At 52.7% G+C, this 461,373-nt stretch carries 385 protein-coding genes and 8 pseudogenes (1 of these 393 only partly in view); 201 read left to right on the top strand and 192 right to left on the bottom strand.

Annotated elements, in window-relative coordinates; genetic code table 11:
* Both KTT_RS35800 and KTT_RS37960 read left to right on the top strand, forming a co-directional pair.
* On the top strand, positions 1-184 hold the 3' portion of the coding sequence (locus tag KTT_RS35800; protein ID WP_218031090.1) for an alpha/beta fold hydrolase. Its footprint begins 689 nt before the window's first position; 184 of the gene's 873 nt are visible here — the last part of the coding sequence; its start codon lies beyond the left edge, outside the window; the stop codon is at positions 182-184.
* A 317-nt stretch (positions 185-501) separates the two neighbouring features.
* Positions 502-2,124 (top strand): annotated as a pseudogene (locus KTT_RS37960) (ISL3 family transposase).
* A gap of 303 nt (positions 2,125-2,427) precedes the next feature.
* Here the strand turns inward: KTT_RS37960 and KTT_RS35790 are convergent.
* From KTT_RS35790 to KTT_RS35780, 3 genes are all read right to left on the bottom strand, one after another.
* Positions 2,428-2,778: a response regulator gene (locus tag KTT_RS35790; protein WP_126603114.1), complete on the bottom strand. Its 351-nt coding sequence runs from the start codon at positions 2,776-2,778 to the stop codon at positions 2,428-2,430.
* Positions 2,779-3,363: 585 nt separating this feature from the next.
* Positions 3,364-3,552 (bottom strand): DUF899 family protein, encoded by a 189-nt coding sequence (locus KTT_RS35785; protein WP_126603112.1) that lies wholly within the window; start codon positions 3,550-3,552, stop codon positions 3,364-3,366.
* 264 nt (positions 3,553-3,816) lie between these two features.
* Positions 3,817-3,999: a hypothetical protein gene (locus KTT_RS35780; RefSeq protein WP_126603110.1), complete on the bottom strand. Its 183-nt coding sequence runs from the start codon at positions 3,997-3,999 to the stop codon at positions 3,817-3,819.
* Between the two features lie 229 nt (positions 4,000-4,228).
* Here KTT_RS35780 and KTT_RS35775 point away from each other — a divergent pair, with 229 nt between their 5' ends.
* Positions 4,229-4,546: a hypothetical protein gene (locus KTT_RS35775; protein WP_126603108.1), complete on the top strand. Its 318-nt coding sequence runs from the start codon at positions 4,229-4,231 to the stop codon at positions 4,544-4,546.
* 328 nt (positions 4,547-4,874) lie between these two features.
* Here the strand turns inward: KTT_RS35775 and KTT_RS35770 are convergent, their stop codons facing one another.
* The 4 genes and pseudogenes from KTT_RS35770 to KTT_RS37900 form a co-directional block, all read right to left on the bottom strand.
* Positions 4,875-5,702: a GNAT family N-acetyltransferase gene (locus tag KTT_RS35770; RefSeq protein WP_126603106.1), complete on the bottom strand. Its 828-nt coding sequence runs from the start codon at positions 5,700-5,702 to the stop codon at positions 4,875-4,877.
* A gap of 6 nt (positions 5,703-5,708) precedes the next feature.
* A complete protein-coding gene (locus tag KTT_RS35765; RefSeq protein ID WP_126603104.1) occupies positions 5,709-5,978 on the bottom strand; it encodes a BBE domain-containing protein in 270 nt (89 codons plus the stop codon).
* Entirely contained in the window at positions 5,972-6,466 is a 495-nt protein-coding gene (locus tag KTT_RS35760) for a hypothetical protein (protein WP_235845966.1), read from the bottom strand. The genes KTT_RS35765 and KTT_RS35760 overlap by 7 nt, the downstream gene beginning before the upstream one ends.
* A gap of 179 nt (positions 6,467-6,645) precedes the next feature.
* Positions 6,646-7,074: pseudogene (locus tag KTT_RS37900) on the bottom strand (FAD-binding oxidoreductase); the annotation flags it as partial.
* A 442-nt stretch (positions 7,075-7,516) separates the two neighbouring features.
* Here KTT_RS37900 and KTT_RS35750 point away from each other — a divergent pair.
* Together KTT_RS35750 and KTT_RS35745 are read left to right on the top strand one after the other, a co-directional pair.
* Positions 7,517-7,939 carry a VOC family protein gene (locus tag KTT_RS35750; RefSeq protein ID WP_126603098.1) on the top strand — a complete coding sequence of 141 codons (423 nt, stop codon included), beginning with the start codon at positions 7,517-7,519 and terminating at the stop codon, positions 7,937-7,939.
* A gap of 120 nt (positions 7,940-8,059) precedes the next feature.
* Positions 8,060-8,356, top strand: a complete 297-nt coding sequence (locus KTT_RS35745; protein ID WP_126603096.1) for a hypothetical protein — start codon at positions 8,060-8,062, stop codon at positions 8,354-8,356.
* Positions 8,357-8,472: 116 nt separating this feature from the next.
* Here KTT_RS35745 and KTT_RS35740 read toward each other — a convergent pair whose 3' ends face one another.
* Positions 8,473-12,117: an NB-ARC domain-containing protein gene (locus KTT_RS35740; protein WP_126603094.1), complete on the bottom strand. Its 3,645-nt coding sequence runs from the start codon at positions 12,115-12,117 to the stop codon at positions 8,473-8,475.
* A 612-nt stretch (positions 12,118-12,729) separates the two neighbouring features.
* On the opposite strand from KTT_RS35740, the gene KTT_RS35735 reads away from it, so the two are divergent.
* Positions 12,730-16,497, top strand: a complete 3,768-nt coding sequence (locus tag KTT_RS35735) for a WD40 domain-containing protein (protein WP_126603092.1) — start codon at positions 12,730-12,732, stop codon at positions 16,495-16,497.
* A 158-nt stretch (positions 16,498-16,655) separates the two neighbouring features.
* On the opposite strand, the gene KTT_RS35730 is transcribed toward KTT_RS35735, so the two are convergent.
* The 8 genes and pseudogenes from KTT_RS35730 to KTT_RS37895 form a co-directional block, all read right to left on the bottom strand.
* Complete coding sequence (locus KTT_RS35730) at positions 16,656-17,045, bottom strand: YybH family protein (RefSeq protein ID WP_126603090.1); 390 nt, start codon at positions 17,043-17,045, stop codon at positions 16,656-16,658.
* A gap of 34 nt (positions 17,046-17,079) precedes the next feature.
* Complete coding sequence (locus KTT_RS37325) at positions 17,080-17,268, bottom strand: aldo/keto reductase (RefSeq protein WP_235845964.1); 189 nt, start codon at positions 17,266-17,268, stop codon at positions 17,080-17,082.
* A gap of 217 nt (positions 17,269-17,485) precedes the next feature.
* Positions 17,486-17,785: a DUF3592 domain-containing protein gene (locus KTT_RS35720; RefSeq protein ID WP_126603086.1), complete on the bottom strand. Its 300-nt coding sequence runs from the start codon at positions 17,783-17,785 to the stop codon at positions 17,486-17,488.
* Positions 17,786-18,328: 543 nt separating this feature from the next.
* Entirely contained in the window at positions 18,329-19,087 is a 759-nt protein-coding gene (locus KTT_RS35715; RefSeq protein WP_126603084.1) for an SDR family NAD(P)-dependent oxidoreductase, read from the bottom strand.
* A 170-nt stretch (positions 19,088-19,257) separates the two neighbouring features.
* The gene (locus KTT_RS35710; protein WP_126603082.1) at positions 19,258-20,589 is read right to left on the bottom strand and encodes an epoxide hydrolase family protein; all 1,332 of its coding nucleotides are present in this window, start codon (positions 20,587-20,589) and stop codon (positions 19,258-19,260) included.
* Positions 20,590-20,734: 145 nt separating this feature from the next.
* A pseudogene (locus tag KTT_RS35705) lies at positions 20,735-20,920 on the bottom strand (alpha/beta fold hydrolase); the annotation flags it as partial.
* Positions 20,921-21,014: 94 nt separating this feature from the next.
* Complete coding sequence (locus KTT_RS35700) at positions 21,015-21,236, bottom strand: hypothetical protein (protein ID WP_126603081.1); 222 nt, start codon at positions 21,234-21,236, stop codon at positions 21,015-21,017.
* Positions 21,237-21,996: 760 nt separating this feature from the next.
* Positions 21,997-22,206 carry a helix-turn-helix transcriptional regulator gene (locus KTT_RS37895; RefSeq protein ID WP_126603078.1) on the bottom strand — a complete coding sequence of 70 codons (210 nt, stop codon included), beginning with the start codon at positions 22,204-22,206 and terminating at the stop codon, positions 21,997-21,999.
* Between the two features lie 281 nt (positions 22,207-22,487).
* Here KTT_RS37895 and KTT_RS35690 point away from each other — a divergent pair, with 281 nt between their 5' ends.
* Together KTT_RS35690 and KTT_RS35685 are read left to right on the top strand one after the other, a co-directional pair.
* Positions 22,488-23,543, top strand: coding sequence for an alpha/beta fold hydrolase (locus KTT_RS35690; RefSeq protein ID WP_126603075.1), 1,056 nt, complete (start codon positions 22,488-22,490; stop codon positions 23,541-23,543).
* Between the two features lie 72 nt (positions 23,544-23,615).
* Positions 23,616-24,503, top strand: a complete 888-nt coding sequence (locus KTT_RS35685) for an oxidoreductase (protein WP_126603073.1) — start codon at positions 23,616-23,618, stop codon at positions 24,501-24,503.
* A 161-nt stretch (positions 24,504-24,664) separates the two neighbouring features.
* On the opposite strand, the gene KTT_RS36390 is transcribed toward KTT_RS35685, so the two are convergent.
* Positions 24,665-24,829, bottom strand: coding sequence for a hypothetical protein (locus KTT_RS36390; RefSeq protein ID WP_160146390.1), 165 nt, complete (start codon positions 24,827-24,829; stop codon positions 24,665-24,667).
* A 362-nt stretch (positions 24,830-25,191) separates the two neighbouring features.
* On the opposite strand from KTT_RS36390, the gene KTT_RS35680 reads away from it, so the two are divergent.
* The 3 genes from KTT_RS35680 to KTT_RS35670 all read left to right on the top strand — a co-directional run bounded on the left by KTT_RS35680 (position 25,192) and on the right by KTT_RS35670 (position 29,656).
* Entirely contained in the window at positions 25,192-26,478 is a 1,287-nt protein-coding gene (locus KTT_RS35680; protein WP_160146389.1) for a winged helix-turn-helix domain-containing protein, read from the top strand.
* An 822-nt stretch (positions 26,479-27,300) separates the two neighbouring features.
* The gene (gene abc-f / locus KTT_RS35675) at positions 27,301-29,004 is read left to right on the top strand and encodes a ribosomal protection-like ABC-F family protein (protein ID WP_126603068.1); all 1,704 of its coding nucleotides are present in this window, start codon (positions 27,301-27,303) and stop codon (positions 29,002-29,004) included.
* Positions 29,005-29,311: 307 nt separating this feature from the next.
* On the top strand, positions 29,312-29,656 hold the full coding sequence (locus tag KTT_RS35670; protein ID WP_126603066.1) for a hypothetical protein: 345 nt from the start codon (positions 29,312-29,314) through the stop codon (positions 29,654-29,656).
* Between the two features lie 333 nt (positions 29,657-29,989).
* On the opposite strand, the gene KTT_RS35665 is transcribed toward KTT_RS35670, so the two are convergent.
* From KTT_RS35665 to KTT_RS36890, 7 genes are all read right to left on the bottom strand, one after another.
* Entirely contained in the window at positions 29,990-30,457 is a 468-nt protein-coding gene (locus tag KTT_RS35665; RefSeq protein WP_126603064.1) for a hypothetical protein, read from the bottom strand.
* A 620-nt stretch (positions 30,458-31,077) separates the two neighbouring features.
* Positions 31,078-31,953 (bottom strand): 5'-3' exonuclease, encoded by an 876-nt coding sequence (locus tag KTT_RS35660; protein ID WP_126603062.1) that lies wholly within the window; start codon positions 31,951-31,953, stop codon positions 31,078-31,080.
* A gap of 557 nt (positions 31,954-32,510) precedes the next feature.
* Positions 32,511-33,122, bottom strand: a complete 612-nt coding sequence (locus KTT_RS35655) for a DUF899 domain-containing protein (protein WP_126603060.1) — start codon at positions 33,120-33,122, stop codon at positions 32,511-32,513.
* 249 nt (positions 33,123-33,371) lie between these two features.
* Positions 33,372-33,530 carry a hypothetical protein gene (locus KTT_RS36385; protein ID WP_160146388.1) on the bottom strand — a complete coding sequence of 53 codons (159 nt, stop codon included), beginning with the start codon at positions 33,528-33,530 and terminating at the stop codon, positions 33,372-33,374.
* A gap of 219 nt (positions 33,531-33,749) precedes the next feature.
* Entirely contained in the window at positions 33,750-35,414 is a 1,665-nt protein-coding gene (locus KTT_RS35650; RefSeq protein WP_126603058.1) for an FAD-dependent monooxygenase, read from the bottom strand.
* Between the two features lie 16 nt (positions 35,415-35,430).
* Positions 35,431-37,101, bottom strand: a complete 1,671-nt coding sequence (locus tag KTT_RS35645; protein ID WP_126603056.1) for an FAD-dependent monooxygenase — start codon at positions 37,099-37,101, stop codon at positions 35,431-35,433.
* A 279-nt stretch (positions 37,102-37,380) separates the two neighbouring features.
* Positions 37,381-37,551: a hypothetical protein gene (locus tag KTT_RS36890; protein WP_218031088.1), complete on the bottom strand. Its 171-nt coding sequence runs from the start codon at positions 37,549-37,551 to the stop codon at positions 37,381-37,383.
* 415 nt (positions 37,552-37,966) lie between these two features.
* Between KTT_RS36890 and KTT_RS35635 the strand changes: the two genes are divergently transcribed.
* Entirely contained in the window at positions 37,967-38,662 is a 696-nt protein-coding gene (locus tag KTT_RS35635) for a nucleoside/nucleotide kinase family protein (RefSeq protein ID WP_126603054.1), read from the top strand.
* A gap of 688 nt (positions 38,663-39,350) precedes the next feature.
* Complete coding sequence (locus KTT_RS35630; protein ID WP_126603052.1) at positions 39,351-39,848, top strand: DinB family protein; 498 nt, start codon at positions 39,351-39,353, stop codon at positions 39,846-39,848.
* Between the two features lie 112 nt (positions 39,849-39,960).
* Here the strand turns inward: KTT_RS35630 and KTT_RS35625 are convergent, their stop codons facing one another.
* The 4 genes from KTT_RS35625 to KTT_RS35610 all read right to left on the bottom strand — a co-directional run bounded on the left by KTT_RS35625 (position 39,961) and on the right by KTT_RS35610 (position 42,371).
* Positions 39,961-40,242: a hypothetical protein gene (locus KTT_RS35625; protein ID WP_126603050.1), complete on the bottom strand. Its 282-nt coding sequence runs from the start codon at positions 40,240-40,242 to the stop codon at positions 39,961-39,963.
* A gap of 15 nt (positions 40,243-40,257) precedes the next feature.
* Positions 40,258-41,019: a class I SAM-dependent methyltransferase gene (locus KTT_RS35620; RefSeq protein ID WP_126603048.1), complete on the bottom strand. Its 762-nt coding sequence runs from the start codon at positions 41,017-41,019 to the stop codon at positions 40,258-40,260.
* 230 nt (positions 41,020-41,249) lie between these two features.
* Positions 41,250-41,777, bottom strand: a complete 528-nt coding sequence (locus KTT_RS35615) for a YceI family protein (RefSeq protein WP_126603046.1) — start codon at positions 41,775-41,777, stop codon at positions 41,250-41,252.
* Between the two features lie 96 nt (positions 41,778-41,873).
* Positions 41,874-42,371, bottom strand: coding sequence for a YybH family protein (locus tag KTT_RS35610; RefSeq protein ID WP_126603044.1), 498 nt, complete (start codon positions 42,369-42,371; stop codon positions 41,874-41,876).
* Between the two features lie 286 nt (positions 42,372-42,657).
* Between KTT_RS35610 and KTT_RS35605 the strand changes: the two genes are divergently transcribed.
* Both KTT_RS35605 and KTT_RS35600 read left to right on the top strand, forming a co-directional pair.
* On the top strand, positions 42,658-43,212 hold the full coding sequence (locus tag KTT_RS35605) for a TetR/AcrR family transcriptional regulator (protein ID WP_126603042.1): 555 nt from the start codon (positions 42,658-42,660) through the stop codon (positions 43,210-43,212).
* Positions 43,213-43,595: 383 nt separating this feature from the next.
* Positions 43,596-44,114, top strand: a pseudogene (locus KTT_RS35600) (transposase); the annotation flags it as partial.
* 330 nt (positions 44,115-44,444) lie between these two features.
* On the opposite strand, the gene tal reads toward KTT_RS35600, so the two are convergent.
* The 5 genes from tal to KTT_RS35575 form a co-directional block, all read right to left on the bottom strand.
* Positions 44,445-45,581, bottom strand: a complete 1,137-nt coding sequence (gene tal, locus KTT_RS35595) for a transaldolase (RefSeq protein WP_126603038.1) — start codon at positions 45,579-45,581, stop codon at positions 44,445-44,447.
* Positions 45,582-45,667: 86 nt separating this feature from the next.
* Positions 45,668-47,209 carry an FAD-dependent monooxygenase gene (locus tag KTT_RS35590; RefSeq protein WP_126603035.1) on the bottom strand — a complete coding sequence of 514 codons (1,542 nt, stop codon included), beginning with the start codon at positions 47,207-47,209 and terminating at the stop codon, positions 45,668-45,670.
* A gap of 190 nt (positions 47,210-47,399) precedes the next feature.
* Positions 47,400-48,284 (bottom strand): SDR family oxidoreductase, encoded by an 885-nt coding sequence (locus KTT_RS35585; protein ID WP_126603033.1) that lies wholly within the window; start codon positions 48,282-48,284, stop codon positions 47,400-47,402.
* Positions 48,285-48,579: 295 nt separating this feature from the next.
* Entirely contained in the window at positions 48,580-48,807 is a 228-nt protein-coding gene (locus KTT_RS35580; RefSeq protein WP_235845961.1) for a DUF8691 family protein, read from the bottom strand.
* Between the two features lie 130 nt (positions 48,808-48,937).
* Complete coding sequence (locus tag KTT_RS35575; RefSeq protein ID WP_126603031.1) at positions 48,938-51,703, bottom strand: winged helix-turn-helix domain-containing protein; 2,766 nt, start codon at positions 51,701-51,703, stop codon at positions 48,938-48,940.
* Positions 51,704-52,420: 717 nt separating this feature from the next.
* On the opposite strand from KTT_RS35575, the gene KTT_RS35570 reads away from it, so the two are divergent.
* On the top strand, positions 52,421-52,978 hold the full coding sequence (locus tag KTT_RS35570; protein WP_126603029.1) for a DinB family protein: 558 nt from the start codon (positions 52,421-52,423) through the stop codon (positions 52,976-52,978).
* Between the two features lie 84 nt (positions 52,979-53,062).
* Here the strand turns inward: KTT_RS35570 and KTT_RS35560 are convergent, their stop codons facing one another.
* Positions 53,063-53,560 (bottom strand): helix-turn-helix domain-containing protein, encoded by a 498-nt coding sequence (locus tag KTT_RS35560; RefSeq protein WP_235845960.1) that lies wholly within the window; start codon positions 53,558-53,560, stop codon positions 53,063-53,065.
* 71 nt (positions 53,561-53,631) lie between these two features.
* On the opposite strand from KTT_RS35560, the pseudogene KTT_RS35555 reads away from it, so the two are divergent.
* A pseudogene (locus KTT_RS35555) lies at positions 53,632-54,222 on the top strand (PhzF family phenazine biosynthesis isomerase); the annotation flags it as partial.
* 75 nt (positions 54,223-54,297) lie between these two features.
* Entirely contained in the window at positions 54,298-55,089 is a 792-nt protein-coding gene (locus KTT_RS35550; RefSeq protein ID WP_126603028.1) for an IS6 family transposase, read from the top strand.
* A gap of 41 nt (positions 55,090-55,130) precedes the next feature.
* On the opposite strand, the gene KTT_RS35545 is transcribed toward KTT_RS35550, so the two are convergent.
* The gene (locus KTT_RS35545) at positions 55,131-56,003 is read right to left on the bottom strand and encodes a CocE/NonD family hydrolase (protein ID WP_126603026.1); all 873 of its coding nucleotides are present in this window, start codon (positions 56,001-56,003) and stop codon (positions 55,131-55,133) included.
* Between the two features lie 28 nt (positions 56,004-56,031).
* Between KTT_RS35545 and KTT_RS35540 the strand changes: the two genes are divergently transcribed.
* The 7 genes from KTT_RS35540 (at position 56,032) to KTT_RS35510 (ending at position 64,948) form a co-directional block, all read left to right on the top strand.
* Positions 56,032-56,523, top strand: coding sequence for a hypothetical protein (locus tag KTT_RS35540; RefSeq protein WP_126603024.1), 492 nt, complete (start codon positions 56,032-56,034; stop codon positions 56,521-56,523).
* Positions 56,524-56,770: 247 nt separating this feature from the next.
* Positions 56,771-57,301, top strand: coding sequence for a TetR/AcrR family transcriptional regulator (locus tag KTT_RS35535; protein WP_126603022.1), 531 nt, complete (start codon positions 56,771-56,773; stop codon positions 57,299-57,301).
* A 175-nt stretch (positions 57,302-57,476) separates the two neighbouring features.
* A complete protein-coding gene (locus KTT_RS35530) occupies positions 57,477-57,854 on the top strand; it encodes a hypothetical protein (protein WP_126603020.1) in 378 nt (125 codons plus the stop codon).
* A 268-nt stretch (positions 57,855-58,122) separates the two neighbouring features.
* Positions 58,123-58,956 carry an alpha/beta fold hydrolase gene (locus tag KTT_RS35525; protein ID WP_126603018.1) on the top strand — a complete coding sequence of 278 codons (834 nt, stop codon included), beginning with the start codon at positions 58,123-58,125 and terminating at the stop codon, positions 58,954-58,956.
* Between the two features lie 46 nt (positions 58,957-59,002).
* The gene (locus KTT_RS35520; RefSeq protein ID WP_126603016.1) at positions 59,003-60,667 is read left to right on the top strand and encodes an FAD-dependent monooxygenase; all 1,665 of its coding nucleotides are present in this window, start codon (positions 59,003-59,005) and stop codon (positions 60,665-60,667) included.
* Positions 60,668-60,803: 136 nt separating this feature from the next.
* Positions 60,804-63,050, top strand: coding sequence for an FxSxx-COOH system tetratricopeptide repeat protein (gene fxsT, locus KTT_RS35515; RefSeq protein WP_160146387.1), 2,247 nt, complete (start codon positions 60,804-60,806; stop codon positions 63,048-63,050).
* 251 nt (positions 63,051-63,301) lie between these two features.
* A complete protein-coding gene (locus KTT_RS35510; protein ID WP_160146386.1) occupies positions 63,302-64,948 on the top strand; it encodes an FAD-dependent monooxygenase in 1,647 nt (548 codons plus the stop codon).
* Between the two features lie 1,095 nt (positions 64,949-66,043).
* Here the strand turns inward: KTT_RS35510 and KTT_RS36885 are convergent.
* The 3 genes and pseudogenes from KTT_RS36885 to KTT_RS35500 form a co-directional block, all read right to left on the bottom strand.
* Complete coding sequence (locus tag KTT_RS36885) at positions 66,044-66,310, bottom strand: DUF5131 family protein (RefSeq protein WP_218031087.1); 267 nt, start codon at positions 66,308-66,310, stop codon at positions 66,044-66,046.
* Positions 66,259-66,660 (bottom strand): DUF5131 family protein, encoded by a 402-nt coding sequence (locus KTT_RS37890; RefSeq protein ID WP_371864949.1) that lies wholly within the window; start codon positions 66,658-66,660, stop codon positions 66,259-66,261. Before KTT_RS37890 ends, KTT_RS36885 begins: the two co-directional genes overlap by 52 nt.
* Before the next feature lie 7 nt (positions 66,661-66,667).
* Positions 66,668-67,459: pseudogene (locus KTT_RS35500) on the bottom strand (IS6 family transposase).
* A gap of 56 nt (positions 67,460-67,515) precedes the next feature.
* Between KTT_RS35500 and KTT_RS37885 the strand changes: the two are divergent.
* The 8 genes and pseudogenes from KTT_RS37885 to KTT_RS35460 form a co-directional block, all read left to right on the top strand.
* Positions 67,516-67,623, top strand: a pseudogene (locus KTT_RS37885) (IS3 family transposase); the annotation flags it as partial.
* Between the two features lie 569 nt (positions 67,624-68,192).
* Positions 68,193-70,067 (top strand): group II intron reverse transcriptase/maturase, encoded by a 1,875-nt coding sequence (gene ltrA, locus KTT_RS35490; RefSeq protein WP_126603008.1) that lies wholly within the window; start codon positions 68,193-68,195, stop codon positions 70,065-70,067.
* 420 nt (positions 70,068-70,487) lie between these two features.
* Positions 70,488-72,347 (top strand): reverse transcriptase/maturase family protein, encoded by a 1,860-nt coding sequence (locus tag KTT_RS35485; protein WP_126594738.1) that lies wholly within the window; start codon positions 70,488-70,490, stop codon positions 72,345-72,347.
* A 356-nt stretch (positions 72,348-72,703) separates the two neighbouring features.
* Positions 72,704-73,945, top strand: a complete 1,242-nt coding sequence (locus KTT_RS35480) for an MFS transporter (RefSeq protein WP_126603006.1) — start codon at positions 72,704-72,706, stop codon at positions 73,943-73,945.
* Between the two features lie 151 nt (positions 73,946-74,096).
* Positions 74,097-75,245 carry a transposase gene (locus KTT_RS35475; RefSeq protein WP_160146384.1) on the top strand — a complete coding sequence of 383 codons (1,149 nt, stop codon included), beginning with the start codon at positions 74,097-74,099 and terminating at the stop codon, positions 75,243-75,245.
* Between the two features lie 48 nt (positions 75,246-75,293).
* Complete coding sequence (locus KTT_RS36380) at positions 75,294-75,461, top strand: hypothetical protein (RefSeq protein WP_160146383.1); 168 nt, start codon at positions 75,294-75,296, stop codon at positions 75,459-75,461.
* A 546-nt stretch (positions 75,462-76,007) separates the two neighbouring features.
* Positions 76,008-76,352, top strand: coding sequence for an LLM class flavin-dependent oxidoreductase (locus KTT_RS35465; protein ID WP_126603001.1), 345 nt, complete (start codon positions 76,008-76,010; stop codon positions 76,350-76,352).
* Positions 76,353-76,855: 503 nt separating this feature from the next.
* Complete coding sequence (locus KTT_RS35460; RefSeq protein ID WP_126602999.1) at positions 76,856-78,043, top strand: acyl-CoA dehydrogenase family protein; 1,188 nt, start codon at positions 76,856-76,858, stop codon at positions 78,041-78,043.
* Here KTT_RS35460 and KTT_RS35455 read toward each other — a convergent pair.
* A complete protein-coding gene (locus KTT_RS35455) occupies positions 78,035-78,355 on the bottom strand; it encodes a hypothetical protein (protein ID WP_126602997.1) in 321 nt (106 codons plus the stop codon). The genes KTT_RS35460 and KTT_RS35455 overlap by 9 nt on opposite strands.
* A 125-nt stretch (positions 78,356-78,480) precedes the next feature.
* On the opposite strand from KTT_RS35455, the gene KTT_RS35450 reads away from it, so the two are divergent.
* The 3 genes from KTT_RS35450 (at position 78,481) to KTT_RS37880 (ending at position 81,542) form a co-directional block, all read left to right on the top strand.
* Positions 78,481-79,203 (top strand): hypothetical protein, encoded by a 723-nt coding sequence (locus KTT_RS35450; protein WP_126602995.1) that lies wholly within the window; start codon positions 78,481-78,483, stop codon positions 79,201-79,203.
* A gap of 1,625 nt (positions 79,204-80,828) precedes the next feature.
* Entirely contained in the window at positions 80,829-81,212 is a 384-nt protein-coding gene (locus KTT_RS35445; RefSeq protein ID WP_126602993.1) for a hypothetical protein, read from the top strand.
* Between the two features lie 69 nt (positions 81,213-81,281).
* A complete protein-coding gene (locus KTT_RS37880) occupies positions 81,282-81,542 on the top strand; it encodes a DUF1398 family protein (RefSeq protein WP_126603377.1) in 261 nt (86 codons plus the stop codon).
* 535 nt (positions 81,543-82,077) lie between these two features.
* On the opposite strand, the gene KTT_RS35435 is transcribed toward KTT_RS37880, so the two are convergent.
* The gene (locus tag KTT_RS35435; protein WP_126602991.1) at positions 82,078-82,932 is read right to left on the bottom strand and encodes a patatin-like phospholipase family protein; all 855 of its coding nucleotides are present in this window, start codon (positions 82,930-82,932) and stop codon (positions 82,078-82,080) included.
* A gap of 221 nt (positions 82,933-83,153) precedes the next feature.
* On the opposite strand from KTT_RS35435, the gene KTT_RS35430 reads away from it, so the two are divergent.
* Entirely contained in the window at positions 83,154-83,534 is a 381-nt protein-coding gene (locus tag KTT_RS35430) for a MerR family transcriptional regulator (RefSeq protein ID WP_126602989.1), read from the top strand.
* A gap of 716 nt (positions 83,535-84,250) precedes the next feature.
* Here the strand turns inward: KTT_RS35430 and KTT_RS35425 are convergent.
* The 5 genes from KTT_RS35425 to KTT_RS35405 form a co-directional block, all read right to left on the bottom strand.
* The gene (locus KTT_RS35425) at positions 84,251-84,622 is read right to left on the bottom strand and encodes a hypothetical protein (RefSeq protein ID WP_126602987.1); all 372 of its coding nucleotides are present in this window, start codon (positions 84,620-84,622) and stop codon (positions 84,251-84,253) included.
* A gap of 305 nt (positions 84,623-84,927) precedes the next feature.
* Entirely contained in the window at positions 84,928-85,689 is a 762-nt protein-coding gene (locus tag KTT_RS35420) for a transposase (RefSeq protein ID WP_218031085.1), read from the bottom strand.
* A 143-nt stretch (positions 85,690-85,832) separates the two neighbouring features.
* A complete protein-coding gene (locus KTT_RS35415; protein WP_160146381.1) occupies positions 85,833-86,369 on the bottom strand; it encodes an IS110 family transposase in 537 nt (178 codons plus the stop codon).
* 346 nt (positions 86,370-86,715) lie between these two features.
* Positions 86,716-87,844, bottom strand: a protein-coding gene (locus KTT_RS35410) for an IS3 family transposase (RefSeq protein ID WP_126602981.1) whose coding sequence is annotated in 2 segments (ribosomal slippage) — positions 86,716-87,571 and positions 87,570-87,844 — 1,131 coding nt in all. Because the reading frame shifts where the segments join, the coding sequence is not laid out codon by codon here.
* Positions 87,813-88,265, bottom strand: coding sequence for an ROK family protein (locus KTT_RS35405; protein WP_126602979.1), 453 nt, complete (start codon positions 88,263-88,265; stop codon positions 87,813-87,815). Before KTT_RS35405 ends, KTT_RS35410 begins: the two co-directional genes overlap by 32 nt.
* 218 nt (positions 88,266-88,483) lie before the next feature.
* On the opposite strand from KTT_RS35405, the gene KTT_RS35400 reads away from it, so the two are divergent.
* Both KTT_RS35400 and KTT_RS35395 read left to right on the top strand, forming a co-directional pair.
* A complete protein-coding gene (locus KTT_RS35400) occupies positions 88,484-89,110 on the top strand; it encodes an IS607 family transposase (RefSeq protein ID WP_160146380.1) in 627 nt (208 codons plus the stop codon).
* Entirely contained in the window at positions 89,080-90,849 is a 1,770-nt protein-coding gene (locus tag KTT_RS35395) for a zinc ribbon domain-containing protein (protein WP_126602975.1), read from the top strand. The genes KTT_RS35400 and KTT_RS35395 overlap by 31 nt, the downstream gene beginning before the upstream one ends.
* Positions 90,850-91,158: 309 nt before the next feature.
* Here KTT_RS35395 and KTT_RS35390 read toward each other — a convergent pair whose 3' ends face one another.
* Entirely contained in the window at positions 91,159-92,202 is a 1,044-nt protein-coding gene (locus KTT_RS35390; RefSeq protein WP_126602973.1) for a LacI family DNA-binding transcriptional regulator, read from the bottom strand.
* Between the two features lie 435 nt (positions 92,203-92,637).
* Here KTT_RS35390 and KTT_RS35385 point away from each other — a divergent pair, with 435 nt between their 5' ends.
* From KTT_RS35385 to KTT_RS35365, 5 genes are all read left to right on the top strand, one after another.
* Positions 92,638-93,663 carry an ABC transporter permease gene (locus KTT_RS35385; RefSeq protein WP_126602971.1) on the top strand — a complete coding sequence of 342 codons (1,026 nt, stop codon included), beginning with the start codon at positions 92,638-92,640 and terminating at the stop codon, positions 93,661-93,663.
* Positions 93,663-94,535 carry a carbohydrate ABC transporter permease gene (locus KTT_RS35380; protein WP_218031084.1) on the top strand — a complete coding sequence of 291 codons (873 nt, stop codon included), beginning with the start codon at positions 93,663-93,665 and terminating at the stop codon, positions 94,533-94,535. The genes KTT_RS35385 and KTT_RS35380 overlap by 1 nt, the downstream gene beginning before the upstream one ends.
* A 27-nt stretch (positions 94,536-94,562) precedes the next feature.
* Positions 94,563-96,254: a type 2 periplasmic-binding domain-containing protein gene (locus KTT_RS35375; protein ID WP_126602969.1), complete on the top strand. Its 1,692-nt coding sequence runs from the start codon at positions 94,563-94,565 to the stop codon at positions 96,252-96,254.
* Between the two features lie 110 nt (positions 96,255-96,364).
* Positions 96,365-96,514: a transposase gene (locus KTT_RS37875; protein WP_126602967.1), complete on the top strand. Its 150-nt coding sequence runs from the start codon at positions 96,365-96,367 to the stop codon at positions 96,512-96,514.
* Positions 96,515-97,289: 775 nt separating this feature from the next.
* Complete coding sequence (locus KTT_RS35365) at positions 97,290-97,739, top strand: integrase core domain-containing protein (RefSeq protein WP_126602965.1); 450 nt, start codon at positions 97,290-97,292, stop codon at positions 97,737-97,739.
* A gap of 54 nt (positions 97,740-97,793) precedes the next feature.
* Here KTT_RS35365 and KTT_RS35360 read toward each other — a convergent pair whose 3' ends face one another.
* The 5 genes from KTT_RS35360 to KTT_RS35340 form a co-directional block, all read right to left on the bottom strand.
* On the bottom strand, positions 97,794-98,678 hold the full coding sequence (locus tag KTT_RS35360; protein WP_160146379.1) for an alpha/beta fold hydrolase: 885 nt from the start codon (positions 98,676-98,678) through the stop codon (positions 97,794-97,796).
* Positions 98,679-98,877: 199 nt separating this feature from the next.
* Positions 98,878-101,724 (bottom strand): molybdopterin-dependent oxidoreductase, encoded by a 2,847-nt coding sequence (locus KTT_RS35355; protein WP_126602961.1) that lies wholly within the window; start codon positions 101,722-101,724, stop codon positions 98,878-98,880.
* Positions 101,725-101,754: 30 nt separating this feature from the next.
* The gene (locus KTT_RS35350; RefSeq protein ID WP_126602959.1) at positions 101,755-103,419 is read right to left on the bottom strand and encodes a 4Fe-4S dicluster domain-containing protein; all 1,665 of its coding nucleotides are present in this window, start codon (positions 103,417-103,419) and stop codon (positions 101,755-101,757) included.
* Positions 103,420-103,572: 153 nt separating this feature from the next.
* Entirely contained in the window at positions 103,573-104,463 is an 891-nt protein-coding gene (locus KTT_RS35345; protein WP_126602957.1) for a LysR family transcriptional regulator, read from the bottom strand.
* Positions 104,464-104,830: 367 nt separating this feature from the next.
* Positions 104,831-105,427, bottom strand: a complete 597-nt coding sequence (locus KTT_RS35340) for an RNA polymerase sigma factor (RefSeq protein WP_126602955.1) — start codon at positions 105,425-105,427, stop codon at positions 104,831-104,833.
* A gap of 552 nt (positions 105,428-105,979) precedes the next feature.
* Between KTT_RS35340 and KTT_RS35335 the strand changes: the two genes are divergently transcribed.
* The 5 genes from KTT_RS35335 to KTT_RS35315 all read left to right on the top strand — a co-directional run bounded on the left by KTT_RS35335 (position 105,980) and on the right by KTT_RS35315 (position 110,695).
* Positions 105,980-106,570, top strand: coding sequence for a rhodanese-like domain-containing protein (locus KTT_RS35335; RefSeq protein ID WP_126602953.1), 591 nt, complete (start codon positions 105,980-105,982; stop codon positions 106,568-106,570).
* 30 nt (positions 106,571-106,600) lie between these two features.
* Positions 106,601-108,037 (top strand): MBL fold metallo-hydrolase, encoded by a 1,437-nt coding sequence (locus tag KTT_RS35330; RefSeq protein ID WP_126602951.1) that lies wholly within the window; start codon positions 106,601-106,603, stop codon positions 108,035-108,037.
* A gap of 99 nt (positions 108,038-108,136) precedes the next feature.
* Positions 108,137-108,904: a sulfite exporter TauE/SafE family protein gene (locus KTT_RS35325; protein ID WP_126602949.1), complete on the top strand. Its 768-nt coding sequence runs from the start codon at positions 108,137-108,139 to the stop codon at positions 108,902-108,904.
* 71 nt (positions 108,905-108,975) lie between these two features.
* Positions 108,976-109,308, top strand: coding sequence for a rhodanese-like domain-containing protein (locus tag KTT_RS35320; RefSeq protein ID WP_126602947.1), 333 nt, complete (start codon positions 108,976-108,978; stop codon positions 109,306-109,308).
* Positions 109,309-109,321: 13 nt separating this feature from the next.
* Entirely contained in the window at positions 109,322-110,695 is a 1,374-nt protein-coding gene (locus KTT_RS35315) for an MFS transporter (RefSeq protein ID WP_126602944.1), read from the top strand.
* A gap of 69 nt (positions 110,696-110,764) precedes the next feature.
* On the opposite strand, the gene KTT_RS35310 is transcribed toward KTT_RS35315, so the two are convergent.
* A complete protein-coding gene (locus KTT_RS35310; RefSeq protein WP_126602942.1) occupies positions 110,765-111,319 on the bottom strand; it encodes a DUF488 domain-containing protein in 555 nt (184 codons plus the stop codon).
* A gap of 262 nt (positions 111,320-111,581) precedes the next feature.
* Between KTT_RS35310 and KTT_RS35305 the strand changes: the two genes are divergently transcribed.
* Entirely contained in the window at positions 111,582-113,051 is a 1,470-nt protein-coding gene (locus KTT_RS35305; protein WP_126602940.1) for an FAD-binding oxidoreductase, read from the top strand.
* 225 nt (positions 113,052-113,276) lie between these two features.
* Here the strand turns inward: KTT_RS35305 and KTT_RS35300 are convergent, their stop codons facing one another.
* The 3 genes from KTT_RS35300 to KTT_RS35290 all read right to left on the bottom strand — a co-directional run bounded on the left by KTT_RS35300 (position 113,277) and on the right by KTT_RS35290 (position 116,585).
* A complete protein-coding gene (locus tag KTT_RS35300) occupies positions 113,277-113,699 on the bottom strand; it encodes a winged helix-turn-helix transcriptional regulator (RefSeq protein WP_126602938.1) in 423 nt (140 codons plus the stop codon).
* A gap of 257 nt (positions 113,700-113,956) precedes the next feature.
* Complete coding sequence (locus tag KTT_RS37320; protein WP_235845959.1) at positions 113,957-115,621, bottom strand: helix-turn-helix transcriptional regulator; 1,665 nt, start codon at positions 115,619-115,621, stop codon at positions 113,957-113,959.
* 40 nt (positions 115,622-115,661) lie between these two features.
* Positions 115,662-116,585 (bottom strand): zinc-binding dehydrogenase, encoded by a 924-nt coding sequence (locus tag KTT_RS35290; RefSeq protein ID WP_126602934.1) that lies wholly within the window; start codon positions 116,583-116,585, stop codon positions 115,662-115,664.
* Positions 116,586-117,081: 496 nt separating this feature from the next.
* On the opposite strand from KTT_RS35290, the gene KTT_RS35285 reads away from it, so the two are divergent.
* Positions 117,082-117,810, top strand: coding sequence for an SDR family NAD(P)-dependent oxidoreductase (locus KTT_RS35285; RefSeq protein ID WP_160146378.1), 729 nt, complete (start codon positions 117,082-117,084; stop codon positions 117,808-117,810).
* 438 nt (positions 117,811-118,248) lie between these two features.
* On the opposite strand, the gene KTT_RS35280 is transcribed toward KTT_RS35285, so the two are convergent.
* Positions 118,249-118,821: a histidine phosphatase family protein gene (locus KTT_RS35280; protein ID WP_126602929.1), complete on the bottom strand. Its 573-nt coding sequence runs from the start codon at positions 118,819-118,821 to the stop codon at positions 118,249-118,251.
* 552 nt (positions 118,822-119,373) lie between these two features.
* Here KTT_RS35280 and KTT_RS35275 point away from each other — a divergent pair.
* Positions 119,374-119,874 (top strand): DUF1684 domain-containing protein, encoded by a 501-nt coding sequence (locus KTT_RS35275; protein WP_160146377.1) that lies wholly within the window; start codon positions 119,374-119,376, stop codon positions 119,872-119,874.
* Positions 119,875-120,163: 289 nt separating this feature from the next.
* Here KTT_RS35275 and KTT_RS35270 read toward each other — a convergent pair whose 3' ends face one another.
* From KTT_RS35270 to KTT_RS35255, 4 genes are all read right to left on the bottom strand, one after another.
* Positions 120,164-121,846, bottom strand: coding sequence for a glycerol-3-phosphate dehydrogenase/oxidase (locus tag KTT_RS35270; RefSeq protein WP_126602924.1), 1,683 nt, complete (start codon positions 121,844-121,846; stop codon positions 120,164-120,166).
* Positions 121,847-121,956: 110 nt separating this feature from the next.
* Positions 121,957-122,829, bottom strand: coding sequence for an MIP/aquaporin family protein (locus KTT_RS35265; protein ID WP_126602922.1), 873 nt, complete (start codon positions 122,827-122,829; stop codon positions 121,957-121,959).
* Between the two features lie 256 nt (positions 122,830-123,085).
* Entirely contained in the window at positions 123,086-124,594 is a 1,509-nt protein-coding gene (gene glpK, locus KTT_RS35260; RefSeq protein ID WP_126602920.1) for a glycerol kinase GlpK, read from the bottom strand.
* 184 nt (positions 124,595-124,778) lie between these two features.
* Positions 124,779-125,381, bottom strand: coding sequence for a glycerol-3-phosphate responsive antiterminator (locus KTT_RS35255; protein WP_126602918.1), 603 nt, complete (start codon positions 125,379-125,381; stop codon positions 124,779-124,781).
* A 636-nt stretch (positions 125,382-126,017) separates the two neighbouring features.
* Between KTT_RS35255 and KTT_RS35250 the strand changes: the two genes are divergently transcribed.
* On the top strand, positions 126,018-126,599 hold the full coding sequence (locus KTT_RS35250; protein ID WP_126602916.1) for a glycerol-3-phosphate responsive antiterminator: 582 nt from the start codon (positions 126,018-126,020) through the stop codon (positions 126,597-126,599).
* A gap of 273 nt (positions 126,600-126,872) precedes the next feature.
* On the opposite strand, the gene KTT_RS35245 is transcribed toward KTT_RS35250, so the two are convergent.
* Positions 126,873-129,149 carry a glycoside hydrolase family 66 protein gene (locus tag KTT_RS35245; protein WP_160146376.1) on the bottom strand — a complete coding sequence of 759 codons (2,277 nt, stop codon included), beginning with the start codon at positions 129,147-129,149 and terminating at the stop codon, positions 126,873-126,875.
* 481 nt (positions 129,150-129,630) lie between these two features.
* On the opposite strand from KTT_RS35245, the gene KTT_RS35240 reads away from it, so the two are divergent.
* From KTT_RS35240 to KTT_RS36375, 4 genes are all read left to right on the top strand, one after another.
* Positions 129,631-130,899, top strand: coding sequence for an ROK family transcriptional regulator (locus KTT_RS35240; protein WP_126602910.1), 1,269 nt, complete (start codon positions 129,631-129,633; stop codon positions 130,897-130,899).
* A gap of 120 nt (positions 130,900-131,019) precedes the next feature.
* On the top strand, positions 131,020-132,318 hold the full coding sequence (locus tag KTT_RS35235) for an extracellular solute-binding protein (RefSeq protein ID WP_160146375.1): 1,299 nt from the start codon (positions 131,020-131,022) through the stop codon (positions 132,316-132,318).
* Positions 132,315-132,803: a carbohydrate ABC transporter permease gene (locus KTT_RS35230; RefSeq protein WP_235845958.1), complete on the top strand. Its 489-nt coding sequence runs from the start codon at positions 132,315-132,317 to the stop codon at positions 132,801-132,803. Before KTT_RS35235 ends, KTT_RS35230 begins: the two co-directional genes overlap by 4 nt.
* Positions 132,804-132,885: 82 nt before the next feature.
* Positions 132,886-133,029 (top strand): hypothetical protein, encoded by a 144-nt coding sequence (locus tag KTT_RS36375; protein WP_160146374.1) that lies wholly within the window; start codon positions 132,886-132,888, stop codon positions 133,027-133,029.
* On the opposite strand, the gene uvsE is transcribed toward KTT_RS36375, so the two are convergent.
* From uvsE to KTT_RS35210, 4 genes are all read right to left on the bottom strand, one after another.
* Positions 133,026-133,904, bottom strand: a complete 879-nt coding sequence (gene uvsE / locus KTT_RS35225; RefSeq protein ID WP_160146373.1) for a UV DNA damage repair endonuclease UvsE — start codon at positions 133,902-133,904, stop codon at positions 133,026-133,028. The genes KTT_RS36375 and uvsE overlap by 4 nt on opposite strands.
* Positions 133,905-134,056: 152 nt before the next feature.
* Positions 134,057-134,428 carry an alcohol dehydrogenase catalytic domain-containing protein gene (locus KTT_RS35220; RefSeq protein WP_126602902.1) on the bottom strand — a complete coding sequence of 124 codons (372 nt, stop codon included), beginning with the start codon at positions 134,426-134,428 and terminating at the stop codon, positions 134,057-134,059.
* Entirely contained in the window at positions 134,425-135,123 is a 699-nt protein-coding gene (locus tag KTT_RS35215; protein ID WP_126602899.1) for an orotidine 5'-phosphate decarboxylase / HUMPS family protein, read from the bottom strand. The genes KTT_RS35220 and KTT_RS35215 overlap by 4 nt, the downstream gene beginning before the upstream one ends.
* Positions 135,124-135,188: 65 nt before the next feature.
* On the bottom strand, positions 135,189-136,265 hold the full coding sequence (locus tag KTT_RS35210) for a tartrate dehydrogenase (protein WP_126602897.1): 1,077 nt from the start codon (positions 136,263-136,265) through the stop codon (positions 135,189-135,191).
* A gap of 285 nt (positions 136,266-136,550) precedes the next feature.
* Here KTT_RS35210 and KTT_RS35205 point away from each other — a divergent pair, with 285 nt between their 5' ends.
* The 4 genes from KTT_RS35205 (at position 136,551) to iscB (ending at position 139,200) form a co-directional block, all read left to right on the top strand.
* Positions 136,551-136,889: an ArsR/SmtB family transcription factor gene (locus KTT_RS35205; protein WP_126602895.1), complete on the top strand. Its 339-nt coding sequence runs from the start codon at positions 136,551-136,553 to the stop codon at positions 136,887-136,889.
* Positions 136,886-137,365, top strand: a complete 480-nt coding sequence (locus KTT_RS35200; protein WP_126602893.1) for an SRPBCC family protein — start codon at positions 136,886-136,888, stop codon at positions 137,363-137,365. Before KTT_RS35205 ends, KTT_RS35200 begins: the two co-directional genes overlap by 4 nt.
* On the top strand, positions 137,362-137,685 hold the full coding sequence (locus KTT_RS35195; protein WP_218031083.1) for a VOC family protein: 324 nt from the start codon (positions 137,362-137,364) through the stop codon (positions 137,683-137,685). Before KTT_RS35200 ends, KTT_RS35195 begins: the two co-directional genes overlap by 4 nt.
* A gap of 276 nt (positions 137,686-137,961) precedes the next feature.
* A complete protein-coding gene (gene iscB / locus KTT_RS35190; protein ID WP_160146372.1) occupies positions 137,962-139,200 on the top strand; it encodes an RNA-guided endonuclease IscB in 1,239 nt (412 codons plus the stop codon).
* Positions 139,201-139,397: 197 nt separating this feature from the next.
* On the opposite strand, the gene KTT_RS35185 is transcribed toward iscB, so the two are convergent.
* The 5 genes from KTT_RS35185 to KTT_RS35170 form a co-directional block, all read right to left on the bottom strand.
* Positions 139,398-139,850, bottom strand: coding sequence for a cupredoxin domain-containing protein (locus KTT_RS35185; protein ID WP_160146371.1), 453 nt, complete (start codon positions 139,848-139,850; stop codon positions 139,398-139,400).
* A 373-nt stretch (positions 139,851-140,223) separates the two neighbouring features.
* Positions 140,224-141,057: an alpha/beta hydrolase gene (locus KTT_RS35180; RefSeq protein WP_218031082.1), complete on the bottom strand. Its 834-nt coding sequence runs from the start codon at positions 141,055-141,057 to the stop codon at positions 140,224-140,226.
* A gap of 126 nt (positions 141,058-141,183) precedes the next feature.
* Complete coding sequence (locus tag KTT_RS35175; protein WP_126602885.1) at positions 141,184-142,704, bottom strand: DUF8769 domain-containing protein; 1,521 nt, start codon at positions 142,702-142,704, stop codon at positions 141,184-141,186.
* A 42-nt stretch (positions 142,705-142,746) separates the two neighbouring features.
* Positions 142,747-142,872 carry a hypothetical protein gene (locus tag KTT_RS37500; protein WP_268904563.1) on the bottom strand — a complete coding sequence of 42 codons (126 nt, stop codon included), beginning with the start codon at positions 142,870-142,872 and terminating at the stop codon, positions 142,747-142,749.
* Positions 142,873-142,936: 64 nt separating this feature from the next.
* Complete coding sequence (locus KTT_RS35170; RefSeq protein ID WP_126602883.1) at positions 142,937-143,971, bottom strand: LacI family DNA-binding transcriptional regulator; 1,035 nt, start codon at positions 143,969-143,971, stop codon at positions 142,937-142,939.
* A gap of 417 nt (positions 143,972-144,388) precedes the next feature.
* Between KTT_RS35170 and KTT_RS35165 the strand changes: the two genes are divergently transcribed.
* The gene (locus KTT_RS35165; RefSeq protein ID WP_126602881.1) at positions 144,389-146,809 is read left to right on the top strand and encodes a glycoside hydrolase family 95 protein; all 2,421 of its coding nucleotides are present in this window, start codon (positions 144,389-144,391) and stop codon (positions 146,807-146,809) included.
* A gap of 102 nt (positions 146,810-146,911) precedes the next feature.
* Here KTT_RS35165 and KTT_RS35160 read toward each other — a convergent pair whose 3' ends face one another.
* The 5 genes from KTT_RS35160 to KTT_RS35140 form a co-directional block, all read right to left on the bottom strand.
* Positions 146,912-147,679: a sugar phosphate isomerase/epimerase family protein gene (locus KTT_RS35160; protein ID WP_160146370.1), complete on the bottom strand. Its 768-nt coding sequence runs from the start codon at positions 147,677-147,679 to the stop codon at positions 146,912-146,914.
* A 379-nt stretch (positions 147,680-148,058) separates the two neighbouring features.
* Positions 148,059-148,325 (bottom strand): hypothetical protein, encoded by a 267-nt coding sequence (locus KTT_RS35155; RefSeq protein ID WP_126602877.1) that lies wholly within the window; start codon positions 148,323-148,325, stop codon positions 148,059-148,061.
* Positions 148,326-148,375: 50 nt separating this feature from the next.
* Positions 148,376-148,699 carry a hypothetical protein gene (locus KTT_RS35150; RefSeq protein WP_126602875.1) on the bottom strand — a complete coding sequence of 108 codons (324 nt, stop codon included), beginning with the start codon at positions 148,697-148,699 and terminating at the stop codon, positions 148,376-148,378.
* 115 nt (positions 148,700-148,814) lie between these two features.
* Positions 148,815-149,300 carry a YciE/YciF ferroxidase family protein gene (locus KTT_RS35145; RefSeq protein ID WP_126602873.1) on the bottom strand — a complete coding sequence of 162 codons (486 nt, stop codon included), beginning with the start codon at positions 149,298-149,300 and terminating at the stop codon, positions 148,815-148,817.
* A gap of 61 nt (positions 149,301-149,361) precedes the next feature.
* Positions 149,362-149,583 carry a hypothetical protein gene (locus tag KTT_RS35140; RefSeq protein ID WP_126602871.1) on the bottom strand — a complete coding sequence of 74 codons (222 nt, stop codon included), beginning with the start codon at positions 149,581-149,583 and terminating at the stop codon, positions 149,362-149,364.
* 487 nt (positions 149,584-150,070) lie between these two features.
* Here KTT_RS35140 and KTT_RS35135 point away from each other — a divergent pair, with 487 nt between their 5' ends.
* Complete coding sequence (locus tag KTT_RS35135; protein ID WP_160146369.1) at positions 150,071-152,017, top strand: glycoside hydrolase family 30 protein; 1,947 nt, start codon at positions 150,071-150,073, stop codon at positions 152,015-152,017.
* 115 nt (positions 152,018-152,132) lie between these two features.
* On the opposite strand, the gene KTT_RS35130 is transcribed toward KTT_RS35135, so the two are convergent.
* The gene (locus KTT_RS35130; protein WP_218031081.1) at positions 152,133-153,752 is read right to left on the bottom strand and encodes a S53 family peptidase; all 1,620 of its coding nucleotides are present in this window, start codon (positions 153,750-153,752) and stop codon (positions 152,133-152,135) included.
* 560 nt (positions 153,753-154,312) lie between these two features.
* Between KTT_RS35130 and KTT_RS35125 the strand changes: the two genes are divergently transcribed.
* The 6 genes from KTT_RS35125 to KTT_RS35100 all read left to right on the top strand — a co-directional run bounded on the left by KTT_RS35125 (position 154,313) and on the right by KTT_RS35100 (position 162,533).
* On the top strand, positions 154,313-155,473 hold the full coding sequence (locus KTT_RS35125; protein WP_126602867.1) for a glycoside hydrolase family 76 protein: 1,161 nt from the start codon (positions 154,313-154,315) through the stop codon (positions 155,471-155,473).
* Positions 155,474-155,688: 215 nt separating this feature from the next.
* Complete coding sequence (locus KTT_RS35120) at positions 155,689-157,662, top strand: alpha-amylase family glycosyl hydrolase (protein WP_126602865.1); 1,974 nt, start codon at positions 155,689-155,691, stop codon at positions 157,660-157,662.
* An 84-nt stretch (positions 157,663-157,746) separates the two neighbouring features.
* Positions 157,747-159,282 carry an FGGY-family carbohydrate kinase gene (locus KTT_RS35115; RefSeq protein WP_126602863.1) on the top strand — a complete coding sequence of 512 codons (1,536 nt, stop codon included), beginning with the start codon at positions 157,747-157,749 and terminating at the stop codon, positions 159,280-159,282.
* 181 nt (positions 159,283-159,463) lie between these two features.
* Positions 159,464-160,846, top strand: a complete 1,383-nt coding sequence (locus KTT_RS35110) for an MFS transporter (RefSeq protein ID WP_126602861.1) — start codon at positions 159,464-159,466, stop codon at positions 160,844-160,846.
* A 278-nt stretch (positions 160,847-161,124) separates the two neighbouring features.
* Positions 161,125-161,577 (top strand): RNA polymerase sigma factor, encoded by a 453-nt coding sequence (locus KTT_RS35105; RefSeq protein ID WP_126602859.1) that lies wholly within the window; start codon positions 161,125-161,127, stop codon positions 161,575-161,577.
* A gap of 11 nt (positions 161,578-161,588) precedes the next feature.
* Entirely contained in the window at positions 161,589-162,533 is a 945-nt protein-coding gene (locus KTT_RS35100; RefSeq protein ID WP_126602857.1) for a WD40/YVTN/BNR-like repeat-containing protein, read from the top strand.
* 99 nt (positions 162,534-162,632) lie between these two features.
* On the opposite strand, the gene KTT_RS35095 is transcribed toward KTT_RS35100, so the two are convergent.
* The 5 genes from KTT_RS35095 to KTT_RS35075 form a co-directional block, all read right to left on the bottom strand.
* Positions 162,633-163,667, bottom strand: a complete 1,035-nt coding sequence (locus KTT_RS35095) for an NAD-dependent epimerase/dehydratase family protein (protein ID WP_126602855.1) — start codon at positions 163,665-163,667, stop codon at positions 162,633-162,635.
* 199 nt (positions 163,668-163,866) lie between these two features.
* Positions 163,867-165,237, bottom strand: coding sequence for a TrpB-like pyridoxal phosphate-dependent enzyme (locus KTT_RS35090; protein WP_126602853.1), 1,371 nt, complete (start codon positions 165,235-165,237; stop codon positions 163,867-163,869).
* Between the two features lie 196 nt (positions 165,238-165,433).
* Complete coding sequence (locus KTT_RS35085) at positions 165,434-167,518, bottom strand: GxGYxYP domain-containing protein (protein ID WP_126602851.1); 2,085 nt, start codon at positions 167,516-167,518, stop codon at positions 165,434-165,436.
* 725 nt (positions 167,519-168,243) lie between these two features.
* On the bottom strand, positions 168,244-169,440 hold the full coding sequence (locus tag KTT_RS35080) for a cation:proton antiporter (protein WP_126602849.1): 1,197 nt from the start codon (positions 169,438-169,440) through the stop codon (positions 168,244-168,246).
* Between the two features lie 33 nt (positions 169,441-169,473).
* Positions 169,474-170,136, bottom strand: coding sequence for a phosphoribosyltransferase (locus KTT_RS35075; protein WP_126602847.1), 663 nt, complete (start codon positions 170,134-170,136; stop codon positions 169,474-169,476).
* 262 nt (positions 170,137-170,398) lie between these two features.
* On the opposite strand from KTT_RS35075, the gene KTT_RS35070 reads away from it, so the two are divergent.
* The 3 genes from KTT_RS35070 to lysA all read left to right on the top strand — a co-directional run bounded on the left by KTT_RS35070 (position 170,399) and on the right by lysA (position 173,836).
* On the top strand, positions 170,399-170,842 hold the full coding sequence (locus KTT_RS35070; RefSeq protein ID WP_126602845.1) for a nitroreductase family deazaflavin-dependent oxidoreductase: 444 nt from the start codon (positions 170,399-170,401) through the stop codon (positions 170,840-170,842).
* Between the two features lie 74 nt (positions 170,843-170,916).
* On the top strand, positions 170,917-172,425 hold the full coding sequence (locus tag KTT_RS35065; RefSeq protein WP_126602841.1) for an alpha/beta hydrolase family protein: 1,509 nt from the start codon (positions 170,917-170,919) through the stop codon (positions 172,423-172,425).
* Positions 172,426-172,543: 118 nt separating this feature from the next.
* A complete protein-coding gene (lysA, locus tag KTT_RS35060) occupies positions 172,544-173,836 on the top strand; it encodes a diaminopimelate decarboxylase (protein ID WP_126602839.1) in 1,293 nt (430 codons plus the stop codon).
* Between the two features lie 81 nt (positions 173,837-173,917).
* On the opposite strand, the gene KTT_RS35055 is transcribed toward lysA, so the two are convergent.
* A complete protein-coding gene (locus KTT_RS35055; RefSeq protein ID WP_126602837.1) occupies positions 173,918-176,548 on the bottom strand; it encodes a glycoside hydrolase family 43 protein in 2,631 nt (876 codons plus the stop codon).
* Positions 176,549-176,769: 221 nt separating this feature from the next.
* Here KTT_RS35055 and KTT_RS35050 point away from each other — a divergent pair, with 221 nt between their 5' ends.
* The 9 genes from KTT_RS35050 (at position 176,770) to KTT_RS35010 (ending at position 190,137) form a co-directional block, all read left to right on the top strand.
* Positions 176,770-177,315: a J domain-containing protein gene (locus KTT_RS35050; RefSeq protein WP_126602835.1), complete on the top strand. Its 546-nt coding sequence runs from the start codon at positions 176,770-176,772 to the stop codon at positions 177,313-177,315.
* A gap of 796 nt (positions 177,316-178,111) precedes the next feature.
* Positions 178,112-179,863 carry an ABC transporter ATP-binding protein gene (locus tag KTT_RS35045; RefSeq protein ID WP_126602833.1) on the top strand — a complete coding sequence of 584 codons (1,752 nt, stop codon included), beginning with the start codon at positions 178,112-178,114 and terminating at the stop codon, positions 179,861-179,863.
* Positions 179,860-181,647 (top strand): ATP-binding cassette domain-containing protein, encoded by a 1,788-nt coding sequence (locus tag KTT_RS35040; protein ID WP_126602831.1) that lies wholly within the window; start codon positions 179,860-179,862, stop codon positions 181,645-181,647. The genes KTT_RS35045 and KTT_RS35040 overlap by 4 nt, the downstream gene beginning before the upstream one ends.
* Positions 181,648-181,884: 237 nt before the next feature.
* Positions 181,885-182,688 (top strand): glutamate racemase, encoded by an 804-nt coding sequence (gene murI, locus KTT_RS35035; protein ID WP_126602828.1) that lies wholly within the window; start codon positions 181,885-181,887, stop codon positions 182,686-182,688.
* Positions 182,689-182,771: 83 nt separating this feature from the next.
* Positions 182,772-183,983, top strand: coding sequence for an ROK family protein (locus KTT_RS35030; RefSeq protein WP_126602826.1), 1,212 nt, complete (start codon positions 182,772-182,774; stop codon positions 183,981-183,983).
* A 174-nt stretch (positions 183,984-184,157) separates the two neighbouring features.
* Positions 184,158-186,002: an alpha-galactosidase D gene (locus tag KTT_RS35025; RefSeq protein ID WP_235845957.1), complete on the top strand. Its 1,845-nt coding sequence runs from the start codon at positions 184,158-184,160 to the stop codon at positions 186,000-186,002.
* A 785-nt stretch (positions 186,003-186,787) separates the two neighbouring features.
* Positions 186,788-188,149: an ABC transporter substrate-binding protein gene (locus KTT_RS35020; protein WP_126602824.1), complete on the top strand. Its 1,362-nt coding sequence runs from the start codon at positions 186,788-186,790 to the stop codon at positions 188,147-188,149.
* Positions 188,150-188,272: 123 nt separating this feature from the next.
* Positions 188,273-189,196: a carbohydrate ABC transporter permease gene (locus tag KTT_RS35015; protein ID WP_235845956.1), complete on the top strand. Its 924-nt coding sequence runs from the start codon at positions 188,273-188,275 to the stop codon at positions 189,194-189,196.
* 47 nt (positions 189,197-189,243) lie between these two features.
* Positions 189,244-190,137, top strand: a complete 894-nt coding sequence (locus tag KTT_RS35010) for a carbohydrate ABC transporter permease (RefSeq protein WP_126602820.1) — start codon at positions 189,244-189,246, stop codon at positions 190,135-190,137.
* A 132-nt stretch (positions 190,138-190,269) separates the two neighbouring features.
* Here KTT_RS35010 and KTT_RS35005 read toward each other — a convergent pair whose 3' ends face one another.
* Positions 190,270-190,728 (bottom strand): winged helix-turn-helix transcriptional regulator, encoded by a 459-nt coding sequence (locus KTT_RS35005; protein WP_126602818.1) that lies wholly within the window; start codon positions 190,726-190,728, stop codon positions 190,270-190,272.
* A 170-nt stretch (positions 190,729-190,898) separates the two neighbouring features.
* On the opposite strand from KTT_RS35005, the gene KTT_RS35000 reads away from it, so the two are divergent.
* The 6 genes from KTT_RS35000 to KTT_RS34975 all read left to right on the top strand — a co-directional run bounded on the left by KTT_RS35000 (position 190,899) and on the right by KTT_RS34975 (position 196,133).
* Positions 190,899-191,375: a DoxX family protein gene (locus tag KTT_RS35000; RefSeq protein ID WP_126602816.1), complete on the top strand. Its 477-nt coding sequence runs from the start codon at positions 190,899-190,901 to the stop codon at positions 191,373-191,375.
* 123 nt (positions 191,376-191,498) lie between these two features.
* Positions 191,499-192,794, top strand: coding sequence for an MFS transporter (locus tag KTT_RS34995; protein WP_126602813.1), 1,296 nt, complete (start codon positions 191,499-191,501; stop codon positions 192,792-192,794).
* Between the two features lie 132 nt (positions 192,795-192,926).
* On the top strand, positions 192,927-193,868 hold the full coding sequence (locus tag KTT_RS34990; RefSeq protein ID WP_126602810.1) for an LLM class flavin-dependent oxidoreductase: 942 nt from the start codon (positions 192,927-192,929) through the stop codon (positions 193,866-193,868).
* A gap of 113 nt (positions 193,869-193,981) precedes the next feature.
* On the top strand, positions 193,982-194,995 hold the full coding sequence (locus KTT_RS34985; RefSeq protein WP_126602808.1) for a helix-turn-helix domain-containing protein: 1,014 nt from the start codon (positions 193,982-193,984) through the stop codon (positions 194,993-194,995).
* A complete protein-coding gene (locus KTT_RS34980; protein ID WP_126602805.1) occupies positions 194,955-195,344 on the top strand; it encodes an ankyrin repeat domain-containing protein in 390 nt (129 codons plus the stop codon). Before KTT_RS34985 ends, KTT_RS34980 begins: the two co-directional genes overlap by 41 nt.
* A 240-nt stretch (positions 195,345-195,584) precedes the next feature.
* Positions 195,585-196,133: a DUF2306 domain-containing protein gene (locus tag KTT_RS34975; RefSeq protein WP_160146367.1), complete on the top strand. Its 549-nt coding sequence runs from the start codon at positions 195,585-195,587 to the stop codon at positions 196,131-196,133.
* A gap of 103 nt (positions 196,134-196,236) precedes the next feature.
* Here the strand turns inward: KTT_RS34975 and KTT_RS36370 are convergent, their stop codons facing one another.
* A complete protein-coding gene (locus KTT_RS36370) occupies positions 196,237-196,398 on the bottom strand; it encodes a hypothetical protein (protein WP_160146366.1) in 162 nt (53 codons plus the stop codon).
* A gap of 403 nt (positions 196,399-196,801) precedes the next feature.
* Complete coding sequence (locus KTT_RS34970) at positions 196,802-197,728, bottom strand: TIGR03621 family F420-dependent LLM class oxidoreductase (RefSeq protein WP_126602801.1); 927 nt, start codon at positions 197,726-197,728, stop codon at positions 196,802-196,804.
* Between the two features lie 828 nt (positions 197,729-198,556).
* Here KTT_RS34970 and KTT_RS34965 point away from each other — a divergent pair.
* Complete coding sequence (locus tag KTT_RS34965) at positions 198,557-199,009, top strand: pentapeptide repeat-containing protein (RefSeq protein ID WP_126602799.1); 453 nt, start codon at positions 198,557-198,559, stop codon at positions 199,007-199,009.
* Positions 199,010-199,095: 86 nt separating this feature from the next.
* Here KTT_RS34965 and KTT_RS34960 read toward each other — a convergent pair whose 3' ends face one another.
* Together KTT_RS34960 and KTT_RS34955 are read right to left on the bottom strand one after the other, a co-directional pair.
* Positions 199,096-200,268: a hypothetical protein gene (locus tag KTT_RS34960; RefSeq protein ID WP_126602796.1), complete on the bottom strand. Its 1,173-nt coding sequence runs from the start codon at positions 200,266-200,268 to the stop codon at positions 199,096-199,098.
* A 111-nt stretch (positions 200,269-200,379) separates the two neighbouring features.
* Positions 200,380-201,699 carry an MFS transporter gene (locus KTT_RS34955; RefSeq protein ID WP_160146365.1) on the bottom strand — a complete coding sequence of 440 codons (1,320 nt, stop codon included), beginning with the start codon at positions 201,697-201,699 and terminating at the stop codon, positions 200,380-200,382.
* 688 nt (positions 201,700-202,387) lie between these two features.
* Between KTT_RS34955 and KTT_RS34950 the strand changes: the two genes are divergently transcribed.
* From KTT_RS34950 to KTT_RS34915, 8 genes are all read left to right on the top strand, one after another.
* Entirely contained in the window at positions 202,388-203,428 is a 1,041-nt protein-coding gene (locus KTT_RS34950) for a class I SAM-dependent methyltransferase (RefSeq protein WP_126602792.1), read from the top strand.
* Complete coding sequence (locus KTT_RS34945) at positions 203,428-204,717, top strand: beta-ketoacyl-[acyl-carrier-protein] synthase family protein (protein ID WP_126602790.1); 1,290 nt, start codon at positions 203,428-203,430, stop codon at positions 204,715-204,717. The genes KTT_RS34950 and KTT_RS34945 overlap by 1 nt, the downstream gene beginning before the upstream one ends.
* Positions 204,705-206,000 (top strand): beta-ketoacyl-[acyl-carrier-protein] synthase family protein, encoded by a 1,296-nt coding sequence (locus tag KTT_RS34940; RefSeq protein WP_126602788.1) that lies wholly within the window; start codon positions 204,705-204,707, stop codon positions 205,998-206,000. The genes KTT_RS34945 and KTT_RS34940 overlap by 13 nt, the downstream gene beginning before the upstream one ends.
* 70 nt (positions 206,001-206,070) lie before the next feature.
* Entirely contained in the window at positions 206,071-206,343 is a 273-nt protein-coding gene (locus tag KTT_RS34935; RefSeq protein ID WP_160146364.1) for an acyl carrier protein, read from the top strand.
* A complete protein-coding gene (locus tag KTT_RS34930; protein ID WP_126602783.1) occupies positions 206,340-207,215 on the top strand; it encodes an MBL fold metallo-hydrolase in 876 nt (291 codons plus the stop codon). Before KTT_RS34935 ends, KTT_RS34930 begins: the two co-directional genes overlap by 4 nt.
* Positions 207,216-207,286: 71 nt before the next feature.
* Positions 207,287-207,742 (top strand): SRPBCC family protein, encoded by a 456-nt coding sequence (locus KTT_RS34925; RefSeq protein ID WP_126602781.1) that lies wholly within the window; start codon positions 207,287-207,289, stop codon positions 207,740-207,742.
* 77 nt (positions 207,743-207,819) lie between these two features.
* Positions 207,820-208,194 (top strand): antibiotic biosynthesis monooxygenase family protein, encoded by a 375-nt coding sequence (locus KTT_RS34920; RefSeq protein ID WP_126602779.1) that lies wholly within the window; start codon positions 207,820-207,822, stop codon positions 208,192-208,194.
* A 195-nt stretch (positions 208,195-208,389) separates the two neighbouring features.
* A complete protein-coding gene (locus tag KTT_RS34915) occupies positions 208,390-210,207 on the top strand; it encodes a CocE/NonD family hydrolase (RefSeq protein WP_126602776.1) in 1,818 nt (605 codons plus the stop codon).
* Between the two features lie 261 nt (positions 210,208-210,468).
* Here KTT_RS34915 and KTT_RS34910 read toward each other — a convergent pair whose 3' ends face one another.
* The 5 genes from KTT_RS34910 to KTT_RS34890 all read right to left on the bottom strand — a co-directional run bounded on the left by KTT_RS34910 (position 210,469) and on the right by KTT_RS34890 (position 214,771).
* The gene (locus KTT_RS34910) at positions 210,469-210,774 is read right to left on the bottom strand and encodes a hypothetical protein (protein ID WP_126602774.1); all 306 of its coding nucleotides are present in this window, start codon (positions 210,772-210,774) and stop codon (positions 210,469-210,471) included.
* A 101-nt stretch (positions 210,775-210,875) separates the two neighbouring features.
* Positions 210,876-211,145: a DUF2277 domain-containing protein gene (locus tag KTT_RS34905; RefSeq protein WP_126602772.1), complete on the bottom strand. Its 270-nt coding sequence runs from the start codon at positions 211,143-211,145 to the stop codon at positions 210,876-210,878.
* A gap of 283 nt (positions 211,146-211,428) precedes the next feature.
* Positions 211,429-212,031 (bottom strand): class I SAM-dependent methyltransferase, encoded by a 603-nt coding sequence (locus KTT_RS34900; RefSeq protein WP_126602770.1) that lies wholly within the window; start codon positions 212,029-212,031, stop codon positions 211,429-211,431.
* Between the two features lie 120 nt (positions 212,032-212,151).
* On the bottom strand, positions 212,152-213,966 hold the full coding sequence (locus KTT_RS34895) for a glycosyltransferase family 39 protein (RefSeq protein WP_160146363.1): 1,815 nt from the start codon (positions 213,964-213,966) through the stop codon (positions 212,152-212,154).
* Between the two features lie 157 nt (positions 213,967-214,123).
* A complete protein-coding gene (locus tag KTT_RS34890) occupies positions 214,124-214,771 on the bottom strand; it encodes a TetR/AcrR family transcriptional regulator (RefSeq protein WP_126602766.1) in 648 nt (215 codons plus the stop codon).
* Between the two features lie 316 nt (positions 214,772-215,087).
* Between KTT_RS34890 and KTT_RS34885 the strand changes: the two genes are divergently transcribed.
* Both KTT_RS34885 and KTT_RS34880 read left to right on the top strand, forming a co-directional pair.
* Entirely contained in the window at positions 215,088-216,599 is a 1,512-nt protein-coding gene (locus KTT_RS34885; protein WP_126602764.1) for a class I adenylate-forming enzyme family protein, read from the top strand.
* Positions 216,600-216,732: 133 nt separating this feature from the next.
* Positions 216,733-217,977, top strand: coding sequence for a winged helix-turn-helix domain-containing protein (locus tag KTT_RS34880; protein WP_126602762.1), 1,245 nt, complete (start codon positions 216,733-216,735; stop codon positions 217,975-217,977).
* A 4-nt stretch (positions 217,978-217,981) separates the two neighbouring features.
* On the opposite strand, the gene KTT_RS34875 is transcribed toward KTT_RS34880, so the two are convergent.
* From KTT_RS34875 to KTT_RS34855, 5 genes are all read right to left on the bottom strand, one after another.
* Positions 217,982-218,752 (bottom strand): 3-hydroxybutyrate dehydrogenase, encoded by a 771-nt coding sequence (locus KTT_RS34875; RefSeq protein ID WP_126602760.1) that lies wholly within the window; start codon positions 218,750-218,752, stop codon positions 217,982-217,984.
* Between the two features lie 220 nt (positions 218,753-218,972).
* A complete protein-coding gene (locus KTT_RS34870; RefSeq protein WP_126602758.1) occupies positions 218,973-219,680 on the bottom strand; it encodes an ABC transporter ATP-binding protein in 708 nt (235 codons plus the stop codon).
* Entirely contained in the window at positions 219,667-220,506 is an 840-nt protein-coding gene (locus KTT_RS34865; RefSeq protein WP_160146362.1) for an ABC transporter ATP-binding protein, read from the bottom strand. The genes KTT_RS34870 and KTT_RS34865 overlap by 14 nt, the downstream gene beginning before the upstream one ends.
* The gene (locus KTT_RS34860; protein ID WP_126602753.1) at positions 220,499-221,587 is read right to left on the bottom strand and encodes a branched-chain amino acid ABC transporter permease; all 1,089 of its coding nucleotides are present in this window, start codon (positions 221,585-221,587) and stop codon (positions 220,499-220,501) included. The genes KTT_RS34865 and KTT_RS34860 overlap by 8 nt, the downstream gene beginning before the upstream one ends.
* 19 nt (positions 221,588-221,606) lie before the next feature.
* A complete protein-coding gene (locus tag KTT_RS34855) occupies positions 221,607-222,524 on the bottom strand; it encodes a branched-chain amino acid ABC transporter permease (RefSeq protein ID WP_126602751.1) in 918 nt (305 codons plus the stop codon).
* A 217-nt stretch (positions 222,525-222,741) separates the two neighbouring features.
* On the opposite strand from KTT_RS34855, the gene KTT_RS34850 reads away from it, so the two are divergent.
* From KTT_RS34850 to KTT_RS34840, 3 genes are all read left to right on the top strand, one after another.
* A complete protein-coding gene (locus KTT_RS34850; protein ID WP_126602749.1) occupies positions 222,742-223,971 on the top strand; it encodes an ABC transporter substrate-binding protein in 1,230 nt (409 codons plus the stop codon).
* Between the two features lie 195 nt (positions 223,972-224,166).
* A complete protein-coding gene (locus KTT_RS34845; protein ID WP_126602747.1) occupies positions 224,167-225,030 on the top strand; it encodes an alpha/beta fold hydrolase in 864 nt (287 codons plus the stop codon).
* 217 nt (positions 225,031-225,247) lie between these two features.
* Positions 225,248-225,475 carry a DNA-directed RNA polymerase subunit alpha C-terminal domain-containing protein gene (locus KTT_RS34840; RefSeq protein WP_126602745.1) on the top strand — a complete coding sequence of 76 codons (228 nt, stop codon included), beginning with the start codon at positions 225,248-225,250 and terminating at the stop codon, positions 225,473-225,475.
* 139 nt (positions 225,476-225,614) lie between these two features.
* On the opposite strand, the gene KTT_RS34835 is transcribed toward KTT_RS34840, so the two are convergent.
* The 4 genes from KTT_RS34835 to KTT_RS34820 all read right to left on the bottom strand — a co-directional run bounded on the left by KTT_RS34835 (position 225,615) and on the right by KTT_RS34820 (position 232,660).
* Positions 225,615-227,261: an extracellular catalytic domain type 1 short-chain-length polyhydroxyalkanoate depolymerase gene (locus tag KTT_RS34835; protein WP_126602743.1), complete on the bottom strand. Its 1,647-nt coding sequence runs from the start codon at positions 227,259-227,261 to the stop codon at positions 225,615-225,617.
* Positions 227,262-227,509: 248 nt separating this feature from the next.
* A complete protein-coding gene (locus KTT_RS34830) occupies positions 227,510-229,513 on the bottom strand; it encodes an acetoacetate--CoA ligase (RefSeq protein WP_126602740.1) in 2,004 nt (667 codons plus the stop codon).
* Positions 229,514-229,675: 162 nt separating this feature from the next.
* Positions 229,676-230,368, bottom strand: coding sequence for a response regulator transcription factor (locus tag KTT_RS34825; protein ID WP_126602738.1), 693 nt, complete (start codon positions 230,366-230,368; stop codon positions 229,676-229,678).
* 24 nt (positions 230,369-230,392) lie between these two features.
* Positions 230,393-232,660 (bottom strand): sensor histidine kinase, encoded by a 2,268-nt coding sequence (locus KTT_RS34820; RefSeq protein WP_126602736.1) that lies wholly within the window; start codon positions 232,658-232,660, stop codon positions 230,393-230,395.
* Positions 232,661-232,873: 213 nt separating this feature from the next.
* Here KTT_RS34820 and KTT_RS34815 point away from each other — a divergent pair, with 213 nt between their 5' ends.
* The 4 genes from KTT_RS34815 to KTT_RS34800 all read left to right on the top strand — a co-directional run bounded on the left by KTT_RS34815 (position 232,874) and on the right by KTT_RS34800 (position 238,279).
* Complete coding sequence (locus KTT_RS34815) at positions 232,874-234,214, top strand: MFS transporter (protein WP_218031080.1); 1,341 nt, start codon at positions 232,874-232,876, stop codon at positions 234,212-234,214.
* 114 nt (positions 234,215-234,328) lie between these two features.
* Positions 234,329-235,738, top strand: coding sequence for an MFS transporter (locus KTT_RS34810; protein ID WP_235845955.1), 1,410 nt, complete (start codon positions 234,329-234,331; stop codon positions 235,736-235,738).
* A gap of 382 nt (positions 235,739-236,120) precedes the next feature.
* On the top strand, positions 236,121-237,377 hold the full coding sequence (locus KTT_RS34805) for a WD40/YVTN/BNR-like repeat-containing protein (RefSeq protein WP_160146361.1): 1,257 nt from the start codon (positions 236,121-236,123) through the stop codon (positions 237,375-237,377).
* 341 nt (positions 237,378-237,718) lie between these two features.
* A complete protein-coding gene (locus KTT_RS34800) occupies positions 237,719-238,279 on the top strand; it encodes a COG4315 family predicted lipoprotein (protein WP_126602732.1) in 561 nt (186 codons plus the stop codon).
* A gap of 84 nt (positions 238,280-238,363) precedes the next feature.
* Here the strand turns inward: KTT_RS34800 and KTT_RS34795 are convergent, their stop codons facing one another.
* Together KTT_RS34795 and KTT_RS34790 are read right to left on the bottom strand one after the other, a co-directional pair.
* Positions 238,364-239,221 carry a QcrA and Rieske domain-containing protein gene (locus KTT_RS34795; protein ID WP_126602730.1) on the bottom strand — a complete coding sequence of 286 codons (858 nt, stop codon included), beginning with the start codon at positions 239,219-239,221 and terminating at the stop codon, positions 238,364-238,366.
* Between the two features lie 81 nt (positions 239,222-239,302).
* A complete protein-coding gene (locus KTT_RS34790; RefSeq protein WP_126602727.1) occupies positions 239,303-239,833 on the bottom strand; it encodes an RNA polymerase sigma factor in 531 nt (176 codons plus the stop codon).
* Positions 239,834-240,348: 515 nt separating this feature from the next.
* Between KTT_RS34790 and KTT_RS34785 the strand changes: the two genes are divergently transcribed.
* From KTT_RS34785 to clpB, 3 genes are all read left to right on the top strand, one after another.
* Complete coding sequence (locus KTT_RS34785) at positions 240,349-240,537, top strand: hypothetical protein (protein ID WP_126602725.1); 189 nt, start codon at positions 240,349-240,351, stop codon at positions 240,535-240,537.
* 648 nt (positions 240,538-241,185) lie between these two features.
* Positions 241,186-243,087, top strand: a complete 1,902-nt coding sequence (gene dnaK / locus KTT_RS34780) for a molecular chaperone DnaK (protein ID WP_126602724.1) — start codon at positions 241,186-241,188, stop codon at positions 243,085-243,087.
* Positions 243,088-243,182: 95 nt separating this feature from the next.
* Complete coding sequence (gene clpB / locus KTT_RS34775; RefSeq protein ID WP_126602722.1) at positions 243,183-245,798, top strand: ATP-dependent chaperone ClpB; 2,616 nt, start codon at positions 243,183-243,185, stop codon at positions 245,796-245,798.
* A 76-nt stretch (positions 245,799-245,874) separates the two neighbouring features.
* Here clpB and KTT_RS34770 read toward each other — a convergent pair whose 3' ends face one another.
* From KTT_RS34770 to KTT_RS34760, 3 genes are all read right to left on the bottom strand, one after another.
* Positions 245,875-247,056: a sensor histidine kinase gene (locus tag KTT_RS34770; RefSeq protein WP_160146360.1), complete on the bottom strand. Its 1,182-nt coding sequence runs from the start codon at positions 247,054-247,056 to the stop codon at positions 245,875-245,877.
* Positions 247,057-247,296: 240 nt separating this feature from the next.
* Positions 247,297-248,397, bottom strand: a complete 1,101-nt coding sequence (locus tag KTT_RS34765; RefSeq protein ID WP_126602718.1) for a beta propeller repeat protein — start codon at positions 248,395-248,397, stop codon at positions 247,297-247,299.
* Between the two features lie 33 nt (positions 248,398-248,430).
* The gene (locus KTT_RS34760) at positions 248,431-248,715 is read right to left on the bottom strand and encodes a MoaD/ThiS family protein (RefSeq protein WP_126602716.1); all 285 of its coding nucleotides are present in this window, start codon (positions 248,713-248,715) and stop codon (positions 248,431-248,433) included.
* Positions 248,716-249,049: 334 nt separating this feature from the next.
* Here KTT_RS34760 and KTT_RS34755 point away from each other — a divergent pair, with 334 nt between their 5' ends.
* From KTT_RS34755 to KTT_RS34725, 7 genes are all read left to right on the top strand, one after another.
* On the top strand, positions 249,050-251,398 hold the full coding sequence (locus KTT_RS34755; protein WP_160146359.1) for a glycoside hydrolase: 2,349 nt from the start codon (positions 249,050-249,052) through the stop codon (positions 251,396-251,398).
* A 423-nt stretch (positions 251,399-251,821) separates the two neighbouring features.
* Positions 251,822-253,342 carry an ABC transporter substrate-binding protein gene (locus tag KTT_RS34750; RefSeq protein ID WP_160146358.1) on the top strand — a complete coding sequence of 507 codons (1,521 nt, stop codon included), beginning with the start codon at positions 251,822-251,824 and terminating at the stop codon, positions 253,340-253,342.
* Positions 253,343-253,497: 155 nt separating this feature from the next.
* Entirely contained in the window at positions 253,498-254,484 is a 987-nt protein-coding gene (locus tag KTT_RS34745; protein WP_126602710.1) for an ABC transporter permease, read from the top strand.
* 3 nt (positions 254,485-254,487) lie between these two features.
* Positions 254,488-255,552 (top strand): ABC transporter permease, encoded by a 1,065-nt coding sequence (locus KTT_RS34740; protein WP_126602708.1) that lies wholly within the window; start codon positions 254,488-254,490, stop codon positions 255,550-255,552.
* Positions 255,552-256,736 carry an ABC transporter ATP-binding protein gene (locus tag KTT_RS34735; RefSeq protein ID WP_126602707.1) on the top strand — a complete coding sequence of 395 codons (1,185 nt, stop codon included), beginning with the start codon at positions 255,552-255,554 and terminating at the stop codon, positions 256,734-256,736. The genes KTT_RS34740 and KTT_RS34735 overlap by 1 nt, the downstream gene beginning before the upstream one ends.
* A complete protein-coding gene (locus KTT_RS34730; RefSeq protein ID WP_218031079.1) occupies positions 256,736-257,797 on the top strand; it encodes an ABC transporter ATP-binding protein in 1,062 nt (353 codons plus the stop codon). Before KTT_RS34735 ends, KTT_RS34730 begins: the two co-directional genes overlap by 1 nt.
* A gap of 213 nt (positions 257,798-258,010) precedes the next feature.
* Positions 258,011-259,225, top strand: coding sequence for a zinc-dependent alcohol dehydrogenase (locus KTT_RS34725; RefSeq protein ID WP_126602705.1), 1,215 nt, complete (start codon positions 258,011-258,013; stop codon positions 259,223-259,225).
* A gap of 78 nt (positions 259,226-259,303) precedes the next feature.
* On the opposite strand, the gene KTT_RS34720 is transcribed toward KTT_RS34725, so the two are convergent.
* Complete coding sequence (locus KTT_RS34720; RefSeq protein ID WP_126602699.1) at positions 259,304-261,739, bottom strand: phosphoketolase family protein; 2,436 nt, start codon at positions 261,737-261,739, stop codon at positions 259,304-259,306.
* A gap of 233 nt (positions 261,740-261,972) precedes the next feature.
* Positions 261,973-263,493 carry a M6 family metallopeptidase gene (locus tag KTT_RS34715; protein ID WP_126602696.1) on the bottom strand — a complete coding sequence of 507 codons (1,521 nt, stop codon included), beginning with the start codon at positions 263,491-263,493 and terminating at the stop codon, positions 261,973-261,975.
* A 486-nt stretch (positions 263,494-263,979) separates the two neighbouring features.
* Here KTT_RS34715 and KTT_RS34710 point away from each other — a divergent pair, with 486 nt between their 5' ends.
* Positions 263,980-264,513 carry an NADPH-dependent FMN reductase gene (locus KTT_RS34710; protein WP_126602694.1) on the top strand — a complete coding sequence of 178 codons (534 nt, stop codon included), beginning with the start codon at positions 263,980-263,982 and terminating at the stop codon, positions 264,511-264,513.
* 114 nt (positions 264,514-264,627) lie between these two features.
* Here KTT_RS34710 and KTT_RS34705 read toward each other — a convergent pair whose 3' ends face one another.
* Positions 264,628-265,869, bottom strand: a complete 1,242-nt coding sequence (locus tag KTT_RS34705; RefSeq protein WP_160146357.1) for a phospholipase C — start codon at positions 265,867-265,869, stop codon at positions 264,628-264,630.
* Between the two features lie 414 nt (positions 265,870-266,283).
* On the opposite strand from KTT_RS34705, the gene KTT_RS34700 reads away from it, so the two are divergent.
* Positions 266,284-267,117 carry an SDR family NAD(P)-dependent oxidoreductase gene (locus tag KTT_RS34700; protein WP_126602690.1) on the top strand — a complete coding sequence of 278 codons (834 nt, stop codon included), beginning with the start codon at positions 266,284-266,286 and terminating at the stop codon, positions 267,115-267,117.
* Positions 267,118-267,169: 52 nt separating this feature from the next.
* Here the strand turns inward: KTT_RS34700 and KTT_RS34695 are convergent, their stop codons facing one another.
* The 11 genes from KTT_RS34695 to KTT_RS34640 form a co-directional block, all read right to left on the bottom strand.
* On the bottom strand, positions 267,170-267,709 hold the full coding sequence (locus tag KTT_RS34695; RefSeq protein WP_126602688.1) for a DinB family protein: 540 nt from the start codon (positions 267,707-267,709) through the stop codon (positions 267,170-267,172).
* A 125-nt stretch (positions 267,710-267,834) separates the two neighbouring features.
* Positions 267,835-269,760, bottom strand: coding sequence for a hypothetical protein (locus KTT_RS36365; RefSeq protein ID WP_160146356.1), 1,926 nt, complete (start codon positions 269,758-269,760; stop codon positions 267,835-267,837).
* Between the two features lie 524 nt (positions 269,761-270,284).
* Positions 270,285-271,448 (bottom strand): baeRF3 domain-containing protein, encoded by a 1,164-nt coding sequence (locus KTT_RS34680; RefSeq protein ID WP_126602682.1) that lies wholly within the window; start codon positions 271,446-271,448, stop codon positions 270,285-270,287.
* Positions 271,449-271,664: 216 nt separating this feature from the next.
* Positions 271,665-272,075, bottom strand: a complete 411-nt coding sequence (locus KTT_RS34675) for a nitroreductase family deazaflavin-dependent oxidoreductase (protein ID WP_126602680.1) — start codon at positions 272,073-272,075, stop codon at positions 271,665-271,667.
* Between the two features lie 57 nt (positions 272,076-272,132).
* Positions 272,133-272,606: a hydrogenase maturation protease gene (locus KTT_RS34670; RefSeq protein ID WP_218031078.1), complete on the bottom strand. Its 474-nt coding sequence runs from the start codon at positions 272,604-272,606 to the stop codon at positions 272,133-272,135.
* Between the two features lie 34 nt (positions 272,607-272,640).
* Positions 272,641-273,930, bottom strand: a complete 1,290-nt coding sequence (locus tag KTT_RS34665) for a Ni/Fe hydrogenase subunit alpha (protein ID WP_126602678.1) — start codon at positions 273,928-273,930, stop codon at positions 272,641-272,643.
* A complete protein-coding gene (locus KTT_RS34660; protein ID WP_126602676.1) occupies positions 273,927-274,700 on the bottom strand; it encodes an NADH-quinone oxidoreductase subunit B family protein in 774 nt (257 codons plus the stop codon). The genes KTT_RS34665 and KTT_RS34660 overlap by 4 nt, the downstream gene beginning before the upstream one ends.
* A gap of 1 nt (position 274,701) precedes the next feature.
* A complete protein-coding gene (locus tag KTT_RS34655) occupies positions 274,702-275,550 on the bottom strand; it encodes an FAD/NAD(P)-binding protein (protein ID WP_126602674.1) in 849 nt (282 codons plus the stop codon).
* The gene (locus KTT_RS34650) at positions 275,550-276,020 is read right to left on the bottom strand and encodes a cyclic nucleotide-binding domain-containing protein (RefSeq protein ID WP_126602672.1); all 471 of its coding nucleotides are present in this window, start codon (positions 276,018-276,020) and stop codon (positions 275,550-275,552) included. The genes KTT_RS34655 and KTT_RS34650 overlap by 1 nt, the downstream gene beginning before the upstream one ends.
* Before the next feature lie 2 nt (positions 276,021-276,022).
* Positions 276,023-277,168, bottom strand: a complete 1,146-nt coding sequence (locus KTT_RS34645; protein ID WP_174844818.1) for a 4Fe-4S dicluster domain-containing protein — start codon at positions 277,166-277,168, stop codon at positions 276,023-276,025.
* 188 nt (positions 277,169-277,356) lie between these two features.
* A complete protein-coding gene (locus KTT_RS34640) occupies positions 277,357-278,043 on the bottom strand; it encodes a VOC family protein (protein WP_126602670.1) in 687 nt (228 codons plus the stop codon).
* Between the two features lie 457 nt (positions 278,044-278,500).
* Between KTT_RS34640 and KTT_RS34635 the strand changes: the two genes are divergently transcribed.
* On the top strand, positions 278,501-279,442 hold the full coding sequence (locus KTT_RS34635) for an NADP-dependent oxidoreductase (RefSeq protein WP_126602669.1): 942 nt from the start codon (positions 278,501-278,503) through the stop codon (positions 279,440-279,442).
* 66 nt (positions 279,443-279,508) lie between these two features.
* Here KTT_RS34635 and KTT_RS34630 read toward each other — a convergent pair whose 3' ends face one another.
* Both KTT_RS34630 and KTT_RS34625 read right to left on the bottom strand, forming a co-directional pair.
* Complete coding sequence (locus KTT_RS34630; protein ID WP_126602666.1) at positions 279,509-279,853, bottom strand: hypothetical protein; 345 nt, start codon at positions 279,851-279,853, stop codon at positions 279,509-279,511.
* 160 nt (positions 279,854-280,013) lie between these two features.
* Entirely contained in the window at positions 280,014-280,442 is a 429-nt protein-coding gene (locus KTT_RS34625; RefSeq protein WP_126602664.1) for a VOC family protein, read from the bottom strand.
* A gap of 355 nt (positions 280,443-280,797) precedes the next feature.
* On the opposite strand from KTT_RS34625, the gene KTT_RS34620 reads away from it, so the two are divergent.
* Positions 280,798-281,622 (top strand): aldo/keto reductase, encoded by an 825-nt coding sequence (locus KTT_RS34620; protein ID WP_126603357.1) that lies wholly within the window; start codon positions 280,798-280,800, stop codon positions 281,620-281,622.
* Between the two features lie 246 nt (positions 281,623-281,868).
* Here the strand turns inward: KTT_RS34620 and KTT_RS34615 are convergent, their stop codons facing one another.
* Entirely contained in the window at positions 281,869-283,095 is a 1,227-nt protein-coding gene (locus KTT_RS34615; RefSeq protein WP_160146355.1) for an MFS transporter, read from the bottom strand.
* A gap of 391 nt (positions 283,096-283,486) precedes the next feature.
* Here KTT_RS34615 and KTT_RS34610 point away from each other — a divergent pair, with 391 nt between their 5' ends.
* Complete coding sequence (locus KTT_RS34610) at positions 283,487-284,425, top strand: phosphotransferase (protein ID WP_126602659.1); 939 nt, start codon at positions 283,487-283,489, stop codon at positions 284,423-284,425.
* A 98-nt stretch (positions 284,426-284,523) separates the two neighbouring features.
* On the opposite strand, the gene KTT_RS34605 is transcribed toward KTT_RS34610, so the two are convergent.
* Positions 284,524-286,572 carry a beta-galactosidase gene (locus KTT_RS34605; protein WP_160146354.1) on the bottom strand — a complete coding sequence of 683 codons (2,049 nt, stop codon included), beginning with the start codon at positions 286,570-286,572 and terminating at the stop codon, positions 284,524-284,526.
* A gap of 382 nt (positions 286,573-286,954) precedes the next feature.
* On the opposite strand from KTT_RS34605, the gene KTT_RS34600 reads away from it, so the two are divergent.
* The 9 genes from KTT_RS34600 to KTT_RS34560 all read left to right on the top strand — a co-directional run bounded on the left by KTT_RS34600 (position 286,955) and on the right by KTT_RS34560 (position 296,673).
* Positions 286,955-287,866, top strand: a complete 912-nt coding sequence (locus tag KTT_RS34600) for a DUF2785 domain-containing protein (RefSeq protein WP_126602656.1) — start codon at positions 286,955-286,957, stop codon at positions 287,864-287,866.
* 248 nt (positions 287,867-288,114) lie between these two features.
* A complete protein-coding gene (locus KTT_RS34595) occupies positions 288,115-289,206 on the top strand; it encodes an amidohydrolase family protein (protein WP_126602654.1) in 1,092 nt (363 codons plus the stop codon).
* A gap of 17 nt (positions 289,207-289,223) precedes the next feature.
* Positions 289,224-289,580, top strand: a complete 357-nt coding sequence (locus tag KTT_RS34590) for a Rieske (2Fe-2S) protein (RefSeq protein ID WP_126602652.1) — start codon at positions 289,224-289,226, stop codon at positions 289,578-289,580.
* Between the two features lie 84 nt (positions 289,581-289,664).
* A complete protein-coding gene (locus tag KTT_RS34585) occupies positions 289,665-291,026 on the top strand; it encodes an ABC transporter substrate-binding protein (RefSeq protein WP_126602650.1) in 1,362 nt (453 codons plus the stop codon).
* 135 nt (positions 291,027-291,161) lie between these two features.
* Positions 291,162-292,079, top strand: coding sequence for a carbohydrate ABC transporter permease (locus KTT_RS34580; RefSeq protein ID WP_126602648.1), 918 nt, complete (start codon positions 291,162-291,164; stop codon positions 292,077-292,079).
* Positions 292,080-292,100: 21 nt separating this feature from the next.
* Positions 292,101-293,000, top strand: a complete 900-nt coding sequence (locus KTT_RS34575; RefSeq protein ID WP_126602646.1) for a carbohydrate ABC transporter permease — start codon at positions 292,101-292,103, stop codon at positions 292,998-293,000.
* Between the two features lie 43 nt (positions 293,001-293,043).
* The gene (locus KTT_RS34570; protein WP_126602644.1) at positions 293,044-295,497 is read left to right on the top strand and encodes a TIM-barrel domain-containing protein; all 2,454 of its coding nucleotides are present in this window, start codon (positions 293,044-293,046) and stop codon (positions 295,495-295,497) included.
* Between the two features lie 86 nt (positions 295,498-295,583).
* Positions 295,584-295,877, top strand: a complete 294-nt coding sequence (locus tag KTT_RS36360) for a GNAT family N-acetyltransferase (protein ID WP_160146353.1) — start codon at positions 295,584-295,586, stop codon at positions 295,875-295,877.
* A 205-nt stretch (positions 295,878-296,082) separates the two neighbouring features.
* Positions 296,083-296,673, top strand: coding sequence for a hypothetical protein (locus KTT_RS34560; RefSeq protein ID WP_126602640.1), 591 nt, complete (start codon positions 296,083-296,085; stop codon positions 296,671-296,673).
* A 62-nt stretch (positions 296,674-296,735) separates the two neighbouring features.
* Here the strand turns inward: KTT_RS34560 and add are convergent, their stop codons facing one another.
* From add to KTT_RS34545, 3 genes are all read right to left on the bottom strand, one after another.
* The gene (gene add / locus KTT_RS34555; RefSeq protein ID WP_126602637.1) at positions 296,736-297,731 is read right to left on the bottom strand and encodes an adenosine deaminase; all 996 of its coding nucleotides are present in this window, start codon (positions 297,729-297,731) and stop codon (positions 296,736-296,738) included.
* A gap of 28 nt (positions 297,732-297,759) precedes the next feature.
* Positions 297,760-298,794 carry a LacI family DNA-binding transcriptional regulator gene (locus KTT_RS34550; RefSeq protein ID WP_126602635.1) on the bottom strand — a complete coding sequence of 345 codons (1,035 nt, stop codon included), beginning with the start codon at positions 298,792-298,794 and terminating at the stop codon, positions 297,760-297,762.
* A gap of 183 nt (positions 298,795-298,977) precedes the next feature.
* Positions 298,978-299,853 (bottom strand): alpha/beta hydrolase, encoded by an 876-nt coding sequence (locus tag KTT_RS34545; protein ID WP_160146352.1) that lies wholly within the window; start codon positions 299,851-299,853, stop codon positions 298,978-298,980.
* 301 nt (positions 299,854-300,154) lie between these two features.
* On the opposite strand from KTT_RS34545, the gene KTT_RS34540 reads away from it, so the two are divergent.
* Entirely contained in the window at positions 300,155-302,176 is a 2,022-nt protein-coding gene (locus tag KTT_RS34540) for an APC family permease (protein WP_126602632.1), read from the top strand.
* A gap of 16 nt (positions 302,177-302,192) precedes the next feature.
* Here KTT_RS34540 and KTT_RS34535 read toward each other — a convergent pair whose 3' ends face one another.
* Together KTT_RS34535 and KTT_RS34530 are read right to left on the bottom strand one after the other, a co-directional pair.
* The gene (locus tag KTT_RS34535; RefSeq protein WP_126602630.1) at positions 302,193-302,384 is read right to left on the bottom strand and encodes a hypothetical protein; all 192 of its coding nucleotides are present in this window, start codon (positions 302,382-302,384) and stop codon (positions 302,193-302,195) included.
* 105 nt (positions 302,385-302,489) lie between these two features.
* Positions 302,490-303,284, bottom strand: coding sequence for a CAP domain-containing protein (locus KTT_RS34530; protein ID WP_235845988.1), 795 nt, complete (start codon positions 303,282-303,284; stop codon positions 302,490-302,492).
* A gap of 302 nt (positions 303,285-303,586) precedes the next feature.
* On the opposite strand from KTT_RS34530, the gene trhO reads away from it, so the two are divergent.
* From trhO to KTT_RS34510, 4 genes are all read left to right on the top strand, one after another.
* The gene (trhO, locus tag KTT_RS34525; protein ID WP_160146351.1) at positions 303,587-304,456 is read left to right on the top strand and encodes an oxygen-dependent tRNA uridine(34) hydroxylase TrhO; all 870 of its coding nucleotides are present in this window, start codon (positions 303,587-303,589) and stop codon (positions 304,454-304,456) included.
* 263 nt (positions 304,457-304,719) lie between these two features.
* Complete coding sequence (locus KTT_RS34520; protein ID WP_126602624.1) at positions 304,720-304,971, top strand: ferredoxin; 252 nt, start codon at positions 304,720-304,722, stop codon at positions 304,969-304,971.
* Positions 304,964-306,409, top strand: a complete 1,446-nt coding sequence (locus KTT_RS34515) for an NAD(P)/FAD-dependent oxidoreductase (RefSeq protein WP_126602622.1) — start codon at positions 304,964-304,966, stop codon at positions 306,407-306,409. Before KTT_RS34520 ends, KTT_RS34515 begins: the two co-directional genes overlap by 8 nt.
* Before the next feature lie 11 nt (positions 306,410-306,420).
* On the top strand, positions 306,421-307,662 hold the full coding sequence (locus KTT_RS34510) for a cytochrome P450 (protein WP_126602620.1): 1,242 nt from the start codon (positions 306,421-306,423) through the stop codon (positions 307,660-307,662).
* A 57-nt stretch (positions 307,663-307,719) separates the two neighbouring features.
* Here the strand turns inward: KTT_RS34510 and KTT_RS34505 are convergent, their stop codons facing one another.
* On the bottom strand, positions 307,720-309,150 hold the full coding sequence (locus KTT_RS34505; protein WP_126602617.1) for an alkaline phosphatase family protein: 1,431 nt from the start codon (positions 309,148-309,150) through the stop codon (positions 307,720-307,722).
* 5 nt (positions 309,151-309,155) lie between these two features.
* On the bottom strand, positions 309,156-309,641 hold the full coding sequence (locus KTT_RS34500) for a type I-C CRISPR-associated protein Cas8c/Csd1 (RefSeq protein WP_126602614.1): 486 nt from the start codon (positions 309,639-309,641) through the stop codon (positions 309,156-309,158).
* A 269-nt stretch (positions 309,642-309,910) separates the two neighbouring features.
* Here KTT_RS34500 and KTT_RS34495 point away from each other — a divergent pair, with 269 nt between their 5' ends.
* Positions 309,911-310,582 carry a hypothetical protein gene (locus KTT_RS34495; RefSeq protein ID WP_126602612.1) on the top strand — a complete coding sequence of 224 codons (672 nt, stop codon included), beginning with the start codon at positions 309,911-309,913 and terminating at the stop codon, positions 310,580-310,582.
* Between the two features lie 4 nt (positions 310,583-310,586).
* Here the strand turns inward: KTT_RS34495 and KTT_RS34490 are convergent, their stop codons facing one another.
* Positions 310,587-311,312 carry a TetR/AcrR family transcriptional regulator gene (locus KTT_RS34490; RefSeq protein ID WP_126602610.1) on the bottom strand — a complete coding sequence of 242 codons (726 nt, stop codon included), beginning with the start codon at positions 311,310-311,312 and terminating at the stop codon, positions 310,587-310,589.
* Positions 311,313-311,493: 181 nt separating this feature from the next.
* On the opposite strand from KTT_RS34490, the gene KTT_RS34485 reads away from it, so the two are divergent.
* Positions 311,494-312,516 (top strand): YndJ family transporter, encoded by a 1,023-nt coding sequence (locus tag KTT_RS34485; protein WP_160146350.1) that lies wholly within the window; start codon positions 311,494-311,496, stop codon positions 312,514-312,516.
* Positions 312,507-313,448, top strand: a complete 942-nt coding sequence (locus tag KTT_RS34480; RefSeq protein ID WP_126602606.1) for a TIGR01777 family oxidoreductase — start codon at positions 312,507-312,509, stop codon at positions 313,446-313,448. Before KTT_RS34485 ends, KTT_RS34480 begins: the two co-directional genes overlap by 10 nt.
* A 35-nt stretch (positions 313,449-313,483) precedes the next feature.
* On the opposite strand, the gene KTT_RS34475 is transcribed toward KTT_RS34480, so the two are convergent.
* From KTT_RS34475 to KTT_RS34445, 7 genes are all read right to left on the bottom strand, one after another.
* Positions 313,484-314,419: an alpha/beta hydrolase gene (locus KTT_RS34475; protein WP_160146349.1), complete on the bottom strand. Its 936-nt coding sequence runs from the start codon at positions 314,417-314,419 to the stop codon at positions 313,484-313,486.
* Positions 314,420-314,485: 66 nt separating this feature from the next.
* The gene (locus KTT_RS34470) at positions 314,486-315,295 is read right to left on the bottom strand and encodes an SDR family NAD(P)-dependent oxidoreductase (RefSeq protein ID WP_126602602.1); all 810 of its coding nucleotides are present in this window, start codon (positions 315,293-315,295) and stop codon (positions 314,486-314,488) included.
* 81 nt (positions 315,296-315,376) lie between these two features.
* Positions 315,377-316,966: a flavin-containing monooxygenase gene (locus tag KTT_RS34465; RefSeq protein ID WP_235845954.1), complete on the bottom strand. Its 1,590-nt coding sequence runs from the start codon at positions 316,964-316,966 to the stop codon at positions 315,377-315,379.
* Positions 316,967-317,020: 54 nt separating this feature from the next.
* Positions 317,021-317,611, bottom strand: coding sequence for a TetR/AcrR family transcriptional regulator (locus tag KTT_RS34460; protein WP_126602600.1), 591 nt, complete (start codon positions 317,609-317,611; stop codon positions 317,021-317,023).
* Between the two features lie 196 nt (positions 317,612-317,807).
* Positions 317,808-318,224, bottom strand: coding sequence for a group III truncated hemoglobin (locus KTT_RS34455; protein WP_126602598.1), 417 nt, complete (start codon positions 318,222-318,224; stop codon positions 317,808-317,810).
* A gap of 142 nt (positions 318,225-318,366) precedes the next feature.
* A complete protein-coding gene (gene cax / locus KTT_RS34450) occupies positions 318,367-319,557 on the bottom strand; it encodes a calcium/proton exchanger (protein ID WP_126602596.1) in 1,191 nt (396 codons plus the stop codon).
* 484 nt (positions 319,558-320,041) lie between these two features.
* On the bottom strand, positions 320,042-321,583 hold the full coding sequence (locus KTT_RS34445; RefSeq protein ID WP_126602594.1) for an acyl-CoA synthetase: 1,542 nt from the start codon (positions 321,581-321,583) through the stop codon (positions 320,042-320,044).
* A 308-nt stretch (positions 321,584-321,891) separates the two neighbouring features.
* Here KTT_RS34445 and KTT_RS34440 point away from each other — a divergent pair, with 308 nt between their 5' ends.
* Positions 321,892-323,244: an MFS transporter gene (locus KTT_RS34440; protein ID WP_126602592.1), complete on the top strand. Its 1,353-nt coding sequence runs from the start codon at positions 321,892-321,894 to the stop codon at positions 323,242-323,244.
* A 156-nt stretch (positions 323,245-323,400) separates the two neighbouring features.
* The gene (locus KTT_RS34435; RefSeq protein WP_126602590.1) at positions 323,401-324,270 is read left to right on the top strand and encodes an alpha/beta fold hydrolase; all 870 of its coding nucleotides are present in this window, start codon (positions 323,401-323,403) and stop codon (positions 324,268-324,270) included.
* 23 nt (positions 324,271-324,293) lie between these two features.
* Here KTT_RS34435 and KTT_RS34430 read toward each other — a convergent pair whose 3' ends face one another.
* Both KTT_RS34430 and KTT_RS34425 read right to left on the bottom strand, forming a co-directional pair.
* Positions 324,294-325,805 carry a glycosyltransferase 87 family protein gene (locus tag KTT_RS34430; RefSeq protein ID WP_160146348.1) on the bottom strand — a complete coding sequence of 504 codons (1,512 nt, stop codon included), beginning with the start codon at positions 325,803-325,805 and terminating at the stop codon, positions 324,294-324,296.
* Positions 325,806-326,025: 220 nt separating this feature from the next.
* On the bottom strand, positions 326,026-327,327 hold the full coding sequence (locus KTT_RS34425) for a dihydroorotase (protein ID WP_126602585.1): 1,302 nt from the start codon (positions 327,325-327,327) through the stop codon (positions 326,026-326,028).
* A 268-nt stretch (positions 327,328-327,595) separates the two neighbouring features.
* Between KTT_RS34425 and KTT_RS34420 the strand changes: the two genes are divergently transcribed.
* Positions 327,596-328,642 (top strand): quinone-dependent dihydroorotate dehydrogenase, encoded by a 1,047-nt coding sequence (locus tag KTT_RS34420; protein WP_126602583.1) that lies wholly within the window; start codon positions 327,596-327,598, stop codon positions 328,640-328,642.
* Positions 328,643-328,667: 25 nt separating this feature from the next.
* Here KTT_RS34420 and KTT_RS34415 read toward each other — a convergent pair whose 3' ends face one another.
* From KTT_RS34415 to KTT_RS34395, 5 genes are all read right to left on the bottom strand, one after another.
* Positions 328,668-329,456, bottom strand: a complete 789-nt coding sequence (locus KTT_RS34415) for a cyclase family protein (protein ID WP_126602581.1) — start codon at positions 329,454-329,456, stop codon at positions 328,668-328,670.
* A gap of 64 nt (positions 329,457-329,520) precedes the next feature.
* Entirely contained in the window at positions 329,521-330,096 is a 576-nt protein-coding gene (locus KTT_RS34410; RefSeq protein ID WP_126602579.1) for a thiamine pyrophosphate-dependent enzyme, read from the bottom strand.
* Positions 330,097-330,098: 2 nt separating this feature from the next.
* The gene (locus tag KTT_RS34405) at positions 330,099-330,611 is read right to left on the bottom strand and encodes a thiamine pyrophosphate-binding protein (protein WP_126602577.1); all 513 of its coding nucleotides are present in this window, start codon (positions 330,609-330,611) and stop codon (positions 330,099-330,101) included.
* Between the two features lie 270 nt (positions 330,612-330,881).
* Positions 330,882-331,961 carry a S1C family serine protease gene (locus KTT_RS34400; RefSeq protein ID WP_126602574.1) on the bottom strand — a complete coding sequence of 360 codons (1,080 nt, stop codon included), beginning with the start codon at positions 331,959-331,961 and terminating at the stop codon, positions 330,882-330,884.
* 247 nt (positions 331,962-332,208) lie between these two features.
* On the bottom strand, positions 332,209-333,903 hold the full coding sequence (locus KTT_RS34395) for an acetate--CoA ligase (protein ID WP_218031077.1): 1,695 nt from the start codon (positions 333,901-333,903) through the stop codon (positions 332,209-332,211).
* A gap of 223 nt (positions 333,904-334,126) precedes the next feature.
* Between KTT_RS34395 and KTT_RS34390 the strand changes: the two genes are divergently transcribed.
* Entirely contained in the window at positions 334,127-334,711 is a 585-nt protein-coding gene (locus tag KTT_RS34390; RefSeq protein ID WP_160146347.1) for an HdeD family acid-resistance protein, read from the top strand.
* Between the two features lie 70 nt (positions 334,712-334,781).
* Here the strand turns inward: KTT_RS34390 and KTT_RS34385 are convergent, their stop codons facing one another.
* The 3 genes from KTT_RS34385 to KTT_RS34375 form a co-directional block, all read right to left on the bottom strand.
* Positions 334,782-335,588, bottom strand: a complete 807-nt coding sequence (locus KTT_RS34385) for an acyl-[acyl-carrier-protein] thioesterase (protein WP_160146346.1) — start codon at positions 335,586-335,588, stop codon at positions 334,782-334,784.
* A gap of 147 nt (positions 335,589-335,735) precedes the next feature.
* Positions 335,736-337,061 (bottom strand): RNA-guided endonuclease InsQ/TnpB family protein, encoded by a 1,326-nt coding sequence (locus KTT_RS34380; RefSeq protein ID WP_126602568.1) that lies wholly within the window; start codon positions 337,059-337,061, stop codon positions 335,736-335,738.
* Positions 337,009-337,650 (bottom strand): IS607 family transposase, encoded by a 642-nt coding sequence (locus KTT_RS34375; protein WP_126602565.1) that lies wholly within the window; start codon positions 337,648-337,650, stop codon positions 337,009-337,011. The genes KTT_RS34380 and KTT_RS34375 overlap by 53 nt, the downstream gene beginning before the upstream one ends.
* A gap of 240 nt (positions 337,651-337,890) precedes the next feature.
* Here KTT_RS34375 and KTT_RS34370 point away from each other — a divergent pair, with 240 nt between their 5' ends.
* Together KTT_RS34370 and ilvA are read left to right on the top strand one after the other, a co-directional pair.
* Positions 337,891-338,151, top strand: a complete 261-nt coding sequence (locus KTT_RS34370; RefSeq protein ID WP_126602563.1) for an SHOCT domain-containing protein — start codon at positions 337,891-337,893, stop codon at positions 338,149-338,151.
* Between the two features lie 226 nt (positions 338,152-338,377).
* Complete coding sequence (gene ilvA / locus KTT_RS34365) at positions 338,378-339,670, top strand: threonine ammonia-lyase (protein WP_126602561.1); 1,293 nt, start codon at positions 338,378-338,380, stop codon at positions 339,668-339,670.
* Positions 339,671-339,757: 87 nt separating this feature from the next.
* On the opposite strand, the gene KTT_RS34360 is transcribed toward ilvA, so the two are convergent.
* From KTT_RS34360 to KTT_RS34345, 4 genes are all read right to left on the bottom strand, one after another.
* The gene (locus tag KTT_RS34360; protein WP_126602559.1) at positions 339,758-340,552 is read right to left on the bottom strand and encodes a hypothetical protein; all 795 of its coding nucleotides are present in this window, start codon (positions 340,550-340,552) and stop codon (positions 339,758-339,760) included.
* Positions 340,553-340,714: 162 nt separating this feature from the next.
* Positions 340,715-341,326, bottom strand: coding sequence for a DUF6230 family protein (locus tag KTT_RS34355; protein ID WP_126602557.1), 612 nt, complete (start codon positions 341,324-341,326; stop codon positions 340,715-340,717).
* A gap of 53 nt (positions 341,327-341,379) precedes the next feature.
* On the bottom strand, positions 341,380-341,997 hold the full coding sequence (locus KTT_RS34350; protein WP_126602555.1) for a DUF6114 domain-containing protein: 618 nt from the start codon (positions 341,995-341,997) through the stop codon (positions 341,380-341,382).
* Between the two features lie 360 nt (positions 341,998-342,357).
* Positions 342,358-342,948, bottom strand: coding sequence for a TetR/AcrR family transcriptional regulator (locus KTT_RS34345; RefSeq protein ID WP_126602552.1), 591 nt, complete (start codon positions 342,946-342,948; stop codon positions 342,358-342,360).
* A 343-nt stretch (positions 342,949-343,291) separates the two neighbouring features.
* Between KTT_RS34345 and tnpA the strand changes: the two genes are divergently transcribed.
* From tnpA to KTT_RS34315, 6 genes are all read left to right on the top strand, one after another.
* Complete coding sequence (gene tnpA, locus KTT_RS34340) at positions 343,292-343,690, top strand: IS200/IS605 family transposase (RefSeq protein ID WP_126601091.1); 399 nt, start codon at positions 343,292-343,294, stop codon at positions 343,688-343,690.
* Positions 343,665-344,990, top strand: coding sequence for an RNA-guided endonuclease InsQ/TnpB family protein (locus KTT_RS34335; protein WP_307720677.1), 1,326 nt, complete (start codon positions 343,665-343,667; stop codon positions 344,988-344,990). Before tnpA ends, KTT_RS34335 begins: the two co-directional genes overlap by 26 nt.
* 48 nt (positions 344,991-345,038) lie before the next feature.
* A complete protein-coding gene (locus KTT_RS34330) occupies positions 345,039-346,400 on the top strand; it encodes a cytochrome P450 (protein ID WP_126602550.1) in 1,362 nt (453 codons plus the stop codon).
* Between the two features lie 271 nt (positions 346,401-346,671).
* The gene (locus KTT_RS34325) at positions 346,672-347,655 is read left to right on the top strand and encodes an NAD-dependent epimerase/dehydratase family protein (protein ID WP_126602548.1); all 984 of its coding nucleotides are present in this window, start codon (positions 346,672-346,674) and stop codon (positions 347,653-347,655) included.
* Between the two features lie 141 nt (positions 347,656-347,796).
* Positions 347,797-348,432, top strand: a complete 636-nt coding sequence (locus KTT_RS34320) for a hypothetical protein (RefSeq protein WP_126602546.1) — start codon at positions 347,797-347,799, stop codon at positions 348,430-348,432.
* Positions 348,433-348,455: 23 nt separating this feature from the next.
* The gene (locus KTT_RS34315; protein ID WP_126602544.1) at positions 348,456-348,698 is read left to right on the top strand and encodes a hypothetical protein; all 243 of its coding nucleotides are present in this window, start codon (positions 348,456-348,458) and stop codon (positions 348,696-348,698) included.
* A gap of 105 nt (positions 348,699-348,803) precedes the next feature.
* Here KTT_RS34315 and KTT_RS34310 read toward each other — a convergent pair whose 3' ends face one another.
* The gene (locus tag KTT_RS34310) at positions 348,804-349,823 is read right to left on the bottom strand and encodes a LacI family DNA-binding transcriptional regulator (protein WP_126602542.1); all 1,020 of its coding nucleotides are present in this window, start codon (positions 349,821-349,823) and stop codon (positions 348,804-348,806) included.
* Between the two features lie 283 nt (positions 349,824-350,106).
* On the opposite strand from KTT_RS34310, the gene KTT_RS34305 reads away from it, so the two are divergent.
* The gene (locus KTT_RS34305; protein ID WP_126602540.1) at positions 350,107-351,588 is read left to right on the top strand and encodes an alpha-N-arabinofuranosidase; all 1,482 of its coding nucleotides are present in this window, start codon (positions 350,107-350,109) and stop codon (positions 351,586-351,588) included.
* 59 nt (positions 351,589-351,647) lie between these two features.
* On the opposite strand, the gene KTT_RS34300 is transcribed toward KTT_RS34305, so the two are convergent.
* Both KTT_RS34300 and KTT_RS34295 read right to left on the bottom strand, forming a co-directional pair.
* Entirely contained in the window at positions 351,648-353,060 is a 1,413-nt protein-coding gene (locus tag KTT_RS34300; protein WP_126602538.1) for a spinster family MFS transporter, read from the bottom strand.
* 194 nt (positions 353,061-353,254) lie between these two features.
* Positions 353,255-354,523 carry a S53 family peptidase gene (locus tag KTT_RS34295; protein ID WP_126602537.1) on the bottom strand — a complete coding sequence of 423 codons (1,269 nt, stop codon included), beginning with the start codon at positions 354,521-354,523 and terminating at the stop codon, positions 353,255-353,257.
* A gap of 387 nt (positions 354,524-354,910) precedes the next feature.
* Between KTT_RS34295 and KTT_RS34290 the strand changes: the two genes are divergently transcribed.
* Both KTT_RS34290 and KTT_RS34285 read left to right on the top strand, forming a co-directional pair.
* Positions 354,911-355,462, top strand: coding sequence for a hypothetical protein (locus KTT_RS34290; RefSeq protein WP_126602535.1), 552 nt, complete (start codon positions 354,911-354,913; stop codon positions 355,460-355,462).
* Positions 355,463-355,725: 263 nt separating this feature from the next.
* The gene (locus KTT_RS34285; RefSeq protein ID WP_126602533.1) at positions 355,726-357,153 is read left to right on the top strand and encodes a flavin monoamine oxidase family protein; all 1,428 of its coding nucleotides are present in this window, start codon (positions 355,726-355,728) and stop codon (positions 357,151-357,153) included.
* 103 nt (positions 357,154-357,256) lie between these two features.
* Here KTT_RS34285 and KTT_RS34280 read toward each other — a convergent pair whose 3' ends face one another.
* Entirely contained in the window at positions 357,257-357,988 is a 732-nt protein-coding gene (locus tag KTT_RS34280) for an SDR family NAD(P)-dependent oxidoreductase (RefSeq protein ID WP_160146345.1), read from the bottom strand.
* Between the two features lie 132 nt (positions 357,989-358,120).
* Positions 358,121-359,431, bottom strand: a complete 1,311-nt coding sequence (locus KTT_RS34275; protein ID WP_160146344.1) for an MFS transporter — start codon at positions 359,429-359,431, stop codon at positions 358,121-358,123.
* A gap of 198 nt (positions 359,432-359,629) precedes the next feature.
* On the opposite strand from KTT_RS34275, the gene KTT_RS34270 reads away from it, so the two are divergent.
* Complete coding sequence (locus tag KTT_RS34270; protein WP_126602527.1) at positions 359,630-360,685, top strand: helix-turn-helix transcriptional regulator; 1,056 nt, start codon at positions 359,630-359,632, stop codon at positions 360,683-360,685.
* A 146-nt stretch (positions 360,686-360,831) separates the two neighbouring features.
* Here the strand turns inward: KTT_RS34270 and KTT_RS34265 are convergent, their stop codons facing one another.
* Positions 360,832-362,967 carry an alkaline phosphatase family protein gene (locus tag KTT_RS34265; protein ID WP_126602525.1) on the bottom strand — a complete coding sequence of 712 codons (2,136 nt, stop codon included), beginning with the start codon at positions 362,965-362,967 and terminating at the stop codon, positions 360,832-360,834.
* Between the two features lie 336 nt (positions 362,968-363,303).
* On the opposite strand from KTT_RS34265, the gene KTT_RS34260 reads away from it, so the two are divergent.
* The 5 genes and pseudogenes from KTT_RS34260 (at position 363,304) to KTT_RS34245 (ending at position 369,463) form a co-directional block, all read left to right on the top strand.
* Positions 363,304-364,668 carry a DEAD/DEAH box helicase gene (locus KTT_RS34260; RefSeq protein WP_160146343.1) on the top strand — a complete coding sequence of 455 codons (1,365 nt, stop codon included), beginning with the start codon at positions 363,304-363,306 and terminating at the stop codon, positions 364,666-364,668.
* A gap of 63 nt (positions 364,669-364,731) precedes the next feature.
* Positions 364,732-364,932 carry a hypothetical protein gene (locus KTT_RS34255; RefSeq protein ID WP_126602521.1) on the top strand — a complete coding sequence of 67 codons (201 nt, stop codon included), beginning with the start codon at positions 364,732-364,734 and terminating at the stop codon, positions 364,930-364,932.
* 1,068 nt (positions 364,933-366,000) lie between these two features.
* Positions 366,001-367,299, top strand: coding sequence for a glutamate-cysteine ligase family protein (locus KTT_RS34250; protein WP_126602519.1), 1,299 nt, complete (start codon positions 366,001-366,003; stop codon positions 367,297-367,299).
* 199 nt (positions 367,300-367,498) lie between these two features.
* Positions 367,499-367,561 (top strand): annotated as a pseudogene (locus tag KTT_RS37870) (zinc-ribbon domain-containing protein); the annotation flags it as partial.
* A gap of 174 nt (positions 367,562-367,735) precedes the next feature.
* Positions 367,736-369,463 carry an ABC transporter substrate-binding protein gene (locus KTT_RS34245; protein ID WP_162511825.1) on the top strand — a complete coding sequence of 576 codons (1,728 nt, stop codon included), beginning with the start codon at positions 367,736-367,738 and terminating at the stop codon, positions 369,461-369,463.
* A 184-nt stretch (positions 369,464-369,647) separates the two neighbouring features.
* Here the strand turns inward: KTT_RS34245 and KTT_RS34240 are convergent, their stop codons facing one another.
* From KTT_RS34240 to KTT_RS34225, 4 genes are all read right to left on the bottom strand, one after another.
* The gene (locus tag KTT_RS34240) at positions 369,648-373,160 is read right to left on the bottom strand and encodes an NB-ARC domain-containing protein (RefSeq protein ID WP_126602515.1); all 3,513 of its coding nucleotides are present in this window, start codon (positions 373,158-373,160) and stop codon (positions 369,648-369,650) included.
* A 156-nt stretch (positions 373,161-373,316) separates the two neighbouring features.
* Entirely contained in the window at positions 373,317-374,261 is a 945-nt protein-coding gene (locus tag KTT_RS34235; protein WP_126602513.1) for a pentapeptide repeat-containing protein, read from the bottom strand.
* Positions 374,262-374,316: 55 nt separating this feature from the next.
* On the bottom strand, positions 374,317-374,526 hold the full coding sequence (locus KTT_RS34230) for a hypothetical protein (RefSeq protein WP_126602511.1): 210 nt from the start codon (positions 374,524-374,526) through the stop codon (positions 374,317-374,319).
* Between the two features lie 312 nt (positions 374,527-374,838).
* On the bottom strand, positions 374,839-375,186 hold the full coding sequence (locus KTT_RS34225) for a nuclear transport factor 2 family protein (RefSeq protein WP_126602509.1): 348 nt from the start codon (positions 375,184-375,186) through the stop codon (positions 374,839-374,841).
* Positions 375,187-375,484: 298 nt separating this feature from the next.
* Between KTT_RS34225 and KTT_RS34220 the strand changes: the two genes are divergently transcribed.
* From KTT_RS34220 to KTT_RS34205, 4 genes are all read left to right on the top strand, one after another.
* Positions 375,485-376,735, top strand: a complete 1,251-nt coding sequence (locus KTT_RS34220) for a DUF790 family protein (RefSeq protein ID WP_126602508.1) — start codon at positions 375,485-375,487, stop codon at positions 376,733-376,735.
* Positions 376,732-377,490 (top strand): hypothetical protein, encoded by a 759-nt coding sequence (locus KTT_RS34215; protein ID WP_126602506.1) that lies wholly within the window; start codon positions 376,732-376,734, stop codon positions 377,488-377,490. Before KTT_RS34220 ends, KTT_RS34215 begins: the two co-directional genes overlap by 4 nt.
* Before the next feature lie 118 nt (positions 377,491-377,608).
* Positions 377,609-378,334 (top strand): TetR/AcrR family transcriptional regulator, encoded by a 726-nt coding sequence (locus KTT_RS34210; protein WP_126602504.1) that lies wholly within the window; start codon positions 377,609-377,611, stop codon positions 378,332-378,334.
* Positions 378,335-378,407: 73 nt separating this feature from the next.
* Positions 378,408-379,595: a cytochrome P450 gene (locus tag KTT_RS34205; protein WP_126602502.1), complete on the top strand. Its 1,188-nt coding sequence runs from the start codon at positions 378,408-378,410 to the stop codon at positions 379,593-379,595.
* Positions 379,596-379,673: 78 nt separating this feature from the next.
* Here the strand turns inward: KTT_RS34205 and KTT_RS34200 are convergent, their stop codons facing one another.
* Positions 379,674-380,558: a TIGR03621 family F420-dependent LLM class oxidoreductase gene (locus KTT_RS34200; protein WP_126602500.1), complete on the bottom strand. Its 885-nt coding sequence runs from the start codon at positions 380,556-380,558 to the stop codon at positions 379,674-379,676.
* 171 nt (positions 380,559-380,729) lie between these two features.
* Between KTT_RS34200 and KTT_RS34195 the strand changes: the two genes are divergently transcribed.
* Positions 380,730-381,386 carry a TetR/AcrR family transcriptional regulator gene (locus KTT_RS34195; protein WP_126602498.1) on the top strand — a complete coding sequence of 219 codons (657 nt, stop codon included), beginning with the start codon at positions 380,730-380,732 and terminating at the stop codon, positions 381,384-381,386.
* A gap of 155 nt (positions 381,387-381,541) precedes the next feature.
* Positions 381,542-382,378, top strand: a complete 837-nt coding sequence (locus KTT_RS34190; protein ID WP_126602496.1) for an LLM class flavin-dependent oxidoreductase — start codon at positions 381,542-381,544, stop codon at positions 382,376-382,378.
* Between the two features lie 24 nt (positions 382,379-382,402).
* Here KTT_RS34190 and KTT_RS34185 read toward each other — a convergent pair whose 3' ends face one another.
* The 3 genes from KTT_RS34185 to KTT_RS34175 are packed head-to-tail and all read right to left on the bottom strand — an operon-like array spanning position 382,403 to position 385,969.
* Entirely contained in the window at positions 382,403-383,317 is a 915-nt protein-coding gene (locus KTT_RS34185; RefSeq protein ID WP_235845952.1) for a GNAT family N-acetyltransferase, read from the bottom strand.
* A gap of 51 nt (positions 383,318-383,368) precedes the next feature.
* Entirely contained in the window at positions 383,369-384,655 is a 1,287-nt protein-coding gene (locus KTT_RS34180) for a GNAT family N-acetyltransferase (RefSeq protein WP_126602494.1), read from the bottom strand.
* Between the two features lie 36 nt (positions 384,656-384,691).
* Positions 384,692-385,969 (bottom strand): RNA-guided endonuclease InsQ/TnpB family protein, encoded by a 1,278-nt coding sequence (locus KTT_RS34175; RefSeq protein ID WP_235845951.1) that lies wholly within the window; start codon positions 385,967-385,969, stop codon positions 384,692-384,694.
* A gap of 572 nt (positions 385,970-386,541) precedes the next feature.
* Here KTT_RS34175 and KTT_RS34170 point away from each other — a divergent pair.
* From KTT_RS34170 to KTT_RS34160, 3 genes are all read left to right on the top strand, one after another.
* Complete coding sequence (locus KTT_RS34170; RefSeq protein WP_126602489.1) at positions 386,542-387,384, top strand: ABC transporter ATP-binding protein; 843 nt, start codon at positions 386,542-386,544, stop codon at positions 387,382-387,384.
* Positions 387,356-388,225 (top strand): ABC transporter permease, encoded by an 870-nt coding sequence (locus KTT_RS34165; protein ID WP_126602487.1) that lies wholly within the window; start codon positions 387,356-387,358, stop codon positions 388,223-388,225. The genes KTT_RS34170 and KTT_RS34165 overlap by 29 nt, the downstream gene beginning before the upstream one ends.
* Positions 388,226-388,369: 144 nt before the next feature.
* Entirely contained in the window at positions 388,370-389,431 is a 1,062-nt protein-coding gene (locus tag KTT_RS34160) for an ABC transporter substrate-binding protein (RefSeq protein ID WP_126602485.1), read from the top strand.
* Positions 389,432-389,683: 252 nt separating this feature from the next.
* Here KTT_RS34160 and KTT_RS34155 read toward each other — a convergent pair whose 3' ends face one another.
* Together KTT_RS34155 and KTT_RS34150 are read right to left on the bottom strand one after the other, a co-directional pair.
* The gene (locus tag KTT_RS34155; protein WP_126602483.1) at positions 389,684-390,076 is read right to left on the bottom strand and encodes a DUF7475 family protein; all 393 of its coding nucleotides are present in this window, start codon (positions 390,074-390,076) and stop codon (positions 389,684-389,686) included.
* Positions 390,077-390,601: 525 nt separating this feature from the next.
* Positions 390,602-391,531 (bottom strand): LysR family transcriptional regulator, encoded by a 930-nt coding sequence (locus KTT_RS34150; RefSeq protein WP_126602481.1) that lies wholly within the window; start codon positions 391,529-391,531, stop codon positions 390,602-390,604.
* Positions 391,532-391,658: 127 nt separating this feature from the next.
* On the opposite strand from KTT_RS34150, the gene KTT_RS34145 reads away from it, so the two are divergent.
* Both KTT_RS34145 and KTT_RS34140 read left to right on the top strand, forming a co-directional pair.
* A complete protein-coding gene (locus tag KTT_RS34145; protein ID WP_126603344.1) occupies positions 391,659-392,639 on the top strand; it encodes an aldo/keto reductase in 981 nt (326 codons plus the stop codon).
* Positions 392,640-392,788: 149 nt separating this feature from the next.
* On the top strand, positions 392,789-394,276 hold the full coding sequence (locus tag KTT_RS34140; RefSeq protein WP_126602479.1) for an MFS transporter: 1,488 nt from the start codon (positions 392,789-392,791) through the stop codon (positions 394,274-394,276).
* 183 nt (positions 394,277-394,459) lie between these two features.
* On the opposite strand, the gene KTT_RS34135 is transcribed toward KTT_RS34140, so the two are convergent.
* From KTT_RS34135 to KTT_RS34120, 4 genes are all read right to left on the bottom strand, one after another.
* Complete coding sequence (locus KTT_RS34135; RefSeq protein WP_126602476.1) at positions 394,460-395,191, bottom strand: response regulator transcription factor; 732 nt, start codon at positions 395,189-395,191, stop codon at positions 394,460-394,462.
* Positions 395,188-397,917: a sensor histidine kinase gene (locus KTT_RS34130; protein ID WP_126602474.1), complete on the bottom strand. Its 2,730-nt coding sequence runs from the start codon at positions 397,915-397,917 to the stop codon at positions 395,188-395,190. The genes KTT_RS34135 and KTT_RS34130 overlap by 4 nt, the downstream gene beginning before the upstream one ends.
* Before the next feature lie 145 nt (positions 397,918-398,062).
* Positions 398,063-398,296 (bottom strand): hypothetical protein, encoded by a 234-nt coding sequence (locus KTT_RS34125; RefSeq protein ID WP_126602472.1) that lies wholly within the window; start codon positions 398,294-398,296, stop codon positions 398,063-398,065.
* A 63-nt stretch (positions 398,297-398,359) separates the two neighbouring features.
* Positions 398,360-399,481, bottom strand: coding sequence for a threonine aldolase family protein (locus KTT_RS34120; RefSeq protein ID WP_126602470.1), 1,122 nt, complete (start codon positions 399,479-399,481; stop codon positions 398,360-398,362).
* A 193-nt stretch (positions 399,482-399,674) separates the two neighbouring features.
* On the opposite strand from KTT_RS34120, the gene KTT_RS34115 reads away from it, so the two are divergent.
* The 7 genes from KTT_RS34115 (at position 399,675) to KTT_RS34085 (ending at position 408,270) form a co-directional block, all read left to right on the top strand.
* A complete protein-coding gene (locus tag KTT_RS34115; RefSeq protein ID WP_126602468.1) occupies positions 399,675-400,190 on the top strand; it encodes a tetratricopeptide repeat protein in 516 nt (171 codons plus the stop codon).
* Between the two features lie 67 nt (positions 400,191-400,257).
* Positions 400,258-403,245 carry a winged helix-turn-helix domain-containing protein gene (locus KTT_RS34110; protein WP_160146341.1) on the top strand — a complete coding sequence of 996 codons (2,988 nt, stop codon included), beginning with the start codon at positions 400,258-400,260 and terminating at the stop codon, positions 403,243-403,245.
* Between the two features lie 99 nt (positions 403,246-403,344).
* Positions 403,345-404,319, top strand: a complete 975-nt coding sequence (locus KTT_RS34105) for a tetratricopeptide repeat protein (protein WP_126602464.1) — start codon at positions 403,345-403,347, stop codon at positions 404,317-404,319.
* An 889-nt stretch (positions 404,320-405,208) separates the two neighbouring features.
* Positions 405,209-405,559, top strand: a complete 351-nt coding sequence (locus KTT_RS34100; protein ID WP_126602462.1) for a YciI family protein — start codon at positions 405,209-405,211, stop codon at positions 405,557-405,559.
* Positions 405,560-405,661: 102 nt separating this feature from the next.
* The gene (locus tag KTT_RS34095; RefSeq protein ID WP_235845950.1) at positions 405,662-406,960 is read left to right on the top strand and encodes an RNA polymerase sigma factor; all 1,299 of its coding nucleotides are present in this window, start codon (positions 405,662-405,664) and stop codon (positions 406,958-406,960) included.
* A 159-nt stretch (positions 406,961-407,119) separates the two neighbouring features.
* A complete protein-coding gene (locus tag KTT_RS34090; protein WP_126602460.1) occupies positions 407,120-407,641 on the top strand; it encodes a DinB family protein in 522 nt (173 codons plus the stop codon).
* An 8-nt stretch (positions 407,642-407,649) separates the two neighbouring features.
* On the top strand, positions 407,650-408,270 hold the full coding sequence (locus KTT_RS34085; protein ID WP_126602458.1) for a GNAT family N-acetyltransferase: 621 nt from the start codon (positions 407,650-407,652) through the stop codon (positions 408,268-408,270).
* Positions 408,271-408,361: 91 nt separating this feature from the next.
* Here KTT_RS34085 and KTT_RS34080 read toward each other — a convergent pair whose 3' ends face one another.
* From KTT_RS34080 to KTT_RS34065, 4 genes are all read right to left on the bottom strand, one after another.
* Positions 408,362-409,741, bottom strand: coding sequence for a nitrate/sulfonate/bicarbonate ABC transporter ATP-binding protein (locus KTT_RS34080; RefSeq protein WP_126602456.1), 1,380 nt, complete (start codon positions 409,739-409,741; stop codon positions 408,362-408,364).
* Between the two features lie 16 nt (positions 409,742-409,757).
* Complete coding sequence (locus KTT_RS34075) at positions 409,758-411,572, bottom strand: ABC transporter permease (RefSeq protein WP_126602454.1); 1,815 nt, start codon at positions 411,570-411,572, stop codon at positions 409,758-409,760.
* An 802-nt stretch (positions 411,573-412,374) separates the two neighbouring features.
* Positions 412,375-412,860, bottom strand: coding sequence for a hypothetical protein (locus KTT_RS34070; protein WP_126602452.1), 486 nt, complete (start codon positions 412,858-412,860; stop codon positions 412,375-412,377).
* A 34-nt stretch (positions 412,861-412,894) separates the two neighbouring features.
* Complete coding sequence (locus tag KTT_RS34065; protein ID WP_126602450.1) at positions 412,895-414,022, bottom strand: ParM/StbA family protein; 1,128 nt, start codon at positions 414,020-414,022, stop codon at positions 412,895-412,897.
* Between the two features lie 310 nt (positions 414,023-414,332).
* On the opposite strand from KTT_RS34065, the gene KTT_RS34060 reads away from it, so the two are divergent.
* Positions 414,333-415,697 (top strand): phenylacetate--CoA ligase family protein, encoded by a 1,365-nt coding sequence (locus KTT_RS34060; protein ID WP_126602448.1) that lies wholly within the window; start codon positions 414,333-414,335, stop codon positions 415,695-415,697.
* A 188-nt stretch (positions 415,698-415,885) separates the two neighbouring features.
* Here the strand turns inward: KTT_RS34060 and KTT_RS34055 are convergent, their stop codons facing one another.
* Complete coding sequence (locus tag KTT_RS34055) at positions 415,886-416,827, bottom strand: LysR family transcriptional regulator (protein ID WP_160146340.1); 942 nt, start codon at positions 416,825-416,827, stop codon at positions 415,886-415,888.
* Positions 416,828-417,191: 364 nt separating this feature from the next.
* On the opposite strand from KTT_RS34055, the gene KTT_RS34050 reads away from it, so the two are divergent.
* From KTT_RS34050 to KTT_RS34020, 7 genes are all read left to right on the top strand, one after another.
* A complete protein-coding gene (locus KTT_RS34050) occupies positions 417,192-417,683 on the top strand; it encodes a nitroreductase family deazaflavin-dependent oxidoreductase (protein WP_235845949.1) in 492 nt (163 codons plus the stop codon).
* Positions 417,684-418,699: 1,016 nt separating this feature from the next.
* Positions 418,700-419,521 carry a hypothetical protein gene (locus KTT_RS34045; RefSeq protein ID WP_126602444.1) on the top strand — a complete coding sequence of 274 codons (822 nt, stop codon included), beginning with the start codon at positions 418,700-418,702 and terminating at the stop codon, positions 419,519-419,521.
* A 37-nt stretch (positions 419,522-419,558) separates the two neighbouring features.
* Entirely contained in the window at positions 419,559-420,281 is a 723-nt protein-coding gene (locus KTT_RS34040; RefSeq protein ID WP_160146339.1) for a 3-keto-5-aminohexanoate cleavage protein, read from the top strand.
* Positions 420,282-420,298: 17 nt separating this feature from the next.
* Positions 420,299-420,880 (top strand): YdeI/OmpD-associated family protein, encoded by a 582-nt coding sequence (locus KTT_RS34035; protein ID WP_126602440.1) that lies wholly within the window; start codon positions 420,299-420,301, stop codon positions 420,878-420,880.
* A 127-nt stretch (positions 420,881-421,007) separates the two neighbouring features.
* Complete coding sequence (locus tag KTT_RS34030) at positions 421,008-422,474, top strand: serine hydrolase domain-containing protein (protein WP_126602438.1); 1,467 nt, start codon at positions 421,008-421,010, stop codon at positions 422,472-422,474.
* Positions 422,434-423,396, top strand: coding sequence for a carbohydrate kinase family protein (locus tag KTT_RS34025; RefSeq protein ID WP_160146338.1), 963 nt, complete (start codon positions 422,434-422,436; stop codon positions 423,394-423,396). Before KTT_RS34030 ends, KTT_RS34025 begins: the two co-directional genes overlap by 41 nt.
* Before the next feature lie 603 nt (positions 423,397-423,999).
* Positions 424,000-424,851 (top strand): hypothetical protein, encoded by an 852-nt coding sequence (locus KTT_RS34020; protein WP_126602434.1) that lies wholly within the window; start codon positions 424,000-424,002, stop codon positions 424,849-424,851.
* A 79-nt stretch (positions 424,852-424,930) separates the two neighbouring features.
* Here the strand turns inward: KTT_RS34020 and KTT_RS34015 are convergent, their stop codons facing one another.
* From KTT_RS34015 to KTT_RS33995, 5 genes are all read right to left on the bottom strand, one after another.
* Positions 424,931-426,145, bottom strand: coding sequence for a threonine synthase (locus KTT_RS34015; protein WP_126602432.1), 1,215 nt, complete (start codon positions 426,143-426,145; stop codon positions 424,931-424,933).
* Positions 426,146-426,177: 32 nt separating this feature from the next.
* The gene (locus KTT_RS34010; RefSeq protein WP_126602430.1) at positions 426,178-427,392 is read right to left on the bottom strand and encodes a cytochrome P450; all 1,215 of its coding nucleotides are present in this window, start codon (positions 427,390-427,392) and stop codon (positions 426,178-426,180) included.
* A 105-nt stretch (positions 427,393-427,497) separates the two neighbouring features.
* Positions 427,498-428,772, bottom strand: coding sequence for a mannosyltransferase family protein (locus tag KTT_RS34005; RefSeq protein WP_160146337.1), 1,275 nt, complete (start codon positions 428,770-428,772; stop codon positions 427,498-427,500).
* A gap of 105 nt (positions 428,773-428,877) precedes the next feature.
* Positions 428,878-429,165, bottom strand: coding sequence for a GIY-YIG nuclease family protein (locus KTT_RS34000; RefSeq protein WP_126603338.1), 288 nt, complete (start codon positions 429,163-429,165; stop codon positions 428,878-428,880).
* A gap of 176 nt (positions 429,166-429,341) precedes the next feature.
* Positions 429,342-430,502, bottom strand: coding sequence for a multicopper oxidase family protein (locus tag KTT_RS33995; protein ID WP_126602425.1), 1,161 nt, complete (start codon positions 430,500-430,502; stop codon positions 429,342-429,344).
* Positions 430,503-430,828: 326 nt separating this feature from the next.
* On the opposite strand from KTT_RS33995, the gene KTT_RS33990 reads away from it, so the two are divergent.
* The 4 genes from KTT_RS33990 (at position 430,829) to KTT_RS33975 (ending at position 434,750) form a co-directional block, all read left to right on the top strand.
* Positions 430,829-431,881 carry a class I SAM-dependent methyltransferase gene (locus KTT_RS33990; protein WP_126602423.1) on the top strand — a complete coding sequence of 351 codons (1,053 nt, stop codon included), beginning with the start codon at positions 430,829-430,831 and terminating at the stop codon, positions 431,879-431,881.
* 276 nt (positions 431,882-432,157) lie between these two features.
* A complete protein-coding gene (locus KTT_RS33985) occupies positions 432,158-432,697 on the top strand; it encodes a hypothetical protein (RefSeq protein ID WP_126602420.1) in 540 nt (179 codons plus the stop codon).
* 231 nt (positions 432,698-432,928) lie between these two features.
* Entirely contained in the window at positions 432,929-433,774 is an 846-nt protein-coding gene (locus KTT_RS33980; RefSeq protein ID WP_160146336.1) for an MBL fold metallo-hydrolase, read from the top strand.
* A gap of 298 nt (positions 433,775-434,072) precedes the next feature.
* Positions 434,073-434,750: a dienelactone hydrolase family protein gene (locus tag KTT_RS33975; protein WP_126602416.1), complete on the top strand. Its 678-nt coding sequence runs from the start codon at positions 434,073-434,075 to the stop codon at positions 434,748-434,750.
* Between the two features lie 48 nt (positions 434,751-434,798).
* Here the strand turns inward: KTT_RS33975 and KTT_RS33970 are convergent, their stop codons facing one another.
* The gene (locus KTT_RS33970; protein ID WP_126602414.1) at positions 434,799-435,281 is read right to left on the bottom strand and encodes a GNAT family N-acetyltransferase; all 483 of its coding nucleotides are present in this window, start codon (positions 435,279-435,281) and stop codon (positions 434,799-434,801) included.
* A gap of 110 nt (positions 435,282-435,391) precedes the next feature.
* On the opposite strand from KTT_RS33970, the gene KTT_RS36355 reads away from it, so the two are divergent.
* The 5 genes from KTT_RS36355 (at position 435,392) to KTT_RS33950 (ending at position 438,458) form a co-directional block, all read left to right on the top strand.
* The gene (locus tag KTT_RS36355) at positions 435,392-435,535 is read left to right on the top strand and encodes a hypothetical protein (RefSeq protein WP_160146335.1); all 144 of its coding nucleotides are present in this window, start codon (positions 435,392-435,394) and stop codon (positions 435,533-435,535) included.
* 158 nt (positions 435,536-435,693) lie between these two features.
* On the top strand, positions 435,694-436,329 hold the full coding sequence (locus KTT_RS33965; protein ID WP_126602412.1) for an NADPH-dependent F420 reductase: 636 nt from the start codon (positions 435,694-435,696) through the stop codon (positions 436,327-436,329).
* Positions 436,330-436,639: 310 nt separating this feature from the next.
* Positions 436,640-437,206, top strand: coding sequence for a DnaJ family domain-containing protein (locus KTT_RS33960; RefSeq protein WP_126602409.1), 567 nt, complete (start codon positions 436,640-436,642; stop codon positions 437,204-437,206).
* A 284-nt stretch (positions 437,207-437,490) separates the two neighbouring features.
* The gene (locus tag KTT_RS33955) at positions 437,491-437,934 is read left to right on the top strand and encodes a MarR family winged helix-turn-helix transcriptional regulator (protein WP_126602407.1); all 444 of its coding nucleotides are present in this window, start codon (positions 437,491-437,493) and stop codon (positions 437,932-437,934) included.
* Positions 437,935-438,047: 113 nt separating this feature from the next.
* Positions 438,048-438,458 carry a DUF2000 family protein gene (locus KTT_RS33950; protein ID WP_126602405.1) on the top strand — a complete coding sequence of 137 codons (411 nt, stop codon included), beginning with the start codon at positions 438,048-438,050 and terminating at the stop codon, positions 438,456-438,458.
* Positions 438,459-438,482: 24 nt separating this feature from the next.
* On the opposite strand, the gene KTT_RS33945 is transcribed toward KTT_RS33950, so the two are convergent.
* The gene (locus tag KTT_RS33945) at positions 438,483-439,499 is read right to left on the bottom strand and encodes a phosphotransferase enzyme family protein (RefSeq protein WP_126602403.1); all 1,017 of its coding nucleotides are present in this window, start codon (positions 439,497-439,499) and stop codon (positions 438,483-438,485) included.
* Between the two features lie 304 nt (positions 439,500-439,803).
* Between KTT_RS33945 and KTT_RS33940 the strand changes: the two genes are divergently transcribed.
* Complete coding sequence (locus tag KTT_RS33940) at positions 439,804-440,373, top strand: redoxin domain-containing protein (RefSeq protein WP_126602401.1); 570 nt, start codon at positions 439,804-439,806, stop codon at positions 440,371-440,373.
* A 126-nt stretch (positions 440,374-440,499) separates the two neighbouring features.
* Here the strand turns inward: KTT_RS33940 and KTT_RS33935 are convergent, their stop codons facing one another.
* Positions 440,500-441,657: an ABC transporter substrate-binding protein gene (locus tag KTT_RS33935; RefSeq protein ID WP_160146334.1), complete on the bottom strand. Its 1,158-nt coding sequence runs from the start codon at positions 441,655-441,657 to the stop codon at positions 440,500-440,502.
* A 766-nt stretch (positions 441,658-442,423) separates the two neighbouring features.
* On the opposite strand from KTT_RS33935, the gene KTT_RS33930 reads away from it, so the two are divergent.
* Positions 442,424-444,292, top strand: coding sequence for a serine hydrolase domain-containing protein (locus KTT_RS33930; RefSeq protein ID WP_160146333.1), 1,869 nt, complete (start codon positions 442,424-442,426; stop codon positions 444,290-444,292).
* Positions 444,293-444,461: 169 nt separating this feature from the next.
* Here the strand turns inward: KTT_RS33930 and KTT_RS33925 are convergent, their stop codons facing one another.
* On the bottom strand, positions 444,462-446,033 hold the full coding sequence (locus tag KTT_RS33925; protein ID WP_126602395.1) for a WD40 repeat domain-containing protein: 1,572 nt from the start codon (positions 446,031-446,033) through the stop codon (positions 444,462-444,464).
* Positions 446,034-446,044: 11 nt separating this feature from the next.
* The gene (locus tag KTT_RS33920) at positions 446,045-446,581 is read right to left on the bottom strand and encodes an RNA polymerase sigma factor (RefSeq protein ID WP_126602393.1); all 537 of its coding nucleotides are present in this window, start codon (positions 446,579-446,581) and stop codon (positions 446,045-446,047) included.
* A 212-nt stretch (positions 446,582-446,793) separates the two neighbouring features.
* Here KTT_RS33920 and KTT_RS33915 point away from each other — a divergent pair, with 212 nt between their 5' ends.
* On the top strand, positions 446,794-447,762 hold the full coding sequence (locus KTT_RS33915) for a phosphotransferase enzyme family protein (RefSeq protein WP_126602390.1): 969 nt from the start codon (positions 446,794-446,796) through the stop codon (positions 447,760-447,762).
* A gap of 296 nt (positions 447,763-448,058) precedes the next feature.
* Positions 448,059-449,042 carry a L,D-transpeptidase family protein gene (locus KTT_RS33910; protein ID WP_126602388.1) on the top strand — a complete coding sequence of 328 codons (984 nt, stop codon included), beginning with the start codon at positions 448,059-448,061 and terminating at the stop codon, positions 449,040-449,042.
* A 26-nt stretch (positions 449,043-449,068) separates the two neighbouring features.
* On the opposite strand, the gene KTT_RS33905 is transcribed toward KTT_RS33910, so the two are convergent.
* Positions 449,069-451,009, bottom strand: coding sequence for a glycoside hydrolase family 127 protein (locus KTT_RS33905; protein WP_126602386.1), 1,941 nt, complete (start codon positions 451,007-451,009; stop codon positions 449,069-449,071).
* Positions 451,010-451,458: 449 nt separating this feature from the next.
* On the opposite strand from KTT_RS33905, the gene KTT_RS33900 reads away from it, so the two are divergent.
* Positions 451,459-451,674, top strand: coding sequence for a hypothetical protein (locus tag KTT_RS33900; RefSeq protein WP_126602384.1), 216 nt, complete (start codon positions 451,459-451,461; stop codon positions 451,672-451,674).
* Between the two features lie 128 nt (positions 451,675-451,802).
* Here KTT_RS33900 and KTT_RS33895 read toward each other — a convergent pair whose 3' ends face one another.
* A complete protein-coding gene (locus KTT_RS33895; RefSeq protein WP_126602382.1) occupies positions 451,803-452,756 on the bottom strand; it encodes a zinc-dependent alcohol dehydrogenase family protein in 954 nt (317 codons plus the stop codon).
* A 255-nt stretch (positions 452,757-453,011) separates the two neighbouring features.
* Positions 453,012-453,365: a hypothetical protein gene (locus KTT_RS33890; RefSeq protein WP_126602380.1), complete on the bottom strand. Its 354-nt coding sequence runs from the start codon at positions 453,363-453,365 to the stop codon at positions 453,012-453,014.
* 344 nt (positions 453,366-453,709) lie between these two features.
* Here KTT_RS33890 and KTT_RS33885 point away from each other — a divergent pair, with 344 nt between their 5' ends.
* Positions 453,710-455,356, top strand: coding sequence for an FAD-binding oxidoreductase (locus tag KTT_RS33885; RefSeq protein ID WP_126602378.1), 1,647 nt, complete (start codon positions 453,710-453,712; stop codon positions 455,354-455,356).
* A 541-nt stretch (positions 455,357-455,897) separates the two neighbouring features.
* On the top strand, positions 455,898-458,561 hold the full coding sequence (locus tag KTT_RS33880) for a S53 family peptidase (protein WP_126602376.1): 2,664 nt from the start codon (positions 455,898-455,900) through the stop codon (positions 458,559-458,561).
* A gap of 284 nt (positions 458,562-458,845) precedes the next feature.
* Here the strand turns inward: KTT_RS33880 and KTT_RS33875 are convergent, their stop codons facing one another.
* Complete coding sequence (locus KTT_RS33875) at positions 458,846-459,436, bottom strand: HNH endonuclease (RefSeq protein ID WP_235845947.1); 591 nt, start codon at positions 459,434-459,436, stop codon at positions 458,846-458,848.
* 429 nt (positions 459,437-459,865) lie between these two features.
* On the opposite strand from KTT_RS33875, the gene KTT_RS33870 reads away from it, so the two are divergent.
* Positions 459,866-461,347, top strand: a complete 1,482-nt coding sequence (locus tag KTT_RS33870; protein WP_235845946.1) for a glucoamylase family protein — start codon at positions 459,866-459,868, stop codon at positions 461,345-461,347.
* The last annotated feature ends 26 nt before the right edge of the window (positions 461,348-461,373 follow it).

Genomic DNA, 461,373 nt, shown 5'->3' with positions numbered 1-461,373 from the left:
CATCCCGGCCTTAGCGTTGGGAGGCGAATACAGCGGTGCAGGCTGGCCGTTCTATAGTCTCGCTCAGCTCGCTGAACACGTCTCCGGCGGCATCATCCCACAATGCGGCCACTATATTGCAGAGGAACAACCAGAAGAACTGCTCCAACGACTCAACGCATTTTTCGCCGAACAAGAGCCGTAGGCCGCCAAAAGCAGGCACAGTACGTGCACATGTTGAGAATCAATGGTTCTCCGCCATCTTCCCAGGGCCTGTGAATTATTGCTGAGGGCACTTCTTGGGAAAGAGGGGAACAAAAGCCCTGGGGGTGAATTGTTTTTGCACGGCTAGCTCTTGAATGGTTTGACGGCCTTACTCTTCATAAGGGAAAAGTATCTTTATAGAGATGGGATATTCTTTTGGATCTGTCCCACTTTTGGTTATTCAGGCAGCTTGCTATCCATAGATCGATAGATCGTTCTACATAAATAATAAGGCTTTTGTGGAAGGATCTGATGAAGATGGAAGTGAAGCAAGTAACTGCTCTCCCAGAGGAAGTAGAAGTGGCATCTGTTGAGATGAGTGATGACGTACTGACTATCATGGCAGTTTCCATAAATCAGCACCCTTGTTGCCCGCTGTGTGGTGAACCATCCATACGAGTACACAGTTCCTACCTGCGCAAGGTCGCTGACCTGCCTTGCAGCGGGCAGCAAGTGCGTTTGTTGCTGCACGTCCGCAAATGCTTCTGCGAGGTGATAAACTGTGTGAGGAAAATCTTTGCTGAACGGATCACCTCCTTAATGGCTCCGTGGGCACGGGTGACGCAACGTCTGTTTCAGATTGTGCAAATCATCGGTTTAGCGACTGGCGGGAGACTTGGGGTTCGTGTCACAGACCGCTTGGGAATACAAACCACGCGCCAGACCATTCTCCGACGTATCATGGCACTGCCTTTAGAGCCAGTTGAGAAGGTTCCACAGATTGGTATCGACGACTTTGCGTTTCGGCGCGGTCGCAAGTTCGGCAGTATTCTCGTTGATCTTCAGACGCACAAAGTGCTGGAGGTCTTGCCCGACCGGGCAGCAAAAACCGCAGCCGCTTGGATGGCGGAACACCCGGAGCTAGAGATCATCAGCCGTGACCGCGGTGGCGATTACGCCGCAGCGGTCCGGAAAGCCGCTCCGCAAGCGACGGAGGTGGCCGATAGATTTCATCTCTACAAAAACCTGACCGAAGCGGTCGAGATCCGAAAGCAGGCTGAAGAGAGCGCACGCAAAGAAGTGCCACAAGAAGTCCAGGATGCTCTTGCAACGAGCAAGAAGGCATTTTCCCCTCGCACATGGAAACCGGTTCCAGCTCCAAGGGATGAGCAAGAGCGTCTGGCCCGCCGGGAGCAACGCTTTGACCGGTATCAACAAGTTCTTGCCTTAAAAGCCCAATGATTTGAACAAGCCGAGATTGCGCAGCGCGTGGGCCTGACAACTCGCACGATCCAAAAGTGGTTGAAAGCGAAGGCGTTTCCCGAAGCTAAAGAACGGCGAAAGCGAAAAAGCATCTTTGATCCCCACGCCTCCTATGTACTGAAACGATGGAAAGAGGGACAACGAAACGGTCCGCAAATCTATGAAGAAATCAAGAAGCGACGTTTCTCAGGGACGCCCCAGACCGTTTATCGCTTTCTCAGGAGGCTACGGGTTCTGGTTCCTCTTGAGCAAGCGGTTGAGGCACCTCCAACGCTGGTTCAGGATTTTGTGGCCAAAGATGTGGTCTGGCTCTTTGTGCGTGACCCAGAGAGTCTTGACCAACAAGAGCAGGCTGTTCTGACTGCGATTTGCCAAACCAATGGCACAGCGAAAACGCTCTACAAGCTGGTCCAGGAATTCCGGACCATGTTACACCAACGCACTGGCGATCAACTGAATGGCTGGCTCACTGCTGTCAAAGAAAGCCAGATCCGTGAACTGCAAAGCTTTGTGACCGGTATCGAGCGCGACAAGGCTGCTGTGGTCGCTGGGTTAACTCTTCCTCATCACAATGGCCTGGTCGAGGGATATGTGAATAAGCTCAAACTCGTCAAGCGCATGGGATATGGGCGGGCGGGTTTTGCCTTACTACGCCAGCGAGTCTTACATGCATTGTGAGAGCATCACCAAAAGTGGGACAGATCAGAGTAAATTCGTTTTTCAATCAGATAACTGTTCCAAAAAATCTCTAGAGCGGCCTGTAAGGCCTGAATACAGAAAATTCTACGCCCCGTAATTCTCGCATACATATTCCTGGCTGTATTTCTCAGTTATTTTTGAAGATGCAGCGTTGAAAATAACATAGCTTCGTACATTGGGCTAAACAGCTGTGAAATTTTTTGGGAAACTCAAGAAGCAGGAAACCCTTCTGGATTTCCTGCTTCTTGGACGAAAACAGCGAGGGGAAAAGAAAGGCCGGTGTTAACTCTGCGTAAGGAGGTGTGTAATCAGATCAAGCAAGGTCTCCATATCGAACGGCTTCTCAAGGATGGTTAAGTCAAGGCGTATCTGGGCCTGGTGCGGAACGGCAGCGCTCATGAAAATAATAGGAGTTTCCTCCACTCCTTTGCTTGCTCGGAGCAGATCCAAACATTCTAATCCATTCATACCAGGAAGGTGATAGTCAAGCAAGATGAGGCACGGGACAATGGCTTGTACCATTGTGAGGGCCTCAAATCCATTGAGCACATGGGTCACCTGATAGACGGTGGCATCTTGCAGAAAAGCCACAAGCATTTCCCCGATATCGGGGTCATCTTCGACGATTAGCATCGTTTTAACATGATCAGAATCGGAGCGCTGTCTAGGTAGGGGAATATTTCACACATTCTTCCTTTTTATGCCTTTCTGCTTCCAGCAAAGTAGGCTTATAATTATCACGAAGGAAGAGGAGAAAACGTTACATGTGTTCTGGTACCATTCAACTGCAACAGTGAGCCTGTATTTCCAGGAGTCCATACCGCTTCTCTCAATGGCAAGCGGTTTCCCCAGTGCGCTGGCCCGCTGTCGTTCACACCACACCCTCCCTGGCATTGGTCCCCTCTCGTGCGCAACGCTCCCCACGTGGCCCCTGTTTGCTCTCGCCCCCATCACATCACGGACAGGGTCCTGCTGGCCAGCCTGCAACGCCACCCAACGCGCTCGCTTTTTTGCCCTGTTCACCACCCCGTGCATGCGTTCACATCCCCTCTCACGCGTGAACACTCCCCATTTCATCCACACGAAATACCCCACTGCCAGGCGCAGGGTGTGAACCGGCATCCCAGGCCCGCATAACACAGCGCCATCCCCCAACCCCTCCCTCTGCCCTCCCCTTCCTGCTCAGGCAACGAAAAACTGTTCGATATCGTCTCTGTTTTACAAGAGCAGACTCACCTTGCCGTTTGGCCCCTCAAAAACGTATCCCTTCTCGATCTTGACCATAGGCAGCTTCCGACGCGTTGCGGCGAGCTGGTCCTTTGCGTAGGTAAGTTCCTTCTCCTTCTTCAATAGCTCCTCACGGGCAGCAAGCCACTCCTCCCGAGAGACGACTGTTGGGTCACTCATGAAGTCCTCCATTCTTTTGACGACCGGATTGTTCTGCTTGGCTCCCATCACGAGAGCACGTGTGATGTGCACGTAGATGTACTCTACAAGAAACCAACCAGAAAAACTTCTTGCATCTTGCTCTCTTGAGAAGGACGCAACAGACACTCATTCCACCTGGAGGGAGGGATAACATGGAAACGACGATGCCGCGCAGCGTCTTGCGCCACAGAATGATCAGTACCGACCGCACGCGACCACGGGTCGCTCTTCATGCTTCATGCTTCATGCTTCAAAAGCACACCCAGAACCAACCCACATAGCCTCACCGATGCACAGCTCGCCGCCCTCCTGCGGTGCTCGCTCAACAGCCTGACGCAGCTGCGCCTCTGCCGTCTCCCGGCCACTGAGCAGGAACTGGCCCACATCGCACACCGCGCCCACCCTCGACCAGGCCCCTCTCTCCACCCTCCTCTCCGACTCCTCAGAGAACACACACGCGCACTGAGCACACACACGGGGCTGCCGATCAGCTACTGCTGAGATCGGCAGCCCCTGTTCTTCCTCCCTACACGACTATTCCATCCAGTTCCCAACATTCGTCCCGTTTCGTGCGACACGTTCACGCGGCGACGGTAGAACACAAGTGAGACAACTTCTCTTCGCCGCTTCTGGCGACCACAGAGAAAGGATACTCATGATGACCGACGACACGTCCATCCTCACAACCCGGTATACCTTCGCCGCCAGCGCCCCTGGCTTTCTCGGCCACTCCCTCCATCTCCACCGCCAGCGCACGGGCCTCTCATCAGCACAGCAACGCGCCCTGCTCGGTCTGCACGGCGCTTCCACTGATGGTCTCTGGACACGCCTGCAGGCTATGCCTCTGCCTCGTCCCCAGCACGTTGACGCCGATCTCCAGCGCATCGTTGCTCACGTCCTCACGTCGTTCCCTAGGGCCACCATCCACACTGCTCAGCTGACCGCATTCCTGCGCGCCACCTCGGACGCATAGCACCACACACATCCTCTCACACAGCAGTGAGCAGGGCCAGCACGGTGACCGGCCCTGCTCACCTTGTTCCCTTCTCACGTATTGTTCACAAATTCATCTCATCTATCGATCAAAGAATGACACCAGGAGGCTGGCACCGTCAATTCCATATGTATTTGGACTGCTTTTTTCTTCGCCGTTTGAGCACTCCTTCTCCTCCCTCCGTCGGCCTCCGTCCTCTCTTCACGCGCTTTCCCTCCCGTTTCCCCCTTCCTTCCTTCTCCCCAAGCCACCACGAAAAAAACGTGATCATTTCATCTTCGCATTTACACAAGAAATCGCCATCTGCTTACTGTGCGCTTCCTTCTTTGACCAGGGCATAGCTATCGAACATAAAATGATCCTGGAAACCAAGAGCGCGATAGATAGGTGCGCCCATCTCAGAAGCTTGTATTGCCGCGATACGATATCCCAGGTCAAGCGCTTGCTGTAAAGCAACCACAGTGATAGCTGTACCAAAGCCTTGGTGCCTCGCCTGAGGAATTGTTGCAACATTGTAGATGCCAGCGATTCCTTCACACAACAAGACAAGAGAGATGGTAACCGGTTCTCCCTGTACCCGACCTACATAATAATACACATTGGGATCATGCAAAAAAGTCTGCCCATAATTGAGGTTTGACAGATAACGGGCCATAGGTTCAGGAAAACCAAAACCAGTACTCATAATGTCAATATGTTCTTTGAATGCTTCCTCACTCTCAACCAACTCAATAGTCAGTTCAGATGGAGTTTTTGCCGGTACTTTCAAAGCATGCAAGTCAAGCACCATTGATCGTACTTCCCCACTCTTCACCCACCCATGTGCAGATAAAGACTCTTTCAACATCGTGCTATTGAGAGATGGCTCCACATCCCAGAGCATCAGTCCGTTCTTAAAAGACTCAGCAACGCGTACAAGCGTCTTGTCGATAGTGCTCTCTGGTGTATCGGCCGTAAACGCTGCACTAATAACCTTATTAAATACTCCTGGTTCATTCACAAACCATCTGCTCCCTCCCTCATCATAAAACCGGGCGTTAAAGATACGGCCAAGATAGCTTGTAGATGTCTGGTACGTGATCTCTGTTGCTACATTTAAAGCGGGATCGAAAAGGCTATTTAAAAATGTGGGCATATGTATCTATTCCTCATTTACTTGTTCCTGCTCTCGCAGAGGAACGATATTCAGATTGAAGTGAAAGAGATTGGTTGGATCATATTGGCGCTTTAGGGCGAGAAGCCGGGCATAGGTTGCGGGGGGATAGACTTCATGGACACCTGGCTCACCCTTTTCCGGTTGAAAGCCCACGTAGGCACCACTGGCATAAGCAGCCATAACGTGAGAGACTCGTTGTGTACGAGTGGCAAGATCACCCAGATCGTACGCTAGTGGAGCATAATAGGTTACCATGACCAACCCTCTTTATCACGATGGGCAAAAGCAGTCGCGTTGCTGTCAATCCGCTGCATAGCGCCACCAAGGATACGGAATTGGATTAGCGTCTGAGGAGACATCACCTCTTGTGACACTTCAACCAATGAATGTATAAATTCCGGTGTGCACTTCTCTGCAAACAATGTCACCACATGGTGCTGCTGACCTTGCACCTCGCCAGCTTCATTAAACTGAAACATGTCGGCGTAGAGGATGAGCGTAATCAGGTCCGCGATAGGACAAGCAATCTGGCGCAGTGGAGCGATTATGCATTCTCCCTCGCGACTATTCCCTGTGTAGCACGTAATGATCATTAGCACTGGCTTTCCCTGCATGTCGGCGGGAATAAAGGGAGCCGGTGGCGCAAGCACCAACACGGCTTCTGTCGACAACTCATCCGGTGCATCCAGGTGAATACGGGCATATTCTGAGATGGTATGCTCGGCCTCAGTTGCCTCAAACACATCATGCCGCCGAGAACGGTGCCACCCGGATGCAGCGCTACTTCGAAAGCGGTAACGACACCAAAGTTCCCGCCACCTCCACGCAGACCCCAGAACAGTTCAGCATTCTCCTGAGCACTGGCACGCAAAAGCTGTCCATCTGCAGTGACCAGTTCTATCGCTCGCACCTGGTCAATAGCCAGGCCATATTTCCGCACCATCCAGCCAATCCCACCACCAAGCAGCAAACCCCCTACCCCTACAGTGGCAGTATCACCGGATGTGAGTACCAGACCATACGGCTGAAGTGCATGAGACACCTCACCCCAGGTGAGACTGGACTCAATGCGAGCAGTACATAGGATTGGATCAAACCGAAGTCCTTTCATGCAGGAAAGGTCAAGCACCAGACCATGATCGTTGGTACCGTAGCCACCAATGCTATGCCCAGCACTTCGGACCGAAAGTGGCAGCCCTTGCTTACGCGCAAACGTGATTGCAGCCTTGACATCACCTATGTTGAGACAGTGCACAATTACAGCAGGATGGCCATCGAAGAGGCTGTTCCAGACGCTTCGCTCCTCCTCATAGGAAAGATCACCCGGAAGAGTAACCTTCCCCTGTATCATTGAAAGTAACGTTTCTAATGTCAGCACATCTATATGTGGTGCTGTACGTACGTCTTGATGTCCATTAGGAGATGATCTGTTTTGCATAGACGATACAGAGGTTTGATGATCATATGTCATACATTTTTTCTCCTTCTTGCTTACTTGCTCACAGGTTACCATAGGCCGTGCTGAAAAAAATGATAGAAAACAGACAGATGTATGACGGACAACTGACAGATAGCATACACGATCTGATCTCGTTGCTTGTGGTTGGTCCCGGGTACCATATCTCCCGCTGGCTTCTTCAGGGCAGATATATGGGAAGTGAGATGGTAGCCACTGTATACTGACTCACCCGCTTCCGATCAGTATACTGAGTCTTGTCGGATGCACTCTAAATCAATTCTGTATGACAATGGGACGCTTCTGGAAGCAGAAGGTTATTGGAGGAGATCAAAAAATGAATCTAAAGCTTGAAGCCATCATCATTCCCGTCGCAGATGTGGATCGTGCGAAAAAGTTCTATGCGGACACTCTGGGTTTCAGAGTCGACGCCGATCTGAGCCGCGGAGGCAACTCTCGCATCGTACAAGTAACACCACCAGGATCGGAATGCTCTATCCAGTTCGGCGTTGGGATCACTCCGGCAACACCTGGCACATATCAGGGGACATACCTGATTACGACCGATATTGAAGCCACACGAGCGGATCTTGTCAAGCGTGGAGTGGAGGTGAGCGAACCCTATCACTTCGGACCGCAAGGACAGACACCTGGCATCGACCCTCAGCACACGAGCTACAACAGTTTTTTGACGTTCAGCGATCCAGACGGCAACGGCTGGTTGATCCAGGAAGTTAAACAACGTGCACCAGGGCGCTAATGGGCAATACCCTTCCATCACCTGATATTCTTTGACCAATCAAGCATCTATCTGATACAATTTGACAAGGAGGACGACGGCGAGTCGTCCTCCTCCTGCATGAGAAAGAGACAACCAGCTATGACTCAGGAACAAAAACAACGCCCAGAAACCATTACAGCTCTGCTCCATCAAGCGGGGATAGCTCATCACACAACCCATATAGAAACCAATGGGGATGATCCTGAATGGCCGATCTGGTACGCAGGCTACCTTTTGGAAAATGGCTTTGAAGCTTTACTCAATGCAAAACTATTAAAAAGCGATCTGATCTACTTACTGGTACTGGTTGACAGGCAACAAAAGAGCGAAGCCCCGGGCGCACAGTGGGAAACATACTACGCCAACTTTTTTGCCAGACGTTATCTCAATGAGTAAAGCGATTGAATGGTAAAGCTGCAGGCATAGTAGACCCAGGCCTTCGGACTTGAAGGCCTGGGTCTACTATGCTCTGAGCGCAGAAGTTTGGACGAGATAAACCAGGTGCCTCCTGTTTATTCAAGAAGAGGCATTTCCTCAAACGCACCTACCATACGCAGCGATGCCTTTTGCGCAGCGGAAAGGCCCTGAATGCCAGTAATATTGAGCCCTTCGTAAGGACGATCCTGCCGTAATGTTTGCAAAAGCTCACCGCTTTGCACATTCCAGAGCATAATAGCACCATCATCGCCGCAACTGGCGAGAGTCCTGCCATCCGGACTCACTTTGAGTGATTGTAAGCTTTCCAGATGTCCCTCTCGTACTCGCACACACTGTCCGTCCTCAACCTGCCACCAGCGCAATTTGCCGTCACTGCCTCCACTGATCAACTGCTGCCCACTCGGACTCCAGACAACAGCAGAGATTATTCCCGAATGCTCCAACCATGATCGTATACATTGCCCACTCTGCGCGTGCCAGATAAAAATCTCTCCGGCACCTCTGCCACTCCCGACCGAGGCTAACATCATGCCATCAGGACTCCATGCGATGTCAATAATGACGCCTTGATGTCCTGCGATCTTGTGGAGCAGAGTACCTTCCTTGGCGTCCCAAATATACACATAGCCATTATTTCCGCAGGCAGCCAGCCGTGTTCCATCGGGACTCCAAACCACGCGACCAATGCGCATTGGCAACGTCTCTCCCACCCAGCGCAAGCGGCGCGCTGGCATCTCCCACACCTGTACGCCCTGCAGATAACTCCCACACGCCAGCAAATGCCCATCAGGACTCCATGCAATACTCTGGAAAAGAGTGTTATGAGCGTTGGGACCCTGTAGCATCTGCACAAGATCATCAGTCTTCAGGTCCCACAGACCGATGTTATCCCGGCCTACAGAGGACAGGATCTGTCCATCGGGTCTCCAGGCCACTTGCTCCCAATCCTGATGTCCACGGAAGGTCTTAAGCACCGTTCCACTGGCTACATCCCAAAGTTTCAGTTGACTATCTGCCCCACAACTCGCCAGTTCCGCGCTGTCAGGCCGCCAGTCAATATCCAGGAGGGAGCTCAGGTAACCTCCAAGGATGCGCAGGCACGCTCCACGTTCTACCTCCCAAACCCGTAAGGTACCATCAGAACTGCCGCTGAGCAGAATACGGCTATCCGGGGTAAAGGCCAGGTTATTCACATTATCGGTATGGCCCTGCAACACCATCCGGGATCTCCCCTCCTTGAGATTCCAGAACCGGATAGTATGATCGGAACTACAACTGGCTAATGTGTTTCCATCAGCGCTCCAACTCACTCGCGTCACCCCGACTGGGTGTTCCGCAAAGGTCTGCAGGCAATTGCCAGTGGTCAAGTCCCACAGCTTGATCGTTCCATCATAGCTCGCGCTGGCTAGTTGTTCCCCATTGGGGGAGAAAGCCAACCCGGTCACCCAGTGTGTGTGGCCCATCATGACGCGAATACAGCTATCAGGCTCTGGTCCCTCGAGCTCCCAGATCCCGATGCTTCCGTCGGAGCAACCACAGGTGAGCCACTTCTTGTTAGGACTCCAGGCAACTGTGATGATGGAATGACTATGTGACAATGTCCTGAGAAGTGTACCCCGTCTGGGCTCCCAAAGCCGGATAACTGCATCATGTCCACTACTGGCAAGCAGATCTCCATCAGGGGAAAAAGCAAGCCAGGTAAGGCTTATCGGTTGCCAATTTTCCCAAAGCAATGTGCCCCTGGTAACATCCCAGAGTCTGATGAAGCCTTTCACACCACCACTGACTAGCGTGCGTCCATCTGGACTAAACGAAAGATGCCAGACGATATCAGTATGAGCATGCCAACTTTGACGCAGAAACCATTCGCGCCCATCCCACACGCATATTTCCCCATGATCATTAGCTGTGGCCCAATACACTCCATCGCTGCTAACAACAACCGTCAAAATATTATCAAGGCGTTGGGTGAAAACACTGTCCAGCAGAGTGGAGTGGGCCAATGTACTCCCCCGCATATCAATTCCCTGCAAAAAGACGCCACGCAGGAAAAGATCAGATAGATCCAGGCCGCGTAGATCTCCTCGCAGCACACGCAGCAGTACGACGAGATTAGCGGGTCCATATCCCTGGGCCTGCTGATCCCACTTGCGCAAGTCGTCGAGCAAAGAGTACAAGCGCTCCTCCAGGTCAGCTTGTCTCAAGTATGTACTTTGCAGTCGAGAGAGCAGGGGCACAACAAACAGGCGCTCTTGAATAGCTCGCACATATTCCTTGGCCTGAGCCCGGCACAATCCATATTCGAGAAGACAAGCAAGCCTACCCTGCTCAATCTCGCTGGTAGCCCATTCGATGAGCCGGTCTGTCGCATATTCGAGGACCACTGACTGTAGTGTAAAACTGCCCGATTGCTGTCCCCTCTCAACGATACTTCGACGGCTTAGCCCATCAAGAGCTTCAAGCACCTGGGCCGCGACCCGCGCAGGAGAGAGCACAGCTAACAGGTCCGGCAAACGCACTGGTTCGCGCAGGATGGCCAGCCAGCAGAACACAATCTGCTCAAGCCGCGAAAGGCGACTATATTGCTCGTCCAACAGTTCTCGCACGCCCCCGAAGACGACATTGCCCTGCTCCAGAAATGGGAGGATCTGGCCGCCGAAGAGATCTACAATGGTTCTTCCCACGGTCTTTAAAGCCAGTGGATTGCCCTGGTAGACCTCAATCAGGCGCGCCAGATCCTGTGAAGATCCGACAACTTCTTTCTCCTCCAACAGTTGAGCCCCCGCCGACTTGTCCAGCCCGGACAGACGCAAAATCCGAACAGGGGAACGCTTGCCTTCCCATGGCACGAAATCCGCAAGCTTCTCTCGACTGGTGAGCAGCAGACAGCTCTGGTGACTGGTTTCCACCAGGTAGCGCAGGAATGGACCATAGTCTTGTGCCTCTGTCCGCAGGCGACCTGGCGTGGTCCCCTGCTCTAAAAGGGTCTCCAAATTATCTAATACGAGCAGCACCCGTCGAGTGCGTAGTTGCTCCAGCAATCGCTGAAGCAGATCTGGCAGATCTGCTTCAGCGATTGCTGGAGCTTGCGGATCAAGCACCTGTAAGTAGCCCTTTATCAGGGCGGCACAGGAAGGACTATCACGGAGAGAGCGCCAAATCACTACCTCGAATTGCCTGGCAACCTGATGCATTACCATGATAGAGAGGGCCGACTTGCCTATCCCCCCCATACCCAACACACTGATCACCCGGCAGCGATCCTCAACTATCCACCGGCTAAGCAAGTCCAGTTCTTCTTCTCGCCCATAAAAGCTGGGCACATCGAGCGCCTCTCCCCAATCCAGTTGAGGCTCAAAGGTAACGTCAGGAGCACTACTCTGTTCAACATCAGTCAAATATGCAGATTCTTGAATGAGCTGTTGCCGCAGCCAGGATTCATCAAGCAAAACCCTCTGATGGGCAGCTCGCCAGAGAACTCGGATCTCTTCTTCCTCCTGGCCAACGGCAAACACGCGATGCTTCAAAGCCAGAGCCAGCAGGGCCTGCAGGTGGGAGGGTTTGGGGTAGGCTTCACCAGCCTCCCAACGACCAATGGTTTTACGAGAAATACTTAACAACTCGGCCAGACTCTCCTGCGTCAACCCAATAGCGATGCGCAGGGTCAACATCCTCTGTCCAAAGACGTAATCTGGCTCTCCATGCAAGGAGCGCCTCATAAACCGATTCCTTTCACCGGACAGCAGGAGGATATGGACATGAAAATGAGACATAAAATGGGACATCTCGGAGACTGACTTCCCTGGTCTCTTTCGATATACTCATAAATGTCGAATGTGCTCCATGCGAGTCCAGTACGACAAGGGAGTGCCTCTCGCCTCTCACATGCTTGAAGGCTACTCCCCTCAAAAATTTATCCTTATCATAGCACAAAACTATATGCAAGCAGCTAACAAAGCAAATTTCTCGATGCGGCTGTAGATTTTTTCCTTTTATTTTTGCTTGTCTACGATATGAAACACATTGTTTTTCTGCCAGGCAGAAACTGCACATTCTAAAAAGGGTAGTGGTGCAAAAAGATGAGATTGTATCAGGCACAATTTTATCGTTTGGCAACACTGCGATAAACGCATTGGAGGGCATGGAGTCTTTCGCCATTCGCCACACCCTCCGCAAGCAACGTGGACCCCCCTCGAGCGCCTCCACACCTATAGGTAGTGTGAGAATGCTAGAGGAAGCTATTATCATCTATTGACGATAGCTTCCTCTGCTTCTCTGACCTATGACTGATTGGGTGCAGCCGGGCCACGTAGAAGGCAAGGAGCACACCTATGACGCGCTACTCCTATCGTGAGCACGATTTTACTTTTGGTCAAACTATGTTCAAATTGCGCAGTAGCATTGGTCTGACGCAAGCTGCACTGGCTGACCTGCTAGGAATCTCACGGCGCGCAATTGGCGAATGGGAGGCAGGCAGTACATATCCCAAGACACCTCACTTGCAACACTTTATAGAATTGTGTCTGCAACAACACGTTTTTGAACCTGAACATGAGGAAGAGGAGATCCGTACCCTGTGGAAAGTGGCGCACCAGCGGGTATTGCTGGATGAGATCTGGCTTGCCAGCATACTAACAAAACCGCCAGTCTCACCGCGAACGATCACACTGCGGAGTGATGCGACTATCGTACAAGATTTGTCTGCCCTCACTACTCAGCTCAATCTACCGTCTGAACAGCCCGTGGCTCTGGATTTCGCGAAGCCTGCCACCTCTTCACGCATTGATTGGGTAGGAGCCCTCGACGTAAGCCACGTCGCAGGTCGCGAGATGGAAGTGTCGGAATTGACTCAATGGATAGTACAGGAACGCTGCCGCCTGATCGCTATCCTGGGCATGGGTGGCATCGGCAAGAGCACTCTGGCCTCCCTGGTAGGTCAGCGCCTGGCCTCTCAGTTTGAGGCCGTCCTCTGGTGCTCAGTGCGTGATGCCCCTTCCTGTGAAGCATTGCTCGCCGACTGCATCTCTTTCTTTTCCGAGACACCACCTACCTCATTCTCCTCGTCGCTGGAACAACATATCAATCAGCTCATCGTACGCTTACAAGCTCGACGTTGCCTGTTGGTTATCGATAACCTGGAGACCCTGTTGGTAAGCGGTCATCTCGAGAGCGGTTATCTGTCAGGATACGAAGGCTATGGTCGACTCATCGAACGCCTGGCCGAGTCAGATCATCAGAGCTGTGTTCTGCTGACCTCCAGGGAGAAACCCCGGGAGATCGAACCGCAGGAAGGAACACGCTGGTATGTACGCTCTCTGCGCTTGCAGGGTCTGAACGAACAAGCAGCGCATGAACTGCTCGCCGATAAAGAGCTCAGTGGCACATCTGCGGCATGGCAGTACCTGGTAACGAGCTATGGTGGTAATCCTCTGACGCTCAAAATCGTGGCACAGGGAATCTCCGACCTCTTTGCTGGCGATATCGATCGCTTCCTTGAAGAAGGGGAGATGGTCTTCAATGGCGTGCGAGCAGTTTTGCGCCAGCAAGTGGGACGCCTATCCACACTGGAGCATCTGCTGCTCACCTGGCTGGCCGTGCTGCGTGAGTGGACATCACTGGATACACTGGCACAGGTTCTGCACCCCCGCATGCCACGCGCCTCACTGCTAGAAGCGCTGGAAGCACTGGGACGGCGCTCGCTGCTAGAAAAGGGACAACAGGCAACCTTCAACTTGCAATCAGTGGTAATGGAATATCTTACCGATGAGCTATGCGAAACCTTAACCGAAGAGATTATACAGGGGACGCCGCAACAACTCTGTCGCGTGGCACTTTCACGAGCACACGCACAAGATTATGTACGAGAGACCCAGAACCGTCTGTTGGTGCGACCTCTCATTGAGCGGCTACGCGTTGAACTGGTGACCAATGCTCAAATCGAAGCACACTTGCTGCGTCTACTAGAGCAGTTTCGGACTGAGGAGGCTGCGAAACAGGGTTATGGTCCGGTCAACATTATCAATCTGCTCAAAGACTTGCGTGGGCACCTGCGCGGTCTGAACCTCTCCAGACTTGCCATTCGCGGAGCCTATCTACAAGATGTCGAGATGCAGGATACCTGCCTTCGCGGAGCACTGCTCCAGGAAAGCACCTTTGCCGAACACCTTGATGTCATCAACGCGGTTGCCATCAGCCCTACTGGACAGTATTGGGCGGCCGCCAGTCAGCAAGGAGAAGTTCGCCTCTGGCGAGATGAAGGCCGCGTTCTGCACCGCGTCTGGCAGGCCCATACAAACGTCGTTGCCGCTATTATCTTCAGTCCAGATGGTCGCCTGCTTGTTAGTGGAGCCTGGGATGACACGATTAAGCTCTGGGACGTAGAGAGCGGGAAACTGCTCTGGACTGGTGTTCAACACGGAAACGTCAATCATGTCACCTTTACCCCTGATGGACGTCTGCTTACCAGTGGCGGAGGCGACGCTCTCATCCAATTGTGGGATGTCCAGAGCGGTACAATCATCCAGCAGATGACGAGTCTGGGAGGGCCTGTGTGCTGGTTAGACTGGAGCCCTGATGGAACACAACTTGCGGCAGGTTGTGTCGATGGCAACATCTGGCTGTGGCAACCTGGCGCGTCAGAGCCAGAAAAGCATGTTCATCGGCTTTCGGGGCATGCTCACTGGGTGACGGGAATAGCCTTCGCGCCCAACGGCAGCTACCTCGCGAGTGCAAGCTTTGACGGCACTGTCAAATTGTGGGACATGAAGCATCTGGAATGTATCCAGACGTTTTCGGAACATACAGACCGCGTGGTCCGCCTGGCATGGAGTCCCGACGGACGAACGATAGCCAGTACGGGTTTTGACAAGACGATCTGGTTATGGGACACCGAGCAGCAAAGGGCGCAAGCCGTTCTACATGGGCATACTGCCACTATCTTCGGACTAGCCTTCACACCTGACAGCCGCACCCTGCTCAGCGGCTCGAATGATGGCACCGTACGCGCCTGGAATGTAGAAGAGGGACATTCGCTACACATTATAGGAGGTCATGTGGTCGCGTTGTACGACGTCGACTGGAGTCCAGACGGCAAGCAACTGTTCACTGCCGGGCCAAATACGCTGGTAACCATCTGGGATCGCGCCAGTGGAGCTCCTTCTGGCATTCGACACGGACACCGTTGGGCTGTCCTTGGGACTGCGATAAGCCCCAATGGACAATTACTGGTCAGTGCCGGGCAAGATAACCATATAGTGCTATGGAACATGGATAGTGACGTTCCACAGTACCTGCTATGCCCGCCTGATGGGGCAGATGTTATCTTCCAGAAAGTCATGTGGAGTCCTGATGAACGTTCTCTGGCATGTGGAACCTACTTACATGGTGTACAGGTATGGGATATACCCACGCTCACTCGTCGCTGGGTAGCGCAAGAGTCAGCACACCTCATTCGAGAAGTGGCATGGAGTCCCGATGGCATGTGGGTAGCAAGCGGGAGCGATGACGGCTCTATCTCGATACGAGCGGCGGCTGATGGTGCACAACGCTTACTTTTGAGACATGGTGGGGCCATCTTCTGTGTAGCGTGGAGTCCCGATGGAACATGGCTAGCTGGTGGTGGTGCTGGCGGCGAGGGGGGAGAAATCCTCATCTATGGAACTGAGAACGGAGAGCTTTTGCACACCCTGATCAGCCATCCAGGATTGGTATATGCAATCGCATGGAGCCCTGATGGCACGCTGTTGATCAGCGCGGGCAGCGATGGCAAGCTGCGCTGGTGGGAGACCAGGAGTGGGCAATGTATCCGCGTGCAAGAGGGGCATCATGCTATGGTGGAGACACTCAAGGTGAGTCCGGATGGTAGCGCACTCGCCAGTTGCGGCGACGATGGAGCATTGATCATCTGGGACCTGTACAGCGGAGCGCGGCTCCAGACGCTAAGACGCGATCGTCCCTACGAGCGCCTCAATATTACAGGAACGCACGGCCTCTCTGAAGCACAAAAAGCGTCTCTCTATACCCTGGGCGCTTTTGAAGAACCAGCCAACGATAAATACATACTGTGCGGAGAAGAACGTCGAGATAAAGCACTGCGCTGAAATGGCTCTGCCCAATGAAGACGAACGAGAACATGAAAGCGATGGCTGCAGGAGTACAATCAGTACCATTCAGCCATCGCTAAGCGCTTCATCCGCAGCCAATGCTCAGATCAAGATCAAGATCAAGCGTTTTCAATCAGTTGAAGCAGGTCAATCTCCTAGAACTGATTCCAGATGTCAATATCAATTTTATACGCATCATCTTCCTGCTGCCAAAGGACCACTGCCTTTGTCTGCAGTTCCTGCGTCTGTCCATCAGGCAATTGGATAGTAACTACTATCTGAGACAAATTTTGTATCGTATGTTCTCCAATAAATTGAGCATCAAGGGTAGTGAATTGCATCCCTGTGACGCCGTTATCGACCAGAGCTTGATAATAGGTTCGAATAGCGTCTTGTCCACATACAATCGCCTCTGCTGGAGGGAGAAGACGAGCATTCCTGGTGTGCATTTTGGAAAGGGCCTTTACATCTCTCTGCTTAACTGCATCACTGAAGACTTTTGCCAGTCGATCCATGATATCCCATGCAGCAGTTGTGTTACTCATTTTTACTTCTCTTTCTTCTTTTTTACAATGAGATTTATTTGAGCTTACCAAGCGCGTCAAACTCTTCTTGTGTCAATTTAATCGTCGCTCCCAGTACATTCTCTTCCAGATGTTTGACGGACGTTGTGCCAGCAATGGGAAGCATGGTACTAGAACGTTGTAGGAGCCAGGCAAGCGCAATCTGACTGGCTGTGACATGATATTTTTTTGCAACCAGATCCAATGAGCTTCCTGGTTGTGTCAGTTGGCCAGCGGCCAACGGAAACCACAAGCATCTTTTGAAGATTGCTTGTCTGAAACAAGTGTATAGTTTTCTACGATAGGTAACAATGACAGAAAGGTGAAAGAATGGTGACACCTATATTGATGTCCTCCTGAACGCTTTTTCTTCTGCAAGCCAACACATTGGCGTTACCTGGAGCAACAGCTTGCATGTCGCGTTAGTCCATGATCACGACAAATACGCTTGTACAAAGGAGTGAGAATCCTATGCCAGTCGCTATGAGTAGTCCGGGAAAGAGCCAGAGCCCTTCAAACGAAGAGACTCTGGCTCTAGCAGGGCGGGCCGGATCATAGCGAACTGGCAGCCATCCCATGGCAGCCTCAGAATACTGCTGGAAGGTATAGCTTTGAAATTCAACGGATTCCTCTTGCTCTGTCCAGAATTGGATTGTCATGATGCGACAGGGAAAGATCTGGTCTTGCTCCCCTTCTGGAACAATATCTATGATCTTATTCACATGCCCTTTCGCGCATACAGCCTTTCTGAGGAACCTTCGCGTGCTATGCAGAGAAATCAAGCCGGTCAGTAGTATTACCAGTCCCCAGGTTGACATGACGACTGGTAATAATATAAACAACAGAGACGCTACACCACTATTAAGCAAGGCGGCACACCTTTCCATAGGAGCCTGGCTCCTAATGCATTTTCACTAAACATATTTGGCGTAGAGTATGAATACGGTAAAAAGGGAGTAGACCGCTCTAGTCTACTGGCATGTACGATCCGCATTCAGGATACTGCACTCATAAAAGGAAGAGTCTGGAGTCTTTCGCCTTCCCCCAGACCCTCGATAAACAGCATTAGTCCGCCTCGAGCGCACTTAACACCTCTCACAGTATAGAAAAAAGACCTGAAGAAGTCAGCCTTCAGCAGATAGCATCTTTCTTCCCATTTACTTCGCATTACCCGACAATGTGATCTTGACCCCATAACGAAAGTTTTGCTCTGTTGAGGTGCATTGCTTACATACACCTCAACCATGAGGCCTGAAACCGCAGTATCAATCGAGGAAACCACCATCAACGGCTAGATGCGCTCCATTGACATAAGAGGCATCGTCAGACAGCAGAAAGGCTACGGCAGTTGCAATTTCTCGTGGCGCTCCAATACGTTGCGCCGGAATCGTCAGAGCAATCTTGTCAACCTCACCGGGAGTCCCTTGTTCGTTGGTCATGGGGGTATCAATGACACCTGGTTGCAGTTCGTTGATGCGGATACCCCGGCTTACCCAATCATGAGCGGCTGTCCTGGTAAGCCCTCGGACGCCATGCTTACTGGCTGAATACGCGGAACGAAAGGGCAAACCACGATCAGCATAGACACTGGAGACATTCACAACCGCGCCTCCACCAGCTGCGGCAATGGCGGGTAGCTCAGCTTTCAGGGCATAAAACAACGACGAAAGATTCACTTGCAGGGTGTAATTCCAGGTATTGATGGTGAGATCAGGAATATCAGCATGCTCGCTGGCGGTACCCGCGTTATTTACTGCGTAGTGAAGCGCCCCGAAATGTCTGACCACCTCATCCACTGCCTGCTGCAACGCCTGGGCATCAGTAACATCTAATGGCATAACCAGTGCCCGACTGCCAGTGGCATTCACGCGAACTTCTGTCTCGCGTAGCGGTTTCTCACGCCGTCCAATCAAAACAACGTTCGCGCCCCGCTCGGCGAGGAGCTCTGCGGTAGCCGCTCCCATGCCAGTACCAGCTCCAGTAATTAAAACTACCTTCCCTGCAAAATCACGATCTCTTGACATTTCCTTCTCCTTTATTTACTTATATATTTTTTACTGATATCTTCAAAAAAACATTTTTCGAAGATATCACGGATAGCACATTAATTTATATATATAAACAGCGCACCTGAAGAACCTGCTGAAAATGAACATTCGCCAGCAGGCTCTGTCGTTCCCTCTCTCCTTACCGTTTATCGCAGCGATCTGAAAGCCGCGCGAAGCTCTTGCGCAAAGAGTAGTGGCTGCTCCCAGGCAGCGAAATGGCCACCTTTATCTACCTGGTTGAAGTAGATGAGATTATGATAGGCCTGTTGTACCCAGCTATGAGGTGCCTGATAAATCTCGCCAGGGAAGACGGTAAAAGCGGCCGGGACGGTGATATTAGCAATGCTGACAGGGACAAATTTATTTTCCCAATAGAGGCGGCCTGCTGAAATTCCCGTGTTGGTCAACCAGTAGAGGGTCATGTTGTCAAGCACGTCGTCTCGGGTCAGATACTCTTGCGTACCATTTAAAGCCGAGAGGATCGCACCGGCTGGCTGGTTATATCCATCGCCATGATCGAGCATCCAGCTAGCCAGGCTAACAGGTGAATCGGCCAGCCCATAGAGCGTCTGTGGGCGTGTCCCCATTATCTTTGTGTAGGCAAAGTGCTTCGTCGTTAGGTCGACCAGTTGACCGTATGCGTATTTTTCATCATCTGCGAGACCTGCTGGAGCTGGAGCGCCAGCCCCGAGTGCGGTTGCAATGTTTACTGGAAAAGTAGAAAGCAAGTTGGTGTGAAAGCCAAGTAGCTCCGGTGGTGCCTGCACAGCCATTAGATGAGAGACGGTGGCACCGATATCACCACCTTGCGCCACAAAGTGATCGTATCCCAGGCGTTTCATCAGCGTCACCCAGGCGCTCGCGATATGCACAGGGTCCCAACCGGTTACCGTTGGCTGCTCTGAGAAGCCGTAGCCTGGTAGTGAAGGGATCACCACGTGGAACGCATCTGATGCATCGGCACCATAGGCTGTGGGATTAGTGAGAGGATCGATAATCTTGAGCTGCTCGATGATTGAACCAGGCCAGCCGTGAGTGACAATGAGCGGCACCGCATTCTCATGCAGGGAGCGAACATGGATAAAATGAATATCAAGACCATCAATCTCGGTTATGAATTGTGGCAGGGCATTGAGTTTCGCCTCAATTTTGCGCCAATCATAACGTGTCCTCCAATAGCGCGTGAGATCCTGAATGGTCGCCAACTGCACGCCTTGCGACGTATCCTGGACCGTCTCCCGCTCAGGCCAGCGTGTCAACGCCAGACGCAGATGGAGCTCGTCGAGGTCCTTTTGCGGGAAGTGAACGCTGAATGGGCGAATATCAGAGGGATTCGCGCTCTTGTCAGCTTTTGGAGTATTCGCACTCATGCTCTTTGCTTCGGCGTTCCCTATAGTACTCAATTGGGCAGCGGCAAGAGTTATGGCCGCCGTACCCAAAAAGTGACGACGATTAAACTTGATTTCATTGTTGCTCATGCAATGTTTCACCTTTCTTCATGCCAGGCTTATTCGCTGGCTCATCTCACGCCAAATGAGACAATAGATACAACTCTTTACTTTGTCTGTAGGAAGGCTAACAAATCAGCATTAAACTGATCTTTATGGGTGAAGGTCAGGCCATGCGGCCATGGCTGCGGCGATCGTGTGCGATGACACGATAACCATGAGAGGCCAGGAAAAACATCTGGTCGTCCCAGGCATCGGCGTTCAGTGGCCAACCGTGACTGAAAACGACTAGTGTGCCTGTACCCCAGCTCTTATAAAAAAGAGTAGCTCCATCTTCTGTTTTAATTGTGCCAGTACCCATGTTTTAATCTTCTCCTTGAATTCTATCCTTCTATTTTTTGTGTCAAGAATGGACATATGAGCATGTTCTTAAAGATCAAGCCAGCGCGCTGAAACTAGCGGCGAATCTCTCTGCTCCAGCTTGTGGCACCGACAAAGGCACCATGCACCAGCAAGACATTCACACCTGTACCGGATTTCTGCTCTGGCTCCAGATGCTGCGCACTGGCAGCATGAGCAGATAACGCACCTTGCCCAAGCAAAGCAGTCGTGGTAGCGACCGCTCCCATCCCTTTTACAAAATCGCGTCGTGTCGAACGCAAGCTTTTTCCGAACATCCTGTCCTCCGTATGTCCTATACAAGCCGATTTCGTGAAAGAACGATCGGCATGTAGAAAAAATGAGACGCTGAAAAATCGTCCGGGCACAGTAGCGCTGTCCCGGCGAGCACATAATAAGCATACTTGTTCGTATGCCTCAGACAGCGATCGTACCTATCACCCATGCATCGTTTTACTCATTGGAAACAATAGTCTACGTTTATTGCAACTATTTTCCTTATTTATCGCTTTAATCTTTCGACAGAAGAGGCTTTAGAGAGTGAAATAATGAAAAAAATTGCTCAATTGACTATTCATTTAGAAATTTTTTTTGAGTGTTTTAACATTTGATATAAAAGACGCTATTCTCGCAAGAAACTGTTCACCTTCAGGCATTTGATCAGAGAATGACGGCCAATCATGCCAGAGTTCGGACCAGATATGCTGCAATATTTAAGTTCCCAGTCATATGAGGCTTGAAGGTTTGACGAAGATATTCGCTCAGTTGAGCAGCCTGCTTACTCATACCCTTGCTTACACATACCCTTCATTGAGTTCATTCCATTATTTTTCAGATCCCAGCATCATGAACAAGATGATCATAAGGTCACCCGAAGCAAACACGCAAAACAATATAGGCATCTTTGTACTTGCCTCAGACTACATGTATACAATAGCATGGAGATAAACGTGCTACAACGACACACAGACGACAGACATGTGACAGAAAAAACTCCACTGGGCATGTTAAAACTTCCAGAGGATTGGTTCAATCAGACTACGGTTGAAAAGCGCCTCGGATGCCTCTAATACCTGCGCTAGCGTACAAGGCATAATCAGGAACGTTTGCATATACGCTATAGTTATTGGCTTCAGCATTGGGATAACTACGCCCGTTTTCCCACTCTACCACGGTATGCCGGGATACATGCAGCTTTTCAGCCAATCTGGCTTGAGTCAGCCCGATATGCAACCGTAGCGATAGCATGCGCTGATCAAAAGAATAGTCTTGCTGCTCATAAATGGATCGCTTTACAAGTAGATTCCCTTCCGCATAACATCGCAGTACACACTTCGCTCGAAATGTGACAAGTAATGCTACGTACACGCTCAGTGACAGACCAGGACAATGGTAGGTGTGATGGTAGGTGCAATGGTAGCCGATGTCCCATGACGTGTCCAGCCACCACGAGTATAGTTATAGCTATCAGATATCTCTAAACATTTTCACTGCTGTAAAAAAAAGAGATCAGAAAGGGCAAACAATAGATGAGCCACACCAATTTTAATGCTGGACGCCGCCGCTTCTTTGGCGCGGCAGCTGTTACTATGGCCGCCGCGCCTCTTAGCCTGAGCGCCTGCGGGCAGGCAATGGCAAGTGCCGCAGCAACCACGCAGACGGCGACGAAAACAGGCACAACACATACCTCCTTTGGTCCCTTGAAACAGGTCAACGCAGGTCTCCTCAATATCGGCTATGCCGAAGCAGGTCCTTCCAATGGTCCAGTGGTCATTCTTCTGCATGGCTGGCCCTACGACATTCATAGTTTTGTGGATGTTACGCCATTGCTTGCAAAGGCAGGTTATCGGGTAATCGTACCATATCTGCGTGGCTACGGCACAACAACCTTCCTTTCCAGTTCAACATTCCGCAATGGTCAGCCATCAGTAGTCGCTCTCGATATCATCGCGTTGATGGATGCGCTTAAGATCAAAAAGGCTCTGTTCGGTGCCTTTGACTGGGGAGCTCGCACGGCCGACATTATCGCAGCACTCTGGCCTGAGCGCTGCAAAGCCCTTGTCTCTGTCAGCGGATACCTGATCGGTAGCCAGCAAGCTGGCAAGACACCCTTGAAACCGGTGGCGGAGCTCCAATGGTGGTACCAATACTATTTTGCCACCGATCGTGGTCGAGACGGATACGATATGTATCGGCACGACTTCAACAAGCTCATCTGGCGGACCGCCTCGCCGAAATGGAACTTTGATGATGCTACCTACGAGCGCACAGCCACAGCCTTCACAAATCCTGATCATGTCAGCATAGTGATTCACAATTATCGCTGGCGGCTTGATCTGGCCAAAGGCGAACCACAATACGATGCATTAGAACAGCGGCTTGCCACAGGTCCGACCATCGGCGTCCCCACCATTACCCTGGAAGGCGATGCCAATGGAGCATTTCACGTGGATCCCAGTGTCTATGCTAAAAAATTCACGGGCCACTATGCACACCGGACCATCAAGGGTGGCGTTGGGCACAATCTGCCTCAAGAAGCGCCTCAGGCCTTTGCGCGGGCAGTCATCGACGTCGATCACTTTTAAGCACCTGCATAGTATGCAAAGTGACAAGCAAAAAATAATCGTTGACATTTTATCCTGAAAGGATTTTTTATCATGGCAAAAGTTTGGTTTTTGACAGGAAGTTCACGTGGCTTAGGACGGAACATCGCTGAGGCAGTGCTGGCACATGGAGATTACCTTGTTGCAACGGCACGTCATCCTGAACAGTTAAGCGACCTGTCTGAGCGTTATAAAGGACACATTCATGCGATTTCGCTCGATGTCACAAATCAAGAACGGGTGCGTGATGCGATTGATTCCGCGATACAAACGTTCGGGCGGCTGGATGTGGTTGTCAATAACGCAGGATACGCCAATGTTGGATCAATCGAGGATACGCCTGAACATGACTGGCGTGCTCAGGTCGAAACGAACCTGTGGGGAGTGATCAATGTCACACGAGCTGCCCTCCCCATTATGCGCAAACAACGCTCGGGACACATTATCCAGATCTCCTCGATTGGCGGTCGGACCGCCTCAGCTGGCCTGGGTCCCTATCAGACCGCGAAATGGGCAGTTGAAGGCTTCTCTGAAGTTCTTGCGCGTGAGGTCACACCACTTGGTACCAAGGTCACCCTCATTGAGCCAGGCAGTTTCCGTACCGATTGGGGCGGCGCCTCGATGTCTATTGTAGAGCCGAGTGAGGACTATCAAAGCATTGTTGCCGGTCACATTGCCTATCATCAACAAGCAGGGAAAGAACCTGGCGATCCGGCAAAGGCGGCACAGGCAATTATTACCATTGCCAATGAAGCTCAACCACCACTACGTCTTGTTCTGGGAAAAGATGCCTTGAAGGTGGCTCGCCTTGTCGATCAGGCAAAACTGGCCGAGACGGATCGCTGGGCTGACCTCAGCTCCTCTACAAACTTCGATGACGGCGAGGCAGAACACTTTACGCATCTTGGTTTACCACCGTCGAGCACAACAGACAAAAAATAGACTTTCGGAAAGCCATTAGATTGACAAGCTTCCCGGTAAAAGAAATTTAATAATGCTACAAGATATGCTGAACGTGCCTCGGGTTCAGCATATCTTGTAGCATTAAAAAAAAGCGCTATCAGACCTTCTACAGGAGAGCCTGACAGTGCTTACAGCGCCTTTTAATTGAAGCTCATATTGATGCCAACAGCAGCATTCTCTTCAGGGAAGGCGTTCCAGTAACCATAGCGGGCAGAAACTTCTAGCAACTTCACAAGTGCTTCGGGAGTCGGAAACTGCGGCACACCATTCCACAGCAGGGCAGTCTCTTCAAAGAGGTGTCCCATCTTTGAGATGTCTCATCTTTTTGGTCGTTGTGATCCGGAAGGTCACAGGCTCAGAGGAGGTGTTGTGCCAGGCATGTTTGGAATTACTCAGTAATCTCTTCTGGAGCGTTAACAGCAGGCAGCCGGAAAAGATTGCAGGATCGAAATGAACAATCAAAAGGACGGCTTTGGGCAAACAGCGGACCGCTGTCGGAATGCTTGTTCTTGCCGCAGGCCTGTACCTCTACAGTAAGGTATAGAAGAGCATGCAACAACGACACAATCATGACAGAAATGTGACAGAAAAAGCGAGATACCCTGAACAATACTTTTTTCCACCAGAAAAAATCCTTGATGTTTCTATGAGAAATCATCCATTACGTATGGAAAGAGAGATTCGCGGCTGGTCTCAGGCCAGGATCGCAGAAGCGGTTAATACGAGCGTCCGTTCTGTTATCCGTTGGGAGCAAGGAAAAGTGCTCCCCCAACCATTTTATCGTGAACAACTCTGCACGCTTTTTGGCAAAAACGCTCAGGAGTTGGGGATACAGTCCGCTGAAATCCCTCCATCTCTGCGCCCTGTTACTGTCTGCCCCATCGAACATCCGTTGCTGGCAACAAAGATCAATCCGCCTTTTCCAGCACATACCATCATTCAACGCCCACGCCTGACCAACCTTTTGACATTCGGTAATCAGAAGCGACTGACACTCATTTCAGCGCCCGCAGGTTCGGGCAAGACAACTGCGATCACTGAGTGGATCAAAGCCACTGCACGCACGGACGCGGTCGCCTGGGTCTCGCTGGATAACGAGGATACTGCACCTGAGCGCTTCTGGCTCTATGTATTGACGTCCATCAATATATACCAGGCCAACCTCTATGCTCCATTAATTGCCATACTACGAGCACAACCAATTCATGACTGGTACACCTTTTTAAAATACGTGCTGAACACACTACTTAAGAGTGAACGCCCTATCACACTGGTACTCGACAACTACCATTGTATCAATAATTCAGTCACGCATGATACAGTTGCCTACTTCCTGGAGCACCTTCCCCTCCAACACCATCTCATTATCTCCACACGCAATGACCCACCCTGGTCGTTATCACGGCTACGTGCGCAAGGTGCCATTCGGGAGCTTCGCGGGCACCAGCTCAATGGAACAGAAGAGGAGGTGGAGGCCTTTTTTTCCCAGGTCTTGCAGGTACAACATCCTCGCACGATCATTGCGGAGATAACACAACGCACAGAAGGATGGTTTGCTGCCATTCAACTACTGGCTCCCTCTTTATATGAGGTAACGAATAGCACAAACATACTCAACCTGTTAGATGGGAGTCAACGTCCCATTTTTGATTATATAATTGAAGAGATTTTCTCTCAGCAATCACCTGCCATGCAGGAATTCTTGCTCCAGACCTCCATTCTTGAGCGCCTGGATACTGCGCGTTGTGATGCCGTACGCAACAAAACAGACAGTCAAAAGATGTTGGATAGATTGGAGAGAGCCAATCTTATCATTGTGCTCGATCAACAGCAACAGTGGTATCGCTATCAGCACCTTTTTGCACAGGCACTGCGCGCCTACCTTAGACGAACGTCTGATGAACAGACGATACAGACCTTCTATAAACGAGCAAATATCTCAGAATGCTCCTGATAGGCTGAGCCCTACCCATTTTCTCAGTGGACCAGATACAGCATTCTGTCACATGTCTACCATGTTCCTGTCTCTTCATTGTCATTGTCAGACCTCATCAGCTCTAGTAACGTAGAAGCTAACGAGGCTGCTCCAAATTTATAGAAGGAGAAAAGCTTTGAGTATACACAATGCCGACACAAATGGAATGTCAACACCTAAAACATATAAGGACAAACAGCGCATGCAAAATTACTTCTCTGGCAGAAAAAGGCGCTCACTTGTTACAGGGACAGCGATGTTGGTCCTACTGACTCTGATCATAGTGGGTATCCTGCAAGCCCCTTTCTGGCAAGCGAAAGCCGCAGTAGACACTATCAATCCCCACCAGCATCAGACTTTCTATCATGTACCTGCTGGTGGCCTGGCGAGTGGTTCTACCACGAAGTATAACGATTGCACGACATTAGATTCCTCATTCAAGAGCTACGTGCAAGCATTAGGCCTCACTTATGGACCAACTGAGGTGGCATCACAAGCCAGCGCAACTGCGATACCAGTTCACAGGCAGGACCAGGTTTCGGTCACAAAAATCTCAGGCTATGTAACTCTGAGATGGCTGAATCGCTTCTTTCATTGACGATATCGCCTCTGACATAACTGGCTGCTTGCATATGGTGCTCATCTTTCCTGGCAGCGCTACATACCTGTGCGCCCCCATTCATCTCCCTGGCACTGTCAACGGTACCACTATGGGTTGATATATCCACATTTATGAGCTCTCTTACATCTGGCGGTCAGAAAAGGTCTTACAGTGCAAAAAATTATTGGGGTACTTTGACTATGCTTATTACTGCACGCTCACTTACGAAGGCTTATGGAGCCATCGTTGTTCTAAATGATATCTCTTTTGTCTTGAATGCCTCCGATCGCATTGGCGTTGTTGGGCCGAATGGTGCAGGGAAATCAACGCTACTCCGCATACTCGCTGGACATGAGAAGCCAGAGTCGGGCAAAATCTCTTTCGCGCCCGACGTCGAGGCCGGTTACCTACCACAACAAGCATCCGACCATCTTGTAGATGGTGAGGGAAGTATTCAGGATCTGCTTCTGCAAGCAACCGGAAATCTGCGCCAGCTTGAGAAGCGCATGCACGAACTCGAAGCGGCTATGGCCGTGGTCGATGCAGATCATATCGACCCACTTCTGAACGAATATAGCAATGTCGCCAGCAGGTTTCAGGACCTGGGCGGTTATGAAATAGACTATAGGATAGAACAGGTCATGGCAGGGCTCCATATCGATGCGCTGCCGAGAGAAAGAGGTGTGGCGACACTCTCTGGTGGCGAACGTGCACGCGTCGGACTCGCTGCCCTTTTATTGCGTTCGCCCGATGTGCTTCTGCTCGACGAGCCAACAAACCACCTCGACTTCCCCAGCATGGAATGGTTAGAGTCCTATCTTATCAACTATCGCGGAGCTCTCCTTATGGTCTCACACGATCGCCAGTTTCTGAATCGGGCCGTCAACCAGATTTTCGAGATCAGCGAGCATGACCACAACTTGCACAGCTATACTGGCAACTACGATGCCTATGTTCAGGCACAAGCTAGCGCACGCGCCAAATGGGAGGCAGACTATGAACGACAACAGGAGGAAATGCAAGAATTACGTAAACGTATTAAAGATGCGGAACGCAGTGTTGGACATGCCAATCGAACGGCGCCACGTGATAATGACAAATTTGTTCGCTACTTCCTTGCACAAGGCAAACAGAATGCCATCTCAAGCATCGTACGCACCGCCGAGGTTCAGCTTAAGCGAATCGAGAGCAATCCCATTCCTAAACCTCCAGAACTGGTACACATCAAATCCCAGTTCACTACCGAACCTCTCCGTTCGCAGGAAGCAATTACACTTACGAATATCAGCAAGCACATTGGCAAAAAAAACCTCTTTCAAGATATCACCTCTACCATCCAACCCGAGGCTCGTATCCTGCTTACAGGACCCAATGGAGCAGGCAAAACTACGCTCTTCAGGATTATCATGGGACAGGTGGAGCCTGATAGTGGTCAGGTCCAACTCGCTCCCGGAGTGCGCATCGGCTATCTCTCCCAGGAAGGTGAGGCACTTGATCCAGATCAGACGGTACTTGAGGCGTATAGCCATCAACAGGTAGGCTTTGAAGGGGAGTTTATCGGACGCTTGCTGGGGCATGGCCTGTTTCGCCTTGAAGATATGCAGAAAAAAGTGCGTTATCTCAGCCATGGGCAAAAGCGTAAACTGGAGATCGCCTGCTTGATGGCACAACATCCCAATGTGCTGCTCCTCGACGAGCCGACGAACTATATCAGTCTGGATGTGCTTGAGGCATTTGAAGAGGCCATCTTGCAATTTCCAGGACCAGTCATCGCTATATCGCACGATCGCTGGTTTATTCAGCGCTATGGCGGTGAGCTCTGGACGCTAAATCAGGGCCGGCTCTCAATAAATACAGCGTCAGATTCGGATTATCTCCACTCCTCATGGCAAGGCGCCGACTAAATGTAGGGCATGTGAGTCATCCCAGATTCTGAAACGTCATGCGCCGCAGGCGCACCACGGCAGATGAAAACGTGTATACTCGAAGGGGGCCCTTTGCAGAGAGAAGACGGCCAACAGTATACGGTGGAAGAACGTGTTTTTGAAACTGTACTCAGGAGTCTGGACGAATCACGGCATGTCACCTCACTGATGGAAACACGCAGGTGAGAGCACGAAGAAGATACTGAAAAGCAACAGGCCCCGCCTGCAAGGGGATCACCCCAATTGCCAAGAGGAGTGCGTCCGATCCAACGAAAGGAGCAAACCGATGCAGGTGATGTATCAACGGTGTGCAGACATTGATGTGCATCAGCGCTTTTTGGTGTTCTGCCTCACGGTCATTGAGGCTGGAGAGCGACGCAAGGAGATCCGCACGTTCCGCAACGAAACGAGAGATCGGCTCGCTCTGCGTGCACGGATGCTGGAAGAAAGCTGTAGCCATGTCGCACCCGTGCTTTCGAGTGCGACATGGGTGACGCCAAAGGTGTCAAGCCAGTCAGAAAGGGCGAAAAGATCTGCCTTCATGGTTAAGAAGGTACGGATCTGCTTTTGCACCGCTCCCGAAGGCTCAGTGATCATCACACAAGCAACAATCGCCTTCTTATGGACGTAAAGTCCTGCACATCGGGGATAGGTAACTTGCATCCTTGGTCTCCTTCCGCTTTCGTTCACTACACCTCTTGTGCCGTGATCAGTGTGTGGTGCGTTGAGTCTCACAAGGTTCCTACGCGTGCTCACCTCGCAACGGAAGTGGCGACAATCATCTCTTCTGGACGCACCTGGGTCAACTTGGCAATCGAGCTCTTGCGCACCTACCCCGCATACAACATCGGCACACTCATCACGTTGTTCGTAGAGCCCATTTTTCATTCCCATCTCTGACACACCGTGTTCTGCCACTTGGTGTAGTCCTACATGAGCGTCTCGTGGGATCTATATCCACGTATCATGATTGAGAGGAAACCATAGCTTCCGCTTCCAGACTCTTCAACGTTTGAGCAAGACTCTGACTAAAAAGCTTCCGTCCCAAGAAGCTCAAGAGCGTGGTCAGCACATAGCCTTTCAAATTTTTGCCTCTTCGGTCCACTGTGAGTTCTACCAGACTCTCCCCGTCTTCAGTGCGTGCAACATGGTAATGCCAGTAACCACCAGGAACAAAGGCATTGGAAGATTGCAGAGTGATGTGAATTTCGCCAGGCTGCGACCAATCATAGGTAGAGCGTTCCCAGATGCCGCCGAGGAAATTTGAACCCTCGGTTACATCAGCAGAAGTCGTACCAACTGAGTGCAATTGATAAAAGCGAGGGTCAATGTTGGACAAAAGCTTTGTTCTTTGTGGATTAAAATCAGTCAACGCTTGAACAACTCGCTCAGGGGAAACAGTTGTCCTGACTGCTATGTGAATTTTATTCATGAAATATTCCTCCATGTTGATACATTTAAGATAACGGCCTAGTATGAGAACAAAGGATCTCATTCATCTGCATTCTACTCTTCATGTTACTGTAAGATAGAGCTGTATGTGAATGACAAACAGGTGACAGATATAGACCAAAAATCAAAAATGTCTATCCACAGGATAGAGGGTGCATGGAGATGAGCGTACGATAATGACATGGGTATGACAGAAAAAAATTGCATTGAGCATTTTTCCTCCCGTTTCCTCATAGGTAAGCTTTTTTGAGCGGCCATCACGCGCCGCTCTTTTTTTCTGCCTCTTTCGCTCCTCTCCCGCTCCTGCAGCACTCCTCTCACGCTCGATCCAGCAGCACACACCTCCTCCTCTGCTCTCACGCCACACCCATAGCTCAGCAGATATGCCAACGCACCGCCGCATATTCTCGTCGTGGCAAGTCGCCACGAGTCGTCAGAAGGCGCGAAACGGCACGGTGCTGCACCGCATGGCGCGTTCCTGCATCACACTGCATACAACGACACACAACGACATCTTCCAGCTCATCTCTCTCCCATTCGTCACCACACAGCACAACCAGGCACCACACGTCGTAGCTCGTCATCAGCAAAGAGTGACATTCATCTCTCGCGCCACTTCGGAACACGCCCGGGGAACTTTTCATCGCCCAACCGGTGGCAGATATCTTTCAGCCGTGTGTAGGCGCCCTGCCATTCCAGATCGGCGAGCGTTTCCTTCAATGGCACATCCTCGCGCAGTGTCGCCAGTGTGCGGAAAAGCAGCGCCTCATCCCTGTGCTGGGCCAGGCTCTCGGCCAGGCGAGCCGCGCGGCTGGCACTCAATCCCCAGGTTTGCGGGGCTGCAGGGATCGCCTCCAGGTGCTCGTATTTCGCAAGCACGGCCGCCGCGGATTTTTCACCCCAGCCCGGGATACCGGGGAAGCCGTCAGCCGCATCACCCACCAGCCCCAGCCAGTCGGGGATCGACGGTGGGCGTACGCCAAATTTCTCCATCACGCCTGCCTCATCGATGAACATATTGCGGCGACGGTTCCAGCCAACAATGCGGCTTCCAGAGACCAGCTGGGCGAGATCCTTATCCGGCGAGCAGATCACGATCTGTTCGACTCCATCTTCGTTCTTGAAGCGGGAGGTCGCGCTGGACAGGGCGTCGTCGGCCTCAAACTCTACCATCGACCAGACCACCAGCCCAAGCGAGGAAACCGCCTCTTCGGCCAGCGGGAACTGGGCGATCAGATTGGGGTCAACACCCACACCAGTCTTGTAGCCGGGATACAGGTCGTTCCGAAAGGACTCAATCACATGATCGAACGCACAGGCCACGTGGGTGACGCCAGGCGTCGTCAACAGCATCAGCAGGCTGCGTAAAAGGCCCAACGTTGCGCCGACCTCGCGCCCATCCGGTGCCTTGCGCGGCGGCGCGCCGAAGTGATTGCGAAACAGCTCATAGGTACCATCCACCAGGTAGATCTTCATAGAATATCCGGTGCTCCTTCCATCTGTTCAGCAGGATCCAATCGCTGCTCAAAGAGACATCATCAGAGGGCACGTGAAGGCATATCCTCCAACGCCTGCGTTCGCTTGTTTCATTCATGTGTTTCACTCCTGGGAGCTCTGAGGATACAAAGGCGCAGGGAGATACAGGGGAGCCTCATTGCGCTGCGTCCTCTCGTCACGCTCACCACCACACACAGCACAACACTACCGCGTTCCAATGTGGCCATGCAGACATGCTACCCATACCTCCCACCCACTATCCTGCGGGTAGGGGAGCGAGCCCCTGTTGCTGGACAGATGAGGAAGTTCACTCCTGATGGAGCAAGTGACCCGCTCTTCCGCTCCTTACAATGATCATAATTGGGTGCCACCAGTCCATGACCATCACACGTACCCAAAAGCCCGGGCTTCCGCTCCAACCCCACCACAGGTCGCTACGCACGTGAGGAAGTGAAAAATGGTTCGAGATGTCTCATCTTAGGTTCCGGTGAGCGAAGAACTGCGCGATAGCAGGGATCATATTGCCAGGAGGCGGCTCACCCAAGTCGCTTTTCCCATTCCTCCTGCCGTCCGAGCGGGGTCAATTCGAGATAGTTGTACGAATTCAGCAGGATATCAACACCGCGCTGGAACGTCTGGTACGTGTGATAGATGGTATCTCCGTCGCGCTGGAAGACACTCAACGACGAAACCTCGCCTTCATCGTTCGACACATCGAAATCGAAGTTAAAATCGCTGCCATATGAGGAGAACCAGGGAACGGTCCAGCCCATCTGCTCCTTCCATGCCTCAAGTTTGGCAAGGGGTGCACGCGAGACGACGGCCACAGAGGTGTTCTTCTCATGAAGAGTAGGGATGTAGCACATCTCATTGACCAAGTTCGTGCAGCCCATGCAGCCCTTCTCCCAGTCGGGACCATACATGAAGTGGTAGAGGATCAACTGGGTGCGTCCCTCGAAGAGATCGAGCAGACTCACCTTACCGTTTGGCCCCTCAAAAACGTATCCCTTCTCGATCTTGACCATAGGCAGCTTGCGACGCGTTGCGGCGAGCTGGTCCTTTGCGTGGGTAAGTTCCTTCTCCTTCTTCAATAGCTCCTCACGGGCAGCAAGCCACTCCTCCCGAGAGACAACTGTTGGGTAACTCATAAAGTCCTCCATTCTTTTGACGACCGGATTGTTCTGCTTCGCTCCCATCACGAGAGCACGTGTGATGTGCACGTAGATGTACTCTACAAGAAACCAACCAGAAAAACTTCTTGCATCTTGCTCTCTTGAGAAGGACGCAACAGACACTCATTCCACCTGGAGGAGGGATACCATGGAAACGACGATGCCGCGCAGCGTCTTGCGCCACAGAATGATCAGTACCGACCGCACGCGACCACGGGTCGCTCTTCATGCTTCAAAAGCACACCCAGAACCAACCCACATGGCCTCACCGATGCACAACTCGCCGCGCTCCTGCGGTGCTTGCTCGACAGCCTGAGGCAGCTGCGCCTCTGTCGTCTCCCAGCTACCGACCAGGAACTGGCCCACATCGTGCACCGCTTCCACTCTGTATTACTCCTCCACGATGTTTGTACACGTTCATTTGATGGACTGAAAAGTGCTGCAATACAACCATTATTGGGTCGTAATACAATGATCACATGTGCACGTGAGAACTTGGATTGATACGCACGCCTATTGATGTGTGAGATAGGCGTAAAAAACACAACAGTAGCAGGAGCGGTGTGCATCCATGCTCATGATGGCTACCTCTTGCGAGAAGGTTCATGATGGCCGCCTTTCCCTCTGCGGACAAAACAGGCTCTGTACATAGCTACGCAAAGCCTCGGTCACACCAGCTTGTCCCCAAAAGCCAATATAACCATCGGGGCGGATCAAGACCACTCCTCCCTGCTCGGCTTCATAACGCCGGTGCAGTTCCCCGGTGACGTCATACAGGATATGTTTGCCCTCCTGTTGCACTCCAGAAACCGCGCTCTGCGTGACCAGGTAGAGCTCGATCATCTCCTGATAGTCAGTCGAGAGCAGGGCTTCCACCTCACGCCAGTGTCGCTCGACTGCCTCTGCTTCCTGCCGTGCCGCAAGCACGAGCAGGATCGAACGTGGGCTCTTGAAGATCTCGAAGAGGGGACAGGATTCTGCGCTTCCGCCCACGCGTATCAGGGCGTTCGGGGCACGGTCACCAGCGAGCAGCGTTCCTTTTTTATCGCGGCTATCGACCACGATGGGACTCTGCGGATAGGCGATACTGATCTCAGAGAGCGCTTCTGCCAGCCGATGCGCTGTACCAGGAAGCGAGGAAAAGAAGAGCGGGGCTAGTGCAGTGCGCAGCCCCAACAGCAGCGGATTGCGGGTGAGTGCCAGACGGGTGGCACGTTCGGTTCCACGCAATAAGGCTTCTCCCACCTGTTCGCGCTCCACTTCATAGCTCTCCAGCAGGCGTGGAGCAGCCAACCCCTTGATCGTGAGCGCGAGTTTCCAACTCAGATTCAACGCATCCTGGATACCAGTATTCATTCCCTGGGCACCAATCGGTGAATGAATGTGAGCGGCGTCCCCTGCCAGAAAGATCCGGCCACAACGATAGTGTTCAGCTCGGCGTTGATTGACATGAAAACGGGTGAGGTCCGCTGGCTCCGAGGCACGTGCTCCCACCGGACCGCAGGTCTCAATGACCCGCTGAATTTCTTCCAGCGTGACCTCTCCTGGAGGAACTTTCTCCAGCTCATAGGCAATGACCACGCGATGGCGTCCATCAGCCATCGGAAAGTACGCAATGAAGCTGCCCCGATGGACACAGGCGACAATCTCATCGTAAGGCAGCGCCCATGCCAGACGCACGTTGCCCACGGCAAAGCTCTGCTCAAAGGTCGTCCCGGCAAAATGGAGGCCGAGCAGGTGACGGACCGTACTGTGCGCCCCATCGCAGCCGACCACAAAGCCCACCCGGATCTGTTCGACCTTCCCATCAGCATGGCGCACCACCGCATCTGCTCCCTGTTCATCCTGTGTGACACCGATCAGTTCCGCTCGCCATTCAATGGCACCATGCTGGCTGTGCAAGTGTGCTGTCAGCAACTGTTCCGTCTCGTGTTGTGGCAGCATCAACACATAGGGATAGGGACTCTCAAGCAGGTGCTCCTGGAAGTCGATCCTGGCGATGCGCTTGCCGTCACTGGAGAGACGAAACGCGGGTGACTTGAGTCCGCGCTCAATGGCGGTGTGAGCCACACCCATCTTCGCGAAGAGTTCCAGCGTTTTCGCGTGGATGCCCAGTGCCTTGGTCTTCTGGGCGGCCCGGGGCGCGCTATCGATCAGGCGGCAAGAGATGCCCCGGCGCAGCAGGTCATTCGCCAGAGTCAGGCCAACCGGTCCTGCCCCAACTATCAGCACGTCGTGTGCGGCACGCGTCTGAGATACGTCTGTCATCTTTTGGTATCCTTCCTCAAATCTGTCTCATGTTGCTTTCACGTAGAGCGGGTGGTCGGCACAAGATGTGCGAGAGCACCTGTTCAAGCTGGTGTACTGGATTCATGGACATGGTACTGCTGCGCCAGGCAACAAAACCATCGGGCCGAACCAACATTGCTCCCGTAGATGAGATTCCCAGCTTCGTCGGTCCAGCGTTTTCCTCATCAAGCAGGTCGGCATCTGGTCCAAGACGGTACGCCGAAAGAGCGATCCCTTGTGCCTGGGCAACGGTCTTTGCGGCCTCACACCAGGCAGCTCCCCCTGCACCGGTGAGGAATATGAAGTGGCCATCCAACAGGTCCAGCGTCGAGATGCGTTGCCCCTGCCGTTCCAACCATAGATGCGGGACGCGCGTGCCAGGAAGGCCGGTAAGCTCTTCACGTTCTAGCAGCATGATCTCCTCCGGCACTGGTGGAACGGCATCCTCCGCGAGGATTGCCTGGGAACGATAGCGATAGCCTACTATGGGATAAAAGAGCGGGAGCTCCTTCTCTACAGGTAAGAGTTCACTCTTTATGCCCTCCGCCAGCCAGGCTGCTCCTGGCCCTGTGAGCGACTGCCGGGCAGCAAGGCATCCAACAGGGTGTCGCTCCTGCTGGTAGGTTTCCAGAAGCGCTGGCGGTGCCTCTCTACGTAGAACGGCAGCCAGTTTCCAGCCTAGATTCTGCGCACTCTGAATCGCCGTGTTAACGCCAAGCCCTTTGTAAGCAGGCATGGTATGGGCGGCATCCCCAACCAGGAAGACGCGCCCTTGCTGAAAATGGGTCGCCACGCTTTCAGCGGGTTGCCACGGTGCAATATCCACGATCTCAACAGGCATTTCCGGTGTCCCCAGTGCCTTTTGCACTAGGTCTTTACAATGCTCTGCGGTAAAATCCTGCATAGCTTCGCCCAGAGCAGGTCGGTAGGTAATCATAAACATGCCTAGATCATCTTTGGCCAGCAGGAAAATGCCCTGGACATCGGCATTCTTGATGACAAATCCATCAGCTTCACGCCCTGCGATAAGTTCCTGCCAGGGAGCGCGGAAGTAGACAAAGATGAAGTGCTCAGGAAGCACGCCCATCCCCTGCGATGCGATGCCAAGTGTCTCGCGAATGCGGCTATGAGCGCCGTCAGCCGCGATCAGGTAATCTGATCGCACCACAGAGAATCTTCCGGTGGCACGATTCTGCAAGGTAGCAGTCACGCCGCTGTCATCCTGGGCGAAAGAAACGAGCTCTGTATGGTAGCGCACATCACCACCGCGTTTCCTGGAGGCTTCGAGCAAGACTGGTTCAAGCCGGCTCTGCGGACAATGCCATCCGAATGGGTCGGGGCTCAATGTATCGACGCGTTCCATCAGGCTGGTCGGATCGAAGATCTGTTCTTGCTCTGAGGCAAGGGTTTCTTTCGTGATGACCTGCGAGATTCTTGCACCGGCCTCCCGAACCTCGGTTTCGAGTCCTAGCCCACGTAACACTTCCAGCGTGCGGAAATTGAGATTGCGCGCGCGTGGATAGACCGAGATAGCATCTCGCCGCTCGATCAACAGCGGGCGGATCCCTTGCTGGAGCAACAGCAGCGAGAGGGATAAGCCTGCGCCACCCGCTCCAACAATCAAAACGGGAACCTGCTCCTGCGCCCGAGAATCATTCTGCGTCATGAGATCATCCTTTTTACTTTGCATGCTATTCCTGTGATATAACAAACAGTTGCGCCGCCAATGAGCAAGGGGATATGGGGATGCTGGACTTCTTTGGGCTTATTGATCACACCATGTACCTAACCTTAAGTTAGGCTCATCCTGGGTCCACAGGAAGGCGTGTAGGAGCATCAGGATAGGTGTAACCATATGCGAAAAACTCCTCTTCATAATCGCCTGCTCCTATGCCCACAGTGAGGCGTCCATGCGAGAACACATCGACGGTCGGGGTCATCTGTATCAGTAGCCTGGGATCGCGGTAGCTATTATAGGCCAGGATTGTCCGATACGCACCGGTTTGGTCTCGCGGGCCAGGGCTGAGAGCATCGTCCAGCGCTCAAACAGCATATCCTCCGCCAGCATCACATGAATGAAGTAGTCGCGTATGGCCTTCAACGCTTCTGATGTCATGCGTTTTTCTCTTTCTTCTCAAAAAGATCTCTCTTGTTGAGAGGGGTACCGTTCTGGTATATGATGTTACTAAGTAACAGTCTGCCTTTTCTAAGAAAAGCGTAGTCTACCGGTTTTTGAAAAACAAGGTACAATCTGGAAGAATTGTCAGATAAATGACAGGGAGCGTATTATGTCTCACAACTCAGGCAATGCGTGAGTTGGCATGTCGAATGCCAAACCTGTGGAGCGCGATGGAGCATGAAAAAGGTCAGAGACCGGCAAAAGTTTCCCTCCCATCCTCCACGAAAAACGCCTCTGCTAAGAGAGGAGCTGCGCTGGACCTTACAAGGACCAGATTGGGCCATAGCTGACAACTAGCAGAAAACAGATTAAGACTCAACAGTAAACGAATATGTGAGAAAGAGAGATGAGTATGACACGAGACCAACTGCTCCATGATCTAAGCGCAACGCTTTGTTCGCTGTCCTCCAAGCATACGCTTCGAGTCGCCCTTGATGGAATCGACGCAGCAGGCAAAACAACCCTGGCTGACGAATTGGCTCCGCTGATTGAGGCGCAGGGAAGGCCGGTCATCCGTGCTTCGGTTGATGGCTTTCATCAACCTCGTAGCGTTCGGCTGAAGCGGGGCTCCCTTTCACCGGAAGGCTACTATGAAGACTCCTTTGATTATGCCTCCCTACGTACTGTGTTGCTTGACCCACTTGGGCCACAGGGGAATGGATACTACGGGCGAGTTGTCTTCGACTTTCGTACAGATACGCCTCTGGTCACTCCATTGCAGGAAGCTCCACCGAACGCTGTTCTGCTTTTTGATGGAGTCTTTCTCTTGCGTCCTGAATTAGTGCATCAGTGGGATTATCGCATCTTTGTCTATGTGAAGATGGAACGAGCGTTGCAGCGTGCCTTGCGGCGCGACCTGTCCCTTTTTGGCTCAGAGGAAGTGATTCGGACGCGTTATCTCCAGCGCTATCAACCTGGACAACGCCTCTATTATCAGATTGCCCGTCCGCATGAACAAGCAAACGTTCTCGTTGACAACAACGACCCATCCTTCCCACAATTGCTCTTCCCTTCTCAAACCGTAAGCCTCTCTTCACTTGAGCCGTAAGAAAAGAGCACGCGAATGGCTCCTCCGTAGCGCAGAAAACAGATTAAAAACTCAACATTAACGAATATTTATGTGAGAATTTTGCTTTATCCTGCTGTCTATTCTCTCTTTCTTTTTGAAAATACAGCAGGGTAAATTTATGTGAAAAACACGGGGCGTCTTCTTCCCTGCAAACCGTCTCTCCAGGCCGAAGTAGAGGAATTTATGGAAAAGTTATCTGATTGAAAAACGAATATTTATGTGAGAATCCACAAGAGGGAACCGTAAAGAAGTGAAGAAAATGCTACTTCGTGCAATGCTCAAAAACTCTAAGTAAATATCACGGCAGCCGTCGCGGTGCCATGCCGATTGTTGTGTAAAGATCAGCGGAGAACAAACGAGAAAAGATGTGTGAGGTATTTGCTGGTTAGATGTCCTCTTAACTGGCATCGATTTTGAAGATAGTCAGAGAGATCGGACAGCACTGAAGCTTTGACAATCGTCTCTTGTTCAGCTATAGTACGTACCGATAACATCATCTCAAAGGGGTTCCGTCCGACCATGACGCCAGTGGTGCGCTAACTTCATGCTACTCATGCTGGAAATACAGCTGTAAAATCGCGTAGATCGCCATCACTTACATACTACTGATGCGCGATTATGTCGTCGTGAGATGAAAGTAGTAATGCAACATTGAAAGGTAACATATATTACCGGACTTTCCGACTTCTTCAAATACAACCTCTGGGCCAACCAGCGCTTGCTCGACACCTGCGAACAGCTTACTGATACCCAGCTCGATGCCGTTTTCCCTGGCACCCACGGTAGTATCCGCGTCACCCTCAAGCATATGCTAGGCGCTGAGGAGAACTATGCGGCCAGCTCGATGGGTAGCTTCCCGACCACGCCGCCTCTACTCGAGGATGAGGGAGCCTCGCGCTCCTTCGCCGAACTGCGCGAGCGTGCCCGCAGCACAAGCTCGGCCATGATCGCCTTTACCGAGCAGGTCACACCGGAACAACTCCAAGTAATCCAACTCCTGTTTGAAGGCATCTACAGGGCGCCGCTCCTGGTCACGGTCATCCAGTTCATTGATCACGGCATCGACCACCGCTCTCAAATCTGCACGACTCTCACCCAGCTCAGCATTCAGCCGCCCTCGCTGGATGTTTGGGCATATAATGAGGCAGCGTTGAAATGCGGGTAAATCAAGCAATAAGATCTATTCGCACTTAAGATCTGTAGGTGAGAATCAGGCCCACGCTCCGGTCCTTCTCTCCACCAGAGAACAAAAGCGATAAAATAGACCCTACTTCACTTTATTGCACAACACAAAAAATTCCCTCCTCTCCCGCATCACCGTCGCAGCTACGACTGCAAGACTGCTTCCTTATGGACAGGAGCAGAGAGTTTTGCGCCTGTGATTTGAGCGATGCCGAGATCAGCGCCAACACAGGAACAATGAATGCGAGCACAATAATACAGAGCACAATATGGATGACGAGTGAATGTGCACGTTTCTTTGCTTGCATAAATGCCGCCTCTCTTTCCTTACCTGCACCCTGATTCAGATCACAGGTGAAGCGCAGATAATCCAACATTGCTCTCATCCTTTGCTAATCATCACTCGTTTCAATACTCTTCGCATCGTTATGTTTACGAACGCCAAGGAAAGACATGCCGCGCTGCGACTCCTGGACCTCCACCATGAAACCAATCGCTTGTAGTTGAGCCACAAGCCAGGAACTTGACAGGCGCAGTTTGCGATAGCTACTCTTGCGCAACGTCCACTGCTCGCCCTCGCGCACGTAGAGCAGATCATGCACCACCACTTGCGCGGGCTCATACTCAAGGAAGCAGGTCAGGATAGTACTAGCATCACTGCGCACCGGGATAAAGCGATCCAGGCCCCGCTGCTCAACAGAGAGGTCGCGAAAACTGAGCACGCATCGCCCACCCGGCACAAGCAGGTGATGAATGGCGCGCAGCAATTGCAGCACCTCATCCCTGCTCTCCAGGTGAGGCAGCGTATCACCCATGCAGACAACGAGATCAACTGGAGTATCAACCAGCCGCACAACGTCCCGGATATCGCCTTGTATAGGGACAATGGCGCGTTCGCCCTTGCGCTCGACCAGTTCCATCAGCAGGCGCTGGCTCAGATCGATGGCCATCACACGAAAGCCCAGATCGACCAGAGCAATCGATTGAAAGCCAGACCCACTCCCCAGATCCAGTGCCGTCCCCGTGCCACTCGCAACAACGCCCCAGCGCTCAAATAAAGCCCGTTGCTCGGCCACCTTCTCATCAAAGGGCCCGAACATCCAGCTATAGTATTCGGCAAGTAACTGCTCATAATGCTGTGCCACATCAGTCATCTTTACACTCCAGCTTTGTTCATAGCTTGCAGATACAGAGTAGCTTCATCCACTAGGATACGCGTATACTGAAGCATCAATCCTGCGTCAAAAAAACTCTCCCGAAGCCGCTCACGGCTCGACTAAGGCATTCTAGATTTAGAAAAGCCTCATTGTGGTAGTTGTAGTGATTCTCTTGAACGACATAGCTAAAACGAGAGAAGGTGATCTTCGCCTGACGAGGGTTAGCCTCACGTGAGGCGAGGATAAGCCGAGTCTACCTTCTGAACAGCGACGAGAGCTATCTCGATAGTGGCTGTTTTGTCTGCCGCAGAGTGTACAAGCATGCTCCAACCCAAATCTTCACGGTTAATAGTCGCCCTGGCAGTTAAATTTGCATAGGCATCTACTCTGGAGCTCTGAGCGTTATATGTGACATCGAAGGTGATGGATTTCGTTGTCCCAAGAAGTGCCAGTGTCCCCGTCACTTTATAGGCAGAGCCACCGATATGCTCGACTTCTGTACTCTTAAAAGCATTGGTGGGATATTTTTTCACGGCGAAGAAGGCATTAGAACGTAGATGGTTATCGCGCATTCTATTATGCGTATTGATACTGGCCACGTCGACTTCAGCCTCTACCCAGGAATTGGCAGGGGTTTGCTCATCAATATGAAGCTGACCTTGTAGCGTGCCGAAACTTCCTCGCGTTGTAGTAATCGACATGACGCGAATAGCAAACGACACCCGTGAACGATTGGAATCGATTTCCCAGAGCATGGTAATCCCCCTTGAGAAGCACTTCTGCGAGAAAAGCCTCTCACCGATGTATATGTGATATTGAGCGGCTGTCCTGAGATTCTGGTAAAGACAGAATTACTGTTGTGCTTTTGTTAAGGGCATGTTCCTGGTCGATTCTTTGGCCAGAGTCCCCGCTGTGTGAGGGACCGAGCCAGCCAGCGGAGTGGTGTCGAGATATCTGACCTCGTAGACGCGCTCGGAGAACTTCCAGCCGTCTTCAGTGCGCCGGTAACAGTCGTGATAAATAGCATAGTTCAACTCCGAGCCACCGTCGCGCCTCCGTCCAAGCTCTGAGACGTAGGTACGTCCGACTGCGGTATCGCCCTCGAGCCGAATCGTGCCCGAGTGCGTAGTTTGCACAAAGTAGTCTAACAGACCCTGGAGCCGCTCGAAACTGGCGCGGATCTCTCTTCGACTGGCGGCTCTGGCATTGATATGAGGAATCTGCACCACGCCGTCCTCTGTGAATAGCGCTGCGAGGCGGTCGTAATCTTGCATCATCACCGCATCAGTGAACTCGCCGCGTAGTACCTCAATTTCGCAGCGATCAGCAATGGCCTGAAAATCGCTCATCGGTTTTCTCCTTCGTGTCTCTATTTCATGTGTGAAGAGAGAAATACAGCGTTTACCGGGTTTGTACCTCTCTCTTTTGTTCGCTGTGTCGAACGATAATCGATTTCGATAAACAGATGTTGTTTTTTTTCATATGTCTAGTATGATGGCAGGGAAACTCAGAGTCAACCAGCAATCTCGCACCAGATGAAAGAAAAACAACGTTATCCACATAATCTGAGAGAAAAACGCCACTATTGAGCAATTTGTTGACTAGATCGCGATTGATTCGAGGCGGAGGGAAAGCATGAAAACGGATGCTCGTGTGCGCTATACCAGGAAGGTAATCAAAGAAAGCCTTCTAAAACTGCTGACCGAGAAACCCATCCAAAAAATTACAGTGAAAGAAATCTGTGAACTGGCGCAGATCAACCGCGCTACGTTTTACACGCATTATCACGATCCCTTTGATCTTTTAGAACAAATGGAAGACGAAGCTTTTGAGGAACTCTTCGCAGTGATCACCACGGCAAGTCAAGATGTGACTAACTTTGCCAAAAAAGTGTTCACAATTGTGAAAAAAGATGCGGACCTCTTCAAAATCCTTTTTTCGGAAAACGGAGATAAACGGTTCTTAAAAAAAATCATGGAAGTTCCACAAGCCAGGATGGTAGCCAGCTGGCACCAACTCTATCCTCAGGCGACCGAACACCAACTGGATATATTCAGTACCTTCATTATCAATGGCGCTATTGGCGTGATTGAACAATGGGTGCGAACGGGAATGCAGGAAGAAATACCGCTCGACTTTGGAGTCATCACCAAACAACTCATTGAGATCTGGTTAAATGTCTCACCATGATCCGGAACAGCAACGATTCTTGCCCAATTTCGGAAACTGTCTCAAATGTGGTGAAAGCGTAGTATGTTGTTGTCTCAGTTTGCATACTCCCCGGGTAAAGCCACATGAATTGGTGGAGACGTGTGGGGACAGCAAATTCACCTGAAATATCGTCGCAGACCATAGAAATCCTATTTATTATACCGAGCATCTAATTATTGAATATCTTTCATGAACCTCAAAAGTTTCTAATGCAGGCAAAACCGAGCCCGCGTGAGGCTATTCTGGCGAGGTTGGAGTCCCGACATTTTTCCTCATGAAAAAGCTTACAAAGATCGAGCCGCGCCCTGTACGTGTGGCTCTCACCTCCAGCTATCCGGAATAATTAATTATTCTTGAATCCCTTACAGCGGCCTGGAATAACACCACAACTCTCCGACAGTGAGTTGGTGACCATCGCGCTCTATCAGGAACTCATCGGCAAACCGCGAGAAGATCACTTCTTCCGACTGTATGCTGCCAGTCTACGGGTCTTCTTTCCTAGACTCAATGAACGCACCCGCTACAATCGTCGCAAGCGTTCGCTTTGGTCAGTGATTTTGGCCGTCCGCACCAGCTTGCAACTGGTGCAAGAGGGCCTTTGTTTCGAGAAGATAGCAGCCATTGGCTCAGCTCCGGTCCCCTGCGTGAGCTACAAACGCCGCAAACAAGCTAGCGATTTTGCTGGTCATGCCGACTATGGGATTTGTAGCAGCAAAGCCATGAAGTACTTTGGCTGCAAATTGCATATCGTTGTGAGCCTCACTGGTCTCATTCTCGGCTTTGTGCTCACCAAAGCCAGTCTCGACGATAATCAGCCCGTGGTCGACGTGCTGGACACATTTCCCCATCACCTTGAGCATGTGCTGTGGGATGGCGCTTACATAATGCTCACCATCAAGCCAGTGTCTGAGGCTTCAACTCCCAAGATACTGATTCCGTCGGGGAGAGGAAGAAGTGGAGAGCCCCTTTTCTTTTATCGACAACAGCACTGGAGCATCGACTCAAACTGATCAAGTGCTCGATGTATGGACGTGGCTGTGTCGAGCTCTTACGCCAACAAGTGCTCAGCGATATCTCTTGATATTGCTGAGCACCATTTCTGCGGGAGAACGACGATATCAGGTACTGGACAGTTTCACCACCTTCAATCCTGGACAATACTTTTTCACTCAAACCAGGACAGGAAAGCTGTCGTGATGATCACCTCTGCGCTACTGCCGGCCGCCGAGGGCCTTGCGCTTGTTGTCAATACACTGAAACAACTGGTTGAAGGAATCCGAGAACCGCTGCACTCCCTCGTCTTGCAGCTGCTGAGTAAACTGGTCATAGTGGATGCCAGCTTCTTCGAGTGCAGCAAGCGCAGCCTTCGCCTCTGTGATCTGGTCCTCGATGGAGAAACGCACCCGTCCATGCTCGCGGAAATGCTCGATCGTGGTGGGAGCCATCGTATCCACAGTGTTGGGACCAATCAGCTCCTCGACATACAAGACATCATGGTAAGCTGGATTTTTCGTGCTCGTGCTCGCCCACAGTGGCCGTTGGACACGTGCCCCCCGCTGCTTGAGGGCTTGGAAGCGTGGCCCGCTGAACAGCCGTTTAAACTCCTGGTACGCCAGGCGGGCATTGGCGATAGCGATCTTGCCTTGCAGGGCTCTCAGCTGCTGCTGCCGAACCAGGTCACTCACAGCATTCATTTGGTCTGTGAGCAGTTGGTCCACCAACACATCCACACGACTGACAAAGAAGCTGGCCACTGAGGCAATGTGTCTGATATCCTGGCCTTGCGTACTGCGTTCTTCCAGGGCACTGAGGTAAGCCTCAACCACCTGGCGGTAGTTCTCGATTGAGAAAATGAGGGTGCTATTAATGTTGATGCCCTCAGCCAGTGCCTGGCGAATGGCGGGAATGCCTGCCGGAGTTGAGGGAATCTTCACCATCAAGTTAGGTCGAGCAATCGCGTGCCAGAAGCGGCGCACCTCTGTTAGAGTACCTGCGGTATCGGCTGCCAGGTAGGGGGACACTTCGATACTTACGAAGCCGTCTTGCCCATCTGTCAGCTCATAGACGGGACGTAGCTGGTCAGCTACCAGACGCACATCGGTCATTGCTAGTGCTTCATAGATCTCCTGTGTGTTCTTGCCCTCGGCGATCAGTTGCTGCATTTGTTCATCATAGGTAGTGTCATGCGTCATTGAGTGCTCAAAAATGGTGGGATTGCCTGTCGCACCGCAGAGGCCATCCTCGTCAACCAGGCTTGCAAACTGCCCCGAAAGGAGGTGACTCCGATCAATGTCATCGAGCCAGACACTTTGTCCCAGTGCTTTGAGTTCCAATAAAGGATTCGTCATGTGATTGTCTCCTTGATAGATATTTCTCACCTAAGATATTCGTTACCCTTTTCCCAGCTTTTCGTGAGCACTTGCTTGGGGCTTTCCTATTCCACCTTCGCTCCAACCTCTCGCCAGCACCAGACATCCCGCAGGTAAGCCAGCAACTCCTCTGATGAGAACTGAGGCGAGGCATAGGCGACATAGCCATCTGGCCTCAGTAGATAGCAGGCTCCTTCCTGTAAACCAGCGCGTGCTGCCTCTGGAGTGAAGGAGAACTGCTTCACTGGCACTTCGGGATGCTCTCTGGTAAAGCCCTCGATCTCTGGAGAAACCGTGCCATAGACCTGCAAGTGCACTTTGAGAGTGCACAAAGCATCATAATTGCTGCTTCCATCGCTGCACTTCACCCAGGGCAAACGATCGCCCGCCTGCACAAGGCTGGCCGCTCCCCGGCTCATGGGACTATGGCGGTAATTGAGCCGCGTCTGTGAAATAGTGCCGAAGAACCAGCGGCGCATCTGAGGCAACTGGGAAAGCCCTGAGAAAAGCGGGGCCACAATCGCGGAGCGAAACAGCCGCGCCCTCAACGTGGGACTGGATGCAGCGGTGAAGACGCGATCGGTGGTTGCCACCAGCAAGTGCGCGAAAGCCATACGCTCTGGCTCGTAACTGGCCAGTAAGCGCTCGCCGGCCTCTCCCTGGAGGACTGCAGCCAGTTTCCAGCCCAGGTTGCTGGCATCCATCAGCCCGGTATTCATGCCCTGTCCGCCTGCCGGACTGTGAATATGGGCCGCGTCCCCCAGCAGAAACACTCGTCCGCGTTGGAAGTGTTCTGCGATACGGTGATGCGTGTTATAGGTCGAAAACCAGAAGACTTTCGCAACCTGTGCACCCATAGAGTCCTCAAAAGTGGAGCGCACATCCTCGAAGGTGAGGTCCGTCTTGTCGGTCAACTCTGGCGGGACATATCCCAGGACGCGGTAATGGTTGGGTCCGGGCATTGGGAAAAGGGCATGGAAGCGATCTCCATCGATGCTGATGCTGATCACACCTTCGGGCTGCGGAGAGGTAATGAGCGCGTCCGCCACATAGAAATGCTGGGGATAGGTTCCTCCTGGGAAATCGAGGTTAAGTGCGTGCCGAACCTGGCTGCTGGCCCCGTCACAGCCGCAGACATAGCGCGCTCGCACACGCTCACTTTTTCCATCGGCGCGTTGTAACTCCACGTTTACCCCCTGCTCATCCTGCACAAGATCACCAATCGTGGTTTCCCATCGCACCTGCCCAGCCTGCTCTGTGAACGCTTCAAACAGGAGGCGCTCAGTTCTGTCCTGGCTCATAACGAAGAAGTAGGGGTAGGGAGAGAGCCCTTTACCGATCTCACCCATTTTGACCCGCCCCACAAGACGCCTGTTGATCAGCAGGTTCATCTCTTTCACCGGTACACCCTGTGGCAACGCCCGATCGACAATGCCGAGCATATCATAGGTTTCCAGTGTGCGCGCCTGTACTCCCACCGCTCGCGATTCGCTAGTCAGACCGGCCTTCTTCTCAATGACCATTGGGTGTATCCCTAAGCGCGCTAACCAACAGGCCAGCATCAAACCTGTTGGGCCGGCACCAACAATTAAGACATCAGTGTCCATTTCCGTTCTCCTTTTCCCTCTCACCTGGCGTTTTTCTTCCGCAACGTATGCTCTGGAAGGAGGGACGTTTTTCTTCTCCCGCTCTGGGCTGATCAAACGTGCAGTTGATAGTTATAAGCGAGCTCACGCAATCACTCCTTCAGACAAGCAAATGGTATTGTGAAAAAGTGTTCCTTCCTTAATTTCCGGTTCAAGCTTCGACGTACCGTGGCAGGCCGAAAAGGCGGGCTTTGACCCGATCAAACACCCTGGGGGGGAGAACCCTGGAAAGCCACGGTAAACGTCTGGATAACGGTCCCACAGGGTAGCGGGTTCTGGGTAACCTTGCGGTGAGAGCCTTGAGCACAACAGCGGCCATCACCTCTGGACACGCCCCGGCCTCCTCATGCTTGACGAAGGTCTGGACAAAGGCACGATAGGCTGCAGCATAGCGCCTGGCCCCTTCTTCTGGAAAGGTGCTGATCATGGCCTCGCTATCCTTCACCAGCTTCCCCACTGCAGGCGTGCGAATGCTGCCAGGAGCAATCAGGCAGACCTCAATCCCCCAGAGAGCCAGTTCCATGCGCAAGGCATCATTGATCGACTCTATTGCATATTTTGATGCACAGAGGGGACCCCCAAAGGGAATCGTAATCTTTCCTCCGACCGAGCCAACGTGAATAATGCGCCCGCGAGCTGCGCGGATCAGCGGAAGAAAGGCCTGGGTGACGGCCACTTGCCCGATGACATTGATCTCGAACTGGCGGCGCAACTCGGTAATGGGAAGGAGTTCCATCGGAGCCGTGACCCCGATGCCTGCACAGTTCACCAGTCCTGTCAGGCCTGCTTCTCCCACGGTTTCAGTAACCTGCATCGCGGCAGCAGTTATCGAGTCTGCGTCAGTGACATCCAGAAAGATCGGGGTGAGGGATGCAGGTGCCTGCTGCTTGAGCGCGAGCGCATCCTGTTCTTTCCGTACGCCCGCGAAGACGTGGTAGCCCGCTTGTGCCAGCAGGAGCGCACAGGCGCGCCCCATTCCAGAAGAGGCGCCGGTCACGACAACCGCTCCCCTGTTGATTGGTATGATGTCAGTCATAGTTCCCTCCTTATATGTTTCAGGCCTTTCATCGAGATGGCCTGGCAGGGTCGCTCCCTGCTGGATATGCCCCGCCGGGAAAAGGCTACTTCCTCCACGCGGATTATCCGGCAGAAAAAGATCGCCCTTCTCCAGTAGTTTCTCCTGAGGACTTGGCCTGTATCGCCGAAACCAACCAGGGCCTGTTCATCACCTTCCTGCGGGAAGCTAACACTCCTGCGTGTCTGGTCAACCGTAGGGCGGAACACCATGTGGATCGACTTCCTTTGAAGATGCCATTAAAATGAATTATTCATTATGACTGATCATCAGGAGGAACTGTATTTACCGCCAGCAGCGGTAATCCGAGATCATAGAGCTGGGTGAGAATACCGTGTAGCGCTGCCTGGTCGGCGAGTGGCCCACTGAGTACGGTTTCTCTCTCTTCACAATGGGTGATGGTCAGGCCGTGTAGCCAGTCCTGCCATTCCAGATCGAGATAGCCCTGGATGTGGATCCGGTAATGCATTGGTTTCATCATCATTCGTTTGCCCCTCATCTTTGCCGATCAGCCGGACAGCAATCTGTTCTAAGGAAACTATACTCTCTTAGGCTGAAGGGAGAGAGAGCCAAAAGATGTAGGGTAGGATGTATTTTTTTGTCGGGGAGAGCCGCTACATCTCACAAAGCCAGCCCTGCTCGCGGGCGAGCGCGACGGCCTGGGTGCGGTTAGTAGCAGATAATTTCACGAGGATATTGCTCACATGGCGCTTGACGGTGCTATAGGCGATCACCAGTTGCTCTGCAATATCCTCATTCGAGGCGCCAGCTGCAATCAGGCGCAAAATTTCTTTTTCCCGTGTACTCAAAAGAGGAAGTGGTTTCTGCGATCCGGCAGCAAGAGCTTTTTTTTCAACAAGTTCCTTCTGAGCGGAGGCTTTTTGCTCGGATATGGGGAAATGGGCCAGTAGCCTTTGCACAGAAGGTTGCTGAGAGGGGGTGCGCTCGCCCAACTGGATCAATAAACACTGCACAGGTTGGCCTTCATTGAGAAAGAGGCGCAGATAACCACCCGGCTCGGCCAGGTGGAGCGTAAGTGCCAGTGCATCCAGAGCCTGTTCGCGCTCCTGGAGAGCAGCATAGGCCAGCGACTGGATGAGCAACATTTCTATTTCACGCTCGCCCCGGCCATCTTCTCGCGCTACCTGCCTCCATCTGGGAAGATGGTCCAACACAAGCCTGGCTTTTCCTTGAGCAATCAGCCAGCGGGAGAGGAGAAGATAAGCGGCCTCCTGCGCATACGCTGGCGCGTCGTCAATCTGGACAGCGCATGCGCTCAGACAATGCTCTGTTGTCACATAATCCCCCTGGATAAGGGCCACGCGTGCCCTCTCGATCAACGCCTCGCGGTACACCTCCTGGTGATCATATCGACAAGCCAACTGGAAGGCCTCTTGCAAACGCTGCTCCGCCAGCACCGTTTCGCCACGAGCCAAAAGGAGGCGGGCGTGATACAGTGCTCCCAGACTCAGAAGTTTGGTATGCTGCATGTGCTGAGCACTGGCCAGGGCTTGCTGGAGAGCCGCTTCCGCCTCTGAAAGTTGATCCCATTCCAACAACACCTGACTCCAGCGTGCAAGTACCTCGGAGGCGGGAAAGCGCAGATCCCGGGTTCGCTCTATCACCTGCTGATAGTGTCGTGCCGCCTCTTGCAGTTTGCCCTGCATCCGTAAGAGATCGGCCAAACGTAGTTTACAGGAAATGAAGCCGGAGAAATTAGGGATACCCTCGTTCACACGCAGACTCTCAGCAAAAATGGGCAATGCCAGTTGTACCTGACCAGTATGCAAAGCAACAAAGCCAGTCATCAGACTGCGTGCATCTTTTTCCACCGGGGCCTCACCCGAGAGATAGGGCAGCGCCTTTTCTCGATAGGCAAAGAAGGAGGAGGTATGGCCTAACCAGTAGCAGCGCACAGCCTGATGGGCCAGGGTAGCTCCCAGCCTTGTCAACTTCCCCTGCTCCTCAAAGCCCTGCGCGGCCCTCTGAGAGGCCTCATCAAGTTTTTGGAGTTCTCCCATCATAATCAAAGCGGAGTTATACCACATCGCCAGTTGGGGATGCCTGGTAAGGACAGCCGAAGGGAGGCGCTCGATCCAGGAAACGAAACGCTCATAGGGATAGCCCTCGGTAACGGGAATGCCCTGCTGTTCGAGCATAATGGCCGCTTCATCGTAATCTTCCGCACTCATGGCGGCCTCTACAGATTCCAGAAAGAAGCCCTGCTGCTTATACCAGGCGCAGGCGCGTCGATAGATTTTCGCCACATGAGCTGTTCCAGTGAGCTTGCGCTGGCGATGCTGGAGCACTTCCGCGAAGAGATGATGATAGCGATACCAGGAACGATCTTCATCGAGCGCGACAGTGAAAAGATTCGCCTCCTCCAGGTATTCTAGCATGCGATCTCCATCTGAACGTCCACTGACAGCATTACAGAGTGAACCAGTCAGGCGCGGAAGAAAAGACGTGCAGAGCAAGAACTCTTGCACCTCTGACGATTGTTGGTCGAGGACTTCCTCGATCAAATAGGTGCTGATATGTCTATGGCGTCCGTTCCAGGTGGAGAGCCAAAGCAACTTATCAGTCCGATGTTTGAGTGAAAGGGCTAGCAGGTGGAGTCCGGCAGGCCAACCTTCCAGATGCTGTTCAATTACCTCCAGCATCCCCCCCTCTGAGAGAACGACGCCCAGTTCCTGCTGGAGAAAGAGAGATGTTTCCTCTGGTGAAAAGCGCAGGTCCAGAGCACGCAGTTCGTAGAGTGAACCGCGTGCTCTGAAACGAGCCAGAGGGAGAGGGGGGTCGGAGCGCGTACTAATGATCAGATGCATAGGAGCAGGCAGATGCTCAACAAAAAAAATCATATCCTGATGGATCTTCTGAGAGGTAATCAGGTGATAATCATCCAGAACAAGCACCAAGGGAGACAAGGAGCAGGCTAGCGTATTCACCAGCGAGACAAGAACGGTATCGATGGGGAGTGACCCCGGAGATTGGAGCAGAGGAGTGATCAGGTGCTCCAGAGGAGGATACAATCGCTGGCAGGCAGCAATCAGGTAGTTCCAGAAACTTGCAGGATCATTCTCTGTGGCATCAAGGGAGATCCAAGCGATAAGGCCCTCAAAAGAGGAGGCCCAATCCGCCAGGAGGGTTGTTTTGCCAAAGCCAGCGGGAGCCGAAATGACAGTCAATCTATGCCGATTGACCTCATCCAGCTGCTGACGTAAGGCCTGACGATCCAATAGTTGAGGACGTCGGGGAGGAATGGCCAATTTCGTCCTCAACAGAGGATGCAAACCTGCCCGTTCAGGTGGAGAAAACGAAGCGACTCCTGCCAGATCAGATGAAGAAGGATGGGGGGATAGCCCATTGAAGTTGATCATGTCTCTCTCTCTGCTAAGTTGGTTCAATATAGTTAACTACCTCATCTGCTGAAAGCATAGCATGTAAGCAGGAAAACAGCAAGATGTGGTTCTGAGACAGAACATGACACATCGTTAAAAGCGGGCGCAGGGGTAGTGTTGCAAAAACTGGGGAAGAAACTCTGGAGGACTGAATTTCCCATCTTTGTAAATCACGGAACTATGAGGATCTAGCACGGATTTAGTGATCATGGAATAATATGTGATAGAATAGGAAGCAACCTGTTCTTTCATCTTTTCTATCCATGGATTTTTTCCTACCTTAATATCAATGTGCATCATCGAACAGGAGTGGTTGACGTTCCTTAGGAAGAAAGAAGCACGACCCCCGGTCATTGTATCGCATGCCAACGATGCGTCCTTGGCGATACCAACGCCAGATCGTTTGAGCAGGTAACGTTGTAGGAATGAGCCAGTTCCTCGGCAGTGAACATGCCCTGTGCTCGTAAACGTGTGTACCGATCGGCAAGACCATGATGCCAACGAAGCTGATAAACATGCGTACTATCAAGAAGCCAGCAAATGCTACGCAGCTGGTATACCCGCGGCAGAGGCAGACAGAGATATCACTATTGATCGCTATGTAACCTAGTGCAGGCTCAGAAAAGCTCTGGTGGAAGAACCAGAGCATTCCTCAGGAAGCCAATTGATGAGAAGAAAGAGGAGCGGGAAAGAACGATGCCATACGAAGAGACGATCCAGGTGGTTCAACAGGCGCTGTCGGAAGCTCTCGTCGAGTTGGAGAAATGGTTTGAACAATCAGAGGAGAGCCGCTGTTATCATCCACAGGATGGCGGCTGGTCGATCCAAGCTATTCTTGAGCATGTGACACTGACGAACCATTACCTGCTCCTCATTATTCGTCAAGGACGAGAGAAAGCGTTGCGCCGAGCACAGCGCGGAGAGTCCATACATGAGGGAGAGAGCGATCTGGATCGCCTGACCCCGATTGGACATCCTGACGCTTTCCCCTGGATCAGGCCAGAGCATATGGAGCCAACAGGAGCTTCCCTCGAAGATATTCGCACACGCCTCCATGCGCAGTACCAGGAGTGCCTGAGCATTCTTGCTGCACTTAGAAAAGGCGAGGGCTCCCTCTATCAGGTGCGAATGTCCGTGCAGAATCTGGGTAAGATGGATATGTACCAGTGGCTCTATTTTCTGGTCCTTCATCAGAAACGCCATATCGCTCAGATCGAGCAGGTCTTTGAGGAATGGCGCCGAGCTGTATCTTGATCACGCCACGCCCCAGCACCAGGAGCATTTGATTGAGAAAGGTGAGGAGCTCAAGCAACTGGCTGAGAAAGCGACTCCAGCAGCTCACAGCCGAAGTAGCCGCACACACGTTGCAGAAGTTCGCTTGCGGTCAAGAGCCGAGCGGACTCGACAATCGCACGCTTGCCATATGGTCTCGATACTCACCTGGTTCGCGGTCAAGCCTTGCTCAAAGCTGACCTCTGCTGCCAACTCTAGCGTCCAGACACTCGTCGATTTTCCAAAGGTGCGCGGACTCTGATGCAACAAAGCTCGCAGGGCTTCACATTTAGCCTGGTCAAACTGGGCCTGTACCGTCTTTGGTCGGGAGGACTCCTGCTTGAGGCAAGCGACGCCTTCCTCTTCAAACGCATGGATGGCATTACAGACGGTTTGCGTGGCCCAGCCCAGATTCTGAGCAATGACTTTGAGGCGCTGTTTTCGACTGGAGGCGAGCACAATCTGGCTGCGATGCAGGGTAAAAGCATCGGAGGAGCGCAGTCCAGCTTCTAACCCTGCTCGCTCTTCTGGACTCAACGCTCGAACGTATATGGGGGCTTTCATGCCCTCATTCTAGCAGAGGTTTATTCCTTACACAACAGGTCTCGTGAACCTGCACTAGTTGTGAATATGCGACTATTGCCGCACACTATGTGCGGACAAAAGAACTTGGACTCTCTCCCGGAACGCGGGTCCCTACGCTCACTGGCGCTGGTATCTTACCAATTGACATTCTTTGGGAGAACGATGATTATAAAATTCTGATGACGCAGGGAAAGGTGGAATTTGGGAAGATTCTCCAAGAAGATGAGCAAGAGACGCTCTTGCAGGCGTTGAAGCTTCACTATGAGACACTTCTAGAGGAGTGCCCTATTCAGATCGTTTCCACGGGTCACTCCAAAGTGCTCATTGGCATTACGTCAAAGTATGTCCTTAATCAGCTTGCACCGGATATGGAGATGCTCCGAAGGCTAAGCAGGCAAACCAGTTGTAATGGCTATTTTGTCTTCACCTTTGATTCTAATGTGCCTGGCATTCTCACCTGGGGGAGAATGTTCGCACCAGCCATTGGTATTCATGAGGACCCAGTAACGGGCAATGCGCATAGTCCGTTGGGAGCGTATTTGGCACACTATCGGCTTTTCCCATTTCAGAAAGAGTGCTTTTCTTTTGTTGAAAGGCAAGGCGAAGTAATACAGCGAACCGGACAGGTCGAGGTTCTTGTCCATTGCCAGGAAGGAGGGTTCTGTTGCAAAAAAAGAACCTCATCTGATAGGATAGAGCCAAAAACTGAAAAGAAGATGGTTCTTACCATGCAAAACGTGTTTAAATGGTGTTATTTCCAGGCCGACATCATTCTTTTGTGCGTCAGGTGGTATCTGCGCTATTCGCTCAGCTATCGTGACCTTGAAGAGATGATGATGGAACGGGGTCTGCACGTCGATCACACCACGATTTATCGCTGGGTCCAACGCTACGCACCCGAACTGGAGAAACGCACCCGACCGCATCTCAAAGCCTGTAACAACTCCTGGAAAGTCGATGAGACGTATATCAAGGTTAGGAACGTTTGGATGTATCTCTACCGTGCCGTGGATTCAGACGGCAATATCCTCGAGTTTCTCTTGCGTCCAACGCGGGATGCCGAGTCCGCCAAGTGCTTTTTCGTCAAAGCGCTCGCATCGACTGCTCGATCAGCTTCTCAAGCATGTCCGATTTCAGAGCAGATGGCTCCACCTACGACTCCGACTGATACCACAATCATCACGTCAATTCCTCGCGTGATCAATGTCGACAAGAACGCGGCCTATCCCAAAGCCATTGCTGAGCTCAAAGTCACTGGAATGCTGGCTCAGCATGTGGAATTGAGGCAGGTCAAATATCTCAACAATCTCATCGAACAAGATCATCGCTTCCTCAAACGCTTGACCAAGCCAGGGATGGGCTTTTTCTCCTTCGAAACAGCCTGGCGAACCATCCAAGGATTTGAGGTAATGAACATGCTGAGAAAGGGGCAGGTACAAGGAGTGAACAAAGGAGATGTACAAAGACAGGCTACACTGGTCGCTAGACTCTTTGGCATTGTTGCCTAAGCTGAACATGGAGAGGCCTACCACGCTTATCTTGTTTCTTCTCATTTTTTGCAACACAGCCGATAGGATGGGTACCGCTGATCATGAAAGACGCGATTGGTCGCCGCGATCAGGCTGGCCTCCCCGACCTCAGCAATCGCTCCCCCGGTGTTGGTATTGCGATCAAAACAAGGGAAGTTACTGCTGGACACCTCCAGGCAGATGCGATGTCCGGGCAGAAAGACGTTGGCCGTGGCCCCAAGGTCAAGCCGCAGTTGATAGACGCGGTTAGGCTCCAACAGTTCTGGTAACACAAAGGACTCACGATAGCGAGCGCGCAGAATCCCATCGGTCAGCAACGCGGCGCGACCATCTGGAAAGACATCCACCAGCTTTCCTGTAAAATCGGTATCCAGGGCGGATGAAGCCACAAAGAGAACCAGCTCGATGGGGCCAGTTACCTCCATCGGCTTTTCCAGTGGCGCAGTCGTATAGCAGAGCACATCTGCGCGTGCTTCGATCAGGGATTGATCGCGGGGTCCCACATTGGCAATAGCCACCGAATTCGGCAGCAGAGTGGCTCCTCCCACCGTGGGAACCGGATCATGCGGATCATAGATATAGACATCCTCTGGCTCTTCTCCAGGAGAAGAAGCAGAGAGCCAGCCATCTCCCGTCAGACAGTTGGCATGCCCCTGGCTATGCAGATACAAAGAGCGGAAATCGGTATCGGGCAGCGGCCAGTCCTCTTCCTCACGCCAGAGGTTCTTGCCCATCACAAAGAGGTACACCGTCTTCTCCTGCTCGACGCCGTTGGAGAGACCCTTGAGCCAGTGATCGAACCAACGGATCTGCATGCCCGTCAGATCAAGCACATCTGCGCTGGCCTGCAACCCATAGCTGAACTCAGGAAACAGACCGGTAAAAGAGATCACGCTGTCGGCGACAGGCGTGAGCGGTCATTTGGACCACATCGCGCAACAGTCCATGCAAGGGAAAGCGCATCTGTACGCAACGCTGGAACAAGGCATTTCCCTGACCACCCTCTTTGGGTACCAGACGGCGATCTGGCGCAAACATCTGGACCTGCCCAAAGCCCATGATGTGGACGCTCTCTGTATTGTCACCTACGACACCGGAGAGGTTATTCCCTGCCAGCAAGACCGTTTTTACCAGGTGGGGTTTCGCCCGCGTCGAACGCGGCGGCACTACCATGATTTGCCTCGGAAAGGACAAGGCAGGGTGCGCTATCAGGTCAACAGCGAACTGGAGGGCTTTCGCAAAGGTGATGTGGTGCGCGTGAAGGGCACCTCTGTCAAGCAAATCAATTCGATCTACAGCGACGGCTATCTTGCCTTTCCGCGGGTCAAAGGGGAACTCTCAAAAGCTCGACCGAAGGATTGTGTGTTGCTCGAACGTGGCACCACAATGCTCTGGCAAAAGATGGCAGAATGATCAAGAAATGTCGAGGATCCGCTATGAATCCAAAGAACGATTATAATACCCCGCCGAATAATACTATATCTAACGCAAAGTTGATGATTGAAAATTGAATCTACCTCCGTTTACCAGGGCTTTTCCATATGAGAAGCGAGAGAAACGAATTCCTGGCTGCTCCCATCAACTCTTGACATTTCTCCTGCGTTGTCCTATTCTTAAAACAGAGGAACATACACTGACGTATGTTCTGTAGGAGGGCCCATTGCTACAAACAAGAGAAGATTGGATACACGCCGGGCTGCAAGCCCTGACCGCTTCTGGCGTTGAAGGCGTGAAGGTCGAAACACTGGCAAAAGAACTACATATCAGCAAGGGGAGTTTTTACCATTACTGGCCTGATCGGGCTACATTTCTCGAGGCTCTGCTCGCAGATTGGGAGGAACGGGGGACGCGCGGTGTGATTGATGCCCTGGAGAAGATCGCATCGCCACACGAGCGTTTGCAGCGCTTGTTTGAGATAAGCTTCTCAAGCGAGAAACGGCTTGAGGCCGCCATACACCATTGGGCCAATGTAGATGCAGCAGTGGCATTTCGGCTTTCCAGGGTAGAAGAGATGCGCAAAGCCTACATAACGAAATTGCTCTGTGATATGGGCCGGCCTTTCACCCAGGCGCGCGAGGTTGCTCGCATCTATTACCTGGTCTATCTTGGCTGGGTTGATTGGAGCCAGCGCAACGAGTATCCCCCTGATGAACTTACTGATCTCTATCGCTCATTACTGACCTACTTTTAAGGTTACAATTCCTGATCCCGCCATTTTTTTGGCAAAAAAACATACGCATGTGTATGTTTTAAAAAAAGAGCCCTCTGAGGGCTTTCACCTTCCAGTTCTCACCATGCGCTCCGTGTATGCGGGGCGAAGGTCCTTTGTCGAGAAGGCCTGGTTCTAATTGAAGGTAGGCGTTTCTATGAAGAAGACCCTCCTGGGTATCGCTGCTCTCCTGCTGCTTGGCGGGATGGTCCATATCGGTTTGGGTATAGCTCAAATGATTTGGGTGAGTGGACTGGTGTTGGATGTGCTCTGGTTCACGAGCGCTGGCTTCGCATTAGTGTACATTGCCTTTATCAACTATCTGGTGACTACAGCAGGTCCCACACAGACCCGTTTTTTTGTCATTGGGCATACCACCAATATTCTAGGCTGCATCTTGCTTGGACTGATCCTGATCAAGTTGCCAGCGCCACATGTGGCATTGCTTTTTCTTCTGCTCGTAGCTGAAACAGGCCTGATGATCCGGACCCATATGCAAGTCAAGAAAGGCTCCCTTACCTATACAACCGTGTGAAAACTTCTGAACCAACCCCGCTTTTGTAGCCTCTACAAAAGCGGAGCAGGTTCACCCTTACCCTCGTCGGACTCGCTGGTTTCCGGCAGCGGACCATTGGCTCGTGATCCGTTGCTCACCAATGGGAGCATGTGAAGAAGGCATATTCAGAGAATATGATGTTTTAAAAATAAATGCAAAATAATACGGCAAGAAGGAAACGTATTATTTGTAAGGTGCATGATGACATACGATCAGGTGGAAGAATAAAAGCAGAGGTGCTGAATAGATGCTACAAATTGAACTCTCAGCAGGCATCATTGAGTATGAGGATACGGGCGGTAGCAGTCCTGTGATCGTGCTACTATACGGGCTGCTCATGAACGGCTCGGTATGGCTTCAGGTCGTTGGTGACCTGAGCAACGACTACCACTGTCTCATACCAACGCTCCCCGTAGGCGGTCACTGGCAGCCCATGCAAACAGAAGTCTCTCTCTCGCTCCACGGCTTAGCTTCTCTTCAGGTCGAGTTTCTAGAGGCTCTGAACCTGCGCGAGGCTACTTTGGTCGGCAACGACCTGGGCGCATTCCTGGTCACAGCTGACTCGTATCCTGAGCGACTCGCACGGCTGGTGATTACCTCGTGTGAAGCCTTCGACAATATCCCGTCCGACCTACCCGGACATGTCATCACGTTCGCGGCAAAGATCCCCCGGGATCTGAATGCCGCTGTCCAGCCTCTGCGTTTGCGCGCTTTGCGCCATTTGGCGTTCGCTTTTGGACTGATGGTGAAGCGTCCGATCTCTCATGAAATCACCGATGCCCGGCTGCACGTATTGTTAAGCCAACGTGAGATTCGGCGTGATGCCCTGAAATATCTGCACGGCTCCAGCAAGAGCGAACTGCTAGCAGCAACTGAGCGTCTACGCTCTTTTGAGCATCCAGTCCTGATTATTTGGGCAAAAAAAGATCGGATGATGCCTCCGACACACGGACTGCGGCTGGAGGCACTCCAGCCCCGGGCACAATTGGTAGAGATCGTCGACAGTGGGACGCTCATCCCTCTCAACCAACCTGCCACACTCGCCCACGCCAGCCGCCAGTTCATCCAAGATACACCTTGAATGGAACAACTTATTGAAATGAACATCCTCAAAAGGAGAGCCAAAGATGACAGACGTATCTCAGACACGTGCCACATACGACGTGTTGATTGTTGGGGCGGGACCGGTTGGCCTGACCCTGGCGAATGACCTGCTGCGCCGGGGCATCTCTTGCCGCCTGATCGATAGCGCGCCCCAGGCCGCCCAGAAGACAAAAGCACTGGGCATCCACGCGAAAACGCTGGAACTCCTCGCGAAGATGGATGTGGCCCACACCGCCATTGAGCGCGGACTCAAGTCACCGGCGTTTCGTCTCTCTAGTGACGGCAAGCGCCTCGTCAGGATCGACTTCCAGGAGCACTTGCTTGAGAGTCCCTTTCCCTATGTGTTGATGCTGCCACAACACGAGACAGAACAGTTGTTGACAGCACACTTGCACAGTCAGCATGGTGCCATTGAATGGCAATCGGAGCTGATCAGTGTCACCCAAGACGAACAGGCAGTGGAGGCTGTGGTGCGCCATGCTGATGGGAGAATCGAGCAGATCCGGGTGGGCTTTGTGGTCGGCTGCGATGGGGCCCACAGTACGGTACGTCACCTGCTCGGTCTCCATTTTGCCGGGACAACCTTTGAGCAGAGCTTTGCCGTGGGCAACGTGCGCCTGAACTGGGATCTGCCCTACGATGAGATTGTCGCCTGTGTCCATCGGGGCAACTTCATTGCGTACTTTCCGATGGCTGATGGACGTCATCGCGTGGTCATTGCCTATGAGCTGGAGAAAGCCCCTACCGGAGAGGTCACGCTGGAAGAAATTCAGCGGGTCATTGAGACCTGCGGTCCGGTGGGAGCACGCGCCTCGGAGCCAGCAGACCTCACCCGCTTTCATGTCAATCAACGCCGGGCTGAACACTATCGTTGTGGCCGGATCTTTCTGGCAGGGGACGCCGCTCACATTCATTCGCCGATTGGTGCCCAGGGAATGAACACTGGTATCCAGGATGCGTTGAATCTGAGTTGGAAACTCGCGCTCACGATCAAGGGGATGGCTTCTCCACGCCTGCTGGAGAGCTATGAGGTGGAACGCGAACAGGTGGGGGAAGCCCTATTGCGTGGAACCGAACGTGCCACCCGCATGGCACTCACCCGCAATCCGCTGCTATTGGGGCTGCGCAATGCACTGGCCCCGCTCTTGTTTTCCTCGCTTCCTGGTGCAGCGCATCGACTGGCAGAAGCGCTCTCTGAGATCAGTATCGCTTATCCGCAGAGTCCCATCGTGGTCGATAGCCGCGACAAAAAAGGAACGCTACGGGCTGGCGACCGTGCCCCAAACGCCCTGATACGGGTGGGTGGAGGAGCAGAATCCTGCCCCCTCTTCGAAATCTTCAAGAGCCCGCGTTCGATCCTGCTTGTGTTTGCGGCACGGCAGGAAGCAGAGGCAGTCGAGCGACACTGGCGTGAGGTGGAAGCTTTGCTCTCAGCTGACTATCAGGAGATGATCGAGCTCTACCTGGTCACGCAGAGCGGGGTCTCTGGATTGCAACAGGAGGGCAAACAGATCCTGTGTGACGTCACCGGGGAACTGCATCGGCGCTATGAAGCCGAACAGGGAGGAGTGGTCTTGATCCGCCCCGATGGTTATATTGGTTTCTGGGGGCAAACCGGTGTCACCGAGGCTTTGCGTAGCTATATACAGAGCCTGTTTTGTCCGCAGAAGGAAAGGCGGTCAGCATGAACCTTCTCGCAAGAGGTAATCATCATTGAGCTTCTATAACCATTATTCTATGACCTGATTTGATGAGCCGAAAAAACGGTGCACCATAACCGCACAGTGATCGGTATCAGCAATGGTAGAAAGGCCTTCGATCGTTATGCTTGGGCATACAACTGATCTTTTCGGGATGCTTCTCAAACACTTTCGCAAACACAGACACGTCACGCAGCAACAGCTTGCCGAAGCGTTGGGCGTGCATCGCAACACCATCGGGAGGTGGGAAGAAGGCAGTTATTTGCCGGAAAGCAGGACGCTTGTGCTTGACCTGGCCAGGTGCCTCCAGCTCAATGAACAGGAGACACGCCAGTTGCTGGACGCAAGCCTGCTCGCTCCTCTGCCAATCTGGAGCGTGCCCTATCCCCGCAATCCTTTCTTTACCGGACGGGAGGAACTCCTCTCAACGATCCACACGAACCTTGGCCGTGGCCAAAATAGCGCGTTTACTCGATCCTATGCGTTGTATGGATTAGGCGGCATCGGCAAAACACAACTCGCCCTGGAGTATGCCTATCGGTACGCGGTGGAGTACACTATGATCTGCTGGATCCAGGCTGAGACACTCGAACAGATCCAGTCGAGCCTGTTGCGCGATGCGCAACAGGTAGACTTACCCATGGATGCAGACACCGACCAGCAGCGGAGTGTACGTGCCCTCCAACAGTGGCTGGAAAAACATGATCAGTGGCTGCTCATCTGGGATAATCTGGAAGATCTCGACCTGTTGGCTCGCTTTCTTCCCGCTGTTCGGCAGGGTGCTCTCCTCATCACGACGCGTCGTCAGGTGCTCGGGACCATCTCTCAGGGCATCGAGCTGGCTCCTCTGGAGGAGGCGATGCAGCTTCTGTTGCGTCGCACAAAGATGCTGCACACAGGAGGCCCGAACGAGATGACCTGTTTCCTGGCGACAACGATGCCTGCGGAATACGCTGCCGCAGCAGAGCTGATCGCCCTGTTGGGAAGATTACCGCTCGCACTGGACCAGGCGGGAGCCTACATCGAAGAAACAGGATGTGGGTTGGGGGGCTATCTGCACCGCTATCAGCAGCATCGTCTCCAGTTGCTCGATCTGCGAGGCACATCAGGAGGAAATCATCCGCAATCCGTGGCAACCACCTTCTGGCTGGCAAGCGAACGAATTGGGCAGCAACAAAACGCAGCCGCAGATCTTTTACACATCTGCGCGTTCTTGTCTGCCGATGCCATCCCCGAAGAATTATTCGAACGTGGTTCTGCCTATTTTGGGCCCACACTCTCCTCGCTGGGAGCTGATCCGCTCCGCTTTGATCAAGTGATCACCGTTCTGCGAAACCTCTCGCTTCTTCAGCGCCAGCCTGAAACACGCACGCTTTCTATCCATCGCCTGGTGCAAGTGGTGCTGCTCGAGCACATGCATGAAGCCGAACAAGCGGTGTGGCTCGAGCGCATTCTTGCAGCACTCAATGCCCTGTTCCCAGAGGTTGTCCCCGACACGTGGAAGCAGTGCGAGCGCCTGCTTCCACACGTGCTGGCGTGTGTGTCTGTGTTCCCTGCGCACGCCAGCAATCACGCATTGGCCGAGATGATGCAGAAAGCCGCTGACTATCTGCGAGCGCAGGCTCAGTACGTACAAGCGGAGCCACTGTACCAACGTGCCCTATCCATCTGGCAACACATGGTGACATCGCCACCTCCTCAGGTTGCGGCTTCGCTCAATAAACTGGCAAATCTCTATTATGATCAAGGAAAATATGAACAGGCTGAGTCCTTATACATCCGAGCATTAGACATCAGGGAATATGCCTTGGGGGAGGAGCATCCCGAGGTTGCAACTTCCCTCAACAACCTGGCTATCCTGTTTACAGAACAGGAGAAGTATGAGATGGCTGAACCGTTATTTCAGCAAGCGCTGTCTACCTGGGAGCGAGCATGGGGGCCTGATCATCCACATGTGGCAGCTTCGCTCACCAATCTCGCACTTCTCTGCTATCACCAGGGGAAATATGAGCAGGCCGAGCAATACTCTCAACGAGCCTTGTCTATCCAGGAACGGGTACTGGGACCAGAACACCCTGACGTCAACCACGCACTCAATAGTCTGGCGGATATCTATATGCGACAGGGAAAATATGAACACGCCGAACCGTTGTATCAGCGTGCACTGCAAATCTGGATCCAGGCATTGGGATCAGAACATCCCCTGTTGGCGCAGGCTCTCCACGGATTAGCCAATCTCTCGGTTGAGCAGAGGAACGAAAAACAAGCTAAAGTGCTGTACCAGCAAGCGTTATCGCTCAGAGAACGAGAGTTTGGCAACCAACACATCGAGACGGCTCACATCTTACACGACCTGCAGCGCCTCGCGTAACAATTTTTGTGTGCGACGCACCCGCAGATCGCCGGAGTTGTGAGACACTTTGCGCCTCCTGTCACATAGGTGACATTTCTTTCAACTTGCTCCTGGTTTCTAGCCAGGGAAGAGGGTATGTTTGTAACAAGACAGGTTGTCACGTAACCACGGTTGTGTCACACAATGGATGTGTAGTCAATTTGCCTTTCCATCAGGCAAAGAGCGTGATCTCAATGTTCATTGAGAGGCAAATAGAAAGGAGTCCACGTATGGCTCAGGAACAGGTTTCCGTTTTGATTGTAGGAGCAGGCGGAGCTGGTTTATCGTTGGCGCTTTTGCTGCGCCAGCAGGGGATTGCGTCGTTGTTGATCGAGCGGCGCACGGATGTTTCATGGTATCCGCGCGCGCGTACCCTCAATTTTCGCACCATGGAAGTCTTCCGCAGCCTCGGTCTGGACGAGCAGGTGCGCGCGGCGGGCGCTCCCATTTCACGCATGTTTCGCAAACACACCTTGGCTGCAAGCGACCAGGAAGAGCTACTCAACCCCACTACGCTCGTTGAGCATCTGGAGGAGATCAGCCCATACCCGCTTGGCCGGTATTGCCCGCAGAGCCGCCTGGAACCACTGCTGAGGGGAGAAGCCGAGCGGCAAGGGGTCGATGTGCGCTATGGCACCGAACTGGTCTCCTTTACTCAGGATGAAACGGGCGTCACCGCCCTGCTCAGGGATCGTGCGACCAGCAATATCAGTCGGGTCAAGGCAGCGTATCTGATCGCGGCAGATGGCGCTCATAGCCGGATTCGCGAGGCGCTTGGCATTTCCACATGGGGAGTGGGAGAACTGCCAGAGAGCCAGATCTTTGTCTACTTTCGTGCGAATTGGGGGGAGTTGATCCAGGGCTATGAAGCCGACGCCATCCTGACCAGCAACGAGAGCGGACGCGGCATGTTCCTGATTACCGATCAGGATCGTGGCATGTTTGCCATCACGTATAACCCCATGCGAGGAGAATCCGCACAGGATTATCCCATTGAGCGTTGTCAGAAATTGATTCGCGCCGCGCTGGGAAAACCAGAGATAGACGTTGAGATCGTGGATCTGGCAGATTGGCGGCCCATCCAGCGGGTGGCTGAGCGTTTTCAGGAAGGACGTGTTTTCCTGGTAGGCGATGCGGCACATACCATGCCGCCCTACCTGGGGCTGGGTGTCAATACCGCGATCCAGAGCGCACAGAATATGGCCTGGAAACTGGCGGCCGTCCTCAAGAGGCAGGCGACCTCGCAGTTGCTCACCACCTACCAGACAGAGCGGCATCCCGTTGGAACACTGGTTGCCGAGCAGTCGATGACAGGACCGGCAGCGGTGTTATTTGAAAAGGAGATGCGAGGGAATGCTCAGCTCCATCTGAAAGATCCACTCCCAATCCTATATCCCATTGTTGGCTATCGCTATCGTTCAGCGGCCATTCTCTCGGAAGAGACGGCCACAGCCTCTCCAAACGAATTCGAACTGCTGGAATCTCTGGAGCTCCATGGGTTGCCAGGCTCACGCGTACCCCATGTGTGGATCGAGCGGCAAGGCCAGCGCATGTCTACGCTGGATCTGTTCGATGGGCGCTTTGTGTTGCTGACAGGAGCAGGAGGAACCGCCTGGAACAAGGCGGCGGCGACTATTGCTTCGCGCCTGGGTATTGAACTGGCCGCCTATTGTTTTGGCCCGGAGGCTGACCTGCTGACCCTGGATACTACCTGGGAAGCTCGGTTGGGTATCTCATCTGAGGGAGCGATGCTTCTCCGGCCTGATAGCTTTGTCGCCTGGCGCAGCACATCATTGTCAGCTAACCCGCTAGAGACATTGGAACGGGTAGTTGCTCATATCCTGGGAAAAAACAAGACACCGTCATACCATGCATAACCATACAGATAGAAAGCAGGTAAAAGGCCATGCAAGAAAAGGCTCCAAGTACTCCACAGTAACAGTCAGGCTCTAGAAGCCAGCTCAATAAAAGATCCAATGCGATCTTTCTCAAAATCGCTGGCGGCCCCCTGCGCGCCTACTCACTTCTCAAGCATATCAGGCGCGGCAGTGGCAAAGAGTACGCAACGCTGCTGACCGCGTATCCTCTGGGCGGTGGTTTTGTAATAGCTCTGCCTTATGGGAATGGCATAAAGGTGAACTGGTGCCGCAATGTCATGGCCGCTGGGAAATGCATCATCAAGACGCGCGGGCAGGAATATGTGCTCGGAAGGCCAGAAATCATCTCAGCCGCGCAAGCGCTCCCTGCCTACCCGCCGCTGTTCAGATGGGTGTACCAATCACGGGATATTCAGCAATTCTTGTGGGTACATCGCATGCCCATATAATCAAGGTATCCTCAGAGGCGTTGCTCGGGGGCTGCATCAGCCCGTCTTTCAGCTCAGAGCGGTGCAAAACTCATGCACCGAAAGTGATGGAGTTCCGATATGGAACTCCATCAACTTTGATGCATACAGCCTGTCTGCTTGAAGAGAGCAATACTGATATACTCATCCTGAAAGAAATCATGGTGTTTCCTCTTTTCACATGAATGAGGTATCAGATGGAAGGGTCCCTCTTGCTCCCATGCACCGAGTCAATGAGAGCGATCTGCTCCTTCTGACGTGATCCGCACCCCTTTGGCGGCCGACAATACGCCTTTTCTGGATCGGCGAAGAGGTAGATGTGGTCGCAATCCAGGCATCGATAGCCACCATAGCACCCCTTCGAGGAGTAAAACGGGATGCCCAGCTGCGCGCAAATAGCCGCTCCATATTCTTTGGTGCCCGGCTAGTCTTCCTCGATTTCCTGATGGTGGGCACACACCCGTTCGTGCCCAAAGAGGCGGATTGCCCCCTGCAGGGCAAGGAAACTATCCTTGCCCCCGCTAAAGGACACGCACACGAGGCTGAGTTTTAATGCTTGAAAATCGGGTTTACCGGGACGTGCAAACTCAGGAAACAGAGAAACCATGGGCAACGTAGACCGCTTCATTTAGGCTACCCCCTTCGACGGAAACTCATCCCAGGTGCGCCCGTCCAATTCGCGACCACCCGCCTTCGCCTGACGGCCTCCCCATTGCTTATGGAAGAAGGCGACGCCATCGGCAAGGCAATGATCACGGATAGCTCGCACCCACTCAGAATCGCAGGGACGAGCATTGGGGCCACTTTCCCCACCGGTGATGACCCAGTCAATGCCCTGAAGATTCAGGGAAGGGAGCGGACCCAGCAAGGGTTCAACGTAATGGGCGCACCGCATCCCCGCAGTGCATTGATGCGCGCCGTCATCGCATCATTTTCTACACTCACCCCCATCCAGACATTCTTTGGCCAATCAATACGGGGCGCGAGCTGCCGCAACCTGCCTGATCGTTTCGTCAGAACTTGGAAGGTATGCCAGTGTGCCTGGCGCATAGTGTTGAATACCTGCTGAATGTAGTCCTCCGGCACCTGGCTGTGAAAAAGATCGGACATTGAATTGACAAAAATCTTTTTCGGCTGCTTCTGGTGTAAGGGCCACTCCAGACGATCAGGCAGCAGTTGCACCGTTGCGAAGGCTGTGTTGCAAAAAATGAGAAGAAACAAGATAAGCGTGGTAGGCCTCTCCATGTTCAGCTTAGGCAACAATGCCAAAGAGTCTAGCGACCAGTGTAGCCTGTCTTTGTACATCTCCTTTGTTCACTCCTTGTACCTGCCCCTTTCTCAGCATGTTCATTACCTCAAATCCTTGGATGGTTCGCCAGGCTGTTTCGAAGGAGAAAAAGCCCATCCCTGGCTTGGTCAAGCGTTTGAGGAAGCGATGATCTTGTTCGATGAGATTGTTGAGATATTTGACCTGCCTCAATTCCACATGCTGAGCCAGCATTCCAGTGGCTTTGAGCTCAGCAATGGCTTTGGGATAGGCCGCGTTCTTGTCGACATTGATCACGCGAGGAATTGGCGTGATGATTGTGGTATCAGTCGGAGTCGTAGGTGGAGCCATCTGCTCTGAAATCGGACATGCTTGAGAAGCTGATCGAGCAGTCGATGCGAGTGCTTTGACGAAAAAGCACTTGGCGGACTCGGCATCCCGCGTTGGACGCAAGAGAAACTCGAGGATATTGCCGTTTGAATCCACGGCACGGTAGAGATACATCCAAACGTTCCTAACCTTGATATACGTCTCATCGACTTTCCAGGAGTTGGTACAGGCTTTGAGATGCGGTCGGGTGCGTTTCTCCAGTTCGGGTGCGTAGCGTTGGACTCAGCGATAAATCGTGGTGTGATCGACGTGCAGACCCCGTTCCATCATCATCTCTTCAAGGTCACGATAGCTGAGCGAATAGCGCAGATACCACCTGACGCACAAAAGAATGATGTCGGCCTGGAAATGACGCCATTTGAACACGTTTTGCATGGTAAGAACCATCTTCTTTTCAGTTTTTGGCTCTATCCTATCAGATGAGGTTCTTTTTTTGCAACAGAACCTTCTTTGGTACATTGAAGGATGAATGCGTACAAGAAACTTTCAATTCATTCCATGAAGAAGCAAGATCATCAATTTTCGCCTATATAGAAGCGTATTACGTGCGATCCGTTCAGCCGAAATTCATTTGACCATGAAGGGATGGCTGGCAAGGATATTTATCCTTGATAACTCATGATTTGATGGGAGACGCAATTTCTCTCCCACGAGGTGAACGTGGAATGGCCCTGCCCGACGGTAGCGACTGGTCCTCAATCCGTCAAGCGGGCAGAAATGGAAAGCCTCATGAGTCTCAACATGACCACTTTCCAAGCCAGGCTCCCACGGCGAAGGCAACTGAAGGTGCATCTGAACCATCGTAACTTCTAACAAGCCAAAGAGGCTGATAGGCTTGACCAAAACGGTAATGAGATTAATATGAGGCGAGAACTGTAATATTCTCTCCTTTCACTCATCCAACATCTCCGGTGGATAGCACCCGCCTACAGGAGCGTAAAACACATCATGGGAACGGAGTAACTCGACATCCGGCTCTCATCGCTGGTCGATGCGGTGAGCAGGAAACCATCTGCACGCGGATGTCGAGCAGGATTCCCCAAGAAGCAAATGCTTTTGGGAAAGCCAGAGGATAGGCTGACGTGGGGACGATGACCGGGAAGAAAGAGGCATGAGTCGGATGTCAGAGACGAAGGCACCCAGAACCGGGCGTGAGCCTGATCCTGAGAGTGAGAGTTGGCGCAAGTTGCCCTGGCGCAAGTTTGAGCAGCATGTGTACAGACTCCAAAAGCGCATCTTTCGAGCCGGTCAACATGGCAATACCCAAGCCGTCCACAAACTTCAGAAGTTGCTGACGAAATCCAGGGCAGCGCGTCTCCTCGCGGTGCGGAGGGTCACGCAAGATAACCAGGGCAAGAATACTGCCGGAGTAGATGGGGTAAAAGCCGTCGCGCCCCAACAGCGACTGATCCTGGCTGAGCAAATCCACCCGAAACAATGGGAAGGCAATCAACCCAGACCCGTTCGACGGGTCTGGATACCCAAGGCGGGCAAAGCGGAAAAGCGACCGCTAGGCATTCCGGTCATGCTGGATCGGGCGCATCAGTGCCTCATCAAACTGGCTCTGGAACCCGAATGGGAAGCCCGCTTTGAACCGAACAGCTATGGATTTCGCCCAGGCCGTTGTGCCCAGGATGCCAAAGAAGCCATTTTCAATGCAATCCGCTATCAGTCCAAATACGTGCTGGACGCAGATATCGCCGGATGCTTCGATAACATCTCCCATACGGCCTTACTCGATAAACTGCATTCCTATCCTGCTATCCAACGAACGGTCAAAGCATGGCTGAAAGCCGGCATCCTAGAAGATGGCGGCTTTCATGAGACGATCAAAGGAACTCCGCAAGGAGGAGTCGTGTCTCCTTTACTCATGAATATTGCCTTGCATGACATCGAAAGAGCGATCCGAGAAGCTTTCTCCTACAAGGAGAGCGTTCCTCAACTGGTTCGTTACGCCGATGATCTGGTTGTTCTTCATCCCACTGAGGCAGGTGTGCAGAAAGCAAAGCATCTTCTGGAAACATGGTTGAGCACAATGGGATTAGAGCTTAAGCCCAGTAAAACCCGGATAACCCACACGCTTCAGGACTACCAGGGGCAGGTGGGCTTCGATTTTCTCGGCTGGACCGTCCGACAATTCGCTGTGGGCAAAACCCATACGGGAAAGAACCCGCGGGGAAGACCGCTCGGTTTCAAAACAATCATCACTCCCAGTAAAGAGGCGGTCAAACGTCACACTGCTGATATGAAGGTGGTGATTGACAGAAATCAACATGCCCCACAAGAGAAGCTCATTGAGGAACTCAATCGCGTGAATCGGGGATGGGCGAACTACCATCGCAGAACAGCGGCCTCAAAGACGTTTCATGCCTGTGACCAGCTGCTCTACCTCCAATTAAAACGGTGGGCGAAGCGCCGCCATCCCAACAAGGGAGGGCATTGGATCGCGAACAAATACTGGCATGTGGACGAAGGACAGGGCTGGCAGTTTCAAAGCCAGCAAGCAAAGCTGTGGAAGCACGGCCAAGCACATGTCCAAAGACACATCAAAGTCAAGGGAGCGGCCAGCCCTTACGATGGCGATCTCCTCTACTGGAGCCAACGACTGAAACAACATCCTCTGTGCAATGGCGTCAAGGGAATCCTCTTGCGCAAGCAGCAAGGGAAATGTCGTTGGTGTGAGTTACTCTTTCAAGACACCGATGTCATTGAAATCGACCACATTACGCCAAAGAGCGAAGGAGGCGGCGAAGAACTCAGCAACAAATGCTTGCTCCACCGACATTGCCATGATGAACGACACGCTCGACGTGTCAATGGTATCTGTGCCAAGGACCCGATCATTGAGGAGCCGGATGAAGGGAAACTTTCCAGTCCGGTGTGCGCCGTGAGGCGCTTTGAGATATTCCTGTTACAGACAGGAGGAACTAGGGAAATGTTCTTGAGCCACCAGCTAACCCGGCGGCGAAAGCCAAACGGAACAAGAGCATGCTGAAAAAAAAATGACCCATGCTTGAAAGCGTTGTAAAGCATGAGCGTCATATGGCTCGCCCACCACGGGTAAAGCTAGACTGCTTAAACTCCAATCTCGACTTGGTGTAAGTGGCCCGCCCATCGGAAGAACGCTTGAAAACGATGTCATCTTCTGCTTTGGCTTGAACCGGAGGCCGAGGCAATCCCTGAAGGTGAAAGAAGACGAACGAAGTCAGATCAAGAGATGAGTGGAGACCCTAACGTGCGGCTAGAACGTATCTCAAAGACGTACCACGGGATTACCTACGAAGGGCGACCTTTAGGGTAACAGAGTGCCCATATGAGTCGTGGGGATCACGTCCCACCAGGGAGCGCTGGAAAGCAGCGTACAGGGCAAAGGGGCACAGGAACCTAGATACTCAGCAAAGCGAGGTATGCGAAAATGCAGGACGCCACAACAGTCCTGAGTATCATCCGAAACCGCGGTGAGCGAGGATTACCAGTAACCAGGCTCTACCGACAGCTCTACAATCCACAGTTGTACCTCCGGGCGTATGCGCGTCTCTACTCCAATGACGGAGCCATGACGCCAGACACCACGGGAGAAACCGTGGATGGTATGTCCAGGGAGAAAATCGCAGCCATGATTGGCCTCATCCGTCAAGAACGGTGGCGATGGACACCTGTGAAACGGATCTCCATTCCCAAAAAGAATGGAAAATTACGCCCGCTCGGACTTCCGTCTTGGTCGTCAAAAGTGATGCAAGAGGTGGTGCGTCAATTGCTCGATGCCTACTTTGAACCGCGCTTTAGCGAGCATTCTCACGGGTTTCGCCCAGGGCGCGGGTGCCATACGGCACTCAGCGAAATTGTGCAAACCTGGAAAGGCGTGCATTGGTATATTGAGGGCGATATCTCCGACTGTTTCGGCAGCCTGGACCATGAAGTACTCATGACTATCCTGGGAGAAAAAGTCCACGATAACCGATTTTTGCGATTGATCCGACACATGCTCCAGGCAGGGTATCTTGAAGAATGGCGCTGGCATGAAACGCTGAGCGGGGCACCGCAAGGCGGTGTGTGCAGCCCAATACTCAGTAATATCTACCTGGATAAGCTGGACAAATTTGTCGAGACGGTGTTGCTTCCCAAATACAATCAAGGGAAGCGACGAGCCAAAAATCCTGCGTACCAGAACATTGAAAATGCCATTGCCCGTGCCAAGCGTCGAGGAGATCGACAAGCTATCCGCATGTTGCGGAAGCAGCGGCGAAAGCTGCCGAGTCAACATCCTCAAGACCCCAACTACCGCAGACTCCGTTATGTGAGGTATGCCGACGATTGGGTGCTTGGTTTCAGTGGCCCAAAGGAAGAAGCCGAGGAAATCAAACGCGAACTGAGGACATTCCTGCACGATACGCTCAAGTTGGAACTGTCCGAGGAGAAAACGTTGCTGACGCATGCGCGAACAGGAGCAGCGAAATTTCTTGGGTATCAGATCGTGAGTCAACATGTCGATGACAAGCTCGACCATCGAGGGCAACGACAAGTCAACGAGATGGTAGCCTTACGAGTTCCCAAAGAAGTCATTGAACAAAAATGTGCATTGTATATGCAACGAGGAAAACCAGCTCAACGAGGCGTGCTGATCCGCGACAGTGATTACAGCATTGTCAGCAAATATCAGTCGGAATATCGAGGGATTGTCCAGTACTATCTCTTGGCTCACAATGTTGGCTGGTTCAACAAATTGCACTGGATTGCAGAAACATCGTTGCTCAAAACGCTGGCAGGCAAGCATCGATCGAGCGTAACGAAGATGGCAAAGAAATACAAAGCCACCATCGAAACGCCTCATGGACCAAGAAAATGCCTGCAAGTAGTGGTGCAACGAGACAACAAGAAGCCACTTGTTACGCATTTTGGGGGAATTCCTCTCAAACGGAAACAAGATGCTATCCTTGTTGATCGCTTCCCTCAATTCGTCATGACTAACCGGAGCGAATTACTTCAGCGGATGTTAGCCGACACCTGCGAACTCTGCGGATCCAGCGAGAAAGTAGAGGTCCATCATATCCGCAAACTAGCCGACTTGGAAAAGCCCGGACGAAGAGAGAAACCTGGATGGGTCAAACAAATGGCGACACGCCGACGCAAAACCCTGGTGGTATGCCGGAAATGTCACGAGGAGATCCATGCAGGAACATCCACCGCAGCATTTCGGAAACAGGGACCGGAGAGCCGGATGACACGGAAACGGTCCAGTCCGGTTCGGGAAGAGGGTAACGGACAAGGCCCGTGAGGGACCTCCCCGGTATCCTACTTCATTTTGAAGCCGAGCGGAGGGGGCGACTCCTTCGCTTAGGTTAACAATCGAATTCGTCGACATTCTACACTGGGATATATGAGTCCGCTCCAGTATGAAAACATGGGAGAAATACGTACGTTATCAAACGTTTACCGTAATATATTTTTCATGGTAGAATAAATACGTATTACGTAATCTACGTACGTAAAAACGTTTTCATTCTTCTCAGCCCCAATTATTGGAGGCTCCACGAAAACGGGGCAACCTCAAGGAGCAGCACCTGATATGTGGTTTTAATGTACCAGGATCGATGATGGCAAGATTGACATCGCAACGACAAAAGAGGATGCATGAAATCAACGATTATGAAGGATGAGACGAACAGAGTAAGCAGGGTGGCCCTCTGGCGCAACCATGCCTTTATGTTGCTCTGGAGCGGTCAGGCGGTTTCGTCTCTTGGCACAACCATTACTCAGACCGCCTATCCGCTTCTAGTCTGGGACCTCTCGCATTCGGCGGCGTTGGTTGGCTTGGTAGGCGGCCTGGGCACGTTGCCCTATATCTTGCTCAGTCTGATCGTTGGTGCGCTGGTGGATCGCTGGGATCGCAAACACTTGATGGTTCTCTGCGATACCGGCCGCACACTCAATCTGGCGAGTGTGCTTGTCATGATGGCGTTGGGACGGCTGACCGTTGTGCAGATCTGCGCCAATACTCTGATTGAAGGGACGTTCTACGTTTTCTTTAACCTGGCGGAAGCCTCTTGCCTGCCACGCGTCGTGAGTAAAGAGCAGATTCCGTTGGCCACGTCTCAGAACGAGACGACGACTGGCGCAACCGTGCTCGTCGGCCCGGCACTCGGCGGCGCGCTCTACACGTTGAGTGGCTTTGTACCTTTTCTGGCTGACGCGGTCTCCTACGTGGTCTCTGTGATTACCCTGAGCTTTATTAAAGTGTCTTTTCAGGAGAAACGGGAGGCTCAGAAGCAGCGCAAGCTGCTGGTCGAGATTCGCGAGGGGCTCGTCTGGCTCTGGCACCAGCCGCTCATTCGCTACATCGCCTTTCTCACCGGCGGCTGTAACTTTGTCGGCGCAGGTTTACTCCCTATTCTCCTGGTTCTGGTGAAGCAGCAACATGGCTCTTCGCTGCTCTATGGAACGATCCTGACAATTGGTGGAGTCGGTGCAATTGTTGGTTCGTTGTTGGGCGCGCCGATCCAGAAGCGCTACCGATTTGGTCCGGTCATTATTTGCCTCATCTGGTTTGAGGCGGTGTGCTTTCCGCTCTATGCAATCGCTCCTAACCCGTTCCTGCTGGGAGTCATCTCTGCGTGCCTCTTTGTGTCAGGACCTATCTATAACGTGGTCCAGTTCAGCTATCGGATCACGCTGATTCCAGATGAACTGCAGGGACGCGTCAATAGTGTGTTTCGCCTGCTGGCCTTTGGCTTCCAACCGTTCGGCTTTGCTTTGACTGGCCTAGTGATCCAATGGTTTGGGGTCATTTCAGCGATTCTCTTCCTGTCAGCCTGTGCCTTGTTCCTGGCGATTCTGACATCTGTGAATAAGCATGTCATCCACGCCGGAGCTTGACAGGTACTCGCTCATCGACGGGAGATCAACTGCCTCATCAAGTACTGGCTATAAGGGTTGCAACCAAAACCCTGGGTTAAAAAATAAAAAAGAGAGAACCCTTTGTGGTAGGATAAAAAAAACCTCAACCAACCACAGAAGGGAAACTCTCATGCATATTCAAGTATCGCTCATTGTCGACATCGATGCAACTACTGATCTAGCCAACATGGAAGCGCAGATCCAAGCTGCCGGCCATCACGCGATGCGCCAGGGCTTGCAACAAGGAATACGCCAGTGGGAACTGAACCATCGCAGCTGTCCTCATTGCAGTAGCGGGCAGGGACGCATCGAGGGAACCGTGGCTCAGACCATACAATCGCTCTTCGGGACCGTGCGGATCGCGCGGGTGCGCATCCGTTGCCAGCAGTGCTTTCATCGTTTCTGCCCCGCACAGCCTCTCTTGCAGCCATTGCAACGGGGACGGGTGAGCACAGCACTAGCGGATGCCGCTTGCCTGGCCGGATCATCCTGGCCCTATCGGCATGCGGCTCAGGTGCTGGCTCGTCTCTCAGGGGCTCAAATCAGTGCGGAAGAGATTCGGTTGTTGACCAATGCACGTGGGCACATGGTCGCCAAAGAGCAAGCACAAGATCAGCCAGTGCCTGTTCCCACCACTGGGCAGCAGGACGAAGGAGAACCGCATTCAGCCGACCGAATCATCATTGGTCTCGATGGAGGCTGGGTGCCCAATCGAGAGCGTCGCGGCGGCATGGAGGGCAAAATCGCGGTGGTCGCCAGTCACAAAGTCATCGTGAACGAGCCTGAGGCCCCATCTGGCAACATGAGTTGGATCGAGTTGGAGCGCTACGTGCAGCATCATCGTACGCCTGTGGTCTCCCGATCACGTTGGCAGAAGCGTCGCTACGCCGCCACCTTCGCCTTCACCGAAGCCTCGGTGATCGGCCAACAAGCCGCCCAGACCGTACAGGTGCTGGGCATTGAGCAACAGGAACAGGTCGTGATAGCCGATGGGGCACAGTGGATCAAAACACAAACGCAGCGGCACTTTCCCGAGGCGACATGCATTCTAGATTGGCCGCATCTGTGGCGCACGATGATCAAAGCGGTACGAGCCGTGGGACTCCAGCGTGAGGAGGACGCGAAGTGGGTTACCGCCCAGTCCAAGCAACTGCGCACCTGGCTCTGGAAAGGGCAGATCGAGAAGGCACAAGAACGCTTACAGCGCTGGCAGCAAGAAGGCCGAGGGCATCCGAAGGTGAAAGCCCTCCAAGCAGCTTTGACCTATCTGAAGAACTAGCGCGACTGGATCGGCAATTACGAGGAGTGGAGAAGGCAAGAATATCCCGTGGGCAGCGGCATCATTGAACGAGCGGTTGCGGTGGTGATCAATCGGCGCATGAAGCGGCGTGGCATGAGTTGGTTGCGCCGCAATGCCACCTCCGTCGTCGCCTTACGGGTTGCATGGCTCAACGAAGACTGGATGCGTCCGGCCAATGCCCGCATCTATCCATGAACCCCAAGTTGATTGACCCAGGGTTTTGGGCAGAACCAAAGCAATGGTGGCGTCCACATTATCCCGTGCTGGTTACCGACTAAGAGTCCCTGGCTGAACAGGATTGAACCAAAATGGGTCCACGGCAAGCGTGTGATCGTCGAACCAGCTCAGCTTTGAACAGCAAGTGAACTCAGGCAGCGCGTGTGTCGTTACTTTGGCTGCGAACAAGCTGAACTTCTTACGCAAAAGGCCTTGTGAACTCGCCCTCTCATGCCTCTTACCAACTGTTGTAGTTTAAGAAGAACATCCCACATCGCCGGAGTTCGCTGTGCCACCAATACTAGTTTGACAAGGGACGAGCTTCTGCTGCATAGAGCTTGAAATAGTCGTGTGCTCTCTGCCATTCTCGCTGGCTCAAAAAAAAGATCTATCAGTGCATAGTAAGCCCAGCTCCGTTCCTCTCGGGTTGCTTCTTTTATATGCAGAACAGAAGTGTAGGTTGCAGAGAGATCATCGAAACGGCGTGTTGAAGCATATTCGCCTACCAACTCGAAGAGATCCGCAATGGGGGAAGCATCTTGCGTTGCCTTCTTAAAACTCTGGTTAGAGCCGCGCCGCCCCTGGAAATTGGCACGTGAAACCGTCACACTCGACCACCTTTCAGGAGGGCGCCTTATCCTCGGGGTGGGCCTGGGGAGTGACTACTTTGGAGAATATCATGACTTTGGCGAGACAACTGATGCCAGAATTCATGGAGGAATGCTCGATGAGGGGCTTGCGATCCTGACACACCTGTGGAGTGGGGAAGAGTTTAGCTACGAGGGAGAGCATTATCATCTCTCGAAGGTGCAATTTCTGCCTAAACCCCTGCAGCAACCGCGCATTCCCATCTGGGTCGCGGGCAACTAGCCCCACAAAAAGCCTTTTCGTCATGCGGCTCAGTTCGATGGGATCTTTCCCCAGAAGAGCGGGAATGATCTCACTACAGAGGACTTTCGTGAACTCCTTGGCTATATCTCTGCCCAGCGAACGCAAGCAACCCCGTTCGATGCAATTGCCTATGGGCTGACTGGCGAGACCGACGAGGCACAGGCAGCAGCGCATGTGGCTTCATTTGCCCAGTCAGGTGCAACCTGGTGGTTGGAGCACTTTGCGCCTCATCATACGGTTGAGCAGGTCCGCCAGCGTATTCACCAGGGACCACCACGCTTCTGAGTGAGTTGCCACTCCAGAACCGCAAGAGGGTTTTTGTCCTCCTGGACACGAGAACTACCTCCTCCTGATAAGCACCAGGCGTCCCCTTGCACTGCATGAGCAAGTAACGCTACTATATGCTATATCGATACATGCCACCCTGGTATCTAGCCTCAAGCAGGCACGTCATCATGACGAGACGAAAGGAATAACACGCTATGTCGACAGATATTGCTTCAACAACGAACACTGATTTCTACCTGATGGATGAGCTACTCACCAAGGAGGAACGCGCAATTCGTCAAAAAGTACGCCACTTTTGCGATACCGAGATCATTCCAATTATCAATGATTACTGGGAACGGGCAGAGTTCCCTTTTGAGCTGATCCCGAAACTGGCACAGCTGAACCTGGCGGGGGGCAGTATCAAGGGCTATGGTTGTCCAGGGATGAGCGCGGTGGCGGCGGGTCTGATCGGACTCGAACTGGCGCGTGGCGATGCCAGTATTTGCACCTTCTACGGCGTACATTCGGGGTTGGCGATGTCATCGATCGCGATGCTGGGTTCTGAGGAACAAAAGCAGCGCTGGCTGCCGGCGATGGCGCGCATGGAAAAGATCGGAGCCTTTGGTCTGACGGAGCCGAACCATGGTTCAGATGCGGTGGCACTGGAGACACGCGCACATCGTGATGGCGATAGCTATGTGCTCAACGGTTCCAAGCGCTGGATCGGCAACGCATCCTTCGCGGACGTCATTATCATCTGGGCACGCGATGACGATGGCAAGGTGGGCGGATTCCTGGTCGAGAAGGGGACGCCCGGCTTCGAGCCGACAGTAATGAAGGGCAAGGTGGCGAAGCGCGCCGTATGGCAGGCAGACATCACACTTACAGATGTACGCATCCCCGCAGAGAATCGCCTGGCCCATTCGCACAGCTTCAAGGATACCTCAAGCGTACTGACCGCCACGCGGTCCGGCGTGGCCTGGGAAGCGGTGGGACACGCTGTAGCAGCCTACGAGATTGCGCTGAAGTACGCGCAAGAGCGTGTGCAGTTTGGCAAAGCGCTGGTTAACTTCCAGATCATCCAGGATAAATTAGCCAAGATGTTGGCTAATGTGACCAGCATGCAGTTGCTCTCGCTGCGCTTGGGACAACTGCAGGAAGAGGGTAAGATGACAGCGGCGATGGCTTCGCTGGCCAAAATGAACAATGCGCGCCTGGCTCGCGAGGTTGTGGCCGATGCGCGCGAGATGTTGGGCGGTAACGGCATCCTGCTGGAATACCATATTGCGCGCCACCACGCCGATATCGAAGCCGTCTTCACCTACGAGGGCACAGATACGATTCAATCGCTGATTGTGGGTCGCGATATCACCGGTGTGCAGGCATTCTCATCACGCTAGGGCTACATACAATTGGAGTTCACGATCTCTGCTTGCAATGACAGGGGCGGCCAGCCCCTGTAGGGGATCCAGGGGTCGCAACACATCATGGTGCTCAATCTCTGCCCAGACAAGTTCTCCACGATGTGCTCCACGACGCAGGCGGCACGGGAAAAGCAACTGCTGCTGACGAAAGTGACGGACTGTGGTAAACGCTGATCCAGTGTGCGCAAAACTGCGAAAGACCTCGTGAACGCTCGCTTGCACTTGCAAATCGGGATCAAGCACCACGGTATCCGTTTCGGTGTAGACAAACCCAATGGGTAAGGTCAATTTGAGGGCTCCCCGCCTCGCTTTGTTCAGAATCCCGCCTTGCAGGCGGGCGCGCAGCACAAAGAGTTCTGCTTCACGGCAACATCCCAAAACTTGAGACGTTCTGGACGCCCTGGCATGGCATTTTGTATTCGGGTCTGGTCTTTTTGATCGGTATCCGGTTGACGGTCCTGGTCATCAATCGACAACGCAGCGGGAGCTGGAGAGAGGCGATCCCCCAAGGCTACAAGCTTGTCTACCTGGCACTTGGATTGATGGTCCTGGATGGACTGGGTGATATGACGTGGCACCTCCTGTTTGGCGTGGAGCAAGTTCTTGACGCGTTCTTCAGTCCCACACATCTCAGCGGGCTGATCTGCATTAGCCTCTTCATCACCGGCCCTCTCTATTCAATGTATGTATGCAGGGTGACTCCCACGTCGTGGAGCGACTATTTTCTGTTGGCAACGGCATTCCTGCTGCTATATGTACTGATCGCGAATACCCTGCAGCCCTTTGGTATCTTTACTCGTACCTGGCCTACGATCACCCCCTTGACCTTTGGCACCGGGCAGATCGCTGCCACCAGCGGCATCGCTATCCAGGCTATCCTGTTTATCGTCTTTGTGCTACACGTGTCGCGCTTCTGGACCCTGAAGCCGGGCATGTTCACGTACATTCTAGGTGGGGTTGCAACCTGCCTGTCGGTAATGGGCCAGTTGTGGTTTATCGTCCCGGTCTTTTTGCTGGGCGGGGCACTCATCGACCTGGCTTACTGGTATCTGAAACCGTCTCCCACGCGTGTACTTGAGATGCGCATCTTTGCCGCTATTGCCACCTCCGCTCCTTACGCCGTCTATATGATCTAGATTGCATCCACTATGCATGTGGTCTGGACCATTCACATGCAGGTGGGTGTTGTCTACGTGCTGCTCATGATCGGCTGGAGCGTGTCCTATCTGTCCTATCCACCACAACGGCCTGAGGAGAAATAGGCGTAAGCCTTACTAGGCGCCACTGGGTATGAGTAGTCGCCACAAGTCGTTACTACGCATGAGTAGTCGTGGCGAGACATCGGGAGGTCATTGAATAGAGGAGCAGGTGGGAGGTCAGCTGGGCGTAGCAAGCACCATCTTCACCTGCTCCCTCTCTATACCTGGTAGGTCACCAAAAGCGGAAACTCCAACTCCTTGCAAAAAAAAGAGAGTCCGGCGCACTGGCTGACGATAGAAAGCTGTACGAGGTGATGGAGGAAGCCCTAGAGAAATACATTGCACGAAAACAGACGAAGAAGTAAACGCCCTATCGCACTTGTGCGGCAATGATCTGGACACCGTAGCCGATTTGGGCAAAGATGGCAAACAGTGATGCTCCATCCACCAAAATCTATGGTATTGTATGTTCGTAAACCCGTTCGCATTGCAAGTGAATCTATTCGCATTGTGAATGAACTTGTTCGCATTGCGAATAAGATTATCTTTCACGTCAAGTAACCCACGCCTAAAGGTGGAAGCTTACCAGCCAGGACTTGACCAGACCCAGCTAGGGTCTTCTAAGGAGGGAATGTAGAACCATAGGTGACAATTCACAAGAGTACGAGAAGCTCACGCCAGAGAAAAAGACGCTGTTCAGTATTGGATCAGTCGGGCAATTGCACCTGCCAACCAGAAGAATGAGTATAGTAGCTATGGACTCAAGCACGACTACGAACGAGAGTCCATGCAGTACTTGACCAATGGGCAATTCAAAGGGGCAATGCTTGCTGCTGGGCACGCCACGCCGCGCAGATCAGACGCGCAAGGGAGCCAGCCCGCGTCAACACCCCCGCGCCTGAAGATGAGATGCATACACGCCAGGGAGAGCTGATCTACCCAACGGTGCCCTACACCTATGAAAATCTGGTCTCCGCATTTAAAGCCCTTTCAAGTGTGGATGCCTTGCAGGAACTTCACCGGTAGATTGAGCATGGCGCGCTCTCCTACAACAATAGGGCTGGCCACCTGCCCCCTCATGCTTTTTGACGGCATGGTACGCAGGTGACCAGCTCTCTCCTACTGTACTCGGTGCCGAAATATGGATCGCTATCGCCCTCAGTGCATCACCGCATTGGCACTGATCGACCAGGAGAAGGCCTGATTTTCATCAGGAGAACCACCCGGAAAAGCACTGGCGAGAGAGTTGACGACAGCAAGGAGGCGAAGTATAATGCCCTGCGGTGGAACGGAAAACAGACCGTTCTCTGGGTGAAGCATCTTCTAGGTGAGAAGGGGTGTCACACGTGCCAGAAATGCGAGCAACCGTGGAGCAGATCCAACAGAATGCCTTGGTGCATAGCTCTTTCTCTTTCCATCCTATCAACATATGCATGTCATCGCGGTGCATCAACGCATTGTTGGAAGACTACCACACCGCTTCGGTGTATGACGCACGTAAAATGCACTGAAAATTGCTTCAAAGGGTATGGAACCTGAAAAGAAAAAGAAAGGTGAAACACATGGAATCGATTGAAGGACATGAAGAAATAGTGGAACCCATACAACTAGCTGAAGCACGTGAAGGCGAAGCGTTGACCATTTTGCAGATTATGCCAGCGCTGCCAGGCTGGGGAGCCGTCTGGGGCAATACCCAGGAACCAGCTGAGAGCGAACCAGGCTTCTTTACCGAACAGGTCGTCTGCTGGGCCCTGGTGGAAGCCAGCGATGGACGCCGCTTTGTGACGGCAATGGCTCCAGACCTGGAAACCAGTGAACTCAAACTCATGCTCGATATGGGCAACTTCCTCGGATATGCGAGCCCAACCTATTCGCTTGACTGGATGCAACGTGCCTCCGACAAGCGTACAGAGCAACAAACAAAGAAAAACACACCTCTCTCATAAGAGCATAGTCGACAAGGGTGGCATTTCTCGAGGAGAAATGCCGCCCTTGTCGACTATCGCCCCGGCAACATACAAACGCTCAATCTCTACTTACAGGCACTGAATGCTATTGGAGTAGCACAATTTGATTCGTTCAGAACCAATGGGCATCCCGAATTCTTTGGGAAAGATGGTCAGAAAGTCATCTCTCTCCCAGCACACGAAACACTCACTGTTGCCAACGCGGACCACCGAGAAAATTTTATGGCACATCTTGACCGACATCTCCAGGGGAAAACAAGCTACCTGGAAATGTCAAAAGGTCTCGCCGAGAGCGGCGGAGCAAAATGAACGTTTGATACCATCCACATGACGGTGACATACTACGACCAGCCTGGTGGTAGTATGTGCGACGCGTGGACAGATTTTTAGGTGAAGAGTGAATAATCGGCGCGAAGCGTGAACAGCACAACCATTGACAACGAGAGAAACCGCTTGAGATGCGGATCGTTCTGGATCGTTTCTGTAAATTCGTGTGCGAATGTTACTGCTTTTGCCTGTTATGTGTGGGCTATAGTAGCAGGGAACCCAGCGAGACTTGTCATTTTTCAGCTAAAAAATACTGTTTCTTCAATAATCTGCCACGCTGCCAAGCGCTTCGAGCCGACTGCCTCTCTCGCATAATTTGGCGGAACAATATTTTCTTGTGCCGAGACATTCGTAGATCATCTCTTTTGTAAACTTTTTTGACGCAACGCCATTTTATACGAGAAAAACGCCATGTTACGGTTTTTATAGATCCTTTCCGATGCAAAAAGGAGGATGGCGGCAGCTTTTGCACCATGCCTTCAGGGGTAACCGGGACTGGAAGCACCCGGCGGTCTGGTCACCACATGGCGGCGATGCTGGCAGCGATGCTCCTACCCTGTGCTCGCCCGGAAGTTGCGGCCACACTCCGGCGTGTCGGGTCATATGGATTGGTGCCGATCGCTGCAATGCTTTGCGGATCTGGTTTGACAAGAAAAACGTTCGCATTGGCGCTCATCACCGCCACATCTTCTGCGACTCCTGGGATTGAACCGTAGCTGGTCGGCATCGGAGCAAGAATCACGACCCGCTCGTAGCCCTGGGCCAGGCGTGCATTGGTCGTCGACACCATGCCCCCATCAATCCATATTCTGCCATTGATGGACACTGGCGGCCAGACACCTGGGACAGCTCCACTCGCCATCACTGCACCGGTGAGAGCAATACCTGATGTTCGATCGAAGACATGCAATTGTCCAGTCTCAGCGTCAATAGCGGTCACCTGCAACCTCAGAGGCCACTCGGTCGTGACGAGCCGAGCCTCGACCACGCGCCGACGTTGCGCGACCGGCACCGGCTCAGGATGTTCTCTAGCAATGGCACCCATTGCCGCACCGACGCGCTGCGGGTCACTTCCTCCGGTGGCGAACGCGTGATACCACGCTGTGGTGGTCTGCTCGGACGCTGCAACCGGGATCTCAGCATCACTCGGTTTTGACTGGGCAGCGAAGAGCCGGTTCATATCGTAACCGCTAGCCAGGGCCACTCCAACAAAGGCCCCTGCAGAAGTGCCGATGATGGTGTCTGCCTCATGAAGGGCAATTCTGGCTTCGAGCAAGCTCGTTAGGATACCAATTTCCCAGGCAATGCCGGTTACCCCACCTCCGCCCAGGACAATGGCTCGGGTCGATGCTTTTTGCTTCTGAATGGTCATATCAATCTCCTTTTTTCTGGCACAAACAATAGGTGTTCATGAGCAGCCTCCTCATACACACAGGCAAAAAGGAAGCTATCCGATGTCAGGAAGACACCCAACCAGATGCTACTCACGCACATCCTGTTCCTTTTGATTCTGTGCTGCTCTGTGCTACTCACTATGCAGAGTGTAAACCATGAAGTATACTTGAAGGTCAAGACCTTTGGAAGGAGATGCCTATGAAAATCCATGAGTTGGCACACAAGACTGGTTTGACAACTCCCACCATTCGCTTTTATGAGAAGGAAGGGCTGCTCGATACACCCTATGTTCGACGTGAAGCCAATAACTATCGCGACTATTGTCAGGAGGCCGTTGAGCTTCTTCTCCTGCTCAAAAAGTTTCAGGCAGCAGGATTTACGTTAGCAGAATTCAAAGCGCTGATCCAAGCAAATAAGGCACAGGAGCTTTCCCTCCCAAAGATTGTTGAGCTTCTTCATCAAAAGATGAAAGAGATCGACAGGAAACAAGCCGAATTGGAACAGGTTCAAACGTATCTTGCACAGATGTTGGCACACAAAATGGCGTTGATGGGCGCTGAAGGAAAAGGGGAGGAGTGAGAGGACGACCTGAGAAATCGCATCTCTTTTTAACCCTGGTCATGTTGTGAGAGAAAAAGGCTACGCCGCTCTAAAAGCGGTTTTCGATAGGTATGCGCCATATTATGGTTTCAATGATTTTTCTGAAAAATTGTCTTGGTAAGCTTCTCAAGCCAATTATTGGCAATTTGGTGCCAGGTTATCTGATTGAAACGCGCCACGAATGAGTTTAAATGACAAGACTCGCCTGTTTCAGCCCAAAAACAGGCCGGAACAGGGCAACAGAAGCTCACAACCCAAGCAAATTTTGCTCATGAATTTACACTATTGAAAGTGGTAAATCTGCTTGTAGCAGCCATGTTGCTCATCAGCAATAGATGAGCTGATCACGCTTCGCGCTGATTGTTCACTCTTCGCCCTAAAATCTGTCCACGCGTCGCACTTACTACCACCTGGCAATGAAATGCTTGCTGAGAAAGTAATGTAATGTTCATCCCCACATGAACTCGATCTTCAGCAGTTCGACGCCGATCTCCACCGCATCTTCGCCCTCCTGCTCACTTCGTGCCCGAACGCCACCATCCACACCTCCCAGCTGGCCGCCCTCCTGAGCACACTATTGGAGCCATAACGGCCTCCAACAACGAAAAACAGCGCGCAGGCCCGGCACGTTCACCGGACCTGCTCACCTTGCCTCCATCCGTCCCTTTGGTCATCCACTCACGTGATTCGGCCCATCATCCGAGATCTTCAATAACCTCATCAAATGCCGTTTGAAACATCTGGATGGCCAGCTCACGATCTCCTATCTTGTTTCGGCGCACCAATTCCGCTGCTTTTTCAAACGCTTCTTCTTGACGAGGTGACACCAATGTCGCTTTTGTTTGGAGGACTGGTTCCTTATATCTTCGGGAAATCATGCCAGAACTCCCCTGCTTGCCTTTACAATGAAGCACATAGGACTCTTGAGGAATAGGGCATATCACCCGTAGCGACGCAATGATGTACTCTCGCATCCACACGTCTTCTGCTACCTTCGCTGAACGGGCAAGCGTTTGCAACGAGCCAAAAACATCTTCCGGAATATCCGCTATCCACAGATCAGGCATCCTTCATCCTTTCCTTCTTCAGAGAACAACACCGCTCATCACCAGAGTGCATCGGTGACACACTATACGGTGGTATCACTTGTCTAAGGTTCATAACAACCTGGCTGGAAATTGTTGAGGATTTCCAGCCAGGTTGTTATGAACCTTGCACAACAGCTTGACTTAGATTTGTTGCCCATAGAGCTGGCGTCTCCTGAGATTCCCCTTCCACCCACGCCTCAAGCTTTTCTAGAAGCTTGAGGCTCCCTACCCCCTTTCCCTCGTGGTTGGAGGAAGAAAACGAGGAGGCTCTCATTGAGAGGGCATTACAACTTACCTGGAAGTTGAAGAATCTTTCTGGGCAGCGTATTGGGCTTGAGCGAGCAATAGGAGCCTTCTTGATGCTTGCGATGGACCTCTCGGTCATAGAGCATCGGAGGAGGAGGCGTTTCTCCTGGGGGCACCTGGGAGAGTGTTTCCTGATCCGTCTTGAGCAAGGCATAAATCATTGAAGCCATCTGTCCAGCTATTCTACCGAGCACCTTTTTCTTGCCTCGATACTCCTTGGTCTTCTCGTCGTAGGTGCAGAGGCGAGGGAGCAAGCGCCGATAGATCCTAGCCCATTCACAATCGAGAGTCGTTGCCCGCGCCGCCATCAGAAAGAGCATTTGCTTCATGGGGCGGACCCCTCGGGTTGAGAGGTTGGTCCGATCCATGGTAACCCCAGTCTGTTTTTTTCTCGGAGCCCAGCCGAAGTAGGACTTGAGTTCACATGCCTTGGCAAAATTGGCAATGTTGCCAATGGTGGCAATGATAGTTGCAGCTTGTACCGGTCCGATTGGAGGGATGGAAAGTAAGATCTGACCTTCCCAACAGTTTTGGACAATATCCACAATGGCCGTTCGGAGATCCTCTAGGTGCTGCTGAACGAGCTGAAGTTCTTTGATCTGCAAGCCTTGTTCAAGCACAAGACCTCGTTGTCTATCAAGATCAGTGACTCCAATGGTTGTGTCGGCCAACCGCTGAAGTTCAAGCAGTTGGGCATCAGAAGGAAAAGTTCTCTGACGGGCCGCACGTAAGTCGCCCAAAGAAGCCACGCCGATAGCGTGTGGGGTTGGGAACGCAGAGCGAAAGGCAAGTGCCGTAGGCAAATTCGGGTCGCGGAAGACTTGAACCAGCTCAGGGAAGAGTTGATCGCAAATCGCCGTTAATTTATTCCGATATTGGGTACTTATTGGGTACTCATGTGGCCCAGTTCATACCGATGGCGCATCACTCCTTGGAGTTGGGCAGCCGCGCTAGTAGGAGGCTCAATCCGGCGTACTAATTGCATTTTGTCCTGAACCTGGGCTCCTAGTTCAAGCTGGGTGTAAAGCGCATTGGCGAGGCTCAGTGCATCCCGTTTATCCGTTTTGAGCATGCCCTCCACTCGCTTTTGGACATGCACGCGGTACACGGTAATATCCAGATCAAGCAGGTATTGTTCTAAAAGCCGGTGGTAATGACCGGTATGTTCCAACAAAACAATGGTCTGTTCGAGCGGCACATACTCCCCAAGGCGCTCGACAAATGAGCGGAAACCTTCTCGTGATTGTTCGAACACAAAGGTTGGGCAGCCTTCAAAATGCTCATGGCGTGTGAGCAACGTTCGTGAGAGGAAGCCTGCAACATGTCGAAATTTTCCGATATCGACCCCCACGTAGAGAGTTTCCTGTGGAAGCAGATGAAGTAGAGTCAGCTTCGTGCGTGCCTTTGTCTTAGTAGCCATGGACATCCTCTTCTCGCTGAAAAAACAGAGTGTCTTTTTCTTGGCATCGTCCATAACCAGAATTGTTGGGTGAGAGAGGTCGGAACCCGCAAATGCGCCCTGCCCAGCTACACACGAAAGGTCGGCACGGGCTTCCTCAAAGGTTCATGAGGGATCGCAGCGCATTTCCCACTTAGACAACAAGAGTCGATTTCCATAGACAGAAAAAGGTTCTCCAGGTTCCACTTCCCAATGTAGCTGGCATTGAGTGCCTCTCTCGCTGAGAATTCTACGTCGTCAACATCTCAGAAGCAAGCTGTTGTGTGTAGACAGAAATGGGCCAATTTTAAGAGAGAACTCAGCAGTATCAGAGAATTGATGGTAAACAATCAGGTCGATACACAGCAAAAGGCGTTTTATAATCTAAGGACTGATGATATCGCTTGTAATTGTAAAAATGAAAGTAGTCTGCTAACCCCTTTCTCGCTTCTGACACGGTTTGGTGGTCTTTGAGATAGACTTCCTCATATTTCACACTGCGCCATAAGCGTTCCACAAAGATATTGTCTAACGCCCGCCCGCGCCCATCCCAGCTGATACGAATCGCTGCCTGGAGTAAACGACCAGTGAAGTCCTTGCTGGTGAATTGAGCACCCTGATCAGTATTGAAAATCTCTGGCCGGGCCGCTTGTAAGGCTCGGTCCAGCGCTTCCAGGCAAAAACTGGTCTCCAATGTGGTTGAAAGTTCCCACGCCAGCACAAACCGGCTGAACCAATCAATAATCGCCATCAGGAACACAGAGCCTCGCGCCAGGCGAATGTAGGTGATATCGCAGCTCCAGACCTGGTCAATCCGATCGATGCTCATACCGCGCAGAAGATAGGGATAGCGTACCGAGGGTTCTCCCGGCAGGCTCACCCGTGGTTTTGGATAGATTGTTTCCAGGCCCATCCGCTGCATCAGCCGTCGTACTCGTTTCCGATCGACGGTATATCCTTGTTCTTGAAGGAACACCACCATTTTCCGCTTTCCATAAAAGGGAGTTCGCGTATATTGTTCATCAAGCAACCGCATCAACAGCAGATCTTCCTCACTTTCAGGCACAGGCTCATAGTAATAACTTGAACGAGCTAATCCCAACAGTTCACACTGACGTGCGATCGACAGGTGTGGGTGATGTGGCTCGATCAAGCGCCGCTTCCCTTCAACGGTACTGATCTGATTTTTTTTTGAGAAAATCTGCCTCTACTTTGAGTTGGCCGATTTGTTGGTATAAGCTTGCTATTAAGGCGTCTTCATTCTTCGCTCGCTCAGATCCTGGGCGCTCAAAGATGGCTGGCAGTTCATCGAGGACTTGCTTTTTCCATTGCGTAATTTGGGTAGAGTGCACTCCATACTCTGAAGATATCTCGTTGATTGTTTTCAGACCTTTTATTGCTTCCAGAGCCACTTTCGCTTTGAAATTACTGCTGTACTTTTTCGGTGAACTTGCCATGGTTTTCCTCCTTGCGGATGCTTGTCTCCTTCCTGCTATTGTATCTCATTGACCTGTCCAGTTTTCCGCCCCCATTATACTCAGTGAAGACTGGACATCCTAATTTATGAGACAACCTCTCGCCCAGCGGAACATGGATGAGTTCGGAGAGGATGCCATTCACATCTAGGATGATTCCTGATTGAGGATCGACGATGCCACGAATAGAGAGGCCAAGAGCGGAAATATCATGGTGCGCCAATAACGACTGGCTGATCTGCTCAATCCTGGTCAGCGCGTCCCTTGCCTGGTCCTCTTCATTGAGCGGCACTGTCTGTCCCGCAACAATCGTATCGCTCTGGACAATCCCAGCCTTCATACGTGTCCCCCCTACATCAAATGCCAGCACATTTCCTCGAACCGAGCCTGCCTCGCCAGCCATTACTCACTCCTTTATGCGGATATATAAACATACAGAGCTGTGCAGAGCCCAAAATAGAAAGCGCAATAGAGAACCGAAAAAAGTATACGAGCAACTACGACAATCCCCTATGGGAGATTGCCTCAAGCATGGTGATGCATAGAGGGTATTTGACAGTTGCCAAAAATCTGTAATTATGTTATGCTATCTATAAATATCTGTAGGTGGTTTTCAATCCAGTGAAAGAAGAAGAACCGAAGCTGTTGCGAGTCAGCCGTGCGGCTCACGAGTTGGGATTACATCCTTTCACCGTGCGCAAATGGGTGAAAGCTGGCAAAATCCAGGCGATCCGTGTGGGAAACGAAGCGCGTATCCCTCGGTCGGAAATCGAGCGACTGGTGGGGAAAATTGATGGCCGTCTGCTCGTCCTCTATGGGCGTGTGAGCGGGCATGGACAAAAAGACGACTTGGACATGCAACTCCAGCGTCTTCACGTGTGGGCAGCAAGCGAACGTCGTGGACAGGAACTGTTGGTGCTCTCCGATATTGGCTCAGGACTCTCCGCCTCCCGCAAGCAATTGCGGCGGCTTCTCACGTTGGTCTGTGAAGACAAAGTGAGGGAAGTCGCTATCACCTACGAAGATCGCTTAACACGCTTTGGGCAAGAATACCTGGAAACGCTTTTTGCCTCCTTCGGCGTCACCCTCACAGTGTTGGAACCAGGAGAAGAGAAAACGTCAGAGCAAGAACTGACGGATGATCTGCTGGCCGTAATCGCCTCGTTTTCGGGGCGACTGTATGGCATGCGTTCTCACAAACAGAAGGAGCTCTTGAAGTGCGCACAGGCCGTGATCAACAATCCCTGAGCTATCCGCTGCGTCTGCCGGATGAGATCCAGGCGGATGCACTGCGACTCCTCGATACGTCCCGTGAGGTGATCAATCTCACGGTTACGGCTCTGTGGGAGCGCCTTGACGAGTTTGCCACGCGCAGCAACAGGTACGCCTACAAACAGATTGAGGAGATGATGGCTCCCCCCCTTGCTCATGGTCATCGGCAATGGCGTTGCGAGGCTGAGCAAGCAGGAAGGATTCTTCGGGGGCAAGCCGAGCGCAAACAGCAGTTCGCGCTGGTTCTCCCTCTGCTCGAACAAGGAATGATCCAGCCCAAAACAGAGACGAAACGGGCTGGAAAGAATCGGAAGGTTATCAAGCAAGCATTGACCGATCTGCGTGAGATCAATTCAGATGGAGGAAACGCGGTCGAACTGCAAAGCCTGATCGAGCAGGCGTGCAACTTTTACCTGGCAAACGGCTGTTTCCCCAGCACCTACGAAGAGATGCAACCGATTCCCGTGCTCAAAGCAAGCATCTTACCGTATGCTGGCGACGATGGACCAGAGATGGGGCAAACCTATCGCATGAGCTATGATCTTGATCAGAAGAGTCTCACGCTTGCCTTGCGTACTCCCGATGTGCAGGGAACATGGGGACGGAATTGGCGCGAGAAGGCCGTTCAGATGAAGCTGCCTGACTTCGTGGTGGGGCGAGCAAAAGCTGGGCATCCACTCGCTCCCACGTTGCGAGAAATCGTCGAGGCTGATGGCGTTCGCTCCGCCGTGCTGGATTTCATCATCGAGGTTCCGGTGGACGAGTCGGCCCCCTTTGCAGAAATTCAGACGGTCCTGGGCTTCGATTGGGGCGTCAGGGTGCTGGTGACCGCCAGCGTGGTCGATCTCGACGGCCACCAGATCGGGCGTCCGTTCTTTCTCAACACCGGCCCGTTTGATGGCCGACAAGCTCGTTTGCGTCGCCAAATCGACCAACTCAAAGCCAATGTGGCCCGACTGGAACAGCAACGGGATCGATATCCTTCTGGCGATCCCAGGCGCAAACCCTCAGAGGAAGCGCTTTCCATCGTGCGCCGGGAGATCAGTCGGTGCTGGCGGAAGTACGAAGCCAGAAATAACGACCTGGCGCACCTGGCTGCCAATATCCTGCTGGTGTTGGCAACTGCCTTTGATTGTCGGCTGATCGCCGGAGAATCCCTGAAATCGATGAAGTCAGCTGGACGCGGGCGCGGAGCAAAAGGGCGCTGGAGAAACTGGCGCAATAACTCCCAGGTGCGTGGGGAACTGTGGCGGGTGCTACGCTACAAATGTTTCCTTGCTGGGATACGTCTCGAATGGCAGCAGCCTCGCCATACTTCGCACACCTGTCCTCGCTGTGGCAGCCCCGCCCACACCTTTCGTTCCCCTGAACATCGCTCATCCGTGAGCGAGTGGGGAGCTTGGCTCTCCTGCTCCCATCCACAATGCCTCTGGAATGGTTCCAGAGATTATGCCGCTTCCGTAAATATCGCCCGCCTGGGCGCAGCCTTGATTCGTCATGCATACACCACCGGACGGGTAAAACACCTGGTCATCACGAACCCGTCGGTTCAACCCGTTTCCTACATGGGAATGTGGGCGGCGCTACGGTTACCGCCGCTGGTCCTTCGGGACCACCTGATGCACTCAGGACGAATCTACTGCAATGGGTGGAAATTGTCCGTGAAGCTCCGTTCGTCGTATGCCACACCCATCATGCTTCGATTCTGTGGCTAAGGCAAACAAAAGTTAAGGATAACAGCACTTAATAGTAGATTTTAGTAACGGTACTTGACCTGGATATCTTTGTATCATTTAGCACATGCCGCTCAATCGGGTGAACGCCAGCATCTGGCAAGCGAGATTGCGTTGGCAAAAAAAAAGGTCAGCTTCTAACAATCACAGCGCAAGATTGCAATTGTGGCCTGCCAGAATCAGATTGGAGCGGCTCCCATGTGCTGGTTGTCTACAATAGTAAAATGAGCACTGCCGAGTAACAACTATCCAGCTTTCAAGTACAACACCAGGCACTCCCTTCGGCTCCATTTAGCTGTTATGCAGGTATGCGACGGATTGGCGTTCAATGAGACGAGTAATGATCTCAACTTTTATGGGCAGCAAGTGCGGATTGGTGCTACGTTCTAAAAGACGACGTACTGCCAGACGTCCCATTTCTTCGCGTTCAACACGTATGGTCGTCAAAGCAGGTACCGTAAATTCCGCCATGGGTATATCATCGAAGCCGACAATCGAAACATCCTGAGGAATACGAACGTTTGCTTCTTGTAAAGCGCGTGCAATACCGATAGCTGAGGAATCATTGGCACAAAATATAGCCGTAAATTCTGGATGAGGAGCATACAAAAATCTTTTCATGCGTTGATATGCATCCTGCATAACCATGGATGTATCCAGGATAAGCGCGGGATTGTAGGGGATACCAGCATCATGAAGCGTTGCTTTGTAGGCTTCATGGCGCCGCTTAATAGTGCTACGGACAAGGCGGGTTGTGTGCAGTATCTGGCGATGGCCGTGGTCAATGAGGTACTGGACAGCAAGATGAGCACCATATTCGTTATCCGGAAGGATTGTATCGATACCCAGATTTTTGTGTTCGGCATTGATACTAATCACACGAAAATTATATTCTAGAATACTCTTGAGCAAATCGTTGTCATCAACCGACATAAAAATATGCCCATCATCAGGATTGGACCAGACTCTCTCCAGTATCTGAGCCCGGTTTATATCGTCGGGCTTCACCACAATATGACTTAGACGAATATCATGCCGACGGCACTCCTCTTCTACCCCAACCATGATCGCTGAATGAAACTGATCGCTCGAAAGATTTGAGCTAGTGATGAGGCTGATAAAAAGATTAATCTGCCTCAATTGATCGGTTTTCGATTGATAACCAAGGGCCGTGGCAGCCTTTAAAACACGCTCCCGTAAATCATCACTGATAACATCAACATTGTTGAGCACGCGTGAAACCGTGCTAATAGATACTCCAGCCGCATTCGCAATATCTTTTTGCAGAATACGTCGACGCGGCATCCTCTGGGTCTTTTCCGGATGAATATTCATGGCGGGCTTCTTTCATCAGTAGCATAATGGTCATATTCATACTTGTTTCTCTGCAAAAAGATAGCATAAATTTGCAGAATCGACAACTTTTAAGCAATTATAGCAAGATACGTAGAAAAACAACTTGATTTTTACTCCTTAAGTCAGTATTCTTTTACTAAAGAAAACGTTATCTATCACAAACTGAGGGAATATTCACCAGACAAACAAGCCTCAGTGCAAATAGTGAGAAATTATTTGCAAGTAATTTTCTCTCAACATAAAACAAGCTGCGTAGAAAACCAGATTGCCTGCGTTGATGATGGCATACGTATCAGTATGTTACTGATGCAAACATAAGGGATTGTATAATCCTTTTTATTTGCACTTTCGCGACGATACGACACATAATAATGGATTTGTTCAAGGCAACAATGACTGTGAACAGGAGGGAAAATGACAAAGAGGTTTACCGTTCAAGCACAAGCTCAGATTGCGGTAGGAGAGACAGCCATAGGGCAAACGGCCGATTTAGAACAGGAACAAAGCCAGGAGAAAGAAAAGCAGCAGTATTCAAAACGAACTATCCTATGGCATAGGGTATGGCGCGAACGCTGGGTGTATTTCCTGGTACTACCAGGGATCATCTATTTTATAATTTTCTACTACTTGCCATTGTTGGGAAATGTCGCAGCCTTCCAGGATTATTCTCCCTATCTCGGTTTCTTTCGCAGTCCATGGGTAGGTCTGGATAATTTTAAAGATATTTTCACTGATCCCGATACGTTAGTCGTTGTCCGAAACACGCTGGTGATCAGTTTGCTTCAGATTATCTTCGCTTTCCCGGCTGCGATCATACTGGCTCTCTTACTGAATGCCATTGCAAACGAACGTTTTAAACGCTTCATGCAAAGCCTTGTCTATCTACCACACTTCCTTGGCTGGGTGATCATCATCAGTATCTGGCAGCAGTTATTTGGTGGTGATGGTCTGGTAAACCAGTTGGTCAAAGGGATGGGTGGCAAAGAGATCGATCTGCTCACCAATCCCGATCTGTTCAAGCCAATGATTGTTTTGCAGGTGATGTGGAAGGAGAGTGGTTGGGGCACGATCATGTTCCTGGCCGCAATCACAAGTATTAACTTGGCGCTCTATGAGTCAGCGGCTGTGGATGGTGCCAATCGATGGCAGCGCTTATGGCATATCACGCTCCCCGGTATTCGTAGCATCATCATGCTCTTGTTAATTTTGCGCCTGGGTAATGTGTTGAGCATTGGCTTTGAGCAAGTTTTCTTGCAGCGTGGAGGAATGAGCCTGGATGCGGCTGAAGTGATCGATACATTTGTCTATAACCGCGGTATTGTCAGCGGACAGTGGGGGTTTGCGGCTGCGGTCGCCTTGCTTAAAGTTGTGATTGGCATTGTATTGATCTATACGGCAAACAGGGCAGCAAGGAAATTTGGCGAGGAGGGATTATACTAATGGCAACATGGATGACACGATCGAGTCTTTTTGAGCGGTTAGTATTAGGGCTGATTATGCTCATACTGGCTTTTATTATGCTCTTTCCCTTCTGGTATGTGTTTTCAGCAAGTTTATCAAGCTACCAAGATATTGTCAGTGGCAAGATCATTTTGTATCCAACTGGCTTCAATATAGCTGGATATAAATATGTGTTGCAGGAGAGTGGTGTGGTGCGTGGGTTAATCAATAGCTGCATCCTTGTTACTGCCGGTACCGCGATCAATATGTTTTTTACTGTCACGATGGCGTACGGCTTAAGCCGCACCAATGTGCCAGGGATGAAGGTTATTCTGTGGCTGGTCTTGCTCACACTCTTAATCGCGCCAAGCCTGATTACCAAGTATCTCGTCGTACGTGAGTTGCATTTGCTCGATACCTTGTGGGCCTTGATCTTACCAGGAGCCATCGCCCCTTTTAACCTGATCGTCTTGCGCCAATTCTTTATGTCCATTCCTGGCGAGTTGATTGAAAGCGCGAAACTGGATGGTGCGACGGACCTGCGTATACTCTGGAGTATCATTTTACCTTTGTCGAAGGCATCGTTAGCTGCGATCACCTTATTCTATGCAGTGGCTCATTGGAACAATTTCTTTGATGCCACGATCTTCATTAATAATCCTGCGCTCTACCCAATCGCTGTCGTTTTGAGACAGATTGTGCTCCAAGGAAATTTACCCCAGGATGCATCTGCAGTGACGGAGGCACCACCACCGGATTTAACGGTGCAAATGGCGGTGGTCGTTATTGCGACGATACCGATTCTGCTGATCTATCCTTTCTTACAAAAATACTTTACCAAAGGTGTTTTGACTGGATCCATTAAAGGTTAATATCGTTTCCAAGGAAGGAGAACCCACATGAGTGATAAGACGCCATTGAGTAACAATGGTCAGAACATGTACAGCCGTCGACGCTTTATCCAGGTGGCGGCAAGCGTCACTACTACTGGTGCGTTATTGGCGGCCTGTTCTCAGGGCGAGGACACGAAACTCACTAAAGCCAAAGTAGATAAGGCGGTACCTGGTGAGCAAGTGACCGCAACGGTAAACGCGGCTAAGGGAAAAACGTATTTCCCCTCGGGCGACCCGAGGATTCCAGATGCCTATACCGCTCCATTACCACCATATCAATCGGTTCAATATGTACCCGGTCGTGGTGGCACGGTCAGATCAGTCTGTATGAGTTTCCTGCCCTTGCCAGCACCGAAGGATCAGAATAAATACTGGCAGGAATTAAATAAGCGTTTGAATGTCGATTGGCAGCCCTCGCTGATTCCCGCGACCTCTTATCCCGATAAGGTGGGCACATTATTGGCGAGTGGTGATATGCCAGAACTCTTCCTGGTAGATACTTCTAGCTCGCCCGCGGTTATACCCGCGCTGCAACAGGGCGCATTTACCGACCTGACAGAATATTTAAGTGGGGACGGCTTAAAAGATTATCCCAATATTTCACGCATTGCCCCTAATGTCTGGAAAAACATCTCTTTCGAAGGAAAGATCTATGGTGTGCCTCGCCCTCGTGCATTGATCGGCGTCACGATGCTCTGGCGTAACGATTGGGCGAAAAAGGCAGGTATGGAACATATTCAGAACGGCGAAGACTTTTTCAAAGTTTTGCAGTATTTCACCAAAAATGATCCAGACGGAAATAAGAAAGCAGATACCTGGGGGCTGGGCTATATTTATGGTACCGCCAGTTATATATTTCAAATGTTCGGTGCTCCAAACGGTTGGCGACAGGATAGTAGCGGAAAACTCGTGAATAGTGTGGAGACAGAGGAATTCAAAGCCGGAATGGGATATTTACACAGGTTATATGCGGCTGGCTTGTTCCATCCAGATTCTTTCACGCAGACGATCACTCAGGCAAAAAATGGCTTGATTGCGGGCAAGTTTGGTGGTTATGTCGATGGTTATGTCGGCTGGTGGGGGGAGAGAAGCGGCGTGAGAAAAGTTGATCCGAATGGGGATATTACGGTCTTACTACCTGTCTCAGGCAATGGGAATACACCAGTCCACCATATGGGTACCGGTCACTATGGCTTTGCTGCCATACCATCCCAATATGGTGGAGATCGTGAGAAGGTCAAAGAGCTTCTGCGCATCATGGACTATCTCACCGCGCCGATCTTCAGTTCTGAAAATGATTTCTTGAAGTATGGTGTTGATGGTGTTGATAATAAGACCACGGATGGCAAAAAGGTGCTAACGGATACTGGCCAAAAGGATATTGGTGAACTGGTCTATATTGGTAACAGCGTGCCAGCTTTCTACAACAGCGAAGAGCCTGATTTTGCGCTTATGGAGCAAAAAGCCGTGAGCGATCTGATCAAGATGGGCGTGAGCAACGCGGTAACTGGACTTTACTCCCCAACGGCGACCAAACAAGGCGCAAAGATGAGCCAGATCTATAATGATCATTTCTTACGCATTGTGAAGGGTCTTGATCCACTTAGCTCTATTGAACAATGGAGAAATGACTGGAAGAAAAATGGAGGCGACCAGATGAGGAAAGAGTATGAAGAGGCGCTGAGCAAGAAATCTTAAATGAGTCCTTGCTAGATAGCCATCTTGATTTACGGTTGAGTGTATATGTATATAATAAACCCATAAAATAAGACAAAAAAAGTGGAGGTTTGAAGGCGGAAAGGGAAGAGATGACAACAATCAGAAAAACCTACACAACTGAGTTTAAAATCAAAGTCGTGAAAGAGATTTTTCTTCTCGCAAAATCTCTTTCACAGATTGCTTCAGAATACGGGACACATGTGAATGTGATCTCTCGTTGGCGAGATCAAGTCTTGTAACGTACCTGGTAAAATAGATAGTAAAAGAAGAGAGGTACGGAAAACAGTGCGTCCGTAGAGCGCCCTTCTTCATCGCTTCTCATGAAGTTACGGGTAGAGAGATCCCGTATGGTCAACGAGATTACCGGAGATGGAAACGTCACAAGGGAACTAAGCATGCTCGTAAAGCGTCAGCCCTGGAAACCAGGAGACAGAGTGTGATGCAAGACCAAGGATGGTATGGCCAAGGCTTGATCGCTTGAAACCCAGTTTCTTAGCCTTAAGTACCGGGGTGGACGAAGACTGGTTGAGACGTCCACAGAAGATGTTTACAGGGGTTACATGTTTCGACTCCTGTACTCTCTAACTCTTCTCAGCGTGGAAGACGCCACGATAAAGGAACGAACGGGAGCCTAACCCATCCGTATATGGGAGGAGCGTCAAACGGAGATCACCTACGTTGTGGGTTCTGATAACTTTGTGCCGGAGCCGCGATAGGGTGACAGAGCTTCCATAGTAATCTGAGACGGTAGCACCGTTCACATGGTGAAGGGAAGCAGGCCATTGCGTTGAACACAACCAGCGGTATGCGTAAGGCAAAGAAGCTCATGGGAGAGGTTCAACACCAGGAATTTCCTGAGAATGGCTGGAGAGCCGTATACATCGAAAGGTGTCCGTGCGGTTCGGAGGGAAACAGAGCGAAACCTACTCTGGCAACAGATCAAGGCGCGCTCTGTTCACCCTATTGGCAGGCAAACGGAAAACGCATACACCGGAATTTAAGTTCAAAGTAGTCATGGAAAGCTTTCAGCGTGAGACGACCTTGGAAGAAGTGTGCCGAAAGTTTGGCCTGGCCTTTGATTATCATATGCGCGCCGATTTGGTAACTAGTGTCATTGAGACCATAACCTTTCCCACAGCTGGAGCCATTTGGCATAGCGATCAAGGCAAACAATATGGAGCGCAATGCACCCTAAATCTGCTGTTGCAGAAAGGCTTTCAGCAATCGATGAGCCGCGCTGGCACACCCACAGATAATAGCATTGCCGAGCGTTTTGTGGGCACCTTCAAGCTTGCGGTGGCGGATCACCGTTCGTACCGGACACTGGGTCACTTCCTGGGTGCTGCAGAGACATGGATCAATTTTTACAATACGTTACGTCCTCACGAGGGCGTCGGCAATTGTTCACCCTTGCACTATGCTCAAGATCATCAGTTACACGGTGCTCCTTTGATTTCCTTATGAGAATGTCTCTTTTACTGGGTACTTTACAGAAGTTTTGCTCATATCGCAATTATATCAATGCGATTCTATCCAGCTTACAATATCATCGTCTAGTAACGCTCTATCAGCTTCAAATTCAGTGTCGTGGTGCCAATTAGGGTATTCTTTCCATTCTTTGTCTTTACTTTTTAAAGCTTCATAGAAGGCATGAGTAGCCGCAATAATAACTACTTTATCCTCTTGAGCTTGCAACACGAGAGCAGGTAGAACAACGCTTTCCGCTCTTTTCATCGCTCCCAAACGCATCCGCAATATTTGGACAAGAAATGTCGCTGTAAGCTCCTTTACCCAATATGGATCTTCGTCTAACATGCGTGCAGCCTCACTGTTGGTAGTCATTCCTTCGTGTCCTCCTGCCACATGCCAACGGCGACGAGATTTAAAGAGCCCTCCAATCAGAATAGACACGGTTGTTCGTAAAGACAGTCGGCTACCATCTTGTATCCATGGATTCAAGAAGATAACACCATTGAGAAGGTGACTGTAATCAGCTGCAACATAAGTCGCAAAGATCCCCCCCATACTATGTCCCAGGAGGTATACTTTGGCAGATTGATGCCGTTTATGAATTTCGGCAATGACCTCTACTATATCTTGCACATATTGTTGATACACATCTATGTGGCCGGGATGCCCTTGCGATCTGCCAAATCCTCGATGATCCACGGTATATACCGTTAAGCCACGCATATATAATTCATTAGCCAGGTCAACATACCATCCTCCGTGCCCTCCCAGGCCGTGAAGAATTAAAAGCACATCAGCATTTTGCTTCTGCCAGGATCTGACAAATAACTGACAACCATCTTGTAGGAGTATATATTCACCTTTGTGTGAGATATTCACATCATCGATGAATTCTCCCCATATTCCAGGTGTCTCTGCATTATAGCGCGCCATATATTTCATCACCCCTTTACTTTTGTGCATCCCTTCTCGCTGTAAGAATACGTACAATCACAGCTTATTATAATTCCATTAACCATACCAGGGGAAGGCTCTGTGAGCAAGAGGAAAAAGAAAAAGGCGGGCAACCTCCCTGATTGTTGAAAATCAAGGAGCTTGCTCGCAGTATACATACTGCCCTGGCTCTTAGTGATTACCGTTGATCATGAGCTGCCTTTGTGTCACGGAGAAAGGCACTGTTCGCCGGACGATAAGGGCGAAGCATCCAGAGGGGGCGTCGCAAGCCATCAGGCCGCTGCGTTTGTGGGCGGGCCATCGCCATCCACTGTTGGTACACCTCATAAGCCTTTGCCGGGTCAACCTGGATATCACCATAGCGATCGCCAGCCTGAGCAGCTGTCACCCGCACTTTCTGGTGCCAGCAGTGCATGCCACTAACCGGATCAGGATGAACCGGGAAGGTCAGATTCTGGTGGATGCCACTTTCTCGCCAGAAGATGCGCGACGAGTCGGGGTCCGCACTGGCATAGGGACGCACGCCCTCAACCTGGCGCATGCGCCAGATGCCGTCTTCGTCCCGCCCCAGGGCGACCTGCGCGGAGGCCCAGCGGTCTACCCCGGGTTTTGTCTCCAGGCGCCAGCGTCCCATATGGTGCGAACAGGCCACCACCCCGGGTCGGATCCCTTCTGTCACCCAGGCCCGATTGACATAATACCCAATATCGGTCGTAACACGCAGCAGGTCTCCCGTCTGGACCCCAATGCGCTGCGCATCCACTGGATGCACCCAGACCGGGTTGGCATTGGAGATCTCGCTGAGCCATTTCGCATTGTGCGAACGCGTGTGGATCAGCGTCGGCAGGCGAAAGGTGGGAATGAGCAGATATTCACCTTGTGTATGATCGATCTGCGAAGGATGGACATGGCTCCTGGTGTAGCCTGGAATGGACTCATCCGGCCAGCCCCACTCTTTGAGGGTCGCAGAGTAAAATTCCAGTTTACGCGAGGGAGTAGGGAAACCCTCGCGCGCCACGCCATCCACCATCACGCCGATCGGGGCACCCTGCCGAGAGATAATCCCTGTATGCGCATCTATCTCTGCTTCGCGCAGCTTGTCAGGGGGAACCTCCTGTTCATTCACCTGAAACACAGGAGCGGCTTCCGCTGGAATGGAAAAGGCACCGTATTTCTGCATATATGCCAGTGGGGATAATCCTTCCTGTACAGCCGCCTCAGGCAGACCGGGAACGCTATGCTCAAACATCCAGCGATAGTATTCCTCAATCGTCAGCTTCTCACCTGCGCGATACGGAGATTCAAAGTACTTGCGGATCCCCAGGCGCCCATCTGGATCAATGCGCCAGGAGAGCTCAATCCAGAACTCATCCTCTTCCCACACCTCTCCTGGATTGGCCTGATACGTGTACTCAATCTGCTCCCCATGGCGCTGTTTATAGACCCGCTGCACCGGCTGCCGAAACCCAATCCAGCGCGCGGCATGCGTCTCCTGGCTCATGAGATCATGGCGTTCCCCGGCCAGGCCCATCGGAAGGACATAGTCGGCGTACCACGCCGTTTCGTTCCAGGTGGGGGTCAGTGCCGCGTGCAATTCGATCTGTTGCTCATTGGTCAACGCCTCTATCCAGGCCGTCCCATCGGGATTGGTCCAGACCGGGTTATAGACGCGTGTGAAGTAGGCGGCGATCTTCCCTCGTCCCTCTTTGAGAAAGTACGGCAACAGGATGCTCATCTCATAATTGGCCAGCGGATACTCCGGCGGAAAGAGCAGTTCGTTCCAGACCGTCGTTGGAGCAGGCTTCAAGAACGGGGCAGGCACAAATTTATTCCAGCTATGGGGAGCCGTCCCGCCAGGAGTGCCGATACTACCAGTGAGCACCGAGAGGAACCAGAGGGCGCGCGAAACCTGCCAGCCGCCGAGGTTGCCAGCGCTGGCAGCACGCCAGGTATGGGCCGCAAAAGCGGTCCCGGCCTGCCCAATCTGACGCGCCACATCGACAATGGTCTCGGCCGCCACCCCGCTTTCCTGGGCCGCGAACTCAGGGGTATAGTCGGCATAGTCTTTGATCAATTGCGCGATGAACGCCTCAAAGGTTGGCGGCTCGTCCGGGTATTCCGCCTCCATATATGCTTGCCAGTTGACCCAGCGGCGCATATACTCGCGATTATACAGTTGCTCAACCAGAATGATGCGCACCATCGCCAGCAGAACCGCGGCTTCCGAACCCGGCCACGTCGCAAGCCAGGAATCGGCCATACTGGCCGTGTTGGAGAGGCGCGGGTCCATCACCACCAGCTTTGCCCCCTTCATCTTGCCCTCGATAATGCGCTGGGCCTGGGGGTTAAAATAGTGACCTGTCTCCAGGTGGGAACTGATGAGTAAAATCAGGCGCGCATGCGCATGATCAGGCGAGGGGCGATCCATGCCACACCAGATATGATAGCCGAAACGCCCCGATGAGGAACACACATTGGTGTGACTATTATGCCCATCCACCCCCCAGGCTCCCAGCACGCGTTCCATATATCCATCGTGGCCGGGACGGCCCACATGATACATCACCTCGTCCCGGCGATCATCGACGATCGCGGCGCGGATCTTGGCAGCCAGCGTCTCTAACACCTCATCCCAGGACGTGCGCTCCCATTTGCCCTCGCCACGTTTTCCCACGCGCTTCAACGGGTAGAGGATGCGCTCTGGATCGTGCACCTGGTTGATCGTGGCGGGACCCTTGGCGCAGTTGCGCCCACGGCTACCAGGATGATACGGATTGCCCTCGAATTTTTTGACGCGGCCCGATTCCTTATCGATATAAGCGAGCAGCCCACAGGCGGCCTCGCAATTGAAGCAGATTGTTGGGATCAGCTCGTAGTGTCGTTCAACCTTGCGCGGCCACTCTTTCGCATCATATTCCATCCAGTCGTTCCACCGCTCAGGCGGTGGACAAGACGCCAGGTCAGCAACGCGCATGAGCTCGCCATTGGGGGCGTATTGCATAGGTTGTGCTTGCTCTTTCATCATTGATCCTTTCCATTCTATCGATGCGACACGCTAACTTAGAGGAACGGCCTGTCCGGCTACCACAAAACAATGCTCGTAGGCGAATAGACCAGACAAGGCGAGCAGTCCCGCGAGACCCAGTAAGAGTAGCTGAGCACCAGGCAGCAGCAAGGCCAGAACCAACAACACGACGGGCAGGAGCGACCCGGCGCCCAGGAAAAGATACAAGAAGAACGGCCGCAGCCTGGCTGTCATCATCGTGTGCGCCGCGGCAGCAATATGGCGGCTACTATGGCTGCCAAAGACCTCAATCAGCACCAAACAGATATGCACCACAATCGCGCTGAGCAGCAGCGGCGTGAAAAGCCGTGTGAGGGTTCCATCTGCGCCAGGCAGCCAGGAAACGATGCCCAGACTCGCCGCTCCAGCCAGCACGGCCTGAACCAGGAGGATAGGCAAGAGCAGAGGACTTTGCCAGAAATCTCGTCCCTCAGCCTGACCAAACAGAAAAGCTGTATATCCAGCAGCGGCAACAGCCAGAAGCAGCGTGGGAAGCAACAAAATCTGGAGCAGCGTTGCGAGGTGGAACAAGGCCGCCCCAAACCAGAGAACCTCAACCAGGCCGAAGACGCCAAGAATATATCCTCCCCACACCAACCAGGAGGTGGGATTGCCCTTCGTCAAGAGAAACAGAGCGCGTGCGGGACGTTTGAGATCGGCAACCAGCAGCAGCAACGTCAACGCGATACCGAGGCCACCAATGATAGGTGCGCTGATACCAAGCAGGGTATGCCATCCCGTGCTCATGGTTCCCTGGAATCCATGCAGGATCAGGATTGCGGCAGCTACCAGCATGGCACCTGCGCCGATCGACTTCGTTCCCAGGTACGCCGACACCATCCATCCCCAGGGAGACCGCTCTTTGGGCGGATCATAGACAATATGCGAACGCGCAACGTGAAAGGCTCCAGCCTGATCTGATACGGATATCGCTGGGAGATCCAACGTGGATCCTTGTTGGGGAGATGCAAACGCGGTCCGCTGTTTCTCAGGGCGTAGCGATCGGGCGGAATCAAATGCATGCCCTGCTTCACGCTGAGATTGCAGCAGTGTACTCCACATCGTCATATGTGGCAGTTCCTGAAGAGACTCTTCTGGATTGATCGCGGCCTCATCCGCTCCCAGGTAATACACATTGGGGCCTGTCCCCTGTTCTGGCTTGCGCACGCGTACCGGCTCACGCGCGATCAGTTGCGCGATCTCTGTCTGCGTATCCTGCATGTCGCCAGCAATAATAGCGCGTTCCGGACACACCACTACGCAGGCTGGTTCAAGGCCCAACTCGGTACGGTGGGCGCAGTAGTTACACTTGGCAGCCGTATGGCTGGATGGATCAATATAGAGCGCGTCATAGGGGCAGGCCTGCATACACGATTTACACCCGATGCAGCGCCGCGCATCAAAATCGACGATGCCATCATCCCGTTTATAGAGCGCCTTCGTAGGACAGATCGCTACACACGGTGCGTTATCGCAATGGTTGCAGCGATTGACCAGGAAGTGACGACGGGTATCAGGAAACGTGCCCCGCTCAATATATTTGACCCAGGTGCGATTGACCCCGATAGGCACATCATGTTCAGCTTTGCATGCAACTGTACAGGCGTGGCAGCCGATACACTTTCGTTGGTCAATAACGAATGCATATTTCGTCATAAGCTTCTTCTCTCTCACATTGAGTTGATGGATACTCTCCACTGAGCACACGAACAGCGTGGCAGAGGCCGCTCTCTGGTTCCAGGTCTTAGTGTAAGATAGCAGGGGGTATTTGTCTAATTTATCTTCCTCATATTCCCCATAAAGGTTTCTTTATGAGGGGAAAGGATACGCCCGAACATAGGCCATGAAATCGCGTGCCATTGGCCCAAAATACTTACCCCGGCGGTAAAACATCACCAGAGGACGTGTGAGTTCCAGATCCGTGATTGGCATCGCGCGGAGCGTACCGCCCCGGACCTCATGTATCACGGCCGCACTGGAAACCATGCCAACTCCCAGATTCGACTCAACAGCCTTCTTGACCGGCTCGGTCCCCTGAAAGTGCATGGCGATTTTAAGCGTGTAGCCACGCTCGCGCATTGTCTGCTCAATCAACTGGCGCGTACGCGAGATCGTTTCAGGGACAATAAAAGGCTGAGAGACGACTTCTTCAAGCGAGAGAGCGGAGCGTGCTGCCAGCGGATGACGCGAGGAGAGAATCAGGGTGAGCGTGTCCATCCCGATCGTCTCCACGGTCAGATCTGGATGAACAATGGAGCCACAGGCAAAGGCCAGGTCGATAATCCCCTGCCGGGCTCGTTCGATTAAGCGCTCGGTCGCATCAATCTGCAGGAGCAGTTCGCTCTCTGGTCGCAACTCTTTGTAGTGAGCCAGCAGAGGAGGCACCACATACATGCCACCCGTCGTGTTCGCCGCCACCACCAGTCGTCCCCGCGCGATCCCTTTGATTTCCGCGATAACCCGTTCAGCTTCTGCCTCCGCATTAAGCATGGGCAACGCGCACTGATAGAGGGCCTGACCTGCCTCCGTCAGCACAAACCGCTGATTGACACGCTCCAGCAGCTTGATCTGTAGGCTCTGTTCGAGCGCCTGTACCTGCAGGCTGACCGCTGGCTGGGTCATAAACAGAGCCTCCGCGGCCCTGGTGTAGCTATTGTGCTCAACCACACTACAAAAGATACGTAATTGGTGTAAATTCACTCTCTGGGCGCTCCTCTTCCTCAAGGTGTTAAAATGATCGCCGGGCCAATCTCCCAGCCTGAATGGCAGCTATCCCGATCAGAAACTGGGCGAGGTGAACTCTGAAGTGACGCGTACGCCGTATGGATTTGGCATGATGTATGTTGCAAGCCAGATCTCCGGCCTGCTCGGCATTGGCAGCAGTAGTTTTAAGGTGCTAGCCATGGATACCTTGATACGCCTACCGATGAAAGTATCCACCACGACATCGTGCACTCTTCCCAATCATACGGCTTGTTTCACGTATCAGGGAAGGCGATGACTTCACAGACGACCGCAACAGTTCTCAAGGTATAGTGTTCGAGCCCACAATAGGATAGAAGGGCAGTTAGCGATAGGTAGCAAGCAGGGTTTGCAGCGTCTGACGCGCACGGTAGAGGCGAACCTTCAAAGCGGATTCCGCGATGCCTAATTTCTCCGCAGCGGCTCTGGTACTGAGCCCCTCAACATGGCGCAGAATAAACGCCTCGCGCAACGAATCGGGTAATTGAACCAGTGCCTCACGAATCGCGCTCCGAATCTCTTGCTGAAGCATCTCCTCATCAGGAGTATGCTCTTCATCGACCAGCGTCAGCGCATGATCAGTATGCTCACTATCGCCTCCAATGGAAAGAGGAAGCATTTCTGGCTGGTGGCGGCGCTGCTTCATGAAGGCCGCATTCGTCACGATGCGATACAACCAGGTGTGGAGACTACTTTTTCCTTCAAAGCTTCCAATATGGCGGCACGCCTGGATAAAACTTTCCTGCAGGATTTCCTCAGCATCGGCATCATTATTCACCAGGCGGCGCGCCAGCAGATAGAGTCGATGCGCGAACCGCTTGAGCATACAGGTACACGCCATCTTCTCGTTGCGGCGCAAACCCTCCAGCAACTCCTCTTCATTTTTATAGATCTCCAGCTCGATGTCCCAGGGTTTCTCCATAATTATTCCTCTATGCAGTGCTCTCTGCTCTCTTCATCTTTTCAGTGAATACCAATCGAACGTTTATTGGTTGCGGCTACTATAAGAATATCTCATCTCCGCCATGATGAAAAGTCATATATTTTATAGATTCCATAACGACCTGGAATAGTATGACAGCGATCAGAAGACGACGGTGCTCATAGAAAATGGCTCCCCTCCCTGGCAAATATGTGACTCCTTTCAACGCTCCCCTTGCCACCTGCTTTAATGCTGATTCATCAAAGTTGTAGCAGGGAATATGAGGGAGAACAATCGGACGCTCTCAATCTCCACAATGAAAATGTAACCACTGGCTGGGAAGCTGCATCAGAAAAGATAGAGCAAGAACGTGCCCCTCTATATTCATGGCGTAGCGATGTAACCAATCATTGGTCGCCTGCATCAAAAAAAGGAGAACAGAACAAGAGCTCCATCTTATTGATGAGCACGTTCAATGATGACTATGGCAAGAGATCGCGTCGCGCTCTCTTCACGCATACCACTACAAGAGAAAATTTGGAGAACGAACATATGGCATTGGCAAAAAAGAGCTTCGGACGCACGATTGATGTACACGAGTTGGAAGAGCTGTTGAAGGCAGGGCGAGAAATCAAAATCATCGATGTACGTACTCCTGCCGAATACCAATCAATGCATATTCCCGGAAGCTATAACGTCCCCCTGGACCGGCTTCCTGAACATAAAACGGAGCTGGCGAACGCGCTTCAGGCACCGGTCGTCCTCGTCTGCCGCAGTGGCGCACGCGCCGAACAGGCGGCCAGAGTCTTTGATACGACCAGCCTGGAGCAATTTCATGTGCTGCAAGGAGGCATCAGCGCCTGGCAACAGGCCCGGCGGCCAGTCAACCAGGGCAAACAGATCTGGAGCATGGAGCGCCAGGTACGCGGCGTGGCTGGTTCGCTGGTCCTGCTCAGTGTGCTGGGCTCGCTCTTCCTCTGGAAGCCGCTGGCCTGGCTGGCCGCATTCGTGGGTGGTGGCTTGACCTATTCCGCCCTGACCGACACCTGCGGCATGGCGATGCTGCTCAGCAAGCTTCCCTATAACCGGATCGTCAGATGTGACATACGCGATGTTGTCCAACAGTTGAGCGCGGCTGAATAACACAACGTTTGTGCAAGAAAGGAGACAACGATGCTCTTACATACCTTCTACCATGAGCCACTGGCCCAGGCCAGCTATCTCGTTGGCTGTCAGGCAACCGGTGAGGCCCTGGTGATTGATCCCAATCGTTCCCTGGACCAATATATCGAATTCGCGCAGGCGAAAGGATTGCGCATCACCGCCGTGGCCGAGACGCATATTCATGCCGATTTCGTCTCGGGCTCACGCGAACTGGCACAACGAACCGGAGCCCAGCTCTATCTCTCAGACATGGGACCCGCCGAGTGGAAATACACCTACGCGGCGGAGGCCGGAGCGATCTTGCTGAAAGATCACGATGCCTTTCACATCGGCAATATCCTGGTTCAGGCCTTGCATACACCAGGCCACACGCCGGAACACCTGTCTTTCTTGATTACCGATACCGCCGCCGCCAATGAACCGATCGGGCTCTTCACCGGTGATTTCATCTTTGTCGGGGATGTAGGTCGTCCTGATCTCTTAGAGCGTGCCGCCGGAGTGCAGGGAACGATGGAGCAGAGCGCGCGTCAGCTGTTCCACTCACTGCAGATGACACGTGAACTGCCTGATTACTTGCAGATCTGGCCGGGTCATGGTGCCGGAAGCGCCTGTGGCCGAGCCCTGGGCGCGATTCCACAGACCACCATCGGCTATGAGCGTCGCTTCAACTGGGCCTTTACCACCACGGATGAAGCGGCATTTGTGCAGGCGGTGCTGGAGGGACAACCAGAGCCTCCCTTCTACTTTGCCCAGATGAAGCGCGTCAATAAAGTCGGTCCGGCCATGCTGGGTGCGCAAGCGTTGCCACCACAGGAGACCCTGGAACAGCTCCAGCGCCAGTTGGACGATAAGCGACGCGTGATCGATACACGTCCCGCTGACAGGTATGCTGACGGATATATCCCTGGGACCATCAATATCCCCCTCAATGGCTCATTCCTTACCTGGGCTGGTTGGTTGCTCCCCTATGAACATCCATTCGTGCTGATTGCTGATCAAACTGAGGTACAAGAAGCACAGCAAGCCCTGCAGTTGATCGGATTGGACCAGTTCGCAGGCTATCTGCCAACCGAGATCATCCAGCAATGGAAGGAGGCGGGACTGCCGTTGGAACACCTGCAGGCCATGGGCGCCGCCGAGCTGTGCCAGCGTATCGGGCAAGGAGAACTACCGGTCATTGATGTACGTGGTGCCAGCGAATATCGTGAAGGACATATCCATGGCGCCATCAATATCCCCGTAGGGTACCTTGAGCAACAGCTACTGAAAATACCGGCAGGCCAGGATGTTGTCGTGCACTGCCAGGCTGGAGCTCGCTCCGCGATCGCCGCCAGCATTCTGGCCGCACACGGCTTCAAGCAGCATATCAACATGAAGGATGGCTTCGCGGCCTGGGAGAAAGCCGGGCTGCCTGTAGAAAAAGAGCGCCTGACGGGCACGCATTAGCATGCGCGCCCCCACAAGGGAAACACGAGGTCACTGGCGATCCGGTGATCTCCATGCTTCCCCAGGAAAGCACAGCAGAGGAAGAAGAAAAAAAGAACTATGGATCCATTGTCATTCATCTTGATCATCCTGCTCGGAGCGTTAATCGGGCTGGCGCTCGGCGCCCTGGGAGGTGGAGGTTCTATCCTCACCATTCCTATCCTGGTGTACATCGTTCACATGAAAACGCACACAGCGGTCACAGCATCGCTGGTCATTGTGGGCCTGAATGCCCTGTTCGGCATGATCTTCCATTATCGCGCTGGTCATGTGCGGATCAAGGAATCGCTGCTCTTTGGGGTCTATGGACTGGTCGCCTCCTATATCGGCGCGCGCATCTCGTCGTTCCTTCCAGGGCCTGTGCTGCTCGTCCTCTTTGGTATCTTGATGCTGGTTATTGCCCTGATGATGCTACGCCCAAAGAAACCGCTACAGGAAGGGAAACGTCAATCCTGGTGGATGGTCCTGATCGGGGGCGCGGGTGTCGGTTTCCTCACCGGATTTCTCGGCGTCGGAGGTGGTTTTTTACTGGTCCCCGCACTGGTCCTCTTTCTCGGCATGAGTATGCCAGATGCCGTCGGTTCCTCACTCCTGGTGATCGCGATCAACAGTACATCAGGTCTGCTAGGACACCTGAATAGTGGTCCACTGCCGTGGTTGGAAATCGGGCTTTTCTCAGCAGCCGGGTTGGTAGGATTGCTGGCCGGGACCAGTATCACAAAAAAATTACCTGCCCAACGACTGAGCCAGATATTCGCCGTGTTTGTGCTGGCGCTGTCTGCCATTGTCCTGGCAATCAATATCCCGCTGGCATGGCACTATATCTAAACAGCAAAGTAATGTAAAGAAGAGGCGAAAAGCAGCCATAGACATATTCCAGATTGAAGAAAGGGAGAGCTATGTTTCATCTGTTTGATCGATCCGATATTCCAGGCATTCAACCTGAACAGGCCAGAGAAAAACAAAAGGCTGGTGCTATCGTCCTGGATGTGCGCGAGCCATCCGAGTGGCGGGAAGGGCACATCCCTGGCGCGGTTCACATTCCACTGGGTTCGCTACCACAACAACTATCTCAGCTTGACCCGAACAAAGAACTGGTGGTTGTGTGTCGAAGCGGCAATCGCAGTATGACAGCATCACAGATACTCCACAGGGCCGGGTACAAGGTCCATAACATGTCAGGAGGGATGATGCACTGGAGCCGATCCGGCTATCCCATCACAAAATCCTGAGAATGCGGCTAGCATGAAGAAAGATAACATTGCGCTGCCATCTTCTGATGCTCCATCGTTACCTTCATCAACGGTAATCCAACCTGGCTTACGTGCCAACTGGCGGCAATTCACCCTGCTGGTCATCGTCAATGCCTTCGTTGGCGGCATGGTAGGGCTCGAACGCAGTATCGTACCACTCCTGGGTCAGCACGCATTCGGTCTGGCGTCCACAACAGCGGTGCTCTCCTTTATTCTGAGCTTTGGCACCGTCAAAGCGCTGGCGAACCTTTTCGCGGGTGGACTGGGTGATCGCATTGGGCGCAAGGGGGTCCTGATAAGCGGCTGGCTCATCGGGCTACCAGTGCCGTTGCTCATCATCTTCGCTCCGTCCTGGGGGTGGATTATTGTTGCCAACCTGCTGCTGGGCATCAATCAGGGCCTGTGCTGGTCCACCACCGTCATTATGAAGATTGACCTGGTGGGGCCAGCACGACGGGGACTGGCCATGGGGCTCAATGAAGCAGCAGGGTATGGCGCGGTTTCGCTCTCGGCCATTGTTGCTGGCTATCTTGCCGCGACCTACACACTGCGACCCCAGCCCTTCCTGCCAGGGATCGCGTTCGCCCTGGCAGGACTGCTGCTCTCACTCACGCTTGTGCGTGAGTCACACGACCATGCACGGCAGGAAGCCACGCTGCTGGCACAGGCCACAAAACATACAGATATGGAAGCGCAGCGAACCGCCAATAGCCCCGCTGAACACCTCTCCTTCAAAGACATCTTCCTGCTCACCTCCTGGAAGAACCGGACCCTCTTCGGAGTAAGCCAGGCAGGGTTGGTAAACAACGTGAATGATGGCCTTGCCTGGGGACTCTTCCCGCTGTTCTTTGCGGCAGGTGGATTGGATATCACGCATATTGGCCTGCTTGCCGGTATCTATCCTGGTGTCTGGGGCATAGCGCAGTTGGTGACGGGCGCACTCTCAGATCGCCTGGGACGCAAAGGCATGATCGTCGGAGGCATGATGCTCCAGGGGATAGCGATCGGTCTACTCCCGCTGGTGCATGGCTTTGGGTGGTGGAGCGTCACAATGGTGCTACTTGGGCTGGGGACCGCCCTGGTCTATCCAACACTGCTGGCCGCCATCTCGGATGTAGCTCACCCACAGTGGAGAGCTTCGGCGGTGGGCACCTACCGTCTCTGGCGCGATAGCGGATATGTCATCGGAGCGCTGCTAGCGGGGATACTCACAGACCTGTTGGGCGTAACCTGGGCGATCGGGGTGATTGGTGGAGTGACATTCCTTTCCGGCGTCCTGGCCCAGATGGTCATGTCTGAAACCTTTCCACATAAGCAGCATCCCCAAACGGAAACGGACGAGGTCGCCAAAGACTGTTTGCAGTGATCCCCCGGTGTAGCAGGCTGGCCGGCCCTGCAGAGAGAACAGCTGTTGCACCGCCTGGTGAAGACGCAATCAGGCCAGGGCATCAGGGGGCGAGACGCTCGTCACTGGGGGATAGATCAACAGACCGTCTTTTACCCGCAGAAAAGGGGTCAAGGTATGCTCTCTAACGCTGTGCTTGCTTATGATGTGAGAAACACGCCAGCCAGCGATGGTGAGTGCGTCGGCAATCAGAGAACGGTGGCAGCGCCAGGGCACCGCTTCGGCGCACATGATGACAGTCGTCGTCCGACGAGCACGTTCCTCAAGTTCGTCCAGGCCCGTCCAAAAGGCCGGGGTCGCCATATAATCAGCAAAACCACGAAAAGAGGCATTGCGCCAGCCCGCGTTCAAAGAATCCTTCCTCGGATGGCGCAGACCGCCGAGCGCTGCCAGATGAACATACTCAATACCGGCTCTTTGAAGGGCATCAGGAAGCTGATCAATACCAAACTGGGGATGTGCATGCGACCTGGGAATGGTGCGCACGTCTACCAGCAACCGGATCGCATGCATCCTCAACAGTTCTATAAACTCCTCTAGAGAATGGGTTGAGTGGCCAATGGTGGCAATAGTATAATGCTTCATAAAGAGAATATAGCACATACCAGAAAAGCTTTCTGCTTCCCAACCTCAGCTCTCCTTGCCTCCTCTTCTCCTGGCTGGTGCGGATGGAAACCGGTTCGTGATCTCACGGAATTGGCCCGAAAGGGTCATTCCATCATCTGTAGAGAAATGATCCTAACAGGTCAAGATTTTTGATAACATTCGGTATATATTTTCCTTGTCTCTGGCAAGAGACCATGATTTCTTATTTGCCAATAAGATAGAGAGAGACAAGGAAGAACGAATGTCACAACCGTATGCAAATGTGAGCCGGAACACGCCTGACAGGGAAGATCCTACACAAACAATGACCTTCCAGAAAGAGTCATCTGATGATAGGCAGCAATTAGAAGCACTGGCCTCATGTGTACAGGGAAGACTGGTAACGCCGGATGATCCAACCTATGCTGCGGATCACGTCCTTTGGAACGCAAGCTTTAAGGGTCATCCGGCGGCGGTCGTACACTGCGTCAATGTGGAAGATGTCCAGGCCGTTATCACCTTTGCTCGAGAGCACGCCATGCCGCTCTCTGTACGCAGTGGGGGACATAGTCTGGCAGGCTTTGAGACCAATGACGCTGGTCTGGTGCTTGACCTGTCCGCTATGAAGAAGATTCAGATTGATCCAATCCTGCGCACAGCTCGCCTTGAACCGGGGCTTACCTGGAGCGAGGTGGCCAATGCGCTGCAGCCGTACGGCCTGGCGCTCACCGCGGGTGATACCGGCTCAGTAGGGGTGGGTGGTTTACTGCTTGGTGGGGGTATCGGGTGGATGGTCCGCAAATATGGTCTGGCCATCGATCATGTGCGAGCGGTAGAACTTGTCACCGCTGAAGGGCAACTTGTGCGTGCTAGTGCTGAGGAACATCCCGAATTATTCTGGGGACTGCGTGGTGGTGGTGGGAACTTTGGCGTGGTCACCGCTTTCGAGGTAGACGTGCACCCCGGTGGAACTATTCTGGGAGGGGCCATCTTTTTTGATGCCACTGAGGCCGAGCACATCATGCAAAACTACGTCCGTATTGCTTCAGAAGCACCAGATGAGCTCTCGACGGAAGCCCTCCTCATCCTTGCGCCGCCCGCTCCTTTCATTCCTGTCGACAAGCAGGGGAAACCAGTTGTTCTCATCATGCTGTGCTACGCTGGGGATATCAACGAGGGAGAGCGGGTGGTGGCTCCACTGCGTGAGCTTGCAACCCCTATAATCGATCTGATTGCACCCATCCCCTATCCAGAAATATTTCCGTTCAACGCTATTGGAGAAGTACGCGGCATGCAGCATCATGCGGACACCTTCTTTGTTGAGAATATCTCTCAGGAACTGGTACATACCCTCGTAGATGCTGCCGAAGGCGTCATGTCTGCCGAGACACTGATCCAATTTCGTGTGCTGGGAGGAGCTATGAGCCGGATAAAGAATGATGCTACAGCCTTTGCACACCGTGACAAACCGGGCATGGTGATGGTTACCCTTTTTGGCCCGACCTCTCACGATGCTGCCAGTCTCGAAGCCCGTAAACAGCAGTTCATGCAGGCGCTCTCTCCCTATGCCAATGGAGCGTATGTGAACTACTTGATGGACAGGAGTGAACAAGAGGTCCATCGTGCCTATCCACCAGCTACCTATGCTCGACTTGCTGCACTCAAGCGCCAGTATGATCCAACCAATCTCTTCCGCTTCAATCAGAATATCCTCCCACATCCTGAGCAATAGAATTCATCTGCCAGAAATTCTACCAACAGGAGGGAGATTCTCCTGAAGAGAGGGAGAAGTCAGGAAACAGCAACAAATCGAACGCGCGCCGCAGAGTAGTCAGCAAATCGCGCTCGGATGCCCGCATCACCTGCGCGTTGGCGATCATGCGGAAACCGTGATTAACTACAGGATGCGCCAATGGTTCCGTTCAACTGAAGAAGGGAGCGAGAAGCGTAGCCTGTCCTATCTCTGTTGCACGATTGAGGCGACCTGTTCCTGAATAAAGAGATGCTGAGCCTGATCATGCTCGCGCTGAGCCTGCTCCATTTCGTTCAAATGTTCTTCTGCCCACTGACGTAAAGCTCCAATCGGCTCAGTCAACGTCATGCCTAGCGGGGTGAGGGAATATTCTACACGAGGTGGAACCACTGGATAAACAATGCGCTGGACCAACCCATTGTGCTCCAGGTCACGCAGCGTCTGCGTCAGCATTTTCTTTGAGACACCATCGATCAGAGCACTCAACTCGCTAAAACGCTTCGTGCCACCCTCCAGGGCATAAATAACCATTGCCGTCCACTGATCACCGATCAGTTTGAGGACGGCCCGCGTGCTACAAGTTGAGAAAGAGATCGTTGGCGATACTTGCTTTTTCATAGTTGCCATAACGTAACTATAGCACTTTTTTGCTCCTTATTACAAGATACAAGTTCATTGGTTATAGTACGTACCGATTCGCGTGCATGAGAAATGAGGGAAGCGTGGCTAGAAGCCTGTACGGTGCATATAATTACCTGGCTCTGTCACACAGGCCCATTAAAATATGAATTCATGAAAGAGATCGCAGACACCGGCCACGGCGGCAATGTTGCACGCCATTGCTCAGGGCAGCAATGACGTGCAACATTGCCGCACTATATACTCTATGTATCGTTCTCTCTGGTCTTCAGAAGGTTGAGGTGTTGCGCGCGCATCACTGCCTGCGTGCGGTTATGCACACCCAGCTTTGCCAGGATGGCCTGTACGTGTCGCTTCGTCGTGTTGAGGGCAATCGTTAACTGCTGTGCGATCTCTTGATTGGATGCCCCCTGCCCCAATAATAGCAGCACTTCCTGTTCGCGCGCACTCAATGGCTCGCTGTAGATCGGCTCTTTTCGCTTGTTCGGCTCACGCAACACACAGGTAGAGCGCAAGCGCTTGGCAACGGGCCTGGTATCATGAGGGGTTCGCTGGCACTGCAGGAGCGAGACCGAACTGTTCTGTCTCTCCTGTCCCATCTTTCCTGGCCCAGACTCCGCTTCTGTGTGATGGTGCAGAGGATAGAATTTATGCTCCAGCACTTGCCTTGCCTGGGGCCAATCACGGCCCAGGACCGCATACTGCATCGCCTCATAACTCAGTCCTTGTTCGGCATACCAGGCACTCGCCTTGTGGTACAAGGCATCGATCGTCTCCTGTGGCAGCGATTGATGAAGGCGATGACGCAATGCCGCGGCAAACAAGTGATGATAGCGATACCAGCCACGTTTCCCACTCACAGCCACGAGAAACAGGTGGTTCTGCTGTATCACCGCGAGCAGTGCCTCACTGTGGCCCTCTTCCCACAACCGGTCACAAAGAGGGACGCAGAATGACTCCAGCAGGCTGGTGATCAGTAAAAAGCGCTGAATTTGTTCTGGTTGCTGGCACACAACCTCTGCGATCAGATAGTCAAGCACCTCGCGCTGCTGATCCAGGCCAGAAACGCCCTGATTGGTCGAGGGTCCCTGTGACTGAAACGTGGACGCCAGCAACTGCAACCCCACAAACCATCCTTCCGTCCGCTCCATTAACGCTGCCACCTCCTGGTTGGATAACGCGAGGCACAGCCGTGTCCGTAGAAAGTCGGACGCTTCAGCAGATGTGCAGAGCAGGGAATCCGCACGTACTTCGACGAGGGAACCTTTGGCCCTGAAACGATGTAGTGGCAATGGAGGATCTGTTCGTGTCGTCACTATCACACACAGTTGGGGTGCAAGATGCTCAAGCAGATAGGTCAGTCCCTGATGAATCGCTGGTTGTGTGATGCACTGGTAGTTATCAAGGACCAGCAGATAGCGGGCTGCCGGCTCTTCCAGCAAACGATTGATCAGCAAAGAGAGGAGATGCAGCAGAGCGAAATCTGCATCGTGTGGTTGTTGCCACATCTCGAGCAGCGGCTCCACCAGGGAGGGTGCACACCGTTGCAGCGCGAGAAGCACGCCGTGCCAGAAGCGATGCAGATCGTTATCAAATGAATCCAGTGAGAACCAGGCTCGGGAAAAGCGTATTCTGGAGCTCGCGATCCAGGTAGCTAATAGGCTGGTCTTACCAGAGCCAGCTGGAGCCGAGAGCAGTGTGAGAGGAACGTTGAGCCCTTTGTCGAGGAGAGCGTATAGCCGCGGTCGAGGGAGCAACATATGAGCAGAGACCGGAGCAGAAAACTTGGTTTCAGCGATCTCACAACAGGTAGACATACAGGTATCGCGACAACCCTTTCTACGATATGCATCCAAAGCAGATAGCTCGCGAGTAGCAGGAGCGAGAATTTGCTCCTCGATGGAGAACATATCCCGCTCCTTAGAAGATGGCTCAGTCTCAATCATTCACTCAACGGACAAGGAAAACGGCTTTGCCCTGGATGCGCCTATCTCGCAGCTCTGTCAACGCCGGAGCAAGGTCATTCCAGATGGTTTCTCTGCCCAGCGGGACCGTCAGTTTTCCTGCGGCAACAAGCGTCACCAGGGTGGTAAGGTCAGCACTCAGGGTGGAGGTTACACCTGGATCGTACGAGAAGAACGTTTGCAGGCGGGCACCTTCGTGTCCGAACAACTTGAAGAGACTAAAAGGCGTGTCCTCCCCTGACGAGTTGCCAAAGACGACCAGTGTCCCATGAGGAGCGATTCGCTGAAGCGCCGCGGCTAATGACGTGCCTCCTACTGATTCCAGGATCACATCAAAGAGACCCTGTGCCTGGTCAATCTGCGTGATTACTGCGCTCGCTCCAAGCTCACGTAGCCCCTCTGCACGCTCGGCATGGCCAACCACCCCGGTAACATCTGCTCCCGATAAGGCCGCCAGCTGCACCGCGAAACGGCCAACGCCGCCCGCCGCCCCGGTAATCAAGACACGCTTACCCAGCAGTGCACCACCGAGGCGCAAGATGCGCAGAGCCGTATGACCGGCCATGGGGAGGGCTGCGGCCTGGGTGAAGCTCACCTGTTCCGGCAGAACTGCCAGCCGGGCCGTAGGCAGCGCTACGTGCTGCGCCCATCCCCCCTGCTCAGCGAGTCCTAGCACACGGGTTCCGACCTCGGGGCCACTTCCATCGGCAGCCCGCTTCACTACGATACCCGCGATATCCTGTCCCGGGCGCCACCCTTCTGGACGCGCGGCCAGCAGGGCCAGTTCACCTCGGTTTACCGAAAAAGCCTTAACCTCGACAAGCGCCTCTTGATCGGTTGGCTGTGGTTCCGCGACCTCGCGAAGTTCCAGCGGGGTCTCATTTCCAGGGGTATTGACAAAAGCAAGCATGACATTCTCTCCTTCAGATAAGATTAGTCTGTTTCATAAGTGCTCGTGTGTGGCACCGTATTTGCCCATAGTATAGCTACAGAAATGTCTGCTTGTAAGAAGGCACGAAAAAGTGCAATAGTTACCTTATTGAAACCATCAAGAACCAGGCATGACCAAAGATCTGTGTCTCGGCGGGCACTGCGCGAACAGTCCTCAAACTGATCAGCGATCAATAGACTGCGTTAGCCATCTTTACCCTGGAGAATGGCACTCTGATGGCGGAAGCGCTGAGTGCCGGGATGCGTTAACCATCCGCTGAGCTAGCCTGCCGCCGAGTATGGCAGGAGCTCCACCAATCCTGAAAGAAAACATACTCTCATCTCACACAATCACTTGACAAATCGGAACAATGTTCCGTATAATATTATCGGAACGCTGCTCCGATAATATTATACCATACTTGAGAGAGCTGCTCGGACATACGTTTTCTTCAAGAGAAAGGGGATTTTTTCTTATGGATATTCAGGACAAAGTCGTAGTCATTACAGGGGCATCCGGAGGCATTGGCCTGGCTACCGCACATCTCTTTGCGGAGGCCGGAGCAAAAGTCGCACTTGCGGCACGCTCTGCCGATACCCTTACAACCATTGTCAATGAGCTTCATACACACCATCATGAGGCTCTCGCGGTTCCCACCGATATGTGCAACAAGGATGCGGTTGAGGCTTTGATGGACCGCGTGTTTGAGCAGTATGGACGCATTGATATCCTCATCAATAATGCAGGACAAGCCGTGCGTGGCAACGTGGCTGATGTCGATATCGATCAGTTTCGCCAGATTTTTGAGCTCAATGTGCTTGGCCCTGTAGAGGCGATGCAGGCAATCATCCCAAAGATGCGTCAAAACGGCGGAGGTTTAATCATCAATGTCAGTTCGATTGTTTCACACATGCACCTGCCCTCCATTGGTGCCTACGCTGCGACAAAGGCTGCCCTCAATATGATCTCTGATACGGCACGAGAGGAGTTAACTTCAGAGAATATTCGCATCACCACGATGTTTCCTAATGCAACGGCAACGAACTTCGGTAAAAATAGCTTAGCCACTCCAAAGACCAATCAGCAGGGGCCGCGCCCACCGCAAGGCGGACCAGAACCCGATAGTGCTGAAGCGGTGGCCCAGAAGATCCTCGAGGCGGCACGCAATGAGCCGCACGAGCAATATATGGATCGTTCCGTGTAAATACTTTTGCTTCGTGGGCACCAGTGGACAAGTATAATGGTGTCATGATTTCGGTTCTTTCGCATAAACCGTGCTCTGTCATGAGGCGACATCCAAAACACGCTGGCGGAGGAGTTCAACTCTCCCCGCCATACAGCAAGCGAGTCATTGCATGCTACATTATCTACCCGTCCACCGCCTCTTGATTACGACCTTTTCGCCCGCCAGGAAATTCACACGCCACTTGCCCGCTGTATCCATGGCTCATCGCTCTTATCCATCACTTTCAACAGCTGTATCTTCCATCATACAAGCTCACCTTCCCGTCGAAACGAGGTGGCTGAAGAATAGGAGAAGTGGGTTCTGCGCAATCTGCCACCGTCGCGATGTCACATGACATTCGCAATGAGGTAGTGAGGGCGAGAAAATCTGAGGAGTTAAAGATGATGGCTTGTGTGATTAGGGAACGAACGAACGCCGCGTGAAATTTTCTTCCTGCACTTCATAGCGCCAGATATTGCTTGTTCGCCATTCATGAGGCGCGAAAACAATTTCTTCTAGAGAGGCCGTGTGGCACCAGTACTCCAGTCCATACCTGGTCGCGCCGTGTCCAATCACGGCAATCGTTTTCCCGTCATAGTCCCGCAGAATATCCCGCAAGAAATCACCCACGCGCTGAACCACCATAAACACGCTCTCTCCCTGAGGAAATGGCTCCATCAGATGCTGCCTGCGCTCTCGCTCGACTTGAACAAAAGGAGCCTGGGTCAGATTCCCATAATCGCACTCGCGCAAGCGAGCATCCCGAACCAGAGGCAAAAGGCGATCTGCAAAGGCAAGCTCGGCAGTCAGCACGGCACGTTGGAGATCGGAACTGAACACCGCATCAAAGGGCTGGGCGGCATACCGCTGTCCTAGTTCACGTGCTTGCTGGCGACCAAGGGCAGAAAGCGGAACATCTGCATGACCAGAGGCACGTCCAGCTTCGTTATCAACGCTGCTCGTATGAAACGAATAGAAAAGGATTAGCATCTCATCTCCTGTAGGTGTGCTTGCTTCTGGAATCCCGCTGGTTCACGTTTCAGCAGGAAGGAAACAAAGTATGATCCGAACAGGGTGAGGAGCGATGTGCGCTTCCCACCTGGCGTGTTTGCCTCATGATATCATACCATCCATCGATCGCATCTTGCATGTCTTGAACCTCAAACTAGTCGCCTATGCTCACCTGGCGCGGTTTGGCTGTGGCATCAAGGACCCACCATCAAGAGGTTTGTATGAGGAAGAAAGGTCCTTTGAAATGCACAACGTGTCTGGCTTCTCCTTACGTTTCTCTCGAAACGTACGACTGATGAACAAGACCACGGAAAAACAATCAGGCGCTGTTCCCACTTTCTGATATAATGCAATGTCACCTATCGTGAAACGTTTTTCGTTGAGGAGATTTTAATGTCTAACTACCTGGCATTGTATGATTACCGATCTCAAGTGGCTGCCTCTTATCGTGAGCGTAACAGGGCATTATGCGCCGGAGAAGATGCTGCTGTCGTTCTACGACGTTTTCGGGAGAGCAAGGATCACCTTTTCTTGACACATTCCCAATCGGCTCTTGACGAGGAACAGCGTCGTCATTTCCATGGCCTGCGCTACTTCCCCTATAATCCTGCCATGTGCTTTGCGGTGACTATTGATACTCATGTTGAGCCGAAGCAGCAACACATCGCGATGGATGCTCGTGAATCGATGACAATGACCACCATCGGGTTGGTTCGCTTTACGGTTGGAGAGATACCTGTGGAGTTATCTGTATACTGGCTCAACATCTATGGTGGTGGTTTGTTTCTCCCTTTTCGTGATGCGACATATACATCGGAAACGTATGGCGCCGGGCGCTACCTCTTCGATACGATTAAGGGCAGTGATCCCGTTCCTTTCATAAATGCCCAGGATGAAAAACAGATCATGCTCGATTTCAATTATGCGTATAATCCTTCCTGTTCTTATAATGATCGCTGGGTCTGTCCTCTGGCCCCGGCCGAGAACCGCATTGATGTACCTATTCCAGCAGGCGAGAAAAACTATAAGTAAGAAAAGTTATGGTTGCCTATTCGCTATACACTGCTCTAGAGGGACGGTAAAACAACACGGTCGTTGTTTTACCGTCCCTCTAGAGCAGTGTATAGTAAGCTATCTCACCAGGTTGCCCGCTTCTCCGTGGACTGCTTAATCACCGGCTGACGGCTGCTAGCCAGGTCAGCGATGACGACGATGATGCCCGAGATCACAGCAACGGCGAAGATCGGTGCGTTGCTGCGCGAAGCCAGGCACGCCCGATATCAGCAACAAGCCTCAAAGATAGAGGTAAAGCTGGATTTTGCTACCTCTTCTTCTCGGCCGCCAGTTGAAACTCGATAGCGTCGCGGTAGGCTGCGCTCAGCGGCTCTTGTTGATTCTCCGACCAGCCCAACTCTTTGGACATCAAAGCGGCGACCTCGTTGATCACACCCAGGCCGCGCTGCTTATCCTCCAATTCAATCGATGTGCGATGAGCCAGCACATCACCTGGCGTCATGGCCATCTCGTAACGACAGGCATAAACGACCTCGGCTTTGATGTAGGGCAGATCATCGATCAGCGGAGCAGCCAGCGTGGCATCCTGCTCGATAATCTCCAGCACCTCCTGGGCAACCGTGCCATAGCTCGCACCCAGGTGATCGATAATGTGTTTGCTCAGACCGAGAGCCTGGCCCCGCTTCTCTATGCTGTGCCGGACACTTGACCAACCCGCGCTCCCCTGCAATGGCAGCGCTTCGGTAGGATGTAATGGCTTCATGCCATCACGACGACTCAATACATCAACGGTATCCTGCGCCATTCTACGATAGGTCGTAAGCTTTCCCCCTGTGATGGTGACCAGGCCGGACGTGCTCTCCAGCACCACATGCGAACGGGATAACTTCGCGGTCGAGGCGTTCTTGTTACGCGGCTTCACCAGAGGACGATAGCCCGCGTAGGTACTGATGATATCCTGCTCGCTCAAGTTGACATTCATATACATGTTGAGATATTTCAAAAGGTAGCTGATGTCATCCTGTGTCACAGTCGGGTGATCGAGGTCGCCGCGCCCGGTATCGGTCGTACCGAAAACGGCGCGTGAGCCCCAGGGTACCACGAAGAGGATGCGCTTATCTTCCGTCTCAGGCAGCACAATCGCCGTCTCGCCCAGTTGCAAATCCTCACGCCTCAACACCAGGTGCACGCCTTTGCTTGGCTCAATGCTCACCTGCGAATCCATGCCGGTCAGGTCCTCTACCAGGCCGGAGAAGACGCCGGCCGCGTTGACAATGTGCCGCGCGCGTACCGTATATTCCTCTTCGCTGAAGCGGTCGCGGACGATCGCGCCGGTCACCTTGCCATTTTCCTTGACAAAGGAGGTTACTTCGCTATAATTCGTGATCGTTGCGCCATAGCGGGACGCCGTACGAATGAGCGCCATCGTCAGGCGAGCATCGTTCGTCTGCGCATCGTAGTACGTGAAACCCTCTTTCAAATTGGTCTGCACCAGCGCCGGGGCGAGGTTAAGCACCTTCTCGCGGCTGAGATGGCGATGGAACTTGACACCCCGACCACCCGACATCAAGTCATACATCCATAGACCAATATCCAGCAGCAGACTCAGTCCTACGCCACCGGGCGTGGTGAAGGGCATACCGACAGGATGACGATCTCCCTTATAGATGGGCAGCACAAACTCCACGGGAGTCACCAGATATGGAGCGTTCTGTAGCAGTAGCCCACGCTCGACCAGCGCCTCATGCACCAGCGCGAAGTCGAAGTTCGGCAGATAGCGGATGCCGCCGTGGACTAGCTTGGTCGATTTACTACTCGTGCCGCTGGCGAAATCATTCTTCTCGACCAGCGCCACACTATAACCACGCGCCGCGGCATCCAGGGCCACACCCGCGCCCGTCACACCACCACCAATGACCAGCACATCAAAATGTTCGCTCGCCAGGTGTGATAGATTACGTGAACGTGTCGTTGATGAAAGTAATTGCATTGGTTCTCACGAAAATACGAAATAGTTACCAGTAAGCCCGTATCACTCCTCACCAGCACCATCTCGTATTTTCGTCCTTTCCTGGTAGATGTTTGAATGCTCTAAACGAACTACCCTGCTGCCGGCTCGCGGACAGCTTCACCCTTTGTCTCGGTATCGCCAGACTTCGTCAGGTGCCTGGCCTCGATGACTTTACCGATGGTGAAGTCGTAAATGAAGCCACCCACAATGCCGCCGATGATCGGGGCAACGATCGGAATCCAGGTGTAGCTATTCAGGCTGTGTGTGCCGCCACCAACCAGGGTGATCCACAGGCGTGGGCCAAAGTCACGCACAGGATTGATGGCATATCCGGTATTCAGACCAAACGAAGCACCGATCGCGACGATCAAAAAGCCGATGATCAGCGGATTCAAGTTCGCCTGCACTGGCTGGTTGCGCGCATCGGTGATTGCAAAGATAAGGCCAACGAGGAGGGCCGAGCCGATGAACTCATCGCAGAACGCTCCAAAGGTGCCGACGAAGGGCTTCGCGCTGGTATAGAAGACACCACCGACTGCGTCGGCAATATTCTGCGTCCCCATCGCGTGGACAATCGCGCCTTGATAGACGAAGTAGAGAATAGCCGCGGCCACAAAGGCGCCCAGGAGCTGTCCGAGGATATAGGGTCCTACCTTGCTCCAGGCGAACTTGCCCCGCGCTGCCAGAGCCAGGGTTACGGCCGGATTCAGGTGCGCGCCGCTGATCGCGCCAGCGACATAGATACCGAGCATAACCGCCAGGCCCCACCCGAGGATAATCACAATCCATTCATTCGCGAATGGCGTGGCTGCACCATTTGGTCCCAGGTTGGTAAAGAGGGCGAAGGTGGCAACACAGCCATCACCAAAGAGCAGCAGGATCATGGTACCAAAGAATTCTGCTATCGCTTCACCGGCGGTACCTGCAAGGGCGCTGGGGGCTTCTACAGATCGACTAGCCATGAGTTATTTCTCCCGTTATTCTTGAAATAAACTACAATCACATCGCTGTGCTTGTATGCATACTCCACCCCGCCATTTCTCACATTTGCGTTGGCGTGAAAGCGGCCGGGATGACGTACAACATACGCTGTCGAGAAAACTGTGATCAACTGATCACGAGATCTAAGACTATAAGTGCGCTCCAATAAAATGGGTGGGGCCGCATGTAGAGCGGGCGCGGACCAGTTCTACATGCCGGCAATTTTCCTGGCTGGCCCTACTTAGGCTCTTCCCAGCGCAGGGAGCGCTCGACGGCGCGCTTCCAGTGTGCGTACAGTTCATCACGCTGGTCGGCGCTCATCTGCGGCTCAAAGGTGCGGTCAAGGGCCCAGTGTTCGGAGACCTCTTGTATGCTGCCCCAGTAGCCGACGGCCAGACCGGCCAGGTAGGCCGCGCCGAGAGCGGTGGTCTCAGCTACCTTCGGTCGCTGCACAGGCACACCCAGGATATCGGCCTGGAATTGCATCAACAGGTTGTTGCCTACCGCGCCGCCATCGACGCGCAGCGCTTTGAGCGCCGATCCGCTATCAGCAACCATTGCTTCCAGGACGTCGCGCGTCTGATAGCACATCGACTCAAGCGTGGCACGCGCCACATGGCCCACGGTGGAGCCGCGAGTGAGTCCGACGATCGCGGCGCGCGCGTAGGGATCCCAGTAAGGAGCGCCCAGGCCAACGAAGGCCGGCACGAAGAAGACACCACCGTTGTCGGACTCTGTAGCGGCCAGGGCCTCGACATCGACGCTGTTCTTGATCGCCCGCAGACCATCGCGCAGCCACTGTACCGCCGCGCCGGTCACAAAGATGCTCCCCTCCAGAGCATAGGTCAGATCTGGATGCTTAGGATCGTTCAAGCCCCAACCGATGGTTGTCAACAGACCATTCTTCGAGGGTACGCTCTTCGTCCCGGTATTCAACAGCATGAAGCTGCCGGTACCATAGGTGTTCTTCGCCATACCGATCTCGTAACAGGCCTGGCCAAACGTCGCGGCCTGCTGGTCACCGGCGATGCCGGCGATTTTGATCGGGCCGCCGAAGAGTTCTGGCTCAGTCTCGCCATAGACCGAGCTCGAAGGCATAACGGTGGGCAGCATAGAACGCGGCACGCCGAGTTCGTTGAGCAGCACATCGTCCCACTGGGCGGTGTAGATGTTGAAGAGCAGGGTGCGCGAGGCGTTGGAATAGTCCGTGACGTGCACACGCCCACCGGTGAGGCGCCAGATCAGGAAGGTGTCGACCGTACCGAAGAGCAGTTCGCCACGGTCGGCCTTCTCGCGCGCCCCCTCCACGTTGTCAAGAATCCATTTGACCTTCGTACCCGAGAAATACGCGTCCGTTACCAGACCGGTGCGCTCGCGAATCTCTTTGTCGAAGCCCTTGGCGATCAATTCTTCACAGATAGGGGCCGTCAGACGGCTCTGCCAGACGATAGCGTTGAAGACCGGCTTACCGGTCGACTTCTCCCAGACGAGAGCGGTCTCGCGCTGGTTGGTGATGCCAATCGACGCGATATCCTCAACGGAGGCGCCCGCTTTTTTGATCACTTCCTGCGCGACGGCGAGCTGGCTCGACCAGATAGCTTCTGGATCGTGCTCAACTAAACCGGGTGCGGGATAGATCTGGGGAAACTCTTGCTGGGCAACGCTGATGATTGAACCGGCATGATCGAAGAGGATCGCGCGTGAGCTTGTCGTGCCCTGGTCCAGGGCAAGTACATACTTCGCCATAAAATAGGTTCCTCTCTAATGAACGCTTCGTGCGTCCGCTAAACAACAACGTAAAACGTACTCCAGGCAGCTACGCCTGAATAACTCTATAAACACGATCGGTATACCCGCATAACAGCGCGGGCAACAACCAATCTGGTGGGCATCCAATGCAAAGATTAATCGATATATATAAATTTTTATGCTAATTGATACCAGCACGGGCCTCGGAGCCAAAATCGTGCGGCGTAAGCATTACCCCGCTGGCTCCGGCGCTCAATACCGCCTGCACCTGGTCACCAGTCGAGATAAGACCCGAGCCGATAAAGGGCAGCGGCAAAACGCTGGTCAAAGGTGGATCAATGTATGGGATAGCCAGCGCGGGCGCGACATCAAACAGATCCACAGTCGTGACATCGATCATTTCCAGCGCGCTCTCCAGACCGGTCGAGTCCGCCGCGAAGATACGCAGTACGGTCTCCAGGCCATATGAGCGCGCCAGGGCCAGCGTCTTTGGATTCGCGGAGATAATCCCGGCGACCGACAGCTGGTCGGCAAGGTACTGCAACCCGGCCGCATCCGGATGCAGGCCTTCCACATGGTCAATGTTTACGTAGACCGCGTACTGGCGCGAGTACGCCTGCACCAGCAGCGGCGCCAGTTCAAGCAGGTTGCAGTGCCTGAGTATGATGACTTTACAAGCTGACGTCCTCAGTACATGCTGTAATTGCACGCGGCTCTCTACCTGCGGGATGATCCTGGACCGCGTCAATAGCTTGATCATCGATCTACGAGGTTGTACAGTCATGCATTCACTCCTATTGTGTTGCTAGCGCTCTACAGTGCACGTCGCTATGCATTGCTATACCAAGCCCGTCAATAAAAAATAGACAACAAAAAAAGCCCTAAGCCTCCCGTTGGAGTAGCTCAGGACTTTTCATATCAGTGTCCTTATGCTTACGTAAAAGCGCACATTATAGACAACGCATCTCGCCCAGGCAGCAGAGCGATAGAGCCTGCTGTGGATGGACCTTCACAGCGTTCCCCTGCATCGGCACTTTGAGGCCAACGTATGCCGAGAACAACTATGTTTGAGATTCTAGCTCTTTTGTGTTACAAATGAAGAATCAAATGTACCACTACAAATATTTTTGTTTATGTCATCTATACTCATATATATAACCATTTTTAGTACTCCTGTCAAGGGTTATTGGAGATCTCTTTGTACAATCTTTGTATATCGGTTGCAAAACATTGCTCCGGCTACTCTTTCCAGTTAGCGGCTACCAGTACTCCTCCTGCCAGGCGCTCCTGGTCATCCCTTTGTACAATCTTTGTATATCGGCCGCAAAACATTGCTTCGGCTACTTTCCAGTTAGCGGTCAAAGATTGTACAATACTACAGCTAAGATATTACGCACTGCTTTATAGGTGACAAAATCACATGCTTAAACAAAACTTTCTCGCCCTGGCCCAACGCTATCCCGTCGCGGCCGCCATAAAATCGCCTGAGGATCAAGAGCTGGCGCTGGCATCGGATGTCTCACTCATCTTCATGTTGAAAGGCAACGCTTTCTCGCTGGCAGATTTTGTCTCCCGCGTCCACAAGTGCGGAAAAGGGATCGTGGTACACGTCGATCTCATTGGTGGCATCGGGAAGGACCGCGCCGGAATTCAGTACCTGCGCCAGCAGGGGGTCGACGCGATTATTACCAGCCGCTCCCACCTGGTCGCGGCGGGCCACGCTGAAGGGTTGACGACGATTCAGCGTCTGCTGCTGCTGGACCACTCGGCGCTGGAGACTGGGAGCAAGACGATCGCGCGCGCGAAGCCCGATCTGGTAGAGATTCTGCCCGGCGTGATCTTTCCTGACCTGGCCCCTCAATTGCGCCGGCTCCTGCCGGGTCCCTTTATCGCCGGTGGCTTTATTCGCACGCGCGCCGATGTCGAACGGAGCCAGGCTGCCGGGGCCATCATCTGCAGCAGCAGCAACAGCGAGTTGTGGTTCGCCGGGCGCGCGCCTTGAGCAGTATTCACGTTCTAATGAACCTTAGACATGAATGCCTTCATCACAACAACCTCATGCGCGAACGCTGCTCGGTTTTCAATGCACGTGGTCCATCTTTCGGTAGTGCTGAGCCATAAAGAGATCATCGCTGAGGAATGATATCTACAAACCTCCTGGGTGATGACTGACCGGGTTGTTTTTCTTTCAGTCTCTCCCAGGAGGCTTTCTTTTGCGATCTCATCCCCAAAAATTTTGGGATGAGTCATATCACCTTGTTATGCTGGTTATTCCTTAGTCCGACACAACCTTGATCTGGTCAAAGCGCCCTGTTGTGCCCCAGACGCGCACGCCTATTTGCCCACTGGACCAGGTGCTATCGCTACCCGAACCCAGTATGTTCCAGTTTGTGCCATAGTCTGTCGAATAGGACATGGTCAGAGCCGTGCCATTCAGGTCAAAACGGATCAGATAATAAGTATTGCCTGACCAGCTAAAACTACCGCTGGCAATCTGGCTCCAGGAACCACCGTTGTTTTTCCAGATGTCCCACGTATTATTTGTTTTGAGCTCGGCCTGGTAAAAGTGCGTTCCATCCTGCACACGCCCCAGCAGACAGATACCGTTATTACCAGCTCCTCCTGTCACCACATACGATTGCACACTATAATCGCTCCAGGAAGGGCTGCCAGCCAGTGAGATATCCTCGTTGGTGTTACTGGCACAATACTCTTTCGAATTGCTACCGACCTGGCAGACAGACCAGGAACCGTTATAAGGCGTCCACTGGTTGGAGTTGCCGCTTTCAAAGTCATCGAAAAAGAGCTGTTGGCCCGCGTTGGACGTTTTATTGATGTAAATCAGATCCCAGTAGGCCAGGCTGGGAACCGTAAACGTCACGTAGTTACCACCGCTGTCGGAACCAGTCGAGAAGTTTTGGGTGAAAGTCTTGCCGTTCTGATAATCAGGCGAGGCAAAGGACACGCCATTTACAGTCCCGCTCCCATAGTAGTATTTCACAGCAACGTTGTTCTGCGCATTAGGTGTGGGATAGTTGCCATTGGCGTCAAAGGCATCATTGTTGTTCTCACCCAACAAATTGATCAGGTTGATGGTGTCGTAGCCGTTGCCACTTTTGGTAAATTCGTAGACAGTATTGGCGCTACTATTCGTACTGGTGGCCAGGGAGTTGCCGCCCGCGCTCAACTGAACCGTGTGGCTTGTATTCGTCAGTCCACCGCGCAAAAGTTCTTCATAGGCCACCATAAAATCGTAGTAATTCTGCAATCTCTTTTGCAAATCACTACTCACACTCAAGGGATGGCTGGGAAAGTAATCATTGCTGAGCATGTTAACGCCATCACCGAGCTCGATATGAGCTCCTCCGGCCGCGAAGATGGACGCGTCAGCCAGCAGAATACCTGGAGTGTTAAAAGTCGTTCCAGTATTGTTGGTATCCATGTAAGCGGCTGTGACCAGGGATTTGTTGCTTAACGAGGCCGCGTAGTCAATGTCTTGTTTGTAGTTGTAGTATGTTTTATTGTTGAACCATTCGTTATACAGCACATCGTCGCTGGTCTGCTGCGCAACTCCGCTCAACGCGGTATTGCCGGAATCGTTGAAGATAATCCTCTTACCTGTGCTATTCTTCGCGTTATTGAGAAAACCAGGAAAAGTATCATAAATGTTGATGGATCCCCCTGAGCAGGTGTAATTGCCGCCGACAACAAGCTGATCAACATGCCAGCCATCAAAGGGATAAGCGGCAAACATGTTCTTCTCATTGTTGAAAAGATAGTTTTGCCAGTTGCTGTTGGACGGATCAAAGAGATCGAGTTGCGGTGTTGCCCAGCCACCTGGCAGGTTCCAGCTATCCTGACCGGTACAGTTATTATTGTTGTAGATACCCCAGGAGGGAGAGACGCCGTCGTTTGCGTAATCGGCATAGGCCGCGTTCGCTGCATTGTAGGCAAAGCCAAGCATATTATAGCCATGTGCCGCATTGAGGTAGTCCAGCACGGCCTGGCGATAGTTTGTACGGTTGGCGATATCGCTCCAAGAGCTGGCAGGATTGGAGACGCTTCCAGACAGCGGGATATGATGCTTCCATTGCCAGTCATAGAACTGAAGCCCATCGATATGGTAGTTCTTTAGCTGCCAGATCTCATGTGCTGACGTCGCACCGTCTTGTGAAGGGTAGGTCGCCATAAACCCATAGCGAGGAAACTTCGTCCAATCAGACGAGACATCGACCGCTGTATTCAGATTGTCCAGATCATTATTGGCTGAGTCACGCACCCAGGCCTCAACGGAGTAGCCCTGATAGTCGGTCGCAGGTGGCGTCCATTGCCAGGAAAGCGACGTTGAGGCGCCTGCATTCAAATTCAGCGTCTGTGCCTGCCCCGTTCCGACAAGCGTCCCCAGGTGCTTATAATACAGCGTCACACTCCCGTTACTGATATTCTGACCAGTTGTATTGGTCATATCAACAAAGATCGTTATCCCTTGACCTGGATTGTACCGCGCCTTATCTGTATTGATATCAGCAATGACAGACCCGGTACTTGCCATCTGTATCTGCGTTCCTTCGCTACGCGCATAGGCTGCCTGAGCGGCTGGCATGAAGAGAGAAAATAGACCCAATATAAGTATACAACGCCCGAATCGTCTCTGGCCCATACACCATCGCAGCATAGTCATCCTCCTTGAATAACTACTACATCCTGAAGCAAACGATGCCTACTTTCTTCAGTAAAATAATTAATAGAAACTGTACCTATAAATTTTCTTCCTGTCAAGCCTCTTGCAGAAGCTGACGCATAAGAATAGACGCTCAATCCCTTTAAAGGTCATTGGGCCATACGAAATTTGCAATTTATCCTGCAATTTATTATGAACATGTGCTCATGCTTCTTTCCGTAGAAGAATGCAATACCTCTTGACAAGCATTTACCTTGCATGTTAGTATCTCAATACACTTACTTATTTCGGTAAATAAATAAAGTTTTCGCCTCATTTCTATCGTTATTATGTTGCGTGAAGAAGAGGACATATGGCACCCACACGAACTGGTAGTAAGCGTTTGCTGCGTGATTTGAATCAAAATATTGTCTTCAATCTGCTGGTTGAGCATGGTACGCTCTCGCGTACTGAACTGGCTCGTCGCAGTCGCCTTCCCGCTGCAACCATTACGCGTATCTGTGGCGAATTCCTTACTGCAGGCCTGGTAACAGAGATTGCTTCCGAGGAATCGAGTGGAGGACGGCGCCCGATCCTCTTGAGCATTAATCCTGAGGCTGGCTATGTCATTGGTGTCAAACTCCGTCAGGAGAGTGCGACTATCGCGCTCTGCGATCTTAGCTGCGCGCTCAAACATACCTGCGAGATCCAGTTTTCTGCGGGTGCTGCACCACATCATGTGGTTGACGTGATCACAGGAGCAATAAAACGCTGCGCCAGTGAAGGTGGTATTGCACTTAACCAGGTCATCGGCGTGGGGGTAGGTTTATCTGGCCTGATTGATTCGCAGTATGGGCTTTGTCGCTACTCTGCCATCCTTGGCTGGCAAGATGTCGAACTGGGACCCGCGCTGGAGTTTAAGCTGCATCTTCCAGTGCGCGTTGACAACGATGTCAATACACTGGCAGTGGCTGAGCGCTACTTTGGAGCTGGGCGAGACGCGGCAAATTTCCTGCTCATCACTATTGGGCGTGGTGTAGGCCTGGGCATCGTCATACGAGGAGAGATTTACCGTGGTGGGCGTGGTGGCGCGGGCGAGTTTGGGCACACAACTGCCGATACATCACCAGGTGCTCCCTTGTGTGAGTGTGGTAAGCGTGGCTGCCTGGAAGCGTTGGTCTCTGATATCGGCCTTTTGCAGGCCGCAGAGATACATATCCAGGATGGCTACGATGAAACCAGGCTTATGGGGCTGATCCAGCAAGCGCGCGCCGGTGACAAGAAGTTACAAGCCGTTTTCAACCGGGCCGGAAATGCATTAGGCATCGCCGTCGCAAACATGGTCAATATTTTCGATCCCGACCGCGTAATTCTCAACGGCGAGGGCTTACGAGCCGGTGAGTTGCTCTTAAAACCAATGTATGCAACGCTGCCAGCTCATATCTTTGGTCCTGCCAGACAGCCGGATTTCGTCGTTGGTTCCATTGATGAAACCATCTGGGCACGAGGAGCGGCAAGCCTTATTCTGCATGAAATGTTTCAAGCTCCCATTTATGAGGAAGATGAAGAAACACTCGCCATCGATCATCTCCTCACACAGGCGACCCGAGCCAGCCATCGCAAAAAAAGAAAGGAGGGATAGCACACCGTACCAGTATTCCAACAAGAGAGTTCACTTCGCCACTATGCCCTGGTTTTGTTTACATGGTTCATCATTGTTGTCTATTCTGCTATTTTTTTCTTCATGGAAGAGGAGAATCCCATGCAAACAGCTATGTCGCGCCGAACACTACTCAAAACAGGAGCTCAAGTCGCACTTACCGCTGGAGCAGCCGGGAGCTTGCTTGCGGCATGTGGAGAGAATACCTCGAGTGCATCGTCCAAAGTTACCATCAAGTTCTGGCATACCTACAATATCACCAGTCCTGAAAACCAGACGCTTCAGACCAAAGTAATTCCCGCATTTAACAAAAAGTATCCCAACATTACGGTTCAGGCGCAAGATATTCCCTACAACTCTATGCTGCAAAAGCTTATTGCCTCTGTGGCAGGTGGCAATGGTCCCGACGTAGTACGTTCTGATATTATCTGGATGCCACAGCTCGCGAAGATCCATGCCCTGGTTCAGGTTGACGATCTGGTCAATCAGCACAAAGACGATTTTTATCCCGGGCCTCTGGCAACCTGCTCCTATAAGGAGCATTACTATGGACTTCCCCTGGATACAAATACCAAGGTTGTTCTCTATAATCAAACATTACTCGAAAAAGCCGGGGTCAATCAACCACCCAAAACAACTGACGATTTCAAGAATGCAGCGCTAAAAATTACCTCATTGGGAAAAAACATCTTCGGCTATGCTGAAGGTGGACTCTACGATTGGGCAACGCTCCCCTGGGTTTGGAGCTTCGGTGGGGCCGTCACAGACGACCAGTTTACTAAAGCCACGGGCTATATCAATAGCAGCAACAGCGTTGCTTCCCTCGAATACTTATACAATCTCTATACCACGCGCGCTCTTTCGCCTTCAATCCTGGGAAGTGGCAACGTGTCCCCTGACGATGCGATCGGGAAGAATCAGGCTGGCTTCATTATAGATGGTCCCTGGATGCCTCCTACGTTTCAGAAGACGTACCCCAATATGAAATATGGCATGGCACTGATGCCAGCGGGTCCCAATGGTCAGTCATCCTCTGTCATTGGTGGTGAGGATATAGCGATCATGAGCTCCAGCAAAAATGCCGAAGCAGCAAAATCATTTGCTCAGTTTATGATCTCGCCGCAGGCTCAGCTCCTGATGGCATCCACTGGTCAGATGCCTGTACTCAAGAGCGTGGCCTCTGATCCTACGCTACCTGCCTACTTTAAAATCTTCAGTGAGCAGCTACAGACAGCCAAGCCTCGCACTGTACATCCTAACTATCCCAAGATCAGCACCATCCTGGGCGATGCTTTTAACAAAGCCTTCCGCAAACAGGCGACTCCACAGGCCCCTTTGCCTTTGCGCGCTATCGCTTTCCTGGGCGCTCTTTCCTCTTCTATGGTATGCTGGCAACAATGACCGTGCCCGCCCTGGTGCTTATTATTCCCCAATTCGTGTTGGCAAGCCATTTAGGTTTAACCAATAGCCGTTGGGGTTTGATCCTGGTCTACTCGGCCGGTATGGCCTTTAGCGTGTATATGCTACGTGGTTTCTTCGAGGAACTCCCACATGAACTCTTTGACTCGGCGGCTATCGATGGCTGTGGCGTGCTACGCTCATTCTGGTCAATCGCGCTCCCCCTGGCCCGGCCGGCGCTGGCCGCTGCCGTCATTTTTAATTTCTCGGGCTTCTGGGATGAGTTTGCCTGGGCACTCACCTCGACCAATGACCCGAACTTCTATACCCTCCCGGTGGCGCTGCAACAATTCTATGTCGCACATGGTACCACCAACTGGGGCGTCGTTTTCGCTGGTGCCGTGATTGCTGTCTTGCCCGTCATTCTTATTTTCCTGCTCTTCCAGCGCTACTTTGTGGCGGGTGTGGTTGGTGCCCTGAAGGGCTAACGTCGGATTGGTCTTTGCGGCCCGGTCGCGCAGCCTCTACTCTGGTCGCGCGCAGCCTATCTGAATCTCTACAGGCAGTTGCATGTATAACATTTCACATCCTACTCCTCTCCCTTCCCGGCACCAGGCAACAACATACTCCTACGAGGTGAGCGGCACGTCAACGTCGCTCACCTCGGCCTGGACTATGATCGTCGTGCTCGGCACCCTGATCATCCTGGCCTAAGAATGAGAGGATACTATGAGATTGGTGAGATCGGCACGTAGCTTTAACAGTGCCAGTTCCTTGGCTTTGCATTCGAGCATCACATCATAGTCAGACCAGGGAATATCCAGCATAAAGGTGCGAAAAGTAGATGCAGTGACGTAGTCGCTGTGAGCGCCGGGTCTCTTGGTAGGATTTTGTTCAGAATAGTGCAGCTTTGGCAAACGACTACCCCAGGTGGCCAGGATGCGTGACCAGGGCAACTGCGCAAAAGGAATACCGTTCCCATTCAGCTGATGGTGCAAGGAGTCAATGATCAGTGGAACACCAACCTCTTCACAGATAGGCAAAAGATCGGTCACAGACCAGGAGCGCTCATCGTTCTCTAGACGCAGACGGCTATGAATCTCAGCTGGCAGGGAGAGAATGTTTCGCTTCATGCGCTCAGCCGTTGCCACACGATCTCCATAGACCCCTCCACCATGGAGCACGATATCCCCGTCAATACCGAGCATATCCATCAGCGATGAGTGATACTGCAGGTCCTTTACGCTCCTCTCCCATATATCACCTTTCGCCGATGGCAGGGTGAACTGGCCCGGATGGGTCGACAGGCGCATCCCGTGAGCCAGTTGCGCAATATTCCCATAGGCAGAAAAATCTAGCTCACGAAGATTGACTGAGCTATGAGATCCCAAGGGAACCAGGTCTGAAGAGAGCCGGTACATCATAATGTTCTGCTCGCGATTCCAGCGCAAAATCTCGCTCAGTAACGCCATATTCTCATTAACCAATAGTTGCAGATATGCCATCCCCTGCGCATTGAGCGTGGCCAGGCGCAGCGTACGAAACGTTTTTTCAAGTGTCAGATTGATACAGGCATAACCAAGACGCATATGTTCCCCTCTGTCTATAAGAAAGCTTACAATCATTGCTTCAGGCATAAATAGACAGACGCTCAGGAGAAATGTTTTGTGTCAGTTCTTGCCTATTACTAAATTATTTATAGCTACAGCACACCTGCCCGGTACAACCTATCGGCCATATCCTACCTGAACTGTATAATGGTCTTGATCCCCTGCCGTGATCGTAATGTTTCTAGCGCCTTTCCATACTCTTCCAGTGCAAAGGCATGTGTGACCATCTCGTTCACTTTCACCTTTCGGCTTTCTAAATAGGCCAGAGCACGATCGAAGCAGTGGGTCTGGGCGAAGGAGCCTGTAATGGTTAGTTGCTTTTGAAAGATCTCATACGGATTCCGAGGAAATTGGGCCAGGAACTCACCTTCATGGATATGGAGATCGGTACCACAGATGCCGCAAGCACGAACCCGGATGCGTACTTCGTCTGGCTCGATCTCTGGCATCGGTACGTCGCGATAGCTGAATCGTCGCGGCGCATCATATACAATCGCTTTCATAATCCTACCTCTCCATACGCATGAATGCGTTCGCAGATAATACGTAACGTTTGTTCGATGTCTCCGTCTGCCGCTTTAAATGCCTCGGCATCTATAGTCAGCGGAGCCCCTAGCACCACCAGTGGTGCCCCATATTCAGGAGTGCGAATAGCCTGCTCCAGCGAGAGACCTCCCACCGCCTGTACTGGAATACGAACCGCCTCGACGACCGCTCGCAATTCATCCAGGGGGCTGGGCGCTGGCAACCTCGATGCGGCCAGGCTACGCCGCTCGTCATAGCCAATATGATGAATGACATAGTCGCAACCCAGATCTTCCAGCATACGAGCCGCGACAACCTTATCTGGAGTGGCGAGATTGTCACCCATTACCTTCAGATGGTGGTCTCGACCTGCTTTGACAACCGCTTTGATCGTCTCTGGATGGGCGCGCGCCATGACGACGACATGCGTCGCGCCGGCGCGTGCCATCATCTCCGCCTCTAGCCAACCTCCATCCATGGTCTTGAGATCAGCCACAATCGGTACTCCAGGAAACGCCTCGCGTAGAGCACGCACGCCGTGCATGCCTTCCGCTATAATCAGTGGCGTACCCGCCTCCAACCAGTCTACGCCCGCACGCCGGGCAAGCCGAGCCGTTTCAAGCGCTTCCGGAATCGTGGTGACGTCCAGCGATATCTGTACAATGGTCTGCATGCTCAAGATTCTCCTTTCCGCTACAGCTACTCTTGGTCTATCTTTAGCGAGACGAACATACAGCTTCATTCTCGCTGGAGCTGCTCACGGATGCACTGTCCCATCTGCTTTGTGGTGGCTGTGCCGCCAAGATCTGGAGTCCGTACCTGCCCATCTGCCAGCACACGTTCGATCGTGCCCATAAGCAGTGTGGCCGCCTCGTGTTCACCAAGAAAGTCTAGCATGAGCTGTCCTGACCAGATCGAGGCGATGGGATTTGCGATCCCCTGCCCCATGATGTCGGGCGCGGAACCATGAATGGCTTGAAAGAGACTGGGATAGCGTCTCTCCGGATTGATGTTGGCACTGGGCGCCAGCCCCATACTGCCCGAGATTGCCGCGCCGAGATCTGTGAGAATATCTCCGAAGAGATTCGAGGCCACCACCACATCCAAACTTTCGGGACGGGAGACAAAACGAGCACTCAGCGAGTCGATCAGCTGTTGCTCGTAGGCGATATCTGCATAATCGGCCGCGACCTGTCGAAAAACATCATCCCAGAAAACCATATTGAATTGCATGCTGTTGGATTTTGTGGCACTGGTAACCTTTTTCCGTCCATACCGCCGCGCATAGTCAAACGCATAGCGAATGATGCGCTCGGTGCCTTTGCGGGTAAAAATAGTTGTTTGAATGGCGACCTCGTTGTCAGTTCCCTGGTGTATCCGACCACCCGTCCCGGCGTACTCACCCTCGGTATTCTCACGAATACACACCATATCAATATCCTGAGGCCGCTTATTGGCAAGTGGACTCTGGACACCGGGTAGCAGGCGCATCGGTCGCAGGTTAACATACTGATCAAACGCCTGGCGAATAGGCAAGATCAACCCCCACAGGGTAATGTGGTCTGCTACGCGAGGATCACCTACGGGTCCGAGCAAGATACCATCAAAACCCCCATGCTCAAGTATGGAGAGCCCATCTGCTGGCATCAACGCTCCTTCACGCAGATATCGCTCCGTCCCCCAATCAAAGGAGCGAGTCTCAAACCGGATACCCCCGTGTATCTCCGCGATACGAGCAAGTGTCTGCTCGCTCTCCGCGATAACCTCTGGCCCGATACCATCGCCTGGAATAACGGCGAGATGATACTGTTTCATAAATGACCCCTTCAATCCGTAGGTGTCAGGCTCGCCCTGGCTTATACGTTCCAAAGCAAGACCCCCAACCAGCTCGCAACAATGCAGTAAACGTTTGCTATGCGGCGCGCGAAAATGTATAACCAGACTGTATCATCCAGAGATTTTTCCTGTCAAGAATAACGCTTTTACTGATAAATGGAACTTTCGCTGTGTCACTTGACAGAGATGCAAAATTCCTGTTAAGATTGTGTAAGCAATAGCTTACCAATGAAGTACCGTGATTCAAGGGGGAACTGATATCATATGCCACCTGTTACAAAGACCATCCAGCACGCGGATACTGATGTATTTGCTGCCATTGCTCATCCGGTGCGGCGAAAACTCCTGGATATGCTGGCGGTGCATGAGCATTCCGTTAAGGATCTGGCCGAACCATTCGATCTCAGCAGACCGGCGATTTCACAACACCTCCGCATCTTGCTGGATGTCGGGCTGGTTTCAGAGTATCGCCAGGGACGCGAACATCGCTATCAGCTTCACGCTGAACATCTCTCAGAGGTCAGCCATTGGGTACAACAGTATGAGCGTTTCTGGCACAAGCGGCTGGATGCATTAGGAAAGTATCTGGAGGAACAGGAATGACCGCGCACGATATTGTGGTCGAAGCTACATATCCCCAACCTATCTGGCAAGTATGGCATGCATTAACCGATAGAGCAGCCCTGGGTACCTGGTTGATGCCAAATGATTTTGAAGCCCGCGTTGGACATCGCTTCACCTTTCAAGTTGGGCCACAACATGGTTGGAACGGCATCGTACAATGCCAGGTTATTAAACTGGTCGCCCCCCACTGCGTCGCTTATACCTGGCGCAGCGGACTAGACCAGCCAGAAACAATTGTCACCTTTACCCTTGAATCTCACGGTGAAGGAACATTCCTCCGTCTGGAACACGCTGGCTTTGAACCAGATAACAATCAGAAGTTTAGCCTCCTCGATATTCTCGGTTCAGGCTGGAATACCAAACTACTCAGAAAAAATTTGCCCGCCTTCCTGCGTCAAGAATCCGCTCAATGGAATAAAGTACCAGCAATCATTCAGGAGGGAAACAGACTATGATCAAAACCTTACGTATCACGATCAGGGTGCATGATCAGGAGGAAGCGCTGTGTTTCTATACCCAGAAACTTGGCTTTGAAAAACGGGCTGATTTTTCGATGGGAGCCAATCGTCGCTGGGTAACTGTTGCTCCCCAGGATGATCAGGTGCTCGAATTGGTCCTGCAGCCATCTGACTGGTTTGAGGGAGAGGAGCGCCAGAGCCATGCAGAATTGGTAGGGAAAAATCCAACGATAGTCTTTCAGGTCGATGATTGTCAGGCGACCTTTGAGCAACTTCAAGCCGAGAAGTTGAATTTTCAATGCCGCCCACCGATATGAGTTATGGCATCGAGGCCGATGGACAGGACCTGTACGGAAATAGTTGCTAAAAGTCTAGCGAGTCCTTGATTCACTGGCTCATGGAACTACCAGCGGGCTTCACGCGAGTCGTGGAGCAGAAGTTTGTTGAGTGAATCACACCCTGGAATGGTGTCCCAGTTCCCGGCTCTGTGGCGCTGTATTAAGGAGAGGCGAAAGCTGAAGGTGTGCAGCGTGTCAAAACCTCAAGAAACAATCGCGAGGGGCGTTTTACTTCCGAAAGGAGAGCTTAAAGCTATGATGTGTGTGGTGTATGTGGTCAATCAGAATGGCCATTGCTTGATGCCCTGCAAGCCATCCAAGGCGCGTAAATTGCTCAGGGACGGCCGGGCTCGTGTCAAGCACCGGAGCCCTTTCACAATCCAACTCCTCTGGGACTGTGAGGAGCACGTCCAGGAGGTGGTGGTCGGGATCGATAAGGGCAGTTCGATCACGGGCTTCGCTTGTGTTGGTAACGGCGAGATTCTGCTGTCGGGGGAGATCGTTCATAGGAAAGACGTCAAAGAGAAGATGCAAACCCGCCGGATGCATCGGCGCAGCCGCCGAAACCGCTGTTGGTATCGTCCGAAGCGGATCCTCAACCGAGCTTCTAGTCGTCGCAGTGGGCGACTTCCTCCGTCGATCAAAACGAATGTGGAGGAGGTGATCCGTGTAGTAGAACACCTGCCGTTGCCTCTCGCCCACATCGTGATCGAAGATGTCCAGGTGGACATCGCTCGTTTGAACGATCCGACGCTTCAAGCAAGCCGCTATCAGGACCCGACACGGCTGGATGAGAACCTACGGATCGCATGCCTGATGCGCGACGGCTACCAATGCCAGTCCTGTCACAAGCGCGAGACGCGCTTGGAAGCGCATCACCTCGTGTTCCGCCAACACGGCGGCAAAGATACCCTAAGCAATCTGCTCACGCTCTGCGAGTCGTGTCATCACCGTGTGCACGAGGGCAAGATCACGCTGGCGGTGACAGGTGTGAGCGGTCATTTGGACCATATCGCGCAACGGTCCATGCAAGGGAAAGCGCATCTGTACGCAACGCTGGAACAAGGCATTTCCCTGACCACCCTCTTTGGGTACCAGACGGCGATCTGGCGCAAACATCTGGACCTGCCCAAAGCCCATGATGTGGACGCTCTCTGCATTGCCACCTACGGCACCGGAGAGGTTATTCCCTGGCAGCAAGACCGTTTCTACCAGGTGAGGTTTCGCCCGCGTCGAACGCGGCGGCACTACCATGATTTGCCTCGGAAAGGACAAGGCAGGGTGCGCTATCAGGTCAACAGCGAACTGGAGGGCTTTCGCAAAGGTGATGTGGTGCGCGTGAAGGGCACCTTTGTCAAGCAGATCAACTCGATCTACAGCGACGGCTATCTTGCCTTTCCGCGGGTCAAAGGGGAACCCTCAAAAGCTCGACCGAAGGATTGTGTGTTGCTCGAACGTGGCACCACGATGCTCTGGAAAAGGATGGCGGGATGATCAAGAAATGTCGAGGATCCGTTATAAATCCAAAGAACGATCATAATACCCTGGTTTTCTTACAATTGACAGGGGAAAATTAGAGCGCAGAACTGCTCCTGCTTTTTTCAACATGGGAGTACCAGCATCGACATTCCCGATCTGCTGCCCTCATATGCATCGATGATAGCCCATAAAGAATCGTCCCTGGCCCACATTCATGAAGACGCTCCGCTGGAATCAGGCAAGACAATGAGCTGACCACTCATGAAAGGCATGTGCGGCGCCATATCACAGTAAAAGGTGAACGTCCCTACTTTATTGGCAACAAAGTTCCCTCTGGTCGTGGCTTGAGGAGAGAGGGCAAGATTTACGTTGAAGTCCTTGAGGGTAAAAGTATGACCATCATCCTCTGGATTCACTATGGTCAGGTTCACTGTGTCCCCCTGATATACCGTTAAGTGGTCAGGCGAGAATGTATATACCTCCTTGCCATGCAGCACGCCACCTTTGGCGAAATCTTTGTGGAGGAAATCAAATGTCGTCGCCGATTCTTTTACCAGAAGCGGAATAGTAATCAGCGTAAACGCACGTGTGTGCGGAGTGTATTGCACATCAGAGGTTGGTCGCTGCACCTCACAGCCTATAAAAAGGAACACTATAATAGACATCAGACAGAAAACCACTATCCACCTTTTCATCCTCTCCACCTCTCTTTATCACCAATGCGTCTAACTATCTTTCTCTTTATAGTATAGCGCTGTGACGGAAGCCACGCTGAAGAGATCGCAGCTGTTCTCTATAAGGAGCCGCCGCCCACATCTGGCAACTCCTCATGGTGCTGCAGTTACCAATTGTAGGCTTCTTTGTCATTAAATATTTACCCAAAAAGCCCAGACAGGCCCTACTGGTTCTGGCTATTCAAATTATTGCCGCCCTGGTGGCCTTCGCGCCCGTTTTCTTTTTCAAATTATAAAGATGGCAACCAAACGATGGTCACAGCACGGCGTTGTTTGGCTGTGACCATGGTACCGCTACAAGCACTTATGCTCGTATTGCGGGGGTAAAGGTCTCCCATAACCACTGGGTGGAGAGCCTGTGCCAACCGCTGATATGCTCGTCCTGGCCAGTGCCATCATCTGTTTCGGCCGTTGCCAGTGAGAGGCCATGGGCACCATTGGGGTAGACATGCAACTCAAAGGGGATATGCCGGGCACGCAAACCCTGCGCGAAGAGCAGAGAATTTTCAACGGGTACCGCGCTATCAGCAACGGTATGCCAGAGGAACGTTGGCGGCGTCTGGGCATTGATGTGGTGTTCAAGCGACATCGCATGCATATCTTCGGGCGACGCATCTGGTCCCAGCACATTCTCAAAGGAGCCGCGATGGGCGAAGGGACCCGATGAGATCACTGGATAACACAGAATAAGCGCATTCGGCCTATTCTGGCCACTTGCCAGTCCAGGAACATCCGAACAATAGGGCTGGTCCCAATAAACTCCCAGGCTGGCGGCGAGATGACCACCAGCCGAAAAGCCACATACCGCGATACGCTGCTCCTCAATATGCCAGTCATCGGCATGTGCACGAATAATGTTCATGGCACGCGATACGTCTCGTAGTGGTTGCGGATGGCGAGCGGGCGCTACGCTGTAATGCACCACAAAAGCATGGAAGCCAGCGGCCGCGTATTGTAGGGCCACCGGTTCGGCCTCGCGCGGTGATGTGAAGCCATAGCCGCCTCCGGGACAGATCAGGACCGCCGGGCGCTTTTGGGTGCTCTCCAGCACATACGTGACCAGCGTCGGCATAAAATCGGCCTCTCCCTTTGAGGTATACTGACCCTTTTCCCACAATGGTATTGTCTCTGAAAACACAGCAGGCCTTTCTTACTAGAAAAACAGATCATTTATCGCTGAAATCATAGCACATGCTAGCGCATAACGCATTGCTCCTACCGCCATTTCAAACATAGAACCCCGGCACGCACGACAGGACACACACTAGCTGTTAGCGACAGCTCTTGTTGTCAGCACAAAATATATCGCGGTACCCGGAACAATATCATCTGTCGTGTAGCGCATATCGTAATAAGAACCCCCTGACGTCGGGGTCGCCTGTATAGCACCATCCAACGTTGCGTGCGTATCTACATCAACCGTCAGACCACTCACTTGCCATCGATCCTGTTGCAGAGAAAGCCGGGAGCCAGCTGGCGTAAAGAGCCGAAAGATAATATCTGGATGATCATCGTTGACTCCCCTGATATTGCAGGTAATCATGTTCTTTTCAGCGCTAGCATTAATCACTATATTCGTATGATACACCAATCTGATCCAACAGATCCTGCCCTGCTCCCCTACCCACTGGATGGTGATAGGATGAAATTGGTTGCTTGCTGGCTTGCTATACTCGGTCTCTTCGCCACCTAGAAGAATATGCTGGCCAACCCAGGCATGTGCTACGCGACGCGGATGATTGGTGATTGTACGCACAACCTGGCGTTCACCCTGGAACGATCTGAGATGCGGCAATACATCATCTGGAACACTGACGCCTACAGCGATATAACATGGCACAAAGGCAAAGTCATGCTGATGTGCAAAGGGGCGGGAGACATCCGGGAAAGGCGCGAACTCCTTTCCAGTCGCCATCCATATCCACAGACCAATCAAGGAGGCATATGATTGCATATCCATCCCATAAGCACGATCGAACGGGCCCGCCATATTTTTCATCCCCGCGTGATACATCAGTGCGACGTCTCGCCAGAGGCGTGCTTCCATGTCAGATCCCAACCGCTGCAGCAGGGAAGATGAAGAGTAACTGCGCCACAAACCCAATGCATAGAGGTCCACTCCATAATAGGTGGGAGCATTAAATTCCGCGAAAGCATGGTTCGGCTCGAACAGCTGATAAATCTCGTGCGCATATGCCTCACCCCTGCTTTGCCAGTCCGGATCGCCAAACCGCCGGCCGGTACAATCCAGTAGAAAGGCATGCATCAGCGCGATATTCGTATAGGAGGCGGGCAATCTGCGTTCCAACGCTCCCCGTATGGCTCGGCGTAATGCCTGTTCAATACCGGCCACCAGGTTTCCTGGCAGATCCGCTTCATGCTCAAGCAAGATGATCGCCAGGGTACTACCAATGAACTCGCGCCAGTTTGGATCATAGTCGCGCCAGACCTTGGCATCCTCGCCGGGATGCGGCTCCTCCGATAGACGATACCAGGTGCCATCATATGGCTTCCCTGGCTCATCAAACTGATAGGACAAGACCGTTTGTATGGCCTGCAATGCTCGTTCGTGGTCACTAGCTGCTCGGCGCTGGAGCAAACCAAGCGCATACCAGATCGTTTCACGGACATGGTGCACCAGAAGAACTGGCGTGGTCGTACTATCCTCGTCTTGCTCCGCCTCCATTTTGAGTAAACCCACTTCAGCATCCCAATAGCGATCCAGCCACGCCAGCGCCATCTCCATCATCTCACGAGCCACCGGATCCAGATTCGAAAAGTGCATCGCCATCATCTTTTCCACCTCCCAATATTGTTCTACAGCATATTATACATCTCGCTGCTCAGCCGCGTCTTCCCGATGGTGTAACTGTGCCCGGGTATAGTCAGCATGATGGGATAGTTGTCCCATCATGCCAACATCAGTAAAGGCAATCCTGGGTCTGGTAATCATAATTAATGGATCCCTTCATGCCTTCACACGTTGGTACGCCTGCGAACAGGGAGCAACTATCCTGCTATTGTGTCTCTATACGCCAGTCACGCCAGGGCTCACCAGTAGCAATGGGCTGGCTACAATGCTCTTGCATCAAATCGGCGACCGTAGATTGGCGTACTACGAGCGTACAATCCAGGGGATCAAGTTCGGACGCAGCTTTTCCTTCCAGCTTGTCAAGCAGTTGTGCCATAGCATGAACACCCATCTGGTAAACAGGCTGAATAATAGTGCTGAGCGCGGGATCATAGAGAGATGCGATTTCGAGGCCATCATAACCAATCATAGCTACGTCCTCTGGTACGCGTAAACCCGCCCTCTTGAGCGCCGTTATGGCTCCAATGGCAATCAGGTCCTGATGAACGAAGATGGCTGTGGGTGGATTATCATGATTAACCTGAAGCAACTGCTTAACCGCCTGAGTACCGCTGGCATAGTCAAAGCTTGCCTCGACAACCAGCCTGGAATCGAACTCCACGTTCCAGTCTGAAAGAGCAGTTTGAAACCCACGCATACGCTCAATACCTGGAAGCGACGTCGCAGGAGCTGTAATGCAGGCAATGCGCCGATGCCCTAGATCGAGGAGATGCGCGGTCGCTACGTAACCACCTCTCCGATCGTCCATGAGTGGAGCCTCCTGAAAGATGCAGGATGCAGGCAGGCCCAGTTCCCTGGCTTTATCTTCTGAGACGCCAACGACACCGGGGATCTGCTGGCGCACGAACATCTGTAGATACATAAGCCAGCGCGCGGGATCGTCATAAGTGTTGCAGAGCATGACGCCATAGCCTCTGGCGATGGCTACGTCTTCCGCTCCACGGGCCAGCTGCGAAAAATAGGGGTTCGTGACATCGCCCAGTAAAAGACCGATCGTGTTGTTAAAACCACGACGTAGCGAGGTCGCGACAAGATTCGGCTGATAGCCCAGTTCGGCAATGGCGGCACGCACTTTTGCGACGGTGGCGGCGCTGATACCTGGCTTGCCATTAAGCACCGCCGATACCGTCTGCTTGGATACACCAACTTTTTGCGCCACATCGCGCATGGTTACTACCATAGGTACCTGTCCTGCATACTCTCAACGTGATCGATCATGTGATCGATCACGTTGAGAGTATGCAGGACAAACTTGTATTTGTCAAGTAGAGAGATTCTAACAGCTTTCCCATATCGGGGCATATATTATATAGAAGGCAATGTAGCCATTGGCAACGTTAAAATGAAAAATAGCGGTACAATCCAGGCACCTCCTTCCCATTCTTCGCCAGGAGCGTACAATTGAATATGGCTACTATCAGTTACTCCCGGCTTCAGCAACAGATGAGTAGCAGCAATGGCTTCCTTCACTATGCATGCGTCGGAATAAGATACAAGCTCGTCGTATTTATACATATAAATTCTTAGCATCATTCAAGTACATTTAATTTATCGATATGCAACTTATCATTTAAAGGATGCGTTATAAGGAAGTAAAATGGATCAAACTCGGACAACATCTATGCCGGAGCAACATACACCACTTCTGTTGTGGTATCGTCAGCCAGCCTCCCAATGGCTGGAGGCGCTGCCGGTGGGCAATGGGCACCTGGGCGCGATGATCTATGGCGGCATTACCGAAGAGGTGTTGCAGCTCAACGAGGATACGCTCTGGGCCGGTGAGCCGTACGATAGCAACAATTATGAGGCGGCCCGGCACCTGGCTGAACTTCGTAAACTGGTGTTCGCGCGCAAGTACGTGGAGGCAGATGAGGTCGCCCGCCGCATGCAGGGGCCGCGCAATCAACCCTATGAGCCACTGGGCAACCTACACCTCACCTTCCAACATCACGATGTTACCAATTATCGGCGCCAGCTTGATCTGCGTACAGCCTGCGCCGAGGTACGCTATAGTAGCGGCGGCGTGAATTTTACCCGTACCGTCTTCTGTTCGGCCGTCGATCACGTGCTGGTTATCCAGTTGGAGAGCGATCAGCCGGGAGCACTCTCGTGTACCGTGTCGCTCGATAGCGAGCTGCAAGCCAGCAGCGAGGCGCGGGACGATAATCGTATCGAACTCCACGGTCGTTGTCCCAGACACGCCCCGGTCCCCGAAGGCTCCTCCAACCGTCCCATTGAGTACGATGATCAACCAGATGGCAAGAATATGCGCTTTGTTGTTCAGCTCCATGTAACCCTGAACGATGGACAGTGTGATGCCAATGCCGATGGCTCACTGACTATCAGCAACGCCACCACTGCTACCTTGCTGCTGACGGCGGCCACAAGTTTTCGTGGCTTTGATCAAAGCCCCAGTGAGCATATTCCCGACCTGATGGGAGAGTGCTCTGCCCGTCTCGATGCGGCAGCCATCAATAGCTATAAGAATATCCTGGATGCCCATGTGGAGGATTACCAGCGACTGTTCGCGCGCGTGGAACTTGATCCTGGCGGCGATCCCTATAGCGGTCGATCGACGGATGAGCGTCTGCAAGCGGTGCGTGAGGGAGGCAGCGATGAACAGTTGATCGCTCTGTATTTCCAATATGGACGCTATCTGCTTATCTCCAGTTCACGACCCGGCACCCAGCCCGCCAACTTGCAGGGCATCTGGAATGAGCGTATCCAGCCGCCCTGGAACTGTAACTGGACCACTAATATCAATACTGAGATGAACTACTGGCTCGCCGAGACCTGCAATTTGTCAGATTGCCATGAGCCCCTGTTCTCCTTTATCGAGGACCTCAGCGTCAACGGAGCAAAGACCGCCCGGATTCATTACAATTGCCAGGGCTGGACGGCACACCACAATGTGGATCTGTGGCGCATGACCTCACCAGCCAACGGTTCACCGAAATGGGCTAACTGGCCGCTCGCCGGCGCCTGGCTCTGCCAGCATCTGTGGGAACATTACGCCTTCACTGGCGATCGTAATTTTCTAGAGCATCGTGCCTATCCCCTTATGAAAGGGGCGGCGCAGTTCTTTCTCGACTTCCTGATTGAACGCGACGGCTGGTTGCTGACCAATCCATCAACCTCACCCGAGAACGTCTTTATCACCGAGGATGGTGAAGAGGCAACCGTTAGCGCCGGTACAACTATGGATATGACGATTATTGGCGAGCTGTTCACAAACTGCATCCAGGCCAGCCAGATCCTGGCTAGCGACAGCGATTTTGCCAGCGTGCTGGCAAGCAAGCGCACTCGCTTACTCCCGCCACGCATCGGCAAACATGGACAATTACAGGAATGGAGCGAAGATTTTGATGAGCAGGAGCCGGGGCATCGCCATATGTCACACCTGTATGGACTCTATCCCGGCGAGGCCATTACTGCCAGGCAGACACCAGAGCTCTTTCAAGCCGCACGCAGGTCACTGGAGCGCCGTCTTGAGAACGGTGGTGGCTACACCGGTTGGAGCCGGGCCTGGGTGATCGCGTTATGGGCGCGGCTGGGTGAGGGCGATCTGGCCCACGAGAATATTATTCAGCTACTCAACCTCTCAACGTCAGCCAACCTGCTTGACCTGCATCCGCCGCTGATCTTCCAGATCGACGGGAACTTCGGGGCTACGGCCGCCATCGCCGAGATGCTGCTGCAGAGTCATGCCGATGAAGTCTCCATCTTGCCCGCCCTGCCATCCGCCTGGAGCCATGGTTCCGTACGCGGCCTGCGTGCGCGTGGGGGACTCGAGATCGATATAGCCTGGCACGATAGACAGGCACGATCCATAAACTTGCGCGCTCATTCCGATGGTCAGCATCACCTGCGCCTGCCAGCAGGTCAACAGCTAACCGAGATCAAGGATCAGCACGGCCACGATATCCCCTGGCACACAGAACAGGATCATATCATCCTGACCGTTCAAAGCAGCACGCATTATACATTACAAACAGCACCTGCTGTTTTCCAGATTTGACCTATGCGTCCAGATTTTCGAAAAAACCCATAAAAAAAGGGCATAGGGGGTTCACAGGAGCGTGCCACGCTCCTGTGAACCCCCTATGCCCTTTTTTTACCTCTAGCCTTTGTTGCCCTGCGCCAGTCCTTTGCTGATCAGGTAGGTATAGCTCTTCTCTACCGCTTCCAGCATGTCGGTCGCGCATTCATCAAGTTCTATAATCAGCCATTGGGCGGAGTTCTGTGCAGCCTGGATGACGCCGGCGATATCAACCTTGCCTTCTCCAACAGCAGTCATTGGCTGTCCCTGCACGGCGGGTCCATCCTTGATGTGCAGCAATGGAGCACGCGAGCCCAGCGCGCGAACCTCGGTGACAGGATCAACCCCGCCGGTCTGTGCCCAATAGACATCCAATTCAAAGCTTACGGTCGGTGCCACATACCCGCGCAGAACCTCATGGGCACTCTTCCCATCAAAGCGATTCTCAAATTCCCACCAATGATTGTGGTAGCACAGCGTCAGACCCGCGCGGCGAATAATCTCGTCGGCTGCGTTTAAACGCTCCGCGACCGCTTTGACTCCATCAACACTCTTAAAATCATCAGCAAATTGCGAGACCATGACATATTTACAGCCCGCCTGAGCCGCCCGCTCAAGGTGCCGCTGCCCCGCTTCATCAATAGGTAATTTTCCGATTCCTACGCTTGGTATCTGTAATCCAAGCTCATGGATAAGGTGCAGGCGAGCACTTTGTTCATCAGAGAAAAAGTCTAGACCACCCTCCACACCAACATACCCGATATCCGCGACCCTGCGCAGGACGCCTTGAAAGTCATTCGCCACCTGGCGACGGACAGTATACAATTGCAGGGCGATTGGTTTTGGCATAGTCATGCTCCTCTTTTACTAACAACTGAGCGCTACAAAGAGATACGCCTTCTGAGTTCGCATGGAAACAGGCATTAAGGAGAGGGGCGCCCAATAGTGCAGGGATGTTCCTGTATGGAGATATAACGCGATTGGTTGTTATACTGAATGGCAGCCATTTTGCATTGCATCGTCCCTGAACCCATACATCCCTGTTTCTACGCAGATCGAGAACTACCCGTTCCCCGGCTACCCTCGTAGTGTATCTGCCTTTTTATAGCATTGTCAATCGGAAATTACGACAAAAAAGTAGTACCACTTCGATTGAGCGTGGTACTACTTTTTGTTGTAGATGTGCATATGCGCAAAGAAGTTTTCGCAGTCCGCAGGGGAAACGAACCTAGTGATACTCGTTGTATGCGTTCGTCTTGCGATTGACAGCCGGCGGATTCTCTTGCTTCTTCACACCACTTTGCGATTTCGCCAGATTCTTCTCTGCCCTGACATTGGGATGGTGCGTCTGTCCTCCCTGTCCCTCAGCATCGATCGGAGAATGCACTTCCTCCCCATGCTCGATATCTATCACGCTATGCACTTCCTCATCAGGCGATACAAACAGGTTATGGCGTACATCTTGCTCTTGTTTTTTGTTCTCTTCCTTTGCCATCAACACTTCCTCCTATTCCTACTATATACTACCAGCACCCGCCGCTCGGACTAGAGATTTGAGCCGTTATCCGCCCCTCCGCCCATATATGCACTGCCTCCCTGGTGAATATGGCTCTTCCTGCGGTTCGCCTCCTCAGTACTCTGCTCGACGGCGTCAGGAGTGTCAACACCTCCGCCTGTAGCGGCACCACTGGCATCGTACAATGTGTCTTCGCTAATAGCGTCGCCTGCGTCGTTGGTTTCGGGCATCTCCACATTGTTATCAGGCTTGTTCCGCCGCACTCTGGTGCTTTCTCCATCAGTATCAGCTTTCGCGGTTAATCGCTCTTTTTGCGGATCCGCCTGGGACTGTTTTCTCTGTTGCTGTGCCATCTATACTCCTTTCCAGACCTTACAGAAACTCTTGTTAGCATAGTGGCCGGACACCATGCTCTTTGTAATGATTGCCGATCGGCAATCATTACAAAGAGCAATGGTCGACAACCACTTACCTGGTCGCGACAGTCAGTACCTGCTGAGTAACGGTCGGCAGGTTTTGCTGCAGCCAGTCAGCCATTGCCGCATCTTCTTGCAAGATCTGCTGGCAGACAGTGGCTACCTGCTGCTCACCCAACGCCTGAGCGGCTGAGATGAGGGAGGTATATGATGCGACCTCAAAGTTCTCAGCGGCATAATCGGCCAGCGCGTTCTTCACCAGTTCATCTTTTGCCGCTCCGGTTGAATGTGCCTGCACCTGCCCAAACAGCGATGCCATACCTGCCTTGACGGCCGATGTCTTGCCGCCAAGAGACTCTACACAACCCTTAACCAGATCGGCATGACGGCGTGTCTCTTCTAAATGCGTCTGTAACCTGGTCTGTATCTCCGGGTAGTCCTTGGCATCCTTAATCTGATGCTCCAGGATTTTCACGAGAGAATTTTCCATACCATACGCATCGTTAAGCCAGGAGATTAACATATCTTTAGCAGTCATATTCGCTTCTCTTTCTATTGAACATTACCAGTAACATTAAACGCTCGTACTACTGTTCGTACTACTTCTCGTTCTTTACCTTTTTGACGGCATCCATCATTTCATGCTCAGCCTGCTGTTTACTCATCTTTACATCGTCTTTTCCGAGATCTTCAGCAGCCATCTCCTGCGCAGCATGCCTGGCGGCCTCGCGAATCTCTTGCTGCTCATGCTTGCGCTCGATCGGGCTTACTGGCTCCTCTGGAGTATATGGTTTATATTGTTCTTTATTATTACTAGCCATATTATTTATCCCTTTCATTGCTGCAAAGGTTTCTGGTCACATAGCTATTTCATAGCATTGAATGTCTTCTACTTGTTTATCAGGCATCCATATATTTACTACGATACAGAAATGTATTTGTGTACAATCTATAACCAGAATCGATATACAGTCGAAAAAAGCCCATCCGGGATAGGCCAGCACTGGTCTGGCTTTATCTCTTCACTGATGAACCTTGCATCTGTCTCCAAATCCAGACGGCTAACAGGATTACGGGAAGGGCAGAACCTGCTATGAAGGTAGTGCGGCGCGCCGTAATCTTTTCTTCTCCATGCCATCCATCACTCTCGCCGTTGCCGGTCTGCATCGGTTCAAACAATGTTCCAATGAAAAAGCCTTGAGGCGTGTTGATAACGTTGTCATAAGTAGAAAAAGATGCATATAATGACAGAGAGGTATGCGGATGTACCTTTTCCTTTGTAGGAAATATCCCATCAAGGAGGATTGTATGCCCCGATCGATATCCCACAGTAGTCGTCCTCTTATTGTTGTCTGCTTTATTTTGAGCACGCTCGCCCTGGCGATATTTTTCCCGGCTCAGGCCCAGGCGGCTGGCGGTAAAAAGGTCAATGTCTGGCTCACAACGTCTGATCAAAGCCAGTTGTTGGCACAGCAACCTGCCATCTCGTTTTCCGGTCAACCCAGCGCCGGTACCCCAACCATCAGCGTCAATGACGACCAGAAATATCAGCGCATGACGGGTTTTGGCGCTTCTTTGACCGCCTCATCGGCGGTGGTGCTGTCCCAATCCAATGTCGCACAAAATAAAGTGATGCGCGACCTTTTTGACCCCCATACAGGGATTGGACTGAGCTACCTGCGGCAGCCGATGGGCTCGTCTGACCTGGCACCACCACAGGATGCCAGCAAGGGCTGGGTCGGTGAGTATACCTATGACGATATGCCCGCCGGTCAGACGGATCCTACGCTCAGCCACTTCTCGATCGCGCAGGATGATCACTATCACGTTACTTCTTTGTTGCGGGAGGCCCTGCGCATCAATCCGAATCTCAAGATTATGGCTACCCCCTGGTCTCCACCCGCCTGGATGAAGCTGCCCGGCAATAGCTGGGGCCACTGCACCAACTGCGATGGCAGCGGACAGGGATTCTACGATGGGAGCAATAGCTGGGATAATACTCCCAATGACTATGTATCTGTCACCTTTAATGGTACGCAGATCAAGTTCTATGGGGTCGTTGGTACAGATCATGGTATCGGCGCCTTCTCAATTGACGGTGGCTCCGAAACAATGGTCGATTTCTATGCGCCAACCAATGCGGGTAATACCCTGGTATATACCAGTCCAGTGCTGCCTGCAGGACAACATACATTGAAAGTACGCGTCACAGGTCTGCAGAACAGCAGCGCTCACTGGAACGGCATCAATCCCGATCGCGTCGATATTATCTCGGCCAGTGGCGTGACGACCGTCGACGATAGCGTGCAGGGATCGGGCCTTAACCAGTTCCTGTATGGTGGCTCAGGCACCGCCAGCATCAATCAGGGCTACCTCAATCCAAAGTATTATCAGGCTTATGCCCGGTACTTCGTTAAATTCATTCAGGCCTATCAGCGTGAGGGCATCCCCATCTACGCTATTACGCCCCAAAACGAGCCGCAGAACGGCAACTACATGCCCACCATGATCTTGCCTGCCACCAGCCAGACTGCTGGCAATCCAGACATTGGCAACGAAGCGGACTTCATCGTGAATCTGGGTCAAGCCTTCCAGCAAAACCATGTCCAAACCAAGATCCTGGCCTTTGATCATAATTGGGATACCCCGGAGTATCCGAGCGCCATCCTCAATAGCCCGGCCGGCCAGTATGTCGATGGGATCGCGTTCCACTGCTATGGTGGCGATGCCAGCGCGCAGGATCAATTCTACGGTAAGAAGGATATCTATGAGACCGAGTGCTCTGGTGGACAGTGGGAGAACAACAACAATCCTACCTTTGCCGCAACCCTCAAGGATGTGATGGAGCTCGGCATCAGCTCGACCGCCCATGGGTCCAAAACAGTGGTGCGCTGGGGCCTGGCGCTCGATCCCAATGGCAATCCTCACCTGGATACCTCCGGATCATGCGGCACCTGCCGTGGCGTCATCTCGGTCGCCGCGGATGGTACCGTGACGAAGAACTCTGACTATTATGGTCTGGGTCACTTCAGCAAGTTCGTCACGCCCGGCGCCACGCGCGTCGCTTCGACGAGCAACTCTAGCAGTCTGGAGAACGTGGCCTTTGTAAATCAGAATGGCACCCATGTGCTGGTCGTCTACAACAACAACGCCAGCGCTATGACTTTCCAGGTTCAGGCGCAGCACAGTACCTTCTCATACACGCTGCCCGCCGGCGCGGCGGCAACCTTCACCTGGTCAGGAGAAGACGACTAGAGTAGCTTACGGCCCTGACGGTCGTTTCCCGCCGCCCACCTCGTGCGGCAGCCTCTGTTTTATGGATTGGAGGTGTATTGGGTGCGCAAATGCGCACCCAATACACCTCCAATCATTATGGTGTTACCTGTTGTTTATGCAGCAAAGTATAGAGCTCGTTGATGAGGTTGCTTCCATTGGGAGAACCCAGACCGGAGCAGGCATCCCAGCCGGATCCGGCGCTGTAGGCGCCGTTGTTGCCCTGTGTTATGTCGTGAAAGGCGTTATTTTGCTGCAGCCCCTGGTAGTTCTGGTAGAGTGTGGCATTGAGGAAGCCGGCGGATTGCCCGAGCCGCTGGTTTAACAGGGCAAGCAGACCAGCCCAGAGCGGCGCGACGGCGCTGGTTCCACCAATGACCATATCCTGTCCATCGACGCGCACTTTGTAGCCTGTTTGAGGATCAGCATCTCCCGACACATCGGGCACGCCCCGTCCAACGAACTTGCTCGGGTTGGCCGATGGGGGAACATTAGCGTTGGCCTGCCAGCTGGGCAAGGCGAACTTTTCGCTCACACCACCACCGGTCGCTGAACTGGCTCCTTCGTTCCATACGACCTCGCTTGTAATCTGCTGACCGCTCGCCTCCAGTCGGGTACCACCACATCCCATAACATAAGGGTCGGCCGCGGGAAAATCAACATGTGCCTGCCCATCGGTCGCGCCGTCACTGGAACCACTATCGCCGGCAGCGGCACAGACAGTGACCCCGAGCGAAGCCGCAGCCTGAAATGCCTGGTCCATCGTCTGCCGGCTCTGGTCCGTCCATTGATCTTCAGCGCTTCCCCAGCTAATCGAGATCACTGACGGTCTGTTGGTGGTATCATGGATCGCTGTGGTGATCGCATCCACGAAGCCGCGATCTGTGTTGGGCGCGAAGTAAACAACGATATGCGCCCCGGGGGCAATAGCCCCGGCCACCTCGATATCCAGTTCCACCTCTCCATCTGCGCTATTGGGATCTCCAGTAGGCGCATTGTTGGCTCCATCAACCGATACGCTGGTAACCTGTGGAACAGCAATGTTCAACTGCTGAAAGTAGGTTGTAATATCACTGGTATTGTAGCCTCCTCCCAGTTCGATGATGGCGATGGCCTCCCCCTGCCCGTTCAGATCTGAAGGGAAATTATACAGCTGGGCCAGCGTACGTGGATCATAAGAGGCAGCACCTGCGTTCGGCCTCGCGATAGCCGGATCATAGAAACGCAGATGGTAATTAGCCTGGGGGCGATCATCAAGACCAAGAACGCTTTCTACCGTTTGCGCAAGTTCGTGTGGGACCATTAATGGTCCGGTGCGCCCACGATAGGTAGTGTCTTCATATTCATAATGGTACAGTTCAGTCTGAAAAGCCGAATTAAATGCGGAAACTGTTCCACTCAGGACCACGCGTCGGCTCACAGGATCTATCTCTGTAACAATAAGGTTGTGCTGGCGCGCAAAATGCTCGATTTTCGTAATATCTTCAGGTCTCGCGCTATGCACCCTGGCATATTCTTCTCTTGTAAGCCGGGTGGCACGGCCCTGTATCTGCTCCTGGAGATTTTGCTCCAATTCTTTTCCAGCTGGATCCTTCAAATAGAGACTGACCTCGATAGTCTCATCGTGCGCGACAGGAGCAATCCGCCGTGCACCTGGTAGTGGCTCTTTTCCACTTCCTGGCAGTTCTCGGTATCCATAATGCGATGTATTGCTCACTTCCTCTTTCCTTACCTTTCAAAACTATCCTTTTCATGCCCTTACTAGAAAAAAAGACATATATCAATGGTTACATTGTTTTTCTAAACAAAAACAAATATACCTTATACACGCCTTTTACGTTCCCTTCTATTACGCATTCCTAATCCACTTAGATGCCGAGCTCAACAGCTATATAGACCACAATAAATACATACGGTCTGCTTGTTGATTACCCAAACTACGCATTTTCTTTTAGAGGATTATCGGGAGGCAAGAATGTTTAATTGCTTTCTTAATATTGACAAATGATGATTTATATGTCATTCTTGAATGAGAATGACATCGTTGTCATCTCTGTACAGGATGAGTTCGACGCCTTTGTGACATAGGCTAATCACCTTCAATTGTAGAATGACAAGCACTTGACCGGTTGACAGCTCATATTTGTTTTCCTGATAGGGCACGAATGCATCCTATATACAGCCATAACCATAGCGCTCTCTATTTAAACAGCAACAATCGGTGCACCCGCTGTGCATGATAGGTTGTTGCCAGCGAAAGACACGGAGGTCTCTGATATGAAACGTCGTACCATGCTCGGTGTGCTCGGTGGCACTATCCTCGGTATAGCTGCATCCCCTTCCCTTATGGCCTACGCCCATGAAGATAGCCGCGCACAGGCCAGCGCTTCGTACGATGCGTTGCAAAAGTATTTCTATGTTCCCGATGGTTCTCACCTGTACCATGAGCAGTACCCGGTAGCAACAGGCGATAATCCTTACTCCTACGAATGGCCTTTTTCACAGGCTCACATCGCGACGCTCGATCTGGCCAATATTCCCGGCTCTACTGGTAGCTCCTACCTGTCCGCCTTGCAGGATCGCTGGTTGGGACAGGAACGCTATTGGAATACTACTGGTTCAACCGGGCTCCCAGGCTATGATTCGTATGCACGCCCGCCATATGGCAATGGTGGCGATAAATTCTATGACGATAATGAATGGGTGGGCCTGGCCTGTATCCAGCGCTATCTGATGAACGGTGACACTGTCGCCCTGGAACGCGCAAAACAGATCTTTGCGCTGGTGGTCTCTGGTTGGGATACAGACGCATCGCATCCGGCACCCGGAGGCGTCTTCTGGACCCAGGCACCGTGGAGCCACGATCGCAATACGGTCTCCAATATGCCCGGAGCGGAACTGGGCCTGCGGCTGTACCAGCTGACCAGGAACAACTACTACTTTGAGTGGGCGCAGAAGATGTATAACTGGACCAACACCTATCTGCTGGCGCCCAACGGCCTGTATTGGGATCATATTGACCTGGCGGGCAATATCGAGAAGACGCAGTGGAGCTATAATCAGGGAGTACCCGTAGGAGTGAACGTCCTCTTCTACCAGGTCACAGGTGACGCGACCTATCTGCAGCGTGCTCAGAATATTGCCAACGCCGCTCTGGACTATTATGTGGCAACGAATAAGATCTATCAACAGCCGGCCTTCTTCAACTCGATCTTCTTCAAAAATCTGTTGCTCCTACAGTCGGTAGATCATGATACACGCTATGTCAAAGCCATGCAGAGCTACGCGGACCAGGTATGGCAGACGTCGCGTGACGCCACGACTGGCCTCTTCCATTTCGGTAACTCATCATCCACCCAGATGATCGAGCAGGCGGCCATGACCCAGATCTACGCGGTCCTTTCGTGGAGCCCGTCACAGTACCGCATCCTTTATTAGCCTTACCTTTTAAATAAAGAAACCAGAATTTGAGCACCCCATGATTATGGAGTGCTCAAACACTATGCAGGGCTGCAGAATCAGTTATATCATCGTCGACGGTACAAACAGGTTGGCAGCCTATCACCAACCCCCACGCATGCCATATAATAAACGAAAGCTTATTTATCGGCACATAACAATATAATCCATTGACCTGGTAAGAAGGAACACCCATGACTGACGCACAGCAGCTTCAACACTACTCAGCCCAGTCGCTCGAGCGACTGTGGCCGCGCCTGGAAACTACCCTTCGAGACGAGGCCAACGCCGCGCCCGCAGACTGGCGCACGTTTGAGACGCGGCTACGGCGAGAGTGGAATCGGCTCTTCGAACTGCTGTTTGGCCTCTACGGCAGCCATTATGACTTTTTCTACCATCTTGAGGAGCTGCTGACCGCGACGGCGCGCAGCTGGTTGACACGCGCGTCCTGGCTCAAGCAACTGGACGAGCGACGCTCTGCTACTCCCGAATGGTTCCAGTCACAGCAGATGGTCGGAGGCATGTGCTATGTCGATCTCTTTGCCGGTACCATCCAGGGTCTACGTGAGCGGCTACCGCTGTTCAAGAAACTTGGCTTAACTTATCTACACCTGATGCCACTGTTCGAGTCGCCAGAAGGCAATAGCGACGGCGGCTACGCGATCAGCAGCTACCGCCAGATTAATCCAGAACTGGGCACGGTCGCGGATCTCTCCGAACTGGCGCGCGAATTTCAGGAGCAGGGCATCAGCCTGGTGCTCGACTTCGTCTTCAACCATACCTCCGATGAGCACGAGTGGGCACGACGCGCTCAAGGCGGTGATCCAGAATACCAGCAATTCTATTTCCTCTTTCCTGATCGAACTATTCCCGACCGCTATGAGCAGACACTGCGCGAGATCTTTCCCACCGTACGTCGCGGCAGCTTTACCTGGCGCGAGGACATCCAGCGCTGGGTCTGGACGACCTTCAATAGCTTTCAATGGGATCTGAACTACGCCAATCCGGCCGTCTTCCGCGCGATGGCCGGCGAGATGCTCTTTATCGCCAACCTTGGCGTAGAGTTCCTCAGGCTCGACGCAGTCGCCTTCATCTGGAAGCGCGAAGGGACCAGCTGCGAAAATCAGCCGGAAGCCCATCAGATCATTCAGGCCTTCCACTCGCTGGCGCGCATCGCGGCCCCCGCGCTCCTGTTCAAATCTGAGGCCATCGTCCATCCTGACGATGTGATGAGCTACATCAGTCCACACGAGTGCCAGATCAGCTACAATCCCCTGCTGATGGCGCTGCTGTGGGAGTCGCTGGCAACGACCGAGGTCAAGCTACTCGACCACTCGATGGGCCATCGTTTCCGCCTGCCGGCGGGGACGGCCTGGGTGAACTACCTGCGCTCTCATGACGATATCGGCTGGACCTTCGACGACAACGACGCCCGCTGGGAGTGGATCGATCCCGTTGGCCACCGGTCATTTCTGAACCAGTTCTACATGGGACGCTTCCCCGGCTCTTTCGCGCGCGGCGTCCCCTTTCAGGAGAATCCCGATACCGGTGATGCCCGCGTCTCGGGCACCCTGGCCTCGCTGGCCGGACTCGAACAGGCCATCCAGTCCGGTGACGAGCAGCAGATGGATCTGGCAGTTCGGCGTATCCTGATGCTGTACGGCATCATCCTGAGCATCGGTGGCATCCCCCTGATATATCTGGGCGACGAGGTAGGTACGCTCAACGATTATACCTACAGCACAGACCCCGATAAGGCCAATGACAGCCGATGGATTCACCGTCCCCGCATCGATTGGACATGGCACAGGCAGGTTGAGAAAGAAATCAGTTCGCCGCACGGCAAGATCTTTGCCGAACTGACACGTCTCATCGCGCTACGCAAACAGCAACCGGCAATCTTCGATGGAGAAACAGAGTTCGTTGAGACCGGCAATGGGCACCTCTTTGGTTATGTGCGCTACGGTGGCAATCAGCGACTCTTCATCGTAGCCAATTTCTCCTCACAACCCCAGGAGATGAATGCCGACCTGCTGCGCGAGTACGGAACCGGCTATCACTTCATTGATCTCATCGCCGGTCGGACATTTAGTGCCGAGCACATATTACGACTGGAACCGTATCAGTGCCTCTGGCTTGAGCAAGAGACGGCAACCACCATAAACTGATATCTCCACTTGTAACAGGAAACATCCTGGCGACTCGTTTGAGCCGTCTCAATGAGAAGACGATATTAAATAGAGGTAGTATGTATGGAAAACAACCTGGTATTAGGTATCGATGCAGGAACGGCGGGTGTCCGTGCCGGCATCTTCAATCTACAGGGACAATCCCTCGGCTTCTCAGAGCAGAGCTATCAGACCTTCTATCCACAGCCGGGCTGGGCCGAGCAGGATCCCCATCACTGGTGGGAAGCTCTGGTACAGGCGATCAAGCATTGCCTGCAGACCAATAACATCGATGGGCAGCGTGTGATGGGCCTGGCTATTGACGCTCCCTGCAATATTCTGTTGACCAGCCGCGCCGGGGAGCCGCTGACACGCAGTCTGATCTGGATGGATCTACGCGCTACCGAGCAGGCTAGAGCACTTACCGCTACCAACGATCCAGTACTGCGCTACTGCGGCGGTGATGTCCCCGCCGAGTGGCCCATTCCCAAAGCACTCTGGCTGAAGCAGCACGAGACATCATTATGGAACCAGGATACCTACCTGGTCGATCAGATGGGTTGGCTCACCTGGAAGCTTACGGGAGAATGGGCTGTCTCGCTCAACTGTGCCGCGGCCAAATGGCACTATCGCGCAAGCGCCGATGAGGCAACTCCGGCAGGCTGGCCGATCACACTGCTACGCGCGGTTGGGCTTGAGGACCTGGCCACCAAAATTCCCGGCCAGGTATTGCCAATGGGCGCGCAGGCCGGTGAGCTCACCAATGCAGCGGCCGAACAGCTGGGTCTACGTCCCGGTATCGCCGTCTCTATGAGTGGGATCGACGCCCATGCAGGTATGGTGGGCTTGAACGTGCTGGCCCCAGGCACCCTCGCCCTGATCACCGGAACCTCTACCTGCCAACTGGTGCAATCTTCGTCTCCAGTGATTGATCGCGGCCTATGGGGGCCCTTCGAGAGCGCTGTAGTAGTTGGTGACTGGACGCTGGAGGCGGGACAGGCCAGTACCGGTGGCACGGTACGCTGGCTGCTCGATACCCTGGGCGGCACACTCCCTGCAGGAGACGAGCGCTACGCCGTCGCAGACGCTGCTGCAGCCGCCGTCAGACCCGGCGCGGATGGCCTGACCATACTCGATTTCTGGCAGGGCAGCCGCACTCCAATTAAAGATCCCCATGCACGCGGCATGATCTGGGGACTGACTCCCGCCCACACGCCAGGCCACTTGTTGCGCGCCGTCTATGAGGCCACAGCCTACGGCAATCGTCATATCCTCACCCGGCTGAATGAGTTACAGATACCCACCAACCAGATTATCGCCTGTGGTGGAGGCACCCGCAGCTCTCTCTGGCTACAAATCCTGGCAGACGTTGCAGGACTCCCGATCAGCCTGACGGCGGTGCCAGATGCAGTATCGCTCGGTAGCGCAATCTGCGCTGCAGTCGGCGTTGGCGCATATACCGATCTACGCGCCGCCGGCCAGACCATGGTGCAACTCGGCAAAACGATCGAGCCAGATCCAGCGCATCAAACCATCTACGATGAGGGCTACGCACGCTATCGTGCCACATATGAGGCTATGACGCCGCTTTTTCAACGCCCAGCGCCTACCGAAAAATAGAAAAAAGAAGGCATGCCTTCTCTTTCTTTTACTCTTTTTGTAATAAATCTACCCTTATGTAAAATAAATTATTTATTATACCAGATAGTACTACATATACTATGCTCTCGTATATATCTCCATCTCCTCCGAGAGTATCATATGGTTATGTGGTGTTTATGTGTGTATTGAGGAGTGGAGAATGAAAATATTATCATGGGTTCCCCATAGGCGAAATGTACATTTTAGTGCACTTTTCAAGCTACGAATAGGAAATAGCGTAGATCGAGCCCGGGCTGTTGTTCTCGTATTCATGCTTTGTAGTCTGCTCATGTCGACCAGTATGGGAGTCACCATCCCTGTTTTTGCCCATCTTTTTAAAGAATCTTCTTCTGGTTTGCGAAATCTAAGCTTCATGATGATGGTCCCCCACCTGGCTATGCTGATCCTGGGTCCTTTCATCGGTGAATTGGAGGATCGCTACGGCAAACGTCCATTCCTGTTGCTTGGCTTTGTCGGACTGGTTGTCGCGGATATCGGATTTCTCTGTGTTCATGCGGCCGGGGCATACATCGGCCTGCGACTTTTCCAGGCTGTCGCAGGTGTAGGTATCATGCCGGCAATGATGGGAATGTTCGCGGATGTCGTTCCCAGTCAGCAGAGAACGCATCACATCAGCCTGATGATGACGGGCAGCGCCGGTGGCATGACACTGGGCCCTGTCATCGGGGGATTTCTCCTGACACGCTGGGGAACCATCGCTCCCTTTGGCATCGCCGCGATCTTAAACTTTAGCGTGCTCTGCGTGGTCTGCATTATAATTCCCAGGATCTTCACCAACCAGCCATGCCAACAACAGGTCTTCAGGCGCAAAGTTGCAGTATGGCGACTCTCAAGAGACATGCTCGTACCTTTGATGGTCCCGCTCTCCTTCTTGCTGGGTCTGCTCCTGCTTGATTTTGTGTCGGCGTTTGGACAATCATTCGTAGCACCGCAGAGATCACTCTATCTTTACAAGGTTCTACACTTTACGCCTATGCAGTTCGGCCTGCTTACAAGCGCCCATGGATTGGCAATGTTACTGGGACTCGTCACTCTGAGCTTATGGGGAGAGAGGACAAACAAACGTACTACGATTGTACTTGGCTTCTTGAGCCACGCCTTCCTCATTTTTTCGCTGCTGTTTGTCCATCAATTTATCTCCCTGTTTTTGATCTCGCTCTTCGCAGGCATAGGAGGAGGAATGGTCAGACCATTGCTCAGCGCCTATTATCTGGATCGTACCACACCTGAACACCGCTCAAGCCTGATCGGCATCAAGGAGGCCGTAACTGCACTCGGAGAGATCACCGGTTCCCTGACCGTCGTGCTCGCCAGCGCCTGGCTCATCCCTCACAGAACCTTTTTACTTGGAGGCAGCATCGTCGTCATCGCCAGCATGATCGCTTTCATCATCCTGAAGTCACACCGCATCGCCCTACCATCTCCGACTACGCTAGCCCATGCCATCCACACAGATGAAGCACTGAACGACATGCTTCCCGAGGTCGCCCTCGCCACCGAACCCGAACCCACCAGTAGATAATCTCGGATTCGACATATCTTCCTCTTTTTCATTATAGAGTGAGGCATGTTTCGGGCTCCATGGCGCCTCCACTTTCAATTTGTGCGAAATATGGAGCCAGCATCTCCTCCTCTATGGTTTGTGTGGAGCAGGTCTCAGGCGCCGTGGCGCCTGAGACCTGCTCCACACAAACCATAGAGGAGGAGATGCCGATTTCATAATCATGAAATCGGCATGTCACATTTTTCATAGCTGTACGATATCAGGGATGAAAATCTCAAGAGAGGAAACATACAGGTATGCAGCACTATCTTCCTTCCCAGGAGAGTGACGCCTATCCGACCGATGAGTCGGCGCTCTTTGATCGCTATGGCTCCTTTATCTTCTCATATATTCTCAAGCATATAAGCTCGCGCGAAGAGGCGGAGGACCTGACGTTAGAGGTCTTTACAGCCGCGCTAGAACAAAAGGCGCTGCGTCAGCTCCAACCAGAGAAACAACTGGCCTGGTATGCGCTACTGAAGTTCCCCAATCAATCAGGACAACCCCTCAAGCCTCAAACAACATCAACAACCGCACCACAGCAAAATGCTTCAATTCCTTACATTGTGTCAATGACAATGACCAGCCCTACCAGCGGCTGGGGGACGGTAGTAACAGCACAAAACCAGACGATGACGCTCGCCCACACAACTGATGGGGAAGAACATGGCAGCCTTTTAATTCCATCCAGCGCCAGGTCAGCCCGATAGTTACCCCTATCTTGGATGACCAGACAGCCTGGGTCGCCTTGCATACCAGTTCTGATCCCCATACATACGGGTCAGCCATGCGCACGACAGGCGCAGGAAAGCATTGGACCGATCTACGCCTGCCTCCCGAGGTACAATATATTACCTTCATTGATCACCAGCATGGCTGGGGCTGGAACCTTAATCCAATCTCGCAAATAGAAAGTTCGCGCACAATATATGCTACTGCAGACGGCGGTACTACATGGAACAGTGTTAGCGTGATGGACCCCAACCGCCAACCCGGCGCTACAACCACCGGAACACTGCCGCTTGACGATGCGCTTGACCTGCAATTCGTGACTGCACAACATGGCTGGGCCATTCTTAGTGCGACGAACGGCATTCCACACACATACCTCTACCAGACACAGGATGGTGGTAAAACATGGACACTGCAACAACTACCTCAACCAGCGTCTGGCCCAATCTCTGGCATTAATGTGCCAATGCACGAAGATAAGTCAGCTGGCGCCAACCTTGTCGTGCGGCCGCCGCAATTTTTCGGTCCACAAGCAGGGATCTTGAGCGTTATGTCGCAGCAGAACGCGCGAAGCCCACTCAAAATATACCTGTATGCCACTAACGATGGGGGGCAGAACTGGTTGCCACTGGGAAATACTATCGAAAGCACCAGCCAGGTCAATCTGCTTATACTGGATACCTCACATGTTTTTCTGGCAGATAGAACAGAGGTCACCCCGTACACCCTCATAAACAACCAATGGCAAAAGCAGCCTCCTCCAAAGATAACGGGGCCAATAACATTCGTTACTGCCAATGGCAGCCATGTCTGGATCCACACTCAGCAAACGTCCGGGAAGCAGATAGTTGAGACCTTATATATGAGCAGCGACAAGGGGAATTCCTGGCAACAGATCCTGCACAAAACTGTCAATCCATTCACGTTGACATAGCCTTAATCCTCTACACAGGGAAAAGAAAAAAGCAGACAGGCAAACAATGGAAATCCGCAGTATCCATTCTTCGCTACTGCAGATTTCTATTGTTTGCTGTTATTGCTCAGCCTGTGCCAGTGCTTTGTCCTCTGTGGCGTAATCGAACTGATCGGAATCGACCTTTACAGGAAAATGCTCGCGCTCCCAGGCGATAGTGCGACGGAATGCTTCGTCAACATCGATACGTTCGCTATAGCCAAGTTCCTGGCGGATGCGGCTTGTGTTAGCCACCACGTCTTGCGCCGTGTTGATGCCCCAGCGCAGTTTTTCCGGCACGCATTCGGCAGGTAGAATCACGATGCGCCCCTGCCATTTGATCACCTTCGCTATGTGTTCTATGCGCTCAGCTACACTGAGGGCGAACGACTCTCCAACATTATAGATGCGCCCGGCTGTCTGCTCGCTGGTTACCGCCAGCGCGATGGCATCAGCAACGTTCTCAACATAGCCGTGCGTCCAGCGCCAGCGGGCCTCCCCCTCTTCAAGCAGAATGCTCTGTCGCCCATCAAGCATGCGTTTGAGATAGAGAAACATACGGTGCTGAGGATCATGGGGACCGTAAACCGCTGGCAGGCGCAAGATAGTACTGGGAAGCTCAGGATGGCTCATAATTACACGTTCAGCAAGAATTTTGTCGTAGTCATCCATCCAGCGCTGAGGATCATCATCGGTCCTGAGCATCTCTCCACGATATGGATACAGATTTTTGCGCAAAGGCGATTCCTCAGTAATCGGCGCAGGATCAACGTCGCCGTCTTCTTTTCTGTTGACACGCCCGAATGCTCGATACACATCCTGGCTGCTGACAACCACGATGCGCCGGGCCGCACCAGTGAAGGTCACCATCAGATCACGCGCGTGCTGCTCCGTAGCCACCATCATATCCAGAACCACCTCGGGCGCCAGCTGTCGCAGTTCGCCAGCGTATTCTGACAGACGATCGCGATCGCCCAACAGTTCTTTCACGCCATCTGGCAGCTTTGTCTTCGTCTTTCCTCGATGAAATATGCTCAACTCATGCCCGGCTTCAGACAACTTTTCAACCACATATGGCCCCATAAAACGTGTCCCTCCAATAATCAAAACGCGCATCCCTCGGTCCTTTCTGCTATCTCAACATTGACGGATGAGATCACTATACGCGCTTTTCATCAGACGAAACAAGAAAAAAGCAATGCTGAGAGCATAGGATAAATATGGTCTATGCTCTCAGCATTGCTTAAGTCATCCACGGAGCTTAACAACAGCTCACCTGTACTGGTGCGGTCTTGCACCAGTACAGACAGCTCGGTTATTTTACTACAGGCAGACGCGACTGCGCGGCCGCGATCTCCTGTTCAGGATGCTCATGATCCTGCAGGCGTCCGGCAAAGTAGGCATCGTAGGCGGCCATGTCGAAGTTGCCGTGACCGCTGAGGTTGAAGAGGATAACGCGCTCTTCGCCCGCCTCTCTGGCCGCCAGGGCCTCATCGATAGCGGCACGTACGGCGTGGCCGGTCTCGGGCGCTGGCACGATCCCTTCGGCGCGCGCGAACGTCACCGCGGCGGCAAAGACAGGATTTTGTGGATAGGCGCGTGCCTCGATGTGGCCCTCGTTATAGAGCTGTGAGATCAGCGGTGACATGCCGTGGTAGCGCAGGCCACCAGCGTGGATCGAAGGCGGCATAAAGTCATGCCCCAGCGTATGCATGCGCATCAAAGGGGTCGCGCCCACTACATCACCGTAATCATAAGCATACAAGCCCCTGGTCAGGGTCGGACACGAACTGGGCTCGACGGCCAGAAAACGTGTTTTGGGACCACCACGCAGGGTCGCGCCGATAAAGGGAAATGCCAAACCGGCCATGTTGCTGCCACCACCGACACAACCAATGACCACATCGGGATAATCGTCGGCCTGCTGCATCTGCAGCATGGCCTCCTGTCCGATCACAGTCTGGTGCAAGAGGACATGGTTGAGCACGCTACCCAGCGCATACTTGATGCTACCACCACTCTTGCCCGCGACCTCAACGGCTTCGCTGATGGCCAGGCCCAGGCTGCCAGCGCTATCAGGGTCACTCGCCAGAATGCTGCGGCCCGCGTCGGTCAGGTCCGTCGGACTGGCATGCACGGTTGCGCCATAGGTCTGCATCAGGTTCTTTCGATATGGTTTCTGCTGATAGCTGATCTTGACCATAAAGACTTCGACGTCCAGATTAAAGTAGCTACCGGCCAGCGCCAGCGCTGAACCCCATTGACCAGCTCCAGTCTCTGTCGATAGCTTCTTGACGCCCTCTTCTTTATTGTAAAATGCCTGCGCTACGGCTGTGTTGAGCTTGTGGCTGCCAACGGGACTCACTCCCTCGTACTTGTAATAGATGCGAGCAGGCGTATCCAATACCTTCTCAAGCCGACGCGCGCGATACAGAGGAGAGGGCCGCCATTGGGTATAGATCTGACGAATCGGGTCCGGAATCTCGATCTGGCGCTCGCCGCTCACCTCCTGCGCAATTAGAGCCTGCGGAAACAGCGGGGCCAGATCGCCTGGTGACACCGGTTGCTTCGTTGCAGGATGCAATGGAGGAGCTGGTGGATTGGGCATATCAGCCACAATGTTGTACCAGCTTTTAGGAATATCTGCCTCACCTAGCAGGTATTTCGTATGTATATTGTCTGGCATAGCATTCCTCCCTTTAATACAAATGAAGAAATATCAACAGATTCGCCTCTAACACTAAAACAAGCAAGCACTGTTTGTCAAGCAGGCTCCCTCGTAGCGGAAGTAGCTGTATCAATTATAAATGAAACAGCCAGGCTTATGCCCGGCTGTTTCATTCTTACATAGGAAGAGTTGCACGCGCCATGGGCACGAATCGTCAGTTGTACATCGGAAGCCCATTTGCTTTGCGCATGAGCTGGAAGTATTGATCACCACGAACGATTCTGTAACGGCTGCCAAGGCGTTGCGCAATATAGGCCGCGTCCGACGCTGGTGCCTGGTTCCAGGCCAGTAGAGAGACGGCAATAAACAGAGGTGATTTGCCATCCCAATGGGCTGCGTTCTGATGAATAGCGGCTACGATCCCATCCCGGCTGGTTGCATCCAACTGAGTTGAGATAGGAAGCCTGTTGTTAATAGTCGAACTACTCTGTGGATTCCACCAGTTAAGCAAGAGTCCGTTCAAATTCAGTTGATTGTAATAGGCCTGCGCGACATAGGCTGGCAACGTCGAACCCACATCAATGGCGTAGACGATGTTTGTGCCCGCTCTGCGCAGATATCGGCCCGAGACATTCAAGAATCTGTTCAGGTTATCCTGTGGCCAGAGGGACGGATTAAAGTATCCCAGGCCCGAGGGACCAGCGACCAGCAGATCATTTTTGGTGGCCGTCCGCTGATAGTAATTCAGCATTACCGGTGCGATATCGAGCAGCGCGGGACTGATCGACCAGTTGATCGGCACACTGCCACGAGCAGGATCTTGATCCCAGACGTAACGCATATGGTGTTCATTAAATTGGACATTGTCGCCATCGCTCATAGTAAAGGTCACATAGATATTATTCCCCAACTTCGGCGTCGCAATCGGCTTGATGGGATAGGAGGGCGCCTGCAATCCTGAAAACACACTCATGTTGTCAAAGCTATCCGAAGCCACCACGTACACTCCATGCCGGGAAATCAGGCGTACCCCGGCGGGCTCACTATCAAACCAACCCAGGTAAGGAGTGCCCGGCTGTACATCAGAAAGAATCCTTTCAAACAGGGCGCTATCCGCGGCATTATTGTCGGTTTCCAGCCAGAATACCATGGCCTGATTGGCAACCGCGTACTCACGCAGGGAAAGCGAACCGGGTATCAGTTGATCAGAAGAGGCCAGTGGCCTGACACTGGAGGCGGAAACATTAAACTCGTTCCACATCTCAGCATTTACAACGAGTTGCCGGGTCCCGGCTGGCGGTACAAAGCGATAAACGAAGTACCGCATTCCGTCAGAAAAGCGGTGTGGGTCAAGCCCGCTCATGTCACACCCGGATCTCCCGTGATCAAAGATGTACTGCTCCTCATCCTGCGTACATGTCACAAATTGAATGATGTTCTTTCCATCAGCATTGACGCTAATCCGGCGGACAGACGCCCCCCAACCATCCTGAGGAAACGCGTCTGCAAAGCGCAGGTAAACAGCCTCGCCTCCCAGTTCATGAGACAGGTCCATCGTATAGATGGCTCGGTTTAAGCCATCAGTAATCGGTTGACTTTCTTGTAAGATCGTTCGAAAGCTCTGCCAGTTGTTCTGGGGAACCATGACGCTCTGCGCTGGTTGCAGACCAACCAGCATCCGATGGGTGGTCTGAGGCCAGAGGTGCTCATATTGCCAGGTATTGGCCTCCAATCCATTGGCAAATCTGCCACGAAAATCCGCCAGCAGCGGAAGATTATATGGTGCCGTGCTCAGTCTGGTAGCCAGTTCCGGACTGACAACCACACCGCGGTGGATTCCAGCGAAGGTCGTAGCCACATTGATCGTATCCAGTACATTGGGATCAAAAATGACCATCCCCTGCACTTGACGGATATACTTGTTTACTACCTGCCAGGGATCGTTATACACCTGGTACGGAATATGGATATCGTTAAGCCAGGTATATTGTCCTTCACTCGGCACACCATTAATGACATAGATCTGCGGCAGTTGCCGGTTCACGATACCTTGAAGGGTCTGTAATAGAAGAATAAAGTCCTGAGGGGCGTTACTCACTAACGCAACATCGAGGTGTTGCGCCCTGGCAAAGGTGGGTAAAGCCTGATTTTGAGGCCAACGAATACCGCTATCAACTTCCGGCCTGGCAAATGCATGCACTGCCAAAACACAATCAAAGCCAGCGATTCCCAGGCAAAGAGGGAGCAGGCAGAGGGCAATCAGGAAATGGTAGAAGCCCTTATAGGTAACTTTCAACATCAGGAAACCTTCCTTGAATCTTTTGCTCTTATTGCAAAATTAATACATACATTATAAAAATGTGACGCTTTCCTGAGATCAAAAGCGATTTTGTTTTATGGTGCAAAACTTCCATATAACTGCGCACGGTCTGAAAAAAGAACCTCGTAACCTCTGCCACCAGTTGCAACTGGTGGAGACGAATGAGGGCTGTTTCCAGGGGAAATGTATGGGAATCACCCGCGCAGATCAGGACATAATGCACTGGAACCAGGGCAATGATGTACCTTACGGGCACTTGTTTCGGCCAACGCCAATAGTGGAACGAACTCTTCACGAAACCTCAAACCGACAATCGCGACACACACGCCTTTGGTCCTCGTCATCACAAACACCCCCTTCCCGCAACATAAAAAATGTAAACCATAACGGCAATATATATATTTAATTACGCAAGTGCTGATATGCATTTTAAAATAAGTTGAGGATTTTTTCAGGATGATAAATATTTTATGCAAACATAGCGCCTTAATATGTAATTACCTAAACAATAACACATAATGATAAAAAATTCTAGTACATGTGTAGATAATTTTTGACAATAAGATATATTCATATTTGAATATATCGATAATAGCGGTATTAGTCTCTTCCGCAATGGCAAAATTCATGTTCGGAGGCATCACGAGGTAGAGGCTCATCCCCTTCGTCCTGAGTTGATCTCCCACTTCTACATGCCAGATTATTTATACTGCATGAAGCTCGGGAGCCCGCTGCCGCAGCAGGGTGAGGGCAACAATCGGGAAGAAAATCACAGAGAGTAATCCGGCGGCTATTAAGGCGGCGACGTTGGCTCTGGTGAGCAGGCCCAGGTCCAGGCCGATCTGCGAGGCAGCAACGATGAACGACAGCGAGGTGGCCTGCAACAGCCCCGCGATAATCGAGCGCTGAGAACCGACCAGTGGTCGATAGAGCAATGCGGGTACGCCACGGATGAGGAGTAGAGCCAGCAAGAACAAGGGCACGCGCAGAATAGTATCGGTGCTTGCCAGCAGCGCCTTCAAATCAAATTGAATCCCACTGGAAACGAAGAAGACGGGAATGAAGACGCCAAAGCCGATGGCCTCGAGCTTCTGGCGAAAGTGTGGATGGGTTAACATGCGATCTCCGTCGATCTGCCTGAGAACAACCCCGGCAATAAAGGCCCCCAGAATGGTTTCCAGCCCCAGTACCTCTGACAGCGCGGCGAAGGCGACCAGCAAGACGAAGGCCCCACGCACCCGGATCTGGGCTGTCGTGTCTTGCAGACGCACCAGCACCGCAGCGAGGCGTGGTGATCTTTCGACACGCAGCACAACAAAGACGCACATGATGGCCACCAGTACGAAGCCTCCCAGTAACACGAGCTTCGCGCCCGTGCTGGTAGCCTCGCGCGAGAAGAAAAGGGAGAGCAGAATAATCGAGCCAAACTCGGCGAACATCGCGCCCGCGATGACCAGTTGACCAAAACCAGTTTCGCTCTCGCCCGCGTCTTTCAGAATCGGCACGACGATGCCCAGTGCGGTCGCGACCAGGATAATGGCGATGAGCAGTGGAGATACCACCTGCCCGGCCGCGTACAAGGCATAACCGGCGAGCAAGGCCAGACCCAACGAGAGCAGAAAGGCCAGCGCCACATAGGTTAATAAGCGACCTCTTAAACGCTCCAGTTCAACTTCCAGTCCGGCCAGAAACAGCAGAAAAGCCAACCCTAGCAAGGAAAGAATCGAGATTGGCAAGTCAACCCTTACCCACCCCAGTACAGAGGGGCCAATAATGATGCCACCCAGAATTTCCAGCACCACCGCTGGTAGACGCCGTAAGGGAGAAAGGCCTAACAGCAGTGGCGCCAGAAAGGCCACCGCAGCAACAATCAGCAATCCGGTAAATGAGATCGTCGGCATAATAACCTCGCACTCATATTCCGCACGATCATCTCAACCAACTCCCGGTCGCTCATGGCTGGCCTGTTCAAGCAAGGTGCGTACCTCTTTATCGCTGGTTTGATCAAAATGTCCATACCAGCTACCAACTGAGTAGAGTATGTCAAGTTTCATGGGACAGACCACCTCGTTACCCTGGGCCGTCAGTTCATCGCAGGTGGTAATAGCAGCAACCGGGACGGCGATAATAGAGCGCGCCGCCTGCAGTTGTTTGACGGCGGTGACGGCGGCTCGCATGCTGGCGCCTGTCGCCATCCCATCATCTACCACCACAACGGTGCGCCCACGCACGTCATAAGGGGGACGGTCGCCGCGATAGAGCTGTTCTCGCCGCATCAGTTCCTGCTGTTCGCGCGCCGTGACCTGGTCGATGACCGCTTCAGGAATCTTTAAGGTGTTGATAACCGTATGATTGAGAATGCGTACGCCTCCAGAAGCGATGGCACCCATCGCCAGTTCTTCCTGTCCGGGAACACCCAGCTTACGTACAATCATCACATCCAGGGGTGCATGCAGTTGACGAGCCACCTCAAAAGCGACGGGCACGCCACCCCTGGGTAATGCCAGCACCAGCACATCTGGACGATCGCGATATGCCAACAATTGCGCGGCTAATTGCTGCCCGGCATCTTTACGATCACGAAATTGCTTCATCATGATCTCTCCTCTTCACTCTTCACGGCTCAGCTTGTTCGATCACTCCTTCCCCATTATGACACAAATGGTATATGACCCAAACGTGAGCAGCAATTCCCTTTCAGGAAAGCACCTGCGTTAAATTTAGATGCATTACGGGAAAAACGTCTGCGCTTATCGAGCAGCAACCTGTGCGGATAACTATACGAAAATGGTAGAATTAAGATAACAGGCACTCATCAATATATGATCTCAAATGTAGTAACTAAGGAGATTCCAGCATATGAAAATGAATCCCTTGATCGAAACGCTCTGGAAAGGCTTTGTGCAGCTTCATATCGCCCTGTATCACCTGACTAGAGGCCGCTTCATGAGCAAGCGCACGATCCTGATCACGACCATCGGGCGCAAGAGCGGAAAACCGCGTACCAGGGCGCTGTACGGCATACAGGACAATGGCAACTATGTCTTTATAGCCTCCTATGGTGGCTCCCCTCAACATCCGGACTGGTATCGTAACCTGCAGGCCAATCCACGTGTCATCGTTGAGGACCATGGACGCACCATCACCACCCGGGCCAGCACAGTCATCGACGAGGAAGAATATAAACGTCTCTGGTCTCGCATGACAGCTATGTATTCCGGCTATGATGACTACCAGAAAAAGACCGAGCGTAAGATCCCGGTAGTGCTACTCAAACCAGAACAAAGTGTGAGCAGGAGGTGAGATTCCGTGACCCCTTTGTGAGATGCCCGCACTATCCTTTTTTTAGATCACATTGAGGGCCAAAGGAAAAAAACATGAGACCAATCGAAACGATGTTGATCATGGCGAATTTGTTGACCTTTGTGGTGTTCGTGGTGCCACGACTACATGCCAGTGGCTGGACAAGCTCTATCGTCCTGGTCACCTTCGCTGTGGCCGGGTTCCAGATCCTGGTAGAGGGGCCACGTTGGCAAATGGTTCCCGCATATGTACTGACCGGGCTCCTCCTACTCGTTTGGGGGGTAGAGCGCCTGGTGAAGTCAAACAGGATCGCCAAAGATCTCCTCAGTAATCGATTAGTAGTGGGGGGGACAATCATCCTATGTCTGCTGGACCTCTTACTTGCTGCCTCTCTGCCCATCGTGTTCCCGGTCTTTCATTTTCCTCGCCCCAGCGGACCCTACCAGATCGGAACGCTGACTTATCACTGGGTGGAAAGTCGCCACGAGATATTCAGCACAGATCCCAATGCTCATCGTGAATTGATGGTTCAGGTCTGGTATCCGGTCAAAGGAAACGTATCATCGGTGCGTGCTCCCTATGTGCAGGATGCCAGTGCTCTTTCAGCTTCTGTAACACGTGTGGCCCCATTGCCGTGGTTTGCCTTTAATCATTTCCAATATGTCACTACCAACGCTATTCCGTCCGCACGCGTGGCAACCGATACGTCTACTTATCCAGTGCTGGTCTTTTTGACAGGAATATTCGGCTTTCGTCAGTCGAATACCTTTCAGATCGAGAACTTTGTTTCGCATGGCTACATCGTCGTGGGCATCGATCAGCCGTATACCGCCGCCGCGGTTGATTTTCCAGATGGACACCAGATTATAGGATGGACCCACGCTCAGATGGACCCGTTCACCAATCAGAGCTTGAACCCGGTCGAACCAGCACCAATGCTCAATGGCATCGCTCTCAAAAATGGAAATATGCCATATTTAGCACAAGATGTCAGTTTCACCCTTGATCAGCTTTCTGCTCTCAATAAAGCCGACCCAAACGGCATTCTGACTGGGCGGCTTGACCTGAAGCGGGTCGGAACGTTCGGGATTTCATTAGGCGCCATGGTTGCCGCTGAAGCTTGCCACATAGATTCACGGCTGAAGGCGTGTCTGATGGTGGATGCCGCTATGCCTTTCGATGTTGTTCAAGTTGGTCTGCGGCAACCAGGTATGTGGTTGACCCGGCCTGCCAACGATATGCGCCTTGAACATTGGAAAGAGTCAGACATCACCCAAACGCTGAACACGATGCAGGCGGTGTTCAATAAAGAGCCAGCCGGAGAAGGCTACTATGTGTCGGTGCCTGGGATGTTCCACGTCAATTTTACTGATGCTCCCTACTTTACCCCGCTGGGGCCTCTATTCGGTTTTACGGGACCAATCAACGCTCAGCGGGGGTTTGACATCGTCAACGCGTATTCACTGGCATTTTTTGAGCAGCATTTGCAAGACCACACGGCGCCCCTGCTTGATGGACCATCAAAATACTATCCCGAAGTCATCTTCTCTTCGAAAAGTATCAGCTATCATCCTTTCAGGTAAACCGCTGGTTCAATCCTGGTAAGTCATTACCAGGAGAGTTTTTGCGGGCACAACGATGTATCATAACACATTAAGCTGTGATACTATTTAAAGATCAACATGCTCTAAGGATGGATAGATGGCAGAAAAGCAGTTTCCTTTGACCCAGAGACAACTTGAAAAAATCATTGAACGATATCCAACCCCATTTCATATTTATGACGAAAGAGGCATTCGCCAGTCGATTCGTAATCTCAAACAGGCCTTTGCCTGGGCCGATAACTTTATCAACTTCTTCGCGGTGAAGGCGCTCCCCAATCCCTATATTCTACAGATCATCAAGGAAAAAGGCTTTGGGGCCGACTGCAGTTCGCTACCGGAACTGCTGCTGGCCGCGAGCGTCGGCCTGACAGGCGAGGATATTATGTTCACCTCAAATGAAACTCCGGCCAAAGAATATCGCCAGGCTAAAGAGATGGGCGCCATCATCAACCTGGATGATATCAGCCATATTGAGTATCTAGAGCAACACGCCGGGCTTCCAGATCTGATCAGCTTCCGCTACAATCCGGGGCCGCTGCGGGAGGGCAACACTATCATTGGCAATCCGAAGGATGCTAAATATGGGCTGACCTACGATCAGCTGTTTCAGGCCTACGCGCTGATGAAGCAGAAGGGGGTGCGCCGTTTCGGACTGCACGCGATGATCGCGTCCAACGAACTCAACCCGCAATACTTTGTTGAGACTGCCAGCATGCTGTTCGATCTGATCATTGAGCTTTCCCGCAAGATAGGCATCACCTTCTCGTTCGCCAACCTGGGCGGTGGCATCGGCATTCCCTACCGACCGGAGCAGGAAGCGTTCGATCTGGCCGTGTTTTCTCGCCAGCTCAAAGCGCTCTATGAGCGCAAGATCGTCAACAACGGTCTGCACCCCTTAAAGCTCGTTATGGAGTGTGGCCGACTGATCACCGGTCCCCATGGCTACCTGGTTACTACGGCGCTGCACAAAAAAGAGACCTATAAAGACTATATCGGGCTCGACGCTTGTATGACCAACCTCATGCGTCCGGCTCTGTACGGCGCCTATCACCACATTACCGTCCTGGGCCGAGACACACAGCCGCGCACACACACCTACGACGTGGTCGGCTCACTGTGCGAGAACTTTGACAAATTCGCCATCGATCGAGATTTACCAGAAGTCAGCATTGGTGATACACTGATCATCCATGATACCGGCGCCCATGGACACGCGATGGGCTTTAATTACAATGGGAAGCTGCGCTCGGCCGAGTTGTTATTAAAAGAGAACGGCGACATCCAGTTGATCAGGCGCGCGGAAACCCTGGCAGACTATTTCAGTACCCTGGATTTTACCGGGCTGCCGTCATCCACCAGGGCAAACGTCGAAAAGACTCTAAAGTTATGAACGCGGTATGCACATAGTTGAAGCATACAAAAAGGAGCGGTCGGGTGATTCCGACCGCTCCTTCGCTAGCTTAACAGGAGATTAAGGCTGATTATAGACGTGAACGTAATCAAATTTCGCGGGAATGGTATTGACCGGTCCAGCCGAGAAGGCAAACAGGCCAATCTTGATGGGATAAGCTGCCGAGGCAGGATTCAGATCCCACGAATTCCCTTTCACCCAGTGCACATCATCCAGGCTGCTATATGGTGTATAGACGTTGCCGGTCCGATAGACGCGCAGCCAGGTAGTGACCGTTGGATTGGTGGCTGTGCTACCATTCACGGTCGGATTGGGATTCGAGAGGTAATCCCAGCTCTCACCCTCTAATGGACACTGCTGCGCCGTGTAGGTCTTGATGGCAACATTGCTGCCAGCCGCTGGCTGCACATCGCAGCTGGTTTGATCCCCTGGAGTCGGGTCCAGGTTTTCATGACCGGCAATAACCTTGTTCAGCGATTCATGGTGCGTGACACCCACCTTGATATAGTGATCATCATCGCTATAGACGAGCAGGCCTGCCTGCTGATAGTTGGTGTTTGGATCGAAGGTCATCTTCGTTTCCATCATGTAGTTACCAGCGGGAGCATTCTCCAACAGCAGGTTGGTGGCGTTGTTGGCGTTACGATAGAGATCCCCATTGATGGTGATCGAGAGTTGCCCATTCGCCAGTGAATGCCGTGTGGGATCTTCACGTACCCATGACCATTGCGATCCCAGCGCGCCATTGAACTCATCGGAGTACTGAGCAAGCGGGGTACCTGCTGCCGGTACCTGCTGTGACGGGGCCACATGATGCGTCAGAGGCGCCGTGGTTATATTGTCGAAGTCGGCCGTAGCATTCTCGGTGATAAAGCCAACATTGCCATCGTTGTGGCGGAAGGAAGCGGGGAACGCTCGCTCCTGTACCGCAACCGGATCACGCTGCGAGTCCGAGACGGTGAAGCGGTAGCTTGCTAACCCGGGCTGGCTGGTCGTATCATCGATGGTCAGGTAGTGCCAGTCCGTAGGATCAAAGCCGGCCGGTAGCGGTGTGGATTGCTCCTGCTGGATCACATGCCCGTTCTGATACGCGGCAGTAACTAACGTGTTGTGGACAGGATCAATGAAGGCAGAGATAAAGGTTCCCTGGGCGTTGCCCTGACCTTTTTGTACATAAGAAACAAAACCACCATAGCGTCCGTTGCTTCCAGCTTTTTCCAGACGCAGATTGAAATCGGTACGCTCGCCCTGAGGAACCGTCTTCTGGCTGACAAGCAGTGCCTGGCCATTTGCGCTCTTTTGCGCTACGTAACCACCAGCGGTCATATCGCCGCTGACGACCTGCCAGTTTCCGCCCGCCGTTTGCCAGTTGGTGCTCAGATCACTATTGTTAGCGGTATTGAAGTTATCGCCAAAGGTTGGCGTGGTTATCGGTGCGACGTTGGTAAGCGATGGACCCTTGCCATCATTGACGATCGGCCAGCCATCAGCCGTCCAGTCGATACGATCCATCAGCAACTGGCGATAAGAGATGCCCGAACCATTAACCCAACCGTTGTTCTCATCGACGCCGTGATAGATGATCCAATCCTGCCCGGCAAGGTCGGTGATGATGGCGTTATGTCCCACGCCGCGCCACTTGTTGCCGTTCTGCTTGAGTGTGGGATAACCACCACCTTGCGCCCCGCTGTTAACTCCTGCTGGATCGGTAGAAGGACGCTGTGTCGGAACAGGCTGTCCGGTCGGCGTCACCATCGGGAAACCATTCTGATCGACAAATGGTCCCAGCGGCGAGGTGGCACGGCTCACTACGACGCTATAGGGGCTCTCAGGACCATTACAGCAATTGGCCGAAGAGGAGAAGTCGTAGTAGTATGCCTTGCCGTTTACATCGTGGCGTATGACATACGTACCCTCATAATGATCCCAGTGTCCAACCTGGTACACGGATCCAGTCACCTGCAGACCATCAGATGCCAGCTTCTGAACCACCGTGCCGCCAAAGAAGCTACCATAGTACATGTAGCGCTGGCCATCGTGATCGGTAAAGACCGCCGGATCAATGGTCCAGTAGTAGCAATTGGGATCGGTGTTAAAGACACAGGAGCGCGGCGGCACAATCGGTCCATGCTGGAAACTACCACCAGCTGAAGGACCCGCATCCTGCCACGGACCGGCCAGGCTGTCAGCGACCGCCACGCCTATCGAGCTGGGACCAGCGGGAGTACCATATTTGGGCAGGGCTTTGGTGGACGAAGCCGTGTAATACATATAGTATTTATGGTTGAAATACTGGATGTCGGGCGCCCACAAACCAGCATTGGGATCTACCCAATCAGGTCGGGAAGCCATGGCGTCACCTACAAACTGCCAGTGTACCAGATCAGTAGAGCGATGGATCGGCAAGAGATGGTACGATCCGTCCTCCCAGCGGTCTGAGGTAGCGATAACATAGTAATATCCATCAAGTCCCTTAATGATGGATGGATCCGGTAGGGTCTGAGAAATAATCGGATTGCTATAGGTAGCACCAGCCTGCGTAGCAGCTGGTTGTGAGGCAGTACGGGTTGTAGTACTGGCTTGCGCGCTACCAGACAGCGAACAAATCAGAAGCACAACCAGTGGAATAACACTATAACCATAAGCTGGTTTCAATAGCGCTGCCTTCGCTATTGTAAATAGTCGCGACATATGCAGCTCCTTTGCCTGAAAATAGATCCTCCGTGCACATATTCTTTTTTGATATTTACAACGATGTAAAACAAATGTAACATGCGAAATTCACTTTTGTCAATGCATAACGATAGCAAACAAACTCCTCAAGGTGAGAAAGTGATATAATTCCTATTTGTATGTCAATCGCCAAACCAGAAGAGAGAAGAACCACGAGGCATTGTGGTTGAAGGTAACCAATGTATCCATTACGTGTAAAAAATATCTATGCTGTGGGAAATGATTATTATACGCTTCATATCGAGGACCACGGTGTGAACTCGCGTAATCGGGAGGTGCGCCAATCCGTCAAAGAAGCCTTTGCGGCTCTACGCAAAGCCATCAATGCCTATCGCCTTCGTCCTGAATACGCTGAGCTCTACCAGATCGATGAACGTTATAGTGTCAAGGGTAACTATTGGTGCCTGCACAAACACTTATTGCTACACTTTGCTTCCTGGTTCACGTTGTCTGCCCCGCTTGAAACGCTACTACAGGAAGCTACTCTACGGGCAGAACAGCAGTACTACAACTTTCACGCGGAGCCATACCGTATCTCGCAAGCTGGCCTGGAGCATGCTCTACACATCTTTGAGTTGCAGCAAGGCTTCACGTCCGAGGATCTCAAACAGCGTTATCGTCAGCTTGCCAAAAGTTATCATCCAGATACAGGTGGCGACGAAGCATCGTTCAAAAAGCTCCAAAATGCCTATACACTCCTGCAGGCATACCGCGCCACCCGCTAGCCGTGACGATCTGCCTGCTTACCTCTCATCAACAGAGCAGGCAAATTAGAACTTTTCATTTTCGTCCAGAGATCATTGGGAGATCACGAGCAAGCGATACGATGTACATTCTTTCACGTGTGTGCGGCGGACGGCTGCAGCCGTCCGCCGCACACACTCCCAACCCGACGCCGTAGGCGCCAAAGAGGAAAATGAAAAAAACCTGCAGGCAGATAAAAATGCTTGACTTTCATCTAAAGATAGGTTAAAATTCATCTATCTTAATTTTGGAGGTACTGTTCACCATGCATTCATTCACAGCCAGGGCCTTGTTGCTAAACTAAGTGAGCTGTGTCCACGGTTACCACGGTCGTTCGCAGGCGATTCATTACATGGATTTGCTTCTATTGGCACGACCATATTCACTTGCCTTTTCTAAAGATACGCTACGGATCAACTCTTTTCTGTAGACCTCTCTTTCGGCACCTACTACCAGCCCACTTAGCCTCGTAGGGCTTTTTTTGCTTGCTTGCTTATCACTATGGGCAAGTTATGGCATTGCCTTCCTTTTAGCATCATCGCTCCCCCCCTGCATAGCCACCATATCTTTGTGCTGGCTATTTTCTGTGTGTATCGAGCATCATCATACTGTATGCGCAAAGCGCGTGCATTCATGATTTGAAGTGCATTTACGATGCTTCATTGAGCAAAAGGAATACATTAGCTGCATGTATATTCGTTTAAGACGCAATCCAAACGTCTCCTTCTCTTTTTCTGTTCACTTAGCTGCCGCCCGCGGCGAGATGAGGGGGGTTTGATGCACCCATTTCAGACCTTAAACCGCTATCGGCGGCTGCTGACCCGCTATCTCGGGCCTCGCTGGCCATGGATGGTGCTGCTGGGTACTATCCTGTGCGCCACCATCGCTGTGCAGGTAGCCACACCATTGATAACCAGCTACTTCATCGATCAGGCCGTCTCTGGCGGCAATCTCAACAAACTGATCCTGCTGGCTCTGCTGACCATGGGCCTGGCCCTGGCGGGACAGGGATTGGCGGTCGCTGAGACCTATGTAGCCGAGAGCGTGAGCTGGACGGCCACCAACATGCTGCGCGCTGACCTTATCGAGCATTTGCTACAGCTAGATGCCTGGTTTCACACAGCTCATACGCCGGGCGAGCTGATCGAGCGAGTGGACGGTGATGTCGCGACCCTGGCTCGCTTCTTCTCGCGCTTTGTGGTCTATGTGCTTGGCAACGGCGCCCTGCTGCTGGGTGTGCTTGGTCTGCTCTATTACGTAGACTGGCGCGTAGGACTGGGGTTGAGCGCCTTTGTGGTGCTGGCCATGGCAATCATGCTGCGCATCCGCGCCGCCGCCACACCATCCTGGACCGCTGAGCGTCAGGCCAACGCCGATTTCTATGGCTTCCTGGGAGAGTACCTGGCCGGGCTACAGGATATTCGTTCGAGCGGCGCAGGCGCGTTTGTGATGCGCCGCTGCGCTGAATTGATGCGCGCGTGGCTAGCCATTACCCGCAAGGCGCAGATGTGGGGCTACGGTCTGGGCGCCACCAGCCTGGGAATGTTCGCACTCGGCACGGCAACCGCCCTGGCCGTGAGCGCCATCCTGTTCAGATCAGGTACGCTGACCATCGGCATGGTCTACCTGATCTTCCAGTGTACCGAGATGCTGCGCCAGCCGACCGAGCAGATCCGCAACGAGATACAGGATCTGCAACAGGCCGATGCCAGCATGACTCGCATTGAGGCGCTTTTGAACACAGCTCCGCGCGTGTTTGATGGTCCTGGCACCGAGTTGCCAGCAGGTCCCCTATCAGTAGAACTGGATGGAGTCTCCTTTCATTATGCCGAAGACGCGCCGGTGCTGCGCGATGTCAGCGTGTCACTGACGCCGGGCCGCGTGCTGGGTGTCGTGGGGCACACCGGCAGCGGCAAAACTACGCTGACACGGCTTCTGCTGCGCTTCTATGATCCATCATCAGGAGCAGTGCGCCTGGGAGGCGTAGATCTACGAGAAGTTCATCTCTCAGCGCTACGCGCACGCATCGGCCTGGTCACCCAGGAGGTGCACCTCTTCCATGCCAGCGTGCGTGACAACCTGACCATCTTCGACGCCAGCGTACCAGATGAGCAGATTCGCGCCGTGCTGGATACTCTGGGAATGGGCGAATGGCTACAAGAATTGCCGGAAGGATTGGATACACAGCTTCTGTCTGGCGGTGTGGGACTCTCCGATGGACAGGCACAGGTGCTGGCCTGCGCGCGCATCCTGCTACGTGATCCTGACCTGGTAATCCTGGATGAAGCGTCTTCGCGCCTGGACCCGGCCACGGATCGACTGGTGCATGCCGCCCTTGGTCGCTTGCTTGATGGCAGGACGGGCATCATCGTGGCGCACCGACTGGAGACCATCACGTACGCCGACGATATTCTGGTCATGGAGGATGGACAGGTGCGCGAGCATGGACCTCGCCTCACCCTGGCCACCGATCCCAGCTCGCGCTTCGCCGGATTGCTGCGGATCTCTAAAGAGGAGGTTAGCATATGAACAAGCTCCCAACCTGGCGCTACCTGTTACAGATGGTACGCTACAAGCTGTGGCTCTACCTGCTTCATGGAACATTGTGGGGCACGTTCAACCTGTCCGCTCTAGTGGCAGGTCTGCTCGCACGCGCATTTTTCGATACACTGACCGGGCAGGCACAGTTACCCGGCGGCACTATGGGAGTCATCATCCTGCTGGTAGTGCTCGCGGTCTGCCGCGTGATCCTGATGCTCACCGCAGGCTCCGCCGAAATTATGATGCGCTTTACCATGAGCAATCTGCTGCGCCGCAACCTGCTGCGCCGAGTCCTGGATCGTCCCGGTGCCTATGCCCTACCCTACTCTATCGGGGATGCTATCAGCCGCTTCCGCGACGATGCCTACCAGGCCGAGGACAACGTAGACTGGAGCGATGAGATCGTGGGTCAGGGCCTGTTTGCCGTGGTAGCGTTTATCGTGCTCCTGAGCATCAATGCTCGTATGGCTCTGATCACCATCGTCCCGCTCATCGTGGTAGCGATCATAGCGCGGCGCGCCAGTACGGCATTGGGACGCTATCGCGCCGCCAGCAGCCAGGCTACCAGTGAGGTCACCGGTGCCATCGGTGATATCCTGGCCGCGGTACAGACGGTACAGGCTAGCGGAGCTGAGGGGCGCACCGTGGCTCACTTCCAGCGATTGAACGAACAGCGTCGTACAACCATGCTGACCGATCGCCTGGCGACGCAGGCTCTCAGCGCCCTCACGAACAACACGGCCAGCCTGGGTACAGGCTTGATTATGTTGCTGGCCGCCAGCAGCATACGTGGGGGCAGTATGACGGTGGGCGACTTTGCCCTGTTCATCTCGTATCTAAGCTTCATCGCCGACTTTACCTCGGGGATCGGCCAGTTTCTGGCCGTCTATAAGCAGACCGGGGTCGCCTTTGAACGCATGGGCGCCTTACTGGGCGATGCCCCCCTCTCTACGTTGGTGGAGCACACTCCTATGCACTTGAAAGGTTCCCTACCCGCCGTGCCAGCACCGATGCGCCACGAGTCGGATCGCCTTAACCACGTGGAGGTACGTGGACTGACCTATCTCCATCCTCATTCGGGTCGTGGTGTTGCCGGGGTGGACCTGAGCTTATCCCGCGGCACCCTGACCGTGGTAACGGGACGCGTCGGCTCGGGCAAGACCACACTCTTGCAAACACTGCTGGGCCTGCTGCCAATGGAAAAAGGTGAGATCCGCTGGAACGGCCAGGTAGTGGAGAACGCAGCCGCGTTCTTTGTGCCACCCCGCGCGGCGTATACGTCACAGGTACCGCGCCTGTTCAGCGAGACGCTCAAGCAGAATATTCTGCTGGGCCTCCCCGACGACCACGCAGCCCTCAAGACCGCCATACGCGGCGCCGTGCTTGAACACGATGTAGAAACGTTGGAGGAAGGACTGGAAACGTCGGTGGGCACACGCGGAGTTAAGCTCTCAGGCGGCCAGGTGCAACGCACGGCTGCGGCCCGCATGCTGGTACGCGACGCCGAACTGCTGGTCATCGATGACCTATCCAGTGCGCTAGACGTCGAGACCGAGCGCGCCCTCTGGCAACGCATCTTCGAGCATAAAGATGCCACCTGCCTGGTGGTCACCCATAGACGCATCGCCATGCAGCGCGCCGACCGTATCATCGTCCTCAAAGATGGGAAAGTCGATGCCACGGGCACGCTGGCTGAATTGCTGGCAACCAACGCCGAGATGAGGAATCTGTGGCAGGGCGATTACGAAGATTCAGCAGATGAACTGATGTAAATTGTAATGTACAGGGCTCCAGCTAGAACTTTAACTTTGTCCTCACCTGGAGCCCTTGCTTACCTTCTCAACATGATCTTTAATAAATAACGTCGGCATACAGCGGGGAGGGTGCAAGAGGGGCGGTCAGCCCCTCTTGCACCCTCCCCGCCTGCGGCGGGGATACGTTTCGTGACCTTCGTGGTATGATAAAACATAGATCAACCACAACCTTTGTATGTAGAGGATAAGTAATTTATGGACACTTCCGCGCCAATCGGCGTTTTCGATTCAGGAATGGGGGGGTTAACCGTACTGCAAGCCCTTCGCCAAGCCCTCCCCCAGGAGCGTTTGCTCTACGTAGCTGACTCCAGTCATGCACCCTACGGCGACAAATCGCTGGAGTATATCCAGCAACGCGCGCTGACACTTACACATTTCTTGCTTGAGCAGGGCGTAAAGGCATTGGTAATCGCTTCCAATACCACGACGGCGGCTTCGGTAGATTTCCTTCGCTCAACCTTTCCTGTGCCAATTGTCGCGGTAGAGCCAGCCTTGAAGCTGGCGGTCGCCTCCACCAGAACAGGTGTGGTCGGGGCACTCGTCACGGTTGCTACCTCTCAAAGCACACGCTTTACTACACTGCTTGAACGCTTTAGACAGGATGTCAAAGTGATCATACAACCCGCTCCGGGACTCGTCGAACAGATTGAGATGGGCGAGCTCACAGGTTCGGCCACGCGTGCGCTGATCGAACGCTATGTCACACCGCTGCTAGCAGCTGGAGCTGATACCATCGTTCTCGGCTCCACGCACTATCCCCATCTCCGTCCACTTATCGCAGAGGTGGCCGGGCCAGAGGTTGTGCTAATCGATACAGGCGAAGCGGTCGCACGCCAGCTACATCGCGTCCTCGAAGCTCGCGAACTGTTGAACGAAGATCCAACACCTGGGGACGTGCAATTCTGGACGAGTGGCGATACGCAACTTGCACAGCAGGTTATCTCTCTATTATGGGGCACTCCTGTTGGAGTGCAACAATTACCAGAAGCATTCATTTGAGAAAATTGACTTCTATAAAATTTGTTAGTATAATTAATTCAATCACTATCTGAATTAATTATACTAACCCCTGGAGGATTCACTTGGGCAAAGTAGTCTCCGTTGATCGCAATCTTATGCGCAGTATGAATCAGAGCACGCTGCTCAACCTGATTCGTACCCACGCCCCGGTATCGCGCACGCAGCTGGTGCAGCTCTCGGGTCTGAGCACCGGCACGGTAGTAAGCATCGCCACCGATCTGCTGAAGCAAGAGCTGATTATGGAGCAGGGAGTCGCTAATTCAAACCTGGGGCGCAAAGCGGGATTATTGCGCGTCCACCCCAACGGAGCCTATGTGCTCGGACTGAGCCTGGTCGAGAATGATGAGATAGTGATTGTGCTACTCAATCTATTAGGAGAGATTGTTCAGGACTCTTGCTGGCAGGTACAACTGCATGATTCCACAGTCAATGTGGTGCAGGTCATCACGGAAAAAGTGGAAACATTCCTGCAGAATTGCCAGGTGCCACGCGAGAAGATCCTGGGACTTGGCTGCGGCTTTCCGGGCAATGTCAATTCCCAGACCGGCAGCAGCGTGGACAACTGGATTCACAACTGGCACGATCTGTCCATCACTGATCCACTTTCTCAGGCTCTGCGGATGCCGGTCTATCTCGATAACGTCGTTAACTGCCTGGGGAGCTATGAAAAGCTCTATGGTCATGGCAGGCCGTATCGCGACTTTCTGGTCATCACGTTGGGTCGTGGTGTAGGTATGGCCATGATCCTTAATGATGATCTCTATCGAGGCTCGCGTGGCTGGGGCGGCGAATTTGGCCATATCCCCTGTGTGCCAGATGGCCGGCGCTGTGAATGCGGCAACCAGGGCTGCCTGGAGGCCTATGTGGCTGACCACGGCATCCTCGCCAGCTATCATGAACTGCGGCATAAGTATCCAGACGACGCGCGGTTAGCCGCCGATCTCTCCCTCGATGAGATTCGGACCGCCGCCCGCGAGGGGAACGAGCATCTGCGCTCCTTACTGGCACAGACAGGGCAGTACCTGGGGACCGCCCTGGCCTCAATGGTCAATATCTTCAATCCAGAGTGCGTTATCCTGACCGGCGCCCATGTTCATCCAGAAGATGTGCTTTTTTCCTCGATGCGCGAGACTATGCACAGGTACATCTTCTCTCGCCTGGACGATGATCTACCACTGATCATCACACCAGTCACCAGCACGCGCTGGGCGCAGGGAGCAGGCACGCTGGTGTTACGGCACTTCTTTCTATCACCAGCTCAGACGGGTGCCTGAACGATCCGGACTTTAAACCTTTAGCTGAGTAGTAAGTACAACATGGCAACAGCTCATCAGTAACAGTGTATTGATCGCCAGGGAAGGAGGAATTACAGCTGGCAGGTTATAAATCTGTAACATTGCCAGCGGACGCGATAGCTTATCTTTAAAGAGACGCCATACAAGGAGGTCATGGAATTGTTTCAACACTGGAAGTTTACTCGTGCTACCACTATGTATTCTGCTCGTATATTTTTCCTTCTTATGCTAATTCTCCTGAGCCTGGGTGCCTGCCTTAGCACTACCTCTGCAGCCGAGGCGAAAGGCAACGCGACGCCATCAGCGATGAATGGGCTGGCCCAGACCCCATATATGGGATGGAGCAGTTGGAGCCTGGAGTCCACCAAGTATCCTGGCTATAATACAAACTGGCTCACCGCCGCCAACATCGAAACACAGGCAGACGCCTTGCATGCGAAGCTGCAATCCCATGGGTACAACTACGTCAATATCGACGCCGGCTGGTGGATGGACTACAACTGGAAGCCAACCTTTGATGCTTATGGGCGTCCAATCCCATTTCCCGATCGCTTCCCGGATGGGATGGCCAGCGTCGCCAGCCACATCCATCAACTGGGACTGAAGGTAGGCATCTACTATGGTGCAGGCATGGATTTTGCGGTCTATGATAACAACTATCCCATCTATGGCACCAGCTGTCATGCACAGGATATCGCGGTGAAACCGTTACAAAAGACCAATGGCTGGCTGGGCGCCTATGCCATCGATTACTCAAATCCATGCGCGCAGGCCTACATCAATTCTATCGCCAACGAGTTCGCCAGCTGGGGCATTGACTTCATGAAGCTAGATGGCGTTACTCCTGGCTCCTTCATCAATAATCCGACCACTTCCGACAATCGACCCGACGTAAAAGCGTGGTCGCAGGCTCTAATCCAGACCGGGCGTCCGATGCAGTTCGTTATCTCCTGGGCACTGGATCATAACTATGCCGACTATTGGAAGACCTATAGTAATGGCTGGCGCGTCGATACCGATGTGGAATGCTACTGTAATACCCTGGTAACCTGGAACAACTCCGTCAAGCAGCGCTTCACCGATGTAGTCCCCTGGATCAACGATGCGGGTCCAGGCGGCTGGAACAACCTGGATTCACTGGATGTAGGTAGCGGCAGCATGGATGGCCTGAACAATGATGAGCGCCAGACTACTATGACGCTATGGGCCATCGAGGCGGCCCCCCTCTATACCGGAGACGATCTGACGAAGCTCGACGACTATGGGTTGTCTCTCCTCACCAATGATGAGGTCATCGCCATCGATCAGGCCGGTCACCCAGCTCGACCAGTGGCGCAGTCCAGCAACCAGCAGGTCTGGTACGCCGAAAACAGCGATGGCTCCTATACCGTCGCGCTCTTCAACCTGGACAACACCAGCGCTACAGCCACGGCCAACTGGCAAGACCTGGGCTTCGCGGGTACCGCTACAGTGCGCGACGTCTGGCAGCATAGCGACCTGGGACAGGCCACCGATAGCTATAGCGCCACCTTGCCCGCACACGGCTCTCGACTGCTGACGGTCAAACCAGTCCCCCATCACTCCCACCCGGTTCCACCCTTCCAGGGTGACAAGGCTGTATCTTACGAGGCCGAGTCCCCCACCAACAATACACTGGGCGGTAGTGCTCAGATCGTTGTCTGCTCTACCTGCTCAGGCAGTGAGAAAGTGGGCAATTTAGGAGGTAGCGGCAGCGTCCAGTTCAATACCATTACCAAAAAGAAGGCTGGCATCTATACCATGACCATGTACTACACGGACGGTGATAGCCAGCGTTCCATATATATCAGTGTCAATGGAGGATCGGGCGTGCTACTCGACTGCCATGGACTCAGTAATAATAACTGGAACCAGGTCCAGGCTATGCAGGTCTCGGTCCAACTGAAAGCTGGCACCAATACCATCAAATTCTATAACGACAAGGGCTATGCACCCGACCTCGATCGCATTACCGTCTGATCATCATTAGTAGACTCCATTCCCTTCGTCTAGAAAAGAGAGTGGAGGCAGGCGCAAAGGTCGGCCTTTGCGCCATGCTGGTCGAATTGCTCCTGCCTCTGTGCTTCATCCCATGCCGGCAGCGTGGGGAGGGATAACAGGGTGGGGCACAGCTAAAGCTGTTGGGGTATGATCTCTTTCATCCCCAGCAGCTTTAATTTTGAAATATAAGCAGTGGAAATCCTATTCTCCTTATTTTATATATTTGCTGTATAGTTGCTATCATTATATATAACCACAACACGCGCCGCTATTCTATTCATTATCTAATATAGAGATTACACTAATATTATGAAAACGGGCGCTATCCACGAGATACAAGTAGTATCAGTGTACCTGATATGGTACGAGCACCACAGTTCGACGAGAATTTTTGTCCCTGACAACGATGTCATAATATCTGACAATGATGTCATAATATCTAATACCGCTATCATGAACATAAGTTCTTCCTTGTAACAAAATGCCTTTTTAATCTCTGCAATTCATTCCTATTCGTTAATCTCACACTATTTCTTTAATAAAAAAAGTCATTTTATACACAGCAAAGTGGTGCATATTAGGCTCACATTATGTTATACTTTTCTATAAGCAAGCGTCGATCCAGTGGGTCTGTTCGTGCTCAGTACAATAATGATCGTTTATTGTACAGCTACATTGCAAAACAACGTTGTTTGCGCGCTGCGATGAGTGGTATAGACTTGTAGAGGTCTATGCCGTTCAGAGCTCAATGTAAGGAGCCTTATATGCGTATACGGCATTGGTTAAGGAAACCACGTATTCTTCTCATCTCGCTATTTCTTCTTTCGATAGTGCTTGGAGCTTGCGGCAACAGTGCAGGTGGACCTAAAGAGGTTGTCTTTTGGACCAGTATCACAGACGATATCGGTATCAAAGCCCAGCGTGATATTGCGGACGCCTTCAATAAGGCGAATCCGGACCTGCATGTAAATGTCGTACCTGAACCAACTACAGGCACAGGCGATTCAACCGCGCTAATCACGTCCGTTCGTGGGGGGGTCGGCCCTGATGCATATTTGATCGACCGTTTTACGGTCGGACAGCAGGCAGCCCTTGGCCTGTTATCGGATCTCTACCCCTATACGAGCAAAGAAAACCAGGATCTTTCCAAGCAATATCTTCCATTTGCCTGGTCTGAAGCCCTGTTTCAGGGCCATCCATACGCCCTTCCCATGGATACCGACGCGCGCGCGCTATACTATAACAAAACAGTGCTGCGTCAGGCGGGCATCGATCCCTCCATCCTTGATCCAAAGAATGGGCCGATCAAGATGAGTAAATTGAAGGAGCTTGCCTTCAAGGTAAATCATATGGATTCCCATGGCAACTATGATCGCATCGGCTTTATTCCCTGGTATGGTCAGGCCTTCCATACCACGTGGGCGCTTGACTTTGGAGCCCAGTTCTTCAACAACAATACCTGCCAGTTGACCCCACTGGAGCCGGCGATGTTGAAGACATTCAACATGTATCATGACTGGTCACAGGCATTGAATTATCAGAAGGTCAGCACCTTCCTGGCAACGTATCAACCCGCCAACGCCCTTCCTTCGCAGAATCCTTTCTTCACCAACCACCTGGCATTCGCCATCGATGGTGACTGGAATCTGGCCAGCATTAAACAATATGTGCCCAAGTTGGACTATGGCGTGACGTATATGCCCATTCCCGATGATCGCACGACTCCATTTACATGGTCAGGCGGCTTTGCACTGGCCATTCCGACAGGCGCGCATAATGCGGATGGCGGCTATCGCTTCCTACGCTTTATGGCCGGTCCAGATGGACAGCGTATCTATACGAAAGAGACCAGCCATCTGCCAACCTGGAAGTCCCTGCTGGATGAGAAACAGCTCTTCGATCCTGGCCATACGTTCTTCGCCAACCTCCTGCAGTACTCGGTCAGTCGCCCGCCGCTGCCGGTTGGTGGCCAGATCAGCGATGAGTTGAGTTCAGCTCAGGATAAAGTAGATTTCAATACTGCGACTCCCAAAGAAGCGTTGCAGGAGTACTATAATCGCGTCCAGCCACAGATGCAGCAGTATTGTCCCTTTAAGCTTGAAGGTTGGAGTAACCCGTACAAATAAACTGACGGACGAACGTTGTAAACCCACGTATCACCGCTTTGCTTGCCTGGCTTATAAACGATGGTGTTGTACTGCTGGAGGTGTATACTTCCTACGCCCCTATATACACAAGGAGACAGTGTTGTGTTAGCAGTAAAGTCTTCTCCAAAATCCACGCCGAGACTCAGTCGGCGCGATCGCCTCAACCTCACGAAGGGTCTGCTCTTTATCAGTCCCTGGATTCTCGGTGTGATCATCTTCACCCTCTATCCAATGATCTATTCTATCGCGTTCAGCTTCACGCGTTACTCGGGCTTCAAAACTCCTGTCTGGCTGGGACTGCAAAATTACACGCGCATGTTCACCGACAGCCTCTTCTGGCTTTCGCTGGAAAATACGCTTTACTATGTCCTGTGGGCCATCCCTGTGGGCATCGTAGTGGCTCTCCTGCTGGCGGTAGCTATGAACCGCGAAGTGCGCGAGGTGGGCATCTATCGCGCTATCCTCTACCTGCCTTCGATCCTGCCGGCCTTCGCGATGGCCTTCATCTTTATTGTGCTGGTCAATCCACAGTACGGTATCGTCAACTATATCTTCTCCCTGTTCGGGGCGCCCACCCAGGACTTCCTGGGTGATCCGACGGGCGCGAAGAATGTGATTATCGCGATCGCGCAGTTAGGGGCGGGCAATGCGGCCCTGATCTTCCTGGCTGGCATGCGCGGTATACCTGATACGCTCTATGATGCGGCACGCATCGATGGCGCCAGTACCTTTCGCCGCTTTTTCTCGATCACGATTCCTCTGCTGTCACCGATTATCCTGTTCAATCTGATCACTGCCCTCAGCGGTGGACTGCAGATTTTCCAGCAGGCCTACATTATGACCAATGGTGGTCCTAATAACGGTACCCTGTTCTACATGCTCTATCTCTACCGCAATGCCTTCGCCTACGCCCAGTTAGGTTACGCCTGTGCCCTCTCGCTGGTGCTCTTCATCATCGGCCTGGCCCTGGCTGGCGTGCTCTTTAGCGTTTCACAGCGTTTTGTGAACTACGAACTGGTTAGCTAAGTGCGAGATAGTATGAAAAACAACTTTATCACCGGGAGGATATAGCGATGAGTACACAGGTTATAGACAAAAAAGATACAGAGGCAAATGAGATGACGCGCTATCGTCGGCGTGCCGCCACACAGCGTGTGATGAAGACGGCCGGACCGCGCGTATTCCTGATCATTATGTGTCTGATCTACATTGTGCCGTTTTATTGGATGCTGAGCACTGCGCTTAAGTCGACGACCGATCTATCGCAGTTTCCACCCAGCTTTTTCCCGACGTCACTGCACTTTGAAAATTTCGCGGCGGCAGTCAGTACGATCCCCTTTGGTGTCTACTTCGGCAATACCTTGCTGATTACAGTCCTGACAATCATTGGCTCGGTGCTGGCAAACCTGGTGGTGGCCTATGGCTTCGCCTGCATTGAGTGGCCAGGACGCGATAAGGTCTTCTATATCGTGCTAGCAACGATGTTCATCCCATTCCCGATCGCGATTGTGCCGCAGTTCGATCTGTTCGCGCGCCTGCACTGGATCAACACGATTCTGCCGCTGGTGGTGCCCCACTTCTTTGCCGGTGCCTTCTTTATCTTTATGCTGCGCCAGTTCCTGCTGCAGATTCCCAAGGAACTGATCGAGGCATCGCGTATGGATGGAGCCACCGAACTGCAGATTATGTGGAGCGTCATCCTTCCGCTGTCGCGCCCGGCGCTGGCGGTCGTGGCCCTTTTCTCTGGTATCGGCGCCTGGAATGACTTTATGGGACCCCTGATCTATCTACAGGACGATATGAAGCGCACGCTGTCAATCGGCCTGCAGGTGTTCCGCTCAACCCACGACATCCAGTTCAACCTGCTGATGGCGGCCTCCCTACTGACGGTGCTGCCACTGATCATCCTCTTCCTGTTTAGCCAGAACTTCTTCATCAAAGGAGCTACCGTAGGAAGTATCAAGTAGCTGGTTGCACCAGCTACTTGATGACTGGTCAGCCTGGGGGCGCTGTCGCTCCCAAATCTCTTTTCTCTAAGGTTACCAAGAGCAAAAGCCCTGTGGAGCGTACGCTCCACAGGGCTTTTGCTCTTGGTAACCTTAGAGAAGTTCACTAATCAGGCTATGGGGACCAGCGAAGATGGCACGGCCATCCTGTACCGTCTGACGCATCAGACGAAGCATCCTCTCTTTGTCGGAGTTCATGAGCGCGATCCAGGCGGGCGGAGCGCCGGTTTGCGGATCGTGGGCGGCGCTCCAGTTGGCCATTTCTGCCAGAATAGGGATCAGGTCGAGCCCTTTTTCGGTCAAGCTGAACGTCTCTTTGCGTTTGTCGAAGTCAGATGGCCTTTTTTCAAGGATCCCCTTTTGTTCTAGCAAGGCAAGACGATCGGCGAGAATGTTAGTGGCGATCTTCTCATCAGAAGCCAGAAACTCTCCATAGGTTTTCTTCCCAAAGTAGACAATATCACGAATGATCAGGAGAGACCACGGGTCGCCAATGGCCTCTAAAGCGTAGTTAATCGGACAATCTGAACGTCTCTGGCGTTTGTGCTTCATCTTTTGTTCCACTCTAGTGCTGAGGAGCAGCAGTGCTTTGTAAAAATGCGGTAAAAAATCTTCCCCAAAAACTTCCGGTTTTCCACTTGCTGACAAGAATAATATAGCATCTACACTTGCAAATTGCAAGTAATAAATCGGGGACTTAGCATAAAAAAGGGAAAAAGCACATGATTCAGGTAGTAAACCACCCACAGAAAAGTGCAAGCGCTGCAAGCTCAAAACGTCGCCAACTGCTGATAACCTCTATGCTCTGGATTGTTCAACTGGCGCTGGCATTTACCTTTTTGTCCGCGGGCATCATGAAATTGACGACTCCCATTGAGAAGTTAAACGCGTTGATGCCTTTACCACTACCAGTACTGTTTGTCCACTTTATCGGCTGCGCCGAGATAACCGGGGCGATCAGCCTGACCCTACCAGCCCTGCTGCGCATTCGGCCCGGTCTGACACCATTGGCTGCCTGTGGATTAATAATCATCATGATCGGAGCCACAGGGTATACGATTCTGGGCCAGGGTCCGCTAGCCGCACTGATGCCTCTGATCGTTGGCTTGCTCTGCCTATCTGTCGCCTATGGTCGCCGGACTACCCTGATTGCCGACCCGCTCTTTGGCCGCATCTTTAAGCAGCAGGCTTCACACTAACCTTATCACTATTGCGGTTCCGGTTTTATTAAACACAAACAGAAGAGTTTATAAAGATACTTGCGAAACACAAGCAAGCATCTTATAACACCGAACAAAACACCAGGGAAAGGTTGAGTACCCATGCATACAACCCTCATGGATCAGGATGCTATCAGCACAACAGACATAGATGTAATCAGTGCTGATTCTATGATAACGGCAATTGACAAAACACCACGCGCAATCACTAGCGCATTATTGTTTCTTATCGGCTGCATTACCTTGCTGATGACGGGATTCGCGATCATTATGCCAATCTTTCCGCAGCGTTTACAGGCCCTGGGACTGGGAGCCGAAACCCTGGCTCTGATGGAAGGGGCCTTTGGCCTGGGCATGTTCCTGTTTAGCACCCCGATGGGAACCTGGTCCGGACGCGTTGGTCGCAAGCCGGTGCTCTTTATTTCGCTGGCTGGATTTATCGTCACTAATATTCTGCTTGCACTGGTGAATATCCCGATCTTCTTTATTCTCATTCGCTTCGTTGAGGGTATGTTGATTGCTGGTCTGATGCCCGCTTCTATGGCCATGATCGGCGATACCATTCCGCTGCAGAAGCAGGGACGCTGGATCGGCTATATCACGACAGCCCAGGCGACCGGGATCGCGCTGGGGCCAGGCATCGGCGGCTTTCTGGCTCAGGTGTTGGGATTCACAGGTCCCTTCTTTCTATCAGCCGGTATCGCGCTGCTGGCTTCCCTGCTGGCAGTGTTTCTGGTGCCGGAGACGCTACCCCGCCAGAAACGCATGGTAACCAAGCAGCCAACTATAAAATCCAGCACAAAACGCTCACAACCCAGGGATGCTAGCTTTTACGGCCTGATCTGGCTGGTGGGTCCCTTCCTGCTGATCGACTTTGGCCTGATCTTTACCTATCCTTTTGTGTTCCCTCAGTATCCATTCTTCTTCGAGAAGGTATTGCACTACAGTACAGCCCAGTATGGCCTGGTGATCAGTGTCTTTGGTCTGGCGATGGCCATCTCGCCGCTCTTCCTGGGACGCCTCTCGGAAAGCTTGCCCAAGAAGTTGTTGATTATCACTGGTAGCATACTCTTCGGCACCCTCAATGCCTTCATGTTCATCGCTCCACTTTATCCGCTCCTGCTGGTGGGATCAGCGTTGGCGGGACTGGGTAGCGCCCTGGCAAGTCCCGCGCTAGGCGGCATCTACCTGGGCGTCTCAAATGAGCAGAATCGCGGCCAGTTGATGGGCATACGCGGCTCGGCCATCTCGGCCGCTGTCATGCTTGGGCCGCTGGCCCAGGCCCTGGTCGGCCACTGGATCACAGCCCAGATCACCTTCGCCATCGGTGTCATCCTCTCGCTGGCCCTGGTCGCCATCGCCTCCATTCTGCTGAAAAGTCCACGCCAGGATAGATAAATGACGAGCAAGGAACAGCAGGGAGACATGCCCGATTGGGCATGTCTCCCTGCTGTTCCTTGCTCGTCATTATTATTATGCATGTTAAGATATACTCATAAAGGATTTAACGAGAAAGGATGCTCATAGGTCATGACAACATTTCCAGTTAGTGTAGTTATTTTTCCCCCAACCACCCAGAAAGTGTTGCAGGGGATCAAAGAGGCAGAGGAGGCCGGCATTCCACGCGCCTGGGTGCCATCCTGGCCGGTTGGCCCCGATGGCTTTAGTATCGTGGCAGCCGCAGCAGTCCAGACGAACAAAATCGAACTAGCCACGGGTATCGCCATTACCTATCCCACCCATCCGCTGGCCCGCGCCAATCAGGCGCTGGTAATGGGTGAGCTCGCTCCGCACCGCTTCCGCCTGGGTATCGGTGCCAGCCACAAACCCGCGATCGAGGGAACCTACGGACTCAAATTCGGCAAACCACTCAGCCATACAAGAGAGTATATCGCCGTGCTGCGCGGTATGCTGTGGGAGGGACGCGTCGATCTCGACGGAGAATATTACCAGGTTCACGCGGAATTGCCAGCGGGAGTCACCCCGCCACGCACTCCCATTGTGGTAGCTGCCCTGCGCAGAAACATGCTTCATCTAGCTGGCGAGATGGCTGATGGGGCAATGCTGATCTGGTCGCCACCCTCTTACGTGCGCTCCGTCGCTATCCCCACCATGGAGGAGGGGGCACGCCAGACCAACCGTCCTCGACCACCACTAAGCGTGAGCGCACCTATCGTGCTGACAAAAGATTTCGGGATTGTGCGCAAGATCGCACAATCGGCCTTCGCGGTCTACTCTTCCTTCCCCACCTATCACCAGCTTTTCAAGGAGGCGGGTTATCCTCTCAATGCCGACAATACCCTCACTGATGAACTGATCCACGAACTCTTCCTATATGGGGATGAGAACACGATCCGCCAGCGCCTCTATGCACTGCACGAAGCGGGGGCCGACGAGATTGCCACCACCATCAATCCACACGACCCATCACGCAGCCACCACACCATTCTAGAGATCCTCGCCAGCCTCTAGTTACTCTAGCGCAGTCTCACCCAAGATGTGAGACTGCACTCGCCTGCACCATTGTATAATCCAGTCATGAGCAATCAGCTGGTAATAACTATTCAACGATTGAGGTCACCGCGATGAGTTCAAATGAAGATCCGCACGCATCAGCGAACAAACAAATATATGAAGTGAGTTCCAATTCTATTTTGCATGAGAGAGCTCAGCAGTATTATTGGGAAGGATTAGCGCCGCTTTCCATAAAGACCTTTTTCGGTGGGCGGGCCCTCTACACTCTTGGCAAGGGCTACTACGCGGTGAACGATGCCTCATACCTGATCGTCAACCAGAACCAGCCATATGCTATTACCATTGAGGCTTCGCAAAACGTTGAATCATTCTGCCTCTTTTTTGAGCCTGGACTGGCCGAAGAAGTCTATCGTAGCCTCATCACGCCCACCCGCGATCTCCTTGATAGTCCAGAGCCGGATCGCATTATTCCGCTCCACTTTTTCGAACGCACCTATCGGCATGGCGATCTTGTGTCTCCGCTCCTGCTTTCGCTACGCGCGCGACTCTCCAGAGGAAACTATGAGCAGGCATGGCTTGATGAGCGGTTCCACGAACTTCTGCAACAACTGCTCCAGGTCCATCTCAATGTCTATAAAGAGGTAGAGACGCTCTCTGCTCTCCGGGCATCGACTCGTCAAGAACTATATCGTCGACTCTACCGGGCCAGGGAATATGCCATAGCGTATCTGGAAAGACCTGTTACGCTGCGAGAGATGGCCATGGTCGCGGAGCTTTCACCCAATCATTTCATGCGCATGTTCAGGCATCTCTTTCGACAAACGCCACATCAGTTTCTCATTCAGCAGCGCATCGAACGCGCCCGAACCCTACTGACCACAACTGATCTCACAGTGACCGAGATCAGCCTCTCCCTTGGCTTCGAGAGTATGGGTTCATTTAGCTGGCTCTTCCATCAACGCGTTGGCTGCTCCCCAACAGCGTATCGCACCAAAAAAAGTGATTTTCGAGAAGCGCATCTCTCTTTTCTATGCCATACTCATCCTCAGATAGAACCCACATACATGCTAAAGGAGATGATTTATGGAGAGAAAAGCTGCCCTCGATCCAACCCTGGTCAATGAGTTTGTCGCCAATGCCCATGGCGATGCCGAGCGGGTCGCCGCGCTTTTGGAGCAAGAGCCGATGCTGATCAATGCCGCCTGGGACTGGGGTGGAGGTGATTGGGAAACAGCCCTGGGGGCCGCCTCACACATGGGCAGAAAAGACATCGCCCATTATCTACTAGAAAGAGGCGCCAGGATAGATATCTTCGCAGCCGCCATGCTGGGCCGGATAGAAATTGTTCAGGCTATCCTCCAGGCATTTCCCAATGCCCGCCACTTGCGCGGCCCCCATGGCATCTCACTGCTCGATCACGCCAGAGCAGGCGGTGAAGAGGCATCCCACATCGTGGAACTGCTTCAGGAGTAGTCACCGATCTGTCATCTTGCATCGCTATACTGTTGCCTGAATAAAGCTTTCGCTATAGTAGCGAGATCCTCAGACTGTAAAAAAATATCCATCGTGAGGATCTCACTTTTTATGAAAGGTAGCATGATGCTAAAACTAAGGCAACAAATAATCCGGGGAATGGTGATTCTAATCATCCTCATAATTGGCTTGGCGATGATATCTCCCTATATCCGTCTCAATCCAGCTCAAAGCCGAGTCATGCTAGATCCATCTTTCCCCCTGCACTATACTGTGCTCGTTATACATATCTTTCTCGCGTTCATCGCCCTGGTGCTTGGCCCATTCCAGTTTATGAGGGGAATACGTCAGCGGCATATCGCGCTACATCGCGCCACTGGACGCGTCTATCTGAGTTGTGTCCTTCTCAGCGGGACTGCTAGCATTATCGTTGGACTCTACACAGCCGACTTTACACGTCAGACGGCCTTCCTCATGCTGGCCGTGCTCTGGCTGCTGAGTGCGATTAAAGCGTACATCGCCATTCGGCAACGGCGAATCAACGAGCATTTCACCTGGATGGTACGCAACTATGCGCTTACCCTGGTAGCGGTTGTCGCCCGCATCATCGTCCCTTTGAGCATCGTGGTACAGCTGTTACGCGGACAGATCTCCCTTCCCATTAATATCACTGAGGTGCTTAACAAAACGCTTGGAACTGGCATCTGGCTGGCCATCGTGCTCAATCTGGTGCTAGCCGAATGGACTATCTTGCGCCGCATCCAAAAAAAGACAACAGAGAGGGATTAAACAGATGCTCAACTCTCCTCTGCCAAAACTTTAAGCATCGCTACCTCCGCGATCTAGCGTTCATGAATCAGCGAGCGGGGAACCTCTCCATAGGGCCAGCGTACTATACCATCGGAACAAATTTGCTGGCCCAGTTCAAGGTGTTAGGGGCAAATCCGATGGCGCGCAAATAAGTCGACGCCATACCAGACTGCTCTATCAACCAGTCAATCGTCGCATGGAACTCATTGATCGGATCAACCTGCTGAACTCGTTCCTCACGCACTCCCATCGATGAAAGGTAGACGATGCAAAAAACATTCTACTTAAGCACCTCGATAACAGCCGGAGCCAAGCCAGTGTAATCGACAGAGCTGGCTACACTAGAAATGCAGCTTTGAACCCATCTCGATTCTTCTCCCGTGTCTCCAGCTTCGACAGATCACCACGTTTCGACCAACACCAAGCTCTCATCTTTTCGCGGTTGCTGTCATCAATCTCATCCAGCCCGACGCATTTCTGGAGGGAAAGGAAACGGCGAAGACGTGCATCTCAGGCTTCGCCGTCCTGGCTCCTATGGAGCTCACTGGTTAATCAGGTTTGCCAACGGTATCTTGATTGCCCCTTATCCCTTCAATCACTTGCCATGCAGCTTTACGACATCGAGTGCCGTTTGTCGCTACCATCCCTTATTTTCCGGCCAGGCGGGAAACAACCGGGGCGAGCGTTTCCATGTGCGCTTCCACAATCTCGATACAATTGATGCCAAACAGCTCACGTCTCTTTTGCAATTCATCGGAGATCTGGTCAGTGGTTCCGATAAGTATTTGCATACAGTCGAGTGCCTGCCCACCGGTCAAACCAATGCGGTTCCCAATCTGCTGCGCGACTGGTTCCGGATGGTCGGTTACAGCGGCGATAAAGATGGTGGTGCTGAACTCAATCAGATCGAAGCGCTCCCCTGCAGCTTGCCGTACCCATTTCAGCTTTTCGCGATTGGCATCTGGCAAGCCGGAGGCCCAGTCCAGGCCTTCTGGAGTATTGCGGGCCACAAGGCCAATGATGTCGGCCTCGCGTGCCGCGATGGAAAGCATGCGTTTACCTCCTCCACCAATGTAGATGGGAGGGTGTGGGGTTTGGACCGCTTTGATCGCGGCCTTTGTGCCATCGACGCGGTAATAGTTGCCAGTGAACGTGACCTCTTCCTGGTGGAAATACGCCTTGATCAGCCGGATCGCCTCTTCAAAGCGCGAAATGCGGATACCAACTGGATCGAAGGGGATACCCGCCTGTTGATATTCCTTCGCGAAATATCCGCATCCAAGCCCGAGTTGGAAGCGCCCTTCTGAAAAGAGGTCGAGGTTCGCAGCCTGGCGTGCCAACAACAAGGGGTGGCGGAAATCGTTGCAGAAAACGTGGCTCCCAATCCGCAAGGAGGTCGCATCCGCCACAGCCATCAGGCTCACGGCAGGATCGATCTCATAATTCAAATGATCAGGCACCAGAAACGTCGTGTATCCCAGATCCTGAGCACGCTGAGCTTTGGCAAGCCATTCGCGCCGAGATGCGGCACGTTCGGCGACAACGCTAAAGTGAAACGGACGAATAGTCGTCATAAATACATGTTCTCCTTCTCCCAAATATCAACAAAAATAATAGGTTAGTTTGAGGACATCGAGTTGGTGACTCTTATACTCTTTGCGGCAGAAGATTTCTGCCCTTGAGGTCTGATTCTTCCCCACATTTACAAAAGGAAAAAGGAAGACAGACTCAAAATACGTGTCACTGCCCTGCATCATACTGGATAGTACAGAACCACAAAAAAGGGTACTGGCGTGGGGCAAGGTTCCCAGAGCCTGGATAGATTTCTTTCTCTCTTTACTTGCTTTAATGTATAACATCTTCTATCATCATGACAAACACAATCCTTCTCTTGATCTAGAAACTATTTCTTTCGCCGATATTTTCACTGGTTCACGAAAAAGAGACCAGAAAGCATAGATTCCCATATATGTATCATCAGGGAGGTCATGCCATATTTTTGGACATACATTATATGTAGCTATATATGGCTACCATAGGGTATTTCTTGACAAACAAAGCTGATCTTTTTTACCATATTCACGGAGGATAAAGGAAAGATCCTGGCGGGCACAATGGTTCACATCCTCAACAATGATATCTTATTTATGCATTGCTTCTTTGCTTCACGTATTCTCTCTTTCACATGATCGCGCGATGAGCTTGCCCTTTGTGGTGTAGAGTCATCCGTTGTGCATACGAGAGAACTGCAGCCACGTCTGCTAGCATGTGAGCTCATCAGTGTGCTGCATCCATTGTTGCTTTTTGAGGAAGAGTTGAACCATTTTGACACACTCTTTCTTAATGCTCTCTTTTTTCCGTTATTTTCCTTTTTTGTGTATAGAGGTAAAGGAGCAAAGAAGATGGCAAGACAAGACCATCTTTACATTCTCAAGCAGGGCACCACTCAATGGAACCTGTGGAGGCAGCAACACCCAAACGTCGAACCTGATCTGAGTCAGGTGGACCTTCGCAAAATCGATCTTAGAGGTATTAATTTCAGCAGGGTAAACCTGCGCTTTGCCAATCTTGGGTCCGCGACCCTCCAGGATGCTAATTTGCAGGGCGCCAACCTCAATCTTGCATCACTGCGTTCTGCCAATGTCCAGGCGGCCGATCTCCGTGGGGCAGACTTATCAGCAGCCGACCTCACCGATGCCGATTTGAAGGGTGCTAATCTCAGCTCAGCAAACCTTCGAGCCGCCGATCTCACCGGTGCCGATATGCGGGCGGCGGACGTTACGCAAGCGAACCTTGACGGCGCAATTCTCGACAACGTCAGATGGCGGGAGCGGTGGTGGGATCGCTTTCGCTAAAACGACAAAATGACCTGAAGATCTTCCCTCTACCGTATAGCATTCTCTGAAAGAGGGCGCGCCTGGGCGCACCCTCTTTCAGAGAATTATAATTTAGGTTGTTCCCTTCTGTCCCTTGATTGACCCATGTGTGTCCCCTGAGTTGAAGCGGGAGTGTTGTCTATGGGTTGCCTCATGCCTGTCTGCAATTCCACAATAATCGCGTCGAGGTGTGTGCCCGTGCGATGAAGTTGTACCGGCCTGCCAGCCCTGGCCTTTCGAATAGCATCCACCAGTTGCGCCGTATGGGCTTTGGCTCGTTCGAGTTCCGCTTCTGCCTGGCTTGAGCTTTGAAGGCGGGCAATCAAGTTGTTAAGGGATAGGCTGATCCTCCAAAGTACGTTGTCCTGTGTCAACGGAGCGCGCGCGGTGAAGTTGCCATTGGCAACCTCTACATGCGTCTGCAAAATAGCTTGGGTTCCCTGCTCTAACTGCTGCTTGAGGGAGATATCCTGTTGTTGGCGCTCAACTTCGCGGCGCTCTAACTCCGCAACCACTTCTGCGCGGTCCGCGCGCTTGAGCGTCTGATTCAAACTGCTGATCGCCACGAAAAGGACCCCCGCAACTATTATTGCCAGGGTTATAGGGCGCAGGAAGATGTCGTAAGGGTTCGCGGCCAGCACGGCAGCAAACTCGGCTGTGTGGGGCAGATATAAAATAGAGAGAACGGTAAACGCTATATTAAAGAAGGTCACCACGAAGACCGACCGTGGATCCAGCAAGGTAACAGACACAAATTCCGCTTGAACAAACAGATCGAATTGGGGGAGGACATAGGTCGTTAGTCCACCCGAACCAAGGGCAGGTCCAAGAATCGAGAGAATGAGACCAACCTCAATGCCGATAACGACGAGAATACCGGCGACCATGAGCTTCCCTAGCTTGTTAAAAACAAGAGCGACGATGTCGATGAAAACGGGAATCAGTAAAATAAAGATCAATGCCTTGTTGGGACCAAATATGGCGGCCGGCTCGGCAGCAAGAACCAGGAGTATGATCATCAAGAGAACGAAGCTGGTTAGCCTTCCACGGCGCGACAGATCTCGCTGTTGCAACGTAGCATCTGCGGAAACGGGAGCGGGGGCTGTAAACCGATACCACCACCGCAAAAGACTCGTGTCTTTTTGAGGCTCCTGATTGATCACTGATGCAGGACCGATATTGGCCTGGCTTCGCGAAGGATGTTGTCCCGTGCGCAAGCCTGATGCGTCTCTACTCACAAGAAATATTCTCCTTACCAGGGGTTTTGTTCGATAACGACATTACATTGATATACGTCAATATAATAATATTATGCTTTCCATCAGTTTAACATGGAAAGCATCGAGTTGCTAGCACCTCTGTATAGACGCTCCTTTGCGTTCTTCCAGGGCAAGTGCATGAGAAAGGTACCACGAGGCAATAACGGGTAGCACTGAAAATACTAGAACGATAAAACCAAAGGCATAGGTAAACATACCGGTTTGCTCTTTGATCAAGCCAATGATTGGCGGCCCCACAATCGCGACGGGTGATGCCAGAACCGCGATCAGGCCTTGCGCAACGCCAGACCCAAACGCCTGTTGCTTTCCATGGTGAGCGGCCGTACTAAAAATGGCAGCGTACGGCAATGTGGTCCCTAGAGAGAACATCAGCAACCCACCGCATGCAATGGGGAGCGTGCCAATTGGCAACGCCAGAATGATCAGTCCGAGAAACGCCATCAGCGTTCCCCCTCGTATGAGAAAAATTGCTCGCTGAGAGCGCGCCAGAATTATGCCACCCAGTGGCCGGAAGAGGGCACCAGCGAAGAGAGCCAGTGAGCCTAGTCCGGCAGCTAGCGGGAGCGACAATCCATAGCTGACTGCGAAATAAACCGCTAGCCAGGCGGTTACGGCGTTGCCAAGCCCGAAGGTCCCCATATTGGAGAGTCCAAGCGTCCAGATCACACGTGATCGCACTCCAGCCGCCAAGTCAGCTTGCTGATGGGAATCTCTGCCACGCTCGTCGATTACTTTGGGAACAAAAAGCCAGGCAAATATAGCAAGCAGGCCGAGCAGGCCACTAGCAACGAAGGTACTTTGCCAGCCGATGAGAGCTAACAACGAAGGGGTCGCAACGAGACCCAGGCCCGCTCCCAATTGGGCAGCTCCTCCATTGAGGCCTTGCGCGAGCGCTTCGTATCGTCCCAACTGAGCGGTAGCATGGGATCCCGCGACCAGCGCGATCCCTGCTCCCAGGCCGGTAAGCGCACGGCACACAATCATCCAGGAAAAGGTGGGGATGAGTGGGCAGAGGAACGCGCTTAAGCTGACCAGGAATAGAGAGCCAAGCATGGTTCGGCGTGCCCCGAAAATATCGGAAAGGATACCACCTGGGATATTAGCCAGGGCCAGACACAAAAAAAGGACGGCGGAGAAGAGCCCGATCTGACCGCTGGTGACGTGCAGAATATGCTGCAGCAGTGGGATTAGTGGACCGTAATTTGTAAAGTTGATGCAGATAGCGATCGGGGCCAGGCAAATTGCGACGAAGTGCCCGGCGACGCGAGACATCTTTTGCGTCGCCGGTTGAGAACGATGGGAGAGGGTGTCGCGTACTGGTAGCCTGTCCATCGAGCCTCTCACCGTCAACGGGGATCGGTTCTGGAACACCTGGTTGGTCGTACCCATCGGTCTCGTCCTTGTCCCAATCTTCTCCGGCAATTGTTTCACATGGGATGGTACGCTTGAGCTTTGGTGTCGCAGTTGCGCAATTCGTCGCGTTCTAGAACGTGCCGCAGCTTTCCTTTTTTTCATCTGTCTACTCAATGATTGTGTTCCCTCAGCTATCATCTTCACCGCGAATCTCGCGAAATCTTTAAGATGAGAATAGCTAATATAAAGATTGCAGTCAATCAATTACTTGTCCATAAGTACTAATGATTATATGTGTTACCTATTTGTAACACATATTCACAATGTAGTTGTGTTACAGATGTGAATCACCTAAATCTATTTTTGGGTAACTCTTTTTGTATTCCCTCGTTCAGATCAATTCTCTCCCCCTTCCAAAAATGGTATATCCGCCTCAGAAACTTGACATGTATCTTAAAAACCTGTTACTTTGTAAAACAATGATGTAAATCAGCTGCTCAGACACGGAGGAGCAGAGCCCTAGAAAGAAGGTGTTATTCATCTTTGCATTAAACAAGAAGTTTATCCACTGATTAACCGTTTCTCCCTGTACTGCATATGCAAGGGAGTAAACTTACTGCTAATATTTATTTTTTTCTAGTGCAACTTGCATTATTTCTTTTTTCTGCGTCCCGGAGGACATTATGGGATATATCACTACTACAGGCCAGAGGAGGAAGCGTAGATGACCTCTTCTAGGCCTAATTCGAATGAGCAAAAGCTCCTTCCCCAGGCAATCCTTGATATGAATTACGCCTTTGCGCGTACCGCGATGCTCGTTGCATCAGTTCGCCTTCACCTCTTTACCCATCTCGCCGAAAAAGCACTTTCCCCTGCTGAACTCGCAAGCCGTACACAGACGCGACGCGAGTCAATGGAACGGCTCTTAAGGGGCCTGGAAGCGCTCGGACTTGTCAAAGGAGACGGCGACACCTATCATCTAACTCCCATAGCTGATGCATTTCTCGTAGAAGGAAAAGATTCTTACCTGGGAGGGGATACCCTGGCTATGGTTGATTATGTGCCAGCGTGGTTTGAGCTCGACCAGACCATGCGCTCATCTGTCCCCTATCGCGATCTCGGTTATGCCAGGACTGCAGAAGCCTTTTTTGCTCCACGCGTCGTTGATCTTTTTCCGCTGGTTTTTCCAATCGCGCGCCGGACGGCTTCCGAACTCCCACTCGCCAGATCGTCCGATGCAAATCTAAGTATCCTCGATGTCGGAGCGGGAAGCGCGCCCTGGAGTGCGGGATTTGCGTTTCAGTATCCATCGGCTCAGATAACCGCCCTCGACTTTCCAGAGGTTATCAAGCAGGGACGGAAGCATATTGCCGAGCAAGGACTTGCAGATCGCTATACCTGGATTGCACGGGATATGGAAGAGTTCGCGTATCCATCACATTCGTATGATCTCATTCTCTGCGGTCATGTCTGTCGTTTCATCAGTGATGAACGCTCAAAAGCGCTGATCGCGAAACTGGTAGAGAGTTTGCGTCCAGGGGGAACGTTGTTGATTGCGGATGTATTCTATGCGCCGGATCACGCCAGCCCACCGCCAGCTATTACGCTGGATCTTTCTATGCTTGTCAATACGCAACAGGGCCGCATCCGAACGGTAGCAGAGGTCACAAGCTGGTTGGCTGATGCAGGGCTGCAAGACGCGCGGAGCTTCCATGTCGCTGGACCGTTCCCAGTAGTGGTAGCCAGGAAAGGGGAGAACCTGTAATGCGCCGTGTCGTTATTGCTGGACTGGGAGTTGTTTCTCCGGTTGGTATTGGAAAAGATGTTTTCTGGCAGAATCTGCTCGACGGGGTTTCTGGGGCGGTGTCGCTTGGACAGGCTACCTGCTCTCCACTTTTCGGGCATCATCAGTTTGGGGCGCAAGTGGTCTGCGAAGTATCGGACTTTGATCCCGAGCGTCACCATGTGCCTTCCGCCTATCAGACCGCGGATCGGTTTATCCAGTTCGCCCTGGCCGGGGCGCACCAGGCATTTCTGGATGCTCGCCTCGATCAGTGCTCATGGGATCGAACGCGTGTTGGGGTGACGCTGGCAACCGCTATCTGCGGAACACAGACCCTCGACGAAGAATTTACGAAGGCGACAAACAACGAGGATGATAGCTATGCGCCGGATGGCGTTTCGCCTTTTCTCTACTCCGCCGCAATGGGAAACTCGGCTGCGCTCGCTGTCGGTGCCCGCTACGGTTTTCAAGGAGAGTGTACCACGCTATCAACGGGGTGTATCGGTGGACTGGACGCGATTGCCTATGCATACGAGAGCATTGCTTACGGAGATCACGATGTCATGGTTGCCGGGGCTTCTGAAGCACCCATCTCCCCGATTACCATCGCAGCCTTCGATATCATTAACTGCCTTTCGCGCCACCAGGAGCCTGCCACGGCGTCTCGGCCGTTCAGCGTTGATCGAGATGGTTTTGTTCTCTCCGAGGGGTGTGGCATCGTTATTCTTGAGGAGCTTGAGCATGCACTAAATCGCCAGGCACCGATATATGCAGAGATCACGGGATGTGATGTCGTCGAACATGCAGTGCACATGACCGATATGTCTCCAGAAGGACGCGATCTAGCGCGCGCCATCAATGGAGCCTTACGCCAGGCCCATCTACCACCAACCGCGATCGACTTTGTCAACGCTCATGGGACCTCGACCCCGCAAAATGATTATTTTGAGACGCTGGCACTGAAAACCTCGCTTGGTTCGCACGCAACCGCTATCCCTGTGAACTCAACGAAATCGATGGTAGGTCATGCGTTAGCGGCCGCCAGCGCGGTTGAAGTTGTGGCCTGTGCGTTGAGTATGCATGAGCAACGGATCCATCCTACCATAAACCTGACCAATCCCGACCCGCGCTGCGATCTGGATTACGTCCCAGACCACTCACGGTCTCAGGCCATGACCCGCATGCTGACCACAGCAAGCGGCTTTTCTGGCCTCCACGGGGCCATGATTATCGAAACTTGCCCAACAGAGGATGCACGATGGAAAAAATAGTGATTACTGGCATGGGGGTCATTTCTCCGTATGGGATTGGCTCTGACATTCTGTGGGATAAGCTGATGCTGGGAGAGAGCGGATTAAAGGAATTGACAAGCTTTGATACGTCACACCTTCAATGTCACGTGGGGGGACAACTCCAGGATTTCCGGTCTGATGCCTATCTTAAACCCCGTCTCACACGTAAGCTCGATCGCTTCTCGACCTTTGGGCTGCTGAGTGCCCAACTGGCGCTCCAGCATGCCGGATTGCTCGACGAGGAGAAAAAAACCAGGTGGAATGGTCAGGAGGAGAAAAGCCATCGTGTCGGCATCACGGTGGGCAATAACCTGGGGGGATGGGGATTCGCCGAGCGCGAGCTGCGCCACCTGTGGCGTTCAGGGCCGCGCGACGTCAATCCGCACATGGCCGTCGCCTGGTTCCCGGCCGCCGTTCAGGGGAATCTCTCTATTCATTTCGGCATCAAAGGAATTGGGCGCACATTCCTTAGTGATCGGGCGAGCGGAGCCCTGGCCCTCATCCACGCTGCTGAGTGTCTCCAGCGTGGTCGCGCTGATATCATGCTCGCGGGAGGAACTGAGGCGCCGTTTTCCGCGTATGCCGCGCTCTGTTATGAAACATCCGGGTTGATGTCTCAGCAAACCCGAGGCCGATCAACGGCGGCGTATCGACCGTTTGATCGCGAACACGACGGGCTGATTGCCGGTGAGGGTGCCGCTTTTTTCGTACTCGAGCGTGCGCAAGATGCGCAGAAGCGTGGTGCCCCTATTCTCGCAGAGATCGCGGGCTGGGCCTCAACCAATGATGGATACGATTTCGTGAAGCCTGCCCCGGATGGAGTCCGCTATGCCGCAGCAATGACAGAAGCTCTGCGAAAAGCTGGTGCGCAGGCTGAGGAACTGGATTGCCTCTTCGCGGCTGGTTCAGCAGTCCCCGAGGAAGATGTCTCGGAGACACGTGCCATTCATCTGGCGCTGGGAGAGAAAGCGATGCAGGTCCCTGTCTCGGTTCCTAAGGCGGCCTTTGGGAACCTCTTTGGAGCGGCGTTCGCCGTCGATATGGCGATTGCTCTGCTCGCAATGCGCCAGCGGGTAATCCCCTCGACTCCCCATCTTGAACAGCCAGCCCCGGAGTGTGACCTTGATTATGTGAGGGGCACACCTCGTTCGATCGATACCTTCGATTATAGCCTGATCAACGCGCGCGGTATTGGAGGTGCTAATGCCTCCATGGTCCTGCGGAGGTGGGAAGGGGAAGCAGCGTTGGAGCAGGCCCGGTAATGTTGACAGCGATATTTTTCTAGTCTCATGGCCTATTTATGCTCGTTTTTTTGTAAAGGAGATATTTCATATGACGCATAACTCTCGCGAACAGGATATTTATCCTCGTGTGGCAACAATTATTCGCCACCAGGTAGACGAAGATGACGAGATCACATTAGATACTGATCTGTTGACCGATCTCGGTATCGAATCGCTCAGCTTCATTGAGATCGGGCTTGCCATGGAAAAAGCGTTTGGGCAGCAATTCCCTATTGCCGATCTGAAACGTTGTACGACGGTTGGAGATCTTGTTCAACTGGTCATAAAAAAGGTACCAGAAGAAGAGGCCGCAAGCAAATGAGTGAGTGGCCCGAACAGAAAACGCGTGAAATAGCTGATGGGATATTTGCCATCATCCATGGTAACGGCGAAATGGGCGTCTCCAATGCGTCTTTTATCGTCGAGCAGGGACACGCCCTGGTCGTCGACACGATGACGTTTCCAGAGATGGCCATGCAGATGGCTCGGGAGATCAAACGCCAGGGTGCAAATGTGGAACTGGTGGTCAATACCCACCACCACGTGGATCATGTGGGGGGAAACGCGGTCTTCTCTCAGGCTCGCATTCTGGCGCACCCACGTTCAATTCAGGCAGGTCGACAACTGGGACTGCCGACATCCACCTATGACCATCTGATGCCTCGCTTCAAGGGGCGCTTCGCCGATTTGAAACTGGTAGAGCAGGAACCCTTGCCAGATCATCTGGTTGTACCACGGGATGGACAGATCCTCTCATTTTCGCCTGCGCATACTGCAACTGATCTGGCGGTGTGGTTCCCTACGGCGCGCGTCCTGATCACGGGCGATATAGGCTTCAAAGGGGTGGTTCCACTTGCCCTCAATGGCCTGATTTCCGGCTGGATCGAGGCCCTGGATGCTCTGATTGCTCTTGATCCAGTGGTCGTCGTCCCTGGCCATGGGGCTCTTGGGACACGCGCCGACCTGGAAATCTTGCGCGATTATTTTCTTTCCCTGGAACAGTTAGGCCGTGAGGCGGTGCTAGCTAACCAGTCTTTGCGGGATGCGCTGGCCGCGTTTGATCCCGGGCCCCTTACAGAATGGCTCGAATCCGAACGTCACGCCATTAATTTGGAGCGTGCAATGAAAGAGGCCCGAGGGGAAATCAATCGCTCGGATCTCACAGCAGCGCTCCTCAGTCGCCCGCTTGAGTAAGGGCAGGGGGATACAGTTCTCCCAGACCGATAGAGAAACAATTATACAAAAAAAGAACACGGAGAAGAAAGATGCCACAAGCACAAGCATCAATTGTTATTGCCCGCGATCCCGATACTATTTTCGCCATCACCAACGATATCGCACGCTGGCCAGAGCTGTTCAAAGAGTACAGCAAAGCCACCGTTCTCTCCTTTGAGCGCTCTGGCCGCTTTGCCAGGATCGAATTCGAACTGACCAATGCAGAAGGCGAGACCTGGCAGTCCTGGCGCATCCTGGACTATGAAAAGCGCGAAGCCATTGCCCAGCGAGGAAATCCCAAATTTCCCTTTTTCTACATGCATTTGACCTGGACCTATGAACCGGTAGATGGAGGGGTTCTCATGACCTGGACGCAAGATTTTGAGATGGATCCAAAGGCTCCTGTCACCAATGAACAGGTTCTGGCGCGGATGACCAACCATATGCAGGAAAACCAGAAACACTTCAAAGAAGTGCTCGAATCGATGCCTGAAGCCGCGCGCTAAGCTCGTTCGGCGCGGATAAAGAGATGCGCCTGTCCGGATATAATATGTACTAGATTCCAGCAAAGGAAAAACAAAACATGAAAGAGACAGAAGAGGTTGTTGCCATCACAACAATCAAAGAGCATCAGCCAATCTGTACTATGATCAATACGCTTACGGTCAAACCCGAAAACCAGCAAACATTGATGACATACCTGAAAGAAATGACGGAAGAAGTTGTGGTAACCGCGCCTGGCTTTATCAGTGCCAATTTCCACCTGAGTAAAGACGGCACGCGAATCATCAACTATGCGCAGTGGAGAAGCCTGGAGGATCTTCAGGCAATGTTGCGGCAAAATCCACACCATGTCCAGCGCTGTAATGAGCTCTCTGAGCACATCGAGATTCGATTCGATCTTGAGGTCGTGTATTGCGCCTATCCGAGTAAAGCTCGCGTCCAGGAGCACGCCTAGTCTCGTTCCCTACGCGAATGGCAAGCATTGGCCGTTTGTCTGGAATAGAACAGGAGACTCCCCGAACGAAAATATGGAGCCGTCTAAGAGCCGAAGCGGTTCGTAGACGGCTTCCCCCATCTACAGGGGCGTTACATACAGGTATCCATTCTATAAAAGCAAGAGTCAGAACCGCTCTTTTGAAAGGTAGGATATATGGCGATCACGGAGAAAGCAACGCCGATGAAAAACGCGCCGTTGCGCGTGCCCCCGCGCACCAAATTGACTGGCGAACAATTTGCAGGAGACTGGACGCCAACACACGCATCCCAACCGGATTATGGCATCCTTTTCATTCCTGATATTGCTATTCCATTGCCCGATGGCACAATTTTGCGGGGAGATCTCTACCGGCCTGATGCTGATGAGGCTTTTCCCGTGCTCCTGGCCTGGTCGAGCTACACCAAAGAACTGCAGAATACCGGTCTCCCACTTCCCATTAATGAGGTGGGGCAGGTCAGCTACCTGGTCGCAAGAGGTTATTGTCACCTGACGGTAAACGCCCGCGGCGCAGGGAAATCCGCCGGTCAGCATATGATGCACTTTTCGCCCCAGGAACATAAAGATGTGGCGGATGTTATTGAATGGGCGGCGACACAACCATGGTCCAACGGGAATATAGGCATGATCGGCATGTCCTATTTTGCCGCCATCCAATACCTGGCGGCAGCACAGCAACCACCACACCTGAAGGCTATCTTCCCCTACCTCGGATTTACCGACCTCTATCGACATTTCGCCTATCATGGTGGAGCGTTTCACTCGGGTTTCTTTGCGCCCTATTATACCTTTGTAGGGTCGACACAGTCGCTTTCGGTGCCCCCTGTACTCCGTCATCTGGGGAGCTATCTGCTCAATCGGAATTGGATTCAGAGGCGGATCACGAGCTTCTTTTTCAAGAACGAAGAAAAGATGCCGCAGCAGATGCATCCGGAGGGCGAGTGGATGCGGGACTTCGCCCAGCTCGCGTTTGATGAACCCTATGATGGACCGTTTTACCGAGAAAAGTCTGCCTGGCCCGTGCTCGACCGTATTCAGATCCCCGTCTGCATTGGGACAAACTGGGCCAATCCCGGTATTCATTCGCGGGGAGCGTTTCAAGCCTGGCATGGCATTCACGCGCCGAAAAAGCTGTTCATCGGCCCCCCAGACCCGCGGTGGCCCTGGTCGAACTATCACGGGGAATTGCTGGCCTGGTATGATTTTCATCTGAAGGGCATGGATACGGGCGTCAACGAACAGCCTCCGGTCCGCTACTGGCTGCAAGGGGCTGATTGCTGGAAGAGCGCCACGGATTGGCCAATCCCTGACACGACGACGCAGCGACTCTACTTGCACGCTCGTTCAGAGCGAAGTGAGGATAGCCATGTGCTGCAGGCGACGCATCCCACTCAGAGTACTACGCTCCAGTTTGCCGCTATCCCACGAGGAACAAACTACCCCAAGGAGCTCGAAAAGCATATCAGCCAGAGGTTGACTTACCTCAGCGAACCTATGCTTGAAGATACCGAGGTCGTGGGACCGGTCAAGCTCCAACTCATCCTTTCTTCCACTGCCATCGATACACACGTGGTCGCGCGGCTGAGCGATGTCGCTCCCGATGGGACTGTCCGCCTGCTCTCCTTCGGGTGGCTGCAAGCCTCCCATCGCAGAATTGACGAGCAGCTCTCGCGCCCCGACGAAATTATCCATGAACATCGCCATCCAGAAGCCTTAACCCCATCACAGCCAGTTTGCCTGAGCTTTAGCTTGACGCCCACGGCAAACCTCTTTAAGAAAAAACATCGCCTTCAATTGGAGATCGGCAGCCGCCCCGATCTGTTAAAGGCGACGGTCTTTGACGGTTTTATTTATTTCCCCTACGAGGCCCCACCGTACCTGGCTCGCAATACTGTTTTTCATGGGGAATCCGATACATCCTATCTCGAGGTATCCATCCGCGGAAAGGATGGAGTTCCACTGCCCGATGCATAGAGAGTGTCTGACACTCATCACCCTGGAGGGACGTGAACGCCCCTGCACGCGCGTCCGCTACGCGGACGCACTGGTTTTGTGTATTGGTGCAACAGGGGCGCTTTCGCGCCCCTGTTGCACCAATACACCATGGAGTTGTGAGCACCAGAGATGCGAAAGCTCAAGCGTGCTGCAGGCGATGATCATGAGAATCAGACACTCTCATAGACTGCCGTGCAGGGCTACTAATCGAAGGAGAGGAAACGCCATGGGTCGCCTCAGTCATGAACACCGACGTTTCCCGCATAGCGCCGTACCAAATGTCATAATAGTTTCATTCCCCATGGGTGTTGGTTGATCACCACTAAGACCAGGAAATTTCAATTCATGAACTGCACTAAGCTGAGGATAGTCCGTTACCTGTTGAAATGTCCTGGCCTCAGCCTTAGACAGTGGTATATAACTATATTTGACGATCGCCCGGTTGCCGTTGAGATAGGCGCTGTCCACGGTAAATTTCAATGTGCCCAGCGTACTGGTCTTAATGGTCTGAGTTTGCTTGATCAGCTGCTCATAATACACCTGCATAGAGGGAGGTTTGCTTTGAAATATATGGAAACAGTGGTCGTCTTTACCAGCAAGAAAGGAGATGGTTATAGCAAAGGAATCTGAGCCGGAACTATGTCCGGCTAACGGGCGAAGCGTTGGGCATTGCGGGCGCGTGCTTTGGCGGCCTCCTCGGCGCGATCCTTAGCGGGCGCGTTCGTCTCCAGCGAGTCGAGCAGGGTTCTGGTGGATGCCGTAATTTCCTCGACGGCGGCCCAGAATGCCGCTTCGTTGGCTTTTGATGGCTGGTTAAAACCACTCACCTTGCGTACAAATTGTAATGCCGCCTGCTGAATCTCTTCCTCGGTCACAGCTGGCTCAAAATTGAAGAGAGGCTTAATATTTCTACACATAAATGTTACCTTTCCAGGCCAGAGCTCACTGGTGCTGCAAATAAAGTGACCAGCATCCCTACCTTACTGGTCAATAAAATATATCCCTGAAGTAGCTATTCTTCCTACCCTGGGCTAAAGTGGAAAAACTTGAGTTTTCACACCTGTGATGCTCGCGAGTCAGTTTTGTGTTGGTGCATAGGCTACGCGAATGCGCAGCCTATGCACCAACACAAAATAACAGTGCGGCCGCACACGCGGACGCCTGTGTGGAGGCTCTCACGTCTCCACACGATGACGGGAGTCAGGCACATTCTTTGATGCCCAGGGCGCAGACGGTGGAGACCGGCTTCATAGATTTAAACTCCAGCCTGGTCTGTTGAAAACCTGCCTGTTTCAGTGTAGATAGAAGCCCGGCACCGATGTCTTTGACTTCCTGGTCCGCTTTGGCCCAGACCGGCTGAAGGATGAGGGCAACTCTTCCGCCGCGCTTGAGGACACGATACATCTCTTTTACGCCGGTAAGTTGATCGGGCCAGATCTGTATCGAGTTGGCGGACAGCGCCACGTCAAACCAGTTATCTTCAAATGGGAGGGTGAGCGCGGAGCCTTCTTTCAAGACAACCTGCTTGCTCTGGATAGCCTTCTTATTGCGCCGTGTGGCTTGTCTGACCATCAACGATGAAGCATCAACCCCGGCCACAAACCCTTCCGGTACCCGAAGTGCCATTTCTTGAATCAAAGCGCCAGGGCCAAAGCCAACTTCGAGGATATGATCATTGGGACGAAGATCAAGCAGTGAGATTGTCCACAGGTTGCGCTGCCTGGTCATATAGGCCATAATCATGGCGCCCAGCCGACCGGCCAGCCCCTGGGGATGCGCAAATGCCGCGTCTAGCAGTGTCATGAGTCAGTCTATCCTCCTTCTTTATTATTACCACCTTCTTCTCTTTCCCTATACGATTTATCTTCATAGCGGTTATAGAACAAAAATGCGCTTTGATCCATCTGTCGGCTTACATATCTATTACGAGAAAGGCATTGGAGGTGCGCCCTGGAGCATCCTGCGGTATAGCTCGGAGGCGCTATATCTCAGCGACGGATCACGCACAAAAATGCGTACGGTGGGATGGTCAAAAATGGAGAAACTGGGATCGGAGTCGCTATCATTTAAGGTGATTCCCAGCAGATGCGGATGATTTTCAAAGCGGGCGGCCAGGCGAAAACCCAGCCGACCCTGAAAGAGCATGTGATAATAGTGGCTGGTGACGGGATAGTACTGGAGCAGGCGCGTCGCCGGTTGATCCCAACGGTCTGATGTCAGTACGAGCACATCGCTGTTCGCCAGCGCGGCTGTCAGGGCCCTGATCTTGGCAGGATTATCATAGCTATACATATCCAGGCCTGACACAGCAAGGTGAAAGTCCTGCTGAGGATTATGATTGTCGATCGCAACTGGTATAATGACGTCTCCCTGTTCATAGATGATGTGGCTACTATACGTGAGGTGTGTAAACATCCAGCGGGACGCCTGGATTAAGGTGCTGGGCTGGCTATAAATGTTGATCATCGCCAGGCCCTGAAAAATCGTTGTCAGCAAGACCAATCCAATCAAAGTATAGGCTGGAATCGCTACATGCGCCCGGTCGGTAGAGGTTCTTCGGCTCATGCGTATAGTAGTAAAAGCGGCCAGGGACGCCGCAGCAATAACAATCAGTGCTGAGTAAAGCGGCAGCATGTAGCGTACGTACTTCACGTAGAGGCCCCCCGCCATACCGCCATAAACCAGTATCCAGGACAGCATGATCAACCAGCACCCGGCCCGCATCTTCATGGTCCTCCAGGTCAGCCAGAGCAGACCTCCACCAGCACTCAGGGCCAGCATTGGACCCAGTCCCCAGAGGAAGATGTTTTGTATCTCATAGAGGTAAGGGATCGTATCCTCAAACTGGATGGTATAGGGCATGAGAGCCTTACCTGTAGACATGTTCCCCTGGTCGATCACCTGCTGCAAAAAATTACGCCAGTCCAGCAGAGCGTATGGCATCGACAGCATGAAGGTCAGGCAGGTGGCGAGAATCACCATGGCCAGGGCCATCGGGACAGTTGCGCGCCGCTCTCGCCGCCAGCGCAGCAGCAGCGCGATCCCCACCGGAACCGCCAGGGGAGCAGCGCTGACTTTGGTGGCCAGGGCCAATCCATATCCGCATCCGATCAACAATGCTACACGCAGCGGCGTCCGTGTCTCCACCAGAGTGACGCAGCCCAGCAGGGTCAGTGTCACCAGAAAGAGCAGCATCGCATCTACCGTACAATAGTGAGACTGCTGCACCTGGAGCGGCGAAAAGGCGACCAGCATCGCAGCCACTATTGACACCGCACGCGGTGAAAGGACAACGTATCGATCAGATAAGCATAACCGGTATGCAAGCAAACCAGTAATGAGAATGGTGCCGCTATCCATGATTGCCGAAACACAACGTCCAGCAAGGTTGAGGTTAGTATAGGTAAAGAAATCAGGAAAGAAGAATGCAATGGTGTGCCCAAGCAGGGCCAGTAGATAAATGGGGAAGGAACCATAGGCAAAGAAATGTGGATTGAGTGGCGATTGAAGCGGATCAAAAAATTGGGGCACACTCGTAGGCCACGCGACCCTCAAGGCATGGGAGACAATAAAAGGCTCATCAGGGTGAAACAATTTTCCCTGGTCCCAATTTAAACCATATACCCGGAGCAGCAATCCCAGGTAGGACAGTAACCCCAGCATCCATGGTTGCCAGTCGATTAACCGCTTCGTTAATTGCAGGGTTGCTGGCTTCTCAATCAATACCATACGCTTCATCACATCACTCCCTCCACGTAGCCCGGCCGCCATTTCTTGTTGATCAGCGCATACCATCTAATGTGTCATTATGTCCACAACACTAAAATATTTTCTAATATTCCATTCTCCTCATTTAAAGTATAAATTACCTTAAAACTCAAAACATGCAAATGCTCTAACCGGAGATATGGGTGGATAAGCCATTGGAGATAAATTCTATCATGGATTCAAAGACGCTCTCTGGCAACTCATCGTTGTTCATTTTTTGTCCACCTTGCGGAGGCCAGATTAACCAGCGTAGAGCAATGAAGTGGCCGATACCCATCAATGTATAGGCGATCGCTTCTGGATCAAGTTTGCGAATAGTACCATCATCCATCGCTTCCTGCAGGCCGCGAACGTAGCCCTGGCTGATCTTATGATAGTAGGCATAAAACGCCTCGGGCGCCACGCGCTCCGCCTCCTGGACAATACTGTAGATGCGTCGGTGTCTGGCGACAAAATTGAAAAAAGCTCGGAAGCCGCGCCGCTCAACCTCGATGCGATCAGGCGCGCCGGCGATGGCTGCACGCATCTCTGCCCGCAGGCGCTCGCCAATATCTGTGACCAGTTCCTCGAAGATGGTACGCTTGCTATGGAAATAGATATAGTACGTGCCCTGCGCGACACCCGCGCGCCTGGTAATCTCTGAGATGCTGGCCTCATAATACCCCAGTTCGCCAAAGACCTCTTCGGCGGCATCCAGAATCTTGCGCCGCGTCGCCTCTCCACGTGCCGTGACGGGCATTAAAGGATTCTCGGTCTCATTGCCTTTACTCATCATCACCCCTTTAGCTTCATGCTAATATGATACATGACCCATGTATCATATTATACAATACCTGCTCTATATCTCTGGTATATGGGTCAAAGCAGCCGCGTACACAGTTCAGCCTCTTCAATGAACATTGTTTTGAGCAACGCGAGAACGGAATGTCCGGGGTCGCGGGCGCGAAATATGCGGCTTTCAGGACACATTATATGGCAATTTATACGACTATCACAAATTGTGAGGACAGTAGAAGATTTGACCCATTTCTTATACAATATCAAAGAAGAGATTCAACACAGAACAATGTGGTTCGATACGGAGGTGATCTATGGCGTTCATTACCCTTGGCGAGTGGCTAGCGCACCGCGAATTTCTCAGTCCTTATAAAGTGGGATTGATCGATGAGGAGACTGAATCCCACTTTACTTATCGCACGCTCAACCTACGTGCCCGTGCCCTGGCCGCTTATCTCCAGCAGCAGTATCATCTGCGCCAGGGTGAGCGCGTAGCGGTCGTAGCCTTCAACGCGCCTGAGTACCTGGATGCTTTTTTTGCCTGTGCACTGCTGGGAGCGATCCTGGTTCCGCTTAACTGGCGCCTGACCGCACATGAGTTGGGAAGCATCCTGAACGATTGCCAGCCAGCGTTGCTGCTCTATGACTCCGCCCATGCGGAACTGGCTCGGTCCCTGCAACGTACTGGCCAGGTTCGCTCTCTGCTTACCTTCGATGATTTTCCTGGCGAGCAGGCCGATCTGTCCAGCCAGATTCATCCGTTTACCTCGGTGGATGGTGAGGAGATAGCGCTCATTCTCTATACCTCGGGGACAACTGGCCTGCCCAAAGGGGTGCTGCTCTCACATCGTATGATTACCTGGAACGCTATCAATACTCAGATCAGTTGGGGACTGCGCGACACAGATATCGTGCCGACCTTTGCCCCTTTCTTCCATGCCAGCGGCCTCAATGTGTTAACCACTCCCCTCTATCACCTGGGTGGAACTGTCGTGCTGCTGCGTGGATCATCATCCCAGGCTATCATGTCGGTCATCGAGCGGCGGCGCTGTACAGTTGTGTTCGCGGTCCCCACCGTCTTTCAACAGATGTTGCAGCATCCAACATTCACTGGCAGTGACTTTTCCTCCGTGCGCTTCTTTATTACCGGTGGATCGCCCTGTCCGCCGCACGTTATCACGGGCTACGCCGAACGTGGCCTGGGATTTCGCCAGGGGTACGGGTTGACCGAGGTAGGAGTAAACTGCTTTAGCCTGGCCCCCGAATATGCCGTCAGCAAAGCTGGCTCGGTTGGGCATCCCGTCTTCCATTCGCGGGCCCGCATCGTCGATGAATTCGATCATGATGTACCACCCGGCGAGATTGGCGAGCTTATCCTGGCGGGGCCACACGTCTGTTCTGGCTACTGGCAGCAGCCAGAGGCCACGGCCAGCGTCTACCGCGATGGCTGGTGGCATACGAGAGACCTGGTACGCCAGGACGCCGACGGCTTCTACTATATCGTCGGACGTCAGAAAGATATGTTTATCTCCGGTGGCGAGAATATTTATCCGGCCGAGGTCGAAAACGTGATCATCACCCATCCGGAGGTGCTGGAGGTAGCGATCATTCCACAACCTGACGCGCGCTGGGGCGAGGTGGGACTGGCGGTGATCGTGCCCCGCGTTCCCGGCAGCGTAACGCCAGAGGAGATCCTGAGCTTTTGCGCGGAGAAACTCGCTCGCTATAAGCTTCCCAGGGCTATTCGCTTCGTGGAGGCCCTACCCCGCAATGCCATGGGCAAGATAATGAAGGTCGAACTGGTGAAAGAGTTCCAGGTAACATAGGAAAACGCCTCTCCGTCCGCCTTCCAGTTTTGCCCGGCTGAAAAAGAATCCCATCTACATACCGCAGAGTCTGCGGTACGCATCTCATCACCTTCCGGCGATTGAGGTGTGGTCAATATTTGTAGAGGTCATTATGTTAACCATCAACATTGAAACAGCCCGTCGCTTCATCCTCGGCAAGCAGGGGCTGTGGCCCGGACGGCGCTGGCGCGGCATCGAGGGGACCGAACAGGCCATGCATGCCATGGAGTATTTGCAGCTCGATCCGCTGAACATCATTGCGCGCAGTCAGGATATCATGCTCCACAGCCGCGTGCTCGATTACACGCCTGGTATGTGGGAAAACGTGACGTATCAGAAACGCAAATTCTTCGATTGGGGGAGCTGGCTGGCTGTGCGAGCGATGGACGAACTGCCGCATTGGCGCGTGGTCATGCGCCGCGAACGCAATAGCGGCTTGCGCCTCCCTGCTATTGCCCGCGACCACGCTGAAGCCATCATCGAAATGCGCGCCGTCTTGCGCGAACGTGGGGTCGTGAGCAACCGCGACTTCGCCATGGCCACGCGCACACGCACGCAAAATTATCGCGGTCGCAAGGACAGCGCGCTGGCTTTATATTATCTATGGTCCACAGGTGAAGTAATGACACACCACCGCGACCGTTTTGAGCGCGTATATGCACTCACCGAACAGGTCGCGCCCACGCATCTTATCCGCGAGAGCAGCGACGACGAGGCTGATCGCTTCTTACTCAAAAAGGACATCAGCTTTGGCGGCCTGTCGCGCATCAGCCGTACGAGTGATTCGTTTCGGCGCGGCGACCCGGCCAGCGCGGCAAAGAAGTTGCTTGGGACGATGCTGGCCGACGGCGACATTATCGAGGTGCGGGTCGAGGGTTGGAAAATGGTGCACTACGCGCTCGGGAGTGACCTCACCATACTGCATGATTTGAACGCGGGACGTGTGCCGCAGGCCTGGATGCCGCTGGAGACGACCACAACAGAAGAAGTTGTCTTCCTCGCGCCACTCGATCACGTCAGCGCGCGCGGCCGGGCTAAAGTAGTATTTGATTTCGACTATGTGTGGGAGGTATATAAACCTGAACACCAGCGTAAGTTCGGCTATTACACGCTGCCGATCTTGTGGGGCGACCGACTCGTCGGCCGCTTCGACAGTAAGCTCGATCGACTGACCAGCACCTTTATCATCCTGGGCCTGTGGCTGGAGGATGAGACTCTTGGCAATGACGAGGTTTTCGCGGAAGCTTTAGCCCGTGGATTCGCACGCTTCGTACGCTTTCTCAGCGCAAGCAAGCTGGATGCAACAGCAATTCGCGAGCCGCTGTTGCATCGACGCATATGCTCTTTATCATCATAAGGTCCTAGTGAGCGGTCCAGCCGCAGTCGATCATCTGCGCGCTTCCGGTGATGGCGCTGGCGGCATCGCTGCACAGAAAAGTGGCCAGATGGGCGACTTCGGCTGGCTCCAGCAGACGCTTGATAGCGCCTTCGGTGACCATGACCTTCTCGACCACTTCGCTTTCCGGAATATTGTGGACTTTGGCCTGGGAAGCGATCTGCTTCTCGACCAACGGTGTGCGTACATAGGAGGGACAGATAGCGTTGCAGGTGACACCGTATTCGGCAGCCTCCAGCGCGGTGACACGTGTCAGGCCAAGCAGACCATGCTTGGCCGTCACATAGGCGGACTTGAAGGCGGAGGCGCGCACGGCATGGACCGAGGCGATATTGATGATGCGTCCCCACTTGCGTTCGTACATATCGGGCAGGACCGCCTGCGTCAACAGGAAAGGCGCGGTCAGCATGATCTCGATGATCTGGCGCCACTTCTCTTCGGGGAACTCCACAATCGGCGCCACATGCTGAATGCCGGCGTTATTGACCAGGATATCTACCGGTCCCTCGGCCTGGCGCGTGGACTCGACCAGCGCTTGTACATCTTGCGCTGAGGACATGTCGGCGGCCTGGAAGCGCGCACCCGCGAGCTCGCTGGCGGCCGCCTTGCCGCGCTCGACGTCCACATCTGACAGCGTAACCTTTACGCCCTGGGCAGCCAGATCCTGGGCGATGGCCAGGCCAATGCCGGAAGCCGCCCCGGTAACAATAGCTACTTTTCCACTCAAGCTAGTCATAGCAACAAAGACTCCTTCTCGTTGACAGTAAAGAAATAGATTTATGATCTATTTTCTTTGAATCGGGTATAACATACCCTTTGTATCCCCGGCTGCGGCGGGGAAAGGGAAAAGAGTTTTATGGGGACACCCCAAACCCCGGCAGGAGGGGCTTGCCGCCCCTCCTGCACCTCCCCGCTTTACCTTGCTTTATTTAATAAGTCCATCAATATAAATATGCTCATCCACCCATGTATAGTTCTTGTACGGATGAATTGGCCGTCAGGGTTGCCGCCTCACCATTAAGTACAATGCTGCCACCCTGTAAGATATAGGCATCATGAGCCACCTCCAAAGCCTGATGGGCGTTCTGCTCTACCAGGACGATGGTCAGCCCTTCCGCCTTATTCAACTGCTCAATAACATCAAAGACGGTCTCGACGATGATCGGGGCGAGGCCCTGTGATGGCTCGTCGAGCAGGAGCAGACGTGGATGAGACATCAGGGCGCGCCCGATCGCCAGCATCTGGCCTTCGCCCCCGCTCAGGCTGGCCGCGTGGGCATGCAGACGCTCCTTCAAGCGCGGAAAGAGATCCAGGATGCGCTCGATATCCTGTTCCATCTCGAAACGTGAGCGGCGCGTGTAGGCCCCCATGACCAGGTTCTCTCGTACGGTGAGGGAGCCAAACAGGTCGCGCCCCTCCGGTACCAGGGCCAGCCCTTCACGCAGTCGTTTTTCCGCTGAGAGTCTTCCCAATGGCCGATCCTCGAATTCGACGCGACCAGATTTGATAGGGATCAATCCACTGAGCGCGCGCATCAGGGTAGTCTTGCCAGCTCCATTGGAGCCTAAGATAGCGACGATGGATCCTTGCGCGACCTCGAATGAGATGCCATGCAGCACTTCCAGCGAGCCATAGCCTGCGTGCAGTTGTTCAACCTTCAACATGGGAGCCTCCCTGTGAGAGCTGTTCCTGCTGCACCTTTTTGCTGGCCGCGCGCCCCAGGTACGCCTCCAAAACAGCGGGATCACTCAACACGGTGGCTGGATCACCTTCAGCCAGCTTCTTGCCGTAATCCAGCACACAGACGCGGTCAGATACCGCCTGCACGAGCCGCATATTGTGCTCGATTAGGAGCAGCGTCGTGCCCACCTCTTTTTGCCAGTAACGCAATCGGGCGGCCAGTTCCTGCACATCCTGGGGAGGTACACCCGCCGCCGGCTCGTCAAGCAAAACCAGGCGCGGATGCAGTACCAGGGCACGCGCCACGCCGATCAGCTTCTGCGTTCCAAAGGGTAACGAGCCCGCCGGACGCCTGGCATAGCTCTCCAGTCCCAGCAGCTTCAGGGTCTCCAGAGCATGCTGGCGTGCACGAGCATCCTCGCGCTTGCCGGGTCCAAAGGGCAAGATGCCGGAGAGGATGCCCGCGCGCAAGCGCGTGTGCTGCGCGGTCAGCAGATTATCCAGCACAGTCATGCTGCCGAACAGCTGCAGCTGTTGAAAGGTGCGCCCGATGCCGAGCGAGGCTCTTCTGTGGGCAGCCAAACTCAACAGCTCTTGATCCGCGAACCGAATACTGCCGGCCACAGGCTTAATCAGTCCACTGATACAGTTAAGGACCGTGGTCTTGCCAGCTCCATTGGGACCCACCAGGGCAAAGATCTCGCCCTCATGAATCTGCAGGTTCAGCTCATTAATGGCGGTCAGGCCGCCAAAGCGCACGGTCAGGTTCTGGATCTCCAGCAATGGATTTGCCAGCACGGCTTCAGTCATTGGCATCTTCACCTTTCTGCCCTCTTTGCAGCCAGCCACCGGCGCGTGAACCCAGACTGCTCAATCCACTGGGAAAGAAGATCAGGACGAGCAGCAACAGCAGCCCATAAATCCCTGTATACAGGGTCGAAATCTGCAGCTGAAACGAACCGATGCTCATGGGACTTGGCAACTGGCCCAGCAGTAGCGGCAGAAAGCCAACAAAGATGGCACCCAGCACGGAACCAACCAGCGAGCCGAGCCCACCGACAACGATCATGGCCAGGAAGGCGATGGTCTGGTCGGCGCTGGACATGCTTGATGAGGCGGTGGTGGCCCAGGTGGCGTACAGGGCTCCGGCCAGCCCGGTCATGGCCGCGCTGATCACAAAGGCCTGCAGCTTATAGCTCGTCAGGTTAATGCCAAAGGCTTCAGCCGCCGTCTCGTTGTCGCGAATCGCCACCCAGGCTCGTCCGACCCGCGAACGCAGCAGGTGATAGCTCAGAAAGAGCAGGATAGCGACGATGGCGAAAATAACATAGTAAAGCATATGATCATCGTTCAAGAAATCTGGCAGGTTGCTCAGATCGTAGTTCTGGCGACCCGCCGTGGTATCCCAGAAATTCAGCAGCGCGCCAACGGTCGTCACCAGTCCCAGCGTGGCGACCGCCAGGTGCGCCCCCGAGATGCGCAGGGCCGGGCTGCCAACGACGATGCCGAGTACGGCTGAAACGAGCACCGCCACCAGAATACCCACCAGGTAGGGCTGTCCAAGATCACTGCACAGCCAGGTCAGGATATACGCGCTGACACCAAAGAAGGCGGCATTACCCAGTGAGGGCTGGGCCGCGTAGCCAGTCAGGATGTTCTGCGCCAGCGCCGCCAGGATAAAGATGCCGATCAGCGAGACATGATGCAACTGGAAACCGGAGCTGAACCCAAAGACCTGGTCATAGATCATCGGCAGTACAATGAGTAAGAGGATACCAGCGATGCTGACCAGCCAGCGTGGACGACGTAAAAAGGCTAAGCTTGAAGCGGCCGTCTTGCGTGACTCTGGCTGTATAGCTATCTCCTGATCCATGGCTGGCTTCTGTGCCATAGCTTTTTGCACTCCTTTGCTATACACGCCGCAGGAGCGCGCGACCACGCAATCCCTGTGGCCTGACCAGCAATACGATCACAAAACCGGCAAAGATTAATGTATCGCGCATCGCCGGATTGCTGATATCCAGTGATCCAAGTGTATGCCCGGCCAGAAAGTAGGCCAGCAGATTACTGACCAATCCAACGAGAATGCCACCAATGAGCGCACCCGGCAGGCTATCTAGCCCACCCAGCACGGCTCCGATAAACGCCGGCAGCAGGATAGGATCCATAAACTGCACATCGATCTGGTTGCTCTGACCCGCCAGTAGAATACCGCAGACCGCTGCCAGCAGCGCGCTCAGGGCCCAGATCAGCATGAAGATGCGGCCAACGGAGGCGCCCATCAGGCGCGTCGCCGGGATACTATCGGCCATGGCACGCATGGCGATGCCCAGACGCGTGTGCATCAGAAAGAGGTTCAAGGCCAGCATCAAGGCGGTGGTAACGACCAGGATTACCAGGTCGATCGCTGAAATATAGAGCCCTCCCAGGTGAAGAGCGTGGCCTTCAAATGGGGTTGAGAAATGCTGCACCTCGGCCAGTTGTGGCCAGATGGCCTGCGTGACTGTCTCCAACACCAGTGCCAGCGCCAACGTAGCAATGGCTTTGGTAAATACAGGTGCATGCAGGACGGGACGAGCGAAACCACGCTCCAATACAATTCCGAGCAGCGGCGCAAATATCAGGGTCAGGCACAGCGCCAACCAGAAATTAAGCCGTAGACCCGTCACCAAAATATACATTAAACAGGCACACAGGGCAGCGATGGCCCCATAAGCGAAGTTCAGCACCCCCGTGGTGCGATAGATCAAAACGATCCCCAGCGTTAATAGCCCGTATAGACTGCCCGTTACCAGTCCCGCTATGACGACTTGCAAAAATGCGACCATTGCATTTGCCCCCGTCGGCTATACATCCATTCATTAGCGCAAACATGACAGGTGAGTCATGTCTTATGTATCATGCCATGAAGATAACCCTGCTGTCAAGAGATGTTCTTTCTCCCCCTTGACATTTCAGATACATATCGGTTATATGTGAAACATGACTCATGTATCATATTCCTGACCACACAGGTGTGGTGTTAACAAAGGGAGCAAAGACGGCATGGATCTTTTTGCACGATTGCGCATCGGGAAACGCTATGCGGCGCTGCTGATAGCTGCGGCGGCCTTGCTTACACTGGCGGCATGTGGAAGCAATGGGGCGTCAAACACGTCGGCGGCCAATGTACCCGGTGTCAGCAATGACACGATTACCATCGGCGCGGTGCTGGATACGACGGGTCCGCTGAAGGTGATCTGCGCGCCTATTCTGGCTGGCGACCAGCTCTATTTCAACAAGATCAACTCGGCCGGCGGCATCAACGGTCGTAAGGTAAAACTGGTGCAGGTAAGCGATGATGGTGACTCGACCAAAACCAAGGGTGCGGTACGCCAGTTGTTCGAGCAGGACAACGCCTTCGCGCTGTTCCAGGTCTGTGGCTCGGGCAATGCCAATGTCGCCGAGACCTACACCAATCCCAAAGGTATCCCGATGGTTGATCCCATTGGTGGCGGCTCAAAGTTCAAGGATGCCCAGGGAAAAGCGCTGCCCTGGGTCTGGATGACACAGCCCAATTATGGGGATGAAGGTCATGTCATTGGTTATTATCTGACCAATAAGCAGCACGCGAAAACGGTTGGCCTGCTCTATGAAGATGATGTGCTGGGCCTGCAGCAGAAAACCACCCTGGACGAAGAGCTGCAAAAAAGTGGTGCCCAGTTGGTCGCTTCAGTGGGATATAACGCGGCCCAGACCGACTTTACAGCCGCGGTCCAGACCTTAAAGAGCAAACATCCTGACATCATCGTTCTCAATGGGCTACCCGGTCCCACGGCGAAATTCATCGCCACAGCAGCCAGCCAGGGCTATCATCCATCCCAGGGCTATCTGGCCAACTATCCTATGGCCGATAACTCCTGGGCCAAGGTCCTGGGATCCGCCGGAGAAGGTACGTACGTCAGCGGCTATACCAGCACGACATCGCCAGTCGGTCAGGAGTATCTCAAAGCCACCGCATCTGACCCGGTGTTTAGCGCCTACAAGTTCTATGGCTATATCAATTCCAAAATCTTCTCAGATGCGCTGAGTAAAGCGGGCAAGAATCTGACCCGCGATAGCCTGCGTAACGCATTGGATCACGATTTCAATAACTACGATACTGGCTTTGGCCCCAGTCTGACCTGGACGCCCGACCAGCACGGCGGCGTTAGCGATTTCATGTTCCTGCAGATCAAGAACTCCCAGCTCACGCCAGTCAGCGACTTTATCAAAGCTTCACAGGTCTGGCCATAGCAAACGTCTCACTATGAACCAGCCCGCACTTTTGAAAATCCGAAAAGCAGCCTCTGCGGGGTTCACAGGGGCGGCGAGCCCCTGTGGGGGTCCAGGGGTCTCCCCTGACCTTCATTCTCTTGTGGTGCCACCGCAGGCGGTACCACAAGAGCCTCTTATCCTCCAGCCTTGTTATTTTTCTAAGGGGTCAAATCTATGCCTACACAACCTGTCAGCGATACCTTTGTGACTACCAGCAGGCTTACGCACCATTATGTCCAGTGGGGTGAACAGGGACCCGCCATCATCTGTGCCCATGGCCTGACGGCCAACGCCTTCTTCTTTCAGGCCATCGCTGAAGATCTGGCGCGCGACCATCGCGTCTTTGCCTACGATCTGCGCGGACGCGGTAAAAGCGATCGGCCAGAGCATGGCTATAGCGTACCCATCCACGCCGCTGATCTATCTGCACTCATCAGCGCGTTGAAGCTCGAACAGCCCATCGTCCTTGGACACTCACTCGGCGCGCTGGTCTCCCTCTTTTTCGCGGCCCACTACCCGACGCAACTCAGCCGGTTGATCCTGGCCGATGGGGGAGCCCCTCTCCCCTGGAACAGCGTCGAGGATCAGCCAGCCTGGTTGACCGCAGCCATCAACCGCCTGGGAACAGCGGTTCCATCGTATCAAGAATATATTCAGCGCCTGAAGGCGGCGCCTTTCCTTGGACCCTATTGGAATGAGTATATAGATGTCTACTTCGAGCACGATGTAGAGCGACAGAATGATGGGTCGGTAATCTCCCGTAGCTATCGGGAAGGTATCTTGGAGGAGGGATTAAACTATGACGAGGCCAGAGCCGAAGAGCAATGGGGCAGGATACAGGTACCCACTTTGATTCTACGTGCTGGACAACAATTGTTGTCTCCCGGGGATCAGATTCTCTCAGAGGCGGTTGCAACTACTATGCACCAATCAATCAAAAACAGCCAGATCGTAGACTTTCCCACGCTCAACCACTATACCCTGCTGTTCAACATAGAGCCGGGACCGATAGAGGCCATATGCTCCTTTATCGCCTGAGGGCTCCTGCACAATATCGCGCGTGCGACGCATGCTTTGTGAAATATGGCGTGAATGCACCATATCTCACAAAGCATGCTGTATCTTTTTTTGCGCAAGATTGAAGAAGTTTTTCCTTTTTTCCATGCTATGATGACCAGAAAATGAGAAGAAGCGGATCTCACAAAGGTGGCCGATCTCCTCCTGCAACCGGCTACAGTGAAAAGGAAATAAGCTAATGGAATATACTGCTTCTACACCAATAACAGATATAGGCCTTTCCGCGCCCGCCGTACGTGCGCTACACGGGGCTGGCTATCATACACTCCAGGAGGTAGCCGGAGTCAGCGCAAGAGAACTGGCATCGTTGCATGGCTTTGGACCAAACGGTCAAAAAAAGCTTCACCAGGCGCTCGTGGATGCCGGCCTGCACGATTCAATAGAGATGAAACCAGCTTCTGAATAGGCAATCGCATGTGGTCTACGTTCGCTGAGCCGCCAATCACTCATAGTGGCACGTGGAGCAAACCGTGCTATGCTCCCCTTGCGGTGCTTGCTTGCCTTACAAGAGACAGGAGCAAAAGCATCCGCAAGGGATCTGCCCGTTAGCGATATTGAACCGTCAACACGGGCACGTAGGAACCAGCGGAGTCACCGCTGTAGAAGTCCATCACATCCATCTGATAGGTATTGTTGGTGGCCTTCTGGAAATGGACACGGAACTGGGTATGCCCATTCAGATTGATGTACGGGAAGGCACTGGAGGCGATGCTATCGCTGGTCGCCTGATTGGTCTGCGTGGGCACAGCATTGAAGTAGCCAACGTTGGCCTGTCCAGCACTGGCGTTGTAATCGGCCTGCTCCAGAGCATTATTCCCGTTAAAGCCACCGAGCGGCGAGATATCCGCACTGATTGAGTCCAGGTCCCCTTGATAGTAGTAGGGATCGTAGCGGTACAGGGTCAGCGTGGCACTAACGATGGTTGAGCCAGCTGGTATCTTGCTGGTGTCAAACGAGACAATGCTGACCTCAGCCTGGTTGAGCGAGGTTGAACCGGCCTGCAGGTAGGCTAGCGAGCCCATCGGGACGCCATCGTTGGGATAGATATAGCCATCCTCGGCCGCCAGCGAGGAGAGAGTGATACTATGGGTCGGCGCAGGCGTCGGGGTTGGTGTATTGGTTGGCGTTGGCGTCGTGGTCGGCGTGCTGGTTGGCGTCGGCGTCGGACTCTGGCCATTTTTGGGGTGGTTCATGAAGAAGGTGTACATGGCATTGGTGGCGCTGGGACCCTTGGGATCGGTATAGGAGCCGCTGGTGCTGCCACCGGACCAGGCGTGACCCATGCTGTTGATCTTCCAGTACTCCTCGATCTCGCTGCCGCTATTGTTGTTCCAGGTCTGTACGGTGTAGGAGTAGCCGCCGGAAACCTGGCCGTTGGTGTTGGTTGAGGGACTGCTAAAGCTGGCATTATATGTACTGTTGGAAGCCAGGTGGTCGGTCTGCATCCACTGCTGGATAACCTGGTCGCCGTTGACCGGATAGACGGTATAATCGCTCTGCCCCTGGAAGTCGATGGTGGGCACGACGCGGGCGGCGCTGCCCATGGCGTTATAGGCAGCCTGCCCCTGCTGTGTCGGACTGGGACCTCCCTGCGACTGCGCGGTGGTAGCCGAAGTCAGCGAGGTCGCCGCCTGGTATTCCAGCCCGGAATGCACCCCAATAGCGGCAAAGATATCAGGATAGGTGGCACCCATGATCACCGACATGGCAGCGCCAGCGGACATACCCGCCACGTAGACACGATTGCTGTCGATCGTCCACTGTGAGGTGGTCTGCTCCACCGTCTGGGCGATCCCGGCGATGATGGCTGGCTCGCCACTGCCACGCGCCTGGTCGGCGGTCTGAAACCAGTTCCAGCACGAGGACGAGTTATAGGTGCTGGTCTGCTGAGGGTAGACGACGATAAACTGCTTCTGGTCCGCCAGCGCGTTCATCTGCGTACCATTGGCAAAATCGGTTGGGTTTTGCGTACATCCATGCAACATGACGATCATGGGAACGGCCGTACCAACCTGGTAATTAGCGGGGGTGTAAACATAATAGGGACGACTGCCAGCGGAGCCATTGTAAGTATACTGGGTAAAGGTGCCGCTGCTGGCGTGCGCCCTCTGCATAAACGGAACGGTAAACATCAGTGCGGACATCAGGACCAGCGCGACCAGCGCTGTAAGGCTGCGAAGTAATTTCGACATGAAAGCCCCCTCTCACATCCATGTGTTATGAGGTAGCTATCCGCCGACTCGGCGTGCGGATAGCTATAAACGCCGCTCAACGGTGAGCAAATACAGGGCTAGGCTACAGGAGATCAGCAAAATACTTTCTGGGATAGATTAAACAGGCAGGATATACAGTTGCCACATTACAAGGACATGACACATGATTCATATATCAGATAAATGGGCATGTTGTCAAGGGAGCGATTGTGGATAATGGCAGGATGTCAGTTACCTACAGTTGCTCCCAGGGTACTGCGAAATTGGGTCGCGATAGCGATAAACTCGTCGAGGGCGGATGGATTGCTCAGGGTATCGCGGCTCGCGACCTTCTCCGGAGACTGGCCCAGAAATAGCTTCTTGACCGGTACCTCCAGCTTCTTACCGCTCAGGGTGCGCGGAATCTCCTGAACCGCTATCACGGTGTCGGGAACGTAGTGGGGTGAGATCGTAGAACGCAGGCGCGTTTTGATCTTCTTGATCAGCTCTTCGCTGAGTGGCTGCGCGTCTTTTAGAACGACAAACAGCGGCATGTAGTACGCACCGCCGGGCAACTCGACGCCAATCACCAGGCTATCAACCACCTCGGGTAGATCTTCCACCGTACGATAAATCTCGCTGCTGCCCATCCTAATACCTTTGCGGTTGATGGTCGAATCCGAGCGGCCGGAGATGATCACGCTCCCTCGATCGGTCAACTGTATCCAGTCGCCGTGGCGCCAGGTGCCGGGATAGGTGGCAAAGTAGCTATCATAGAGACGTTGCCCCTGTGGATCGTTCCAGAAATAGATGGGCATCGAGGGTAGCGGCTCACGAATGACCAGTTCTCCAACTTCATTCACCACCGAGCGTCCCTGTTCATCAAATGCCTCTACTTTAGCACCCAGCGCCCTGGTCTGGATCTCACCCGCATAAACGGGGAGCAGGATAGAGCCACCAACAAAGGCCGAACAGACATCGGTACCACCGCTGATCGAGGTCAGCCAGAGATCCTGCTTGACCGCCTGATACACCCAGCTAAAGCCTTCTGGCGGCAGTGGCGATCCGGTCGAGCCCAGGGCGCGCAAGCGCGTCAGTTGATAGGTCTGGGCGGGCGTGATCCCGGCCTTCATACAGGCGGTCAGGTAACCCGCACTGGTTCCAAAGATGGTGATGCCGGCCTCCTGCACCAGCTCCCATAAGGCGCCAATATCAGGATAGTTTGGACTGCCATCGTAAAGCACGATCGTACAGCCAACCAGTAGACCCCCAACCAGCAGGTTCCACATCATCCAACCGGTAGTGGTAAACCAGAAGAAGCGATCTTCCGGCTTCAGATCCATGTGCAGATGCAGAAACTTGATATGCTCCAGCAGGATTCCGCCCTGACTCTGAACAATCGCCTTTGGAAGCCCCGTCGTTCCCGAAGAATAAAGCACCCAGAGTGGATGGTTAAAGGCTACCTGAGCATAGGTCAACGTGTCATCATAAGCCAGGAGCTCATCCCAGAGCAGTGTAGCGGGATCGCTATCCGCCTGGGGCGCGGCATAGACGGAAGGGATAATGATGGTTTTGCGCAGCGTTGGCAGCGCCTGGCGCAGCTCCGCCACCGTCGCACGCCGGTCCAGCTCCTTGCCGCTGTAGCGATAGCCATCGATGGCAAACAGCACGCATGGCTCGATCTGCTGAAAACGATCCACCACGCTTTTGATGCCAAAATCGGGAGCGCAGCTGGACCAGGTCGCCCCAATGCTGGCGCAGGCCAGAAACGCGATCACCGCCTCGGCACTATTGGGCACATAGGCGACGACGCGATCTCCCACGCCAACGCCTAGAGCCTTGAGCCCATTGGCGACCGAGCCAACCTGTCGCTGCAGCTGCTGCCAGGAAACCTCGCGCAGGGACTGTGACTCGGAACGTACCAGCAGGGCTGGCCTATCCGCGGTGGCATGCCGAAATACCTGTTCCGCGTAGTTCAGGCGAGCCCCGACAAACCATTCAGCCCCGGGCATCCAATGCGTCATAAGAACCTGCGTATAGGGCTCGGATGCCTGTATCCGCATGTACTGCCAGATAGAGTCCCAGAAATCTTCCAGCCTGTCGACCGACCACCGCCACAGTTGCTCAGGCGTCTCCATCTGCAGACCTTTTTCATGCTTCAGCCAGTACATATAATCGGTAAGATTGGCTCGCTGCTTTACCTTCTCCGACGCTTCCCACAGTACTGTGTTCTCCTCGGAAAAATATTCCATTGCGCTTCATGTCTCCTTCATGGTTCAAATGTTGAGTATCATTGCCCCATAGCCTCAAAATATGACGCATGAGTCATGTATCATATTTTGAGGCGCATTGTCAAGCTATAGCGGATCGCGCAGGCAAAAATTTATATGTATCTTTAAAATTTCCAGAAAAGTTTAGCCGACCATATAGTAGCCAATACCGGGCTCAGTAAGGATGTGGGCGGGCTGTGAGGGATTCGCTTCAAGCTTACGGCGCAGGCGACCAATGTAGACGCGCAGATATTCAGACTCGCTGCGATACTCGGCACCCCAGACACGCCTGAGCAGGGCCTCGTGGGTAAAAATCTTGCCGGGATGCAGGGCCAGTTCCTGCAGCAGATCAAATTCGGTTGGCGACAGCTTGACCAGCGTGCTATCTTTCCATGCCCGCCGCTGCTCAAAGTCGATCTCCAGATTGCCGAAGCGGCGCGTCCCCATTGAGATAGGATGGTCGGCCCAGTGGTTGCGCCGCAGGACCGCCTTAATGCGCGCCATCAGTTCACCGATACTGAAGGGCTTGGTCAGATAGTCGTCAGCACCCTGTTCAAGGGCCGCGATCTTATCAGCATCCTCTCCCAAAGCGGTCAGGATAATGATCGGGACGGTGCTGCTCTGGCGGATGCGGCGGCAGACTTCCAGACCATCCATGCGCGGCATCATGATATCCAGAATGACCAGCGCGAAATTATGCTTCTCAAACAGGGCCAGGGCCTCTAGCCCATTAGCAGCCAGCGAGACTTTGAAGGATCGTAGCTCCAGGTTGCGCTGCACAAAATCCTGGATGCCCGGCTCGTCATCGACGACGAGGATGTGCTTTTCCTGTGGCATACATCGACACTCTTTCTTTGTGTGCTAAAAAACCTCTTCCAGCTTGAAGGGTCGCGACGGCGCATTGGGCTGATGGAGCAGACGCGCTGGCAACCAGATATGGAAGATGGCGCCAGTCGCGCCATCGGTACGGTTCTCGGCCCAGATGCGGCCCCCATGGGCCTCCACAAACCCACGGCAGATGGCCAGCCCCAGTCCAACGCCGCTGCTGCTGCGCTCGCGCCCACTATCAACCTGGTAGAAGCTTTCAAAAATACGCTCGGTCAGATCGGCTGGCAAGCCAGGGCCATTATCCTCCAGGCTCACACAGATCCCGCTCTCCCCTGTTTCCTGCGTGTAGCGCACGGCAATAATTATCTCGGCGTGCGCGCCCGCATAGCGCCTGGCGTTCTCCAGAAGGTTGCGCAGGACCATCTCTATACGGCGCTGATCGATATAGACGACCGGCACTTCTTCAGGCAGCGAGAGCCGTATCTGCAGCTGCCTGTTCTCGTCGCTTTCGATGACCCTGTTGAACAAGATATCCAGCCGGCACAGACTGGGTGAAAGCTTAAGGGTGCCAGCCTCCAGTTGTGACATCTCCAGCAGGCTGGTCACTAACTCAGCCATGCGGTCCTCCTCTTCGACTATACGAAGCAAGAAGTCGCGTTGCGTGGCTTCATCCACCTCGACGTCGGTCTCCAACAGGCTGGTGGCATAGCCTTTGATGGAGGTCAATGGTGTGCGCAATTCGTGCGAGACGATTGCCAGGAGATTCTGCTTGACGCGCTCGGCCTCGTTCTGTCGGGTAACATCACGCATGAGCTTGCCGTGCCCGATGACCTGGCCCGCCTTATCGCGTACCTGGAACAGGCGCATGCGGATGTGGCGCCGCGAGGGAACGAGTTGGCCGAGTTGATTATAGTAGCCATGCACCTGAAACTCTATCGTCTGAGGACCACTGCCGCCATCGGCATGGCGCAATGCTTCTCGATATACCTCTGGCTTCTCTATCAGAGCCTCCATACGCTCAGTCAGATGCTGGCGCTGAAAGGCGTCCTCGTCAATGCCGGGGGTCGACATACCAACAAACTGCGTGAAGCGCTGATTGGCGTAGACGACCTCTCCGGTAGGATCTTCCAGCAGCACCCCCTCGTCCATGCTCCCGAGCAGGGCATCCAGCGTTTGTAGACGCGTATAGCTCTGCTCGTCGCTTTTGCGAAACAGCGTATGGATCTCCTCTTCCATCTCGGAGAAGGCGTTCATCAGCCGCCCGATCTCATCTTTGCGACTCTTCTCGCGCACCAGCAAGCGGTGATCGGTTACCTTCCTGGCCTGGTCAGGCTTGATCAGGGCCGCGGCCTGGGCCAGTCTGGAGATGGGGGCCACCACCCAGCCGTGCATGACAAACCAGAAGACGCTGGCGCCAACCAGCAGCATGATCAAGGCCAGAATCAAACTATGCTGAAAGCTGACGACGGTAGCAAATGTCTCATCAACCGGTCGGCCGACCGCGACCGTCCAATCGGTTTCGCGAATCGGCACATAGCTATAGAGCCAGTCGCGCCCCTCTTCCCTGGCAATGACGTTGCCCGGCTTACCATGCAGGGCATTACCCAGACCAGGAATGCTCTGCACCAAAGGGACACTGGCGGACGTCCCTGGCGCGTTGACGATGGAGATGCCCTGCTTATCCATGATCCAGATGCGCATCTCACCGCTGTTGTGCACCTGCTCCTGCACGGATCGCAGATGGGGATCTAACTGTTGCTGCTGCAGGGTCAGCATGATCATGCCAACCAACTGATGCTGGTTATTGAGAATGGGAGTCGCCAGCGCCACGCTATAGCTATGGGTCAGCTGATCGCTGCGTTCTATGAGCAGATAGCCCTGCTGGGAATCATGCAGCTGCCGCGCATATGAGGCGATACTGACATCTGGAGGCTGACTGGAACTGAACTGTGGATAGGTGAGCAATAACTTGCCCCTCGCGTTATAGACGCGATACTGGCCAATCTCGGAGTGGACGCGGGTAGAAATGCTGAATTGGGCGGCGAGTTGCGTGAGGTTGAGCTGGGACGCGGCAGGACTCAGAGCCTGCTCCTTCACTTCCTTCACCGTTCCCTGCACATAGGTCTCAACATCCTGAGCTAGCGCCTGAGCCAGACTCAGGTCCGATTGCTGCGCGCTCTGCTGCAGGGCATCGTATTGAAAAAAATAGAGCTCGGCTCCGCCCAGCACCAGCGGAATCACAAACAGGCCATAGAAGACGAGTAACTGCAGGGTAATTTTGCGTTCCAGTATTTTCAGCATGGTTCGGCCTCGCTCAAGAAACTGTGCCTCAGTGGTTATAGTATGCGTCAATATGACGAGCAATTCAACTCTTTGCTTCCCCACCTCCAAAAATATTTATATTTTTGTTTACGCCAACCTATCTTCCGTTTACGGCTTTGTTACTCGCCGCCCGTATACTTACCCGTAAACCTTGCGATATCCTAAAGGCAGTACGTAAAACAGGGAGGTTCAATGACAACTCTGCGTTTCGATACCGCCGAGGATACCACCAGAGATGAGTCGATGGCGCCAATCATCGCGGCCAGCACGATCGGCTCCGCGATCGAGTGGTTGGATTTTTTCTATTATGGTTTTCTGTCCATGACGGTATTTCCCGCCGTGTTCTTTCCGGGTTTCAATTCCTATGTGGGCGTGATCGCTTCGTTTACGACCAATTTCGTGGGCTTCGTAGCGCGACCGCTGGGCAGCGTCTTCTTTGGTCGCTTTGGCGACCGGGTTGGACGTAAGCCGACGCTGGCCACTACGCTGCTCCTGATCGGCATCGCGACGATGTTAATCGGGGTGCTCCCAGGCTATAAGACAATCGGAATACTGGCCCCGCTGCTGCTGGCGCTGCTGCGTTTTTTACAGGGCGTGGGGGTCGGCGGCGAATGGGGTGGCTCGGTCCTGCTGACGATGGAGTTTGGCAATCCGCAACGGCGGGGCTTCTTGACTAGCTGGCCGCAGACGGGCGCCTTTGTAGGTCTGGGACTGTCTGTCGCTTCGCTGCTGCTCTTTAAAAATCTCTATCCTGGGGAGGCATTTCAAAGCGTGGGCTGGCGCATGCCGTTTCTCTTGAGCACAATGTTGCTGCTGGTAGGACTCTATATCCGACTACGCATCCCTGAAACAACCGCTTTTTTACGCGTTCAGGAACGGCAGCGGTCACAAAGTATCGTGCGCCAGATATGGCGCGGCTACTGGCGAGAAATCCTGCTTTCCGCGCTGGTGCGTTCGGGAGAGCAGGCACCATTCTATATTTTTACGACCTTTATGCTCTCGTATGGCGTCGCGACGCTACATTGGGAAGCAGCGTTGCTCTATCGAGGTCTGATCCTGGCCTCGTTGGTGGCCTGCGTTACCATTCCCATCACAGGCGCGCTCTCGGATCGCTTTGGGCGGCGACAGGTTACCATATATGGGGCGCTGCTGATGTGCGCCTGGGCCTTCCCTTACTTTTTATTTTTTAATACCGGCAATCCCGTGTTGATCATGCTGGCGATCGCGTTCTCGCTGGGAGGCTGCCATGCCTGCCTCTATGGACCCCAGGCGGCCTTGATCGCGGAACGCTTTCCAACGCAATTTCGCTATACGGGTGCAACCCTTGGCTATCAGCTCGCGTCGATCATCGCTGGCGGACCCGCCCCGATCATCGCGACGTATCTCCTCGGCCGGGTACAGCCCTTCAACGCGAACTACCCGGTCTGGGTACTCATCGCCCTGTATGTGATCGTGATGGCCCTGATCTCGCTGCTGGCAGCGCTCTATCTGAAGGATTATACAGGCCGGGCAGCGGTTGAAGATCCGGCATAGCGAAAGGAGGTGCAGTTCATACGACATAGTGCCAGGTGCATCAACGAAGATGCACCTTCTGATCTCAGGAATATGGCCTTTTCAACCTGAAGTGTAATCCAAAGGAGGACTATTATGAGCACGAATATAGCATCGATGGATGAACCAACCCCACAACAGATGCGTACGGTCATTATCTCCAGTACGGTGGGCACAGCCATCGAATGGTATGATTTTTTCCTCTATGGCACGATGGCCGCATTAGTATTTCCAAAACTCTTTTTTCCTGCCTCCGATCACGTTGTCGGTACCCTGCTCTCATTGTTAACCTTTCTGGTTGGTTTTATCGCTCGCCCCTTTGGTGGCGCTCTATTTGGACACCTGGGAGACCGCATCGGGCGTAAATCGACGCTGGTAGCTACCCTGCTGCTGATGGGCGTCTCCACTTTTATCATCGGCATCCTGCCCGGCTACGCCACCCTCAGTGTGTTCGCGGCCCTGCTGGTTACTCTGATGCGCCTCTGCCAGGGACTGGGAGTCGGCGGAGAATGGGGCGGCTCGGTCCTGCTGGCGATGGAATACGGGCATAAGAGCAGACGCGGCTACTGGGCCAGCTGGCCACAGCTTGGCGCTCCACTGGGATTGGCCCTCTCGACGATCGTGGTGGATATCGTCCAGTCAGCGATGGGCAACGCGAGCTTTCTGTCCTGGGGCTGGCGCATCCCCTTCTTTGTCAGCGCTCTACTTATCCTGATCGGCCTCTACATTCGCCTGCGCGTCATGGAGACCCCGCTCTTCGCGAGGGTCAAAGAGCAAAAGCGCGAGGCTGAGGCGCCTCTGGCGCACGCGTTCCGCCATAGCACGCCTGAGATCTTGCTCAGCGCGGGTTCACGCTTCGTTGAACAGGCGCCATTCTATCTCTTCGCCACGTTCGTGGTCACCTATGGGGTAGATAAGCTGCTCCTCAACAAAACGATGATCCTCAATAGTATCGTGGTCGCCGCCGTGCTGGAGATGATCACCATTCCCATCTTTGGCGCGCTCTCGGACCGCATTGGACGCCGTCGCTGGTACTTGATCGGCTGCATACTGATGGCGGCCTTCGCCTTCCCATACTTCTTATTAATGAATAGCGGCTCAACAGCACTCTTTGTAGTCGCAGTTGTTCTGTCGCTGGCCATCTTCCATTCCTGGGTCTATGGTCCACAGGCCGCGATGATCGCCGAACGCTTCAGCACGCGCTCGCGCTACAGTGGCGCCTCACTTGGCTATCAACTGGCCGCCCCGCTGGCCGGTGGCCTGGCCCCGATTATCGCGCTACTGCTGCTCAACGGCAAAACCAATCTGTCGGCCCTGGGACTCAATGGTGTCGTCCTCAACATCGGCTCCGGCTCCTGGCAGGCCGTCTCGATCTACATGGTTATCCTGGCGGTGATCTCATTCGCGTCGGTGCTCGGCCTCAAAGAACTGACGCATGCCGATATCTCCAGCGTCGAAGAAGACAAGATCTCTTCTGACATGCTGATTCTGGCCGCCGAAGATTAATCTCGTCACCTCCCCTGTACCCATAGCTCTGCTCTATCTCGCACATAGAGCAGGGCTCTTTTTTGACATTCCACAGTCAAGCTATAAACCTGGTTTGCCGGAAAGTTGTATATCGCTCCCATTATACCGAGTGTTGTAACTTTCCGGCCCATCCTCAGCGTGTCTACATTGTGGATTACATCACACTGTGAACTGTTCCACATTATAAGAGCAATTATTACACGTGAAGATGCATCATTCTATCTGTAAAGGATGATGCATCTTCACTTTTATTGTACATACTAACCGGGTGTGAGTATTCTGGGAAGTATCCTTAGAGGGTACTACCAGGCAAGGTATTATTCTTATAATGCGACATGCGAAATATAGGAAGAAGAGAGAGATGATTAAATACTCTATGGTGAAGTTAAATAGAGGACGAGCATTCAAAGTAACAGCGCTACCACTATTCCTGTCTCTGGCACTGGTCTTGCTGCTATCCGCCTGTAGCAATGCGGGCTCATCAGCATCAACGCCATCGGCAGGAACGACACTAACCGCGACGGCACAGGGGAACGCAACTCCGACCTCGTCCAGCACAACAACAGTAGATTCAAGCTCTACAGGATCCAACAGCGGAGGCAACAACAAACCAACCGTGCCTCTGACAGCAATCCGCATGCTTGACACACAGAACGGCTGGGCGCTGACCGCCAGCTCTATTCTGAGAACATCTGATGGTGGTGCCCATTGGAAAGATGTAACACCAGCTAATGCGGGCCTCAACAAGGACGCCAAAGCTACCTTCATGAATGGTCAGTACGCATGGATCGCCATTCCTCCAGCCAATATGCAGGAGGGCGCGGGCATCACTATCCTGCGCACCAGCACGGGTGGCACTAACTGGCAGAGCTCAAAGATCAACGACCCACGGGTGTCGATCATCGATATGCCTCACTTTTTGAATGCGCAGGAGGGATGGCTTGAGGCTTCCAGCACGCCTGGCGCCGGTCATGCCGGATCAGACATCTGGCATTCAACAGATGGCGGCCAGACCTGGACGCAGCTCTCCAGTAATGCCGACTCCAGCGGACTCAGCCTGGGCTATGTCACCGGCATCTCGTTGAAAGACTCACAGACCGGGATCGCGACCGGCAATCTGGGCGCGGGTGGTGATAATTCGGTTCCTTCGATCGCCCTCACGCAGAACGGAGGAAGAACCTGGCAGATGCTGTCTCTACCGCACCTTCTGGGCGGCTATGACACGATCAACAATAACTCGCAGCCACCAGTCTTCTTTGGCAATACCGTTGTCATGCCGGTCAACGTCAGCGCTCAGGATAATCCTAACCTGCTGGTCCTCTATCGTTCAAGTGATGGCGGTCAGCACTGGGTACAGACAAGCGTGGCTCACATCGCGGCCAGCAACACCTACGTCCTGGATGCAAACCATGCCTGGGCAACCGATACCCAAACCGGCAAACTTTATCGCACCACTGACGGTGGCGACCACTGGAACGTCGCATCCAATGCCGCCTACAACCTGCTGGCCTTAAGCTTTACCGACACCAGCACCGGCTGGGGTGTCTCTAGCCAATCACTCTACCACACCACTGATGGAGGGCAGACCTGGCAGCAGGTACAGTACACCATTCAATAACATCCTTGCATCGCGCATTGAATAACCAGAGGGGGGATGAAGCCTGAAACGCTTCATCCCCCCTCTGGTTATAAGGTCAGAGATCAATTACTATTTCATCCTGAGGGCGTGAGCAACAAAGCGGTACATTCCCATCAGCCGGGAGATCCAAGTGGCTCAGGTTGAGTTTCCGGAGTCATAAAAGATGCCACTGTAACCTCAGCACGTACATCCCTGTAGAGATAATCAATTCGCAGGGCCTGCTGTAACACAACATCGGGGAACGCCGCTGAATACAGCTGTAAGCTGTTCATCTTCTGGAATGAATAGCCGGCCCCTCAAAAGAGAGGAAACAGTGACCAATGTCTAAACGCATTCTCCTACTTCCACTGGTGGTCTTCGCTCTATTGCTGGCATCATGCGGCAACTCAAGCTCGGGCAACTCATACTCCACAACCAGCTCCAATAATGCGCAGGCCAGCAGCAAACCCACTGCGACACCGACCTCGTCATCGTCTTCACAAACTTCAGGTGAGGTCATCAAGACAACGAAAGCTACTGTCAATGGTTCTTCACAAGTTATTCTGACCAACGCGCAGGGCATGACCCTGTATTACTTCACCCCTGATACAGCCACAACCTCCGCCTGCACCGATAGCTGCGCTTCAACCTGGCCTCCAGCTTTCTTTGATGGCACGGGCGTGGTTCCTCATGTATCCTCGCTCCAGGGAACATTTAGCCTGCTGGACACATCCAGCAAAAAACAGATCGCCTACAACGGTCATCCCCTCTATACATATGCGGGAGATAGCGCAGCCGGACAGACCAATGGCGAAGGAATCGGCGGCAAATGGTTTGTGGCCACATCCACGCTAAAGGCACAGAGTGCTCCTCAAACCCCTTCCAGCAAAAATGGTTATTAAAAAATATGTTGATTGAAGTCACGAGGTCACCTGGTCGCACAGCGACCAGGTGACCTCGTGACTTCAATCAACATAAAGTACATGCTAATGCGCCTGGGGCACCATCACATAGACATTGCCATCTTCAACTTTGGTCTGCAGCAAGGGGAGAGGCGGCAATCCATACCTGTAGTTGAGGTTCTGGTGGATGCCAGTTTCTGTGAAGACGGCGCTATGGCATGGACAATGGAAGCTGCGATCGGCATCTTTCCACTGCACAATACAGCCCATATGCGTACAGGCGGCGGAGAGAGCGGTAATACTGGCGTTGGGATCGGCACTGTTTTTGGATCCCTGAGGATTGCGCAGCACATAGCCTGTAAGGGTAGGCGTGATAAAGCGAACCGCAGACTGGCCTAAATCAGCTAGCCGCACCACGAAGTGCCAGGTGATAGGGATACCAGACTCGATCTCAAGCCGGGTGGCGGGATATGGGGGGATAGAGAGCGTCTGGTCCGCTTTTTTGGCTGCGCTCTGCTGCTCTATCACGTGTTCCACACCACCACCCACTACCAGCGAAGCAGCAGCGATCGCGCCACCCATCAGCAGACGGCGTCGTGACACGAAGCGTACCGGCCTCCAGTGCACCTTCTTCCTGTCATCATCTCGCGACACGCCAACGGGTCTGGCGTTCTTTTCATCAGGGTGTAAATTGCTAGCAGGAGCTGGTATCTCTTCAGTATTGAGCTCCAGCAATTGCTGCTTCAGGTGCTCGACAAATTCTGGCTGCGGCTCAACGTTTTCCGGCGTGGCCGCTCGGAAAAACGCCGCCATCTGATAAATGCGCGCCTGCTCAGGAGTTAATTCAGCTGGAGGATGCGCCACCTGGCCAGACTGCAATCGCTCTATATAGCGCTCCAGCTCCAGGTAATCTTCAAATCTTTCCTGATCATCGCCCGCCATGATTGCTCTCCATTACGTAGGTATGTAGGTTAAATGCTGACAATTTGATTGAATGCATTATATGGCACAATGCCATATGCTTCAAAAAACAGTAACATTAAGTTCCGCCGCCCGCTTGAGTGCGCGAAACTGCAGCACCTTCACATTTGCTTCTGTCAGACCCAGTTTCTGTGCCGTTTCTCTGACTGAAAGATTGAGCAGGAAGCGGCACATAAGCACTTCGCGGTAGTTCTCTGGCAGCAAGCGTAAAAGCGCATGAGCTTTTTCTACAGGTGATTCATTTATCTCCGCCAGAGCTGGCTCGGCAGGACCCTCCCAGCCCTCATCTAGCAATGCCTCCAACGAGCTGGTCGACGCGCGATAGTAGTTGCGCCAGTAGTCCGCAATGGTCGTGCGCGCTACCTGGAAGAGCCATTTCTGCATGCTCTGCTGGCCCCGTTCTGCTTTCATGCTGTGGGCAGCTTTCATAAATATTTGCGCACACAGATCTTCCGCTTCTTCCCGATTACCCACCTTACTGTAAACGTAGCGGTAGATCACCCCAAGATGCTCCTGGTAAAAGGTTTGAAACGCCTCTTGTGCTTGCCCATGTGAATCGCTCGATGTATTCACACTGCCTCTCCGACTATTTCCTTTTTAATATAAAATAATTTAGATACTTCTATATTAAACATACGTTGCCAGGTTACGCTTTCAACACAGGCATACACTATTCCGAGTTCCCACTTTCCTTCCATATAACCTCTACAATTAAGGCGATTTGTAAAAAGGGAATAGAAATACTGCCCAGCATTGTTGATAATGGTGTAAGCATAATGGCAGAGGTCGTTGGTAAGAGATATATACTACGGTTAGGGTCTCATACAAACAACTCATTAGTAAAAGAAAGCGGTCTTCCTATGTTGTGCACCTCATCCTCTTCTTCAGTGCCGTCTGCTCAAGACTTTGTACAGTTCACATTAATACCTCCACCAAATGTGGTTCAGATTGCGGCCTCAACGTTACGTGCGCAATTGAATGATTCAACTATCCTCCTGCGTTCGGAGCCTGAAAACGCTGCAGAACCGCTTGTCCTTCCTATTTCTGACACGCATAGTCTGTCACTCTCTAACCATGGTTGGGAAAGTATGGCGCTCAGTCTACAACAGGCGCAAGGACAGGTTGAAATCAGCACTACGGCCCAGGAGCAGATGCTCCTTGTCAACTATGATCGCCTGTCAGTGTCCGGAGAACTCTATCCCACCCGCATGATGCTCCGTGGTGATGTCGTTTTATTACAGACACCCCATTCCACAGGCCATCAAGAATCCAACTAATAACGATAAAGCGGGGGTGAGGTGCAGAAACACGTAGTATGTGTTTCTGCACCTCACCCCCGCTTTTGATCCCACAGACACGGCCCTCCTATTTTTTCAAAAGCTCAAGGCAAATATAGTTTGACTAAAATCTACCTTTATACTCTACTTATAAACGATGAGCTACAGGTACAAATACTTGACAACAGCGCAACTATCACCGTATACTTTATCTAATAATCAAAAGAATCACTTAAAAACATGGCTATCCAGCATAGCTGAGGCAAACGAGGGATATACTTTATACGCCTGTCAAATTCTCCAAATGTATCTCGATAAATACTAAAGCCCAAAGAGTAATATGTGCAAGGCATAACCTATCAGGTGCATGCACCAGCTATCCTCACCGTATCAAACATATGTTCTAACCAAAAGAAAAAAAATAGAAAAAACACTCCGTGCCAATCTTAAAAGTCTGACCGTTGATCCCGTATAAGCAATCTGGTAGAGCCAGGCGACTTGCAAACAGCAAAACCTATCGTTCGTCCCGCTTAAGTATGCATTTCAGGCACATCATTTATAGGAAATGGGGTCGCCTGTTATGCATAAAATTACGAATTGTGACGAAAAAAGTCTCGTTGAGACTTTTTTGAAAGGACACTGGTAGCAATGGCGAAAGTACTTGGCATTGATCTAGGAACAACCAATTCAGCAATGGCGGTGATTGAAGCTGGTGAACCAACGGTATTGGAGAACAGTGAGGGATCACGCATTACGCCTTCAATTGTCGCGATTACCAAAGGTGGCGAGCGGCTGGTGGGACAGGTGGCGAAGCGCCAGGCTGTGACCAATCCAGAGAACACCATCTATTCGATTAAACGCCTGATGGGACGCAAGTTCAATGATCCCGAGGTGCAGCGCACCATCAAAATGGTCCCCTACAAGATCACATCTGCTCCCAATGGCGATGTGCGCGTGGTGATGGGCGGACGTGAATATAGCCCCCCAGAGATTTCTGCGATGATTCTGCAGAAGTTGCGCGTCGATGCGGAAGCAAAGCTGGGAGAACGCATTACCCAGGCCGTCATTACGGTTCCCGCTTACTTTAACGATACGCAGCGCCAGGCGACAAAAGACGCTGGCACCATCGCCGGGCTGGAGGTTTTGCGTATCATCAACGAGCCCACGGCAGCCTCTCTGGCGTATGGGCTGGATAAGAAACACGATGAAATTATTGCCGTCTATGATCTTGGTGGTGGTACGTTCGATATATCGATCCTACAGCTGGGTGAAGGGGTCTTTGAGGTTAAGGCGACCAATGGCGATACACACCTGGGCGGAGACGACTTTGATCAGCGCATCATCAACTGGCTGGTCGATGAGTTCCGCAAAGATCAGGGCATCGATCTGAGCAAAGATCGTATGGCTCTGCAACGCCTGAAGGAGGCAGCCGAGCGCGCCAAGGTTGAACTGTCGTCTTCGCAGCAAACAGAGATTAATCTGCCCTTCATCAGCGCGGATGCCAGCGGTCCACGCCATATGGTGATCACGCTGACGAGGCCCAAACTGGAACAGCTGGTAAGCGACCTGATTGAGAAGACGCGTGGTCCGGTTATGAAGGCCCTGGAAGACGCGGGCGTCAAGCCTAATGAGGTCAACGAGGTCGTCCTGGTCGGAGGACAGACACGCATGCCAGCAGTCGTCGATCTGGTGCGTAAGATCTTTGGCAAAGAACCGAATAAGGGCGTCAATCCCGATGAAGTCGTGGCTGTGGGCGCCGCCATCCAGGCAGGTGTGCTCCAGGGAGAGATGAAAGATGTGCTACTGCTCGATGTGACTCCGCTCTCACTGGGCGTTGAAACCATGGGCGGCGTGATGACAAAGCTGATCGAGCGCAACACAACCATTCCAGCGCGCAAGAGCGAGGTCTTTAGCACGGCGGAAGATAATCAATCGGCCGTGGATATCCATGTCCTGCAGGGCGAGCGCGAACTGGCGCGCGACAATAAGAGCCTGGGACGTTTCAGGTTGGAGGGAATCGCCCCGGCGCCGCGCGGCGTGCCACAAATCGATGTCGCTTTTGATATCGATGCCAATGGCATCCTTAATGTAACGGCGCGTGATAAGGCGACCGGTCGCGAGCAAAAGATTACGATCACGGCCTCCAGTGGTCTCTCCAAAGATGAGGTGGAAAAACTGGTGCGTGACGCCGAGCAGCATGCCCAGGAAGACCAGCGACGCCGCGAAGAGATTGAAGCACGCAACCGCGCCGATAGCGTGGCGTACCAGGCAGAGCGTACCCTGAAGGATGTCGGTGATAAGATTTCCTCCGATCTGCGTAACTCGATCGAGGGAAAAGTAAAGACGGTGCGCGAGGCTATGACCAGCAATGATACGACGCGCATGCGTTCGGCAACCAGCGAACTGGAAACCGAGATGCAAAAGATTGGACCAGAGATATACAGCCAACCCGCAGCAGGAACCGCAGGGGCCGGAACCGGACCTTCCACAGGAACACCACCTGATAGTGGTGATAGTGGTACCGTCGAAGGCGAATATCGCGAAGTCTAAAAGCTCATTTCGTCTTTGCTCACAGAGAAAGTGTGTCATGATGGCAAACTTTCTCTGTGAGCAACATATGTTTGCAAAGGTATAGAGAAAGCACGATGAACATTGAGCATTTTACTGAAAAATCGCGGGAAGCGGTGAGCTCGGCGGCCCAGATTGCGCGCGAGCACAATCATAACCAGGTGGAGGTAGAACATCTGCTGGCCGCACTACTGGCGCAAGAGGGTGGCGTCGTCCAGCAGATCATCACAAAAGCAGGAGGCAATCTGGCCGCTGCGCAGAAAGCCATCAATGACGAGCTAGAGCGTATGCCAAAGGTGTACGGTGGCAGTGAGCCGGGCATCTCTCCCCGGCTGCGCAAGCTACTGGAAGATGCCTGGAATGAGATGAACGCCTTCCATGATGAATACCTCAGCGTCGAGCACCTGTTGCTGGCAATGTTCAATATCAAAGATGGAGCGGTGCCACGGATATTACAGGCGGCGCGACTCACGCGAGAGAATGTACTACAGGCGCTCACCTCCATCAGAGGCGCGCAGCGCGTCACCGATCAAAATCCCGAAGGCAAGTACGAGGCGCTAGAGAAATATGGGCGCAATTTGACCACCCTGGCCCAGCAGGGAAAACTTGATCCAGTCATCGGCCGTGATGAAGAGATCCGGCGCGTCATCCAGGTGCTCAGCCGGCGCACAAAAAACAATCCGGTCCTCATCGGCGAGCCCGGCGTCGGCAAGACAGCGATCGTCGAAGGTCTGGCGCTGCGCATCGTGCGTGGCGATGTGCCCAGGACCCTGGCCAATAAACAGATCATATCATTGGATTTGAGCGCGCTGGTGGCCGGCGCCAAATATCGCGGCGAGTTCGAGGATCGTCTGAAGGCCGTCCTCAAAGAAGTGACAGGCTCCGAGGGCAATATCATCCTCTTTATCGATGAGCTCCATACCCTGGTCGGAGCGGGTGCGGCCGAGGGGGCGATGGACGCCTCGAATATGCTGAAGCCAATGCTGGCACGTGGAGAGCTGCACTGCATTGGTGCTACAACCCTGGATGAGTATCGCAAACATATTGAAAAGGATGCCGCGCTGGAGCGCCGCTTCCAGCCGATCATCGTTGAGCCGCCTTCAGTTGAAGATACAATCAGTATTTTGCGCGGGCTGAAACAGCGCTACGAAATCCATCACGGGGTGCGCATTACCGATGGGGCAATCGTCGCGGCAGCCGTGCTGTCAGATCGCTACATTACCGATCGCTTCTTGCCAGATAAGGCGATCGACCTGATTGATGAGGCCGCCAGTCGGCTGCGCGTGGAGTTGGATAGTACGCCAACCGAGATTGATGCGCTGGATCGGCGCATCCGTCAGCTTCAGGTGGAGCTTGAGGCGCTCAAGAAAGAGACTGACGAGGCCAGTAAGGAACGGCTGACGCGCGTCACTCAAGAGATTACATCCTTGCAAGAGCAGTTGGATGCACTGGAACAGGCTTTCGAGCGCGAACGTGCTCCGGTTGAGACGATCCAGCGTCTGACGAAAGAGCTGGAGCAGGCCCAGGTTGAACTGGAGCGGGCCGAGCGTGAATACAACTTTGAGAAGGCCGCTGAGCTACGTCATGGCACAATTCCAAAGCTGGAACAACAGATCACCGAGACCGAAGCACAACTTAGCAATATCAAGGGAAAACGTCTACTTAAAGAGGAGGTCGATGCCGAAGATATTGCCGAGGTAGTCGCTAAGTGGACGCATATCCCGGTCTCCAGACTGATGGAGGGCGAGATCGAAAAACTGGTCCATATGGAGGAGCGCCTGCGACTACGTGTGGTGGGACAGGAACTGGCACTCACCGCGGTCTCCAATGCCATCCGCCGCGCACGTGCCGGCCTGCAGGATCCTCACCGTCCACTCGCCAGCTTCCTCTTCCTGGGTCCTACTGGCGTCGGCAAGACAGAACTGGCCCGCGCTCTGGCGGAATTCCTGTTCGACGATGAGCGCGCCATCATTCGCATCGATATGTCCGAGTACATGGAGAAATATAGCGTATCACGTCTGATAGGAGCCCCCCCAGGATACGTTGGCTACGAGGAGGGTGGCCAGCTCACAGAGGCGGCGCGCCGTCGACCCTATAGCGTGGTGCTGTTCGATGAAATCGAGAAAGCGGCTCCAGAAGTGTTCAATACGCTGCTGCAGCTGCTCGACGATGGTCGCCTGACCGATGGGCAAGGGCGTACCGTTGATTTTAAGAACACGGTCATCATTATGACCAGCAACGTGGGTGTAGACTGGCTTAAAGAGCTTGAGCGATTGGATGAGGATGAGGTGCAGCGCCAGGTGCGTCAACGCCTGCGATCAGAGGGATTCCGCCCTGAGTTCATCAATCGCATCGACGAGATCGTTGTCTTCCATCCCATCACGCGCACACTGATGAAAGATATCGTTACCATCCAGCTCAATCGTCTGCGTCCACGCCTGGCTGATCGGCACATCACCCTGCGGGTAACGGATGCAGCGCTGGATCTGCTGGCCAGGATCGGCTACGATCCCCAATTTGGCGCTCGCACGCTCAAGCGCGTCATCCAGCGTGAGATCGAGAATCGCATTGCCAGCGATATTCTCAACGGCACCATCCATGACGGCGATACCATCAAAATCGACGCCAGAAACAGTAAAATCGTGATTGAGGTGGTACAATCTCAAGCACAACAAGCCACCTATGCAACCTGATCAAGCGAATCAAGAAGGCTATGGGTCTGGCATCTCATGGCCTTCTTGTAAAAAAGAAAGAATACACACCCATTCCTTAATTCTGAGAAGCCTCCTCTTTTTCGTTATTGTTTAGCGGAACAGTAAACCAGAATGTGGAACCCTCTCCCGGTATACTTTCAACCCCTACCTGCCCTCCATGCTGTTCGGCAATCGCCCGGCAAAGGGATAATCCAATGCCCAATCCAACATGGGGTACCTCATCATCTTCATTCGGCTCCCCACAGGACTGAGCACGATAAAAACGTTCCCATATACGCTGTTGCTCCTCCAGTGAGAGGCCCGGGCCCTCATCACTTACCGAGACGCGAGCAAAATCTGCGTCAGTCGTCAGGTGTATCACCACCAGTGTTGATGCTCTTGCATATTTTAACGCGTTCGAAAGGTAATTTGAAACAATCTGTTCCAGGCGATCGGGATCTCCATATACCAGCAACATATCAGAAGAGCGATCCCAGACAATACGCTTCCTGGCGTTCATACCTTCAAGGCGTTCAACCGCCTGGTCGACACAATCAATAAGGTTACAGTTAGTTCGTTTTATACGAAACATATTGCGTTGAATACGAGACGCATCCAGAAGGTCATCAACCAGGCGCGTTTCTATGACAGCCGATCTTTCGGCATAGTGTAAAGTTTTGAGCAGCGACTTTATCTGCGGATGCAGATGAACAGTCTCTGGAACGGAAAGCAGGTGTTTCTGAATTTTTCGGCACGCGAACTGGATATTGCCCTGGATACCAGTCAGTGGTGTCTTTAACTCATGGCAAATGATCCCTATGAACTCTTCAAGCTGATGTTGAGCATTTTTGCTGATATTTTCCTGTTCCTGAGCATGGCGGCGCGCTCGTTCGCGTTGATAGACAATGATAGAGATCATCGTACCAGTCAAAGCAAACAGGGCAATCGATATCAACTCATTTAGACTTAACCTCTGCAAGGCTAAGTGCGGAAACAATCGACCAAAAAGCAAGGGCTGGAAAAACAGGTCCAGGATCAAGCCGGTCCCAACCAGAAGCAAGCAGAGAGAAGGACCAATACCCCATATTGCTGCTGCGACCGTCACAAGAAGCAACAAGATGGTATTAATATGGGTTGAACTAATCGGAAAACCCGGGTTCCACACCAGAGGCGCAAGTGCCAGTACGAGAGCAACCAGTGGCAACGTAATCAGATAACCTACAAAAGGACGGCGCCATACCGAAAGCGGCTCCGCCATAGGTCTACGCGAGAAAGAAAGCCGGGCAGGCTGCTGGCTTTGAGATCGCTTCATTTCCTGGTTTCCTTTGTATCTTCTACCAATCAATCATATGGCTTTTCAATATGCTCAGTAGGTCATACGTACATCATTTATATGAGTGATTCTATCATCGTAGAACAAGCAAGAGAAAACTCAGCCTATGGAGAGTTAAACCCTCCGTCCTTCAGGGGAAGGGCGGAGGAAGAGTTGTGAGGACCGTTAGAGAAGATATATCGCGCTGACAGAGTAAATGGTGGGCAGGTAATCGGCAATCAGTTGCCAGTGGTCGCCACGATCGTTGCTGGCGAAGAGTTGTCCGGTATTGGTACCAACATAGACGCCGCAGGGATCAAGCGCATCCGTGCACATGCCGTGACGCAACACACCCAGGCGCACATTAGGCCCTTTCGGCAGACCCTGCGTCAGCGCCTCCCATTCCTCGCCCGCGTTCTGCGTGCGATAGACGGTAAACTGCTCGCTGAGGTTGTGGCGTCCCTCGCCTTCGACGATCGAGTACAGCGTTTCGGGATGGTATGGATCAAGGGCGAGAGGGAAACCGAAGTCAGAGGTCAGGTTGCTATGCACGTCGATCCAGTCGTCACCGGCATTTAAACTCTTGTAGAGACCGCAGTGATTCTGCTGATAGAGCATATCCGGCTCGTTGGGATGCTGCAGGAGGCGATGAATACACTGACCGAACTCTGGATAGCGATCGGGCTGAAAATCGGCGCGCGTATTCTTATTGGCGAACTTCCAGCTTTTGCCCCCATCATCGGTACGCAGGCAGCCCACAGCTGAAATACCTATCCACATGCGTTCGGGATTGGCATAATCAGCCACGATGGAATGTAGGCAGAGGCCACCTGCGCCTGGCTCCCAGCGTTCACGTGTGGGGTGCTCAAGCAGGGCCGTGTTTGGCTCCCATGTCTCGCCGCCGTTCGTGCTGATCCACAGACACGCCGGATCGGTACCGGCGTAAACGACACCTGGCTCCTGCGCACGACCCGGCTCGATATACCAGATATTTTTCAGGTTCAGACCACTATCGGGCGTGAACTGCACCCCCTGGCGCGGCTCTTGCCAGGTCTGACCAAAATCGTCGCTGTAGCGGATAAAAGATCCGAAGAAATCACCATTGTCGGCGGCGAACAGCCGATAATTGGCACGTGGATCACAGACCGCATAGAAAATGCGGCCGCTGAGCGCGGTGCTCTCAACCTCCCAATGTACGCGGTCGGAGGAAGAGAGCAGGAAGAGTCCTCGTTTCGTCCCCACTGTTAATACCACCGTACCCGAGGGATACCTTTTCCGTTGCGCCATGGCTCGATCTCCTTTACGAAAGTGAGACTGCTGTCAGCCTCCAGCAACCGAGGGGATGACGCGAATACGTACCCCTGCGGTAATGGGCGTATCAAGGCCTTGTAGATAGCGAATATTGGCCTGGTCAATAAAGATGTTGACATATGAACGCAGTTCACCAGTCTCGTAGCAGAGATGGAAACGAAGTCCTGGAAACTGGTGCTCCAGGTCCGCAATAATATCACGAATCGTTGCCCCTTCTACATTCAGGTAAGCCTGCTGATTGGTTCTCTCGCGCAGCATCGGCGGGAGAATCACCTGGGCGATTGGCATAGCCATGATCCTCTTTTACGTTGATAACCTTCCCATGCCTATGATGAACAGCGCAGTGCGCTCCCTATTAGTCAGTATAATTGTGACAGCTCAAAAAAACTTCTTCCATCTTGCTCTTTTCATCATCACGATAATAGGCTAAAAAGCATATCGGGCGTGCTTTTTGGCCTATTATCATCACTATAGTTCAGTTATACAGGTGAAAGAGAGTAGGAGCGGGCTACAGCCTCATATTGAGAGATGCAAGAGAAGGTGGAAAAAGCGCTAGGATTATACACGCGAAGCTGGTACAATTACAGCAGAGAAATTTGGCTGCATACATGCAAAGGAGGGCATGAAGGTGATACGTCATCATGGAAGACGACGCTTGCAGACACTGGTACGTTTAGGGGTGCTCACACTCGTCATTGTAGCAGGCACACTGTTGTCAATCAGCGATAGACAACAAGCATACGCGGACTATAGCGTGACCGTGTATCCGAGTCAACAGTTTCAAACGATCCAGGGCTGGGGCACAAGCATGGCCTGGTGGGCCAACTGGGCCGGCAGTCTGAGCGATAGCCAGCGTGTACCGCTCGCCGATAAGCTATTTGATCCAAATACGGGCATCGGGCTCAATGTGCTGCGCTATAACTTTGGCGCCGATGGTCCTGGTAATGTGTGCCACAATTCGATCGCCAGCGGTAAGGCTGGCATCTACACCAACATTCCATCCTATGAGCCGACCAGCGGCAGCTATGACTGGAGCCAGGACGCCAATCAGCGCTGGGTGCTGCAGGCTGCCCAGGCCAGAGGAGCCAATATCTTTGAGGGCTTTGTCAATTCACCACCCGCCTGGATGACCACCAATAGCTGTACCTCTGGCGCTAGCGGCAACGCGGAGAACATCAGCAGCGGCCACTACGACGACTACGCCAGCTATCTATCCACCATCGCCCAGCATTTTCACGATACCTGGGGTCTGACGCTTCAGACGATCGAGCCGTTCAACGAGCCAACGCCCGGCTATTGGAACTACGATGGCGATCAGGAGGGGACCAACGTTTCGACCGTGACGCAGAATACGATTGTCAATAAGCTGGGCGCAAAACTCGATCAGACAGGGGTATCGGCCTATTCACAGGTATCGGCCCCTGATGATACCTCCGTCGATCGCTCCAACAACGACTATAATTCCTATGATGGTAGCGCGAAGGGCTACGTGGCGCAGTATAATACGCACACCTATGGTGGCAGCACCGGTGATCGTGACTACGCTTACAACAACATCGGCCAGGCTGGCAATAAACGGCTATGGATGTCGGAATGGGGAGCAGGCGCTCAGAGCAGTCCGATCGCGGCCGGTATCACCCTATCACAGGAGATTCTCACCGATGAGCAACACCTGCATCCCTCCTCCTGGGTCATCTGGCAGGCAGCGGATAACTACTTCTCATCGGGCGGCTCCGGCAACAATGGCTCGATCAACGATCTATGGGGACTGGCCAGCACCGACAGCAATGGCAATATTATCTATCCTTCCCGTTACTACGCCATGGGCAACTATAGCAAGTTTGTCCGTCCCGGCTATAAGATGATCGAGAATAGCGATAGCAATACCTTTAGCGCCTACGATGCAGGTTCACAAACCCTGGTTCTCGTCTCGACCAACAGTTCTTCTAGCAGCACCAACGTTACCTATAACCTGTCCAACTTCAATAGTGTAGGCAGTTCGGCAACCCCCTACCAGACAACAGCCAGCCAGAATCTGGCTCAGCTCGCGAACGTCTCTATCACCAATAACGCTTTTACCAGTACGCTACCCGCACAATCGATCACTACCTTTGTAATTCACAACGTTACCTATAGCGGGGCGGGGGCCGTCACGGAAGTCGATGACTCAGTGCAGGGCACAGGCATCAATCAGTTCAACTATTCAGCCAACTGGGGACACTGTACCGGCGGCTGTGGCAATGATACATCGGGCCTGTACAATGGCAGCAATAGCTGGAGTGGTACGGCCGGGGCTACAGCCAGCGTGCAGTTTAACGGTTCGCGCATTCGCCTCTTCGGGGTTAAAGATAGCAATGAGGGGATCGCCACTGTCTCCATTGATGGTGGAACGGCCAGGGAGGTAGATTTCTACGCCGCCCAACGCGCCGGCAATCAGTTGATGTGGGAGAGCCCACAGCTCTCATCAGGTACGCATACGCTCAAGATCACGGTCACCGGCCGTAAAAATCCACAGAGCAGCAATGTCTGGCCCGCGCTCGACCGTGTCGAGATCGATCCACCAGCAGCAACCAATCTGCTCTCCAACGCCGGTTTTGAAAGCGGTGGTCTGTCTCCATGGAGCGGCGAGCTGCATCCATCACTGGCAGGAGTCGAGACCAACTATCCACATAGCGGCACCTATGATGCTTACCTGCATCCAACCTCTTCCAGTGATGTTGGTATGTTCCAGACCATTACGGCCCCGACCACACGTACCTATACCCTGACCGCCTATGCCGCCAATAACACCGGCAATGTACAGTTTGGAGCCGACGTCAATGGTACACAGGTAAGAAACCTCAATGTCACCGGGAATGTGGGCTATCAGTTCTACACCACCACGTTTAGCGCTACGGCGGGACAGAGCATTAAGGTCTGGTATTATGCACACGCCATCAATGGCTGGGCCACTATCGACGATGTCAGCCTGACCTGAGTCTGATCGCGAGTCATACTATATTGGGATGTATAGCCGCCTGGAGAATAAAAGTTCTTCGGCGGCTATCCTCGTTCTACCTCTGCTACATAGTAGCGTAGAAAGAAGACGAATAATGTTTTCTTATCATAACAGATTATGAGCCCGTGAAACCGCTCACAGAAGACAATTATCGCCTGTATATTTTACTGCTTGACTCTTTCTGTAGCCCTTCCACGTACAAATAGTGAGATACTAGATCAGTTTGTGCAATTAATTGGTTTTAGGGAGGTCATGGTAGTGTTCATCACCACAAATCAAAGAAGGTTCGGTTATCGAGTAAGTAGTAGCATTCTATTTTTAACTATGCTACTACTCGTTTCCTTTATACTTAATGCTTGCGGAAGCACAAGCACAACTTCGAAAAAAGCGAATCCTTTATGGGTGGGCGAAGTCGGCGATGAGTATATCGACAATTTTAATCCTTATGCGTCAGCATCCGGCGGGCCACCAGCCGATATGATCTATGAATCATTATTATTTACAAATTATGCCAATGGGACGATGAATCCCTGGCTGGCTACCAAATATCAGTTTAGCGATAATAATAAACAGCTTACCTTTACGCTCAAGGATAATGTAAAGTGGAATGATAACCAGCCCTTTACCTCTAAAGACGTTAAATTCACCTTGGATGCGATGAAACAGTACCCGGGCATGGATGTCAGCGCCATCTGGAAATATTTGACAGATGTTACGGCACCCGATGATCATACCGTGACGCTTCATTTCAAAACGGCGAATACGCCCATGCTCTGGTATCTGGGACGATTGCAGATGCTGCCCGCCCATATCTGGTCGAAAGTTGGCGATCCAACCAAATACGTCGATAAAACGCCGGTGGGTACGGGACCCTTCAAGCTGAAGACCTTTACACCACAGATGGTAACGTTGACGAAGAATACAAGTTACTGGCAACCTGGCAAGCCGGCATTCAATGAGATCAATTATCCAATCTATAAATCAAATGATACGCTGGTCCTGCAGCTTATCAGCAATAAATTGGATATGGCGCAGGTGTTTACGCCCAACCTGGAGCGAAACTACGTTCAGAAGGATCCAACCAACCACCATTTCTGGTTGTATCCAAACGCGACGCTTATGTTCTATCCCAATAACGCTAAGAAACCATTCAACCAGGTAGCGGTTCGCAAGGCTATCAGCCAGGCGCTCGATCGTTCAAAGATGTCGAAGGTAGCGGAAAATGGCTATATGCAGGTCGCCAATCCAACCGCCCTCATTCTGCCGGCGGCCAAGGATTATCTGGCTCCCGAGTATGCCAATCTCTCGTTCAAGCCAGACGTGCAGCAGGCGAAAAAGACCCTGGAGGATGCTGGCTATACACTGGGTAAAGACGGAGTGTACGTCGGCAAGGATGGGACGCGCCTGTCGTTCAAGATCGATGTGCCCAACTCGTATAGCGATGAGATCCTGCTCTGCCAGGTGGCGTCACAAAATCTGAAGGCTGCGGGTATCGATGCCAGTGTGAATACGCTCTCGTATACCGATTGGTACAATAACAAGCAGAATGGACAGTATGACATCACCGTCGACTCCGATGGCGGTGGCCTGACTCCATACTATTATTACAACCGTACTCTCAATAGCGCGCGCAGCGCACCCATTGGTACATCATCACAGTCCAATTTCGCTCGCTGGCAAGATCCACATACAGACGCGTTGCTGAACCAGTATGCCGCAACCAGCGATCAGAACGTCCAGAAACAGACGATGCAGGGAATTGAGAAAATCTTTGTTGAGCAGGTTCCGACGATCCCTCTGCTCGACGCCCCTGTGTGGTTTGAGTACAACTCGTCACGCTTTACCGGCTGGCCATCAAAGGATAATCCATATGTAACGGCTGCTTCTCCCTTACAGATCATGCTAGCTATCAAGCCTCGCTAGAGATGCTGTATTCCCGGCGCGCCAGGAATACGCGTCTCTTCCGAACAGGAGGGTGCTTGAGGCACCCGATACGGCTTGAAGTGTTGGTGCAGCGGGCGCGCAATGCGCGCCCGCTGCACCAACACTTCAATGAGCCTTTTTTAAGGAGTTAGCGGATGCGCTACTTACTACGTAGAATTAGTTTCTATATTGTTACGGCCTGGGTTTCGCTCACCATCAATTTTTTCTTGCCCCGGTTGGTACCTGGGGACCCGGCTCAGGCCATTCTGGCTCGCTTTCGCGATAAGAATCCAAGCCCGGAAATGATTCAGGCCCTGGAAATTCAATTTGGTATTTCTCATGATCCCCTCTGGGTACAATATCTTCAATATCTCAACAATCTCTTTCATGGCAATCTAGGTGTATCAACCAACTATTTCCCGACTGCGGTATCGACGATCATTGCACAGCGTATGCCCTGGACGCTGGGTCTGGGCCTGGTAACACTGCTGATCAGTTTTATCCTTGGTACACTGCTGGGAGTTTTAAATGCCTGGAAACGTGGTACGAGGGTTGATACGATCATTTCACCAATGATTATGATGCTCTCTGGTATTCCATATTTCTGGCTGGCCTTTATCTGCCTGTACGTCTTTGGGTTTACGTTCAACTGGTTCCCGCTGAATGGCGGCTATGATGAGGGGCTGGTCCCCTCCTTTGATCCCGACTTTATGCTGAGCGTTCTCTCGCATGCGATACTGCCAGCTCTGACCATTATTGTGTCTTCCCTGGCCGGTTGGATGCTGACGATGCGCAATACTATGATCACTACACTCTCGGAAGATTATATATTGATGGCACAGGCTAAAGGATTGAGTCGGGGACGGGTAATGTTGCGCTACGCGGCCCGCAATGCTATCCTTCCTAGCATCACCAGCTTTGCACTCGCGCTGGGCTTTATCGTCTCGGGTCAGTTGCTGACCGAGACCGTCTTTTCCTATCCAGGTATTGGCTTCGCCTTCGTTCAGGCGATCGGTGATAAAGACTATGCCTTGATGCAGGGCGTGTTTCTGATTCTTTCACTGGCTGTACTGGCCGCCAACTTTATTGCCGACCTCACATATGCAGCACTCGATCCACGAGTGCGGGTAGGAGGTAAGTAAGATATGGCCACAACCCCTCCTTTTAACGCAGCACCAATGCCAGACAATAGCAATGAACAATTTATTGCGTTGACCGAAACTGCCGATCAACAGAGTGGCAAACCATCCGGAGGTAAGCGTCCCAGAGCCAACCTGCTATCGCGCTTCTGGCACATCCTCATCATCAATCCAAAGATGATGACAGGCTGTATCATTGTGGGCATCTTTGTCCTGCTGGCCATTTTTGGCCCAATGATCGCTCGCTATGATCCAACAGCCCTGACACTGGATATCCTGGAGCCCCCGTCCTCGGCCCACTGGCTGGGCACAACCCAATCAGGGCAGGACGTTTTTGCACAGTTGATGATCGGGACACGTTCCTCCATTTTATGGGGCTTCGTAGCAGGCGTCATCGTCACATTTATTTATACTGTTGTTGGTCTGACTTCGGGCTACTTTGGTGGCCTCGTTGACGATATCCTGACCTTTGTGACCAATGTGTTCCTGGTTTTGCCAGGTTTCCCACTGGCCCTGCTGCTGGCCGCCTATATTCCCTATAAGGGACCACTGACGGTGGCCATTGTCATTGCGATCACCGGCTGGGCGGGACACGCGCGCATCATTCGCGCCCAGACGCTCTCGATGCGTCAGCGCGACTTCATTGAGGCCGCGCAGGCCAGCGGCATTAGCACGGCGAAGATCATCTTTGATGAGATGCTGCCCAATATGCTGGCGATCATCGCCGCTGGCTTTGTCGGGACCATGCTTTCCGTCGTACTGGCGGCCGCGGGTCTGGAATTTCTGGGTCTGGGTGATATCCGCAGCGTCAGCTGGGGCAGTATGTTCTACTGGGCACAGAATGGACAGGCACTGATTCAGGGAGCATGGTGGTGGTTTGTGCCACCCGGCGCCTGCGTGGTGCTCTTAGGAGCTGGTTTAACCTTTATCAATATCGGTATCGACGAGGTGGCGGATCCACGCCTGCGCCAACATCGCAGACTCTTCAAACGCAACCGAGGAGAAGAGAATCAGGCAGCGCCAATTCCACCAGTGGCAGTTTCAACGGCAGAAAAGGAGCGCGAATCATAATGGGGCAGGATAGTAGTGATACAACAACGTTGCTGGATGTGCAACACCTTTGTGTTGATTATGAGGCGGAAAATGGGACCGTGCATGCCGTCAATGATGTCAGCTTTAAGCTCGGGCGTGGCGAGATTCTTGGGCTGGCTGGTGAAAGTGGTAGCGGCAAATCAACGCTGGCCTATGCGGTAGCCCGGCTGCTGCGTCCACCGGCCGTGATTACTCAGGGACAGGCGCTCTACTATGGCCTCCCTTCCTCCGAGAGGGCAGACAGCGCTGGACGACGTCGGCGGCCAGCGACCAGTGATTCTACATTTGGGGGCAACGCGCCGCTCGATGTTTTACATGCTTCGGCGTCCCAGCTCCAGAAGTTGCGCTGGAGCGAGATCGCAGTCGTCTTTCAAAGCGCTATGAACGCGCTGAATCCGGTGATGACGATTAAGGATCAAATCATCGACGTGCTGCATACGCACCGTCCCGGAATGGATAGACAGGCGCTGCGAGAACGAGTGGGTGAACTGTTACAGTTAGTCGGCATCTCGCCGGATCGTCAGTACAGTTATCCTCATGAACTGAGCGGTGGCATGCGCCAGCGAGCCATTATCGCCATCGCCTTGGCGCTCAATCCCGAACTGGTAATCCTCGATGAGCCAACCACTGCTCTGGATGTAGTAGTGCAGCGCGAAATTTTGACGGAGATTCTGCGCCTGCGCACGCAGTTGAACTTTGCGGTTATCTTTATTACCCATGATCTTTCGCTCCTGCTGGAGGTCGCCGATCAGATCGCCATTATGTACGCAGGCCGCATCGTTGAGACTGGCACGCGGGGAGATATCTATCGGCATCCGCGTCATCCCTATAGCTATGGCCTGCTCAATGCCTTTCCGTCGCTGGTTGGTCCGAAGAGAAAAATGTATAGCATTCCAGGCTCACCCCCCGATCTACGCCATGTCCCATCCGGTTGCGCCTTTAGAACACGCTGCCCCATGGTCTTTGACGCCTGCCCGAAATATATCCCGCCCCTGGTCTCACATAAAGACGAGCAACAGCCTCAAGCGGAGACGCAGGAAGAGGAGCGATCAAAGGTGGCCTGCCACCTCTACGATAAAGCCTACCGCGAACAGGCACCCACTATTGAGGAGATTGAACAGGGTTATGCCCTGGTGTCAGAGAAACGTGGAAGGAGAGCATAGTGCAAAAAATCGATCAGCCGGAGAATCATTTAGCCGAAGAAGAGCAGCCAGATGCCATTTTAGAGGCGCTGCATATACGGAAGTATTTTGCCAGTCGGCAAGGAGGTCCATTGCGGGCGCGAGCCTTTATCCACGCGGTAGAGGATGTCTCCCTGGCCCTCTATCCTGGTAAAGCCACCGCCCTGGTCGGTGAAAGCGGCAGCGGCAAATCTACCATGGCGCGTCTGCTTGCGCGCATGTATGATCCAACAGAGGGCGAGATTCGCTTTCGGGGGCAACCCATCAACCTGAAGAAGCGCAGCTCGGGAGTGCTGCGTGAATATCGCCGCCACGTACAACTTATTTTTCAGGATCCCTTTTCCTCGCTCAATCCAGTCCATACCATTCGCCACCACCTGGCGGGTCCCCTGCGTGTATATCGGCGCGTTCGCTCACGCGCGGAGGAAGAGGAGCTGTTGCTTGAACTTTTGCAGCGCGTAAATCTGGAACCTGCCGAACAATTCATCGATAAATATCCGCATCAACTCAGTGGCGGTCAGCGGCAGCGTATCGCGATCGCGCGTGCCCTGGCGGTGCAGCCCGAGGTTCTGCTGGCCGACGAACCCGTGTCGATGCTCGACGTCTCTATCCGCCTGGATATTCTCAATCTGCTGCTCAACCTGAAAGATGAAGAGAGGCTGGCCCTGCTCTTTATCACGCATGACATCGCCAGCGCCCGCTACTTTGCGGAGGAGACAGTGGTGATGTACGCGGGCCAGCTCGTCGAAGGCGGTCCCAGTGATGAAGTCATCCAACATCCGGCTCATCCCTATACGCAGCTGCTGATCTCTGCCGCTCCTAACCCGGCCCGCAGCAATCTTGATGCAGCAGAATCACCGGAGTTGGTTGAGCTACCCGCGCGTGGCGAGATCCCTGGCCTGCTGCATCCACCTAGCGGATGTCGCTTTCATACACGCTGCCCTCATGCCATGCCAGTCTGTAAGCAGCGCTTCCCAGAGCGTACCGATCTGGGAGGAGGCCACTGGACCAACTGCTTTCTATACAACACACCTGAAGAGTAAGAGGATAGAGTTTTGCCAGAGGGTATACAGAGAGCAGCGGTGCCGCGGCACCGCTGCTCTCTGTATACCCTCTGGCAAAACTCTATCTGACGAGATTATCTTGTTTACTTTTTTTGTTCTGCTTCGTGAACAAGTATAGTAACAAACCATAATATGTTACATAAATGCAAAAAAGAAAATATTACTTAAAGAAGAGATTAGGAGATATAAAGCATGAAAGCAGTTGTATTTCATGATATCGGTGATATACGCCTTGAGGACGTGCCAGAGCCACAGATAGAGCAGCCCACTGATGCGATCGTAAAGTTAACCTCCAGCGCCATCTGCGGGACTGACCTGCACATGGTGCGCGGTACCTTTTCCGGCATGGTGCCGGGCACGATCCTGGGACATGAAGGCGTCGGCATTGTGGAGCAGATCGGCTCCGATGTAAGAAATCTCAAGGTCGGCGATCGAGTGGTCATCCCTTCTACCATCGCCTGTGGCTATTGCTCTTACTGCCGTGCCGGCTACTACTCCCAATGTGACAACGCCAATCCCAATGGGAAGTCAGCCGGTACCGCCTTCTTTGGTGGCCCCAAGGAAACTGGTCCATTTAATGGACTTCAGGCTGAGAAGGCCCGCGTCCCATTCGCCAATGCCAATCTGGTTAAGCTCCCACAGGAAGTAACTGATGATAAGGCAATTCTTATCTCGGACATCTTCCCAACCGGCTACTTCGGAGCCGATATGGCGAATATTAAACCAGGTCATACGGTGGCGGTCTTCGGCTGTGGACCGGTCGGACTGTTCGCTATCGCGAGCGCCAAATTGATGGATGCAGGACGCATCTTCGCCATCGATACCATCCCTTCGCGCCTGGAAAAAGCTCGCGAATTAGGGGCGGAAGTTATCGACTATAACGCAGAAGATCCCGTGGAGGCCCTCAAACGCCTGACCGGCGGCATTGGCGTCGATAGCGCCATTGATGCGGTTGGCGTGGATGCCAATAAACCCCAATCGGGTCCCGCGGCCGAGCAGGCACAGCAGCAGTCGGAAACTTTCCAGCAGGAAGTGCAGAAGGTCGCGCCACAGACCAATCCGCAGGGCGATAACTGGCATCCCGGCGATGCGCCATCCCAGGTCTCTGAATGGGCGGTGCAGGCTCTGGCCAAGGCCGGTACCCTATCCGTCATTGGCGTCTACCCGCCTACCGATCAGTTCTTCCCGATCGGTATGGCCATGAACAAGAATCTCACCATCAATATGGGAAATTGCAATCACCGCAAATACGTCCCTCACCTGGTTGAGTTGGTACGTGTAAACGCCATCGATCCAACGACGATCCTGACCCAGGTTGATGAGATGAGTAATGCCATCGATGCCTACAAAATCTTCGATCAGCGCCAGCAGGGCTGGCACAAAGTAGAGCTTGTGCCAGGTATGTAGCTGATAACCACCAAAGGAGAGCATTGGAGGGGCACCTGCAAGGGCGTCCCTCCAATGCTCTCCTTTGGTTGAAAAGGTTTAGTGCCACTTCCATTCTACGATCTCTTTGGGATCCGAGCCGTAGGTCTGGATATAGTTGTGGTGGTCGGCCAGGCGGTATTCGTACTGGCTGATCATGCTGTTAGCACACGCGGCAACACGCGGATTCCTGGCCGCGGCATGACGGATCGCCTGGATAATCAGGTCATAGCGGCTGGTACCATTGCGCACGTTCATATCGAATGGCGTGGTCGTCGTTCCTTCCTCGCGATATCCGTTGATGATCAGGCGATCGATATTGTGGCGTCCAAACAATAGCGTCTGTACCGCCGATGGATAGCCGTGGAAATTGATGATCACAGGGCAGTCTTTGGTGAAGAGCGCCTCGAACATATCCTGCTGCAGGCCGTGCGGATGTTCCGATTTATGCTGCAGTACAAACAGGTCGGTCACGTTAACGACGCGCACCCGCAATTCGGGCAGTTCGTCGCGCAAAATCTGCGCGGCCGCCAGGACCTCCAGCGTCGTGTTATCACCAATGCCGACCAGCACGACATCTGGATCAACGCCTTCGTCAGTACTGGCCCAGGGCCAGATGGACGCGCCAGCGCGGCAGTGGGCGATCGCCTCATCCATCGAGAGCCACTGCGGCATGCGTTGCTTGTTGGCGATGATAAGGTTGACTTTCCCGGTACTTTGCAGGCAGTGATCCATCGTGCTAACCAGGCAGTTGGCGTCCGGCGGCAGGTAGACACGGGCCACATTGGCTTTCTTGTTGAGTACGGAATTGATAAAGCCTGGATTCTGGTGGGAGAAGCCGTTGTGCTCCTGTCGCCACAGGGTCGAGGTCTCCAGGTAGTTAAGCGAGGGCACAGGCAGACGCCAGGGAAACTCGCCCGAGATCTTCAGGAACTTGGCAAACTGGTCCATCATTGATACGATGATGTTCAGGAAGGCTTCATAGGTTGGGAACAGACCATGACGGCCGGTGAGAATATACCCCTGTAGCCAGGCCTCACAGTTATGCTCGCTGAGCACCTCAACCACCTGTCCTCCCTGCGCGGCCACCTTTTCATTGTGTGGAGGCACAGGCCACTCGTATTCGCGCGGCTTCACGTCCAGCACCGCGCCCAGCTTATTGGATTGCAATTCATCGGGACTGAAGATGCGGAACAGATGGGGGTTGCGTCGAATCACCTCGCGCAGGTAGAGGGCTACCTGTTCCATACTGCTGACATTGGTACCACCACGGCGTGAGGGCATGCCACGGTCCACCTCAACGGCAAAGTCGCTGATCGGCGGCAGATCCAGTTCCTTCATGATCTTGCCACCGTAGGTATGGGGGTTCTTCCCCATGCGGCGGTCTCCGACCGGGCATTGCTCTAAAATCTCCGCTTTCGGTCGCCCCTCGTCTGTCACCAGCTCTTCAATATGATAGGAGCGCAACCACTGCTCCAGCAGCGCCAGGTGTTCAGGATTGCTCTTGGGATCTTCAATAGGAACCTGGTGGGAGCGGTACGATCCAACAATCGGTTCACCGTCGAGCTCTTTGATGGCGGTCATACCCGTGGGGGTACGCATAATGATCAATGGCCATTGTGGCTTGACCTGTGGCGTCCCCTGACGTGCCGCCTGCTGGATAGCACGGATCTCTCCATATGCCCAGTTCATGGCGGCATACATCTGCGCATCCAGATCATCGTTCTCGCCACCCTCAACGAAGCGAATCTGGTATCCATAACCGGTGAAGAGGCTTCCAAGCTCCTCATCCGCCATGGTGCCATAGATGGTTGGATTTGAGATTTTATATCCATTGAGATGCAAAATCGGCAGTACCGCACCCGATTCAACGGGATTGATGAATTTATAACAATGCCAGGCCGTCGCCGTTGGGCCGGTCTCGGCCTCACCATCACCCACGATACAGGCCACGATCAGGTTTGGATTATCCATGGCCGCACCAAAGGCGGTCGCCAGTGCATATCCCAGCTCACCACCTTCGTGAATGGTACCAGGCACGCCTGGATACAGATGGCTGGGGAAACCGCCAGGCCAGGAAAAACGCCGGATAAAATTATGCAAGCCCTGTTTGTCAAAGGTAAGTTGGGGATAGAAATCGTGCAGTGATCCTTCAAGGTAGAGGTTCGCCAGATTGGCTGGAGCTCCATGGCCAGGCCCGGTCACCAGAAACATATCCAGGTCGTGCTGCATAATCAAGCGATTCAAATGGGCATAGACCAGGTTGATGCCAGGGCTCGTCCCCCAGTGCCCCAACAAACGGTCTTTGATGTGCTCTGGCTTCAAAGGCTCCTCAAGCAACACATTATCCCTTAAATAGATCTGCGCTGCCGCCAGGTAGTTGGTAAAACGGCGATAGCGGGCAATCGCATCTAATTGAGCGGCATTTTGCTCACGGACACTGCCTGTCTCGATAGGCTTTATGGTAGGAACGTCGTTAACTAACTGTTTAGCCATAGACCCCATTTCTCTTTCGTGCTAGGAAAAGAGGCTGCATCTCTCATGTAACGCTCTTTTCTGTCTGTCTTTGCCGCATAAGTTCGAGTTCAAAGCAGAGATGAAGAAAAACTCCTCCCGATGTTTACACGAAATACAGCAGAAAAAGAGAAACATGCATGCATATGGCCTGGTTCATCTGCCAAAAACAGGAGAACCAGGCCATGCATATAATTACGTGCTACGACAATGCGTTAATTGGTTGCGACGGCGACATCATCCACATAGAATGAGGTCGGATTCGAGCTGTCATTGGTGCCCGTGAATGTGATCTCGATCGTCTGCCCTTTATAAGAGCTGATATCGAATGATGATTTCTGCCACTGACCCGTTGTACTACCATCACTCAATTTCTGTGATGTACTCAGGACGGTTCCACTCGTGTTACGGATTTGAATGGAGAGAAAATCATAGGAGTGTGTAGTTTCGGTGGTGTAGACATACCAGTAGTAGCTCAGGGTCGCCGTTGTACTGCTGGATGGTATAGTAATCGTCTGGTAGATTGTGTCCCGACAATTATCATAGCCGCATAAGTATGCCTCGTAAGAACCAGTATGGGGATTTGAGTTATCAACGATCTCGTATCCTCCACTGGAACTCTCTACCCAGGGCGAACTGCCACTCTCAAAACCACCATTCTGCAACAGGTTACCGGATGGCGTTGGCGTTGGCGTTGGCGTTGGCGTAGTTGTGGGTTGAGGCGTCGGGGTCGGGGTGTTGGTGGGGGTGCTGGTAGGTTGTGGTGTTGGCGTTGGGGGTGTGCTGGATCCACCAGAGGCCAGCCACTCCGTTCCGTTGGGAAAGAGAATATTGTCCTGTGCCGCCGGATCGTTCCAACCATTGTAACAGGTATTTCCGGAAGAGCAGGTGCCGTCATCAATCGCGGAGCTATCGCCCATAGCCAACACGCGACCGCTTCCATAGGCACTACCTGAGAAGAACACGCCTGTTGTGCCGGTGTTTGAATAGCTGTTGCGGTAGATGATACCATGGGCCGCGGAATTATCGGTCTTGTTCAAGGTCTCGGTGGTGCCGTTACGAATGATACTTCCCTGCGCCGTCCCAAAGGGTCCATTCAAGAGAGGGTCACCATTAGGGGTATCGTTGCTGGGATTTTCAGAGGAGATATTGAGGGCATCAAACTGGATGCCAAAGACATCGCTCTTGACCCCATTGTTGTTCATCAGATCGTTGAAGATCATGAGCGAGTCATAACCATCATTGTTGCGGTCGCTACCGGTGTGGTCGGCAATCATGAACAGGCCACCACCATTGCGCACAAAATTCAGGATGGCGGTCTTCTCGCTGCTGGTGAACAGGGTATTTGGCTCAGGAAGCACAAAGGCATTGAAGTGGCTAAGATCCTGGGGATTGCTGCTATTGCCATAGGTGATGGTGCTGGTGTTCGTTTTGAGGCTATAGCGACCCGTTTTCTGCAGCGCCACGCCCCAGGCGCTGATGCCACCGGTCCAATCGGTCTCTACCTGAGGATTGGGATTCTGAGCCAGCGGATCTGGCTGGCTGGTGCTGATGACCCAGTCGGCGTTGCCAGCGGTCTCGGCGTGCGCGTTATCAAATAGAACGTTGTAGGTTGCTGCGGCACGGGCAACATGATGAGATAAGGATTGTGGAACAAAGAGAATCGTGCCCAGACTAAAAAGAAAAACGAAGAGCAGAACGAAGAGTATGCGTAGACGTACATGTGGTTGCGACATAGCATCCTTCCCTTTCGCAGTCACGTTTGAACCATATGATGTCAGCACATACGTCTGCTAACAACTATGCGCTGCATATCCACTATAGGTTCTTTTCGCTCCTGTTGTTGGCAGCAGACAGGAGGCACAACACGAAGAGTGATGACGAGCAAGAAAATGCTTATCTATGCTTTATAACCGCATAGACTATAACTTTTCTTCTACTAAGAGTATATATGGTATTAACCAAAAAATCACCATTCAGAAGGGCTAAGTTCAGGATAAGCTGCATTTTCTAATCTTTTCTAATAAAACTATGCGGAATAGCTATGTGCTAGCACAAAGAGCCATGGCTAAGCATAGTTCTGCACGAACAAGGCTTGACTTCAAGTTGACTTGAATATGTACACTTCCTGTTAGCTCCTCTTTTATGACATAAGCGAGAGCATTCATCGTGTGATACAGAGCGTTGATAGTGCAGTTTTTGATAGAGAAAGGTAGAAGGTAATGAAGATTCTGGTGATTTCTGGCAGTTTGCGCGCCAGTTCGAGCAATACACGCCTGGCAAAGGCAATTATGGATCTGGCGCCTGCGGGGATCGAGACACAACTATATCAGGGGCTGGGAGATCTGCCTCATTTTACGCCTGACCTGGATGGAGATGATCCGCCAGTGTCGGTGGTCGCGTTACGCCAGCAGATTCAGACAGCCGATGGTGTACTTATATGCACACCAGAATACGCCTTCGGTGTGCCGGGTACGCTCAAAAACGCGCTCGACTGGACCGTGTCATCGGGTGACTTCTCCGAAAAGCCGGTGGCCGCGATCAGTGCCTCCCCTCTATGGGGTGGTGGAGACAAGGCTCACGCCTCATTGCTGCTGACATTAACCGCCCTGGGAACCCATATCCTGGAAGAAGGAAAGATCATCATCCCGATGATCAACAAAAAACTGGATGCCGAGGGCAACATAGTAGATTCTATCCTGGTCGAGAATTTTAAAGCCCTTTTCAACGCCTTCCAGCGTTCAACCACTTTATAGGGATAAAATAAAGGTTGTTTTGAGGAGTTGGTGCAACATCACAAGTGGCTGCATTCGCAGCCACTTGTGATGTTGCACCAACTCCTCAAAAACCAATTGTAAAGCACAGGAGTATCAGAAGGTGAAGGCTTCGTAGAAGTCGCCAATCTGAGCCAACGCATCACGAGGCGGTGCTGGCGGTCCATACGCCTTCCCCTGCGCGGCATCATTGTTTTGAGCCGGCGTGCTGACATCAAATTGGTGGTTGATGCTCGCCAGCGTGGGCAATCCAAAACGGCGCTCGATGAACTTCAGAATAGAACTATGCTCGTATAATTGACCAGAAACATAGCCGCGCCGGGCATAGGGCGAAATCACCAATGTCGGTACACGAAAACCCATACCATATGCATCTACCTGCGGAGGGGCAACATGATCAAAATAGCCACCACCTTCATCATAGGTAAAGAAAAGGGCAGAGCTGTTCCAGGAGCTAGAACCCATCAGGGCCTGAATAACCTGCTTCATCTTACTCTGTCCCGACTGAATATCTGTGGGCGGATGCTCGCTAATCAGCGATTCCGTGATCAAGAACGAAACCTGGGGCAATGTACCTTGCTCCAAATCGTTATAGTAGGTGCTCTCCGGCAAATAGAGTCGAGGATCATACTCCCATTTCTTAAAATATGCCAGCGCATTGTATCCTTCGAGCTGCGTTGGTAAGCTGCCAGTACCCAGCCCAAGATTATAACACTTCCAGCTGATGTTATGCTGGTCGAGCAGATCGGCGATGGTCGGCCAGTCGAGCTGTCCACCATTGATATTGTTGGTAGTATTGCCACCGCAGGTACCGCTCCACAGCGCCAGACGATTGGGGGTAGTGGGACCAAGCTGATAGCAGAAGTAATTTCCACATAGGGTAAACTGATCGGCAAGCGAGTAGTAGTACGCCAGGTCGGAGCCATTGTAATAGCCCATGGCATCGATACCATCTGTGGTATAGACGCCATCCATAGCTCCATTATCCCACTCGCTATGAATAGATTGCCAGGAATGGGAAACATCATTACTGATAGGCAGCGGAAAATGATAGGGCTTTACAGAGCCGCCGTTGCCATCTGGTTGCGCATAATTCTGGGGAACACCAAAGCTTCCGGCTCCGGGATAGTAACCGTAGTATTCGTCAAATGTACGATTTTCCTGGCAGGCAACCAGTACGTGGTTGATCGGATTAGACGCGGCGCTCGCATGCACCGACGTCTGTTCTACGGCTGCTAGAATCCCTTCCAAAGCAAAACCAGCTCCAGCGGCCGCGCTGAGCTGCTTTAAAACCTTACGGCGGGATTGAGGCTTCGTAGTCCATTGCTGCTGGTTCATACATCTCCTCATCATATAGGTGTAATTTATATTTGCTTTATAAAAATAGAGTGCAGACTCTATTTTTATAAAGCAGTACCCTATGAACCATCATATAATCAGTATATTTATTCACCGTTAAGGAGTACGCAAACATACAGTTAACGCGATGTTATAGCGTTGTAATGTGAGCTCATCATCGATGTAATATTGGGTATAAAAAGATGAAAACGGCCATAACGGCATTGATGATTACTCATCAACTGTGTGGTATGATAGCTGATGGGGACGAAGTATGCTTCCGCTAGCCTCTCACCTTTGATGAGCAGGTCTTTCTTATCTTTATTTTGATAGAAGCCCTTTACATACAAGCTCTTCACCCATCATGAGGACTAACGCGCAAATCTTACGCAAAGAATAGGATGGAATCTATTTATGCCAACCACAATCGCATTTCAGCAACGCTATGGCCCATGGGCCCTGGTCACAGGCGCGGCATCAGGACTCGGCAAAGAATTTACCAATCAACTTGCGGCACGCCAGCTGAATGTCGTTGCTATCGATATCCAACCAGACAAACTGCAGGAACAGGTTGCGTTCCTACAGCGAGAATATGGTGTACAGACAAAGGCTCTGGTTGTTGACCTGGCTGATCCCGCATTTCTCACCGAGGTACAAAAGGGAACAGATGATCTGGAGATAGGATTGGTCGCCAACGTGGCGGGGCTTTCTTCGGTTGCTCCGCTGCTTGATGTGCCTTTGGAGACGCTGCAGCGGCAGATCGCTATCAATTGCTACGCGCCCCTGACACTCTCGCACCACTTTGGACGCTTGATGCGCGAGCGTGGACGAGGAGGTATTGTCTTCTTTTCATCTGCCTCCGCCTTGCAAGGGACAGCGCTCGTCACGAACTATGCGGCTACAAAAGCCTACAATCTGATTCTGGCCGAGGGGCTATGGGACGAGCTGCGCAGTTCGGGGGTCGATGTGCTGGGATTCGCGCCTGGCGCTACCAATACCCCCGGCTTCCATTACGCGCAGCCACATTATAAATCGGTTACCATGCCCTATATGGAGGCCACACCAACGGTCGCAGAGGCGATTGCCGCCCTGGGACGTACCCCGAGCCATATTGCCGGGCGTGGCAATCGGGCTGCCGCCATTTTAACCACGCGTATCCTACCACGCAAACAGGCCATCAAACTTTTCGGCGATAACATGCGCAAGCTCTATCCCCATCACCTCACATCAGGCAAGAACGAAATTTAACCATGTCATTGCTCACCCTTAGTATTCGGAACAAGGGTGGGCAATGGTATATTCAGGATGGGTCAACCAGAGGAGGTTCGGTGATATGACCACCCAGATCGCCGAGTTCGGGGACATCGATACCCTGGATGCCCAGGAGAATGACGAGCTCTCCACCATGATGCAAATCATGTGACATGATGCGCCAGATCGTCCACTGGCGCGAGATGGCGTAGGTCTTTCCCCAGTATGTATGCTGATAAGTCTGAGCGAGATCGCTGATAGTCCAGGTATGAAGCGTAGTCTCGATCATATGCCAGGTCACTTCCAGGCGTCGAACCAGTTCCGCCGCGTTTTCGACGATACGCGATTCCTCCTCCCATCCCTCGACCTGACGAGCTGCTTCCTCACTGCCTGGCGCCTGCATCCGTTGGAACCAGCCAACCCGCCCCAGGCTCAGGTGGCTGGCGATCTCTCCCACCGATCGCAGATGCGGCGCGGCCCGATAGGACAACTGCTGAGGGGAAAGCGGAGCAATAGCCTGTACCAGGCTGCGCTGATGACCATCCCATCCCTCATACACGCTTGCCAGCGAAGATGTACCAGTTATCATCAAAAAAACTCCTCTTCGATGTACGCCTTCCAGTACGACTGATATACAATAAAAGCGCGCCCATACCGCTTTAATAGAAAGTATGGGCGCGCAGGTGCAATCTAACTGTGAACTACTAGCGAAGATCAGGAGTTGCCACGCAGATTGATCTGGAAATAGATCTCATCATTATGGTTTCCATAAACCCCATCGATAACGTCGCTTCTGGAGTTCCCGCTTCTAGGTACCGTAAAGGTGGGCGAATGGCAGAAGTCATCATCCGCGCAACCAGGATTACTGGAGATGGGAAGCGATACCGCGGACATGAGCTGAGTTCCATCGGTATCTGTGCTGGTCCCCGGATAGACATTCAGCGAAGTGCCGTCCTGGCTCATCGCGATCACGTAGAAATGTCCCTGACTATCCTGCGTAATACGCGCCTTGGTGCCCAACGAGAACGAGATATCCAGCCTGACATCTTTCACCAGATGCCCACCCTCAATAATAGCATGATGCGGCCCATCATACAGATTATTATAGAGGATATGCACCTTGCCCTGGGTATCAATGTAGCTATCTGTCAGGTACGTGATATCGTAATCGGTGTTGTTCTGTGGCGGCACTACTCCGGTAACGTCGATAAAGGTCAGTTTGGGATTTGCTACGTTTACGTCCTGGGTGTAAAAATACCCAATGTCGTTAAAGATGTAATCGAAGCCGGTAGACGCTGTTAATCCAAGCTCTTCCCGTTTAACATCACGCATGGCTGTGATCGTCAGATCACCCTTATCACCCAGGAAGAAAAAGGCATAGGTATAGCGGCAATCCAGGGTGTTCTTATGGAAGGTCCATTGATGTGTAGACGAGGAATAATACGACCAGAAGAAACGGCCAGGTACATCATCCTCAGTGGTCTGATAAACGACCATATCACCCTTTGTATTAATAGTGGCACCGGCATAACCCTGATCTGTCGACCAGTTGCCAGCTACATCCTCCTGCTCAAAAGTTCTGCCCAGATCTTTTGAATACAGATGCACTAGCGTTCCCTTTGTCCCCGGCCAGGTGAACAGGTGAAGCTCGTCGCCAGGACCAACAAGAATATTAATCGGCTCCGCCCCTGCGTCACCTTTCTTCAACTCTTCCCACTTGCCACCTGAGATCTGATGCATCAGGTGCCAGGTGCGGTCCTTCAAGCCTGTACCCGCACTAATATAGACGGTAAAAAGATCTCCGGTAGAAGTCCGTACGATACGGCTCTTTTGCACTCCCCAGCTATTAGGTACATATGACCCATCCGTACCAAATGCACTATTCGTTACCTGTTCCAGGTTTGTCAGGACGGGGTTGCCAGGGGTAGATGTAGCCGTGGCAGTTGGCGTATCCGTTGCTGTCGCCGTGGCGGACAATGTCGGAGTGGCAGTCGGCGTCACCGTTGGCGTTGGTGAATTAGCCGTACAGGATCCGGTAGAAACAGGCGTGCCCGTTGGCGTTGCGGTAGCTGTTGTCGTCGGGGTATCTGTTGGCGTTGGCGTATCCGTTGCTGTTGGGGGGGCCGTCGGCACAGGAGTCGGCCTGGGTGTGACAGTCGATTGTGCTGGCTGCGTCGGATTTGGATTCGAACCCTGCGTCGAAGGCGGATTAGTCGGCTGCGGTACTATTCCATTGTTAGAACCTGTTGTATCGGGTTGCGTTGCTATAGGATACGAAGGTTGATCCGCTACAGGACCGCTTGAAGTTGAGGGTGGATAATCAGTTGAAGTTGGATACGTGTCTGTTGGCGTCGATGTGTCTGCTCCCGATGGATTCGTTGATGGGTCGATCGTAGGGGGAAAAGGAGGCACATCCGTATTGGCCGGGGTCGATGTAACCGGGGGTACAAATGGTTTGGCCGGTCCATCGCTGGTATGAACCATGCTGGCTTGCAGGCCGTGCCAGAGAGGCGAACTGGCCCTGGCCGGCATAAATTCGCCGAGGCCAGATGCAAGCGAAATAAAAAAGATAACCAGAACCAGTACAGACGCCATCAGGCGCTGACGAGTCTTCCAGAAGAGCGGAAGATTGGCTGGCACATTTTTTCCTCTGGCGAGCTGGCGTTGAAAAGATGAGAAACTATCTTTGGAAACGCTTAAATACTTGAACAACGCCCTACGAAAAGCAAATAAAAGCCTATTCAATATACACTATCCCTTCCTTGAATAGCTTACCAACGGGCATCCAATCTATTACAGCATTGCCCTATCTGATACATGCGCTTTGTTTTTTATGCGTAGTTGCCATGAATTAAAAATAGTTTTCTTCATTATTGTATGCATTAATTCTATTATATGCGCTTCAAGGGATTCTTTCAACCTCCACAGTTTTAAAGTTTTTTACATTATCATTACATATGAGCTCAATTACACCGTCTACTCGCATAAATCTTATAATTATCCATATTACCATCTTTTTCTCCCAACTATTATGTCTATCGATGAAAGTACTCTGGGATGTGCTTAAGGCCACCATCAAGGTCCATAGACAAAGCTCGCCCGTGATCAGTACGAGCAAGCTTTCCATTTTTTCTGACAGCAATATAGCGGATTACGTTATGCCGTTAATAGCGGAATACGGCTGCGGCTAACTGGCCGCCGATAGCATCGGGTTGATTAAGGATATAGACGGCACCACCATGCAGGACACATTGGGTGGCCGCCCGCTCCAGCAAATCATCATCTCCGGGCATGGCGGTCTCATGCACCTCCATAGCCTCGGTGAGTGGATTAAAGCGGCCCCACTGTTCGTGGTCGCGTGCGATGAATAAGGAGGCGATACGTCCCTCATGGGCGGCGGGCACGACCAGGGTAATATTGTTGGAGGCCATCTCCGTCCCGACGTTCTCCTGATACTGTGCCAGCGCCTGCCGCTGCCCCTGTTCCAGCACTGGCTCGACCAGTGGCAGGGTTTTCTGATGCAGTTCCTGAGGTGATAGCTCATCTGGATTGCCTGCCAGGCTATTTTCAAGCAGATGAGGATACGTATTGGCCTTGCGATACAGGGCCGTCAGGTATTCTACCCCCGCCAGCACCATCGGAACGGTTTCGTCATGCAGGAGCTCGCGCAACCCATGGTTGATCTGCTGAAAGTAGCGTGTCAATTGCTCTTTGGCCTCGTCGCTCTCGCCTTTGCCATGAAAGACCAGCGTGTGCCGTCCACTTTTGCCTACCAGCGCTCCAGAACCAGTGCTATGGTACTGCAGTTCTTTCTCGGGTTGTTCATACTGCAGCGTCGCCGCGAGGCTTTCGGGAACCTGCTCTGGCAGGAGAACATCCTGTACCGTATAGCGCGTCCCCTCCAGTAACCTGATCTCATTTTGCGAGAGCGCCAGCACATAGAAGCGTCCGTCATTGGCCAGGAAAGATAGTAGAGGCTTGAGATAGAAGTGTGAACTGATCACCTGCTGCTCCTTGACGCGCTCTGGCAGGTGATAGCAGTGAAACTGATCCAGGCTACGGAAGATGGCCAGGCCCTGACATGGTTCAAGCCATAATTCGTGATTATCGGGCAACTTCAACAATGGCTTTAGCAATTCACTTTTCATACTGGCAAATTGCGCATGCTGCTCCAGTTGCTTCTCGATCTCACGCAGTTGATTACGCAGTCGCACCGGATTCTGTTGTGTCTCTGGTCCAACTTGCTCAACGGGCATAAACAATGAAATACAGGGATCGTAATGTTCTTCCATCAATGTCTTGACTTCAAATCTGGATGGTATCTGCATGAGATTGTACTCCCCTCGCTTACGTTCATAGCAACAGAGCACCATTGTTTCTTCCACAACATACACGGCGGTTCATTCAATGAACGAATCAGATCATCACGATGGGACAGTATAACCTCAGCGCAACCATTATCATTCAGCCATACAAAAAAGCCAGGTCGAAACATCAATCCTTATGCAGGAATATCTCAACCTGGCTCGTGTGCTCAAGACGGATTATTTCGTGGGCCGATCAAGCGCGATAACCGGGATCTCGCGCGACGTCTTCTGCTGGTATTCCGCGTAGGGAGGAAAAACTTCCGCCGCACGTTTGTACGCCCTTGCCCGCTCTTCGCCAGTGAGGATTTTCGCAGCGGTCGTGAACTTCTCGTTCCCTACCTCCACGGTCACCTCCGGATGAGCGAGAATGTTTAGATACCAATCGGGATGTTTGGGATTACCACCTTTTGAGGCCACAGCCAGGATGCGGTCACCGTCGGGCACATACATCAAAGGAATGATGCGTTCCTGGCCCGATCTGGCTCCCTTCGTGGTCAGCAGGATCAAGGGCGCCCAGCCTTCAACCTTGCCACCGTTGGCGCGAAACTCCTTGATCACCCCTTCATTTCGCTCTTGCCATGGATTCATGATATTTGCCTTTCCATCTATCAAAGATAAAGAAAAATTTTTAGCGTGATGCGCTTTCTATTTTATCATATGAGTCTGGATGTCCCGCCAGACCAGCTCAACGACCTCGTGTACAGCACGTTCAACAAGGGGTGAAAGGGCGGTACCGGCACGGAAGCGTTCGCCCTCAATACCATAGATGAGCAGGTCGGATGGCAATCTGTTGAGCGCCCGCGCCAGTTGTATGGCTTCACCGACCCCAAAGGCATGCGAGGAGCAAAATATGGGAGCGGCAAGAGCCATGTTTGTTCCATGGGGATCGAGACGATGTACCGTCCCTGGACACGCCCCCGACGCAACGGCATCGATCAGGATCACGCGTTCAGCGTGCGCCCAGGCATCTAGCAGCCACGCGCCATCGCCATCAGACTCAAGGCAGGTCACGCCATCGGGGAGTTGCTTCTCTTTCAACATCTGGAGAACCAGCAATCCTGCGCCATCATCGCTGCGATAGCCGTTGCCGATCCCAATCACCAGCATGCGCCCGGACATACTTACTGCTACCTTTCTATCACGGTCCCCTACTTTATGCGCGTGCTATGTGCACACGCAAAAAATGCGTGGCACATGAGATGCAGGGATCATAGTTGCGGATCGCTTGCTCACATTTCCAGGTCAGTTCATCATCGGGCAGTTGGATGATGCGCTCCACATAGCTTCTGAGATCCTGTTCGATCATCTTCTGATTCTGTGACGTTGGCGGGACGATCCTGGCGTCCCGAATAATACCCTGCTCGTCAATGGTATATCTATGGTAGAGCAGGCCGCGTGGCGCCTCTGTACAGGCATAACCGGTCGCGTTCCGTGGTAGCGGTGGCACACACGGCTGTTGAGGCATCTCGTACTGCTCGATGAGGCGCAGGGCTTCGTCGAAGGCGTAGAGCACCTCGATGCTGCGCACGATAATGCTCTTAAAAGGATTGCGGCAGGTCGCCTCCATATCCACAGATCGCGCTGCTTCTTGCGCCAGTGGCGAGAGACGGCTGAAATTGAGATTGTAGCGCGCCAGCGGTCCAGTCATATAGGCGCCCCGTCCTTTCAAGCGTGAGTGGAGCGCGTTGGAATATGGCACCTGCTCTTCAATAAAATGATCGTCATACTCTCGGGCGGTGATATCAAGACCCTGATTGGAGATTATCCGCCCCTCATTCATTGGATATTCATCGGGATGACCGAGGGCGACAAATTCATAATCCTGCTGAAAGTCGGGGAAGGGGAGTTGCGCCACCCAGCGCACCGTTTCCAGAGCGTTATCTCTACCGCGACGCAGTTGTTCTGCCAGGGATGCAAACTCCTGCGGCATGGGTACCTTATAAAAGCCGCCAATCTTGACATTGACGGGGTGCACGGCACGACCACCTAGAAACTCAATGATGGCATTACCCGCCTTCTTCATCTGCAGGCCGCGCTGCACAACGTCAGGATAGTCCCGCGCCATCTGCCAGGCCGAGGAGTAGCCGAGGAAGTCAGGGGCGTGCAGCATGTAGATATGCAACGTATGGCTCTCGATCCATTCTCCGCAATAGAGCAGGCGCCGCAGGGCGCGCAGTTGTCCCTCCACCCTGACTCCACAGGCATCCTCCATGGCGTGTACTGCGCTCATCTGGTAGGCCACGGGACAGATGCCGCAGATGCGGGCGGTAATGTCGGGCGCCTCACCAAATGCGCGCCCACGCAAAAACGCCTCGAAGAAGCGCGGCGGCTCAATGATCTTTAATTCAACATCCTGTACCACGTCATCTTTCATCTTGATGAAAAGGCTCCCCTCGCCCTCAACCCGAGTCAGGTAATCAATGATGATATTTCTATTATTCATAATGATGTGCTCTCCCGGCGAAACGGCTCGGCATACGCGTTGAAGGTCTGTAGCTGACGCCTGATCTCTGCGTTCGTCATTCCCACGCGCCGAAACTGGCGGCTCAGCGATATCAGGTTGGGAGTCTCCTTGGGACCATAGCAGCCATAACAGCCGCGATTGAACGAGGGGCAGATTGCTCCACAGCCGGCATGCGTCACGGGACCCAGACAAGGTGTCCCGTGCGCGACCATGACGCAAACATTGCCTGCTTGCTTACACTCCAGACAGACGCTATGGGCGGGAATGTTGGGCCTGCGATGCCGCAAAAAGGCATTGATGATCTCCAGCAACTGGTGCTTGTTTATGGGGCACCCGTGCAGTTCAAAGTCAACCGAGACATGCGCGGAGATGGGAGTCGAGGTGCTTAGCGTCTTGATGTACGCGGGAGAGGCATAGACGAGATCGGTGAACTCGCGCACATCCTGAAAGTTGCGCAGGGCCTGGATGCCGCCCGCTGTCGCGCAGGCCCCAATGGTCACCAAGTACCGCGAGACTTGCCGCACATGCTGGATACGCTCCGCGTCCTCAGGGGTAGTAATCGATCCCTCGACCAGCGAGAGATCATAGGGTCCACTCACGACGGCACGGGATGCCTCCTGGAAGTTGGCGATCTCCAGCGTCGCGGTCAGCGCCAGCAGTTCATCCTCGCAGTCCAGCAAACTCAACTGGCAACCATCACAGGAGGCGAATTTCCAGACCGCCAGTTTAGGTTTCTGTCCCTGGCTCATCTTAGATCTCCCGTTTAAATAGTAGGTCTCGCACCCGTATGTAGGACAGCACCGGCCCATCCTTGCAAACAAAGGTGGGACCATACTGGCAGTGTCCACAATGGCCAATGGCACACTTCATGTTACGCTCCATCGATATATATATCTGTTCGCATGGGACACCACATCTCTCTAACTCATTGACGACAAAGCGCATCATGATCTCTGGCCCGCAGACAAACGCCAGTGTGTTCAGCGGTTCAAAAAAGGCGCGCCCGATCAATTTAGGAACGACACCAACACTGCCGCGCCAGCGCTCACTGGCCCGATCGACCGTTACGACAACATCCAGGTCCAGTCGGGCACGCCAGCGTTCACAGTCCACGCGATAGAGAATGTCCTCAGGCGTGCGCGCACCATAGAGCAGTGTCACGCGGCCAAAGTTTTGGCGGTGAGCACTAACGTAATGCATGACAGAGCGCAACGGCGCGAGTCCCAAACCACCGGCTATCAACAACAGATCTTTGCCCTCGGCCTGATCAAGCGGCCAGGGACGTCCAAAGGGGCCACGCACCCCAAGCACGGCTCCCGGTTGCATCCCGCAGAGTGCGTTTGAAACGTTACCAACCGCGCGAATAGTATGAACCATCTGCTCCGGATGATCCGGATCGCCGCTGATCGAGATCGGTATTTCACCCACCCCAAACACATATAGCATATTGAACTGCCCGCACGAGAAAAGAAGCCGGTTGCTATTGTCCGCCTCCTCAAGCTCAAAGGTCACAATATTGGGAAGCTCATCCTGCCTGCGCCGGATACGATACCAGCGTGGTAGCATAGGTATAGGATCAATTTTGTCTGTCAGTATCATCAACTACCTCCCGCCCCGGTCTGGTAAATATCAAGCAGTTGCAGGCGCGTTGTTTGTAGCCTCCGCATAACGATATATGCTACCCGCTTGACGAGTCGATATCCAAAAACATTGTCGTTCTCGCACATGTAACGCAGAGATGCTCCATGCAGCGCAATGGCCTTGACCTTCTCGATAACATGGGCACTAAAATGCCAGCAATACGGCTCGAATAACCATGACCAGCCCAATACCTCGCCCGCCTCGATGGTCTCGATGGAGAGAGCGCCGCGATCGGCCGCAAAGGTCTCCAGCGCAACTTTGCCCTCGATAATCACATAGAAATATTCGGCTGGCTGACCTTCATGAAAGATATACTGATTGGGCTCATACTCAACCGGCGTGGCCAGGGCGGCCAGTTGATGGAGATAGTACAGGGGCAGATCTTTGAAAAAAGGATGGGCAATCAGGATCTGTTCACACGTTGGCATGGCTAGGACTCCTTTTGCTCGCTGTCATAGATGGCGCATGCCTCTTCCGTGATGTCGATACCCACTGGACACCAGGTAATGCAGCGGCCACAACCGACACAACCAGATGAGCCAAACTGGTCGAACCACGTTGAGAGCTTATGCGTCATCCACTGCCGATAGCGTGATTTGGACGAAGTACGTACGCTACCTCCATACAGATACGAGAAGTCCACGTTAAAGCATGAGTCCCACTTGCGTACGCGCTCGGTCTCTTTATCCGCCAGATCGGTAGTATCCTCTATAGTGGTGCAAAAACAGGTCGGACAAACCATGGTGCAGTTGGTGCAACTCAAGCAGCGTTGAGCCACGTCATCCCAACGTGAATGCTCCAGGTTGCGCGCCAACAGATCTTTGATGCCCTGCGGAGAGGTTGGCATCTGGCGTCCCATCGAGCGGGCCGTCTGCTCTACTACCTGCTCGGCCCGTGCGATCTCTTCATCCCCTGCCGGTTGACACTCTAGAGCATGCATTATGTCTGCGCCCGCTTCACTTCCAATCTGAACGACAAAGAAGTGGTTGTGTGCATCTATGATCTCTGTCAGTGCCAGATCATAGCCAGTAGTTGCGCGCGGGCCCGTCTGCATTGAGGTACAAAAGCAGGTTCCACCAGCCTGCCCGCAATTGAGGGCGACAATAAAAAGATCCTTTCTGCGCTCCTGGTAGATTGGATCGATATAGGCATCCTGCAAAAACACACGATCCTGAATGGCAATGGCGTGCAACTCACAGGAGCGTACACCGATAAAAGCATATCTATGGCTATCATCATCACTCACAGCTATATGAATACCCTGCTCGTCACGCTGCGCACGCCACAGGCGTGTGATGGAAGGATGCAGAAACTGCTTCCACGAATGCGGGCCAACGGCATAACCAAAGAAGGCATCATCATTGCGCCGCTTGAGCCGATAGACACCACCATCCTGCTCGTCTGTATAACCCCTGGGGAGATCGTTTATTGAGGTCAGCACATTATAGACAATGGCCTCGTTGTGTACAGTGGGACCGACGACCTCATATCCCCTGTGTCGCAAAGCAATAAGCAATTGCTCTAATTGCTCACATCGCATGATCAACTGATCATTGATGGATGGTGAGGAGTACATACTATGCCTCCTGTCCGGCCCGCTATCAACAGGTTTTCACGAGAAGATCATACAAGAAAGTCAACAATTTGAGCATTGAATCGCTCTTATTGCTTACACGCTCTCATAAATACATTGGAATACACCTTGCTTGTTTATCATTCTTTTTTTGAAAGAGAAAAGGGGAGAGCGCCCATGAAGAGGCGCTCTTATGCGGCATGCACAGTAATGGTGTAGGGATAGAATGAGGACTGGATCTGCTCTTCACGCTGACCGCTGATGACAGCCTGCACCGGCGAGACAATGGCCGTTACCGTTTCGGTAGGCAACCAGGGACGTCCGGTTTTTACCACTACCAGTTGACCAAAAATGTCGCCCAGATAGGCAAAATCGCTGGAGATCTGGTTCGGCGCAGGATAAGAGACGATCCCTTGCTGCTGCTCCAATTGCGTAGCCATGGCCGGTACATCCTCTACCGGCAAGCCTATCTCACTCACGCGCAGAACATCTTGCGGCCCAAATGCTCCCGGTGTTTCGTGCTCCAGACCGTTATGTACCATGTATTCCAGGATGTTATTATCAGCATCCCCAAAGTAGAATGAACGTGCATCGAGGCCGGAAAAGAAGATTTCATCTTCACCCGTCTTTAACGGCAAAAGTGGTATGCGTTGCGCAATCCAGTCCTTGGCCTGCTGAAACTTGTTGCGCGGAATCGTAAAGGCCATATGATAGAGCACCTCTTGCTGTGTCTGCAGCAGGGTGAGCCGGGTCGTGCCAGCCTGAACCGTAAAGGAGGTCGCCGTCTCAGCGACGATAGGTAACTCCAGCACGGTACTATAAAAAGCTTTCTGCTCGCTCAGCTTCTGAGTCTGTATGGTAAGTTCTTGAATATACATGCATTTTATCCTTCCATCTTATTCTTATGTTAACCTCTCTCTTCAGCCCCCTTATTTACAATAGTATCTCTCACCCGCTCGACGGTGACATTGTTCAAAAGACAGAGATCCTCCTGTACAAACGGCCAGTTCATCGCCATTGCCACCCTGATCTCCCTGCCGAGGCATGGCAAAAAGTCCTGGCGTTATGCAACAGTATGGCTCCAGGTATTCTCATAGAACGTGCCTGACACTCATCACCATGGGGGCACGTGAGCGCCCCCGCACGGGCGTCTGCTGCGCAGCAGGTGCGAAAACCGATGCAGGTCGCAGGCCATCATCATGAGAGTCAGACACACATATAGACGCAAAGATACCCACTCATGTATTTCATACACATCAGATAGAAGTTACCAACGAAATACACATACGTGTCAAAAAGAGAGTTTGCAGGAAAAGTAAAAGGAGTTCATCTGTTATGGCTAAACAAGCACAGGCAATACGTATTCACAATTATGGCGGTCCGGAAGAGCTTAAGCTTGAGCAGACGCAGATTCCCGATCCCCAGACTGATGAGGTGCTCGTACGCGTTTATGCGGTCGGAGTAAATCCGGTCGATTGGAAGATTACCGAAGGCTGGATGAAGGACTTCTGGCCGGTGCAGTTCCCATACATCCCTGGCCGCGACATCGCGGGCATCATCGAGGAAGTGGGACCCGGAGTAACGGCGTTCCAGAAGGGACAGGCGGTCTTTGGACAGAGCGCTAAAGGTGGCTACACAGAATATATTCCCGCTTCAATCAATACCCTGGCATTGAAACCTGACACGCTCAGCTTTGAAGAGGCCGCGGCCATCCCAGTGGGCGCGACGACCGCGTGGCAGGGTCTGTTCGACCATGGCGATCTGCAACCTGGACAGACCGTCCTGGTCCAGGGTGCCTCCGGTGGCGTTGGCCTGTTCGCGGTCCAGTTTGCTCACTGGAAGGGCGCTCGTGTCATCGCCACCACCTCAAGCTCAAACGTTGACTTTGTGCGCTCGCTGGGTGCCGATAGGGTTATTGACTATACTTCCGAGCCGGTCGAACAGGCCGTGCACGATGCGGACCTGGTCTTTGATACTGTGGGCGCTCCAACCCTGGCTTCATCGCTCAAGGCGCTGAAAAATGGTGGCACCCTGGTGACGATCGCGGGCCAGCCGGAGGAGGCGCAGGCAAAGGAGAAAAATGCGCGCGTTGAGCGCTTTTCTGCCCAGGTTTCGCATGATCTCCTGGAGACCTTCGCGAAGTTGATACAAGAGGGCAAGTTGAAGGTCGAGCTTGAAGCTACCTATCCGCTCGCTGAAGCGGCTCAGGCGCATCAGCGCAGCAAGACCGGCCATGGTCGTGGACGCATCGTGCTCAAAGTCGCCAACCAGCAGTAAACACAGGCAAGGCCGGGCGTGTGTAGAGAACTACGCACATCCGGCCTTGCCTCCATAACAGCTATTTCACAGATTCGCAATCATATTTTGCTGTCCGACTTTTTGTGCCTTTCTGGAATGTTCATGGCAGGGCGGCAGTTTTCCCTGACAGTGGAGCCAGAGGGCTGGCGTCTCTTCCGAGATGTCCAGCAGGTAGATAACCGTTTCACAGCTATCTACGATCATACGCGCCATCTTCTGTAGAAAGTGGGGCGCCTTCTCGTTGAGATGCTTGATCAACTCATCCGCTTTCCATCCTTTGGCATCAATATCAGTCAGGGTCATGATCTCCAGGTTGATATCAATGACATGGTCGGGATAGCGGCTGTTGAGTCCCTGCAAGCATACGCTGAGGATATCTTCTAAATACATCAGCAGGCCTCCTGTGAAAGATCTTCACGAGCACGCTTCACAAACTCGATCGCCTAAGCCCTACACGCTCACCGACCATCGATAGAGGACAAGATGTATGCATTCCCGCGCGTTTTCATGCACCATCAGCAATTGTCACTGCTACCCGCGACATCACAAATCAGGCCCGCCAGCGCGCATCGGCCTGCGCATGCGGCGAATCGCTGACGATCTGCATCAGTTCGATGGCATTGCCATCGGGATCATTAAGCCAGTACTGCAGATTATGATCTATACCTTGTTTGGCTTCACCGGTAATCTCTACGCCCCGGCCTTTAAGCTCCTGCAGGGTTGCCGCCATATCATCGACCAGCAGGCAGAGATGATTATAACCAACGTTCTGGCCACGCGGGCGATTCTCGCCGGCGCCACCAGGAAAGAGCTCAATAAAATTGCCCGGCGAAACCTGAAGATATACGATCCAGGGCGATGGTGTACCTTCACGGTCAAGTCTGAAGGCCTCTTTCAGGCCCAGTTTCTGACAATAAAAGTCCAGTGACTTCTCAAGATCGGAAATGTAAAATGCGAGATGCCCGATACCAGTCAGCATTATGATGGTCCTTTCTAATCGACATGAATATCTTCTCTTCTATGAGTTGAACACGAAAAAATACTCCTGTCAAGCAATTGACCATTTATTTATACACATTATCGGGCTGGAAAGCAAGACATTAATCATATTTATCTTGTATTCACGGAAAGAAGCCTTCCTTCTCTACTGTCTCCAGAACGCATTCTGGCTCGTATTCATATATAGCTGGGGATAAATACTATGAGAAAAATGCTTGTACAAGAGTAAGACACATTGAAAAAATAGAAATGGACAATGTCGGAGTATTTGTGTGCTCTTCAACAGACTTGTCTCTCCCCTATAAAATTTCAGGAGGATCAGACTTTTGACCAATATTCAACATATCACGGATACAACAAAACTGAATAACGGTGTTCAGATGCCATGGCTTGGCTTTGGTGTCTTCCAGACTAAAGAGGGTGACGAGGTCATCAACGCGGTACGCGATGCGCTGGAGACCGGCTATCGCTCGATTGATACGGCGGCCGCGTATGGCAATGAGACCGGTGTGGGCACCGCTATCAAGCAGAGCGGCGTATCGCGCGATGAGCTTTTTGTCACCACAAAAGTATGGAACTCTAATCAGGGCTACGATACGACATTGCGCGCCTTCGACGAGAGCCGCAAGAAGCTGGGCCTTGACGTGATCGACCTGTACCTGATCCACTGGCCGGTCAAGGGCAAATATAAGGATACCTGGAAGGCCATGGAGAAGCTGTACCGCGATGGACACGTACGCGCGATCGGCGTCAGTAACTTCCATGTTCACCACCTCAATGACCTGCTGGAGAACAGCGAAGTGGTGCCAGCCGTCAACCAGATCGAACTGCATCCACTGCTCAGCCAGGTTGAGCTGCGCAACTTCTGCCAGCAGAAAGGTATCCAGGTCGAGGCCTGGAGTCCCCTGATCGCGGGCAAGCATCACCTTCCATTGCTAGACGAGCTGGCCAGCAAATACCACAAGTCACCGGCACAAATCATCCTGCGCTGGGATCTGCAGCATGGCATCGTGACCATCCCGAAGTCGATCCACACCGAGCGTATCCGTGAGAACACCAACGTGTTTGACTTCACACTCTCCGACGAAGACGTGCAGCGCCTGGATGGTCTGAACCGCAATGAGCGCACCGGCGCCGATCCAGATAACTTTAATTTTTAGGTGTCAGACATACTTTTTCTGGGGGACGTGAGCGCCCCCGTTCGGGCGGCCGCATACGCGGCCGCCTTTGTTTTTTGTGTTGGTGCATCGGGTGCGCATTAGCGCACCCGATGCACCAACACTGGGAAGCTGGCGTGCACCCGCACATGGGCGTCCGATGCAACAACAGAGAAATTTGGCGTGGACTCGCACATGCGGAGAGTCCGGGTGGGAGAAGGCGTGCATGCTCAGCAGCTATATACCGTCCTACTTTTTGCCCCACACTACCTGTGCAGGCAATCGTCGCTCAAGCCAGAGCAGGCTCATTCCTGACACAGATACCAGTACCGCCAGGAAGAGCCACGGCAACGATGGTGTCACGACATAGAGATTCGAGAACAGGGCCGGGGTCAATGCACTGGCGATCCCCCATGAGAACTCATACGTTGCCAGGTAACGTCCACGCAGGGCCACAGGACCAAGGTCGGCGACCAGCGAACTGGTGGTTGGTCCATACAATATGGATGCCAGGGTATGAATAGCCACCACCAGAAACAGATAAGGAACCACCAGGAAAGAAGGTATAAATAGCGCCAGGGCAAAGCAACCACACGAGATCCCCCACATAAGAGCAGCCAATCCAAGGGTTCTGGTACGGCGGAATGGCTCCATTAAACGCACCATAAAGGTTTGACAGCCGATCACCAGCAGTGAATTGAGCAGCAAAGCCGGACCCGGCAGCCAGTCAGGAGCGTGCACGGCCTCAGTTACATAGACTGGGAAGGCCGTTGCCAGCATCATCGAGCAGAGAGGAAAAGAGATGCTGCTGATCAGAAAGAAGATGAACTGGCGATGCCGTAGAATGGATGTATACGGCACCTTCTCTACCTGCTCATACTGTAGGTGCCCTGGCTCTGACAAACGCAGCAACAGGCTAGCCGCCAGCAGATAACAGAGGGAACTTGCGCCAATCAGCAGATGGTAGATGTCTGGATTATGCGTTGCCAGTACAATGCCCGCTAGCAAACCACCGATCCCCAGCCCGACATTGCGTATGACTCCGACCAGTCCGAACCAGCGGGCCAGTTCACGGGGTGTAGCAATATCAACGATGAGCGACGCGCTGGCCGCGAAAAAGATCCTCCCACCAGCCGTAACCAGCAGAGCCATGATGAAAAAGACAGGTACCGTATGCACAAAGAGATAGCCCAGAAAGCCAATCGCCTGGATCAACTGACTGATGGCGGTTATCCGTCGCGCCCCAAAACGATCTACCAGGCTACCAGTAATCAGCGATACCGGCAGCGCGCAGACGGTCGCGCAGGTCAGGGTCAGCCCGATAATCGGCAAGGGAAGGTCAGTCGTGACCTGAAAATAGAGGATTGAGAGCGGTATAAACAATCCCGCTCCCAGAGCATCGATGACCAATACCAGTAAAAAACCATACCGTCCCTGCGTCTCTGGCAAGCCCAGCTGGTCCTTCCATCTATACATGAAATTCCTCCTGACAAACAAAAAAAGAAGAGGAGCTGGTAGCATACCTGTTCGGCAGCTTGCCAGCTCCTCTTCTCTAAAAAAGGGCATTCCACAAAATGAATGCAGCTGTTTAGATTTCACATGCTTCCCGCGTCACATTGTGCCCTGGGAAGCCAGAGGAAAGGGGTAGAATACCCACAAGAGAGGCCACATATACAACATCGGGCGCGATCAATTCACTTTATTTGGCGCCTTGCATATGAAAATGCCTCTCGGCTGGAGATTACAATAAATTCCTTTCGTCATACAATTATAGCACATCAATGTTTCTTTGGAAAACGCTTATGATACAAAAATGAACGATACCTGGCAACCACTATCAGCTTGATAAACACGAGGAGGAAAAAAGATGCCACGCACATTAGAAGAGAAGCTAACCGCTATCGCCACGCACTTTGCATTAGGGCCTATCATGGACTTTGAGCGCACCGGCGGCACCAATGACAATTATCTGGTGAGCACACCATCTGGCGGCTATCTCTTCAAAATGATCGTAAACTCTCCCTTGCAAGAGGTATTAGATGGCCTGCCATTTTTACAGCGCTTGCAGGAATATCAGTTCACCGCCAGCGCATACTACCTATCGGCGCCCGATGGCAGCCAGTTCTATCATAGCCCCGATTGCGACGCGGTCGTACTGACCCGGCTACCTGGATCCATGCCCCAGCCATCACAGGTGGTTAGTCGAGCCATTGGCGCCCAACTAGCCAGACTCCATCTTATTCCCGGCCAGAACTTGCCCGCTAAGCCTCACTGGCTGGACGCGAGCTATCTAACACGGTGTCTACAGAGCGCTGTTCAGCTCTATGGACCTGATCGTCTGCAACAGACCTTGCGCATCGTTCATTCACTAAGCGATTTTCGACCTGAGACCTTTCCACAAAGCATCGTCCATGGTGACCTGGATACGACCAATTGCCTGTTTGATGGCGACCGGCTGGTTGCTTTTGTGGATTGGCAAGAGATCGGTGTGGGCGCGGCCATCATGGACTTTGCCATGACGGTGCTGGGATTCTGCTTTGTGGATGCACCCGAGGGCTCTGATCTCTGGGCCTGCTTTGATCCCGAGCTGTTTCAAGCCCTCTTCTCTGGCTACCAGAGCGTACGCCTCTTTTCGGACTACGAACTGGCGCATCTGGATGCGGCATTCACCCATACGGGTCTGACGCAGCCACTCTGGACCATGCTCAACTGGGAACAATACCATCCAGGTGAGAAGATGGTTGAGACCAATCTGCTGTACTGGAAATATGGCCTGCCAGATATCCGCTTATCCTCACTGATCTAGCCGATCACAGGAAGCTGGCGTCGAGGGTGGACGCTCACGCCCACCCTCGACGTCGGGAGACGCCATCCTGGCCAACTACGTGATATTCTTCTTTATCTTTAATACGCAGGGATAAGGATGGCGACACCAAGGGGAGGGAGTTGTATTTCCTGTTCATAGACGCGCCGGGTAAGGACATCGCGCATGGGTTCCGGCAACATGATCATCTGTGTCTCGGGCAGGTGATTGAGCAGGAAGTAGGTGGTCAGTCTGCCTTCACGACATGTGACCTCAACGCCGGGTGGAACCAGCAGCGGCGCACTCAGTCCAAGACGGCTCTGCAGCATGTTCAACAGCATATCTAAGCCCGCCGCGTCTGGCCGGGTGGCGACATAGAATGACTGACCCAGGCCATGGTGAAATTCGGTAATGGCGGGCCGGCCAGCATAAAAATCCTGTCCAAAGACGGCGAGCGCCTGCGCCCCTTCTAGATGCACGATATCGCACCATTGCTCACAGCTATAGCTGCCACGCCAATCATCGGTCTCTTGCAGGCAAAACAAAGTATTCGTCGTTCCCAGGGGGAGCGGATCAAACTCCTCAACCCAGATGCCAAGGGTGCGTCGCAGAGGTCCAGGATAGCCGCCCAGCCAGGCGCGATGGTTCTCATCGACCATGCCGCTGAAGTAGGTGGTCAAGAAGGTTCCTCCCTCTTTGACATACTGCTCGATGGCCGCCCCCTGCTCCTCGCTTACCATGTTTAACAGGGGCGCGATCACCAGCTGGTAACTATCCAATGACTGGTCGGGGGAGATAATGTCGACGGCGATGTTGCGCTGCCATAGAGCTCTGTAGTAGTGCTGCAGTTCCGCGATATAGTTGAAGTAACGGCTGGGCGTGTGGCGATTCTCGACTGTCCACCAGTTGGGCCAGCTCATCATCAGTGCGACACGCGCCTGCATGTGCGTCTCCAATAAGGCGGACTCAAACAGCTTGAGCTCCGCGCCCAGCTGCGCCACCTCCTGGAAGACACGTGTGTGCTCATGACCGGCATGGCTGACGATGGCGCCGTGATACATCTCGCGGCCACCACGCGCCTGGCGCCACTGAAAGAACATTACGGAGTTTGAGCCGTGCGCCAGCGCCTGGTAGCTCTGCAAGCGCATCACACCTGGACGCTTGAGCGGATTCTCCTGGTGCCATTGAACCTGGCTAGGGGTCTGCTCCAGCAACAGCCATGGCTGTCTGGGCTTCAGACTGCGCATAAGATCATAATGGAAGGCGGCCATATCAGGGGTGGCGTTGTGACGCGGATACGAATCCCAGCTGATAATATCCTGGTGCGGCGCCCAGGCAAAATAGTCGATGTAGCGCGTCAGACCATGGAAGTTGGTCATCACCGGCACATGCGGCGTGACCTCACGCAGTATAGCAACCTCACCCAGATACCCTTCGAGGTTCATATCTGACAGGAAGCGTTGATAGTCAATCTGTAGAGCTGGCAGGCTATACTCGCCGATGCTGCTGGGTGGCTGCACCTGCTCCCAGTCGGTGTAAGTACGGCTCCAGATAGCAGTAATCCAGCAGCGATTGAGCTCTTCCAGCCGACCATAGCGCAACTTCAGCCAGTCGCGGAAACGCATTGCGCAATGCTCACAGTAGCAGGTCGGGCCATATTCGTTGCTGACATGCCACAGCCGCAGCGCGCGATGATCTCCATAGCGTTCAGCCAGCCTGCGCACCAGATCCTGGCCCAGGCGGCGAAAATCCTCATTGGTGGGACAGTAGTTGAGGCGCACGCCGGGCTTATGCCGCATCCCCTTCTCATCCACCGGCAGGACATCGGGATAGGCCGCCGACAACCAGGCCGGTTGGGCCGCCGTAGCGGTCCCCAGGCAAACCTCGATCTGCTGTTCCGCCAGCATCTCAAGGATGTCGTCCAACCACTCAAAGGTAAAGCGATCCTCAGCTGGCTGCAGCGCCGCCCAGCTAAAGATTCCCAGCGAAACCAGATTCACGCCAGCCTTACACATCAGGCGCATATCCTCCTGCCAGATCTCGCGCCAGTTCTTATCCCCCATCCACTGCTCTGGATTATAATCACCCCCAAAGAAAGCCGCTGGAAACCTGAGCCTGCCTCCTCGCCGCTCCGCTTGATAGTACCCCATAACTCCACCCTCCAACATATGTTCGGACCTCGCGTCCGATTACTCCTCCGCCCTCGAAAATGTCCCTCGTCTGTTCTGACCTCGCAAGATTATCCGTAGGTGCCAGGCTTGCCCCGGCTGTGCCGCACAGCGGCCCCGTGCACGGGCGCCCCCGTTTCACCAACAACGACCTGTCTCCGATGAATAGCATTTTTTTTAGTATAAGCGGTAAATACAAATCTGGCAGCATCAAGTGAGTGGCAGAAGCAGTAAAGACCTTGTCTCTGTCTGCTGGCAAAGATAAAATGGCCTCGTACATGAGAAATTATTGTCTGCCTGGCGGTCAACGGGAATGCATAGCTCTCTGGCCCCCGGCGGACATAGAAGTATAAAGTGAAGGTTTATGATGGATAAAGCATTCTGGCGCTCGATTGCGCTTAATCATTTCCAACTACCAGCAGACTATAGCGTTGAGCAGCTAACGCCGGAGTTACTAAGCCTGCTGGGCGATCCCGATCCTGAGTTGCGCGATTACTATATCTACTCCACACTCGAAAACTGGATTCAAGAGGGCCTGTATACCCACACACAGCTGCGCTCAATGGTTATGCAGTTGGCTGAGAATATGCGGTACGATCTAGGCAAGCAGGGAGACGATATGGTGCTGCTGCGCTCATTCTCGGCTCTGACCCTCTCGGACATCCTCAAATACGATAACAGCCATCCTTTTCTGGCCAGGAGCGAGGTGCACGGCATCCTGGAACAGGCCATCAGCTACCTGGTGGGCGAGCAGGATCTGCGCGGCTACGTCACCGGCAAGGGCTGGCTGCACGCACTGGCCCACGCAGGTGATCTGCTGGGCGTGCTCGCCCGTAACCGTCATCTCGGCGATACGGAACTTAAACGCATGATGGCCGCCCTCGCTGAGCGCGTGACGCTGCCGACCGATTATGGCTATATGACACTCGAGGAGGAACGCCTGGCGCTGGTCGTTATCGCCACCCTGACACGTGATATCCTCTCTCCTACCTTCTGGTCCTGGTGGGGGCGACAGATGTCTCAGGTAGAGGAGCGCATGCACTGGGAAAACACGGTACGCTTCGCGCAGCCCCCCGATATCAATGCCTACCACAATACAAAACTGTTCCTGCATGCCCTGTTCTTTCAACTGACCATCACTGGCTATAAGATGCGCGGTGTACCAGAGCTGGTCGAAACGATCAGGCAGACGCTCAACCGGCTCGATCCGGGCTTCTTCTCGGCCGATGTAATCAAAATCCTTGACCCCGATATCCATACCGAAGACCTGGCATAGCTCCTCAAGGCCGTCTAACCCTTTACAACGCTGTCAATAAGCGTTACTATAAGAGGAACAATATATGTTGACTAAGTAAATCAACTTTATCTACATAAAAGTTGTTATCCGCAATGCTCAACATGCCTAAATTACTTTTTCTGTCTGGACAACAAGACGAGCAGAAGACGTTCCGAGCTCCTAACATTGTAGAGCCTTTTAGGGTACAATAGAGAGTGAAGACGTTTTGAGTGAAAGGATTCGAAGCAATGACGACAACGAATACCTCTAACCGTCAATCCACTGGTGGATCAAAGTACACCGGTCCAATGATCGATACTGATATCCATGAGACATTTACCAGATGGACCGACCTGGTACCTTATCTAAAAGAGCCATGGCGCGGCCTGATTACCAATGGAGCCTGGCAGGGCACCGGTAATCCGCACGTGCACTGGGCCAGCCATGGCGTGAATCGTGGCGATTCTCAGCCAGCTGATGGCGCACCAGCAGGATCAAGCCTGGAACTGCTGCGCAAGCAGGTGCTGGACCTCTATCCCATCAAGTACGGCGTCTTAACCGGACAATTCATGCCAGCGGTAATGCCAATGCAGTTTGAGTTCGCGACCGCGCTAGCTCATGCTTACAATAATTTTGTAAGCGATCACTGGCTGGCTCACGATCCTCGTTTACGCTCCAGCATCCATCTGGCTCCGCAAGATCCTCAGGCGGCGGCGCGCGAGATCGATCGCCTGGGCGATGATCCCCGCTTTGTGCAGGTCCTGCTGCCGATTGGACAGTGGTCCTATGGTGATCCTTTCTACCACCCTATCTTTGAAGCTGCCGCCCGCCATAACCTGGTGGTGACCTTCCACCACACAGGCGCAGTGGAGAGCGCGCTGGGCAAAGGACGCTACTATATCGAGTGGCATATCAATGTGCCACAGGGCGCCATGGCGACGCTGACCAGCCTGGTCGTCAATGGCATCTTTGATAAGTTCCCCACCCTGCGCTTCTGCGTGCTGGAGAGCGGCTATAGCTGGCTCCCTCATCTGCTCTGGCGCATGGACCAGAACTATCGCTCTCTCCACCTTGAGGTGCCCTGGGTCAAACAGCTCCCCTCGAAATATATTCGTGAACGCGTGAAGTTCTCAACGCAACCGACCGAGGATACCAGTGTCGAAAACTGGCTGCGCCTGCATGAGATGCTAGAGACCGATAAGCTGCTGGTCTTCGCCACCGACTATCCACACTGGGACTTCGATTCGCCCGAGGAGTCTGTGCCGCGCGGCCTGCCCGCCGATCTGCGGCAGAAGATCTTCTATGATAATGCGCGCGAGCTCTTTGGCTTTGAGGACTAGAAGGGGAGTTCAAGAAGATGCAGTACCATGTTTGCCGCGTGGCCGATGTGCCGCGTGGGGAAAAACGTAGCTATACCGTCAAGAATATTCCAGTTGTGGTGGTCCATAGTGAGCAGGATGAGTTCTATGCCATCTATGGCATCTGCCCCCATCAGCGGAGCCCTCTTAGCGAGGGCTTGCTGATAGGGCTAACCGAGGCCACCCAGCCCGGCGAGGAATTCTGCATTGCACGGGCCGGTGAAATTATTCGCTGCCCCTGGCATGGCTTTACCTTCGACGTCACAACGGGCGCCTGCCTGACCGAACCCGATAAGTACCGGGTACGCACCTATCCTGTCAAGATTGATAACCACGAACTCTACCTGGAGATTTAATTATCTCCATTATTGCTTCATTATTTCTTTATCATTTCTCTGGTAGCCAGAATCTCCTGGCACAAGGAAAGGCGGATATCATTTATGGGAAACCTTCCTCAGCAGCCCATAAACGCTCACGCGACAGACCCTATTTCAGCGCAGAAGCTGACACGCCGTACGCTCCTCGGCAATGGTGTGAAGGCCGGCGTAGGCGCGACCATGCTCGGTCCTTTGCTGGCCGCGTGCGGTGACGATAGTTCTTCTTCAGCTAAACCTAATGGCCCGGTCACGATTCAGTACGCGGCGCTGAACGATCAGACCGGTGAACAGGCGGCCGAGATCGCCCGCTTCAACGATCTGCACAAGGGCAAGATCAAGGTCGAGTATCAACAGTTGCCACCAGTGGCAACCGACCAGTACAACAAATTTGTCAGCGCTTTCCGAGCCCAGTCCGAGGTGCCCGACGTCGTCCATATCGATGTGACATGGCCAGCCCAGTTCGCCAGCTCTAGCTGGCTGGAGCCCCTCGATAAGTATGCCTCCGCTGATTATTTGAAGCAGTTCTATCCCAGCGCAGCCAACGTGGCAAAGATCGATGGCAAGATCTATGGCATCCAGCGCTACCTGGACATCGGCCTGCTCTACTACCGTACCGACCTCGTTCAGAAGTATGGCGGTCAGGTACCGCAGACGCGGGCGGATATGGAGGCCATGGCGACCAAGATCCTGGCCGGAGAGAAGGCCAATGGTATTCAGTATGGCTATCTAATGCCAGGCAAGAAAATTGAGGCCATCGTCGATGAGTGGCTGGAGTTCCTATGGGGCGCGGGGGGCAACATCGGCAATCCGGGCAGCCTGAAGATTGATGATGCTTCCAGCATCGATGCCCTCCAATATATGCACGACCTGATCTACAATAAGAAGCTGTCTCCGACCGGTACCAATACGTACGCGCCAAACGATATCCTCAACCTGTTCAACAATGGGCAGGCTCCCTTCATGCGTAACTGGACCTTTGCCTATGCTCTGGCCAACAATCCTAAAAACTCAAAGGTAGCCGGCAAGGTGGGCATCGCGCCCACACTGGCCCTCAATGGTGGCAAGGGACAAGGCTGCACGGGCGGCTGGGTGCTGGCCATCAACGCCAATTCAAAATATAAAGATGAGTCATGGGCCTTTATTGACTTCTTGCTCAGCAAGGAGACGCAGACCTCGCTGGCGCAGAACGCCGGGCTGGTCTCGACACGCCCCGATGTGGTCAGCGATCCAACGCTACAAAGCAAACATCCGCAGTTCAAAGACCTGGCAACGATTCTCAATAGTGGTCACAATCGCCCGCAGTTGAAAACGTATAACCAGTTTACGACTCCACTGCAGGCCGCCATCAACGGCGTTCTCAGCAATCAGCAGTCGGCGGCCGACGCGCTGCATGGCGTGCAATCGCAGGTTGCGTCCCTGGCCTGATAGCTCTGATCAGTCATCCCGAACTTTTGAACATTTCCCAAACCGGGGTCCGGGAGTCTCTCCTGGACCCTCACAGGGGATTATCACCTCTGTGAACCCCACTGCAGTACATACAGAGGGAAAGGATTGCAACCTATGGCGGTAGTTCGTTCACGCGCGAAGAGGAGTATGCTGGAACGTCGGGAGGAGCGGCTGGCATGGGCGATGCTGGCTCCGGTCCTGATCGCACTGCTGGCGATGGGCGTCTATCCAGCGCTAAGCACCATCTGGTATTCGTTCCACAAGGGCGGCTCATTCGGACTGGGTATGTCTCTGGCCGGGCTGGATGGGTATGTCCGCATGGCCCATGATGCTCAGTTCTGGAGTGCTCTGAGATTCTCTCTGCTCTTCAGCTTGATTACGGTGACGGGACAAATGATCTTTGGCACGGCACTGGCGTTGTTCGCGAATATGAAGTTTCGCGGTCGCTGGCTGGTACGCACGGCAATCCTGCTGCCATGGGCCATTCCAACCGCGACCAATTCGGTCATCTGGGCTTATATCTTTAATGATCAATATGGATTGGTGAACAGCCTGCTACTTCGGTTCCATATCATTGATCATGCGCACCTGATTAACTGGCTTGGCTCTGCTCCGCTGGCGGTCACCCTGATCTATGTACTGGCGATCTGGAAGGCCAATTCGCTGGTGGCGCTACTGGTGCTGGCCGGCCTGCAGGCAGTGCCGGAGGAGACGATCGAGGCTGCGCGCGTGGATGGGTCGTCCTCCTGGCAGGCGCTATGGCGCGTCACGCTGCCATTAGTGCGCCCAACCCTGGTGGTGACGCTGGTACTGCGTACCATCGAGTCACTGCAGGCCTTTGACCTGATCAGCGCCTTCACCAACGGAGCGCCTGGCACCGCAACGCAGAACCTGGGACTCTACATCAACCTGCAGATTCAGCAGTTCGGCGATTTCCCTTATGGTTCCAATATCGCGATCGTGCTGATGCTGATTACCTTTGCCTTTATCGTTGTCTACCTACGTACCCTGTATCGTCCCGGTGTAAGCTAAATGTTGGAAGGATTGTAATCTATGGCACAGACACTACAAGCAGAACACCAGCATCAGGCACAGCCCGGTTTGGCAAGAATAAAGTCGCCGCGCAGGCCCCTGTTCTTTCTGACCAGTACGATTATCTTCGTAATCTCTGCGCTCATTCTGCTGATCCAGTTCTTTCCTATGCTCTGGGCTCTGGCAACCTCTTTGATGACGCCAGAAGAGACCACAGCGGTTCCGGCGCCCCTGCTACCAGCACATCCGACGCTCGGCAGCTATGTAGAGGCTCTGCAAGGTGAGATCGGCCGCTATTACGTCAATAGCATCATTACGGCCAGCGTTTCGATGCTCATCACAATGGTGCTGGCAACTCTGGCAGCCTACGCCTTTGCGCGACTACACTTCCGCTGGAAGGGTATTATCCTATTAGTGGTACTCTTCTTCTCACTCTTCCCGCCGCTGGTCCAGGTTATCCCCATCTACCAGATTTTACATAGCCTGCACCTGTTGAATACGCTGCCAGGCCTGATCTTACCTTATTCTGTCTTTGGCCTACCACTGGCGGTACTGATCCTGATGGCCTTCTTCCAGGATGTTCCCATGGAGCTTGAGGAGGCTGCCATCGTCGATGGCCTGTCGCGCTTTCGGGCGTTTATTCAGATCATCTTGCCCGTGACCGTCCCTGGACTGTTCGCCACCGCTATCATTGTCTTTGTCGGCAACTGGAATGAATACCTGTTCGCCCTCAACTATACCAGCACCAAAACGTATACGCTGCCAGTCGGCATCGTCACCATCAGCCAGACAGAGTTTACGACCAACTTCGCCATTCTCTCGGCGGCCACAGTCTTATCGGTAATCCCACTGGTTATCCTGATCATGTTGTTGGAACGGCGCGTGGTCTCCGGCTTGACCGCAGGCGCGCTCAAAGGTTAATATATTTTGTCATTTTTAGATCTTTTATTACCGGGAGAAAAATATGCAGCTTCCTTCTCAGTTGATTCAGCGTCTATTGCAGACCGACGGTAAGTTTGCCCGCCAGCTTGGCACGGTCAGCGCGATTGAGGGGGGATTCCAGGCTACACTGGGTACGATTCCGTTTCGCAATCTAGGCGATGATCTGCGCCCCATCATCCTGAGCAATGAGTCGCTGTCAGATCAGATAACGTCTACTAATGTGCCCAATCGGCCACCGGATATCCTGCCATTCGAGAAGCATATTGAGGAGGATCTGGCCCTGCGTATCGAGGTGATCTCACCATCATGCGTGCGCCTGCGTCTCGGGCCTCCTACGCAGTTGGAGCAACCAAGAGAATTCGCCATGCTACAGCCCGACAGCGTTGCGGCCGCGCCGCTCTCCTCTCCACCTGGGATAGAGGCGGAGGCGGAGACGGTCGTTGTCACGTTGGCAGGCTTGCGCTTCAGATTGCAGCGTGATCCGTTCGCCTTCTCTATCACGCAGCAGGATAGCCACTATAGCTGGTCAACGGCTACCGATGATCGGGATGTACATGGTCTGCTGTGTACTCCTCCTCCCGGCATCGCCACCACCTCTGCTGATGAGAAACCAGAGGCGTACTGGACCTGGAGTCTGGCCCCCGATGAACATCTCTATGGCCTGGGTGAGCGCTTCAATGGCTTCGATCAGCGCGGTCGCAACCTGACGCTGTGGACGCAGGATGCCTGGGGGACAACCACAGACGCGGCCTACAAGAATATCCCCTTCCTGCTCTCCTCTGAGCACTATGGACTCTTCTTTCACACGCCCACAGCGGTCCAGCTGCGCCTGGGTACGACATCGGGCCGATCTGCCCGCGTCCAGGTCAGCGAAGAGGTGCTGGACCTGTATGTGATCTTTGGTGAGACTCCAAAATCTATCCTGACTGGATATACCATGCTGACCGGGCGCGCCACGATGATTCCGCGCTGGGCCTTCGGCGTCTGGCTCTCGCGCTGCCGCTACCAGAATCGAGCGGAGGTCGAGGAGGTCGCCAGGCGCCTGCGCGAAGAAGAGGTCCCCTGCGATGTGCTCCACCTTGATCCGGCCTGGCTTGAGCGCCCCAATCTCTCCTGTGACTTTGTGCCCAGCGACGAGAACTTCCCCGATCTGCCCGAGATGATTCGGCAGCTTGATCAGCAGGGCTTTAAGATCTCGCTGTGGGAGCTGCCCTATGTCTCGTCGCATGCCCGGCGCTTTCAGGAAGCAAAGGATGCAGGCTACTTCTTGAAGGATGCCTCTGGCGAACCGATCAGCGGCGATTTCGGATCACCACCCGCCGATGGCAATGTCCGCGCCATCCTCGACTTCACCAATCCAGCGGCACGCTCATGGTGGCAGGACCTGCATCGCCCCCTGCTACAGGCAGGAGTCGCCTGCTTTAAAACCGACTTTGGCGAGGCGGTACCGCGCGAGGCCAGAGCACACAATGGCATGGATGGGGCAACCCTGCATAACCTCTATCCCCTGCTCTACAATGAAGCGGTCCACGAGGTCATTCTGGAGGAGAACGGCCAGCCGGGAATGATCTGGGGACGCTCGGGCTGGGCGGGCATTCAGCGCCATCCAGCCCAGTGGGGTGGCGATCCCAAAACCGATGCCTGGTCGATGCGCACCACTCTGCGCGGAGGATTGAGCTACGCCCTCAGCGCACCTGGCATCTGGTCCCACGACATCGGTGGCTTCTACGGTCCATCGCCATCTCCCGAACTTTACATACGTTGGACGCAGTTCGGCATGCTCTCTCCCCTCACGCGTGCCCATGGCACCACGCCTCGTGAGCCCTGGGAGTTCGGTGAGGAGGCATTGGCGAACTTTAAGCGCTACGCACGTTTACGTATACGTCTCAATCCCTACCTCTACAGCCTGGCCTGGCAGACACATAAAGCAGGATTGCCGATGCTGCGTCCACTCCTGCTTGAGTTTCCCAACGATCCCGGCACGGCCCTGATCGACGATAGCTATATGCTCGGCGATAGCCTGCTGGTCGCGCCTATCTTCAGCGAGGACAGGGAACCAGTCGCGCGCAATCTCTACCTGCCACAGGGTGAATGGATCGACTTCTGGACCGACGAACGCCTCACTGGCGGCCGCTACATCACACGCCAGGCGCCGCTGGATACCATCCCGCTCTATGTTAAAGCGGGCAGCATTCTCCCGCTGGGACCCGAGATACAGTTTATCGGCTCAAACGTCCCCAATGATATTACCCTCGAAGTATATCCAGGAACCGAAACAACAGCTTCTATCGTCTGGGACCACCAGGGAAGCGCCACCAGCTTAGAGCTAAGCCAACTCGTTGACCAGCAATGGCAACTCACCATCGATGGTCAGCGTCCCTGCAACTGGACAATCCGCTGGCACATCAATGGTGGCATAAGCGAGACCCGGCTCGCCCACAGCGCCAGCGCGACGGTCTCATCAGAACAACCATAAAGATGGCTGCGATGCCCCTGGAGCCTGGGAATGAAACCTTCCGCGAAAATGTTACCAACGGTAAACATTTTCGTGGAGGAGAGATCATGAGCAAGCAACCAGAGGTCACCAACAACACAGCCGAGCAGCGCTACGAAATTCATCTCGAAAATCAGCTAGCGATACTCACCTATGAACGCGACGGGCAGCGCATCATCTACCAGCACACCGAGGTTCCATCCGAACTCGAACATCACGGCCTCGGCAGCATCCTGGCCCATACCGCCCTGGAAGATGCCCGCTCCGAAAACCTGACCATCATCCCATCATGTCCATTCGTCGCCAACTACATCCAGCACCACCCTGAATACCAACCTCTTATCGACAAAACAAACCAATAAGCACATACGAAATGAGTGCTTCACGTGCTCTAAAAGTACATCTAAAACAAGTATACCTGAAAACAAAGGAAAACACATCGCCCAAAGGGACGGTGTGTTTGGCCTGAACTTCCTCTATCATAGAGCAACCAATTGCCACACGTGCTGTTCTCTGGTTCGCTGTGGCAGTGCCATGCGTATCACTACCATCACAAGAGGAGAAATCATGGCCGCTCTCATTGATTACCCACAGCGATACTTTGAGTTGTGGGGCTACACACCCTCATTTAACCAGCTACTCTTTCAAGGGAACCCTTCCCGGTCTCCGGATTCAAAGGGTATCCGTATTGATGTGGTCTTTTGGTCGGTTCTCTATGTGCAACTTCCCGCAGAATTCATGGGGTTGACGATGGATTACGCGCTTCCAGAACAGGTGGATACCATTTACCAATCCTCAGGTTACTCGTCATTTACACAATATCATGTCTATCGGCTATGGGGAAAAGAATATGAAGGGTACATAGTGGCAATGGGATATGATGTTGATGAAAATACGCGACCATCCAACGAACCATCCAAATGGGATCTGCCAAAGAGGCCAGGAATTCCCATTGTCAGGGAGAATCTGTCTAATTTCTTACTAGAAGGGCTTCTTCCTCTGGAGATGCCTGCTCGTTACTGGACGGAACTGGGTCAACGCTACGGCACATGGATTCGCAATATCTCTCTTTTTGCAGAGCATCCTGAGGAAACCCTCAAGAACTTTCTCGAAGGAGTTAAAAGCGGATATATGCAGGATTCACCCGGTTCGGACTAGCACATCTAAGTAAGCAATCCCTGGCCTTAAAGACGGATTCCCTGTCAAACCTCGCCATGACTTCAGTCACAGTTTGCATACAACGCTTGCAAGCGTTCAATCAGGCGGCATCTAGCTTCTTCAGGCAGGAAGGAGGCCTGTAAGGCGTGGAGGTTGCATTGCAGAAAATGTTCTTTGCCCCACTGAAAATGCTGGTGAAGGTGTTCATACTCCTGCTTGAGAGTGACCGGGGTAATGGTGCGATTATCTGTGTTGACGCTCATCGATACACCATGCTGGTAGAGTTGGTTGATGGGATGATCGATATAGGTGTCATACATATTGGTCTGGAGGTTGGAGGCGGGGCAGAGCTCAAGATGGATCTGTTCCTCGCGTAGCTTTTCAATCAGAGCTGAGTCCTCGATGCTTCTGGCTCCATGACCGATGCGCGTTGGCTGCAGATATTCCAGGGTTTCCCAAACGCTCTCGGCCCCTCTGGCTTCACCGGCGTGCGCGGTGCGAAAGATGCCCTGCTCGACCGCATATTCAAAGGCCGCGATATGTTCGTCCAATGGATAGCCAGCCTCATCGCCCGCTATATCCAGTCCGACGACGTTGGTGCCTTGAAACTGTTCGACCAGTCGTACTGTATGCATGCTTTCGTCGGCATCAAAATGGCGTAGGGTACACAAAATGAGCCGGGCTTCTACACCAGTGGTGGCGATGGCGTTGGTTAGTGCCTCGTTGACGACTTCCACCACCTCTTCGGGCGACATACCTTGCTGGGTATGCAGTAGAGGCGCAAAACGAAGTTCCGCGTAGAGAACATTGTCGCACTTGAGCTGATCCATCACATCAGCAACGACCATGCGTAAGTGCTCTGGAGTTTGCATAAGTGCGATTCCCCTGGAGGTACGGCCCAGGAAATCCACCAGATTGGTGCACTTCACCGGACCGGCGAAGTCGCGACGATAGATCTCTTCGCTGACGGTGGGATCGATGGCATGCACCACCTTATAGCTCAATGAGCAGTCCAGGTGATGGTGAAGTTCAACTTTTGGATAGGCCTGTATATTCATTCTGGATAATTCCTTGCAATACAATTTCTTATTTATCTGCGATGGCTGTCGTAGAGCCTCGCACTACCAGCGATAGCGGTAACGAGTCAAACTGGGGCGTCTGTTTCTTTTCCAATACGCTCAGCAGCAAGGCGATCGTCTGCTCACCCAGCGTTTCTGTAGGGATCGCAACCGTGGTCAGCGGCGGCACAAGGATGCGGCTCACCAGGCTGTCGTCAAAACCAGTTACCGACACATCTGCCGGAATGGTGAGATGCAGGGTATGAGCCGCCTGGTAGACACCGGCCGCCAGCATATCACTATCGCACACGATGGCGGTAGGCGCATCCTGCAGTGTAAGCAACTGATACGCCGCCTGGTAAGAGGACTCCAGCGTAAAAGCGGACCGCACCTGGTAGTCATCCCGATAGGGAATCTTGTGCTGCTGGAGCTGTTCTCGATAGACGCGATGACGCAGCAGAAACGTTTCATCATCAAGCGCGGCCGCCAGGTGAGCAATGCGTGTGTGTCCCAGCTGGATAAGGTGCTGCATCATAGCAGTCATACCATGTTCGATATCGAGCAGAAGCGAGGGCATCTCATTGGTGAAGCCGTCAACGAGAATGGCTTTATCGCGCAACAATTCTTGCAATGGCGCGGTAGGAACGCGCATGGTATAGAGCACCCACCCCTCGACCGCGTACGTCGTGAAGGCTTCATTGATAAGCTGCTGCCAGTCCTGAATATCCTTGAGAGTAATCAAAATAACCGAGTAACCCTCTTTTCTGGCCGCGCGCTCCGCTCCCTCAAACACAGCCGCGAAAAAAGGATTGTTGACATCGGGCACCACCAATGCAATCACCTGTGAACGGCCCGATCGCAACGTACGCGCCGCGCTATTGGGCGCGTATCCCAACTCTCTGGCCGCGCGCAGGATCGCCTCCTGGCTCTTCTTCCCCACGCGTCCAGCGGCCTTCCCCCCCAGTACAAGCGAGACCGCGGCTTGCGAGACCCCCGCCCGCCGCGCCACATCTACGCTGGTCGGCACGCCACGCGATCCACTATCGGTCAGATCTTCTCCCATAACACCCTTTCGCTTCTAGAAAGTTATACGTATAACTTTCTAGAAGTATAATTAAAAAGCCTGTCCATGTCAAGCAAGCAACAGTCCCCAGGCTTCACAACCATTTTCAATATCGTAATTACAATACTATGAGGTCGTCTCAATAACAGTCTCGCAACAAACTAATTGGTTATAAGAATTCTACTAATAATCCAGGTGTTTCTGGAAGAACGAGAGCGCCCTGGCGCCCAGTTCCTCCCAGGGCGTATCGGACCAGGGTAATAGTTGTTGTTGACGCAGATTATGATAGGCGCCTTCAAGCGGATGGAAGTCTACCTTGTTCCCCGCCTCATTGAGGGCCTGAGTAAAGCGCTCAGCCTGCTCGAAGGGGACAGTTTCATCAAGGGTGCCATGCACAATCTGGAAGGGAGGAACGTCGGGGCCGACATAGTAAAAGGGACTGGCCTGGCGCATGAGATCTTCGCGCTCGGTGATCGTGCCATCAAAGAGCTGCGTTACGGGCGACGGCGCATCATTGATCAATTCACCGCCTGGATGTAAGAAATCGTAGGGAGCACAACGCGCAACTACCGCCTGGACACGGCTGGAAAACCCCGGTGAACCGCAACTGCCTTCTAGTTCAGGCCAATCTCCTGTCATACCAAGCAACGCGCCAAGATGTCCCCCTGCCGAGTCCCCCCATACACCTATGCGCTCAGGATCGATATGGTATTTTTGCGCCTGGGAGCGCAACCAGCGTACCGCCGCTTTCGCGTCGTAGATCTGAGCTGGAAACGGCGCGAAGCGGCTCAGGCGATAGGTAATGCTCACAGTCACAAAGCCATGAGCGGTTAGCAAAGGATTTAGCCAGGGGTATAAACCGCTGCTCCGCTCTCCTTCGGCCCAGCCTCCTCCGTGAGCATAGATAACAGCGGGTACCGGCTGTGCGGGCATGGGCGAGGGAAGCAACAGGTCCAGGCAAAGCGGGGCTTCCCAGGGAGGTACGTCGGGAACCTCTCCATATTGAAGCGCGGGCAAAAGATTGCATGCATATGGACATCCAGGTAATGACAGTTGCATAAATGACATCTCCTCAGATATTGCTCGTATCCCTCTTTATGAGGAATAGACATTTCTAGCACTCTTAGCATACGCCAGAGATGTCAAACAAACAAAGGTAGTTAATGCTCTAGATGTTAGGGATCGGGCCTGCCTGATTAGAAATATTGTCATGCACCCTGTCAACTCTCCACAATAGGTATCGAAGCGAACTCAACATTTGGCCCGTACTAAAGATAGATTAAAAGTGCGCCTACTTCTCCATTTCAGATATTTATTTCTATCTGTCTAAAATCTACCATGAAAAGGAGCTCGATCGATTATGCCACAGCAATCATCGTCTTCTCATGCTTCAGGCGAACAGGATGCAACGCGAGGACAGTTGGGACCCTGGCTCTGCTGGGCTGTGGTGTTCGCCGATATCGGTACATCTATCTATTACGTTCCGGGCATTCTCTATAAAACAGTGAATGCGCTGTCGGGCTTCTTTGTCTTTCTGACCATGGTCGTCTTTATCTTGCTGACCTTTAAATACGTTGAGGTGACGTATCGCTTTCCACAGGGCGGTGGGGTGGTCACGGTAGCGGCCCGCGCGCTCAATCGCTGGTTTGGGGCGCTGGGAGGCATGTTTATCCTGGTCGACTATTTTCTCACGGCGGCGATCAGTTGCCTGTCAGGTGTACTCTACTTGAGCGTGGTCATGCCTGCACTCGGACCCCAGAATGTGGTCATTGGCTTTCCAATCACAGTCTGGATCACCCTGCTGTTCTTACTCTTGCTGGGCATCTTAAACTGGGTCGGTGTGAGCGAGAGCGCCAAGGTCAGTATGGTCGGGGCCCTCATAGCCTTTCTCAGCGACGTTGCAATCCTGTTTACAGTCTTCACCCACCTTTCCTTGCCGCAGTTTCTGAGCCTCTTCTCGCAGATGTTCTCATCTCATCATATGACTCCGGTCACGCTGCTGATTGGATTCGCGGGCTCGTTCCTGGCATTTTCAGGGCTGGAGAGTATTTCTCAGCTGTCCCCGGTGATGAAGCTTCCTCGCAGCAAGGTTGGGCGGAGCGCGTTGTTCCTGGTCGTTTTAACCATCGGCTTCACCAGTCCATTGCTCACCATGCTTTCGACCCTTCTGCTTCCTCAGGCAGCCGCTAATGATGTGCTCTCCAGCCAGATCATATCGTTACTGGCTGGCAAGTGGGGTGGTCCGGTCCTGCAGACAGAGGTAGCGATCAGTGCCGGTGCACTCCTGATCTTCGCCAGCAATACCGCCATTATCGGCTCCTACCATGTCTTCCTGGCGCTTTCAAAGATGGAGTTCTTTCCACAGTGGCTGCTGCAACGCAATCGACTGCGTGGCACGCCCCATTTTTCCATCGGACTATCCACGCTGGTGCCGATCGCCGTTTTGCTGGCGGTACACGGCAATATCGGGATACTGGGAGACATGTACGCCTTTGGACTGCTGGGCGCCTTCTCCCTGACCTGCCTCAGCATGGATATTGTGCGCTGGCGGGCACGCAAGATTCGTGCCCGGCTACGCCCGAAGATTGATAATACCCATGAGCTTGAACAGGCGGTGGCAATGGAAGAAGATGCGCAGGAAAATGAGCAGCAGGTAAGTACTCCGCAGTCGAGCCTTAAAGATATCCAGCCAGAAGATAATGCGGAACAGAAAAGACAGCCGGTGCCATCACAGCAGCCAGAGATTGAAGGTCCCTGGACGCGTTCAACGCCCAATTTTGTGTTGGGTATTCTGACCACCTGTCTCGTCTTGCTGGCGTGGGGTACCAATCTGGTAGCAAAGCCACTGGCGACGGCGTTCGGTGGCTCGGTAGCGCTCCTGGGTATGGCGATTGCCTACTTCAACTATCGCCGCGAGAAGAAGAAGGGCCGGGTCGCCGTGTTAACGACGGGCGTCGAAAAAGACTTCCCGGCCCAGGTCCTGGCAGTCCTGACACCAGACGATCCGGCCAACGAGGCCATCATCGACGCAGCTCTGGCACCAGATGGCCGCAAACCCGTCGTTTTTCTCTATCTGGGCACCCAGCAGGACGAGGAACACATCGAGCCATACCGGCTGATAGAGTCCCATATCAATGATATACAGGCCAAAGAGATATTGGGACGTGTCAACGCACGGGCGGTAGAGCGCGACATCGATTGCCGCTTCGTCTATCGACGCCAGGGCGAGCAGGCGATCGCCGAGGTCTGGCAGTCGGTCCATCCAAAAGATACGATCATGTCGCCGGAGCAGGCCGCTCGGTTGGGCAAGCAGGAAGCATCCCTGGTGCCCGCTGGATCAGTCGCCGATCAAGATCTGGTGGTGCATCTATCATCACTATAGGATGTGGTCTTGCATATCAAAACAATGCCCGATAACGCTCATGCAGCAGCTGTTCGGCGCCATCGCCTAATTGTTGAATGACGATGGCGGCGGCCTGCTGCTGCTTCACCAGTCCTACGGTCTCCCCAGCATAAATATAGGCCAGGTCGTAATCTTTTTCTTTGATAGCTCGCGCCAGTTGCTGACGCGCTGCATCATTGGTTTTCAAGGCTTCAACATCCCGCTATTTTTTGGGTTGGTGCAGCGCGCTGCACCAACCCAAAAAATAGCGCGTCCGCTACGCAGACGCGCGTGTAGGGGCGCTCACCCTGATTTAAACGGCGGCAAAATCCTCTGTGAGCCAGACGCGGTTATGCACACTATCGACAATTACATCGACGCCGACCATTTTACAGCTGGTCGAGAGGATGTTTTGACGGTGCCCATCATCAGGTGGCCGCTCCGCAAACATCGACTGGTTTAAACCTACTGCAGCGCTGGTTGGATCACTATAGCTGCTGTAGCCAATATTCTCAGCTGCGGCAATCCAGTTGACACCCGCCTGCTTCTCACGATCACCAAAATAAGCCTCGCCTGGCAGTTGATGTGAGAGTTGATCGGCGGCCGCCATGGCCAGATTATGCTGATGGGCGCTCTGGACCAGTTGCGAACTCCAGGTCAACGGTGGCAATCCGGTTCCAGCACGCTCCTGGTTGATCAAGTTAAATACGGCCTGCGCGGCTGCAGGAATAGAGGATCCATTTCCTGCAGCTTGAACGGCTGGCTGCATTGGCTGTGATGGCTGCGCCGCTGACTGCGTCGGCTGAACTGCGGGCGTGGTCGATGCAACAACCGGAACTGTTGGCTGCGGCACAACTGCTTTAGCCTGCGGCTGCGGTGGCGCCACTTTAGGGCGTGGAGTAGGCTTTGGTGACAGCGTGACATTAACCTGGGTAGGAGTGCCTCCAGCTTTAACGGCATTGCCCCCGGCAATATTCTCGGAATGCGCTGCACTACCAGCATTGTCTGTTCCCTGTGCATTGGTGGATGAAGCCTGGTTTCCACAACCAGCCAGCAGAACTAAAAATAAAGCCGCACCAATTATCCATTTCAAGCTATGTAATCTCATCACTACGCAATACGATCCTTCCAAAAATAATGAACCACCATGACTGACATTGTTCTATTACTCTCTATTGCCTGCTATATAGTGTAAGGATACAGTAACGAATGTCTACATGTACAATCCTGTACAGGAAACTGGTACTTTCTTATTATAAAAATAAATGAAAATTAACCTGTCTAAAAGGCTCTGACTCTGTGTAGCGCAAAAAGCCGCGCCCGTGCGGCTTTTTGCGCTACACAGAGTCAGAGCCTTTTTTAGTACTATTTTTCCACACAAAGAGGGTGACTTTTGGATATACTATGAACATGAGCTATCAAATCCTACTGTTTTATAAATATGTTGAGGTTGCTGATCCTCAGGCGGTCAAGCTATGGCAGAAAACGCTCTGCCAGTTGCTGGGTCTGAAAGGGCGCATCATTATTGCCCCGGAAGGGATCAACGGGACCGTGGAAGGGACCGTTGAGGCGACCCGCCAGTATATGCGGGCCATGAAAGAATACCCGGCCTTCAGCGAAATTACGTATAAAATCAGCGAGGGCACAGGCAATGCCATGCCGCGCCTGTCGGTGAAGGTTCGTAAAGATATTATCAGCGACAGTGTCGCCCACTGGAGCGTCAATCCCAGCCAGAAAACCGGCAAATATCTGACGGCCGATGAACTACATGAATGGTATGAGAGCGGAAAAAAATTCTATCTGGTAGATCTGCGCAACGACTACGAGCATCAAAGTGGTCACTTCGACAACGCCATCTTACCAGCCATGGAGAACTTCCGCGATCTGCCCAAAGTCATTCCAGAACTTCAGAAACTCACGGATGCTCCTATGGTCACAGTCTGCACAGGAGGGGTGCGCTGTGAAAAGGCAACGGGATTTTTAATGAACAATGGGTTACAGGATGTCTACCAGTTGCAGGATGGCATTGTGACCTATATGGAAAAATACCCCAACCAGCATTTCAAGGGCAAACTGTATGTCTTTGACAATCGTATCCTGATGGGATTTCACACCGACGCGCCGGAACATGAAACGGTTGGGCACTGTGTTGTGTGCCAGAAACCATCAGAACATTATGTAAACTGCACCAACGATGACTGTCACCGTCACCTCATTTGCTGCGAAGACTGCCTGGCGAACTATACCGCATTTACCTGCCCTCAAGGCTGCCGCGCCTGACAACCCGCGAAAAAGCCTTGTCTTCTCCTCAAGGCAAACAAGATCTCTCAGGAGCAGCTTAAGCGAATATATAAGAATTGAGCCCTCCCGAGAGACCTTGTGAAGAGGTTAGCTGTACTCTTGTCGTCTACTCAATCGTGTCTGTTCTAGCCAATACATAATTGGACAATCGTTGTGCGCTCATCCGGTGCGTTACGAAGGTCCATTGTCAGGCCGATATTACATAGTAGTTATTCAGAATACGATGAAGGAGACACAAGCTGATGCGTGTTGTTGTAGATTTAAATCGCTGTCAGGGATACGCCCAATGTTGCTTTCTGGCCCCGGAGTCCTTCAAACTGGTCGGTGAAGAAGCCTTGATGTATGATCCAGCCCCCAATGATGATCAAATGATAAAGATAGAGCGAGCCGCTGCCGCCTGTCCGGTGCAGGCGATACGCTTCGAGCACACGTCTCCTCATCCTGCTCAACCAGGCGGTCCGACGTCACAGAAGCAAGGGGGACAGAATGGTTAGCAGAGAGGAACTCAAGGCAAACTTCAAGAAGAACGGCCGCATAGCGATTGTGGGCGCGTCCCTGGCCGGTCTGCGCGCGGTCGAAACGCTACGCAGGGAGGGCTTTGGAGGCAAGCTAACGGTCATTGGAGATGAGCCCTATGAACCATATGATCGGCCACCATTGTCCAAACAGGTTCTCAGCGGCTGGGTGAAGGCGGATCATACTACCTTGCCTCGCCTGCATAATCTGGATGACGTGGAATGGAAACTGGGAGTGGCCGCGACCAGTCTGGACATACGCAACAGGCAGGTTAAGCTGGCTGATGGTCAGTCTGTTGACTTTCATCGCCTGTTAATCGCCACCGGCGTCCGTGCCCGTCCCTGGCCAAAAAAAGAGGAAGCGACACTGGATGGCGTATTTGTCGTACGCACCTGCGATGATGCGCAACGGCTGCAAGAGCGTCTGGATAGCAAGCCACGCCATGTACTGGTAATCGGAGCGGGCTTCACCGGTTCAGAGATAGCCTCCGGCTGTCGCGATCGCGGTCTGACGGTCACCGTTACCGAACGTAGTGCAGCGCCCTTAATCGGCGCCCTCGGCGGCACCATCGGTTCCATAGCAGGAGAGCTACAGCGTCAGCATGGGGTAGATCTACGCTGCAATACCACCGTCATAGCGCTTGAGGGCGACGCTCAGAGACGCTTGCGGCGGGCCCGGCTCTCCGATGGCACCACCTTAGACGTGGATACTGCGATAGTAGCTCTGGGTTCGATCCGTAATACCGAGTGGCTACGCGGTTCGGGACTGGCGGCGGGACAGTTGGGGGTCGCGTGCGATGCTGGCTGCCGTGCCTTTGATCTTAATGGCATTGTGACGGATGATATCTTCGTAGCCGGTGACGTGGCTCGCTTTCCCCATCCCCTCTACGGGTATCAATTGATCGCGCTTGAACACTGGGGCAATGCCCTCAATCAGGCCCAGGTGGCGGCACATAATATGGTTAACAATGAAGCAGATCGTCGACCCCATATCTCGATACCTGCGTTCTGGTCGAGCCAGTTTGGTGTCAATATCAAATCCGTTGGCCTGCCACCCTTTGCTACGGATGTCGCTATCATGCAGGGCTCGGTTGAGCAGCATCGCTTCGTGGCCGCCTATGGCCATAACGGGCGTACCGTCGCCGCAGTCAGCGTTGATCATGGGCGCTGGCTACCCTATTATGAAGCGCAGATCGCCTCGGCCGCCCATTTTCCACCGGCGGCACCGGCCTACGATAATCCAGCGCCTATACATGTAATGCCGGCCAATTTCCCGCGTACCGGTGTACCCAGCGCAACGCCGACCATTGCTTTGACTGGACACGTACCGGGCGAGCTCAGGGCAACATACCTTGAGCCCTCCCCGATGACACCTGAAAAGGCCGTCACCGAAAGTCCAGCCGAACACAAAGTATAAGAGGCACCATTATGGTTGAGAGAACCTTGTTCCAGCAGGTTAACGACTATAAGAATAGAGCCAATCCTTATCCATTGTACACGGAGATGCGCAAGACGCCGATTGTCCGTGAGCCAGATGGAAGCTATGTCGTTAGCAGCTATCGCCTGGTCACTTCCCTACTGCACGATCCACGCCTGAGCTCAGATGCGCGCAACTTCCCGCCGGGTAGCAGGCAGGCGCAGCTAGCGGCCACCGGCAAATTTCCAATCCCGTTTATCCGCCTGGATCCACCTGATCATGATCGTCTGCGGCGCATGGTGACGCGGCAGTTTGGTCCACCACACGCGGCGGGTCTGATTGATTCGATGCGCCAGGAACTGGCGGATATCGTGGAAGGCTTGCTGGATCGTATTCGGGGCCACCATCAGATCGATATCGTCGATGACTTCGCATATCCCTTCCCAGTAACCGTCATTTGCCGTTTGCTGGGTGTGCCAGCGGAAGATGAGCAGTTCTTCCATGGCTGGGCGGATGCGCTGGTGGAATCGCTTGATCCAGAGGTAGGACAAGAGATGTCTGCGCACGGTCGCCAAAGGGCGTTGGCTGCCCGGAGCGAGTTGAATCAGTATATGAGCAAGCTCATCGCCGCGCGCCAGCAGCAGCCTGGAGACGATATGCTCTCCAGGCTGGCCACTGATGATGGTCCCGATGGACGATTGACGAGCGGTGATCTGGTAAGTACATCGGGACTGTTGTTAATCGCCGGCCACGAGACCACGGTCAATCTGATCACCAATGGGATGCTAACCTTGCTGCGCCATCCGCAGGTACTGGCACGCCTGCGTCACGATCCTGAACTGGTTATTCTGCTCGTCGAGGAACTGTTGCGCTTTGAGCCACCGGTCCAATTCAACTCGCAACGCGTGGCCACCGCAGATATCCAGATCGATGGCCAGACCATCCCGAAAGGGACGCAGGTCTACCTGATGCTGGCCGCCGCCAACCGCGATCCCGAGCAATTTTCTGATCCCGAGCAATTCATTCCTGATCGTCAGAACAATGAGCATCTGGGATTTGGTAGCGGCATCCACTACTGCTTTGGTGCTCCACTGGCCCGCCTGGAGGTTCAGTGCGCCCTGAACGCCCTGGTCCAACGCCTGATCAATCCGCGCCTTGTCGTCGATCCCCCACTTTATCGTCCCGGCGCTGTCCTGCGTGGACCCCGCCATCTGCTCGTTCATATCGATGGCGTGACACCCAGGCGACGGTAGAACGTAACACAGGCGGGGTCATGGTTGCGCATGACCTCGCCTGCGTTCATTCGTCTATTAGCTTGTCTTTGGATTGGTGGATAATATCAACGGCTTGCGAGGCGTCTGATTGAAATCAAAATCATTGACGAGATTGCCCAGGATGCTGGCATTTTCGCGCACATCGGGCCGTGGATCAGGCCGCCCATCGGTCTTTGGATCAATGCGCGATCCATTCAGGAAGTCATCCTCGATAAATTTAAGGTAGGCGTCAAAGCTCAGGGTCTGATGATCGATGTATCCCTGGCGCGCGTAGGCGCTGATCACCAGCCCGGGGACGCGCAATCCATAGCCGTTTTGATCGGCCGTCGGTGGTGTGACGTGGTCGTAGAAGCCTCCCCAGTCATCCCAGGCCAGAAAGATGGCGGTACTATCCCAATCAGGACCGTTCATAACGGCATTGACCAGTTGGGTAACGTAGGACTGACCGGTGCTGACCAGTGCCGGCGGATGTTCGCTGTTTTTGCTATTTGGCGTAATCCATGAGACGGCCGGAAGCGTCCCTTTCTGGGCGGCGCTATAGAAATTGTTGAGCGATTGCACGTTCTGCAGTTGACCATCCTGCTTAACGGTATCAAAATCGGGCAGAGGATTCCAGATACCCGGCGTCTTTGCCCTTTGCTTGACTTGCTGACAGGAGGCGGCATCATCCTCACAATCCGGCTCCGTGCCCGGCGCGACATAGTAGGCCCAGCCAACATTGGCTTTATGCAGCAGGTACGTCAAATCGGTCCAGGCGTAGTCTGCCGTATATTGATTGGCCTTTTTCAAAGGTACTGGTCCCTTGATGTTATTCGTACAACTGGATGGATCACCCGGCTTGCTACAAAACGCTGACCAGCCTGAAACCATAAACAGGTGCGCGGGCAGGCTCCATGATGAATCTGGCTCAAACATATGGTCCTGCAACACAAAGTTCTTCGCGTACGACCAGTAATTGGGGATCTCGCCGGCGGTGTGATACCCCATCACATCGGTCTGTCCCCCTGCGCTACAGGCGGGATCGTCAGGATTGGTACAGCTGCCCTTCCCTTTTTCGGCCTGGGCGACAAAACCATCCATCTTTCCTCCATTCACGTCCGCCACCGCATTGGCCACACCATGGGGGCCGCCGTGGTTGAGATCCTGGGTATCATGATATGGCTTGATGCATTGATGCGTCTTTGGATCATTGACGCACACGCTGGGCACACCGTTCTTCATCGGGATTCCGTCCGCCCCTGGATAGGTGCCAAAGTACGAGTCAAATGAACGATTCTCCTGCATGATCACAATGACATGCTTGATTTTATGGATATCATTGGTAACACTGTTGGTCGGCGTACTGGAGGCCGATGGCGTACCTGTCTGGCCGCTGCTACAGGCCATCAATCCGGTAGCGATTATGAGGTATACCAACCCCAGATGCCATGCGCGCGCCGAGATACTATACCCGCTCTTTCTTTCCATTGATATTACCCCTTATCTTCCTCGGTTGAGATTTCTTGTGCCAGAGAGACTGTGGCTGCCTGTGACTGCTTTAGCCGTTCAGCGCGCAGCAGGGCGCGGATGAATGGTCCACCACCATGCCGCTTGATCCATTCCTTCAACGGTGGATCGATGCGCAATTCGTAGCGCTCGGTGAGATCTGGCTCATCATCCTCATCTTCCGCGCCAGGCATAGGATAACCTGAGCGCTCATGCAGGTAGCCGAGCGCGAACGCTCCCTGTTCACGGCGATTCAAGGGACTGTTAAACGCATCGGTGGGGAGCAGTTGTGTTAATGCATATAGATCCACTTCCTTGCCCTGCTGGATAGCCAGCGCCAGGGCGGCTGGCAGCACCTGCGGTGGCGCGGTCGATGCGGTCTGATAGACCTGCTCGGGGTCTCCCTGCAGCATGCCCTGGCGCGCCAGCTGTGCGAATAACCTTCCCAGCAGATAGCCACGATTGTATGACATCTCATTCCTTCTTCCGTCAGACTATGAAATTATCCTGTACGTACGTGCCTGTACGTAACTATACCTGTCCAATCTCAAGAAACCCTGAAGGTTTGCTCAAGATAGCGTCTACCTTACTCATCCACAAAATATTTATTCAATGTTGCTGCTCTTTTTCCGCAATCAGGTCATATAAATAGATAGCTCTTGCACAGACTGTTATAATGGCCTGATACCCATGGAAGAGATAAAATGACTTGCATATGAGATGAAATGATAGGAACAAGGAAATGCCCAAAGACGATATGCATTCCACAGATTATGGGGAAATAGAACTGTCCCAATATGATAAGCAGCTACTACAGCGCCAGAGCCAATTGCAGACGGAATCACAGCAGGTGCTGGCAGATTTGAAGGTGATTGACCTGCTCTCGCGCGTGGGACGGGTCAGGCAGACAGGCAGCACCACCGTGGGATTGATGGTCTGGCGCGATATCGACCTGCAGGTCTACAGCCCGGGGCTGAGCGCCGAGCAGGCCTTTGCCACCATGCAACCCCTGCTGACACATCCTTACGTTACGCAGGTGCGCTATCTGCATCAGAGCGACCACTTTAAAATTGAAGACCTGGGGGAACGCTATTTCTTTATGGTCATGTATCAATATAACCAGATCGCTGAATGGAAGCTGGACATCTCATTCTGGATCGAGCCGGGCATCCGTCCCGAACCTGTTCAAGATGAACTTGAACAGGTGTTAACGGCTGAAACGCGCCTGCTCATCCTGCGCATCAAGGATGCCTGGTATCAGCTACCCGCCTATCGTGTTACGGTCGCCAGCACCGATATCTACGACGCGGTGCTCCACCATGGGGTGCGCACGCTGGACGATTTCGATCACTACCTCGTCCAGCGCGGCAAACCTACCCGCGCCGAGCAGCATGATGAAGTGCACCGGGATTGAGCTATTACGTAACATCATGCTCCCCTCTCGGTGTGGGAAGCTTCTCCTTTCCAAGGAGCGGGCCGACGATCTGCACGAAGCGGGCAAGCTGTTGCGTTATCCAGGGAACGCGCAAGAGTGGACGTAAACGCCCTAACAGTTCATGCACGAACTGTAAAAGCTCCTCAGTCTGGTGCGTCTCGGCGCTGAGGTCTTGTAACCAGAACAGCACAAGGGCGAGTTGCACGCCATAGAGCAAGGTAGCCAGATCGTCAACCTGGGCAGCGCGAGGAGCATCCCTGGATCCGGAAACCAGGACGTGATAGCTTGCCTGCGCCCGACGGCGAACCTCGGATCCCTCTGTGCCAAAGACTCCAGCACGCGAGAGGGGATTCAAGGCGGCCCCAGATAAAGCTACCAGGGTCAGCCGATGTGGTTCCATAATAGCCAGCAGATCGTGCATAAGCCGGTGAAAGCGGTCGGCGATAGATGCAGCAGGGAGCACGGGAACGAGTTCATCTAGTTGGACGACCAACCATCGATAGAGCTCCAGGACCAGATCCTCTTTACTGGCGAAGTAGCGATAAGTAAGCCCCAAAGAACACCCGGAGGCTGCCGCAATATCTCGCATCGTGGTCTGATCATAGCCTTTGGTCGCGAACAGATGCCAGGCCGTATCCATGATGCGCTGTCGCGTCGCAAGCGCTTTCTGCGTGAGCGGGCGCGTCTCACGCGTCTCAGACAATTCCATGTTCCTCTCCTCACACGCTTCTGCCTGCACACGGGGGCGCAGGTATCCTTGACTTCAGCATAGCACATCTGGTACAGTAATAAAAGTGAACAATGTTCACTTTTTTTAAATCTACCCTCAATCGGAGAAATCGTGATGCAACATTCTGGTTCTCTGATTACCACAAGAGATGGAGCTACTGATGTTTTTTCATACACGCGATCTGGCCAGTTGGAATCGCGTCAGCCTCGGCTTTGGAGGATGCGCCTGGGGAATGGCTACGCTTGCCAGCGTAATCGGTTGGCTGAGGTTAAGCGATCTCCAGATTGTTCTTCTGCTGGCGCTGTTTGTCATCACCCCATTAGCGATGACACTTGTTTTACGTCCAAAAGAGGATCGTTCCTTGCCTCAGCCTGCTGCACTGATGCTGTTTATGCAGCCGCTGGCATCATTGCTGGGGGGCACCTCTTTTTTTCTCCCTATGGGATTGTTCGCCGCGGCGTTCGCGGCTATATGGCTCTTCTTCACCGTATTGCTCGCGCTAATCGGACTGGTTCGGCTTTGCCAGTTCCATCACCAGCAACTGCTGTCACTCGCGAATCTCTGTCTGACGGGGGCGTGGCTCTATCTGCCAATTGGTAGTACATGGATGCTGCTGGCACGCTGGGGCCTTCAGCCTCTTGGCTTCGGCGTGCATACCGACCTGCTTACCGCCGTCCACTTCCACTTCATCGCCCTGGCAGCGCTGATCATCACAGGACTGACCGGCCAGATGATCCAAACTACCCGCATAACACAGCACAAGATTTTCCGGACAACCTATCGCATTGCAGCGCTGGGAGTCCTGATCGATCCACTTTTAGTAGCAGCAGGACTGACCATGGCGCAGGTCGCCAATCTACCATCTCTAGATACTGCCCCCGCCGATCTGCTGGCCTTAAGCCTGCTCCTGATCTCGCTGCTGGGCCTGCGCTTTGTGGTGCCCACAACCACCTCACGGTTGGCGCAGGTGCTCTTGACTCTCTCGTATACAACCATCTTTTTCACCATGCTGTTTGCCGGGGCATATGCCCTGGGAGATGCCACAGGAGCATGGACCATCACGATTCCCCAGATGATTCTAATCCATGGACTCGAAAATGCCCTGGGCTTTGGCTTCTGCGGGCTACTCGGCTGGCGCATCAGAAGCGAACAAAGAAAGATGAATGGTGAGGCATGCGCGTAATCATTACTGGTGGCACTGGACTTATCGGGCGTACGCTTGTTCATCACCTGGCCCGACAGGAATATGAGATCATCGTCCTGAGCCGGTATCCAGAGCGGGCGGCGCAGATGTTTTCCCATCGGGAACTGCCAGGAGTGCAAACGATTGGCTGGGATGCAACATCTGCGCAGGGGTGGGGAGAGTTCATTACTGGCGAGAGTGCCATCGTGAACCTGGCGGGAGCGACTCCGGCCCATTGGCGCTGGACGCAAAGGTATCGGACACGTATCCTGGAGAGCCGTTTGGGGGCCGGACAGGCCGTGATGCAAGCGATGGAGCGATATGGGCCGCCAGCGGTGCTGGTGCAGGCCTCGGCCTCGGGCTACTATGGGGATCGTGGTCAGGAACTACTCACAGAAACCAGCCTCCCTGGTCAGGGCTTCCGTGCCGAGGTATGCCAGGAGTGGGAGGCATCGACCGCTCAAGCTTCGACCCGGCGCTGCATCATCCGAACAGGACTCGTGCTCGATACCACTGCAGGGGCCTTCCCTCCGCTTTTACAGTTCGCCCGCCTGTGGGGGAAGCAAGTGGGCAACGGAAGACAATGGATTCCCTGGATTCACCGCATGGACGTTGCCAGAGCCATCCAGTTTCTGCTGGAACAGCGTACGCTCTGCGGCCCTGTCAATCTCTGTACCCCCAGGTCCGTGCCCAATGCAGAATTTCTTCATGTGCTACATCGTATTATCAAACGACCAGCACTCGTCCCGCTACCAGCGATCGTTCTACAGGCACTGTTAGGAGAACTGGCAACAGTGATGCTAGACAGCCAGCATCTTGTGCCTGACCGTTTGTTGAAGGAGAGCTTTCAATTTGTGTACCCCCAGCTGGAGCAAGCACTGCGCAATCTGTTGCCAGAGCAGAGCAGCACTCCAGTTGAGGAACCTTTTTGAGTTGTATAAGCTAGATAAAACCCATGGGGACACCTTTAGACATTAGCGACCGGTACGTTAGCGACACAGGTTTGCAAGAAGGCAGCTGTTCTGGCAATCGATTCTCTCGCTTCTGGCACGAACGGCGTGAAGATCTGCCAGACGTGAGGGAGGTTGCGCCAGATCTGACTCTCGACGCTGACACCATGCTGGCGCGCGCGATCGATCAGTCGCAGGCTATCATCGCGCAGAAGCTCACTGTCACTGACATGCACCAGTAGCGGCGGCAGGCCGCTCAAGTCAGCATACAGGGGCGAGGCCAGAGGATCGGTCACCTCAACCTTGCCATCCAGGTAGTAGCGACCTGCGTCAAGAATCATACGGGCGAAGAAAAAAGCGTCGCTCTTTTCATTGGTCTTCAAAGAGGCGCCGGTCCCCGCCAGGTCGGTCAGCGGAGAAAAGAGGGCCGCGCCAGCTGGCAGCGGCTCCCCCAGTTCACGCAATTTAAGCAGCGTCGCCAGGGCCAATCCGCCCCCGGCCGAGTCTCCGGCCAGCACGATCCTGTCAGGAGCTTCTCCATCGGCGAGAAATTGTTGATAGACGGCAATGGTGGCTTCCAAGGCAGCCGGAAAAGGATGCTCGGGCGCCAGAGGATAATCCAGGCTGAGACAGCGCATGCCAGACTGAGCCGCCAGGGCAACGGTCAACGAGCGGTGGCTACGCGGCGAACAGGCGAGATAGCCGCCACCGTGCAGGTAGAGCAGCAGCGGAGCAGGGCGGGAGCTTTGTAGAGACCCCAGCGGCTCGATCCACTCGTCGCAGAAACCGGGCCGCTGCTCTACGATGCGCACCTGCCAGCCCGTGGGAACAGTGACGCGCTGCCGCGCGTTCAGACGCCGGCGAAACTCCGCCACATCCACCGGCCGGCGAAAGTGTCGCTTCACATTCTGCTTCACCAGTAGGTTCATCAATTGTGCCTGCCAGCTCGACATACTATAGCCTCCTTGCTTGCTAAATACTATTTGCCACATATCTTATCCGCCATCAAAACAGCTCGATTAAGAAGGCATCAAACGATTAAATAGCTTGATCAGAGCTGGATATCTTGTGGGTGAGAGCCGCTGCGTAATATCCATAATATATGCTTCCCGTCCGATGAGGATGCGAGGCGCGTTGCGCTCGATGCCACGCACGATAACGTCAGCGGCCTGTTCCGGCGGCATCCTGAGCACGCGTTCAAAATAGGCGCGCCCCCGTTGCTGCTCTTTCTCCGACAGAGACTCAAAGCGGGCGTTGCGTGCGATATTCGTCTTGATGCCGCCGGGATGGACACAGCTGACCTTGATAGAGGTACGCGCCAATTCCTGGCGCAGCGTTTCGGTAAAGCCGCGCACGGCAAATTTGCTGGCACAATAGGCGGCCTGCCCCGGAACGGCAAAGAGACCAAAGACGCTGGAGAGGTTGACGATATGTGCCTCCGGCTGCTGCTTCAATACCGGCAGGAAGGCCTTGACTCCATAGACCATGCCCCAGAAATTGATATTGAACAACCACGTAATCTGTTCCACCGAGACCTGCTCAACCGTTCCACCCAGAGCGACGCCCGCGTTATTGATTAAAATATCAACCTTCCCATACTGCTCGATGACTGCGGTGGCGAAATCCTGCACCGCATCATTGTCCGCCACATCCAGCACATGGGTGGAATTGGGAACCGAGACCATGTCAGCGGTCTCCTGCAGACCTTTAGCATTGATATCTGCCAGGGCCAGCGTACATCCCTTGGAGGCAAAATTGAGGGCCAGCGCGCGCCCGATGCCGCTGCCCGCTCCGGTAATCACGACAACATTTCCAGGCTGAATCTTCATAAATACAAACTCCTAGCATCATTGCTGACAATAACCTACATCTTAGAGAGGCAAGGATGGAAGCGCCCGCGAGGGGCGCACCTACGACGACGGCGACGAGAAGGAAGGTACGGCGCTCGGATGGGCGGCATGCGAATAATGATTCCAATCAAAGCGGCGCGTGCGGTAACGAAATTCAAAGGTAAAGCCGGGCCAGATGGTGGTGTTGCGGCCACTGGAGGTCAGATACCAGCTGGCACAACCGGAGGTCCAGGCGGTCCCCTGCATGCGCCGCTGCATCTCATCATCGAAGGCCGCCTGTGCCTCCGGCAAAACCTCTACCGATTGGACATGATGGCGCTCCATCTTGCGCAGGCAGTCCAGGATATAGTTGATCTGCGATTCGATCATGTAGATCATCGAGTTATGGCCCAGACCGGTGTAGGGACCGATCAGCAGAAAGAAATTAGGGAAGTCTGCGATAGTCGTGCCCAGGTAGGCGGTCGGACTGGCGTTCCACTTCTCGGCCAGTGTCTGCTTGTGGAGGCCGCGGACGTGCTGGGGGAAAGGTGCGTCGGTAACGTGGAAACCGGTACCACAGATAATGGTATCCACCTCGTACTCACGGCCATCCGCCGTCACCACGCTATGGGCCCTGATCTCGCGAATAGACTCGGTAACCAGTTCCACATTCGATTTGCCCAGCGCCGGATAAAAATCATCGGAGACCAGGATACGCTTACAGCCCATCGCATAGCGAGGCGTCAGCTTCTCACGCAACACCGGATCTGGCACCTGCCGGGCCAGGTGTTCCCGCGCAAAACCCATCCCCTTCTTCATCACCTCGGGTCGATACACGAGTCCCAGCGCGGTCAGTTCATTGCGCAGGTAGATCCTGGCACGAGCCAGCCGCTGCGCCACGGGCAGCAGGCGGAAGAGACGCTTTTGTCGCTCAGAGAAAGGATGATCCATGCGCGGCACGATCCAGGGAGGCGTACGCTGAAAAACCGCCATATGTGCTACCTTCGGCTGGATCTGTGGCACAAATTGGACCGCGGAAGCGCCGGTTCCAATGACAGCCACACGCTTGCCGGTCAGATCGTAGTCATGCCGCCACTGCGATGAATGAAAAATGGTGCCTTCGAATTGCTCAATCCCCGCAATTGCTGGCAGGGAGGGCTCATTCAATGGTCCGTTGCCGCAGATAAAGATGTCAGCCGTGAAATGCTCCTGCGTGGTCGTGATGTGCCAGCGTTGCTCATCCTCATTCCAGACCGCCTCCACCAGTTCGCTCTGCCAGCGAATATGCGGCAGGATACCGAAGCGGCGCGCGCAGCGGCGCAGATAATTTTGGATCTCTTTCTGCTGAGGATAGAGCCGGGTCCAGTTGGGATTGGGCGCAAAGGAAAAAGAATAGAGCAGCGATGGGATATCACAGGCACAGCCGGGATAGGTGTTGTCGCGCCACGTTCCCCCGATATCATCGGACCGTTCAATAATCATAAAGTCGTTGTAGCCGTGCTTCTTGAGCTGGATAGCCATACCCAGGCCAGAAAAACCGGTACCTAAAATCGCGATATGGGTGTGCGGAACCGAGTCGTCATTCATTGTTCGGGTCCCAAAACTGGCAAAGGGATAGCGGTCGGAAACCGATGCGGGGCGAGCATCTCTGCTCGCGCGGACTTGAAACATCGTAGTATCCTCCAATATTCTAAGTCGCATCCTTGTGGAGGTGACAATTAGTCATCATACAGCATGAAAAGCTTGCTGGTCCTGACTATGCTGGCTCACCAGGGCAAAAGCAGCTACAGCCAGTTCACACAACTCTTGCCGGCTAATGCTGCGTTGCTCCAGCCAGGCAATACTGGTCGCTTCAACAAAACCGATCCATCCCCTGACCGCGATCGCGAACACCTCAGAAGATCGAGCATCCTGCACAAAACTCTGGAGGATATTCTGTACATATGTCTGACGGACCATATCAATAATAGCCGCCACCTGATCATCTACGCCAACCCCTCCCCGCAATAAGGAGATATAGGCCTTGGCGTGGCGCTCAACATACACAAAATAGGCATCCAGACTGCTACGAAGACGTTCCATCGGCTCCAGAGCTGAATTCGCCTCGGTTGCGGCCAACAGCTGTGTGGCGGCATATTGCACTACGGCAACATAAAAATCATGTTTCGTTGGGAAATAGTAATACAGGAGGCCTTTCGAAATATCGGCGGCATTCGCGATATCGTCGATTGCAACCTCTTCATATGATTGATCGCAAAACAGGGACACACCAACTTCGATCAGCCGCTGGCGCCGTGATACGCGCTCTCGTCCCATATTTACCCCCTATACGTTTCAAACATCCCAGAACATGCGCTCAATCACATCATCTCATTTGAATATAATTCAAATTTGAACACACGTCAAGTTTATATAATGTGCCGGTGCCAGAGCGAGACATAGACATATCCCGCTCTGGCACCGGCACAAAACGTAGGTGTCGGCTTGTCCTGGCTTTGCCGCGCACCTACCTCTAATTGGTAAACCAGGACATTGGTAGAAAGGAGCGATTCATCTTCATTTGCATTGAAGGGGCGATGGAGTGGGCCCGCCGCTTCGCCTCTTCCGCCTTTGGACCCTGGAATTGTCGATCAACCTCGCGCTCAAATAATTCCAGCCAGCGCTCAAAATGCTCTGGGGTCAATTTTCTCTTGTCATTCAGTGCAAAATGTTTCTGCATCATGCCCCCCCGATATCCCCCGGTCTGAAACAAAAGATTTTCCCAGAAATCATACATAACAGGTAGATGCTCTTCTAAATTAATAGCGGCAACTTCCGTAAAGAAGGGGCCAATCAATTCATCGGCCATGGCATGTGTATAAAATGCGCGAATCAGGCGCGCGATATCGGCGCGGCCCTCGATATCTTTCTTTTGAGTTGACTTCAACATGAGATCCTTTAGAGATATTTACAATGATGCGTTTCATTCTAAGGTCGAGCTACCCATAACAATTACCTTGTATACCAAAATTATGGATGATCCCGGCAAGAATGTAAATAGCCGGGCAAAGAAAGATTTCCAGGGATGCGCGCTAGCCTGGGACAAAGAAGGTACCCACAGCCAGAATCAGGTAGAAGGCGCAGAGCAGCAGGCCTTCGAGCCAGGTAGAGATGCCATCCAGGCTGATCACAGTATACAGGCCTGCCACCAGGGCAAACATCGCCACCTCCAACAACGAAAAGTTGAGGTCCAGAGGAACCCCGATGATGGCTCCGGCCAGTACCAGCAGAGGTGCTACCAGCAAGGCGATCTGAATCGATGATCCGGCCGTAATCGCCATCGAAACCTCCATATGATCCTGATTTGCTGAAGAGACGGCCGAAAAATGCTCGGCGGCATTGCCAACGATGGGCAAGATAATCAGGCCCACAAAAAAGGGATTGAGCCCGACCTGCTTCGTCAAGGGATCAATCGCACCAACCAGGATCTCACTTAAAACGGCCGTAGCGGCGGTGGCTAACGCCAGTACAACAATAGGAAGCCAGATGGCAGCTCTCCATTTTCGCTCCAGTAGTGTCCACCAGTGCGCTTTGTCGCCAGCGGGAGATGTTCGATGTGTGACAATAGCGGTCTCTATTTCACCCAGCTGCCGCAGCTCTGCTTCCCGGCTCAGTTCCTCGGTGGGATTTATCAAAAGATCTTCCTCAGCCGCCCGTAAACCAAAGATTGAATAGGCTATGTACGCCGCATAACAGATAAGCAAAATAATCGCGATCCCGATACTGGCCTGATGTAGCTGGTTACCACGCACTACCTGCTGACCAGGATGGGTGCTTTCACCAATGGTAGCCAGCAGCGATGGAATCGCCATACCAATAACGGCCAGCACCAGCATGGCTGCGTATTGCCCGGTCGCCCGAGAACTAAATTGCTGCTCACGGTATTTCCAACCACCAAAGAACATCGACATACCCAGTACCAGCAGCGTATTGCCAATAATTGAGCCCGATAGGGATGCCCGCACGACCTCGGGCAATCCGGCCGATAAAGCCGCCAGGCCGATAATGATCTCTGCCGCATTGCCAAAGGTTGCATTGAGCAAACCACCAATACGTTGTCCCATACGCTCGGCCAGCGCTTCAGTTGAAACGCCGATTAAACCAGCCAGCGGGACCAATCCCAACCCGGCCAGCCCAAAAACCATTAGAGCCGAAGCATGCATATACTCGGCCACCACCGCCAATGGGCCCGCGACTAATAATATATAAAGCCAGCGTGTCATGTATTTTAAATAACCTCTCTGTTACATCATCCCTGTATCAACTATAACTATTGATAACATGATCCCATAGCTTATCCAATAAATCTGGATAACTACTTTATCTATACACGAGCTATCACCACTAAAAGGTGCATGGACCGATGGGCTGCTTAACGATGATGCACTTTACAAGGAGGCAATGATAAAAAATCTGTTTGGTGGAGTTCTTTAGTTCAAGAGAAACTATCGTAGTGAATTGTATATGTTGAGACTTACTTGTATGTATTAAAGGTAAAGTATTTTCGAAGCTTAGTTGATCTATCAGTAGAGTATCAGACTATCAGTCGCCACTGTCACTATTGCATCCTGAAACATACGCCTGGACATTGCCTGGACCATGATATACCAGCAAGCTGGTCTACGGCACCGCTATAACTACAACACCCATTACGATACTACTGAACGGGTGTTGTAGGTCGATCCGATCATTTGGAACACTCACATGTCAGGGAGTCTGTAGTTGAGCGGCTAAAACGTGCTTCTGGACCTTGCCCAGGGCATTACGCGGCAATGAATCGACTATGATAATCTGACGCGGCTTTTTATAACTGGCCAGTTGTTGGCGACAGAAGGAGATGATGTCAGGTGCCTGCGGGTGGTGGTCGGTCCGTGGCACAATGACGGCCACGACCTGTTCACCCATATCCGCATCAGGGAGCCCTATCACAGCCGCTTCAGCTATATCGGGATGGGATTCGAGCACGTCCTCTATCTCGCGAGGATAGATATTATAACCTCCGCTGATAATCAACTCACGGGCGCGTCCCGTAATAGTGTAGTAGCCATCCTGACTATACCAGCCCAGATCACCAGTCTTAAACCAGCCATCGGCATCAAATACCTCAGCGGTCGCGTCAGGTCGCTGCCAGTATTCCGTAAACACATGAGGTCCACGCACCTCAATCTCGCCTATCTCTGTGGCAGGGAGAGGACGGCGTGTCTGTACATCGACGACCCGCGCCTCCTGGCCCGGGAAAGGAGCGCCTACGGTACCCGCGCGCCGCTCCCCATCATAAGGATTGGTCATGTTCATAATCGTCTCGGTCATGCCATAACGCTCAAGGATACGCTGCCCAAAGGTCTGCTCAAAGGCATTAAAGACCTGCGGACTCAAAGGGGCGGAGCCCGAGACAAAGAGCCGCAGCTGACGCGGCTTAATCCCCTGCCGCTCAACTTCCGCCAGCAAGCGGGAATACATCGTAGGAACGCCAAAGAACATGGTGATAGCATGGTTGTTCTGCAGGTTGGAGAGCACATCTGCCGCGTCGAACTTCTGCCGCAAGACCATGCTGGCACCGGTCAGCAGGGTGCCATGCACACCGACCATCAAGCCATGGGTATGAAAGAGAGGCAAGGTCAACAGGAGGCAGTCATTCTCAGTCCAGTGCCACGCGCTGGTTACGGCAATACTATTGGTCAGGAGATTACGCTGCCGCAATAGAGCTCCTTTTGAGCGTCCCGTGGTGCCAGAGGTATAGCCAATCACGGCGGGGTCGTTTGCTTCGGGAAATACGGGCGCATCTGTGCCCCCCTGTCGCTGTTGAGAAATGGAATCGGCACCGTTAAGAAAATCTGCCAGGGAAATGCTCCCACTGGTCGATCCATCAATCAATATCAGGGTATGAAGCGACTCGATCTGCAGTGGGAGGATCTCCTGCGCCCCGACCTCGCTGGTCACACACAAACGCACTGCGGCATCATTGAGAATATGGCTCAGCTCAACCTTGCGGTACTGGGTATTCACCAGCACGACAACCCCATGGGCAAGCTGCACGCCCAGATAGGCGATAATAAATTCAGGCGAGTTCCCAAAAAAGAGGGCTACACGATCCCCTGGCTGCAGTCCCCGCCCTCGCAACGCCCGCGCGAAACGCTCAATCTGCGACGCTAGATCTCCATAGGTAATACGTTGCTGATCAAAAAAGATCGCCACACGCTCTGGCTGTTCCTGCGCATGCCGCAATGTAGCCTCAACAATTGAATTCATGCAATGCCCTCCCTCTCTGTCTGTTCCTGTATCATACCACATCTACATGGTTTATACCACGCTTGCATTATAAATAAAGGCGCTGAGCATATTCGCACTTGACATACCCGCATAGCTTTTTGTATAATATGTAGAATGTCATATTCTATGACATTTATTGAAATTCATACAACACTGTAAGCATCCTTATAGATACCTGGCTATAATCCTGCTATCAATGCCAATGGTGGCTTTGATATAGAAGACACATGTATTGTAAGATATTGTGTTTAGCTACTCACCATAAAGAGTGGAGTCAGGAGGTCTCAATGGCGGCGATCTCATCGTCAGAGAACGTCACTGTACGCAAAATGCTTCCGATCTTGAGTGCCAGCACCGTTGGCACAGCCATTGAATGGTATGATTTCTTCCTGTATGGTTTTTTCTCGGCAACCATCTTTAACAAGCTTTTTTTTCCTCTCCTCGATCCCGTTACCGGTATTCTGGCATCCTTTACGACATACTACATCGGTTTTATCGCTCGACCAATTGGGGGTGCCTTCTTTGGCTGGTTTGGTGATCGCATCGGGCGCAAATCAGTACTGGTCACTACGCTGCTCCTGATGGGCATCTCGACCTGCCTGATGGGCCTGGTTCCAACATATGCCCAGGTCGGAATCCTGGCCCCGTTACTGATCACGATCTTGCGTTTTCTACAGGGTGCAGGCGTAGGCGGTGAATGGGGGGGTTCAGTCCTGCTTTCGCTTGAATATGGAGACAATCGCCGCCGTGGTTTCTGGACAAGCTGGCCGCAAACAGGTGTACCACTGGGTCTGGCACTGGCTGCGATCGTTGTTATTATTACGCGTGCGCTCTTCACAGGTGATGCCTTTTCAGGGCTCGGCTGGCGCATTCCGTTTTTCCTGAGCGTCGTCCTGATTCTGGTCGGACTCATTATTCGCCTGCGCATCCTGGATACGCCCGCCTTTACTAAATTGAAAGAGGAGAATAGAATCTCCCGGGCGCCATTGGCCGATGCCTTCAAGCATCATTGGAAAGATATCATTCTGACGGCACTACTGCGGTCAGGAGAGCAGGCCCCCTTCTATCTGTTTACCACCTTCGTTCTGGGTTATGGAGTCACCTCGCTCAAGATCCCTCTCAATGTGCTCTACGTAGGCATTATTGTGGCGGCTGTCGTCTCTTTTATCTTTATGCCTACCGCCAGCTATGTTTCGGATATCATTGGGCGCAAACGCTGGTTTATGATCGGAACGCTGCTGATGGCCGTGTTTGCGTTTCCTTTCTTTCTTTTGCTGCAAACCAAAAATCCGGTGGCCGTTGTATTCAGCATGGCATTTGCTATCGGTATCTGCCACGCGTCGGTCTATGGACCTCAGGCGGCATTCATTTCCGAACATTTTGGCCCCAAATTGCGCTATAGCGGTGCCTCGCTCGGCTACCAGCTGGCATCTTTGACGGCGGGTGGACCCGCTCCAATCATCGCTACCCTGCTGGTGGCACAATACCATTCTTATGTGCCTCTGGCACTCTATATCGTTCTGATGGCTCTTATCTCGTTCTTTTCAGCCCTTGCGCTCAAAGAATATGCCAACAAGGACGCGCAGTTTGATCATGATGAAGTAGCTGTCCCGGCCAGTGTTAGCGTCTCGAATGACTGACCGGATAGCGGCAAACCTGGTCCAGACGCTCTATTTCTTACCAGAGATAGGGCGTCTGGATTTACAATATCGATGTATCTGAATGATAAATCTCAAACCATCTTCAAGGTCATAAACCTACGTCACCAATCGATGCGAAAGTGAGAACAGACGCTTATGCTGACACAGCCAGTGCGCGACGAAAAGATAAGGCTTGATGGGGTATCCCTTCATTGCGTCCAATGGGGCCAGCAGGGGACGCCTGTCATCTGCATTCATGGCTTAACAGCGAATGCATTCTGCTTTCAGGCATTTGCGGACTACCTGGTGCCATCTCACCGCGTCTTTGCCTATGATCTGCGTGGACGAGGTGAAAGCGAGAAACCAGCACAGGGATACAGTGTGCCGATTCACGCAGCGGATCTGGCGCAATTGATTGATACCCTCCAACTAGAGAAGCCGGTGGTCATTGGGCACTCGCTGGGAGCGATGATCGCGCTCTACTTTGCCGCACATTATCCCGAAAAGTTAAGCAAACTGGTCCTGATCGATGCAGGCGCACCCTATGAGTGGAAGACAGTGGAAGATCAACCAGCCTGGTTGAAGAATTCAGTTAGCCGCCTGGGGAGCAGTACCCCATCTTACGACGATTATCTTGCCCATCTGAAGATGGCTCCCTATCTGGGTCCATACTGGAATGCGTACATGGACCTCTATTTCACACATGATGTGGCCCAACAACCAGACGGATCGGTCATTTCAAAGGTATCGTTGCCCGGTATTATTGAGGAGGCGATGAACACGCAACAGGCCAGACCCGATGAGCAGTGGGCCCACGTACAGGTTCCGACCCTCTTGCTGCGTGCCGGTCAGAAACTGCTATACGAAAATGATCAGATCCTCTCAGAACGGGCGGCGCATAATATCTGCCAGGGGATTGCCTCCTGTCAGTTCCACGATTTTCCCAATCTCAATCACTACACGATCATTTTTGGTGTCGATCAAGGACCAGCGGAAGTAATTGCTTCATTTATACGGCAGAGTTAGCAATAGCTATGCTCTCTGCGAGGCTACATTTGAGTAGGCTCGATTTCGGTCTCCGAGGGACTGAGTGGATAAAGTTCCTCCGGCGCTATCTCCTCTCCTGATTGAGAAGAGTGAGTATCGCTCCTCCTGTCAGGAACCTCTTCAGGTAGTTCCTGCCAGAACAGCGTTTGTTGGGCTGCCAGCATTCCCATTTCTGGTCCGGTCAGGGCTGGCTGGACCGGCATGCTCGATATAGCGATCTGGACATCGCCCCCAAAGACTCCCAGTTGCTGATTTATTTTGCGCAACGCCTTCCAGAAAGCCAGCATTTGCTGCCAGACTGGCTGGATGTCGGGCGCCAGTACGCTCCCCAACAGGAGGAAAAGGGGGATGAACTTGCTCAACACCATCCATTCCCACGCCGTAGCTCCAGGGATCATGCCCAGGTACCCTAAATTCTGAACATCAATATGGAAGAGATTCAGCAGGACAAAACAACTGGGCAGGACAGTCAAAATGCTGCAAAAGATGGTGCGCCTGGTCTGGAATTCAGAGCAGGTTACTATGCAGATAGCCAGAATGTAGGCCAGGGTGCTCCATTGGTACTCAAATACCTGTTCATAGAAACAGAGAAAATAAGTGATATAGAAGAGCGCGGCCTTGGGCAAGGCGATCCTTTTGAGCATCCCTAAAAAGACGATTACAGCCAGCACAATATCCTGTATAGCATGATAAATAAAATCCGGCCACTGCGTCCTGTAATGCAGGAGGGCTGACAGGGTAATAATTTGATTGGGGCCAAGAGTACCCGACAGGTTAAAGTTGGTAATGAGATTATCAGTATAGTATTTGCCAACCCCACCAGAAAGGTAGAGCAGCGTCACGGCTCCAAAGCATCCAACACCTATGAGCGCCTGCTTCCAACGTCCCTTCAAAATTAATGTCGGAATCAGTAAAATACCGATGGGCTTTACAAACATCCCGCATATATAGCAGACCCCGGACCACATGCCTGATCCCTTCTTAACCAGCAGGATCAACATTAAGAAGAGGAAGAAGTTCAGGGCGAAGTGAAACTGCCAGGCAGCCAGTTCCAGATAGTTACTAAAGTTGGTCAGGATGATAAAGGCGGCCAGACCGACATATTTATGTTCACGAAAATTCCAGACAAAGTAGGCGACCAGCAGAAGCGTCAGAATGGCTTTGATTCCTAGCCAGATATATGGCGATTGCTCAGGACTGAAGAGAGCCAGCAAGGAACCAACGGTAAGGGTGAATAGAGGATGATAGACATTGGAGTTGGCAAAGTTTGGTCGAGCATACTGCACCCCACCCGGCAGAGGGTCCCCGGTCAGGCTACCTCCATGCCAGAAAGCCCATGCCCCGTTGGGCAACTGGTAAAAATCGATACCCTTCGCCCCTTCGTGCAAAGCGGCACCACTAAAAAAGACATTAAACCATCCGGTCCACACCACCGAGACCAGAAACAGGATGTAAATACATACTCCCAGGTAGTACAATCCGTATGTTTTCAACCGGTGCCGTATCTCTTCCATTCTTTGCTCCGCCATTATATGTATCGCAAAACAGCCAGCCATTCATTGTTATAACCTTATACTCCCCCTCCACACAGTGATCAGCCATTGGCGTTTATGGTCAGATATTTATTGTTGAGTTATTTTAACTTAAGCTTTATTAAATGTACAGATGCAAGAAAAAAGAATCGCATTGTATTGTGTTACAAGAAACACACACGCTCCTTGTAACACAATAAGATTACCGACTGGTATAGCGAACCGGGCGACCGCTACCGGGACGCGCCAGGCAGATATCATGTTCAAAGGCCAGTTGACCACGTACAAAAACCCGTTGGATCTTGCCTTTGATTTTTGTACCAGCAAATGGCGTCCAGCCACACTTCGACAATACCTGCTCGTTGCTGATCTCGTATAGCTGTTGTGGATCAATCAACACGATATCCGCGTCTTTACCCACTTCCAGCGCGCCCTTGTCCTGTAAACCAAAGATGCGTGCAGGATTGGTGACACAGCGCTTGATGATCTCGTTGAGGGCTATCCTGCCTTCCTGGGCGGCGTTAAAGAGCAGAGGTAACATAGTCTGAACGCCCGTCATACCAGAAGGCGCCTTTTGATAGGGCTGCATCTTCTCCTCTTTTGTATGCGGCGCATGATCCGTACCAATGGTGTCGATGACATCGAAATAGCGCCATAGCGCTTCTTGATCGCTCTTGCTGCGCAGAGGAGGATTGACCTTGCCGAAATTGCCCAGCCGTTGCTGATCAGCTTCAGTCAGGAAGAGGTGCAGCGGAGTTACCTCGCAGGTGACGCGTACCCCTTTCTGCTTTGCCTCCTGAATTAGCTCTAGCTCACGCTGAGTCGTGGTATGGGCGATATGCAGACGACGGCCAACCTTTTCAGCGATGGCCAGGGCACGGCTCAACGCGATCTGCGCGCTTAAGGGAGGTCGGGCCCGATTGTGCTCGGTACTCCCCTGCGCGCCAAAATAAAGCAGCGATTGCTCATCCTCAGCATGCACAGCGATCGGCTTATCAAGAGGAAAGGTCGAGAAGTGCCGGAAGATAGGCGAGAACTCAGTCACCAGCAGCGAGCCGGTCGAGGAACCCATATAGAGCTTCATGGCTGCTACCTGGTCAGCTACGGAAGCCGCCTCCTCGATATTGTTATCGGTTGCCCCAAAATAAAAGCCATAATCAACAACTGCCTTCGGCGCCACCAGCGCCATCTTCTCCTGTAGATGCGCTCGGCTATCGGTTGGTGGCTGCGTATTCGGCATGTCCAGAATGGTGGTGACCCCGCCCGCCAGCGCGGCCCGCGTTCCGCTTAGAAAGTCCTCTTTATGTGTACCGCCGGGATCACGAAAATGAACATGCGAATCGATAAAGCCGGGTAGCACCATCATTCCTTCGGCTTCAATCACCTGCTCGTCCGGCTCAGGCACGAGTTGCGCGGCCAGTTCGCTAATCTTCTCACCTTGTGTGCGCACATCTAACCGTACAGGACCATCCGTCAGCACAACAATACCATTCCTGATCAACATATCTCATTCTCCTCGCTTAATATATCGCCAAATCAGGGTAAATCATCACACCATTGCCATATGAAAATGTTCACTAAAGGATGCTTGCTGTCTGGCAATACCGGCGCAGTCGTGTCGGTATTGCCAGACAGCATAATAAAGAGATTGAGGATGCCTCGCTCCCCAGGTAACACACAGACAGAGCATAGGTCTATTTTCAAAATACCGATTTCCTATTATACTGGAAACGTTGATTTACTGCGTACCCAGCTTGAAAGATAGAGAACCAATGCTATTTAAAACCCTCATTCGTCCAGTCATGTTTCGTGCCTCCGCCAACGATCCAGAAATCGCCCATCACTGGTTGATGGGGCGCATGGCCACGCTTTCTCACAGTCAGACCATCCTCAAAATTATTGAGGCCACCAACGCCTATAAATCATCGGCGCTGGAACGCGATGTCTTTGGCGTCCATTTCCCCAATCCAGTCGGACTGGCCGGTGGCTTCGACAAAAATGGGATCGCGCTCCCCGCCCTGGCCGCGCTTGGCTTTGGTTTTATTGAAGCTGGTACCGTCACACGCTATGCCCAGCCGGGCAATGCCCGTCCGCGCATCTTTCGGCTCTCGGAGGATAACGCCCTCATCAACCGTATGGGCTTCCCCAACGATGGGGCCGATGCCATCCACGCCCACCTATCCCAGTCACCCAAACCAGGGATACCAATCGGCTGGAGCATCGGCAAATCAAAGATTACACCGCAAGAGGAGGCCATTGAGGATTACCTCTATTCACTGCATAAGCTCTATGATTTCGCGGATTTCTTTACCGTCAATGTCAGTTCCCCCAACACCCCCGGCCTGCGCCAGTTGCAGGATAAGGAGCCACTGGACCGCCTCTTGCAGGCGATTGTACAGGAGTCGGAAGCCATCGCGCAGAAAACAGGCAGTTCGGCCAAAGCGGTGCTGGTCAAGATCGCTCCCGATCTAACGGAGAGCCAGCTAGACGATGTAATCGAGGTCTGTCTCAATCGCCATGTACGCGGCATCATCGCCACCAATACCACGCTGGCCCGTACGGGTCTGCGCCACAACACATCCGAGAGCGGCGGACTCAGCGGCCGTCCCCTCCACCAACGCTCACTGGAAGTAATCCGCTATCTCAACCAGCAGTTGCAGAACAAGATCCCCATCATAGGCGTTGGTGGCATCTTTGGACCCGACGATGCGAAAAGAACGCTGGATGCCGGAGCCAGCCTGATTCAAATCTATACCAGCTTCATCTATGAAGGCCCCGGCATCATCAAACGCATCAATCGAGAGCTCGCACGCTCTTAAGGCTTCAGGGAAAGTTTCGAGCAGCTTATTCAATGATAGCGATCACACGCAAAGGGCTGCCCGAGCCTTTAAGAATTTTGAGCGGGGCAGCGATCACGATCGCGCCTGTGGCTGGGAGTTGATCCAGGTTGGTAAGGCTGGTCAATCCGAAGCGGCCAGAGCCATGCAGAGAGGTATGCATAGGAAATGGTGGATTAAAACCTCCGGCCTGCCCGGCATCGGTGCCGACGGTCTCAACTCCCAGTCCCAGGATGTCGCGCTCAGTAATTAAGAACTGGATACACTCTTGCTGCAGGCTGGGTGAATGGGCCCCATCATCCTGTATATTCAAGAAAGCCTTGCACCCCTGACGCTGGCTCCAACCGGTATGCAATAACACCCAGGCACCAGAGGGAATCCGACCATGCTGGCCCTCCCAGCGCACTACATCATCTTTCGAGAGCAAGAAATCTGGATCTCGGGCCACTTCAGCGGTAACGTTGATTACGCAGGCCGGACCAACAAATTTGCGAACGGGGATGGTATCGGTCGAGTTATTGGGCAGGTCCTTACCCGTAATCCAGTGGATCGGCGCATCGAAGTGCGTACCTGTATGCTCTCCCAGGTTGAGCACATTCCAGTACCAGGCTGGACCACGCTCATCATAATGCGATATCTCCGTCAGGCTCAGGCTAGGAGAGGGCGCGAACATCGGCGGCAGATCGATCACCGGCGTTTCGGGTTCCAGCAATGAGGTCAGATCGATTACCTTGAGCAGACCGGTCTGTAGTCCTTCCAGAAACTGTGCCAGGATACTTTTCGGGGCGGTGCTCATGAATTGCTCCTTCTTTGAGATATGCTCTACGCTAGCTGATGGTAGCAGGATTGTACGGGATTACTTAGCGAGAGAGGGCCATTTCCGCCAGCTTGCGCTTGAACTGAAAGCGATTTTCCAGCAGCGGCAAGTCCATCTGAAACGATTTAGGGCCTATAGCCTCGACCTTCGAGACCACAGTGGTCATTCCGCCGGTCGATAGCGCCTGCTGAACGGCGTCATTCAAGCTCGCCGGAGTATCGGCCTCCTTAACTACGGGTATGCCAGAAGCGCGGGCGATGCCAGCCAGATCCGTGCCGGTCGCGGTCGCCGTAGGGAAGCCGCCAACCGAGAGCAGGCTTTCATTATCAAAGACGATATGCAGCAGGTTAGCAGGCCGGTAGCGGGCCATCGTACTAAGGGTGCCCAGATTCATGAGCAGTGAGCCATCACCATCCATTACAATCACTTTGTGCCGGGGCATGGATAAAGCGATCCCTAGCCCCATTGAGGACGCCAATCCCATGGCATGCTGCAGATAGAAGAAGTTGTGGCGATGTCCCAGACTATACAATTCAGCAGCCACCGCCCCCATGATGGTGACCACAATATGGTCCTGAATATCGGGATAAATAGCCTTCAAGGCATCAGATCGCAGCATGTTCAGTCCTCCCACATCAATTCACGTGACAACAAGATCGCGACCGGATGTAGCGCGGAATGAGCCAGCGTCTGCGCGTCTTTGATGCGGCGATCGATATCCGCCGCGCTATTCAGATGCCAGACAGGAATATTCAAGGCGCGCAAGATGGGTTCAGTTACCAGGCCACCCTGCGTCTGCCAGGCATCCTTTTCCCCCATGTGTCCCCTGTAACTTATAAGCATGACGAGAGGGATTTTGCACAAAAGGGCCAATGAAACGATCGGATTGATGGCCGCCAGAAAGCCATGATTCTGCATCAACAGCGCACTATTCACCCCGGCCAGATGAGCCCCTGCGGAGATACCGATGGCCTCCTCCTCTTTGGCGATGCGTATCAGTTGCATATCCGGATCGTCATCAGCCATGCGTATAAGGTGTACCAGCCACGTCTCCGGCAGAGCCGAAATAATTTTCACATCACAGGCTTTGAGCGCATTATAGATCAGCCTGGAATTGGAAACAGAAACAGGCAAACTGGCCTCCTATCTATACAAGAGTGAAGCATAAGAGAGGAACAGCTAACAAAAGCACTTTAACGGTTTGAAATCAGTATAACATAAAGGTCTGAGGCAAATAATATACCCTCGTAAGGAGAAATATACAGCCCTTGCGCAATCTGACTGTAAATAGATGTTAGCTATGATAAACACCATATGAGCGAGCAGTTCATCATTGAACTGCTCGCTCATATGGTTTACTGATATTATAATATATTTTTTGGACTTCTGCAGCCTATATTGCCATTATTGAGCGGGCTGCTGAATAATCTGTGACAGAGCGGTCTTCACCAGGCTGGATGGGATGGCGAAGCCAACACCATTGGCCGGCGTGTTTGACTCGGTATTGATGGCGGTCAATGTTGGGATGCCAATCAGCTCACCCTGCTCATTGATCAGGGCGCCACCGCTATTACCAGGATTAATGGCGGCATCGGTCTGAATAGCGTTGTTGATGGTGACGGTGTTCGACTCGCTGACGCTGCGGTTGAGGGCGCTAATGATGCCACTGGTAACGGTCTCAGTGATGCCCAGTGGATTACCAACGGCCAGGACATTCTGTCCCACGGTCAGTCTGGTTGAGTCGCCAATCGTGGCAACGACCATCTTCGCAAAGGGCTGCACATGCACCACAGCCAGGTCGTCCTGGGCGGCGGTACCAACCAGTTGAGCCGTCATCGAGCGACCATCATACAAGACCACTTTGATCGTCTGGGCACCATCGACAACATGGTTGTTGGTAATAATATCGCCATTTTTATCAATGATTACGCCCGAACCCAGTTGCTGTCCCTGGTTGGTGGTGACGTCCAGTTCAACGACCGATGGCTTGATCTTCTCAATCGCGGTTTCTCGCTGCGTTTGAGGCAAGGTTGAGCTCACCGTCACATTTGACGAACCAGAACTCGTCGTCGAATGGGTAGTGGTCGTTGTAGCCACGCTACCGCCTGCATACTGCCAGCCAGCAAACAGTCCAACCCCGAAGATAGCCATTAATACAACAGTTAACAAGAATATCGAACCGGTACGCATACCTGAGGATTTCTTAGGCGCAGGCCGTGGTGTAGGAGGCTGCGGTGCCGGATCCTGCGGCGCCCCGCCTCCCTGCTGCCCATATTGGGGCGAAACTAACCTCTGAGGTTGCTGCCCATAATAGGGACCCTGCTGCCAACCACCTCCCTGCTGCCCATATTGGGGCGAGGCTGGCCTCTGAGGCTGCTGCCCATAGTAAGGGGCTGTATGATCTATTACGGCAGGAACGGTCTCGGGCCGCGGCACGTATGGTCTATAAGTTGGAGCATATTCATTTTCTTCGTCCCTAAACATAGCTCTTACCTTCTGTTTTTTCTCTCTAGCACGATTTAAGATTACTTTTCGGTACACATTCTTTCGTAGTTTCTCTATTTCTAAGATAGACCAGAATAATCAAATAAGTTCCACACAAATGTAAAATGAATGTAAGAAACTACGTTGCTCCAAATTGGGCACGACCAAAGAGAATGAGGAGGGAAATACCGTGCAGTCATTTCCCCCCATATAGCACGATCAAACGTCGATCTGTAATATACACGCTCTATGCGCCGGTTTTTTTCTGACGCTCCATCTCTCTCAACGCAATTCTACGAATCTTGCCCGAAATGGTTTTGGGCAGAGAATCCACAAACTCGATCTCACGCGGATACTTATACGGCGCGGTCACACGTTTGACGTGATCCTGCATTTCAGTAGCCAGCGCCGGGGATGGCTGATAGCCGGGGGCCAGAACTACATATGCCTTGACGATCTCGCCGCGCATAGCGTCAGGGCTGGCGATAACAGCCGACTCGACCACGGCGGGATGCTCTTTGAGGGCACTTTCAACCTCGAAAGGTCCAATGCGATAACCGGCGGAGATAATGACATCGTCGGCCCGACCGACAAACCACAGATAGCCATCTTCATCTTTATAAGCGCGATCGCCCGTGATATACCAGTCCCCTCGAATGCTGGCGGCGGTCGCCTCAGGATTCTGCCAGTACTCTTTGAACATCCATTTCGGCCGTTCGGGCTTGACGCGTACCGCGATATCGCCTTCCTGCATCGGTGGCAATTCGTTCCCTTCGTGGTCGATAACGCTGACATCGAAGCCAGGAGACGGCTTGCCCATTGAGCCAGGCTTAACCTGCAGCGAAGGGAAATTAGCGCACAACAGCACTGTTTCGGTCTGCCCATATCCGTCGCGAATCGTCAGACCGGTATGCTGTTCCCACATACGAATCACCTCGGGATTCAGTGGCTCGCCGGCGCCAACGCAGTGACGTAGAGCCTTCGGCTTGTGCGTCTTGAGATAGGCCAGAGGCTCATCCAGCACCAGCATACGATAGACGGTTGGAGGCGCACAGAGGGTGGTAATAGGGTAGGTATGCAACATGTCCAGCGTCTCATTAGCGCTGAACTTGCCACGCGCATCCTGGATAAACATGGCCGCGCCCATCACCCAGGGACCGAAGAGGTTGCTCCAGGCAGCTTTCGCCCAACCAAGCTCGCTCACATTCCAATGCAGGTCATCCTCGTGCAGGTCCAGCCAATATTTTCCGGTGATAGTGTGTCCAAGAGGATAGCTGGTATGGGTGTGCAGCACCATTTTGGGATAGCCAACGGTACCCGAGGTAAAGTAGATCAGGCATGGATCATCGCTCCTGATCTCCGGCGCCACATAATCGAAACCGACATCCTCTAACGCGCTACGATAATCGATCCATTCAGCATTTGCAATCGCCTGATTTTGATCGTTGACCAGCACCAGATGCTTGAGTGAGGAACAGTCAGCGCGCACCTGGTCAACTTTGAGCATGCCTTCGCTATCGGTAATGATTCCCTGCACCTCAGCGATGTTGGCGCGATACTGGATATCACCAGGTGTGAGCAAGGTGGTGCAAGGGATCGCAATGGCACCGATCTTCATCAGGCCCAGGATACTTTCCCACCACTCGGTCAGCCGTGGCAACATCACCAGTATACGATCGCCTTTTTGAATCCCCTGCTGTGTAAAAAGTTGCGCGGCCTGGCTGGAGCGCATCGCGAAATACTCAAAGGTCAACCGCCTCTCCTCGCCGGTAGGACCCACCCACAGCATCGCCAGCTTATCGGGGTCCCGCGCCCACTTCCCAATTACATCAACGGCAAAGTTAAAATGTTCAGGAACATCGATCTGAAAACGCATCCGCTCGACTTCATAGTCAAGCATATGTGGGCCTTTAGACTGAGAACCAGACTCAGGTGTAGCCATGTTTCTACAACCTCCTTGGGCAACGATACCAAACAATACAAACAACAGTGTTTACAATTGCCTCTACTAGCATACCATGAAGATGCCGCAAACTTGTATCCTGGACCATTTCATGATCAACCTGCACATACCTGAAGTCTCCATCTTTTGGATGAAGACAAGCACATTCGTGTGCCCTATACTCACAGTACAAAGGCTTAATAGAAACAAGGAGGCAACTGCCATGATTGATGCGTTCAACATTGTTCAGCGTCGGCAAGCCTGGTGGATTGTGCTACTTGAAGGGATCGCAGCCTTCATACTGGGTTTGTACCTCATCATCTCACCGTTTAAAGCTATCATTCTTATTGCTACCGCAATTGGTTTCTATCTGCTGGTCATGGGCGTTCTGGCGCTGATAGATGCATTTACCCATGAGAGCCCTTCAAGGGGATGGAAGGCTGTTTCCGGGGCCGCCGGCATTATTGGAGGCATCCTGGTTGTGATGAAGCCACTCTTTGGGGCCGCCCTTATCCCATCCATCCTGATCCTCTACCTGGCCATTCTCTGTCTGATCCACGGCTTAACGCAGTTGATCAGCGGAATACGAGGGGCCGGATCGGAAGCCGTCAGCGTCGGGGTGCTCAGTATCGTCCTGGCTGCGATTCTCTTTATCGTTTTTCCGCTGGTGGTGGCCGCGCTCCCATTCTTGCTGGGCATCTGTGGCATCATCGGGGGGATCTTGCTGACGGTAATAGCCTTCAGGATGCGGCCACAGCAGATGCAGACACAGCCGCCATATCCTCAGACACCTCAATCCTGGACATAAGCAACGCTTTAACACGAAGGCGGTGCGACATCGTAAGTCAGGTGAACAAATCTACGCTCCGGCCGGGGGATTAACGCCCCTCGGCCTCACTGTGTGTCGAGCTACCTGCAAGGCTATAGAGCCAGTTTGAACGGGCGCGCGCGAGCAGAGTATCGCCGCGCCAGACCTGTTGATAGCGCGTAAAGGATTTGCCCGCGGATGGGAAGTCGTCAAACCAGGTTCTAATCTCCAGCTTTTCTCCCAGGCGCGCACTCTCCAGGTATTCAATATCATACTGACGAGCCGCCAAAATGGCCGTCTCAGGGGTCATGTCCGCGCGAGTGTAGATCTCCCAGGCCGCGTTATCCAGGATCTCGACATAGGCGGCGTTATTCATATGCTTCATCAGATCGATATCCGAGAAGCGAACGCGATAGGTGGTTGTCTCAGGGGCGCCCTGTGGCATGGGCGCGAAGGAGGCTTCAGGGCTGGGAGCAACAGGTCCGTCGGGCAACCAGATGGCGGCCGTCCCTTCTGGCAGGCGAGTTGGCCGGCCACGCTTATCGACATAGACCCAAAGCGAATGCGCGCTGATTACAGGCTGATCCTGAGGAGCTCCGGCGATGCGCGCCTCGTAGCCACGCTGCGCGGTAATGCGTGAGAAGCCCATACCATAGGTCTGCATCTCCAGGCGCGTATGCATCTGGACGGGGGCGGTGAAATCGATCATCGTACGCTTAATAATCCAATAACCATCTCCTGGCAGTTGAATATCCTCGGCATCCAGGGCCGCGATATCCTGCATATACCGTAAAAACGCGCTCGGGGTAAGGTGGCCATAACAATCGCCTTCATCGTAACGGGCTGTATATGTATGGCTGAATTGTCGTCTCATCATCTCTGCTCCGATTTTGATACGCAGATGTGTGCAGCAAGCTGGCACATCTGGCAAATTTCGTTGTTCCTGCTTCATCGACCAATGCCATGGCACCGGGCCTTGAGATCAGCTACCGGTTTCGGTCTCACACAGTCTCCACAGGCGCTTTTACGTTGGGCCAGAGCCACTATCCACAACGGGAACGCGAATCGCTTCTCCGAGCATGCGGCAGGCTTCACGTTCCAAGTTTCGTGCCGCATTCAAGTCACGGTCTATCACTACACCGCATTTCAGACAGCAATAGGTGCGATATTTCAACGGCATGCGCTTCTTCACATGCCCACACCCAGAGCATCTCTTGGTCGAGGGGAAGAACCGATCCACGACAATGGCCTGCCCTCCCACCGCCTGCATTTTGGTGGCAAAGAATTGGAGCAACTGGCCGAGTCCGGCGTCTGCCATCGCTCTGGCCAGCTTCCGGTTTTTGAACATGCCTTTGATATGGAGGTCTTCCAGTCCCACCACGCTACACGTCTGAGCCATCTCGGTGGTCAGCTTGTGATGACTATTTCGCCGCATGTTGGCTATCTCGCCGTGCAAGCGAGCCAGTTTTACCCTGGCCTTCTCGCGGTTCTTGCTGCCCTGTTTGGTTTGGGGATCATAGTGTTTGCGACTCAACGAGCGCGAAAGACGTTTCAGCTTCTTGATCTGCCTGGACAACGGTTTGTGGTTTTTAAATCGCCGACCATCGCTCACAATCGCTGCTTCTTTGATGCCCACATCAACGCCGACGAGTGGATGTGGATTGACCACAGAGACAGTGGGGATTTCCACGTGAATGCTCACGTACCAATGACCGCCAGACAGGCCAATCGTCGCCCCCAGGATTTTGACAGAAGAACAGAGCACATGCTTGCGCTCATTGCGCCATTTGCCAGATGTCTTTGCATAATCAGCACTCACGAAGCGCAGCGACTCCGCCATGTTGATCTTCCCCAGGCCACGCTTGTACTTTGTCTTGTTGCGGATCTTCTGGGGCAGCATTCCATCGGCTTGCTGCTTGTCCAGAAGAAACTGACCTAACACCGGGACAACGATCCAATGGTCCCCAACCGAAAATTTATCATTGGCAACGTAGAAAGACTCCCGACTCCTGTTCTTCTTTTTGAAGGTGGGGTAGGTGTTCTGTCCCTTGAAGAAGCGGGAGAAGGCATCTCCCAAATCCTCAAAGGCACCTTCAATCACACATTTGGTGACCGCAAAGGTCCAGGGGAATTCCCTGGCTCGGATGGCTTGAAACTGTTTCTTGAGGGTGTGGGCTGTGGGCTTCTTCTCCCGCTTGCCTTCCTGGTACTCCTGATAGTGCGTGTTCCATTCAGCCAGACCCCAGTTGTAGACAAATCGACGCGTACCTGCCGCCCGTCGAAGATAGTCTTCTTGCTCAGGCGTTGGGTGCAGGCGAATCTTGTGGGCTTTGATTGTGGTCGTTGCCATGAGCCAGCGCCTCCTTCACCGTTTTTCGGTAGTTCCCCAAACCATACAGCCGGCTCGAAAAGCAGTGTAAAATCGTGAGCAAATCCTGCGTGAGCTCTTGCTCTGGACTGAGTGACGGTGTATTCATCACCAGGAGTTCGCACTGATGCATCTCACACAAGTGCTCGATAAGCGGGAAGCCAAAGCGAGCCAATCGATCCCTGTGGGCAATGACGAGCATTCCCACATCACCAGCAATGATACGATCTACCACGGCAAGAAACTTTTTGCGCTCAAAGTTGAGACCGCCACCAATTTCTTCAAGCCATTCATCAACAACCAGTCCGCGAGCCGCACAGAACTGCTCAAGATGGTGCCGCTGATTCATGAGATCGGGCTTTTGTGCTGGGCTGGAAACACGGCAGTAGACAAGACACCGCTTCTTTTGTGGGCTTTTTTCCAGCCCGAGCACCAGAGTGAGGTCTTCATCGGTAAAGTAGCGCTGATTCGTAACGGTGCGATGCGCCTTGAGTCGGCCTTCGCGGTCCCATCGCTGCAACGTCTTGGGAACGACCCCTACCAGTTTTGCAAATTCACCAAGTGTGTACATAAACGTAGAATAACACACAAACACACACAATTCAACTATCTAGTACCATCTCCTTCACTGGCTTTCCTTGATTATAAGCCACAGGCTCTGGCTTCCGCCACACAGGAATAACCAGGGTTCAGCTTTATCTGCAGCCATTTCCACCCTTCGGATGATGCACCAGGAGAACAGCTTCCTCTATACTACCGATAAAACCGCATAGCTCATAGCCAGCAATCAAACCCAATAAGGAGCGTAGCGATGACCAGAAGAAAGCGCCCGGCACCGCCAACCTATATGCAGCCAACCTACCCACCTAAATTTCCAGGCAAGACACCACCTGTAGAGAAAAAGCCATCGCCATCAAAGCGCGCTAAAGAACCATCAGAGGCCGATAAAGTCACCAGATCAGCCTCCGAGCGCTTATCCAATTTACAAAAACTCGGCGAGTTACACGACTCTGGCGTGCTCAACGACCAGGAATTTGAACGCGAAAAACGGCGCATCCTCGAAAAACCATAGCATCTGAGAATGTATCTGACTCCCTTTCAGGCGGCCGCATACGCGGCCGCCCTTTGGTTTTTTAGGAGTTGGTGCAACTCCTAAAAACAATTGAGCGCCGCAGGCGCGAAACCTACAGCTTTCAGATGCTTTCTGTTAAAATAAACAGGGCGGCTATACTCTCTTGCCCATCTAGCCCTGTAGTGATAATGTAATCACGACTTCCAGAAAGGACTGGTACAAACCAATGGCTTCCCTTAAAAAGGGTGTTTCTCCTGAGGCTCTGCCCGCTGAGCCCGCTCGAGCTTCCTCCTATCAGGCACCTGTGACGATCGCTGATATCTGGCAGGCGCAACAATATTTAAAACCGTTTATTGAGCATACGCCGCTGGTACACTCGCGTACGTTAAGCGAGGCGACGCAGGCACATGTCTATCTTAAATTTGAGCAGATGCAGCGCGGTGGCTCATTCAAGGTGCGAGGCGCGACCTATAAACTTTCCCGTCTTACGGCTGAACAACGCGGGGCCGGCGTGATTACGGCCTCCGCCGGCAACCATGCTCAAGGGGTGGCCATCGCAGCCGCGCAACTACATATCCCCTGTACCATCGTGGTGCCAGAAAACGCACCTCTGACCAAGGTAACGGCCACACAGAAACTCGGGGCGCAGGTCATTCTTTCTGGCGCTACCTACGATGATGCTGTCCAGCATGCCTTGAAGCTACAACAGGAGTCAGGAGCAACCTATGTGCCAGCCTTCGATGATATCGATATCGTCACGGGCCAGGGCACGCTGGGACTGGAGATGCTGGCCGAGGTACCGGAGGCCGAGGTGATCGTGGTGCCAATCGGCGGCGGCGGTCTGATCTCGGGTATCGCGCTGGCGGCGCGGGCGCTGAAGCCTTCGATTACGATTATCGGCGTCGAGGCGGCGGGCGCCGCCAGTATGCGGGCATCATTGAATGCGGGAACATTGCAGACGCTACCCGCGATCACGACGATCGCGGACGGCATCGCCATCAAGCAACCCGGCAAGATCACCTTTCCCATTATTCAGCACCTGGTGGATGACGTAGTGGTAGTCAACGACGAACAGATCATCGACGCGGCTTTGCTGCTGATGGAGCAGCATAAAATCCTGGTTGAAGGTGCAGGGGCAACCGGAGTGGCCGCCCTGCTCAATAGCAGCATAGCGTTGAAGGATAAGCATGTGCTGGTCCCCCTCACCGGCGGCAATCTGGATATCAATCTCCTGGGTCGTTTTACCGAACACGCCCTGGTCAATGCCAGTCGCTATTTTGCCATCCACGTCAGCCTGGCCGATCGGCCCGGTGAACTGGCTCACGTGCTCAATATCGTCGCTAGCATGCGCGTCAATATCATCGACGTTCATTATCAGCGCGTCTCCAGCCAGATGCCATTTATGCAGCACGAGGCGATGATCACGGTCGAAACACGCAACCGGACCCAATGTGAAGAGCTATTGCAGAGCCTGCATGCCGCAGGCTATATCGTTGAAGAGGCGCGCGCCCTTCATTGATCAACCACCGCATCCATTTCTAATTCCTACGACAGAAAGCAAAGAAGAGCCTCCTCACCATCATGAAGGGGCTCTTCTTATCGCTCGCTAGCTACACCAGCAGATCAGTAACAGACAGCGGCACTTCTTCTTTGGTGGCGCCGGTGTCGCGGTTGGTGTTGGACCTGGTTGGGGTCCAGGAGTCGCTACCGGCGTAGATGTGGCCGTACCGGTCGGGGTCGCGCTCGCAGTCGCGGTCGGCGTATCAGTTGGCGTTGGTGTATCGGTCGGCGGCACAGCGGTAAGGTGCGGCAGATCGGTGGTAATCGCCAGGTGAAAGCCGCTGGCCGCAAAGGTATCCGTATTGAGCGAGTGGTCCACCGTCAGGGTTACATTTCTCATCACCAGGCGCGGCACGGTGCCGCCCGCGGCCAGGATGAGCAGATCAGCCTTATTAGCAAAGCTCTTGAGGCCGGTGCCTATATCCCTGAACAGACCCGTTTTGATCGCCACCCCGGTCGCCGTTACCGTCCCGGTCGATGAGAGCAGCAGAGCTGTGCTGTAGAAGGGATGGCTCAGACTAAATCCTTCCATAGTGGCCGAGCTAAAGGTAAGGGTCGGAAATAAAGGATCAGATAATAAGTTCAGGTGCGCGTTCGTACCTATAATCTGGGTCGCCTCCAGTGTATAATCACCGGACGCTGCGAATCCTTGCGCTGTATTATGCGCAGCCGCGCGCACGGTGATGCCGGCATGTGAGAAAGCACTCAGCATATCCTGCGCCTCAGTGGGATGCGCGTAGACTGCCACCGGATCAATAGTCAGCAGCAAGCTCCCAACAAACAGGCAAAATATAAGCATAGCGATACACAGGCGTATCACGCGGTGTCGCACAGAGTACACGTCATCTACTCTCCTTCTATGCTCGAAGCAAGATTGCCCCTTTCTGACAAAAGAAGCAATCCTATGCGTGGAAAAGGTCGTTCATGTGATGAGAGAGTTCGAGGTACCGGGAACCTGCCGGCACAAATCAACAGGGTCCCGGCACAGGATGGGGTATTTCTACTATTTGACCGAGAGCGACAATCCGGGTAGGGTCATACTGTTGGCAATCATGTAGGGCGCGTTGATGGTGATATTGTTCAATGTAGCGGACTGGGCGTCAATCTCAAAGGCATTGCCATTGGCGTTACTGTTGACAGCCTGACCACCAAAGGTGGCCGAATCGGAAGAAAGGCCGGCCAGGTCGGTCGTAAGGCCAGTCGTGGAGACGGGGGTGTTCTGTCCCGCCTTCAGGGTCACCGTCACGTTGCCGATAACTGGCAGAGGCACAGTCTTAGTAATCACCAGGTTCGCGAGCGTGCCGTCAAGCTGGTTCACGGCGACGGGCGACGTGTTATCTGCCTGGGATATGCCTGGATAGAGGCGGAACCTCGTCGTTTTGATTGAGGATGCCGTTACGGTGACGGGCACGGGCACCGCCGCCGCCATAGCGATGGCTCCCTTGCTGATGAGCGTCGTAATACCACCGAGCACTAACAGAGCAACCAGCATGACCGACCAGAAGATTGAACGGTTGACCCTGCCAATAACCGGTTGCTGCTCAAATAGCTGCTGGTCTACGTTAGAAAGATTCGGCTTGTTCAGGCTTTCGCCAATGAAAGGTTCCTGTTGCATAATCTTTTTACACCCGCTTTCAAAAATAAAGATAACGTTAGATTACGAACGCGTTAACGCGATCGCAGGAAGGGGAATTTGAGGGATGAGGGGAATTTGTACAGGGAACGAGGGCGCGTCTGGACGCGTGTAACGGGCTGCCAGGCAATACCCATTGCTCCTCCGATGATACCCAGGAGCATACCAATGCCAAAGCCACCCGCAGCTACCAGCAGTGATACCAGCGAAAGGACGACAGCGATAGCGCCAGCAAGTAGCGCGTTGGAGGGGACCAACAACTGGATGATGCCCATAGTGACCAGCAAACCCCCAACCAGCAGGCCAGCCCAGATGTTGCTGCCAGGCAAGAGGGCAAATGGTAGCAGGGCTACAGGACCCCAGAGAACCAGCACACCTGCCAGCACCACCAGAATCCCCCCGGTGAATGGACGAGTCTTGCGCCAGAGGCGAAATCGTGACCATTGGTGCCAATCGTCCTTCTGGCCTGCTTCCCTCCTGGGGACAGTGACTTTCTGGAGCTGTGGTTGTGTCTGTACATGTGGCACCGTCAGGCGTTCCAGCATCGTCTTTTGAAGACGTCCTCTGGATGTTGAAGTGTTAGCCGTTGCCTTCTCAGCCCTGGCATCCCTGCCCTGTACATCTACGATAGTAGAATCATCTTGATTAGCCATCGTCTGAGCCTCCTTTGCTCGGCACTGAGTCCTCTTTTCTTCTTGACCGGAATACTACATATCTCACGACCTGTTTGCCAGTAAGGCACCACAGAGCGTGAACTAAATAGATGCATAACCTACCGGTTAAGAGCATGTCCGAATAAATATAGGAGATAGACATCCATGCAATGGCATGAAACTGACTGACTCTCAATCAATGAACTTATATACAAAAAATAAATCATGCCACTGCACTTGTCAAGGAAAAAAGAAAAAAATAGTAGAAATGGTAGGGTAGGAAAAAAGTTCATGGCAGGCCCTGGCAGATAGGGCGCAAAGGCAGCCTACTCACATAGTACTTGTCTCAATGGGAGAGCTTTAAATCAAACCCAGCGCCTGGCGCACAAACTGCGAGGTTCCCGCAATATATTTCTCTACCGGCAGCGTTGAATGATAGACGTAGCATTGCAGGTTCGCATAGTAAACCGTTCCCACAATCAACTCCGCCGCGATCTCAGGATCAATGGAGCTAGTAATAGTTCCAAGCTCCTGCTCACGGTGCAGCAGCTCAGCAATCAAACGGTGATAAGGAGCGAAGACAAACTCATTCCCCGAAGCCGAATCGATGAGACGAGATAGTACTAACACGTCATGATAGTGGCTCAGGATGCCAAAAATATCCCTGATACTTCGCTCTATTTTACGATCCAAAGATTCGGAAACCATAAACGCACTGGTCAGTGCCGCCTGGACTTCATCCTGCATCTCGACCGTCAGGGCCTTCACAATTGAGGCCTTGGAAGGAAAGTACCAGTAAAAGGTTCCCTGAGCAACACCGGCCCGCGCAACAATAGCGGAAACGGTCGTGGCCTCGTAACCTTTCTCAGCCATAATCTCTCGTGAGATCTTCAAAAGTTCGGCGCGTCGATCCAATTTAGGGGACCTGGGAGATTTCGTGTTCTGATGCATGGGCTCTCTATCCTGGCTGCATAAACGTTTTTGCATAGTTTTGTCTAGCATAACACATCACCATCACAAAGTACAAAATTGGTAGTTGAATACTATTCAAATTTGAATTTTGTTCAAATTTATGCTACACTCCAGACAAAGGAAACAGGTGCATAGGGATTTATCATATCGAGCGTAAAACCCCTTGCTTTAGCTATGGGGATAGAAGCGAGTCCTTATGGGGCGAGATGGGGGGCCAAAATCGGCGTAACTCCCCCATGAATGTATAGAAATATCAGTCGCACGTACCACCAAAGAGTAACTAGCTAGTGGCATAATTACTCTTTTTTGCTATAATTTGAGCATGGATACAGAAATTAAAAGGAACTCAAATGTGGTTTATAATTGCCACTATCATGTGGTCTGGGTCCCGAAATATCGACGGAAAGTCCTGCTCAATCCAATTGATGTGCGTCTGAAAGAGCTCATCATCGAAACGATCCAGAAATGGAAACAGGAATGTGTCGAAGTGGAGGTTATGCCTGATCATGTGCATTTGCTGGTGGGATGTGATCCCCAATTTGGCATTCATAAGCTCATTCGGTTGATCAAAGGGTTTACCAGTCATCAATTACGGCAGGAGTTTCCTGATCTCAAGAAAAAGCTCCCCTCGCTGTGGAATAACAGCTATTACGTGGGAACCACCGGCGGTGTCACCTTGGAAGTCGTCAAACGCTATGTTGAGAGTCAGAAAGGGAAATAGCAGGATGCGTACCTACAAATACCGACTCTATCCGACTCGCAAACAGCAAGAGACGTTGCAATGGACGCTCGATCGGGCCCGTGAACTGTACAACGCAGCGCTCCAAGAGCGCCGTGATACCTGGGCAATCATCAAGCACCACCCGAACTTCTATGATGAGGAGTGGCGCAAACAAGCCATAAAGGATCATGGTAGGAGTTGCTACCGTCAAATCAACGAACTCCCGGACGTGAAGGAGGTCAGGGACGAGTACAACGATATCTATTCTCAGGTGTTGCAGGAGACCTTGAAGCGGGTTGATAAAGCGTACAAAGCCTTCTTCCGACGTGTGCAGAATGGAGAGAAGGCAGGGTATCCCAGGTATCAGGGACGAGATCGCTATCATTCGTTCTGCTATCCACAATCTGGTTTCTCCCTTGAAGGGAATCGGTTGGTTCTCTCGAAGATTGGGCATCTCAAGATCAAGGTGCACCGTCCAGTGCAAGGGACTATCAAGACGTGTACGATCAAGCGAGAAGGTGATTGTTGGTATGTGTGTTTCGCTTGTGAAATCGAAGCGACCCTAGAAAAGCACACACCCTACACCGATGAAGCCGTTGGTATTGATCTGGGACTCTGTCACTTTGCAGCCCTCTCAACAGGTGACATCATAGAAAATCCGCGCTTCTTCCGTCAGGCTGAAAAGAAGATTACAGGCATGCAGCAGGAGCTCGCACGCAAGAAACGCGGATCCAAACGTCGGAAGAAGACGGTCAAGCGATTGAGTAAAGCCTATCGCAAGGTGCGTAACCAGCGACAGGACTTTCTCCATCAGTGGTCACGTTGTTTGGTCAATACCTATGAGACGATTGTGTTTGAAGATCTGGCACCATCAAAGATGAGCAAGGCACCCAAACCCAAACAAGAAAAAGAAACCGGGGTCTATCTCCCAAATGGTGCCAGTAAAAAAGCTGGTTTGAATACGTCGATCTTGGATGCGGGTTGGTCTACGTTTATGAACCTGTGTGAATACAAGGCAGCATGTGCCGGTGTTGTCCAGGTGAAAAAAGTAGATCCCTATAAAACCAGTCAGGTATGCAGTGGATGTTTGCATGAAGGGCCGCACAAAGATCTCAGTGAGCGAGTCCATACCTGTGAGAACTGTGGTTTGGTGTTGGATAGAGATATCAACGCCGCCATGAACATTCTTGCTGTGTGGAATGGCCTCAACCTACGTCCAACACCTAAAACAACCAAGAAGAAAACCCAGGCTCGGACGGAGCCATCAGAGGACGCGCCTCTGAGAAGCCCCCGGCTTTAGCCGTGGGGAGTCGTCACGAAAGCAGAAAGGGTGCAAAGGGGGACTGCCATGGTGCAACATAACGTGGAGGAATCGACTCGCGTTGTTCCGCGCTTGAATAGAAGTGAGAGCCTATCATTCATCTTCTCCAATGATCCGCTCAATACGCCTCTGCGCCTGGCGCGCAAGTATGGAGATGCGTTCTACCTGCAAGCGGGACATGATAAGGTCTTTTTCCTCGCTCATCCAGATGACATCCGTGAATTGCTGGTTGTACAACATGAAAATTTTCACAAAGGCCACGGCGTCATGATGCTCGACCGTATGCTTGGCAATGGACTGATTACCAATGATGGTGATTCACACAGGCGGCAACGAAGACTGGTGCAGCCAGCGTTCCACCGCCGGCGCATCGCAGGCTATGCCCGCTCTATGGTCGAGGCCACGCAACAACAGGCGCAGATGTGGAAGGACGGGCAGACTATCGATATGTCCCAGGAGATGATGCAGCTCACGCTTACCATCGTTGGCAAAACCCTGTTCAACGCCGACGTCACACAGGAGGCTGATACCGTGCAGGCCGCGCTGGTGACCGCTATGGAGGCTTTTCGCAAGCTGGGGCTCTCGCCACTGGGTGAACTGGTTGAACGGCTACCACTACCCATCAATGCACGTCTGCGCCGCGCCCGTGCCCAGCTCGACCAGGTGGTGTATCGCATCATCGAGGAGCACCGGCGTCAGGGGTCGGATCAGGGAGATCTTTTGTCTATGCTCCTCATGGCACGGGATGAAGATGGAAGCACCATGGATGACCGGCAGCTACGCGATGAGGTGATGACTCTGTTTCTGGCCGGTCACGAAACAACCTCAAACGCCCTCACCTGGACATGGTATCTGCTGTCAAAAAATCCACAGGTGCGCGCGAAACTGCAGGAAGAAGTCGATAGCGTACTGGTGGATCGCACAGCCAGCATCGAGGATCTACCCCGCCTGGCCTATACCGAAAAAGTCCTGATGGAATCGATGCGCCTCTGCCCACCGGTCTGGGCCATCGACCGCATCGCGATCCGCGACACCAACCTGCGTGGCATCCAGATTCCCCGCCTGTCACGGGTTGTCATGAGCCAGTACGTCGTGCATCATAGTCCCAGCCTCTATCCCGATCCCGAGAAGTTCGATCCTGAACGCTGGACGCCTGAAGCCCGGGAGACACGTCCAAAATTCGCCTACTTCCCCTTTGGTGGTGGTCCACGCCTCTGCATGGGGGAAGCATTCGCGTGGACCGAGGGCATCCTGTTGCTAGCCACGCTCTCCCAGCACTGGGAAGCGAGCGTGGCCCCGGGAGCACGCATTAACTTCCAGGCCGCTGTCACCCTGCGTCCCCAATACGGCGTTAAAATGACCCTCCACCAACGCCACCCCCACCCGTAGGTGCCGGGCTCGCCCCGGCTTTGCCGCGCAGCGGCCCCGTTCCCGGACATCATGTTCCACCCACAGCGCCTCCTTTCCATCGCTTCAGCCTTGAACCCGATTTTTGACCCCATGCCATCTACGTTCGACTCCTCATATACGTGATTATTTTGACAACGCTCCTTGACAAATGACCATGGGTCAATTATAATTGACCCATGGTCATTTAAAAAAGGCAGGCGACCATGTAGGCGGATAGAACAAAATACAATGCATGTTGAGGGAAAGATAGATGAAATATTTCGTGACAGGTGCCACTGGCTTTGTCGGAAGCCACGTTGTGCGCCAATTGGTTGAGGCAGGACACCAGGTAGTAGCGGTCGTGCGTAATCCGGCGAAGGCTCAAGAATTGGTCGGGCTGGGTGTACGTGTTTTCCAGGGTGATGTAACAGATAAGGAGAGCATGCGTGAGCCGATGAGTGGGACGGATGGTGTCTTCCATATCGCGGGTTGGTACAAAGTAGGCGTTAAGGATAAAAGCGCTGGCGAAAAGATCAATATCCAGGGTACACGCAATGTGCTGGAGCTCATGAAGGAACTGGGCATCCCGAAAGGAGTTTATACGAGCACGCTGGCCGTGAACTCCGATACCCACGGCAAAGAGGTGGATGAGGCATACCACTTTACGGGACGGCACCTGAGCGAGTATGACCGCACCAAGTGGGTAGCCCACTACGAAGTGGCCGATCCAATGATCGCCGAGGGACTACCCCTGGTCATCGTTCAGCCGGGCCTGATCTACGGGCTGGGAGATACCAGCAGCGTGCGCACAACGTTTATTCAGTACCTGCAGCATAAACTGCCGATGCTACCAGGGGGCACAGCCTTCTCCTGGGCCCACGTTGAAGATATCGCGCGAGGTCATATTCTCGCCATGGAAAAGGGCAAGGTCAGTGAGAGCTATATTATCTCTGGACCAACCCACACCCTGGTCGATGCCATGCATATGGCCCAGCAGATCACAGGTGTGCCCGCGCCCCGCGTTATCGTTCCGCCCACCATGATGAAGGTATTAAGCGCGATTATGGGCGTGGTCGAAAAAGTCGTCGCTGTGCCCGATGACTACAGCGCCGAATACCTGCGCACCAACTCTGGAATCACCTATATCGGCAACAATGCCAAAGCCAGGCGCGAGCTCGGCTATCAGCCACGTCCCCTCAAAGAGGGCCTGACGCAAACCCTTGAGCATGAGATGGAACTACTGGGCATGAAATAAGATGCCAGCAAATGATTGTCCTCGTGATAAATCACCGGGAGACACCGCTTTTGCTGCATACAAGTACCATCTGAGTAGTTACAAAACGTTTATGATATATGGGGTATGATAAGGGGGTACAATAAGGAGGTATGAAACGTTTTGTCTGCACCATCAAATCCTGATCTTGACCAATATAGACAGCGATTGATGCATCGCCGTCGCTATTTTCCTATTTATGGACTTTTAATGATCATTACCGGCGGATTAGGCGCGCTGGGATTGATTTCACTCTACATTGATCGCCCTCTATCTATGCTGGCCGTAAATCAGCCAGGAAGGCTGCTGCACCTGTTCCTGTTGCTGGCTTTTCTGGCGTTTATTATTGGTGGGGGTATCTGTATTTCTTATGGCTTCAGGGCACCCGCCCTGTCTGATATCCAGCGCTATCGGCAGGCAGAACGACACCGCCTCTTTCAACAGGCCTATGGACAGGCCGTCCCCTGGTGGAGCCGATTGATGATTCGCATTCTGACAATGCTGCTCGGCCTGATTTTCTGTGCCGGCGGCATCCTCGTCATGTCCCAATTTGGATTGGGAGCGCTGGACGGCTGGATCTATCTGCTGGTCGGTGCCTTCCTGATCAGCCTCGTCTGCTACTTTATCCCACGCGAACTGCGCAAATTACCGGCGCTCAGCGCCGAAGAGTTGGCACAGAACTGGATCGCCGGAGAAGCTACTACTGGAGAAGATACCTTTCTAAAAGACAGCACGCTACAACAAAAAGAAGACGAGTAAGCACCACTGAAGAAGCCACAACGATGTCGGTCAAACAGCTGCTGTTAGCGATTGATGAACAGACAACCACCGAAGTGTTCGTAGCCGGGGATCAGCAGCCGATTCTCTGTGTCACCCATCCCTTCGCCCCACCAACAGGCAAGCGGAGCGGCTACATGATATTAGCGTCCCCACCCTGGTGCTCTGTGGAAAACAGGACCCCATTATCCCCTGCCACCACTGCCAGTCGCTGGCGAACATCCCGCACGCGCAACGGTCACCTTTGAGCACAGCGGACATGACATCGCTGAAGACGCACCCCAGTTGTTCTGCGCCACCATCCAACGCTTCCTCAATGGATGAAGAAGATTCATCGGAGGCAAGCTCCGAACCTATCGGGTGCCGACCGTGCTTTCGCGTACGATGAGGTGGCATGGGACCTCCACGCGTTCGGGGGGACCGGTGCGCGTGCCGTCGATACGGCCCAGCAGGAAGGTGGTGGCGAGGTAGCCGATCTTCTCTTTGTCGGGCGAGATGGTGGTAAGGGAGGGGACGGAGTAGCGACTGTCTTCGATATCGTCAAAGCCAACGACGGCGATATCTTCGGGCACACGATAGCCCGCTTCATGAATGGCGCGCATCACCCCCAGGGCCAGGTGGTCGTTGAAACAAAAAACGCCGTCAGGTGGTGTATCGAGGGCCAGCAACTGCCTTAGCGCCTTCGCCCCATTACCGCGGTTGAAGAGGGGTAATCCCCGAATGATGAGATGGGGATCAACCGGGAGACCAGCCCGAGTCAGCGCCTCGGTATAGCCCCGCAGGCGCAGGCGAGAGGTTGCGGTCTCATGCGCGTCAGATTCCTGCACCCCGATGGCGGCGATGCGCCGGCGGCCCAGTCCAATCAGGTGCTGCGTAGCCATGCGCGCGGTCGCCACATTGTCATATGTCACATGATCGTAGGGAACATCATAGATGCGATCACCCAGCAACACGATGGGGATCGATCCAGCGCGCGGCGCCAGATCCTCCGGCTCTGAAGCAAAGGGACTCAAAATAACGCCGTCGATCAGGTGCGGAGTCAGTCCTTGCAGCACCTGGCGCTCGCTCTCCCTGCCTTTGGTGCTATCAATCAGAACGGTATAGGAACGCTCGCGAGCCGTCGAGAGAATCGCTTCACCGATCTCAGAGAAATAAACATTGCTTAAATCAGGGATCGCATAGGCGATGATGCCAGAACTCCCCTTGCGCAGATACCTGGCGGAGAGGTTCGGTTGATAGTGTAGCTCCTCAAGAGCTTTTTTGACCCGTTCACGCATCTCGGGGGTAACGTAGGGATAGTTATTTACCACATTCGAGACAGTTCGTATCGAGACACCAGCCCTGAGCGCGACATCCTTTAGTGTGACGGCCAAAGATCACCCCCCTTATTTCCATCAATGTGTATCACATTGTAGCAGAGATTAAACAGGTCGGAAAGCTGAAACAGCAGTAGCATGCAAGAGCTTTGCAACGTTATCAAAACTATAACATCAACCTGATTTTTTCGTCAATAAAAAGCAGAATAAAACCTGAATAATATTGACAAAAACGATTTTTATATGGTATGTTTCTTGCAACGTTGCAAAACATCATCTGCAGATGCTTAAGCGCTCGAAATTTGTGACATGGTGGTGACAAAACGCAAGGAGGAAGCATTTGGCACGCATAAAAATTGATACGGCCCGCCGCACTGGAACCATTGACAGGAATATTTATGGCGGCTTCATTGAGCACCTCGGTCGTTGTATCTACGGCGGTATTTATGAGGAGGGCTCCTCACTCAGCGATGAGCATGGCTTTCGCAAAGATGTCATGGAGGCAGTCAAAGGGCTCCATCCCCCTATCTTACGCTGGCCCGGCGGCAATTTCGTGAGCGGCTATCGCTGGACCGACGGCATCGGTCCGGTAGAGCAGCGCCCGGCCCGCTTAGAGCTAGCCTGGCATTCGGTAGAAAACAACCACTTTGGCACCGATGAGTTCATGCGCTACTGCGAGGTGATGAACATTGAGCCCTACATCTGTGTCAACATGGGCACGGGCACCATGGATGAGGCTCGCGACTGGGTCGAATATTGCAATGGCACCGGTGATACCTACTGGGCCAACCTGCGCCGCCAGAACGGCCATCCCGAACCCTACAACGTCAAGTATTGGGGACTGGGCAACGAGATGTATGGCCAGTGGCAGATCGGTCATCTAAGCGCGGAAGATTATGTCAAAAAAGCGCGCGAGTTCGCCAAGGTGATGAAGTGGACCGATCCCAGCATAAAACTGGTCGGCTGCGGCCAGAATGGGTGGAATGATTGGGATCAGACGGTGATCGAGGGTCTGGCGCCATTGATGGATTACTATAGCCTCCACCTCTATACCGGCAGCGATGATTACTATAGCAACGTACTGGCCCCGGCCCTGGTTGATTTCGCCCTGGAGACGTGCCAGGCTATGATCGAGCGCGCGCGTTTCAACCAGAAGTTAGACCATCCGATCCATATCGCCTATGACGAATGGAACGTCTGGTTCCGGCAGCGCAGCGCCGAAAGTGCCCTTGAGGAACGCTATGACCTGGCCGATGCCCTGGCGGTCTCTTCGTACCTCAATAGCTTTGTGCGTCATAGCGATACCGTCAAAATGGCCAACCTGGCTCAGATGGTCAATGTGATCGCCCCCATCTTTACCAGCAAAGAGGATCTGTTCCTGCAGACCATCTATCATCCACTGCGCATCTACGAGGAACAGATGCAGGAGGTCACGCTGGATGCCTACGTCGACTGCAAACAGCTCACGCTGACGGAGGATCAGGAGAAGTCGCGCTGGCCACAATCTATTGCCTCGTTAGGACCCTTTAAGGTCCTGGATGTATCGGTTACCAGCGATCAACAGGGCCATGAGCTGGCAATCGCCGTCGTCAACCGCGACCAGGAAGAGGATCATACCACCACCATCCAGTTTGCCGATCCCACAACCATCAGCCAGGGAAGGATCTACCAGGTCAACGCCACAGATCCCAACACCAGTAATTCTTTCGAGCATCCGGACGCCGTCACCGTACAGGAACGCCAGCTAGAGCTTGCAGACGGGAATCTTACCTATACATTCCCCGCCCACTCACTTACCGTCCTGCGTTTACATGCAGAATAGCCTATTCAATTTATCTGCATACAAGGATATGAAGGCGTAGTAGCCTTCATATCCTTCCGTTATTGTCTGCTTTTTTCGAGGGCTTCGCCGGCAGCGATGTCGCGCTGCAGCCAGCGGGCGCCGATGATACCGACGATGCCAGAGATGACCAGCGCGGGGGCACAGGTGATCAGCAGAGCCTGCCCCAGGTCTCCACCAGCCATGTTATGTAGAAAATGCTGTCCATGGGTGGGATCGAAGTTGGTAGCCATCACACCAATAATAGCAGGCGCAAAGGCATCACCAAACACGTGAGCCAGTAACATACTGACCGCGATAGCGGATGAACGCAGCCATGAAGGTACCACATCCTGTGTGGCTGCGGTACAAGGTCCACCATAAATTGAAAAAAGAACGACTGTAATAAAGAGGAAGATAGTAAAGAGGATGAAGTCACGCGCCAGCACGGCAACGATAAAGGTGGGCGCGCTGATCAGGAAAGAGAGTCCGCAGACCAGGACGCGTGCCCCTTTGAAATAGCGGCCCAGGAGATCGCTGATATAGCCACCTGAGAGATTACCAACGATGCCCGCCAGAACGATGACGCCGCCCGAGTAGATGCCTGTAAACTGCTGGCTCAGATGAAAAGTATCGGCCTGCTGCAAGTAGAGTGGAAGATAGGTTACGTTCGCGCTGAGCACAAAGAAGGCAAAGATCTGCACCAGGGTTAGCACAAGGAGCGTCTTGATGTGCAGGAGGTACCAGCATTGCTTGAGGATCGATTCTTTGACAGCGGTCGCACCCTCAACAAGCGCCGGCTGCTCCCTCTCAATAGAAGGGAGCCGTCCCCCCTCTTCAAGCATGGCCTCCTCATCAGCCTGGTTGCGACGCGGCTCGCGAATACGCCAGACCAGAAAGGTCATCACTAGTCCCGGCGCCGCTGCCACCAGAAAGGCCTGGCGCCACAGTCCCAGCCCCCCCAGCACACCACCAACGGCAAAGCCAAGGAAGATACCGGTATATTGCGCCACGCCCCACCAGCTCATGATGCGCGCCCGTTTCTCCCGGCTAAAGAAATCGCTGAGCAGGGCACTCCCTGCTGGATAGTAGCCCGCCTCGCCTATCCCCAATATCATACGCGACAGAAAGATGATGACAAAGTTTGTGGCCAGGGAGGTCCAGGCCGTGGCGATACTCCAGATCGCCAGGCATACTGCTGCGACATTCTTGCGCGGCACGCGGTCGGCCCATAAGCCCAGAGGGATCGTGGCGATGGTATATACGATAAGAAAAGCAGAAGCGATATAGCCAACCTGGCCCAGAGATAAACCCAGGTCTTTAGCAATAGCATTTGAAGCGCCCGTAAAAATATTGCGATCCAGAAAGTTCAATAGATTGATGATAAAGAAAATTGAAAATACATAGCGAGGATAACGCGAGCGTGTACCTGTTGCAGCGACAGATACCTCTGGGGAAGACGCGATCTTCCGCATATCCACCTCCCTGTAGGAATATCACAACGTTGATATCGAAAATGGGATTGCCACCTCTACCATAACATAATAGGAGGCAGGTTGTATATGGGGCCAGAAATATTCTCAATGGAAGGCACACAAAAGGGGCATCTTCGTCACTGAAGATGCCCCTTCCGCAAGGAGAACAAAGTAGGGAAGTTGTCTACATAAAACTAGGGTTGTGAAAGGGCGACAGCCTGTGCGGCGGTCAGGGCGTTGACGTTGGCGACAAAGTTCTTAGGAGTACCCAGACCTGTCACGTAGTCATAGCCGGGACGGGCGGTGCAGTAGAAGCCACATTTGCCATTGGTGCCCGAGGTGATGTCGTTAAATGAGTTGGGCTGACTTTTGGCCAGGCCGTAGAGCAACGCATTGGTGATCGGCTTGTTGACCAGGGCGGCAATGCCGGTCCAGATCGGAGCTGACACACTGGTGCCCATCTCGGTCTGCCACTTGCCCAATTCGTAGATGGCTACCGGCGAACCGGCGACAGCGGCCACGTCAGGATTGCCACGGAAGCCGTTGGCCCGCGGGATGCCGTATTTCGTCTGATAGGATGGCTCCGAATACAGTTTGGAGAGACCACCACCAGAGCCATCCCAGGCCGTCTCGGTGCTCCCATTGACAACAGTGCCGCCCACCGCGATCACACCAGGATAAATCGATGGCGGAGTAATCTGGCCATAACCATTGTCACCAGAGGCACCAAACATGGCAACTTGATTAGGATTGTCGTTATACAGGGCCGCAAATTGCTTGCCATTGCCATCAAAGCCATAGCTCATGTTGATCGCTTTAAGCCCTGGAGTCTTGATAATCTCAGATGGGCCCTCCGCGATAGAAGTGTTGTTCGTATGCATGATATAGACCAGGATTTTGGCTTGAGGCGCTACAGCGTGCATGAGCTGTACATCCAGCAGGCCCTCGGCTGGATCACTGCCATTCGGAATATACTGGCCACCCTGATTCTTGATGGTCAGACAGCCGCTGGCTACGGTACATTCCGGCAGACCAAACTGGCGACTATAGGCATTGAGGTCCGATTCCATGGTGGGAATCGCCCCATCAATCACTTCGGCGATTAACTGTCCCTTACCGCCGCTAATGCCGGGCAAATTATACAGTTTCCACAAGTTCTGTGGAGTCAGGCCCGCAGGCGAAGCTTTAGCTGCCTGCTTCATATGGGTGAAAGCTGTCTCGCCCATGGTGATATGGGTCTGTGGTTTTTTCATTCCGTTAAGCATGTGGGCAGCACTGCTGTTCGAGAGGCGGAGAATAGTGGCGGGTATTAATAGAACAAGCAACAGAAAGGTAAAAAATAAAATATTGGCGGTCTTTTTTCCGGTCAGCGCCCCACTAATAGACAGACATCGATAAAGGCCAGGCAACGGCGCGCACTCTCTGTTGTAGTCCAGACTGTTTTCCTTATGTGAATTCAACATTACAACCCCTTGTCCGTATTAATTGATCCCCATCTATATAACTGACAGCAATCCTACGCCGGGCATGAGTATGAGGAACCGGGAACTGCTTGCAAGCGCCTACGCGTTGGAGCCTTGCATTGAAGATAAGCCAGTTCAAAGACGCATACCTATTCCCTGGCCCGCATCGCAAGAACCTCTGCTTACTTGCTGATGACTATAGGATAACATGAACAATATTGATATATGCTGAAGCGTAATTAAACATAGCCATATTAGGCTACTCAACTATATAAAATACCTCTGCCATAGATCAGAGTATCTGTGCTATACTGCCTGATAGGTGCCCGCCTACGGCGGGCTCATCATTGTTTGTCTGCATTCATCCATTGAAAGGTGTGTATCATCATGCAAGAGGCTGTGGCATCACCGCTGACCGGCTGGGCAAACTTTTATGTCATCATCGGGTCCGCGGCGGCGGCATTAACTGGATTGATGTTTGTGGTCGTTACCTTGATCGCGGGGCTGCGCAGGCGCAGGAGCAGTGGAGGTATCAATGCCTTCGGCACGCCGAACGTGGTGCATTTCTGCGTCGCGCTCCTCATCGCGGTCACCCTCAACGCTCCCTGGCATGCGCTCTGGAACGCTGGTCTGATACTCGGCCTGTGTGGTATAGGAGGGGTCGCATATATTATAATCATCCTGCGCCGGGCTCTGCGCCAGGATGACTATACGATGGTGTTGGAGGACTGGCTGTGGCATATGATCATCCCTTTTAGCTCTTATAGCGCACTTGTCGTAGCCGCGATCCTGCTCTCCAGCCATCCAGTGCCGGCGCTATTTTGCATTGGAGCGGTAACGATTCTACTCTTATTCACCGGCATCCACAACGCCTGGGATGCCCTGACCTATAACGCCTTCGATCTCCATCCAGGGGATAGCGATCAACCACTGGATTAGCATTCTCGTGCTCCAATGCATCATTTTTTTGAGGAAAGCGCCGCTTTGCTGCTAGTGAAGAGAAAAAACCTACAGATACCAGGCATGTATTACGTTAATAATCACGACTGGCTGGTACTAAAGATCTGGCTCCCTGGAATACAAAGCAGGCGTGCATACGGCTGTTCACCAGAATGCTCTATGATCTCCTATACGCTAGCTATGTGATAGATTATAACTATCTTATATTGCTACATTTCTGATGTTCTCAACAGGAGAAAAATATGCCCCGAATCGCGATAGTTGGAGCGGGAATCGCTGGCCTCAATGCCGCGTTGACCTTGCAGGATGCCAACCTCGCATGCGATATCTATGAAGCCGCCGACCATGTGGGTGGTCGCATGCATTCCGATACCACTACATGGGCCGATGGCATGGTCAGTGAACTGTGCGGTGAGTTCATCGATGGGGATCATGAGACCATCCACCGGTTGATTAAGCGCTTCAACCTTCAAACGGTCGATCTGTGGCAGGCCGGGCAGGACCGCACGCAAAACTTGATGTACTTCTTTAATCGCTATTATAGCTCTGAGGAGATGGATAGGGATTTTCAGGCACTGGCTCCACTACTACAGCAACAGGTACTGGAAGCGGATTTTCCAACGACGTACAACCACTTTACTGAAACTGGTGCCAGGCTCGATCAGATGAGCGTGTATGAGTGGATCGAAACATATATCGAGGGGGGACACAATACTCCACTAGGGCACATGTTAGATGGCGCCTGCACAGGGTTCTACGGGCTGGATAGCAATGTACAAAGCTCGCTTAACCTTGTCTACATGTTTGGTCCCCGCGACCTGGTGGAGGAACCTGCCACACCCACATCGGTGCCAGACACCACGAAGATTGTGGGGGGGAATGCTCGGCTGCCGCAGGCGATCGCCCACAGCCTGCCTGACAAATGCATCCATCTACAACATCAACTAACTTCGATAGAGCGCATGGAAGATGGCACGCTGAACCTCATCTTCACCACCGTCGATGGCTCAAAACAGATCCAATGCGATCACGTCATCCTTACATTGCCGTTCAGCACCCTACGCCATATCGATTACCAGCGCGCCGGCTTTGATCCTCTAAAGCAGACCGCGATTGAAGAAATTGGCTATGGCACCATCTCCAAGCTCTTCCTACAGTTTGACCGGCCTTACTGGTTCGACAATGGTCCCTGGCCACAGTTGCACAGAGGCTTTATCATCACAGACCTGGACGTTCAGACATTCTGGGATACCTCCCTTGGTCAACCGGGTTCCAGCGGCTTACTTGTCAACTATACAAGCGGGCATAGAGGAGCTGCCTATGCGCCGGAGACATCGTATGCGACCTCACAGGATTCCACTATTATCCAAGGCTATGCCCAACACTGTCTGCAACAGTTGGAAAAGGTCTTTCCCGGCATTACTCCCCACTATATCGAACGGGCTGCTCTAAGCTATCCGACCGGCGATCCCTATCTGCGTGGCAGTTACTCCTGCTGGCGCATCGGACAATACACGCGTTTTGCTGGATATGAAGGCGTACGTCAGGGATCCATCCACTTCGCTGGCGAACATTGCTCGGTCGATTTTCAGGGCTACATGGAAGGTGGGGCCCGGGAAGGGGAACGCGCAGCGCATGAAATTATAGATGATTTCAATCAACCGAAATAAACCTATAAGATCAGGGAAACCGCCCCAACGTGTAATTAACCTACCAGCTGATTCATCCTGGTATGCATGAGATTGTATTTTGTAAATCCATCTGTGACCGTTACTAATGTGGATACATGCCACCATCAATCAACAAGGTCTGATTCGTTATGTAGCTATTGTCCACCAGGGATAGAATAACCTCGGCCACATCTGTGGGCGTACCCAGTCGTCCAACGGGGATGCGTTGGATCAGTTCGGCTGGCACGCCGGGCAGCATTCCAGTCTGCTCAATCAGGGCAGGGGCCACAGCATTAACGGTAATCCCATCCTGAGCCAGGGTGCTGGCCAGGGAATGTGTCAAACCCAGCAGGGCCGCCTTGGAGGTTGCATAGTGCGGTCCAACAATACCTCCGGTAAAGGCCGCGACCGAAGAGACAAAAACGATGCGGCCCCAGCCCCGATCGCGCATACCCGGTACAAGACGCTGTGAGAGCAAGAAGGCGGAGCGTACATTGATATTCATCGTGGTATCCCATTCCTCTTGCGTCAGTCGCTGCAATTTCATCTGCTGGCCCCGACCTGCGTTGCTAATCAAGATATCTACCTGTCCCATTTCTGTCAGGGCGGTATCTGCCAGCTGCGTCACCTGATCTGCATCACCCAGATCAGCCTGGACCGCCAGTGCGCGCCGTCCCATCTGTTTGATCCCGTCAGCCAGTTCCTGCGCTGGCTTTGCCTGCCTTCCATAACCGATCACCACGTCGGCCCCCTGTTCGGCCAGCCTGCGCGCCGTCTCATACCCGATGCCACTGCTGGCCCCGGTCACCAGCGCAACCTTCCCATGTAAATCCATCTCCAACTCCTTCATAAATTCATTAGTTGTTGCTTCATTCTCAATCTCTATCAGGATACAACATTGCTGAGGAGAATCCGGCATCAGCCAGGTCGGGACCAGCCCGACACCCACGAGGAATCACCACCGCTCTCACATGGTTGCCTTCGGATCAGGCATAGAGCGCAGGCGGATAACAGGTGAGAAAAAGATGGGTAGCAGCGCGACGATGAAACCGCAGCCAGCTAGAAAGATGCTCATGCGCAGGCCCACCATAGCCCCGATAAATCCGCTGGTCAACGCTCCCAGGGAGGTCGCGCCATAAGTAACTACGCGCAGAGAGGCACTGACACGACCCATCATGTTATGGGCCGTTACAGCCTGGCGCAGACTGATACTAACGACAGTATAGATGCCAAGCGCGATATGCACCAGGAAAAAGACTGCCAGACAGACAGCTACCACCAGCAGGTGCGGCGCGATAAAGAGCGATAGAAAGATGAACGGTGTGCTACCAAGCGTAAATGTGCCGCTGATAAACCAACCCAGGTGGAAGCGCTTCATCAACGTCGTTGCCAGGACAGGTCCAAGCAAACCACCAACCGATCCAATTGCATAGATCAGTCCCAGCAGGCCTGGGCTGAATGCCAGTTCACGAATCGCGTAAAGCAGAAAGATCGTATCCAGAATGGCGAAGCAAAAGTTCCACGCCGCCGCTTGAAAGGCTAATGTACGGATATAGGGGTTGTGGACGGCGAAACGCACGCCCTCTACGACCTCTCGATACCATGACAATTGCAGCTCTCTCTCTGGCCGCGTCTCTCGCTGCTTGATCAGGCACAACGATAAGATCGAAACCAGATACGATAAGCTATCAACCAACAAAGCGGCAGGAGCCGATAAAATCTGGATCAGAACACCTGCGAGGCCCGGTCCACCAACTTCGGCCGCAGCCATGCTGGCAGCAATCTTACTGTTAGCCTCCACCAGGTATTTCTTGCGCACCAGCAACGGGACGTATGATTGCCAGCAGAGGTCAAATAAGACAGTGCAGGTACCAACACTAAAGACGATGGCATACAACAAAGTGATTTGCAACAGGTGCAGCGCTGCCAGCAACGGGACCAGAGCAATCAGGCAGGTCCGGAGCAGATTGGCTACAATCATCAGTGGTCGTCTTCGGCGCCGATCAACCCACACACCCAGGAGCAGAGGTAGCGGTATATATGGCAGCCACTCAAATGTACGCAGCAATCCCAGCTGCTGCGGCGTCACCTGCAGAACCAGAATCGCGGCCAGTGGAATGGCAACCAGCGTCACCTGCGAGCCAAACAGTGAGACGCTCTCACCCAGCCAGAACTTCAAAAAATCCCCGTTTTCCCACAACTCTCCCCAGCGATAATACCAGCGGCGCTTCGGCGTAGGAGGAACAGACGAAAGCGAGTGAACATCCTTCAATGACATAGTTATAGCATCCTTCGCAGCTGTGTAACAGTGTTCTCTGCCTTGAAGGATAACTGGTAATATGTGCCAGCAGACTGTCATATTTAACGCTCTTTTCACTCTTCTATGCCCTGTTGGATATGATAGAATGATGCAAAATGTCTGGCCATGAAAAACGCAGTTGATTGACCTGATAGCAATACAGGAAATTCTAAAAATATGCAGCGCTTTGATCGTATCCTGGGAATCCTGCTCTTCCTGCGCGGCAATGCAGGCGTGACAGTGGCGGACCTGGCCCGGCACTTCTCCGTTTCACGGCGCACCATTCATCGCGATCTGGAAACGCTCAGCACGCTGGGTGTGCCGCTGTATGCTGAACGTGGACGTGCTGGCGGCTTCCGACTCCTGGAGGGCTATTTCCTGCCCCCATTAATGTTTACCCAGGAGGAGGCGGTCGCGCTGCTTGTCTGCCTGACGCTGCAGAAAAGTCTGCGCACCTCAGTTTTTCCACAGGAAATGTTGCTGGCGGAAAAAAAACTGCTGATGGCGCTGCCTGATAGGCTGCGTGCCATGCTGGAGAAAGGGGAGCGGTTACTGGGGTTTGAGCGCTTTCCGCACGATATTTTTCATATTGAGCCCGAACAGCAGTCGGCTCACCTTCCGTCAGAGATAGAACAGAGGCAGCAGGAGGCGCAGCAGAGTGCGATAATGAGCATTTTCTTTCAAGCCATTCTGGATGGTTGCCAGGTGCAGCTCCACTACTTCTCTCCTTATCGAAACCGACAGTCAGAGATCCAGCTCGTCCCCCTTGGTCTATTCTGGGACCGCAATTACTGGTACCTGGTAGGCCAGCCAGTTGATAATCCACAGGCCGATCCACGCCTGTGGCGCGTGGATCGAGTACAGGCGCTGCATGCGCTTAAGCTGATACCTGTTCCCACCGACATGGACGCTTTTGATGTACGTACGCTGCTCAATCGCCAATGGTTGGGTCCAGCTATGGAAAAGTGGAGAAGATCAACGCCCGTTACCATTCGCCTGATGGCTGAACAGGCTCGGCGACTGCAACAGGATTGGTATTACGCACACGCTGAATTTGCCCCCGACGAAAAGTCTGATCATGTCTTGATGACCCTGGGAGAGTGTGATAGTGATATCGTCTTCTCGCTGGTACGCTGGTTGGGTCCGGGTGCCGAGCTTCTTGCACCTCAAGAGTGGCGCTCCCGACTGCGCGCAGAACTGCAACAGATGTTGGATAGCTATGATGATACCTGAAATTTATACCTGGCCAGTTTCACTGCTCCTGATACAACAAAATAGAAAATGCAGGATGCCTGCCATAATCCCCCTTGACTATGGCAGGCATCCTGCGTCTGCTATCAGCTATAAATGTGTTTGAGCTTCACGCTAGAAGACAGCGACTAGCGCAGTTGCTGAGCCTTCTTGAAGAGATTCTGTGCCTGCTGGAACGGATTCTGCTGCTGATCTTTAGCGTTAGCATGGACAGACGTATTGCTATCAAAGGTCGCGTTATTCAGCGTAGTCTGGATCTGCTGCGCCAGAGCGTTGCGCAGAGTGGTCAGCGAGATCAAGCCGTTTTCCAGATCGTTGTAGGTCTGGTCATTGGCAGAGTCGCTTTCCAGAGCCTGAGTAGAGATGGCCGCGGTCTGCAAGCCCAACGCGCCAACAGGAGCGTTAATCTGTTTGTAGAGTTGACCAAGAGAGATGTAGAAGTCCTTATTGCTGCGTACCTGTTTGGGCAGAGCGTTTTCGGTGAACACTTCAAACATCGCCCGGCCATCGGAGGTATAGTCATCTTTCAGACCCAGCAGCGACATCATGGTCGGACGCAGATCCGTCTGGTCGGCCCAGATGCTATGATCAACCCCCAGGTGACGTACACCGGGCCCAACCAGGCCCAGCCAGGTGGTATTGATGTCAGGCGCGAGATCACCATGGTTCCAGGCATAGCCTGACTGAACCTGGATGCAGGGTTGATTACAGTTAGGCGCACCAGCGTATAAGAAGTAGTCAGGTTTGGCGAACATGGTCAGCGTCGGCGTTCTGGCTGGATCAGCGGTCACCATGTGCAGGAAGTTCATCTCAACCGGGTCAGCCAGGTAGTTGGTGATCTTCTCATCCTTCCCGGTGTACGGATTGGTAGCGGTCAGGTCTCCCAGCGCACGAGCAAAGGTACGGGTCGTCGGATCCTGACGGCTGGGATTACCATTGATGTAGATGGTGGGAGCCGAGTCGGCATGTACGGTGAATGGTGTAGTAATATTCTTCTGTGTCGCCAGCAAGCCAGTCAGGTTGCCGTTGACCTCACCTACCTGCTGATAGGTACAGGGAATAGTCACGCCATCACAGTTGGCCGGGCTGGGCTGACCACCGGCGAAGTGGTCGTTCTCGTCTGAGCTAAAGCTGAAGATTGTATTGCTGGCATTGATGCCATCTTTTTGCAGGCGCGCGAAAAACTTGCCAAAGGCATCGTCATATGACTTCAGAGTTTTGACATAACCTGCTTCACCAGGGCCATACGCGCCGTTGTGTGGATCGTTGCCATGAGGATCATGCGCATCCGAGATGTAGGCATAAGTAACTGGTACATTATGCTCCTGCATCGCGGCCACATACGAAAGCGATACAGCGGCGCTCATGCCATCAAAACCGGGAAAACCGATATGCTGCTTGCTATCCTGAATGACCTGGCCATTGAGATCCAGTAATGGACCCGATGGATTGATCTGTGGCGCGACATATTTATGACCGAACAGGGCCTGGTAGCCAGTGTAGCCACCGGGCTCATCGGGCAGTACATCAGGCCGGCCGTTGTTAGCGCTTGCGCAGAGAGCATCATCCTTGGCGCAGTGGATGCCAATACCAACAAAGTCGCTATAGGCCTGAGCACTATTCGCTTTGACCTCGGCAGCCTCGGGTGAGTTGGCCCCAAAGACGGTCGGGATATCCGTGCCGATGTTCTCCAATACCATGTTGGCGGTCGAAACAGCGCCAAAATTACAACCCGCGCGTGTGTAAGAGACCCACGGGGCCGGTGTATTGGTATTGGGGGCAGAGATCATATTGTAGGGCGCATTGGGCGCCGTCGATATAGGAGCGGTCCAGTACGTAAACGACGGCGTTGAGCTCGTGCTGCCATCAGGATTAAAGTAGCGATAGCTGTTGGCAACCGAGACACCATGATGTTCACCATACAGGCCTGTCAGGCTGGTCAAAATATCGTCCGCGGTGTGAGCGATCAATGGTGTGTGATAGTTCGAGAGCATCGTGCCATTGTTTTTAATAAAGTTCAACAGATTGGGCATCTGCTCCAGGTCAGAAGGAACATTGGGATTGTCACGCGTAAAATGCACATTGTCAAATTGAATATTAATGACGTGCTTCACTGCTTTGGTCGGCGAATTAAGCTGACACGATGTGTTGTCAGAACCTTTATCAGAGGCGGCACTGGCAAAATCACCACGCCCAATAAAGAGTGTCAACAGCAACGCCGTGAGCAGAACGCCAGGGAAAAGAACTCCCCATGATCTTTTCAAGACGAAACTCCTTTAACTAGGGTACATTAACAACAGTCATTCATAGAAAGAGATAGATTTCAAGGCCGATTATGCTACATTAAGCTCAAAGAGCAATATTCCATTGTAGCTGACCCATCAAGTGTAACATACTTTTATAAAAAAAAAGCTATCTGAGTGTTAAGAGATAATAAAATTAATGTATTTCATTGAAATGAAACGATTAGCAAACGCTATTTTGCGTTCTCCTTCAGGAGTTGTAGCAAGATATTATATCCGCGCTATTTCTCATCATTCACACAGATGCAGTGATATTCTCTATGGACATTTGCAAGCTGCTCTGCTATGGTATTGAACATGAAAGCATCGCTCTTCTTCCAGGGAGGCACACTGGTGCTGCAGGGCGTTCCGGAGACGTTTGAGCCCCCGCCCCCTTTTCGCTTCATACATAATCGCTGGCGTTGTGAGGCATATCATTACGTGGAACTGCCCACATGGCTACAGGAAAACAAAATTCGTAACCAGGTAGCTCGCTGGCAGCGTCTGAAGCTTTCTCTGCATGATCCCCGTGAGCCACATGATTACCAGCTGGAGGCTCTACATGCCTGGGTGGCGGCAGAAAAGCGTGGAAGCGTGGTGATCCCAACGGGGGCGGGCAAAACGTTTATCGCCCTGCATGCCATGCATAAGGCCAATGCTTCCACCGTCATCCTGGTGTCTACCGTCAGTCTGCTGTATCAATGGTATGTGGTACTGAGCAATACGTTTCAGACCGAGATCGGGGTCTATTATCACGCGGAGAAGAAGGTGTTGCCAATCACGGTCACAACCTACCATTCGGCGGGCGATCTGATGGCCGAACATGGCAATGAGTTTCGCCTGCTGATCTGTGATGAGGTCCACCACCTGCCGGCCAGAACGTGGGGAGAGGCAGCACTGATGAGTCCCGCGCCCTATCGCCTGGGCCTGACAGCAACCTATCCAGATGAAGCGGAACAGACAGGAGAACGCTGGCGACTGGATGATCTGCTGGGGCCGATCGTGTATACGAAACGCATCGAGGCGCTGCTGGGCAAACAGTTAGCCGATTATCGGACACAACGCATTCGCGTCGATCTCACGCCAGAGGAACGGGCGGAATACGATGCCACCTACAAGCTGTATATCTCCTACATTCGAGAGCATCGCCTGCGCGGCAGCCATGGTCCTAACTGGCTGCATGAACTTTTCCGCCTGTCAAACGTTGATGTGGAGGCGCGCCAGGCTCTCCTGGCACGTCAGCGGTTATGGGAGATCATCGAGGGGTGTCAGGAAAAACTGGCCATGCTGGAACAGCTGCTGCGCGAATACTCCCATGAACGTATCTTGATCTTCACCGAATCGAATGCGCTGGCCTATCAGCTGTCGCGCCAATATTTGATCCCAGCCATTACCCATGAGACCGGCGTCGCCGAGCGCAAACATATTCTCGAATCGTTCCAGGAAGGACGCTATCGCGCGTTGATCACCGCCAAAGTCCTGAACGAGGGCATAGATGTTCCTGAGGCCAAGGTGGCGATCATCCTGGGCGGCAGTTCTAGCAAACGGGAATATATTCAGCGGCTGGGACGCATCCTGCGCAAGCGGGAACTAAAACAAGCGGTCTTATTTGAAATCCTGGTGCGCAAGACGATTGAAGAAAGTAAAGCACAGCGCCGCCGCGTGGCTAGAGAGGATTGTTAAACGCTCACGAGTGATCTGATCCGTCCTCTGCTGCGCTTTCAGAGCCGGGACGTCGCGGTAGCGTTGGTCGATCCAGTCTTCGCAGCTGGTCTTCACCTTTTTGCACCAGACAAGGATATCTTTGTACGCTTCGCGCTTACGGGTTTTGTCTACTATGGCAGCGATCTGCAGCATCTTTTCCTCTTCCAGGTGGGTGATCCTCTTATTGGCGTTATTGAGCGCCTGACTGTCCAGAAACAATCGCGCCCTATCTGGGCTTGTTGACACGGCCCACGATACTGCGATCCATGAATTTTCTCGTTTCATCTCGACCACGAACACCAGTATCATGCGAACAAAGTTACCCAGCGGGCTGTCTTATCGATATTTTCCTTGATACAGTAGAGAGTGATACCGTGGTGTTACATCTCCCCTATCAGGATTAGCATTATGTACCTGTGAGCGGCTGAGGCGATCCAGCGTGCGGATAAAAACACCCTTGATTTTGCCATCGCGGTAGCAATTCCTCTCACCCGCAAGGATGGAGATTATAATTTATAAGATTTTAAAATATTAAAAGTATCATAACTATTTTATCATTATAACATTTCATTGATGCTGAATAATATATATTTAATATTTATGCATTCTACAATGTTATTTATATAGTGAATGACATTGCCTTTGTATAAGGATGTTAATGAGAAGGAGTCGGTGTAAATTAAGATCTCCTGCAAAGCAATCTGTTTAAGGAATAGGTTGATATGAATAGCTAAGCTAGCAACTAGACATAAGGAATATTTTAATATATAATTAACTATGTTAAACAATTATTCTCACTGAAGATTTATATAAATATATTTTTTGGAATTTGTCAATCCAGATGTTTAAGCTGTTCTAAGGCTATTAAATTCAAATTTTTAGAGCCGTTGACTCCAGTGCTTAAGGGATTTTAGAAAAATTCTCTAGTAACAATGTTATTTATTAGCAACAGAACCATTTTCTTTTTGGAATCTACAATGTTTCATCCATTTTTGAAAGCTTTATTTAGAACGTGTAGCAGGATAAAATGTTGGTGCTTTTTGCGACATTTCCAGTCATAAGTAAAATAAAAGTAGCATAACATTCAATAACAATGTATAGGTTCTATACATTCAGAAATGGTTAACTCTGTCATCGAGAAAAGAAGTCGGAACAAATAAGCCGTAAGAGTTTTCTGATCTTTTCCGGAATATTTTAAGGGTGACACAGAGTGCTGATCTTTTCCTGTGTAGTGAAGTGCAACCATAACTTATTTGAACATTTGGTTCTGCATGAATACCAAAGTAAAGCAGCATAAAGGAGTTAAACTACATGCTTACCATAGAGCAAATTATGCGATATCACTCAAAAATTGATGTCCCCATATCGCCAAAGAAGGTAGGAATAGAGTTAGAACTTTTCTGTATTAATGGGCAAAACAATACAATTGTTCCTTATCAGGTAATAGAGGATGGTATTTCTGTACAAAACTTAATTGGGTATTTAATGGCTTACAAAGGATTTAGTATATCAGATTTCACTAAAACTTTTGAATTGAAAAAGGGCCAGACAAAAATAACATTAGAGCCAGGAGCACAGTTTGAATTTTGCTCAGCGCCTCATGAATATCTAACCGATCTGTTGAGAGATTTACACATCTACAATCTTACTCTGCAAGAATTAGCTGATGAATTCAAAGTCTATTGGTTAGATGTATCATACTTTCCCGTTGGGAAACCTTCTGATGTTTCTCTTATTCCCAATCCTAGATATGAAACAATGCATAACTACTTTCAACGTACTGGTAAATTAGGAAGAGACATTATGTGTTACACTGGTTCTCTTCAAATTACATTTGACTATGACTCATTACAGGATCTGGAAGAAAAAGTCAATCGGGCCCTTCTCCTTAAACCGATCTTTCTCTTCCTGACAGCAAATTCTAGACTGAGAGAGGGAAAAGATACAGGTTTACGATCATTTAGAACGATAACCTACAGGAATACAGATTCTTCTCGCATGGGAACACCTGGCTCAGAGGAAATATGGAATTCCGGGAGATGGACCCTATTAAGCTATATACAAAAAGTCTTAAAGGCACCGGTGATGTTTTCATTAAGAGAAAAGTATACTTATCAAGAAACTGACAATAAAGCCTTTGACTCCTTCATGGAGGACTCTTCACTAAGTGATTATTTATTCCATAATTCGACCATATGGACGGATATCAGAGTCAGACAATATTTCGAAATCAGGTATTTAGATAATCCAGGTATTAAACTTATCCCAGGGATCATTATCCTACTTTATACATTAATATATAATCCAACACTATGGAGCTCTTTTTTAAAAGAAATACCTTATAGTTTCAATGAGGTTCCGCAGGTAGTTGATTTACTAAATACTGCTTCAGAGGTATCTGACGATTATTGGAAAAATAAATTAATGGAACCATTCATGACGCTTACAGAGCATATTCAAAGAAATATTGAGCCGTCACTATCGTTATCATTAGATCCTATAAAGGATAAAATAGTTAATTATAAGAGTTCCGATGATTTATTAAATCTAGGTAATGATAAAGATATTTTATACTATTTTAAAAGAAATCATTATTCTATTAAAATATAGAACGTATTTGAACGATTATACCAAATTACGTGAGGAATACTAGCGCATGTAGGGCGTAAGGTTTTATAGCGAATCTCTATCATCTACGATAGAGATTCTACTGGCTTAGCTAGATATTGTAGTTATGTAGAACATTATTTACTCTGGATATATATTTCTAGAGGAACAAATTATTTCATCTATAGATCGGAGATGGACAATGTTCTGCTCTAATTGTGGTAGCCAGATAAGGCCCAATGCCAAATTCTGCGTTTCCTGTGGAAACGCAGTTCATCAATCAGAACAGTTAAGCAGCAAGATCGAACCTTCAACAACCTCGCAAGAGCGTAGCAGTTCTTCATCCTTAAAGTTATATATATCAATACTTGCGGGTATAAGCTTTATAATTAGCATTGTTATTGGCGTACAAAGTAGCGGGGGATCAGCATACAGTATATTGACGATAACAATTGGTATATTAGGTGCTGCCTTCACATTTTTTCAGTTATTAGCATCACTTCAAATTACTAAACCTATTATCTGGCCACAAATTAAAATCACAAAGTTTCCATATTATTATATTATGCTAGTTTCATCTATCTTGCTTGTAACGGCCTCTATATGGCAATACTACAAACCTAATACAATAACGTTGTCTCCTAATCCCTGCCAGACAGTCAGGGTACAGGGATCGGTATCTTCTGATACCGTTATAAGTCAAGCTCCCGATGGAGAATGTATTGGTATCAGTGATGGAACATTCTTCTTTGATAAAGATCTAAAAGATCGCCCTAAAAACTATAATGATTTGAAGCTTCAAGTTCTTCAAGAACTTAAAAATGGGAATACTGACCAGGCAGAAAAACTTTGGCGCACTAGTCATGTGACAAATGATGCAGAAATGCTCATTTATTTGGAAGATCAACGCATACTTGCTTCCAATAGCCCTTCTATAACAATAGCGGTAACAACTATGGTTACAGGAGGCTACGCAAGTGTAGGAAGAGGAATATTGCAGGGAGCTTACGTGGCTCAAAAAGAATACAATAGCAACTGCACACTTCCCAATTGTACAAAAGTCAGGCTGCTTATCGTTAACGCCGGATCAGGAAGAGGATCAAGTGACTGGGCGTTGTATGCAAGCATTGCGGCTAATCAAATTGTACAACAAGCCAGTACATTTAAAATCAAAGCAGTCTTGGGCTGGCCTTACAGCGGTCAAACAGTGGGGGCTATTCCAGTTCTAGGCCCAGCACATATACCGATAGTATCTCCTTCAGCGTCAAGTGATAGCTTAACAAGTTCCTCGGATTACTTTTCACGTGTTGTGCCACCTGATACTGTACAAGCTATCGCTGGAGCAAATTACGCAAAGAATACGCTAAAAGCAAAAAAAGTCGCTGTTTTCTATGATTTAACTGACCCATATAGTAGAAGTTTGGGAGAAGCTTTTTCTAAACAATTCGAGGCAATCAGCCATACGACCGTGATCAAGGAGCTATTTACAGTAGGTAAGACTAATGATGACCAGATGGGGTCATTAATAAGAGACTCATTTAGACAAGCTCCTGACCTTGATCTCATTTACTATGCTGGATATGTTCAAGATGTGTCACATTTGCTAAACTTGCTGCCAGATGCGAAACGTTATCCAGGTTTAGAAGTGATGGGTGGAGATGGTTTGTATGATCCATCTGATCTCCCATCAGGAATATATCCGCCAACATCGTTTGGCCGTATGGTTTTTACTGCACATGCTTATTCTGACCAGTGGCAATTCGCTCATCTAACCAATCCTCCATTCTTTTGTGATTACACACACGACTTTGACCCTTCGACTCCATGTCCAGGCCCAAATACTAATAAGAAGTATGGATATAACCGTGCATCAACATTCTCTATTCTTACTTATGATGGCTTATCTTTACTTTTAAATGCTTCTGGAAAAGCAATCAGCAATCTAGGAATAAATTTCGATCCCCCATATCTGCAATCAGTGATAAGAACTATCAAGGGAAACCAAGCATTTCAAGGGGTGAGCGGAAGAATATCAATAGATTCTAATGGGAATCCTATTAACAAAGCTGTTGTAATTTTACGCGTGGACGAAAATGGTATGACTCGAATGATTGGTTCGTTAAATTGCTTCTCTGTTCAAAGTCACTGTGGAGACACATCACCATAAATTCACATGGCTGCTATTTCACGAGCACTAACCTTGTGAACATCCAATTGAATGTTAGTGGCATCGCATCAGCAATCCTCGATGGTCAGACAGCCAGGCAGGAATCTTCTGGGTGTGCGTTCTTTGCGGTTGGCTTATCGATAATGAAACAACAGAGTTGGAAGTATAACAAGTCTGCAGCGTATCACATTTTAACATCCTCAATTGCTCCAAGCACTTTGAGCGCTGTTTTTTGTGCTTCGCTTAACCCTTTTACGTTCGTAATATTCATTCGCTCGTAGGGTCTTTCACTAATTAATGTTTTTGGTTGATCATTAGTTAGTACGTTCCACAGCTTAATTGTTTCATCATGGCTAGCGCTAGCGAGCATATGCCTGTCGGGGCCAAAGGCAATAGACCGGATGACGTGAGTATGATCTTTGAAGGTCCGCAAAACTCTCCCTGTGCTGGCCTCCCAAACACAAACAGTATGATCTTCACTGCCACTAGCAAGGATCGTGTCGTCGCTATTGAATGCAACCGACATGACCCAACTACTATGCGCTTGCAAAATTCTGATAACTTTGAATGTGTTAACTTCCCACAAACGAATTGTTTGATCACCGCTGCCACTCGCAAGGATGCTTCCGTCATGGCTGAAAGCTACAGAGTAGACGCGGCCACCATGCCCACGCAGGGTTTGAATGCAACGACCAGTGCTAATCTCCCAAAAACGGATTGATTGATCATCACTGCCACTGGCAAGGATGGTACCATCAGGGCTAAAGGCCACTGAGTAAACACGACTCGTATGGCCTTGTAAAATATTGAGGCAATGGCCAGTGCCGGGTTCCCAGATGCGGATTGTCTGATCGTCACTGCCGCTGGCAAGAATAGTGCCATCAAGGCTAAAAGCCACGCTTTGCACCCAACTCGTATGGCCTTGTAAAATGTTGAGGCAATGGCCAGTGCCGGGTTCCCAGATGCGGATTGTCTGATCGTCACTGCCGCTGGCAAGAACAGTGCCATCAGGGCTAAAGGCCACTGAGCGGACAAGATTAGTGTGTCCTTGGAGGGCTCTGAGACATTGTCCTGTATTCACATCCCAAACTCGCACCTTGCGGTCTTCACTGCCGCTGGCAAGAATAGTGCCATCAGGGCTAAAGGTCACTGACTTTATCCAGTTAGTGTGTCCTTGGAGGGTTCTGAGGCACTGTCCTGTATTCACATTCCAAAACCGCGTTGTATGATCGTCACTGCCGCTGGCAAGGAGGGTACCATCAGGGCTAAAGGCCACTGAGTAGACCCAGCTGCTATGTCCTTGCAAGATTCTAAGTGTTTGTTCCGTGTTAATCTCCCAGAGGCGGATTGTCTGATCATCACTGCCGCTGGCAAGGATAGTGCCATCGGAGTTAAAAACTACTGACCTGATTACATTAGTATGCCCTCGCAAAATCTTGACGTATTGCTCTGTATCGATTTTCCAGAGACGGATCGTACGATCGTCACTACTACTGGCAAGAGTGGTACTGTCGGGGCTAAAGGTTACCGAATGTATGCGACCCTCGTGTCCTTGCAAAATCCTGAGACAGCGACCGGTACTGAGTTCCCAAAGATAGATTGCCTGATCATCACCACCGCTAGCAAGAAACTTACCATCTGGACTGAAGGCAACTGATCTGACTATATTAGTATGCCCTTGCAAGATATTGAGGCATCGCCCCGTATGTACCTCCCATAAACGAATTGTTTGATCGCTGCTACCACTAGCAAGGATAGTACCATCAGGGCTAAAAGCAATAGACTTAACAACATGAATATGACCATACAAGATGTTGAGGCAGCGTCCAGTGTCAGCCTCCCAAATGCGGATCGTTTTATCTTCACTGCCACTGGCCAGCTTAGCTCCATCTGGACTAAACGCTACAGACCAGGCCCAATCTGGGTGGCCTCGGCAGGTAAGTAGAGGTATTCCACTGCTCGCTTGCCATACCCACACCTCGCAGTTACTGGTTCCTCCCGCTAGCAAGGATCCATTAGGGCTGAAATCAACCGAAAGAATATTGCCAAAGATATCTGTAAAAACAGATGTAGCCAAATTACTGGAGGTAAAGTTTACATCCTGGAGTATTACTCCTTGTAAGTATGCCTGCCACACTGTTAAGCTGGAAAAATCATAATTATGGAGGTCTATGTTTAAATGTATCAGAAGATTAAGTACATTACCAGCTGCATAATTCAAGCTGTAGGGCTGTGTCTGACGGAGCATTATAAGTAAATCTTTCAGCTTTGCTCCGCTTTCTTGTTCCCCTGCCTTGAAGAGAAGACTCTGTGCTAAAGGAGTGAGGATAAGGCGTTTCTGGCTGTCTCTTACATAATCTTTAGCTTGAGCTTTCATGAGTGCATGGCTCATAAATAATTCTAACTTTGCGGTTCTAATCTCTTCTGCTATCTGCTCAACGAACTTATTCGTTACATATTCCATGATTACTGGCTGAAGTGTAAAGTGCGCAACGCTACTCATCTCGATCATTGACCTGCGCCGTAAGGACGCCATAGCATCGAGTACTTCCCCTTTTGACAGGGAAGACACTTTTAATTCTTGTAAATCATACAGGGAAACTGCCTCGCGCTCAATCGCCAGCCAGTACATAATTTCCTTTTCTTGTGCAGAAAGGCGTTTGAACTGCTGATCCAGTAGATCTTGTATCCCTAAACTCGGATCCTCGCTCTTCAAGAAAACGGCGATATCTCCACCAAAGAGATCTCGAATAGGTTCGGATACGAGTTTTAAGGCAAGTGGATTGCCAGAATAAAGCTGGATAAGATTTGTCCAGTCGTTATCTGACCCAAACAAGCCTTTATCATTCAAAATTTTCCTTCCCTCAGATTGTTTGATACCTGAGAGGTATAATGAGCGAATAGGGGAAGTCATCCCTTCCCATTGTGCAATTTCTTTCGGCTTTTCTCGGCTTGTTAGTACCAGGCAACTTTGATGTTGTGTGTCTCCTACACGTTGAAGTAGCTTCCCATATCCCTCATAGTCCGGTAAATAGAGACTCGTACGATTGCCCGCCTGCAAAACAGACTCAAAATTATCTAGCACCAGAAGGCATCGGTGCTTCCGCAAATACTCTATGAGTAGCGATATCTGTTCATTATCATTTTTCGGCAGATCAATTCTCTGCTGATCAGATAAAAATTGGATGCAGTGCTGCAGGACAGCCTTGAAGGGCGGGGCGTGTTGTAGTGTACGCCAGTACACATAGTGAAATGCACCTGCTATCTGCTCGATCAACTTTGCCGTTAGTGTTGTCTTGCCAATACCCCCAATTCCAAGCACTGCAACTATTTGGCAGCTATCATCTACAATCCATTGCTCTAAATCCGCGAGCTCCTGTTGACGTCCCTGAAAACCTCTTGTGTGAGGAATCTCTCCCCAATCTTCCTGGTTAACTTCATGAAGTGTCAGCGGAGAGAGAGAGGTGGCCTTGCGTTGCTCTGTGGCAGTTATAATAAACTGATCATATTCTTGCCCGTTAAGATCTAAGGCTTTAGCAAGAGCCTGGGCAGTTGCGCCAGTTGGAGAACGTACGCCGCGTTCAATCATGCTAACATAGTTAGCACCGTAGCCTGATTTGCCAGCTAAGTCTTCCTGAGTTAGTTGCGCACGCCGCCGGTAGAATCTAAGTAGCGGTCCAAAAGCCAAGTTAGACATTAATATTACCTGTCTCCTTCGCTGTTATAAAACCACCCTATTAATATTAATATAACATAGTAAGTTATATATGTAAATTAGCATCAGAGACATAATTTGCTTATCTTACATAAGCAGCGAGTACCATGTATCTTGTTTGAATTTTTTTCTTTTTATTTACAGCTGATAATTCATAATGGCTTCACTTAAGTCAGCTTTATTTAAGTCAGTCTCCCGTAAATCGGCTCCCCGCAAATCAACCCCATGCAAGTCAGCGCCACTCAGGTCGGCCCTGCTCAAATTCGCGCCACTCAGGTCAGTTCCACTCAGATCGGCCCTACTTAAATTCGCACCACTCAGGTCAGCCCTACATAAATTAGCTCCATTTAAATTAGCTTGGCTTAAATCAGCCCCAAACAAATTAGCTTTACTCAAATCGGTCCCACTTAAATTGGCTCTATTTAAATCAGCTCCGAACAAGTTGGCTTCGCTGAGAGTAGCTTCGCTGAGGTTGGCTTCGCTGAGGTTGGCTTCGCTGAGGTTGGCTTCGCTGAGGTTGGCTTCGCTGAGATTAGCGCCTTTCATGCTTATAATGCAACCATGTATATCTATGTTAATGAGATCTGACTCATATAAGAACTGGAGAAGGCTTCCTTTACGATCAGCATCCAATCTAGAGAGTACTGTTAAAGTGCGCGCTCGTGCGATATTTCGTATTTCATTTTTCACGTCTTTGGTCAACAAGTGTCTGTCAAGAAGGAGTTCCGACATGCGATCTAAGTAGGTTTGTAAGAGCGCTTCTCGCTGGTTGTCTGCCGCAATATCAAGTGCCGTCTGATCGCGTTGCTGAGCAATTTTTTGCTCATTTTTACTGGCAGCCTGATTGAAAAGTAAAGCACCAATAGCTAAAGCGACTGGAACAATGAGTAATTGCATCCAGTCCCAAAGCGTTTTTGCTGGTTGATATTGTTGCACATCTGGCCCAATGGAAGCGTTGAAACCTAACCATTGCCAGTTGTACCAGTATCCTGCAAAGACAAATGCGGAAAAAACTAAACTTGCGCATGCAAAAATGAGAATTTGCGTGGTCTTCGGCCATCTATGAGGATGCTTTGTTAGCATGAGTTCCCTCTCAATCAGAGCCTCACTGTAGACTGGTAATGTCCAAAAGTGGCTTTCAGCTAAATATATCAAAAAGCCAGTCGACCACCGATTGGATTACAGGTGCTGAAACAGACCTTTCTTCCCCGGCTACAGACTGGACAAAGTCTATCAGCCAATCACGCTTTTGGTTTCTAATAGCTTCATCAAGTTCAGCAGCTATTTGACGATTCTGCTGTATCAGTATAAGAGTTTCTTCCCTCAATTCGTCTTCGATACTAGACAATGCCATCCTCCTTTTACCAATTTTATTTTGTATTGTAAGAGGCTATCTCAAAATTAACGAAAGGACATAGAATGAGGCCAAACGAGCCAAAAAGAGACATCGAAGCTACACTCAATGCTTCACCCCGTCCTAAGCTCATCAATCCAATCCGTGGCTTAAAGAGCTTGCTCCCGTCAACTAGTCGTCGCTGGCCTCTAAACGTCACGCTGCTTCCAGATACCAAAGGAATAATGTAGCGCCTTTCTAACCTCTAGATTGAAACGTGCTACTGCGATGATCTGCTATGTGTTTGCAACGAATCATCATGTGCACTTAAATGGCAGGCCGAAAGAAGTATGATCTCCGCTCTTTGATTTTCTCATCCTCAAAAATATAAACATCAGCAAAAAGCTCATCTATATCAGTGCCATCCTTTTTGACACCGAGAAACCTTCCCCAGCAACTCCCGCGATGTCTATCTATCACAATGTGCTCAAGGTCATGTTTTCCTGATGCAATTACACGTTCATGTTGATAAAAGTGAAGTAATTGATCAATCCCAACAATAGGAGCATATCCAGGGCGCTCATAAACTATATTTGGACAGAATACACTGATCATCTTATCCCAATCGCGAGAGTCCACAATAAGAAACAACTCTGTAATGGTGTTCTTTGACATAGCTTTAGCTCCTTTTTTCAGCCATCGTCACAACAAAAGGACCATCGGTAACCAAAGCGTAGATGTAAATTTCCCTGAATAACTCTATAGAGATCCGTTTGAATAGTGATAGAATACATTGTCACGATTTTATTGACCACGTACAGTTCGTACAAAAACTCGAACTTAGACGTACTGGATCGCTCAGGGAGAATATGACTTTGAGGCGTCGAAGATAGGCGTAGCCAGATTACTCATCGTCAGTTGTTCCTCTGTGTGCTGTAACATCCCACTACACAGACGATCCGAGGATTGTTGAATGCTTACGAGTGACCTGATCCGCCCCCTGCTGCGCTTTCAGGATCGAAACGTCTCGGTGGCACTGGTGGATCCACAGAGCGCCTCGCTGCAGACGACGGCACGGGAACTGATCAAGCTATTTCACTCCCATGTGGATTGTTCACAGGAGGCCTGGGAACAGGCTCTGGGGACATACATAGGTCCACGTCTGGATTATGTACTGGTGCGGGGACTGGCCAAGGTATTGAGCGATGGCGCCACCTTTACGCCGCTGCCGACAATACATGCACCAACAGTGGTACGCGAGAGCATGTTCGCCTATGGGCCGGTCTTCTCCGGTAGTGACATGGTGCATCCTGTCTCGCGCCAGGGTGTACTGCAGTCGGTGGCCACCAATCTAAAGCTCAGTCCGAGCGACGTTGAATCATTGCTCTTTGCAGATCGCCATGCCTCTTATCGCCTGACTGATACTGGTCCCACCTGGACCCCAGAGACACTGCTGGCGCGCTACAATCTGGAGCTGACGCGCGGCGTGCTCTACTGGGCCTCGCAACTGACCATCGAGATCGCGGATAACTATAAGGACATCTGGAAATTCATCAAGCTCTTTAAGCTGATGTTCGTGGCACAGGCTACCAATAGCGGAGGCTATCGCATCGAACTGGATGGTCCAATCTCGCCTTTCGTAGGAGCGACGCTGCGCTATGGACGCCAGATGGCCGCCTTTCTGCCCGCGCTCTTTCTCTGCCAGCACTGGAAGATGCAGGCTACCGTTTATCCTCCACAGGGACGCGGAGCCATGAACTATCAGATGGATTCCTCCAGTAACGACCTGCAATCTCATTTTAAGCGCTCGGGATCCTTTGATAGTCGCCTGGAAGCCGATTTCGCCCACGAGTTTGAACAGAAAATCGGCCAGCGACGCGGCAGATGGCTGCTGCGGCGCGAGAGCGACCTGCTGCTGCTGGGCGATACAGTGATGGTACCTGACTTTGTGATGGTCGATCGGCACGATGAGCGGCGCCGCATCCTGATCGAGCTGGTCGGTTTCTGGCACCCCGACTATCTGCGCCGCAAGCTCGAAAAGGTGCGAGCCGCTAACTGTTCGCACCTGCTCCTGCTCGTCTACAAAGGGTTGAACGTCACCGAAGAAGACTTCCAGGGTATCACCAGCGAGGTCATCTTCTTTCCCAATAAACCCGTCATGAGAGATGTGCTGGCAAAGGTCGAGGAGATGTCTCAGCGTATCTATGGACCAGCCTCAGCATGAATATGATGAAGCGAACTGGCGCGGGCGGATCTCTGCGTCGACCACCCATATGGCTGGTAGTGCTTCTTACGCTGGGGCTGATTGTGCGCCTGGGCTGGCTCGCCTTCGTTCAGGATCGCCTGAACGGATCACTATGGAGCGGCGGTCTACTACCGCTCTTGCTCTCAGTGCTATCTATACTGCTCACCTGGCACATTGCGGCCTCTCTGACCAGATACGCGGAGTTATCCGAGCGGGGCGCGGAGCGCTTCACAGTCATGTCGACGCTGCTCATGGTCGCGCCTCCCCTTGCCATTCTGACGCTACAACTCTCATCCTGGCTCAGCAGTGCGAGCACCCTGGTGCTCCTGATGTTACTCGCTCTCCTCCAACGCTGGCAACAGAGCAGGCGCTCAGTCCCAACCTGGCAACATCCTATCCCTAGGCGCCTGTACAGGCTCACCTCTCTGCCACTATTCTGTGCTACCCTCGTCGCATTACTCTATGCCGGATTTTATGTACTGCCTGTGTTTCCCCATACATCTGGATTAATTATTATCACGGACCTGTTCGCTTTGGGCTGGCCTTATACCATAGGCGCGTTCTTTACGCTCCCCTATCTGATCACACAATATCGACAGGAACGCACCCTTCTCCATAACAGGCAGATTTCAGATCCTGGCACATCGGCAACAGTCGTCTTCCATGTAGCGGTGCTGATACTAATAGGTACCTACTTCATAATTCAGCTCTATATCTATTTTCTGATTCCCTGAAGATAGCGCTTTGATCAGGCTCTTGACTTTTCTTATTGCAGACACCTATACTTACAAATAGTACTGATTGACCATATTTCACATTTGGTCATATGAAAGGAGCAAAGTAAAAACAAGCATGGAGCATTCTTCTGGACCGGGTGAATCACAGAAAAATGTAGAACGTGCGCAACGCATTCTGGATGTGGCCGCCGAGCTATTGCTGCGCTGGGGATATAAACGCGTGACCATCGATGATATCGCCAGGCACGCGGGCGTGGGGAAAGGAACCATCTATCTGCATTGGAAGACGCGCGATAGCTTATTCGAAACGGTGATATTGCGCGAGATGATCATCATTTATCGCGCTGTCATGCAGCGCATATATGCGGATCCCCTTGAAATTCTACCGCATCGCATGCTCCCTGCGTCACTCCTGATCACCGAAGAGAGGCCAATCATTAAAGCGCTTCTCACCCGTGATATAGAAACCGCAGGAAAGTTGATTCAGAACAATGCCCACGGCGAGATCCGAAATCGCGAAGAACAGACAATCAGGGAGTATTTTAGCTTGCTCTACCAGCATGGGTTGACCGCGGTCGATAGTAATCAACCAGAACATCTCTATGCGTTGGAGATGCTCACCACCAGTTTTACCATGCTTGATCCCTATATCGTTAGTGGTCAACAACTCTCAATCGAGCAGAAAGCCGGGGTACTTGCTCGCATTATACGTCAAACCTTTGAGCCGCCGACACCACCTGCTCTCGCTGTCGTACAAGAGATAGCCCCGGCCATCATCCAGCTGTTTGAACAGCTATGTCTTGACTTTGAACAAAAAATACGAGCACAAACCGAGCTGTAACACCACCCTGTACTACTTTACTAACATATCATCAATTTTACGTTATGAAGAAGTAGTTCTAAGGAGCAAAACCATGCAACAAGTATCGTCTCAGGACCGCTGGCTGGCGCAACTGGCCTGGTGCAAACAGATGCGCAAGCAGAGCCCGGTATACTATGACGAGCAGCATCGCCTCTGGAACCTTTTCCGTTATGAGGACGTAGTCTCCACCCTCGCTGATCCGGCCACTTTCTCTTCACATATTATGCCTCCAGCTCCGGCTCAGGATTCAGAGGAGAGCTTCCTGAGCTCCTGGCTCAAAGGTGATATCACGAAAATGGATCCACCACAGCATCGCCATTTTCGTGGCCTGGTCAGCCAGGCTTTTACGCCACGCGTGGTTGAGCAGATGACGCCGCGTATTTGTGAGATTACCAATACATTGCTTGATGAGGTGGCCGCGAAAGGCGAGATGGAGTTCGTCAGTGACCTGGCCGCTCCTCTCCCCATCATCGTGATCGCTGAACTGCTTGGCGTGCCCCCTGAGGATCGCGACCGCTTCAAGGTCTGGTCAAATACTTTGATCGACTCCACTTCTGTCCAGCCAGGAGATAAGAACAGGCTAAAGGAGGTGATTCCTATCTTTCAGGAGATGTTCGCGTACCTGCAGAACTTCTGCCAGGCGCGCCGTGAACAGCCTCGCAATGACTTGATCAGCCACCTTACGCAAGCGCAGTTTGAGGGCAGAATGCTGAATAACGATGAGATCCTGGCCTTTGTGACGACCCTGCTGGTCGCTGGCAATATCACCACGACCATCCTGCTCGGAAACGCTATCATCTGCCTGAACGAGCATCCAGACGCCCTGACGGCTATCAAAGCTGATTCCTCGCTGCTTCCATCAGCGGTCGAAGAGATCTTACGCTATCGTCCACCATTCACGGCTACGATGCGTCTGACAACCAGGGACGTCACAATACAAGAGATGACTATCCCGGCGCAGCAACTGGTTATTACCTGGCTGCATTCCGCTAATTACGATGAGCGGCAATTTCCCGATCCGGAACGCTTCGATATCAGGCGCCATCCCAATCGCCACCAGGCCTTCGGACATGGCATCCACTTCTGCATCGGTGCCCCGCTCGCACGCCTGGAGGCTCGAATAGCCCTGGATATCCTATTGAAACGTTTCCCATCCCTACAAATACAGCCGGATGCCAGGCTAGAAGCCTACGCAAGTCCTTTTATTAATGGTGTTAAAACCCTGCCCGTGAACTGGTAACCTTGATATATAACATAAGTAGGAGGATGCCTGTCAGAGACACCCTTCTACTCAATGTATATCGGTTCATTTCTGCGGTTATTTTCCGGCCAGCCGGGCGACTACAGGGGCGAAGTTCTCCATCTGTCCGGCGTTCACATGGATATAGGAGAAGCGCAGTTGCTCACGCTGCTCTAGTAGATACTCCACAGCTTGCTCGGTGCTCATAAATTTCTGCGGCATACGAGGGCCACCGGTAATATGAAACACTTGCGCCGTGCTATCTGTGATGGTGAGACCAAAGTCGGACTGACTGAATTCGAGTTGCTCGAAGCGTTCGCCAGCCGCTGCGCGTATCCATTCCACCTTTTGCTCCAGGGGAACATCGTTGATGGTTTCGCCAGGGCGGGCGAATTTGATGGTGGGAGAGACGATATCGGCATGCCGGGCAGCGATAGAGAGCATGCGCTGACTGGCACTACCAATAAAGATGGGGGGATGGGGGCGTTGAGCAGGTTTTGGTAGAGCCGGCAGATCGGTAACGGTGTAGTATTTCCCCTTGAAGTTTACGCGCTCCTCGGTGAAGAACTGCTTTATGATGGTCACGGCCTCCTCAACACGACCGACTCGGGTACCAGCGGAGTCAAAGGGGAGACCTAATTGATTATAATCTTCAGGACCAACTCCAGCGCCAATACCCAGCTCAAAGCGTCCATCAGAGAGCAGATCCAGGGTGGCCGCTTCTTTGGCTAAAACAGCTGGATGGCGATAATCATTGCAGAAAACATAACTGCCCACACGCAGCGTGGTGGCCGCCGTCGCGGCAACCGCCAGGGCCGCAAATGGGGCCACATTCATCTGGGTGCGATCGGGCAATAACAGACTACTGTATCCAAGCTCTTCAACACGACGAGCAAAGCTGATCCAGCTTTCGCGCGACTGAGCATTGCCGCCAACGACACCAAAGCGAAAAGGTTTCAGCATTGTGCACTCTCTTTCTTTCACCCTTTAATTAGTATCTATCTCAGGTTGATGCTGTACATCTTTACATTGGCCAGCGATCGGTTCTATCATTATGCAGATGACCTATCCAAACGAATGAAATTTAACTATACTGATTATACAATTAAATTCAACAAGGTGGCAAGTCCCTATATGAGCCCTCGTCCTTATCGGCTCGGTCAACGCCAGGCGGCGACCGAGCAAACTCGAATCCGCATCATTCATGCCTGTCGTGAACTCCTGATGACGAAGGATGGCTTCACGCACTTTTCAATGGAGATGGTGGCCAAACAGGCAGATGTAGCCCGCATGACTGTCTATCACCAATTCGGCTCCAAAACGGGCCTGCTCGAAGCATTATGCGATTCCCTGGCGGTCAACGGTGGCATGGAGCAGATGGCGAACGTTTTTTGCCAATCGGAACCGATTGAGGCCCTGAAGCAATACATTATTATCTTTGGTCGCTTCTGGAGCGCGGATCGGCTTGTGACGAGGCGCCTGCGCGCACTGGCCGACCTCGATCCAGAGTTCGAACAGGTGATTCGCCAGCGGGACGAACGGCGTCGAACAGGGGTACGCACCCTGCTCGCCCGCATCTGCGAGGAATATGAACAGCCCTCCGCCGAAACTTTAGAGAATGCGGGCAACGTGCTTTGTACATTAATCGGCTTCGAGACCTTCGATAGCCTGGCGGGACCCGAACGCTCCCCTGAAGATGTAACAGACCTGGTATACCAGCTCGTCTTAGCCGCACTCGACCGCCTCATTCCCGATATAAAACCATCATCACCATCATCGTCATCACCGTAGATGCGCCCCTTGCGGGCGCTTCCCCCCTCGCTTCACGTAAATGCCACCCATCACGAACGCCTGGTGATGTTCTCGCAAATATGGCAGGGGATGTCATGAACGTCTCAGTAAAATAGGGGGAGAGAATTGATGGAGGAAAAAGGAGAATATTAACCATGCGTTACGGTTTTATCATTCCCGGAGGCGATGTCCAGACCATACCTGAGATGGCGGCCGAAGCGGAGGCGGCTGGTTGGGACGGCGTCTTTATCGCCGACTGCATCTCGATCGATACTCCCGATTATCCACCCGGTCCCTGCTACGATCCCTGGATCTTGCTGACGCTGATGGCGGCGCGCACACAACGTGTTATCCTGGGTCCAATGATCGCGGCGATCTCGCGTCGCCGCCCCTGGAAGCTGGCGCGCGAGACCATGACGCTCGATCATCTCTCACAGGGCAGAATGGTGCTACCAGTCGGACTGGGAGCCGCCAGTGATGATGCGGGCTTCTACAAAGTTGGCGAGGAGATGAGCCAGAAGGGACGCGCCGCCCTGATGGATGAGTGCCTGGATATTTTGAACGGCGCCTGGAGCGGCGAGCTCTTTTCGCATGAGGGGGATCATTATCATGTGCAGAGCATGCAACTCTTGCCACCCTCAGTCCAGCGACCGCGCATCCCGGTCTGGCCAATCGGGGTCTGGCCGCGTGAGAAGTCGATGCGGCGCGTGCTGCGCTGGGATGGCATCGTGCCACAGAAGAAGGATGGCGACATGACACCCGAAGATATCCGCGCCATCAAAACCTATGTCGAGGACAATCGCAAGCTCACCACACCGTTCGATATCACCTGGGAGGGTGAGACGCCCGGTGATGACCCGGAACGCGCGGCGGCCATTGTGCGTCCCTGGATCGACGCGGGCATCACCTGGTGGATGGAGGCACGATGGAACAATACAGCCCCTGACGAAGTGCGTGAGCGCATTCGCCAGGGGCCACCTCACATCGATTGATGCTCATCCGTCTTTACAAGGGATTTACGCACCAACACGCGGATTCACCCATTTGCCGATGGAATGAATAATGTGGGTCTGCTGAAAGCCGGCCGCCGCATAGGCGTGGCGCGCCGGTGAGCGATCCAGGTTGGTTTCGACGATGGCCTTCCGAGCCCCGTGCTGCCTGAAGCGGTGTAGGATCTCTAATAACATGACACGGGATAATCCAAGCTGCTGGAAGCGTGGATGAACGCCAATCGGCTCGATCTGGGCCAGCTGACGCGCGGACTCCAGCCAGCCCACGCAGAATCCGGCCAGCGACCCATCAGGCGCCTCGATGACCAGGTCCAGTTCGGGCCGGTAGGTGGGCATGCGCAGGGTTCGAGCGCGCCACTCAGGAGTCATAGAGTTGCTCTCGAAGGCAGCACTATGCAGATCGGCATAGGCCGCGACCTCGTCCACGCCACGTAAGGTGCGCAACATAAACCCCTCGGGCAAAGTCGGAACTGGCGGCAGATTTTCTAGCGCATGCTCCAGGTAGACGTAGCAATCATATTCATCAATCCGAAAGCCATGGGAGTTCACGAGTTGCTGCCGCTCGCGATCTTCTTCCTGGAACTCCGCCCAGTAGGGCAGAGGCTGCCCACGTTCGACATCACGTTCACGAAAGCGCTGATCCGCCCAGGCAAAAAGGTCCTTCTCCACCTCGCTCTGCTGGGGACCCGGGCGGATAAAGAAGTCGAGCACCGCCCAGTAGTATTGCCAGGCGGCCAGGCCAACCATCATCCCTTCTTCATTCTCCCAGAAAACGGCGTCGTTACCGGCATGGATCGCCGGAGAGCTCATGCGCCAGGGCCAGTCGACGACGTGGCGGCACGACTCTGGCATCTGGCGCACAAGTTCAAGCACGCGCGTCAGATGCTCCGTGCCATCAAAAGGATGGCGTGTAATAGCCATGCAGGAATCCTTTCCATCAATGATCCTCCTCCATTCAGAAAGGAGCAAGGCTTAAAACCAGTCGGTGAAGCTCAGGCAGCTATGACCAATGGGGAAAAGCAGGCTCAGCACTGACCGGGCCTCATCCGGTAGTTGCTGGGGATGCTGCTCTAAGATCCATGACACCGGACGATAGCCAAAGACCAGTTGGGCAAAGCTCTGAGGCGAAGACTGGAAGATAATGGCCTCAGATGAAGGCCGGGCGATAATGTTAAGCTTTGTACCTTCGATACGCAGGGTAACACCTTCGTCACCGATTACAAGGTGTAGCTCGCCTGACCACTGCGCCAGGGCGCGCCGCCAGCGCGCCTCAAGCTCAGGCAGCATAGCAGCAAAGAGCGTGGGCAGATGGACGAAACGTCCCATCCAACCGGCGTAGCGATGATGAAACTGAGAGGTGCGCACGCCCCATTCTTCAGCCGGATGCTGCCATTTCGAGGTATCAGGGACCTCAAGGCGATCGACAATGTTATACAGCTCAGGCGAGTTCGGCGCGAAATAATAGGTGTGTTTTTCAGGAGCCTCGGGTCCATCGGTGAGGTGCACGTGCGCCTGCATCAGCGCGATCTGCGCTGACCAGTTATCGGCGGCAATCTCTATTCCGTGGGCGGCACTCGGCTCGTGCGAGGCGATCAGATACCCTTCATCTGTCCCTCTAGGAGAGCGCGCGAGCAGGATAGTATTGCGGCTGAAGCGGTTGCGCTGCAGATACTCCTGCTTTTCTGTAGAACGCTCAAAGCTACCGGTATAGCCTCCCAGGCGGCGCTCGTACAGATCGCGTATGGCCTGCGCATCCTCAGGCGTGGCCTGGCGTACCGTGTGCGAACTGCCGGAATGCGCCAGAATGGCTCCACGGTCGATATCGTATGTCGTCACATCGAAAACATCGGTGTAACCGTAGCGGTAATAGAATTTGGGAATGCCGTCGAGCAAGAGCAAGCTATGCCGCTGCTCACGCGCGAACTGGATAGCATCGTGCATCAGCGCGCTGGCCGCCCCCTGCTTACGCGCATCTGGATCGACAACCACCATCCCAATACACCCGGTGGGAATACGCGCCGCACCCATGCGCAGCATCCATTCATAGATCGCGTAACCACCGAGCTGTCTACCATCGCGGAAAGCGCCACGCAACTGCCTGGGATGGAAATCTGGTTGCGTAAGGAAGCTCTGGCTCCGCTCCCGCGCCCGATCCGGATCAGGCGGCTGGCGAGAAAAGGCCTGGTCGGCCCAGATAAATTGCTGCTCAATCTCCTCCTGGGTAGCAAGTGGACGCACGATAATAGATGACGAGGCCATAAAAGCAAATCCTCCAGTGAGTGACACTCCTGTTCCCTAAAGGGAAACAGGCTTCTTAGCATCGTTGGGACGGTAGCCTGCCTCCAAAGAGACGACGTCTGCAACGTGTGGTTGAGATCCCAACTGACTAAGACAACGAGGGGGCGTGTCTGCCCTACTACTACTTTTCCTGCTCTTCGCAGGACGTAGATACGTATACGAACGAGGAAAGGATACCCGCTCACCAAAGGCAAGCGTATGCATGTTAATGGACCCGACAAGATCGCGGTGTCCAGAGAACCCGCAAGCTTTGCAGGTCCATTGCCTATTTCTCGGCTTATGTTTATGCCCACATTCCGGACACTGGCTACTTGTTCCTCGTTCGGAGCCAGTGAAGCACTCAATGTGGGCTTGTGTGGCCTTGTGATTGAGATAATCAATGTCACGCCCGTACTCCCACAGGCTCATGCGCTGGTTGTGGTGGCGACCAGCATGGCGCTTTCTCACACCGTGGGGATTGCCGATAAAGAGGGTTCCCACTTGTTGCTCGACGCAAAAGGTAATCACTTTGCGCGTGGCTTGATGGCGCTGGTCTCGAATTCGCCGCTCTGCTCGCCGAGCTTGTTTGGTCTTAGCTCGTTGCAGTTTATTCCAACGACGGGAGTGTTTGAGACACCGAGCCTGTTTCTTGCCAATGGTGCGCAGAGCTTTGCTCCGCTGACGCTTGAGCGAGCGGATGCCGCGCCCGGTCACGATAAGGGCTTCATTGGTCGTGGTAGTTACGCTGGCCAGGTGAATCTCTCCCAAGTCCACAGTGGCATGCCCCTCGCCCGGGGCGTGTTCAGCCTGGGAAGCCTCGATACTCACATGCAATTCATATCCCTGATTCCAGACCAACTTCACCGAACGACTGTGTTCGGGCAACTCGACTGGCAACACCAATGAATCGCGTCCTCTTCCCATGGGCAATACGACCCGCTTTCCTTGTGTACTCACGGCTTGCGCAGGCCAGGAGACGGGGTAGAACCGCTTTTCTTTATAGGGATAACGCATCTGCATCTCAGGATGCATCTTACGTAGTTGCTGAGTGGTCTCCACATTGGCGAGGAAGGCGTGGGTAACCATCTGAACTGATTGGCTATGGAGCGCAAAGCGTCCTTTGGTGGCTTTTTGTAAGGCGGTGCGCCCGGGCCACCTGAGATGCTGCATGCGAGCCTGGAGGTGAAACGCCACACATGCGTTCCACACCAACGCCGCCTCTTGCTGTGCAGTACGCAAACGCTGGTATTGAGTCGAAGAGAGGTGATTCAGTTGATAGATCTTGACGGTATTCATAGATACTAGTGTAGCATACTTGAACAGAGTTTCCAAGTGAAAAATCTGGAAGATTATCCTCTCAATCATCATGCACCTCGTGTGGTTTCTCACATCTCGAAGACCTCTACTTACTGGCAAAGGGCACGTCGAAACAATCCGACTGCAAATCCCCCAGAGGTGCACGGAATCAAACCATCCAAGGGCGTGTGTCAGGAGAAAGAGCAAAGCTGATTGGGTGCCCTCCCCAACTTAAGCAGCCTAAACGAAACTTCCCGCGCCTGTTATTAAGTGAGCCAGAAATCCTTGCTGGCATCAACATCCTCAAGCGTAACATTGAAAGGGCAGCTACGTCAAACGTAGTATAGTCACCACAATATTTATATTCTGTTTATGTCAGCCTATATGACGTTTATGTTTCGTTTACGGCTGAGCGGCTATACTTCCGTTACAGGTTCATACATACTTGCAAGCATCGATATTTACGTTCATAACGACACATGAACTGACCGCTATGAAACATCGAACTGCTGTGTACATAGCAGTACCAGCAGACTAGCCGAGAAAGGGGTTCGGTGATCTCCGCTTCATCTATGACAAACTCATCAATTTCACCACAATATATACCCAGGCTAAAAGCCTCTATTGAGCTGCGCAACGTCACCAAGCGCTTCCTGACGCCCAACGGTCAGGCCTATACCGCGCTACGCGACCTCAGCCTGAGCATCGCACCCGGTGAGTTCTGCGCTATCGTGGGACCAACCGGATGTGGTAAATCCACCACGTTAGGCCTGATCTCAGGACTGGAGAGGCCCAGCAGCGGTGAGGTCCAGGTGATGGGCCAGCCGGTCCAGGGCATCGATCCGCGCATTGGCTATGTCTTTCAATCAGACGCGGTCTTTCCCTGGAAAAATGTCTTGCGCAACGTGGCGACGGGACCCCTCTTTCGTGGCAAACCGAAGAAGGAGGCCCTGGCGCAGGCCCGTGATTGGATCGCGCGCGTTGGTCTATCCGGCTTTGAGGATCGCTATCCGCATCAGCTCTCCGGTGGCATGCGCAAGCGCGTGGCCCTGGCCCAGACATTCATTAATGAGCCGCAGATCCTGCTAATGGATGAACCCTTCAGCGCCCTGGATGTGCAGACCCGTACCCTGATGGAAGATGAGCTGCTTCAGCTCTGGTCCTCGACCTCGGCCTCGGTTGTATTTGTCACGCACGATCTAGAGGAGGCCATCTCGCTGGCGGACCGCGTCTGCGTGCTGACCGCCGGGCCAGCCACGGTCAAAGGCATCTATACCATCGATCTGCCACGGCCACGCAATGTGGCTGAGATCCGCTTTGAACCGCGTTTTGTCCATCTATATCAGGAGATCTGGGAAGACCTTCGCAATGAGGTGTTGATTAGCTATGAACGAACAAAGCAGCGCAATCAATAATACAGGCACAACAGAGGAGAATATACAGATAGACCGGACCAGCATACGCCGCAAGCGCGTACTGATCAATATACTACGCGTTCTGGTACTGGTCGTGATAATCGGTGGTTGGGAACTGGGTGCCCGCGCGAAAGTGATTGACCCCTTCTTCTGGGGCCAGCCCTCCGGCATCTGGGCTCAGATCGTGACCTGGGCCGTCAATGGAACCGCGCAGGGTCCACTGTGGGAGCAGATCGCGGTCACGCTGGAAGAAACGGTGCTGGGCTTTTTGATCGGCGTCATTTTAGGCGTCATCTTCGGCATCTTACTGGGGCGCAACAGATTTCTGGCTGACGTGCTGGGGCCATACATCAAGGCGGCCAACTCCATTCCACGTGTGGTATTGGGCTCCATCTTTGTCATCGGTCTGGGGCTGGGCATTCAATCCAAGGTTGCGCTGGCGGTCGTGCTGGTCTTCTTCATCGTCTTCTTCAACGCCTTCCAGGGGGTACGAGAGGTTGATCGCAACCTGCTGGCCAACGCGCGCATCCTGGGTGCCAATTCGCGCCAGCTCTCTATCGATGTCATCATTCCATCCGCCCTGACATGGATCATCGCCAGCCTGCATACAAGTTTCAGCTTTGCGCTGGTCGGCGCGGTCGTCGGCGAATTTCTGGGTGCCACCCAGGGCATCGGCCTGATGATCCAGACCGCGCAGGGCACCTTCAACGCCAATGGCGTATTCGCGGCTATGGTCATCCTGGCAGCCCTGGCACTGATCACAGAGGCCCTGGTCACGGCGCTCGAAAACCGTCTGATCACCTGGCGTCCAACCAATACCGTCAATGACATTTCAATCTAAGCAGAAAGGAGAACTGGCTACATCCCACATAAAAGCTCTTCCTCTCTTAAAGATGCCCAAACCCGGCCTCACCTGAGGGAGCCTATACTGTACGCATGTGGTCATTGTCGACCACCCCATCTCGGATAGGAGATAACAAGGCATATGAAGATACGCAAGAAACAACTCTGCCTGCTGTTTGGTATTATTTTGATCCTCGTTCTCAGTTCGTGCGGTAGCGATGCCAGTAGTTCATCAAACAAGAGCAGCACCGGCGGCGGTGGCACTACCGGTGCCAAAACCCACCTTTCCATCATGGTCGGTGGGCTCAGCAAACAGATCTATCTGCCCAACATGCTCACCAAGCAACTGGGGTATTTTGATCAGGAAGGCCTGGATGTTACCCTCATCGACGAGGCATCTGGTCAGTCTTCGGAGGACTCGGTATTGGCTGGACAGGTTGACGCGGGCTCCGGCTCGTATAACCATACCATCGAACTGCAGGCGGCTGGCAAACAGATGGAGTGCGTCGTTCAGCTGGATATCGCGCCGGGTGAGGCCGAAATGGTCTCGGCCAAAGAGGCAGGCAGCATTAAATCAGTGAAAGACCTCAAGGGAAAAAATCTGGGCGTGACAGAGCTTGGTTCTGGTACCCAGACCCTGACCATTGCGCTGCTGCACAACGTCGGGATCGCGCAGAGCGAGGCACACTTCCTGCCGGTTGGCGCGGGTGATACCTTTATCGCCGCCATGCAGCAAGGTCGCATCGACGCGGGCATGACCACCGAGCCGACCATCTCTCGCCTGCTCTCCAGCGGCGTTGGCAAGGTCCTGACCGATCTGCGCACCCCGCAGTCAACACAGACCGCCCTCAATGGCTCATATCCCTTCATCTGCCTCTTCATGAAGAATGACTATGTCAATAGCCACAAGGATGTGACGCAGAAGCTGGTCAATGCCTACGTCAAAACATTAAAGTGGATCCATACGCATTCAGCTGAAGAGATCGCCGACAAGATGCCCACCGACTACTATGCGGGCAACAAAACGCTGTACGTCACGGCCTTGAAGAGTCAGCTCGCCATCTTCAGCCCCGATGGCAACATGCCGTCTGATGGTCCACAATCGGTCTATAACATTGAGAAGGAGACCAACCAGGCGGTGCAGGGCAAACAGATCGATCTCAAGGGTACTTTCACCAACGAGTTCACCAGCAAGGCCAACTAATTCACTGGCGCGCACAGGATGCAGACGCTGAGCGCCTGCATCCTCTTTTTGTGGTTAAAACCCTGTGGACGATACAAAAATATCAGAGCGCGGTCCTATCTATGCACTTCAGTAACGGGCAGATGGATACTATACATTGAGATCGCCCCTAAGAGCTCGAATACTGCTCTATCTATTATTGAGGCCACAATGATCTACCCGCAGCATATATGCATATGTTCAGGGTATGGTCGGTGGTAGCCGGTTAAAGGGCTACCTGCGCTTATACGCGCCCGCAACATACTGCCTGAAGTCCAGGCAGAGCAGAATCACGAGGATGACTTCAACGGTCTTGACGGTCGTATCAAACGGGTCCCAGGGCCATCCTTCACTGGGACTTCCGAGGAAGAACCAGAGTACGATGGTAAGCAGCGTATAGCCGATAAATATCCATCGTATCAAGCTGTGGGCGCGCGCAAATCGGGGCAGTAAAAACATGAACAGCAAACCAAGATAGCCAAGGCCATTCAATAAAAACCAGAAACGCAGGTCTTCATCGGGCTGCATCGCGAGGTAGAGATGGGCACCACCAGTAATAAGCGTTGTCAGCGTAATGCCAATCACCACGGCAAGGAATTGCATTTTTGCTTGAGACACTTGCTGCATCAGATCCCTCTTTCTTGTAATACTATCAAATCCCCATTTTATAGTATCCACATGCTAGACGATCTGTTGCCACAAATAGTTCCACTCAAGCACGAAAGAATTCTATGCTATAGATACTTCCCGCATCAAATAATTGATTATTGGCCTTTACAGACGCTTAATAATGCTTTCAAATATTTATATATCGTCAAAATAAAGAAAACCTTAAATGTAATATACCTTTCAATTTCCTCCACTTCTTCAAGAGCGTGTCTGACTCTCATGATCATGGCCCGCCACCTGCATCGGTTTTCGCACCCGCGATGCTCAGGATTCCTTTGTATGCTGGTACATAGGGTGCGCGGATATGCACCCGATGCACCAAAACCTAAAACCGGTGCGGTCGCGTAGCGGGGGCGCGTGAACACCTCCCAACATGACGGAAGTCAGACACTCCTCAAGATAAATGAGGTCTATGGGAATATCTACATGTATACGAGCTATCAGGGAAGCCGTTTAATGGTGGGATTTACAGTGGAGGGTAAACTAGTTGTATTGCAGTTCGCCTATGGTTTGTGGGGTGGTGTGAACATACTGTTCTCGTAGAGCTCGCACAAAAAGCTGAACACAGTTTGATGGCTTGCCCGAATACAGTATCCCATAGGGAATGGTGTACTCCCAATCGACAGGAATCGTGACCAGAGAGGGGTGAACATCTTTCCAGCCATCTAAGGTCAGCAAAACGGCACCGGTTTGTTCACAGCGGTTGAACACATCAATCGTATACTGCTGGGGGGTATCCTTGATATGGATGGCCGGGTGTTCCGTTTCTAAATATCCCCGTATTTGGTCAATAAGCGGGCTGGTGCCTGGTTTGATCAGGACGAATCGCCCTCCATAGAAATCGGTCACAGCAAGCCTGTTCTTCCTGGCGAGTGGATGCGCTCTTGAGACGGTGACACAGAAGTGATACTCCCCCAACTGGAGAGCCTGAAAGGAGTCAGACTCATTGCCTCTCTCATACGCCCCGACCATGACATCAAAACCCTTCCCAATCGTTCGATAGACTGCAGGCCAGGATTGAGAATCATCATCAAAAGGGACCATCTGCATTTTGAACTGGGGATAGGCCGAGCTGATAGTGGTCCAGACATCTAAGAGGACATTACATGGGTTGAGCAGTGAGGTTCCAACTCGTATCAGATATGGATGGGTATGTGCGGCTTGACGAGCTCGTATCACAGCTTTCTCCACAGATTGTAGCAGGAACCTGGCGTCATGATAAAAGAAAATCCCGGCATCCGTAGCTCGAATGCCATGATGCGTGCGTATTAACAGTTGCACTCCAACCTGAGCTTCCAGGACATTCATTTGTTTCATGAGAGCCGTTGAGGATATATATAATTTCTCTGCCGCCCTGGAAAGGCTTCCTGCATCGATGACTTCTATGAACGCCTTTAATAAATCAGTTTCCATGCTCTCTCCCTTTGTATCAACCTGTGGTTGATACATTGTAAACTTTTCGCTTCTTCCCAGTCAAGCCGGTGGATTTTATAATTGCATTGTAAATAGTAATACACCACACGAGATGGAGGATACCATGATGAAAACAAGAAAACTGGGAGAGTTAGAGGTTTCGGCCATAGGCTATGGTTGCATGGGATTAAGCATAGGCTATGGCTCTGTACCGGAACGGAGCGAATCCATCCAGTTGATCCGCCAGGCCTATGATTGGGGTTGTACTTTTTTTGATACCGCCCAGTTGTATGGAGCCGGTGACAATGAACTCCTGGTTGGCGAGGCGTTACAACCGATCCGCGACAACATTGTGCTGGCGAGCAAGTTTCTCGTTCCCACCACCGAACACACATCGACACGTGAGGGCTTATTCGCGGAAATTCAGTCCCGTGTAGACACATCCCTGAAACGGCTGAGAACAGACCATATCGACCTCTATTATCAACACCGGATGAACAAAGATATTGCGGTCGAAGAGATCGCCTGGTGCATGGGTAGGCTCATCCGTGAAGGCAAGATCCTGGCGTGGGGACAATCTGAAGCTACGGAGGAAGAAATTCGACGTGCCCATGCGGTCACGCCCCTGACGGCTATCCAGAGCCAATACTCCATCATGGAGCGGATGTATGAAAAAGATGTGATTCCTACATGTGAGGAGCTTGGTATCGGCTTTGTCGCGTTCAGTCCTCTTGGCAACGGATTTCTCTCCGGCAAATACACGGCAGATGCCACCTACACTGGTCGCGATGCACGTCGTGTGATCACCCGCTTCAGCAAAGAGAATGTCCAGGCAAACCAGCCACTTGTGGATGTCCTGACCAACATTGCGAACCAAAAAGGTGCTACCCCCGCACAGATTGCTCTTGCGTGGATGCTGCACAAAAAAGATTTTATCGTGCCGATTCCCGGCTCTAGAAAACCAGAGCGAGTCCAGGAGAATTTGGGCGCTGCCGATGTAGAGTTAACCGATCATGAGTTTAATCAGCTCGAAGCAGAACTTGCAACAATCGAAATTCACGGAAATCGAACCGACGAGGATATCGAGAAATTGAGGAGCATGGCATAAGTGAGAACATGCCAAACGGGCATCCGTATGACTACCTGATATGTCTCCGGTTCTTCATTCCCATCGCCAATACCGGAGGAGCTGGTTTGGGAACGTCGCAGTGGGGAAGAAGAACTTTTTTCTTCAGATTATGAAGGATAGGAATATATATGCTTAGAAATGATCACTCTCACGGAATGCAAGCGTTTGAACATTCCGTTGTGGAAAGTTCTCCACAAAAGAGGCTAAATCGTCTGGTCTTCTTCCCTCAGGCTGCATCTCGTCGTTGGGCTGCCCTTGCGTTGCTGTGTCTGGCTCAATTCATGTTGATCCTTGACTCTTCCATTGTAAACGTTGCTTTACCCGCGATGCAGCGGGGATTGGGGTTCTCCTCAGAGAACTTGCAATGGGTGGTGACAGCATATGCGCTCGCATTTGGTGGCTTTTTGTTGCTCGGTGGACGCTTAGCTGATCTATTTGGACAACGGCGCCTGTTTCTCGCTGGTCTCATGCTGTTTATCCTCGCCTCGTTTGCGGGAGGACTTGCACCTTTCCAGCTCTGGCTCATTGCTGCTCGTGCCGCTCAAGGTCTGGGCGCAGCACTTGTTGCCCCCACGGTTCTCTCTCTTATCATGACACTCTTTACGGAAGAGTCCGAACGCAACTCCGCCCTTGGTATCTTCGGTGCCATTGACGCGAGCGGATTCTCAGCTGGCGTCCTTTTTGGCGGACTCTTAACAAATGCCTGGGGATGGCGTTGGGTTCTCTTCGTAAACGTCCCCATTGGCATTGCTGTCATGATCTTCGCACCATTTTTCCTTCCAAAGGGCCAGAGAGTGAGAAAGCGACTCGATATAATCGGGGCACTGATCGTCACAATTGCCTTTACCTTGCTTGTCTTTGTGCTTTCAACGGTGAACACGAGTGCATGGGACTGGTTTATACCTACCGGGCTGGTTATGACCGCCTTCCTGCTCCTGGTGGTTTTTCTTCTCATTGAATGTCGCATACCTGATCCACTTATCCATCTGGGTATCTTTCGGCGACGTAGCTTCACGGGGGCAATACTGCTCGCCGCTACCCTGGGAGCGTCTTCAGGGACAGTTCTCTTCGTGCTCACACTCTATATGCAAGAAATCTTGCACTATTCCCCACTCCAGACAGGACTCGCATTTTTGCCTCTAGGACTCATTGTGGTCATAACGGCTACCAGGATACCAAAGGTTATTGCCCGTTTTGGGAGAAAGACAAGTCTCGTTGGAGGCCCTATCTTGCTCATGGCAGGGATGCTTCTCCTCAGTCGCATCTCCGTTACTGGCACGTTCCTCAAAGACATCTTACCAGGAGAACTCCTCTTCGGGATGGGTGTTGGGACAATGATTGTCGCTGCAACCAGTGCGGTTACATCAGGGGTGAGAAAGGATGAACAAGGTACAGCTTCCGGGTTGTTTAATACCGCACAGCAAATTGGTCTAGCGATTGGGCTTGCTCTTGCTGTGGCGATAGAAACTGCACAAACAACTGTACTGGTAGCATCCAGACCAGCCATCTCCCTGGTTGACGGCTTTGATGCAGCACTGCTGGCAGCGGCTGTTCTTGCTGTTCTTGCGATCATGATAGGTGCCTTCGTCTTTCGTCGCGCCGATACAAACCAATGAGGGATGAACACTGGCTCTCTCTCAGATTTGCTGTGGATCAGCGAAATAATCCCGCTCTGGATCAACAGGTACGGTCAGTGTTGTTGCTATGTATCGTGTCCTTTTACTTTGACATCCTCCCCGTCTCAAGCCAGGGGTTTCACGGAGCGGTTTGATAAACGCCTTGTAGGTTAGCACATCACATTAACTCGTACTGGAACGCCAGTGGGTGCGTTCAATTTCGGGGGCCACAAAACGATAGCCGACGCCTGGCTCGGTAACCAGGTAGCGTGGTTTGGCCGGATCAGTCTCTATTTTATGGCGCAGGCGGTTGACATAGACACGGAGATATTCGGCCTCTCCCCCATATTCCGGACCCCAGATGCGCTGCAACAGGATGCGGTGCGTTAACACCTTACCCGCGTTACTCACCAGTTGTGCCAGCAATTCAAACTCTGTCCGCGATAGGCGGACCGCCTCGCCCCGCAACCAGACATTATGTCCCGGCAGATCAACTTCCAGTTCCCCAAATTTTTTCACGCCGCCGCTCGGCTGAGACTCTCCCTGCGTACGTCTGAGGACAGCACGCACCCGTGCCAGCAGTTCTTCCACCCCGAATGGCTTGGTCAGATAATCATCGGCGCCCAGATCCAGGGCGGTCACTTTGTCGTATTCAGCATCCAGGGCGGTCAGGACAATGATGGGGATCGCGGAATGCTCGCGCACGCGCTGACAGACCGCCAGGCCATCCATGCGTGGCATCATAATGTCAAGGATCAAGAGATGCGGCTCCTCGCGCTCCCAGACAGCCAGCGCCTCCAGACCATTACTGGCTTCCAGCACTTCAAACCCCCGCGCCCGCAGATTGCGACTGACAAAATCTCGCAGTGTGCCTTCATCTTCAGCAAGCAAGATACGTTTAGGTTGCATCGTCATACGCGCCTCCATTCTTCTGGCGAGAGGTCTATAGTCAGTGTTTCAATCGTTGCCGGGGCAACAGCAATCGGCAATGAAAAGGTGATCGTGGTCACACGCTGACTACTGGCAGCCTGAATCTTGCCTCCGTGGGCCTCGACAAAGGCCTTACAGATCGCCAGCCCCAGCCCGGTCCCACCCAGGTGCTGCTGCTGTCCATGGCGTGCACGATAAAAACGTTCAAAAATATGTGGCAATTCATCGGGCGCGATACCATGACCGCTATTAGAGATGGCGATCGTAATAAAATCCCCCTGGCGCGCGACCAGAATCGTTGCGCTTCCCTCCCCATACACCAGCGCATTTGAGAGGAGATTACGCAGCACTACTTCGATGCGCGCGCTGTCAATGTTGACTTCTGGCAAGGTTGGAGGAATCTGCACGTGAATAGAGGAGTCCGGATACTGCAGCCGTTCGTGTTCAACAACAGCGGGCAGTATATTCTCTACACTGGTCGGTGACAGATTTAACTGCAGCAGACCCGCTTCCTGGCGAGAGAGATCCAGCAGATTCTTGACCATCTGCGCCAGGCGATCAGCCTCGCTACTGATGGTTTGCAAGAAATAACGCTGATCCGCACCCGACCAGCTCACATCCTCTTGCAACAATGTTGAGGCATAGCCTTTGATAGCGGCCAGCGGTGTACGCACCTCGTGACCTACAGCGGCCAGCAAGGTCGTTTTGAATTCATCCAACTCGCGCTCACGCGTAACGTCCCTCAGTAAGAGTCCGCGCCCGATCGGCTGTTCCTCCTCATCTTCAACATCAAAGAGACGCAGGTGCAGGGTACGCTGCTGCTCCTGGGAGTTCACCATAACCATAGCTTCGCTGGTAGCGGCGGTCTCAATCCGCTTCAACACAGCATCAAGCTGCGGGAGATCTACCGCACTGGCGCGTAAAGCGGCGTAGAGCTTGCTGATGGAATGCAGCTCCAACTGTGCCTCGCGCAATCCCAGCAGGTTGCGCACGCCCTGATTCGCATACAGGATAGTACCATCGATACCCGTTAGCACCAGACCATCATGCATACTCTCCATAATGGAGGCCAGCTTCTGCTTCTCTTCGGCGGCGTGCCGATAGAGCCGCTCGTTTTCACGGGCAACTTCATGCAGCCGCTCGTCGCTGCGCTCATAGAGCACGGCATGCTCCCAGGCCAGCGTCGCATAGTTGGCGAAAGTCAACAATAGATCGATCTCGTTCTGGTTAAACAGGTGTGGCTCAGTGCGGTGAACCAGCAGGACCACGCCTCCGGCGTGGCGGCTGATAATCGGGATGGCCAGCACTGATCGGAAGCCATCTTCATAAGAGAAGGAAGAGGTTCCAGACTCTAATATTTTTTGAACCGGTGCACCATCGCGCAGCGCGATTACGGGGGCCGAGGTGGTATTTTCCGCGGTCAGCGCCAGTTTCTGATCATACTGCTCACTATGACCATCACTGACCAGCACGCGCAGGGTTCCCTGCTCATCGGGCAACAGAACCGCGGCAGCCTGCACATCCACCAGCCGACGTGCCTCGCGAATGATTTTTCGGACCACCGCGTGCGGCTCCAATGAGCCTACCACGGCATTTGAGGTCTCCAGCAACGTGCGTAGCTCACCCAGCTTCTCCAGGCCATCAAGCTCTAAACGCACCAGTGAACGGGCCAGCGTCCCGACCTCGTCACCACGTGAAGCCATAATGGTCGTATCCATCGGGATCGAGAGCTTTGAGGAAGGGAGCGCCTGGTGCTGGCGGGCCAGCGTGTGCAGCGGGCGAATAACCCGACTCAAGAGAATGATCCAGAACAGGAGTCCACCACAGGCGAACAGAATGATCGCGGCCAGTAGCCAGAGATGAAACTGCGCGACGACTGCCAGCGCTTCCTGCGCGGGCCTCTGTACGACCACGGCCCAGCCCGCGTCCGCGATCGGCACGGCGCTAAAGAGCCAATCCTGGCCATCCTGTCCGCGACCAAGCTGTGAAACAGTATGATTATGCAGAGCCTGCTCTGCGCCCGGCAGTTCATCCAACACCGTCTGCAGGATCCGCTCACGCTGGGGAGTCGCCACCAGAACACCGCGGCCATCAATCACGCTAATCATCAGGTGCCGTCCCTGCCGTTGCTGGGCGTTGACAACGGCGATCAGAGGCTCGCTTAGCTCGACCAGCGAGAGACTGGCCGCGATGATGCCAGCCAGGCGGCCATCGGAACGGCGCATCGGCTGCGCGATAATCACCCCGGCATTAAAGGTGGTCTCAACCGCGATCCCGACCTCAAAGACCGGGCCAACGGCCATGCGAGCCCGCTGTACAACATCGGGGGGTGAAAATTCGGTATTGAGAGCCTCGCTATTCAATGGCCACGTCACCTGCAAAACGCCCACGGGGTCCAGCCAGTAGACATGATCCACATCTGGACGCGCCAGCTTATATGTCTGGAAGATATTGGCGACCGCCCGTGGATCGGAGATCTGATTCACCTGCTTGCCAAGCGCGGCCAGCGAGCTCTCCGCGTCACGAATCTGTAAATTGGTTTCAAGAGCGATCTCCTGCGCTAGCGCCTGGTCAGAGGCCTGGACATCACCGCTCAATTGCCGCTCGACCGCGCCATTAACGGCCAGGCCGCCAAGCAGCACGATGATCATAAACAGCAGATACACGCTGAGCAGTTGCACCAGGAGTGAGCGACGCACGAGATGCAGCATGAATAGCACTCCCCCTTGAGTTCCATCAAAGATTCACCATTGTTGCCCTGAAGTATAACACAGCCGCTTCTACTTTACACAACGTTCGCTTGCTACAAAAATACATAAAAGGCTCGATGCTATCAGGATACATCGAGCCTTTCGTCTATTGCGTTACAGTCTTTTCAGAGGCGCATTCTAACAGCGACATAGCGGTCGGCAGGGCGTCAGCGGCGTCTTCGTGCCACTGATAATAGCCGAGCCAGTAGTGGGCCTCCAGGATCAGTTCATGCACGCTGCCACCGCGCAGCAGGCGCGCGATCCGCTGCCCACTATCTTCACCTTCACGCTGCAGGGGAGAGACAAACTGCTCCTCCATCTCTTCCGGTTCATCTGCCATGGTTATTCACTTCCATTTGTGCTAGCCTCAATCATCCACCATGAATGATTATGAGATTGATGCCTACAATGATCGCTCTACCTTGGACTGCTCTACCTTGTCAAAAAGTTGTTGAAATAAAGTGGCGATCTCTTCATCACTGACATCAAGTGAGGCATCTCCCACCGATAGTTCAAATTTTTGATAGGCGGGGATCTGCGTAGGGGCCACACCACCAAAGAGCCAGGTTCCGCTCTCTTCGGCGACCTCCAGGGCGGCTCCGTTCAACTCTTCACGCTCGCCACGGATAAAGACATGCATCATATGGGTCTGGGGCACTGCTGGCATAATCTCAATCTGAGGGAAAGCTGACAGGGCGGCCGCGATCGCTTTCGCTTTCTGATGATAGGCCTCCATGCGATCCAGCCGCTCGGCCAGACCCTTACGGGCCGACAACACATAGGGATAGAGCTGGTAGAGGTTGCCACCCTGCCGGCGCTGCCAGATACGCGCCTCATCAATAACATCGGCGGGACCGGCCAGTACGGCGCCCGCGATACCGCCCAGGCTTTTGTAGAAAGAAACATAGACGCTATCAAAGAGTCCGGCGATCTCCGCGTAGTCCCGCTGATAGTAGGGTTTACACTCCCAGAGACGCGCGCCATCCATGTGCAGGACGATGCCGCGCTCACGGGCCCAGCTGGTCATAGCCGTCAACTCATCCCACGTGGGCAACTGCCCCCCGATCTCGCGCTGCGGCAGCTCTAATAGCAGCGCGCCCAGAGGCTCTTTGACCGCCTGCAGATCCGCCAGCGTCATCAATTGATAGGGCGAGCCGATCAACACCGTTTGCAGATCATGCAGACGTTGCGGGGCCTGGAACTCATGCAGTTCTAGATGGGCCGTAGGATGAAAGCCGACGCGTGACAGGTGGCGACGATCGGTCCAGATGCGCAGCGCGATCTGCTGACACATCGTGCCACTGGGCATAAAGACAGCGGACTCTTTGCCCAGCAAACGGGCTACTTCGGCCTCAAAGTCGTTGATCAGCGCCCCACTCCCGTATAGATCAGGAGCCTCCTCAGGCTGCACCGAATCGGCAAGCTCATGCAAAATCTGCGGTAACGTCTGTTGATATGTATAATGGCCCGCGATAGAGCGGCGACAACTTTTACGGACCGCGCGAGGATCGCGTGCGTTCGTCATACTAAAGATCCTTCTAACTATTCCTTATGGCACCGTGGAAAACCTACAGCCCTCCCAAAGCGCTATCTCATCGTTCCCCTGCATTGTAACATATGCACGCATTGATCTCAAAAACCGTTGCGTGATTCACATATTGTTACCAGCTGGCTGATCTGTTACACTCAGGTACATCAATATACAATGAACGAAAGATATGGACACAAAAATAACGCAAGATCGTTTACAGACCGCCATCCAGCTGCGGGAGGTGGGGCGGCCACAGGAGGCACGGACGTTACTGCTAGAGCTGCTAGCTCTCTACCCTGATGACGCGGAGCTCAATTATCAAACAGCGTGGGCACATGATAACCTGGGACTGGAAAGTGAAGCGGTTCCTTTTTATCTGCGCGCGATTGAACTGGGATTATCCAAAGATAGCCTGCAAGGTGCATTATTGGGACTTGGTAGCACCTATCGCACCCTGGGTGAATATAAGAAGGCCGAACAGATGCTGCGGCGTGGCATGCAAGAGTTCCCTCAAGATCGAGCATTCCCGGTCTTTCTGGCCATGGCCCTGCACAATCTACAACGCCATGCGGAGGCGATGCAACTCCTCTTGACAAATCTGGCGGAAACAACAGCCGAGCCTTCGATCCTGTGCTATAAAAAAGCGCTGCTCTTCTACGCTCCTCAATTGGATAAAACGTGGGCAAATGATGAGAAAGAATAGCAGAAACCAGAAGCATAGATTTTGTGTAACTTTGTTGAACTACGCGGGTGAGTAAAAGATGGCTCGTATGACACCGATTGTTAAAGGAAACCAGCTGACTGGCGTTGATAATGCACCTATAGCACTGGGCTCGGTGGCATGGTTTCGCTGGCTGGGGGACCATCGCGTCTTTCGCTTTGTCTCTCGCGGCGGCAGCTTTACGGCGCGCAAAGAGCTCCGTGCAGGCAGATGGTACTGGTATGCCTATCGTCGCCAGCAGGGTCAGCTCCACAATCTCTACCTGGGCAAAACGGAGGAGTTAACCACTAACCATCTGGTCAACAGCGCCACGATACTCTCCAACATCACTGCCACGCGAGAACCGGCATCGACAGATCCACAATCGCCTACCGTGCTGACGGCAAAGGTTACACCGCCGCTAATGCACGCTGAAGTACTTGACCGTCCACGCCTGACAGCTATGCTGAGGGAGTACGCCACACAGCGGCAGTTCTTCCTCATCACAGGACCAGCTGGTTCGGGCAAGAGTACGCTGGTGAATAGTTGGCTGGCAGTTAGCGGGCATCCCTATACCTGGCTCACACTGGATACATCAGATAATGAGCCAGCTCACTTCTGGCATTACATGGTCGCGTCTCTTCAGGCCATTCAGCCAGAATTGGCACTGCATACAATCACACAACGCTCTGCCTTAAATACAACACCTGTTGCCACCACGCTCCCATCCTTCATCAACGCGCTGGCATGTTTGCCCACCAATACGACACTGGTGCTCGACGATTATCACCACATCAACAACCAGGTCATTCACGATAGCCTCGACTATCTGCTCGAATATCTACCACAACAGCTACGCCTGGTCATCATCAGTCGTCAGGAGCCCACTGTCTCTATTGCCCGCCTGCGCGCCCGAGGTAAGGTCGCAGAGCTCACCTTCGCGCAACTCTGCTTTACGCCGGGCGAAATCCAGCAATGGTCAAACGGAATGGCAGATCAACCACTGTCGACAGAGCAGGTCGGCATACTGCATACCAGAACACAGGGCTGGATCGCGTTGCTGCGCCTGGTACTGCTGGCACAACAGCAAATGCCTGAGCAGGCCAGTTCACACACATTCATCCCAGAAGATCATCCTTACATCTTCGACTATCTGACCAGCGAGGTACTGGCGGCGCAGCCACAGCAGGTGCAGGAGTTCTTGATGCAGACGGCAATACTGGAATGCTTCAACAGCGAGCTCTGCCACGCAGTCACACAGCAGCACAACGCCTGTCACATAGTGATGCAGCTACAGCGTGAACATATCTTCCTCGAACCATTGGATGGAGGACACCAGTGGTTTCGCTATCACTCGCTCTTCTCATCCTTCTTACGCCAACAGCTCGAGCAGCGTCAACCTGAGCTCATTACAACACTCCACCAGCGAGCCGCCAGATGGTATATGCAGCAGCAGATGCCCGACGAAGCTATCACCCATGCCTGTGCCGCTAAACAATTCGCACTGGCGGCACAACTGGTTGAAATCCATGGACACGACCTGCTGATGCAGCAAGCTGTAGTGGTACTGCAGAGCTGGCTCGCGCGGTTCCCCGGCTCAATTCTTACCGAACGTCCTCAACTCTGTCTGTTCTCAGCCTGGGTACAGCTTCACCTGGCACCCAGGTGGGATGAGATTGAACGTACCCTGCTACAGGCGGAAACAGCCATGCAGACGCAGGCTAATCGCTCCCCGGAGCTACAGAGCGAGATCATCGCCATTCGCGCCCGTATCGCCATGTACCAGGGCGATAACAGACGCAGCCTGAAGCTACTGCAACAGGCCTACACTGGCCTTAACAAGGATAACCTCTATCAGCGTGGCGAGGTGGCGCTAAGTCTGGGGAGCACATATGCCTCACAGGGTATCCTGGATAAAGCCGAGGCCAGCTTACGTGAGTCCATACGGCTTAGCTCTAACTGCCATAACCTGCGCACCACGCTGCTGGCTGTCCGGACGCTGGCGAACCTCTATGTCGAACAAGGCAAGCTACTACAGGCCTGGCAACTCTACCATAAAGGTCTGCGCATCTCCAATGACAACTCGGTGGCTGCGTTACCTCCGCTGGGATTTATGTACGTGGGGCTCGGCGAGATCTGCTATGAATGGAACGATCTCTCTCGGGCGCGTGAGTATCTACAACGAGGCATTGCACTGGGACAGCGAGGCGGTGATATCAAGATATGGTTACTGGGCTATGCGGGATTGATGCAGACACTGCTAGCGCAGGGTGAAACCGCGCAGACATGGTCGTTGTTTGCCGAGGCCGAAAAACTCGTCAAGCAGACCGGCTTCCCACGTGGGCAGCTCCTGCTAGAACAGCTACAGGTGCGCCTCCACTACCTGCAACGTGACACGGCCTTTATGCAACAGTGGTCTGCAAACTGCGACCTGCCTCTGGATGCTAACGAGATCGATGCTCGGTATGAGGAAGACTACCAGCTGCTGGCCCGGACCCTGTTGCTTCAGCACCAGCCCGCAGCGGCGCAGGCTATTATTCAGCGCTTATGCCACCAGATCGAAGCCTCACAGCAACAAGGTATCCTGATCAATCTGCTGATCAGCAGTGCCCTGGCATATGCGGTGGAAGGAAAAATCAGCCAGGCCCTGGAAACGCTGAGTAATAGCTTGAAGCTGGCCGAACCAGCTAACTATCAGCGAACCTTTATCGACGCGGGTCCCGGGCTATTACCCTTATTAGAAAATCTATGCGCAAAACCACAGATCTACTCCGGCTACACAACAGGCTACCTGGAAAAAGTATTCAATAGCAGTGCGCGCTTTCACAGCTATAAGAATGTTGATTCTCGATATTCGGCTGCTGGTGAAGCACTTAGTAGACGTGAATTAGATATCCTTCACTTGCTCGCCGAAGGGCTTTCAAACCAGGCCATTGCCGGTAGGTTGATTATTGGGCAGAACACGGTCAAGACCCATCTGAAAAATATCTATAGCAAACTCGATGCTCATAGTCGCACGCAAGCACTGGCCGTCGCCAGGAGTCGGCGCTTGCTCTAGCGCATTCACGCTTTTGGGTGATGTTTTTCCCTTCTGCCAGCGATACTGTACTGTCATCACATCAACAACGCTAACTGGCGGATAAAGAAAGAAGGGGAAATGATGGCTCTATCAATAGAAGAGATCACAGCAAACTATACCAGCTCACTGCATGCGCTTGGTGAGATAGCCTGGAGCTACTACTATCAGGGTCAACTTGATGATGCTATGAGGCTCTTTGAATGGGGATCACAGCTGCTGGACTTTCCAGAAATAACCGCTCTCAGCCAGGCTCAATTCCTGCTCAGGTACGCTGAGTTCCTGATCGCCAACTACTTCCTCACCAATCAGGATGAGGAGATGGTGCTTACCAGTATTGACCGGGCGCAAGCAGCAGCCAGTAAGAGTCACGATCAGCGACAGCAGGCTACAGCGCTCTACTTGCGAGGCCAGATGAACTACTACCAGAACATGCATAAAGGCCTCCAGGATTACAGAGAAGCCAGGTCTACACTGCAGCAAGCCAATAAACTTTATACAACACTGGAGGACACAGAGGGCATAGCTCAGACCCTCTTCTACATGGGTCTGACATATGAACGCGAAGAGGACGAAAAAAGTGCCGAGTCCCACTACCAACAGGCACTGAAGATAGCGCGCGAACACAACCACAAATGGATCATGTCTGAGGCGACCCGGCATCTGGCTGGCCTGGCAATGCAGCAAGATACCGATCTGGCCCTGCGCTATGCACTGGAATCGTTACACCTGCGCTCCGAGATCGGCTTCAAGCGTGCGCTCCCCCCGGCCTACTTCCTGGTCAGCGATATCTATACACTGCGCCATGAGCTAGACGCGGCCCTCGAATACTGCCAGCAGGGCCAACAACTGGCGGAAAAGATGAGATTGAGTAGCGCGATTATCAACGGCCTGCTCACGATGGGGCAGATTCAACTACAGAAAGAGGCATTGGAGGAGGCCAGAGCAAGCTTTGAAACAGCATACCGGCTGGCCCGGGAAACACATATCGCTTTCGCCATCGCGGCGGCACAGGATAGCCTGGCCCAGATCCAATCTCGTATGCCCAATAGCTGAATTTGTGTACAGGTTCATCACAAATAGTATATAATGCACTCGCTCTTCATGAAGAAGAGTGAGTGCTCTGCGCTCAAAACCACATATGGGAGAACTTCCTTCCATTATAGCAGGAGGCCGTCATCGTATGTCCACACCACGTTATCAAATACAAGAAGTTCAGCCAATCATATCATGCGCCTTATATTATATTTTATTTAGCATTGGCGCTTTCCTAGTGATCCCTTCATTCTATCTACCACTCGGTATCAGAGTATTTCCGGGAGATACTTCAGGAAATATACCATTTGGGAATTCCTCCTACCAGGAGTATATAGTTAGAGGCAACATGCTACAGCAATCAATCCTTTTTCTTGATATACTGGCCATTATAGGAGTGATCGGGCTCATTATATATCTTTTTGTCAGTTCAAAGCCGATGAAATTTCTTGGTCAGAGTCGAGCATTGGCGTCTCTAGCTCTACTGATCAGCTTCGTCAATATATTGTATGTACTCATCTTCAGCAACGAAATCCTTACCTACCATTCTAGCGTCATATCTCAGAAAACATGGGACGACAGCATTCTTCAGCTCTCTGCCGTCTTTGCTATGTATGTCATCGGCACCTTAATCATGTTCATTTCGAGTATTATGCTCTTTATCCAGATAAGGTACGAGCGCTTTCTATAAAGGCACAGGTACATTTGTGGTCGCGTGCTTGCTCTCCAGGAAGAAACATAAGTCATTCATAGGCAACCAGAGTCATTCAATTTTTTCATCCACCAAATTTCGTTGTGAAAACTGTCGATTCCGGCATAAGCCATTCGTCATCCTCATGAAACCAGCGAATGACGCTGGCTTGATCGCGAAAAGCGGTTGATTCACGTTACGAAAAGGAGTTTGACAAATATGCGTTACTTACTGTTGATCTACGGCAATGAGGCAGAGGCAGCGAAAATGAGCCCGGAGCAGATGCAGGCTGAGATGACGGCCTACAACGATTTTACAGAGATGATTCAGAAGAGCGGCGCCCATCTGTCAGGCGAGGCGCTGCATCCTGTCAATACCGCCACCACAGTGCGGGTGCGCGACGGCAAAGTACTGACGACCGATGGCCCTTTCGCCGAGACCAAAGAGCAGCTGGGCGGCTTCTATCTGGTCAAGGCCGAAAACCTGGATGAGGCCATCGCTATCGCCGCCAAAATTCCCGGCGCCACCAGCGGCTCGATCGAGATCCGCCCGGTGGTTGAGTGGGATTAAGCATTCCAAAAGGCAACACGAAAATGGACCACTGCGCTGGATTTCTGGCACAGTGGTCCATTTTCAGGTACACTATCAGCGATAGATAGAGGAGAACATACATTGAGCAGGAGCACCTTGCTGGTGAATGATGCAATGAGCAGGCTTGATCTAGATCGGCAACTGGATCAACTCTTCCGCGAGGAGGGGGGACGGGTACGGGCAGCCTTGATCAGCCGCCTGCGCGATTTTGAGCTGGCCGAAGATGTGCTGCAGGAAGCCTTCTTAAGCGCCATCGAGCACTGGCCAGGCGAGGGATTGCCAAAGAATCCCGCTGGCTGGCTGCTCGTCACAGCTCAACGCAAAGCCATCGATCGCCTGAGACGTGCCCAGGTCCTCGTACAGAAGCAGACCGAGCTACAGTTGCTGGAGACACTCAGAGAAAATGCTGCTCCATTCGCGGAAGACGAGGTCTTTTCTGACGACCGTTTGAAGCTAATCTTTACCTGTTGCCATCCCGCCCTGAATCAGGATGCGCAGGTAGCCCTGACCCTGCAGACTCTGGGCGGACTCTCAACCGCTGAAATCGCCCGCGCATTTCTGGTCAGCGAGACCACGATGGCCCAGCGCCTGGTGCGCGCCAAGCGAAAGATCCGCAACGCCGGTATCCCCTATTCGGTGCCCGCCGCGCATCAACTCTCCGAACGCCTCCAGGGAGTGCTGCTGGTGCTCTATCTCATCTTCAACGCGGGCTACATCTCAAGTCAGGGGGAGAACCTGCTGCGCAACGAATTGTGTGCCGAAGCCATTCGGCTCGGCCGGGCGCTAGCGCTCTTGCTACAGCAGGCCGTTTCACCGGCCGAACAGGCTGAAGCCCTCGGGCTGCTGGCGCTCATGCTGATTCATGACGCGCGGAAAGATGCCAGGATTGGTCCCGAGGGCGAGCTAATCACCCTTGAGGAACAGAACCGCAGTTTGTGGAATCAGCAGCAGATACAGGAAGGGATGGCGATCCTGGACCAGGCCATGCAAGCCCACAAACCTGGACCCTATCAGATCCAGGCGGCGATTAGCGCGCTACATTCACAGGCAACCAGCACGGAAGAAACCGACTGGTTGCAGATCTCTCTCTTATATAGTGCTCTGACCAGGCATCAAAACTCGCCTGTGATCTGGCTCAACTGGGTGGTCGCGGTAGCCATGGCCAGCACACCCGCGCGCGGACTCGAACTGCTTGCCGAGATGGAAAACGTCAACATGCAACACTACTACCTCTTCCACGCCGCACGCGCCGATCTGCTGCGCCGCGACCAGCAATACCGGGCAGCAAGGGAATCCTACCAGCAAGCTCTATCTCTGACCCAGAACACCGTCGAGCAGGCATTCCTCAAGCGCCGACTGGCCGAATTGCCAGTCTCATAAATCCGTACAAACATAAATCAACGTCTATTTTTGCATTTTTCATGGTATCATACTTAAATCAAATATATTAATGTTCTCTATTAATTTTTTCCTCTTATTTTATACAAAGGAGATATGTTACAATAGGATACGCAACATATCAATGGAGGGACACCAGAAATGAATATCGATACGCAAGAACTATTAGCACAGTACGAGCGGGGACCACGTGAACTCGATGCCCTTCTCTCTGAACATCCTAATGCCAATCTCGATGTTGCGCACTCACCTGGCGGATGGACCATCCGCCAGATCGTGCATCATATCTCGGATGGCGACGATCTATGGGCGATGGCGATCAAGGCAGCCCTGGCCGCTTCAGGCGTTCACTATACCCACGATTGGTATACCACCGACAACGCCTGCTTCATTCCTCTGGATTACTCAGGACGCTCCATTGAACCCGCGCTAGCACTATTCCGGGCTACACGCGGCCATATCACTCAACTACTCCGCCATCTGCCTCCCGATGCCTGGGAGCGCTATATTATGTTCAAAAATCAGGATATGCCAAAATTTGAGAAGGCCACCGTCGCCCTGATAGTGCAGATTCAGGCCACGCACGCGTTGGAACACATTACGGAGATACGAACGATGCTGGAGACACCAGGGAATAAGTATAATGAAGAGAAGAGGAGCTAATGAAGGGCATGGATAGCTCACAAGAACAGCAGGCGGCAGAACGGCCGATTATTAATATCGAGAGCGAGAAAGTGGCACTGGGCCCCATCCGGCGCGACCAGGTGCCGCTCTTCTATCGCTGGGCCAATGATTTCAATGTCCTGCGCACATTGCATATTCCTCGGCCCAGCACCTTTGAAGAGAATCTGGCTTTTTTTGAGGGTGACGTGGAGAATGAGAAGCGTCGCACCGAGGTCCACTTCACCGTCTATGAGCGGGCAACGCTCATCCCCATTGGAAGAGTAGACCTGGCTGAGATCAGCCATCGGGATCGCCGGGCCGAATTTGGAATTGAGATCGGTGAGGCCAACTACCGGGGACGTGGCTTCGGTACCGAGGCGACGCGCTTGATGCTGGATTATGCCTTCACCGGCCTGGGCCTGCACAACGTTGGATTGTATACCTGGGAGTATAATCTAGCCGCCCAGGCTGCCTACAAGAAGGCGGGCTTTCGCGAAGTAGGACGACGCCGTCAGGCCAAATTCATGGGTGGCAAGTTCTGGGATATCGTCTATATGGACTGCCTCTCAACCGAATTTGTCAGTCCGGTCCTGAGCAAGGTCATGGTCCCCGATGAGATGCGTTCATAAATCGCCTGCTTATTCGAATAGACAGGCATCAGGCAAGCGAGCCAGCAGAAATCTCTACCGGCTCGCGCTAATCTGCATAGATGCCCTCACATCAGGAGACGAGGGCGGCGACGGTTTCTGGCTCCTCCAGGCGGAAGACACCGCGCTCCTCTTGATAGGAGAAGAGCTCGGCATAGCGTCCCCAGTTAATGGCGGTCTCCAGTTGTGACCAGGACTCATCATCACTGAAGTGCTCATGCAGCTCGCTCAGGAAACGCTCCTCTGGCAGAGTATGACCGGGTTCGCGCGCCAGGTCGCGCACAATATGCCTGAGCATGGTAACGTTTTTGATCGCCTGCTGGCGGAAAAGATCCTTCTCCTCCAGTACGCCCGCCTCGGCGAAGCGCTTGCCAGTCTCGGTCAGGATAAGATCACCTTCCCGGGCCTCGGCGAAGCCCAGGATATGGGCCGCATCAACCAATGGCAGCAGATCATCTACCTCCAATTGCAGATCACGGCCCAGCTGATAAAGGTCTTCACGGCCCCCTTTAGCATGTACTAACTCGATTAACCCGGTGACGTCGCTGATCGCCACGTGCGGCAGGACCTGGTAGGGCTGTGTCCTGACCGGAGCCAGCTTGCCACTCGTCGCCACCTTCTTCTCTTGAGGCATCAGCGTCGAGATGTCCGCGCGCGGGCTGGTCATAATGCGATAGATCAGGTCCACCATCTTTGTATAATTAGTGTTGTTAGCATCCCGCTGCTCGATAGGCAGACCCGGCAGCTCGACGCGGATGATGCCCGGATTGGCTCCCAGCACCACGATGCGATCGGCCATCAACACGGCATCGTCGATATTATGGGTTACCATCAGGATGGCGCGCGTCGGAATCTTATGCTCGCGCCACAGACTCAAGAGCTCTTTGCGCAGATTGGCGGCCGTCAAAACGTCCAAAGCGCTAAACGGCTCGTCCATGAAGAGCAACTCAGGCTCAACAACCAGAGCGCGGGCAAAGCCAACGCGCTGACGCATACCACCCGAAAGCTCCTTGGGATAGGCATCTTCAAAGCCGTCCAGGCCGATGGTATCAATAGCGGCCAGCGAGCGGCGCATGCGCTGCGTGGGCGGCACCTCCTGTGCCTCCAGGCCCAGTTCGACGTTCTGCAGTACGGTAAGCCAGGGGAAGAGGGCAAAGGTCTGAAAGACGATTGACAGATGTGGATTGGGTCCGTGCTGCGGCATCCCTTTAAAGAGGACCTGTCCCTCAGTTGGTCGCAGCAGACCCGCCAGGATACGCAGCAAGGTCGATTTACCCGAACCCGAGGGACCCAGTAAAGCAACGAACTCGCCCGCGTTGATCTTGAGATCGATGTCGTCCAGGACCACGGGAGGATTGACGCCACGGGGACGCTTGCCGTCCATATCATAGATCTTTTTGACGTTGCGCGCCTCCAGCAATGTTTCGCCAGCATGAATGTTGAAATTGACCATGATTCATCCCTCCTCTTTAACCCAATGTATAGCGACGCTCGGTCAGCCCATAGAGGCGCTTCCAAAGCAAGCGATTAATCAATATGACGACGGCAGCCATCAGCAGAGTACCTGCCAGCAGCAATGAAAAATTGCCATCGGCACCCGAAGCTGCGATGACCGAGCCCAGTCCAAAAGTGCTCACGGTCTTGCCATTGAACGTCACATATTCAGAGACCACACTGGCGTTCCAGGCGCCACCGCTGGCGGTGAGCATCCCCGTCACCAGGTAAGGAAAAATCGCCGGCAGAATCAAGGTGCGCCAGCGACGCCAGCGCGTGACGTGATAGATGGTGGTCGCCTCTTTCAAATCGCTCGGGATAGACATGGCGCCGGCGATAATATTAAAGAGCATGTACCATTGCGTGCCCAGCAACATCAGCAGAATAGCAGCCAGTGAGAGTCCTCCCGGCAGTCCCACCAGAGCCACCAGCAAGATCGGGAACAGCGCGGTGGCGGGGATCGATGCCACCACCTGCACCACCGGCTGTAGACGTCGCGACCATTTCGGCGAGAGCCCGATGGCTACCCCTACGGGAATCGTCCAGGCCAGGCCGACCAACAACGCGATCAAGGTACGCAGGAAGGTCGCCCCGGCTGCCAGCACAAGCTGTCCCCACATGGCGAACGAGACGTTGCGCAACAAAAGCAGCATAAACCACAGGCCAGCCAGCACTCCCACCAGCAAGGCCGCCAATAGCACGATCTTGAGCAGACCACCCACGGTAAAGCGGCGCTGACCCTCTTTATCTGTGCTGGCCAAACCGGTCGCGACCTGCAATGGCTGCAGCCGATTCAGGATACCAGCAATCACAGAGCCAATTGGTCGGAAGAGACGCTGGTTGAGCGCACCTACCAGGGCCGAACGGCGCAGGATATTGAGCACCGGAGACGTCGGAGCATCACCCTCGCTATTCATCTCAAGCTTAAAGCGATCCGCCCAGGCCACCAGGGGACGCCAGAAGAAAAAATCCATCAGAATAATTAAAGCGATCAAAGTAATAAGCCCCAGGATTAAAGCGAGCGCATTGCCCTTATTGGCGGCCGTCTGCAGGTAAGAGCCCAGGCCCGGCAATTGAAACGAGCGCGAACCCAGGACAAGCTGCTCCGACGCCATCAAGAAGAACCAGCCACCCGCCCAGCTCATCATGCTATTCCAGATCAAACCAATCATTGAGGCGGGCACCTCTAATTTGAAGAAGCGCTGCCAGGGTCGCAGGCGAGCGATCGATGAAAACTCTTTCAGATCCTTAGGCAGGGTACGCGCTGAATGATAATAGCTAAAGGTCATATTCCAGGCCTGGCTGGTAAAGATCAGCACCACGCTGGCCAGCTCCAGACCGATATTTGCATGCGGGAACAGTCCCACCAGCGCCAGCACCACACCTGGCAAAAAGGATAAAATGGGAATACTTTGTAGTATATCTAGCAGAGGCACCATTACCGTATTGGCACGCTTATTGGTGGCCGCGATATGCCCATAAATGAAAGTAAAGATCAGCGATAAGATATAGGCCAGCAGCATGCGTAGAAAAGAATAGCCGGCATAGACCGGGAGTACGGTCGGCGAAAGATTTATCTGTATGGCTGGATTCAGCGGAGCGGTCCAACGTGAAGCGGCCACGATAATCAGAGAAACGGTCGCGATCAGGACCAGCGCGATACCCAGATCGATGAAGCCCAGCCTTTTGCGCGGCTCCTCGCGTGGTGGACGGTTCTGCCTGGGCGTGCTCGAACCACCCTGGAGCTGCTCACGCTCCTGTACGCTCTCGGGGATGTAAACCTGAGCCATCTCAGTACCTCCATCTATACGTCCTTGTTTTCATCAGACAGCATAGAGGAGCATACTCCAGGAACCCGGATCAAAGTAGCTGGCGCAATTGTACACAGTCGCACACGCCATCCAGGTCTTGCAGGGTTATCACTCGCGCTGCCCGATGTAACGATATTAAAAGATAAACAACGTTGCATCGTTGTTCAGGGTCGGCATTCATGCCAGAAACCTTCTCTTTCCGTCTTTGGCAGATGAAACTTTGTGATGTAGGGAGATACCCTGCGACCATTGTGCGCTTTTCTCCAGAAAAGAGGGCACAAAAAAACCACCGTCGAAGGTGGCACAACTTGAACTCACGGCAAAGGCACCTATGCATTACATGCGCAACGCATACTCCTCCCGTGACAGGTCGGCCACAGAGCAAAGGGATTCGCTCATCCCACTCCTATACATCTCACTCTTGATTGTGTCAGAAGAGACACACCTTTTTGAACATGGTTGGAAAGGACTACCGGGGCCCTCGTCCATAGTGAACATACCTTCCTTTTTATGGTAGAACAATAAATATACGGTTTTCATGGAAACTATACCCTCCTCAATTCGCTCTTGTCAAGCTTATTTGGCACAGATATATTTGTGAGCATGTGCCTTACTCTTGTCTTACTGGGGCACGTGCGCGCCCCCGCTGCGCGGCCGCGCCGGTTTTATGTGTTTGGCGCATGGGGGCGCGGATGCGCCCCCATGCGCCAAACACACCATAGTCTCGTGAGCACCACAGGTGCGAAAGCTTCGGGCCTCGCGCCCGCTTTTCCATTTAGGCTTAGAGCAAGGACCAGTAATCGGCGGCGTCGTCGGCGTTCTGGTCAGCGTTTGAGGAGGTGGAAACCACGTTTTCACCTCCATTTTGCACGATCGCACGCATGCGACCGGTTGGCTGGCGTACAACCGGTCCACTCTCATAAGCTGGCATAGGAGCAGGTCTGGCCGACTGTTGATACGATTGAACGGGCTGCTGGGCTGGCTGTACAGGTGCGGGTTTATACGACGGCACCTGCGCGTCCGCTTCCGACTGTGGTTTTACCTCGGATGCAACTGGCGTCATTACCGCAGGCACACTGACAACAGGTTGGACAATCCCTTTGTTCATCATCTCATAGTACTCGGTCAGACGTAAGGCGATTAGCTGCCCCGGGTTATCAATCATATGGTGTTTCACGGCATCCTGCCGTAACGACTCCAATGCTTCAGAGTCCTTCAACAGACCAACTGTGAAATGCAGAAATTTATCTGATGAAGATTGCGACATACGATTTCTCTTCCTACTAGCTTACATTCCTAGATTAAAATATACGGATTGAAGTTGCGCTGCCATTGTTGGTCGTACTGCCGCTCTGCACCTTGCGGATCAACAGACGGCCGGCCAGGGTACAGTAACCGATACAGTTGGCATGAACCGGATCATCGGGCCGGGACAGGTGGGGGATGCGCTTCTTGAGGAAGTTGTAGAAATAGAAGACACCGCCACCAATATTCAGGACCGGCTTGAAGCTGGCGGCAACCGCGTCGCGGTCACTCTGTCGCCAGGCAGAGGCCACGAAGGAGACGATCTCGCTACCAACCTGGGCCACCGCCTCTTTGACCAGTTTCTCCAGTTCATAGTTCCCAATCGTCTGTCCATACGAAGCGATCTCTGGATAGCGAGCAAGCTCACCCTGAGACTGGGCCGCGTATGCGTGCATAATTTCGCGCGCCTCCAGCAATGAAAGGGGACGATCATACTTGTTCTCAAATGAGTCCATCATCATCTGAGTAGCCGTCTCAACACCCACCGGTTTACCCTTACAATACTCAACCACGGGCACCTGTCCACGTGCCACATACAGATCAGTGGTACGACCACCGATGTCGATCACCGCGCTCTCGGTCATCTTGTTGGTAGAACGATCGTTATAGGCGATCAATGCGCCGGCACCTTCCATCACCACGGTCGCCACTTCAATGGTCACGCGGCGAGGGGTCTTCTCATCATTGAGTGTAAAGGTATATGTCCCATCCAGCGCCTCTTTGATGGCCAGGCGTAAGGCAGCGTTTTTAATATATGTTTCCGCTGGCAGACCCGTAACGACGTAGATACCAAACTCATCATCAGGAATCAGCGTGGCAGCTACGGTGAGTAAGCTGCGCAGGCTAAAGCGACTGGCGTAACGCTGGATATCACCGCGTCCATGATAGGCGTCGATCGACTGCTGCAAGGCCAGATCACCGATCGCATAGGCCGCCTCTTCATCCTCTAACTGCATTACGTGAACGTTTGATTGCTCGACATTTACACCAAGGTTACGCAAAGCGATCGTATCAACCTTGGCGAAGGCTGTCGGTATGCTAAGTGAGACCGTCTTGCCATTGATGACGGTCACACCACCTATCTCGGCATTACCAAAATCATGCCCATAAGGATACCATTTCATGATTTCGAACTCTCTTCTGTACTTCCTGGATATTGAATAAAAAATTTGCGATACGAATCCGTTGCCTAAAATAGACATTTCTATTTTGCAACGATAAACGCCTATGCGAATAACTTTTCTCATGCTTATGGTACTTATGTCAAGCTCCGATTTGAATTTAAGAGCACCACCGCCATATAGATTGCAACCGAGCGGGCATCTATATGCTTGACTTTTATGCCCGCTTTGTTTATTACAAACAGTAGGTAACGTCTGCTAAAAAGTAGCGCCGTTTCGCCGCACCGCTGCGGCGGAGAATGGAGAAGTTCTCATGGCATGGAATAAAGAGGTGGCTGCGCGCGATTTCCTGCCCATCGAAGAGCGCCAGCAGTTACAGCTCAGACGACTTCAGCATACCGTTCAACGTGTCTATACGTCGGTTCCTTTCTACCGGCAAGCCATGGATGGCTTGCAAATTCACCCTTCTCAGATCACCAGCCTGGCCGACCTGCACAGATTGCCATTTACCACCCGCTATGACCTGATCGAACACTATCCCCTGGGATTGCTCTCTGTGCCGCGTGAGCAGTTAAGCCGCGTACATGCTTCATCGGGGACGCGAGGCAAAGCGAAGATCGTCGGCTATACGCAGCACGACATTGATATCTGGGGCGAGGTTTGCGCTCGCTCACTGGCCTGCGCCGGCCTGCAGCCAGGTGATATGTTGCATAATGCCTATGGTTATGGGCTCTTCACCGGTGGCCTGGGACTCCACTATGGGGGTGAGTACCTGGGCGTGACGATAGTTCCCATGTCCAGCGGCAACACGCAGCGCCAGGTCACCTTTTTGAAAGATCTCCAGCCGACCGCCCTCTGCTGTACCCCCTCATACGCCCTGACATTGGCCGAAACTCTATCCGCGCTGGGCCTGTCTATACAGGACCTGAACTTAAGGTGTGGCATCTTCGGAGCGGAGCCCTGGACTGACGCGCTGTGCCAGCAGATAGAGGACAAACTTGGTCTGCAAGCCCTGGATATCTATGGGCTCAGCGAGGTCATTGGTCCCGGTGTGGCTATGGAATGCATACAGGGCCACCAGAGCAAACAGAATGGCCGTAGCCTGCATATTTTCGAAGACCATTTCCTGCCCGAGATTATTGATCCAGTAACTGGCGAGGCTCTACCGTATGGCACAGAAGGAGAGCTCGTCTTTACCACCATCACCAAAGAAGGTATGCCGCTGCTGCGCTATCGCACCGGGGATCTCTGTACGCTCAGCACCGATCCCTGTGCCTGTGGTCGTACCCTGGTGCGCATGAGCCAGATCAAAGGGCGCGTCGACGACATGTTGATCATTCGCGGCATCAATGTCTTTCCAGCAGAGATCGAACGCATCCTCTTCGGCTTTTCAGAGCTGGCTCCCTATTATCAAATCCTGGTCGATCGCGAACGCACACTGGATACCCTCACAGTCCAGGCCGAAATAGCAGCAAACAGGCAGCCACCCATTGATGGACAGGAGATCAACAACGGAGACTGGATGAATAACGAACAGGTCCAGCGGTTACAGAGACGCGTTTCTGAAGCGCTTTCAGCACAGCTCCACTTACACATCGCCGTCCAGGTCCAACCGCCGGGTACCCTGCCACGCAGTGAAGGCAAAGCCGTCCGCGTCATCGATCGCCGTCCCACATAAATATATCCCCTCCATAGCTTCAGGCTTCACACCCGATTAACGTCCCCATGATGATTTCTCAGGAATATCATCATGGGGGACGCAAAACCATAGAACAAGGTTATATTCATCACATTATCGCCCGCATCTACGGTATTTCATGTTGATGATATAATGTAAGAGCTTATTGAATAATCATTATATGCAACTTATGCTGTTTTGCAGGTCAGCAGCTCTTTTTTGCGCTGCGCGAAGACCTCGCGTGCTACGGCAAGAAATCCTTGTAGGAGTGGAGAGCGCGCGTCCCGTCGCCAGAGCAGCACTGTCCGGAACGCGAGATTGTGATCGAGATCGGACAGCGGAAGATACACCACGCCCGGCACAGATAGTCCCATCGCTGACGACGCCACCAGCGAGACTCCCAGGTCCGCCGCCACCAGGCCCAGCAAAATATGGATCTCGGAAACCTCCTGCTGCACACGCGGACTCCGTCCACAGATGCGCTCGATCCGCTCATAGAGCACCCCGCTATCAGAGTCGCGCGGACAAAAAAAGAACGGCTCCTCGATTACATCAGCGAGCGCGACCGCTGACCGGTGCGCAAAGTGGTGCCGTTCAGAGCAAACAGCCACGAAAGGCACGTGCTGCAGCACTTCCGCGTCAAATTCCGCTGGCAGATCCTCAAAGGTGGCGGCGAAACCCGCCTGGATACGCTGCTCTTTTAAGGACTGCAACTGCTCCTGTAGATACATCTCTTTGAGCTGCACCGTCACCTCTGGAAAGTGCCTACGATAACTCGTCAGCACCTCCGGAATAATATTCATCGTCGCGACCTCGGCATTGACAAAGCCAATCTCCAGGCGTCCCCACTGGCCGCTTTGTGCCTGCTGCATATGCATAAGAGACAGATCCACCTGCTCAAGGATGCGGGCGGCATCCTGCACAAACAGTTCACCTGCACTCGTCAGGCGTACCCCGTGATGATTGCGCTCGAACAGACGCACGCCCAGAATGCGTTCCAACTGTAGAATCTGCTGACTCAACGCAGGCTGCGCGATATAGAGCTTCTCGGCCGCGCGCCTGAAGTGCAGCTCCTGGCTCACCGCCATAAAGGCGCGCACATGGCGCAATTCCAACTGATCATTATGCATAAACGTTCTCACCATAAGAAAAAATAAGTATTGGACATAAACTTAGTATAGCAGTATAGTCAAAGGGCAAAGCAAGATCGACATCTTTTTCCTGTCCTCGGCACAGTTGTCAACAAGCACCGTGCAATCGTCAACGCTGCTTACGCGTGGCTCTCGCCATCACCGAGTTGCAGGACGAAAAGCTCAGTAGAGAAGGCTTGCCGATGGCAGGCCATGCGGCTGCGCGTAAGTGGTTGCATGGCATGATGATAGATACAACGCTATAACAACGCACCATTGCATCAGTGGAGCCTGGTCAACAAAGGTGGCGATCCTGCTTCATTCTCGCATACACCAATATCTATATAAAAAGGAGAACCTATCTATGAGTAACCTTCATGAGCGTAACGACGTGGATGTCACGAATCGGGACACCTATGACCTGGAGAATAAAGCAGCATTCAAAAAGCAGATGGATATGCTGAACCCGCCGGTTATCCAGGAGTTCCGTGCTAGCGACGGCAAGATCGGCGGCCAGTTCACCGGCCACGATATACTGCTGCTGCATACCATCGGCGCAAAAAGTCAGCAGCCGCGCATCAATCCAGTGGGATACGTACCGTATGGTGACGCTATTCTAATTATCGCCTCCAAAGGCGGCGCGCCGACCAATCCCGATTGGTACTACAATATCCTGGCGCATCCCGAGGTCGAACTAGAAGTGGGCACGGAACGTTTCAAGGCACACGCCAGGATCACCGAGGGCGAGGAACGGGATCGTCTGTTCGCCATTTTCACGAATAAAGAGCCAGGCATGGGCGAGTACCAGACACACACGACCCGCCTGCTCCCCGTGATTGTCCTCACAAGAATCTAGACAAGCATATCTACATTGTGCTAATGGGTGAAAAAGACAGAGAACTGTGGTACGCTTTAGTTGGTCAGCAAAGACAACGAAGGAGCGTATCTATGATGCCTGGCAAAGCGGCGGTTCTCCCTCCTTTTTTACCCAGGGTTGAGATACAATGACAGGGATCAAGCGTGTTCCAACAAGCCTTTCAGCGCCTGTAAGAGCTCCACTTCTCTCCGATTGCCGCGCAACGGAGGCAAAGCCGTCCGCGTCATCGGTCGCCGCCCCGCATAAACATATCCCCTCCATAGTTTCGGGCTTTACGCCCGATGAATACCCATGATGATATTCCCCTGGAATGTCATCATGGGACGAACAAACCATAGAACAAGGAGATTATTCCACTCATCATCACCCGTATCTACGACATTTCATGTTGGTGACATAATACAAGAGCTTATTGTATAATCACCATATGAATGCTTTTTATTTGATCTCGCTATAAAAGCTTCCTTCATTAGAAATACATAAATATTTTGATATAGAAGAAAACGGATATGGGTAAAATGGCTAACATACTTGTACTACCATTTCTAGCGATTACCCTCATTTGCTATGGTAGCCTGGTAGGGACGGACGTTTACAACAGATATAAACTGCGTAGAAAGTCTACCACGTATCTACGCTGGCAACACCTGCTTGTAATCAGCGTCACCATTCTGCTAGCAGCATTTGTGGTGCTATCGCTCACACGTATAAGCTGGGAGCAGGAAGGCATCATAGTGTTGCTCTATGGGTTATGTATTGCAAACATAAATTTATGGGATCTGCACTCTATCATGCTACATCCAATTGAGCCTGAGCGACTGCAGCCATCGGATAGAAAGCTAAAAAGAACAGCAATTATAGTTGTATCTATGAGTTACCAGTTTAATACATTTATGATCTCAGGTGGCATAGCCTGGATCTTTATAGCAACAGTTCACTATCTGTAGAGCTCTATCATTGCACCCATCTGTATGCTATTCCTTATGTTCCTTTTTATGGCATTGATCGCTCACTTATACAACCGCTGGCATAAGCAGGCGCTGGAGATAGCCTATGAGCAACGACAATCGATGCCAGCCGATTACGCAAGCGAAATTGAGGCTGAATATAAGGGATTACTGGCCCAAAGGACACAGGAAAAGGGCTGGGTAGGCTGGAAATTTAAAAGTGTTTTAATCGGACTCTGGCCGACTATCATATTATTTGCCCTTCCCATAGTGGTCTCACAGTTGCACTGGTCAAAATGGATCCTGATCCTGGGATGGGCGCTATTTGGCGTCCTGGCAATTATGCAACCTTTTATCAGGATGGTCCCGGCGATGACCCCATTACCCACTGGAGCGGCAGGTAAAAAATTGCTACAGGAATATACCCGGCTTGAAATGTTTGACGGCATATCTGCCTGCGCTATCGCTATTCTTCTCCTCTTCACAACGTTTATCAACAGGCCCACATCACTAATTGTGCTCGGCATCGTCGCAGGCGCTGCCTGTTTGACTATAGCCAGCACCTTTTTTCTTCGGTATCAGAAAATTAAAAATAAGGCCCAGAAGCAGTCATCCACAGCAAAAAAACAACCTCAAAAAGCAGAGGCTAACAATATATTCCAGTTCAGCACTATCCTGCTCACCATAAGAAGGATGCTTGTATTCTACTGGATCTTCGCCTATATTGAGCGGGTCTTTGAGGGGAGCGTACAACTATTAATCATTGCCTACTGGTTTATATTTATAGCGGTGATCGCCTGCGGTGTATTGCTAATGTACGACCGTCAACTTACCAGCAAATTTCCAGAAGCTAAAGAACAAGCCGCGTAATGATGGCCGAACGTTGCTGAAGAAAGGAGCGATAAAATTGCTGCTGAAAGCCTGTCTGAATGGAAGTCGCGAGGTGGGAGAACACGTGGCGTTACCGGTAACATCAGAAGAGCTGGCGCGGGACACGGAGGCGGTGGTCGCGGCAGGAGCGGGAGCGATCCATGTTCATCCACGCCGCGTCGATGGCGGTCAGTCCCTGGAGGCTGAAGATATCGCGAACGCGCTGCAGACAATACGTACACGCTGTCCCGGGATACCCATCGGGGTCAGCACGGGCATCTGGATTGAGCCCGATATCGCGCTACGCCTGCAGCGCGTCCAGCAGTGGACCGTGTTGCCAGATTTCGCCTCGGTCAACTTCTCGGAGCCGGGCGCGGTTGAACTCTGCTACGCGCTGGCGGCACGCGGCATCGGCATAGAAGCGGGGCTGGCAACAGCGGCCGACGTCAGGCTGCTGCACGCATCGGGACTGGCCGATCAATGTCTGCGCATCCTGATCGAACCCGCCGAAAGCGAGGTCGAGGCCGCCCTGGCCAATACCACCGCGATGATCGCGGCTCTGGACGAGGCACGCATCCAGAGGCCGCGCCTATTGCATGGCGCAGATGCAGCCGCCTGGGACATACTCAAAATGGCCGGCTCGCTGGGCTATGATACCCGCATCGGCCTCGAAGATACGCTTACCCTGCCAGATGGGCAGCGAGCCCAAGGCAACGCCGAGCTCGTTTCTCTGGCTGCAACAATCTGTGGTATTCATTGATAAGGGATAATGGGGTTATGAAGAACAAAGAGGTTATTGAGACTGTTTTCTTTGAAAACCAGCAAGGCTGGGAGGCGTGGCTCCATGAGCATGGAGCTGCCAGCCCAGGCGTCTGGCTCAAGCTGGCTAAAAAAGAGGCTGGCATTCCTTCTATCACCTACGCTCAGGCCCTGGAGGGTGCACTCTGCTACGGGTGGATCGACGGGCAGAAAGCCTCTCTTGACAATCAATACTGGCTACAAAAATTTACGCCGCGCCGTCCCAGAAGTATCTGGTCGAAGATCAATTGCGATAAAGCCATGCAATTGATCGCGGCCGGCAGGATGCAGCCAGCGGGACAACAACAGGTGGACCTTGCTAAAGCGGATGGACGTTGGGACCAGGCCTATGCCGGACAGAGCCAGGCCACAATCCCTGAAGACTTTCAACAAGAACTGGATAAGCATCCAGATGCGCGTAAGTTTTTTGACACGCTGAATAGCAGAAATCGCTATGCGATGCTATTCAGGCTCCAAAACGCCAAAAAAGCTGAAACGCGCAACGCACGTATACAGAAGTTTATAGCGATGCTCGAAAATCAAGAAAAAATCTATCCATAGTGTTACCAACATAAATTGGCGAACGTGTTAGAGCATGGTGACAAAGGAACGGCACGTTTTTGTTGTGTTTGAGCAGTAAACGCCCCCCATAGCAGTGCTCCACATACAGCTCAAAGGAAATGTTCCGATGGAAATACAGCATTCGCACGTACGCAATCTATTACTTGCCCTCTGGCTCGCCTTGCTACTCGTCAGTTTTCCAACCGGTGCAGATGCACGAGTGGCAGGGCTGGCCCAGCAACCTGCCTTTGCGGATAAGCTCATGCCCCTGCTCAGCGCCAAACAGAAGCAGATGCGCGTCCCCGGCGCAATTATTTATGTAGATGTACCCGGCAAAGGGACATGGACCACCGGCATGGGTACAGATAATCTGAAGACAAACACACCCATCAACATCAAAGACCACATGCGCATCGGTAGCGTGACCAAAACCATGGTTGGCACCGTTATTTTACAACTGGTACAGGAGAAAAAGATTCGCCTGGATGACCCAATCCACACCTACCTGCCGAATGTCAAAAATGGGCAGGCGATCACCATTCGCCAGTTGCTAAACATGACCAGCGGCCTGTTCGACTATGTAGAAGACCGCCCATATCGGCAGACGTTAGATCAGCATCCCGATAAAGCCTGGAAGCCGAATGAGCTGGTAGCCATCAGCATGCGGCACGCGCCATATTCGCCACCCGGGCAGCAATATCGCTATTCCAATACCAACTTTATCCTGCTCGGCCAGATCATCGAACGCGTCACACATACGCCAGCGAACGTTGTTTTGCAACAGAGAATCTTTCAGCCACTTGGCATGTACAACAGCTTGCTTCCACTGCCAAACCAACCAACCATGCCCCGACCATATGCCCAGGGATACATGTTCGGCAGCAACCTGCAATCTATCCCACGACCACATATGACGCGGAAAGAGGCGATCAAGGTAGGTGATCTTGATCGGCAACCAAATAATGTGACGGATCTCAACCATTCGTTTTCCTGGACCTCCGGCGGTGTGGTATCCGATTTAGAAGACTTAAAGATCTGGGCCAGAGCGCTGGCCACGGGTAAACTGCTGAATCCCGCACTCCAAAGGGAACGGCTCAACTGGTTACCAATCAATGAGTCGTCCAGCTATGGACTGGGCATCGCTAAGTTTACCGGCCTGCTTGGCCACAACGGTTCGACACCCGGATACACCAGTTTTGTTGCCTACCAACCGGTTACGAAAACCACCGTGATCATTCTCACAAATCTTTATATCGCACCCGATGGTACAAATCCAGCCAACGAAATGGCTAAAGCCGTCATTCAGACGATCGGGGCCGGTACAGTCAAAAACACCTCTAAAACACAGGCGGAACATACCAGCCCTATCCAGCCAGCGCGAGAGCCACGCCATCCCATCGATAATCATACCAGTGCATCGGCGGCCAGTTTCCTTGTACGTATGCACCTGCCCGAGCTCTTCCTGTACACAACCATTCCCATGGGTGCTATATTACAGAGAAAAATAGCTGCTGGTAGCAAGGATGCTCTGGCTAGAAGGATGCATAATTGGTATGAGAAGCTTCATCACGTGTATGGGCGAATGCCTGATTGACTTTTTGCCGCTACCGGGCAACGGAAAGAACGATGAGTTCAGGGCCTATCCCGCCGGCTCACCTCTCAATATCGCGGTCGGTGTGGCCCGTCTCGGCCAGCCCAGCGCGTTCGCCAGCAAAATAAGTAGTGATTATTTTGGTCGCAGACTACGAGCTTATATTGAAGAGAACGGGATTGATCCACGCTATCTCAGCACAGCCGAGGCACACAGCACGCTGGCCATCGTAGCGATGGAAGCGGGGCAAGCCAGCTTTGATTTTTACGGCGAAGGGACTGCCGATGCCCTGATGACGCCAGAAGATCTACCCGATAGCTTATTTGCGGAGACCAGATTACTACAGATCGGCTCGGTAAGCCTGCTGCGAGGCACCACACCAGATACAGTCCTCAGCACATTCGAGCGCCTCAAGGGGCAGGCACTGCTTTCGCTGGATCCCAATATACGACCTTCACTGGTGAAAGATGAAGCGGCGTATCGCGCCCTGCTGCAGAAGTTGATAAGCCTGACGGATCTCCTTAAGTTGAGCGACGCCGATCTGGACTGGTTAATGCCCGGTCAAACGCCCGAGGCGGCGCTTTCCCTGCTCGCGCAACAGGGTCCCGCCCTTGTTGTCATTACACGCGGAGCCGCCGGAGCCATCGCCATGCGCAAGGGAGGCCCCCCCATCCAAATACCTGGCTTCAACATAGAGGTTCGGGATACCATCGGGGCCGGTGACACATTTTGTGCTGGATTACTGACCTACCTGGCCGACCGTGAGATTCTCACACATGAAGAGCTGGCCGGGATAAACGATGATGAATTGACCAGCATGCTACGCTTCGCGGCGGCCGCAGCCGCCCTCAACTGCCTGCGCGAGGGCGCGGATCCGCCAGCGCGAGCAGAGGTTGAGCAGTTCCTGGTTCAACATAACGCTTAATTTGAATGGTAGTTTGTTGCTTAGCACGCGCCCTGCTAAGTAACAAACTACCTGATTACCTGCCCAAGCGAGGTAAAACAATATTCCTCAGATCAAGTTACCTATCTGTTAGCTCTAAGCTCGACTTTGTACAAAAGTCGAAAATTGAGCTCGCAGGAGACCGACAATCAGTGTGCTTGTTCAGCTCACGGGCGAAAAATGTACAAAGTCGAGCTTAGAACGTGTCTGACTCTCATGATGATGGCCTGCGGCCTGCATCGGTTTTCGCACCTCCGGTGCTCACGAGTCCATTATATGTTGGTGCAACAGGGGCGCGAAAGCGCCCCTGTTGCACCAACATATAAAAACAAGGCGGACGCGCGTGCGGGGGCGCGCATGCACCCCCAATATGACGGAAGTCAGACACATTCTTACATAAAAATGAGTAACTGTATCACAAGCAAAATATCTACCCTCACTGGCCCACCGATATCCCCAGAAAAAGAGAGGGGACGGAATATGAGGAAGCGAAAAACAGACGATATTAGCGTTAGATAATATAGAGAATAGTAGATTATACTATAATAAGCATTGAGTGTGCGCTGCTATTCAGGAGGAAAGACCGTGTTACGACAGGCAAAAATGCGTATTGGGGCCTTCTTACTACTGGCGGGAAGCCTGCTGGCACTAGTCGGTGAAGTACTAAACCTGGGTAGCAATAATCCCACCCAGGGCAGCTGGTTTCTTCCTATGATCCTGGTAACGCTGGGGACCATTGTTTTTATTTATGGTCTTAATACGTACGCACAGCTATCAGATGATATCAATCTCTTAGGAATCTTAGGTGCCGGGCTACTCTTTATAGGTGCGCTGATATTCGTAATAGGCGTTATTGCTGTCAACATGGTACTCATACCGGTATTATTAGGGATGGCACAAAGCATTACGGCCGTTGTCAATGCTCCTGGTAATGCCGCCCAGAATGCCACGAATGGTGCTTCTAATGGCTTAAATGCGATCAAAAATGGCATATCAGGACTCTTTGGCCAAAATACCAGTGGTTCAGATATCCCATCTGTTCAGGTGCCACAGGTCAATGGCATGAATCTGGTGGATCAGGCACTGGCCCGCTTTCACCTGCCATCCTTCGCGGCCATCACACATTGGGGGCACTTCTTCTTTACAGGCGGTCCGCTCACCATTGGCTGCATTATCCTGGGCATCTCTTTCCTGCAGATGCGAGCCTTCCCGCGCATCATTAGCTACATCCTGATATTCTGTGGAGCCCTCAACCTGGTCAGCCAGCTCTTCATATTCCTGCCTACACTAAGCAACATCACCGCTATTCTGCTCTTCCTCTCGCTGGCCATGCTCGCCATCGCCTTTATCTATCCTACCCAGACCGGCAACTGGTCACGAAATGTGCTGGATAATACCGAACGCTATAGCCAGACTTTCAGGTCGTCAAGAAGATAGCGATTGTGGTAGATGGATCCTCTTGTGGGCATCGTTGCGGTGCCCACAAGAGGATCCATCTACCACAATTGTATATGAATTATGCCAGAGGAATATCGTCCTGGGGTTGCAGTAGGGGTGGTGAGACCTGGACGGTATCGGGGTATTTGATACCGCTACCCGTGTTGAGCAGGACAACGCGCTCACCTTCATGAATCCAGCCCTGCTGGCGTAGCTTGCGGGCGGCCACCAGCGTGGCCGCGCCTTCAGGACAAACGAAAAGTCCTTCGCTACTGGCCAGTTCGACCTGAGCCTGCAGCAATTCGTCGTCATCAACAGCCAGGGCGCAACCACCGGTACCGCGTACCGCTTCCAGCACCAGAAAGTCACCCAACGCCTTTGGTACGTTGATACCGAAGGCCACTGTTTTGGAGTTCTTCCACATTTCGGACGTGTCTCGCCCCTCCTGCCAGGCCTTGACGATAGGAGCACAGCCAGTAGACTGGACCGCCACCAGGCGGGGCAGGCGCTCACCAATCCAACCCATCTCCTGCAGTTCACGCAACGCCTTATAGATACCAATGATCCCGACGCCCCCACCAGTAGGATAAAGGATCACATCGGGCACCTCCCAGTGGAACTGTTCTGCCAGTTCGTACCCCATCGTCTTTTTACCTTCGATCCGGTATGGTTCCTTAAGGGTCGAAGCATCGTACCAGCCATGAGCTTTAACGGCACGTCCAACGATAGCGCCCGCATCACTGATCAATCCATTTACCAGGAACAGATGGGCACCACTGATGGCGCACTCATTACGTGTGATCAGGGGCGCGCCCTCCGGCATAACCACCACCGCGTCAAGTCCAGCACGGGCAGAGTACGTGGCCCAGGCCCCACCAGCATTCCCGTTTGTCGGCATGGCCAGGGTCCGCACGCCGAGCTCGCGGGCACGCGACACGCCAACCGCGGCGCCACGCGCTTTAAATGAACCGGTGGGAATTACCCCCTCATCTTTAACATACAGATGACGCAGAGCCAACTTCTCGCCAAGGCGGGGCAATGGCAGCAGTGGCGTCATCCCTTCTCCAAGAGACACTACATTCTCGGCCGAACGCACCGGCAGCAGTTCGTGATAGCGCCAGAGCGTCGGCTCACGTTGTTGCAGCATCTCTTTACTCAACTGCTCTTTGGCGGCTACCAGATCATAACGAGCCAGCAACGGAGAACCGCAGGTGCACAGATGAGCCTGCTCATCGGCATCATACTGCGTATGACAACGTGGACATTCCAGATGGGTTAAAAAGCTAAAAGACAATGTATTTCACCTTTACCAGAATATTGTGTTTGCTAAAAAGTAATCGGCAGGTTCCTGACACCAAAGACGATGTTGCTGCGCACCTGCCGGAGTGGGACATCCTTGTATCGCCGCCACTCGGGCAGCAGGCGCAACAGATTCTCCAGCACAATCTTTGCCTCCAGACGCGCCAGTGGCGCGCCCAGACAGAAGTGGATGCCATGACCGAAGGACAGGTGGCGATTGGGATTGCGCCGGATATCAAAACGCAATGGGTCAGGAAACTGGGCCTCATCAAAGTTCGCTGATATGGTGGTCACCTTCACAACCTGTCCTTTGCGAATCAGTTGGTCGCCGAGCTGGACGTCGGTGGTAGCAACACGGCCGCCAATGATGGTGCGAGCACCGCCCGTGCCCCGGTTAGGAGGCAGACAGCGCAAGATCTCCTCGATCGCCACCGGCGCCAGCGAGGGATCCTGGCGCAATTGCTGCCAGGCATCGGGATGCTGATCAAAACACAAGAAGGCGTTGCCGATCAACTGCGTGGTCGTCACATTGCCAGCGACTAGCAACGTAATAAAGAAAGCGTAGAGGTCATCGTCGCTCAGATGCTCCCCGTCCACCTCCGCCGTCAGAAGCAAGCTCAAAATATCCTGGCGTGGATGGCGGCGTCGTTCATCAATAGTATGTGCCATCTTCTCATACAGGATCATGACCTGCTCCTGCGTCAGCGGCATCTCCAAGTCCTGGGAGGATTCTTCCTGCCCCAGCGAGGAATCGGACAACAGCGCATCCGTCCATTGCTTGATTAGCGGCCAGTTTTCGTGTGGAAAACCCAGCATATCGGCAATCACGATAATGGGCAGTGGCACCGCCAGCTGCGCCACCACGTCCATCTGACCCTGCACTAGCAGTGGCTGCAGCAGTTCTTGCGTGATCTCCTCGATGCGAGGAGCCAGCTGAGCAATGGAGCGCGCCGAAAAAGCCGGCGTCACCAGAGACCGCAACTGACGATGGCGGGGTGGATCCATGGCGATGATACTATTGGCCGCCTCATTATTCTCGTGAGGGGCAGGCGCCGAAGAAAACGTCGCATAATCATTCTGCACACGTATATGGTCGGCGTAGCGGAAGATGCGCCAGCTCTCATTCTGCTCATCAAACCATACGGGCTCGGTCACCCGCATGGTTGCGCTCCACTCACGCATCTGCTGATGCCACTCCAACGGTGGCAACGTAAAATCATTGAAGAAAGACGGGAGTTGCATTGATCCAACATTCCTTCCAGGATAGCTATCCGGCTGTACATGCATCACACCTTACTATTGTATATCACGGACAACCTGGAATAGCAAAACAAGCTGGCGCGTTCGCTAGAGAACCCAGTGGCCCGTCAGATACTGGGTCAACAGGAAGAAAAGCACGCTGGCAGCAATCAAAGGATAGTACAGATTGAAGGTTTTATTTTTCCCAATGCCGGCCATCAGAATAAAGGCAGGAAACAGCTCCAACATGTAGCGGGCCTGCGATTGCAACGGGAAGAGGCCGGTTCCACCAATCGGGAAGAGCTGCAGGAAAATATAGACGGCAACCGCATACAGACAATACGACCAGTGCGTACGCGGCATGCGCCAGGGACCAACGATACTCAGGATAATCATCACCAGGATGAACAGGGAAGGCACCAGGTCCATCAGATTGCGCTGCGACTGGAAACTCAGGATGCCATCGCTGATGATAATCGCCTTGGCCGAGCCGATCAGACCATGCCAGGGACCATGGAGATGGTGCGCCCACATCGCCTGCGCATGTGAGAAGGCCAGCAGATCACCAAAACGATCATAGCAGTACAGCGCGAACACCCCCACGCCGGCCGGAACCAGTCCCGCGCTTACAATATCCAGGCGAATCGATGTAAAAGAGAAATCGCGCTGACGCAGATACTCATAGCAGAAAGGAAGTAGCAGAAACAGTCCAGTCGAACGCGTCAGGCTGGCGAAAAAGCCACATATCCCCGCCAACCACCAGTTGCCATGACGAAGCTGGTAGAAACACAGCAGGGCAAAACAGATGAACAGCGACTCATTATAGGGAGCAACCAGGAAAAACGAGGTAGGAAAGATCCAGAGATAGAACATGGCGCGCCGCGCACGCTCCTCATCAAAATCCTCACACACCAGCTGATAGAAGACGATAAAGAGCACAAAGCAGGCCAGATTCGACACCACCAGCTCGCCACGCAGAGGAGAGGTAGGAGAATTGGTCAACACCATCCACGCCTTCACACAGAGGGGATACAGCGGGAAAAACGCCGTTCGCCAGGGCCAATCGTAACCGATGGTCGCGATAGTGCGAAAATGGGTCGCATCCCAGCGAAACCAGTCTTGCCAGGCCATATATAAAGGCACCCCCTTGCGGGTAAAATCGGGCTGCGTAAAGAGCACAGCAAAGCAGCTGGTCAGGGCAAAGACGATATGCCAGGCAATATACATGGGCAGAATCTGTCGGGCGGCGTGGGACCATGTACGCCACCAGCTTCTGTGCGCTGCTGGCGCCAGCCCCGGCGTCTCCGGTACAGTGCTAGCAGTGGACCCGGGCGCCACATCAACAATAGGATCGGCAGAAATCTTTGGATCAGATGATTCCATCAAGGTTGCTTCCTTTACCTCGCTGATATATACATGGAAATACATCATCTACTATAGAGGCCATCACATCCGAAGCAAAGAAAAAAGGAAAAATATCCTAGTGGATCATTCAACTTCGTTAGCCTGGGGAGCGGTCAACAGGGTAATCAGAGTAGGAGTCTCGATCAGGAGCAGTTTCTGGCGGCGCGACCAGCGCTTCAACGCATACTCGATGCGCAGAGCCTCATTTTTCGTGGCGAACTCCCAGCTAGCCAGCAGTTCAACCGGAAGGCGCGCACGCGTATAGCGTGCCCCCTTACCAGCATTATGCGTGGCGACGCGGCGCGCCACATCGGTAGCATAACCAGTATAGAGTGTGTCATCAACACAGCGCACAATATAGACATAATGCAAGACAGTGTTCAATCAGACAACCATTTCTCGTGAGGGCAATATCCAACATATAAGAGATGATCTTATTGTAGCATTTCCCGCCATCATATGTGGAGACAAGCGCGAAAGGATACAAAGGGAGGCCCACTCCAACTGGAGTGGGCCTCGGGCCAGGGCAAGCCTGGAGCTACAGGACATTATTTGGCATATTCGACCAGGGTGATCAGGCCCCCCATCTCTGTACCGGTCTGGCCCGGATTCATCAGGTGCGATAGGATATGGCAGTGGAACGGATACATGCTACCCGGTGTCGACCAGGCATTGAATACCAGATCGTATGTCTCACCAGGGGCGAGTTGAACAGTATCCTTGGTGATTGGTTGTGTCACCATGTGCCCATCCTCGGCCACAATCTGGAATGAATGACCATGCAGGTGCATGGGATGGATGCTATTCGCGTCAGCCCCGAACAGACGAATGTGGACGTTCTGGCCATGTTTCACGATGATCGGCTGCGTATCAGGGAAGGCCTTACCATTGATTACATAGTAGCCACTCATCGCCGCGACAAATTGATCGTATTCGACATCCGACTTGATCTGCTGCGGGCTGCCAGGACGTGGATTGACAATGAACGCGCCGTAGAAACCATTGGTCTCCTGCTCCATATCATCATAGTGGCTATGATACCAGTGGGTGCCCACATCCTGATCGTGCAGGGTGAAATCAAAGTTATAGGTCTGTCCAGGCTCAATCGGCTTCTGACCAAGTCCAGGGACACCATCCTCATGGGTCGACACTTCCAGGCCGTGCCAGTGTACAGCTGTCGCCTTCGGGAAATGGTTGATAAACGTGATGCGTATATGGTCGCCAGCATTCACAGTGATCTTGGGTCCCGGAACGGTACCATTAATGGTCCATGCCAGCACGCGATGACCAGCGGTCACTTCCCACATCACCTGCTCAGCGGTTAACGTGAAATGTTTTGCTCCGTCTGCATCAACTTTGTAGGTCGCTGGCTGATCCCCATACTTCTGGGTTGCCAGCGGTACGTTGGAAGTATCTGCTGAACTAGAACTGGAGTCGGACATAGACATCGTATCGGAGCTAGAACTGCTAGAACTGCTAGAGCTAGAAGAAGAGTCGCCGCGATTCAGTGTCATCATGGCACCAACTCCATAGCTCAACAGCGCAACCAGGATCATTACACAGGCAAAGGCGAACCACTCGGTAGTATGGCTGCGCTTACGTGGTCCGGGCCGTTGATAGGTAATCTTCACATTGGGTGTAGAGGGCTGAGATGCAGGAAGCACTGGCGCGCTTTCCTCGACGGATGGTTTATCAGGGACATGTAGCATGTTTTACTCTCCTATGTGCAAATAAAAAATGAAGCAATCAGTACGTTTTGCTGCGTTAACGGCTTAGCAACTTTAGATACACAGATCATAATGCAGCCACATCACGAAAGGATCACGGCAGAAGAAAAAATCATCACAGGTATAGTGATATGGAGATAATGCAATCACTGATAGCTTTTTTTGAGGATTTTTGTATCGCTTAGTCGGGAAAACGTCCCACTTGACAATGTATTGGTGGTCAAGCATACTTCAATCAAATAAAACAAGTATTGCGACAGTCTATTTAAGGGCCAGGGCAGCGAAGCCGTTCTCCAAGAGGATTTACAATGGACGTTTATCAGCATTCGCACACATCACAAGCCGCACATCCATATACAGAGCAAGACATCGGGACTACGGAACTCTTACCAACCTATCGTATGGATCTCAGGCCAACCCATACCAAAGATGTCTTTTATGACGCCAATCCGATCTCTGATTGGAGTGAGCTCTCGTGGGAGAAAATCGGGCGCCCATATCGCGTTGAACGCTGGTCAAAAGAGAAGCTACGCTGGGAAAAAGAACATGATCAGCAACTCCCTCCAAAAACATCCTGGGAGATGTTCAACCGCTCATTTCAGCAGCTCTTTGATGAAGATGCACTGGCCACTCGTAAAGAGGCACTGGGAACATTAGGAAAGAGTCTGACCACGCTCCAGTTGCACGAGGCCTTTGAGGCCGTCGAGGATATCATCCATACCAGCGTCTGGAATAAGATTCACCGTATTGAGGATGCCATCTGGGATCCTCGTGGCAAGCGGGCCTTATTTGAGGGGCTGGACGTTGAAAAGCCGGAGATTCTCTTTCTGGGAGCCGCCGATGGCTATGAGGCCATGCAACTCATGGCCATGTATCCGGGTGGACACACCGTGCTGGTCGATTACGACGATTACTGCCGCACCCACCGCTTCGGCGAGTTCCCCGAATCCTATCCTTTCCTTGGCGAAAATCCAGCCACCGGCGCCCCTAAGGTCTGGTACAGGGACGAGATGAACATCGATTTCGAGGTTTGCGACATTCGCGATCTTAAATATGGGAAAGAATTTGATATCGTGGTCAGCATTGGCCTGATCGAACATTTTCCCGACGAATATAAGCCCCTGGCCCTGGACATGCATAGACGCTTCCTCAAACCCGGTGGCTATGCCATTATGACCACACCCCGTGCACAGCTACAATCTAAAATCTTCTATACCCTGTTCGCCGATACCATGAACTTTGCTTATCGTGAGCTCATGGATGTCAAACATCTTGGCCTGTACGCCTATGAAAATGGTTTTGAGATTTTGCGTCATGGACGTATCAAGGCGCACAACGGGGTTATAGCGCGCCTGCGCTAACGCTGCGCCAGCATCAACTCCTTTTTCGTGTACTGTGGCAGAAACTGGTCGGCCAGGCCGACCAGTTTCTGCCACAGTACACGAAAAAGTATGCCTGCATAGCGGTGCAAGAATATTCGAGCTCAAAAAACCCTGGATGCTTACCAGATAAGCCATATATTATACAAATAAGCTTTTTATTCATGTATTGATCCATCAGTATAATAAAAGCAGGTAGTATTCGTAATGGTTGGTTGGATAGATGTATAAACGAATACATACTGAAAGGATTAATTTATGAGAAAAACACTTAAGCCATTAAAACCTTCACATCGTTCATTGGCTCTGGGAATTGGTCTGGCTATTCTATGTATAGCTGGCGCATTAACCATCTACAGCATTGAATTTACCTCCAGCGCTTCAGCAGCCGTTGGGCAATCGAGTTGTGGAACGGTCTATGTACGCATCGGGGATACCACACCTACTAACGTGAACGCCAATATGATTGAAGACTGCTTCTGGAGGGCTTATGTTACGTGCCAGCCAGGCCAGTCGCTGACCTATCAACAGACAGGAATCGATGCCGGCACCATCCGCGATTTTACACTGGTCAAGCGGGGACGTTATTGCCAGATCACCGATCAGATGCGGCCCTATACTATCGTTGGCCCGGGCACGCATCATGTCGATTTCTACATCTGTAGCGGTATGTACCGGGATTACTATGGTCTGCATATACAGGATTGTGAGGAAGATGGCGATATCCTGGTTCCTGCACGCCATCCACATATTGTGCCGTTGCCGATACATTCCGCACCAGTCAAACCTTCGCTATAAGATAGTCGGCTTTCTTGAACTAGAATGGCTCGCCCGTGCTATGGGCGAGCCATTGTTATACTTCACGCAATATATCATGAGCACTTCTCAAACATCGCTTCGACGTTTGCAAGATACAAATATTCGTATGATATGATAAAGCATGCTTAACGAGATGCTCATTTCTACACCGATTATCTCCGTATGTACTACTTGGTGAGAGATACGCTATTTTGTTCAGAGGTCAAAATCATGCAAGCTAAACATACTATCGATACCGCCCATCAGATTGCCACCTCTACCCGGATTCCTGAAGGCGCGGTAGCCTTATGGTGGTTAGGTCAGGCTAGCTTCGCCTTGCGCAGCGCAACCAGCACCATTCTGATCGATCCATTTTTAACTCCGATGGAGAGCCGCGTAGTGCCACCCCTCTTTACCGCCGAGGAATGTCCGCCGGTTGATCTGATTCTTTATACACACGAGCATATCGATCATTTAGATATACCCGCACTCAAGATCCTGGCGCACCATCCCTCCAGACCACGCTTTATCGCGCCCAGTCCTATTGTTGACCAGGTGCTGGCGGCGGGGGTAGAACCCGAACAGTTGCAAGGGGTACAACCGGAAGAGGACATCACGATCGGTGGTACACGAGTTATTCCACTACCCGCCCTGCATGGCCTCAGCTTTCCACCGGTATGCTATAGCTTTGGGCAGGAGATCAGCGATGGCCATTATCGCTATCTGGGCTATGTTGTCGAACTGGGAGGTATACGGGTGTACCATCCCGGCGACACCCTGGTCTTTGAAGGCCTGACAGAAAAGCTGCAACCGCTTGCCGTCGACCTGGCGCTGCTCCCCATTAATGGTCGCAGTTATTTCCGCGAGCAACAAAATCTGGTCGGCAACATGGACGAGCGCGAGGCGGCAGATCTGGCCGCGGCCGCGGGCATCAAGGCGGTTATTCCCACCCACTATGAGATGTTCGCCGCCAATGTCGGCCGTCCCGGCTTCTTCGTCGATTACATACGCGCCACCCATCCAGAAGTATGCTGCTATCTACCATCCCATGGCCGTCGCCTGATATATATGAAATAGCCGGGCCGGAATAGATAAAAAGAGATGAATATGCTACTTCCACTTTTTTAGTAGTTGAAAAGAATAGTCAGGTAATCCATACCCAGAACTGAGCGACTATTCAGGTTTATCGTGTGGAGAATTGAGAGGTGCCAGACCTGTTTACAGGTGCATAGCACCTCTCTTTTTTGCTTTCCATGTTTCTGAAGATTTCTTTATAATTTGTAGCGCGAAGATATACACAACAATGATCAACATGTGATATTGTATTGAATATACGCAGATATCTTCATTCCACATATCTATTAGGAGGTCACCGGTGCCAGTAGAAGAAATAGTTGCGCTCTCTGTTGGAACAGAAAAGCTCTCAGGGTATCTGGCCTATCCCGAGGGAGAGGGCCCATTTCCCGGTGTCGTAGTTATTCATGAGATATTTGGTCTCAACGACAACATCAAAGATATCGCCCGGCGCTTCGCCGATGAGGGTTACGCGGCCTTTGCTATCGATCTGTTCGCTGGTCGCAACCGCACCATCTGTATGTTCCGCTTCATGAGCCAGATATTGACCAATCCCCTCAATAATGGTAGCATCCGCAACCTTAAGCAAGCGCTTACCTATCTGGGGCAGCAACCCCGGGTGGACGCCGGGCGCCTGGGGGCGATCGGCTTTTGTATGGGAGGCAGCTTTGCCGTTGCCTGGGCCTGCAGCGACACACGCCTCAAAGCAATCGCGCCCTTCTACGCGATGAATCCCCGACCCCTGGAAGCGGTTGCCCGCAGTTGTCCTGTCGTCGGTTCATATCCCGGGGAAGACTTTACCGCTAAAGCGGCCCAACGCCTTGACGAGGCGCTCACACAGCACCAGGTTGAACACGATATCAAGATTTATCCCGGTACTAAACACTCGTTTTTTAATGATCAGGGCAAAACCTATGATGCCTCCGCTTCACAGGATGCCTGGCAGCGTGTTCTGGCCTATTTTCAAGCGCACATTTAAGTTCAGGAAGTTCACAGAGCGCAGTTCCAATGGTGATAGAAAGCAGTCCTATGCGGTATAGGCTTCTGTTTGGGAAGCACCGGGCGGCGCTGCGTTGGCGGTATAGATAAATTCGATAAAACCATGCTCATCGGGTACAGGATTGAGCATGGTAAATCCTACTGCCTGCAAACAGCGCATGCTTGGCTGATTATCGTATTCAACACCCGCATGCAGACAGGCAACCTCCTGTACCTCTGGCCGGTTCAGGAACGCACGCATCATAAGCTTCCCGTATCCTTGTCCGCGCAAACGAGGATTGACGGCAATGGAAAAGCAGGCGCGCCCGTGATCCTTCTCGAATTGAATCACACCTAGCGGGCCCACATCGGCATAGATCATCCAGGTATATACATGGGGAGAGGTCGTAATATAATTAAACCAGACCGTATCGGGATAGTTAATCCTTCGTGACAGTTCAGGGTCATGAAACCAATCTTGATAGCGAGAATACTCTTCAGCATCCAATGGACTAAAAATAAGATCTGGCATCACATTCTCCGTGTTTATAATTTATCTGAGACAAAAATCTCTATTCTCATTACATAATATGCACGCCTACAAACTCTAGTAGAAATAAAAATAAGAAAGAGGTTCAGCCAATGGAGTTTTCAGAAGTAGTACGCAAGCGGCGCATGGTACGGCACTTTAAAAGCGATCCTATTCTGGCCACGGATATCCCTTCACCTTCTCTCAAGCGTGGCCGCAAGAGCGGGAACGAGTTTCTACACTTTGAGAAGTGGTAAACGTTGCTACCCGGATAGCTCCATCTGCATTGTTAAGCCAGAACATCCGCCGACCAATATTAATAAGTGAGGTTGACCAATTCTGGCATAATGTGACTCAATATGAGTAGGCAAAAATAAACAATTGCAGAGATATATATTAAAAGGAGCACAGCAATATGAATATAGGTGTTATTGGATCTGGAAATATAGGTGCCAACGCGGCAAAACTTTTTGCGCAGGCAGGACATAAAGTAGCGATCAGCAATTCAAAGGGCCCACAATCGCTGTCTCAACTGGTTTCAGAGATCGGGCCCAATGCCAGAGCGGCAACCAACGAAGAAGTGGTTCGATTTGGTGATGTCATTCTGCTGGCTATCCCCTGGTCACAGCGCACCAGCCTGCCTCCAGCCCAGATGTTTGAGAGCAAGATCGTCATCGATGCCACCAATCCCTATAACAAAGATCAAAATGGCAATTTTCAGGTCGAACAGCTCAACAACACAACATCCAGCGAAGAAATTTTAAAGCAGATACCGGGCACACGGCTCGTCAAAGGTTTTAACACCATGTACTTTGAAACGCTGAAAACGAGCAGCAAATCCTCACCTGACGAGCGCCTGGTCATCTTTATCGCAGGAGACGACTCGGAGGCCAAAGGGGTTGTCGCTCAGCTGATCGAGGATATCGGTTTTGCCGCAGTTGACACCGGTTTTCTGAGTGAAGGTGGACGCCGCCAGCAACCCGGATCCCCCATCTACAATGTACCCATGACCGTTGAACAGGCCAAACAGGCGCTGGCTAACCTCCCATAACGCCTGTTAGCATACAAGCGGTCCAGCTATAAACAGACCACATACTATATGAGAACCCACAACAGGCCGCTATGCTTGTACTATAAATAGATATAGTACGAGCATAGCGGCCTGCTAGATAATTCATAATCAGGACCAGCCTGGTCTATCCAGGCATCACGGCCACCGATTTCCAGAAAAATGCCATTAGCATACATCAGAGTACTGAGCGCAGACAAAGTATTATGAGCATTGAAATACCCGAACAGGTGGCCGAAAAAATTCTTATAACTCATTTTTCTGAAAAGTGCTAGAAAGTAGAAACTAAGCCATGGATTTTGTGGATTGGCGCAAGATACCGAAAGGACAGCGCACAAGGGTGCAGCGTCAGTTAGAGGATGAGAAAGAACGGAAAAACTCGGCGATCGTCTTTCATGGCATCGCCGATTATTATATCCAAAAAGCCCAGAATGCGGGCGAATTCGATAATCTCCCAGGTGCTGGGAAGCCATTTCGCAATGGTTTTCTAGAGAACTCAGGTGTTGACGATATAACAACCAATATCATCAAGAAATTTGGAGGTGAGCCGCTGGAGGTCTCGCTGCAGAAAGAGATCCAGCGCAAGCAGGAGCAGATTGATAAACACCTTGCCTATCTGCAGCACCGTTTACGCTATACACAGAGGCAACGGCGTCCCCGCTTTCGCAGTCGCATTCGGGCATATCAACGAGAGGTGCATGCTTTTGAACACGAGTACAGGAAACGCCTGGCTGATATCAATAGCCGCATCTTAAGCCTCAATATCGCGGCCCCTGAAAGCATGAATATGCGACCGCTCCCGGTCGAGCAGCTCCTGCAAGAATATCGCGAACGTTTCTATGTGTTTGACGAAAAATAAGCGCAACTTCTCATCTACTAAGGCGCCCCATTGGCGAATAGTCTCCCCCGATCATCTTTGGCGTAGATCACCATAGCTTTCGTTATATGGGGCACCATTATTTTCCGGTCAAATCTTCTTTCCGGGAGCTAACCACCTTTTCCATCTACACCGCGCCACTGAGCATATTAACCAGTTACTCCAAATTACCTTGTATACAAGTAACTATTGTAAAAGTATTATGCATGGCATATACTTGGATAGGAGCTAATCAAAACAGAGAGTTTTTTTGTGCAGGAGTATACATGGATCAGGTTGAGGATTGTTTGAGTTTTTACCTTGGCAAGGCCTATCAGCGGGTCGCACAATCTGCCAAGCAACGTCTAGCTCCGTATGGAGTCACCCCTGTGCAGTATGCACTGCTCAAGGTACTCTGGGAGCGCGACGAGCAGAGCGGGGCCGAGCTAGGTGAACGCCTTGTGCTTGATAGCGCGACAATAACCGGCGTTCTTGATCGCCTGGAACATGCGGGCCTGATTGAGCGCAAGGCCCATGCGACCGATCGGAGAGTAAACCGGGTCTCGCTCACCGCTCGCGGACGTGCACTTCAGGAACCGCTTGATCGTGAGTTGGATCAGTTAAATCAGGATTTCCTCGGACAATTCTCATCCGAACAGAGAAAGCTTCTACGGCACCTGCTTACAACGGTAGCTGCCTGGAAGCAGCAAGATCATTCTCCTGCTCCTTAAGGGTGACTTGAGTGCGCATCGAGAAGCAAAGGATGACATACCGACAAAAACATCATGAGGGCGGTACATGACCGACCACTTTCAATATCAAATATTATGCAAGGATGGTAATTATGCTTTTTGATACAAAAATTGCGTTGGTGATTCGAGACGATCTGGCCTCCTGGCAAAAAATGAATGTAGCAGCATTCCTGGCCAGTGGGATCGCTGCATCCTATCCTGAGTGTATCGGTGAACCATATGAAGACGCGTCTGACAACAAATACCTACGGCTGATTGGCCAGCCAACACTGATTTACGGAGCCGATCGCGCCGGGCTCACGCGGGTGCTTGATCGTGCCCTGACACGCGGAGCACAGCCGGCCGTCTATACAGAAGAGATGTTTACTACAACCCATGACGAAGCCAATCGCGCCGCTGTACGCAGCGTCGAGCGCGAGAACCTGAATCTGGTAGGCCTCGCCATCCGGGCGGAAAGAAAAGTGATCGACAAGATTGTGGATAAATTAAGGTTTCATCAATAACGATAATGCTGGCGCCTGAACTGCTCAGGCCTGCCAGTTAAGAGCATGCTCAATCAGGGTTTCTTGCTGGCTCTCCAGCCAGTCCAGGCGCCAGAGAGCAAACGCAATGTTATCCTGGATAGCCGCATCGGTCTCCAAACCATCCTGATAGCGACCAATACGGTGTTGTAGAGAGGCAAACTGGCGCATGCGCATCATAGCTGGTATCGCTCTCAGTTCGTCCTCCTCCAGCGGCAATACGTCCATGTAGCTACGACCCAGCGAATCGATGATCTCCCATTCATTCCCGGTCCCCAGGCGGCTAACCGGCCACCAGGTTAAAGATACGCTCAGGTCGAGAGCTCGAATATCACGGGCCGCGAACTCGAAATCGAGCACGGCCGTGACATGTTCCTGCTCATCAAAGAGAATGTTGCTGGTGTCCAGGTCGCGATGCAACAACTGCTGCGGCAGGCTCTCATAAAGCTCCTCCACACTATCCTGATGGGCAATCAATATATCCTGCATCTTACGTATCTGCTGCCGCTCCAGGGGCAATGACTCCAGCGCCTTCCCAACATCTGGTATCTGGGGATTGCGCTCTTCTAAGCGGCCAAACGGCACTAGCACCTGGATCTCCTGCGGCGTTGATTGATCTGGTACAGCGGCCAGAGCCTGGTCCAGGATCGCCAGCGTGTGAGCGGCCGCGCTGGCCTTCGCGGGAGTACTCTTGCGCGAGACAATGCCCGGCAAAAACGGAGCCAGCGTCGCGATCCCGGTCTTGCTATTATCAAGCATAAGTGGAACCAGCAGATCACCGCAGTAAGCGTGAATGGGTAACGGCAGCAAAAATGGGAGATCCTGGATCGATAGTGCCTGCAGAATCGTCATCTCATAGCGCAGGCGCGGCAGATGTGTTTCTCCTGGAGAGACACGCAATGTGTAGGCATGTCCATCCGCGGCATCCAGCCGCCAGACATGATTGTTTGTACCACCAGTAAGAGGTGTGAGAGAACAGGGACCCTGAATCGGCCAGGTCGCGCATATAGCGGAAACATCCATGTGGAGCACTCCAATCCCAGTATTGTGTCATATGGCATGCCTATAGATAGAAGCTTCCAAAAGCTGCTAGAGAGGAAACTTGTCTATATTGTAGCAGATTCCACCAGCACTGGTAGTAATCATCCGAGAACGCACAAACCAGTCAGCCCCTTTCAAGGTCAAGGAATAGACCGGTGTTACCATCTGTTATCACCTGCGTATGACTGACTTGCAGATCTATTGCCTGCAATGATGCAATCAGCAGTAGAAAAAACGATCTCTTATCTCAAATAGTTGAGGGTGTGCAAATAAGGAGCAGAAACATATGCGAGCAGATATTGTTCCCGGCGCTACGTTTCCCGATTATGAATTGACCGACCACACAAAAACGCGCCGCCGTCTCAGTGAGCTACAGGGCATCGATCCCATGATCTTGATCCTGGCGCGCGGACACTATTGTCCCAAGGACCATCAGCAACACCTCGAACTGGCCGAGTTCTATCCTAAAATCGCCGTCTCCTATACACAGATCGTAACCGTCTCAACCGACAATATTCTGGAAACCAACGAGTTCCGCGCCGCCGTCGGGGCCCAGTGGACCTTCCTATCGGACTCGGGACGCAAGATCCAGCAGGATCTGGAGATCCAGGAGTACACTGATCCCCACCACAACCCCATGATCCCCCACACGCTGGTCCTGGAGCCAGGGCTGCGCATCTACAAGATCTACAACGGCTACTGGTTCTGGGGCCGCCCATCGCCCGAAGACCTCAGGCAGGATCTGCGCGCCATCTTCCAGAAGATTCGACCCGACTGGGACATCTCCGCACCCGGGTTGCGCGAGGATTGGGAAGGAGATAAGAAACTGCATTACCCCTATGGGCAAAGGCGCTAATTCGCTATCTTCTGCCCACGAAAAAGGAAGCAACATCCCACTGAAAAGTCGGATGTTGCTTCCTTTTTCGTCTCTTCTATTCAGTTGCTAAATCTGATTAAGAGATTTTTATGGAAAAACGTACATTTAATTCTGGAGATCTTGATATGCTTCCTGCCAATATTGATCGTTATAAATGGCATTAGGACCAGGCTGCGCCAGTTGTGTACTATCAACAGTTGTATTGAAACCGCCAAATTCCTGACGCAGGTTGATTGTGTTCACCAAACCTTGCTGGTTCACCTGTTCATTCACATTTTCACCGGTTGCTGTGTTCTGCTCAGTATCAGCATAGATATTGGCTGCGATCTGTGTTGATACACCATCAGCATTAGCAATATCGGCGATAACCGCACTCTGATTGTTCGAGTTTGCCGCATACATGCTTCCCATAATCATAGCTGTCAGAAAACGATCCACGGTATCTGTATTACGTTGTCCATAACTCTGGGTAAGTGCGATTGATGTTCCCTGATACGGCTCGGTGTAGGTTGAAAGACTGGCGATATCACTGAGATAAGAGACAGCGCGCGCCTGCTCGATATACGGCGCCGCCAGCATCGTCGCATAAGCAGGATCGCCCGTCGAGGTTTGACCGGCTACCATATCCTGATAACGTATCTTCGAACCACCAACAGAATTCAGGGTATAATCCTGATTTAGATACATCCCGTTTTCAGCCATAATTTTCTCAAGGGCAATAACAAAACCACTGTTCGGTGCATCAACCAGAATTGCTTTACCCTCCAGATCATGGATACTATTGATGCCCAGATTGGTGTTCACCACCAGATCCAGATTGGCTCCCTGATCAATGCCAGCAATGACTTGAATGGATTGATTATTGTTGACATCCTGGTTCACAACATTATCAGCAGTTGAAGAAATAATATCGTATTGACCGGAAAGCAGGCTATTAATTTGCTGCGTAGAACTAGTGACCTGATTGTAGCAGACGCTTACTCCTTCTTTCGCGAAATACCCCTGATTCACAGCCTCAATGTATGAAACACTTTTCCCAAATGCTCCATATTGAATACAGCTGCCACTGGCATGCGCCTGGGAGACGAAAGCTGACCCCGCTCCCACGAATCCTTCGGCAATTACTGCGAGCACAAAGGCGAGAGCAATAACACCAGAATACTTCATCTTGCTGTAGACCATTCCTTTCTTGCTAGGCCCATATAAAAATGTAGTTATAAAAATAATTGTGCCTATCCATTGTCTGTAGTTTACTTTCTGCATATAAGGCATATGCCTGAGTTGATAAACTAACAGATGAATATAACCACAACATCATAATATACCAATATCATGATAAAGATTATCAAATATGACTATTTTGCTATTTACCTTATATAGAGTAAATGCGTGGAAAGTAAATCCTCTTCCCTATATTTTTCTATTCGCTCCCTTTTCAAGAGTGTGTCTGACTCTCATATTCATCGCCTGCGGCCTGCATGAGGTCTCGCACCTGCGGTGCTCACGTGTCAGTTTCATATTGGTGCATCGCGTGCGCGGATGCGCACGCGATGCACCAATATGAAAAACCAGTGCAGCCGCGCAGCGGATGCGCGTGCGGGGAAGCTCATGTGCCCCCAGAGTGACGGGAGTAAGACACATTCCAAGAGGTCAGCAAAAAGAAGCCCGGCTGATTACATGGCGAATGCTGGTCAACCACGGCAACCAGAGAGCAGGATTATACTCACTATGAATATCGCCGGGCATAAATGTTTTTTTCTCTATTCATAGAGTTTTTATCGTTTAATGATGTCTTGTCGTGTTTGTATTTTTATCTATTGTGGGATAGTATGTTTTTGATTGAAGCAGCATAACAAATCAGAACAATTACATAGCCGCATCGACTCTACTAGGCCAGGAAGCCTGTGTATCTCAAAAGGTGATTGCGAGAAAGGATAAAAGAGCCATGATACGTAACATGCTCTTCAGGATTTATTTCTTTCTCTTTTCATGTTTACTTGTAATGTTGGCGAGCGGATTAGTTCTCTCGATGGGTGAGACGAGCGCGCTGGCCTTCACTCATACGGACGCGCCCTTCTCAACAAACACAGGATTGCAAGATCGCGGGGAGTTGGAGGCATTTTTGGATGGAGTCCTTAATACGCAATTAGTAGGAAATCATATTCCAGGCGCGACCGTTGCTGTAGTAAAAGATGGGCGTCTATTATTTTCCAAAGGCTACGGCTATGCCGACATTAAGCACGACAAACGCGTAGATGCCGCGACCTCACTTTTTCCTGTTGCCTCGGTGAGCAAACTGTTCACCTGGACGGCGGTGATGCAGCTTATGGAGCAGCATAAACTAGATCTACACACTGATGTCAATCGATACCTCAAAACATTTCATATTCCGGCTACCTACCCTCAACCTATCACATTAGAATCCTTATTGACCCATACCGCCGGCTTTGAAGATAGGGAAGATGGTTGGATGATATCAACTCCTCAGCAAGTGCAGCCACTGGGGACATGGCTGGCCAACCATATCCCGGCACGAGTACGCCCTCCGGGGAAACTGGCGTCCTACTCTAACTATGGAGCGGCCCTGGCGGGATACATTGTAGAGCAGGTGTCCGGTATACCCTTTGATCAATATATCGAAACAAACCTGTATCAACCATTGAGCATGCGGCACAGCACATTTCGCCAGCCTGTCCCGGCACAACTGCAGGCGGACCTCACCCAGGGGTATGCATATATTGACGGATGGTATCGCAGCAGACCTCCGAAATATTTTCAGGCCGCTCCTGCTGTTTCCATGTACACGACCGCGACTGATATCGCCAACTTTATGATTGCGCAACTTCAAAATGGCCGCTTTGGCGATCAACGTATCTTGCAGGATGCGACAGCCAGAGACATGCAGGAGCAGCACTTTACCTCAGACTCTCGCATCCCTGGTCTGGCCTATGGCTTTGCGGTTCAACGCATCAATGGTCAGCGTTTGCTTCAACATGGAGGCGATATTCCGTCCTTCCACTCATCATTGAACCTGTTGCCCGAACGCAATGTAGGGGTGTTCGTTTCCTATAACAGCGATGCAGGATCGGCTGCCAGAACCTCCCTTTTGCAAGCATTCATGAACCACTACTTTCCAGTTCCGCGAGCTCCCACGCCCTCTCCTCTTCCTGGATTTGCCGAACGCGCAGGGAAGGAGAGTGGCATCTACTGGTCACTACGCCGTCCCTATACCACATACGAGAAGATTTTGATCTTGCTCGAACCCGGCATCACCGTCAACGTTATCAATGCAGGGTATGGTCATTTGCTGATTAATAGCGGCGGGGGAAATATACTCAATGTGGTAGAGGTGGCACCCGGCGTCTATCGGCAGATGGGAGAGCAACAGCAAGTCGTCTTTCAACAGAGACAGGATGGAACTGTTATGTTTGTAGGAAATAGCTTACAGTCCTATGGCAAAATGGCCTGGTACGACTCGCGCAGTTTTCAGGTGCCATTGATTCTGGCATGTTTGCTAATCTTTCTGTCCGCACTCCTGCTATGGCCAGTCCGACTCCTACGCGCGCTTAGATTTAAGCGTTCTGAAGAGCTCATCAAGAAAAATACCGTTTCTCGGACAGCATACTGGCTGGCAGGGATCGTATGCGCACTAAACGTGATCGTTCCAATTTACCTGGTATGGACCATTACAAGCCACAAAAACCTTGCTGCTGTATTACCTGTCATATTGATGCTCGGCATTATCTCCGCGATCCTGACCGGAATTGTAATTCTATTTACAGCGCAGGTATGGAGAAACCGCTTCTGGCACTGGCCACAACGCATTCACTATGTCCTGGTGGGGCTAGCTGCTCTCGCGTTTGTCTGGGAACTGGCCTACTGGAATCTCCTGGGGTAGCACAACTACATCCATCAAATTTATACCGCACGTGAACGCTTAAGAGCGTTTATCACTACATCTCTTTTTATTGTCTTCAGAGCATCCGTGGCAGGACCAGAAGAAGACTCCGGTCAACGAGTGAGTTGACCGGGAGTCTTCTTCTGGTCTTCTTCTGGTGAAGGGGTCTCTACTGTGCTATCCATACTTTCACATCAATAGTGGCGGCACCAGCCTCGCTCATATTGTCGCCGATGGCAATATATTTGCCGTTGGGAGACCAGGCCATAGAACGGATAGGGTTGGCGTTCCCCGTATAGGTATAGAGGAGCGCATCTTTATGCGCGTCGAGCAATAAAACTCCATCACCGGCAGCCGCTACCACCTTTCCATCTGGCGACCAGGCGACAGCGGATAGGTAGGAATTCATACTCACGCTGTATTTCAAAGCATATCTTCCATTGAGGGCGTCAAAAATCTCGATTGAACCAGAGGTATAGCCTACCAACAACCGCTCATCCCCTTTCGTTGGTGACCAGGCGAGTGAAGCGGCATCGTATGAATCTGGAGCATTGCGCGTATAGACGTTCTTGCCTGTTGTCGCATCCCATATGCGCACCGTACTGTCATAGGCAGAGGAGGCGATATACTTACCATCAGGTGACCAGGTCACATGCGCCACCTGGCCGGTATGCCCTACCAACGTCGTTGTCTGCAGGGTGGTCATATTCCAGATCACCAGACTCGAAGTCCCATTGGGGGTAGGAGCACCAGCGACAAGCTTTGCCCCATCTGGTGACCAGGCAAAATCATAGATGAATGTGCCACCACTTCGTTGCTGATAACTGCCGAGATATGAACTTACGCTCGTCTGTGGTAAAGTGTTATTGATTGACGCGACAGGCGTCACCCCTGGATACGTCAGGGTCTGCACAACCGTCCTGGTGACCGGATTCCAGATCTGGACCTGCCCACCTTTTGTCGATGCGACGTACTTGCCGTCCGGTGACCAGCGGACCGCCAGGACACTTGCTCCCGTGCCATTGGTATATGGTTGAAGGGAGACATAATGATTGCCAGTGGTAGCATCCCATACATCAATACTCTCGCTGCCGCTGGCGATGCGCTTGCTATCAGGAGACCAGGCCAGCGCATAGATGCTATCAGGCGCCTGGTCATACTGTTTCGCATCCCAGGTGTAGACATTTTTCCCGACATCCTTACTCAATGTAACCTTTGAATTGGTGACGGTAGGTTTGAAACCGGGTGTAGTGGTTACCGCTGGATGTGGATGTGCGATACCTGCACCTACATGTGTTGTTGTCTTTGCCTGACGCGCGCTATTCACGTTATTCAACAACAGTACCATGCTGCCCACAACCATAATAGCAATGCATGCCGCTGTCAGAACCCCTAACCGACTCCACAGAGTCGGCCGCTTCTCGGGTACATAGTTCTGCTTTTTGTCTATGTGAAGCATCATGCTCTTTCTCTCGTTCTGGGGCGAAACGCGCTCCGCCCTCTTCTCTGCGGCAACCATTTTGATTCGTTGCCAGGCATTCTGCAACGATTGTGCATCTTCATCGCTCGTCGCACGGGGCGCACCCTGGCGATACATCAGTTGTAAATCCGCTACCAGCCTGTCATCAGCGCTACCTTCTGGACCCATCAATCGCAAAGGCTCGTTGGTACTGACAGGCATATGTTGCTCAAGCTGCTCATCCACACCTTCCGGCGTAAATTCATCATTATGATCTGTCATCGTGCTATACCTTAGTGCCTTTCGTAGATAGAGCGTAAGAAATTGAGGGTGCGCGAGAGGATCATGCGCACATTCCCTTCTCGTTTTCCTACCATCCTGGCGATATCCGCGCAACGTAATCCATTCACAAAACGCAGATGTAACACTTTCTGCTGGATGTCCGGCAGTCCCTGTATATACATCTGTAAGCGTGCATACTCGTCGCTACGTTCCGCTAACCATTCAGGAGCCAATTCATCGTCAGCAAGCAGGATATCCGTAACTTCCTCTAACGTCACAGTATGTCGCCTGCGTGCCACCTGACGATAATAGTCTGCAACTTTGTTGTGAGCTACGCGCCAGAGCCATTGTCGCTGCCGTTCGGGTTCAAATGCACGTAATGCCTGGTTCTCCATAGCCGCGACAAAAATATCCACCAGGATATCTTCCGCATCCTCTCGTAGCGGCAAATGCAAACGTAGATAGGTAATAAGCGCCTGCGCCTGCTGTTGATAGAGGAGAGCTATTGTCGAATCTATATTCTCATCCAGGTATAACTGTTGCCGCATATCCGATTCCTACATTTTATGATTGAGGTTCATGCATAAACACGTCAATTATCACCATCGTAAATTTGCCTGAAACGTCACAACACTAGCTTCTCAGGCATCAAAATAGGCACCAAAACAAAAAACATTATTGTATTAGCAAGGAAAAATCCCATTTTTGCCGCAAGCTCTGGTAAGATTATTGCATAGCTAGAAAGGCGCGTTTCATCAGTATGCTTGATATGATCGATCTACAAGAGGCCTGGAATCTTCCACCTGTTCGTGTGACCTGGAAGCCAGATAGCGGGACCATTCATCGCACAGTTTTGCTCAGAACCGGCCAGGTAAACTACGCTCTACGGGCGTATCGCTATAGTAATGAGCAACGGTGGAAAATCGAAGGGGAACACGCAATAATCGCCCATGTACAACAACATGGTCTGCCCGCCATCGCTCCCCTGCCATTGCCCAACGGGGGGACGATCCTTAACCACGAAGGTGCATTCTATGCACTCTTTCCATTTGCCCCTGGACAGCAAATACCACGCCATAAATTGAACATAGACAATGCGATTGCGATGGGAAAAATGCTGGGCCAACTTCACCAGGCTCTGCGTGACTATCATCCACAATATGCTCGCACTATTTCATTCGATGTCGATCGCGAAACGAGCGTAGCTAAGATAGATCAGATCGAGGCAGCTATCCTGTCGCAACCAGAAGGGCTGAACGCTCTGGATAAGCAATCTTTGCAACGGCTAGCGCAGCGACGAGACAGATTAATGGCATCACAACCAGCAGATGTCTCCATCCTATCAACCCTCAATCACCAGGTGACCCATGGAGATTACCAGGAAAGCAATCTCTTTTTTGAAGGAAATAGTGTCAGCGCAATTATCGATTGGGACCAGAGCCTTTTCGCTCCTCGTGCCTGGGAAATCATCCGCGTCTTCCACTATATATTCAAGTTTCAGGCGGAAGGCTGCTCTGCCTTCCTGAATGCCTACCGCACTATCATACCGCTACCGCTCGTGGACCTGGAAAAGACGGCGACCATTTATGCCTGGATACGTGAGCACGATCTATGGCTGTATGAGGAACTCTACCTGCACAAAAATCAGCGCGTCCGCTCCTTTGTCGCACCAGGCAGATTCATCCCCCTGGCGGAGCGTTGGCATGCCCTCAAATCACAGCTCGTATAACATCTATGCAATAGTAGCCGTTCAAGCGCATCAATATAATCTACACTCATGAGTAAGCCCCTTCGCTTTTTATTCATAGTTGATCGTATGCTTGCCAGATGTAGGTTTGTTCAAATTATACCTCATCCAGTGCATCGAAGAGAGGCCATGTTCCCGGCGTGCTTTTCTCGAGCCAGTGTATATTGCTATTTGTTTAGCATCCCACCGAAGAACTGTGATATATATCATTCAATTCATCCAGCATATTGAATATACTATTACTGAGCAATATAAATATATCCAAAAAGAGGTGCCCTATGAAAAGCTATATAAAAACGTTCTTCATATCTGCTATTGTTATGATGGTGCTTATCGGCACCGCGTTATTCGTGTTTATCCATCCTTTCTCCGTACAGGCAACCTCCAAAACAGCCACACCTATGGCTACAGGAACCGCCATTTCAGCTCCGCATGTGGACGGTCGGAAAGCAAAAGCAACTCCAATGGTAGCGAAACAACCGACGCCAACGGCACAGGTTTCGCCAACGCCCATCGCAACCGTTCCACCAACACCAACACCGGTTCCAGTAGCTCCGGCGGTACAATGGAACAATGCCCCGCTCACGGAATACACAACGAGCGCAACGAATGTACGCGGCACGCCTTACACCAATGGTGCAATCGTCTCGACCCTCAACGCCGGTGCTCAGATCACCGTATATGGAACGGTGAATGGGGAAACTGTCGGTGATAGTTCAACCTGGTATCGCGTTTCAGATCAGAGCAGCGCGCCACAATACATCTATAGCGCGCTGCTCACGACCGACAAACCCGCGCCGGTCGACAATTCTGGGACCAGCAATGCCGACTGCAGCACTACATCCGGCAAAACAGTGGATGTCAACCTGAGCGCTCAGTGGGCCACCTTCTGTGACAATGGGCAGATGGATAACAGTTTCCCCATCACCAGCGGGCAACCTGATCTTCCTACACCGACGGGCACCTATCACGTGTTTGATAAGTTGAGTCCAACCACCTTCTATTCGCCCTGGCCGGAGGGTTCCCCCTACTACTATGAGCCGACCCACATCAACTATGCGCTGGAGTTTCGAGAAGGCGGCTACTTCCTGCACGATGCATGGTGGAGGAGCACCTTTGGTCCTGGCACCAATGTTCCCCATACCGATCCCCAGTACGGTGATATGACCGGCACGCATGGCTGCGTCGTCATGACCACCGACCAGGCGGCATGGCTCTATAACTGGGCGCCTATTGGAACAACGGTCTATATTCATTATTAGAGGGAAAATCAGCTGCGAGGGCGAACCTACAACGACGGGCGTTGTTCGCGTATCCAGACGCGCATCTCGCCGGGCTCGCGATTATCCCAGGCATAATAAGGGATGGCTGTCAAAGGCGTCTCCTGCATCTGCGGGAGGCTGGTGGTGTAAAGCAGACCATCCCAGGCAGCCTGATTCGGAACCAGGGCCATGCCATGCAGGGCAACCACGCCGTCCAGCAGATCTGGATGGAATGTGGCCTGCAGTGGCTGGCTCAATGGCAATTCCAGCTCTCCCAATGAGGCGGATGCATGATCTACCCCTTCCAGACAATAAACAATGGGTCCCCGCTGCAAGGCGGTGCAGCTCCGGTCAGCCGCTACGGCAGGATGGGCGTACATGCGCTGAATATCCATCGGCAGATCCAGTTCGATCACGTCACTCGCCTGCCAGGTGCGCTCAATAGCGACATAGCCTTTCTCCAGGTTGGCCGCAACATCTACCTCCATGCCATTCATACGTACGGCAGGCTCACGGCACCAGCCGGGGATGCGCAGCTTGACGGTAAACGCGGATGGCTCTGCCAGCTGCTCAATAGCGAGGCGCACCGCACCATCCCAGGGATATTGGGTGCTTTGCTGTATGGTCAATGCCTGTCCCCCCACCTGCAACTGTGCCTGTCCGCTGGCATACAGATGCACAACCAGATCAGAAGGTCCCTGAGAATAAACATACTGCCCCAGTGAAGCTAGCAGGCGGGCGATGTTAGGTGGACAGCAGGCGCAGCCAAACCACTCATAGCGGTGGGCATTGCCGGAGCTGGCCAGAGGATTGACATAAAAGAACTTCTTACCGTCCAACGAGATGCCGCTCAGCACGCCATTGTAAAGGGTGCGTTCAAGCACGTCAGCATAGCGGCCATCACACTCCAGGTGTAGCATACGATGCGCCCAGAATACAAGGCCCACGGCGGCGCAGGTCTCGGCATACGCGGCCTCATTGGGCAGGTCATAATCGCTGGTGAAGCCCTCGTTGGAGAGTGATGAACCGATGCCGCCGGTCAGATACATGCGTTTCGTCGTCAGATGCTGCCAGAGCCGCTCACAAGCCTGAGCAAGGCTCTCGTCTCCAACTTCACGGGCCAGGTCGGCCATCGCACAGTAGAGGTACATCGCCCGCACTGCATGGCCCACGGCTTCGGTCTGTTCCCTCACCGGTAGATGCGACTGATTATATTCACGGGACTTTGCCTGTTCCTGGTCGCGTTCGGGAAATATTGTGCCGAAAAAGCCCGGGGTACCACGCTCCTGCGCCTCCTGCTCAAAGTAATACGGCTGACGGCCACGCTCATCGACAAAATACTGGCTCAGGCGCAGATATTTCTCGTCACCGGTGACACGATACAGCTTGACCAGCGCCAGTTCGATCTCCTCGTGCCCACCATAGCCTTGCTTCTTGTCGGGCTCACGTCCAAACACAGTCGCGATATAATCAGCGTAGCGGCGTACAACATTCAGCAACTGCCGCTTGCCGGTGGCCTGAAAATGGGCCACACCGGCCTCGATCAGGTGACCCGCGCAATACAGTTCATGAGCGTCACGCAGATCAGTCCAGCGGCGTCCCGGTTCAACGACGGTGAAATAGACATTGAGATAGCCATCGGGTTGCTGCGCACCGGCCAGCAAGGCCACTACCTGATCCACCAGTCCATCGAGGTCTGGATCTGGATGTACAGCCAGGCTATAGCTGGCAGCCTCCAACCACTTGGCGACATCGGATTCCCAGAAGATATGCGGTTCTGGCTCCTGTCCCGGCTTCCAATCCAGCCGCAGCGCATCAATGCGCCCGGTCTCTTTACACTGCTGGTATTCAAAAGGAATCGTCTGCTCGTGCACCAGCTTGATACGTGGCGCCCAGAAGGTATCAGTAAAATGAACATCATTAAACGCTACAGGATCAAGCCTGCTCGGGCTTTTCTCGCGAATCATGGCTAAGCTCCTTTTTCTATAAGCGGTAGATCTGGCACTTGTCAGAGTAGGGCACGTAAGCGCTCCCACACGCGCGTTCGCTGCGCGCCCGCACTAGTATTATATATTGATACATCCAGCACTCGCATGCGCGCTCAGCGCACCAATAGATCATCCCTCCTTGAGCACCGCAGGTACGAGGCGGATAAGACAAAAAGCTTGCAGGCAGGCAGTAATAGACATTTATACGATACAATAGAGAAGAATATCCTAATAGCAGCACTATTTCGCCCTCTAATGGTGCGAAAAATACCGGCTGTCTGCTCTAACATGTAGTAAGAAGGTCCCGAAAAAAGCAATTCCGCTGCAACGTAAATATAGGTGTAAAATGAGCATGGATAGCAGGCTATACAGGCCGGAGTTTGAAGTGCCCGGAAACCAAGGGACAGCAATTGAGGGAGGAGATAAATATGAATTCATTTGATCAGCTCGCACAGGAAATCTTTCGTCAGAAACAGCACATGGAGGCATTGCAGGCGGAGAACGCCGAGCTTCATCGCCAGATCAGCGATATTCAGGATGGGCGCGGTGTATTCGTTATGGTTGGCGATCAGCGTTACTCGCTGCGCTCTTTGCGCGAAGCCGCTTCCAGCGATAACAACGATCGCTTCCGCTCAGGCTACTAAGTGGTAAAAGGGCTGGTAGGAACCAATAACCGTCCAGCCAGAGGATAGATACAAGCCAGCGATGTTGTGGCCGCTCTTTGTAATCAGAACAGCCACAACATCGCTGGCTTTTTAGCATCGGTTCAGGGTTATTGGTTCACGATCTGAATGGCAATCTTGCCTGCGATGCCACCCTGTTCCAGTAACCGCTGGGCCTGCGCTACCTGATTCAGCGGCAATGTTTGCGCCACAACTGGCTTCAACTGACCGCGTTCAATCAGAGCCCGCAGATAGTCAAGTTTATAGCGCTCTCGCTGCAGGAAGAGGTAGTGGAGGGTGATATTCTTCATAAAACCCATATAGGTATTGCCAGCAATATCTACAACACTCACCATCCGACCATACATCTTCGTTGCGGGAATGCTATTGGCCACCGTCTCACCACCGACTGTATCAAAGACCACGTCCACGCCTTGTCCACCGGTCTCACGCGCGATAATGTCAGCAAAATTCTCCGTCTTGTAATCGATGACCCGGTGCGCACCTAACCGCTTCGCCAGCTCGGCATTTTTCGCGCTACAAGTAGTATAGACATAAGCACCGGACGCCCGCGCGATCTGGACCGCCATCGAACCAACGCCGCCTGTGCCGCCATGGATCAGCACGGTCTCTCCCACCTTCAACTGCGCCCTGGTGATTAACGCATCCCAGGCCGTACCACCGGCCAGCGGTACGCAGGCCGCCTCAATATGAGACAGGTTTTTGGGCTTATGGGCCACGATAGCTTCCCGAGCCACATGATACTCGGCATAGCTACCACCCCGACCAGGGATATCAGGTGTATAGTACACTTCATCACCAACTTTAAAATCCTTCACCGCAGATCCCACTTGCTCAACCACACCCGAGACATCATAACCAATGACGGCAGGTGGCTTCACTCCAGCCCAGGAACCTGACTGACGAATTTTATAGTCAACAGGATTGATAGAGGAGGCATAGACACGCACTAATACTTCATCCGCTTCAGGAGTCGGCTTTGGTAGCTCCTGCTCAGCAAATACTTCGGGTCCACCAAAATCCTTAATAATCATTGCTTTCATACTATAACTCTCTTTTCATGTTTGCTAAAAAAAACTGCACCCTCCAGAGGGCACAGCCATCGTGCTTGTTTCTCTATTGTTGATCGGCACGCTCCGTCATGTGGATAGAGCCTACCTTCGCTATTAACTGATACGTAAGATCAGGTGCTTGTGTAGACACGAGTCAATCACATATAGAGAAACAGCTCGCATATTAAGTTATATATTATACGCATACCTTAACTCTTTGACCGGTTTTGGGATGAAGTAGTGAGATTATTCATCGAGGTCATCTTCGCTATTGAGCGTGCGCCAGCGTTCCTGGAGCATATGAACATCGGCAGAGGTTAAACCGGCGCGCTGACAGCGCTGCGCAAAGAGCTGGTCGTAGCGTCCATCAGAGCTAACATGGGCCAGTTCAATGTCATGAAACGATTGCAAGAGTACTTCTTCATTTTGAGCAAAGGTTGCATAGTTGCCTGCCGCACCGCCAACATTGACCGCAAAGCGACGACAGGCCGCCAGCACACGAATACAACGCGATTCATCCTCACGCAAGGCGGCTAATTCACCGTAGTCAGCATCGTCAGTGGTCATACTCTCCTCCTGCCTGCTATCTATTTCTAACATTGCATACTCCCTGCCATCGCGCGCAGGAAAAAGCTATCGAGAGCATAGCATATCAATGCGCAGTAATGATAGTATGGCATACAGTTGATAATGCAGCGCTCTATGATCATCTCTTGCGGCTCGCTCATATCAGCGAGCGGGCATTTTTTACTATCGCCATATAAATGTGAGGCAATTCATAGTATGGCTAATCATTATAAACTATCATCAGTTTGCACAAAACATAGCAATATTGCCATAAACAAATAAAGAGCCGGTGCATAGATAATGCATGGCCACTAGAGATAGATACGGGCAGTAGCAAATAATATGTATGCGTGCCGCGCATAGCAAAAGGAAGAATAATGAAGAAGCACACGCAAGAAGCGAACTGGTTAGAGGGCACACAGATGAATCGGCGCAACTTTCTTTCGCTCTGTGCCGTAGGCAGTCTACCTATCTTATTAGGCGCCTGCCAATCACAACCTGGCGTCAACGCGACTACTACACCCCGGGCCGCGACAGCTACACCCCGAGCCACATCCACTCCCACACCTACCAGACCACCTGTACTCAGTGAAACCGACTGGTCCAACCTGGGCAAGAGTCTGCAGGGTACGCTGGTACGCCCAAACAATCCGCAATATGCGACCGCCCACCAGCTCTTTGATCCGCAATTTGATGGCATCAAACCAGCAGGGGTAGCCTATTGTGCCTCACCCAAAGATGTACAGAACTGCCTGTCCTTCGTGAGCCGCTTTAACCTGCCGGTCACCGCCCGCTCTGGTGGCCACTCGTATGCGGGATATTCAACTACTAGCGGGCTGCTGCTTGATGTCAGTCGCATGAATGCCATCACCATAGACAGCGGAAGCGGAAACGCCACCATCGGCAGTGGAGCCAAACTGATCGATGTCTATGCGGCACTCGCCCAGAAGGGACGTGTGATCCCAGCTGGCTCATGTCCGACCGTGGGCGTGGCTGGCCTGACTCTGGGAGGTGGCGTAGGCGTGCTTGGACGCAAATTTGGCCTGACCTGCGACAATCTGCTTTCAGCGCAGGTCGTCCTGGCCGATGGGCGCATCGTTACCTGCGACGCCAGTCAAAACTCCGACCTCTTCTGGGCCCTGCGTGGCGGTGGCGGTGGCAACTTTGGCGTCGTCACCTCATTCACCTTCCAAACCCACCCGGTAGACGCGCTGGCGATCTTCACCCTTGGCTGGAACTGGAGCGATGCTGCCGCCGTGGTCAACGCCTGGCAAAATTGGGCTCCGCAGGCACCCGATGAACTATGGTCCAACTGCCTGCTCCTCAACACTGTTGATAAAAGCGGCACTCCAAGGGTACTTGTCAACGGCGTCTACGTCGGAGGCGTCGATGCGCTCAACCAGCAGTTGCAGAACCTGATCAACAAGCTGGGGATAGCGCCTATCACCCGTTACGCCTCCAATTCCGGACTATTGGACACCATGCTCTATGAAGCAGGCTGCTCCAACAAAACCGTCAGCCAGTGCCGCCTGCCCAGTCAGGATCCTCAGGGACAGATTCAACGCGACTCGTTCGCGGCCAAATCCGACTACATCGCCAAACCGTTGTCCACCCAGGCGATCAACTCGCTGGTCAACGCCATCACACAATATCAGCAATCGTCCACACCTGGTACGGGAGGGATTGGCATGGATGCATATGGAGGCGCGATCAATCGCGTGGCTCCGAACGCCACGGCATTTGCTCACCGCACCATGCTCTTCTCGATCCAATATAACGCCAACTGGGATGTCGGTGCCTCAGATACGGTCATCGCCCAGAACCGCTCCTGGCTCAACAGTACCTGGCAAAACATGCGCGGCTATGCCTCTGGCGCCGCCTATCAGAATTATATCGATCCATCCCTATCCAACTGGCAGCAGGCATACTACGGGACCAACCTGGCACGGCTCCAGCAGGTCAAAACCACCTACGATCCCAAAAATCTTTTCCGCTTCAAGCAAAGTATCCCATTACCCCACTAATGACGCTATAGTTCAGCGCCAAAACACAAAAAGAGGAGCTGCTAAGAGCGGCTCCTCAAACTTACCTATAAAGTATACCTGAAAATGGGCAAAAAATCAAGCTTTTTTGCGTGCAATTTATCAGCCAATGTATAACCACACTCAATCCCTTTCGCTTCCCCTCCCCTCTTCAAAAGAGATAGTCACACTTAGCGATATTTTGCTTTCTGGCAGTACTGTTTCAAACACTTCCTCTTCACTGTCTGCTCAAGCAGCGGGGGGATTTAGGTGCCCTATCCAGCTCGTTCAAAGTATTTATTGTACTATATTCTCATATAGTTAATATTTATACAATAAGCTTCTCTTTACATTTAAAATGACATAGAAAGCGGCTCTTCATTAAAATCAGTACTGTAGGGTTTCAATATCAATATGCGAGCGTATAAAGCAGGAACGCCAGAAGAATAGAGTTGGTTGTGAAGGGAGGGAAGAAAGCAGAAAAGTCACAATGATCTTGATCGATTATTTTCACAATGGCTAAATCTCCGGGAGAAATATCTGCATGAAGAGAACACTACATCGTATTACACTTCTGACTGTGGTTGCCATGCTGATGCTCATCACATCTGGAACAACCAGCCACGTCACGCATACTCTGGCGGCCGGTCGTCGGGTACAGCAAGCCTTTCAGGTTATTCCCGGACATGTGATTCCTGTATTGCAGCATGGAGACTTCATCTCTCGAACAGCTACTGGAAATATCATTCACCTCGCGGTAAGCTTGAAGCTGAGTAATCCGGACAATCTGAAGTCATTGCTTGAGGCACAATATCAACCCCATTCACCATTCTATCGAGCCTTCTTAACTCCACAACAATTCACCAACGAGTTTGGTCCTACACCCGCAATGGTAGACAGGGTGGTACAATTTCTGAGCAGCCAGGGCTTCACCATTGATGCGATTGCCCCCAACAATCTCATTGTCGATGCGACTGGCACCGTTGGGATGGCGGAAAGGGCCTTCAACATCACCATTAATAATTATGCCTACCTTCAACGTACTATCTATGCGCCCGCCAATGATCCCTCTGTACCAGCCGATCTTGTAGACATCATCCAATGCATCGCCGGCTTAAACAATATTCCACAGATGCACCATGCCTCCGTAAGTAAGCGTATCAGACCCTTGCTAGGCACAGGTGGCGGCTATACACCAGATGAGCTACGCACAGCTTACGGTGTTAATTCACTTCTCCATGCTGGCTATAATGGCACTGGCCAGACAATCGCCATTTTTGAGCTCGATGGCTATCAACCCTCCGATGTCAACACCTATCTGAGTACCTACAATCTGGGGCCGCCCAGGTACTCAAATGTGTTTGTCGATGGGGCTACGAACACGGCGGGCAATTTCAGTTCAGAGGTGGCATTAGACATGGAAATCGTCTCGGCGCTTGCTCCCAATGCCAGCCAGAAAATTTACATTGGCCCTAATGGTTATGGTATTAACGACATCTACAACAAAATCGTGACCGATAACCTGGCCAAAGTTACCTCTATAAGCTGGGGATTGTGTGAGCTAAATACAGGCAATGCGGAACTAGCGGCACTTGACACAATCTTTATGCAAGGCGCGGCTCAAGGTCAGGCTTTTTTTGCCGCCAGTGGTGATACGGGAGCCTACGATTGTCGGAGTAGTAATACTACAGTGCTGAATGTCGATTCACCCGCCAGCGATCCATACGTAGTCGGGGTTGGAGGCACCAGCCTGATCACTGGTACAGGCGGCACATACACGAGTGAATCAGCCTGGGGCAATACTTCACGAGGGTACGGCGGCGGTGGCGGCATCAGTTCGTACTTCACCAGGCCACTTTATCAAACCGGCACTAACCTGACCGATGCGCATCGTATGGTCCCGGATGTCTCAGCTGATGCGGACCCGTATACGGGATATTCCATGTATTGTACGGCATCAACAGACGCGTACTGCTCGGGCTGGTTAACAATGGGGGGTACCAGCGCGGCCGCCCCACTCTGGGCTGGTATCGCGGCTGATATCAATCAATACCTGGCAGCACAAAGCCTGCCCGGATTAGGCAACGCGCATACGCCCTTATATAACCTGTACAACGGTACGCAAACCTACCCGGCCTTCCATGATGTGACCACCGGTACTAATCTCTACTACCCGGCAACCCTCAATTATGACCTGGCTACCGGCATCGGTACGCCCAATGCCTGGAATATTGCGCGCGATCTCGCGGGTATTACTCCCACTCCTACCCCTACTCCTACCCCTCAGCCTTTGCCTGATTTCACGATTCAACAGATCCATGCAGGTGGGGTATATCTGGGCATCGGGCAGACATTGACGGATCAGATCAGGATCTCCAGTGTGCCCACCGCGGGTCCTGTTGGGTTACCCAGTTTAATTCGCATGGTCGCAGTGCTACCAGTTGGCCTGAAAAATGTAACGGTAAGTGGTACCCGGTGGACGATTTCCAGCACAGGGGCAACCAGCCCGGTATTAATCTCAGCTGTTTATGTGGGCGCGTACCCGGTAGCAGCCGGGACCACATTACCCACTATTCGAATTTCAGGTACGGTCACTGGAGCGGCAGGTGTGGCAATTACAGATACGGCGGTGGTGCAGGTAGCTGGAGATAGTCGAGCCTCTAATAACCTGGCCACAGATACATTCGTGACTACGGCCCTCTCTGTTCCAATTACTCCACTCCCAACGCCCACAACGATACTTACTACCCCCATTCCATTGACGCCGCAAGCATTACCAACCAACTTACCCAATTTGCGCTTCCAGCTAAGCCATAATGGCACCACATTTTACGCCGGCCAACGGGTCACCTCAACCCTGACCGTGAGCAATGCAGGCAACCAGACATTCAATACCGGCAGCCAGATTCTGCGTTTCACCGGAGTCATTCCCATTGGGCTGAGCAATGTGAGCATTAGTGGCACCAACTGGCAGATGACCGCGACATCACAGACCAGTCCTCTGCTCTTGTTCGCCACCTATACCGGCATCACCCAGTTAGAACCAGGACAAAGTCTGCCGCCTGTGAGCATCACGGGAACCCTGACTACGGCTGGCGCGCCATCGATTACCAACACCATATACTTGAGCGTAGATAAAGATAGTTATCCTCAGAATAATTTCACCATGGATACCATCAGCATCTTAACGCCCCACAATACTGATTGAATGGTCCTTTTTTCAGAAGCTGTGACACCCGCAATACATGCTAACGTGCCATGGCTTCTCTTCTTACCCACTATGGTGCATTTCGTACATCCTGGTACCAGCATTGGCTGGCAGACAACCCATCAGCCAATACTCAACGTGCATCATTGTGTAATGAGAAGTGTGGAGGGAAACGACAATGAAATCAGTAGGAGCAAAGGGTAAAAATAAGAGCAATGACAGCCTGCGGGAATGCCAACACTGCTCTTACAAAAACTATTCATCAAACATAGTTAAAGCGCCCATTAATAGCTTGAACCCATTTGTTTATAAACGCTGAGCCAATCGGTCGCGATTTTGGTCTGGGCGGTACGTAGATCCATTTTGCCACTACACACCTGGTCGTGTAGATAGTTTTCTACTTGATCCTTCTGATGAAAACCGGGAGTGGGAGACGCGGCTTCAGGCCACAGGTTGGCGATGTCATTGGAACCACCCAGTTCCAGGCTGATAAGGTGATCCACCTCATATTGGCCCGCGCTATGATGGGTAATGCCATATTCAGCATAAACTTCGTCCTTGACGCTTACAGGCACGTTACGAACAGACTTAGAGTATCCGGACCTGCAAATTTGGCTGGCGGTAGCATTGGAAAAAATCGCGCCGGGCGTGCACTGCTTATCCTGCAATCCTCCCTGCGCCTGGCACCCGGAGGTCTTGCTCCGATGCCCAATGTCAGGCACCTGCGCGGAACTCCCGCCATTCGAACTACTACCGTTTGAACTGCTCCCATTCGAGCTATTCCCATTGGAGCTAGATACGCCCCCATTCCCAACGGAGACGGTACAACCCGCCAGTAAAAAAGCCAGCGCGATCATACTTACGATATATAGCATGCTTTTCTTCATATGACTTCTACCTCAATAAGACCAGATTGACCCGCTGTAGGTCAGCAGTAATAATAACACAACCTTATCACGTATATATATTACGAATCAAGACGATTTTTAGATTTTTTTGGGCATCTTCTCCCCATCGGGCCTATCTGTCTCGTTCGCCATCTGGGGCGGCATTTATTTTATAGTGGAAAATTCACTCGCCAATCATGAAAATATTTGCGCAGAAATAATGCTGAGCTTGACTTGCCACAACTTCGCCAATATAATTTTTATGTCACCTATACTTCTATTATATGTCCAGGCACAAACAATCAATAAAAACAAGCAAGTTCAATCCTGTCGCTGCCAGTCTCTATTGAGTGATTTATGTAAAATTATTCAATCTTTATTTGACAGGATGAGCCTCAAAGCCAGAGGAGAATTGCCTTGAAATTCAAACGTTTGCTCATTGGATGCTTTTTGTGCGCCATTGTTTGTTTGGGCGCTGTACTCACTCCAGCCGCAGCGTTCGCGGCACCGATGCCTACCCAACCTCCAAAGACCCCATCCGACACGCTTACGATTCCGCAAAAGGTACAGCTTTACGCGATCGCTCACCACACCTGGCAGTTTTTTGATGCCGACGCTGACCCTACTACCCATCTGCCGATGGATAACATCGGTTTCAATGGCGCACCGGCCAGAGGAGCTTATACCTCGCCGACCAATATTGGTGTCGCCTTCTGGAGCATCGTCAACGCCCAGGACCTCGGCTTTGTCAGCAGAATTGATGCACTCAAACGTGCCAATGCACTGCTTAGTGAGGTCGAAAAGCTCAGTAAGTGGCACGGCTTCCTCTTTAGCTGGTATGACACCACCAATGGACATCGCATCTCAGGTCCTGGTGGTACCGATCAGGAAGGACAGCCAGCCACGGGAGCCTTTATCTCAACTGTGGACAGTGCATGGTATGCGACCGGACTGATCGCCGTCAGAAACGTTTTCCCAGCACTGGCTCCTAGAGCTACGGCGTTGCTCAACGCGATGGATTTTGGCATCTTCTATGACAATGGAGATCAGAGCCAGAGCGATACCGCCGGTCAGATGTATGGCGGCTATAACGCGGACCAGGGACCAGCCAATTTCCACTACGGCATACTCAATGCGGAGACGCGTATCGCGGCATATATCGGCATCGGTACCCATCGCATGCCTGGTGATGTCTGGTGGCGCACCTGGCGTACGTTGCCAGCCAGCTTTGACTGGCAGGGGCAAACACCGCAAGGCTACAATGCCACCTATAACGATCCGCAATCAGGCAAGCCATTTACGGTCTTCGAAGGCCACTACACAACAAACGGCATCAACTTCGTACCCAGCTGGGGCGGGAGCATGTTCGAGGGATTGATGAATAACCTGGTCATCCCCGAAACCTCGTGGGGACCACACAGCTTTGGCCTCAACGATCAGCTCTATGCCAGGGCACAGCAGGCTTATGCCACGCAAACCCTGCACTATCCCGTCTGGGGACTCTCTCCAGCCAGTACGCCGGATGATACCGGAAACTATGATGCCTACGGCGCACGCAACATGGCATCCAACAAAAACTGCTGCCCCTACGACGAAACGGCGGTCACACCCCATGCCTCATTCCTGACGTTAACCGTTACGCCACAGGAAGCATTCAAAAACATTCAGCAGTTAAAACAGCGCTATCCCGGTATCTATGGCCGCTACGGCTTCTACGACAGCGTCAATCCTGTCACCGGACAGATCGGACATCGCTACCTGGTGCTGGACCAGGCCATGATCCTATCGGCCCTCGATAACGCCCTACTCAACAATCGCATGCAGAGCCACTTCGCCAATGATCCCATCATTGCCGCCGACAAACCTTATCTCTCTCAAGAGAGATTCTCGCTGCCGTAAGTAAACATACGGCATCTTCAAACCTG

It is taken from the genome of Dictyobacter aurantiacus, from assembly GCF_003967515.1.
In the GTDB taxonomy this organism is placed as follows: domain Bacteria; phylum Chloroflexota; class Ktedonobacteria; order Ktedonobacterales; family Ktedonobacteraceae; genus Dictyobacter; species Dictyobacter aurantiacus.
The sequence above is the reverse complement of the archived record's forward strand: the minus strand, read 5'-3'. Positions and strand labels throughout refer to the sequence as shown.

Bases quoted from the DNA above. Each gene is read 5' to 3' on its own strand.
- KTT_RS35790 (WP_126603114.1), bottom strand. From the start codon at position 2,778: ATGCTAATCGTCGAAGATGACCCCGATATCGGGGAAATGCTTGTGGCT.
- KTT_RS35785 (WP_126603112.1), bottom strand. From the start codon at position 3,552: ATGAGTGACCCAACAGTCGTCTCTCGGGAGGAGTGGCTTGCTGCCCGT.
- KTT_RS35775 (WP_126603108.1), top strand. From the start codon at position 4,229: ATGATGACCGACGACACGTCCATCCTCACAACCCGGTATACCTTCGCC.
- KTT_RS35770 (WP_126603106.1), bottom strand. From the start codon at position 5,702: ATGCCCACATTTTTAAATAGCCTTTTCGATCCCGCTTTAAATGTAGCA.
- KTT_RS35765 (WP_126603104.1), bottom strand. From the start codon at position 5,978: ATGGTAACCTATTATGCTCCACTAGCGTACGATCTGGGTGATCTTGCC.
- KTT_RS35750 (WP_126603098.1), top strand. From the start codon at position 7,517: ATGAATCTAAAGCTTGAAGCCATCATCATTCCCGTCGCAGATGTGGAT.
- KTT_RS35745 (WP_126603096.1), top strand. From the start codon at position 8,060: ATGACTCAGGAACAAAAACAACGCCCAGAAACCATTACAGCTCTGCTC.
- KTT_RS35740 (WP_126603094.1), bottom strand. From the start codon at position 12,117: ATGAGGCGCTCCTTGCATGGAGAGCCAGATTACGTCTTTGGACAGAGG.
- KTT_RS35735 (WP_126603092.1), top strand. From the start codon at position 12,730: ATGACGCGCTACTCCTATCGTGAGCACGATTTTACTTTTGGTCAAACT.
- KTT_RS35730 (WP_126603090.1), bottom strand. From the start codon at position 17,045: ATGAGTAACACAACTGCTGCATGGGATATCATGGATCGACTGGCAAAA.
- KTT_RS35715 (WP_126603084.1), bottom strand. From the start codon at position 19,087: ATGTCAAGAGATCGTGATTTTGCAGGGAAGGTAGTTTTAATTACTGGA.
- KTT_RS35710 (WP_126603082.1), bottom strand. From the start codon at position 20,589: ATGAGCAACAATGAAATCAAGTTTAATCGTCGTCACTTTTTGGGTACG.
- KTT_RS35700 (WP_126603081.1), bottom strand. From the start codon at position 21,236: ATGTTCGGAAAAAGCTTGCGTTCGACACGACGCGATTTTGTAAAAGGG.
- KTT_RS37895 (WP_126603078.1), bottom strand. From the start codon at position 22,206: ATGCTATCGCTACGGTTGCATATCGGGCTGACTCAAGCCAGATTGGCT.
- KTT_RS35690 (WP_126603075.1), top strand. From the start codon at position 22,488: ATGAGCCACACCAATTTTAATGCTGGACGCCGCCGCTTCTTTGGCGCG.
- KTT_RS35685 (WP_126603073.1), top strand. From the start codon at position 23,616: ATGGCAAAAGTTTGGTTTTTGACAGGAAGTTCACGTGGCTTAGGACGG.
- KTT_RS36390 (WP_160146390.1), bottom strand. From the start codon at position 24,829: ATGGGACACCTCTTTGAAGAGACTGCCCTGCTGTGGAATGGTGTGCCG.
- KTT_RS35680 (WP_160146389.1), top strand. From the start codon at position 25,192: ATGGAAAGAGAGATTCGCGGCTGGTCTCAGGCCAGGATCGCAGAAGCG.
- abc-f (WP_126603068.1), top strand. From the start codon at position 27,301: ATGCTTATTACTGCACGCTCACTTACGAAGGCTTATGGAGCCATCGTT.
- KTT_RS35670 (WP_126603066.1), top strand. From the start codon at position 29,312: ATGCAGGTGATGTATCAACGGTGTGCAGACATTGATGTGCATCAGCGC.
- KTT_RS35665 (WP_126603064.1), bottom strand. From the start codon at position 30,457: ATGAATAAAATTCACATAGCAGTCAGGACAACTGTTTCCCCTGAGCGA.
- KTT_RS35660 (WP_126603062.1), bottom strand. From the start codon at position 31,953: ATGAAGATCTACCTGGTGGATGGTACCTATGAGCTGTTTCGCAATCAC.
- KTT_RS35655 (WP_126603060.1), bottom strand. From the start codon at position 33,122: ATGAGTTACCCAACAGTTGTCTCTCGGGAGGAGTGGCTTGCTGCCCGT.
- KTT_RS35650 (WP_126603058.1), bottom strand. From the start codon at position 35,414: ATGACAGACGTATCTCAGACGCGTGCCGCACACGACGTGCTGATAGTT.
- KTT_RS35645 (WP_126603056.1), bottom strand. From the start codon at position 37,101: ATGACGCAGAATGATTCTCGGGCGCAGGAGCAGGTTCCCGTTTTGATT.
- KTT_RS36890 (WP_218031088.1), bottom strand. From the start codon at position 37,551: ATGACATCAGAAGCGTTGAAGGCCATACGCGACTACTTCATTCATGTG.
- KTT_RS35635 (WP_126603054.1), top strand. From the start codon at position 37,967: ATGACACGAGACCAACTGCTCCATGATCTAAGCGCAACGCTTTGTTCG.
- KTT_RS35625 (WP_126603050.1), bottom strand. From the start codon at position 40,242: ATGTTGGATTATCTGCGCTTCACCTGTGATCTGAATCAGGGTGCAGGT.
- KTT_RS35620 (WP_126603048.1), bottom strand. From the start codon at position 41,019: ATGACTGATGTGGCACAGCATTATGAGCAGTTACTTGCCGAATACTAT.
- KTT_RS35615 (WP_126603046.1), bottom strand. From the start codon at position 41,777: ATGCTCTGGGAAATCGATTCCAATCGTTCACGGGTGTCGTTTGCTATT.
- KTT_RS35610 (WP_126603044.1), bottom strand. From the start codon at position 42,371: ATGAGCGATTTTCAGGCCATTGCTGATCGCTGCGAAATTGAGGTACTA.
- KTT_RS35605 (WP_126603042.1), top strand. From the start codon at position 42,658: ATGAAAACGGATGCTCGTGTGCGCTATACCAGGAAGGTAATCAAAGAA.
- tal (WP_126603038.1), bottom strand. From the start codon at position 45,581: ATGACGAATCCTTTATTGGAACTCAAAGCACTGGGACAAAGTGTCTGG.
- KTT_RS35590 (WP_126603035.1), bottom strand. From the start codon at position 47,209: ATGGACACTGATGTCTTAATTGTTGGTGCCGGCCCAACAGGTTTGATG.
- KTT_RS35585 (WP_126603033.1), bottom strand. From the start codon at position 48,284: ATGACTGACATCATACCAATCAACAGGGGAGCGGTTGTCGTGACCGGC.
- KTT_RS35580 (WP_235845961.1), bottom strand. From the start codon at position 48,807: ATGATGATGAAACCAATGCATTACCGGATCCACATCCAGGGCTATCTC.
- KTT_RS35575 (WP_126603031.1), bottom strand. From the start codon at position 51,703: ATGATCAACTTCAATGGGCTATCCCCCCATCCTTCTTCATCTGATCTG.
- KTT_RS35570 (WP_126603029.1), top strand. From the start codon at position 52,421: ATGCCATACGAAGAGACGATCCAGGTGGTTCAACAGGCGCTGTCGGAA.
- KTT_RS35560 (WP_235845960.1), bottom strand. From the start codon at position 53,560: ATGAAAGCCCCCATATACGTTCGAGCGTTGAGTCCAGAAGAGCGAGCA.
- KTT_RS35550 (WP_126603028.1), top strand. From the start codon at position 54,298: ATGGTTCTTACCATGCAAAACGTGTTTAAATGGTGTTATTTCCAGGCC.
- KTT_RS35530 (WP_126603020.1), top strand. From the start codon at position 57,477: ATGAAGAAGACCCTCCTGGGTATCGCTGCTCTCCTGCTGCTTGGCGGG.
- KTT_RS35525 (WP_126603018.1), top strand. From the start codon at position 58,123: ATGCTACAAATTGAACTCTCAGCAGGCATCATTGAGTATGAGGATACG.
- KTT_RS35520 (WP_126603016.1), top strand. From the start codon at position 59,003: ATGACAGACGTATCTCAGACACGTGCCACATACGACGTGTTGATTGTT.
- fxsT (WP_160146387.1), top strand. From the start codon at position 60,804: ATGCTTGGGCATACAACTGATCTTTTCGGGATGCTTCTCAAACACTTT.
- KTT_RS35510 (WP_160146386.1), top strand. From the start codon at position 63,302: ATGGCTCAGGAACAGGTTTCCGTTTTGATTGTAGGAGCAGGCGGAGCT.
- KTT_RS36885 (WP_218031087.1), bottom strand. From the start codon at position 66,310: ATGCGGTGCGCCCATTACGTTGAACCCTTGCTGGGTCCGCTCCCTTCC.
- KTT_RS37890 (WP_371864949.1), bottom strand. From the start codon at position 66,660: ATGGAGAGGCCTACCACGCTTATCTTGTTTCTTCTCATTTTTTGCAAC.
- ltrA (WP_126603008.1), top strand. From the start codon at position 68,193: ATGTCAGAGACGAAGGCACCCAGAACCGGGCGTGAGCCTGATCCTGAG.
- KTT_RS35485 (WP_126594738.1), top strand. From the start codon at position 70,488: ATGCAGGACGCCACAACAGTCCTGAGTATCATCCGAAACCGCGGTGAG.
- KTT_RS35480 (WP_126603006.1), top strand. From the start codon at position 72,704: ATGAAATCAACGATTATGAAGGATGAGACGAACAGAGTAAGCAGGGTG.
- KTT_RS35475 (WP_160146384.1), top strand. From the start codon at position 74,097: ATGCATATTCAAGTATCGCTCATTGTCGACATCGATGCAACTACTGAT.
- KTT_RS35465 (WP_126603001.1), top strand. From the start codon at position 76,008: ATGGGGGAAGCATCTTGCGTTGCCTTCTTAAAACTCTGGTTAGAGCCG.
- KTT_RS35460 (WP_126602999.1), top strand. From the start codon at position 76,856: ATGTCGACAGATATTGCTTCAACAACGAACACTGATTTCTACCTGATG.
- KTT_RS35445 (WP_126602993.1), top strand. From the start codon at position 80,829: ATGGAATCGATTGAAGGACATGAAGAAATAGTGGAACCCATACAACTA.
- KTT_RS35435 (WP_126602991.1), bottom strand. From the start codon at position 82,932: ATGACCATTCAGAAGCAAAAAGCATCGACCCGAGCCATTGTCCTGGGC.
- KTT_RS35430 (WP_126602989.1), top strand. From the start codon at position 83,154: ATGAAAATCCATGAGTTGGCACACAAGACTGGTTTGACAACTCCCACC.
- KTT_RS35425 (WP_126602987.1), bottom strand. From the start codon at position 84,622: ATGCCTGATCTGTGGATAGCGGATATTCCGGAAGATGTTTTTGGCTCG.
- KTT_RS35415 (WP_160146381.1), bottom strand. From the start codon at position 86,369: ATGGCTACTAAGACAAAGGCACGCACGAAGCTGACTCTACTTCATCTG.
- KTT_RS35405 (WP_126602979.1), bottom strand. From the start codon at position 88,265: ATGGCTGGCGAGGCAGGCTCGGTTCGAGGAAATGTGCTGGCATTTGAT.
- KTT_RS35390 (WP_126602973.1), bottom strand. From the start codon at position 92,202: ATGAATATTCATCCGGAAAAGACCCAGAGGATGCCGCGTCGACGTATT.
- KTT_RS35385 (WP_126602971.1), top strand. From the start codon at position 92,638: ATGACAAAGAGGTTTACCGTTCAAGCACAAGCTCAGATTGCGGTAGGA.
- KTT_RS35380 (WP_218031084.1), top strand. From the start codon at position 93,663: ATGGCAACATGGATGACACGATCGAGTCTTTTTGAGCGGTTAGTATTA.
- KTT_RS35375 (WP_126602969.1), top strand. From the start codon at position 94,563: ATGAGTGATAAGACGCCATTGAGTAACAATGGTCAGAACATGTACAGC.
- KTT_RS37875 (WP_126602967.1), top strand. From the start codon at position 96,365: ATGACAACAATCAGAAAAACCTACACAACTGAGTTTAAAATCAAAGTC.
- KTT_RS35365 (WP_126602965.1), top strand. From the start codon at position 97,290: ATGGAAAGCTTTCAGCGTGAGACGACCTTGGAAGAAGTGTGCCGAAAG.
- KTT_RS35360 (WP_160146379.1), bottom strand. From the start codon at position 98,678: ATGGCGCGCTATAATGCAGAGACACCTGGAATATGGGGAGAATTCATC.
- KTT_RS35355 (WP_126602961.1), bottom strand. From the start codon at position 101,724: ATGATGAAAGAGCAAGCACAACCTATGCAATACGCCCCCAATGGCGAG.
- KTT_RS35350 (WP_126602959.1), bottom strand. From the start codon at position 103,419: ATGACGAAATATGCATTCGTTATTGACCAACGAAAGTGTATCGGCTGC.
- KTT_RS35340 (WP_126602955.1), bottom strand. From the start codon at position 105,427: ATGGAGAAACCCTGGGACATCGAGCTGGAGATCTATAAAAATGAAGAG.
- KTT_RS35335 (WP_126602953.1), top strand. From the start codon at position 105,980: ATGGCATTGGCAAAAAAGAGCTTCGGACGCACGATTGATGTACACGAG.
- KTT_RS35330 (WP_126602951.1), top strand. From the start codon at position 106,601: ATGCTCTTACATACCTTCTACCATGAGCCACTGGCCCAGGCCAGCTAT.
- KTT_RS35325 (WP_126602949.1), top strand. From the start codon at position 108,137: ATGGATCCATTGTCATTCATCTTGATCATCCTGCTCGGAGCGTTAATC.
- KTT_RS35320 (WP_126602947.1), top strand. From the start codon at position 108,976: ATGTTTCATCTGTTTGATCGATCCGATATTCCAGGCATTCAACCTGAA.
- KTT_RS35315 (WP_126602944.1), top strand. From the start codon at position 109,322: ATGAAGAAAGATAACATTGCGCTGCCATCTTCTGATGCTCCATCGTTA.
- KTT_RS35310 (WP_126602942.1), bottom strand. From the start codon at position 111,319: ATGAAGCATTATACTATTGCCACCATTGGCCACTCAACCCATTCTCTA.
- KTT_RS35305 (WP_126602940.1), top strand. From the start codon at position 111,582: ATGTCACAACCGTATGCAAATGTGAGCCGGAACACGCCTGACAGGGAA.
- KTT_RS35300 (WP_126602938.1), bottom strand. From the start codon at position 113,699: ATGGCAACTATGAAAAAGCAAGTATCGCCAACGATCTCTTTCTCAACT.
- KTT_RS37320 (WP_235845959.1), bottom strand. From the start codon at position 115,621: ATGTTCTCCATCGAGGAGCAAATTCTCGCTCCTGCTACTCGCGAGCTA.
- KTT_RS35290 (WP_126602934.1), bottom strand. From the start codon at position 116,585: ATGCTTGCTTTTGTCAATACCCCTGGAAATGAGACCCCGCTGGAACTT.
- KTT_RS35285 (WP_160146378.1), top strand. From the start codon at position 117,082: ATGGATATTCAGGACAAAGTCGTAGTCATTACAGGGGCATCCGGAGGC.
- KTT_RS35280 (WP_126602929.1), bottom strand. From the start codon at position 118,821: ATGCTAATCCTTTTCTATTCGTTTCATACGAGCAGCGTTGATAACGAA.
- KTT_RS35270 (WP_126602924.1), bottom strand. From the start codon at position 121,846: ATGCAATTACTTTCATCAACGACACGTTCACGTAATCTATCACACCTG.
- KTT_RS35265 (WP_126602922.1), bottom strand. From the start codon at position 122,829: ATGGCTAGTCGATCTGTAGAAGCCCCCAGCGCCCTTGCAGGTACCGCC.
- glpK (WP_126602920.1), bottom strand. From the start codon at position 124,594: ATGGCGAAGTATGTACTTGCCCTGGACCAGGGCACGACAAGCTCACGC.
- KTT_RS35255 (WP_126602918.1), bottom strand. From the start codon at position 125,381: ATGACTGTACAACCTCGTAGATCGATGATCAAGCTATTGACGCGGTCC.
- KTT_RS35250 (WP_126602916.1), top strand. From the start codon at position 126,018: ATGCTTAAACAAAACTTTCTCGCCCTGGCCCAACGCTATCCCGTCGCG.
- KTT_RS35245 (WP_160146376.1), bottom strand. From the start codon at position 129,149: ATGGCAAGTACCGGGTCTGTCATTGCTGATATCAATACAGATAAGGCG.
- KTT_RS35240 (WP_126602910.1), top strand. From the start codon at position 129,631: ATGGCACCCACACGAACTGGTAGTAAGCGTTTGCTGCGTGATTTGAAT.
- KTT_RS35235 (WP_160146375.1), top strand. From the start codon at position 131,020: ATGCAAACAGCTATGTCGCGCCGAACACTACTCAAAACAGGAGCTCAA.
- KTT_RS35230 (WP_235845958.1), top strand. From the start codon at position 132,315: ATGACCGTGCCCGCCCTGGTGCTTATTATTCCCCAATTCGTGTTGGCA.
- KTT_RS36375 (WP_160146374.1), top strand. From the start codon at position 132,886: ATGTATAACATTTCACATCCTACTCCTCTCCCTTCCCGGCACCAGGCA.
- uvsE (WP_160146373.1), bottom strand. From the start codon at position 133,904: ATGCGTCTTGGTTATGCCTGTATCAATCTGACACTTGAAAAAACGTTT.
- KTT_RS35220 (WP_126602902.1), bottom strand. From the start codon at position 134,428: ATGAAAGCGATTGTATATGATGCGCCGCGACGATTCAGCTATCGCGAC.
- KTT_RS35215 (WP_126602899.1), bottom strand. From the start codon at position 135,123: ATGCAGACCATTGTACAGATATCGCTGGACGTCACCACGATTCCGGAA.
- KTT_RS35210 (WP_126602897.1), bottom strand. From the start codon at position 136,265: ATGAAACAGTATCATCTCGCCGTTATTCCAGGCGATGGTATCGGGCCA.
- KTT_RS35205 (WP_126602895.1), top strand. From the start codon at position 136,551: ATGCCACCTGTTACAAAGACCATCCAGCACGCGGATACTGATGTATTT.
- KTT_RS35200 (WP_126602893.1), top strand. From the start codon at position 136,886: ATGACCGCGCACGATATTGTGGTCGAAGCTACATATCCCCAACCTATC.
- KTT_RS35195 (WP_218031083.1), top strand. From the start codon at position 137,362: ATGATCAAAACCTTACGTATCACGATCAGGGTGCATGATCAGGAGGAA.
- iscB (WP_160146372.1), top strand. From the start codon at position 137,962: ATGATGTGTGTGGTGTATGTGGTCAATCAGAATGGCCATTGCTTGATG.
- KTT_RS35185 (WP_160146371.1), bottom strand. From the start codon at position 139,850: ATGTCTATTATAGTGTTCCTTTTTATAGGCTGTGAGGTGCAGCGACCA.
- KTT_RS35175 (WP_126602885.1), bottom strand. From the start codon at position 142,704: ATGCACTTTTCGAATCTGGATCCGGTGGCTCGTGAGATGATGGAGATG.
- KTT_RS37500 (WP_268904563.1), bottom strand. From the start codon at position 142,872: ATGATTACCAGACCCAGGATTGCCTTTACTGATGTTGGCATGATGGGA.
- KTT_RS35170 (WP_126602883.1), bottom strand. From the start codon at position 143,971: ATGGTAGTAACCATGCGCGATGTGGCGCAAAAAGTTGGTGTATCCAAG.
- KTT_RS35165 (WP_126602881.1), top strand. From the start codon at position 144,389: ATGGATCAAACTCGGACAACATCTATGCCGGAGCAACATACACCACTT.
- KTT_RS35160 (WP_160146370.1), bottom strand. From the start codon at position 147,679: ATGCCAAAACCAATCGCCCTGCAATTGTATACTGTCCGTCGCCAGGTG.
- KTT_RS35155 (WP_126602877.1), bottom strand. From the start codon at position 148,325: ATGGCAAAGGAAGAGAACAAAAAACAAGAGCAAGATGTACGCCATAAC.
- KTT_RS35150 (WP_126602875.1), bottom strand. From the start codon at position 148,699: ATGGCACAGCAACAGAGAAAACAGTCCCAGGCGGATCCGCAAAAAGAG.
- KTT_RS35145 (WP_126602873.1), bottom strand. From the start codon at position 149,300: ATGACTGCTAAAGATATGTTAATCTCCTGGCTTAACGATGCGTATGGT.
- KTT_RS35140 (WP_126602871.1), bottom strand. From the start codon at position 149,583: ATGGCTAGTAATAATAAAGAACAATATAAACCATATACTCCAGAGGAG.
- KTT_RS35135 (WP_160146369.1), top strand. From the start codon at position 150,071: ATGCCCCGATCGATATCCCACAGTAGTCGTCCTCTTATTGTTGTCTGC.
- KTT_RS35125 (WP_126602867.1), top strand. From the start codon at position 154,313: ATGAAACGTCGTACCATGCTCGGTGTGCTCGGTGGCACTATCCTCGGT.
- KTT_RS35120 (WP_126602865.1), top strand. From the start codon at position 155,689: ATGACTGACGCACAGCAGCTTCAACACTACTCAGCCCAGTCGCTCGAG.
- KTT_RS35115 (WP_126602863.1), top strand. From the start codon at position 157,747: ATGGAAAACAACCTGGTATTAGGTATCGATGCAGGAACGGCGGGTGTC.
- KTT_RS35110 (WP_126602861.1), top strand. From the start codon at position 159,464: ATGAAAATATTATCATGGGTTCCCCATAGGCGAAATGTACATTTTAGT.
- KTT_RS35105 (WP_126602859.1), top strand. From the start codon at position 161,125: ATGCAGCACTATCTTCCTTCCCAGGAGAGTGACGCCTATCCGACCGAT.
- KTT_RS35095 (WP_126602855.1), bottom strand. From the start codon at position 163,667: ATGCGCGTTTTGATTATTGGAGGGACACGTTTTATGGGGCCATATGTG.
- KTT_RS35090 (WP_126602853.1), bottom strand. From the start codon at position 165,237: ATGCCAGACAATATACATACGAAATACCTGCTAGGTGAGGCAGATATT.
- KTT_RS35085 (WP_126602851.1), bottom strand. From the start codon at position 167,518: ATGTTGAAAGTTACCTATAAGGGCTTCTACCATTTCCTGATTGCCCTC.
- KTT_RS35080 (WP_126602849.1), bottom strand. From the start codon at position 169,440: ATGCCGACGATCTCATTTACCGGATTGCTGATTGTTGCTGCGGTGGCC.
- KTT_RS35075 (WP_126602847.1), bottom strand. From the start codon at position 170,136: ATGATGAAGCAATTTCGTGATCGTAAAGATGCCGGGCAGCAATTAGCC.
- KTT_RS35070 (WP_126602845.1), top strand. From the start codon at position 170,399: ATGAAAATGAATCCCTTGATCGAAACGCTCTGGAAAGGCTTTGTGCAG.
- KTT_RS35065 (WP_126602841.1), top strand. From the start codon at position 170,917: ATGAGACCAATCGAAACGATGTTGATCATGGCGAATTTGTTGACCTTT.
- lysA (WP_126602839.1), top strand. From the start codon at position 172,544: ATGGCAGAAAAGCAGTTTCCTTTGACCCAGAGACAACTTGAAAAAATC.
- KTT_RS35055 (WP_126602837.1), bottom strand. From the start codon at position 176,548: ATGTCGCGACTATTTACAATAGCGAAGGCAGCGCTATTGAAACCAGCT.
- KTT_RS35050 (WP_126602835.1), top strand. From the start codon at position 176,770: ATGTATCCATTACGTGTAAAAAATATCTATGCTGTGGGAAATGATTAT.
- KTT_RS35045 (WP_126602833.1), top strand. From the start codon at position 178,112: ATGCACCCATTTCAGACCTTAAACCGCTATCGGCGGCTGCTGACCCGC.
- KTT_RS35040 (WP_126602831.1), top strand. From the start codon at position 179,860: ATGAACAAGCTCCCAACCTGGCGCTACCTGTTACAGATGGTACGCTAC.
- murI (WP_126602828.1), top strand. From the start codon at position 181,885: ATGGACACTTCCGCGCCAATCGGCGTTTTCGATTCAGGAATGGGGGGG.
- KTT_RS35025 (WP_235845957.1), top strand. From the start codon at position 184,158: ATGGAATTGTTTCAACACTGGAAGTTTACTCGTGCTACCACTATGTAT.
- KTT_RS35020 (WP_126602824.1), top strand. From the start codon at position 186,788: ATGCGTATACGGCATTGGTTAAGGAAACCACGTATTCTTCTCATCTCG.
- KTT_RS35010 (WP_126602820.1), top strand. From the start codon at position 189,244: ATGAGTACACAGGTTATAGACAAAAAAGATACAGAGGCAAATGAGATG.
- KTT_RS35005 (WP_126602818.1), bottom strand. From the start codon at position 190,728: ATGAAGCACAAACGCCAGAGACGTTCAGATTGTCCGATTAACTACGCT.
- KTT_RS35000 (WP_126602816.1), top strand. From the start codon at position 190,899: ATGATTCAGGTAGTAAACCACCCACAGAAAAGTGCAAGCGCTGCAAGC.
- KTT_RS34995 (WP_126602813.1), top strand. From the start codon at position 191,499: ATGCATACAACCCTCATGGATCAGGATGCTATCAGCACAACAGACATA.
- KTT_RS34990 (WP_126602810.1), top strand. From the start codon at position 192,927: ATGACAACATTTCCAGTTAGTGTAGTTATTTTTCCCCCAACCACCCAG.
- KTT_RS34985 (WP_126602808.1), top strand. From the start codon at position 193,982: ATGAGTTCAAATGAAGATCCGCACGCATCAGCGAACAAACAAATATAT.
- KTT_RS34980 (WP_126602805.1), top strand. From the start codon at position 194,955: ATGGAGAGAAAAGCTGCCCTCGATCCAACCCTGGTCAATGAGTTTGTC.
- KTT_RS34975 (WP_160146367.1), top strand. From the start codon at position 195,585: ATGCTAGATCCATCTTTCCCCCTGCACTATACTGTGCTCGTTATACAT.
- KTT_RS34970 (WP_126602801.1), bottom strand. From the start codon at position 197,728: ATGACGACTATTCGTCCGTTTCACTTTAGCGTTGTCGCCGAACGTGCC.
- KTT_RS34965 (WP_126602799.1), top strand. From the start codon at position 198,557: ATGGCAAGACAAGACCATCTTTACATTCTCAAGCAGGGCACCACTCAA.
- KTT_RS34955 (WP_160146365.1), bottom strand. From the start codon at position 201,699: ATGGGTACGACCAACCAGGTGTTCCAGAACCGATCCCCGTTGACGGTG.
- KTT_RS34950 (WP_126602792.1), top strand. From the start codon at position 202,388: ATGACCTCTTCTAGGCCTAATTCGAATGAGCAAAAGCTCCTTCCCCAG.
- KTT_RS34945 (WP_126602790.1), top strand. From the start codon at position 203,428: ATGCGCCGTGTCGTTATTGCTGGACTGGGAGTTGTTTCTCCGGTTGGT.
- KTT_RS34940 (WP_126602788.1), top strand. From the start codon at position 204,705: ATGGAAAAAATAGTGATTACTGGCATGGGGGTCATTTCTCCGTATGGG.
- KTT_RS34935 (WP_160146364.1), top strand. From the start codon at position 206,071: ATGACGCATAACTCTCGCGAACAGGATATTTATCCTCGTGTGGCAACA.
- KTT_RS34930 (WP_126602783.1), top strand. From the start codon at position 206,340: ATGAGTGAGTGGCCCGAACAGAAAACGCGTGAAATAGCTGATGGGATA.
- KTT_RS34925 (WP_126602781.1), top strand. From the start codon at position 207,287: ATGCCACAAGCACAAGCATCAATTGTTATTGCCCGCGATCCCGATACT.
- KTT_RS34920 (WP_126602779.1), top strand. From the start codon at position 207,820: ATGAAAGAGACAGAAGAGGTTGTTGCCATCACAACAATCAAAGAGCAT.
- KTT_RS34915 (WP_126602776.1), top strand. From the start codon at position 208,390: ATGGCGATCACGGAGAAAGCAACGCCGATGAAAAACGCGCCGTTGCGC.
- KTT_RS34910 (WP_126602774.1), bottom strand. From the start codon at position 210,774: ATGCAGGTGTATTATGAGCAGCTGATCAAGCAAACTCAGACCATTAAG.
- KTT_RS34905 (WP_126602772.1), bottom strand. From the start codon at position 211,145: ATGTGTAGAAATATTAAGCCTCTCTTCAATTTTGAGCCAGCTGTGACC.
- KTT_RS34900 (WP_126602770.1), bottom strand. From the start codon at position 212,031: ATGACACTGCTAGACGCGGCATTTGCGCATCCCCAGGGGCTGGCCGGT.
- KTT_RS34895 (WP_160146363.1), bottom strand. From the start codon at position 213,966: ATGAAGCGTATGGTATTGATTGAGAAGCCAGCAACCCTGCAATTAACG.
- KTT_RS34890 (WP_126602766.1), bottom strand. From the start codon at position 214,771: ATGATGAGTAAAGGCAATGAGACCGAGAATCCTTTAATGCCCGTCACG.
- KTT_RS34885 (WP_126602764.1), top strand. From the start codon at position 215,088: ATGGCGTTCATTACCCTTGGCGAGTGGCTAGCGCACCGCGAATTTCTC.
- KTT_RS34880 (WP_126602762.1), top strand. From the start codon at position 216,733: ATGTTAACCATCAACATTGAAACAGCCCGTCGCTTCATCCTCGGCAAG.
- KTT_RS34875 (WP_126602760.1), bottom strand. From the start codon at position 218,752: ATGACTAGCTTGAGTGGAAAAGTAGCTATTGTTACCGGGGCGGCTTCC.
- KTT_RS34870 (WP_126602758.1), bottom strand. From the start codon at position 219,680: ATGTTGAAGGTTGAACAACTGCACGCAGGCTATGGCTCGCTGGAAGTG.
- KTT_RS34865 (WP_160146362.1), bottom strand. From the start codon at position 220,506: ATGACTGAAGCCGTGCTGGCAAATCCATTGCTGGAGATCCAGAACCTG.
- KTT_RS34860 (WP_126602753.1), bottom strand. From the start codon at position 221,587: ATGGCACAGAAGCCAGCCATGGATCAGGAGATAGCTATACAGCCAGAG.
- KTT_RS34855 (WP_126602751.1), bottom strand. From the start codon at position 222,524: ATGGTCGCATTTTTGCAAGTCGTCATAGCGGGACTGGTAACGGGCAGT.
- KTT_RS34850 (WP_126602749.1), top strand. From the start codon at position 222,742: ATGGATCTTTTTGCACGATTGCGCATCGGGAAACGCTATGCGGCGCTG.
- KTT_RS34845 (WP_126602747.1), top strand. From the start codon at position 224,167: ATGCCTACACAACCTGTCAGCGATACCTTTGTGACTACCAGCAGGCTT.
- KTT_RS34840 (WP_126602745.1), top strand. From the start codon at position 225,248: ATGGAATATACTGCTTCTACACCAATAACAGATATAGGCCTTTCCGCG.
- KTT_RS34835 (WP_126602743.1), bottom strand. From the start codon at position 227,261: ATGTCGAAATTACTTCGCAGCCTTACAGCGCTGGTCGCGCTGGTCCTG.
- KTT_RS34830 (WP_126602740.1), bottom strand. From the start codon at position 229,513: ATGGAATATTTTTCCGAGGAGAACACAGTACTGTGGGAAGCGTCGGAG.
- KTT_RS34825 (WP_126602738.1), bottom strand. From the start codon at position 230,368: ATGCCACAGGAAAAGCACATCCTCGTCGTCGATGACGAGCCGGGCATC.
- KTT_RS34820 (WP_126602736.1), bottom strand. From the start codon at position 232,660: ATGCTGAAAATACTGGAACGCAAAATTACCCTGCAGTTACTCGTCTTC.
- KTT_RS34815 (WP_218031080.1), top strand. From the start codon at position 232,874: ATGACAACTCTGCGTTTCGATACCGCCGAGGATACCACCAGAGATGAG.
- KTT_RS34810 (WP_235845955.1), top strand. From the start codon at position 234,329: ATGAGCACGAATATAGCATCGATGGATGAACCAACCCCACAACAGATG.
- KTT_RS34805 (WP_160146361.1), top strand. From the start codon at position 236,121: ATGATTAAATACTCTATGGTGAAGTTAAATAGAGGACGAGCATTCAAA.
- KTT_RS34800 (WP_126602732.1), top strand. From the start codon at position 237,719: ATGTCTAAACGCATTCTCCTACTTCCACTGGTGGTCTTCGCTCTATTG.
- KTT_RS34795 (WP_126602730.1), bottom strand. From the start codon at position 239,221: ATGGCGGGCGATGATCAGGAAAGATTTGAAGATTACCTGGAGCTGGAG.
- KTT_RS34785 (WP_126602725.1), top strand. From the start codon at position 240,349: ATGGCGCTCAGTCTACAACAGGCGCAAGGACAGGTTGAAATCAGCACT.
- dnaK (WP_126602724.1), top strand. From the start codon at position 241,186: ATGGCGAAAGTACTTGGCATTGATCTAGGAACAACCAATTCAGCAATG.
- clpB (WP_126602722.1), top strand. From the start codon at position 243,183: ATGAACATTGAGCATTTTACTGAAAAATCGCGGGAAGCGGTGAGCTCG.
- KTT_RS34770 (WP_160146360.1), bottom strand. From the start codon at position 247,056: ATGGCGGAGCCGCTTTCGGTATGGCGCCGTCCTTTTGTAGGTTATCTG.
- KTT_RS34765 (WP_126602718.1), bottom strand. From the start codon at position 248,397: ATGGCGCAACGGAAAAGGTATCCCTCGGGTACGGTGGTATTAACAGTG.
- KTT_RS34760 (WP_126602716.1), bottom strand. From the start codon at position 248,715: ATGGCTATGCCAATCGCCCAGGTGATTCTCCCGCCGATGCTGCGCGAG.
- KTT_RS34745 (WP_126602710.1), top strand. From the start codon at position 253,498: ATGCGCTACTTACTACGTAGAATTAGTTTCTATATTGTTACGGCCTGG.
- KTT_RS34740 (WP_126602708.1), top strand. From the start codon at position 254,488: ATGGCCACAACCCCTCCTTTTAACGCAGCACCAATGCCAGACAATAGC.
- KTT_RS34735 (WP_126602707.1), top strand. From the start codon at position 255,552: ATGGGGCAGGATAGTAGTGATACAACAACGTTGCTGGATGTGCAACAC.
- KTT_RS34725 (WP_126602705.1), top strand. From the start codon at position 258,011: ATGAAAGCAGTTGTATTTCATGATATCGGTGATATACGCCTTGAGGAC.
- KTT_RS34720 (WP_126602699.1), bottom strand. From the start codon at position 261,739: ATGGCTAAACAGTTAGTTAACGACGTTCCTACCATAAAGCCTATCGAG.
- KTT_RS34715 (WP_126602696.1), bottom strand. From the start codon at position 263,493: ATGTCGCAACCACATGTACGTCTACGCATACTCTTCGTTCTGCTCTTC.
- KTT_RS34710 (WP_126602694.1), top strand. From the start codon at position 263,980: ATGAAGATTCTGGTGATTTCTGGCAGTTTGCGCGCCAGTTCGAGCAAT.
- KTT_RS34705 (WP_160146357.1), bottom strand. From the start codon at position 265,869: ATGAACCAGCAGCAATGGACTACGAAGCCTCAATCCCGCCGTAAGGTT.
- KTT_RS34700 (WP_126602690.1), top strand. From the start codon at position 266,284: ATGCCAACCACAATCGCATTTCAGCAACGCTATGGCCCATGGGCCCTG.
- KTT_RS34695 (WP_126602688.1), bottom strand. From the start codon at position 267,709: ATGATAACTGGTACATCTTCGCTGGCAAGCGTGTATGAGGGATGGGAT.
- KTT_RS34680 (WP_126602682.1), bottom strand. From the start codon at position 271,448: ATGCAGATACCATCCAGATTTGAAGTCAAGACATTGATGGAAGAACAT.
- KTT_RS34675 (WP_126602680.1), bottom strand. From the start codon at position 272,075: ATGAATCCATGGCAAGAGCGAAATGAAGGGGTGATCAAGGAGTTTCGC.
- KTT_RS34670 (WP_218031078.1), bottom strand. From the start codon at position 272,606: ATGTCCGGGCGCATGCTGGTGATTGGGATCGGCAACGGCTATCGCAGC.
- KTT_RS34665 (WP_126602678.1), bottom strand. From the start codon at position 273,930: ATGAATAATAGAAATATCATCATTGATTACCTGACTCGGGTTGAGGGC.
- KTT_RS34660 (WP_126602676.1), bottom strand. From the start codon at position 274,700: ATGAGCCAGGGACAGAAACCTAAACTGGCGGTCTGGAAATTCGCCTCC.
- KTT_RS34655 (WP_126602674.1), bottom strand. From the start codon at position 275,550: ATGATACTGACAGACAAAATTGATCCTATACCTATGCTACCACGCTGG.
- KTT_RS34650 (WP_126602672.1), bottom strand. From the start codon at position 276,020: ATGCCAACGTGTGAACAGATCCTGATTGCCCATCCTTTTTTCAAAGAT.
- KTT_RS34645 (WP_174844818.1), bottom strand. From the start codon at position 277,168: ATGTACTCCTCACCATCCATCAATGATCAGTTGATCATGCGATGTGAG.
- KTT_RS34640 (WP_126602670.1), bottom strand. From the start codon at position 278,043: ATGTATATTCAAGAACTTACCATACAGACTCAGAAGCTGAGCGAGCAG.
- KTT_RS34635 (WP_126602669.1), top strand. From the start codon at position 278,501: ATGGCTAAACAAGCACAGGCAATACGTATTCACAATTATGGCGGTCCG.
- KTT_RS34630 (WP_126602666.1), bottom strand. From the start codon at position 279,853: ATGTATTTAGAAGATATCCTCAGCGTATGCTTGCAGGGACTCAACAGC.
- KTT_RS34625 (WP_126602664.1), bottom strand. From the start codon at position 280,442: ATGCTGACTGGTATCGGGCATCTCGCATTTTACATTTCCGATCTTGAG.
- KTT_RS34615 (WP_160146355.1), bottom strand. From the start codon at position 283,095: ATGTATAGATGGAAGGACCAGCTGGGCTTGCCAGAGACGCAGGGACGG.
- KTT_RS34610 (WP_126602659.1), top strand. From the start codon at position 283,487: ATGCCACGCACATTAGAAGAGAAGCTAACCGCTATCGCCACGCACTTT.
- KTT_RS34605 (WP_160146354.1), bottom strand. From the start codon at position 286,572: ATGGGGTACTATCAAGCGGAGCGGCGAGGAGGCAGGCTCAGGTTTCCA.
- KTT_RS34600 (WP_126602656.1), top strand. From the start codon at position 286,955: ATGATGGATAAAGCATTCTGGCGCTCGATTGCGCTTAATCATTTCCAA.
- KTT_RS34595 (WP_126602654.1), top strand. From the start codon at position 288,115: ATGACGACAACGAATACCTCTAACCGTCAATCCACTGGTGGATCAAAG.
- KTT_RS34590 (WP_126602652.1), top strand. From the start codon at position 289,224: ATGCAGTACCATGTTTGCCGCGTGGCCGATGTGCCGCGTGGGGAAAAA.
- KTT_RS34585 (WP_126602650.1), top strand. From the start codon at position 289,665: ATGGGAAACCTTCCTCAGCAGCCCATAAACGCTCACGCGACAGACCCT.
- KTT_RS34580 (WP_126602648.1), top strand. From the start codon at position 291,162: ATGGCGGTAGTTCGTTCACGCGCGAAGAGGAGTATGCTGGAACGTCGG.
- KTT_RS34575 (WP_126602646.1), top strand. From the start codon at position 292,101: ATGGCACAGACACTACAAGCAGAACACCAGCATCAGGCACAGCCCGGT.
- KTT_RS34570 (WP_126602644.1), top strand. From the start codon at position 293,044: ATGCAGCTTCCTTCTCAGTTGATTCAGCGTCTATTGCAGACCGACGGT.
- KTT_RS36360 (WP_160146353.1), top strand. From the start codon at position 295,584: ATGAGCAAGCAACCAGAGGTCACCAACAACACAGCCGAGCAGCGCTAC.
- KTT_RS34560 (WP_126602640.1), top strand. From the start codon at position 296,083: ATGGCCGCTCTCATTGATTACCCACAGCGATACTTTGAGTTGTGGGGC.
- add (WP_126602637.1), bottom strand. From the start codon at position 297,731: ATGAATATACAGGCCTATCCAAAAGTTGAACTTCACCATCACCTGGAC.
- KTT_RS34550 (WP_126602635.1), bottom strand. From the start codon at position 298,794: ATGGGAGAAGATCTGACCGATAGTGGATCGCGTGGCGTGCCGACCAGC.
- KTT_RS34545 (WP_160146352.1), bottom strand. From the start codon at position 299,853: ATGCAACTGTCATTACCTGGATGTCCATATGCATGCAATCTTTTGCCC.
- KTT_RS34540 (WP_126602632.1), top strand. From the start codon at position 300,155: ATGCCACAGCAATCATCGTCTTCTCATGCTTCAGGCGAACAGGATGCA.
- KTT_RS34530 (WP_235845988.1), bottom strand. From the start codon at position 303,284: ATGAGATTACATAGCTTGAAATGGATAATTGGTGCGGCTTTATTTTTA.
- trhO (WP_160146351.1), top strand. From the start codon at position 303,587: ATGAGCTATCAAATCCTACTGTTTTATAAATATGTTGAGGTTGCTGAT.
- KTT_RS34520 (WP_126602624.1), top strand. From the start codon at position 304,720: ATGCGTGTTGTTGTAGATTTAAATCGCTGTCAGGGATACGCCCAATGT.
- KTT_RS34515 (WP_126602622.1), top strand. From the start codon at position 304,964: ATGGTTAGCAGAGAGGAACTCAAGGCAAACTTCAAGAAGAACGGCCGC.
- KTT_RS34510 (WP_126602620.1), top strand. From the start codon at position 306,421: ATGGTTGAGAGAACCTTGTTCCAGCAGGTTAACGACTATAAGAATAGA.
- KTT_RS34505 (WP_126602617.1), bottom strand. From the start codon at position 309,150: ATGGAAAGAAAGAGCGGGTATAGTATCTCGGCGCGCGCATGGCATCTG.
- KTT_RS34500 (WP_126602614.1), bottom strand. From the start codon at position 309,641: ATGTCATACAATCGTGGCTATCTGCTGGGAAGGTTATTCGCACAGCTG.
- KTT_RS34495 (WP_126602612.1), top strand. From the start codon at position 309,911: ATGCCCAAAGACGATATGCATTCCACAGATTATGGGGAAATAGAACTG.
- KTT_RS34490 (WP_126602610.1), bottom strand. From the start codon at position 311,312: ATGGAATTGTCTGAGACGCGTGAGACGCGCCCGCTCACGCAGAAAGCG.
- KTT_RS34485 (WP_160146350.1), top strand. From the start codon at position 311,494: ATGTTTTTTCATACACGCGATCTGGCCAGTTGGAATCGCGTCAGCCTC.
- KTT_RS34480 (WP_126602606.1), top strand. From the start codon at position 312,507: ATGCGCGTAATCATTACTGGTGGCACTGGACTTATCGGGCGTACGCTT.
- KTT_RS34475 (WP_160146349.1), bottom strand. From the start codon at position 314,419: ATGTCGAGCTGGCAGGCACAATTGATGAACCTACTGGTGAAGCAGAAT.
- KTT_RS34470 (WP_126602602.1), bottom strand. From the start codon at position 315,295: ATGAAGATTCAGCCTGGAAATGTTGTCGTGATTACCGGAGCGGGCAGC.
- KTT_RS34465 (WP_235845954.1), bottom strand. From the start codon at position 316,966: ATGTTTCAAGTCCGCGCGAGCAGAGATGCTCGCCCCGCATCGGTTTCC.
- KTT_RS34460 (WP_126602600.1), bottom strand. From the start codon at position 317,611: ATGGGACGAGAGCGCGTATCACGGCGCCAGCGGCTGATCGAAGTTGGT.
- KTT_RS34455 (WP_126602598.1), bottom strand. From the start codon at position 318,224: ATGTTGAAGTCAACTCAAAAGAAAGATATCGAGGGCCGCGCCGATATC.
- cax (WP_126602596.1), bottom strand. From the start codon at position 319,557: ATGACACGCTGGCTTTATATATTATTAGTCGCGGGCCCATTGGCGGTG.
- KTT_RS34445 (WP_126602594.1), bottom strand. From the start codon at position 321,583: ATGAATTCAATTGTTGAGGCTACATTGCGGCATGCGCAGGAACAGCCA.
- KTT_RS34440 (WP_126602592.1), top strand. From the start codon at position 321,892: ATGGCGGCGATCTCATCGTCAGAGAACGTCACTGTACGCAAAATGCTT.
- KTT_RS34435 (WP_126602590.1), top strand. From the start codon at position 323,401: ATGCTGACACAGCCAGTGCGCGACGAAAAGATAAGGCTTGATGGGGTA.
- KTT_RS34430 (WP_160146348.1), bottom strand. From the start codon at position 325,805: ATGGAAGAGATACGGCACCGGTTGAAAACATACGGATTGTACTACCTG.
- KTT_RS34425 (WP_126602585.1), bottom strand. From the start codon at position 327,327: ATGTTGATCAGGAATGGTATTGTTGTGCTGACGGATGGTCCTGTACGG.
- KTT_RS34420 (WP_126602583.1), top strand. From the start codon at position 327,596: ATGCTATTTAAAACCCTCATTCGTCCAGTCATGTTTCGTGCCTCCGCC.
- KTT_RS34415 (WP_126602581.1), bottom strand. From the start codon at position 329,456: ATGAGCACCGCCCCGAAAAGTATCCTGGCACAGTTTCTGGAAGGACTA.
- KTT_RS34410 (WP_126602579.1), bottom strand. From the start codon at position 330,096: ATGCTGCGATCTGATGCCTTGAAGGCTATTTATCCCGATATTCAGGAC.
- KTT_RS34400 (WP_126602574.1), bottom strand. From the start codon at position 331,961: ATGTTTAGGGACGAAGAAAATGAATATGCTCCAACTTATAGACCATAC.
- KTT_RS34395 (WP_218031077.1), bottom strand. From the start codon at position 333,903: ATGGCTACACCTGAGTCTGGTTCTCAGTCTAAAGGCCCACATATGCTT.
- KTT_RS34390 (WP_160146347.1), top strand. From the start codon at position 334,127: ATGATTGATGCGTTCAACATTGTTCAGCGTCGGCAAGCCTGGTGGATT.
- KTT_RS34385 (WP_160146346.1), bottom strand. From the start codon at position 335,588: ATGATGAGACGACAATTCAGCCATACATATACAGCCCGTTACGATGAA.
- KTT_RS34380 (WP_126602568.1), bottom strand. From the start codon at position 337,061: ATGGCAACGACCACAATCAAAGCCCACAAGATTCGCCTGCACCCAACG.
- KTT_RS34375 (WP_126602565.1), bottom strand. From the start codon at position 337,650: ATGTACACACTTGGTGAATTTGCAAAACTGGTAGGGGTCGTTCCCAAG.
- KTT_RS34370 (WP_126602563.1), top strand. From the start codon at position 337,891: ATGACCAGAAGAAAGCGCCCGGCACCGCCAACCTATATGCAGCCAACC.
- ilvA (WP_126602561.1), top strand. From the start codon at position 338,378: ATGGCTTCCCTTAAAAAGGGTGTTTCTCCTGAGGCTCTGCCCGCTGAG.
- KTT_RS34355 (WP_126602557.1), bottom strand. From the start codon at position 341,326: ATGCAACAGGAACCTTTCATTGGCGAAAGCCTGAACAAGCCGAATCTT.
- KTT_RS34350 (WP_126602555.1), bottom strand. From the start codon at position 341,997: ATGGCTAATCAAGATGATTCTACTATCGTAGATGTACAGGGCAGGGAT.
- KTT_RS34345 (WP_126602552.1), bottom strand. From the start codon at position 342,948: ATGCATCAGAACACGAAATCTCCCAGGTCCCCTAAATTGGATCGACGC.
- tnpA (WP_126601091.1), top strand. From the start codon at position 343,292: ATGGATACAGAAATTAAAAGGAACTCAAATGTGGTTTATAATTGCCAC.
- KTT_RS34335 (WP_307720677.1), top strand. From the start codon at position 343,665: ATGTTGAGAGTCAGAAAGGGAAATAGCAGGATGCGTACCTACAAATAC.
- KTT_RS34330 (WP_126602550.1), top strand. From the start codon at position 345,039: ATGGTGCAACATAACGTGGAGGAATCGACTCGCGTTGTTCCGCGCTTG.
- KTT_RS34325 (WP_126602548.1), top strand. From the start codon at position 346,672: ATGAAATATTTCGTGACAGGTGCCACTGGCTTTGTCGGAAGCCACGTT.
- KTT_RS34315 (WP_126602544.1), top strand. From the start codon at position 348,456: ATGTCGGTCAAACAGCTGCTGTTAGCGATTGATGAACAGACAACCACC.
- KTT_RS34300 (WP_126602538.1), bottom strand. From the start codon at position 353,060: ATGCGGAAGATCGCGTCTTCCCCAGAGGTATCTGTCGCTGCAACAGGT.
- KTT_RS34295 (WP_126602537.1), bottom strand. From the start codon at position 354,523: ATGTTGAATTCACATAAGGAAAACAGTCTGGACTACAACAGAGAGTGC.
- KTT_RS34290 (WP_126602535.1), top strand. From the start codon at position 354,911: ATGCAAGAGGCTGTGGCATCACCGCTGACCGGCTGGGCAAACTTTTAT.
- KTT_RS34285 (WP_126602533.1), top strand. From the start codon at position 355,726: ATGCCCCGAATCGCGATAGTTGGAGCGGGAATCGCTGGCCTCAATGCC.
- KTT_RS34280 (WP_160146345.1), bottom strand. From the start codon at position 357,988: ATGGATTTACATGGGAAGGTTGCGCTGGTGACCGGGGCCAGCAGTGGC.
- KTT_RS34275 (WP_160146344.1), bottom strand. From the start codon at position 359,431: ATGTCATTGAAGGATGTTCACTCGCTTTCGTCTGTTCCTCCTACGCCG.
- KTT_RS34270 (WP_126602527.1), top strand. From the start codon at position 359,630: ATGCAGCGCTTTGATCGTATCCTGGGAATCCTGCTCTTCCTGCGCGGC.
- KTT_RS34260 (WP_160146343.1), top strand. From the start codon at position 363,304: ATGAAAGCATCGCTCTTCTTCCAGGGAGGCACACTGGTGCTGCAGGGC.
- KTT_RS34250 (WP_126602519.1), top strand. From the start codon at position 366,001: ATGCTTACCATAGAGCAAATTATGCGATATCACTCAAAAATTGATGTC.
- KTT_RS34240 (WP_126602515.1), bottom strand. From the start codon at position 373,160: ATGTCTAACTTGGCTTTTGGACCGCTACTTAGATTCTACCGGCGGCGT.
- KTT_RS34235 (WP_126602513.1), bottom strand. From the start codon at position 374,261: ATGCTAACAAAGCATCCTCATAGATGGCCGAAGACCACGCAAATTCTC.
- KTT_RS34225 (WP_126602509.1), bottom strand. From the start codon at position 375,186: ATGTCAAAGAACACCATTACAGAGTTGTTTCTTATTGTGGACTCTCGC.
- KTT_RS34220 (WP_126602508.1), top strand. From the start codon at position 375,485: ATGCTTACGAGTGACCTGATCCGCCCCCTGCTGCGCTTTCAGGATCGA.
- KTT_RS34215 (WP_126602506.1), top strand. From the start codon at position 376,732: ATGAATATGATGAAGCGAACTGGCGCGGGCGGATCTCTGCGTCGACCA.
- KTT_RS34210 (WP_126602504.1), top strand. From the start codon at position 377,609: ATGGAGCATTCTTCTGGACCGGGTGAATCACAGAAAAATGTAGAACGT.
- KTT_RS34205 (WP_126602502.1), top strand. From the start codon at position 378,408: ATGCAACAAGTATCGTCTCAGGACCGCTGGCTGGCGCAACTGGCCTGG.
- KTT_RS34200 (WP_126602500.1), bottom strand. From the start codon at position 380,558: ATGCTGAAACCTTTTCGCTTTGGTGTCGTTGGCGGCAATGCTCAGTCG.
- KTT_RS34195 (WP_126602498.1), top strand. From the start codon at position 380,730: ATGAGCCCTCGTCCTTATCGGCTCGGTCAACGCCAGGCGGCGACCGAG.
- KTT_RS34190 (WP_126602496.1), top strand. From the start codon at position 381,542: ATGCGTTACGGTTTTATCATTCCCGGAGGCGATGTCCAGACCATACCT.
- KTT_RS34185 (WP_235845952.1), bottom strand. From the start codon at position 383,317: ATGGCTATTACACGCCATCCTTTTGATGGCACGGAGCATCTGACGCGC.
- KTT_RS34180 (WP_126602494.1), bottom strand. From the start codon at position 384,655: ATGGCCTCGTCATCTATTATCGTGCGTCCACTTGCTACCCAGGAGGAG.
- KTT_RS34175 (WP_235845951.1), bottom strand. From the start codon at position 385,969: ATGAATACCGTCAAGATCTATCAACTGAATCACCTCTCTTCGACTCAA.
- KTT_RS34170 (WP_126602489.1), top strand. From the start codon at position 386,542: ATGACAAACTCATCAATTTCACCACAATATATACCCAGGCTAAAAGCC.
- KTT_RS34165 (WP_126602487.1), top strand. From the start codon at position 387,356: ATGAACGAACAAAGCAGCGCAATCAATAATACAGGCACAACAGAGGAG.
- KTT_RS34160 (WP_126602485.1), top strand. From the start codon at position 388,370: ATGAAGATACGCAAGAAACAACTCTGCCTGCTGTTTGGTATTATTTTG.
- KTT_RS34155 (WP_126602483.1), bottom strand. From the start codon at position 390,076: ATGCAGCAAGTGTCTCAAGCAAAAATGCAATTCCTTGCCGTGGTGATT.
- KTT_RS34150 (WP_126602481.1), bottom strand. From the start codon at position 391,531: ATGGAAACTGATTTATTAAAGGCGTTCATAGAAGTCATCGATGCAGGA.
- KTT_RS34145 (WP_126603344.1), top strand. From the start codon at position 391,659: ATGAAAACAAGAAAACTGGGAGAGTTAGAGGTTTCGGCCATAGGCTAT.
- KTT_RS34140 (WP_126602479.1), top strand. From the start codon at position 392,789: ATGCTTAGAAATGATCACTCTCACGGAATGCAAGCGTTTGAACATTCC.
- KTT_RS34135 (WP_126602476.1), bottom strand. From the start codon at position 395,191: ATGACGATGCAACCTAAACGTATCTTGCTTGCTGAAGATGAAGGCACA.
- KTT_RS34130 (WP_126602474.1), bottom strand. From the start codon at position 397,917: ATGCTGCATCTCGTGCGTCGCTCACTCCTGGTGCAACTGCTCAGCGTG.
- KTT_RS34125 (WP_126602472.1), bottom strand. From the start codon at position 398,296: ATGGCAGATGAACCGGAAGAGATGGAGGAGCAGTTTGTCTCTCCCCTG.
- KTT_RS34120 (WP_126602470.1), bottom strand. From the start codon at position 399,481: ATGACGAACGCACGCGATCCTCGCGCGGTCCGTAAAAGTTGTCGCCGC.
- KTT_RS34115 (WP_126602468.1), top strand. From the start codon at position 399,675: ATGGACACAAAAATAACGCAAGATCGTTTACAGACCGCCATCCAGCTG.
- KTT_RS34110 (WP_160146341.1), top strand. From the start codon at position 400,258: ATGACACCGATTGTTAAAGGAAACCAGCTGACTGGCGTTGATAATGCA.
- KTT_RS34105 (WP_126602464.1), top strand. From the start codon at position 403,345: ATGATGGCTCTATCAATAGAAGAGATCACAGCAAACTATACCAGCTCA.
- KTT_RS34100 (WP_126602462.1), top strand. From the start codon at position 405,209: ATGCGTTACTTACTGTTGATCTACGGCAATGAGGCAGAGGCAGCGAAA.
- KTT_RS34090 (WP_126602460.1), top strand. From the start codon at position 407,120: ATGAATATCGATACGCAAGAACTATTAGCACAGTACGAGCGGGGACCA.
- KTT_RS34085 (WP_126602458.1), top strand. From the start codon at position 407,650: ATGGATAGCTCACAAGAACAGCAGGCGGCAGAACGGCCGATTATTAAT.
- KTT_RS34080 (WP_126602456.1), bottom strand. From the start codon at position 409,741: ATGGTCAATTTCAACATTCATGCTGGCGAAACATTGCTGGAGGCGCGC.
- KTT_RS34075 (WP_126602454.1), bottom strand. From the start codon at position 411,572: ATGGCTCAGGTTTACATCCCCGAGAGCGTACAGGAGCGTGAGCAGCTC.
- KTT_RS34070 (WP_126602452.1), bottom strand. From the start codon at position 412,860: ATGTCGCAATCTTCATCAGATAAATTTCTGCATTTCACAGTTGGTCTG.
- KTT_RS34065 (WP_126602450.1), bottom strand. From the start codon at position 414,022: ATGAAATGGTATCCTTATGGGCATGATTTTGGTAATGCCGAGATAGGT.
- KTT_RS34060 (WP_126602448.1), top strand. From the start codon at position 414,333: ATGGCATGGAATAAAGAGGTGGCTGCGCGCGATTTCCTGCCCATCGAA.
- KTT_RS34055 (WP_160146340.1), bottom strand. From the start codon at position 416,827: ATGCATAATGATCAGTTGGAATTGCGCCATGTGCGCGCCTTTATGGCG.
- KTT_RS34050 (WP_235845949.1), top strand. From the start codon at position 417,192: ATGAGTAACCTTCATGAGCGTAACGACGTGGATGTCACGAATCGGGAC.
- KTT_RS34045 (WP_126602444.1), top strand. From the start codon at position 418,700: ATGGCATTGATCGCTCACTTATACAACCGCTGGCATAAGCAGGCGCTG.
- KTT_RS34035 (WP_126602440.1), top strand. From the start codon at position 420,299: ATGAAGAACAAAGAGGTTATTGAGACTGTTTTCTTTGAAAACCAGCAA.
- KTT_RS34030 (WP_126602438.1), top strand. From the start codon at position 421,008: ATGGAAATACAGCATTCGCACGTACGCAATCTATTACTTGCCCTCTGG.
- KTT_RS34025 (WP_160146338.1), top strand. From the start codon at position 422,434: ATGAGAAGCTTCATCACGTGTATGGGCGAATGCCTGATTGACTTTTTG.
- KTT_RS34010 (WP_126602430.1), bottom strand. From the start codon at position 427,392: ATGCAACTCCCGTCTTTCTTCAATGATTTTACGTTGCCACCGTTGGAG.
- KTT_RS34005 (WP_160146337.1), bottom strand. From the start codon at position 428,772: ATGGAATCATCTGATCCAAAGATTTCTGCCGATCCTATTGTTGATGTG.
- KTT_RS33995 (WP_126602425.1), bottom strand. From the start codon at position 430,502: ATGCTACATGTCCCTGATAAACCATCCGTCGAGGAAAGCGCGCCAGTG.
- KTT_RS33990 (WP_126602423.1), top strand. From the start codon at position 430,829: ATGGACGTTTATCAGCATTCGCACACATCACAAGCCGCACATCCATAT.
- KTT_RS33985 (WP_126602420.1), top strand. From the start codon at position 432,158: ATGAGAAAAACACTTAAGCCATTAAAACCTTCACATCGTTCATTGGCT.
- KTT_RS33980 (WP_160146336.1), top strand. From the start codon at position 432,929: ATGCAAGCTAAACATACTATCGATACCGCCCATCAGATTGCCACCTCT.
- KTT_RS33970 (WP_126602414.1), bottom strand. From the start codon at position 435,281: ATGCCAGATCTTATTTTTAGTCCATTGGATGCTGAAGAGTATTCTCGC.
- KTT_RS36355 (WP_160146335.1), top strand. From the start codon at position 435,392: ATGGAGTTTTCAGAAGTAGTACGCAAGCGGCGCATGGTACGGCACTTT.
- KTT_RS33965 (WP_126602412.1), top strand. From the start codon at position 435,694: ATGAATATAGGTGTTATTGGATCTGGAAATATAGGTGCCAACGCGGCA.
- KTT_RS33960 (WP_126602409.1), top strand. From the start codon at position 436,640: ATGGATTTTGTGGATTGGCGCAAGATACCGAAAGGACAGCGCACAAGG.
- KTT_RS33955 (WP_126602407.1), top strand. From the start codon at position 437,491: ATGGATCAGGTTGAGGATTGTTTGAGTTTTTACCTTGGCAAGGCCTAT.
- KTT_RS33950 (WP_126602405.1), top strand. From the start codon at position 438,048: ATGCTTTTTGATACAAAAATTGCGTTGGTGATTCGAGACGATCTGGCC.
- KTT_RS33945 (WP_126602403.1), bottom strand. From the start codon at position 439,499: ATGGATGTTTCCGCTATATGCGCGACCTGGCCGATTCAGGGTCCCTGT.
- KTT_RS33940 (WP_126602401.1), top strand. From the start codon at position 439,804: ATGCGAGCAGATATTGTTCCCGGCGCTACGTTTCCCGATTATGAATTG.
- KTT_RS33935 (WP_160146334.1), bottom strand. From the start codon at position 441,657: ATGCAGAAAGTAAACTACAGACAATGGATAGGCACAATTATTTTTATA.
- KTT_RS33930 (WP_160146333.1), top strand. From the start codon at position 442,424: ATGGGTGAGACGAGCGCGCTGGCCTTCACTCATACGGACGCGCCCTTC.
- KTT_RS33925 (WP_126602395.1), bottom strand. From the start codon at position 446,033: ATGACAGATCATAATGATGAATTTACGCCGGAAGGTGTGGATGAGCAG.
- KTT_RS33920 (WP_126602393.1), bottom strand. From the start codon at position 446,581: ATGCGGCAACAGTTATACCTGGATGAGAATATAGATTCGACAATAGCT.
- KTT_RS33915 (WP_126602390.1), top strand. From the start codon at position 446,794: ATGCTTGATATGATCGATCTACAAGAGGCCTGGAATCTTCCACCTGTT.
- KTT_RS33910 (WP_126602388.1), top strand. From the start codon at position 448,059: ATGAAAAGCTATATAAAAACGTTCTTCATATCTGCTATTGTTATGATG.
- KTT_RS33905 (WP_126602386.1), bottom strand. From the start codon at position 451,009: ATGATTCGCGAGAAAAGCCCGAGCAGGCTTGATCCTGTAGCGTTTAAT.
- KTT_RS33900 (WP_126602384.1), top strand. From the start codon at position 451,459: ATGAATTCATTTGATCAGCTCGCACAGGAAATCTTTCGTCAGAAACAG.
- KTT_RS33895 (WP_126602382.1), bottom strand. From the start codon at position 452,756: ATGAAAGCAATGATTATTAAGGATTTTGGTGGACCCGAAGTATTTGCT.
- KTT_RS33890 (WP_126602380.1), bottom strand. From the start codon at position 453,365: ATGTTAGAAATAGATAGCAGGCAGGAGGAGAGTATGACCACTGACGAT.
- KTT_RS33885 (WP_126602378.1), top strand. From the start codon at position 453,710: ATGAAGAAGCACACGCAAGAAGCGAACTGGTTAGAGGGCACACAGATG.
- KTT_RS33880 (WP_126602376.1), top strand. From the start codon at position 455,898: ATGAAGAGAACACTACATCGTATTACACTTCTGACTGTGGTTGCCATG.
- KTT_RS33875 (WP_235845947.1), bottom strand. From the start codon at position 459,436: ATGCTATATATCGTAAGTATGATCGCGCTGGCTTTTTTACTGGCGGGT.